Genomic DNA, 395,824 nt, shown 5'->3' with positions numbered 1-395,824 from the left:
GAGCGTGAACTCGTCGGTGTGGCAGATGCCGGTCGCCTTGACCTCGACCAGCACCTCGCCCTCGCGGGGACCTTCGAGGTCGACCTCCATGATCTCCAGCGGCTTTCCGGCGGCAACGGCTACGGCGGCACGCGTTTTCATGAGGCACTCCTCCCAACGATCTGTAGTTTTAGCTAACGGCAAGCTACCCCTGGTGAATGCCAGCCTGCCATCCCTGCGGTGTTGCGCATAACTTTAGCGGGTTCCGCGCCGGCGGCCAACGTCTCTTGCGACGTTTTTCGGCGCTGTTTCTGTAATTGGCACCGGCCGTGGGAGCCAGCTCGCGAGCCCTTGAGGCGCGCTGGAATTGTCCATAGAACTGGACCGCTTCGCCGGAGGAACGACATCCGAATGTTCAAGAAGATCCTGATCGCCAATCGCGGCGAGATCGCCTGCCGCGTGATCAAGACGGCGCGCAAGATGGGAATTGCCACCGTCGCCGTCTATTCGGATGCCGACCGCGATGCCGTGCATGTCGAAATGGCCGACGAAGCGGTGCATATCGGGCCTTCGCCGGCGGCGCAGAGCTATCTGCTGCCGGAGAAGATCATCGTCGCCTGCAAGGAAACCGGCGCGGAAGCGGTGCATCCGGGCTATGGCTTCCTGTCCGAGCGTGCCTCCTTCTGCGAGACGCTGGAAAAGGAAGGCATCGTCTTCATCGGACCGAAGCCCAAGGCCATCAAGGCGATGGGCGACAAGATCGAATCGAAGAAATTCGCCAGCCAGGCCAAGGTCTCCACCGTGCCCGGATGGCTGGGCGTCATCGAAGATGCCGACCATGCCGAACGGATCGCCGGCGAGATCGGCTATCCGGTCATGATCAAGGCCTCGGCTGGCGGCGGCGGCAAGGGCATGCGCATCGCCTGGAATAAGGCGGAGGTGCGCGATGGTTTCGAGCGGGCGCGTTCGGAAGCGAAAAGCTCCTTCGGCGACGACCGCGTCTTCATCGAGAAGTTCGTCGTCGATCCCCGCCACATCGAAATCCAGGTGCTGGCCGACGCACATGGCACCGCCCTTTATCTTGGCGAGCGGGAATGCTCGATCCAGCGCCGCAACCAGAAGGTGGTCGAGGAGGCGCCGTCGCCATTCCTCGATGCCAAGACCAGAAAGGCGATGGGCGAGCAGGCGGTGGCCTTGGCCAAGGCCGTCGACTACCAGAGCGCCGGCACTGTCGAGTTCATCGTCGACAAGGACAAGAACTTCTATTTCCTTGAAATGAATACGCGATTGCAGGTCGAGCATCCGGTTACCGAGCTGGTGACCGGCATCGACCTGGTCGAGCAGATGATCCGCGTCGCAGCCGGCGAGAAGCTCGCCATGAAGCAGAGCGACGTGAAGCTCAACGGCTGGGCGGTGGAGAGCCGCCTCTATGCCGAGGACCCTTTCCGCAATTTCCTGCCATCGATCGGCCGGCTGACCCGTTACAGACCGCCGGAAGAGGGCAGGTTCGGCGACATCGTGGTCCGCAACGACACCGGCGTCACTGAGGGCTCGGAAATCTCGATGTTCTATGACCCGATGGTGGCGAAGCTGTGCACCTGGGCGCCGACCAGGCTCGAGGCAATCGATGCTATGTCGGAGGCGCTGGACAGGTTCGTCGTCGACGGCATCGAGCACAACATCCCGTTTCTTTCGGCGCTGATGCAGCATCCACGCTGGCGCGAGGGGCGGCTGTCGACGGGCTTCATCGCCGAGGAATATCCGGACGGTTTTTCGCCGGTCGCGCCGGATGGCGAGGAGAGGGCGGTGTTCGCCGCCGTCGCAACGGCGATCGAACTTTTGCGCCGCGACCGGCTCGACCGCCTGAGCGGCAGGCTGGCGCCGCATTCCGGCCATCTCAAGCGCGACTGGGTGGTGAAGATCGGGGCCGGCTACCTTCCGGTCGAGATCGTTGACGGCATGGTTTCCATCCCGATGGAGGTCGATCTGGCGATCGACGGCGGCAAGCCGCTGACGGTGGCCTCCGACTGGCGGCCGGGCGACGCGATCTGGCAGGGAACGGTCGGCGGCAACAGCATCGCAGCCCAGATCCGCCCCGCGCTGAACGGGCTGCGGATTGCCTGGAAAGGCATGTCGGTGACCGCGCGCGCCATGCTGCCGCGCACGGCTGAGCTTGAAAGGCTGATGCCGGAGAAACTGCCGCCGGACACCTCGAAGATGCTGCTCTGCCCGATGCCCGGTCTCGTCGTCTCTATCGCGGTCGCCGAGGGCCAAGAAGTGAAGGCCGGCGAGACGCTGGCCGTGGTCGAGGCGATGAAGATGGAGAACGTGCTGCGCGCCGAACGCGACCTCACCGTGGCAAAGCTCAATGCCAAACCGGGGGACAGCCTCGCTGTCGACGCGGTGATCATGGAGTTCGCCTGAGAAGAGGCGCTACCGGGTCGCAAGCCTGTGCCCTGCGGGTCTTTTGTGCTGGACTGGCATGGCCCCGTCCGGGACAATACATCTGCATGGATTTTGAGTCTTTGGGATAGCGCGAAAAAACATGGCGGATGAACGACTTCCACGCGACCCGTTGCAGCGCGAAGCAGCCGTGAAGGCCGCGCGGCCGGATGCGCCGGCGCGGACATTCATCCATCTGCGCGTGCATTCGGCCTATTCGCTGCTCGAAGGCGCGCTTCAGCTCAGCGCGATCGTCGGCCATGCGGTCAAGGACGAGGCGCCGGCGATAGCCGTCACCGACACCAACAATCTGTTCGGCGCGCTCGAATTCGCCCAAAAGGCGGTCAAGGACGGCATTCAGCCGATCATCGGCTGCCAGATCGATCTCGTCTTTTCCGGCGAGGCGAGCGACGGCCAGCGCGATCGCCGCCGGCACGGGCCGGAAATGTCGCCGGTCGTGCTGATCGCCGCCAGCGAGGCGGGTTATGCCAATCTCGTGCGGCTGATCAGCAAGGTCTATCTGGAAACGCCGCCTGGCGAGCCGGTGCATCTGACCAGCGCCACGCTAGAGGGCCGATGCGACGGGCTGATCTGCCTGACCGGCGGCCCGCGCGGTCCGATCGGCAGCGCGCTCAAAGCGGACCGGCGCGACCTCGCCGAACAGCGGCTGCTGTTCCTCAAGGGCCTGTTCGGTGACAGGCTCTATGTCGAATTGGAGCGGGTCCAGGGCTATGACCGTATGGTCGAAAAATCGACGGTCGACCTGGCCTACACGCATGACCTGCCGCTGGTCGCCACCAACGAGGCGTTCTTCTCCAAGCGCGAGGATTATGAGGCGCATGATGCGCTGATTGCGATTGCCGAAGGCTCGGTGGTTGCCGCGGACAATCGCCGGCGGCTTTCACCGGACAATTTCCTGCGCAGCCAGGCCGAGATGGCGCGGCTCTTCTCCGACCTGCCTGAAGCGATCGACAACACGGTCGAGATCGCCATCCGCTGTTCCTATTATCCAAAGAACCGCAGCCCGATCCTGCCGCGTTTCACCGGCGCCGACGCCGCCGACAAGGACGCGGCCGAGAAGGCGGAAGCCGCGGAGCTTGCCCGCCAGGCGCGGGAGGGTCTGGAGAAGCGCCTTGCAGCGCACGGGCCGACGCCGGGCTACACGGTCGAGCAATATCGCGAACGGCTCGAATTCGAGCTCGGCATCATCGAGCGAATGAAGTTCCCCGGCTACTTCCTGATCGTTGCCGACTTCATCAAATGGGCCAAGTCGCAAGGCATTCCCGTCGGGCCGGGGCGCGGTTCGGGCGCCGGCTCGCTGGTCGCCTATTCGACCACCATCACCGATATCGACCCACTGCGTTTCTCGCTGCTGTTCGAGCGCTTCCTCAACCCGGATCGCGTCTCGATGCCCGACTTCGACATCGACTTCTGTCAGGACCGGCGCGAGGAGGTCATCCGCTACGTCCAGCAGAAATACGGGCGCGACCAGGTCGGCCAGATCATCACCTTCGGAACGCTGCAGGCGCGCGCCGTGCTGCGCGACGTCGGCCGCGTGCTGCAGATGCCCTACGGCCAGGTCGACAAGCTTTCCAAGATGGTGCCGCAGAACCCTGCCAATCCGGTCAAGCTGGCCGACGCCATTGCCAACGAGCCTCGCTTCGCCGAGGAGGCGGAGAAGGAGCCGATCGTCCAGACGCTGCTCGACACGGCGCAGAAGCTCGAAGGCCTGTATCGCCACGCCTCGACGCACGCCGCCGGTATCGTAATCGGCGACCGGCCGCTGTCGGAACTGGTGCCGATGTATCGCGATCCGCGCTCCGACATGCCGGTCACACAGTTCAACATGAAATATGTCGAGCAGGCTGGATTGGTGAAGTTCGACTTCCTCGGCCTGAAGACGCTGACCGTGCTGGAGACGGCGGTGAAGCTCATCCGCCGGCGCGGCGTCGACATCGATCTCGCGAGGATACCGCTCGACGACAAGGACACCTACGCCATGCTGTCGCGCGGCGAGGTGGTCGGCGTGTTCCAGGTTGAAAGTGCCGGCATGCGCAAGGCGCTGATCGGCATGCGGCCGGACTGCATCGAGGACATCATCGCGCTGGTGGCGCTCTACCGCCCCGGACCGATGGAGAACATCCCGACCTACAACGCCAGAAAGCATGGCGAGGAGGAGTTGGCTTCGATTCATCCCAAGATCGACCATCTGGTGAAGGAGACGCAAGGCGTCATCGTCTACCAGGAACAGGTGATGCAGATCGCGCAGGAGCTTGCCGGCTATTCGCTCGGCGAAGCCGATCTCCTGCGCCGCGCCATGGGCAAGAAGATCCGCGCCGAGATGGACAAGCAGCGCGAGCGCTTCGTCTCCGGCGCGGTCGAGCGCGGCGTCTCCAAGCCGCAGGCCGACTTCATCTTCGATCTGTTGGCCAAGTTCGCCGACTACGGCTTCAACAAGTCGCACGCCGCCGCTTATGCGGTCGTTTCCTATCAGACCGCCTATCTCAAGGCGCATTACCCGGTCGAGTTCCTGGCGGCCTCGATGACGCTCGACATGAGCAACACCGACAAGCTGGCGGATTTCCGCCAGGACGCCATGCGCCTCGGCATCGAGGTGGTGGCGCCGTCGGTGATGACCAGTTTCCGGCCGTTCGAAGTGGGCGAAAACAAGATCTTCTATTCGCTGGCGGCGCTGAAGGGCGTGGGCGACGCGGCGGTCGAGCACATCGTCGAGAAGCGAGCCGAAGGGCCGTTCAAGAGCCTCGCCGATTTCTGCGAGCGGGTCGATCCGAAGATCGTCGGAAAGCGGGTCTTCGAAAGCCTGATCATGGCCGGCGCGCTGGATTGCTTCGGGCACGACCGCGCCCAGATGATGGCCGGCGTGGAGCGCATGATGGGCCTGGCCTCGCTGGCGCAGCAGAACGCCATTTCCGGCCAGGCCGACATTTTCGGCGCCTCGCTTGGCAGCCAATCGCAGGCGCTCAACCTGCCGGCGACCGATCCGTGGCTTGCCGCGGACCGGCTGCACCGCGAGTTCCAGGTGGTGGGCTTCTATCTCTCGGCACATCCGCTGGATGAGTACAGGGCCGCACTGCAGAAGATGCGGGTGCAGAACTGGGCGGAGTTTTCCGCGGCGGTGAAACGCGGCGCCGCCGCCGGGCGGCTCGCCGGCACCGTCACCACCAAGCAGGAGCGCAAGACCCGCACCGGCAACAAGATGGGCGTGGTGCAGTTTTCCGACACGACCGGCCAATACGAGGCGGTGCTGTTCTCCGAAGGCCTGGCGCAGTATCGCGACATGCTGGAACCCGGCCGCTCGGTGGTGATCACCGTTTCGGCGGAAGACCGGCCGGAAGGCATCAACCTGCGCATCCAGACCGTGCAGTCGCTGGAGGATGAGGCGAGCCGCATTCAGAAGGCGCTGCGCATCTTCGTGCGCGACGCAGCACCGCTCGGCACGCTCGCCAACCAGCTTTCGGTCAAGGGCGAGGGGCAGGTGAGCTTCGTACTGATTAAGGACGCCGGACAGGGCGAGGTCGAGATCGAATTGCCCAACCGCTACCGTATCTCGCCGCAGGTCGCATCGGCCATGCGCGCGGTGCCTGGTGTGGTCGAGGTCGAGCTGGTTTAGCCCAGAGCAATTCCAGGAAAAGTGTGAGCGGTTTTCCGTCCGGAATTGCGTTAAAACAAAGAGATAGAGCGGTTCGCCGTTTCCGTGAAACGGTGAGACGCTCTAAGGGGTTGCCGCTTCCGCTTCGGCTACCCGCGGCGTCTTCTTCTGCAAATTGAGCAAATTGCCGGCCAGAATCAGCGCTGCGCCGCCGGCGGTGAAGACATCGATCTGCTCGTGATAAAGCAGCCAGCCGACCAGCGCCGTCAGCGGCACGCGCAGGAAATCCATCGGCGAGATGATCGTGGCGTCGGCATGGACCAGCGCGCGGGCCAGGCAGAAATGCGACGACATGCCGGTGAAGGCGATGACGAAGATCCATGGCCAGAGCCCGGGCGAAGGGGTGCGCCAGTGGTAGAGGGCCGGGATCAGGCCAACCACCGACTGGATGATCAGCATCCAGAAGATGATGCGCACCACGCTTTCAGTCCTGGTCATCGACTTCACCAGCACCATCGAGATGCCGAAACAGACCGCGGCGCCGAGCACGACGATGTGTCCGGGATCCATCGAGCCGGCGCTGGGGCGCACGATGATCACCACGCCGATCAGGCCAAGCAAGATCGCCGTCAGTTTGGACCGGGACAGTCTTTCCCCCAGAAAGCTGACCGCGAGAATCGCCGTCCAGATCGGCGTCGTGAACTCAATCGAGATCAGCACCGCGAGCGGAATGAGCGTCAGCGCATAGAGCCATGCCGCCTGGCCGGTGTAGTGGATGACATTGCGGGCGATATGGGCGAAAGGGCGCCTGGTGCGCATTGCGGAAAAACCGCCATTCATCATCACCAGCGGCAAAAGGATGAAGAAGCCGATCACCGAGCGCAGTTCCAGCACCTGGAAGACGTTGAGCTCGGCCGTCGTCTCGCGCCCGGCAACCGACATCGCCAGCATCGAGGCGATTGACAGAGCCATCCAAAATGCGGCTTTTGGGATCGAGGGAGCGGGCGCCATTTGGGCGCCTATGTCGCAAGCCTGGACCTGGGCCGCAACCGTTAGTGGCGTCATTCCACTGGGCCAGCCAAAAGGGATGCCAAAACCGTCGTGGCGAGGGCGGAAGCTTGCGTCCGCAGCACCCGTTAAGTCCGCGCTTCCGCCTTCCTTTGGAAGGTGCCCGCCAAAACCGTGTCATTTTTTCCTGAAATTGTTCAGCGATCGCGAGAGGGGAACGCCTTTGATGAAATCGACTGCTGCCTTGCTGGCCGCCGCCTGCCTTTTCTGCTCGACAGGCGCGCATGCCGACGAGGCGGCTTTTCTGCGCTCGCTGCAGGGAAAGTTCTCCGGCAAGGGAACGGTCAGGATCAGGACGAATACCCCGGTGATGAACATCAACTGCACCTTCACCTCGGACGCGACGGCGAACTCCCTGTCTCTTGACGGCACCTGCCGCGCCTTGCTGATCATGTCGCGCGAAATACGCGCCGACCTGAAGGTCAGCGGTGGGAGCTATACCGGCACCTATATCGGATCGCGCAGCGGACCCGCCGGGCTCAGCGGAAGCCGCAAGGGCGACGCGATCAACCTCGACATCCACTGGGCGAAAATCGTCAATGGCGACCGCGACGCGGAGCTGACGGTCGAGAAGGTCGGGCCCGACAATATGCGTATGACGGTGACCGACATTGATCCGGAGACCGGCACGATGGTGGTGACGAGCCGGATCGACCTGAAGCGCAGCTGACGCTTTACTCTTCAAGCGGCTCTGGCGGATTGGCGGCGCGGCCCTTGCCGAATGTGTAGCCGGTCTCGACGGCTTTCCTGCCGAACTTGTCCCGCAGCGTGTCCATAGCGCCTTCGGCCAGCGCGCGCTTGCGCGATTGCAGGTCGACCAGATCCGGCGGATCGGCTTTTTCGTCATCGGAGAGGTCGCTGACACCGATGCCGAGCAGGCGGAATTTGGTGCCGTCGGCTTCGCGGCGCAAAAGGTCGAGCCCGGTCTGGAAGATGCGGTCGGCCAGCCGGGTCGGATCGCCGAGCTGACGGTTGCGGGTGCGGATCTTGAAATCCTGCGTCTTGAGCTTGAGCACCACGGTGCGCCCGGCGATGCCGGATTTCTTCAGCCGCGCCGAGACCTTTTCCGACAGGCCGCGCAGCACCGGCACCAGCTCCGCCAAAGCGGCGATGTCGGTGTCGAAGGTGGTCTCGGCCGACACGCTCTTGGCATCGCCGTCGGGATCGACCGGGCGGTCGTCCTCGCCGCGCGACAGGCGGTAGAGCCGGTCGCCCATCACGCCATAGCGGCGCATCAGGTCGCCCCGCTCCATGCGCTGCAATTGCGCGATCATGCGGATGCCGTCACGTTCCAGCGTTGCGGCCAGCGCCTTGCCCACGCCCCAGATCATCGTCACCGGCTGCGCGGCGAGGAAGCTTGGCGCCTCGGCTTCTCCGATCACCGAAAAGCCGCGCGGCTTGCGGAAATCCGAGGCGATCTTGGCCAGGAACTTGCAGTAGGAGAGGCCGGCCGAAACGGTGATGCCGAGTTCCCTTTCCACCGTCTGCGCGAAGCGCGCCAGCACCAGCGCAGGCGGCATGCCGTGCAGCCGCTCGGTGCCGGCGAGGTCGAGAAACGCCTCGTCGATCGACAGCGGTTCGACCTGCGGCGTCAGCGCCTGCATCAAGGCGCGGACCTGGCGCCCGACGCCGACATATTTTTCCATGTCGGGCGGGATCACCACCGCCTCCGGGCAGAGTTCCAGCGCCTTGAACATCGGCATGGCCGAGCGAACGCCCTGGATGCGGGCGATATAGCAGGCGGTGGAGACGACGCCGCGCCGGCCGCCGCCGACAATGACCGGCCTGTCCTTCAGCGCCGGGTTGTCGCGCTTTTCGATTGCCGCGTAGAAGGCGTCGCAATCGATATGGGCGATCTTGAGCCGGTAGAGTTCGGCGTGGCGGACAAGGCGCGGGCTGCCGCAGCGGTCGCAGCGGCGCGTCTCCGAGCGCTGGAGCGCCAGGCAGTCACGGCAAAAACCGTGTTCGGGATTGTTGACAGGAGCCGCCATCGCTGCGAACATAAAGAGAACAAACGCAATGGTACGACAGCGCAGGGCCGGCAACAAGCTTGGCCTGGGGAGAACGCATGAGCACGTCCATAGTACCGCTGACCCCTGAGCGCTGGCCCGATTTCGAGGACCTGTTCGGCAAGCAGGGCGCCTGCTACGGCTGCTGGTGCACGCATTTCCGGCTGACGCCGGCGGAGCGCCGCGCCAGCGACAAGGAGCGCAACAAGGATCTCATCAAGGCGCGAATCGAGGCTGGTCCGCCGCCGGGACTTCTCGCCTTTGAGGACGGCAAGGCTGTCGGCTGGATGCAGGTCGGCCCGCGCGCCGACGTGCCCGAGTGGAACAATCAGGGCAGGGGCTCGGCCCCGGTCGATCCTGCCGATGCCGACGACCCAAATGTCTGGGCGATCTCCTGCTTCTTCATCCGCGTCAAGGCGAGGGGACGCGGCATCACGCATCGCCTGGTCGAGGGCGGCATCGCCTTCGCCCGCGAGAACGGCGCGAGGCTGCTCGAAGCCTGCCCGATCGACCTGTCGCGCGATTCGCGTTCGATCGGGCTTTTCGTCGGCTCGTCGCGGGTGTTCGAAAAGGCCGGCTTCGAGAGGCTGGTGGAGCGCAAGCCCGGCCGACCGCTGATGCGGCTGGTGCTTTAGCCGGATGCGCTTTTGGCCTACAGTCTTGCGGCTGTAACGCTTCTTGCCTACCAGAAGCGCAAATCATTCTTCCGGGACCACGGAGAACCAACGTGAAGCGTATTTTGCCACTTGCCTTTGCCCTGGTGCTCTGCGCGCCCGCCTTTGCCCAGACCGTCGACAATCAAGGCGCCAAGGAGCTGTCCGACAATCTGGCGCGCTATTTCGGCAAGCAGGCCTTCGACAAGGGTGTGCTCAAGGTTTCGGTCGAGGGCGACGCCTACAAGATCGCACTCGACATCAAGGCGCTCGTCAATGCGCTGCCGGAGCAGAAGCTCCTGAAATTCGACATGGCGCCATACGCACTGATGGTGAAGCCGCGCAGCGACGGTTCATGGGATGTCTCGTCGAATTTCTCGCAGGGCGCATCCTTCGAATTCGATGGGCCGGAAGGCCGTCAGAGCATGGAGCTCACGATCAAGGACGGCAAATTGACCAGCGTCTACGATCCGGCCCTTGCGGCCTTCACCAACGCGACGAGCTCGCTGGCCGGGATGACCATGACGTCGCGGGAAGCCAAGCAGCAGGCCGATGTCTCGACCGGCGCCGGCACCGCCACCGTTACCGCGACCAAATCCGCCAATGGCGGTGTCGACTTCTCGGCCAAGCAAAAAGTCTCGAATTTCGTCGAGATGATCAAGGTAAACGATCCCGACAACGGGATGAATTTTCCGCTCACTTTGAAAACGCCGGAGCTTTCCGTCGACGCGAACGGCAAAGGCGTACGCACCAAACCGCTGCTGGACCTGCTCGCCTTTGCCGTGGCGAATGAAGACGAAGCCAAGCTCAAGGCGAACCAGGCCGAGCTCAAATCGCTGATGCTGGCTGCGCTGCCCATCTGGGAAAGGCTCGACGGCAATTACGGCTTCAAGGATTTCGAGGTGGACAGCCCAGTCGGCAAGTTCGGGGCCGCGCAATTTAGCACCGCATTCGGCATGGACGGCGTCTCCCAGAACGGCAAGGTGGATTACACGATCAAGGCTACCGGTCTGACGATCCCACGGCAGACCCTGCCCGACTGGACCGTTCCGCTGCTGCCCACCGACATCGACCTGAACTTTGGCGGCGCCAATATCGACCTCGATACGATGGCGAAAAAAGCGATCGAAGCCTTTGATCTCAATAAGAATCCACCGCTCTCGGATGAATTCGGCAAGGCTCTGGTCGCCGATTTCAAGGCCAAGAATCCGAAGGTCGTGATCGGGCACAGCACGGTGAAGAACGGCAATATCGAGCTCGCGATGGAAGGCGAGATGACGTTTCCCGGCGAGAAACCGGATGCGACCTTGACTGTCGATGTCGCAGGCTATGACAAGATCGTCGATGCCCTGAAGGAAGGAGCCAAGAGCGATCAGCAAATGGCGCAGGCTTTCCCGTTTGCGTTGGCGGTCAAAGGATTTGGCAAAACACTGGCGGACGGCCGGCTGGAATGGGTGATCAACACCAAGGCCGATGGGTCCGTCACGGTCAACGGCGCCATGCTGAAGGGGCCGGATGAAGTCCAGGACGACAATTCAGGCCAGGATGGCAATTCGGGTGATGACGGCGCGAATGGAACCGACAATTCGACCGGAGGCGACGGTTCGGACGGCGGCGACAATGGCGGGGCAGGGGCGAAGCTGCAACCCTGAGCGTTTGAGCTACAGCCCGAGCGCGGCCGCGATCTTGGGCGCCGCCTCGCGCCAGTCCTCGACCGAGATGATGTCGTCGGGCGTGGGCGGCAGGAAGGCGCGCAGCGAGTTGTCGGCCATCAAATGGAAAAGGTGTGCGTCCGCCACGGAGTTGCGCGCCGAGACCAGGTTGGAAGGCTGGTCGTCGACGAAGGCGACCGGCCGAGCTTTCAGGCCGCGCAGTTTGGCAATAGCCGGCCCCTTGGCCATCTCCGTCGTCAGCAGCGGGTAGTTGAGCCCCAGCGCATCGAGATGCGCGCGGCGCACGGCACGATGCTTGTGCGGCATGGCGGTCAGCATGACGATCTCGGCGCCTTGTCCAAGCATTGCCAGCGCGTCCGCAGCGCCCTCGGTGATGCTTTGCCAATCCGCTTGGGTATCGAAGAAATCGCCGAGCAGCGCCGTCACTTCCGGCTGTTCGATCAGCCGTCCGGTCGCGGTTTCGGCGATGTTGCCGGTAAGGCGGAAGGAAGCCAGCGTCAGGCCGAAGCCGCGCGTTTTCAGGAAATGCGGGAAGGGCCGGACAAATTCGAGCACGACGTCATCGACGTCCAGCACCAGCAGCGGCCGGTCGTCGGCGGCAAGCTCTTCGATCTGCCGCGCCGTCTCGGGATCGTCGCTCATGTCGAACGCTCGTGATCGTCGTTGCCGAGCGGGAGCGCGTGCAGCGCCTTGCCGATGGCGGCCGGCGGTGTGCCGGTCTCCTCGGCGAAGCGCAGCAGCGTCGGCTCGTGGGCAAGCACGAATTGCAGGACGCCGGCAAGGAAGCCGGGCTCCGCGGCGGCCCTGCGGATCGAGTTCGCCTCGATGCCGGTGATCGCCAGGAAGCGGGGCAGAAGTTCCGGGTCGGCGGCGATGAAGCCCAGCGCCTTGACGGCAATGGTTTCCGCTTCTTCGCGCATTGACGCTGCGTTCGCCATCATTACCTTTGGACTGGTGGAATTTTTTTGAGTCTCCTTCCGCAGTAACGGCAAGCGTCGCTTGCGGCAAGCCTCCGCTCTCCCACGTACAACGTCCGAAGGTGGAATCCGTGCAGCTTTCCAACCTCCGGTTTCCGTTTCGTCAATCATATTGGGCTAGAGTGGAAAGGGTTGGGTGCGGTCCGAAGGGGACGCATTGCGACCGCCTTCGGCTTCGGGGGCGGTCGGGACGGGAAACTGATGGCTAAGAAGGTGATGATCGTCGAGGACAACGAGCTCAACATGAAGCTCTTTCGGGACCTCATCGAAGCCAGCGGTTACGACACGGTTCGCACACGCAATGGGCTGGAGGCGCTCGATCTCGCGCGCCAGCACCGGCCGGACCTCATCCTGATGGACATCCAACTGCCCGAAGTCTCCGGCCTGGAGGTGACGAAATGGCTGAAGGAAGACGACGAGTTGCATTCGATACCCGTCATCGCCGTCACCGCCTTCGCCATGAAGGGCGATGAGGAGCGCATCCGCCAGGGCGGCTGCGAGGCCTATATCTCCAAGCCGATCTCGGTACCGCGCTTCATCGAGACGATCAAATCCTATCTGGGCGACGCCTGATGCCCGCGACCAGCAGAACCGGAGTTTTTCAATGACCGCGCGGATCCTCGTCGTCGACGATATCCCCGCCAATGTGCGGCTGCTGGAGGTTCGGCTGCTTGCCGAGTATTTCGAGGTTCTGACGGCCAATAACGGTCCGGATGCGATCGAGACCTGCGAGAACGGCAAGGTAGACGTCGTGCTGCTCGACGTGATGATGCCCGACATGGACGGGTTTGAGGTCTGCAGACGCCTGAAGAGCGACCCGGCGACTTCGCATATCCCCGTCGTCATGATCACCGCGCTCGATCAGGTTTCGGACCGGGTGCGCGGCCTCGAGGCGGGCGCGGACGATTTCCTCACCAAGCCGGTCAATGACCTGCAACTGATGACACGCGTGAAGAGCCTCGTCAGGCTGAAATCGTTGACGGACGAGCTCAGGCTGCGTGCATCGACCACGCGCAATATTGGTATCGAAGAACTCCTGAGCCGCGATTTCGCGACCGAAGACGCCAAGCCTCGAGTGCTCCTCATCGACGAGCGCAAATCTTCCGTCGAACGCATCCAGAAGATGCTGCGCAACAGCGCCGAACTCGATGTCGCGACCGATCCGAATGCAGGCTTCTTCCAGGCGGCCGAGACGCCGTATGAATGCGTGCTGATCTCGACCGCCTTCTCCGGTTTCGATGCGCTGAGGCTCTGCTCGCAGCTGCGTTCGCTCGACCGTACCCGCTTCCTGCCGATCATGCTGCTCGCCGACGAGGGCGAAGAAGGCCGCATCCTGCGCGGCCTGGAGCTCGGCATCAACGATTACCTGATCCGGCCGATCGACCAGCACGAGCTGACAGCGCGCCTGCGCACGCAAGTGCGGCGCAAACGCTATAACGACCAGTTGCGCGCCAGTGTCGCCCAGACCATCGAGATGGCTGTCATCGACGGGCTGACCGGGCTGCATAACCGGCGTTACCTCGACAGCCATCTGCAGACGCTGTTCGATCGCGCCATGGCGCGGCGGCGGCCGCTGTCGGTGATGATCACCGATCTCGATCGCTTCAAGTCGATCAACGACACCTATGGCCATGACGGCGGCGACGATGTCCTGCGCGAATTTGCCAGGCGGTTGCGCAAGAATGTGCGCGGCATCGATCTCGCCTGCCGGTTCGGCGGCGAGGAGTTCGTCGTGGTGATGCCGGATACCGATGGCGCGGTCGCCGAGAAGGTAGCCGAGCGCATCCGCGCCGAGATCGCGCAGGCGCCGTTTGCGGTCGGCAATGCCGGCAAGACGATCGAGGTCACGGTCAGCGTAGGCGTATCCTCCCTGCTGAAAGGGACCGACAGCGTCGCGGCGCTGATGAAACGCGCCGATCTTGCGCTCTATGAAGCCAAAAGCGGTGGCCGCAACCGGGTCGTTGCCAAGGCTGCCTGAAGCGCGCCGCGATCCTTTCAGGGTTTGCTCATACGCTTTGGATTTCAACCTTGCGCATGTCTTTGTCCCGAAACCGGTCGCAACTTCGGGAGAGATGCTTGGGAAAGGCGCCGATTCCCGACGCTGTGAACAAGGTTACAAATTTACCTTAACCCAAGCGATTCGCGAACGGTGGTTAAGAAATGGTTGATTTTTATAAGGTCTTGCGCAAATCTGCGACGCATAGACAGAACACGAGGCCGGCACGAGGGTAGACTAGCCGGCCCGATCCAAAAATACCCCATGATGCTCAGGTCCGCCGCATCTCCTGGGTCCGTGGGGTCGGCCGGCCGGCGCTGGCACATAGTGGCCTCCTCGTACCGCTGCCAAACGCCGACCGGCCCCCTTTTCTACAAAAACTGCCATCGGAACCTTGCGCAGGCAGCCGCTCGGCTTCTCTGCCGCCCGGTCTTTCCCATAGCTTTGCCTGACGCAATTCCTGCCGGAAACCGGGCCGGACTTTTCCTGGAATTTGCCTCAAAAACAAAAACGCCGCCCAAAGGGCGGCGCTTCGATTTCCCAGGATAACCAGATTACTTGATCTTGGTTTCCTTGAACTCGACGTGCTTCTTGGCGATCGGGTCGTACTTGCGGAACGAGAGCTTGTCCGTCTTGGTACGGCTGTTCTTGCTGGTCACATAGAAGAACCCGGTGTCGGCGGTCGACAGAAGCTTGATCTTGATGTTTGCGGCTTTGGCCATGATGTTCGTCCGTTAATGTTCGTGGAGTTTTGGCCGCTGGAGCACGGGGAAAACACCCGGACGCGGGAAACTTGGCGCGACACATAAAGAACGCGCCCGGAAAGTCAAGCCCGGGCGCCGTCCTTGCCTCATTTCGGCATGGCGGATTTCACCGCTTCAAGCGTTATGTTCGATCAACTGCCCTTTCTTTTTCCAGTCGCCCGTCGTGTTCCACCAGCGGTTCGGATTGGCGCGGTCGTCCAGGCCCTTGGAGCGGCCGGCGAGCAGCGGCTGGATGCGGATGACGGGTTCCTGATAGGAATGGACCTGGAAAATCGCCTCGACGACACGGGCGGCGAGCGCCTGGTCGTCGGCGATTTCGAACGACACTTCGACGGTGCCGGGCCGCCGGCGCAGTTCCGTCTCGGCGCCTGCGGCGGCGCCTTCGAGCGGCTGGTAGCGCTCGATGCCCTGCGCCGACTGAAAGGCGTTGGCGTCATATTTGCCCATGCGCAGCGGCGTGATCGCCACCACCGCCTCCATGATGCGCTCGACATCGGCGGCCGGCGCCTGGAATGTGACGAGCAAAAGCAGTTCCATCCTGAGGGATTTGGTCTCAAAGCCGCTGTCGATCATCGCAATTCTCCTGCCTCGCGTTGGAGGCAGGGTATAGCAGGGGTGCTGCTGACACGGTGATGTCAGGATTGCTCGATGTTCAGGACATGTGCCTAGAGAATCTTGCGCACCAATCTGACCAGGACCAGAAGCATGTAGGCGGCGAAGAAAAGGGCGAGCGACCAACCGAATCCCGAGGGGCCGAAGGCGTCCATGCCGATGCCGATCGCCTGCGGACCGATCACCATCCCCACACCATAGCAAAGCACGAAGGCGGCATTTGCCGATGCCAGCTCATGGCCGGAAAGTTGCGAGCCGAGATGGGCGAGCCCGATCGTGTACATGGCGGCGACGACGCCGCCCCAGACGAACAGAAGAGCCGCCATCAGGTGCCAGTTCTGCGCGAAGAACGGCATGAAGACTGTGCCGACGAGGCCGACGGTGGCGCAGGCCAGAAGCAGGTAACGGCGGTCCGAGACACGGTCGCTGATCATGCCGATCGGGATCTGCAGAAGCACGTTGCCGAGCCCGATCATCGTCAGCAGGAGCGCGGCGTCCGCCTCCGAATAGCCGATCCGGCTGCCATAGACGGGGAACAGCGAGAAACCGCCGGTCTCGACCGCGCCGAAGACAAGCACCGCGAAGGTCGCGGTCGGCACCAGCCAGATGTAGCGCAGGAAATGGCTGGTCTCGCTCTCGGCGACGATGGTCGGGCTCTCGTTGCGCGCCGCAAGCACCGGAACGGCGGCGAGCGTCACCAGCGCTATGGTGACGCCGAACGGCAGGAAGCCCGAACTGCCGAGATGGGCAAACAGCCATGGGCCGGCGGCAAAGCCGAGTGACAAAACGGTGGCATAAATGCCAAGCACAAGGCCGCGGCGGCTGGGGGGGGCGGAGGTGCTGATCCAGAATTCCGACAAGATGAACAGCACCGTCAGCGAGATGTGCAGGGCGACGCGGAGCGGGAACCACATCCAGAAATCCGGCGCGAAATGGAAGCCGACAAAGGCGAGCGCGCCGATGGCAATCATCAAAAGCATGGTCCAGGCGACACCGAGCCGCATGGCAAGCGGCGTGGCCAAAGGCGCGCCGGCGATCGAGGCGAGGCCGGCGACGGCGGTGTTGAGGCCGATCATCGAAGCGGAATGGCCGCGGCTTTCCAGAATGACGCTGAGCAGCGGCATGCCGAGGCCGATGGCGATGCCGACGACGCTGATCGAGGAGATCGCCGCGACCATCGGCAGCCAGTGCACGCGTTCGTCGCCCTTTTGTTGGGTATCGACCGTCATGGGATCAAAATGCTCTGCTTCTAAAGGACTTCGCGGACAAAGCGGTTGCGGACGAGCCGGAAGAACGGCACCGCGCCCCCCGGCCGCAGCAAGGGATCGTCGGCAAGCCGGCCTTCCAGTTCTTCCAGGATCATGCCGGTAATGTCAGGGATGTCGGCCTTGCGGGCATCGGCAAGCGGTAGCCAGACGAGTTCCTCCAGCTCGTTGGTCGGGCCGCCGCCGGGCAGTTCCACGGCAACGTCGTGGCGCCAGGCGCTGAAGAAACGCGTGTCGAAACGGCGCACGCGATTGGGCGGGGTGATGGCGCGGGCGACGAAGCGGAGAACGTCCAGCGAGGGTACCACGCCATGGTCGGCGAAACCCTGCCAGTCGCGCTTCGCGGTCGAGAAGGCGCCTTTGCGGCCGATCAGCAGGCCGGCTTCCTCATAGGTCTCGCGAAGCGCCGACAGGGCGATCGCCCGGGCCCGCGCCGCGCTGGCGCGGCCGGGGCCGGCGACCAGCTTTTTCTCTTCTTCGCCGCATAGAGGCGCGGCGACCGGAATACGGCTGTCCGCGGGATCGGTGCGGCCGCCGGGAAAGACGAACTTTCCGGGCATGAAGGCGTGCCCGGCATGGCGCCTGCCCATCAGCACCAGGACGTCCTTGTCCCGGCGATCGAGCAGAATGAGGGTCGCGGCATCACGCGGACGCAACGCCCGGCCGCTGCGCACGGCCAGGCCTTTATCGAGCTTGTCGACGTCCGCCTTGGTCATTCCTTCCATGCGCTCGACCTAGCGGAAACTTCCTTGACGCGAAAGTGGCTTGCGTGTCGCGGCTTTTGAACCAGGGCCGACAGCGGTGCACCCTGGCTTATGAATGGCTTTCGAAGTCGTCCTTCTCACCGCCGAAGCCGTGCATATAGAGCGCCCATTGCAGGCCGATGACGGCGCCCTTGACCGGCTGCAGCAGCGCGACGGCCAGAACAATGGTCAGCGGCACCCAGATCAGCGCGTGCTGCCAGGTCGACAGCGTCGACGTGGCCTCGGCGGCCATGAAGCCGCCAAGCACGATATGGCCGACAATAACGATGACCAGATAAGCGGGCAGGTCGTCCGCACGATGGTGGTGCAGCTCCTCGCCGCAGATCTCGCACTTGTCCACGGGCTTCACGAAGGCGCGGAACAGCTTTCCCTTGCCGCAATGCGGGCAGCGACCAAGCAAGCCGCGCTTCATCGCCGTCCACAGCGGACGAGCGACCCGGCCCGAATGATGCTCGCCGCCGAAAACCTGTTCTTCCACCTGGAAATTGCCTGGCATTACCGTCTCCTGCCGCGCGGACCGACGCGCGGTTGCGACGCGCGGGCGCGGCCTTTGGCCTTGTGGAACGACCGCCTCGAGCCGGGCAGGGGCTTCGGGTCGGTCAGCATCTCGAAACGCATCGCGCCGGCCATCGGCGCGACCTCGACCAGCCGGACTTCGACGCGGTCGGCAAGCTGATAGCCTCTGCCGGTGCGTTCGCCGTAAAGCGATCGGGCGGTTTCGTCATAGATATAGTAATCGCCGCCCAAACTTGACACCGGGATAAAACCGTCGGCGCCGTACTGCGGCAATTGGACAAAAAGTCCCGCCTTGGTGACGCCGGAAATGCGCGCGTCGAACGTATCGTTGACGCGCTCGGCGAGATAGGCGGCGATCAGCCGGTCGACAGTGTCGCGCTCGGCGGCCATGGCACGGCGCTCCGTGGCCGAGATCAGCGCGGCGACCTCTTCCAGCCGGTCCGCCTCCTGTTGCGTCAGGCCGCCGGAGCCCAGACCAAGTGCCGCAATCAGCCCCCGGTGCACGACCAGATCGGCATAACGGCGGATCGGCGAGGTGAAATGCGCGTAGCGCCTGAGGTTGAGGCCGAAATGGCCGATGTTCTTCGGCGAATATTCGGCCTGGCTCTGCGAACGCAGCACCACTTCGTTGACCAGCGCCTCGTTGTCGGCGCCGCGCACCCGCTCCAGAATGCCGTTGAACTGGCTGGGCCGCATCTGCGCGCCGCGCGCTAGGGACAGGCTAAGCGTTGCCAGGAAGTCGCGCAGCGATTCCTGCTTGGCGAGCGATGGCGCGTCATGAATGCGGTAGACGAGCGGCTCTTTCTTGCCCTCCAAGGTCTCTGCGGCCGCGACATTGGCCTGGATCATGAACTCCTCGATGAGCTTATGCGCGTCGAGGCGCTCCGGCACGACCACGCGGTCGACGGTGCCGTCCGGCTTCAACAGGATCTTGCGCTCCGGCAGGTCGAGCTCCAGCGGCTGGCGGGCGTCGCGGCCGCGTTTCAGCACGGCATAGGCGTCCCAGAGCGGCTTCAGGACGCTGTCGAGGATCGGCCGCGTCTTGTCGTCGGGCATGCCGTCGATCGCGGCCTGCGCCTGCGGATAGGCGAGCTTGGCCGCCGACTTCATCATGACGCGATGGAAGGAGTGCCTGAGCTTGCGGCCTTCCGAGGAGAAGGTCATGCGCACGGCGATGGCCGGCCGGTCCTCGCCCTCGCGCAGCGAGCAGAGGTCGTTCGAGATGCGTTCGGGCAGCATCGGCACGACCCGGTCCGGGAAATAGACCGAATTGCCGCGCTTCAGGGCCTCGCGATCGAGCGGCTTTCCGTAGCGCACATAGGCCGCGACATCGGCGATCGCCACGGTCACAACGACGCCGCCGGGATTCTTCTCGTCCGGATCGGGCGTGGCGAAGACGGCGTCGTCATGGTCCTTGGCGTCGGCCGGATCGATGGTCACCAGCGGCAGGTCGCGCCAATCCTCGCGGTGATCGAGCGTCGCCGGTTTCACCGCTTCGGCCTCGGCGATCACGTCCGCCGGAAAGACATGGGGAATGTCGTGGGCGTGGATGGCGATCATCGAGACCGCCTTTTCGCTGGTCAAGGATCCCAGCACCGCCAGCACTTTTGCCCTGGGCAGCCCGTAACGGGATGCCCGCGCCGGCTCGACCTCGACGAGGTCGCCGTTCATTGCGCCGTTCTGGAATTCCTTGTCGACGATCAGCTCCGGCTGGCGCCGTTCGACCGGCTCGATGCGGAAAGTGCCGTCCTTCAGCACGCGGAAAACGCCGAGCACCGCGTCGCTGCGCTTCTCGAAGATCTTCATCACCCGCCCGGTATAGGCAGGGCCTGACGGATCGTCGGTCGGGAAGGTTTTTGCCAGCACGCGGTCGCCGATGCCAGGCACAGGGCCGCTGGCCCCGCGCGAAATGCGGATGGCAATGACAGGTGGAGAACCGGCGCCGGTATATTCGCTCGGATTGGCCAGGAGCACGCCGTCGTCGTCGCGGCCGAAAATATCGAGCACGGCGACGTGAGGCACGGCGCCAGCGCGGCTGAGGCGCTTGCGCTCCTTGGTCAGCAGACCCTCATCCTGCAGATCGCGCAGCATGTCTTTCAGCCAGACGCGATCCTGACCGCGCAGCGCAAAGGCCTTGGCGATTTCGCGCTTGCCGGAGCGATCCGGATTCTCGGCGATGTAGCGCAGGATCTCGTCGCGCGAGGGCCGGTAATCGTCCTTGACCACCTTGGCCCTCGTGTCGGCGTGGCGCGGATCGCCGTGGCTTCTTCCGGAGATCCTGCGCGGCACGTCCTGCTACCCCTTCTTCGCCGCCCTGCGGAAGGGCTTCTTGCCGCCTCCGCCCTTGGCTTCCTTTTCGGCGATCAGGGCGAGCGCCTCTTCCATCGTCACCGATTGCGGGTCCTTGCCCTTGGGCAGCGTCGCATTGACCTTGCCGTAATTGACATAGGGCCCATAGCGGCCGTCGCGCACGACGATCTTGCCACCGCCGTCGGGATGGTCGCCAAGCTCCTTCAGCGCCGCCGGCGTGGCGCCGTTGCGGCCAGCCTTGCCCTTCTGCTGCTTCTCGGCGATCACCGAGACGGCGCGATTCAGGCCGATCGAGAACACGTCCTCGATGCTCTCCAGATTGGCATAGGTGCCGTCATGCAGCACGAACGGGCCGTAGCGCCCGAGGCCGGCCGAGATCATCTTGCCGGTTTCGGGATGTTTTCCGACATCGCGCGGCAGGGCCAGCAGCGCCAGCGCCTTCTCATGGTCGATCGACTCGGGCGTCCAGCCCTTGGGCAGGCTGGAGCGCTTGGCATCCTTGCCTTCGCCGCGCTGGATATAGGGGCCGAAACGGCCGCTCCTCAGGGTGATTTCCTCGGCCGTGTAAGGGTCCTTGCCGAGCAGCTTGACGCCGTCCTCGCCATTGCCGTTCTCGCCATTGGGGTTGGCGGCGTCGCCGAGCTGGCGGGTGTAGGAGCATTCCGGATAGTTCGAGCAGCCGACGAAGGCACCGAACTTGCCGAGCTTCAGCGAGAGATTGCCGGTGCCGCATTTCGGGCAGATGCGCGGATTGGAACCATCCTCGCGCTCGGGGAAGACAAGCGGCGCGAGTTCTTCATTGAGCGCATCGAGCACGTCGGCGACGCGCAGTTCCTTGATGTCGTCGACGGCGCCGGAGAAATCCTTCCAGAAGTCGCGCAGGACGTCCTTCCAGGCGAGCTTGCCGTCGGAAATCTCGTCGAGCTTCTCCTCGAGCGAGGCGGTGAAATCATATTCGACATAGCGCTCGAAGAAACTTTCCAGAAAGGCCGAGAGCAGCCGGCCCTTGGCCTGCGGCACCAGCTTGCGCCGGTCGATGGTGACATAGTCGCGATCCTCGAGCGTCTTCAGGATCGCGGTGTAGGTCGACGGCCGGCCGATGCCCAGCTCTTCCAGCTTCTTGATCAGCGAGGCCTCGGAATAGCGCGGCGGCGGCTCGGTGGTGTGCTGGGTGGCGTTGATCGCCTGACGGGCGAGCTGCTCGCCGGAGCGGATCTCGGGCAGGCGGCGGCTTTCCTCGTCCTCCGCGTCCTCGTCCTTCTGGTCCGTGTAGGCGGCGATGAAGCCATCGAAACGGACTACCGAGCCGATCGCGCGCAGCTCCGCGGTGCGGGCGCCGTTGGCGGCCTCGATCTCGACCGTGGTGCGCTCGATTTCGGCAGGCTGCATCTGGCTGGCGATGGCGCGCTTCCAGATCAGCTCGTAGAGGCGGGCCTGATCGGCGTCGAGATATTGCCGAACGGAAGCCGGCGTGCGCTTGAAATCGGTCGGGCGGATCGCCTCGTGGGCTTCCTGGGCGTTCTTGGCCTTGACCGAATAGTAGCGCGGCTTCTCCGGCAGGTATTTTGCGCCGAACTCGCTGACGATGGCGTTGCGGGCGGCCTCGATCGCCTCCGGCGCCATCTGCACGCCGTCGGTACGCATATAGGTGATGAGGCCAGCGGTCTCGCCGCCGACATCCATGCCCTCATAGAGCTTTTGCGCGACCTGCATGGTGCGGTTGGCCGAGAAGCCGAGCCGCGAAGAGGCGGCCTGTTGCAGTGTCGAGGTGGTGAAGGGCGGCGCCGGATTGCGCTTGGTGGGCTTGGCTTCGACCGACAACGCCTTGAAGGTCGCGCCCTCGAGCATCGCCTTGATGTCATCGGCCTGCGCCTTGTTGGCGATGTCGAGCTTCTGCAGCTTCTTGCCGGCATAGGCGGTCAGCCGCGCCTCGAAACTGTCGTTGCGCGGCGTGTCGAGGATGGCTGCGATCTGCCAGTATTCCTCGCGGATGAAGCGCTCGATCTCGGATTCGCGATCGCAGACGAGGCGCAGGGCCACCGACTGCACGCGGCCGGCGGAACGGGCGCCCGGCAGCTTGCGCCACAGCACCGGCGACAGCGTGAAGCCGACGAGATAGTCGAGCGCGCGGCGGGCGAGATAGGCATCGACCAGCGGCGCGTCGATCTGGCGCGGATTGGCCATCGCATCGAGCACCGAGGCCTTGGTGATGGCGTTGAAGACGACGCGGCTGACCGGCTTGTCCTTCAGCGCGCGCTTCTGCTTCAGGACTTCCAGCACGTGCCAGGAAATGGCCTCGCCCTCGCGATCCGGGTCGGTTGCGAGGATCAGGCCGTCGGCATCCTTGACCGCCTTGGCGATGTCGGCGAGACGCTTGCCGGACGCGGTGTCTACCGACCAGGACATGGCGAAATCCTCGTCGGGCCGCACCGAGCCGTCCTTGGCCGGCAGATCGCGGACATGCCCGAACGAGGCCAGAACCTTATAGTTCTTGCCCAGATATTTGTTGATTGTCTTCGCCTTGGCCGGCGATTCGACGACGACGACGTCCATGAGGTCTCTTAATCAGCTGTGAGGTGGCGGAAGAGCTCCGCGACGCACGACGAAATCCCACTCTTTTCGTCGCTCACATGGCCGTGCTTTTGCAATCGGTCAAGGGGAAGCGGCCAATTTGGGAAGCGGCCGCGGACGATACACTCTTAGAGTGTATGGCAAAGATCACATTTTTTGGGGATGACGGGGTTCGCGCCTCGAACCGGGCGGACAACCGGTAAAGACGACCGGCTGCCGGATCAAGGGAGCCGGCAGCCGGAGCGTCAACAGCGTGAGTTCAGTCGGCCTTGACCACGTGCCAGGCGCCGGCGACGCCTTCCCCCGTCATGTCGCCGGCCTTCTTGTCCTTGACGAAGGTATAGACCGGCTTGCCATCATAGGCCCACATCTTGGTGCCGTCGGTACGGTCGACGACCGTCCATTCGTCGTCGGCCTTGGCGCCTGCCTCGGCCTTCAGCGGCGGCCAGTTGGCGGCGCATTTGTCGTAGCAATTGGACTTGCCCTTCTCGTCCTCGTCGAAGGTGTAGAGCGTCATGCCCTTGGCGTCGGTGTAGATCTTGGTGCCACCGACTTCGGCTTCCTTCCACGCTTCGGCGGCCTGGGATGCGGCGGTGCCGAGCAGAAGGACGGCAAGCCCGAGTGCAATCGATTTCATGATAAATCTCCCTGAAACAAGCGCGGCAGTCGCGCGCTCATTCGGTCAACGCGTTAGGAAGCCTGTTTCTTCCGGCTGCGAAGCGGCGACGTGCCACACAATGGTGATTGGCAGGCGCGCGCTCGCATCGCTATATCAACGCCTGCACAATCGGAACTCATTGGATGGCATTGGACATCGGCTATGTCAGCGCGGTCGGGGCAGGGGCGATCTCGTTCCTGTCGCCTTGCGTGCTGCCGCTGGTGCCGCCCTATCTCTGCTACATGGCCGGCGTTTCGGTCGAGGATTTCCGGGGCAATCAGAGCGTCACAGCGAAGGAAGGCGCTCGCGGCGCGCTGCTTTATGCCTCCTTAGCCTTCGTGCTCGGCTTCTCCACCGTCTTCGTCGCGCTCGGCGCCGGCGCCTCGACCATCGGGCGGCTGCTGCGTGTCTGGCAGGAACCGCTGGCGATGGCGGCGGGCGCGCTGATCATCATCATGGGCCTGAACTTCCTCGGCATCCTGCGCATTCCGCTTTTGTCGCGCGAGGCGCGCTTCCAGTCGCAGGGCAAGCCGGCCAACATGGTTGCAGCCTATGTCATGGGGCTTGCCTTCGCCTTCGGCTGGACGCCTTGCATCGGCCCGGTGCTGGGGCCGATCCTGACTTTGGCCGGCGGGCGCGAGACGGTGGGCGAGGGCGCGCTGCTGCTTGCCGCCTATTCGCTCGGCCTCGGCATCCCGTTCCTGATCGCGGCGCTGTTTTCCGGCGCCTTCATGCGCTTCCTCGGCAAGTTCCGCGTCCATCTCGGCCGCGTCGAGAAGGCGATCGGCGCGCTGCTGGTCGTCGCCGGGGTGTTTTTCCTCACCGGCGGCGTACAGAGCGTTTCGTACTGGCTGCTGGAGAATTTCTGGGTGCTGGGAAGGCTGGGATAGTCTTCATGCGCGCGGATCGAACTGTGGACCTGCTGATTAAAAGTCAGCTGCTCCGTCACCTCACCGGAATTTAACCGCATTGGTGCAGCATCACGCGGCTGCTAGTATGCGTTGATTTAAGCTTTCACATGGTTGTCCTTAAATGAGCCAGAGATCCTGCCTGTCCGTCATCCTCGCCGCGGGCGAAGGCACGCGCATGAAAAGCGCGATGCCCAAGGTGCTGCACGCCATTGCCGGCTTGCCGATGGTCGCGCATGTCGTGAAGGCGGCCGAGGCGGCTGGGGCTACCGGCCTGGCGCTGGTGATCGGCCACGGCGCCGACGAGATGCGCAAGGCGGCGCAGAAATTCGCACCGAAGGCGGACACTTTCGTGCAGGAGAAGCGGCTCGGCACTGCGCATGCCGTTCTCGCCGCTCGCGAAGCAATATCAAAGGGTTACGACGACATCCTTGTCATGTTCGGCGATACGCCTCTGATCGATGCGCAGGCGCTGGCCGCCGCGCGGCAGAAGCTCGCGGAAGGTGCCGCCGTCGCCGTCATCGGCTTCCGCCCGCCAAACCCGGCCGGCTACGGCCGTTTGATCGAAAAGGGCGGCCGGCTCGTCGCCATCCGCGAGGAAAAAGACTGCTCCGACGAGGAAAAGAAGATCGGCTTCTGCAATGCCGGCATGATGGCGGTGGCGGGCAAGCATGCGCTTCGGCTGCTCGATAAGGTCGGCAACAAGAATGCCAAGGGCGAATTCTACCTGACCGACATCGTCGAGATCGCCAGCGCCGAAGGGCTCGACGTTGTAGCCACCGAGGCAAGCTTCGAAAATGCGCTGGGCATCAACAACCGGGCCGAGCTTGCCGAGGCGGAAGCGATCTGGCAGGCGCGCCGGCGGCGCGAGGCGATGCTGTCCGGAGTTACGCTGATCGCGCCCGAAACCGTCTATTTCTCGCATGATACCGAGATCGGCGCCGACACGATCGTCGAGCCTAATGTCTGGTTCGGGCCGGGCGTCAGAATCGCATCGGGCGCCAAGATCCACGCCTTCAGCCATATCGAGGGCGCAACGATCGCGTCCAATTGCGACGTAGGGCCGTTCGCGCGGCTGCGGCCGGGCGCCGATCTTCGACACAAGGCAAAGGTCGGCAATTTCTGCGAGGTCAAGCAGGCGACGATCGAGGAGGGCGCCAAGGTCAACCACCTGACCTATATCGGCGATGCGCGCGTGGGGGCGGCGGCAAATATCGGCGCCGGCACCATCACCTGCAATTATGACGGCTATTCGAAATTCTTCACCGATATCGGCGAGGGCGCCTTTGTCGGCTCGAATTCCGCGCTGGTGGCGCCGGTCTCGATCGGCAAGGGCGGGTACATCGGTTCCGGCAGCGTGATCACCGAAAGCGTGCCCGACGACGCGCTGGCCTTCGGCCGCGCTCGTCAGAAGACGATCCCGGGCAAAGGCAAGGAGTTGCGCGAGCGCTTCGCCTCGGCCGCCGCGGCAAGGAAGAAGGCAGCGGCGGAATAGCGTTTCAGGCGGTGCTTTCGGTGGTTTTGCCGAAGGCCGCCGTCACCTCGATCTTGCCGACGATCGCCTTGTTGAATTGAGGCAGGTCCTCGGCGGGTATCCAGTATTCGAGATGCGCTTTGCTGCCGGCGTGCTCGATTCGGTAGCCATCCAGAAAGCTTCTCAGAACCTCGAACCGGGTAACGAAGCCGGAGCCGCTCGTCGGAACGTTCCAGTCGCGGGCGATCTGGACCGCATAGGCTTCGGTGAGCACGGGATAGAAAATCGGCTGATCGGGCAGGCGCGGTGGAAATTCGCGCATGCCCGAAGCCTTGATCAGTTCCAGTTCCTTCGGTCCGACCGGACGCCAGAGCGTTACGGTATCCTTCGTTTGGCTCATAGATCGAATAAGCGCCTAAAGTCGGGCCAAAGACAAGCCGCCAGGGAGCGGGCACATCCGCCAACAGGTGGGGCTCTATATGTCAACGGCTGTGTGGTGCTCATCGTTCGAAGGATGACATGCTCGAGCCACAACTAGTTAAATGGTGGTGAGAGCTGGCAAGCTGTGGATGCGACAAGACGAGCAGTTGCGGTAACCGGATTGCAAGGACGATTTGAGAATGTCCATCTGTTCAAGAGCGTTCCCGGTGACACGGAACGAAACGCAAAGTGACTTTCGCGGCAGGCCGGCAACCCCTAGATAACGCCGGGTTTTCCGCTGGGATTCGGGGGCAAGCGCCATGTGCGGTATCGTTGGAATCGTCGGCCGAAGCCAAGTCGCGCCGCTCATCGTCGACGCGCTGAAGCGGCTTGAATATCGCGGCTACGACTCGGCCGGTGTCGCCACCATCGAGAAGGGCGAGCTCGGAAGGCGCCGCGCCGAAGGCAAGCTCATCAACCTCGAACGCCGGCTGAAGGACGAGCCGCTCGACGGCACGATCGGCATCGGCCACACGCGTTGGGCGACGCATGGCGTTCCCAACGAGACCAATGCGCATCCGCATTTTTCCAAAGGCGTCGCCATCGTCCACAACGGCATCATCGAGAATTTCGCCGAACTGCGCGACGAGCTCACCCGGGACGGCTACTCTTTCGCTTCGCAGACCGATACCGAAGTCGTCGCGCATCTGGTGGCGCGCGAACTCGCCAGGGGGCTGAAGCCGGTCGAAGCCGCGCACCACGCGCTGAGGCGGCTGCACGGCGCATTCGCTCTGGCGATCATGTTCACGGGGGACGAGGACCTGATCGTCGGCGCCCGCAATGGTCCGCCTTTGGCCGTCGGCCATGGCGAAGGCGAGATGTTTTTGGGCTCGGACGCGATCGCGCTGGCGCCGTTCACCAATGCGGTCACCTATCTGGAAGACGGCGACTGGGCGGTCGTGCGTCGCAATGGCGTTAGCATCTACGACATCGACGGCAACAAGGTCGATCGCAAGCGCCAGCAGTCACTGTCGACCAGCTTCATGGTCGACAAGGGCAACCGCCGGCATTTCATGGAAAAGGAAATCCATGAGCAGCCGGAGGTGATCTCGCACACATTGGCGCACTATGTGGATTTCGTTTCCGGCAAGTCGAAGCCGCTCGCGCTGCCCTTCGACTTCGCCAGCATCGGCCGGCTGGCGCTTTCGGCCTGCGGCACCGCCTATCTCGCCGGGCTGATCTCGAAATATTGGTTCGAGCGCTATGCGCGATTGCCGGTCGATATCGATGTCGCCTCCGAGTTCCGCTACCGCGAGATGCCGCTTTCGGCCAATGACGCGGCCTTCTTCATCTCGCAGTCGGGCGAGACCGCCGATACGCTGGCTTCGCTGCGCTATTGCCGCAAGGCCGGCATGAAGATCGGCGCTGTGGTCAATGTGCGCGAATCGACCATGGCGCGCGAATCCGATGTCGTGCTGCCCACACTTGCCGGCCCGGAGATCGGCGTCGCCTCGACCAAGGCTTTTACCTGCCAGCTTTCGGTCTTGGCTGCGCTTGCCGTCCGCGCGGGCGTGGCGCGCGGCACGATCTCGCCCGATCAGGAAAAGCAGCTGGTGCGCGAGCTTTCCGAAGCGCCGCGCTACGCCACCCAGGTACTGAAGCTCGACGAGCAGATCGAGCGCATCTCGCGCGAGCTGTCGCGCTACAAAGACGTGCTCTATCTCGGCCGCGACACGAACTTCCCGTTGGCCATGGAAGGCGCGCTGAAGCTCAAGGAAATTTCCTACATCCACGCCGAAGGCTATGCCGGCGGCGAATTGAAGCACGGGCCGATCGCGCTGATCGACGAGAACATGCCGGTGATCGTGATCGCGCCGCACGACCGCATCTTCGAAAAGACGGTGTCGAACATGCAGGAAGTGGCGGCCCGCGGCGGCAAGATCATCCTGATCACCGACAAAAAGGGCGCGGCGCAGGCCGGCATCAAGACGATGGAGACGATCATCCTGCCCGAGGTGCCGGAGATCATCGCGCCGATCATCTACGCGCTACCGATCCAGATGTTGGCCTATTTCACCGCGGTGTTCATGGGCACCGACGTCGACCAGCCGCGCAATCTGGCGAAGTCCGTGACGGTAGAATAGCGGAGTATGCAGCCTTCTTAGGAAGGGCACTCTTTAAAAACTTCGCAGTTCCAAACCGGCTCGCGGTTCACTAATCTCAGCGTTGCAACCTGCGCCGCGGTGAACCCATGTCCGACGCCCTGAAGACCTCTGGCATGACCCGGCTGAGGAATTATTTCCTGACGGGGTTCATCGTCTGCGCGCCGCTGGCGATCACGGCTTATATCGCCTGGTCGCTGATCGGCTGGGTCGATTCCTGGGTGAAGCCTTACATCCCGGTCCGCTACAATCCGGACACCTACCTGCCGTTCCCGGTTCCGGGCTTCGGCCTGATCGTGGCACTGGTGCTGATCACGCTGATCGGCTTCCTGGCGGCGAATATCGTCGGCCGCGCGATCGTCAATTTCGGCGAGCGGCTGCTGGGCCGCATGCCGCTGGTGCGCGGCATCTATGGCTCGCTGAAGCAGATTTTCGAGACCGTGCTGTCGAACAAGGGCGACATGTTCCGCCAGGTCGGGCTGGTCGAATATCCGCGCAAAGGCGTCTGGTCGCTGGTTTTCGTCGCCAGCGAGAAGGAAACCGAGATCAACCAGAAACTCGACCGGGAAGGCGATCCGCTGATCGCGGTGTTCATGCCTTGCACACCCAACCCGACCACCGGCTTCCTGATGTATGTGCACAAATCCGAGATCGTGCCGCTCGACATGTCGATCGAGGACGGGGCCAAGCTGATCGTCTCGGCTGGCATGGTGGCGCCGGAGGTCAAGGCCAAGCTGGTGACTCTCAATGGCGAGCCCGTCGAAGGCGGCCTTGCCAATCCGGCGATCGGCGCCGCTCAGCCGGCGCGCAGCAGCCGCACCGCGTCGTCGCGCCCGAACAGATAAAGCAGCAAGCGCAGTGCCTCGCCGCGCTGGGACTGCAGTTCCGGGTCGCGCGACAGGATCAGCCGCGCATCGTCGCGCGCGGCTTCGAGCAGATCGGCATGGAATTCGAGGCGCGCCACCTGGAAGCCGGGCGTGCCCGATTGCCTTGTGCCCAGCAATTCGCCTTCGCCGCGCAGCTTCAGGTCCTCCTCGGCGATCTTGAAGCCGTCCTCGGTCTCGCGCATCACCGAAAGCCGGCGCTTCGCCGTCTCGCCGAGCGGGTCCTTGTAGAGCAGGACGCAGGATGACGGCTTGTCGCCGCGCCCGACGCGGCCGCGCAGTTGGTGCAACTGGGCAAGGCCGAAGCGTTCGGCATGCTCGATGACCATGATCGTCGCATCCGGCACGTCGACGCCGACCTCGATGACGGTGGTCGCTATCAGGATGCGCGTTTCGCCCTCCTTGAAGGCGCGCATCGCCTCGTCCTTTTCCGCACCCTTCATGCGGCCGTGCACCAGGCCGATCCGGTCGCCGAACAGCGGTTTCAGCGACGCAAAACGGTCCTCCGCCGACATCAGTTTTACTTCCTCGGATTCCTCGACCAGTGGACAGATCCAGTAGATCTTTTGCCCCTCCGCAACTGCGTCACGCATGCGCCCGACCAGTTCGTCCAGCCGCTCCATCGGCAAGGTCACGGTGCGGATCGGCTGCCGGCCGACCGGCTTCTCGGTGAGCTTCGAGACGTCCATGTCGCCAAAGGCGGTCAGTACCAGCGTGCGCGGGATGGGGGTCGCCGTCATCACCAGCATATCCGGCGCGTCGCCCTTGGCGGTGATGGCAAGGCGCTGGTGGACGCCGAAGCGATGCTGTTCGTCGACCACGGCAAGCACCAGGTCGTGGAACGTCACCGTTTCCTGAAACAGCGCATGCGTGCCGACGACAATGTCGATCGCGCCGCTGGCGAGACCTGCAAGCGTCTCTGTGCGTTCGCGGCCCTTCTCGCGCCCGGTAAGGATAGCGGTGCGCAGGCCAGCTTTTTCCGCCAGCGGCGCGATGGTCGCCAGATGCTGGCGCGCCAGGATTTCGGTCGGCGCCATCAGGGCCGCCTGGCCGCCCGCCTCGACAGCGCGCGCCATGGCAAGCAGCGCCACCACCGTCTTGCCGGAGCCAACATCGCCTTGCAGCAGGCGCAGCATGCGTTCGGGATCGGCGAGATCGGCGTTGATTTCGCCAAGCGCGAATTCCTGGCTGGGCGTGAGTTTGTAGGGCAGGGCGGCGCGCAATTTCTCGACGATGCTGCCGTCGCCGATAAGCGGCCGGCCCGACAAGCGGCGGATTCTGGCCCGAACCAGTGCCAGCGAAACCTGACCGGCCAGCAATTCGTCATAGGCAAGGCGCCGCCAGGCCGATCCCTCGACGGCAACGTCGATCGGGTCCTTCGGATAATGGATGCGGGCAAGCGCGTCGCCGAAGGACCGGAAAGTATGGCGGCGCATGAAGGCGTCGTCCTGCCACTCAGGCAACTCCGGCAGACGCCCCAGCGCCTGTCCGATGGCGCGGCGCAGCACCTTTGACGACAGGCCGGCGGTGAGCGGATAGACCGGCTCGACCAGCGGCAGGCCCTCGGCCTCATCGAGCGGCGCGATATGGTCGGGATGGACCATGGTCGGGCGGCCGTTGAACCACTCCATGCGGCCGGAGATCACGACACGTTCGCCCTCGGGAAGCATCTTCTGAAGATAGGCGGCATGGGCATGGAAGAAGGTCAGCGCGACCTCGCCGGTGTCGTCATGAGCGTAAACCCGGTAGGGCACCGACCGGTTGCCGCGCGGCGGCGGTTGATGGCGGTCGACCCGCACTTCGAGCGTGACAATCTGGCCTTCGGCCGACAGCGCGATGCCGGGCCGGTTGCGGCGGTCGATCACCGTGTTGGGCAGCACGAACAAGAGGTCGGCGGCGCGCGCGGCGCGATCGCCGAGATCGGCCGGCACCACGCGTTCGATCAGCAGGCCAACCTTCGGCCCTACGCCGGCAAGCGAGGTGATCGGAACGAATAGGGGATCGAGGATGGTGGGACGCATCCTGTCAGCTTATGTCGCGACGACGGCAGCGCAAAGGCTGACACCGCTCTCTATCCACGCTATATGCGCCGCTTTGGACAGGGATGCGGCGCCATGACCGGAACACAGCGATCGAGCGAGGGGCTGGATGCCCGCCGCCGCAAGCTCCTGTTCCGCTCCTGGCATCGCGGCATGCGCGAGATGGATCTGATCCTTGGCTCCTTCGCCGATGCCGAGATCGGCGCCTTGACCGGCAATGAAATCGACCAATATGAGAGACTTCTCGAAATCCCCGACACCGAATTTCTGCCGATGATCACCGGCGAGCGCCCGGTTCCGCCCGATATCGATTGCGCGGTGCTGCAAAAGATCCTGGCATCGCGCCGGACCATGACATTTTGAAAACCGCCTATTCATGAGCCTCATCCCCACAATCGGCCTGCCCAAGGGCCGCGCCGGCCAGTTCATCGTCGACGGCGTCGCCGACGGCTACGAAGCCTTCGCGCTGGTACAGACCGCGCAGGAGATCGCGCCCGACAAGCCGGTACTGTTCGTCGCGCGCGACGGCCAGCGGCTGCCGGCGATCATCGAGGCGCTCGCCTTTGCGGCGCCCGGCCTGCCGGTGCTGGAACTGCCCGCGTGGGACTGCCTGCCTTACGATCGCGTGTCGCCCGGCGCGGACGCCGCGGCGCGGCGGCTCGACGCGCTTTCCGCCATGATCGCGCTGGCGAAGAAACCGCATCGCGCCGTCATCCTGACCACCGCCAATGCGCTCTTGCAGCGCGTCCCGCCGGCCGATCTGATCGAAGCGCAGACTTTCCACGCCAGGCCCGGCAACCAGATCGACATGAACGCGCTGATCGCGCGTCTGGAGACGTCCGGCTTCGAACGCGTACCGACCGTGCGCGGACTGGGCGAATTCGCGGTGCGCGGCGGCATTCTCGACCTTTTCGCGCCTGGCTGGAGCGAGGCGCTGCGGCTCGATTTCTTCGGCGATACGCTGGAATCGATCCGCGTCTTCGATGTCGCGACCCAGCGCACGACCGGCCAGCGCAAGTCGATGTCGCTGCAGGCGATGAGCGAGGTAGCGCTGACGCCGGAGACGATCAGCCGCTTCCGCCGCTCCTATATCGAAGCCTTTGGCGCGCCATCGCGCGACGACGCACTCTATGCGGCGGTCAGCGAAGGGCGCCGTTTTGCCGGCATGGAGCACTGGCTGCCCTTCTTCTACGAGCGGCTGGAAACGGTGTTCGACTACCTGCCGGACGCGCCTGTGGTCTTCGACCATCTGGCGCACGAGGCGCTGTCGGAGCGGCACAAGCTGATTCTCGACCATTACGAGGCGCGCCGGAAGCAGGCCGACAGCGCGCTGAAGGACGCCGTGCCCTATAAGCCGGTGGCGCCTGATCTGCTTTACCTGTCGCCGGAGAATCTCAAAGCCTCGCTCGGGCCGCGTGAGGATATCGACTTCACCGTGTTCGATGCCCCGGATGTCGGCGGCAAGAAGGTTTTCCATGGCGGCTCCCGGCAGGGCCGCAGTTTCGCCGAGGAGCGCGCCGATCCGAACATCAACGTCTTCGACGTCGTCGTAAAGCACATTGCCGACGAGCGCGCGGCACGCCGCCGCGTCATCGTCGCCGGCTGGACCGAAGGCTCGCTCGACCGGCTCGGGCAAATCCTGGCCGAGCATCATCTCGGCAATCTGAAGACCGTCGCCACGCTTGCCGAAGTCGAAAAGCTCGAGCCCGGGCAAGCGGGACTTGCGGTGCTGCCGCTCGAATCCGGCTTCGAGACGGACGACATGGTCGTCGTCGCCGAGCAGGACATTTTGGGCGACAGGCTGATCCGCCGCTCGAAGCGCAAGAAGAAGGCTTCCGATTTCATCGCCGAGGCCTCGTCGCTGTCCGCCGGCGATATCGTCGTGCATGCCGATCACGGCATCGGCCGCTTCATTGGTCTGCGCACCATCGAGGCGGTGGGAGCGCCGCATGACTGCCTTGAAATCCACTATGCCGGCGACGACAGGCTGTTCCTGCCGGTCGAGAACATTGAGCTTCTGTCGCGCTATGGCTCGGATTCGGCCGAAGCGACGCTCGACAAGCTGGGCGGCGGCGCCTGGCAGGCGCGCAAGGCGCGGCTGAAGAAGCGCCTGCTCGACATGGCCGGGCAATTGATCCGGATCGCCGCCGAGCGGCAAATGCGTTCTGCGCCCGCCATGGTCCCGGCCGAGGGGCTCTATGGCGAGTTCGCCGCGCGTTTTCCGTACGAGGAGACCGACGACCAGCAGACCGCGATCGATGCCGTCATGGACGATCTCGGCGCCGGCAAGCCGATGGACCGGCTGGTCTGCGGCGATGTGGGTTTCGGCAAGACGGAAGTGGCGCTGCGCGCCGCTTTCATCGCGGCCATGGAAGGGTTCCAGGTCGCGGTCGTGGTGCCGACGACCTTGCTGTCGCGCCAGCATTTCAAGACCTTCTCGCAGCGCTTCTCTGGCCTGCCGATCCGCATCGCCCAGGCCTCGCGCCTGGTCGGCTCCAAGGAGCTGGCCGAAACGAAGAAAGGCGTTGCCGAGGGGACGGTCGACATCGTCGTCGGCACGCATGCGCTGCTCGGCAGCTCGATCTCGTTCAAGAATTTCGGCTTGTTGATCATCGACGAGGAGCAGCATTTCGGCGTCAAGCACAAGGAGCGGCTGAAGGAGCTCAAGAACGACGTGCATGTGCTCACGCTTTCGGCGACGCCGATCCCGCGCACGCTGCAGCTGGCGCTGACCGGCGTGCGGGAACTGTCGCTGATCGCCACGCCGCCGGTCGACCGCATGGCGGTGCGCACCTTCATCTCGCCCTTCGATCCGCTGGTGATCCGCGAGACGCTCCTGCGCGAGCGCTATCGCGGTGGCCATTCCTTCTATGTCGTGCCGCGCATCAGCGACCTGGCCGAAATCCATGATTTCCTGAAGGAATCCGTGCCGGAATTGAAGGTCGCGGTCGCCCACGGCCAGATGCCGCCGGGCGAGCTCGACGACATCATGAACGCCTTCTATGACGGCCAGTACGATGTGCTTTTGTCGACCACCATCGTCGAATCCGGTCTCGACATCCCGACCGCCAACACGCTGATCATCCACCGCGCCGACATGTTCGGCCTGGCGCAGCTCTACCAGCTGCGCGGCCGCGTCGGCCGCTCGAAGGTGCGCGCCTACGCGCTGTTCACGCTGCCGGCCAACCGCAAGCTGACCGACACGGCCGAGCGGCGGCTGAAGGTGCTGCAGTCGCTCGATACGCTCGGCGCCGGTTTCCAGCTCGCCAGCCACGATCTTGACATACGCGGGGCCGGCAATCTGCTCGGCGAAGAGCAGTCCGGGCATATCAAGGAGGTCGGTTTCGAGCTTTACCAGCAGATGCTGGAAGAGGCGGTGGCCGAGGTGAAGGACACCGGCGAAGTTCAGGACGGCGGATGGTCGCCGCAGATTGCGGTCGGCACAGCCGTGATGATCCCGGAAAGCTACGTGCCCGACCTGCAGCTCCGCATGGCGCTCTACCGGCGCCTCGGCGACCTCGAAACCACCGAGGAGATCGATGGGTTCGGCGCAGAGCTGATCGACCGCTTCGGGCCGCTGCCGGAAGAGGTGACGCATCTGTTGAAGATCGTCTTCATCAAGGCGCTCTGCCGCAAGGCCAATGTCGAGAAGCTCGATGCCGGCCCCAAGGGCGTGGTCATCCATTTCCGCAAGCGCGAATTCCCCAATCCGGTCGGGCTGGTCAAATTCATCGGCGAGCAGGGGTCGCAGGCCAAGATCAGGGCTGATCACAGCGTCGTCTTCATCCGCGACTGGCCGAATGCGGAGAAGCGGCTCGCCGGCTCGGCCGTGGTGATGACGCAGCTGGCGCGGCTCGTCGAGAAGGCTGCATAACGGCTTTCGCATTGGGCTGCCCGAACAGTTCGAGGCATTCGCCACTGCTGAAATTCCCGGCTAGAATAGGCAGTCGGCTTCGTGTAAGGAGCCGCGACCTCTTATCGGGGCGGGAATGGCGGGCGAGGGCGCTCGCTTGTTTGTTTGACGCGATTTCGGGCACAGAGCCGTTCAGGCTCTTCCGGAATTGCTCTTGAAAGAGTCTGGGTGCAGCGATGACGAAATGGTCGCCGAATTCGTGGAGAGCAAAGCCGATCAAGCAGGTCCCGGCCTATCCGGACCCTGGGGCTTTGCAGGCCACGGAAGCGCGGCTCGCCACCTACCCGCCGCTGGTCTTTGCCGGTGAGGCGCGCAAGCTGAAGAAGCAATTGGCGGCGGTTGCTGCCGGCGAAGCCTTCCTGCTCCAGGGCGGCGACTGCGCCGAGAGCTTCGCCGAGCACGGCGCCGACAACATCCGCGACTTCTTCCGCGTTTTCCTGCAGATGTCGGTGGTGCTCACCTTCGCCGGCGCGCAGCCGGTGGTGAAGGTCGGCCGCGTCGCCGGCCAGTTCGCCAAGCCGCGCTCGTCCGACAGCGAAACCAAGGCCGGCGTGACGCTGCCGAGCTATCGCGGCGACATCATCAACGGCATCGAATTCGACGCCTCCTCGCGCATTCCGGATCCGGCGCGCCAGGAAATGGCGTATCGCCAGTCGGCCGCGACGCTCAACCTCCTGCGCGCCTTCGCACAGGGCGGCTATGCCAGCCTGGAGAACGTGCACCGCTGGATGCTCGGCTTCGTCGCCGACAGCCCGCAGGGAGAAAAATACGAATCGCTCGCCAACCGCATCACCGAGACGATGGATTTCATGCGTGCGGTGGGCATCACGTCCGAAACCAACTTCGCGCTGCGCGAGACCGATTTCTACACCAGCCACGAGGCGCTGCTGCTCGGCTATGAAGAGGCGCTGACGCGCGTCGATTCCACTTCCGGCGACTGGTACGCGACTTCGGGCCATATGATCTGGATCGGCGACCGCACCCGCCAGCCGGACCATGCGCATGTCGAATATTGCCGCGGCATCAAGAATCCGCTCGGCCTGAAATGCGGTCCGTCGCTGACGCCGGATGGTTTGCTGGAACTCATCGACCTGCTCAATCCCGAGAACGAGCCGGGCCGGCTGACGCTGATCGCGCGCTTCGGTTCCGACAAAGTCGCCGAGCACCTGCCGAAGCTGGTGCGGGCGGTGAAGAAGGAAGGCCGCAACGTCGTGTGGTCGTCCGATCCGATGCACGGCAACACGATCGAGGCGGCCGGCTACAAGACGCGTCCGTTCGACCGCATCCTGAAGGAAGTGCAGACCTTCTTCGAGGTGCACCGTGCCGAAGGCACGCATCCGGGCGGCATCCATGTGGAGATGACCGGCAAGAACGTCACCGAATGCACGGGCGGTGCCCGCGCCATCACGGCGGAAGACCTGCAGGACCGCTATCACACCCATTGCGACCCGCGCCTCAATGCCGACCAGGCGATCGAGCTCGCCTTCCTGGTCTCGGACCTGCTCAAGAAGAGCCATTCGGTGCAGCACAAGCAGGCCGCCAACGCCTGAACGAAGCCCGGACGCGCATCATTGGAGGCGCTGGCGGCGACGCCGGCGCCTTTTGACTTCGGTCCGATAAAACTTCAATTCGGATCGCGGGTCATTCTGGATCCGGCGGTCCGGGCGGGTTGCCTGGGAAACTGGCTCTGCCGGGCGGAATGACGGCAAAGCTGATCTCCAGGGGCGGTGCTTTGAGCGACCAGGCGAATGGCACCGTCTTGACCGGCAGGCCGGCGATCCAGGCCTGCTGCAGCGGCGTGAGTTTCCAGCCTGTTGGCCATACGAGCAGCATGCCCTGATCGCGCAGGCGCTGGTCCGTGATCCAGGGGGCAAGGCGCCTGTCGAGAGCCGTGAAGATGGAGGGCTGGTCCGCAGCTTCCAACCCGGCAAGCTGGGCCACGCCGTCCTCGCCGCCGACAATGCCAAGCGGCCCGGGCACCGTCTCATGCCAAATCGCCTCAGCCGTCTGCGAGATCGACCGCGCCGGCCAACACATCGGCTGCAGGCGACCGAGGACGTTGCAGCCGGTCCAGCGGGTCGCCGCATAGGCGCTCGATACGCCGACCACGCAAAGCAGCGCCAGCACCGTCAATCGACGCAATTCCGCGGGTCCCAGTCGCTGGCCCAGGAGCGCGATCGCCAGGGCTCCGACGAGATTGTACATCGTCGCGCCCCAGGACTCCCCGGTGCCGGTAAAGAGCGAGGCGACCATCACCAGGAGCGCCGGCCCCAGGCCCATCCATGCCAGGTAGATTACCGCGCGCCGCTCGGGGGCGGGGTGTGCCGGCGAGAGGTCTTGCACCGGGCTGGGCTGCCGTTGCAAAAGGCCGGAAAGAGCGAGCACGACCGGAACAGCAGCGAGCCCGGCAAGCTGAACGCCGATGTAGTAAAGCCGGGCGCGGTTGGCGAGCACCCAGGCGTTGCGGTGCGCGGCATAGGTCAACGGCAGGAAGTCGAGGCGGACAAGCTCCACCGCCAGCGGCGCCGCGACGCCAAGAAAAACCGCGAGGCCGAGCCACGGCCATGGGGTGGCAAGCCGGCTTCGGGCGCGGGCGTCGTACAAGATCCAGATGCCGCCGAAGGCGAGCAGCAAAGCCGTCGAGAACTTGGCGTAGAGTCCCAGGCCGGAAACGAGGCCGAGGGCGAGCCACCAGCCCGGCCGTCCGTCGCGCACTGAGCGCCATAGCAGCCATGATATGCCGGCCCAGAAAGGCATCTGCGCGTAGTCATGATTGAATTGCGGGGTCGGCCAGCCGAAGAAATAGATCGAGGGCATCAACAGCACGGCGGCGAGCGCGCGGGTCGAGCCCATGATGTCGCGCGCAAGCAGATAGACCAGGACGAAGGTCGTCGAGACCATTAATTGCGACAGCATGTATTGCGGCCAGCGGAACGAGCCGGTCAGGAGATGGCTGATCTCGAGCAGCCAGCACGGGAGCTGCGGGTGCTTGTAGGTCAACAGCGCCCATTCGCGGCCCCACATGAACCCCTCGACGACGTCGCGGGGCGGCCCAACATTGACGATCGCCGGCATGACGGTCCAGCAAGCGATCTGGGCCAGGCATAAAAGCGCCAGCAATCGCCATGGGTGCCGGACCAGGCTGTTCCAGATCGAAGGCAGATTGCCTTCCGCGGCGATTGCCGACGGCCAAAGATGAACGGATTCGCTGGTTCTCGACATGCGGGCCTAAAATCACACGGGTGGACTGCTGAACAGTCCGATAGCAAAAGCTTACGAAAATGTATCCTTCCGCAACATTGTAAAACCAAGATTGCGGCGGAACCCATCGCCGGCGCTTCGGGCAGGACCCGCCGGCTGATCATTGCCTGAGCCGGCCCGCTGTCCGGAGCGCTGCGGTTCCAGGGGCAGGGCATGATGCCGTCCGAAAACCGCTCCACACTTTTCGGCATCATGCTCCAGTCATTCAGGTGCCCCCATGCGTCACCAACACGCCGTCATCCATCACCGTGGGCTCGACTTCTGGTCGGCGCGCGCGGCGGTTCTCGTCATCATCTGCCTGCAGCTTATGGTCATCAACAACCTGTCCTTCGGTCCGCGCTGGCTGGCCCCGACGGTCGAGGCGGCGCTGCTGGCGCCTTTGTCGATCGCAACGGCCTGGACGCAGATGCAGACGCAGAAGGCGGTCGATCATGAGCATTGGTACGCGATCGGTCGGCTGCGCCTCTACATCCGCCGCACGGCATTGATGATGACCGGCGTCATCAGCATCATGAATTGCGGATCGCTGGTCTTCCTGGTGCGGGCGCTGCTGGAAGGGCATGCCGGTGCCGGCACGACGCTGCTCGTCGACGCGCTCAACATCTGGGTCACCAATGTGATTGTCTTTGCTCTGTGGTTCTGGAGCACCGACCGGGGCGGTCCGCCGACCTGCGGCCTGGTCAAGCGCGCGCATGCCGACTTCCTGTTCCCGCAGATGACGTTGCCCGATCGCGAAATACAGGACTGGCTGCCGGGCTTCGTCGACTATGTCTTCCTGGCCTTCACCAACGCCACGGCGTTCTCACCGACCGACACTTTACCGCTCACGCAGCGCGCGAAGCTCTTGATGATGGCCGAAGCGATGATCTCACTGTTGACGATCGCGCTGGTGGCAGCGCGGGCGGTCAACATCCTGGCCTAAACTGTATCGATACTCGGGTGAGGCCGGCCTGCGAATGGCGGCTTCCTGCGCTTCCGGTGCTCACGTACTTTAGGTACGCTCCGCTCCGGTTCTCGGTAGCCACCATTCTTGGCTCGGCCTGACCCGAATCTCGATACAGTTTTCCGGACTCAATGGCTGCGCTCCCAGCGCATGCCGGCGAGCCTCGGATCGGCAAAAGCGGCGCGCGAGAATTCCAGCCTTTTGTCCGGGAATTCGCAGATCGCCTGCAGGCCGAAAGAGCCGATCCGGATGCGCCAGGTCTGCGGCTCCAGCGGCCTAGCCTTAGCAAAGCCCTTGCAGGTCAGCACCGCGATGTTGGCGCCCATGGGATCGCGCACCGAGCGATAGCGGATCGCCTGCATCTCGGCTTCGCGCGCGACATCGGCGATCGCCTGACAGGCGGTGTAATCAGTGGGCTGCGTCCAGGCCTTCTCGTCGCGATCGAGCGGCGGGCGTGTCAGGTCGATCGCGCGGTCGCATTTTACCGCGGCGGCGAAGGCGGTGTATTCCGCAGCGTCGTTCGGCCATGGCGTCGTCGGCGACTCCGCAAAGAACAGCAAGCGGTAGAAGGCCATTTCCGCCACCGCCGTCAGCACCGTCTCGGCGGCATAATAGACGCCCTTGGTCTTGCCGGCGCGGCGGAAGCGCGAACCGTACGGATAGACGGAGCCATAGCGAAAAGGCGTCGCCAAAAGATAGTGGAGGTGGCGGCACTCCAGCGGGATATGCGGTTTGGTGTCCTCGATGAGGTCCTCCAGCAGCGACTGCTCGTCGAGCGTATCGACGAGCTTGAGGGTCGAGACGCGATGCTGCGCCTCGACCATGCGCCAGTGCTTGCCTTCGAGCCTGACGGCCTCAGACGAGAGCGCGCCGGGAGTCCAGGTAGGCAATGACATCGACCAGTCCGGCAATCGTCGGGATTTTCTCAAGCGGCGTGCCGTCGAGCGTGGTGTTGGGGCTCTTCAGCCAGGCGCGGGCAACGGTCTCGTCGCCGCCAACGATGGCGTCGAGCGAGCGGAACAGGCGAACGAAGAGCACCGCCAGCTCGAACGGCTTGGTGCCCCGTTCAAGCAGGAATTCCTGCCGGCGCATGCGCGAGACGGTTGCTTCCGACACGCCGATGATCAAAGCAAGTGTCCTGGCGGTGATGTCGAGCAGATCGGCCGCGCGCAGCGTGGCCTTGGTGATAACGGCGTTTTCGGCCGCCGCCGCGGCCGCGACTGGACGTTGCATGAGCGCACCCTTTCATTTCTGTGGAAAATATAGTCCACAAAAATTCTTCTGGAAAGGGCGGTATCAGTCTTTCTTGTAAAGCAGCCAGCCTTTACCGGCCCGGCCGGCCATGGCCGAGTGCTTCGTCACCCGGTTGCGGCCACCGACCTTGGAGCGATAAAGCGCCCGGTCCGCCTTGGCATAGAGATCGTCGGGGTTTTCCGCCTCCGAGGCCATGCAGATGCCCAGCGACACGGTAACGGCGCCGTAGTTCATGCCGGTCTGGCTGCTGGTGAACGGGGTATGCTCGATCAGCACGCGGATGCGCTCGGCAATCTCATATGTGGCGTCCTCGCTGGCGCCCTCGACGATAAACGCGAACTCCTCGCCGCCGGTGCGCGCGACGAACATGTCGGAACGGACGCTGGACTGGAAGATCTCGGCGATGATCTGCAGGATCCTGTCGCCGACCGGGTGGCCGTATCGGTCGTTGATGTCCTTGAAATGATCGATATCGGCAAGGATCAAGGCATTGAACAGGATGCCGCGATTGCTGTTGTAGATCCGGGTGATCTCCTTGTCGAAGGCGCGACGGTTCCACAGGTGCGTGAGCGGGTCGGTGTCGGCAAGCCGCTTGTATTCTTCGAGCTTCGACTTGACGCTTTCGAGCTCGGCCGTCTTTTCGCTGAGCGTGCTTGCGATCTGGCGGCCATGGTCGATCGTCGAGCTGGTGGCGGCAGACATGGCGCCGGCGATCTTCTGGAGGATTTCCTGCGAAAGCAGGCTGCGGTTGCTCAGGCCAACCGAGGTCTCATCGAGAATACGGCCATATTTTTCGATATGCGAACGCTCGCTGCGCAACAGCGCGGCGATTTCCTCGAGCTCGTTGGCGACCATCTCGCGGGCGTGCTCGACGATGGCCGGACCGTGATGCTGGGGGAAGAAGGTGCGCCCAATGCCGTCGAGGTCCTCCTGGGTCGGGCGGTTGCTCAACGAGACGACGGCGAGGCTGAGCTCGTGATTGCTGCCGCTGAGCGCCTCGTAGAAGATTTCGTAATTGCGCGGCAGTCCGAGCACGCCGAGCTGACGCATCGTCGCCACGACGGTGCTGGCGATGTCGGTATTCCTGTCGGTCGGAACGGCTGCCGGCTGCATGTTCTGTTCATTATCCCTTCAGTGCGACCGGAGACCTGCCACCGCCGGGTGTCGCGCATGCGGGGATTTGAATCGGAACCCAAATGCGACGGCGCGTCCCCAACACGACCTTCGCTTGCAGGAATCATAGATGCAGTTGCGCTAAAGTTTCCTTAATAGCCTGCATTTCCTCGATGTCTCTGCTACCGCAGGATGTAGAGAGCCGTCTAGCTCGGCTTTTGAAACACGTCGCTTCGGTGTCGCATTTGCCTGCGCCCGGCCATTTCAAACCTGAAATTCTACCCGGCAATGGATCGGGCAGATGGTCGGAGGAGGCCGGAATGGACGACAACCATAGCGGATCGTGCCTGTGCGGGGCAGTGCGTTTCAGGACGAGCGGGCCATTGCGCGGCGTCGTCTATTGCCACTGCTCGCAGTGCCGCAAGCAGAGTGGGCATTTCTACGCCGCGACCAATGTTCCAGATGCCAATATCGCGATTACCGGGGCGGAAAACCTTACTTGGTACGAAGCTTCCCCTTTTGCCAGGCGCGGGTTTTGCAGGACGTGTGGATCGGCGCTGTTCTGGAAGCCGAGGGACAACGCATATGTATCGGTTCTGGCCGGGTCTTTCGACGAACCGACGAGCCTGCAGGGCGAGTGCCATATCTTCGTCGGCGACAAGGGCGATTATTATTCGATCGACGATGGACTGCCCCAGTTCGAGAAGTCGACACCTTCGATAAAGGTCGCGGACGAATGATTTTTGCCACGGCTGCCTTATTCCCTTGATCCGGTCGTTGCGATATCCCCTGACGGTGATTCGAAACGGGGCTGGGCATGCAGCGGCTGATCGACGCTTTCATCAATTCAGTGCGGGCCTTCCGCAAGCTCGCCGCACACGAGAAGGCATTCCAGCAGGAGCTGATGCTGCTTGCGCTCGCCCTGCCGGCCGGCTGGTTCATCTCGGTCTCCTGGCGCGGCTACGCCCTGCTGATCGGCGCCGTGCTGCTGCTGATCATGGTCGAAGTGCTCAACACCGGCATCGAGGCGGCCTGTGACGCGATCTCGCGCGAATTCCACATCGACATCCAGCTCGCCAAGGATTGCGGTTCGCTGGCCGTGCTGATTTCGATCGTGATCGCCGGCGGTGTCTGGGCCATTGCCTTGATCGAGCGCCTTACCGGCGCGCCGATCTGATCGCGCGATCGATCACGATCCTGCCCGGTCTTCCCTGGCGCGCTCACGCTTTGCGAAGCGATGGCCTACCAACCAGGCGGCAACGGCGATGACGATGCCGATGCCGAGGGCAATGAGCAGGCGCTCATGGCGTGCGAACGCCTGGCCCACCATTTCCTCCGCGCCCAGGCCGAAGACATAGCCGATGCCGCTGAACAGAGCTGCCCAGACCGCGGACGAGATGGCATTCAGGATGACGAAACGCGGCACGGACACGGTCGACAGGCCGGCGGCGATGCCGCCGACCAGGCGCATGCCGTAGATATAGCGGTTGGTCAGCACGAAGATGTTGGGATGGGTGTTGAGCAGGCGGTAGGCGCGGCTGAAGCCTGGACGCCTGCGCAACCTTCTCACATAACGATGTTCGGCGAAGCTGCGCCCCAGGGTGAAGAAGAAGGTGTCGCCGGCGAAGGCGCCGAGAAAGGCCGCGAGGAAAGTCTGCCACAGCACGAAGACATGCTGATGGGCGAAGAAGCCGCCAAGGATCGCAGCGCTTTCGCCTTCGGCGACGCAACCCAGGAAGACCGCGATCAGCCCGTATTGCTCGATGAGATGGTGGATAGTCTCGCTCATTCCGTTGCGGACCGCGCCGACAGCTTCTCGTCGATACGCCTGATCTGCTCGGCCATGCGCAGGATCTCTTCCCTCATGCCGATGATCTCGCTGTGGCGCAGCTCGTCGAGTTTCTCATGCAGGGCCATGATCTCGATCTCGGCCTTCAGATTGACCTCGTAGTCATGTGCTGCGTCGATGCGGTCGCGCTCGGTCTGGCGGTTCTGTGACATCATGATCACCGGCGCCTGGATCGCCGCCAGCATCGAAAGCACCAGGTTGAGGAAGATGAAAGGGTAGGGGTCGAAAGCGTCGCGCGTGAGCAGCCAGGCATTGCCGACGGTCCAGATGGCGAGAAAGGCCAGGAAGCCGAGGATGAAGGACCAGGAGCCGCCGATCCTGGCGATGGTGTCGGCAATCCTGTCGCCATAGGTCTCGTGGAAGGCGACGGCCTTGTTGGTATCGCGCGTGATGGTGGTGCGCTCGAGCGTCGACTGCAGCACGCGGCTCTCGAGCGGACCGAAACCTTCCGGCTTTCGCTTGAGCAGGCGGTTCGCCATGTCCTCGACGATCTTGCTCATCTGTCTTCTCCTTCGCGGGGCGTCGATAGACGTAGAGGCTGCCGGGCCGGACGTGAAGTGCTAGATTGCGGCGAACAGGCGAGGACAATGATGCTCGATTTCCAGAAAATCCACGCTCGGGCAGCAAAGCGCAAGGGCGGCGAGGCGGTGCTTGCTCCGCTGCTTGGTCCGGCGCCGGACAATGCGGCGGTGGCGAAAATCCCCGACGACCGCATTCTCTCCACCATGGCCGAGCGCATTTTCGCCGCAGGATTCGTGTGGCGCGTCATCGAACAGAAATGGCCGGGTTTCGAGGAAGCGTTCCTCGGCTTCGAGCCGAAGCGGCTTTTGTTCCAGCCGGACGATTTCTGGCACGAGCTGGCCTCCGACAGCCGCATCGTGCGCAACCCGCAGAAGATCAAGTCGGTGCGCGACAACGCCGCTTTCGTCGATCGCGTCTCGAAGGAACATGGCAGCTTCGGCAAATTCATCGCCGGCTGGCCGGCGGACGATCAGGTCGGCCTGACCGCCTATCTCGCCAAGCATGGCAGCCGGCTCGGTGGCAACACCGGCCAGTATTTCCTGCGCTGGCTGGAATGGGACACGTTCGTCGTCTCGACCGACATGGCGGCGGCCTTGCGCGATGCCGGCCTCGATATCGCCGAGAACCCGACCTCGAAGCGGGACCTCGACAGGATCCAGGCGCAGATCAACCGATGGTCGGCCGAGACCGGCCTACCGCGCCGCCACATCTCGCGCATCCTGGCGATGTCGATCGGCGAGAACCGCTCGGCGGAGGCGTTGCGCGAGTATATGGGCGACTAGGTGATCAGGACTGATCGGCTCTGCGGATCAGCCCTGATACGATCTTCGATCGATCCTATTTGGTACAACCAAACGCCATTGCGGGGCGATTTGAGCCACGCTAAATCCGTTCCATGACCCAGACCGCTCCCGATATTCTGCGCATCGCCGTCGCCCAGCTCAACCCGACTGTCGGCGACGTCGCCGGCAATCTGGCAAAAGCGCGCGAGGCGAGGGCGGACGCGGCGCGCCAGGGCGCCGATCTGGTGCTCTATACCGAGCTCTTCCTTGCCGGCTATCCGCCGGAAGACCTGGTGCTGAAGCCTTCCTTCCTGAAGGCTTGCGAGAAGGCGGCGCAGGATTTCGCGAAAGATACGGCCGATGGCGGGCCCGGCGTCATCATTGGCACGCCGCTGAAGCGCAAGACCGGCACGCATAACTCCATCGTCTTCGCCGACGGCGGCAAGATCATCGCCGAGCGCTACAAGCTCGATCTGCCCAATTATGGCGAGTTCGACGAGAAGCGTGTCTTCCAGGCTGGGCCTGAACTGCAGGGTCCAGTGAATTTTCGCGGCGTGCGCATCGGCATTCCGATCTGCGAGGACATCTGGGGCGATATTGCCGTCTGCGAGACCCTGGCTGAAAGCGGCGCCGAGATCCTGCTAGTGCCGAACGGCTCGCCCTATTACCGCGCCAAGATCGATGTCCGTCACCAGATCGTTATCCGGCAGGTCATAGAAACCGGCCTGCCGATGATTTACGCCAACCAGCTCGGCGGCCAGGACGAGCTGATCTTCGACGGCGCCTCGTTTGCGATCGGCGCCGACAAGACGCTCGCCTTCCAGATGAGCCAGTTCGAGGAGGCGATCGACGTCACCACCTGGAAAAGGAAGGGAGACAGCTGGGTCTGCTCGGAAGGCCCGATGTCGAAGATCCCGGAGCGGGAAGAGGCGGACTACCGGGCCTGCATGCTCGGCCTGCGCGACTACGTCAACAAGAACGGTTTCAAGAATGTGGTGCTCGGTCTGTCCGGCGGCATCGACTCGGCGATCTGCGCGGCTTTGGCCGTCGACGCGCTCGGCGAAGAGCGGCTGCGCACCGTGATGATGCCCTACCGCTACACGTCGAAGGATTCGCTGAAGGACGCCGAGGACTGCGCGCGCGCGCTCGGCTGTCGCTACGACATCGTGCCGATCTCCGAGCCGGTCGAAGGCTTCAAGCACGCGCTGACCCAACTTTTCGAGGGAACCCAGGAAGGCATCACCGAGGAAAACCTGCAGAGCCGCGCGCGCGGCACGATTCTGATGGCGATCTCGAACAAATTCGGCTCGATGGTGGTCACCACGGGCAACAAAAGCGAGATGTCGGTCGGCTACGCCACCCTTTACGGCGACATGAATGGCGGCTTCAATCCGATCAAGGATCTCTACAAGATGCAGGTTTATGCGCTCGCGCGCTGGCGCAATGCGCATGTGCCGCCGGGCGCGCTCGGCCCGTCCGGCGAGGTGATCCCGAAAAACATCATCGACAAGGCGCCGTCGGCGGAACTGCGGGAAAACCAGACCGACCAGGATTCGCTGCCGCCCTATCCGGTGCTGGACGATATCCTGGAATGCCTGGTCGAAAACGAGATGAGCGTCGACGACATCGTCGCGCGTGGCCACGACCGGGCGACGGTGACGCGCGTCGAGCACCTGCTCTACATCGCCGAATACAAGCGCCGCCAGGCGGCGCCCGGCGTGAAGATCACGAAGAAGAATTTCGGCCGCGACCGCCGATACCCGATCACCAACCGGTTCCGGGACCGCGGTTAGCCTCCGCATGCCGGACATTGAAATCAGTTTCGACCTGTCTCGGATCGATTTCCGGGCGACCTCCGATCTGCTCATGCAAAGCTATTGGGGAGCGTCGCGCACCGACGAGGCCAATCGTCGCGCCTTCGACAACTCGCTTTGCGCCGGCGCCTATCTCGACGGCGAGCAGGTCGGTTTTGCCCGCGCGATCACCGACTATACGGTCTTTGCCTATCTCGCCGACGTGATCGTCTGGCCGGAGCATCGCGGGCATGGCATCGGCAAACGGCTTGTGCAGGCACTCCTCGATCATCCCGATATGAAAACCGTTTCTCATTGGAGCCTCACGACCAGCGACGCTCACAGCCTCTACCAGAAGTTCGGATTCCGGACGGAAGGGCGCTACATGCGACTGGATCGCTCACCGGCTGCCTGAGGCTCGGCCACAACCCGCCGTTGTTGCAAATTCGTCTCAGTGCTTGGGCCAGATGTCGTTTTGGCGACCGGCCGGCTTGGCGATCGGCTGATGCCTCCCTATAACGGCCTCTCCGCGATTCCCTTCCGGGAGGACCGTATGGCAGGATTTGACATCGTTATGCGAGGCCGCGAAGCCTAGGTCTGCTCGGGCTTTCCGAAGGTTCTTCGGAGAGCTGGACGCAGGACAGGCATCGGCCGCTGCCGGTCGCCGCCTCAGGGCAGGCGGCCCACCATACTGAACCTCCCGCTCTTTTGGGTCGCCGCAAGGCGCGGAATGCGGGTTTTCCAATTCGATTTTACCGGGACCGGGCTCGTTTGCGCCCGGATGACATCATGGCTCGTTTCAAAACGATCTGCGCGCGAGCGCCTTTCGCAGCGTGCTTGGCTTCACGTTCAGCCACTGGCGGCGCCAGCCGTGGCGGCTTGCGCTCATCATGGGCGCATTCCTGCTCTCGACGCTGGCCGACGTGCTGACACCCTTCTATTCCGGCCGCCTGGTCGATGCGGTCGCCAGCGGCGCCGGAACCGACGAGGTCGCCTGGAATGTGGCGATGCTGGCGTTCTCGATCCTGATGGCGCTGGCGCTGGCAGGCGTCGTGCTGCGTAACGCCGCCTTCTTATGGATCGATCGAGCATGCGGCCAAGCTCGCCAGCGCGCATGATTTCATCAGCAACCTGCCCAAGGGCTATGGAACGCTGGTGGGCGAGCGTGGCGTGAAACTGTCCGGCGGCGAGCGCCAGCGCGTGGCGATCGCCCGCGCCTTCCTGGCCGACGCCCGCATCCTGATCCTGGACGAGGCGACATCGAGCCTCGATTCGGAATCGGAAGTGCTGATCCAGAAGGCGATGGAGCGGCTGATGGTCGGGCGCACGACCCTGGTGATCGCGCACCGGCTCTCGACGGTACGGGCGCTCGACCGGCTGCTGGTCTTCGATCGCGGACGTATCGCCGAGGAAGGCTCGCATGACGACCTGATCCGGCTGAACGGCGGCATCTACCGGCGGCTGTTCGAGCGTCAGGCACTCGAATTGACCAAGGGCCTCGTTGCCTGAGGAAAGGACGGCGCCCGGCCTCGGCCGGGCGCCGTCAGCCGCAGCGCGGCCCGGGATTGATCTCCCTAGGGCGCTTCACCGTTTCAGGAAAACGGCCGCGGGGCGTTATGTCCGACCCCGTGCTGCCCGCATGGGATCGTCCGGGCAATCGGCCTGCGAGTCCTGCATTTGCAACCGCTCTCCCGTTATGCGGTTAGAGCGCCTCAATATACCGTCAAAATTACTTTATATTTAAATAATATTTAGGAGTTTCTATTTTAGATTTTATCTATGTTCATGGCGTGAAGAAAGTGTCTTGAGGGATTTACAGAAAAGAAAATCGAGAGTGGCAAAATAGGGCCTTGAAGACTTTTTTACAGGAATCCGACCGGATGGAGATTTTCTTGGGAAGAACGGCTGCCCTTAGCGTTTTCGCATAGGCATTCACCATGAATCCTGTTTCCGCAAAAGCGGGGCCGGGCAAGGTGGCCGGGTCGTCGGCGCTGGAATCCCATGGCTCGGTTCGGCCTTTAGCCGCCGAGGATCTCGAGCGCGTCGCCGCGCTCTTCCTGATGAAGTTTCGCCATCCTCGCCGCCAGCGCGATCGCGCGATCGCGCGGACAGCGGACTATATGAGGGAGCTTTACCTTGACGGGGATGAGAGCAAGGCTCTTGTCCAGATCGATCCGCAGGGCCGATTGGGCGGCTTCATGGGCGTTCTGAAAGCCCGCTATGAGCTCAACGGAAGGGCATTGAACGCCGCAATCATCGGTCCATTCATGACCGACTCCAGCATCGATCACGGTTGGGCCGGGCCGCAATTGCTGCGTTCCCTGCATCAAGGCGAATTCGACCTGTACCTGACCGATTCCGCCAACCGGACATCCTTGGCCTTCGCGCGTCCGATGAAGTATCAGCTCCTGCCGGTGCATTGTCTGGAATGGACCTGTATTTTCCGGCCGGGCGCCATGGCCGCCGCCATGCTGCGCCGCAAATGGCCGGGACTGCCTCGCCTGGCGCTCGATCCCTGCGCGCGAGCATTCGACGCCCTTTCAAAAAAAAGGTTCGGGCCTCCGGTCCAACCTTCCTCATCGCAGCGGATCCATCGCGAACCGATTGATGCCGCTCAGTTTGCAAAATGGCTGCCTACCCTGGCGTCCGATTATGCCCTTCGGCCGAGCTGGAAGGACGGCGAGTTGCCGCGGTTGCTCGCGCTGGCGGCTGAGAAGCAGGCCGATGGGCCGCTTCGTTTCGGCGGGATTTACGACCAAACGGGCAGGATGCTGGGGTGCTATGCCTTCTATGGCCAGACCGGCGGCATCGCGAACCTGCTGCAGATCCAGTCGTCCGGATCCCACTGGGGCGCAGCGCTGGATGCCCTCATCGCGACGGCGCGGGATTTGGGCTGCGTGGGCATTACCGGCCAGACCCAAAGCAGGTTCATGTCTCAACTGTTCGGTTACAAGAACGTCTTCTTCCACTATGCCGGGGGCACGATGGTGCGTTCAGGCGTCGCCGAGGTCACGGAAGCGGTCCGCTCCGGCGACATCTTCATCGGCGGGGTGATGGGCGACCGCTGGACCCGTCTCAGTTCGGACGACTTTGGCCGCGCCTGACGATCTTGCGATGTGACGCGATTCCGGAGGGGAGGCCACGGCGAGGCCGCCGAACCTGGCCGTTCGCGCTTTCCTGGAATGGCTCTAGTAGCACTGCGCAGGGATTTTGACCGGTCGCTCCGTTTGCATTGGCAGGCGGTACGCGTTGGAGATTGGCCGAAACGCCCATCGCGATCGTCATTCCAGGGCGGAGCAGGAGCGAAGCTCCGTCGCGAAGCCCTGGAATCCATGCCATTGCCTTCGCCAAGGCGTGCAGCGGAGCAGAACTCTGCACCGTAGCAACGCTTCCAAGTCACGGCATGGATTCTATGGTCTGCGCCGCGTCGCTTCGCTCCTTGCTTCGCCATAGAATGACGAGGTTGGGGCGGCTTCGACCAATCCCCTGCGTTTACGCTGATTTCAAGGAAAGGAACGGAAAATCCTGCTTTGAATCAGGCGAACCTGTGCGGCTCGGCGCAGAAGTCGGCAATAAGCTGGCAAAGGTCGGGTTCGTTGACCATGCGAACGGCTTCGTTCGGGCCGACCCATTTGCGCGTGCGCGCGCGTTTCTCTTTCCAGCGATCCGCGACGCGGTCGACATGCAGCGGAAAGACCAGCACCTCGCAAGGCACTTCCTCGCCTGAAGCGAGGACCTTGGCATAAAAATAGCGGCCGGCCTCGAGATGCGAGACGGTGCCGCGCAGGCCTGCTTCCTCGCCCGCTTCGCGGGCGGCGGCCTCGCAAAGCGGCTCCCTGGCCTCCGGCCAACCCTTGGGCAGCACCCAGCGCCCGGTGTCGCGGCTGGTGATCAGCATGATCTCCACGCCGTTCTCGCCCTCGCGCCAGGGCAAGGCGGCGACCTGCAGGCGACAAGGCGCGACGCCGAAGAGCCGCCGGACTCTTTCGGCCATCTGGTTGTGCGTCGTCGCCCTCGTCAACATGGTAGAAGCTGCCCCAAAGCCTCCAGAATCGTTTGCCACCTCACGAATCTTAGGGCGAATTATGGACTTTAAAAGTAAAAAACTTCACTCCGTCGGAAAATCCAACCAGAAAAAGTCAATCTCCCAAAGTAGTCGGGCCTACCGGCGCGGCTACACGGTGCAGGTTTGAGTGAGATTCTTTGGACGATATGATGGCCGTTCAGCCGGCGTGATCATCCGCGATCGGCTTCTGGTAAGTGAAGCCCATATCCCAGGGAAAGTAGATCCAGGTGTCCTGGCTGACCTCGGTGACGAATGTATCGACCAGCGGGCGCCCCTTCGGCTTGGCGTAGACGGTCGCGAAATGCGCCTTCGGCATCATGGCGCGCACAATGCCCGCCGTCTTGCCGGTATCGGTCAGATCATCGATGATGAGCACGCCGGCTCCGTCATCGGCAAGCAGCGAAGGCGAAATCTCCTTCAGGACCTGCAGCTGACCCTGGCTGGTGTAGTCATGATAGGAGGCGACGCACACCGTCTCGATGACGCGGATGCCGAGTTCGCGCGCGATGATGGCGGCGGGCACCAGGCCGCCGCGCGTGATGCAGACGATCGCTTTCCATTGTCCCTTGCTGGTGCCGGAAAGCCGCCAGGAAAGCGCCCGGGCATCGCGGTGGAACTGGTCCCACGAGACGGGAAAAGCTTTTTCGGGAAGGGACATGGTTCGCGCACTCCGCAAGGCGCGCCGTCGGCGCGCAGAAACACTGGAATGCAGGCGGAATTAGCCGGAAAGCGCCGGGCTTGGCAAGGGGAGGGCCGGCGAGGGCTGTGGAGCCCAAGCGCGTCGCGCTGAGACGAATTGAAGCGACACGCTTCAGCTTGACGCAGGTCGTGACGTCGAAACCGCTTGCGGTTGCGAAACCCGCGCTCACCGCGACAGGAAGGCCGCCACATTCGTCGTGCGCAGCACCGTGCGGGTGACGCCGCCGAACAGAAGCTGGCGCAACCAGGAGTGGCTGTAGGCGCCGAGGACCAGAAGATCGGCGCCGGACTCGGTTATCCGCGACTGGATGATATCGTCGACCGAGGCGCCGCCCGATTTCTGCACGGAGACGCTGACATTGGCGCCGTGGCGCGACAGCGCCGCCGCGATCTCGGCGCCGGCGGCTTCCGGAGATTCATCGAGCGACTCCGGCGGGTCGATGACCAGAATGTCCGTCTTGTCGGCCTCGGCAATGAAAGGCAGAGCATCGAACGCGGCGCGAGCCGCTTCCTTGCTGCCGTTCCAGGCAAGCAGCACACGTCTGAAAGTCGTGACCAGCGGCCCGGCATGCGGCACGACCAGCACCGGCCGGCCGGCGTCGTAAACCAGCGTGTCGACATCGGCGCTCGGGTCGCCGCCGGCGTCGCGCTGCGCGGCGATGATCAGATCGGCGGCGCGCACGCTCGATATACCGGTCAGCGCGCTGTCGCCGGAGAAGCTTTCAAGGCTCCGCCACTCGAAGGACAGGCCGGATTCCTCGATCCGCTTCAGGAAATAGGCCTGCAACTTGTCGGCGCGTTCCTTGTTCATCTCGGCCGAGACCTGGAGGAATTCAGTATCGGGGAAGCCGGTGGCCGATGTATAGGGCACGGGAAGCGCCTCGGCATGGATGCCGACGAGGTGGCTCTCGAACCTCTCGGCGAGCGGTAGGGCGCAATCGAGAACACGCTCGGCGTCCTGTTCATTTTGCAAAATGGCGACGATTGTCCTGAAGCGCATGACCGGTCCCTCAATTGTTTGCGCTACGCGTGCGCGCAGCGAAGGAACGCCTCAGCGCGTTTACTGGTTCCAGCCGAACGCCGGTCAGCCTGCCTTGGCTAAGCCCGCCACCATCACCTCGACGTCCTTGCGCGCGGCCTCGAGCGCTTCCTCGCTGCGGGCTCGCACGACGAGTTCGGTCCAGAACTTGCCGTCGCCATATTTGGGGTAGGAGCCGATGATCGTGTCGGGATGCGCCTTCTGGATCTCGGCCAGCGGCCCGCCGATCAAGCCCTCGCCGACGGGACAATGCACCGTGGCCGACAGCATCTTCGTGCCGGCCTTGAGCGTCGGCACGACATTGTCGAGCATGGCCTGAAAGATCGACGGCACGCCGGCCATGACGTGGACATTGCCGATGCGGAAGCCCGGCGCGACGGAGACGGGATTGTCGATATGGTCGGCGCCGCGCGGCATGCGCGCCATACGCTTGCGCGCTTCGGTGAATTCGATGCCTCGCCCGGCATAGCTCGCTTCGAGCAGGGCGTAGGCTTTTGCATCGTATTCGCAAGGCACACCGAAGGCCTTGGCGATCGAGTCGGCGGTGATATCGTCATGCGTGGGGCCGATGCCGCCTGTAGTGAAGACGTAGGTATAACGGGCGCGCACGGCATTCACCGCCGCAACGATCTCGTCCTCCTCGTCGGGGACGATGCGCACTTCCTTCAGATCGATGCCGATCGCCGTCATGATGTCGGCGAGGTGGCCGATGTTCTTGTCCTTGGTGCGGCCGGAGAGGATCTCGTCGCCGATGACGAGCATGGCGGCGGTGACGATTTCAGGCATGGCGGGCTCCGGCACAAAGGTCGCCTGAGATAACGCGGCCGGCGGCCGGCCGCAATGCGAAACCCCGATGTGTCGGATGTGCGCTTGTGGCGGCGGCCATTGCGGATATGGTGCGGTCGGTCCGGCCGGGGTGAAAACATGCCGATATCGATTGTCTTGTGGCTGCTTGCCGGCTTCTTTGCCGCCGTGGTCCTTGCCGTGCTCGCCTTGATGCTTGCGACCTGGCGGATCGCGGCAAAGGCCGAAGGACTGGTGCCGCCTTGCGGGAAATTCATCGAGATCGACGGCAACCGCATCCATTATGTGGAAGAGGGCGAGGGCAGGCCGATCATCTTCGTCCATGGACTCGGCGCTCAGCTCCACCATTTCCGCCACACGCTGTTTGGGCGCTTCGGCCCTGGTTACCGGCTGATCGCGCTCGACCGGCCGGGCTCCGGCTATTCGGTTCGGGCAAGGGGCGCGACCGGCCGATTGCCCGAACAGGCCGACATCGTGCGACGCTTCATCGGGGAACTGCGCCTGGAGCGGCCGCTGATCGTCGGCCATTCGCTCGGCGGGGCCGTTGCGCTTGCTCTGGCAACCGCGCATCCGACAGCGATTTGCGGCATTGCGCTGCTCTCGCCGCTGACGCATCTCGAAGCGAGGACACGTCAGCGGTTTGACCTGCTCTATGTTCCGTCGCCGCTGCTGCGCCGCGTCCTGGCCCATACGGTGGCGATACCATTCAGCCTTCGTTACGCTCAGCCGACGCTGAGGTTCATTTTCGCGCCGCAAGCGGTTCCCGCGGACTACATGGTCGCCGGCGGGGGATGGCTCGGGTTGCGTCCGTCCCACTATTTCGCCACGTCCACCGATGTCGTGGCGATGGAGCGGGATCTTGCCGAAATCGAACGCCGTTACCGCGACATAGCGATGCCGGCAGGCATCCTGTTCGGCACCGCTGATCAGGTGATCGGCGAGGTCGTTCATGGCGAGCCGATGCTGGATAAGATCAAGGGCATCGACTTCGAACGGGCCGAAGGTCTCGGCCACATGCCGCAATTCGTGGCACCCGAGCGGGTCGTCGCTTTCATAAAACGGGTCGCCGCGCGCGCTTTCGCCGATGCGAGATGATTTCTGCTGGCGCCCCGCGCGCGTTCCACGGCCGTTCACGAAGCGTCACACAAAAGTGTCGGACATTCCGTCCCACCCGCAATTTCTGGTGGAACTTTAGCCCCTGCCGCAAGGTTTCGTTCGTATCGCTGTGGGGCTTCCGTCCCACATATTTTTTGCGATCGAGAGAATGGAGAAATCCGATGCTTACAAGACTTATCGCAGCTTCGGCGCTGGTGCTGGCCATGGGTGGCGCGGCCATGGCGCAGTCGTCCGATGACTGGTGGTGGTGGCACCGCGACCATCGTCCCGCGGCGAGCGTCCAGGTAGACCCCTATACCACAGGCAGCATCAATGGAGGCTCCGGACTGACCACCTACGGCAATACCGGTGCTATCGGGCCGTGTGCGGACACCACGCCTGGTCCGGATGCCAACTCACAGCAGAACGTCAACGACAATTACTGCGGCAAATAGCGCCGCACAATCGCCGGCGGCCGGTATGAAGCCTTGGGCTTGCCGGTCGCGAAGGCGCCCCAGTTTTTAGTGCAGGGCGTTTCACCGTTTCATGGAAACGGCGAAACGCCCAATCTTTGTCCTCACGCAGTTCCGGACGGAAGGCTGCGGCGAAGGGGCCGAGCCTGACCACTCATGTTCCTGGACCACTCATGTTCCTGGAATGCCTTAGTCCGATACTTCGGTCTGCGGGCGGTCGCGGCCGTCGGCCAGTTCGTCGTGCCAGTTTCCTTCGGCATCCTCATACTGGATGCCGTCGGTCGTGCCGGCGACCTGTTGCTCGGCTGAGGCAATTTCGGCGGCGCGCAGCGCTTCCTGGTGCGTGCGGAAAGTTTCAGAGAATGTCGATCCGACCTTATAGGCCCAGCCGCCATCATGCTCGACGATCTTGTAAGTCAGCTTCGCCATGGAATCCTCCAGTTAAGAAGTCTGCTCAATGCAGCTTTCCGTCGGACAGCCTGTCTTCGGGGACCAGCACTTCCGATTCCCTGGCCGCCTCGACGAGGGCGCGACGCGCGTCCGCTGTCGAACGATAACCTTCCAGCGCTTTGAGGCAAATGTCGAGAGCATCACGATGGCGCTCGCCGCGATTGAGCGGCCAAACGGTCATCAGGCACTCGGCGGCCTCGCGGGTGCTTCGGATCTGGCGATACTTGCCGACATGGCCGAGCTCGACCACCACCGGCTTTTCAAAGGGTTTGTTGTCTATCATGGCCGCCAACGTAAAGCGGCCAAATTGGTTGCAGTTGTGACGAGGATCCTGCGCCCAAACGTCTCAGGACCCGTTGAGTTTTCGGTTTGTTTTGACGCAATTCCGGACGGAAGGCTACGGCGAAGTCGCCGAGCCTGACCCGTTCACCCTTTTCCGGGAATTGCTCTAGCTGGCGGCCTTCATCCAATGCCGCATCGTCGTCACCGAACGTGCCAGCTGCGGCGCGGGATGGATTTCCTCGCCGAAGGCAGCCGCCGCGCGCCAGCCCCAGCGCGGGTCGGCGAGGAATGCACGCGCCAGCGCCACCATGTCGGCACGGCCGTCGGCGACGATCGCCTCGGCCTGGCTCGGGTCGTCGATCAGCCCCACGGCGCGCGTCGGAATGCCGGCGCCGTTGCGCACGGCTTCCGCCAGATGCACCTGGTAGCCGGGGCCGGGCGGCACCTGCTGCAGGGGCGAATTGCCGCCGCTGGAACAGCAGATATAGGCGATGCCCTCGGCCTTCAGCGCCTTGGCCACCTCGATCGCGTCCTCGACGTCGAAACCGCCGTCGACCCATTCCTTCACCGAAAGGCGCGCACCCAGCATCATGGACGGAGTGGCCTTTCTCACTGCCCTGGCAATTTCAACCGCGAAGCGCATGCGGTTTTCGAGTGACCCGCCCCAGCGGTCTGTCCGCCGGTTGGAGAGCGGCGAGAGGAACTGGAAGATCAGGTAGCCGTGCGCGGCGTGCAATTCGGCAAAGTCGAAGCCGGCGCGTTCGGCGCGCACGGCCGACTGCGCAAAGCGCGCGATGAGCTCCAGGATCTCGTCTTCTTCCAACGCGTGCGGCACATTCCAGCCCGTGTCGTAGGCGATGGCCGAGGCAGAAACCGTCTGCCATGGATCCTCGCCGGGCCGGAGCGGACCGCCGCCTTCCCAAGGTCTGCGGTTGGAGGCCTTGCGGCCGGCATGGGCAAGCTGGACGCCGAACTTCGTGCCAGGCGCGGCGACGCGCCTGGCGGCGTCGAGCGTGCGCTTGGCGGCCGCCTCGTTGTCGTCGGAATAGAGGCCGAGACAGCCATGCGAGATGCGGCCGCGCCGCTCGACATCCGTCATCTCGACGGTCACCATGCCCGCGCCCGACATCGCCAGGTTCATCCAGTGATGGAGATGCCAGTCGCTGGCCGAGCCATCCTCGGCGGAATATTGGCACATGGGGGCAACCGCGATGCGATTGGGGAAGGTGAGGCCGCCGAGGGTGATCGGCTGGAACAGCGATGACGTCATGAAACGGGCTCCTGGCGAGATACCGCTATCTAGGCAGTCATGGCGCTTGGCGCCAGACACGAGCCGGTGAAACTGTCGCTGGACCAGTCGGTTTCCAGGCCAGTTGGTTCCCAGGATTGCGCGCGCCAGCTTTCATCGTTACCCCTTTGCCGCCAGTATGGAGGTCGTCATGGAAGATCGCGTTCGCGTCCGTTCGGAGGAGGTCCTTTCGGACGACTGGGCGGTGCTGAAGAAGACGGTGCTCGACTATCGCCGCCGCGACGGGCGATGGGAGACGCAGATTCGCCAGACCTACGATCGCGGCGACGGCGCGGTGATCCTGCCCTTCGATCCGCAGCGCTCGACCGTGCTCCTGGTGCGGCAGTTCCGTTTCCCGGCTTACGCCGTGGGCCATCGCGAGCCGCTGATCGAGGCCTGCGCAGGCTTGCTCGACGAAAACGATCCCGAAACAGCCATCCGCAAGGAAGCGGAAGAGGAACTGGGCTACCACCTGAAAAATGTCGAGCGCCTGTTCGCGCCGTTCATGAGCCCGGGCAGCGTGACGGAGCGGCTCTGGTTCTTCACCGCGCGCTATTCGCCGTCCGACCGCATTTCCGACGGCGGCGGCTCGCCGGAGGAAGGCGAGGACATCGAGGTTCTGGAAATGCCGTTGGACGAGGCGCTGGCCGGCATCGCCGACGGCCGCATCGTCGACGCCAAGACCATCATCCTGATCCAGCACCTGAAGCTCAATCCGATGAAGGCTTGAGCCTGTCTTTGGTCACGCCGATACCTCTTCGCCAAGGCTTGAGAGGACGTTCCTTCGTTTTAAGCTTCCGATGACCGCCATCCGAAGCTCGAAGGGCGAAGGGTGGTGCGGACGACGGGAATCGAACCCGTACGATCAGAGATCGAGGGATTTTAAGTCCCTTGCGTCTACCAATTCCGCCACGTCCGCAGGCGTGCCCTTTTCAGATGCCTGATATCAGCCGTCAAGCGATGTTTCCGATCGTCCGCAATTTGCGCGCGCGACCATCACGCAGATTTAATATTAGTGATATTTAAAATGCCAGGCTCTCCAAATCGATCTCATTAGCGTTTGTCTGCGAGCATCGGGCCGGCTTTGACGGTGGAACCATGCGTGGGGCAGGCTGGATCAGAGGGCTGCGGGAAGCTGAGGCGCGGCAGTTGCGCAGCGAGATCGATGGGCTCGAGCGGGGTCTGATCGAAGCCGCCAACTCGAAGGCCAAATGGAACCTGCATGAGGTCGCGCATACGCTGCGCTGGCAAAAGGCCCGGCTGCGAAGGCTGGAGGAGTGCCTCGACGCGATGCCCGAAGGAAAGAGGGCATCGGACCGATCCTGACCGGCCGGTCGCAAGCGTTCAGTCAAGCCTGTCCGCCAAATCCGCCACAGCGAGGGGAAGGCGGTTGGAAAGTGGCGCGATCACGGAATTACGATCCGCTAACGGAACGCTAGGTTCGCGACGCGGCGGATCGACCCGCCGAGGCCGGCGTCCATCAGGCCCCTACCCATTCCCCCGCCCCCTGCGGGCGCCGGCCACCTGAATTTCCGGGAGGTGATGCGCGAGAGATTCTTCCGGATCATCCGGCGCTGCAAGCCTCAGAATTTATAGCTGAAATTCACGCCTAGCGTCTGTAGCTTCACGTCCTGGTCACGCTCGGTGAAGGTGTCCGAAGCGTCGAAATGCTCCTTGCCGAAATCGTAATAGCGGTATTGCGCGCCAACGACGACATTGTTGGTCAAGGCATAGTCGACGCCGGCGCCGAGCGTCCAGCCGGTGCTGGTACGGGTTTGGGCAAAGCTCGTCCCTGCCGCTTGCGAGGTCTCGATGCCGGCGAAAGCGACTCCGCCGATGCCATAAATCAGCACACGGTCCATGGCGTAGCCGGCCTTGGCATTGATCGATCCGAACCACTTGACGTCGGTGCCGAACGCGTTTGCCGGGCCGGCGGTGCCGTCGATCGCGGCGTAGTTGAGATCGGCCTCGGCGCCGACCACGGCCTGGTCGAACTGCCAGAGCCCCGCAACATGGCCGCCGACGAAACCGCCGTCGATGTCGGGCTTCACCGAGCCGCCATCGACAGTGATGTCGGACCGGCCCCAGCCATAACCGGCCTGCACGCCGGCATAATAGCCGGTCCAGTCGAAACCGGGCGCGGTCATCGGCAGATCGACGCCCATGTCCGCTGCCCAGGCAGAGCCGGACAGCAGGGCAAGAAGACCGGCACTGGCGAGCGTCAGTCGACGCATCGGGCGCTCCGAAATGGCGGTTTCGAAAGACTCCTGTGCGCAAACTAGCGCCATTCATCGCCAAACGGAATTGTATCTCTGCAACAGTGGTTTACGACCTGACACTCTGGCTCCGGGCGCCGACATTTGCCAAACTGGCCCATGCAGAGGATTCAGCCAATGACGAACACCAAGCCGACCAGCGCCGCAAAACCGAAGCCGTGGACCGAAGTGGCGACACATCTGGTCGATGTCGCGATGGGCCGAAAGCCCGCGGATCTGGTCATCCGCAACGGCCGCTGGGTGAATGTCCATTCGGGCGAGATCATCCCCGGCACCGATATCGCTGTTGCTGCCGGCCGCTTCGCCTATTGTGGGCCGAATGCCGACCATGCTGTCGGGCAGGGGACCGAGGTCGTCGATGCCGGCGGGCGCTATCTGGTGCCCGGCCTTTGCGACGCGCACATGCATGTCGAGAGCGGCATGGTGACGGTGACGGAGTTCTGCCGCGCGGTCATCCCGCATGGCACGACCTCGATGTTCATCGATCCGCACGAGATCGCCAATGTGCTTGGATTGCCGGGCGTACGCCTGATGCATGACGAGGCGGTCGCGATGCCGATCAACGTGCATGTGCAGATGCCGTCCTGCGTGCCCTCGGCGCCGGGGCTCGAACACGCCGGCGCCGAACTGACGGTTGCCGACGTGGCCGACGCGATGAGCTGGGAAAACATCATCGGGCTGGGCGAAGTGATGAATTTCCCGGGTGTCGCCGCCAACGATCCGGTCATGTCGGGCGAGATCGCCGAAACGGTCAGGGCCGGCAAAACGGTCGGCGGGCATTATGCGTCGCCCGATCTCGGCCTGCCGTTCCATGGTTATGCCGCCGGCGGGGCGGAGGACGACCATGAGGGCACGCGCCCGGAGGATGCGATCGCGCGGGTGCGTCAGGGCATGAAGGCGATGCTGAGGCTGGGATCGGCCTGGTACGACGTCGCGGCGCAGATCAAGGCGGTGACCGAAAGCGGCATCGACCCGCGCAACTTCATCCTGTGCACCGATGACAGCCATTCCGGCACGCTGGTGCATGAAGGCCATATGGATCGCGTGGTGCGGCACGCCATCAGCCAGGGGCTGAAGCCAATAACGGCGATCCAGATGGCGACGCTCAACACCGCGCAGCATTTCAGGCTGGAGCGCGAGATCGGCTCGATCGCGCCCGGACGGTTGGCCGATCTCCTGATCGTTTCGGACCTTGCCCAGATGACCATAGACGAAGTCTATGGCCGCGGCGTCCGGCTGGCCAAGGCCGGCAAGCTCGAGATCGACATCGCGGCCTATGATTATCCGCAATCCGCAAAGAACACCGTCAAGCTGGGCAAGAGGATTGCCGCGAAGGACTTCGACATTCTTGCGCCTCAGGGCGCCAACGAGGTGCGGGCACGGGTGATCGGCGTGATCGAGAACCAGGCGCCGACGCGGGCTCTCGAGGCCGATCTCGCCGTCGAGGACGGGTTGGTCGCCATGGATCGGCGCAACGACATCTGCCAGATCGCCCTAATCGAGCGCCATCGCGGCACGGGCGGGGTCACCAACGCCTTCGTTTCCGGTTTCGGATATGTGGAGGATTGCGCGATGGCGTCCAGCGTCGCGCATGACGCGCACCACATCATCGTCGTCGGCACCAACAAGGAAGACATGGCCTTGGCCGTCAACCGGTTGAGCGAGGTGGGCGGAGGCGTCGTTCTTTATTCCAAGGGCAAGGAGTTGGCGCTGGTCGAGATGCCGATCGCCGGGCTGATGTCCGACGAACGCGCCGAGATCGTCGCGGCGAAGGCCGAGCAACTGACCGAAGCCATGCGCAAGGTCGGCTGCTCACTCAACAACGCCTATATGCAGCACTCGCTGCTGGCGCTGGTGGTCATTCCGGAGCTCAGAATATCGGATGTCGGCCTTGTCGACGTGACGACGTTCCAGAAGGTCGATCTGTTTATTTGAAGCGATGGCTCAGCCACCAGTCGCGATGGTCAACACCTTGAACGGCGTGGTGATGACGACCTCGGCGACCGAGCCGACCGCCTTGCCGAGCCCCTGGCCGATATCGTTGAGCTGTGTCGGGTCGGGCTCGTCCGAGGCAAGTCCGGCCGGCGTGCGCAGCCGGTTGCCCAGCAGTTGCACCAGAATCGGGTTATCGGCGAATTTGGCATGGTTCAGGCCGTCGCCGCCCTTGGTCTGGGTCAGGTCGACGACCGTCACACCGTAATTGGCGAGATCTGCGGCGTTGCCGTAATCGCCGACGCGCGGCTTGTCGCCGGAAATGAAGCTCGACAGCTTGAGCGCCCGATCGTCGCCCGAAAGCAAGATGGCGAAGGGCTTGTCGGGCTTGCCGTAGCGGATCATCTGCTTCTTGAAGACATCGACGTCGATGTCGGGCGAGGCGAGGATGACGTAGCCGAGCTTGCCGCCGAGATCGCGGTCGCCGGTGATGGCGAGCTGGCGCAAAGCTTCCATCGTCAGCCAGGTGCCCATCGAATGGGCGATGATGTCGATGCTCTTGACGTGCGTCTTGGCGAGCATCCGCAGCGTCGCCTCGAGGTCGTCGCGCGCGGCGGTTGAGCTGTCCTTGTCGTAGATATAGCCGGTCGCCTTGGCGCTCGATGCCCATGAGAACAGCACCGGCGTTCCGGGATATTTGGTGTCATGCGCTATCTGCGTGATGCGGTAGATGCCGTCATCGAAACCGTTGTTGAAGCCGTGAACGAATACCAAAGCGCGGTCGCCGCGCATGGAAATGTCGGCGCCGACTGCTTTGGCGAATTGCTGCGCGTCGCCATAGTGCACGACATCGGTGGCGGTGAACTGCTTGGCCGGGTTGGAGTCGGCCGACCCCTTGGCGCGCTCGATCGCGCCGACCTGATGGATCTTCGGCACGGTGACGTCGACACGGGCGTAGCTGGTGGTCAGCGAACGGTCGCCGTCGAACACCTGGCGGGGATCCTTGGTTGCCGGCTGGCGGGTCGTGGCGACGAATATCTCGTGCCTGGCGGCAATGTCGGAGGCAGGCGCCGTGACCGCCTTGCGGTTGAGCAGATCGTGCGTGGGACCGGCGCAGCCGGCGAGGGCGAGCGCGAAGGCAAGGCCGACGACGATCTTCACATGCACGGTCACCCGGGGTCCCCCAAGGGTGGCAAACCTCTCCTGTCCTTCCGATAAAGCCAGAGGGCTGCCGGGTCCAGTTCAAATTCAAGGCGACGCGCAAACCGCGCGGATAGGGTTACTGCGCGGCCAACTGGCGGATGCGGTCGGTTACGTCGCGGTCGCTGGCGAAGCCGTCATCCTCGCGAAGCCGCTGTCCGATCATCTGCACCATCATCGGATTGTCGGCGAATTTGGTGTGGTTGAAGCTGTCATTGCCCTTGATCTTGGAAAGGTCGACGACCGTGACGCCGTAGGAGGCGAGGTCGGCAGCGTCGCGATAGTCGCCGACGCGCGGCCGCGAGCCGGCGATTAGGCCGGAGAGCCGCAACGCCCGGTCGTCGTCCGACAAGAGCAGGATGAAGGGCTTGTCCGGCTTGCCGTAGCGGCGCATCTGGCTCTTGAAGACGTCGACATCAATGTCTGGCGAGGCGAGCACCACATCGCCGAGCTTGCCGCCGAGATCGCGGTCGCCGGTGATGGCGAGCTGGCGCAGCGTTTCCATCGTCACCCAGGTTCCCATCGAATGGGCGACGATGTCGATGCGTCGGGCGCCGGTCTGCGCGAGCATCCTGAGCGTCACTTCCAGCTGATCGCGGGCGGCGGCGGCACTCTCCTTGTCATAGACATAGTCGGTAGTCTTGGCGCCGGAAGCCCAGGAGAACAGCACCGGCGTGCCCGGATAGCCGGAATCATGGACGATCTGGGTCAGCCGGTAGACGGCATCGTCGAAGCCGGTGTTGTAGCCATGGACGAAGACCATCACACGTCCGCCGCGCGCGTCGATGTCGGCGTTGAGGGCGCTGGCGAATTTCGGCTGCGTGTCGTAGCCGACGACTTCCGAGGCCATGAAATACTTGGTCGGGTCGTTCGACTTGCCGCGCGAACGACGCTCGATCTGGCCGGTCTGATGAATGGGGGGAACAGTGACGTTGACGCGGGCGTAGTTGAGCGTCGCCGAGCGTTCGCCGTCGAAGACCTTGTTCGGGTCATCGGACCGCTTGCGCGTGGTGGCGATGAAGATCGAATGGTTGCCGGCGATCTCGGTCGCCTGCGTCGGCACGACGACGCTGCCCAGGATTTCTTGCGTCTGGTGGCCCGCGCAACCCGCCATCAGCAGGCCAAGGGCAATAATCAGAATTGTCTGCAACCGCACGTCGACACTTCCACTGCAATTCCACCGCGGCCACAATTGGCCGTCCACCTCCGCGAAAATCTCCCCCACAGGCGAAGTGCGGCTAAAGTAAGTCGTGTCCAGCGAAAATCCGTTCGACGATGGGCGACAGCCATCATGGTGTTGCGCGAAAGCCAAAAGGGCGGCAGGAAGGTTTGCCGGCACGGGCGATGGCTGTCCTGGCGTTTGCCGCCGAGATCCGATGAGGGACTTCTGTGAACAGCTTCTCTTCTCGCGTTGCCGCGGCCGCCGAGGCGATCCGCGGCATCTTTCCGGAAACGCCGCTGCAGGAGAACGACTATCTGTCGAAGAAGACCGGCGCCCGCGTGCTTTTGAAGCGCGAGGATCTGACGCCGGTGCGTTCCTACAAGATCAGGGGCGCCTTCAACTTCTTCCGCAAGGCGCTCGCCGCAGGCAACAATGCCGAGCTGTTCGTCTGCGCCTCCGCTGGCAACCACGCGCAGGGTTTCGCCTTCGTCTGCCGCCATTTCGGCAAGAAGGGCGTCGTGTTCATGCCGGTGACGACGCCGCAGCAGAAGATCGACAAGACGCGGCTGTTCGGCGGCGATTTCGTCGAGATCAGGCTGGTCGGCGACTTCTTCGACGATTGCTACCGCGCCGCCTTCGAATTCACCGAGAGCACCGGAGCGCATATGGTGCCGCCCTTCGATCACAAGGACATCATCGAGGGCCAGGCGACGGTCGCCTACGAGATCGCGGCGCAGATGCCGGGAGGGCGCGTGCCCGACATCGTCATGCTGCCGGTGGGCGGCGGCGGCCTTGCCGCCGGCGTCACGCACTATTTCGACGAACAGCACCGCGATCCGCGTTTCGTGTTCTGCGAGCCGGCTGGCGCGCCGAGCCTCGCTGAGAGCCTTGCCAGCGGCAAGCGGGTCAAGCTCGCCAAGGTCGATAATTTCGTCGACGGCGCCGCTGTGGCCGAGATCGGCCGCGAGCCGCTGCGCCATCTCAAGGACTTCACCGCCGACACCGTGCGGCTGGTTCCGGAGAACCGCCTCTGCGCCACCATGATCGAAATGCTCAATGTCGAGGGCGTCGTGCTGGAGCCGGCCGGCGCGCTGGCGATCGACGCGCTCAAGGATTTTTCGCGCAAGGAGATCAGGGGCAAGACCATCGTCGCCGTGGTCTCGGGCGGCAATTTCGACTTCGAGCGGCTGCCGGACGTGAAGGAGCGGGCGCTGCGCTTCGAGGGGCTGAAGAAATACTTCATCATCCGCTTTCCGCAGCGGCCCGGCGCGTTGCGCGATTTCCTTCAAATGCTCGGCCCCGACGACGACATCGCCCGCTTCGAATATCTGAAGAAGTCGGCGCGCAATTTCGGCTCGGTGCTGATCGGCATCGAGACCAAAGACCGGCGCAATTTCGACCTGCTGAAGGCCAATTTCGACGCCGAGGGCGTGCAATATCAGGACATCACCGACAACGAGACGCTGGCGGGATTCATCATATGAGCGCGAAACAAAGCACGGTTTTCGTGGCGCTGTTTTCCGGCATCAATGTCGGCGGCAACCGCATCGTCAAAATGGCGGAGCTCAAGGCCTTCTTCGAAGGCCTCGGCTTCAGCGATGTCGCGACCTATGTGCAAAGCGGCAATGTCGTGTTCCGGGCGAAGACGGAGGACGCGGCGGCGTTGACTAAGGAACTCGAGACAGCCTTCGAGAAGAAATGGGGCTTCAACTCGCGCATCATGGTACGCGATGCCGGCTGGTTCGAGCGGCTGGTGACGGACAATCCCTATCCTGAGATCGCCGGCGAGCCGACCAAGCTGCACGCCTATGCGCTGGAGCGGGAGCCGACCGCCGAGGAGACGAAGCGGCTGGCCGACAAATGCACCGGGCCTGAGCGTTTCGAGATCAAGGGCGACGTGCTTTATCTTCATGCGCCGGATGGGCTCGGCAAATCGGTGTTCGCCAATCTCATCCCGCGCACCTTGAAGGTGCCGGGCACGGCGCGCAACTGGCGCAGCGTGTTGGCGCTGCTCGAGATGGCCGGCAAGGCCGGCCGCGCCTGAGGCAGTGGGGACTTAAGCGGCCTTCTGCCACTCGAAGCTCAATTCCTCGCGGAAGGCGAAGCGCTTGATGTGGTCGGCGACCACGCTCTCCAGCCGCTCCAGCGAAGCCTCATCATCGGCGGCCAAAGCGATATGCAGGGCATGATCGTCGGCATCCATCACGGTGCGGCCGATCGAGAGCTGGATGGCGCCGTGTTGCGGGTCGAACTCAACCGGGAATTTGTGCGACCAGTGCTTGCAGAGCTGCTGCAGATAGCGGCTTGCATGTTCGGTGGCGACATCGGCGCGGCTGGTCGGCATGAAATTCTCCTGGCGAAAACGCCAGCCTGGATAAGGCTGGCGCCAATGGAAGATAGATAGGCAATGCCAGGCGAAACGCCAGCGGCCGCCGATCAAATCGGCGTTGGAGCGCCGGCTTTACCAGACGCCCGTGTTCGGCATCGAGGCCCAGGGTTCGGCCTTCGCCTTCGCGGGGCCTTTCTGCAGCAGCTCGATCGAGATGCCGTCCGGCGAGCGGATGAAGGCCATGTTGCCGTCGCGCGGCGGACGATTGATGGTCACGCCATTGTCCATCAGCTTCTGGCAGGTGGCGTAGATGTCGTCGACCTCATAGGCGAGGTGGCCGAAATTGCGGCCGCCCTTATAGTCCTCCGGGTCCCAATTGTAGGTCAGCTCGATCAGCGGCGCCTTCTCATTGATGCCGCTCTGCTCGTCTTCGGGCGCGGCGAGGAAGATCAGCGTGTAGCGGCCCTGCTCGTTTTCGTAACGCCGCACCTCCTTCAGGCCGAGCTTGTTGCAGTAGAAGTCGAGCGACTGGTCGATGTCGGCGACGCGGACCATTGTGTGCAGATAGCGCATGGCGGCTTCCTCGGGTGTTGGGGTTGCCTGGCAACATAGGGGCCGCCCGGCGAAAGGGCAATCGTCCGACAATTGCGGCGGCAGGGCTGATTTAGGGCTTCGCCGCTCGTCTTTGGGAAGCGCCGGCAAACAACATTTCAACCTTTCCGGTACTGAACGGTGAAAAAAGGCACGTCAGCCCTTGCACACCCCGGAAGCCGCAGTGTTAATCTCTTGGCAAGAATCAGTTGCGGTTTAGTTTGAAAAAGGGGGCATTCTTATGGGGGAAAAAGCCTCTTTTACGAGGCGGGACGGAAGCCTTGACGACGCCTTGAAGCGGGACAATGGCGGCGACCCCGCCGAGCTTGTCGAAATCGCCGGCGCTATCAAATGGTTCGACGTGGCCAAGGGCTACGGTTTCATTCTTCCGGACGACGGCGTCTCGGGTGATATCCTCCTCCATGTGACTTGTCTTCGAAGGGATGGCTTCCAGACGGCGCTTGAGGGCGCGCGGGTCGTCTGCCTCGTGAAACAGGGCGAGCGCGGGCTGCAGGCTTTCCGCGTCCTGTCCATGGATGCTTCGACGGCTGTCCACCCGGCCGAGCAGGAACAGCGTACCCATGTTACCGTGAGCCCCGAGAGCGGCCTCGAGCGGGCCTTGGTCAAGTGGTTCAACCGCACCAAGGGTTTCGGCTTCCTGACGCGGGGCGAGGGGACGGAAGACATTTTCGTCCATATGGAGACGCTGCGGCGCTACGGTATAACCGAGCTCCGGCCCGGGCAGGTCGTGCTCGTCCGCTTCGGACGCGGGGACAAAGGCCTCATGGCCGCCGAAATCCACCCCGATATGGGTACCTTGTCGGTCTCGCATTAAGGGCCTCTCGACGCCATCGAACAGCCCCGGCGCCGCGGACTGACCATCTTTGTCCGAAACCCGGTTCCACTTCGCCGGATCATGGGTTAGGACGAGGCTCTGGACGAGGTATCCCATGGCCCACCGCAATTGGTTGACTGCGAGCGCGCTCTGCGCCGCGATCGTTTTCGCCGCCTGTTTCATCGCCGCCAAGCCGAGTTCGGCGGATGCGATGCTGCTGCCCATCGACCGGACGCCGCTTGTGGTGTCGACCGGTTCGGGCGAACGTTCCTTCTCCATCGAGATTGCCGACACCTCTGCGGAGCGGGAGGCAGGCCTGATGTTTCGCCGGACGATGGCCGACGATCACGGCATGTTGTTTGTCTTCGAAAGAACCGCCGAGGTGGATTTCTGGATGAAGAACACGCCGATGGCGCTCGACCTGATCTTCATCGGGCAGGACGGCAGGATCAAAGCCATCAGACGCGGCGAGCCCGAATCCGAAGCGATCATCTCGCCCGGACAGCCCGTGCGCTTCGTGCTTGAACTGAAAGCAGGCATGGCCGCCAAGGACGGCATCAAGGAAGGCGATCTCTTGCGCCATCCGGCCATCAGCGCCGGTTCGAACTGAAAGCAGTTCCGCCGATGGATTTCTTTTCGCATGACGGTTTCGAGCTTGCCTATCTCGATCGCCAGCCGGCCTCCGGGCAGGGCGACCCCGTGCTGATGATCCACGGCTTTGCCTCCAGCCACTATGTCAACTGGGTCTCGCCGGGCTGGTTCAAGACGCTGAACGATGCCGGCTATCGGGCGATCGCCTTCGACCATCGCGGTCATGGCTCGTCATCGAAGAGCTACGACGAAGCCGATTACACACCGGAAAAGATGGCGTCAGACGCGGCCGCGCTGCTCGATCATCTCGGCATCAAGCGCGCGCATGTGATGGGCTATTCCATGGGCGCGCGCGTTTCGGCTTTCCTGGCGCTCTCCGATCCGCAGAAGGTCGCCACGCTGGTTTTCGGCGGCCTCGGCATCGGCATGGTCGACGGCGTCGGCGACTGGGATCCGATCGCGGCAGCGCTGCTGGCGGAGGATCCCTCCCAGACCACACATCCGCGCGGCCGCTCCTTCCGCGCCTTCGCCGACCAGACGCGCAGCGACCGTCGCGCGCTCGCGGCCTGCATCGCAAAGTCGCGCGAGCTGCTCAGCGAGGACGACATGGCCCGCATCGCGCAGCCGACGCTGATCGCCGTCGGCACGAAGGACGATATCGGCGGCTCGCCGGACGAGCTCGCCGCCCTGATGCCCAATGCCAGGGCCTTCCACATCGAGGGACGCGACCATATGCTCGCCGTCGGCGACAAGAGCTTCAAGCAGCGCGTGCTCGAGTTCTACGCCGAAAACCCGCTCTGAGCGCGCGGCGCGCTCGCGCTAGCCGTGCGCTCGCCTGTCGGCGAGGGATCTCGCCATGACGCATAGCAGCTCGAACATCATCGTCGCGCCGGCCAGCGCCGTCATGCCGCCGACGTCAAAGGGAGGCGCGACCTCGACGACATCGGCGCCCGCAAAATTCAATCCGCCCAGCAATCGGACCATCTCCTGCGCCTCGCGCGTGGTGAAGCCGCCGAGCTCCGGCGTGCCGGTGCCGGGGGCCATGGACGGATCGATGCAGTCGATGTCGAACGTCACATAAGTCGGACTGTCGCCGACGAGATCGCGCGCTTCCTGCATGACGGAAGCGGCGCCGCGCCGGACGAACTCTTCCATATAGATGATGCGTATGCCCTGGGACGTTGCCCAGTCGTGCTCGCCCGGTTCGTAGATCGAGCCTCTGATCCCGATCTGGACCACACGCTTGGGGTCGAGCAGCCCTTCCTCGATCGCGCGACGGAAAGGCGTTCCGTGGGTGTAGGGATTGTCGCCGAAGTAGCGATCGTTGGTGTCGGAATGCGCGTCGAAGTGGATCATGCCAACAGGTGCCTTGCCGGCCACCGCGCGCAGCACCGGCAGCGTCGTCAGGTGGTCGCCGCCGGCGACCAGCGGGACGGCGCCTTCGGCGACGATCGCGGCAATGCTCTCCTCGATGCGCTTCAACCCGTCGAGCAGGTTGATGGGGTTGACCGAGACGTCGCCGACATCGGCGACATTGGCGATGCTGAACGGTTCGGTCCCCGAAACGTGGTGGACGCGGCGCATCAGGCTCGACTGGTTCCTGATCTCGCGCGGACCGTGGCGGGCGCCGGCCCGGTTGGTCGTGCCGCCGTCCCAGGGAATGCCGACAAGGGCGATGTCCAGCCCTTTCGCGCTCGGCACGGCCGGCAGCCGCATGAAGGTGGAAAGCCCGGCAAATCGCGGCACCTGCGCGGCGTCGACGGGTTGGTGAAAGCTGTTTTCCATGCTGACGGCCATCCCAGAGCGGTTCACATTCGATAGTGATCGCAGGGTCCCGGATTTGGGCATAGAGGCAAAGCCCGGCGGGAGTATGGGCCTATCAGGGCAGGTCTTGCAGGGCTTGCAGTGAACGGCTGAGATTTTCCCTCGCCTGCGCCTCGAACCGATCGCGGAACTCGGTCGTCCGGAAAATATGCGGCCGGGCGAGAAAATTCTGCAGGACGGCCGAGCGGCCGGCGCGCCACATCGGCTCCTCCGCCCACCCATATTCGAGCCGGATCGCCTTCTCGTAAGCATCGAACACCGCCGGTTCGGCGCCGAGGATCGCCAGATCCATGTCGAGCAAAAAAGCCGCATCCTTGAGCGCGTCCTCGTCGCGGAAAGCCGGCAGCTGGTGCGTAGCGGTGGCGTTGATCATCGCCGCTATGCGGGCGAGGCGATGAGGAGCGACGCGTCCGGCGAGCCTTTTTTCGGCCAATTCGGCGCTTTTTGCCTCATTATCCTTGGCGCGGCTGTCATAGATGGCGTCGTGGAACCAGATCGCCGCCTCGACGGCCTCGGGGTCATGAAGAAGGCGCCGGTATTCGGTTGCGAGCGCCAGCATCGCTTCGATGTGGGCCAGGGCGTGATAGTGGCGATCCGCAGCCCGATAGAGCGCCGCAAGCTCGCTTTTCAGCGCTTCGTCGATCAAGGGTTCGTTTTCCATCGTCGCTTGAATTTGCGTGAACCAGGTCCATTTGACAAAGCACTAAGGAAAATTGAGTTCAACCGTGCTATGATCTGGCCTATATGTGCCGCCGGAGAATGAGCAAGGCCGGAGAGCGTCGATGAACAGCGTTACGATTGCCCGCCCCAGCATGGTGCAGCCGGTCGACCCGATCTGGCGGTCGATCCGCGACGAGGCGATGGAGGCGGTGAACCGCGATCCGCTGCTTGCGGCCTTCCTCTATTCGACCATCCTCAACCAGGAGAGCCTGGAAGAAGCGGTGGTCCACCGGCTTGCCGAGCGCCTGGCGCATCAGGATATCGGTTCCGATCTCATCCGCCAGACCTTCAAGGCGATGCTTAACGACGATCCGGAGTGGAGTTCGACTGTTCGCGTCGACATCCAGGCCTATTACGATCGCGACCCTGCCTGCGACCGCTTCATCATGCCGGTCCTCTATTTCAAGGGTTTTCACGCCATTCAGACGCACCGGCTGGCGCATTGGCTGTGGAACCAGGGCCGCCGGGACTTCGCGCTCTACCTGCAGAGCCGCTCGTCCTCGGTGTTCCAGACCGACATCAATCCGGCCGCCCGCATCGGCAAGGGCATCTTCCTCGACCATGCCACGGGCCTGGTCGTCGGCCAGACGGCCGTCATCGAGGATGATGTCTCGATCCTGCACGGGGTGACGCTGGGCGGCACCGGCAAGGCCAGTGGCGACCGGCACCCGAAGATCCGCCGCGGCGTGCTGATCGGCGCCGGCGCCAAGATCCTCGGCAATATCGAGATCGGCCATTGCTCCAAGATCGCGGCCGGCTCGGTCGTGCTGTCGCCTGTGCCGCACAACAAGACGGTCGCCGGCGTGCCCGCGCGCGTCGTCGGGGAGACCGGCTGCGACCAGCCCTCGCGGCAAATGGACCAGCTGCTGCCGTCGCAGAGCATGGACCACGTGGTCAGCTTCGACATCTGACAGCCGCCGTGGTCGGAAGCGCCGAAATCCGGCCGCCAGGCCCGGCCGCTTTTGTCCTATGCAATTGTGCCGGCTTGCCTTTACATGGCCATCGTTGGCGTGTCAGAAGCGCGTTCCATCGAACGAGGCCGACATTTCGGAGAAGACTTTTGAAGCCTGACGAGATCAGAAAGCTGGACGCCTATTTCAAGCGCGTCTTCCAAAATCCCAAGCTGCAGGTGAAGGCGCGCCCGCGCAAGGAAGACTCGGCCGAGGTCTATGTCGGCGACGAGTTCCTCGGCATCGTCTTCAAGGACGAGGACGACGGCGACTATAATTTCTCGATGGCGATCCTCGACGTCGATCTGGCCTGATCGGGCCCGTTCCGGCCGGAGCGTGCGCATACCGCCGCCCGGCCGTGCAGGCGAATATCGCCTAAAGCGCGTCGCGATCTTTCAGATTCGCTCCATGCGCTTTAGGTTTTTGATTTTAGGCATGTCTTTATCCCGAAACCGGGTCCCACTTTCGGGAGACATGCTTTAATCCTGGCAATGCTGCGGGACATGCACCCGCCGCCAGTTTGTCGAACCTTCCCGCACCACAACTCTGCGCGCCACCGTTCCGTATGAAGGCGGGATGTCCCGGATGCGGACCTGTTGCGGACGCACCAGCACTTCGTGGGCAACCGCTTCATATTCCGCCGGCTGAACGACGCGCCGGACGCGCTCCGGCTGGATCACGACCGTCTCGGCGACACGCGCATAGCGGGCCTTGCGCCATACCTTGCACAGCACCTTGCGGCCATGGATGATGCGCCATTCCCAGGCATAGCCGCCGTCGTCGACCTTGACGGTGTGGTAGACCGTGCGCGTCACCGCCGGCACGGTCTCATAGGTGACGCGCGGCGGCGCGATCTGGTCCACGCTTTGATAGGTGCCGTAGATCGGCGCATCGTAATCGACCACCTGCCCGCCCGGGCTCAGCATCACATCCTCGTAGACGGTGTCGTAAAGTGGCGGCCTATGGATCGGCTCATAGCATTCGAGCGCGCGACCGCCGGCGGCGGTTTCACAGACGCTGGCAAGCATCGCGGCGGCCGCCAGCAATGCGGAGCTTTTGCGGATCATGACATTCCCCCGTTGAAAAAGGGCGCCTTCACAACGCAGGACTGTAGCGGAAGGTCCGGGGCCGGACAGCGATTTCGAAGCTTTTCGTTAAGCGGCGCGGTTAAGGAATTGCTACCTAGCCATGGCTTCGGTTCGGCAACCGGACCGAGCCTGTCTCTTAGGCCTATTCGCCTGGGCTTCGCCGGTCGTTGCAACGCTTGATTCGACTTAACCAGATGGCTAGGAGAGGCGGCCTTGCGCTAGGGTGAGCCGGCATCCTATTTAGGTCGTAACCGATCCAGAACGATTCCGCGCGATTGCTGATAACACCAAGGTGCCGGAATCCATCTCCAACAAGGGTAGTCCATGAAGAACCCCGTTGAAACCTACATGAACCTCGTTCCGATGGTGGTCGAGCAGACCAATCGCGGCGAGCGCGCCTATGACATTTTCTCGCGCCTCCTGAAGGAACGCATCATCTTCATCACCGGCCCGGTCGAGGACGGGATGGCGACGCTGGTTTGTGCACAGCTTTTGTTCCTCGAGGCGGAGAACCCGAAGAAAGAAATCAACCTCTATATCAATTCGCCGGGCGGCGTCGTCACCTCGGGCATGGCGATCTACGACACCATGCAGTTCATCAAGCCGGCGGTGTCGACGCTCTGCATCGGCCAGGCTGCCTCGATGGGTTCGCTGCTCCTCACCGCCGGCCACAAGGACATGCGTTTCGCCACGCCGAACGCCCGGATCATGGTCCACCAGCCGTCCGGCGGCTTCCAGGGCCAGGCTTCGGACATCGAACGTCATGCCCAGGACATCATTAAGCTGAAGCGCCGCCTGAACGAGGTCTATGTCAAGCACACCGGCAAGAGCTATGACGAGATCGAAAGGACGCTGGATCGCGACCACTTCATGACCGCGGACGAGGCCAGGGACTTTGGTCTGATCGACAAGGTCATCTCAAGCCGCGAGGCGGCCGAGGCAGCCACGGTTTCAGCCTGATATCAACAGCAAATGGCAGCATAACGCGGTTTTGGCGCGTCTTGCGGCATTTCGGCCACAATTGGCTGTTCCCTCAGGCTTTGGGATTGCCTACGTTAAGGCTATGTTGATTTTCGACGGCTTAGCTTTGCATGGGGTTGCTGCGAATCATTGCCGCGTTTTCTGAATTGTGTTTCGTACGGAATGCGCTGTGTGAGCCGGGATACTGGCGGTGGCGGATTCCCGCGATAGATTGGTGAGACGTCACTCCAAGCCAGGCGATCGGCGGGCGTCGGTGAAAGGACAGAAAAATGAGCAAGGTCAGCAACGGCGGCGGTGATTCAAAGAACACGCTTTACTGCTCGTTTTGCGGCAAGAGCCAGCACGAAGTCCGCAAGCTGATCGCCGGACCGACGGTCTTTATCTGCGACGAATGCGTCGAACTGTGCATGGACATCATCCGCGAGGAGAACAAGACCTCGATGGTGAAGTCGCGCGAGGGCGTGCCGACCCCGCAGGAGATCCTCAAGGTCCTCGACGACTATGTCATAGGCCAGCCCTACGCCAAGCGGGTGCTGTCGGTGGCGGTCCACAACCACTACAAGCGCCTGGCGCATGCCGGCAAGAACAACGACGTCGAGCTGGCGAAGTCGAACATCCTTTTGATCGGCCCGACCGGCTGCGGCAAGACGCTGCTCGCCCAGACGCTCGCCCGCATCATCGACGTGCCCTTCACCATGGCCGACGCCACGACGCTGACCGAGGCCGGCTATGTCGGCGAGGATGTCGAGAACATCATCCTGAAGCTATTGCAGTCGGCCGACTACAATGTCGAGCGCGCCCAGCGCGGCATCGTCTATATCGACGAGATCGACAAGATCTCGCGCAAGTCGGACAATCCCTCGATCACCCGCGACGTGTCGGGCGAGGGCGTCCAGCAGGCGCTGCTCAAGATCATGGAAGGCACGGTCGCCTCGGTGCCGCCGCAGGGCGGCCGCAAGCATCCGCAGCAGGAATTCCTGCAGGTTGACACCGCCAACATCCTGTTCATCTGTGGCGGCGCCTTTGCGGGTCTGGACAAGATCATCTCGGACCGCGGCCGCAAGACCTCGATCGGCTTCGGCGCGACCGTGGCCTCGCCCGAGGATCGGCGCACCGGCGACCTGTTCCGCCAGGTCGAGCCCGAGGACCTGTTGAAATTCGGCCTGATCCCCGAATTCGTCGGCCGTCTGCCGGTTCTGGCGACGCTGGAAGACCTCGACGAGCCGGCACTGATCCAGATCCTGACCGAGCCGAAGAACGCGCTGGTCAAGCAGTATCAGCGGCTGTTCGAGATGGAGAATGTCGACCTGACATTCCACGAGAACGCGCTGTCGGCGATCGCCAAGCGCGCTATCGAGCGCAAGACCGGCGCGCGCGGCCTGCGTTCCATCATGGAAGCAATTCTGCTCGACACGATGTTCGAACTGCCGGCGCTGGAAGGCGTGCGCGAGGTGGTGATTTCGGAAGAGGTGGTGTCCGGCAACGCCCGGCCGCTCTACATCTATTCCGAGCAGAAGGAAAAGAAGGGCAATGTCAGTGCCTGAAATGGCACTGGACCCCGTCAATTTTCGTGGAACGGCGCCCGCGTGGCGCCGTTTTGCTGTCAAAGGCGGGAGGTGGACAGTGGAACGGCTCGAGCGACCATGTTAACCCTTGATCTTTGCCCCGACTGCATCCACCTAACAGCGGAAGGCCGAGGCGCCGAATTCTGTGCTGTAAAACTCCCGTCACAAACGGTGGTAGGCGGAACGACACTCGGTCGTTAATATGAGATTCGCGGTTGGCTAAATAAGCGGCCGCGACATGAAAGGTTGGACAATGGCCAAAATATCCAAGGCTTCCGGCGACGGCGTTTTCGCAGTCCTCCCACTGCGCGATATCGTCGTGTTCCCGCATATGATCGTTCCGCTCTTCGTGGGCCGTGAAAAGTCGATCAAGGCGCTGGAAGAGGTGATGGGTCAGGAAAAGCAGATCCTGCTCGCCACCCAGATGAATGCAGCCGACGACGATCCTGAACCCGATGCGATTTTCGACATCGGCACGCTCGCCAATGTGCTGCAGCTTTTGAAGCTGCCCGACGGCACCGTGAAGGTTCTCGTCGAGGGCGCCTCCCGCGCCAAGATCGTGTCGTTCACCGATCGTCCCGACTTCCATGAGGCCCGCGCCGCGGCGCTCGCCGAGCCGGAAGAGGAAGAGGTCGAGATCGAGGCGCTTGCCCGCTCGGTCGTCACCGACTTCGAGAATTACGTCAAGCTGAACAAGAAGATTTCGCCCGAAGTGGTTGGTGCCGCCAGCCAGATCGACGACTATTCCAAGCTCGCCGATACGGTTGCCTCGCATCTCGCCATAAAGATCCCCGAGAAGCAGGAGATGCTCGCCACGCTTTCCGTCAAGGAGCGTCTGGAGAAGGCGATGGGCTTCATGGAAGCCGAAATCTCCGTGCTCCAGGTGGAAAAGCGCATCCGCTCGCGCGTCAAGCGCCAGATGGAGAAGACACAGCGCGAGTACTACCTCAACGAGCAGATGAAGGCGATCCAGAAGGAGCTCGGCGAGGGCGAGGACGGCCGCGACGAGGCCGCCGAGATCGAGGCGCGCATCAAGAAGACCAAGCTCTCCAAGGAGGCCCGCGAGAAGGCGGAAGCCGAATTGAAGAAGCTGCGTTCGATGTCGCCGATGTCGGCTGAATCGACGGTCGTGCGCAACTATCTCGACTGGCTGCTGTCGATTCCCTGGGGCAAGAACTCCAAGGTCAAGCAGGACCTGAACTATGCGCAGGACGTGCTCGACGCCGATCATTTCGGCCTCGACAAGGTCAAGGAGCGCATCGTCGAGTATCTCGCCGTGCAGAGCCGCCAGAAGAAGATCAAGGGACCGATCCTGTGCCTCGTCGGACCGCCCGGCGTCGGCAAGACCTCGCTCGGCAAGTCGATCGCCAAGGCGACCGGCCGCGAGTTCATCCGCATGGCGCTCGGCGGCGTGCGTGACGAGGCCGAGATCCGCGGCCACAGGCGGACCTATATCGGCTCGATGCCCGGCAAGGTCATCCAGTCGATGAAGAAGGCCAAGAAGTCCAACCCGCTCTTCCTGCTCGACGAGATCGATAAGATGGGCCAGGACTTCCGCGGCGACCCTTCTTCGGCCCTGCTCGAGGTGCTCGATCCGGAGCAGAACTCGACGTTCATGGACCATTACCTCGAGGTCGAATACGACCTGTCGAGCGTGATGTTCGTGACGACGGCGAACACGCTGAACATCCCTGCGCCCCTGATGGACCGCATGGAGATCATCCGCATCGCCGGTTACACCGAGGATGAGAAGATCGAGATCGCCAAGCGTCACCTGATGCCCAAGGTGATCCGCGACCACGCCCTGCAGCCGAACGAATTCTCGGTCGGCGAGGACGCGATCCGCGGCATTATCCAGACCTACACGCGGGAAGCCGGCGTGCGCAGCCTGGAGCGCGAGCTGATGAAGCTCGGGCGCAAGGCGGTGACCGAGATCCTGCGGACGAAGAAGAAGACGGTGAAGATCACGGCGGATAACCTCGCCGATTATCTTGGCGTGCCGCGCTTCCGCTTCGGCCAGGTCGAGGCCGACGATCAGGTCGGCGTGGTCACGGGTCTTGCCTGGACGGAAGTCGGCGGCGAGCTGTTGACGATCGAAGGCGTCATGATGCCCGGCAAGGGCCGCATGACGGTGACCGGCAATCTGCGCGACGTGATGAAGGAATCGATCTCGGCGGCGGCCTCCTATGTCCGCTCCCGGGCGCTCGATTTCGGCATCGAACCGCCACTGTTCGACAAGCGCGACATCCACGTCCACTTGCCGGAAGGCGCGACCCCGAAGGACGGCCCGTCCGCCGGCGCGGCGATGGCCACGGCCATCGTGTCGGTGCTGACGGGTATCCCGGTCCGGGCCGATGTGGCGATGACCGGCGAGATCACGCTGCGCGGCCGCATCCTGCCGATCGGCGGCCTGAAGGAGAAGCTGCTCGCGGCTCTGCGCGGCGGCATCAAGAAGGTCCTGATCCCGGAAGAGAACGTCAAGGATCTGGCGGACATTCCGGACAACGTGAAGAACGGCATGGAGATCGTCCCGGTCTCGCGGGTCGGCGAGGTGCTCGCCCACGCGCTGACCCGGATGCCGGAGCCGATCGAGTGGGTCGAGCCGGTCAATGCGCCGGCTCCGGTCGATACCGGCGACGATGCCGGAAAATCGCTTGCTCATTAGGATGTTCTAACGTTGCAGCGCAACAAGCAGAGAGCCGGGCCCTGAGCCCGGCTTTTTTCATGTGAAAAAGCCACGAAAAGTGCAAAAAAGCCCGGAATTCCGCGGTTTTCGGCTTGGGTTCCTGAACGCTTCTTTCTAAAGTCCGTTTCCTGCCGGATGAGTCGTAAGTTCCGGTTTTCTCATGGAAGGGAATTTTGATGAACAAGAACGAACTGGTGTCCGCTGTCGCCGATGCCGCAAGCATTTCGAAGGCTGATGCGCAGTCCGCCGTCGATGCGGTGTTCTCCGTGATCACAGGCGAACTGAAGAAGGGCGGCGATGTCCGGCTTGTCGGCTTCGGAAATTTCACCGTGTCAAAACGCGCTGCTTCGACCGGCCGCAATCCGCAGACCGGCGCGGAAGTGAAGATTCCGGCGCGCACCGTGCCGAAGTTCTCGGCCGGCAAGGGCCTCAAGGACGCGGTCAACTAAGACCTTTTTCTTTAAGTGCAGAAAAGCCGGGCTTGCCCGGCTTTTCTTTTTTGGCGGTCGGACCCGCACTTTTTCCGGAGCGCTCAGGCCGTTGGCGCGTCGGCGCGCATCAGGCCTTCCTGTTTCAAATCCGCCCAGAGCGCCGCCGGTATCTTGGTGTCAAGCAGCGCGCGGTTGCTTTCGACTTCGGCCGGCCGCTGGCCGCCAGGGATCACCGACATCACCGAGGGGTGCTGCAGCGGGAATTGCAGCGCCGCCTCGATCAGGCGCACATTGTGGCGCTTGCAGACTGCCTCGATACGCGCCACGCGATCGAGGATCTCCTTCGGCGCCTCGCTGTAATTGTAGAAGGCGCCGGGCTTCGGCCCGGTCGCCAGCACACCGGAATTGTAGGGGCCGCCCAGCACGATGCCGATGCCGCGCTTCTGGCAAAGCGGCAGGAAGGACTGCAGCGCTTCCTGTTCGAGCAGTGTATAGCGGCCGGCGAGCAGGAACAGGTCGAAATCGCCGCGCTCGGCGAGCGTCTGGGCGACCTGCCACTCGTTGATGCCGCCGCCGAAGGCCTTGATCACGCCTTGGTCGCGCAGCGCCAGCAGCCCGTAATAGCCGGACGACATGAATTCCTCGATGCGCGCGTCGGATGCCTCCTTGCTGCCATGGGTGAAGATGTCGACGTCGTGGACGAAGAGGATGTCGATGCGGTCGACGCCAAGACGCTCCAACGAGGCTTCGAAGGAGCGCATGACACCGTCATAGGAGTAGTCGTAGACTTCCCGGCGCGACGGCGTCTCGAAGAACTTGCCTATGCCGGTGCGCTGGTCCGGCGGGGCGGCGCGCATGAGGCGGCCGACCTTGCTCGACAGCACATAGTCGTCACGCTTTCTGCCGCGCAGGAACGGGTTGAGGCGCGTTTCCGACAGACCGAGGCCGTAAAGCGGCGCCGTGTCATAGTAGCGGCATCCGGTCGCCCATGCCGCTTCCAGGGTGGCGTTGGCGTCCTCGTCGGAAATGGCGCGATAGAGATTGCCGAGCGGCGCGGTGCCGAAGCCGAGCTCGGTGAAGGTGATGCCGCCATTGCCGATGCGGTCGAAATGCCGTGTCTTCATGTCTGACGATGTCCCGGAGTGATTTGTCTGACATGACACTATCACGCCCGTGGCTCAGCAAAAGTGCCGAGGCTCATTGGACAGCGATTTTCCCAATGGTAGCATGAACAGAAACAAGCCTTTCGCGGCAGCGCGCGGCAAATCCAAAGGACAAGCGATACCTCGGCAGGCAGGGTGAGCGTCATGACCAAAGCCGCATCCGGAATGTTCGCGACCGCGCTGGGCGAGCTTGGCGCGGTGCTAGCGCGCACGGACGAAGCGCGGATCGACGCCGCCTGCGCCATGCTGGCCGGCGCCGGCAAGGTCGCCGTCTATGGCTGCGGCCGCGAGGCGCTGCAGGTGAAGGGCTTCGCCATGCGGCTCTACCATCTCGGCCTGCCGGTCTCGGTCGTCGGCGACATGACCACGCCGCCGCTGGGGCAGGGGGACGTATTCCTGGCGAGTTCGGGGCCGGGCGAGACCACTACGGTGCTGACCTTGATGCGGGTTGCCCGCCATGCCGGCGCGAAGGTGCTGCTCCTGACAGCAGAACCGGCAGGCAGCGCCGCAAAGCTTGCCGATTTCACCCTGCTCATTCCGGCTCAGACGATGGCCAGCGACCAGGGCGCGGCAAGAAGCTCGGTGCTGCCGATGGGCTCGCTGTTCGAAGGCGCGCTGTTCCTTCTGTTCGAAATCATGGTGCTGAAGCTCAAGACGCTGACTGGCGCGACGCCGGAAGCGATGCGCGCCAGGCACACCAATATGGAGTAGGCGATGCGTTACGAGCTGATGCTGCCGCACCAGATCCGCAAGGCGATCGAGGAGAACTGGCCGGTCGTGCTGCCGCTCGGTGTGCTCGAATACCATGGCGAGCACATGGCGGTCGGCATGGACACGCTGGCCGTCATCAAGACGGTGGAGTTGATCGAGAAGGAGAGAGACATCGTCATCCTGCCGCCCTTCTACTACGGCGCGGCAAGCTATGCGGTGGCGGCGCCGGAAGGCAGCGGCTCGGTGCAGGTCGGCGGTCCGGTGCTTTCGCCCTTCGCGGAGGAATTGTTCTATGGCCTGTTGCGCATCGGCTTCCGCAACATCCACGCCATCATCCACCACCAGACCGAGAATTTCGTGGCCGGTATGCCGACCGATCTCGCCTTCAAGACCGCCGGCCGCCAGGCGATCTTCCGCTTCCTGGAGAAGGAGCGCGGGGAGGGCTGGTGGGGCTCCAACAGCATGGCCGACTATTATGCCGGCCATGCGCAGGGCGAGAATGTCTTCAACTGGGTGCAGGTGCACCCGCTGATGCCCGCCGCGATGAATGGCAAATATCCGTTCGACCATGCCGGCATCGGCGAGACGTCGCTGATGCTGGCGCTGTGTCCGGAGGCGGTGGATGCCGGGCATTTCTCGGACAATACCAGCTGGTACACGAAGAGCGCGCCGGAAGCTTCGGCCGAGCTGGGGCAAAAGGGCGTCGCCATGATCCTGGAGCATTTGCGGACGACGCTTTCTGCCTAGTCGGGTTCTTGAAGGAGGCCGTCAAGAAGTCCTCCAGCCTATATATTAGCAAATCAAAATAAGCTATATTGTAAAACTAATTGTACCCGGAACCCGAGGGAACCTCAGTGATACGCGTAGCAACGTTTGCAGGCGTAGTCGTCACGGCTGCAGAACTTCAGGATGTTTCCGCGTTTGCGCACGGGGCCGGCAGTGGCTGGACTTATCCGCCGGCCTGCTGTCACGGCGATTCAATGACAGGCGAATGCAGCAGTATCCCCAGCACCGCTGTCACGCCGAGCGCGGATGGCTATGTGATCATCCTGCGGCCGGGAGATCATCGAAAAGTCACTCACCAGAACCGCTATCTCGTTCCTTATGACAGTGTCATTCCGTCTGGCGACGACAACTTTCACATCTGCTTGCATCCGACCGAGGAGCACGAAAACTGCTTCTTTGCGCCAGCCGAAGCTATATAGCGGCGGACTGACCGGCCCGCTTCGGGCGACATGCGCGAGGCGTCGGTCGAGTCCTCGCTACTTCACCGAGCCCGCCGTCATGCCCATGATCAGATAACGTTCGAGCGCGATGCCGATGATGGCCAGCGGCGCGATCGCCGCGGTCGCAAGGGCTGCCATCGACCACCAGTTGATGCCTTGCGAGCCGGTCTGGCTCGCCACCATGACAGGGATGGTCTTGGCATCGGTCGACGTCAGAAGGGCGGCGAAGAAATATTCATTCCAGCACAGCACCATCGCCAGGATGAAAGCGGCGACCATGCCCGGCAGCGCGATCGGCATGACGATGCGGAAAAAGGCGCCCCAGATCGACAGGCCGTCGACTAAGGCCGCCTCCTCCAATTCGACGGGAATGGAGTTGAACTGGTCGCGCATGATCCAGATCACGATCGGCAGCACCATCAGCGTGTAGAGGAGCACGAGCCCGATGCGTGTGTCGAGGAGGGCGACTTCCCGATAGAGCACCAGGAACGGGAGCGCCAGCACGACCGGCGGCAGGATGAGCTGCGACAAGAAGAAGAAGGAGATGTCCTCGTTCTTGAACCAGGCGAATTTGTAGCGGTAGCGGACAAGGCCGTAGGCGGCGAGGCTGCCGATGACGATGGCGAGGCTTGATGCGCCGACCGAGGTGATGACCGAGTTCATGAAGCGTTTGAGGAACTCGTCGCGCACGGTAGATGTCTGGAGGATCGAATCCGGCGACAGGCCGAGCGAGCGCCAGCCCTTCCAATCCGGCTGGAAGTCGACGAAGGGGATGAGATGGCCTTGCGTGACGTCGACCGCCGATTTGAACGAGGTGGTGATCGTCCAATAGATCGGGAACAGGCAGACGAAAGCCCAGAAGATAAGCGCGCCATAGATGAAGACACGGCTGGTGATAAAGGCGGCCGGCGAGCGGATCTCGGAAACGGTGTATTCGGTGGTCTGGACGCTCATGATGCCGCTCAGTTGACGTTGCGCACGAAGCGACTGGCGACTTTCAACAGCCAGGTCACGAAGACGATGATGATGATCAGATAGGCCATGGCCAGCATGGTGCCGTAGCCGACATTCGAGCGGTCGCGGTATTCGCGGTAGATGAAGCTCGAAACGGAATCGGTGGCGCCGCCGGGGCCGCCGGAGGTCAGGGTGATGATGATGTCAGCAAGCTTTAGCTTGAAAATGATGCGCAGGATCACGGCCGTCACCGACACTGGCAGCATCAGCGGGAAGGTGACCTGCCAGAAGGTCTGCCATGCGGTCGCGCCATCCACGCGGGCAGCTTCCAGCACCTCGCGCGACATCGCCTGCAGGCCGGCAAGCAGCATGATCATCATGAACGGGATGAAGGTCCAGGCGTCGAGCATCATGATCGCGATGCGGGCGGTGATCGGATCGGAGAAGAAGGCGGGATTGTCCCAGCCGAGATGGCGCGCCAGCGTCGCCGCCGGCCCGAACCGGTACTCCATCAGCGATTTGCCGACCATCCAGGACACGGCGACCGGCGACAGCATCAGCGGCAGCAGGAACACGACGCGGAAGAATTTGCGGGCCCGGATCTGCGCGTTGAGCAGGAGCGCAAGGCCGAAGGCGACGACATATTCGACCAGCACCGCAAGCACATAGAGCACCATGTTGAACAGCGCGTTGCGGTAATAGGGGTCGGCCAGCATCTGCCAGAAATTGTCGAGGCCGTTGAACCTTCGTCCGGTATACGAGCTGAGGTTCCAGTCGGTCAGCGCGATGTAGAAGCCGAACAGCGTCGGGAAGATCACCATGGCGATGGTGAAGAGCAGCGCCGGCAAAAGGAACAGCGCGCGCTGCCCATCCTCGCCGCGCGTAAGCACCTGCCAGGCGCCAAGCGCTGCGCCCCAGAAGATGTAGGCGTAGACCACAGGGCGCCAGGTGTAGAATCCGACCGTGGACATCTCGGTCTTGTAGAGGATCTGCACGATGATGATCGCCAGCAGGCCAAGCGTTGCAATGGCCAGCAGGCCCCAGCCGAGGCGCTTGCGTCCTTGCGGGATCAGGTCGGCCGGATTTGCCGGCCACGCATTCGCGGTCGAAGTCTGCTCAGCCACGCCTCTGCCTCTTTGCCATCGAACCGGTCGAGCCGGTAAAGGTGCGGCCCGATGACGATGTGCCATCGGGCCGCGACGTCTCATAAGTCAGCCTACATGCCGAGCGAGGCTTTGTAGAGCTTGATCTGGTTTTCGCGGCCGATCTGGTCGGTCAGCTTTTCCCAGGCCGCCGCGATGGCGTCGGCGCCTTCCTGCGCCTTCATCTTGCCGGCGAAGGTGTTGGCCAGAATGTCCTCCGCGGCGGAGTAGTACTGGAAGATGCCGGGGATGCGCGGCTCGATCGCCGCGTTCGGATGGTTATAGGAATCGCCTTCCGACTTGAGGTAGGAGGTGATGAAGGCCTCGTCATAGCCGGCCGCCACCCATTCGGGAATGTTGAAGTGGGAGTTGCGGTAGGGCTGGAAGCCCGACGGATACATCGCCGTCCAGATCGACAGGTCCTTGCCGCCGAGATGCGCGGCGGCCGACCATGCCGCCTTCTTCTTCTTCTCGTCGGAATCGACGCGGGCCATGACATAGACGCCCCAGCCGAGATAGGCGCAGTTCGGCGCATAGTTCGGACCGCTGGCGAGCTTTTCCCACTTGCCGGTCTTTGAGTTGTAGACGTCGTCGGAGCCCGGCAGGATCGAGAAGCCGGTGACGTCGCCGATGACCGAAGAGTCATTGGTCTTCACGTTCGAGCCGACATCGCCCCACCAGGGGATCATCGAGCCGGTGCCGGCCAGGAACTGCTGGAAGGCGGTCGTGTTCGGATCCGCGTTGATCTGGTCGGCCGGCTCGGACGGCAGGGCGTCGATCACGTCCTGGATGGCGCGCACCCAGGCTGGGTTGTTGATGCGCGGCTTCATCGTGTCGGCATCGAAGAGCCAGGCCTTGTCATCGGGATGCTTGGCATAGGCTGTGGCGCGGCTGCCGAGGAAATAGAAGCCGAAACCGCCCCAGGGCTTGGGCGCGTCGAGGTAGCCGTAGACGTCCTGGCCCTTGAATTTCTTGCCCTTCAGGAACTTGGTCACGGCCTGCACCTGCTGCCAGGTCTTGGGCACGCCCCACTCGGTCAGGCCGGCCTTGTCGCCGCTGTCGGCTTTCCAGGCCGCCGCCAGCTCGGAGTCGGAGAACACGTCGGTGCGGTAGTTGAAATTGTGCGTGTCGCCGTCGATGGTCACGCGATACTGCTTGCCCTCCCAGGTGCCGACCGGCGGCTTCAGGTAGTTGACCAGGTCGTCGAAATCGATCTGCTTCTTGACCCAGTCGGGCATTTCGGAGGTGAGGCCCTTGCCGCAGACATCGCCTTCAAAGGGCGCGCCCATCTCGATGATATCGAAGTCGACGGTCTTGGTCGCGATGGACTGCTGCAGGCGGGCGTTATAGTCGGCCTGGGCGAGGTCGATCCAGCTGATCTTGGCGCCCGTATAGGCCTCCCACGGCTTCAGGAAGCCACGGAACAGCACGTTATGCAGGTTCTGGTTGTTGAGGCCCATGAAGGTGAGCTCGACGCCGGCGAACTCGCCTTCCTTGACATTGGCCTTGGTCGCTCCGAGGCAGAGCTCGCCGACCTTCTGGAAGTCCGCATCGGTCGGCTGGCCCTTGCCGACGCCCGGGATCTGCAGGATTTTCGCACGCAAGCTGTCGTCGGCGGCGGCCGGCCTCGTCAGCGCGCCGAGCCCGGCGCCGGAGGCGGCGGCGACGGCCGCCATGCTGGCCGCACCCTTCAGCACATCGCGGCGGCTCGCGCCGGCGCGCATCAGTTTTTCATACAGATCGACTCTCATCTAAGGTTCCTCCCAGAACAACAGCGCTTGAATTGAAGTGCCAATCTCTCTCGGACGTCGAAACGTCTCACGGTTCTCCTCGATCATACGGGACGTGGGACCCCACCCTGCGTCGCCTGGAGCCCCGATTTCCCGGTAAAATACCGGTTGTCGGATCGGCACTCGCCACTATTCGCGTAATCGATTACCTTGTCAACAAGATTGGCTTTTTATCTATAAGATACCGACTTGCCGTTGCCGCCGGCAATGGCTAGCTTCACCGCAAAAGATAAAAGGGGAGACGATGGCTCAAGTCGCGATCAGCAGTGTGGCCAAGGCGTTCGGAACCGTCAAGGTCCTGCATGAGGTCAGCGTCGATATTGCCGACGGGCAGTTCGTCGTGCTGGTCGGCCCGTCAGGATGCGGCAAGTCCACGCTGCTCAGGATGGTGGCCGGGCTGGAGACGGTTTCCGGCGGCACGATCTCAATCGGCGACCGCGTCGTTAACAACCTGCCGCCGGCCAAGCGCGACATCGCCATGGTGTTCCAGAATTATGCGCTCTATCCGCATAAGACGGTGGAGCAGAACATGGCCTTCGCGCTGAAGCTGCGGGGCACCGATCCGGCCGTCGTCGCCGAACGGGTCAAGCGCGCCGCCGACATCCTCGACCTCGCGCCTTACCTCAAACGCTACCCGCGCCAGCTTTCGGGCGGCCAGCGCCAGCGCGTCGCCATGGGCCGCGCCATCGTGCGCAATCCGCAGGTGTTCCTGTTCGACGAGCCGCTTTCCAATCTCGACGCCAAGTTGCGCGTGCAGATGCGCACCGAGATCAAGGAACTGCACCAGCGGCTGAAGACGACCACCATCTACGTCACCCACGACCAGATCGAGGCCATGACCATGGCCGACAAGATCGTGGTGATGCGCGACGGCCGCATCGAGCAGGTCGGCGCGCCGCTGGAGCTGTTCGACCGGCCGGCGAACCTTTTTGTCGCCGGCTTCATCGGCTCGCCTTCGATGAACCTGCTCAAAGGCACTGTGAAGAAGGCCGGGAAGCCGGTCATCGAGATCGCCGGCACGGCGTTCCCGATGCCCTCGGGCGCCGTTGCCGAGGATGGCCAGGCCGTCGTCTACGGCGTGCGGCCCGAACATCTGGAAATCCAACCGGACGGCGTCGAGGCCAAGGTCTCCGTGGTCGAGCCGACGGGCTCCGAGACCCTGGCCTTCGTACGCTTCGGCGAGGGCGAGATGGTGGCGCTGTTTCGCGAGCGCCACGACTTCAAGCCGGGCGACACGCTCAAGCTCAAGCCGCGTCTCGACCAGGTCCACCTCTTCGACGCCGGCACCGGCAAGCGTCTTTAGAGCTTTACGCAATTCGGGACGGAAAACCGCTCACACTTTTCCTGGAATTGCTCCAGACCGCACACAGACTTCCAAGAGGAAACCATGCTCAAAGGGATCAATCCGCTGCTCAATGCCGATGTGCTCCAGGCGCTGCGGGCGATGGGGCACGGCGACGACCTGATCATCGCCGACACCAATTTCCCGTCCGATTCGGTCGCGCGGCAAACCGTGCTCGGTAAGCTGCTGCGCATCGATGCGACGGCGGCCGAGGTGGTGAAGGCGGTGCTGTCGGTCTTGCCGCTGGATACTTTCGTCAACGATGCGGCGGCGCGCATGGAGATCGTCGGCAAGCCAAACGAGATCCCGCCGGTGCAGAAAGAGGTGCAGAAGGAGATCGACGCGGCGGAGGGCAAGCCCTGGCCGATGATCTCGATCGAGCGCTACGCCTTTTACGAGCGCTCCAAGAAAGCCTATTGCGTGATCCAGACCGGCGAGCGCCGCTTCTATGGCTGCTTTGCCTTCCGCAAGGGCGTCATCCCGCCGGATGCGGAGTAGGGACATGGCCACCGGCAAGCCTGTCATGAAGCCTATTGTGATTTTGGGCGTCTTCGTCGCCGACACCGCCTATCGCGCCGATCGCCAGCCGCGCCTGGGCGAGACGATCCTCGGCAATTCCTTCAAGCTCGGCCCGGGCGGCAAGGGCTCGAACCAGGCGGTCGCGGCAGGCAAACTTGGCGCCGATATCACCTTCCTGACCAGGCTCGGCGTCGATGCGTTCGCCGACATGGCCAAACAGACGTGGAAGGACGCAGGCGTGAAAAGCGCCGTCATCGACACGCCGGACAGCTATACTGGCGCGGCCTACATATTTATCGAGGAAGGCACCGGCAACAATGCCATCATCGTCAGCCCGGGCGCGGCGATGCTGATCTCGCCCGCCGATATCGAGGCCCATGCCGGCCTGATCCGATCGGCCGGCGTCTTCGTCACCCAACTCGAGCAGCCGATCGATGCGGCCCTGAAGGCGCTTGAGATCGCGCGCGGGGCAAAGGTGACGACCATTCTCAATCCGGCGCCTGCCGCCAGCCTGCCGGACCGCATCTACGCGCTGTGCGACTATGTCACGCCCAACGAGACCGAGGCCGAAGGTCTGACCGGCATTCATGTCTCCTCGATCGACGATGCTCGCAGCGCCGCCGACGCTCTGCTGGCCAAGGGCGTTGGCGCCGTCATCGTGACGCTGGGAGAAAAGGGTGCGCTGCTGCACACCAAGGACCGCTCCGAACATGTCGGCGCGGTCAGTGCCGGCCCGGTGGTCGAAACGACGGGCGCGGGCGATGCTTTCAACGGCGGCCTCGCCGCCGCTTTGGCAAAGGGCGTCGAGCCGCTGGAGGCGGTCCGCTTTGCCTGCGCAGTCGCCGGCATTTCGGTGACGCGCCCCGGCACCGCGCCGTCGATGCCGACCCTTAAGGAAGTCGAGACGCTGCTTGCAAAGGCGTGAAATCGCAGTTCGCGCGGTTTATTAGCGGCCCCTTGTCCCGGAACGCTCCCGAAGCAAGCGCGTTCATCGTCCTGGTCGGCAACGCCGGAACGGCAGGATGAAAAAACCATACGAAAAACCCACGCTCGTGAAGCGCCAGAAGCTCACCGCGCGGACGGCTCAGATTATCGCTTCCGGCGTCATATTGGGCGAATGATCTTGGAACAGCTGATCCTTGGAAGAGTAAAGGGCGGGCAGGTCCCGCCATGGCGGCAAGTAACACGATATCCGGGTGGGCCCCCATATAACGCACCCACCACCATCGCGGGGCCTTCATCGAGAAGATCGCCCCCGGCGCCTTCTCCAAATCTCTCAGCGATGTAGGCCTACTCTGGAGCCATGACCACGATCGGCCGCTTGCTCGCACGACCAGCCGCTCGCTCACCTTGCGGGATCAGGGGCGGATGGGCTTGTGGTTTTCGGCGGATCTGGACCCCTCGAACCCTGATGCCGCGCTGGCTCTTTCGTCTATTGGGCGCCGCGAGACGGTCGGTAGGAGTTTTGGATTCCGACCCACCAAGGAAAATTGGCTAGAGCCCGAAGATTACAATGCTTTGCCAGAACGCACGATTTTGGAGGCGGAGTTGTTTGAGATTTCCGCGGTCATCCGGCCAGCCTATCCCCAATCATATGTCGATGTCATGCGCTCCGACAACGCAGCCAACGCGCGGCGCCGCCTCATTGAGAAGATGGAGCGCGAGCACAAGCTGCGGGGGATCAGGTGAGCGCTATTCCGTCTTCGGTGGCGCTTCTTTCTTGATCTGTTGCGCATCCGACGCCTTTGTCACGTCGGACTTTTGAACGCTGGCGGTCTTCTGTGTGTCGACCTGGGTCGCCGATGCCATCGATTGATGATAGGCGCAGTCGGCAGACGCCCCAGAGACGGACAGGCCAAGCACGGCGATCGTTGTAAGGAAGGCTTTCATCGTCATCCTCCTTATTCGTGATGACGCAGCGTAACCCGGCCGGCGCGGAGCGCAAAATCACTTTTGGGGGGCCGGGCGTCAGCCGAGGCCGCGATAAGGTTGCGGGGGATCCACGAAAGGGGGGTGGCATGATCACCGTTGGCAACCTCACGCTATCGGTCGCTACCGCCGGGCGGACTTATCGCTGGCCCGGTTTGGTCGATAGCGGCGCGCTGAGCATCGCAGGAAAGGCCGCAAGCTCCTGAGCTTGGAACAGAACGAGTTCAAAAAGTTGAAACTCGGCCGCGAAAAAAGTTGAAACCGCCAATGGCAAGAGAGGCATAAGCCTTTGAAAACAAATGGCGCGAGTGACGGGGCTCGAACCCGCGACCTCCGGCGTGACAGGCCGGCACTCTAACCGACTGAGCTACACCCGCGCACTGACGAGCACGTGTCAGGCGTGTTCGTCGTTGGGGCGCTGGATAAGGGGTTCGCCTGCGGGTGTCAAGCGCGGCATTCAAGCATTGCTGCAATCAGGAGAAGGTTTTTTGACAACGGCGCCGAGGCTGGGGAAATCCGCACCGCGACGGGGGCACCGTCTGTTCATTTGGCCTTGCGAATACGGCCCTAACTGCTTAATGGTCCGCGCTCAGGCGGGCGATTAGCTCAGTTGGTAGAGCGCTTCGTTTACACCGAAGATGTCGGCGGTTCGAGCCCGTCATCGCCCACCAATCCGCCAGACAAGCTGAAGCAAAATGCGGCAGCGGCCCTCGCCAGGGCCGCCACTCTGAAGCACCTGATTCAGGCCGCTACTGTCTCACATAGCAGCGTTTGTGAGCGCCCGGAGCGGGATCATCGCCGAAAGCGTTGTTGCTGCAGCGAACGCCGTTCCTGAAAACATCCTGCGTGTATTGGCCGCGTGCGCCGTATCTGACCATCGCGCGGCCGCGGAAATCGCAGAACTCGCCCTCCCGGGCGCAGGCGACCCATTCGCCGCGGCCCGGACGTGGGCCGTAGTCATCGTCGCCGTAATCGTCGTCATCACCATAGCCGCCACGAGCCACGAAGTAACAGGCCTTCTCGCGGCCGGGGGCGGGGTCGCCAAAGAGGCGATTCGAGCAGGGCACGGACCGACGGTCAAAAAACCGCGAGGTTGTTCGGCCCCGCGCGCCGTAAACCACCTCCGTCGGATAGGGCAAGCGGCATATGCCGCCTTCATTGGCACATCGCCGCAGCTGCTGCGCCGAGGCGCTAGCGGGGAAAAGGGCGGTGGCGGTCGCAGCCAAGCCGATGAGGCAAATGACTGCAAACGCCATTCGGATCAAGAAAATTGGGGTTTTTGACACGGTTTGTCCTCCATGCGATGCAAGCTCGCCATCCTACAGCAGCCCGGTTCAACAGGCGATGAATGAGCCGGTCATTGCAAGGGCCGTCGCCGCCGGCCCATCTTGCCAAGGATGGGCTGTGCCCAAGCCGCGGCGACTCACGGCGGTGTCAGGCGAAAATCCTGGCCTTCCGGCAGGAGCTGGCCGCCATCGACGACAATTGTCGTGCCGGTGATATAGCTGGCGTCGTCCGAGGCCAGGAATAGGAAGGCATTGGCGACGTCGCGCGGCGTGCCGAGGCGCCCGAGCGGCACAGCGTCCTCCATGCTCTTGATAAAGGCGGCGGCGCGGTGCAGCCGCATGCCTTCCGTCAGGATGTTGCCGGGCTCGACGCCGTTGACGGTGATGCCGTAGCCGGAAAACTCCAGCGCCGCGGCACGGATGAAGCCGTTGATGCCGGCCTTGCTTGCGGAATAGTGACCGTGGCCGGGGCTGCTCACCTGAGGCCCGGTGATGGAGGACGTGAAGAGCATGCGGCCGCTCCGCTGCGCCTTCATCGGTATCAGAGCGGCGCGGGCGGTGTTGAAGGTGCCGCGCAAATTGACCGCCATGACGCGGTCCCAGTCCTCCGGGCTGGTGTTTTCGATGAGCTGCCAGGGATAAATGCCGGCGTTCTGGACGACGATGTCGAGGCGGCCATGGCGCTTCAGTGCCAAAGCCACGACAGCTTCGGCGTCGGCCATCTTCGAGATGTCGGTATGGATAAAGGCGGCACCTAGCTCGTCGGCGCTCGCCTGGCCGGCCTCCGCTTCGCTGTCGGCAAGCACCAGCCTTGCGCCTTCCTCGGCAAAGCGCTGGGCTATGCCCTTGCCGATGCCGCGCGCGGCGCCGATGATCACCGCCACCTTGCCTTCGATACGTCCGGTCATGCGAGCCGTCCTGTCATGCGAGTTTTTGACGAATCGTTTGCTTGAAAGCGTCGAGCAGCACGGCCGCCAGTACCAGCAGGCCGTGGATGACCTGGGTGAAATTGGCCGGCAGGCCCATGAGGTTGATTGCCGTGTTGATGGCCGACAGAAGCAGCACGCCGGCGTAAACACCGGGCAGCGTGCCGACACCGCCCTTCAGGCTGACGCCGCCGATGACGACGGCGGCGAAGGCGTTGAACAGGAGGCCGACGCCCAGATTGGCGGTGGCGCCGGAGGTGCGGATGGCGAGCAGCCAGCCGGCAAGGCCGGCAATCGCACCGGCAAGCACGAAAGCGATAATCAGGTTGCGGTTGACGCGGATGCCGGCGCGGAAAGTCGCGGTCTCATTGCCGCCGATCATCACCAGATGGCGGCCGAAAGGAGTCTTGGCCAGGATTAGCGAAAAAATGACGAAACAGGCGACCGCGATCCAGGCGGTGAGCGGCAGGCCCGCGAGGCGCTGGATGCCGAACCAGCGGATCGCAGGCGCCAGGTCCTGCGCCGAGCGTCCACCGGAGATGACCAGCACAAGGCCGCGCACCCAGATGTAGGAGGCCAGCGTGATGATGAAGGCGCTCATTTGCAGCCTGACGACGAGAACGCCGTTGATGACACCGATGATGGCGCCCACCGCCAGCGCGATGGCGAGCGAGACCGGCACCATCAGCCAGTCCGGATACAGCTGCAGGCCGAGGCCGATGCCGGACGAGCAGAACATGACGCCGACCGCCATGGCGCTGAGCGCCGCGACCGATTCGACCGAAAGGTCCATGTGGCCGGCAATGATGACCAGCGCCAGGCCGATCGACATGACGCCGAGCACGCTGGACGCCTCGACGATGTTGGCGAAGATACCGAGCTGGAAGAAGTTCGGAATGAAGATCGAGAACACCGCCAGCACGAAGACCAGCATGAACCAGACGAGATTGTCGAGCACGAGCTCGAGACTATGGCGGGTGCGTGGGCTCATCGGCCGATCCGGTTAGCGTCGGGTTTGAATGCGCGGCCGCCGCGGGGCGGACTGCGAGGCCCCCGGGCCGCGTGCGGCCCGGGGCTCTGCTGGGAAGCCTATTCGACGGACTTGACGGTTTCCGTCGGCGGCTTCTGATTGCCCCAGAAGGCGGGGTTGTCGACATTCGCCTTGGTGATCGCAGCACCCGGGATCTTGATGTTGGGGCCCCAGGCTTCCTTGGTCACCACCGACTTCAGGCCGAGCACGTCATAGTCGCCGGGCTTGATCTCCTGCTTGTTGGCGACCTTGTCCATGAACATGGCGACAGCGGCGGCCTGTGCGTAAAGCGGCTGCTCGACCTCGACGTTCAGCCAACCCTTGCGGATCAGGTCGAGGCCGACAGGCGCGCCGTTCGAGCTCATCAGCATGACATCGCCCGGCTTCTTGCCGGCGGCTTCAAGCGAAGCAACCGCGGCGACCGACAGGTGGGCGGCATGGCTGAAGATCAGGTCGATGTCGGGATTGGCCAGCATCTGGTCGGCGACGATCGTGCCGGCGTTGCTCGCTTCCCACTGCATGGCCGGTAGCGAGATGATCTTGACGTCCGGAAACGCCTTCATCTTTTCCTCAAAACCCTTCTGGATATCGAGGGTATAAGGGTCGCCGGGATCGCCGAGCACCTGCAGGATCTTGCCTTTGACCGCGCCGTTCTTGGCCTTCAGCAGCGCTTCGGCCTGGTCGGCCGCGATGTGGCCGATCTCGACCGTGCCGGCGACGGAGGTGAAGTCGGACGGTGTCGCGGTGATCTGGCGGTCGAACTCGACCACCGGGATTCCGGCGGCCCGCGCGGCCTCCACCGACGGCTTCAGTGCGTTGAAGTCGACAGCGGCGAGGATGATCGCCTTCGGCTTCAGGGCAATCACGTCATTCATCTGCGATTGCTGAGCGTCGGTCTTGTTGTCGGCGTTCAGCGTCTTCATCTCGTAGCCGACCTGCTTCAGGAATAGTTCCAGCGCGCTTACCGAGCCGGTCTGGAATTCGTCGAGCAGTGTCGGCACCAGGTAATAGACGGTACCCTTGGACTGGGCGAATGCCGGCGTGAGCGTGGCAACGGCCAGTGCCAGGATACCGAAGACAGAAAGTAGCATTCGCTTCATGTCATTCGCTCCTCTTCTCGCCGGACCCCTCATTGTTTCTCAGCGCGCCGGTCCGGCACCGGCGAGCGTCTCCCCGGTGATCATGTTGATCACCGCATCGGGACTTGTCTTGTTGCGGGCAACGTCGCCGGCCACGACGCCGTGGCGGATCACAACGATCCGGTCGGCGACCTGGAAGGCCTGCTGCATGATGTGGGTGATGATGACGACGCCGATGCCCTGGCTCGCCACCTGGCGGATCATGTCGAGGCCGCGGCGGGTCTGTTCGACGCCGAGCGCGGCGAAGGGTTCGTCGAGCAGCACCAACTTGCCGCCCCAATGGACGAAGCGGTTGAGCTCGATCGCCTGCCGCTGGCCGCCCGAAAGATGCTCGACCTTGGTACGCAGCGAGGGAATACGTGTGCCGGCATTGGCCAGCGCCTTGCCGACCACTGCTTCCATGGCGCGTTCGTCGAGCACCGGAACGCCCAGCACCTTGCGCGTGATCTCGCGTCCCATGAAGAAATTGGCCACCACATCGACATTGGTGCAGAGCGAAAGGTCCTGGTAGACCGTCTCGATGCCGGCGGCCTTGGCCTCGGCCGGAGACCTGGCGAGGAATTCCTTGCCTTCAAACAGCATGCGGCCCGAGGTCGGTTCGAGCCCGCCGGCGATGATCTTGACCAGCGTCGACTTGCCGGCACCGTTGTCGCCAAGCAGCGCCACGACCTCGCCGCGTCCGATCGAAAAGCTGATGCCGCGCAGCGCCTGGATGGCGCCGTAGTTCTTGGTGACATTGTCGAGGACCAGCAGGGGTTCGCTCATGGCGCGACGTCTCCGCCTCTCAGAAGGTCGCCATCGCGCAGCCGCTTGGCGGTGAAGATCTGGCCGAAGCGCGGGGAAAGCACGCCCGAAACGGCAAGCGCCGCCGCTCCTCGCAGCACCGCATGCTGGCCGCCTTCTGCCACCAGGATGCGCGGCGTGGTGCGATCCTTGCGCGCCGAGACCGAATTCAACAGCGGATGCCCCGATGTTGCCAGCCGTTTGAGCAGGGCAGGCGAGGCCAATCCGCCAAGGACGATCGTTTCAGGATCGAAGAGGTTCTCGATGATAGCGATCGCGTTGCGGAAGACGGGCGCGACCTCGGCCACCCAGCCAGCGTCATCGCCGCTCCAGCGGCTTCGTGCGTCCAGCGAAATGTAGCGTTCGAGGCAGCCGCGATTGCCGCAGGGGCATGGTTCACCATCCGGAACGACCGGGATGTGGCCGATCTCGCCGGCATTGCCCCAGGCGCCGCGCAACGCGCTGCCGTCATGCAGCATGGCGCCGCCGAGCCCGACGCCGAAATAGAGATAGTAATATTCGGAATGTTTTGCGCCAAGACCGTAGAGGCGTTCGCCTATGGCGGCGGCAGCCATATCGTTTTCGAAGAAGGCCGGCAGGCCAGTGGCTGCTGTCAGCCGCTCGCGCAGCGGAACATCCTGCCAGCCGGCCATGGTGGTCGGGCCGACGAAGCTCATGGGTTCAACACCGAACGGGCCCGGAAGCGCCATGCCGATACCGATGACGCGGCCGCCCGGGCGGCGCCCGGTCATCTCGGCGACCATGGCGCCGATTGCTTCGAACGCGTCGTCGGGAGCGGCGTTTGGCGCCTCTCCGTGCGCGCTCTCGACGACGTCGCCGCTGAGATTGATCAGCGCCGCGTCGATGCCGAGCGGGGTGAGATGGATGCCGACGGCATAACCGCCTTCCGGATTGATACGCAGCGTCGCCGGCGGCAGGCCACGGCCCTTCGGCTCCTCGCGAACCGACAGGATGTAACCTTGCGCCTCCAGCTCGCGAACGATGGTCGAAACGGTCTGGACGGTCAGTCCGACATGGCGGGCGATATCGCCGCGAGCAATGGGGCCGAAGCGGCGGATGGATTCGAGCACGATGCGCCGGTTGTACGGCCGCCCGAATTCCTGATTGGTCCCCCGCAACGCCATGCCTTGCGCTCCCACTTGTGGGCAAGACTTGCAGAGAAGATTTATTCAGTCAAATGGAATTCAAAAATATCTCTGGTTGCAGCGCAACAGGAGCCCGCTGCGATCGCCTTTTCGCAGCGGGAAGCTCAAACTCGAAGCCAAAGGGGGCAGTTGGAGCGGCTCGGCGTTTCGCAACATCGCGGAGTCGCTATAAAGCTTTGTTTTCGTACAGTTTTGGAAGGTCGCCACGCACTTCCCTGGCGTTGCCCTAATAGCGGATAGCCCGCCGCTCGATCAGCACGACGATACAGAACAGCGCGATCGACAGCGACGATGATAGTACGATCGCCGCATAAAGCCGGTCGGACTGGTAGTTGAAGGTCGCCTGGATGATCAGGGCGCCGAGCCCCTTGTCCGAGCCGATCCACTCGCCGACGATGGCGCCGATCACGGCGGTGGCCGACGCGATCCTGAGCGAGGAGAACAGCATCGGAAGGGCGCGCGGCAGGCGAAGGCTCCAAAAAATCTCCGAGCGTGTCGCCGACAGCACCCGGAACAGCTCGTGCTCGTTGTCGCTGGCCGAATCGAGGCCGCGGATCATGTTCACCAGCGTCGGGAAAAAACAGATCACCGCGGCAATGACGATTTTCGGCGTCATGCCGAGGCCGAAGATCAGGATGATGATCGGCGACAGCGCCAGGATGGGGATGGTGTTGAAGAACAGCACGATCGGGAAATAGGCCGCTTGCAGGACGCGGCTGTGCACGAAGAGGACGGCAAGCAGCACGGCAGCCAGATTGCCGATGACGAAGCCGGCGAGTGCCTCGATCAGCGTTGGCCGCAGATTGTCGATGAGGAGCGAAAAGTTCTTCTGGAAGACGCCGAGGATCGCTGTCGGGGTCGGCACGATATAGGCCGGCACCCCGAGCAGCGGCAGGAGGTATTGCCAGGCAAGCAGGATCGATGCCGCACCCAGGACGGGAAGCGCGATCGTCATCTGCGGGGAAAGCGGCGCCTGTCTCATGATGCGCGCTCCAGTGCGGCGCGCAGATCGGCCATGGCGGCGACGATCGCCGGATCCTCGCGCTTGCAGCGGTTGCCTTCCTGCTTGAAGGAGCGCATGTCGAGATCCTTCACGACGCGCCCCGGATTGGCGGCGAGCACGATGACGCGCTCGCCGAGATAGGCCGCTTCGGCGATCGAGTGGGTGACGAAAAGGATGGTCGTGCCGCTGCGCCGCCATAGCGCCAATAGCTCGTCGTTCAACCGGTCGCGCGTGATCTCGTCCAGCGCGCCAAACGGTTCGTCCATCAGAAGCAGTTTCGGTTCGCCGAGCAGGGCGCGCGCGATCGCGACGCGCTGGCGCTGGCCGCCGGAGAGCTGATGCGGCAGGCGCTCACCGAGGCCGCCAAGGCCCATGAGCTCCAGCAGTTCCGCGCTGCGGTCCTCGATCTTGCGGGTCAGGCTGCCCTGGCCGACGCCGAGCGGCAGGCGCACATTGTCGCGCACCGTGCGCCAGGGCAGCAGGGTAGAATCCTGGAAGACGAAGCCGACATCGCGGCGCGAACGCACCGCATGCGGCGTGTCGCCAAGCACGCTGATCGTGCCGCCGAGCGGATCGAGCAGGTCGGCCACCACCCTGAGCAAGGTCGACTTGCCGCAACCGGACGGCCCCAGGATTGACAGGAAAGAACCGGCCGCGACCGTCAAGTCGAGGCCGGCGAGCACTTTGACGGCCGTCTGCCGGCCGCCATAGCCGACATCCAGCTGTCGCGCTTCGATCGCGTTCTGCATTAGATCAGCACAACGTTTGACGGAGCATGATCTTTTCCAAAAACCGGTTCCCACTTTTTGGGATCATGCTTTAGGCCGCGGGCGCGTCGAGCTTTGGCCGGTCCGCGGCAGAAAGCTCCAGGATCTTGGTGGTGTAGACATCCTTGGCGGCCGGGCGTCCGTTCGGATATTGGCCGACCTTGTCGAGCAGCGCCAATTGCTCCTCGATCGAGGCCGGATCGAACGTGCCCCAGCCATCCTTGGCGGTGGCGCCGTCGAAGGAGAGCTTCAACACCAGGTTGACGGTCTTTTCCTCCCAGCCGAGGTCCATTTCCGGATAGGCGGCGACCATCTTCTTGACCGCTTCCTGCGGGTTGGCGTGCACCCAGCCCCAGCCCTTGCCCACGGCGCCGATGAACTTCGCCAGAGTCTCAGGGGCCTTTTCGATCGCTGCGTCGGTAGCGAAATAGACGTCGGCATAGGAGCTCAGCCCGAGGTCGCGCACCAGAAGATCGATCCGGTCGTCGCCGACGACGCTGAGCGCTTGGGTGTTGGTGATCCAGCCGCCGATCGCGTCGACATCGCCGCGCACCAGGGGCGCCTTGTCGAAGCCGACATTGACGATGGTCACCTCCGACGGATCGATGCCGTTCTTGGCCAGGATCTCGTCGATGACGAACCGCGCCGTCGGCTGGATGCCGATCTTCTTGCCCTTGAGGTCGGCCGCGCCGCGGATCGGCTTGGCCGGTTTCGAGGTCAGCGCGTAGGGGCCGGTGCGGAAGCCGCAGGCGATGATCTTGATCGGCACGCCGCTGGCGCGGGCTGAATAAAGCTGCGGGGTTTCCGAGAACTGGCCAAGCTGCGCGGCCCCCGAAATGACCGGCGGCACGGTCGAAGCATTCGGGCCGCCGGGGCTGAACTCGACCTCCAGTCCGGCATCCTTGAAATAGCCGTTGGCGACGGCCGCGATGTCGCCGATCTGGCCGTTGGACATCAGCCAGTCATATTGGATGACGACCTTGCCCGCGGCCTTAGCGCCCGGCGTTAGCACCAGCTGCATGCCGGCAGACGCGGCCGCAACGGCCGCAATGCCGCCTTTGACGAAAGCGCGGCGGTTCAATTCGTAGTCTCTGTTCCCACTCATTTTTCGCTCCTGTTGCAGACTTTCTCGTCTCTTCTTTTCAAGCGCCGCTCCCTTCGGCGAGGCGTCGTCTACGGCTGTTCGTCGTGGTAGTCGCCGGGGCCGCCGTCGAGCCAGGCGTAAAGTTCCCAAAGCGTGTCGTCCGGGTCGGTGAAATAGGCGCAGCGCGCGTTCCAGACGTAGTTGTCGGGCGGGCCATAGAAGGGCACGCCCTTGGCGATGAGATCGGCATGCATGCGGTCGATGTCGGCGGGCGTGTCGAGTTGCACGGCGACGCAGACCTTGTGCGCGTGGCGCGGCGATCTCAGCTTGGACACACCGGTATGCCGATTGATGTGGTCGAGCTCCCAGGCGGCGAGCGTGACGCCTTCGCCATGGAAATCGGCAAACCCTTCGGCGCGGCGGCGCAGGCGGAAGCCGAGTTTTTCAACGTAGAACTCGACCGTCCTTTCGATGTTTTCGACCAATAGGCAGACATCGGAGATGTGGGTGATGCTTGCCGGCATGGCTATTTCGCTCCGTTGGCTTTCGAGAGCGGCAGCTTGACGCCGACGCGGTTGGCGGCGCCGATGATGTGCGCGCGCATCGCCGCTTCCGCCGCAGCCGGGTCGCCCGCCACCAGCGCCTCATAAATGCGCACATGCTCGCCGACATTGATCTCGACGAGGTCGTGCAGCGGGTTGGTCATGCGGGCGTAATGGATCGAGTGGCGGATCTGCTCGCAGACGAAGGAAATGAAGGTGTGGATGTAGCTGTTGCCGGTGGCGCGTGCGATCTCGCGATGGAAGAGCAGGTCGGCGTCGATGCTGCCTTCCTCCCAGCGCTCCTCGCCGCCCATGCGGTCGAGCGCCGCCTTGATCGAATCGAGATGTTCCTGGTTGCGGCGCGCCGCGGCGAGGGCCGCCGATTCGGCCTCGAGGATGCAGCGCAGCTCGAACAGCCGCTCCATATTGTGCGTGTCCTTGAGCGCCTCGCGGTCGATGCGGATCGCGGCCCGCTGCTCGGGCGCCAGCACGAAGGCACCGATGCCTTGCCGCGCCTCGATCATGCCGTCGGCACGAAGCTGGGCGATCGCCTCGCGCACGACATTGCGGCTGACGCCGAATTTTTCCGACAGCTCCTGCTCGGTCGGCAGGCGTGCCCCGGGGTTCAGCTCGCCGGATTCGATCTCGCGGCTGAGGAAAGCGGCGACACGGTGCGGCAGCGTCTCGACAGTGCCGATGGCGGCCAGTCTCTGCTTCATGGAAAGATCTCCGTTGCGGGCAGCAGGCAGCCGGGATTCATCAGGCCCTTGGGGTCGAGGGCGTTCTTCAGCGCTGCGGCCATGCGGCGATGCGTCGGCGAAAGCCCGGCCCAGAATTCCTTGCGCCGGCTGCGGCCGATGCCGTGCTCCGCGCTGATCGAGCCGCCGAGACCGACGGCGATTTCATAGAGCCCGGCGATAACCTCAGCGCCACGCGCACGAGCCTCGTGCTCGGCAAGTGCGGGCGGCGGCAGCACGTTGAAATGGATGTTGCCGTCGCCGGCATGGCCGTAGGCGAGGGGAATCCAGCCGGGATGATCGTTCGCGACGAAGCGGCGGGCCTGGTGGATCAGGATAGGGATATCGGAAATCCTCATCGACAGGTCGGTGCGCACATGGTAGCCGCGCTTGGCCTGGCCTTCGACCAGGCCCTCGCGGATCGCCCAAAAACTCCTGGCCTGCGTGGTGCTCACGGCAAGGACCGCGTCGGTCACCAGGCCATGTTCCATGGCATCGCCGAGGAAGCCGGCAAGCAATCCGTTGAGATCGATGGCGGGGCCGGAGGACAGTTCGATGAGGACCTGGACGGGCGCCGAGACCGGCGCTCTCATTCCAGGGTCGATCAGCCGGGCAAGCTCTATGCATTCCGAGCCGATGATCTCGAAAGCGGAGATCAGGTCCGAACAGTCGCGGCGCGCCCGGTTGAAGAGCGCGACAGCCGTCTCGAACGAAGCCAGGCCGAGATAGGCGGTCTCCGTCTTGGCCAGTTTCGGAAACAGCTTGACCTCGACACCCGTGATGATGCCCAGCGTGCCTTCCGAGCCGATGAAAAGCTGCTTCAGGTCATAGCCGCTGTTGTTCTTGCGCAGGCCGGAGAAGCCGTTCCAGAGGTCGCCGTCCGCCAGCACCACTTCGAGGCCAAGGATCAGGTCGCGAGCCATGCCGTAGCGCAGCACGTTGACGCCGCCGGCGTTGGTGGCGGCATTGCCGCCGATCTGGCAGCTGCCTTGCGCGCCGAGCGCCAGCGGGAACAAGCAATCCCGCGCTTCGCACGCATCCTTGATCGTTTGCAGTACGCAGCCGGCATCGGCCCGCAGCGTGAAGTTGTCCGTATCGATCTGCCGGATGGCGTTCATCCGCTCCAGACTGACGACAACCAGGTCGCTGCCTTTGCTGTCGATCGCGCCTGATACCAGCCCGGTGTTGCCGCCTTGCGGGATAACGCCGAGCCCAAGCTCGCTGCAAAGACGCATCACGGCCTGAACCTCGGCTACCGAAGCTGGCCGCAGCACGGCGAGAGCCCCGCCGCGATAATCGCCTGCCCAGTCGCCCAGGTATTTCGCCATGCCGGCCGGATCGAGGGCGATGCCGTTTTGTCCGACAGCGCTTTCCATGGCGCCGAGGATTTCCGGTGAAAAGCGTTGAAGCGTCATGAGCGTTCGCGACTGGGATATCGGATGATGCATATCATCCTACAACTCAGCTCAAGTCAATCGTCCTCCTGTTCGGCGAACACGTCACGGGCTCGTTCAAGATAGGGGAGTTGACCATGCCGGTGGGAAAGCTGTGTCGGTCGGGCTAGGCCCTGCCTATGCGTCGCCCTGGCCGATTGCCGGCCGCCAAAACCACCGCGATGGTGCATAGCGGGGGGAAGCCGTTGGCTCGTCCCCGACCAGATCGGTCCGGTGAGGAGAAAAGATGATTGAACTGCCTTTTGCCCGTGAAGAATACCAGCAGCGGCTCGGAAAAATCCGCGCCGAGATGGCCAAACGCGGCATTGAACTCCTGATCGTCAACGACGTCGCCAACCAGCATTACATCACCGGTTATGACGGCTGGTCGTTCTACACGCCACAGGTGGTCCTTGTTCCGATCGAGGACGCCGAGCCTGTCTGGATCGGCCGCGCCATGGATGCGGCCGGCGGCTTGCTGACGGCCTGGATGAAACCGCAAAACGTGGTCGGCTTTCCCGAGGACCATGTTCAGCGCGCCGACCGTCATCCCATGGACTGGATCGCGGCCTGGATCGTCGCCAAGGGCTGGGGCAATCGCCATATCGGAATCGAGCTGGAAGCCTACTACTTCTCGCCGAAGGCCCATGCGCGGCTCGTCGCCGGGCTGCCCAACGCGAAATGGCACGATGCCGACCTGCTCGTGAACTGGATCCGCGCAGTAAAATCGGCGCCTGAAATCGCCTATCTGCGCAAGGCATCGCAACTGGCCGAAGCGGCGGTGGCGCGGGCCTACGAAGTCATCGCGCCGGGTGTGCGCGAATGCGACGCGATTGCTTCGATCCAGGAGGCGCAGATCGCCGGCAGCCAGGATTTCGCCGGCGACATCACGGCGCTGCCACCGACGATCCTCGGCGGCGAAAATGCCTCGGCGCCGCACATCATGTGGAGCGACAGGCGGTTCGGGAAGGAGGAAACGATCGCGCTCGAGCTGGCCGGCGTTTGCCGCCGCTACGCCGCCGGGCTCGCCAGGACGATGCAACTCGGCAAGACGCCGACCCGCGTCGCGGACACGGCAAAGGCGGTGATCGAAGGCATGGATGCTGTGCTCGACACCCTGCGGCCGGGCACGACCGCGGAGGCAGTCGAAGCCGCCTGGCGCAAGGTCATAGAGCGTCACGGGCTGAAAAAGGAATCGCGCATCGGCTATTCCATCGGCGTTGCCTATCCGCCGGATTGGGGCGAGCACACGATCAGCCTGCGGCCTGGCGACAAGACGGTGCTCCAACCCGGCAATGTCGTTCATTCCATCCTGGGCATGTGGATGGACGGTTGGGGTATCGAGGTCAGCGAGACCATCTTGGTGACCGAGACCGGCAATGAGACGCTGACGAAGTTCCCGCGGGACATCCATGTCAAAGCCTGACCGGCCGTCTTCGGCAAGCGATACCGCTCCCGATATCGGTCCCGGGATTCTCGATCGGATGATCGAGATCCGTCGCCATCTGCACCGCCATCCTGAGCTTTCGAACCAGGAATCAGGCACGCAGCGTTATTTGCGCGAGATGCTGGCAAAGGAAGGGATCGCCGACATTCGTGACGTTGCTGGCTACGGGCTTGCGGTCGATATCGTCGGCACCGGCCGGCCTTCAAACCGCAAGCTGGTCATCCGCGCAGACATCGACGCCTTACCGATCGAGGAGGAGTCCGGTGTCGAGTTTGCCTCGGAAATCCGGGTGTGATGCATGCCTGCGGCCACGATACCCATGCCGCGATGGGCTTTGCGGTGGCCGCGCATCTGCACCGCGCGCGCGACAGTTTCGGCGGAACCGTCCGCCTCATCTTCCAGCCGGCCGAAGAGGACGAGCCGTCGGGCGGCCTGCGTGTGGTGGAGGAGGGGCTTCTCGACGATATCGATGCCGCGATTTGCGTCCATGTCGATCCCTATACGCCATCCGGCAAGGTCGCGGTCGGCTCCGGTCCCTACACTTTGCGTGCGATACGTTCGATGTGATCGTCACCGGTTCGGCCGCGCATGCGGCAAAACCCTATGAGGGTATCGATGCGCTGACTGTCGCCTGCTCCATGGTGAGCGAGCTGCAGAAGATCGTCTCGCGCGAGACCGACCCTTACGATCCGCTGGTCATCTCGGTGACCGCCATCAACGGGGGCAATGCCTACAACGTGACCGCCGGCAAGGTCGCTTTCAAAGGCACCATACGCAGCGGCAGCGACAGCACCCGTGAGCGCGCCTGGCGCCGGCTTCGCGAAGTGCTTGAAGGAATAGCGGCAAGCCACGGCGCAAGCGTAAAGACCGACATCCACCGGGGCGAACCTGGCGTCGTCAACGATGCCGGGATGGCGGCCCTGATCATGGCCTCCGCCAGGGCCAGCATCGGCGCGGCCAATGCGCTCAACATGCCTGGGTGGAGCATTGCCGACGACTTCGGCTATTACAGCGAGAAACGCCCGTCGGTCTATTTCCGGCTCGGCATCCGCAATGAGGAGGTCGGGTCTGTCTACCCGCTTCACCACGCCAGATTCCGCGTCGACGAGGCCGCGTTGAAGAACGGCGTCCTTACTTTGGTATCGGCGGCAACGATGTACCTGGCCGGGCAGGAGAATCCCGGCGCTTAAAGCGCGTCGCGATTTTTCAGATTCGCTCCATGCGCTTTAGGTTTTTTGATTTTACGCATGTCTTTATCCCGAAACCGGTTCCCACTTTCGGGAGACATGCTTTAGCGAATTCGCAGGCGCCGGTTCAGCCGGTCAAAGATATTGCGCGACCTTCTTGCCGACGGTCAGGAAGCGCAGCGGGTCGATTGCCTCGCCGTTGTGGCGCACCTCGTAGTGCAGGTGCGGGCCCGTCGAGCGGCCGCTGCTGCCGGTCTTGCCGATGACGTCGCCGGCGGCGAGCTTCTGGCCGACGGTGACGTCAATCTCGCTCAGATGTCCGTAGCGTGTGGCAAAGCCGTTGCCATGGTCGACTTCGACCATGCGGCCGTAGCCGCCGGCCCAGCCGGCCCTTGTGACGATGCCGGCGGCCGTGACCTTGGCCGGCATGCCAATCGGCGCCCTGAAATCCATTCCCGTGTGCAGGGCGGCGCTGCCAAGGATGGGGTCGGTGCGCACGCCGAACGGGCTGGTTACCGTATGGCCAGGGGCGGGGTTGGCGAGCGGCAACTTGCGCGCCTCCTTCTTGACCTGGTCGAGCGCATCAAGCGCTTCGTCCAACTCCTTGACCTTGCTGTCGAAAGCCATCGAGGGATCAAGCGGAACCAGCGGACCGCCGACATCGCTCTTGTCGAGCTCGCTGTCGACCGGCAGGCCGGCCGCTTCCAGCGCCTGGGCGATGGCATCGGCATTCTTGTAGGCGTTGTCGGCAAGCGTGGTGATGCGCGAAAGCTGCTGGTTCTCGATGGCCTTCAGCGACGCGTTGATCGAGACGAACAGCTTGTCTGCACGATCGGCGGCGGTTTCGCCCTCAAGCGGATCGGATCGTGTCGACCAGAGCGAGAACGGCTTGGTGTCGCCGGCGCTCAAGGACGCGACGGAGTAGGTCGGCGCCTGCGAGAGGCTGCCGGTGACTTCGGCGTGCTCGTCGGGCTTGCGCGCCACAGGGCCTGCCGCGTCGCCAACCTCGTTCTCGGCACGCTCGAGGATCGGGCCGAGCCGCCCGTGGCGCTCGCTGAGCTGGGTTTGCCTGGCCAGCAGCTCGCTGACCTTGGTTTCCATCAGCTGCTGGTCGAGAAGCTGGCGGCTGGTGATGCGGTCGACTTGAGCGCGAAGGGCTGAGATGCGGTCCTCATAGGCTTGCTGCATCCGGGCCTGCCTGGCCGTCGTGGCGCCGATCAGGTCGTCGCGCAGCACCAGATAGGACGTCGCGAGCAGATAGCCGATGGCGATCGCCGCCAAGGCCGAACCGATGAAGGCGGCGAGCCAGGGACGGATGGTGAAATGCCTTATCTCATTGCCCCGGGCGATGATGACCGTATGCGGTTCCTTGCGCCTGCCGAAGACCGCTGACTGACCGGTTTCTTTCACGGGACGGAGCTTTCGTTAGGGGGATCAACGACAAGCTCGATTACACATTATTAGGGTTAACAAAGTTTTGCCGTGTCGACTGCGCCGCGCCGGATGCACGCAGCGCGGGCAAGAGGTCGCGCGAAAATCTCCAGGATGCGGACGCCATGCCGCGAAATCGTTGGCGATGAACACCAATGTTCTGCCAGGAGCAGCCTGTAGCTCGCAGAGCAAGGCTCGGGTTTCTTAACTGTCTTCGATTGCGTTTAATTGACGCTTTTCGAGTAAAGGCGTGTTGGTATTTGGGATTCACAGCGGCGGTAGGAATGCTGGACGACCTGGTTGGCAAGATCCTCGACAAGATTTCGGGCACCAGTCTGCTGGCGACCGGGCTTTTGCTGCTGACTGCCTTTGTCAGCGCGCTTGTGGCCTATTGGCGCACGGTCGAGGAGAAGAGCTGGAAGGAGTTTTTCGAGTTCGTCATCCCGCGTGAGGTCATCACCCATCCCTCCGCGAAGGCCGACCTGCTGTTCTGGATCACGAAGAAGGCCCTGATGCCTTTCCTGATGCTGCCCGCCGGAATCGTCTTCGTCACGACGGTGGGGTATGGGACCAACTGGCTGTTTTCGACACTGTTCCACTTTCAGCCGCCTCTGATCGACGGGCCGGCAGGGCCGGTGACGGTTCTGATCTTCACCGTCAGCATGCTCCTCGCCTATGACATTTCCTATTATCTCTATCACGTCGCCCAGCATCGCTATCCGCTGCTTTGGGAACTGCACAAGGTGCATCACTCGGCCGAGGTGATGGTCGGGATCACCAAGGACCGGGTCCATCCGCTCGACGAGTTGATGAACCGAGCTTGGGACGGCATCATCGCGGGGCTCTGCTTTGGCATCTGGTCGCTGATTTCGCTGAACCTTGTCGAACTGACCGTTTTTGGCGTCAACGTCTATGTCATGCGTAACATCCTGATGATGGATTTCGTCAGGCACACGCACTTCAAGATCTCGTTCGGCCCGCTCAACAATTTGATCCTGTGTCCTCACTGGCATCAGTTGCATCACAGCGTCGATCCACGGCACTACGACAAGAACTTCGGGCTGCTCTTCTCGTTCTGGGACCGGTTCTTCGGAACATTGTGTGTGCCGAGGCCCGACGAGGACTTCAAGTTCGGGCTGGTCGACCGGGATGTGCGCGACTATCAGTCGCTCGCAGGCCTTTACGTCATGCCGCTGAAGCGGATGTGGGGGCATATCGCCAGGCGCATCCGGCCCGGAAAGCCACGCTCACGTAGCTCGCGATCCTCGGAGGGGATACGGCCATGAACGCTCCCGTTGTGCTCGCAATCCCGCGGACACGCACCTTTGAAGTCGTGACATCCGCGGTGCGCCTGGCCGAGATCACACCGGCCTGGAGCGCGCTCTGGCAGCGGGCCGGCGGGCTTGTCTTCCAGCACCCGGACTGGATCGCGGCCTGGTGGCGCACCACCCCACAGCAGGAGCGGCGCGCGCTCAGGATTGGGCTTGCCTGGAACGGTGACCGGCTCGATGGCGTGATAGCGCTCGCAACCTTCAGGCGTTCCGGCATCCGCGTACTCGAATGGGCGGCAAAGGATCACAGTGACTACGGCGACGCGCTGGTTGCACCCGATAGCGACCCGCGGGCGATCTCCCGCCTCTGGCAATATGTTTTTGACCAGGGTGGCTTCGACCTGATCTATCTCAACCGTCTGCTACCGGATGCCGGTGTTCATGCCCTGCTGGAACCGGCTCATGGCAAGGCCCTTCGGTCCAACCACCGCACTGAAATCAGCTATCGTGTCGCTGGCTCCTGGCAGTGTGGGGCGGAATGGTTCGAGACGTTGTCCAAGAAGGGCCGGCAGAACTATCGTCGTGGCCGCAAGTTCATGGAAGAAAGCGGTGCATTGCGTTTCCGGCTGCTGGATGCGGAGGAGCCGCGCGAGCCGGTACTCGAGCGCGTCGCGACGTTGAAGCGCCTCTGGCTCGCTCGCCATGGCCGTGCCTCGGATCTGTTCGATAAGGGTTCGCCAGTTCTCGCCGCGCTCATCTCGGTGCTGGCCGACCTCGGGCTGTTGCACATCTTCGTGCTGGAGCTTGACGACACGATCGTCGCCGTCTCGATCAATTTCGAGCAGCACGGCACGATGATGGCTTTCGTCACCACCTATGATCCCGAATACGAGCGCGCCTCGCCGGGTATGGTACTGATGATGGACTATATCCAATGGTCGTTCGACCGTGGCCTTGCCGCGATTGATTTTCTCTGCGGCGGCGAGGATTTCAAGCGGCGCTTCGCCACGCAGTCAGTCACGCTGTCGTCCATGATGGGCGCGCGCGGCTTGCGTGGCCATCTTGCCGCGCTGGCCGATCAGGTGAGCCATAGTTCGAAATCCTGGAGGACGCGGCGGCAGCCGAAGGCTGAGGCACCTGACGAGTAACTACCAGAATTGTCGATTGCTTTAGTGGGCTTTGGCGACGCTCAGAGCGCGCGCACGGCCTCGAGCACCGCTTCGGCATGGCCCTTGACGCGAACCTGCCGCCAGATGCGGGCGATGCGGCCATCCTTGCCGATCAGAAATGTGGCGCGCTCGACGCCCATATATTTGCGGCCGTACATCGTCTTCTCGACCCACAAATGATAAGCCTCGATCACCTTGCGCTCCTCGTCGGCGACGAGATCGACGGTGAGATCGTGCTTCGCCTTGAATTTGTCGTGTTTCTTGACGCTATCGGGCGAGAGCCCGATGACCACGGCGCCGGCCTTCTCGAATTCCGGCTTCAACTGTGAGAAGTTGATAGCCTCGGTGGTGCAACCTGTGGTGTCGTCCTGCGGATAGAAGTAGAGCACGATGGGCTTGCCTAAGAAGGCAGCGAGGCTGAGGGAGCCGCCGCCGTCACGCGGAAGATCGAATTGGGGTGCTGCGTCGCCCACCTGGAGATCAGCCATGTCGATGCCCTTGTTTGCGCTTACGCGCGGGAAATCATCGATATAACGTGAAGCCGGGATTCGTCCACGACGAGTTCGTTACAACGGAATATTGCTTGGATCAGGAAGAACCGCAGCACGAGAAGATCAGGTTCAGGCGGGACGAGATCACCGACCTGGCGAGGCTTCCGTCCGCGTGCAGCGTGCCGCCGCTCGGCCGCGCGGTGGTGCGGCGGCGCTTTCGCATTCTCGGTCGTGTCTTTGCCGGGCTTTGCGCGCTCGTGCTCCTGGCGGCGGCAGGCGTCTACATCCTCGGGGCCTCGGGCATAGGCACGGAGCGCCTCCGGGCCGAGGCGGAGACCGCCATCGAAAAGCTGGCGGGCGTCGATGTCCACGTCGCCGTCGGCGCGGCGCGGCTGACGCTCGACGGGTCGAGCTTCGTCGCCCTCCAGGTGAACGATGTCAGCCTGAAGACGGCCGACGGCAAGCCTATGGCCGATATCGGGCGCGTGCGTTTCGGCATGCGCCTCTTGCCGCTGCTTTCCGGCGATGTCCGGCTGACCAGCGCCAGATTTTCCGACGCCCACATTGTGATGGCCGCCATGCCCTCCGGCAAAGGCGACTGGACGGCGGCGCTGCGCAACGAGGGTGGCCTTGTCGACCCGGAGAAAGTGTCGGCGGCGGTGTTTTCAGGCGTCAATGACGCGCTAGATGCCGTGCGCGAGGACTCCATGCGCCAGATCGATCTGCGCAATGTCGAGTTCGAGCTGCCGGACACCGGGCTGGTCAAGCGCGTGACCGTGACCTCGGCGACCGCGGCGCAGACCGGCACGGGAAGCATGCAGTTCTCCTACGATGCCGAGATCGATGGCCGGCACGCGACTTTGATCGCCTCGGCGACGCGGGACGCGACGGCAAGGCGCATTTCGTCGCTGGATGCCAAACTCGAGATAGCCGGCCCTCCGGGCGAGGACAGTTCGACAGGAACCGACCCGGCGACCGATGGCGCCAAACTGGGTTCGATCGCGTTGAAGCTCTCGGGCTCGGAGGCGTCGGGCGACACCCCGTCGCGCCTGGCTGCGTCGCTCTCGCTCAACGGCTCGGTGCTCGACCTGGACGAACGTGGGCTGCTACCGACCGATGTCGATGCCGATGCCACGCTGGTGGCCGGTTCGAACAAGGTCTCGGTCGACCGGCTGCTGATCAAGAGCGGCCGCTCCAGCTTCGACTTTGCCGGATCAATCGGGCCGAAGCCGGCAGTCGCCGGGGAGGAGCCCGCTTATCGCTATGACCTCACCAGCGACGGCTCGACGCTTGCGCCTTCGGAATCGCCGGAACCTGCGCTTCAGTTCCTGGCCCGTATCGCCGGGATTTACCAGCCGAAGAGCCGCAAGCTCGTCGCAGAGCAGATCGGCGTGCGCTCCGGTGGACCGGGCGAGGTTCTGGGCGCCGCCACGGTGTCCTTCGTCGACAACGGTCCGCCGGGAGTATCGCTGTCGCTCAACGTTCACGACATGCCGGTCTCGCACGTCAAGCAATTGTGGCCGTGGTTCTCGGCCCGCAACGCGCGGCTTTGGGTGCTGGGCAATTTGTTCGGCGGCACGGTAACCGACGCCAATCTGCAGTTCCAGGTCGTGCCGGGGCGCCTGGGCAACGGCGTGCCGCTGACCGGCGACGAAGTGTTCGGCCGTTTCCAGATCGAAGGATCGCGCTTCGATACCGCCGGGCGCATCCCGCCGGTGCGTGACGCTGTCGGCGTCGTTGCCTTCCACGGCAACGATGTCGATATCGCGCTCTCCTCCGGCAGCGTCTATATGCCGAGCGGCCGCACCGTTGCGGCAAGCGGCGGCACGTTGACGATCAAGAACGCGAACCTGCCGATTGTCGTCGGCGGGCTCGACATCGACGTCGCGGGTGAGGCCCCGGCGATCGCCGAGCTTGCCTCCTACGAGCCGATCAACGCCATGCGCCATGTCGGACTGGCGCCCGAGGACCTGTCCGGCGCCGTCACCGGCCATGTCAGGGCGGACATCCCGCTGACGAAAGGCATGGATACCTCGAAGCTCGATTGGCTGGTTTCGCTCGACTATCAGGACCTGTCGCTGACCAAGCCTTTCGAGGACCAGACGGTCACCGAGGCGAATGGTTCGATCATCGTCGGGCCGAAGCAGGCGGTGATTTCCGCCGAGGCCAAGCTCAACGGCATTCCGGCCGAGCTCGATCTGGTCGAGCCGCTCGCCGATGACGGACCGGCGCGCAGCCGCAAGGTTGTGCTGGTCCTAGACGACAAGACGCGCAATGCCAGCATGCCCGGCCTGTCGGACCTGCTTTCGGGGACCATCAAGGTGGCGATCGACAAGAGCGGCGAGGGCGCCCAGCAGGTTTCGGCGGACCTGACCAATGCCAGGCTCGACATTCCCTGGGCGGGCTGGAGCAAGGGCGCCGGCATTCCCGCGAAGGTCGCGTTCAACATGGCGAAATCCGGCGGCACCACCACGCTGTCGGATTTCGATCTCGACGGCAAGAGCTTTTCCATTGACGGCAATGTGACCTTGGTCAACGGCGCGTTATCCACGGCCCGCTTCAGCAAGGTTTCGTTGAACCGCGGCGACGACGTCGCCGTTTCGGTGAAGCGCTCGGGCAAGAGTTATGCCGTCGACGTCAGCGGCGCGTCGCTCGACGCCCGCTCGCTGATCAAGCAGTTCACCTCGGATGTCGACACTGCGACGAAGGGCGCGGGCAGCGACGCCGTCTCGGTGAGCGCCGACGTGGCATCGCTGACCGGCTTCCATGACGAGGTGCTCTCCAATCTCAAGCTCAAATACAGCGCTGCCGGATCGCGCGTGAACGGGCTCAACGTCACCGCCGCTGCAAGCTCCGGCGCGGCGATCACGATCAACAACACCGCCAGCGAAGGCGGCCGCGTGCTCAGGGTGAAGTCCGCCGATGCCGGCGCGATCCTGCGGTTCCTCAACGTCTACGAGCATATGGAAGGCGGCGCGATCACGCTGTCGCTCTCGGGCTCCGCCGACGGACCGATGAAGGGGCAGGTGGATGCCCGCAATTTCTATATCGTCAACGAGCCAAAGCTCGCCTCGATCGTGTCGACCACTCCGGCCGGCGATACGCGCAGCCTGAACGAGGCCGTCAAAGGCAACATCGATACGTCCAGGGTGCAGTTCGAGCGCGGCTTCGCCGAGATCGACAAGGGCTCCGGCTATCTGAAACTGGCGAACGGCCTGCTGCGCGGCCCACGCATCGGCACGACCTTCCAGGGCACGCTCTACGATCCGAACAACAACATGGACATGACCGGGACCTTCATGCCGGTCTATGGTCTCAATCGCATCTTCGGCGAACTGCCGCTGTTCGGGCCGCTGCTCGGCAATGGGCGCGACCGCGGCCTGATCGGCGTCACCTACCGGCTGCGCGGCAACGCCAACAAGCCGACGCTCAACATCAATCCGCTATCGGTGGTGGCGCCAGGCATATTCCGCTCGATCTTCGAGTACAGGCAACAGCCATCCCAAAATGCGCAATAAGATGCGGCCGATCAGCTCGGCCGCACCAGTACATGCTTCTTCTTGCCGAGCGAAAGCTTCACGACGCCTTCCGGGCCGAGGTCCTCAACCGTGACGACGCGCCGGTCGTCGGTCAGCGGCTGGTCGTTCACGCGCACCGCGCCGCCCTGGATATGCCGGCGCGCTTCACCGTTCGAGCCGGCCAGACCGGCGCTCACGAACAGCGCCAGGATGCCGATCCCGGCTTCGAGGTCCGATTTGGCCACCTCGATGCTGGGCAGCGTGTCGGCGAGCGCGCCTTCCTCGAAGGTCTTGCGCGCCGTCTCGCTTGCAGTCTCGGCCGCGTCGCGTCCGTGCAGCATGGCGGTAATCTCGGTGGCGAGGATCTTCTTCGCCTCGTTGATCTCCGAGCCGCCGAGCTTTTCGAGGCGCGCCACCTCGCCGAGCGGCAGCGTCGTGTAGAGTTTCAGGAAGCGCCCGACATCGGCGTCCTCGGTGTTGCGCCAGTACTGCCAGAACTCGTAGGGGCTCAGCATGTCGCCATCGAGCCAGACCGCGCCCGAGGCCGACTTGCCCATCTTGGCGCCGGACGAGGTGGTGAGCAGCGGCGTGGTCATGGCGAAGAGCTGCACGCCCTCCATACGATGGCCGAGATCGATGCCGTTGACGATGTTGCCCCACTGGTCCGAACCGCCCATCTGCAGCCGGCAGCCCACGCGCTTGTAGAGCTCGACGAAGTCGTAGGCCTGCAGGATCATGTAATTGAATTCGAGGAAGGACAGCGACTGCTCGCGGTCGAGCCTGAGCTTGACGCTATCGAAGGCGAGCATCCGGTTGACCGAGAAGTGCCGGCCGACATCGCGCAGGAAGTTGACATAGTTGATCTGCATTAGCCAGTCGGCGTTGTTGATCATGATCGCGTCGCCGGCGCCACTGCCGAATTTGAGGTACGGCGCGAAATTGCGGCGGATGCCGGCAAGATTGCTCTCGATGTCCTCCGGCGTCAGCAGCTTGCGCGCTTCGTCCTTGAAGGAGGGATCACCGATCATCGAGGTGCCACCGCCCATCAGCGCGATCGGCCGGTGGCCCGTCTGCTGCAGCCAGTGCAGCATCATGATCTGGATCAGCGATCCGGCATGCAGGCTCTTGGCCGTGGCGTCGAAGCCGATATAGGCGCTGACCGTTTCCTTGGCGAAAAGCCGGTCCAGAGCGGATTCATCCGAAATCTGGTGGATGAAGCCGCGCTCGCTCATGATGCGCAGGAAATCGGATTTGAAGGCGGACATTTTCTCTTCCTGGAGATCGCCAGGCATTCAGCCAAGCTTGGTATGAAAGGCGCGCGTTTAGCATCCACGCGCCGTTAGCAAAAGTGGTTTCCGGTTTTTGCGATGGATTGGATGCGGCGCCCGGGCATCCTTGCTTCACCCTTTTTGCTAGCGTAATGAAGCGCCGCGCAAAGACAGGCGCCCACGCGCCGCGACGGGGCCATCCCGCAGTTTCAGATCGGACGAGCTCCCGCGATGAACAGGAACTACCTCTTCCTCTTTCTGTTCAGCATCATCATGACGGTCGGCGGGCTGGCCAGCCTGCCGCCTGTCGACCGCGACGAATCCCGCTTCGTCCAGGCGACCAAGCAGATGGTCGAGACGGGCGACTACGTCGACATCCGCCTGCAGGATGTTTCACGCTACAAGAAGCCGATCGGCATCTACTGGCTGCAGTCCGCGGCGGTCGCGTTGAGCGGCGAGGGGGCGGCGGCGCCGATCTGGGTTTATCGCCTCGTCTCGATGCTGGGCATAGCGCTGGCGGTGGTCGGCATCGGCTGGACCGGGACAAAGCTCTTCGGCGCTAATGCCGGGCTGGCCGCCGGCCTGATGATGGCGGCGATCTTCGCCACTGCCTTCGAGGGGCGCGACGCCAAGACCGACGCTATGCTTCTCGCCTGCTGCGTGATAGCGCAAGGCGCGCTGGCGCAGGTCTATCTAGCGGCAAAGCGCAACGAGCCGGTACCCGGGCATTTGCCGTGGATCTTCTGGATTGCGCAAGGCTTGGGCATCCTCATCAAGGGGCCAGTCTCGCCACTCTTGTCACTGCTGACGGCCGCTGCGCTCTTTGCCTTCGACCGCGACTGGCGCTGGCTCACAAAGATGAAGCTGGTGCGCGGCATCGGCATCGTGCTGGCCATCGTCTTGCCCTGGCTGATCCTCATTACCTGGAAGAGCGGCGGCGCCTTCTTCCAGGAGGCGGTCGGCAAGGACATGCTGAACAAGGTGGCGCAGGGCGAGGAATCGCACGGCCTGCCGCCCGGCTTCTATATGCTCACCTATTCGCTGTTCATGTGGCCGTTCGGGCTGATCGCGGTCGGCGCCGGACTGCAGGCGATCAACCGGTTCTGGGACGATCCGCGGCTGCGTTTCTGTCTGGCCTGGTACATCCCGTTCTGGCTGGTGTTCGAGGCGATCCCGACCAAGCTGCCGCATTATGTGATGCCGGCCTATCCGGGCATGGCGCTCCTGATCGGCTGGCTGCTCACCTTGCCGGCCGACAAGGCCAACGCGCCGCTCAAGCGCTGGCAGACATGGTTGTGGTGGGCGACAGCCTTCGGCCTTGCCGTGGTGGCGATCGGCCTTGCCGTGGTCTGCGTCGGCGCGCCGCTTTATCTGGCAAAGGCCTTCTCCTGGTGGAGCATACCGGCGGCGATCGCCGCTCTGGTCACCGGCTATCTTGCCTTCCCGCGGCAATTGCAGGTGCCGCTTCCGCGCATCGCCGCGATCGCGGTCGGTGCCGGCATCACCTTCAGCCTGCTGTTCGGCGTCATCGCGCCGTCGCTGAAGCCGATTTGGCTGAGTCCCGCCGTCAAGGCCGCTGTCGACGCCAATCGGCTTTGCGACACCACCGTGCTTGCCTCGGCGAAATTCCAGGAGCCGAGCCTGGTCTTCCTGGTCGGCACCAAGACCGTCCTTACCGATGTCGAGGGCGTGGCGCGGCATCTGCTTGACGATCCCTCCTGCGCGCTTGGACTGGCGCCCATCAAGGACGAGCAGAAGCTTGCCGATGTCCTGACCACGCAGGGCAAATCGGCGAAGCGGCTGACGGAGATCGACGGCATCAACTATTCGTCAGGAGACAAGCTGTCGCTCGGGCTTTACCGGGTGGCGCCGTGATGAATAGCAACGGACGTCGAACGCCCCTATAAGCACTAAAGCCATGTCGATCGCGCCCCTTGTCCTTTACCGCCGCTCGCTCGGCAATTTTCGCGACACGATTGCGATCGTGAGCCGACGCTTTGCCGTGCGGCCCGCGCGCTATCCGAGAATTCTATGGAGCGTCTGGCTCATAGCTTGGGCGCTGCTCATCGTTGCGACCTTCCTGCGCTTCGACGCCGGCGCGGGCGAGATGCGCGGCGAATGGTCACCCGGCTTCGCGCGCTTCACCGATTTCTTCACGCAATTCGGGCTGGGCGGCTGGTATCTCATTCCGGCGGCGCTCTGCCTCGTCGCGGCCAATCTGACGGATTGGCGCGGCCTGTCCCGGCAAAGCCGGATGATCGTCTACAACTGGACCTGCTTCGCCTTCCTGGTGCTCTGCGCCGTCGGCCTCTCCGGTCTGGCGGTCAACGTGCTGAAATACGGCATCGGCCGGGCGCGGCCGCTTTATTTCGACAGTTTCGGGGTCCTGTCGCTGCATCCTTTCGCCATGGACGCGCGCTTTGCCGGCTTTCCGTCCGGTCATGCCACGACAATGGGCGCGGTCTTCGGCATCCTGCTGCTGTTATTCCCGCGGCGCTGGTATGTCGCGCTGGCGGTCACCGCCTGCATCGCTTCGACACGCGTCTTCGTCGGCGCGCATTATCCGAGTGACACGGTCGCGGGCTTCGGCCTTGGGCTGGCTTTCGCGGTGGTTTCGGGTCTGGTGTTTGCCCGGCTGGGTTTCATCTTCGGCCAGACAAGCTCGAAACTGCCGGTGCGCAAACGGACATTCCGGCTGGGACCGTTCCGCGCGCCGAAAGGCAGGATTTCGACGGCCGGCCCGGTCGAGGCCGCCGGGATCGGCGTCGACCGAGTTCCTTAGGGCGCCTGGACCGGCAGCCTGCCGTGCTTAGCGCAGGCGCTTCGGCCTCGGATCTGCGAGCTCGCCGGCCAGGCGCCGGTCGAGATAATCGGCGCATTCCTGGATCAGCTGCTCGGTGTCGTTGGCGAAGAAATGATTGGCGCCCGGCAGCGTCTTCTGGGTGATGGTGATGCCCTTTTGCGTGTGCAGCTTATCGACCAGGCCCTGCACGTCCTTGGGCGGCGCCACCTTGTCGGCATCGCCATGGATGATCAGGCCGGACGACGGGCAAGGCGCCAGGAAGGAGAAATCATAGGTGTTGGGCTGCGGCGCGACCGAGATGAAGCCCTCGATCTCCGGCCGGCGCATCAGAAGCTGCATGCCGATCCACGAGCCGAAGGAGTAGCCGGCGACCCAGCAGCTCTTGGAATCCGGATGCAGCGACTGCACCCAGTCGAGCGCCGCGGCCGCGTCCGACAATTCGCCGGTGCCGTGGTCGAACTCGCCCTGGCTGCGGCCGATGCCGCGGAAATTGAAGCGCAGCACCGTGAAATCGCGCTTCTGGAACATGTAGAAGAGGTCGTAGACAATCTTGTTGTTCATCGTGCCGCCGAATTGCGGGTGCGGGTGCAGCACGATGGCGATCGGGGCGCTCTTTTCCTTCGAGGGCTGATAACGTCCCTCCAAGCGACCAGCCGGACCGGCGAAAATGACCTCAGGCATAAAATACTCCACGTGGCATATGAATGCGCTAGCCCGGAACTCTTTCGGCCCTAACTGTCCTGCGGCCCCAAACCTTCTGTGGCCTTGACGCCGGGCGAGCGTCTTCCTAGAAGCTAGTTTAGAATTGTTCAAAACTGGGAGGCCGAAACCCGATGGTCCGGCCGCCCGCGCCGCAAGCCGGGTAGATAGGACGGCTTGCCTTGCAATTTCAAGGAAATAACGCGCTATCCTCGCGGGATAGTTGGCGGAAGGACGAACTGAGCGAAAATGGCCGCACCCCGCGCCTATCTCGACTACAACGCCAGCGCGCCGCTCATTGCGGAAGCGCGCGCGGCGATGGTCGCAGCGCTCGACGCCGCCAACCCGTCATCGGTCCACACCGAAGGGCGCGCCTCGCGCCGCCTGATAGAGGATGCGCGCCGCGACGTGGCGCGGCTGGTCAATGCCAGGCCCGAGCATGTCGTCTTCACCTCCGGCGCCACCGAGGCCGCCTCGATGCTGCTTACGCCCGACTGGCAGATGGGACGCGGCACCATCCGCATGAGCCATCTCTACGTCTCCGCCGCCGACCACCCATGCGTCCTGAATGGCGGACGCTTCGCGGCGGCGCAGGTGACGAGAATCGGCGTCGATCGCAACGGCATTGCCGATCTCGACGCGCTTGCCGCCGCGCTCGCTGCGCATGACACGGCCTCGGGCCTGCCGCTGGTGGCGATCCACGCCGCCAACAACGAGACCGGCGTCATCCAGCCGGTCGGTCGCATCGGTGAAATCGTCAAGGCCGCCGGCGGGGTGCTGGTCGTCGACGCCGTGCAGGCCGCCGGGCGGATTCCGATCGATATGTCAGGCCCTTATGCCGATTATCTGATCCTGTCCTCGCACAAGATGGGCGGACCTAAGGGCGTCGGCGCGATCGTCGCCGCGTCCGACCTGATGATGCCGCGGCCGCTGGTCAATGGCGGCGGCCAGGAGAAGGGCCATCGCGCGGGCACGGAAAACGTCGCCGGGATTGCCGGTTTCGGCGCCGCCGCGCGGGTCGCACTGGCGGGTCTCGCCGAGATGGGGGCCATCGCGCGCCGGCGCGACGAGATCGAGGCCATCGTGGCCGAATTGGCGCCCGACGCGGAAATCTTCGGAAATAGCGCTCAAAGGCTTGCCAACACGACATTCTTCGCTATTCCCGGCGTCAAGGCCGAGACGGCGCAGATTGCTTTCGATCTTGCCGGCGTCGCTCTGTCGGCGGGCTCGGCCTGCTCGTCGGGAAAGGTCGGGCAAAGCCATGTGCTGAAGGCCATGGGCCATGGCGACAGCCTCGGCGCCTTGCGCGTCTCGATCGGCCGCGCGACCGGCCCCGAGGATATCGCGGCCTTCCGGGCGGCGCTGGCCGGCATCGTCGCGCGCCGCGCGGGCAAGGAAGAAGCCGCCTGACAGCGGCAAGGCAACGGAGCGAGAAACGCCTTGCGGTTCTCGGATTTCCGCTGCTCGAAGACGAATTCAGGCCTTATGGCCTGGTAGAGCCGTGCGTTTTGTCCTGGCCGGGTGAATTTCCGGCGGACACGCACTATATGGAGCTTACTCCGCTGCGCACCCCCCCCCGCCGGGACGCGATACAGCGGTGCCATAGTTTGAAAACTGCCGGGCCTTGACCCCGGCGTGGATGGAGAACGCTTATGCCTGCTGTGCAGGAGACGATCGATCGAGTCCGAAAGATCGACGTCGACCAGTATAAATACGGATTCCAGACAGAGATCGAGATGGACAAGGCCCCCAAGGGCCTTAGCGAGGACATCATTCGCTTGATCTCGGAGAAGAAGGGCGAGCCGGACTGGATGCTGGAATGGCGTCTGGGGGCCTATCGCCGCTGGCTGACGCTGGAAGAGCCGACCTGGGCGCGTGTCCACTATCCGAAGATCGACTTCCAGGACATTCACTATTACGCCGCGCCGAAGAGCACGCCGGGGCCGAAGTCGCTGAGCGAGGTCGATCCTGAACTGCTCAAGGTCTACGAAAAGCTCGGCATTCCGCTCAAGGAGCAGGAAATCCTGGCCGGGGTGCAGAAGCCCGCGGTAACGGACGAGGACGAGATCGGCGACAACGTCTACAAGTCCGGCCGCGTCGCGGTCGACGCCGTGTTCGATTCCGTCTCGGTGGTCACCACCTTCAAGGAAGAGCTCGCCAAGGCGGGCGTGATATTCTGCTCGATCTCGGAAGCGATCCGCGAGCATCCGGAGCTGGTGCAGAAATATCTCGGCTCGGTCGTGCCGACCTCGGACAATTTCTACGCGACGCTGAATTCGGCGGTGTTCACCGACGGCTCGTTCGTCTTCGTGCCCAAGGGCGTGCGCTGCCCGATGGAGCTGTCGACCTATTTCCGCATCAACGAGAAGAACACCGGCCAGTTCGAGCGCACGCTGATCATCGCCGAGGAGGGGGCTTACGTCTCCTATCTCGAAGGCTGCACGGCGCCGCAGCGCGACGAGAACCAGCTGCATGCCGCGGTGGTCGAGCTGATCGCGCTCGACGATGCCGAGATCAAATATTCGACGGTGCAGAACTGGTATCCCGGCGACGCCGAGGGCAAGGGTGGCATCTACAATTTCGTCACCAAGCGCGGCGACTGCCGCGGCGACCGCTCGAAGATCTCGTGGACGCAGGTCGAGACCGGCTCGGCCATCACCTGGAAATATCCGAGCTGCATCCTGCGCGGCGACGACTCCTCGGGCGAGTTCTATTCGATCGCGGTCTCGAACGGCTATCAGCAGGTCGATAGCGGCACCAAGATGATCCACCTCGGCAAGAACACGTCGAGCCGGATCATCTCCAAGGGCATCGCCGCCGGCTTTTCGCAGAACACCTATCGCGGCCAGGTCTCGGCGCATCGCAAGGCGACCAACGCGCGCAACTTCACCAATTGCGACTCGCTTCTGATCGGCGACCAGTGCGGCGCGCACACCGTGCCTTACATGGAAGCCAAGAACGCGACGGCGAAGTTCGAGCACGAAGCGACGACGTCGAAGATCTCCGAGGATCAGAAGTTCTACGTCATGCAGCGCGGCATCCCCGAGGAGGAGGCGATCGCGCTGATCGTCAACGGCTTCGTCAAGGATGTCATCCAGCAGCTGCCGATGGAATTCGCGGTCGAGGCGCAGAAGCTGATCGGTATCAGCCTCGAGGGCTCGGTCGGCTGACCGGACAAGATATTCAGGAAAGAAAAGAATGCTTGAGATCAAGAACCTCCATGCCCGCATCGTCGATGACGGCACCGAGATCATCCGCGGCCTGGACCTGACGGTGAAAGCCGGCGAAGTCGCCGCCATTATGGGGCCGAACGGCTCGGGCAAGTCGACGCTGTCCTATATCCTTGCCGGCCGCGAGGACTATGAGGTGACCGAGGGTGACATCCTCTATAATGGCCAGTCGATCCTGGAGATGGATCCGGCCGAGCGCGCCACCGCCGGCATCTTCCTCGCCTTCCAGTATCCGATGGAGATACCGGGCGTGGCGACCATGGAATTCCTGAAAGTGGCGATGAACGAGCAGCGCAAGGCGCGCGGCGAGGAGCCACTGAAGGTGCCGGAGTTCCTCAAGCGCGTGAAGGAAGCCGCCGCCTCCCTCAACATGGACATGAACATGCTGAAGCGGCCGCTCAATGTCGGCTTCTCGGGCGGCGAGAAGAAGCGCGCCGAGATCCTGCAGATGAAGCTCTTAGAACCAAGGCTCTGCGTGCTCGACGAGACCGATTCCGGCCTCGACATCGACGCGCTGAAGATCGTCTCGGACGGCGTCAACGCGCTGCGTTCGCCGGACCGCGCCATCGTCGTCATCACCCACTATCAGCGTCTGCTCGAGCACATCGTGCCGGACTCGGTGCACGTGCTCTACAAGGGGCAGGTTATCAAGTCGGGCGACAAGTCGCTGGCGCTCGACCTCGAGGCCAATGGTTATGCCGGCGTGATCGGTGAAGCCGCGTGAGATGGCAGCAGTCGAGGCGAAAGTCATGAACATGCACGCACAGCCCCAGCGGACCTTGGCCGAGACGGCGCTGATCGATGCCTTCGGCGAGCGGCTGTCTCTGCTGCCTGGCGACGGCGCGGTGATGGTCAAGCGCGACGACGCGATCGAGGCGATCAAGCACGGCCTGCCGACGCGGCGCGTCGAATCCTGGCACTACACGGATCTGCGCCGGCTGCTGACCAAGGTGCCGGCGTTCGAGGCCGGCGCCGTCACAAAGGCGCTTGCGCCGGTTCTTGAAGGCTCTGCGGTGCTTCCGGTGCTGAACGGCGTCTCGCAGACGAAACTGCCGGAGATCGAAGGCGTCACGGTGCAGCGCGTGTCGGAAAAGCTCACCGACGGCAGTGTCGCGCCGGGGCTCGATCCCTATGGCAGCGACGACGCGATCGGCGCGCTCAACACCGCCTTCGTCGCCGACGGCTATTTTGTCGACATCGCCGAGGGTGCCAAATTGGAAAAGCCGGTCGAATTGCAGAACCTGCAGGCCGGCGGCCAATCGCATGTGCGGCTCCTTGCGCGTGTCGGGGCTGGGGCCAAGGCGATTATCCTTGAACGCCAGACCGGTGAGGGCGAAGAGGCGCTCGTCAGCTCGGTCAGCCAGCTTGTGGTCGGCGACGGCGCGGAAGTGACCTGGCTGATCGTGCAGGAGCAGCCGGACACGGCCACGCATCTCGCGCAGTTCAAGGCGCATATCGGCAAGGACGCAAAGCTGACGCTGTTCGTGATGAATGCCGGCGGCAGGCTGGTGCGCCAGGAGGTCGTTGTCAGGACGACGGGCGAGGGCGCCGATTTCAAATTGCGCGGCATCAATCTTCTCGCCGGCGACACGCATACCGACACCACCATGGTGCTCGATCACGCCGTGCCACATACTACCTCGACGGAAGTGATGCGAAACGTCGTGACAGGCAAGGCGCGCGGCGTCTTCCAGGGCCGCATCAACGTGCACCAATACGCGCAGAAGACCAACGCCAAGATGGCCTGCAATACGCTGCTCCTGTCGGATGACGGCGAGTTCTCGACCAAGCCGGAGCTGGAGATCTTCGCCGATGACGTCGTCTGCGGCCACGGCGCCACCGTCACCGAGATCGACCACAACCATCTGTTCTACCTGATGGCGCGCGGCATCGACGAAAAGTCGGCACGGGGCCTTCTGGTGAAGGCATTCGTGGCCGAAGTGATCGAGGAATTGGACGACGAGGCGTTGGTCGAGGCGCTCGAAGAGCGGCTCGACGGCTGGTTTTCGACGCACGGATAGCGCCAGACCTTCTCCCCTTGTGGGAGAAGGTGGATCGGCGCGCAGCGCCGAGACGGATGAGGGGTGCTGGACGGAGTGAGGCGTTGCCTCGGAAGAGCTTGTGATGGACCAGAAGATCGAAACCACCCCCTATGACGTCGAGGCGATCCGCCGCGATTTCCCGATCCTGTCGCGCCAGGTCTATGGCAAGCCGCTGGTCTATCTCGACAATGGCGCTTCAGCGCAGAAGCCGCAGGTGGTGCTCGACACCATCCAGCACGCCTATTCCCAAGAATATGCCAACGTCCATCGCGGCCTTCATTTCCTGTCGAACGCCGCGACCGACGCCTATGAGAATGCGCGCAAGTCGGTGCAGCGGTTTCTGAATGCGCCGAGCATGGACAACATCGTCTTCACCTCCAACACCACCTCGGCGATCAACACGGTCGCCTATGGCTGGGGCATGCCGCGAATCGGCGAAGGCGACGAGATCGTGCTGTCGATCATGGAGCACCACTCCAACATCGTGCCCTGGCATTTCATCCGCGAGCGGCAGGGCGCCAAGCTCGTCTGGGTGCCGGTCGACGATCTCGGCGCCTTCCATATCGAGGAATTCGAAAAGCGGCTGACCTCGCGCACGAAACTCGTCGCCATCACCCAGATGTCCAATGCGCTCGGCACGGTGACGCCGATCAAGGAGATCGTGCGCATCGCGCATTCGCGTGGAATTCCCGTCCTCGTCGACGGCAGCCAGAGCGCGGTCCACATGCCGATCGACGTGCAGGCCCTCGACTGCGATTTCTTCGTCTTCACCGGACACAAGGTCTACGGCCCGTCGGGAATCGGCGTGCTCTACGGCAAGAAGGACAGGCTAGAAGAGATGCGGCCCTTCATGGGCGGCGGCGAGATGATCGAGGAGGTGACGGAGGACATCGTCACCTATAACGAGCCGCCGCACCGCTTCGAGGCCGGCACGCCGCCGATCGTGCAGGCGATCGGCCTGGGCGCGGCGCTGGACTATATGGAAAAGGTCGGCCGCGAGCGCATTGCGGCACACGAGGCGGATCTCAAGGCCTACGCGCATGAGCGGCTGCGGGCGATCAACTCGCTGCGCATCTTCGGCGACGCACCGGGCAAGGGTGCCATCATCTCGTTCGAACTGCAGGGTATCCATGCCCATGATGTGTCGATGGTGATCGACCGGCAGGGCGTCGCGGTCCGCGCGGGCACCCATTGCGCCCAGCCGCTGTTGAAACGCTTCGGTGTCACCTCCACATGCAGGGCATCGTTCGGCATGTATAATACCAGGGCCGAAGTCGACGCTTTGGCCGAGGCGCTGGAAAAGGCGCGAAAGTTCTTCGGGTGATGATCATGGACGATGTGAGCGCGACCGCAGAGACTGTTCCGGAAACCGCCGGCAACGGCATCGTCTCGGCCTCGGCTATCCCCGCCGACGAGCTGGCGCGGCTGACCGACGACATCGTTTCGGCACTGAAGACGGTCTACGACCCGGAAATCCCGGCCGATATCTATGAGCTCGGCCTGGTCTACAAGATCGACATAGAAGACGACCGTTCGGTCAAGATCGACATGACGCTAACCGCGCCGGGTTGCCCGGTGGCAGGCGAAATGCCCGGATGGGTCGAGAATGCCGTCGGCGCCGTCGAAGGCGTGTCCGGCGTCGAGGTCTCAATGGTGTTCGACCCGCCATGGACGCCGGACCGCATGTCGGAAGAGGCGCAGGTGGCGGTGGGCTGGTATTGAGGCCGGTGCCCTTGCGTCAGTTGTAAAACTTCACCATTTTAGGTGAGAATCATTCGGCAGGCCTTGAACCTGCATGGAATGGAGAAGGAAAAGCATGGGACGCTTCGCCGTCATCACGATGACCGACAAGGCCGCCGACCGCGTGCGCGAGATCGTCGCCACGCGCGAGAACGCGCATGGCATCCGCCTCGGCATCAAGAAGGGCGGCTGCGCCGGCATGGAATACACGATCGATCTGGTGACCGAGCCCAATCCCAAGGATGATCATATCGAGCGTGACGGCGCGCATGTCTATGTTGCGCCGGAAGCCGCGCTCTTCCTGTTCGGCACCGAGATGGATTTCGAGCAGACGACGCTGCGCACCGGCTTCACCTTCAAGAATCCGAACCAGAGCTCGGCCTGCGGTTGCGGCGAATCCGTCGAATTGAAGCCCGCCGACCTCAAGGCGCTTGCCGAGGCGCGCGCCTCGGCCTGACCAGCTCGCGGCGCTTCGGCTCAGTCCGGCAACGCCGCGATGACGACAAGCTCGACAACAAGATCAGGCTGCGCCAGGGCGGCGACCCCGATCACCTCCGATGGCGGCGGATTGTTGTAACTGCAGTGCTTCGGGCAATGTTCGGCGAAGAATTCATCCAACACGTCCAGACGAAAATTGGGTGAGCTGAGAACGCCGCCGGAAGGAAAAGGCCCTTTGACGTAGAACGTCACCTTGACCAGGTGATCGAGCGAGCTGCCAAGTTCCTCCAGGTCCGACTTGATGTTCGCAAGGATTTCGCGCCACTGCGTTGCCGCGTCGCCGACAGCGCCGCCCTGGTGCTTCGACGGATCGTAGTCGTCGACTGTGGCGGTGTTGCCGGACAGAAAAACATATCCCTTCGCGTCCGAGACGACCGTGCCCTTGCCCCAGGGCATCAAACGATCGCCTTTGAATTTCTTGTGCGTCGTGAGGTTCATTTGGGCCTCCTGCCAAGCTTTTGTTTGACGCAATTCCGGACGGAAAACCGCTGCGCACTTTTCCTGGAATTGCTCTAATCCACCCACATCCCCGTCCGCTTGTGCCAGTCGGCGATCGATTCCTCCGGATAGACGTCGAACACCTTGTCTTGTCTGCCGACCACCGGCTCGACCCAGTTCGCCTTGTATTTCAGCATCAGATGCACCTTTTCCGTTGGCGTCGGCAGGTCGGTGTCGATCGCCGAGGCGAAGGGATGCACAAGCTCCGGCCAGGTCGGGTCGTAGAGCCAGAGGGCCGCGCCGCATTTGCGGCAGAAGTTGCGCTCGCCTGTCGAGACCTCGCAATGCGGGTGCTCGTCGTCCTCGATCTCGGCGCGATAGACGCCGAGGCTGCGCTTGCCCCTGATGGTCATCGTCCGGTAATCGGCGCCGAGGTTGATGGCAAAACCGCCGCCGCCCTGCTGCTTGCGGCAGATCGAGCAGTAGCAGAGCATAAACGGCACCGGCGTGTGGCTCTCCACCTCGAAGCGAACGGCGCCGCAGCGGCAGGAGCCTTTGAGCAGGACGGGCATGGCGGGAACTCCGTTTCCAGGTCTCAACCTGTCAGCATGGTTTTGGTTGCGGCGATGACAAGGCCGATCCCGGATGAGATGATCGCGGCATGGACAATGCCCGCCTTGAAGAATTGTTCGAAAGCCTTGGCCCGATCGGCATCCGCAAGCTGTTCGGTGGCAAGGGCATTTATTGCGACGGCGTCATCGTCGCGGTCATCGTGCGCGACGAACTGATGGTGAAGGCGGATGAGGAGAGCATTCCCGACTTCGAAGCCGCTGGGTGCAAGCAATGGACTTATACCGGCTCACGCCACGGCAAGGAGGTGGCGATGCCCTATTGGACCGTTCCCGACGAGGCGTTCGACGATCCCGATGAGATGGCCGTCTGGGCGCGGCGGGCCTATGAGGCGGGAAGACGGGCGGGGAAGTGATTGGTCCGCTGTCGAAACACTTGTGAAGGGCACGTCGAGGCCGTCCCCTCATCCGGCCGCTTCGCGGCCACCTTCTCCCCGGTGGGGAGAAGAGGTAGGCGCCGGCGCCGGCAAGCTCCTCTCCCCTTGGGGAGAGGTCGGATTGCCCCGAATTGCCCTTGCAATTCGGTCTTGGCAATCCGGGTGAGGGGCCTTCGCCTCGTGCCCTACAGCGCCTTCGCGATCTCCGCCGCCAGCCTCGCATTGTTCTCGACCAGCGCGATGTTGGTCTTGAGACTCCGGCCGCCGGTCAGTTCGAGGATCTTCGACAACAGGAACGGCGTCACCGCCTTCCCGGTGACATTCTGCGCCTCGGCGGCTTTCTGGGCGGCTTCGATATAGCCGGCCATTTCATCAGCCGGAATTTCGTCGTTCTGCGGCACGGGATTGGCGATGAGGATGCCGCCGCCCAAGCCAAGCGCCTGGCGGGTGCGGTAGAAATGCGCGATGTCCTCAGGCGCCTGCAGCGTCAGCGGCGCGCGGAAGGGCGACTCCCTCGACCAGAAGGCGGGCATGGTCTCGCAGCCATGGCCGATGACCGGCACGCCGCGCGTTTCCAGCACTTCCAGTGTCTTTTCGATATCGAGGATCGCCTTGGCACCGGCCGAGACGACGATGACGGGCGTGCGCGCCAGCTCGTCGAGATCGGCCGAGATATCGAAACTTTTTTCGGCGCCCTTGTGGACGCCGCCGATGCCGCCGGTGGCGAAGACTTTTATGCCGGCCATATGCGCGGCGATCATGGTGGCCGCCACCGTGGTGCCGCCGGTGCGCTTTTGAGCGACCGCAAAGCCGAGATCGGCGCGCGACAGCTTCATGGCGTCACCGATCATCGCGAGCGATTCGCGTTCGCCGTCGGACAGGCCGATCTTGATGCGGCCGTCGACCACGGCGATCGTCGCCGGCACCGCGCCGCCATCGATGATGATCTGCTCGACCCTGGCCGCCATCGCGCCATTGTCGGGGTAGGGCATGCCATGGGTGATGATGGTCGATTCCAGCGCCACCACGGGCCGGCCGGTGGCAAGCGCCTCCGCCACGGGCGGATGGATGTCAATAAAGGGGCGAGCGGTTTCCGGCGTCATATCTGTCTCCGACAAGGAGGAAGTGGATGGTGGGTGGCCCTATGCCACCTCCCGCGCCTCCGGCACAAGGGCAAGCGCCTGCGTGAAGTTGGCGATCGTGAAGGATGGCACGGCCTCCGGACTCTCTATGGCGAGCATTGCCGCCGCCACGCCCTCCCGCAGCGCTGCGCGCAAAGGAAGGCCGCGCAGCAGGGCGGCGACCGTCGCGCCGGTCAAGGCGTCGCCGGCGCCGGTCACGTCGGCGACCCGGCGCGGCGCAGGCGGGTCGATTTCGAAGATGCCGGCGTCGTCGAAGCCCAGCACCGGGGCACTGCCGGCGGTGACAACGCCGGCGTTCAGGCCAACCTGTCTGAGCGCGTCGACAAGGGTTTTGCCCGACATTTCGGCGCCGACCAGGGCGGCGGCTTCGCGGCGGTTCATGAAAAGCAGCGACAGTTCATCGAGCAGCGGCGTCAGCCGGACGACCTTGGCCGGCGAGACGGCAATGGCGAAGACCGGACGGCCGCCGGCCAGCGCCACCAGGCGCTCCAGCGCAGCCGTCGGCAGGTTGGCGTCGCACAGGATCGCGTCGGCCGCGGCGATCGCCTCGCGCACCTTGGCGCGGCGGATCTGTTTCGGGAAGGCGAGGTCATAGAGCGCCATATCGGCCAGCCCGACGATCAATTCGCCGTCGGCGTCGATCAGCGCCGTGTAGCTCGGCGTCGTGCGGTCGAGGAACACGACCGAGAGGTCCGTTATTCCGGCGCTGTCGATCGCCGAGGCGACCGTTTCGGCCGCCGCGTCGCCGCCGCGCACCGAGATCAGCGAGGCCGAGACGCCACGCTTCACCACGCTGCGCAACGCGTTGAAAACGACGCCGCCGACATCCTCGCGCATCATGCCGGGGTTGGAAGCGGCGGGCACATAAGTGCCAGAGACCTGGCCGCGCCGGTCGATATGGGCGCCGCCCAGGGCCAGGATAGTTGGGGATGTCGGCATTTCGGGTCGGTGACTTTCGTTGATCGTGCGGCTGCGCACACTAGGTTTCCCCGGGTCACCCTGCAATCGGGGGCGCGATTCGGGATGGCCGGATATCGAAATCTCTTCTGGACCAGCGGTTGTGCTCCGCACCAGCCCTGGTGAGACAAAAATAGAACAAATCGAGATATTGATTATTTTTCAGATGTTTGTTGCCTCTTGCCAGACGAGAACAAAAAAGGTACAAACCGGCAAGGATCACGGATTGTCCGGCCTTCATTGACGACCACGGGGTGATGTATCATGGCTCAGAATACTTTGCGGCTTGTAGAGGATAAGGCAGTGGACAAATCAAAGGCTCTGGATGCGGCGCTGTCGCAAATCGAGCGCGCGTTCGGCAAGGGCTCGATCATGCGGCTCGGCGCCAATGAGCAGGCGGTCGAGATCGAAACCGTGCCGACCGGCTCGCTCGGCCTCGATATCGCGCTCGGCGTCGGCGGCCTGCCGCGCGGCCGTATCGTCGAGATCTACGGGCCGGAAAGCTCGGGCAAGACGACGCTGGCGCTGCACACGGTGGCGGAAGCGCAGAAGAAGGGCGGCATCTGCGCCTTCGTCGATGCCGAGCACGCGCTCGATCCGGTCTATGCCCGCAAGCTCGGCGTCGACCTGGAAAACCTCCTGATCTCGCAGCCCGACACCGGCGAGCAGGCGCTGGAAATCTGCGACACGCTGGTGCGTTCGGGCGCCATCGACGTGCTGGTCGTCGATTCGGTCGCGGCGCTGACCCCGCGCGCTGAAATCGAAGGCGAGATGGGCGATGCGCTGCCCGGTCTCCAGGCTCGTCTGATGAGCCAGGCGCTGCGCAAGCTGACCGCCTCGATCTCGCGCTCCAACACCATGGTCATCTTCATCAACCAGATCCGCATGAAGATCGGCGTCATGTTCGGTTCGCCCGAGACGACCACGGGCGGCAACGCGCTGAAATTCTACGCCTCGGTGCGCCTCGACATCCGCCGCATCGGCTCGGTCAAGGACCGCGACGAGGTCGTCGGCAACCAGACCCGCGTCAAAGTGGTCAAGAACAAGCTGGCCCCACCCTTCAAGGTGGTCGAGTTCGACATCATGTATGGCGAGGGCGTGTCCAAGACCGGCGAGCTCGTCGATCTCGGGGTCAAGGCGGGCGTGGTCGAGAAGTCGGGCGCCTGGTTCTCCTATAATTCGCAGCGTCTCGGCCAGGGTCGCGAGAATGCAAAGCTGTTCCTGCGCGACAACCCCGACACGGCGCGCGAGATCGAGATGGCGCTTCGGCAGAATGCCGGGCTGATCGCCGAGAAATTCCTCGAGAATGGCGGCTCCGAAGGTGGGGACGACGGTTTCGAGGACGAAGCCGGCGCCATGTAGGGCCGGTTCCAGGCGCAGCGGTTTCCTGTCGCGGACTGAGCGGAAGCAATTCGTCGGCTTAGCCGGAGTTCGGCCACAATCCTGGTTTATTGGGTTGTGCTTATGTAATCGAGTTCTTGAGTACTGCGTACCCGAACCGCCGGCCTTCGCGCCGGCGGTTTGCTTTTTGGGACGATGCTGAGCCCGCCACTCGCTTGCCGATTGGCCCAAGGCGCATCGCGCTGCGTAAATTCAGGCGATGCGGCTTTGGTCTTTGTTTATGCATGTCGTTTTGCCAAAACCGCTCGCGCACTTTTGGGCGACATGGCTGTTTCCGTGTTTCTGGACAGGCTCAAGAGCTATCGCTAAAAGGCCCATCTATCTTCTGAAATACCAAAGCCCATTTGCCGCCGGCCGGGCCGGCGGTTCTTGCGAAAAGGCAGTATGCAATGAGTGGCGTGAACGACATCCGGTCGACATTCCTCGACTACTTCCGCAAGGAGGGCCACGAGATCGTCGCCTCGAGCCCGCTGGTGCCGCGCAACGATCCGACGCTGATGTTCACCAACGCCGGCATGGTGCAGTTCAAGAACGTCTTCACCGGCCTGGAGAAGCGCCCCTATTCGCGCGCCGCGACGGCGCAGAAGAGCGTGCGCGCCGGCGGCAAGCACAACGACCTCGACAATGTCGGCTACACCGCGCGCCATCTCACCTTCTTCGAGATGCTCGGCAATTTCTCGTTCGGCGACTATTTCAAGGAGCGCGCGATCGAGCTTGCCTGGAACCTGATCACCAAGGAATTCGGCCTGCCGAAGGACAAGCTTCTGGTCACCGTCTATCACACCGACGACGAGGCGGCCGGCTACTGGAAGAAGATCGCCGGCTTCTCGGACGATCGTATCATCCGCATTGCCACCTCCGACAATTTCTGGGCGATGGGCGACACCGGGCCCTGTGGCCCGTGTTCGGAGATATTCATCGACCGCGGCGAGCATATCTGGGGCGGCCCGCCCGGCAGCCCGGAAGAGGATGGCGACCGGTTCCTGGAATTCTGGAATCTGGTGTTCATGCAATATGAGCAGGTGACGAAGGAAGAGCGCATCGACTTGCCGCGTCCCTCGATCGACACGGGCATGGGCCTGGAACGCATGGCCTCGATCTTGCAGGGCGTCGAAAGCGTTTTCGAGACCGACCTTTTCAAGCATCTGATCGATGCGACGTGCTCGGCGCTCGGGCACGGTCACAACCAGGAGAATGCAGCATCCTTCCGCGTCATCGCCGATCACCTGCGCTCATCCTCTTTCCTCGTGGCCGACGGCGTGCTGCCCTCCAATGAGGGGCGCGGCTATGTGCTGCGCCGCATCATGCGCCGCGCCATGCGCCACGCGCAGCTGCTCGGCGCCAAGGAGCCTTTGATGTGGCAGCTGGTGCCGGCGCTGGTGCGCGAGATGGGCCAGGCCTATCCCGAGCTGGTGCGCGGCGAGGCGCTGATCACAGAGACGCTGAAGCTCGAGGAGACACGTTTCCGCAAGACGCTGGTGCGCGGCCTCGGCCTGCTTTCGGATGCGACCGAGACGCTCAAGGCCGGCGACATGCTGGATGGCGAGACGGCCTTCAAGCTCTACGACACCTATGGCTTTCCGCTCGATCTGACGCAGGACGCGCTGCGCCAGCGCAGCATATCGGTCGATATCGCCGGCTTTACCGACGCGATGGAGCGGCAGAAGGCGGAGGCGCGCGCGCATTGGGCGGGCTCGGGCGAAGCCGCGACCGAAACCGTCTGGTTCTCCGTGCGCGAAAAGACGGGCGCGACCGAGTTCCTCGGCTACGAGACTGAAGCTGCGGAAGGCATCGTCCAGGCGCTGGTCAAGGACGGCAAGACGATCGACAGCGCCGGCCAGGGCGACGCGGTCGCCGTGGTCGTCAACCAGACGCCCTTCTATGGCGAATCCGGCGGCCAGATGGGCGACACCGGCGTGATCTCCGGCGAGGGCTTCTCGATCGAGATTTCCGACACGCAGAAGAAGGCCGACGGTCTGTTCGTGCATCTCGGCAAGGTGGCCAAAGGCACGGTCAAGACGGGTGCGGCGGTCGAGCTCAAGGTCGATCATGCCCGCCGCTCGAAGCTGCGCGCCAACCATTCCGCGACGCATCTCATCCACGAGGCGCTGCGCGAGGTGCTGGGCACCCACGTGGCGCAGAAGGGCTCGCTGGTCGCACCTGACCGGCTGCGTTTCGACATTTCGCACAATAAGCCGATCTCAGCGGACGAGCTCGAAGAGGTCGAGCGCATGGCGAACGAGATCGTCGTGCAGAACAGCCCGGTGACGACGCGCCTGATGTCGGTCGACGATGCCATCGCCGAAGGCGCCATGGCGCTGTTCGGCGAGAAATACGGCGACGAGGTCCGCGTGGTGTCGATGGGTACGGGCTTGCATGGCGCCAAGGCCAATCGGCCCTATTCGGTCGAGCTCTGCGGCGGCACGCATGTGAAGTCGACCGGCGATATCGGCTTGGTGCGCATCCTGTCGGACAGCGCGGTGGCGGCCGGCGTGCGCCGCATCGAGGCGCTGACCGGCGAGGCGGCGCGCAAGCATCTGGACGAGCAGGACAGGCGGCTGAAGGCCGCGGCGGCGACCTTGAAGATATCGCCGGCAGACGTGCCGGCACGCGTCGAGGCGCTGCTCGATGAGCGCAAGAAGCTCGAAAAGGAGCTTACGGAAGCGCGCAAGAAGCTGGCGCTTGGCGCCGGCCCGGCCGTATCCGACGCTCCGCCCACCAGCGAGACCGTCGCGGGCGTCGGTTTCCTTGGCAAGGCGGTTAGCGGCGTGGCGCCGAAGGACCTGAAGCCCCTGGCCGATGCCGGCAAGAAAACGCTCGGCTCCGGCGTGGTGGTCTTTGTCGGCGCCGGCGAGGACAACAAGGCAAGCGTGGTCGTCGCCGTCACCGACGACCTGACCGGCCGCTTCAGCGCCATCGATCTGGTGCGCGTCGCGTCCGCTGCGCTTGGCGGGCAGGGCGGCGGCGGCCGGCCCGACATGGCGCAGGCCGGCGGCCCCGACGCCTCCAAGGCCGATGATGCCATCGCGGCGGTGAGGGCGGCTCTGGAGGCGGCGTAGGTCGCGGGCTAATTTATCGAAACGTCGGCGGGACAGAGAGGGCGCTGTCCCGCGGTCTTTTCAATACTGTCAGCTCACCTTCTCGGTAAGCGCAAAGCTCGGGCGAGCGGCGATGCGCGCATACCAATCTTTGATCTCCACGAACCGCGCCAGCAGATCGCGTCCTTCCGCGACCTTGAGGAAATAGGCGATGATCGGCGCCGCGTGCAGGTCGGCCAGCGTCAGTTGCTCGCCAAGCAGCCACGGGCCTTGTGCTTTCAGCGATCTCAGCACCTTGAGCACCGTTTCCGCTTGACCGAGCCCGCGGCGATCAGCGCCTCATCGGGCGGCGCCCCCTCCAACCGCTCCACGGCCACGTCCCAGACCATGGCGCGATAACCATAGGCGTCGAGCATGCCGATGATCTGGCCCATCCTGGCGCGGCCGCGGGCGTCGGCCGGCTGCAGCGCCGGACCCTCGAAAGCCTCGTCGACATAGCGCGCAATGGCACCGGTCTCGAACAGACGAAAACCGTCATGCTCGAAGGCCGGGATGCGGCCGAACGGATGATGTTCGAGATACCAGGCCGGAATGCCTTCGGCGGCAAAGATGTCGAGAGGGACGAGGTCGTAGCCGACGCTCTTTTCCTCCAGCACCATCCGCGCGATGCGGACATAGACGCTGTAGTCGGCGCCGTAGAGGGTTGGCTTGGCCATCGCTTCGCTCTTTCGGTTACCCTAGAAAAAACGAAGGCTCCGTACGGAGCCTTCGTTATTACCGGGATTTCGTTTTACCCCATGGCCTTCTGTAGGTTCTCGTCAATCTTGTCGAGGAAGCCGGTGGTCGAGAGCCATGGCTGGTCGGGACCGATCAGCAGCGACAGGTCCTTGGTCATGAAGCCGGCCTCGACCGTCTGGATGCAGACCTTCTCCAGCGTCTCGGCGAAGCGCTTCAGTTCGGCATTATCGTCGAGCTTGGCGCGGTGGGCGAGGCCGCGCGTCCAGGCGAAGATCGAGGCGATCGAATTGGTCGAGGTTTCCTCGCCCTTCTGGTGCTGGCGGTAGTGGCGGGTGACGGTGCCGTGCGCGGCTTCGGCCTCCACCGTCTTGCCATCCGGCGTCATCAGCACCGAGGTCATCAGGCCGAGCGAACCAAAACCTTGCGCCACGGTATCGGACTGCACGTCGCCGTCATAATTCTTGCAGGCCCAGACATAGCCGCCTGACCATTTCAGGCTGGAAGCAACCATGTCGTCGATCAGGCGGTGCTCGTACCAGAGTTTCCGTGCCTTGAATTCGGCCTCGAATTCCTTCTCGTAGACTTCCTGGAAGATGTCCTTGAAGCGGCCGTCATAGGCCTTGAGGATGGTGTTCTTGGTCGACAGATAGACCGGGAAGTTGCGCAGCAGGCCGTAGTTCAGCGAGGCGCGGGCGAACTCGCGGATCGACTCGTCGAGATTGTACATGGCCATGGCCACGCCTGCGCCCGGAGCGTCATAGACGTCGTGCTCGATCACCTGGCCGTCCTCGCCGACGAACTTGATCGTCAGCTTGCCCTTGCCGGGGAAGCGGAAGTCGGTGGCGCGGTACTGGTCGCCGAAGGCATGACGGCCGACGACGATCGGCTTGGTCCAGCCCGGCACCAGGCGCGGCACGTTTTTCATGATGATCGGCTCGCGGAAGATGGTGCCGCCGAGGATGTTGCGGATGGTGCCGTTGGGCGACTTCCACATCTTCTTCAGCTTGAATTCCTCGACGCGCGCCTCGTCGGGGGTGATCGTCGCGCATTTCACGCCGACGCCGTGTTTCTTGATCGCGTTGGCCGAGTCGATCGTCACCTGGTCGTTGGTGTCGTCGCGGTTCTCGATGCCGAGATCGTAATATTCAAGCTTCAGGTCGAGATAAGGATGGATCAGCTTGTCCTTGATGAACTGCCAGATGATGCGGGTCATCTCGTCGCCGTCGAGCTCGACGACCGGGTTCGCCACCTTGATCTTCGCCATGGAAAGAATGCCTCGTTGCTGGGGATCTGAACGGCCTTGCCCGCATGGTTTCGGCCGGGGATGCGGGAGCGTATATCAAAGGCTTTTTCAGCGCGCAAACCGCGATCCTCGCCGGGCCGAACAGGTGCCGCTGTCGTGAATGCTTCATTTTCCGGCCCGGATGTGGCAGGGGACGCCGAAACGCCGCAAACCCCGGTTAGTCATAGCCATGCCAGCCATCGAAGACACAACCAAAACCGCTTCCGCCGGACCGGCGATCATCCTGGTCGAGCCGCAACTCGGCGAGAATATCGGCATGGTCGCGCGGGCCATGGCGAATTTCGGCTTGTCCGAGCTCAGGCTGGTCAACCCGCGCGACGGTTGGCCGAGCGAGAAGGCACGCGCGGCCGCCAGCCGCGCCGACCACGTCATCGACGCCACCAGGGTCTTCGACAATCTGACCTCGGCGGTTGCCGACCTGAACTTCGTCTTCGCCACGACGGCGCGCGAGCGCGACGGCTTCAAGCCGGTGCGCGGGCCGGTGGAGGCGGGCAGGGCGCTGAGAGCGCGCAACGAGGCGGGCCAGCGCACCGGCATCCTGTTCGGGCGCGAGCGCTTCGGTCTCTATAATGACGAGGTCGGGCTCGCCGACGAGATCGTCACCTTCCCGGTCGATCCCGGCTTCTCCTCGCTCAACATCGCGCAAGCGGTGCTGTTGATGTCCTATGAATGGATGAAGTCCGGCCTCGCCGACGAGACGCAGACCAATTTCTCCGGGCCGGAGCTGGTGCCGGCGACCAAGGAGCAACTGCACAGCCTGTTCGCCTATCTGGAAAACGCGCTTGAAGCGCGCGGCTATTTCCGCCCTGAGGAAAAGAAGCCGAAGATGGTCGACAATCTGCGCGCCGTGCTGACGCGCGCGGGCTTCGCCGAACCCGAGCTCAAAGTCCTGCGCGGCATCATCTCCTCGCTCGACCGGTTCTCGCCGGCCATGCCGCGCGGCGACGGCTCGCCCGGAGACGATCCGAGACGATTGCCGGCCGGCGCGCGCGGTCGCGCCAAAGACGAAGAAAGTTAAAATCGATAAGCTATGAGCATTTGAAGTAACTGAATTTTATTCGGTGGTGCGTCATCCTTGCTGTAATAGTGGGGTGGCACATGTTCACGTCCAATATTGGTCGGCTGCGCTTTTTCCTTTACTCTCTCGGTCTTGCCGTCGCCGAAACCGTGGTGATCGTCATCTGCATTGTCAGCACGATCGGCTTCGAAGGGCTGATCAATTCGGGGCCTGGTCCGGCGCGGCAAGGCATGGCGGGCGCCGTCCTCGTCGCCTCGCTCATCTTTGTCGCGCTGCGCGGCAACATCGCCTCGCGCCGCACCCGCGACGCCAACGGGCGTCGCTGGATCCTGTGGGCCTACATCGCCCTCTCGGCGGTGTACGCTCTTTTGCAGGCAGGCGTGCTTCTGGTCGTCAAATTCGACGATCCCGAGAGCATTCCGGGTGGACTGAACCTGCTCGCGCTTTCGATATTCGGCCTCTGGTGCACGATCCTCTGGGCGAAACCCATCGCCGGCAGCAATATCGACGAATTGACGGATGTTTTCGACTTTGACGGCCCCCTGCCGGCACCGGCGCGCGCCGGACGCACCGCTGCGCCGGCCGCTCCACGCGCCGCGGTCTCATCCGCACGCATTCCGCCCGCGCCGCAGCCTTTCGGCAGGCCGCGCCCCGCCGGCTTCGGCAAGCGCGGGATATGAGCGAGCCTCAGAGCCCGATGATTTCAGTCGAATCGACCTGAACTCTGGGTCCGGGTCCAATCCAAGAGATGGAGCATGGTGTCGTCCGAGAACCGCTCCACACCTTTCGCGATATTGCTCTGGCGACTGCGCAAAAGCTGCTCGCATTCGCCTCTTCAAGACCACGATCATTCGCGATAGAAGCGCGGTCGATCCAATTCTGGATCGGATGCTTCTCTTTGTTTTGACGCAGTTCCGGACGGAAAACCGTTTCACACTTTTCCTGGAATTGCTCTGTGGCCGGATGACGATGAGCGATCGATCAAGCCAACGCCCGATCCTGATGTTCGATTCCGGCGTCGGCGGGCTGACCGTGCTGCGCGAGGCGCGCGTGCTGATGCCCGACCGCCGCTTCGTCTATGTTGCCGACGACGCGGCTTTTCCTTACGGCGCCTGGGAAGAGCCGGCGCTCAAGGATCACATCCTCGCGCTGTTCGGCAAATTGCTCGACCGCCTGCAGCCGGCGATCTCGGTCATCGCCTGCAACACAGCCTCGACGCTGGTGATCGACGCGTTGCGCGAGACATTTCCCGGCCACCTTTTTGTCGGTACCGTGCCAGCGATCAAGCCCGCCGCCGAACGCACCCGGTCAGGCCTGGTATCGGTGTTGGCGACGCCCGGCACCGTGAAGCGCCAGTACACGCGTGACCTGATCAGCAAATGGGCGCAGAAATGCCATGTGCGCCTGGTCGGCAGCGATAGGCTGGCCGGGCTGGCCGAGATCTATATGCGCCAGGGTTTCGTCGACGAGGAAGCGGTGCGCGCCGAAATCGCGCCCTGCTTCATCGAGCGCGACGGCAACCGCACCGATATCGTCGTGCTCGCCTGCACGCATTACCCGTTTCTGGTCAACCGCATGCGCAAGACCGCGCCCTGGCCGGTCGACTGGATCGATCCCGCCGAGGCGATCGCGCGGCGCGCCATGTCGCTCATCGATCCTGTCGGCGAAACCTTGGGCGAGAGCGAGCCCGATCTGGCCGTCTTCACTTCGGGTAAGGTGGATTTTGCCGTGAGGCGGCTGATCCAAGGCTTTGGCCTTACCGCGCGCTAGCGCTCAAACCGGCGGAGCGGGCTCGAAGACGATGCTGCGCTGATCCGGATCGGCGGAGACCAGCTTTAGTGGGAGACTATCGCCCTGCCTGAGCCCGGCGGCCTTCACATTGGCGACGACAGGCATGTCGGCAAGCTGCACCCGCACGCCATGATCGACGATATCGGTGACGACGGCCTTGAACGTTTCCCCCTCATGTCCCTTGAGCATGACCGCCTCGGCCAGATCGATGGCCGCGTGGCTGATCTGCGACGCACGGGCATCGGCACGCCCCATCACCTTCGGCAATCTGGCGAAGGCGTCGGTGACCGCCTGCGGCACAGGCTGGCCGTTGGCGATTGCCAGCGCGCAGCGAACGACGTAGCGGTCGGCCAGCCGCCGGAGCGGCGCGGTGGCATGCGCATAGGTCGCGGCCATCGCCTCATGCCAAGGAATGATGCCTTCCCGATAGGGCTGGTAGGACGCGCCATTGCCCGCGCGGCGGATTTCCAGCATCAGCGCCGCCTGTCGCGGATCGGCCGGATCGAGCGTGCGCTGGTAGTCGCGCAGGCTGGTGGATGCCGGCCAGGACAGGCCGAGCGCCTGTGCCGCGTTGCGCAGCCTCTGCACCTTGGAGACATCCGGCCCCGACATCACCCGGAACAGCCCGGTCTTGTGCACCAGCATGGCATCGGCGATCGCCATATTGGCGGCCAGCGAAAGCGCGGCGTTGTCCTGCTCGGATTGCAACAACGGTCTGAACGAAAGCCGGAACGTGCCGTCGGCGAGCCTTTCCACCTCCTGCTCGGGCGGGTCGACGCGCGAAGCGCCGCGCCGCTCTTCGTTCATCGCCATGCGCCGCGCCAGTTCCGCGAAACCGGCGGGAACATCCGAAGCCTTGACGCTGTCATAGGCGAGCTTGGCGCGGCTTTGAATGATGGCGCGCTCCGCGCTATCCAATTTCACCGCGCCGTCTCCGGCAATCCGGATCGTGAAGATGACCGCAGGACGCGGCCCATCGGGCAACAGGCTCGCCGCAGCCTCGGCAAGCAGGGGTGGGTAGAGACCGGCCTTGCCGTCGGGCAAGTAAAACGTCTCGCCCCGGTTCCAGGCTTCGAGGTCAATCGCGTCGCCGTCCTCGACGAACCAGGCCACGTCGGCAATGGCGTAATGCAAGAGAAGATCGCCGCCGCTGGCGTCGATCGAGAAGGCCTGGTCGAGATCCGTGGAACTCGCCGGATCGAGCGTGACGAAAGGCATCGCCGTGCGATCGACATGCTGGCCGGGCATACGCCTGGCAGCCGCCTGCGCCGCGGCCGCCACCTCCGGCGGAAATCCATCCGGCACGTGGAATTCGGTTCGGATTTTCGCGAGGCCGGTGGAGAGTGCCTGTGCGGGATCGGTCAGCGATTTCATGCTGCCGTCCTACACTGGCGCTCCGGACGCGGGAAGGCTGCCAAGGAAAATCGCCCGGGTCGGCGACTTACCGATGCCGAGGGGCCGAGTCGCTGACGTTGGAACCGCCGCAGAGGCCCCGCGTTTTTCCCGCAGCAAAGGAGACGGCCATGCCCGCTACATCGCAAGCCCAGCAAAAGGCCGCCGGCGCGGCACTTTCCGCCAAGCGTGGCGAGATCAAGAAAAGCGAGCTCAAGGGGGCGTCGCGCGAGATGTACGATTCCATGAGCGAGAAGCAGCTCGAGGAATTCGCCGAGACCAAACGCAAGGGCCTGCCCAGCAAGAAGTCATAAATCGCGAGATCGGATGAAAAAAGCCCGCGATGCCGTCCGCGGGCTTCGTCTGGATAAGGCCAGGCAGTCAGCTAGCGGCGCCATCAGCAGTGCCGCGTCTTGTAGCGGACGACATGGCGGTGCCCGTGGCGCCACACGACTCTTTTCTTCACCACGACGCGGCACACCTGCTTGTGGCCATGCCAATGCCTGGCCATGGCCGGCTCAGGCGTCATGACCGCCATCGACCCGGCCAATACGGCGGCTCCGGTCAGGGTAAGGAAGAATTTCTTCATGGGAATTCGGACTCCTCTGCTCCAGTCCCTTCGTCAATGCAGGGCGTTGTGTCCTAAGACGCCGCATCCGCCCCGATGCCGGTGTGCAACTTTGCGCCACACCCAGCGCCGCATGCAACGCAGGGATGATATCGGGTTGGCGTCGGCGCCGCCAGCCACAAGCTTGACAGCGGTTAAATCTGTGTTTAACAGGCCCACCAACACCGGGTGGCGACGCCCGGTGGTTTCTTTTGACGTGTCCCGTGGGTTTTCCGTCGCTTTGCGTGGGAAACCCTGTCAGGTCTCGAAAACGGAGGCCAGAGGAGGGCGCGTTTCCTTCGCCCGGAGCCATGGGGTTCCGGGTATATTGTTTTGAAAGGGAATGCGATGAGCAAGCGCGAATCCGCGAAATACAAGATCGACCGCCGTCTTGGCGAAAACATCTGGGGTCGCCCGAAGTCCCCGGTCAACAAGCGTGAATATGGCCCCGGCCAGCACGGCCAGCGCCGCAAGGGCAAGCTTTCCGACTTCGGCCTGCAGCTGCGCGCCAAGCAGAAGCTGAAGGGTCACTATGGCGATGTTTCGGAAAAGCAGTTCCGCAAGGTCTATGAAGAGGCCAACCGCCGCAAGGGCGACACCTCCGAGAACCTGATCGGCCTGCTGGAGTCGCGCCTCGACGCGATCGTCTATCGCGCCAAGTTCGTGCCGACCATCTTCGCCGCCCGTCAGTTCGTCAACCACGGCCATGTCAACGTAAACGGCAAGCGCACCAACATCGGTTCGTATCGCTGCAAGCCGGGCGACGTCATCGAGGTGCGCGAGAAGTCGAAGCAGCTCGTCATGGTGCTGGAATCGGTCGCTCTCGCCGAGCGCGACGTGCCGGACTATATCGAAGCCGACCACAACAAGATGACCGCGACCTTCGCTCGCGTTCCAGGCCTGTCGGACGTTCCGTTCGCCGTGCAGATGGAACCGAACCTGGTCGTCGAATTCTACTCGCGCTGATCGGCAGCAACCAGCCGCAGCATCCAAGGCCGCCTCTCGGGGCGGCCTTTTCTTTGGCGGTCAGGTCCGCTAATCCGAGCGCCAATAGAACCATGAGGCCGGCGCAATGAACATGCTGCCAGACGTGAAATCCCTCGAGCCGATCGGCGACGAGATTGACGGCGGTTTCCACCCGCTGTTCCGCGACGTGCCGTCCTCGGTCGAATTCAACAAGCTGCGCAAGCGGCTCTTAAGGCTCACCCGCCAGGCGATCGAGGATTTCGCCATGGTGAAGCCGGGCGAACGCTGGCTGATGGCGCTCTCCGGCGGCAAGGATTCCTACGGCCTGCTCGCCATCCTGCTCGACCTCAAATGGCGCGGGCTGCTCCCCGTGGAACTGCTCGCCTGCAATCTCGACCAGGGCCAGCCGAATTTTCCAAAGCACATCCTGCCCGATTATCTCAACGCCAACGGGATCGCGCACCGCATCGAATACCAGGACACCTACTCGGTGGTGACCGACAAGCTTCCGGAGGGCAGCACCTATTGCTCGCTCTGCTCGCGGCTGCGGCGCGGCCATCTCTACCGGATCGCGCGCGAGGAGGGGTGTTCGGCGCTGGTGCTTGGCCATCACCGCGAGGACATCCTCGAAACCTTCTTCATGAACCTGTTCCATGGCGGACGTCTCGCCGCCATGCCGCCCAAGCTCCTCAATGACGAAGGCGACGTCATGGTGCTGCGGCCACTTGCCTATAGTGCCGAGGCCGACCTCGAGAAGTTCGCCAATGCGATGAAATTCCCGATCATCCCATGCGACCTCTGCGGCAGCCAGGAAGGGCTGCAGCGCAATGCCATGAAGGCGATGCTCGACGACATCGAGAAGCGCATGCCGGGCCGCAAGGACACGATGATCCGCGCCATGACCAATGTAAGGCCTTCGCACCTGTTGGACAGGAAGCTGTTCGACTTCGCGGGGCTCGCCACGAACACGGGGCAAGACATTTCCGATGACATTTGACGACCGCGCGATCGACTGGCTGGCCGACCTTCTTGCCGATGCAGCCAGGGTTGAAATCATGCCGCGCTTCCGCCGGCTGGGCGAGGGCGACGTCCGCCAGAAGACGTCCGCCGCCGACCTCGTCACCGAGGCGGATGTCAATGCCGAACGGCTGATCACTGCCCGGCTGCTCGAGCGCTATCCCGACGCCATGGTGGTCGGCGAGGAAGCCTGTTCCGACAATCCGGCGCTGCTGTCGGGCCTTGGTGATGCCGCGCTTGCCTTCGTCATCGATCCGGTCGACGGCACTTTCAACTTCGCGTCCGGCGTGCCGCTGTTCGGCGTCATGGCGGGCGTCGTCGTCAACGGCGAGACCATCGCCGGTATCATTTATGACCCGATCGGCAAGGACTGGCTGATCGGCGCCAAGGGCGCCGGCAGCCATATCCGCCATGCACATGGCGCGCTGGAGAAGGTACAAGTCGCGGCGCCGGTGCCGATGTCGCAGATGACCGGCGCCGTTTCCTGGCAGTTTCTCCAGGAGCCTGAACGCTCGCGGCTTGCCCGCAACCAGACCAAGACGCTGTCGCAATTCGCCTATCGCTGCGCGGCCCATGAATACCGGCTTCTAGCCAGCGGCCACGCCCATTTCGTGCTCTACAACAAGCTGATGCCCTGGGATCATCTGGCGGGCGCGCTGATCCATCAGGAAGCCGGCGGCTATGTCGCGCGCGTCGACGGCAGCGCCTACCTGCCCTCGCATGTCGACGGCGGCCTTCTGGTCGCGCCCGACAAGCAGAGCTGGGACGAGTTGCGCCGCGAGCTCTGGGCCGAGTAGAATCTGCGCCCGGCCGGCGATCTGCCGGCCAGAGAGCAATTAGAGCAATTCCAGGAAAAGTGTGAGCGGTTTTCCGTCCGGAATTGCGTAAAAAACGAGGAGATAGGAGCATTTCACCGTTTCCGTGAAACGGTGAAATGGTCTAATGCAGATCGGTGACGTGCCCCGAAACGGGGGGATTGTGGGGCTGGAACATCCTGCCCCGCTCGGCGATCAGGATCATCAGCAAAGCCGCGACCGAAACGCTGCAGAAGCCCGCGGCCAGAGGCGTCACCGTACCGTTATAGGCCTGGCCGATCGCCGCGCCGATGAGGGCGCCGAGAAAAGTCTGCATGAAACCAAGAATGGATGCCGCCGTGCCGGCGAGTTCGCCGAGCGGCTCCATGGCCAAGGCGTTGAAATTTGCGCCCAGTCCGCCGAATGGCAGCATCGCGCCGGCGAAGAAGGTGATGAAGAGCCAGAGCGGCATCTGCATCTCCAGCGAGACCACCAGCCAGGCAAGGCTGATGCACAGGAAGATAAGCAGCGCGCCTTGCGACAGGCGGCGCATGCCGATCTGTCCGACCAACCGCGAGTTGAGATAGTTGGAGAAGGCAAGCACGCCGGCGACGCCGGCAAAGATCAGCGGGAACAATTCACCGACGTGAAAGATGTCGATGTAGATCTGCTGCGCCGAACTGATGAAGCCGAACATGGCGGCGAAGATGAAGGTGCTGGCAAAGGCGTAGCAAAGCGTGAGCCGATTGGTGAGCACGATGCGGAAGCCGCCGAGCACGGATCCTGCCGTGAGCTGGCGGCGATATTCGGGATGCAGCGTCTCAGGCAGGCGCAGCAAAGCCCAGGTCGAAACGATCAGCGCGCCGATAGCCATGGTCACGAAAATCCAGTGCCAGCTGGCGAACAGCATGACGAACTGGCCGATGCCGGGCGCGATGACCGGGATGGCCATGAACACCATGAAGATCAGCGACATCACCTCGGCCATACGCCGGCCTTCGAACGTGTCGCGCACGATCGAGACCGCGATGACGCGGGTTGCGGCCGCGCCGATGCCCTGGACGAGGCGCCAGGTCAGTAACAGGGCGAAACTGGGCGCTATGGCGGCGGCGGCCGCGGCTACGACATAGACGACCAGGCCAAAGACCAGGGGCGCGCGGCGCCCGAAGCGATCCGAAATAGGCCCGAACAAAAGCTGTCCGCCGCCGAAGCCGAGCATATAGGCGGTGATGACATATTGGCGGTGGTTCTCGCTCTCGACTCCGAGCGAGGCGCCGATCTGCTGCAGTGCCGGCAGCATGATGTCGATGGCCAAGGAGTTGAGCGCCATGAGCGCCGCGCAGAGCGCGATGAATTCCCAGCGCGGAATGGGCAAGCTGCTTGCCCGTTGCGACGCTTCTACCTGCTTGTCCACGGCAAAGTCCGATCTTTCAAACGAACAAGCGCCGGCTGGCCGGCGCACTGGTTCGTCTCATCCCCGATGTTCGGGGTTCATGAATTGCCGAGGTGGGGGCAGCCCCGGGCGATGCTTGCCGGCCGGAAGGGTCAGCCTCCGCGCCGGCGAGCAAGAATTGGATCAGGCGGCGCCTTTGACGCTGACGCCCTTTTCGATCAGGAAATCCTGCAACTCGCCGGCCTGGAACATCTCGCGCACGATGTCGCAACCGCCGACGAATTCGCCCTTCACATAGAGCTGCGGGATGGTCGGCCAGTTCGAATAGTCCTTGATGCCCTGCCGCAGTTCGGCCGAGTCGAGCACGTTGACGCCTTTGTAGTCGGCCCCGATGTAGTCGAGGATCTGCACCACCTGGCCGGAGAACCCGCATTGCGGGAAGCCGGGCGTGCCCTTCATGAAGAGCACGACGTCGTTGCTCTTCACTTCATTGTCGATGTAGTCGCTGATGCCGGTCATGGACAATCCTTTCACGCCTGTGGGAGTCAGGCTCGAAGCATGTCCTTCAAATAAACCCACAGGGTGGCTGAAACAAGACGTTAGCCGCGACGCTACTTGAATGGCGCAAAGCTTTGGTCCGCCATTGGGCCAATTCGGGCCGGTAGGCCGGACAAATCCCTCCCAGTGACCCCCCCGGTTTCCGGATGCGCATTCGCCAAAATATAGCTATAGCTAAATCTTGAAGCATGCGCTATTCTTCCTGGCGCGTGGAGGAAGCGGACATGCGCGAAGCGAAATCCTTGCTGGAACACAAGCTCGATCGAAGGCTGCTTCTGGCCGGCGGCTTGGCGGCAGGCGGCACTGCGGTGGTGGCGAGCGCGGCGCGCGGGCAGGGTGGCCACGAGGGTCACGGAACATCGGCGGCGGCCGAACCGCAGCCGGCGCACCTGTCCGCGCATGGGGCGATGATCACGGTCGGCGAGGTCGACGACAGCCGCAACGGTTTCGATCCCGCGAAGCTGCTCGGCGATTGGGAGACCGGAACGGTGTCGATGCTGCCGGATGGGCGAACGCTCCGCACCTTCGAGGTCACGGCCGAGGACAAGGAGATCGAGATCGCGCCCGGCATCCTGTTCCCGGCGTGGACCTATAATGGCCGCGTGCCGGGGCCGTCGCTGCGGGCGACCGAAGACGATCGCTTGAAAATCGTCTTCCGCAACAACGGCTCGCATCCGCATTCCATGCATTTCCACGGCATTCATGCAGCACGGATGGACGGCGTTCCCGGCGCCGGCCTGATCGGGCCAGGCGAGGAGTTCGTCTACGAGTTCGACGCCAGGCCGTTCGGCTGCCATCTCTATCATTGCCACGCACTGCCGCTGAAGCGGCACATCCAGAAGGGTATGTACGGCGCCTTCGTGGTCGATCCCGACCCCGCCCGGCATCCGGAGCACGAGGCGGTCGCCCGCTCGCGCCTGCTCGGCACGCCCGAGAATGCCGGCTGGCAGGAATTCGTGATGGTGATGAACGCCTTCGACACCAATTTCGACAACGAGAACGAAGTCTATGCCGTCAACACCGTCGCCCATGCCTACGCGAAGAAGCCGATACGGGTGCTGAGGCACAAGCCTGTCCGGATCTATCTCGTCAACCTGGTCGAGTTCGACCCAATCAACTCCTTCCATCTGCATGCCAATTTCTTCGACTACTACAATCAGGGCACTACCCTTACCCCGACACTGAAGACCGTCGACCTGATCACGCAATGCCAGGCCGAGCGCGGTATCCTGGAATTCCATTTCAAGGAGCACGAACCCGGGCTCTACATGTTCCATCCGCACCAGTCCGAATTCACCGAACTCGGGTGGTCGGGCATGTTCGACGTCGTGGAGACCGTGTCTTGACCGATGTCGGCCAGACCTCGCGGGATACACAGGCCGGCCGGCCGCGCTGGGCCTCTCTGCTCTGGATCGGACTGCCGCTCGCCGTGCTGGGGCTCGCGGTCGCATGGATGGTTTCTTCCGACCCGCTGTCGGGCTTTCGCAACGGCGCGCCGCCGGTCGAGAACCTCACCTTCGAGCGGACGATACTTGGCAATGACGGCATTCGAATCCTCGTGCGGGCCGGCGGGTCGGAACCGATGACGATCGCGCAGGTCCAGGTCGACGACGCCTACTGGCAATTCACGCAAGATCCGCCGGGGCCGATCGCGCGCGGCGCTACGGCGTGGATCGCGCTGCCATACCCTTGGGTGCTGGGGGAGGCGCATGCGGTCAACGTCGTGACCAGCACCGGGACGACGTTCGGCCATGAGATCGCCGTCGCAGTGCCGACGCCGACGCGCGATTCGCCGAGCTTCGCCGGGCAGGCGGTGCTCGGCGCCTTCGTCGGCATCCTGCCCGTGGCGATCGGCCTGATGTTCTATCCGGCGCTTCGCGGAATCGGGCGCGGCGGCATGGATTTCCTCCTGTCGATGACCGTCGGTCTCCTCGCCTTCCTTTTCGTCGACACGCTCGAGGACGCGTTCGAACTGGCCGGCAAAGCAGCCGCCCTGTTCCAGGGGCCGACCCTGATCATGCTCGCAGCAACCGCCAGCTTCCTCCTGCTCCTGGCGGCGGGCCGGCGCGGCGGAACCCCGACCGGTCTGGCGCTCTCCACCTTTATTGCACTCGGCATCGGCCTGCACAATCTCGGGGAGGGGCTCGCGATCGGCGCAGCCTTCGCCTCGGGTGCGGCCGGCCTCGGCACTTTCCTGGTTCTCGGCTTTACCTTGCACAACATCACCGAAGGCATCGGCATCGCCGCCCCGATCCTGAAGCAGCGACCGCCGCTCAGCGCTTTCGTCGCACTGACGCTGCTTGCGGGCGGGCCCGCCGTCGTCGGTCTATGGATCGGCAGCCTCGCCTATGCGCCGCAATGGTCGGCGCTGGCGCTGGCGGTAGGCGCCGGGGCGATCCTGCAAGTGATCGTCGAAATGGTTTCGCTGCAGCTTCGCCAGCGCACCGATGGCTCGCGCGCCTTGCTTGCACCGCCCGCAATGGCCGGGCTGGCAGCCGGCGTCGGCTTCATGTACCTGACGGCGATGCTGGTCAAGATTTGACCGCGGCCGCGTCAAGGCTCAGTCCGGGACGCTGGTCTGCAGTGCCAGCGCGTGCAGAACGCCGCCCATCTTGCCCTTCAGCGCGTCATAGACCATCTGGTGCTGCTGGACACGGCTTTTGCCGCGAAAACTCTCGGCCACCACTTCCGCCGCATAATGGTCGCCATCGCCCGCCAGGTCGCGGATCGTCACCTTGGCGTCCGGAATGCCTTCCTTGATCAGTTTTTCAATGTCGTGAGCATCCATTGCCATGGCAAAATCCTGTTCCAAGCGCGCAGGCTGTGTATGTGACTCGGCGTGAGCCTAAAGCCTTTCCGGCCCGGATTGAAGCCGTTCCGTCGGGTGATGAAGCCTAGGGGTTCTCCTGGCTGGGATGAACCACGCCGTCTTCGGTGATGTCATCGCGCGTCGAATAGGCGCGGCCGAGGCTGAAAACCAGCACGTAAAGAGGGATGTTGATCACCAGGCTGACGACGGGAAGATAGCTCGTCATCCGCCATGCGTTTGAGAAAAAGGCCTGACCGTAGCCGTCGCAGATCAAGGACGAGCCATAATCCGAAACCGCCCCGGCCACCCACCGCGGCGGCGAAGAGCTTGATGCAGGTCGCAATGAGTGGTGCCCGCGCCGGCTCCGGAGAAAGCCTGTTCCAGAGCACCAGGCAAACGATCGGAACCGCGTAGATCAATGTCTGCACGACGAGCATCGGCAGCGTGCCGTTGGCCGCCGCAAGGAACTCGGCGCGGGTTTCCAGACGCGGACAGACCTCGCTCGAGGTCGTCGACAGCAGCAGAAAGACGAACGGGCCGAGGAACCAGAAAAAGAACAGCGATGGCCAGAAGACGGCTGCAAGCAGCGCCCTGGCGGTTAAATCATGTCGCATAAGAAAGGATTTAGCGACATGATTTAAGTCTTTTGTCGTAAGCATATCTTTTTCCCGAAACCGCTGCACACTTTCGGGAGACATGCTTCTGGTCAACTGGCCTGGTCCATGAAGCGCGGGAACCAGCCCTCATGGGCGGCGGTCAATTCGCTGACCGGGATCGGCCGTGCGTCACCCAGCTTCAATTCATGCCCGCCGGTGGTGCCGATCCAGGGTGCGAAGATGCCGAGCTTGCCCTGTTCCTCGCGGATCCTGTCCCATTCGCCGCTCTGCGGGTCGATCGACAGCGTGAGCAGATAGCGGCCCTGGTCCTCGCCGAACCAGACCGGGATCGGGTCGGTGCCGGTGAGCCCTGGAATGGTGGCGCCGATGCCGGAGGCCATCGCCATTTCAGCCAGCGCCACGGCAAGGCCGCCGTCGGAAACGTCATGAGCGGCGGTCACGATGCCGGAAGCAATCAGCGCGCGCACATGGTCGCCGACGCGCTTCTCATGCGCGAGATCGACCGGCGGCGGCGGACCGTCGGTGCGGCCGTGGATGTCGCGCATGTAGATCGACTGGCCGAGATGGCTGCCCCAGCTCGGCGGCGCGCCGACCAGCACGATCATCTGGCCCTCGGCGGCAAAGCCGACGCGCGCCATTTTCGACCAGTCGGCGATCAGCCCGACGCCGCCGATGGTCGGCGTCGGCAGGATGCCGCGGCCGTTGGTCTCGTTGTAGAGCGAGACATTGCCGGAAACGATCGGGAAGCCGAGCGCGCGGCAGGCATCGCCGATGCCTTTGATGGCGCCGACGAACTGGCCCATGATCTCGGGCCGCTCCGGATTGCCGAAATTGAGGTTGTCGGTGGCGGCGAGCGGCAAGGCGCCGGTGGCGGTGAGATTGCGCCAGCATTCGGCCACGGCCTGCTTGCCGCCTTCGTAAGGATCGGCCTCGCAATAGCGCGGCGTGACGTCGGAGGAGAAGGCGAGCGCCTTGGTCGGGTGGCCTTCGACGCGCACGACGCCGGCATCGCCGCCCGGAATCTGCAGCGAATTGCCCTGGATCAGCGTGTCATACTGCTCCCACACCCAGCGGCGCGAGGAGAGGTCCGGCCCGCCGAGCATTTTCAGCAGCGCGTCGGCGACATCGGCCTTTGGCGCATTATTTGCCGCCAGCGGCGCCGGCTTTTTCGCTTCGACCCAGGGGCGGTCATATTCCGGCGCCTGGTCCCCAAGTTCCTTGATCGGCAAATTGGCGACCTCGTCGCCCTGGTGGATGACGCGGAAGCGCAGATCGTCGGTGGTCTTGCCGACGATGGCGAAGTCGAGGCCCCATTTGCGGAAGATCGCCTCGGCTTCCTGTTCCTTCTCGGGGCGCAGCACCATCAGCATGCGCTCCTGGCTTTCCGACAGCATCATCTCATAGGCGCTCATGCGCTCCTCGCGCACCGGCACCTTGTCAAGGTCAAGCTCGATGCCGAGGTCGCCCTTGGCGCCCATCTCGACGGCCGAGCAGGTGAGGCCGGCCGCACCCATGTCCTGGATGGCGATGACGGCGCCCGACGCCATCAGCTCGAGGCAGGCTTCCAGCAGGCATTTTTCGGTGAAGGGATCGCCGACCTGCACCGTCGGGCGCTTCTCTTCGATCTTGTCGTCGAATTCGGCCGAAGCCATGGTGGCGCCGCCGACGCCGTCGCGTCCGGTCTTGGCGCCGAGATAGACGACCGGCAGGCCGACGCCCTTGGCCTGCGACAGGAAGATGGCGTCGGTCTTGGCAAGGCCCGCCGCGAAGGCGTTGACCAGGATGTTGCCGTTGTAGCGGGCATCGAAATTGACCTCGCCGCCGACGGTCGGCACGCCGAAGGAATTGCCGTAGCCGCCGACGCCGGAAACCACGCCCGCGACCAAATGCCGGGTCTTGGGATGATCCGGCGCGCCGAAGCGCAACGCGTTCATGGCCGCCACCGGCCGCGCGCCCATGGTGAAGACGTCGCGCAGGATGCCGCCGACGCCGGTCGCGGCACCCTGATAAGGTTCGATGTAGGAGGGGTGGTTGTGGCTCTCCATCTTGAAGACGACGCAGTCGCCGTCGCCGATGTCGACCACGCCGGCATTCTCGCCCGGACCCTGGATGACCTGCGGGCCGCTGGTCGGCAGCGTGCGCAGCCATTTCTTGGAGGATTTGTAGGAGCAGTGCTCGTTCCACATCGCCGAGAAGATGCCGAGCTCGGTGAAGCTTGGCTCGCGGCCGACCAGATCGAGGATGCGCTGGTATTCGTCGGGCTTGAGCCCATGCGCGGCGACGAGCTCGGGGGTGATCGGCACGGAATTGGAAATGGTCATGAGCGGCGATTTTTGTCCGTGGGAGAGGGGCGTTTCTTTGAGTCTCCTCTTATCGCAAGCTTTCGCGCGATACACCCCCACCAGATAGGGAAAATGCCGGAAAACCGCCACTGCCGGCGATGCTCCGAGGCTTGCCGGCTTGATCAGGAAAAACTGTCGTAGCCGGCGCGGCCTTCGTCGAGCAGACGACGGATGACCGCCACGCCGCCGGCGACATCCTTGCTTTGCCGCGGTTGCGACACGCCAAAGCGCACGCCGTGAAAGACCTGCTCGGAGCGGCCGGCCTTGAACTCGTCCTCGTCGTCGATGAGCACGCCTTGCGCGAGGCAGGCGTTCTTGAAGGTGCCGGACAGCCATGGGTCCGGCAAGGTAAGCCAAACGAAGGGCACGTTGTCCCGCGCCTTGAAGTCGAACCCCGCCAGCATGTCACGCACGATGGCAAGGCGCGCCTGGATTTCGGCAATGCAGCGCTTGCGGATTTCGTCCGCCTGGCCCGATATCACCAGCCGCGTGCCGACCTCGGCCAGAAGGAAGGGCAGGCCGCCGGTCATCATCTTGTGGGCGACACGGATGCGGTGGCGATAGGCCGGCGGGCAGGAAAGCCAGCCGCCGCGCACGCCGGCCGCGACCGACTTCGACAGACCGCCGGCGACGATCGTGCGCTCGGGCGCATATTCGGCCAGCAGCGGTGTCGGGTCGTCGGTGAGCTCGCCGTAAAGGTCATCTTCGATGAGGGCGACATTGTACTCGCGCGCAATCTTTGCGATCGCCTGCCGCCGCTCCGCCGACAACGTCACCAAGGTCGGGTTCTTCGCGGTCGGCATCAGGAACATCACCTTTGGATGTTTCTGCGCGCAGACGCGCTCGAAATCGTCCGGATCGATGCCACCCTCGTCAGCCGAAACCAGCGCCGTGCGGCGCCCGATCAGCCCGGCGCTGCGCGCGATCTGCGAATAGGTGAGATGCTCGAAGACCACGTAGTCGCCGGGCATGGTCAGTGCCGCGATCGCCGCCATGACCGCGGCATGGGTGCCAAGCGTCGGCACGATCGAATCGGGCGAGGGGCGGAAGGCATTGCGCGCCAGCCAGCGGCTCCCCGCCTCGTACCAGCGCTCGGGAAAATCCCGCGTATAGCTCGAAATGTCGTGCGGATGCTCCTGCGCCGTGCGCGCCAGCATGTCGGCAATCACCGCGCCCTGGCCGACATCGGGCGCTGCGGTGCTGTCGAAGCGCAGCTTGCCGCTCGGCGCGTCGATGGGGCGCGTGCCTTGCAAGGCTGGCTCGACATCCGATTTCGGGACCTCCGTGCGCTGTCCAAGCACGTAGGTGCCGCGACCGACCTCGCCGCTCACCAGGCCGCGCTCGCGCAGCAACTGATAGGCCCGGCCGATCGTGCCGACGGTCGTGCCGATGTCATAGGCGAGGTCGCGCTGCGGCGGCAGTTTTGCACCGGCGTCGATAACGCCCTTGTCGATATCTGACTCAATGCTGTCAGCAAGACGCTGATAGAGCGGGCCGGAGCCGGAGGAAAGATCGGGGAGCCAATTTGTCATGGTGACAATTTTCTATATTGCACCGCGCGATGAGTCAATTCATATCGATCTCGCGATGGCGAGGTACAATCGGGACAAGGCAGGACAACAATGGATACAATCGAGACAATTCGCTATGCTCGCCCGGCTTTTGGCGCGCAGGCCGAGCCCTTGGCCCATCGCGGCTTCGCCGGCCGCCTGGTGGTTGTGCTCCGTTCCATCGCCAGGCAGATCGACCGCATGCTCGAGCGCCGGCGCGGCCGCCTGGCACTCATGGAGATGACGGACGATCAGTTGAAGGACATCGGCATCTCGCGCTGCGACGCCCATCGCGAAGGCATCAAGGCGTTTTGGGAGTGAGGCTTATCCCATCCGGGTTGCGGGCTTGCCCCGCAACCCGCCTGCGCCGTGATCGATCAGTACGGCAAGCACGCTCAATCCGATGAACAATGCCGTGACGCCCAGGGCCGAAACGGCGACGCTGGCCATGCCGTTCCTGGCGACGTCGAGGAACGGGTAGGGCACTTCGCCGGCGAAGGGCGCGCGTATCAGCGCGTAAGCGAGATAGGCGAGCGGATAGATCATCCACCAGGAGATATCGCGCCAGCGCGTCTTGCCATCGGCACCGGCAATGAGCCACCACAGTACGAAGATCAACGGCGTGATGTAGTGGAGCAGGATGTCGCAAAGCAGGAACAGGCCTTGCGGTTGCCAAAGGCCCGCAAGCACCGTCCTGTAGACGATGAAGACCAGCGTGATGGCCACCGCCACGCCGGACCGCAGGCGTTGCCCGGCGAAGGCCGGGAACCAGGCATAGCCGGCTGGCGAGACCAGTGCCGCATGAACCATCACCGCCGCGATGTTGGTGAGGACGGTGAAGAAGCTGAAATAGAAGACGATCGAGCCGAACAGGCTGCGTCCCGCCGCCATCGATGCCGGTATGGTGATGGCGAATTGCAGGACAAGCGCAATCAGCCCGATAACCAGTCCCGCGATCTGCAGGAACCGGCCCATCGCAGGGTCACGCGGCAGCCGCGCAGGACGGATTGCCGGCCTGCCAGCGGGCGATGTCGGCACCGATGCGCGCGCCGAGAGGCTCATTCATCAGCGGCCCGAACACGTCGACGCGGCTGGAATTGCCTTGCGCCTGCACGACCAGCAGCGGCTTGCCGCCATAGTGCTTGGCGGGCACGAGCAGGAAGCGCGGCGTGCCGCTGTAGGAATTGAGTTCGTTGGCCATCTGATAGGCCTTGAAAGCCGGATCCTTGCTGGCGATCCAGCATTTATGGGCCGCGATGGCGACCTGTTCCATGGCAAGCAGCGAGGCGCTTTTGCCTGAGTGAACGGGCGAGGTTTTGGGGCCGGACTGGCAGGAAGCCAAGGCGAGCCCGGTGGCGGCCAGGAGAGCAAGGCGAGCAATCGTCAGTCTCATGGTCAGTCCGCCCCCGCGTTCCGATAGGATATTAAAGAATCAAGCCGCGATGCCGAGGGCGCTTTCGAACAGCGCCCGTCCGTCATTGCCGCCATGCGCGGCTTCGATAAGGTTCTCGGGATGCGGCATCAGGCCGAGCACGTTGCCCTTGTCGTTGACGATGCCGGCAATGTCGTTGATCGAGCCGTTGGGATTGGTGCCCTCGGCGTAGCGGAACACCACCTGGCCTTCGCCTTCGAGCCGCGCCAGCGTCTCGGCATCGGCGAAATAATTGCCGTCGTGATGCGCCACGGGCGAGCGGATGACCTGTCCGGGCTGGTAGCGGCGGGTGAACATGGTGTTGGCGTTGGCGATCTCAAGCTTCACCTGCCGGCAGACGAATTTCAGCGAGGCGTTGCGCATCAAGGCGCCGGGCAGCAGTCCCGCCTCGACCAGGATCTGAAAACCGTTGCAGACGCCGATGACGGTCACGCCCTTGGCGGCCTTTTCGGCGACCGCCCGCATCACCGGCATGCGCGCCGCAATCGCACCGCAGCGCAGATAATCGCCGAAGGAGAAGCCGCCGGGGATGGCGATCAGGTCGACATCGGGAATTTCGGTATCGGTCTGCCAGACGGTCGCCGGCGCCTGACCGGAAATCTTGGTCAGCGCCGCGATCATGTCGCGGTCGCGGTTGAGGCCAGGCAGGAGGACGACGGCTGATTTCATTGTCAGGCGATCTCCACCGCGTAGTTCTCAATCACCGTGTTCGCCAGAAGCTTGTCGCACATGGCCTTCAGGTCGGCTTCGGCCTTGGCCTTGTCGGTTCCGGTGAGCTCGATGTCGAACACCTTGCCCTGGCGCACCTGGCCGACGCCGTCGAAACCCAGCCCGGAGAGCGCGTGCTCGATCGCCTTGCCCTGCGGGTCAAGAACGCCGTTCTTGAGGGTGACGGTGATACGGGCTTTCATCGATACTCCTGGGCAAACGGTCATTTAGGAAAAGGCCTGCCGTTATCCGGCGGCCTGGTAGTCAGTGCTTCAGGCCCTTGGGCGCCTCGGAGGAGGCCACGAGTACGGGACCCGTCGGGCGCGGCGGCTCGTTCTCGTTGATGATGCCGAGGCGGCGGGCGACTTCCTGATAGGCTTCGACCAAGCCGCCCATATCGCGGCGGAAACGGTCCTTGTCGAGCTTGTCCTGGGTCGCGACATCCCACAGCCGGCAGGAATCCGGCGAGATCTCGTCGGCGACGACGATGCGCATCATGTCGCCCTCGAACAGGCGGCCGCATTCGATCTTGAAGTCGACAAGCTGGATGCCGACGCCGAGGAACAGGCCGGAGAGGAAATCGTTGACGCGGATGGCGAGCGCCATGATGTCGTCGATTTCCTGCGGGCTGGCCCAGCCGAAGGCGGTGATGTGCTCTTCGGACACCATCGGGTCGTCGAGCGCGTCGGCCTTGTAATAGAATTCGATGATCGAGCGCGGCAGCACCGTGCCTTCCTCGATGCCGAGGCGCTTGGACAGCGAGCCGGCGGCGACGTTGCGTACGACGACCTCGAGCGGAATGATCTCGACTTCCTTGATCAATTGCTCGCGCATGTTCAGCCGGCGGATGAAGTGGGTCGGGATGCCCATGCGGTTCAAGTGGTTGAAGATGTGCTCGGAAATGCGGTTGTTGAGCACGCCCTTGCCGTCGACCACTTCATGCTTCTTCTTGTTGAATGCGGTGGCATCGTCCTTGAAAAACTGGATCAGCGTCCCCGGCTCAGGTCCCTCATAGAGGATCTTGGCCTTGCCTTCGTAAATGCGGCGGCGATTTTTCATCTGATTTTTTCTCTGGATCTGCGGGCAGGGGGCAAGCGACCGGTTCCTGTCCGTCTGCCTAAATTAGTATGGCGAAGGCGGCGTTCAATGCCGGTGTTATCGCAATCGTCTTGTTTGCTCAATCGGCAAATCCCGCGAATCAACCGCTTTCGGAACCGAAATGCCGCAGCGCAGCATGCGAGGAAGCATATTGACCGACCCGCGGCCTTTTGGTTTGTGCTTGCCCATCACACATATTCATCGCCAAGCGAATCGGATTGATCGGAGAGACGTCATGAGCAGCATGAAAGACCGCGAAGAGGGTTTTGAGCGCAAGTTCGTCTTCGACGAGGAACTTCGCTTTAAGGCCTCGGCGCGCCGCAACAAGGCGCTTGGCCTCTGGGCCGCCGAGAAGCTCGGCAAATCCGGCGCCGATGCCGAAGCCTATGCCAAGGAAGTGGTCGTCTCCGATATCGAGGAAGCGGGCGACCACGATGTCTTCCGCAAGATCCGCAAGGATTTCGATGCCGCCGGCGTCAACCAGTCCGACCACCAGATCCGCCGCACCATGGACGAATTGATGGCGCAGGCGATCGAGCACATCAAGAACAGCTGAGGCTGTGCGGGCATGGTGTCGCCGGAAAACCGCTCCACGCTTTTCGGCATCGTGCTCTATCCCTTTGTTTTTACGCAATTCCAGACGGAAGGTTACGGCGAAGTCGCCGAACCTAAACGTCACACGCTTTTCCTGGAATTGCCCTGACTGGACCAATGGACCGCCCAGCAAAACCGGGCGGTTTTTCTTTGCCTTCACACTGTTTCCGGCCGAAACTGCGGATTATTAACAAGGAAATTCCGATGTCGCTCAAATCCCGCCTGGCCGCCGACGAAACGCTTTTCACCGCGTGGTCGGGCGTGCCGGACGCGCTGACGGTCGAGATCATCGCCAAGCAGGGTTTCGATGCTGTCACCCTGGACATGCAGCATGGCGGCCATCACGAGGACAGCGTGCTGCGCGGACTGGTGCCGGTGCTGGCCGCCAACAAGCCGGCGCTGGTGCGTATTCCGGTCGGGCGCTTCGACATGGCGAGCCGCGCGCTCGATTTCGGCGCCGAGGCGGTGATCGCGCCGATGGTGAATTCCGTAGCCGATGCAAGGCAGTTCGCCGCCGCGATGAAATATCCGCCGCTGGGCGAGCGCTCCTGGGGCCCGACCTACGCTTTTCCGCGTCACGGCAAGGGCGATCATGCCGAATGGCTGCGCGATACGAACCAGCGCACCATGGCTTTCGCGATGGTCGAAACGCGGGCGGCCCTCGAGGCGCTGGACGGTATTCTGGATACGCCCGGCATCGACGGCATCTTTGTCGGCCCGTCCGATTTCTCGATCGCCTGGTCGAACGGCGCCACCGTCAGTTCGACGCTGGAAAGCATGATGGACACGGTCGCGTCGATCGCCGAGCGGACGCGCAAGGCAGGCAAACATGCCGCGATCTATGTCATCGAACCGGCGATTGCCGGGCGCGTCGTGTCGATGGGCTTCCGGCTGCTCGCCATGGGCTCGGACCACACGCTGATTTCGCTCGGCGCAAAGACGCTGCTGAAGAGCATGCGGGATTCGATCGGTTCCTGAGGCGTATTGATATTCAGGTGAGACCGGCCTGCAAATGCCGGCTTCCTGCGCTTCCGGTGCTCACGTACTGAAGTACGCTCCGCTGCGGTTCTCAGAAGCCACCATTTTGGTCGCTTCGCGCCCGTCCTCGACTCCGGCTCGGCCTGACCTGAATCTCAACACACCTTAGGTCGTCTCAGGGTTCTTTCAACTCCGTCAGGAATTTGGCGAAAGTCATCGAACCCTCGGGCCAGGGACCGAAGCCGGCGTCGTGGTTGAGGTGACCGGCCTCGCCGGCATCGATGAACAGCGATCCCCAGGCGGCGGCGATATCCTCGGCGACCTCGAAGGCGCAGAACGGATCGTTGCGGCTGGCGATCACGATTGACGGAAAGGGCAGAGGATCGCGCGAATAAGGGCCGAAAGTCATCAGATGCCTCGGCCTGATTTCCGGATTGGAGACGTCCGGCGGCGCGACGAAGAAGGCGCCCGCGACCGGCTTTCTGAATTGCGGGATGGCCTGCACCGCCGCCGCGACGCCAAGCGAATGCGCAACGAGAACCACCGGCCGCTCGGCCTCGTTGACGGCGTTCGCCACACTCGCCGTCCAGTCCTCGCGCACGGGCTTCGTCCACTCCGCCTGCTCGACCCGGCGCGCCGTCGACAGTTTCGACTGCCAGCGGGTCTGCCAGTGCTCGGGGCCGGAATTGGTGTAGCCCGGCACGATCAGGATATCTGCGTCTTTGACTTTCATGGCGCCGATGTAGCGAGCGGCCTTCTCGCCTGCAACCCTGTCGCCAATATCGGTGTGATCACAATTGTGAACAACCTGTTCGATTCTTGCTGCCTTGTGTGAACGATCGCAATCGACGATTTGAAGAGGGAACAAGGAACAAGAGCTGGCGGCCCTGGAATCCCATTTCGGGAATGGATGCCGCCGGAACGGAGAGTTTGATGAGCGAACTGCCTTTTGCCGCGACCACCCCGGTCAGCGTGTCGCGCGTCGGGTTGAAGGCGCGCGACGCCGAGAGCCTGGCCTCTTATTACCGCGCCGTCGTCGGCCTGCAGGAGTTGAGCCGCGCCGACGGCGCGATCACGCTTGGTGCTGCCAATCGCCCGCTGCTGGTGCTTGAGCAGGATGCTTCGGCCAAGCCGGACGATCCGCGTAGCGCCGGACTTTTCCACACCGCTTTCCTCCTGCCGTCGCGCGCCGATCTTGGCCGCTGGATCAGCCACGCCGCCGCCAACCGCATCGGCATCGAGGGCGCGTCCGACCATCTGGTCAGCGAGGCGCTCTATCTGACCGACCCGGAGGGCAACGGCATCGAGATCTATGCCGACCGTCGTCCGCAGGACTGGAAATGGAATGGTGACAAGATCGCCATGGCGACCGAGAGGCTGAACCTGCCGGCGGTGGTGGGCAGCGTGCCGGCGGGCGATGCCGGCTGGCAGGGCGCGCCGGAAAACACCATTATCGGCCATGTGCATCTGCGCGTCGGCCGGCCGGAAGATGCCGAAGCGTGGTGGCATGAGGCGTTCGGCTTCGACACCGTCGCCAAATATGGCAGCCAGGCGGTGTTCCTGTCGTCCGGCCATTACCACCATCATATAGGGGCCAATGCCTGGCAGAGCGCTGGCGCCGGCCGCCGCGATTCGTCCCGCTCCGGCCTTGCCTGGGTCGAGATGCGCTCGGACAATGCGAAGGCCGAGACAAACCGCGAGGATCCCTGGGGCACGGTGATCAGGACTGTGCCTGGGAAGGCTTGAGCAGTCGCGCCAAGCGATCAGCGCCGAAGTCGGCGCTGCCGCTCATCCGCCCTTCGGGCAACTTCTCCCCGTAAACGGGCGTGAACGGGGAGAAAGACTGATCAAGCTTCCCCAAACACCCGCTTGAAGATCGTGTCGACATGCTTGGTGTGGTAGCCGAGGTCGAATTTCTCGCGGATATCGGCTTCGGAAAGGGCTGCGGTGACGTCCTTGTCGGCCAGCAGTTCCTCGAGGAAATCGGCGCCGTGCTCCCAGACTTTCATGGCGTCGCGCTGCACCAGCCGATAGGCATCCTCGCGTGACAGGCCGGCCTGCGTCAGCGCCAGGAGCACACGTTGCGAATGCACCAGCCCGCGGAACTTGTTGAGGTTCTTCTCCATGTTCTCGGGATAGACGAGCAGCTTGTCGACGACGCCGGTCAGGCGCGCCAGCGCGAAATCCAGCGTCACCGTCGCGTCCGGCCCGATCATACGCTCGACCGAGGAATGCGAAATGTCGCGTTCATGCCAGAGCGCCACGTCTTCCATGGCCGGCAGCGCCATCGATCGCACCAGCCGGGCAAGGCCGGTGAGGTTTTCGGTCAGCACCGGGTTGCGCTTGTGCGGCATCGCCGACGAGCCTTTCTGGCCCGGCGAGAAATATTCTTCCGCTTCCAGCACTTCGGTGCGCTGCAGATGGCGGATCTCGACGGCGAGGCGTTCGACAGACGAGGCGATGACACCAAGCGTGGCGAAGAACATGGCATGCCGGTCGCGCGGAATCACCTGGGTCGACACCGGCTCCGGCTTCAACCCGAGCTTTGCCGCAACATGCTCTTCGACGTAAGGCTCGATGTTGGCGAAGGTGCCGACCGCGCCGGAGATGGCGCAGGTCGCTACATCCTCCCGCGCGTGCACCAGACGCTCGCGACAGCGCGAGAACTCGGCATAAGCCTGCGCCAGCTTGACGCCGAAGGTGGTCGGCTCGGCATGGATGCCGTGGCTGCGGCCGATGGTGACGGTGTCCTTGTGCTCGAAGGCGCGGCGCTTTAGCGCGGCAAGCAGGGCGTCGATGTCGGCAAGCAGGATGTCACTGGCGCGCGTCAGCTGCACAGCAAGACAGGTGTCGAGCACGTCCGACGAGGTCATGCCTTGGTGGATGAAGCGGGCATCCGGTCCGACGAACTCCGCGAGATGGGTGAGGAAAGCGATGACGTCATGCTTGGTGACGCGTTCGATCTCGTCGATCTTGGCGACATCGAATTTGGCGGCGCCGCCTTTTTCCCAGATGGTCCTTGCCGCTTCCTTCGGGATGACTCCCAACTCCGCCAGCGCATCGCAGGCATGCGCCTCGATCTCGAACCAGATGCGGAAGCGGGTTTCGGGCGACCAGATGGCGACCATTTCCGGCCGGGAATAGCGAGGGATCATCCGTTTTCTAAGTCCTGCCTGGGAGAAGCGTCGGGCGCGTCCTAACAGAGGCTGGCCCGATGCTCAACGCCGCTGCCGCGCAAACCAGATGCTGACCGCGACAAGTGCCGCAAAACCCGCCGGAAAATAGAGCCGCACGCCAAGCGCGAGAAACTGGTAGACCGCGGTCAGCAGCGTGAAGGCGAACTCGAACGCCCAGGTCAGCGTCAATGCAGGCGCATGCCACTCGGCGTAATAGGAGCGGTATTGCAGCGCGAAGAGGCCGCCGGTGAAGGCGAGTGTCGTCGCCAGGAGGGACACGAATGCCGCGGCCAACGCTGTTTCCCAATCCCGGCCGCGAGAAACAAGCCTGGCCAGCGTCAGCCCGACCGGGAAGGCGAGCATGCCGCCAAGGCCATATAGCAGCGCGACAAAGCGGATCCTGTCGGGCGTCTCCCAGGCTGCCAGCAGAAGATTTGCCAGCGCGCTGCCACCCATGGCCATGCCCCAGAGCAAGGTTCCGACAGCGGTCTCGCTTGCCGAAGGATTGCGGCACGCAGCCGGTCCGTGAGACCGTGGCGCAACGGAACTTGCTGCAACGGCGTCATAGGCGGCAAGTCCCGTCGCGCGTCGCATGGCCGGACAGGCTGGGCGTCATCAGTTTCATCGGCGTCATATCTATCACGCCATGGTGAACGAGACGTGCCGAGCGATGCATCCAATCCGGCGTTCATTTGTTATTGTCGGCCGTCTCGCATCCGAAAGGGCAGATCGCCATCCAGCGGAGGACCAGCATGAGCACCGACATCAGCAAGGTACGCGGCCATATGGAAGTGATCGGCGCCGATGGCGTTCATATCGGCACCGTCGACAAGGTCGAAGGCGACCGGATCAAGCTGACCAAGGCCGACAGCGGCATGGGCTCGCATAAAGGCCATCACCACTACATTTCGCTCGCCCTGGTCGCGGAAATCGACGGGCAAAAGGTATGGCTCTCCGCGAATTCCGATGTCGCCGTCACCTTCGAGGAAGAAAAATCCGATCCGACCTGATCGGCGCCGAGCCAATCAGCGCGACGACCAGACCGGGAACAGATCGCTGTCGGCGGGCGTCGCGGCATGGACCCCGCGGCTGATGGCGCGCGCCATGGTTGCACCGGCCGCCGCGAACAGGTCGATCGCGGCATCGGCGCCGAGCTCGATGCCGCTTCTGCCGGTCGCCAAGGCAAACACCAGGTCGCCGTCGGCCGGCGTGTGCGTCGGCCAGATGGCGCGGGCGAAGCCATCATGCGCCGAAATCGCCAGCCGTTTGGCAGCGGCTTTGGTCAGGACGGCATCCGTGGCGATGACGGCGATGGTGGTGCTGCCGGCTTCCCCATGTCCGCCGACGCGCCTGTCGCGGTATTTCAGCAGGATGTTCCTTGCGTCTTCCGGCATGGGCTCGGGATAGCCCAGGCCGCCGAACTCGTCGCCGATCTCGAAGGGGGCCGCCCAGAAGTGGCGCCCGCGGCCGACCGTCACCGAGCCGGTCGGATTGACGGCGGCGAGCGCGCCGATGGTGACGCCGCTGTCGAGCACGGTCGAGGCGGAGCCAAGGCCACCCTTCAGCCCGGAGGTCAGGGCACCGGTGCCGGCACCCGCCGTGCCGATGGCGAAATCCACCGCTGCCGCCTGTACCGCCTCATAGCCGAGCTCGCGATAGGGCGGATAGCGGCCCCAATCCTTGTCCCCGCCATTGCGCAGGTCGAACAGGATCGCGGCCGGCACGATCGGCACGCGGAAGCCGCCGACTTCGACACCGATGTCTTTCTCGCGCAGCGCCGCCTGCACGCCGGAGGCGGCGTCGAGGCCGAAGGCGGAGCCGCCGGACAGAACGACGGCATGGATCGTCGCGATCGAGTTCTGCGGCTCGAGCAGATCGGTCTCGCGCGTACCCGGCGCGCCGCCCAGCACCTGAATGCCGGCAACCGCAGGCTCGTCGCACAGCACCACCGTGACGCCGGATTTCAGCCGGGCGTCGGCGGCATTGCCGACGCGAAGGCCGTCAACGTCGGTGATGAGATTGCGCGGACCGGTGCGGAACATCAGTTGTCCTCCAGCAGCACGAAATGCGCGCCGTCGAAGCGGAAGAGGCGGAACGGGTTCTGGCTGAGATCGCCCTTGCCGTCGAAGCGGATGGTGCCGATCGCGGTCGCGAAATCGTGGCCGGTGAGCGCTTCGCCGAGCGGCTGGCCGGAGCTTTCCGCGCCGGCCAGCGCGGCGTTAGCGACCTCGACCGCGGCATAGGCCGGCAGCGTGTAGCCATCCGGCACGATCTTCTTCGCCCCGAAAGCCTGCACCACCTTGGGATCGGCGACCTCCGCCCATTCGGGCATGGCGATCATCAGAGTGCCGACGGCGTAAGGCACATCGCCCGGCGGCGTGCGCAGGTTCTCGCCGCCGGCGAAGGTTATGCCGGCATTGAGCTGGGCGGCGTCGCGACTCATGATGGCGATATCGTCGCCGTCTCCGCCGGCGAACACCTTGGTGGCGCCGGCCTTCTTCAACCGGCCGACCAGTCCGATCTGGTTGTCGAGCTGCGGCCGGAACGTGTCGACGAAGACCGGCTTCAAGGCAGCCTGCTCGGCCGCGGCGCGGAAGGTCTCGGCCATCTCGCGGCCATAGATGGTGCCGTCATCGACGATGGCGAACAGGTCGTCGCGCCAGAGCTGGGTAAGCTTGACGGCAACCGCGTTGCGCTCATCGTCGCCACGCGGGCCGAGCCGGTAGACCGGCCAGCCGGTCTTGGCGCGCCGGTCCGTCAGGCTTTCGGTGCGCACGCCAACCGTGATGACCGGGATGTTGGCATCCTTCAGGATCGGCAGCGCGGCCTCGATCGCTTCCGTGCAGAGAAAGCCCACCACGACATTGACCTTGGCGTCGACGAAGGCCTTTGCCGCCGCGGCGCCGCCATCGGCGGTGCAGGCGTCGTCCACGACCTTCATGGCGATGCCGTTTGCCTCCGCCGCCATGCCGGCGCCGGCCTCGACCTGCTTGCCGAGGATCGCCGACGGACCGGAAAGCGGCGCGGCAACGCCGACCAGCGTCTCGGCGTCGGCGCTCGCGGCCAGCGACAGCCAGAGCAGCACGGCTGATGTCGTCGTAAGAAGACGCATTCGGGCTAAGAGATCCTCCATGCCGGGAATAAAGTCCCGACACTATTCCAGGAAATGCCTAAAGGCTGGCTAAGCGCCGCGCAACACGCGAATTTGCGGATTGCAGTCAAGCACTTCGCCCCCACAGGGCAACTTGTGGTGTGCAATATGCCGCCATATATAACGAACTGGTTTCGACAGGTGGATTATCGAGTGCTCAAGATCAATGACATCGGGCCGCAGCACTATCGCGACGCGATGGCGCATTTCGCCGGCCATGTGCATGTGGTGACGACGGACGGGCCTGGCGGCAAAAGGGGCGCGACGGTGATCGCCGCCTGTTCGGTCTCGGACACGCCGCCGACGGTGCTGGTCTGCCTCAACCGCGAGAACGCCAAGAACGAAGCCTTCGTCAAGAACGGTAGGTTCGCGTTGAACACGCTCGCCTCGGACCAGGAAGCCGTCTCGGTCGGCTTTTCCGGCATCACCGGTCTGCCGGTGCAGGAGCGCTTTGCGCTGGCCGAGTGGGATGTGATCTCGACCGGCGCGCCGACGCTGAAAGGCGCGCTTGCCGTGTTCGACTGCGAGATCATCGATGCCAAGGATTTGGCCACCCACCGTGTGCTTTTTGGCAAGGTGACAGGCCTGCGCATCGGCGATAATTTGCGGCCGCTGATCTACCATAACCGCGGCTATCACGTTCTTTGAAACGGGCGGGCGGGATCCACGGAGACAAGATGACCGCGCCGCGCCCCGCGCCGAAGTCGATCGACGAAACGCTCGACCTTTTGACCGGCGCGGACTACGTCGCGGACCGTTCGCTGGCGACCGTGCTGTTTTTATCGCTGCGCATGAAGCGGCCCTTGTTCCTCGAAGGCGAGGCGGGCGTCGGCAAGACCGAGATCGCCAAGGTGCTGGCCGACGCGCTCGGCCGCCGGCTGATCCGGCTGCAATGCTATGAGGGCCTCGACGTTTCCTCGGCCGTCTATGAGTGGAATTACGCTGCCCAGATGATCGAAATCCGCATGGAGGAGGCGGCGGGCAAGGTCGTGCGCTCCGACATGGAACGCAACGTCTTTTCAGAAAAATACCTGATCCGCCGCCCGGTGCTCGACGCGCTGACCGGCAAGAAAGGCGCGGCACCGGTGTTCCTGATCGACGAGCTCGATCGTACCGACGAGGCGTTCGAAGCATTCCTGCTCGAAATCCTGTCCGACTTTCAGGTGACTGTCCCCGAGCTTGGCACGATCAAGGCCGAAGAGCCGCCGATCGTCATCATCACCACCAACCGCACGCGCGAAGTCCACGACGCGCTGAAGCGGCGCTGCCTGTATCATTGGGTCGATTATCCGAATGCCGAGCGCGAACTGGAGATCGTGCGGCGCAAGGTGCCGCAGGCGAACCGCCGGCTGTCGGCGGAGGTCGTGTCCTTCATCCAGAAGCTGCGCCAGGTTGAGTTGTTCAAGGCTCCCGGCGTCGCCGAAACCATCGATTGGGCCGGCGCGTTGACCGAGCTCGACAAGGTGGCGCTCGATCCGGAGACCGTATCGGACACGATCGGCGTGCTTTTGAAATACCAGGACGACATCGCCCGTATCGGTGAAGGCGAGGGCCGGCGCATCCTCAATGAGGTGAAGGCCGAGCTGTCGGCGGCGGAGTAGGCGCGATGCCGTCGCCGCGTCCGGAACCCAAGGAGGCGCTGGCCGATGGGCGTATCGCGGACAACATCGTCTATTTCGCGCGCGCCTTGCGCAAGGCTGGCATGCGCGTCGGTCCGGCCTCTGTGAAAGACGCCATCGAGGCGGTGCTTGCCGCCGGCATCGGCTCGCGCGACGACTTTTACTGGACGCTGCATGCGGTGCTGGTCTCGCGGCGCGAGGATCATCCGGTCTTCGACGAGGCGTTCCGCCTGTTCTGGAAATCGCGCGAGCTGATCGAGAAGCTGCTGGCGATGTTCTCGCCGGTCGCGCCGGACAACGCTGAAAAGCAGAAGCCGCGGGCGGCGGAGAACCGCGTCAGCCAGGCGATGTTCGAGGGTCATCGGAAGCACCAGCCGGTGCGGGAAGTGCCGGAGATCGAAGTCGATGCGCGCCTCACCTTTTCCGGCAACGAGGTACTGCGCGGCAAGGACTTCGCCCAGATGGACGCCGGCGAAATGGCCGAGGCCAAAAGGGCGATCATGGCCCTGCGTCTTCCCTTCGATCTAGTCCGCACACGGCGCTTCAAGGCCGACGCGCAGGGGCGCCGCATCGATCCGCGCGCCATGATGCGCTCGGCCGCGCGGACCGGCGGCGCGCTTATCCTGCCGAAGTTCCGGTCGCAGCGCGAAGTGCATCCGCCGCTGGTGGTGCTGACCGACATCTCTGGCTCGATGAGCCAGTACACGCGCATCTTCCTGCATTTCCTGCACGCGTTGACGGAAAAGCGCCGGCGCGTGCATGTCTTCGTCTTCGGCACAAGGCTGACCAACCTGACCCGCCAGATGCGCCACCGCGATCCGGACGAGGCGCTTGCCGAATGCTCGGCGGCGGTGAAGGACTGGTCGGGCGGCACCCGCATCGGCGATACGCTGGCCGAGTTCAACCGGCTGTGGTCACGCCGCGTGCTCGGGCAGGGCGCCGTGGTGCTTCTCATCACCGATGGGCTGGAGCGGGACGACGTCATCGGCCTTTCGCAGGAGATGGAGCGGCTGCATAAATCCTGCCGGCGCCTGATCTGGCTCAACCCGCTGTTGCGCTTCGACGGTTTCGAAGCGCGCGCCCGCGGCGTGAAAGCGATGCTGCCCTATGTCGACGAGTTCCGGGCGGTGCACAATCTCCACGCGCTGGCCGATCTTTGCGCCTCGCTCGACCAGCGGCCGGCGGCTGCGGTCGATCCGCGCCGCTGGCTGCAAACTGGCGGGAGGCGTGCCGCATAGCCATCTGTTTTGGAAGCCTTATATTCTGGGGGATGTTCGCCCAACCAAGTTTCCGTTGGGAAGACTAAAGTTACCCTTGAAAAGCAGACTTTGCGAGAAGCGACGATGGATGAGAGCATTTATCTCGATGAAGCCCGCGATCCCCTGATCATCGCGGAAAGCTGGATGAAGGATGGCAAGGATGTCGCCATCGCGACCGTGGTCGAGACCTGGGGTTCCGCACCGCGTCCGGTCGGCAGCCATCTTGTCATCGACGCCGAAGGGAATTTCCATGGTTCGGTTTCCGGCGGCTGCGTGGAGGGCGCGGTGGTGACGGAAGCGATGGACGTCATCGGCTCGGGCAAGGCCAGGATGCTGGAGTTCGGTGTTGCCGACGAAACCGCCTGGCAGGTGGGCCTTTCCTGCGGCGGCCGCATCAAGGTCTATGTCGAAAGGCTGGGCTGACCGCTGTGGATCCGTATGTCCTGAAGACGCTCAACGAAGAACGCCGCGCCCGCCGCGCCGCGGTGCTTGTCACCGACCTTGGCGACGGCCGCGACCGCATCGTGCGCGAGGGTGATCATGTTGCCGGCGATCTCGGAGCGGCAATCGCCAATGCGTTCCGCACCGGCCATTCGCGGTCGGTGGAAGCGGAAGGGCGGACCTTCTTTCTCAACGCGCATCTGCCGCGCCCGCGCCTCGTCGTGATCGGCGCCGTGCATATCAGCCAGGCATTGGCGCCGATGGCCAGGATCGCCGGCTATCCGGTCGAGATCATCGATCCGCGCACCGCCTTTGCCACACCGGAGCGCTTTCCCGACGTCGCGCTGCATGCCGAATGGCCGGAGGATGTGCTGAAGCGCCAGCCGCTCGACAGCTATACCGCGCTTGCCGCCGTCACCCATGATCCGAAGATCGATGATTTTGCGCTGAAGGCGGCGCTCGACGCGCGGTGCTTCTATATCGGGGCGCTCGGCAGCCGCAAGACTCACGCCAAGCGTGTCGAACGCCTGCTGGCGCTCGGCGCCGGCGCCGACCAGATCGCCCGCATCCATGCGCCGATCGGCCTCGACATCGGCGCGGCAAGTCCGGCCGAGATCGCCGTCGCCGTCCTGGCCCAGACCATCCACGCCTTCCGCTCACGCGGTCTGGAAGCAAAAGGCGCCGTGGCGTGAAATTCGGGCCGGTTCCGATCGATGAGGCGGAAGGGGCGGTGCTGGCGCATGCGACCACCGCCGGTGAAAAACGGTTCCGCAAGGCGCAACGGCTGAGCCGCGAGGACATCGCGGCGCTCAAGGCGGCGGGCGTCGGTGAAGTCGTCGCCGCGGTGCTCGCCGAGGACGATCTCGGCGAAGATGCCGCCGCCGCGAAGATCGCCGCCGCCATGAGCCACCGCAACATCGAGGTCAAGCCGGCCGCGACCGGGCGGGTGAATTTGCATGCGGAAGCCTCGGGCGTCTTTACCGTCGATGCCGGGATGATCGACGCCATCAATGCCGTCGATCCGGCCATCACCATCGCGACGCTGGCGCAGCACGCATCGGTCGAGAAGGGCCAGATGGTGGCGACGGTGAAGATCATCCCATTTGCCGTCGCGGCAAGCCTTGTGGACACCGTGGTGAGAATTTGCGCCGGCCGCGAGATCTTTGCCGTCAACGCCTATCGCCCCATCACTGTCGGCGTCATCCAGACGGTGCTTCCGGGCGTCAAGCCGAGCGTGCTCGACAAGACGCTGCGCGTCACCGAGGCGCGGCTGGCGCGTTCCGGCGGCCGGCTGACGGCCGAACGGCGCACGCCGCACGAGATTGCGCCGGTCGCCGCAGCCGCGACCCAGCTTGCGCGCGACAACGACATGGTGGTGATCTTCGGTGCCTCGGCCATGAGCGACTTCGCCGATGTCGTGCCTGCGGCGATCGAACGTGCCGGTGGTACCGTGGTCCGCGCCGGCATGCCGGTCGATCCCGGCAATCTGCTGGTACTCGGGACGCTCGACGGCAAGCGTGTCGTCGGCGCCCCGGGATGCGCGCGCAGCCCGAAAGAGAATGGCTTCGACTGGGTGCTCGATCGCCTGATTGCCGGGCTCGAGGTGTCGGCCCGCGATATTGCCGGCATGGGCGTCGGCGGGCTTCTGATGGAAATCCCGACAAGGCCGCAGCCGCGCGAGCCGGCGCCGCAGCCGGCACGGTCGGCGTTGAAGGTCGATATCGTGCTGCTGGCCGCAGGCCGTTCGAGCCGCATGGGCGGGCCGAACAAGCTTCTGGCGCTGTTCGACGGCGAGCCGCTGGTGCGCCGTACCGCCTCGCGCGCGCTGGGCTCGAAGGCCGCCAGCACTATCGTCGTCACCGGCCATCAGCGCGAGCGTGTGCGTTCCGCGCTTTCCGGTCTCGCTGTGAGGCTCGCCGACAATCCGGACTTCGCCGATGGCCTCGCTTCGTCATTGAAGGCGGGCATCGCAAGGGTGGCGCCCGACGCGGCAGGCGCCATGATCGTGCTTGGCGACATGCCCGGCGTTTCGTCCAAGGACCTCGACAGCCTGATCGACGCGTTCCGCCGCTCCGGCGGCCGCGCCGTAGTGCGCGCCTCGCATCAGGGCAAGCGCGGCAATCCGGTGCTTTTGCCGCGATCGCTTTTCGCGGCCATCGCGCAGCTCGAAGGTGACACCGGCGCGCGCCATCTGGTCGAGGCCGAGGGGCTCGACGTCATCGACGTCGAGATCGGGCAGGGCGCCTCGATCGATGTCGACACGCGCGAGGCGCTGGAGGAGGCGGGCGGCGTTCTGCAGGATTGACAAGGCAGAGCCGAATTTCGCATGCCTCTCGGCATGGCTTTGCGTTATCGACTTTTCTTCGCCCTGATCACCGCGACCGCACTTTCCCTCTCGGCCGCCGAGGGGCAGACGCTTTCGCTGAAATCGTTCAAGGACGATCTCTTCGCCTATCCTGCGACACTGTCGACGAGCGATAACGGCGCCTACACCGTCCTCGACTATCGCGAGATGCGCGACATCAACCAGCGCGACGAGGTGCCGGAAAAGCGCGTGCACGCGCAATATACCGATCCCGGCGTGCGCAAGGTGCAGCAGGATTTGATGCTGAAAACCGATGCCGGCGATATCAGGCATGTCGCGGTCGGCAGGACACAAGGCGCTTCGATTATTGTGCTCTACCTGCACGGGCAGGGCGGCAGCCGCAAGCAAGGCGTCGACGACTTCACCTTCGGCGGCAATTTCAACCGCATCAAAAACCTTATGGCCGCCAACAATGGCCTCTATCTTTCGCCGGACTTCCCCGATTTCGGCGACAAGGGCGCCGCGCAGGTCGCGGCGCTCATCGGTCACTATGCTGAGGCATCGCCGGGCGCGAAAATCTTCGTCGCCTGCGGTTCGATGGGCGGGATGATCTGCTGGAAGCTCGCCGCGCGCAGGGATACGGGCGGCCGCATCAACGGGCTGCTGCTGCTCGGATCGCTGTGGGACGACAGCTTTTTGACCAGCCCTGCCTTCAAGCGCCGCGTGCCGGTGTTCTTCGGCCAGGGCAGCCATGACGTGGTCTTCCCGGTGGAGAAGCAGGAAGCCTTCTTCCGCTCGATCCTCGCCAAAAAATCCTATCCGACCCGCTTCGTGCGTTTCGAGACCGGCACGCATGGCACGCCGATCCGCATGGTCGACTGGCGCGGCACGCTGAACTGGATGCTGACGAAGGCGCCGTGACTGCGCTGCAGCTGCTCAAGGCGCTGTGTTGTAGTCAATGACGGTCTGCGGGTTTTGCTCGCCGTCATAGGATGCATCGACGTCATACTGGACGAGCGAGAAATCTCCGTTGCGGAAGAGATAGGTTCCTGAGGACGAGGCATCTCCCGCACCGCGCCATTTGTTGGACGTGGTGATGGTCTTGGTGTTGTCGTCATAGTCCGAGTTGGTTGCCCTGCCGCTGGTCTTGAAGCCGATGATGTGGATCGACTCGACCCTGCCTTCGCTGTTGTTGTTCTCGTAGCGGATGTCGAGATCCGGCTCGGTGAACTGCAACTGGGTGACGCCGTTGACATCGTCGGCGATGTAGTAGACCGCCGTCTCGTTGTAGGCGGCCATCGAACAAAAGAATCGGAACAGCCGCGTCTCGCGTTCCGGGTCGTTGGGCTGGGCATCCTTGTCCTTGTAACGGATGGAATGAGCCTCGGGCTCGCCGATCGGCTTGCCTTCCGGATCCTCCTTGTCGCACTGGTCGCCATAGCTGGCGAGGAAAGCTTTCTTGGCTTGTTCCAGCGCCTCGTCCTTCTTCGGCGGTGGCGGACCGTCGCCGCAGCTTGCCGGCACGGCGCTGTCGAAATCCTCGGTCGACGGCTTCAATGCGCCCTTGTCGATGAAGATCGGCTGGAAGGGCGGCTCCTGGATCTGCGCGTTGACCTGGCGGACCGTGTAGCAGCCGGCGAAAACCTTGGCCTCGCCCTTCTTGTCGGTCGCCTGGATGGCGACCGGGACGCTGTAATAGATGCTGCCGGCCGCCCCTTCCTCCGACACGGCGCCAGTCTTGACTTCAACGCTATCGGTGCCGTCGTAACCCTTGACGAAGGCGTTGAAGTCCTTTGCCGGCTTCGTATCGCCGAAATAGCCCCAGGCGCGGGCGAATTCGTGGCGGTTGATGGCGCTGTAGAGCGAGCGAACGACCGCATCGGCGCTGGACCTATCATCGATATAGGGCGCGTCCGCCGCAGGCGCGGGCTGCGTGAGGCCGGCCAGTGAGAGAAAGACGGTCGCTGCGAAAGTGGCTCTTTTCATCGAATCCTCCGCTCGGTAACGAAAATACTACCACGGCGATTGCGGCGGCGTGGTGACGCCGCGGGCCGGGCCGCTTGAAGAATCGTGTTGGGAGGCGCTAGTTCAGGCGCCGCGGCGCTGGGGCCGCATGGGAGATTACCCGTGACCATTTCCATGTACGACATATCGGTCGGCGTGTTTTCCGCCAGGCTGAAGGCGCTGGCCAGCGTCCTGACCGCGGCGGAGCAGAATGCCGGCGAACGCAAGATCGATCCGCAGGTGTTCCTCACCGCGCGGCTGGCACCGGACATGTTCGCGCTGACCAGGCAAGTCCAGATCGCCACCGACCACGCCAAGGGCGCGCCGTCGCGGCTGGCCGGCCGCGAGGTGCCGAAATACGAGGACAATGAGGCCAGCTTTGCCGAGCTGCAGGCCCGCATCGCCAAGACGCTCGATCATCTGGCGACATTCACGGCGGCCGATCTGGAAGGATCGCAGGACAGGACGGTCGAAGTGCGGCTCGGAGGCCGCGAAACCACGTTGCCCGGGCTGCAATATCTTCTGCATCTGGCGATGCCGAATTTCTATTTCCACGTCACAACGGCCTACGACATCCTGCGCCACAATGGCGTGCCGCTCGGCAAGCAGACGTTTCTGGGAAATCGTTGACTTTTGAAGAGGTTGGAGGTTTCCCGGCATCCCGGGAAACCTCTTTGGTTCAGCGCAGCCTCAGCGGATAGACATTTCGCGCGCGATGCGCGGAAAATCCGCCGGCTTGATGCCGATATCGGCGCGGTCGGCATTGCTCATCGCATTCAGAAGCGCGAGCGCCGCGCGGTAACGCTGCTGTTCCTGCGGCCTCGGCCGAGCGAACATTTCAGTGAAGAACCCCATGACTCAGTTGCCCCTGTTGGTCCTCCCGACACCACGATATAGGTGATTTGTTAAAATTGTGCAGTGCAGCAATTGCATGGCTGCCATGCCGGATGAAATTTTTTCCGCCCCAATCGATTTTCCGTGAAACTTTCCGGTGGGCTCGACCGTAGGGACCGGTGCCGGCTCATGGCTGGCTTTTCCTCGCCGTTCCTGGCGACCCTGCCGGGCTGCACGAAAATGCAGCCCGGCCTTTTCCCGTGATCGTTTTCCCGGGCACAAAAGCCGCCAATTGTTAATGTCGCCAGCATTCATTTTTAACGAGCGCGCCCTATGGTCGGCGGCATCAATACATGCCGTCACCACAGGGGAGGCTGAGATCGGCACCGGGAACAAGCTCGATTTCGCTTCGTTGCTCGACGACCTGATCGTCGCCTCGGAGAAAGGCGAGGAAGAGGGCGCCCGGCCGTCTATCCCGTTCGACTATCTGTCCGTGGCCGATGAGCTGCATTCCGGCCGCATCAAGGTCGCCGGCGAGAGCGTCGCTGCCGAATATCGCGAGTCAGGCGCCGACCTCGCGGCCGAGTTCGCGGCACTTCTCGACCAGGCGAAACTGGCGCTTGTCGGCGAAGATCCCCGGCCCGAGGAGAAGCTGCCGCCGATCGATCCCGAGGCGATCGCCGGCGAGCTCGGTCTCGACCGCCCGGCAAAGAATACCGATTTCGGCCGCATTCGCCGCAATTTCGCTTTCGCAAACCACCCGGACCGGGTGGCGCCGCATCTGCGCCAGCGCGCCATGATCCGCATGCAGGTGGCCAACATGCTCATCGACGAGGCCAAGCGGCGGGCTTTGGCGGCCACACGCCGGTAGCCGGAATTCCCTTAAAGGTCTGAGGCTACAGGGCTTGGAGAAACTCCAGCCTGTGCTTTATGCTTGAATTTCCTCCCCGCGCTGTCCGCGCAACCTCCCGCCGGAGAAAATCCATGCATAAACGCCGCCTCGGTCGGACCGATCTCCTTGTTTCGCAAATCTGCCTCGGTTCGATGACCTGGGGTCAGCAGAACACCGAAGCCGAAGGCCACGCGCAGATGGATCTGGCGTTCTCCCGCGGCGTGAATTTCATCGACACAGCCGAGCTTTACCCGATTCCGCCCAAGGCGGAGACGCAAGGGCGAACCGAGAAGACCATCGGCAGCTGGATGAAGGCCAATCGCAACCGCGACAAGGTCATCCTCGCCTCGAAGGTCGTCGGCCGCACGGCCAATACATGGTTCCGCGGCGATCGTCCGTCGAAGCTGGTGCGTGCCGACATTTTCGATGCGGTCGAGAAGTCGCTGGCCAAGCTCGGCACCGATTACATAGACCTCTACCAGATCCACTGGCCGGACCGGGACATTCCGTGGGGCTCGAATCCGACGCGTGTCGGAGCGGTGGCGCGGCGTGCGGATGCGGCAGGCGCTCCGGGAGACGAGACGCCGATTGCCGAAACGCTCGCCGTCTTCGATGAGCTCGTAAAGGCCGGAAAGATCCGCCATCTCGGGCTTTCGAACGAAAGCTCCTGGGGTGTCATGCGCTTCGTCTTCGAATCCGAGAAGGGCACGGGTCCGCGCGTCGCCTCGCTGCAGAACGCCTACAATCTCGTCAACCGCACTTTCGAGGTGAACCTTGCCGAGGTCTGCGAGCGCGAGGAGATCGCGTTCCTTCCTTACTCGCCGCTTGCGCAGGGCTATCTCACCGGCAAATACGATCATGGCGCGCGGCCGCAAGGTTCGCGCTCGCAGCTCTTCAACCGCGGCCAGCGCTACGAGACGCCGAATGCGGCGGAGGTGCTGCTCGAATACAATGAACTGGCACGCTCCTTCGGCATGGAGCCGGCGCTTTTCGCGAACGCGTATGTATCGAGCCGGCCTTTTGTAACTGCCAACATCATCGGCGCAACCAGCGTCGCGCAGCTCGACACGGCGCTGTCCTCGGTCGAGGTCAGGTGGACGGAAGAAATGCAGAAGGCAGTCGACGCCATCCATCAGCGCGTCGGCAATCCGTGTCCGTGATCAGGAATCGTTGAGAAAGAACAAGGGGATGGAGGATGGCGGTAAATTTTCCGATCGAGGCCGTGCGCGGCAAGTTTCCGGCGCTTTCGCTGGCCGATGACGGGCGCCGGCGCATCTATCTCGACAATCCCGCCGGCACGCAGGTGCCGCTGACGGTGGCGGACGCGGTGTCCCGCTGCCTGCTCTCGACCAACGCCAATCTGGGCGGGTTCTTTGAGACCACGGTCGCGGCGCAGAAGGTTGTCGACGACGCGCATGCGGCGATGGCCGATTTTCTGAACGCATCGAGCGTCGAGGAGATCGTCGGCGGCGCCAACATGACGACGCTGACCTATCACATGTCGCGCACGCTCGGCCGCACGATGAAGCCTGGCGACGAAATCATCGTCACGCGCATGGACCATGAGGGCAATGTCTCGCCCTGGCTGCAGCTTGCCGAGGATCTCGGCCTCGTCGTGCGCTTCCTGCCGTTCGATCAGCGGAGCTGGCAGGTCGAGGAATCGGCGCTTAAATCACTGCTTTCGCAAAAGACGCGGCTTGTCGCGCTGAACTATGCCTCGAACCTCACCGGCTCGATCAACCGGGTGAAGGCGCTGACGGCGATCGCCAAGCAGGCCGGCGCGCTTGTCTATGTCGATGCCGTACAGTTCGCGCCGCACGGGCTGATCGACGTGCAGGAACTTGGCTGTGATTTCCTGATCTGCTCGGCCTATAAATTCTTTGGGCCGCATATGGGCATATTGTGGGGCCGCCGCGACGTCATCGACGCGCTCCAGCCTTACAAATGCCGCTGCTCTTCGAACGCCCTGCCAGAGCGGTTCGAGCTTGGCACGCCGCAGATCGAGCTGATGGCCGGGCTGACGGCAGCCATCGACTATTTCGCCGATTTCGGCGCCGGAGCCGGCGAGGGCGGATCGCGGCGGCAGCGGATCGCCAAGGCGTTCGAGGTCTCGATCGCTTACGAGAACGCGCTTGCCCGGCAACTGATCGAAGGCCTGTCCGACATCGAAGGCCTGGTCATCCACGGCATCACCGATCCGGAACGCCTCGCCGAGCGGGTGCCGACCATTTCCTTCACCGTCGAAGGCATCGCGCCGGAAACGATCGTGCGGCAGATGAACGCTGAGAATATCTTCGTCTGGTCCGGCCACAATTATGCGTGGGAGGTCGTCCACCAACTCGGCATACCCGCCGAGCAAGGTGTCGTGCGCATCGGCATCGCGCATTACAACACGGCGAAAGAGATCGAGGAGACGCTGGAAAGCGTGCATCGCGTGATCGCGATGCTGCGGCAGCAGCGTTAATCTTTCTTGCCGCCGAAGCCGGTCAGGAAGGCTGTGAGGTTGTCGCCGAGCGCATCGCAGAGATAGCCGCCTTCCTGGACGATGACCGTCGGCAGGCCGAGTCCGGCGATCGCCTCGCCGATGCGCGAGAAGCCGGGCGTCGTCACCGACAGGCCGCCGAACGGATCGCCCTCGAATGCGTCGAGGCCGAGCGCCACAACCAGCGCCTCCGGCGCGAAGGCGCGGATGCGCTGGAATGCTGCCGACAGCGCTTCGAGAAAGGCCGCGTCGCCTGATTTGCGCGGCAGCGGCAGGTTGAGATTGTAGCCGAGGCCGGGGCCTTCGCCGCGCTCGTCGGCATGCCCCCAGAAGAACGGATAGAAGCGCACCGGATCGGCGTGCAGCGAGACGGTGAGCACGTCGGGACGAGCGTAGAAGATGCCTTGCGTGCCGTTGCCGTGGTGCAGGTCGACATCGAGAACGGCGACGCGGGCGCAATTCCTCCGCAGAACCTGCGCCGCGACGGCCGAGTTGTTGATGAAGCAGAAGCCGCCGGCGACATCGGCGAAAGCGTGATGGCCGGGCGGGCGGCAGAGCGCATAGGCCGACGGCGCCCCGGCCATCACCGCTTCAGCGGCCTCGACCGAACTCCAGGCGCTCCATAGCGCGCTGTTCCAGGTCTCGGCCGAGATCGGACAGGCGGTGTCGGCCATGTGGTAGCCGGCCTGGCCGACAGCAGAGGCCGGATAGGAGCCGTTGCGGGCGATCGGGTGGATGTTCGGGATGACTTCCGCCGAAGCGCCGTCGATGCGCTGCCAGCGCGCGAAAATGTGCTCGAGGAAATCGAGATATTCAGGCGTATGGACCGCCGCGATCGGGCCAAGCCCATGATTTCCTGGACGTTCGACCGTCAAACCGGCAGATACTGCGCCGGCTAACAATCTTTCGATCCGCTCCGGCTTTTCAGGGTTCGGCTGCGGTGCGCCGCTGGAGAGGAAAGCCTTCGGGTCATGGCGCTTCTGTTCCTCGGCGTAGAAGGCTTTCATCGTCATTCCTCCGGCGTGTCGGCAAAGGCGAAAAAGGCATCGCCGACGATCTTCTGCACCTGCTCGTAACTCGACCAGCCGATGCCCAGTCTCTCATAGAAGGCCTTGGCGGTCTCGTTGTCGGTATCGACGGAGAGCCTCAGATAGGCGCCGCCCGCCGCGCGGCATTCTTTCGCGACGCGCCGCAGCAGCCTTTCGCCGACGCGGCGGCCGCGAAAACGATCCTCAACATAAAGGTCCTGCACATAGACGCCTGGACGGCCCATCCAGCTCGAGAAGATCGGGAAATGCAGGCAAAGTCCGGCGAATTCGCCGCCGATTTCGGCGATCAAGGTGGAGAAGGCGGGCTTTTCGCCGAAGCCGTAGCGGCGAAGGTCTTCGGGTGTCGAGGTGATTTCCTGATGCGCGCCTATATGGGCGCCGAGCCGCAGCAGCGCGGCATGAATCGTTTCGACGTCCTCGATGGTGCCGGGACGGAGGGTGACCGGTGCCGGCATCAAAACACCTTCCTCATCCCTCCACCGGTAGGTCAAGTTCCCGCGCCAGCGCCTCCAGCGAGTCGCCGATGATGGAGATCATCTCGCCGATCTGTTCTCGGGTGATGATCATCGGCGGCGCCACCATGAAATTGTCGCCGTCGACGCCGCCCTTGACCTTGCGGCCATAGATGATCAGGCCGCGCGCATAGGCGTGGTCGAGCAGGCGCTGCGTCGCCTTGCTGGCCGGGTCGATGGGCTTCAGCGTTTCCGGATCGGCGACCATCTCGGCGCCGGTGAGCAGGCCCTTGCCGCGTACGTCGGCGATGAAGGGGAAGCGCTTTTGCAGGCCCTTCAATTCTGCCACCAGCACGTCGCCCATGGCGGCGGCATTGGCGATCAGATCGAGCCGGTCCATCTCACCGAGCACGGCAAGGCCGGCGGCGCAGGCAAGCGGATTGCCGGCATAGGTATGGCCGTGCTGGAAGCCGCCGGAGGCCAGCAGCGGCTCGACCAGGCGCATCGGCGCGGCGAGGGCGCCGAGCGGCGCATAGCCCGAGCCCAGTCCCTTCGAGAGGGCCACGATGTCCGGCCTGCAGTTCCAGTGGTCGCCGCCGAGGAATTTGCCGGTCCTGCCGGCGCCGCTCATCACCTCGTCATGAATGAGCAGGATGCCGTAGCGGTCGCAGATCTCGCGGATGCGCGGGTAGTAGCTGTCGGGCGCAACCAGGGCTGCGGTCGCGGCACCGCCGACCGGCTCCATGATGAAGGCCAAAACGCTTTCCGGCCCTTCGGCTTGAATCTTCTCCTCCAGCATGTCGGCGTAGCGGAGGCCGCGCTGTTCCATCGAAAGGTTGTCGCGGTCGCGCCAGGCGGTCGGGGCCGGCACGGTCGGCATCACGCGCATCATCGGCGTGAAGGTTTCGGCGAGCGCATCGTCGCCGGTGACGGAAAGCGAGCCCAGCGTGCCGCCATGATAGGAGGGGAAGCGGGTGATCACCTTCCACCGCTTCGGTTGGCCGGTGGCGACCGCCCATTGGCGGGCGAGCTTGATGCAGGATTCGGTCGCTTCCGAGCCGCCTGAGACGAAGAAGATGCGGTCCATGCCCTCGGGAAGTTTCCGCGCCAATTCCCGCGCCAGCTCTTCGGCCGGCTCGTTCTCGAAATGCAGCCGGTAGGCGAAAGTGGTCTTGTCCATCTGCCGCTTCATGGCATCGAGCACGTTGCGATTGGAATGGCCGATATTGGCGACCATCGGCCCGCTCGAGCCGTCGATGAAGCGGCGGCCGTCCTTCGTCCAGAAATAGATGCCCTCGGCGCGGTCGACGAGCGGCCGGCGCAGGCTGGAGAGATAGAACAGATGCGACGGCGGCCGCGCTTCGGCTTCGGGAACGGGCTGGACTTCCAGTTTCGACATGTCAGGACTTTCCAAGATAGCGGTCGAGAACATTCCTGGTCACGCGTTCGACCATCGCATCCTGCCTTAGCAGGCCGGCGACCCATTCGCAGCTTCCGGCATGGAAGACCTCGCCTTTGCCGCGCGGGAAATTGGCGATCATGCCGTTGCCGCGCTTGACCTTGTCGAGATTGGCGTCGCTCGCCTCGCCGAATAAGGTCTCGGCGGTGAAGCGCCCGTCCTCATCGGTGAGGAACTGGTCCTCGATCGGAATGTCGGCGCTTTCCTCGACCTGGCTCGCCATGCCGACGGCCAGCACTTGCAAGCCGTCCGGCGCGCCGCTCTCTGCAGTCGGATAGGGCAGACCGCCGCGGATCTCGAAATCGAGCCCGTCGACCTCATAGCCGTAGATATGGCTGTCGGCGCCGAGCAGGTCGCCATAATAGATGCCGGTGCCGGCGAAAGCCCAGTGCTCGGGTCGATAGACCGGAAAGCCGCGCACGCCGCGCGGCGCGCAGCCGCCCCAGCCGGCATAGACGCCTCTTGTCGCGTTGAGCCCGAAAGTGGCGCTGCCCGGACGGCGGATCTCGGGCGCCTCCCAGGAATTGGTAGCGCGGGAGACATCGCTGCCGCGATAGGCTGGGTCTTCGGCGCGCGCCCGGTATTTGTAGCAGACCTGGCGGCGGCCTTCGTCCTCCAATCTCGTCTGCCACATGAAATTGCCGGCGAAGCGCGCCGCATGTCCGCCGCGCTCGACATAATTGTCGACGGCGTCACGCATCTCCCAGGTCCAGTACTCGTCGTGGCCGACGAAGACGACGCAGTCATAGCCGTCAAGGATCTCGGGTGAGAAATGGAGCTCGTGCTGGCTGGCGAGATCGACCTGATAGCCGGCGCGCTCGGCGAAATGGAAGAAATGGCTGTCATAGCTCGCCCAGCCAGACGAGGCGTATTTCTTCGAATGACCGGTGGCGAAGGCCCATTCCATATGCGGGTAGCGCGGCACGGTCTTCGGCGGCACTGCGACTTCGAGCGGAACGCGTGGCGCATCCTTGGGCAGCACGACGAAGCCGCGGCACCAGGGGCGCTGGGTCGACACCATCGTTGCATACTGATCGCGGTTCGGGCCGGTGATGCCCTGATAGTGGTTCGAGCCGCCCCACGTGTTGTAGGCAAGCCATGTGCCGGTCGCGGCGACCTGCAGCAGACGACCCGGCTTGCGGCTGGGCAGGGGGGCGACAATAAAGAGATGATGAGTGCGGATCGGGTTACCGTCGCGGCTTTCGGCTGAGAGCGTCACGCGATAGGCGCCTGACGGCCAGTCGTCGCCAACACGGAATTCGAAGGAAGCCTCCCAGCCGCAGCCTTCGACAGAGCATTGGTCGGGCGTATCCTGCCAGCGCGCCGACAGGCCCGCTCCCTCGAACACCTTTGTTTCGCTCCCGCCGCCGTCGCGGACGACAGCAAGGCTGAATTGCGGCGCCGTCGAGCTGACGAAAAGCGTCACCGTCTCGCCCGGACGATAGGAAAACCGGTCGCTGTAGGCCCAAATTTCACCGCGTTCACCATCCATTCCCGGCCATTCGTAATAATGGCCGCGCACCGCTTCGCGGCGCTGATCGGGCGTCAGCCCGAAATCGGGGAATTCGGTGGGCAGTTGCGTCAAGGAACACCTGAGATCACGAGGCCGCCATTGAGACCATTGGCCGGCTGAGCGTCAAATGGAAAGCATCGGGCCAGCGCGCGCTTGGCCATATCCGGCAAACAGACTATTTCATACGCGATGTTCAGTGGCAGGGAACCGACATGCTGCGGGTACAAAAGGTCAAGGTCGACGACATCTACGTGCCGACGGCGCGACGCAAGACGCTGCATCCCGAGACCGTGCGCCACCTTGCCGAGGACATCCTCGAGAATGGCATGAAGACGCCGATCCAGGTGCGGCACGACGGCAAGCGCCACATACTGGTCGAGGGGCTGCACCGGCTCGAAGCCGCCAAGTGGCTCGGCGAGACCACGATCGACGCCTATCTCGTACAGGCCAAGCGCCACTGATCCTGAGCGCCCGGCCGCATCACCATTACCGATCGCATCCCATCAATGCTTTTTGATTGACGCTGCCATGGCGGCCACTACCGTGCCGCTCCTCCAGGAACAGGAAGCTTACCATGGCAAAATATGACGGCGGATGTCTGTGCGGCGCGGTGCGCTACAAGGCCGAAGTCGAACCGGTCAACGAACGGGTCTGCCATTGCCGGATCTGCCAGAGGGCGATCGGCGCCGCTTTCAATGCCCGCCTGTTGTTCCGCATCGACGACGTGACCATCGAAGGGCCGGTGGCGACGATCAATTCCACGCCGGATCTGAAGCGCGGCTTCTGCCCGGCCTGCGGCACGACGCTGTTCTCACGGCGCGACTCCAGGGGCATCCTCGGCGTCACCTCCGGCTCCCTCGACGACCCGTCCCTCTTCAAGCCCGACATGCATTTCTGGACCGCTTCGAAGCAGCCCTGGGTGATGCTCGACGATGGCCTTCCGCAATATGAAGGCGCGCCGCCGGCCTGAGTCATTGCGACGCAGGCCTGCACAAAAATTTCATCTTCGATTCACGACATAGCCGGCAAAGCGTCATTGGCGGGCCATCATTGGCTGCCTATCTAAGCGCCATGCGGGCAGGCATCGAGGAGGCGACGGATGAGCGAGAGCATCAACACCCTGGACGAGCTTTTGAACGACCCGATGATCCAGCTCGTGATGGAACGCGACCGGGTGCGCCCGGCCGAGCTTCGCCTGCTTTTGGAAAAAGCTCGCGACAGGGCTGGCGATGATTCCCGCATCGATCAGGCTTCAGTGCCGCCGGCGCATGTGGTGGCAAGAAGCTGCCTGAAGCAGTGGCTCTACCGCTGAGGCGATCAGCTCGAATGCGCGGGCAGGTAGCTGTAGTGATTGCGCAAATAGGCGAGCTTGAAGCCGAGCCGGTCGTAATTGCGATAGGCCGGCCCGTCGCGGTCGGGGCGCGGCGCCTCGATATCGGCGACGAACAGCTTCGCGCCGGCGGCGATGCCGTCGCGAACCAGCCTTTCGCCGAGCATGGCGTCAAGATCGAAGCTCGGCGCCATGATGCCCGGCACCGGGGCCTCGATGCCGCTCCAAGCGGCGCCGTCTGAGATGAAGAGCGAGCGCACGGCGACGACCGCGCCCCTGCGTTTCAGCATGTAGTGACGCCAGCCTTTGCGGCCGACAAGCGCCATGAGCCATTGCGAGGTGCGGAGCTTGTATTTGGCATCGATGAAGGAAGCCCATTCCGAAGCCGTCCTGCGCGTGACCTCCTCGACTACCAGATCGTCGACCGGAATCAGGGGGTCGCCCGGGAAAAGCGGTTCGTCCGGCAGCGGCGTCGCGTCGCGATGGATGCGCTCCCAGCCGCCCTGGTGCTGCAGGCCGCGCGCTTCCAGCCAGCAGCGCAGCCGCGTCGGCTCGGCATGTGGATTGGTATAGAACCACGGCCGCATGATGCCGGCCGCGCGGTAATGCGCGAGCAGCGCATCGACCTGGTCTTCCGTTGCCGGAGTGTCGACGCCGATATTCTTCACGCAGTTGAAATGGATGAACGGGATCGTCGTGCAGGTGGTCCAGACCAGATCGCCGTCGCTCGCAATCGACAGCCCTTGCCGTGCCGCGAAATCGGCGGGCGCCGCTTCGTAGAGGTCGAGCCAGGCAGCGACTTCGGCGCGCTCGATGGCTCGGCTGAAATCGCGCGACACCTCCTCGATCGCGATTTCAGGGACATGCGTTTCCGGCGGCGTGAGCGGCTGCAATTCCGCGAGGGCGGCGGTCGACATAAATATCCTCCTCCGATGTACCTTACAGTGTAAGATTAGTGGATGATAATATGGCGCCGAAGGTTGTCAAGCAGGATTAGCGGCACCTTACAAATCCGTGAGTTGGAATCACGCTATCGTGAGGCTAAGCCTGTCCTCCAGGGCTTTCGAATGACGATTCACTTTTGCCTTGGGCCGGGGCGCTGGGAAAAGGATTGAGATGACCGACGTCTGCACTCAAGGGTTGGATACCGGCTTTGTCGGCCTGGGTTATGCCAAGGTGGCGTTTCTCGGCATCGTGCAAGGCATCACCGAACTGCTGCCGATCTCGTCGACCGCGCATATGCGCATCGTGCCGGCCGTGCTTGGCTGGCAGGACCCCGGCTCGGCCTTCTCCGCTGCCATGCAGCTCGCGGCGCTGGCGGCCGTGGTCAGCTATTTCTGGAGCGATGTCAGGGACGTGCTGTTCGGATCGCTGTTCGCGATCTTGCGCCGCGATTTCGGCGACCGCTATTTCCGCCTCGCGATCAGCATCGTGCTTGCCACCGTCCCGATCGTGATTGCCGGCCTTGCGCTTTCCGGCGTGCTCAACGCCTGCAACTCGCCGCTGCGCGGGCTGGCCGTCATCGGCTGGGCCTGCATTGTCATGGCGATCCTCCTGGCGCTCGCCGAGATCTTCGCCAGGCACAAGCTCGTGCTGCGCCAGGCATCGATCCTCGACGCGCTCTTGGTGGGCGTCGCCCAGGTCGGCGCGCTTATTCCGGGCGTCTCCCGTTCTGGCTCGACGCTGACGGCGGCGATGGGGCTGGGCTTCGCCCGGCCCGAAGCGGCGCGTCTGTCCTTCCTGCTCGGCTTGCCGGCCATTGCGCTCGCGGGCCTCAAGGAGCTTTGGGAACTGCACAAAGTGCATCTCGACGCGCATGGCTGGTCGATCCTGGCCGTCGGCCTCATCGTTGCCTCGATCTCGGCCTTCTTCGCCATTTGGGGGCTGATGCGGGTGCTCGAACGCTTCTCCGCATGGCCGTTCGTCATCTATCGCGGTGTGCTCGGCGTGGTGCTGCTGATCGGCGTCGCGACCGGCTGGCTGACCTGAATCTCGGCCCTATCCGCTCTGTCGACAGCTGACCGCCGGGTGCGCCGATGGACATTGGGACGCTGCTGCAATCGCTATCTTTGCTGGCCGCGCTGGTGAAATCGGCGGTGCCCGCCGCCGTCGGTGCCGGCATGGGCCTCGGCCAATGGCTGGCCGCGCTGCCGCCCTGCCGCAACCAGACTTTCGAGAGCGCGACCTATCTCGTCTGCGAGGCCGACCCGAAGCATTTTTCCATCGAGCTGTTCTGGAAGAACAAAGACGGCGAGCTCTACCGGTCGCTGCACAATCTGCGCAGCGCGCAGCAGGCGGCGGGGCGCACCATGCTCTTCGGCATCAATGCCGGCATGTATCATCCGGACCTCGCGCCTGTCGGGCTCTATGTCGAACGCGGCGAGCAGGTCACGCCGGCGAAGACGGGAGCGGGAACCGGCAATTTCTCCATGCAGCCCAACGGCATCTTCTATCTCGCCGCCGGCAAGGCCGGCGTTCGCGCAACCAGGGATTACCTGAAGCGCCCGCCGCGCGTCGATTACGCCACGCAGTCCGGACCGATGCTGGTCATCGACGGCAAGCTGCATCCGAAATTCCAGGCCGACAGCACCTCGCGCAAGATCCGTGATGGCGTGGGCGTGCGCGCCGACGGCGTCGCGGTTTTCGCGATCTCGGACGACGTCGTGACCTTCCACGAATTCGCACGGCTGTTCCGCGACCAGCTCGGCTGCCCGAACGCGCTCTTCCTCGACGGCTCGATCTCGAGCCTCTACGCGCCCGGCATCGGCCGCAACGACGATTTCTGGAATCTCGGGCCGATGATCGGCGTGTTCCGGCGCTAGCGGGGAAGCGCCTTTCGGCGCTGCCCCGAATCATGCGGCCGCGCCAAAGGTAAATTTTGATTCAAACTTTGTTGGTAATTTCTCATTAGGAATGGGGTTTCCGGCGGCGCTGTTCCAGCCTTCGGTCTGTTTTGTTTTGCGTACAGGTCAAGATGCGGATTTTTGGCGTCGTCAGTTTCGTGCTCGCTTCGCTTTGCCTTGCCGGCTGCTCGTCCACGTCGGGCGTCGATGCCTTGCAGATGCCGTCCAACGAGACGACGAGTTCGGTCGTGCGGCCGAGCGCGCCCGTGTCGAAGGGAGTGAGGACCGCCGTAAGGGAAAAAACCGTCGAGACCGCGTCGATGTCGGGCATGGCACGCATCAAGCCGCCGGCGCCTTTGCTTGACGAGAGTAACGCAAGCCCTGACGTCGCAAATTCGCGCCTTGGCGACGAAAATTCGCGCCTTGGCGACGAAAATTCGCGCCCGTTTGGGCTCGCCGAAGAGGAGACCGTGAACTTCCCGGCGACTGATCTGCCGGACAGCGTCGAGCCGCCGGTGCAGGAGGCTGCGCTCGTCTCGCCGCCGAAGCGGCTGTCGCGCGCCGCGCCCGCCATGCTCGCCAGCCCGGTCACGCGCTATGCGTTCCGCGACGCCAAGCCGATCAATTTCGGCCGCTCTTCGCCGCGCCATCTGGCTGTCCACGGCGTAGACGTCTCGCGTTGGCAGGGCAACATCAACTGGCAGAAGCTGCGCGCCCAGGGTGCCAATTTCGCCTATATCAAGGCGACTGACGGCGGCGATCATCTCGACCCGATGTTCATGAAGAACTGGCGCAATGCCGATGCCGCCGGGCTCAAGCGCGGCGCCTATCATTTCTTCTACTGGTGCCGCACCGCCGGCGAGCAGGCCGACTGGTTCATCCGCAACGTGCCCAAGGTCGACGGCGCGCTGCCGCCGGTGATCGACGTCGAGTGGAACGGCGAGTCCTCCTGCAAGCGCAGGCCTTCGCGCGAAAAGGTGCTGGAGAAGATGCAGGTCTTCATGGACAAGCTGGAGCGCCATTACGGTCAGCGGCCCATCATCTACACCAGCCCCGATTTCTACCGCGACAATCTACGCGGCGCCTTCCAGGATTACCCGTTCTGGCTGCGCGCGGTGGCCGCGCATCCCTCAAAGGTCTATCCGGGCCGCAAATGGCTGTTCTGGCAGTATTCGGGCTCCGGCCTGTCGCATGGCGTGAGCGGCCGCATCGACCTCAACGTCTTCCATGGCGACGAACGGCAATGGCGCGCCTGGCTGGGCGGCGGCGGGCAGATGATAGCCGACGCGGATTAGTCGCTTCCGGATTGCCTCGACTATTTCGGTGGCAGAGGCCGTGATGTCCGACCACAAACACACCTGCATGCGCGCCGCAATTCGCTGGCACCGGGGAACGATCCGTCTGGGCATTCGTTGGAAGCGACCAAGGATGTCGTGCGGCTAAGGCACCTTGCGGCATCAGAAGCGGAAGGGACCAACATGCCACTCACACTGATCAGTCCGGCGTTCGCCGACGGCGATCCCATCCCCGAGCGTTTCACCCGCGATGGTGAAAACGTTTCTCCGCCTCTGAAATGGTCGGGGGTTCCTGACGGGACCAGGAGCCTGGTTCTCATCGTGGACGACCCCGATGCGCCGCGCGGGACGTTCGGCCACTGGGCGGTGTTCAACATTTCGCCCGACGTCGAGCAACTTGCCGAGGGCGAGGACGGGAAGCCGGGAACCGAAGCGCTCCAGCAGGGGAAGAACGACTTCGGCAATGCCTCCTACGACGGCCCGGACCCGCCGGTCGGGCACGGAGTTCATCACTACCATTTCCGGCTGGCGGCTCTCGATGTGCCGAGCCTCGGCGTTCCCGGCCAGGCCGGCGTCAAGGAAATCTGGAAGGAGGCCCGGCGCCACGCGATCGAGGCGGCGGAGCTCGTGGGCACATACGAACATGCCGCCTGAGTGGCGAAGGCTTTTCCCGTCAGCCAGCGCCGGCCGTATCACTCGGGAGCCTGCAATGAACAATCCAGACCCGAACAACCCCGAACCGACGCCGGGCGATCCCAGTCCCGAGCCGGCCCGGCCTCCAGCTCCGCCGGAAAACCCGCCTGGAGAACCACCTGGCGTTCCTCCGCCTTCGCCCGATCCCATCCCGGGACCGGGGAGGGGACCTCCGGATATTCCGCCGAACACTCCACCCGAGATCCCTCCGGAGGAGCCGACATTTCCCGGGCCGACCGCAGAAGGCTCCGCCGATGTGGCGGTGGCGTTGAAGCACGTCGCGACCAAGCGGATTCGAGGCGACGCGCCTTAAGTCGTTGTTTTGATGCCGCTTCCTTCGATCATGCCGATGACTTGCTCGATGTCCAGTGGCTCGACGCCGAGTTCCTGCAGCCCCGGCATGCCGCCTGTCGTCACGTTGTCCTGACGCATGATATCAATCTGGTTGCGTGTGAAAGGCGGCGTCGGGAGGAATTCAGCCACTCCCGCCAGGGCGCTCCAGGCAGCGAACGGCATGGGTACCAGGATCGGATGAGCGCCGAACCTTCGGGCGATTTCGCGAACCAGCTCCCTGTAACGCAAAATGCGGGGACCGCCGACTTCGAACGTAGACACGTCCTGGATAGGATCGGCGAGCAGCCGACTCACCGCTTCAGCGACGTCGCCGACATAGACGGGCTGAAGCCGCGTAGCTCCCTGGCCGAATAGCGGATAGACGGGCAGCAGCCGGATCAGTCGAACAAGAGTTGTGAGAAAAGCGTCGTCCGGCCCGACCATGACGGCCGAGCGCAGGATAATTGAGTCTGGAAACGAGTTCCTGACCGCGTCTTCTCCGCGCCCGCGTGCCTTGATATACCTCGATGCGGATCGCGGATCCGCGCCTATCCCCGAGATATGGACAAGCCGTGCGACCCGGGCTTGCCGAGCGGCGCTCGCCAAATCGGCCGCGGCCGTCACGTGCATCCTTTCGAACGTCAAGCCGCCATGCTCGACATAAAGTCTGACCGCGTTCACCACCGCATCTGATCCGGCAATTGCCGGGCCGATCGCGGATCTGTCCAGAATATCCGCATTGACCTGATCGGGCGCCTTCGCTCCCGAGCCGACCGCTGCCCGCCGTGCTCGGCGGGACACCGCCCGCACTTCAAAGCCCTTGTCCAGCAGCCGCTCGACGATCCTGCGGCCGAGAAACCCGGTCCCGCCGAACACAGCAACTTTCATCGGTGCTCCTCGCGCGTTACCTCTAAAGCGCGTCGCGACCTTTCAGACTCCATGCGCTTTGGGTTTCTGGTTTGACGCATGTCTTTGTCCCGAAACCGGTTCGCGGGCTCTAAGGCGCGCCCGCCACGGCGCCGACGATCGCCGTGGCAAGCGCCAAGAGGTCGATATCGCCATTTGCAATCAGGCGATCTTCGTCCAATTCGATGCGCAGTCTCGAAGGATCGGATTCCGATTGACGCTCAAGCTCCGAGACGATTGCCTCGCGAACCTTCTCTTCCATCATTGTTTTTGCTCCGCCGGCGTGTCCGAAATCAGAGCGCTGGAACCCATTTCCAGAACACGCCTTCCATCCTCTCGGGGTAGTACTTGAATTCACATTCGAACTGTCGTCCGTAGCGGGCGGCGGCAGCAAGCGCTTCATCGCTGACAGGGCGCATGCCCGTTCCCGGCGCGAACCAATCCTCCAGCAGATCGTCGGGCACATAGGCGCCGATCCTCAGCGGCAGTTGCTGCAGGACGACGTCCATTTCCTTCGGCGGCACCGCGTTCATTTGCTTCCGGCTCCTCGCGGGTGCGGTGAAGTTCCTGCGATTCCACGCACTAGTGAACTGCGTTTTCGGTTTGGAGTTCCCATGAGAACCGGCAGGATCGCTTCTTCCCTTCTCCGCTTGTGGGAGAAGGCGGCCGCGAAGCGGCCGGATGAGGCATGCTGGACGGAAGCGCCGCCCCTGGGCTTGGCGCCCCGCAGCGCGCGCCATCTTCATCCTCGGGCTTGACCCGAGGATCCATGCCGTGACCATTGTCGTAGCATGAACGGTGCAGAATTCTGAAACGCTGCAACGCCTTGAAGTAACGGCATGGATCCTAGGGTCTACGCGCGTCGCTTCGCTCCTTGCTTCGCCCTAGGATGACGAAGCGGAGGGCTCGTTGATCATCGCCTCGATGTTATATCCATCGGGATCGAGCACGAAGCAGGCGTAGTAGTTCTCGGCATAATCCGGGCGCGGCCCAGGCGCGCCGTGGTCCGCAGCACCCGCCTCAAGTGCCGCCCGATAGAATGCATCGACCTGTGCCTTGCTCTTCACCCTGAAGGCGACGTGCAGATGGGTGAGCGGCGGCGTCTCGCCGGTGCTCTGGATCTCGAACAGGCAGCCATTGCCGACATCGAAGGCCCAGAACACGCCTTCCTTGCCGAAGGAGAGGCGATGGCCCAAAGGCGCAAAGGCCTTTTCGTAGAAGAGCTTGCTCTTCGCGAGGTCGCTGACCTCGATGGTGATGTGGTCGATCATGACGATTTTGACTGCCTGACCTTTCAAGCTGCGAAACGGTGGCCGACTTTGTTATCTTCGCGCTTCAGTGTGTGGTGGCGATACGCTGGATTGCTTCAGGCAAATCTCGCAGGCTGCCGACGATCTTAGTGGAATCAATTGTTTGGCAACCTCTCATCAGGTTGGCCATTCTACGATCACATCGTATCAAGTCGACGTCCTTCAGATAAACGAGGTGAATTAAATCTATGAAATCGGACGGCAACGGTTTGATTCTGTCATCTCGTAAGGCATTGAAATAATGATTGAAATGTCCACTTCTTCCAGGCCCGATCTTATCGTCTAGCGTCAAATTCGCATCGGGCAGCTTTGGTCTGCTGGGGCGCTCAGGTAATGTAATTGACGATAAAACATCCTTTGGTAAATCTGCGCTGTGTAAGCGCTTATGCAAGTCAGAGTGAGCTTTTTTTGCCGTCCTGTACATCTCATCGACGCTCTTCATCTGCGTTTTGAGAGTTTCAAACGCAGTCGAAAGTTTCTGGAATGAATCCATAACCACCTTTTCAAGGGGGTTATCCCTCCCGGAATACTCATACCAAAGCTGAATAAACGCCTCTGGATCGCCTAACCATCGGGTGAGTTCCTTCGATAAACTGACCGCATGGACAGACCCACGAATAAAACCCTGTAAGGAGCCGCTAGCCAGAATCTCATCCGAGATCGGCATATCGGGAAAATCTGACTTATTGAATTCCCGATAGGGAAGATTGCGAACCAAATCCAGGTATCCGGATTTGGATTTGATCTGCCGCCTTATTTTCCTTGGGATGCGTTCGTCTTTTGCAATGCGGTTTCGAATATTATCCCACAAATAGTCATTTAACGCTTTCGGAGAAAAGGATTCAAGCGCCTCCAAAGGCATCCAAATTCCGTTGTTTGGAAATTGGGCTCCTGCGCGTAAATCTGAAATATATGGAAACGCGTTAGATCGGCAAACTGTCTTGAGAAACCGAGCGATACGCAGCCTCTCCGGTTTGTGTTTCGTGTCGTATTTGCGAAAAAGCTCGAATATTATTGGGTATGAATATCCTGTAGATATTTTGCCGGTTTCGACTCCGTTCAAAATAAATTCTTTTACATCCGAATAGTCGGTGTTCTCCTTTGCTAGCTCGTTATAGTCAGATGTATCAAGGTATATTCTTATAGGCTTTGTGATAATGCTCATTCATTTTGTTCTTATTTTGTTCCAGGCGAAATATGTACAAGTTGCCTTGCACATATTTCTGTTGAAAGGGAGGGGCGCTTTATTTTTTGCTCTCCTCAACTGCACCCGCTCGTGCTGCCGCACGTGTCGCACTTCTCGCAGGTGCCGTTCCGCACCATGGTGAAGTTGTGGCACTCGGAGCATTCGTTGCCGGTGTAGCCCTGGAGCAGCGATTGCTGGCGCCTGGTCGCTGCGAGCTTCTTCGCCTCGGCGGCCTCGTTGGCGGCGGCGTCGGTGAACAAAGCATCCGTGCCGCCGGCGGCTTCGGCTTCTTCTTCCACCATATCCTCGGCCAGTTCCCGGGCGCGCTCCTCATAGTCGCGCTTGTAGGCGATTGCCTCGTCGCTTGCCGGCTTCAGCGTCAAGACGTTTGAGCCTGAGAAGGCGGTGGGCGCGGCGCGGGCAGGAGTGGTGGTCCCGGAGGAACCCGAACCTCCGCCGAAGCCCTTGGGCTCGCTGCCGATGCCCGACACCAGCTTCACCGGCGAGGCGCCGCGATAGAGGCCCTTGGAGAAGGGCGTCGCCTTGCCTTCGGTGATGCCGCGGCCGAGCGCGGTCTTGTCGAAGTCCGACTGGTCGACATGGGCGAGGTCGTGGCGGCCGAGATAGGAGACGGCTAGCTCGCGGAACACGTAGTCGAGGATCGACGTGGCGTTCTTGATCGCGTCGTTGCCCTGCACCATGCCGGCCGGCTCGAACTTGGTGAAGGTGAAGGCCTCGACATATTCGTCGAGCGGCACGCCATATTGCAGGCCGAGCGAGATGGCGATGGCGAAGTTGTTCATCATCGCGCGGAAGGCGGCGCCCTCCTTGTGCATGTCGATGAAGATCTCGCCGAGGCGGCCATCGTCGAACTCACCGGTGCGCAGATACACCTTGTGGCCGCCGACGACGGCCTTCTGCGTGTAACCCTTGCGGCGGTTCGGCAGCTTCTCGCGGTCGCGGTAGAGACGTTCGACCACGCGCTCGACGATCTTTTCCGTCACCTGCACCGCGCGCTGGGCGGCGGGGGCCGCGATCAGCTGCTCGACCGCCTCGTCCTCATCCTCGTCGTCATCGGCGAGCAGCGAGGCGTTGAGCGGCTGTGACAGCTTCGAGCCATCGCGGTAGAGGGCATTAGCCTTGAGCGCCAGCTTCCAGGACAGCATATAGGCGTTCTTGGCGTCCTCGACCGTCGCCTCGTTCGGCATGTTGATGGTCTTGGAGATGGCGCCCGAGATGAAGGGCTGGGCCGCCGCCATCATCAGGATATGGCTCTGGATCGACAGCGAGCGCTTGCCGATCTTGCCGCAGGGGCTGGCGCAGTCGAACACCGGCAGGTGCTCGGCTTTCAGGAACGGCGCGCCTTCGAGCGTCATGGCACCGCAGACATGGATGTTGGCGGCGTCGATGTCCTTCCTGGAGAAGCCAAGCGCCGGCAGCATCTCGAAGGAGAAGTCGCCGAGCTGCTCGTCGGTGAAGCCGAGCGTCTCCTTCACCCAGTCGGCGCCAAGCGTCCACTGGTTGAACACGAACTTGATGTCGAAGGCCGACTTCAGCGCCGCATTGAGCGCGGCGATCTTCTCGTCCGTGAAGCCCTTGGCCTTCAGCGTCGAGGGGTTGATGCCGGGCGCCTGGTTGAGGTTGCCATGGCCGACGGCATAGGCCTCGATCTCGGCGATCTGGCTCTCGGAATAGCCGAGCGTCCTAAGCGCTTCCGGCACGGCGCGGTTGATGATTTTGAAATAGCCGCCGCCGGCGAGCTTCTTGAACTTCACCAGCGCGAAGTCGGGCTCGATGCCGGTGGTGTCGCAGTCCATGACGAGGCCGATCGTGCCAGTCGGCGCGATCACGGTCGCCTGCGCGTTGCGGTAGCCGTGCTCCTCGCCGAGCTCGATGGCTCGGTCCCAGGCGGCGCGGGCGTGCTCAGCCAGTTCCTGCTGCTTCAGGTCGGACGCGACCAGCGGCACCGGATTGACGGAGAGCTTCTCGTAGCCGTCCTTATCTCCGTAAGCGGCGCGGCGGTGATTGCGCATGACGCGCAGCATGTTCTGGGCATTGCGGTCATAGTCCGGGAAGGCGCCGAGCTCGGCAGCCATCTCGGCCGAGGTCGAATAGGCGACGCCGGTCATGATCGCGGTGAGCGCGGCGCAGATGGCGCGGCCCTCGTCGGAGTCGTAAGGAATGCCCGAAGTCATCAGCAGGCCGCCGATATTGGCGTAACCGAGGCCGAGCGTGCGATAGTCGTAGGAGAGCTTGGCGATCTCCTTGGACGGGAACTGCGCCATCATCACCGAGATTTCGAGCACGATGGTCCACAGCCGAACGGTGTGCTCGTAAGCGGCGATGTCGATCGTGCCGTCTTCCTTGCGGTAGGGCAGGAGGTTGATCGAGGCCAGGTTGCAGGCCGTGTCGTCGAGGAACATGTATTCCGAGCACGGGTTGGAGGCCCGGATCGCACCGGCCGAAGCGCAGGTGTGCCAGTCGTTCATCGTCGTGTTGAAGTGCAGGCCCGGATCGGCCGACGCCCAGGCGGCGTAGCCGATCTTTTCCCACAGGTCGCGCGCCTTCAGCGTCTTCAGCACCTTGCCGTCCTTGCGGGCGGTGAGTTGCCAGTCGCCATCGGCCTCCACGGCGCGCAGGAAATTGTCCTTCAGCGACACCGAGTTGTTGGAGTTCTGGCCGGAGACGGTGAGATAGGCATCCGAATCCCAGTCGGTGTCGTAGGTCTTGAACGACATCGAGGTGTAGCCCTGGCGGGCGAACTGGATGACGCGGTAGATGTAGTTCTCCGGCACGGCGTCCTTCTTGGCCGCCTTGATCTCGCGCTTCAGCGCGGTGTTCAGCGCCGGGTCGAAGCAGTCGTCGCCATCGCCTTCGCAATTGACGCAGGCCTTCATGATGGCTTCGAGATGCTTCTTGACGATCTTGGAGCCGGTCACCAGCGAGGCGACCTTCTGCTCCTCATTGACCTTCCAGTCGATGAAGTCCTCGATGTCGGGATGATCGGCGTCGACGATGACCATCTTGGCCGCGCGGCGCGTCGTGCCGCCCGATTTGATGGCGCCCGCCGCGCGGTCGCCGATCTTGAGGAAGCTCATCAGGCCGGAAGAGCGGCCGCCGCCGGAAAGCTTCTCGCCTTCGCCGCGCAGCATGGAGAAGTTCGAGCCGGTGCCCGAGCCGTATTTGAACAGGCGCGCCTCACGCACCCACAAATCCATGATGCCGCCCTCGTTGACGAGGTCGTCCTGTACGCTCTGGATGAAGCAGGCATGTGGCTGCGGGTGCTCGTAAGCCGACTTCGACTTGGTCAGCTTGCCGGTAAAGGGGTCGACATAGAAGTGGCCTTGGCTCGGGCCGTCGATGCCGTAGGCCCAGTGAAGGCCGGTGTTGAACCATTGCGGCGAGTTCGGCGCGACGCGCTGGGTGGCCAGCATATAGGCAAGCTCGTCGCGGAAGGCGCGCGCGTCTTCCTCGGATTTGAAATAGCCGCCCTTCCAGCCCCAATAGGTCCAGGTGCCGGACAGCCGGTCGAAGACCTGGCGGGCATCGGTCTCCGAACCATAGCGCTCAGCCTCGGGCAGCTTGGCGAGCTCGGCCTCGTCGGCAACCGAGCGCCACAGGAAGGAGGGGACGTCGTTCTCCTCCACTTTCTTCAGGCGGGCCGGCACGCCGGCCTTGCGGAAATATTTCTGCGCCAGGATATCGGCCGCGACCTGGCTGAACTGCGCCGGCACATCGATGTTGTCGAGGCGGAACACCACCGAGCCGTCGGGATTCTTGATCTCCGACAAAGCCTTGCGGAATTCGATCTCCGCGTAGGCCGACTGCTCTGGCTTGGTGAAGCGACGCTCGATGCGCATTGGTCCGGTCCCTTTGTGTCTACATATAGCGCCTTTCCCCGGGGATTTCTGCCCCGCATGGCGAAAAGCGCAGTCCGCCGTTTGCCGGCACCGCAGGCGACGCCGGCACTCTCCTCGTCGCGGGCGCCGCCATGCGGACAGCAAAACACCTTGCCGGGCATTTGCCCGAGCTGCAGGCCGACCCCCGCGGGTCCTTCAAATGAAACTTTGGTCGATTCCCTCGTAAGAGGGAGGTTCACACTATCTAGGGTCCAGCCTGCCTGCAAACACTAAATATAGTGTTAACAGATCATTTTTTCCAGGCCGACAATTCTCCCTTTCGCCCACCCAAGCCCTAACGATCCCAACGCTTCCGCCGGCCTCGTGAACGGGCGGAAATGTGGGCAAAACGCACAAAATCCGGGAAAAAAGACCGGTCTCTAAACTCTCCGGCCGCGCCCGCAACAGGAGCGCATGGCCCATAAAAAGCGACTCGTTCCGACCCGTCAAGGATTCGTTTTTGTAGCTTTTGTGACCCCAACATCTTGTGTGTCACACATGTGGATAACGGGGACATGAGAAGCCCGGGTTTGCAAGCGCTTGACGCCGTTCGTCAGGCCGCCGCGACGCGTGTCGGACGGCGGCTTTTCATTTTAGCTGGCTTGCACTATCTGTTGCGTTCGCGCGGGGGCGCGCCTTGTCAACACCAAAAGCATCCGCTACGCCCCGCTCATGACAGTTACCGTACGTTTTGCCCCATCGCCGACAGGCCGCATACATATCGGCAATGCGCGCACCGCGCTGTTCAACTGGCTTTTCGCCATGAACAACAAGGGCCGCTTCATCCAGCGTTTCGACGACACCGATATTGGCCGCTCGAAGCAGGAATATGCCGATTCCATTCTTTACGACCTGCATTGGCTGGGCATCTTCCCGGACGTCACCGAGTATCAGTCGCGCCGCTTCGAGATCTATGACGCCGCGGTCGAGCGGCTGAAGGCGGCGCGCGTGCTCTATGCCTGCTACGAGACGCCGGAGGAGCTCGATCTGCGCCGCAAGGTGCGCCGCACGCGCGGCCTGCCGCCGGTCTATGGCCGCGAGGCGCTGACGCTGACGCCGGAGCAGGTGGCCGAATACCAGTCGGACGGACGCAAGCCGCACTGGCGCTTCCTGCTGCCCAATTTCACCAGCGACCCGCTGCAGCCGGAGCGCACCGAAGTGCATTGGAACGATCTGGTGCGCGGCGAGGAGACGGTCGATCTCGCCTCGCTGTCGGACCCCGTTCTGGTGCGCGAGGACGGCACCTATCTGTATACGCTGCCGTCCGTGGTGGACGACATCGAGATGGGCGTCAGCCACGTCATTCGCGGCGACGACCATGTCACCAACACCGGCGTGCAGATCGCCATCTTCAAGGCGCTCGGCGCCGAGCCGCCGGTTTTCGGCCACCACAATCTGCTCACCACCGTGTCGGGCGAGGGGCTGTCGAAGCGCAGCGGCGCGCTGTCGATCGAAAGCCTGCGCGAGGACGGCATCGAGCCGATGGCGGTCGCGTCCTTGGCCGTGCTCGTCGGCACGTCGGAGAATGTCACCGCCGCGCATGACCTCAATGAGCTTGCCGGCCATTTCGATCCGGCCGCGACGTCCAAGTCCGCCTCCAAATTCGACCCGGACGAGCTCTTCGTGCTCAACCGCACGCTGATGCATCATATGCCGTTCGAGGAAGCGCGCGACCGGCTGATGGTGCTTGGCATTTCCGGCGACAAGGCCGAGCCGTTCTGGATGGCGGTGCGCGGCAATCTCGACCGCTTGTCGGACGCCGTCATCTGGTGGCGCATCCTGAACGAGGGTCCGCAGGAGCCGGCCGACTTCTCCGGCGAGGACCGCGACTTTCTCGGTCAGGCGTTCGAACTGCTGCCGGAGGAGCCGTGGAACGGCACGGTCTGGAAGGACTGGACCGGCAAGATCAGGGAAGCGACCGGGCGCAAGGGCAAGTCGCTGTTCATGCCGCTGCGGTTGGCGCTTACGGGGCGGACTTGGGGGCCGGAGCTTTCAGATCTATTGCCGCTGATGGGTCGGGAAGGAACGCTGGCCCGACGACCCTGACCTTGCGCTGATCCGGCGGGAGCATCGAGACCGGCGACACCGGCGCCTTGGTGGTTAGCCGCCTGATCACTTCCTGGTCGAGTCCACCTTGGGCATTGGCGAGCGTTTCAGGATCGGCGCCGGGATCGGGCTTGGCCGCCGGCACGGGAATGAAGGGCGCCGTCCCATTCTGCGGCTGGGACTGTTCGGGATTGGGCGGGTTGCCGCCGATGATCGTGAAATTGCCGGCCTGCGCGTTGCAGCCGCAACTCGGCGGGCGCGAGTAATTGGCCTGCTTGTAGAGATAGGCGGTCGGCAGTTCGCTATAGGGTTGCCCGGTGACCGAGGAGGTCATCGATCCCGAATCGTCGTCCATGCCGCGCGAATAGAAGACCTGCATCTCGGTGCCGGGGCAGCTCGATTCACAGTTCTTCTGGTCGCGCTCGAAATCGCCGACGGATGCGGCGTTGGACATCGGGAAGAAATAGCCGTCGCAGGTGCGCACGCACATTGTGTGGAACTCGCCGCCAAGGCGCGGCAGGTCCATGCCGTCCGGCTGGTTGATGACGCGGCGGATGTTGCGCACGCTGGGGTCATCGAACGGAACGCCCGCCGCGTTCGGCATGTCAGGCGCCTCCGGCGTTTCGAGTTGCTGATCCTGGCGGCCGAAAAGCTGCTCGAACAGATTGCCGCCGCCATTGTCGCGGGAAGCCTCCTCAAGCGGAGCGCGGCGGGGCGGGGTCTCGCCGCCGCGGCAGCCATTGGCGTCGAGCGCCGCGAGGATGCGGCTGCGGTCGCGCCGCGTGCCACCGCCGGCCAGCCGCTCGCGCTTGGCTTGCAACGTGTCGAGATTGGCGTTCATGCGCTCTATCGAGGCGTTGATCGCGGCGCATTGGCTGACATTGCGCGAAAACAGCGTGAAGCCGCAATTGGCGTCGCTTGCCCGGCCGCGGGCCTTGGCAAGCTGCTCGCGCTGCCTGGCGATCGCGTCGTCATATTTGCGGACGAGGCCCGGCCCTCCGCCGCCACCGCGCACCGCGGCGAGTTCGGCTTCGAGTTGCCTGCATATGCGAGAAGCCGCCTGGGACTGCGTGACGGCGACAGCTGAACCTGCAAGCGCTGCAAGCAGCGCCGCAAGATGCAACAGCCTCAACCCCTTCATCCGCCTGGATCCCGATTGCCCGTGGCCGGAAACTAACGCGTTCGTGGTTAAACCTTCGCTAGTCTGCAACTGCGCTTTGGCGCCGCTTCAATTCAGGTCGACAAGCGCTTGCGCCTTATGCGCGGCCTCGACAACGGCAAGCGCGGTCATGTTGACGACGCCGCGCGAGGTCACCGACGGCGTCAATATGTGCGCGGGCTTGTCGGTGCCGAGCAGGATCGGTCCGACATGCAGCGCGTCCATCATGGCGCGCAGCGCCGTCAACGTGATGTTGGCCGAGTCGAGGTTCGGGAAAACCAGCAGATTGGCTTCGCCTTTCAGCCGCGAATGCGGGTAGACGCGTTGGCGCAGATGCTCCGACAGAGCGGTATCGGCATGCATCTCGCCATCGCACTGCAGGTCCGGGGCGATCCGAGCCAGGATCGCCGCGGCCTGGCGCATCTTCAGCGCGCCGGGTGAATCGCGTGAGCCGAAATCCGAATGCGACAGAAGCGCTGCCTTCGGCTCGATGCCGAAACGCTGGATTTCCTCGGCCGCGAGCACCGTCATCTCGGCGATTTCTTCCGCGGTGGGATCGACCGAGACATGCGTGTCGGTGAGGAAGATGATGCCGCGCTGCGAGATCAGCATCGACAATGTCGACAGGTCCCGGTCGTTGATGCCGGCGCGAGGCCCGATGATCAGGTTGACATTGCGCAGATGCCGCTCGAAGCGGCCTTCGAGGCCGCAAATCATCGCATCCGCGTCGCCCCGCTTCAGCGCAAGGGCGGCGATAACCGTATTGTTGGTGCGCACCATGGTGCGGGCGGCTTCCGTCGTGATGCCGCGGCGGCCGGCAAGCTCGATCAGGAGGTCGACATAATGGCGGTAACGCGGATCGTCTTCCGGATTGATCAAAGCGAAATCGACGCCCGGCCGGATGCGCAGGCCGTAACGCTTCAGACGGACCTCCACCACATGCGGACGGCCGATCAGGGTCGGTTCGGCGATGCCTTCCTCCAGCACAACCTGCGCGGCGCGCAGCACGCGCTCGTCCTCGCCATCGGCATAGATGACGCGCTTGGCGCTTGATGTCTTGGCCGAGGAGAACACCGGCTTCATCACCAGGCCGGAGCGGAAGACGAAGCGGTTGAGCTTGTCGATATAGGCGGCGAAGTCGGCGATCGGCCGCGTCGCGACGCCGGTGTCGCAGGCTGCCTTCGCCACTGCCGGCGCGATGCGCAGGATCAGGCGCGGATCGAAGGGCGAGGGGATCAGGAAATCGGGACCGAATATCGGCGTCTCGCCGGAATAGGCGCGCGCCGCGACATCGGAAGGCTCTTCGCGGGCAAGGGCGGCGATCGCCCGCACGGCCGCCATCTTCATCTCCTCGTTGATGGCGCTGGCACCGCAATCGAGCGCACCGCGGAAGATGTAAGGAAAGCAGAGCACGTTGTTGACCTGGTTGGGAAAATCCGAGCGGCCGGTGCAGATCATGGCGTCCGCCCGGGCGGCGCGCGCGACTTCCGGCATGATCTCGGGATTGGGGTTGGCCAAAGCCAGGATCAGCGGTTTCGGCGCCATATGCTGCAGGAGCTCCGGCTTCAGCACGCCGGCGGCGGAGAGGCCGAGAAACACGTCTGCTCCGGGAATGACATCGGCCAGCGTGCGTGCCTCGGTGTCCTTCACATAAGGGTCTTTCCAGCGATCCATCTCCTCGACGCGGCCCTTGTACGCAACGCCGAAACGGTCGGTGACCCAGATGTTTTCGACTTTGGCGCCGAGGGAGACCAAAAGGTTGAGACAGGCAAGTGCGGCCGCACCCGCGCCGGATGTGACGATCTTGATGTCGGAAATCGCCTTGCCGGCCAGTTCCAGCCCGTTGAGCACCGCGGCGGCGACGATGATCGCGGTACCATGCTGGTCGTCGTGGAAGACCGGAATGCCCATGCGGGCCTTCAGCCGCTCCTCGACCTCGAAACATTCCGGCGCTTTGATGTCCTCGAGATTGATGCCGCCGAAGGTCGGCTCGAGCGCGGCGACGGTTTCCACCATGCGGTCGATCTCGGGCGCGTCGATCTCGATGTCGAAGACGTCGATGCCGGCGAATTTCTTGAACAGCACCGCCTTGCCTTCCATCACCGGCTTGGAGGCGAGCGGGCCGATATTGCCCAATCCAAGCACGGCGGAGCCGTTGGAGACGACGCCGACGAGATTGGCACGCGCAGTGTAGTCGGCGGCGGTCGCCGGATCATCGCGGATCTCGAGGCAGGGCGCGGCCACGCCCGGCGAATAGGCCAGCGCCAGGTCGCGCTGGTTGCCGAGCGGCTTCGTCGCCTGGATCTCGAGCTTTCCCGGGGTCGGGTGCTTGTGGAAGAAGAGAGCGGCCTCGTCGAGGTCCGACCGGGCCGTTTTCTTGTTCTCGCCGTTCATCCCGGCCCTCCCTCTGTTCCTGATTTGGAGCCTTTTAGCATGCGGCGAAGAGTTTTCGCGACGGCAAATAGCGGGCTCCGGCCTTCACAATGCCCGAGCGAGAATAATCAATCGATTCCAGAGGTTTGGGCTGTGAGCCTCAAGCCTTTTGGGTTTGGCGGCGGTCAGAAGGCGCTGACGTAGAGGCCGCCGTCGACCGGGATGTTCTGGCCCGTGAGGTAGCCGGCATGGACCGAACAGAGGAAGGCGCATATCTGGCCGAATTCCTCCGGTGTGCCGAGACGTTTTGCCGGCACGTCGGCGCTGATGCGGGCCTTGCGCGCGGCGGCCGCGGCCGGGTCTTCCGGAGTGCCGGCCTCATGCGGGCCGCGCAGACGGTCTGTATCGAGCTTGCCGGGCAAAAGGCTGTTGATTGTGACGTTGCGGTCGATCACCGTGCGCGCCACCCCGGCGAGGAAAGAGGTCAGGCCGGCGCGGGCGCCCGACGACAGGTCGAGGCCGGGGATCGGCACGTAAACCGACAGCGAAGTGATGTTGACGATGCGGCCGAAGCCGCGCTTGGCCATGCCGTCGATCACCGCCTGGATCAGTTCGATCGGCGTCACCATGTTCTGGGTCACACCCTCGAGGATCTTGGCGCGGTCGAGCTCACGGAAGTCGCGCAGCGGCGGGCCGCCATTGTTGTTGACCAGGATGTCCGGGTCCGGGCAGGCGGCGAGCAGCGCCTTCTGCACCTCGGGCTTCGACACGTCGCCGGCGACCTCAATCACCTCGACGCCGAACTTTTCGCGAATTTCAGCGGCGGTCTTGGCCAGAAGCTCAGCGTTGCGGCCGTTGACGACGAGGTCGACACCGGCCTCGGCCAGCGCCATGGCGCAGCCCTTTCCGAGTCCCTTGCTCGAAGCGCAGACGATGGCCTTCTTGCCGCGAATGCCGAGATCCATGGTGATTTTCTCCTGATGCGTTGGCCGCGCAGGCTAGCGCCTGGGCTGGACCAACCGCAACCGTCATACGGTTGTTGCATGAATCGGGGCATAGGCACGCGAAAGCAAAGGGTAAATCGTGATGTCAAACCCAGAGCCCCGCACTTTCCGCGCCCTGTTTATTTCCGACGTGCATCTCGGCTCGAAAGCGGCCAAGGCCGATTTCCTGATCGATTTCCTGCGGCATCACGATGCCGAGATCATCTATCTGGTCGGCGATATCGTCGACGGCTGGCGGCTGCGGCGCAGCTGGCATTGGCCGCAGAGCCACAACGACGTGGTGCAGAAGCTGCTGCGCAAGGCGCGCAAGGGCGCTTCGATCACCTATATCGCCGGCAATCACGACGAATTCGCCCGCCAGTTCCAGGGCGTGCATTTCGGCGGCATCGTCGTCGCCGACCGCGCCATCCACGAGACCGCGGACGGCCGGCGCCTGCTGGTCATCCATGGCGATCAGTTCGACACGGTGGTGCACAACCAGCGCTGGCTCGCCTATCTCGGCGACTATGCCTATGACACGGCGATGCTAATCAACCGCGTCGTGACCAAGCTGCGCCACCTCCTCGGCCTGCCTTACTGGTCGTTCTCGTCCTGGGCCAAGGTCAAGGTGAAGAAGGCGGTGAACTTCATCGGTTCGTTCCAGACGGTGCTTTCGGAGGAAGCGCGGCGCTCGCATGTCGATGGCGTGATCTGCGGCCACATCCATCATGCCGCCATAGAAAGCTATGGCGACGTGCAGTACATCAACACCGGGGACTGGGTGGAAAGCTGCACGGCGGTTGTAGAGCACTTCGACGGCCGCATGGAGATCCTGACCTGGGCGCATGTGCTGCCCGAAGCTTCGGCCGGCAAGGATGTGCTGGTGCCGGTCGACATCATCGACCTTAAGGGCAGGGCGGCTCAGGCGGCCTGAACGCAGCCGTCCGTCCCCGGTTCAGCCTGCCGCCTTCGTCGTGCCGACGTGCGCCGCGCTCCCGGCCCGGTCCGTCAACAGCTTTGCCGCCGATCGATTGATCCAGCCAGTTCCGCCGCGTCTTGCTGCATGTTAGGGATCGAGACGCGTTGCAGGCCGTCGACTGCAGCGTAATTGGATCGATTCATGTCGCTGCCGCCCCTGTCGCCCGAGCAACTCGTCAAGCCCAGCCATTTCGAACTGCGCATGAGCCTGATCTTTGCGACCTTGTTCGTGTCGCAGGGCACGCATCTGCCTTATTTTCCGCTCTGGCTGCAGGCAAAAGGGTTTCATGCCGAGCAGATCGCCGTCATCCTGGCGGCGCCGATGTTCCTGCGCGTGGTGACGACGCCGATGCTGACGGCGCTTGCCGACCGGGCGAAGGACCGCGCCAATGTCTACATCGCGCTGGTCGCGGCCTCGATGGTCGTCTCGGCCGGCTATTTCCTGCCGGCCACCTATGCGATCGTGCTTGCCGTGTCACTTTTGCTGACGGTCGTCTGGACGCCGCATTCGCCGATGGCCGATTCGTTGGCGCTGTCGGGCGTGCGCCGCTTCGGCTCGAACTACACGGCGATGCGCAAATGGGGTTCGATCTCCTATCTCGGCGCCAATGTCGTGGGCGGCTTCATCCTGACGGCCACGGGTCCGCAGGCGGTTCCGGTCATCATCTTCATCGCGCTCGGCGCGGCACTCGCCGCGGCAATGGCAGCGCCGCGCATGGGGCGGCCTCGCAAGGCCTCGCCGCTGTCCGCCACCGAGATCCAGCATAAGGCGCCGAGCCTGTTCAACGGCTATTTCCTCTATTTCACGCTCGGCGTCGGCATCATCACCGCCAGCCACGCATTTCTCTACGGCTTTGTCTCGATCTATTGGAAGTCGATCGGCATCGGCGATTCCGTCGTCGGCCTGCTCTGGGCCTGGGGCGTGGTCTGCGAAGTCTGCATGTTCCTGTTCTTCAACCGTATTTTTGCTTCGGTCTCGGTGGTCAGAGTGATGGTAATCGCCGGCATCGGCTCGATTGTGCGCTGGGTCGCCTTTCCGCTGGTCTGGCCGCTTGGGCTTGGCGTCACCGGCTTCTTCCTTGTCCAGTCGCTGCATTCGGTGTCGGTGGCGATGGTGCTGATCTGCCTGCAGAAGATGATCGGCGAGACGGTTTCGGAGGAGCGCACCGGTGCGGCGCAAGGCATCGCCTACTTCTTCAACGGCTTCTTCATGGCGGCGGTGACACTCGCGTCCGGCCCGCTCTATGACCGTCTGGGCGTCGACGGTTTCTGGGCGATGATCCCGATCGCGATCATCGGCGTGGCGCTGATCGGGCTGGCCGCGCGTTCAGCCCCAGAGCGCCCGCTCAGGCGGTGAGACGAGCGACCCCTGGTAGACGAGGCCGGGCTCGCGATCACGCGCAAGCAGCAGCGGACCGTCGAGATCGACGAAGTCCGCGTCCTGCGCCAGGAGCACCGCCGGCGCCATGGCGAGCGAGGTCCCGACCATGCAGCCCACCATGATGCCGAAGCCCAGGTCGCGCGCACGGTCGCGCAATGTCAACGCCTCGGTCAGGCCGCCGGACTTGTCGAGCTTGATGTTGACGGCGTCGTAGAGGCCGACCAGCGCATCGAGATCCTTCGCCGCATGCACGCTTTCGTCGGCGCAGACCGGCACCGGATGCGCGATCCGGCGCAGGATGTCGTCCTTGCCCGCCGGCAGCGGCTGCTCGACAAGCGCGATGCCGTGCTGCGCGGCAAAGGCCAGGTTCGCCTCGACATTTTCATGCGTCCAGCCCTCATTGGCATCGAGGATGATGCGGCTTTGAGGGGCGGCTGCGGTGACCGCGCGGATTCTCGCCATGTCATTGTCGCCGCCGATCTTCACCTTGAGCAAAGGCCGCATGGCGTTGGCGCGTGCCTGCGCCGCCATGGCCTCCGGCTCGGCGAGCGACAGTGTATAGGCGGTTTCCAGCGGCCTCGCCGGAAGAACGCCGATCGCCGCCGCCACCGGCGTGCCGGTCAGCTTGGCTTCCAGGTCCCAAAGCGCGCAATCGATGGCGTTTCGCGCGGCGCCCGCGGGCATGACCGCCAGCAAAGCGGTCCGGTCGATGCCGGCAACGATCGGATCGCGCATGGCCTCGATGGCCGCGCGCACACCCTCTACTGTCTCGCCGTAGCGCTTGTAAGGCACGCACTCGCCGCGCCCGGAACGTCCCTCTTCAGAGATCGTTACGGTGATGACTTCGGCCTCGGTTTTGGATCCGCGGGAGATGGTGAAGGTGCCGGCGATCGGGAATCGCTCCATTTCGACCGAAATGACACGCGTCATAATTTTCTTCTCCGGCTGCGCGACACCGGCCTGCCGGCAAATCGACACGCCAGTCCCGTCACGCTAAACAGGACGCCATGTTGACTATCCGCAGACGCGACGCAAGCGGCGAGGCCGCCAGGGAGGCCGAGCACCGGCCGCGCGTTGCCGTGGGCGAGGAAGGCGGCGTGCTGGGCTGCGCCTTTTCAGGCGTGTGGACGACGCGCACCGTCGCGGCGGTCGATGCCGACATGCGCAAGATCGAGCAGAGAAGCGGCGCGAAACAGCTGGTGCTCGACCTTTCCCACATCGAAAAGATGGACACGGCCGGCGCCTGGCTGATCGATCGGCTGGCCAGCGCCTTCGAGAAGAAGGGCGTCGAGGTCCATGTGCAGGGTCAGAGCGAGATCGCCTCTATCCTGCTCGGCGCGGTCGGCGACGCGGTTCGCCGCGAGCGCGAATCGGGACCGGCCGGCCCGCCCAACATCATCCTGCGCGCGCTGGAATTGGTCGGCCGCCGCGTTTACGAGATGCGCGACGACTTCCTGGCCTCGATGAACATTCTCGGCGCCACCATCCGCGGCGCGCAGATGAAGCTCGGGCGCGGTCACGCGGTCAATCCCGCCGCGATCTTCAACCAGATTGATCGCATGGGCGTCGGCGCGATACCGGTGGTGGTGCTGATGTCGGCCATCGTCGGCGCCATCGTCGCCCAGCAGGGCGCCTATCAGCTCAGCTATTTCGGCGCCAACATCTTCGTCGTCGACCTCGTCGGCGTGCTGATCCTGCGCGAGCTCGGCGTGCTTATGACGGCGATCATGCTCGCAGGCCGTTCGGGCAGCGCCATCACCGCCGAGATCGGCTCCATGAAGATGCGCGAGGAGGTCGACGCGCTGAAGGTGATCGGCCTCAATCCGATCGGCGTGCTGGTCTTTCCGCGGCTCGTCGCGCTGGTGATCGGGCTGCCATGCCTCACCATCATCGCCAATTTTGCAGCCCTTGCGGGCGGCATCGTCGCCGCCTGGCTCTATTCCGACATTGCGCCGGCAGCGTTCATCGACAGGCTGCGCGTCGCCATCGATCTCAGCACCATCTTCGCCGGCCTGATCAAAGCGCCGTTCATGGCCCTGATCATCGGCATCATCGCATCGGTCGAAGGCATGAAGGTCGGCGGCAGCGCCGAATCGCTCGGCCTGCACGTGACCGCGTCGGTGGTGAAGTCGATCTTCGTCGTCATCATCCTCGACGGGCTTTTCGCCATGTTCTACGCAGCGATCGGGTTTTGAGATGGCGGACGGCAACGGCGCCACGGCAGCGCAGGACGCGAACGACGGCGAGATCGTGCTTTCGGTGCGCGACGTCACCGTCGCCATCGACGACAAGCTCATCCTCGACAAGCTTTCGCTCGACATCAAACGCGGGGAAATCCTTGGCTTCGTCGGCGCCTCGGGCGCCGGCAAATCGGTGCTGCTGCGCACGATATTGGGACTGATGCCGAAGCAATCGGGGACGATCAGCCTGTTCGGCGTCGACGTCGACAAGGCAAGTGACGCCGACCGCCTGCGCATCGACATGCGGCTCGGCGTTCTTTTCCAGCACGGCGCGCTGTTTTCGGCGCTGACGGTGCTGGAAAACGTGCAGGTGCCGATGCGTGAATATCTCGATCTGCCGAAGGCGCTGATGGACGAACTCGCCATGCTCAAGATCGAGCTGGTCGGATTGCCGGCCGACGCCGCACAGAAATTTCCCTCCGAGCTGTCCGGCGGCATGATCAAGCGCGCGGCGCTCGCTCGCGCGCTTGCGCTCGATCCCGACATCGTCTTTCTCGATGAGCCGACCTCCGGCCTCGATCCGATCAGCGCGGCCGAGTTCGACGAGCTTGTCGTCAAGCTGCGCGACACGATGGATCTGACGGTCTACATGGTCACGCACGATCTCGACACGCTGTTCACTGCTTGCGACCACGTCGCCGTGCTCGGCAAGAAGCGGGTGCTGGTCGAAGGCACGATCGACGACATGCTGAAGAGCGAGGAGCCGTGGGTGAAATCCTATTTCCGCGGAAAACGCGCCCGGCAACTTGATCTTGCAGCGCGCGCATAGCCATAAGTGGGGCAATGGAAACAAGAGCCAACTACGTTATTGTCGGCATCTTCACGCTGGGTGCGATCCTGGCGGCCTTCGCCTTCGTCTATTGGACCGCGGCGATCGGCGACAGAGGCGAGACGGCAATGCTGCGCGTGCGCATTCCAGGCTCGGCCTCAGGCCTCGGCCGTGGCAGCTTCGTGCTGTTCAACGGCGTCAAGGTCGGTGACGTCAAACGGGTTTACATCGACGTCGACAATCCGACGGTGGCCATCGCCGATACCGAGATCGACCGCATGACGCCGATCACCAAGTCGACACAGGCCGATATCGGCCTGGCCGGCTTGACCGGCCAAGCCAATATCGAACTCCGCGGCGCCGACCCCAAGGAAGTGAAGCTGCTCGACGAGGCGGAGAAGGAGGGCAGGATCCCCGAGATAACCGCCAATCCGTCGGCGGTCACCAACCTTCTGCAGACGGCGCAGAACATCTTCACCCGCGCCGACAAGGTGCTGAGCGAGCTCGAAGGCTTCACCAAGGACGTTCGCGGCCCGCTGACGCAGACGGTCAAGAATGTCGAGACCTTCTCGGACGCGCTGGCCAAGAATTCCGACGGCATCGACAAGTTCTTGTCGGCGGTGAGCTCGCTTTCCGATCAGCTCAAGAACGTTTCGGGCCGGCTCGACAGCACGCTGAAGGCCGCCGAAGGCCTGCTCAATTCCGTCGATAAGGATCAGATCAAGAGCATTGTGGCCAATGTCGACACGGTGACGGCGAACCTGAAGGAAACCTCGAAGCAGTTCGATACCGTCATCGGTAACGTCAACACGGCGGTCGGCTCGATCAACGATTTCGCCAAGCAGACGCAAGGGACGTTGGCCAAGGTCAACGGCGTGCTGGACGGCATCGACCCGAATGACGTCCGCGCCGCGCTCGCCAATATCCAGAAGGCGAGCGACAGCGCCAACAAGGCGGCCGCCGACATAGCCAAGGTCACCGACAAGATCGCCAGCCGCTCCGACGACATCAACGATACGATCAGGAATGCCCGCCAGCTTGCGCAGCGTCTCAACGACGCTTCGGTGCGCGTCGACGGCATCCTCGAAAAGGTCGACAATCTCCTCGGCTCCGGTGAGGCCAACGGTGTGATGGCCGACGCCAGGGCGACATTGAAATCCTTCAAGCAGGTGGCCGACACGCTGAATTCCCGCCTCGGCACCATCGTCGACAACCTGTCGCGCTTCTCCGGCCAGGGCCTGCAGAACGTCGAGGCGCTGGTGCAGGACAGCCGCCGCTCGATCAACCGCATCGAGGAAGCGGTGACCGACCTCAGCCGAAATCCGCAACGGATACTGACGGGCGGCGAGGGAGAGGTTCGTCAATTTGACGGCAGGGCGCGGCGTTGACTTCGTCCGCCGCGACCGCCAAGAACATAGATTGCAGCCATAAGTTGATCGTCAGATCCGGGGACAACGGGGATCGCGCGTGAAATCAGTGAGAGGGTTGAAGTCGGTTGCCGCCGCGGCGCTCGTGTTGACGCTCACCGGCTGCGCGGTACTGGGCGGCAGGCCGACGCCGCTCGACACATTTGAGCTATCCGCGCCGTCGGTCGACGTGCGTGCCCACAGCCGCCGCCAGATCCTGATCGCCCAGCCCTCGGCGCTCAAGGCGCTGGATAGCCAGAACATCGTCATCAGGCCTTCCGACCGATCGATCCAGTTCCTGAAAGGCGCGCAATGGGCGGACCGGCTGCCGCTTATCGTCCAGGCAAGGCTGGCCGAGACCTTTCAGCGCTCCGGCAGCTTTGCCGGCGTCGGTAAGCCGGGCGAGGGGCTGGCGATCGACTACCAGATCATCGTCGAGCTGCGCTCCTTCGACGTGCGCGTCGATGGCGGCGAGCATGCCGATGTCGACCTGTTCGTGCGCATCCTGAACGACCGCAACGGCGAGGTGCGCGCCTCGAAGAACTTCACCGCGAGCGCGCCGGTCTCCGGCAGTGGCAATGCGGCTTACGTCGGCGCGCTGGACAACGCCTTCGGCCAGGCGGCGAAGGATATCGTGCGCTGGACGGATTCGACGATCTGAGCGCCAGCCAAGCCGGCAATCGACATCATGGACATGAAAAAGGCGGGTCGAGACCCGCCTTTCTAGCTCCGATTCTGCTTGGCGGCGTCAGTGCAACCGGCCGCTGGCGTGGGCCAGCATGGTGTAGACCTTGCCCGTGTCGGACGTGAGGTAGGTCTGCGCCATGATGTTGTCGCGGTCGTTGCGCGACACATCCTTGAGCAGCTTCTCGAAATCCTCGCAGTAGCGGTCGACCGCGGCGCGGAATTCCGCCTCGGCCTGATACTTGCGGCGGATCTCGTCGAAAGTCTGCTGACCCTTGAGCGTGTAGAGGCGGCGCGTGAACACGTCGCGCTCGCCGCGCCGGTAGCGGTTCCAGAGCTCGATCGAGGCGTCATGGTCGATGGCCCGCGCAATGTCGACGGAGAGCGAGTTGAGCGACTCCATGACATGCAGCGGCGAGCGCTGGGCGGGCGTCGCGCGCGGCGCTTCCGCCGGCGCTGCCGGCCTCAGTTCTTCCTCGCGCGAGGCATTGGTCAAGAGATCGCGCACCCAGCCGCCCTGCGCAGGCTTGCCGTTCTCGCGGCGCGGGGCGTCGGCGGGACGTTCGAGGTCGAGCGTGCCGCGCAGCGTGGTCTCGGCAAGCGGCGCCTGCGGAGCGCGAGCCGTGGGTTGCGGCTGCGGGGGCGGACGGCGCAGCGGCGGCTCGGCGGCGCGGGCTGGTGCCTGCGGTGCAGGGCGCAGACCGCGCGGCTCGCCCTGTTCGCTGCTGCCGCTGCGGCCGGATTTCGCAACGATATCCGACAGTTCCTTGAGCGCGTTGATCTGCTCGGCGACGGCGCGGCGAATGGCCGAGGTCGATTCCTTGGCCTCTTCCGGCATCTCGATGACGCCCTTCTTCAGTTCGGCGCGGGTCAGGTCGAGCTCGCTCTTGATGGAGCCTGCGGTGCGGCGCATCTCCTCGGTCGCGTCGGCAAAGCGGCGCGTCGCCGAATCGATGACCTCGGCGATGGTCGTGCGGATCTTCTCCGCCGATTCCATCGTGCGGCCCTCCGCGGTCTGCATCGTCTGGCCGACAAGGCTCTCGAAGGAACGCATCACCTTCTCGAGGTCTTCCGACTTCTTGACCAGACCGACGGCGAGGTCTTCCAGCGAGGACTGACGCTCCAGCGTGTGCTCGAGATTGCTCTGCGCGGAGCTGAGCAGGTTGGAGGCGCTGGAGAGCAGCCGGCTGTGCTCGTCGAACTTGGTCGCGATCGAGGCCACCTCGCGCAGCGTCGCCGAGGACAGGTCGGTGAGCCGCGTCGTGTTGGAATCGACGAGGCGTGCCGAGCTGGCGAAGGTCTGGGCGGCCTTCTCCGTCGTCGCGGCGAAGCTCTGCGTGCTGCCCGAGAGCCGCTCCTCGACCTGGCCGAGGTTGACGGCAGCCTGCTCGATGAGCTGGCCGAGCTGCGCGCTGGAGGTCGTCATGCGGCCGATGAGATCGGCCACGCTGTCGGCAAGCGACGAGCGCGCGCCTTCGACGGCCGACAGGGTTTCGGCCGTGCGGCTGGCGAGCGCATTGACGAGGTTCGTGTTCTCGCTGCGCAGCTTCTCGGCCGCCCGTTCGGCGACCTCTTCCATGCTGCGCTGCAGTTCGGAGCCGCCCTGGGCGAAGCGCTCGACCAGCGGCTTGGCCGTCTCGTCGAGGATTTTCGCCATCTCGGCCGAACGCGCCGCGAGCATCGTGTTGAGCTCGCGGGTGTTGGCGCCGATCGTGCGCGCGGCCTCATTGGTGCTCTGGCCGATGTGCTGGCCGACCGCCGTGAAGGTCTCGGCGATCACATTGGCGCGCGAGATGAGCTGGGCCTCGGCAGCGGAAACCTGCTCGTCGAGCTTCTGGCCCATCGTCTCGGCCGTATAGGCGAGGCGGTTTTCCACGCTCGCGACCTGGTCTTCGACGCGGGAAGCGGCGGCCGCGGCGCTTGCGGCAAGCCGCTCGTCGGCGCCGGCCAGCGCCTGCTCGATCTCGCGGGCATGCACGGCGAGCTCCTGGCCGGTCTGGCGGGCGCGGTCGGCGACACGCTGCTCAGTGGCGGCGAAGGCGCCGACGATCGTGTCGGCATGCTCGCCGATGGTCGAGCTGGTCGAGGCAATGCGCGAGACCAAGCGGTTGTCGGCGTCGTCGAAGATGCGGCCGATTTCGCTGGCGCGGGCGGAAAGCGCTTCCGAACCCTCGGCAATGCGCGCCATCAGCTGCTGGTCGGCGCTGTCGAAGATACGGCCGAGATCGGTGGCGCGGGCGGCCAGCGCTTCGGCCGATTCGGTGATGCGCATCGAGAGCCGCTCGTCGGCGCCCTCGAAGTTGCGCAGGATGTCGCCGGCGCGGGCGGCCAGCGACTGCGCCGTCTCGACGGCGCGGGCAACCAGCTTCTGGTCGGCCGCGTCGAAGGTGTTGGCGATCTCGCCGGCGCGCGTCGCCAGTCTGTCGGCGGTTTCCTCTGCGCGGGCCATGAGCGCGTTGGACGCATCGTCCGCGCGCGCCATAAGCATGTTGGACGTGTCCTGGGCCCGTTCCTGCAGGCGGCGGTCGGCTGCCTCGAAGGCCTGGGCGATGTCCTCGGCCCTGGCAAGCAGCGCGGCGGAGGTCTGCTCGGCGCGCTCGGCGATCTTGCGATCGGCGTCGCTGAAAGCGGCGCCGGCCTGCTCATGCAGGGTGCTGGTGACTTCCATAACCTTGTCGCGCAGCGCACCCGCCACGAAGACCGCGGTCTTTTCCAGCACGCCACGGACATTGTCGACGCCGGTCGACAGCGCACGCTCCATGGTGCCGGCGCGCTCCTCGATGATACCGGTCTGCCGGCTGAAGGCCTGCTCGATCTTCTCGACGTCGGCGGCAATCGCCGCCGAGATGTCGCTGCTCCTGGCGGCGATCTGGTCGATATGCCCGGATACCGAACGGTCGACGTCCTTGCGCGCATCGGAGAGCTTGGCGAGATCGTCCTCCAGGGCGCGGGCCAGCATGTCGCGGCCTTCGGACAGCTTGCCGACATGACCGGCGATGACGTCGTCGATCTCTGACCGGCTTTCGGTCAGCTTCAGAAGATCGGCTTCAAGGGCGCGCTTGAGGATATCACGGCCTTCGGCGAGCTTTTCGACTTGGCCGGCGACCAGCCCGTCGATGCCGGCGCGGCTTTCGGCGAGCTTGGCGAGATCGGCCTCAAGGGCGCGCGTGAGAATGTCGCGGCCCTCGGCGAGCTTTTCCACCTGGCCGGCGACGAGGCCATCGATCGAGGCGCGGCTCTCCGCCAGCTTGGCAAGATCGGCTTCCAGCGCACGCTTGAGGATGTCGCGGCCTTCGGCGAGCTTCTCGACCTGGCCGGCGACCAGTCCGTCGATGCTGGCGCGGCTCTCGGCAAGCTTGGCGAGATCGTCCTCGAGCGCCTTGGACAGCGTCGCACGGTTCTGCGACAGCTGGTCGGCATGGGTCTGCATGAGGCCGCTGGCACTGGCCATGTCGGCCTCCAGCGCACGCGAAAGCTCAGCGCGGTGGTCGGTGATCTTCTGCGAATGATCGACGATCGCGCCCTGGATCGTGTTGAGGTCGGCTTCCAGCGCGCGCTTGAGGATGTCGCGGCCCTCGGCGAGCTTCTCGACCTGGCCGGCGACCAGCCCGTCGATGCTGGAGCGGCTCTCCGCCAGCTTGGCGAGATCGTCCTCCAGCGACCTCGACAGCACGGAACGGTCCTGAACGAGGCGGTTCTGATGGTCGGCGATGGCGCCCCTTACAGTCTGGAGGTCATCCTGCAAGGCCTTCGACAAGGTCGAGCGATCCTGCTCGAGCCTGTTCTGGTGATCGGCGATGGCGCCGCTGACGGCCTGCAGGTCGGCTTCGAGCGCTTTCGACAGCCGGGCGCGATCCTCCAGCACCTTGTCGGAGTGTCCCGCAATGGCACCCTTGATGGTGTTGAGGTCGGCTTCCAGCGCGCGCTTGAGGATGTCGCGGCCTTCGGCAAGCTTCTCGACCTGGCCGGCCACCAGGCCGTCGATCGAGGCACGGCTTTCGGCGAGCTTGGCGAGGTCGGCTTCCAGCGTCTGCGACAGCAGGCTGCGGTCCTCGGCGAGCTTGCCGGCATGGCTGTCGATCAGGCCGCGGATGCCGCCCAGATCGCTTTCGAGCGCGCGGCTGAGTTCGCCGCGGTCCTCGGCGAGCTTGGTCGAGTGGGTCTCGATCAACTGCCTGATGCCGATGATGTCGGTCTCGAGCGCCTTGGCGAGCGCGGCGCGGCCCTCGGCGATCTTCTCGACCTGCCCGACTACGAGGCCGTCGATCGAGGCGCGGCTGTCCTGCAACTTGCCGAGATCGGCTTCCAGGGCGCGCGCCAGGATGTTGCGGCCCTCGGCCAGCTTCCCGACATGGCCGGCGACCATTTCGTCAATCATCGCACGGGCTTGGACAAGTCTGCCGGAGTCTTCGTTCAACGCCTGGGTGAGCCGGTTGCGGCCTTCCTCGAGCTGCTCTAGATGGCTGCCCAGCGAGGCGTCGATGGCGGCGCGCGATTCATTGACTTTGCGCAAGTCTTCTTCCAGCGCGCGCGAGATCAGGCCGCGGCCTTCGGCCAGCTTCTGCACCTGGTCGGTCACGGCCGCATCGATCGCGGCGCGGCCCTCGGCGAATTTCGCCAGGTCCTCCTGCATGGCGGCGGCCATGCGTTCGCGGCTCTCGGAAAGGGCGCGGCTGTGGTTCTCGACGGCTTCCTCGATGCCGACACGGGCATCGGCCAGCCGCTGGATGTCGGCGTCGAAGGAGCGCGACACCACATGCCGGGCCGCTTCCATGCGGCCGGCGAAGTCGGTGGCGCGGGCTTCGAGCATCGAGGACGTCGATGAGATGATGTCGGCCATATCGGCGCCGATCTGGGTCTTGCCCTGATCGATCATCGCCGACAGCGTGTCCTTGCTCTCGGCGAAAGCGTGGGCGATTTCCTTCGCGCGCTCCACCATCGTCTCGTTGATCTGGCGGGCGCGCGCCTCGAGGGCGGCGTTGAGTTTCTGCGTGCCCGTGTCGAGCGCCTCGGCGCGGGTCTGGAACTCGCTGATCAGCGCCTGGCCGCGTTCGGCCAGCGTGCGTTCGATGCCGCTGAGGCTCGCTTCGAATTCCGAACTCAGCGTGCGCGCCGCGCCGCCGAGCAGCGAGACCATGCCATGGGTGCGGTCGTCGAGCAGGTCGGCCAGCGAGCGGGTCAGGCCGTCCGTGGTGTCGGTCAGCTTTGCGATACGGGTGTCGAGCAGGCTGGCGAAAGCCTCGCCGGAGGTCGAAAGACGGTCGGTGATGCTGTCCAGGCGCGATTCGACCGAATCGAAAATCGACGTCGAGCTTTCATTGATGCGATCGATCAGCGTGTCGCCGGAATTGTTGATCGTCATCGACAGCTTGGTCGAGGCGTTGAGGATCGAGTCGCGGATGATGTCGCTGGCCGCGCCGATCTCGTCGCGCAGCGTCTCGTGCGCGCTGGCAATGGAGGCACGCACGCGCTCGGCGTGGGTGACCACCGCCTCGCGCTCGCTGCCGAGACCATCGACCAGCGAACGGATGCGGGCTTCGTTCTCGGAATAGGAGCGTTCGAGCTGGCTGACTTCGCCGTGGACAAGCGTTTCGAGCTCGACGGCGCGGGCCAGGGTGCGCTCGATGCCTTCGCCCATGGCCGCCACCTCGCGGCGAACGGCCTGGCCGATCATCATGACGCGGTCCTGGGCGAGGTTTTCCGGCTCCGCCAGGCGGAAGGCGACTTCGGTCATGGATTGCGCGGCGATGCGCATTTCCTGCGCGCGCCGAATCATGGCCGCGAACGCCCAGAACAGGATGACCGGAACGATCGCGGCGACCGCCAGGCCGATCAGTTCGGGGCGGGCGAAGAACTGGTCGAAGGTGCGGATATTCCAGATGCCGGGGCCGAACAAGAGATTGGCCAGGCCGCCGGCGCCGGCGATCCAGGCCAGTGAGATGAAGGCGATCACCCAGTAGACGGTGCTCGAGGCACGCCGGTTGAGACTGTGCAGAAGCGTCTTGTAGTCCTTCTGGCGGTCGTCATTGGCGGGCGTGAAGCCCGCGGGAGGCGTAAAGCCGGACGACTGTCCGTTGCGCGGCTCGACGGGGCGCAATTCAGCCGGCTTCGCCGCGGGTGCCCTAGGAGGCTGGGGGGCGGGCTGAGGGTTGTTTGCCGGCTCGGCTCTCTGGCTGCGGCCCTCGCGCGCCAGCTCGTCGGCTGCCGCCGAGATCTGCGCCTCGAGGTCCTCCATCGACGCCGCCATATCGAGGCCGCCTTCGTCGCCGGCAAGGTCAAGGTCAAGCGCCTTTTCCAATTCCGCGGCTACGTCATTCTCGAGAGACTTGGTCGTGGTTGGTTTCTTAGCCATGCCTTCGCTACCCTGTACTAGCTGCCGCGGGACTTATGATTGTGGCCTGATTCTGGCCCGATTCTGGCTTGTCTATCCCGAGCAGGAGGCTGAAAAATGGACCTTCGTATCGTAATGACACACGGGGGTAAAGAAAACATGCATTCCGGGCGATACGTAAAACTTTAAATATAAGGTTAACGGAAGCGTGATCCGGTACGCCTCCGTGACAACATGTTTCCCCTGCAGTCGTTAACCCGTTGGCGACCGGAGTCGCCTATTTTCGTGGGCCCGTCTGCCCGCTTGATGGAGTTGTAGTGCGTATGCGTGGCGAAACTGGTATCGCGTTTTCCATGCCGGGGGGAGATGCCTCCGGAACGGTCGGAGCCCGACCTGTGGATCTCGGTCATCTGGCACGTCAGACAATGGGCGACCGCGACCTCGAACGGGAGGTGCTGGCGCTGTTCGTACATCAGTCGCTTACCGTCCGCGACCAGATCGCCGACGCCGACGCCCGGCAGCGGGTGCTTCTGGCGCATGGCTTGAAGGGCTCGGCGCGCGGCATCGGCGCCTTTGCGGTCGCCGAATGCGCGGCGATCATCGAAAAGCAGCCTGAAGACCTGCGGGCGCTCAAGAGGCTCGGCACGCTGATCGAGGAAGTGCGCGATTTCATCGCCGGCATCAGCCGCTAGCATTATCTTTTTGAAAAACGTCATTTCGTGGCGCTTTCGCGCCGCAGTTGACTTGTCCGGCGGAGTGATTATCTCGGCTGCGACTCCTCAGGTGACTTAATGACCAAGCTGACGTACATCGCCCATGACGGGACCCAATTTGACGTGGACGCCGAAAACGGCTCGACCGTGATGGAAAACGCGATCCGCAACGCCGTGCCCGGCATCGAAGCCGAATGCGGCGGCGCCTGCGCCTGCGCGACCTGCCATGTCTATGTCGACGAGGCCTGGACGGCCGAGGTCGGCGAGCCGGAGGCGATGGAAGAGGATATGCTGGACTTCGCCTATGACGTCCGGCCGAATTCGCGCCTCTCCTGCCAGATCAAGGTGCGCGACGCGCTCGACGGGTTGGTCGTGCGCGTGCCCGAGCGCCAAGGCTGAGGTGCGCCGATATTCAGGTGATGCCGGCCTGCAAATGGCGGTTTCCTGCGCTTCCGGTGCTCACGTACTTTAAGTACGCTCCGCTCCGGTTCTCGGAACCCGCATTTTCGACTCGGCCTGACCTGAATCTCGACACACCTTAGGTCGCTTCTCAACATTCTTTCATGCTGGCTGCTTGGCAGCAGGCGATAGCTCATGCAGTCTCGCTCATTCCCAAAAGAGGGCGCAGCGCATGACCGAGACCTTTAAGACGGACGTTCTCATTGTCGGGGCAGGGCCGGTCGGGCTGTTCGCCGTGTTCGAGCTCGGCCTGCTCGACATGAAATGCCACCTCATTGACATTCTCGACCGTCCCGGCGGGCAATGCGCCGAACTCTATCCGGAAAAGCCGATCTACGACATTCCGGGCTGGCCCACGATCTCGGCCCAGGGTCTCGTCGACAAGTTGATGGAGCAGATCCACCCGTTCAAGCCTGAGTTCACCTTCAACCGCATGGTCTCGAGCCTTGAAAAGCTGGAGGACGGCAGTTTCCGCGTCGCCACCGACGAAGGCGAGCTGTTCGAAGCCAAGGTGGTGGTGATCGCCGCCGGCGGCGGCTCGTTCCAGCCCAAGCGCCCGCCCATCCCGGGCATCGAGGAGTACGAAGGCAGGAGCGTCTTCTATTCCGTCCGGCGCATGGAGGATTTTCGCGGGCACGACCTCGTCATCGTCGGCGGCGGCGATTCGGCGCTCGACTGGACGCTCAACCTGCAGCCGATCGCCAAAAGCGTGACGCTGGTCCATCGCCGCCCGGAATTCCGGGCCGCGCCCGACAGCGTCAACAAGATGTATGCCATGCAGGAGATGAAGCAGCTCGAATTCCTGGTCGGCCAGGTCAGCGCCCTTGCCGGCGCCGACGGCAAGCTTGCGTCGGCGACCATCAAGGGCGGCCCGGATGGCGACGTCGAGGTGCCGTGCACCCGTATGCTGCCATTCTTCGGCCTCACCATGAAACTCGGGCCGATCGCCGAATGGGGCCTCAACCTTCACGAGAACCTGATCCCGGTGGATACGGAGAAGTTCCAGACGTCGATCCCTGGCATCTTTGCCGTCGGCGACATCAACTGGTATCCGGGCAAGCTGAAGCTGATCCTGTCAGGCTTCCATGAGGTGGCGCTGATGGCGCAGGCCGCCAAGCGCATCGTCAGCCCGGGCGAGCGGATCGTCTTCCAGTACACGACCTCGTCGACCAGCCTGCAGAAGAAGCTCGGCGTCCACGACTGAAAAAGTCATTCCGCGAGCACGGGCGCCGCGTTCTCGTCGTGGCCGCGCAGTTCCTTTTCGGGCATCAGGGCCAGCGTGATCAGGGCCAGCACAAGCATGATGCCGGCGGTGAGGAAGATCATCACGAACGGCATTGCCGATGTCAGCTGGATATGCGTCTGAGAGCCTTCGGCGGCCAGGGGCAGGCCGAAGCCGAGCGCAACGGCGCCGAGCATGGCGACGCCCAGCGCCCCGCCCAGCGTGCGCAGGAAGGTCAGCACGCCCGTCGCGACGCCGAGATGCGCGCGGTCGACCGCGTTCTGGACGGAGACGGTGCTGACCGGAAAGGTCGTGCCGCTGCCCAGGCCGATCAACGTGGTCAGGATTTCGACTTCGAGCAGCGAGGCGTGTCCCGCAATGGCACTGAGCAGGCCTATGCACAGGATTGCCAGGCTGATGCCGATCAGGGCGATGCGCTTGTAGTGGACGAAGCGTGGGATCATGCGGCCGCTGAAGGCCGCGCCGGCAACCGTGCCGAGCAGGAGGCCGAGCATCGCCGTGCCGGATTCGCTCACCGAAAGCCCGACGACCGACTGCAGGTAGACCGGCAGGTAGACTGAAGCACCGATATTCGCGGCCTGCAGCAGGAACATCGACAATGTGCCGGCGAGCACGATCGGGTTGCCCAACACTTCGAGTGAGACCAACGGCTCCGCCGCTCTCAGCAGCCTCAGCGCGAAGAAGAACCAGAACACGGCAGAGCAAGCCACCAGTCCGAGGATCTCCGACGAGAACCAGGGATAGGTGCTGCCGCCCCAACTGAGCGCCAGAAGCAGCAGCGCGGTGGCGATGACCAGGAGCACCGCCCCCAACCCGTCGATGCGGTGATGCTTGGCCGCGATCGGCAGCTTCTTCAGCGGGTTGTTGACGATAGCCATGGCCAGGAAGCCGATCGGTAGGTTGATCCAGAAGATCAATGACCAGTGCAGGTGTTCGGCAAAGACGCCGCCGAGCAGCGGACCGGCGACGCTGGCCACCGCCCAGGTGCCGGAGATCCAGGCCGCGTAGCGGGCGCGCTCGCGCGGCGGCACGAGATCGCCGATGACCGTCTGGGCCAGCGCGAAGAGACCGCCGCCGCCGGCGCCCTGGATGGCGCGGCCGATGACCAGCACCAGCATGTTGGGAGCGAGCGCGCTGACCAGCGAGCCGAGCAGAAAAATAAGGATGCCCGCATGGATGACCGGCCTGCGTCCATAGACATCGGAAACCTTCCCGTAGAGCGGCGCCACCGCCGTCGCCGTCAAAAGATAGCCGGTGACGATCCATGGCAGATATTCGGCATGGCCGAGCGCGCGCGCGATCGTCGGCAGGGCGGGAGCAACGATGGTCTGGTCAAGCGCCGCCAGAAGCATCGACAACAGTACGCCGCCGATGATGGTATTCTTCTCGCTCTCGCTCATCAGCGGCGAGGCTTTCGGCGCCATCGCCTGGTTTTCGACGGTCTGATCCATGCGTCATTCTTTCAAAGGCTGATGCTTGGCGCGCCAAGACGGCTCTGGCCGGTCGCGCCTGTCATTTCTCATCGTGGATGGCGGCTCAAGTGTTTCGAGCCCGCTATATGTCGTTCGATATAGGCCGATTTCGACCGCCCTTCGAAAGTTTTTCCCGGTCTGGCACCATGCTTGGGCGAAATTGGCCCCGGATCCGGCTTGCCTCAGGTCAAGGCGGCGGCAGTTGTCCGGCTTCGACGCGCTCCATCCGGTAGCGCATCAGTCGGAGGATGCGGCTTTCGAAATTGGCGCCCTCGACGCGGTCGAAGCGCACCTGGTCCTGATCGTGCCTGGCGAGCTCGGCTGCCTGAACAGCGGCGGCCCTGACCTTTGCCGCCTCGCAGGTCTTCTGCGGGGGAACGGCTTTCAGCGCATCCTCGAGCAGGCGCGCATGGTTCTTGGCGATCTCGACATGGCGCTCCTCGTGCCGCTTGATGTCGGCCGAGAGCGCGTCCCAGAACAGCCTGACGGTGGGATCGGATTTGCGCGGGCGCCGCCATTCGGGGAGGATCACCTTGACCTTCACGGTGACGGCCGCGTCGGCGATGCGGCAGGATCCTGCGCTCTGCGCGTAGCTGATGCGGGTGGTGAAGGCCATCTGCGTGGCACCCGGGTGCCGCGAGCCGGTGCTCTTCACCTCGGGGCCGTTTTTCGAGAGCTGGTTCTGGATATCGTCGAGCGTGCGGCCGCCGATGCTGAAATAGCTATAGGTCTTCACCAGATTGGCCGCGCCCGCCGGCAGGGCGGTGAGCGAGAGCATCAGGGCGCAGAGCAGGGAACGGTTCATCATATTGCCTCTTCACGCACCTTGCTTTAGGGCCGTCGCCAGCGCAACGAAATTGATTTCGCGCGGATCACGCATGGTTGATGGACAATGACGACAAGGCGATGGCAGCTGGCGCATGGGCGCTATCTCGACCTCGGCCCGAAGGCGGTCGTCGTCGGCATCCTGAACGTGACGCCCGACAGTTTCTCGGATGGCGGCCTGTTCATCGCGCCCGAGAAGGCGCTGGAGCAGGCGCGCCGCATGGTGAAAGAGGGCGCCGCCGTCATCGATGTCGGCGGGGAATCGACCCGGCCGGGTTTTGCCCCAATCACCGTCGAAGAGGAGCAGGGCCGCGTGCTGCCGGTCATCGCGGCGCTCGCCGCTTCCGGCGAGGCGCTGATCTCGGTCGACACCTATCGCGAGGACACGGCGCGGCGGGCTGTCGCCGCCGGCGCGCATATCGTCAATGACGTCTGGGGGCTGCAGCGCGAGCCCGGCATCGCGCGCGTCGCCGCCGAGACCGGCGCAGGGCTTGTCGTCATGCATACCGGGCGCGAACGGCAGAAGCTGCCCGACGTGATCGAGGACCAGTTCCTGTTCCTGCGCAAATCGCTGGAGATCGCGCGCGCCGGCAATGTCGCCGACAGCCAGATCGTGCTCGATGCCGGTTTCGGCTTCGCCAAGGAGACGGCGGAGGAAAACCTCGACCTGATGGCCCGGTTTTCCGAGCTTCAGGCACTCGGCTATCCGCTGATGGCGGGGACCTCGCGCAAGCGCTTCATCGGCAATGCCACCGGGCGGGAACCTGGCGACCGGGCGGCCGGCACGGCGGCCACCAGCGTCATCCTGCGCTTGAAAGGAGCCGACCTGTTTCGCGTCCACGATGTCGCAATCAACGTGGATGCGCTGGCGCTGACCGATGCTATGCTTCGACGCGAAACCGAGCTTCCTCCCGGACACTGATCATGTACGTCATCCGCATGAAGAACTGCGCCTTCTTCGCCCGCCACGGCGTGCTGGATGAGGAGGAGACGCTCGGGCAGCGTTTCTATGTCGATGCCGAGCTGACGGTCGAGCCCAGCCGGCCGCTGACGGAGGATTCCATCGAGGACACCGTCAATTACGGCGTCGCCTTCTCGGTCATCGAGAAGATCGTGACCGGGCATCGCCGCTTCCTGATCGAGGCGCTGGCGCTGGAGGTTGCGAAAGCGCTGACGGCGCGGTTCTCACAGATCAGGAAAGCCGCGATCACCGTGCGCAAACCGAACGCCCCGGTGCCGGGCGTACTCGATCATGTCGAGGTGACCGTTGTCTGGCCAGAATAGCGCCGTCTATCTCAGCCTCGGCGGCAATCTCGGCGACCCGGCGAAGTCCATGGGCGCGGCGCTGCGCATGCTGGACAGCGACGATGCGACGCGGGTGACCGCCGTCTCCTCGCTCTACCGCACGCCGCCTTGGGGCAAGCTTGACCAGCCCGATTTTCTCAATGCCGCCGCCGCGATCGAAACGGCGCTTTCGCCACGCGCGCTGCTCGACCTTTGCCTCGATGTCGAAAGGCGGTTGAAACGCGTACGCGAAGAGCGCTGGGGACCGCGCCTGATCGATATAGACATCCTGATCTTCGGCGATCGGGTGATCCACGAGACCGGGCTCGAAGTGCCGCATCCGCGCATGCTGGAGCGCGCCTTCGTGCTGGCGCCCCTGGCCGAGATCGCGCCAGGGCTTTCGGTCGGCGGCAGGAGCGTGTCGGAACGGCTCGGCGCCGTCGATGCGTCCGGCATCGAGCGGCTGCCGTCCGGCCGGGAATGGTGGCTGACCTAGATCAACCGGCGGCTGGATCGGCTGGTGGAAGACGGACCCGGGCCGTGGCAATCATCCATTCAACCAACTCCACGGGCACTTCAGGCTGAGATAGCGTAACTGTGATCTTGCCATCGATATCCGAGAAGAATATCTCGCCCACTATCTGCTTACGGTCGTCGACAAGCTCCAGATACATGCCATCACGTTGGACATCGCTGCCGATCGTGGCCCTGTAGTTGCGTCCGGCTAACTCGATCATGTCGCGAATGTCCGCGGTAGCTACCAATCAACCGGAGAAGCCACCGCCGTCGAGAAATGTCTTTTCCTCGGGCGTCGTCTCGCGGCCGAGCATCTTGTTTCGATGCGGAAAGCGGCCGAAGCGTCGGATGATCTCCAGATGCTCCTCGGCGTATTTCAGATAGTCGGGCGCTCTGGCGGCCGTAAGCTCTACCGACCGTTCCTGGTCCGCCAGCAATTCGGAATGCTCGAAGGGCAGGTAGAGGAAGACGCGAACCGGCTCATCCAACTGCAGATCCTGACCGGCGGCGATCGCCCTGTCGGCGAAATACCGGGCGAGCGGATCGGTCGCGTACATGTGGCCGGTGCCGCGGAAGCAGTTGCGCGGGAACTGGTCGAGCAGGATCATCAGCGCCAGCGATCCCTCGGCATGCTTGCTCCAATCGTCGCATTCGCGCCGCGCGGCGGCGTAATGCAGCTCCAGAAAACAATTGCGGAAATCCGTGTCGAAGGCGTCGCTCTTCTCGAACCAGGCGTCTTCGCCGGCATCGCGCCAAAATTTGGTGACCGAAAGCGCTTGCGGATCGAACTCTGCCATGATTGCCCCTCAGTTTTTCGTCTCTGCCTGGTTCAGCACGACCGCGGTCTCCTGGTTCAGCGCCCTGCCGGCGCGGCGCGGTTGCGTCAGCGGCGTCGGAATCGGCGTGCCGATATTGCCCTTCAGGAAACGCTGGCCGGCGCGCACGCCTTCGGCCAGCTGCGTTTCAAAGCGCGCTTCGTCGCGGCGGCGCACATCCTCGATGACCTCGGCGACCTCCTCCGGATCGACGCCCAGCGCCTCCAGCGCCGAGCCGCCGAAGACCAGCGCCGATTCGAAGGTCTCACGCAGCTGATAGTCGACGCCGGCGCGCACGAGCTGCAGCGCGGTGCCGCGGTCGAAGGCGCGCGCCAGGATGGTGACCAAAGGGAACTCGGCCTTGATCAGTTGCGCGATGCGCACGGCGGCATCCGGCTTGTCGACGCAGATCAGCACCGCGCGCGCCCGCCCGGCGCCGGCCGCATGCAGGATGTCGAGCCTCGTGCCGTCGCCGTAATAGACTTTGAAGCCGAAATCGGCCGCCGCCTGGATCATCTCCACCTCGTTGTCGATGATCGAGACATCCAGCCCGCGCAGCAGAAGCGGCTGGCTGGCGATTTGGCCGAAGCGGCCGAAGCCGATGATCAGCACGCTGCCCGTGAGGCCGTCGGCGATGTCGACGCCGTCGAGCGACTGCTCGTCGCGCGGGGTGAGGTAACGCAGCGCCACGATGGCCAAGGGCGTCAGCACCATGGAGATGATGACGATGGCGGTCAGCGTGGCATTGGCCTGGCCGTTGATGATGCCGACCGCGGCGGCGGAGGAATAGAGCACGAAGGCGAACTCGCCGCCCTGCGCCATGAAGACAGCGCGTTCGAGCGCCTCTCGGTGGCCGCTCTTCAGGATGCGTGCGACGGCGTAGATACCGACCGCTTTCATGACCATGTAGGCGACGACATAGATGGCGACGAGCCGCCAGTTCTGGGCGACGACACCAAGGTCGAGCGACATGCCGACGGCGAGGAAGAACAGGCCGAGCAGGATGCCGCGGAACGGCTCGATATCGGCCTCGAGCTGGTGGCGGAAGGTCGATTCCGACAGGAGCACACCGGCCAGGAAGGCGCCCATCGCCATCGACAGGCCGGAGAGCTGCATGGCCAAGGCCGATCCTAGCACCACCAGCAGCGCCGCTGCGGTCATGACTTCGCGAGCGCGGGCGTCGGCCAGGATGCGGAAGAGCGGATTGAGCAGGTAACGGCCGGCCAGGACCAGACCGACGATGGCGGCGATGCCGATGCCGATTTCGGTCAGCCGCTCCGAAAAACTGGTCTCGGCGCCGCCGGGCGCGAGGAAGGCCACCAGCGCGAGCAGCGGCACGATCATCAGATCTTCGAGCAGCAGGATGGAGACGATGCGCTGGCCTTTCGGCGTGGCGATCTCGCCGCGCTCCTCCAGCAACTGCATGACGATCGCCGTCGAGGTCAGCACGAAGCCGGCGCCGGCGACGAAGGACTGCGCGATCGGAAAGCCTCCCGCCAATCCGACGAGGGTCAGCAGGACCGCGCAGACGCCGACCTGCAAGGCGCCCAGCCCAAAGATCTCGCGGCGCAGTCCCCAGAGCCGCGACGGCTGCATCTCCAGGCCGATGATGAACAGGAACATGACGACGCCGAGCTCGGCGACGTGGAGGATCGCTTCCGATTCGGAAAAGATGCGCAGGCCGAACGGGCCGATGACGACGCCAGCGGCGAGGTAGCCGAGGATCGAGCCAAGCCCCATGCGCTTGAAGATCGGCACGGCGACGACGCCCGCGGCGAGCAGCGCCACCACCTGCACCAGATCGCTGCTCGACGCTTCAGCTGCCATGCCTGTCATCCTGTTGCTCAAAGCACTCCTTGCATGCACCGGGACTGAGAGGCAAGGGCGGGAAAAGACTGGAAGGGGAGGGTCCGGTTGAGGCGGCCTTCGCTTGCGTGACGGACGTTCGGCATCTATATTGGCCAAATGACTGACAATTCGTCCGGCTCGCCTTCACCTATACCCATGGATGCGCTCAGCGAAGTCCTACAGGATTTTCGCTTGAGCGGGGTCAACTATGGCCGCTGCGAGTTGCGACATCCATGGAGTATCGCCTTTCCGCAACAAAAGCTGCTTCGCTTTCACTTTGTCGGCCAGGGTCCGTGCTGGATTTATACCGAAGCGGAAGGCTGGCAGGAACTGCGCGATGGCGATCTGGCGCTGCTGCCGCAAGGCATAGCCCATCGGCTGGCCAGTGCGCCGGACGTTGTCGGCGACTCGCTGGAGGGTTGCCAGGTGACGAAGGTGGGAAGCAATGTCTGCGAGGTGGTGCGGGAAGGGACGGGCGCGACAAGCACCCTTTTCTGCGGCTCAATGGCCTTGGGCGTCTGTGCGCTCAATCCACTGATCACGTTGATGCCGCCGATTATCAAAGGGTGCGACGTGGCCGGCAACGATCCGGTCGTCGGTCCTTTGCTGGCGGCCATGACGGCTGAGGCCGCGCAACCGCAGATGGGCAGCGCCACGATTCTGTCGCGCATGGCGGATTTGCTGACAGCCCGGCTCATCCGCTGCTGGGTAAATTGCGCGGGAGCCTCGACCACCGGTTGGCTCGCCGCCATCCGCGATCCCCATATCGGCCGCGCGCTGGCAGCCATGCACCGAGATCCTGGCCATAATTGGACCTTGGAAAGCCTTGCCCGCCTGGCAGGCCAATCGCGCTCGATTTTCGCCGAGCGCTTCAGCGCCGTGTTAGGGGAGGGCGCCGCCCACTATCTCGCCCGTCTGCGTATGCAGCTTGCCCGCGAGTTGCTGGGGCAAAACGGATTGTCGGTTGCCGAGGTGGCGACCCGTTTGGGCTATGATAGCGAAGCATCCTTCGCCCGCGCTTTCAAACGCATCACCAATGTCTCGCCAGGCGTTGTGCGTCGCACAATTCCCGGACGAACGGACATGAATTTCGGATTTTAAGATACATATCATCCGAAAAGACTCGCCTATTTAAGACCTCCAGACCTTGGAGATCTTTCAGTGACAGACACAACATTACAGCTTGCAGACGAAGACGCGGCGTTAGAGCTCGATGCCGCCGCGCCAACTAGGTGGAACGCAGCCACCTGGTTCTCGGTCATTTCATTAGCAGCCACCAGCTTTGCCCTGGTGTCAGCCGAATTCCTGCCAGCAGGTCTGCTGACGCCAATGGCGCGTGATCTTGGCATCAGCGAAGGAACGGCCGGGCAGGTCGTCACCGCCACCGCCTCGATCGGTGCCGTGACGGCCATGTTGAGCAATGTTCTGATCGGCCGATTGAATCGCAAGACGGTGCTGGTTGGCCTCAGCGCCTTGGCCGTTGGTTCCAACCTTCTCGCAGCGCTGGCGCCCAATTTCTGGCTGTTGCTGTTGGGCCGCGCCGGGCTCGGAATCGCTCTCAGCGCCTTCTGGGCACTCTCGGTTGCCGTCGTGGCCAGACTGGTTGGCGCCAATGCGACAGGTCGGGGCATGGGTATCGTCACCCTCGGCGTCTCGCTTGCTACCATTGCCGCACCATCGGCGGGTGCCTTGATCAGCGATTGGCTGGGATGGCGCACCGCTATGGCCTTGACGGCGGGGCTGGCCGTGATTGCGCTGCTACTACAGCTGCTTAGCCTGCCGACCCTGCCCGCCACAGCCAGCAATAGCCTTGGGGATGTATTTCGGCTGACTCGGCGGCGTGGCATTCAGCTCGGCATGCTGGCTATCCTTTTGCTGATGACAGGGCATTTTGCCGGCTCCGTCTATGTACGCCCTTTCCTCGAACATGTGACGCTCCTGGCAACCGGGCCAATTGCCATGGCCCTGCTTGGATTTGGCATCGCCGCTGTGATCGGCAATGTCGTCGGCGGCCGCATGGCCGACGCCGATATCCACTTGGCTCTCGTGGGCACCGCGGCGTTGATGGCATTTGCGGCTTTGGCATTGGTGCTTTGGGGCGTGCACATCGCCGTTGCCTTCGGATTCGTCACGCTGTGGGGCTTGGCATTCGGCATGGCGCCGGTGGTGCTGCCGACCAATCTGTCTCGCGCGGCGCCTGATGCGTTGGAAGCAGCGGGTAGCCTGATGGTCGTCTCATTCCAGGTTGCCATCACCATCGGCGCCGTTGTCGGCGGATATGTCGTGGACACCTATGGCGCCTCGGGACCTTTGACCCTTACCGTCCTCCTTGCCGCATCGACGGTGATGCTGGCGCTGCTGCAGCCTCGCAGGTGAACTTGTTCCAGTTGACCTAGAGCGTCTCACCGTTCACGAAAACGGCGAGACGCTCTATCTCTTTGTTTTTAGAAATTCCGGCCGGAAAACCGGTTCACATTTTCCAGGAATTGCTGGGAAGCGCGTCAAGCTTAAATGGCCTCATGCGACCCGCGTCTGATTGATGTTTTACATGTATTGGGCGGCTTGAATTCGGATCGCCGCGATATTGCAACCTCGTTCACAAGTTTATGCAGCCCAATCGTTGCGCGCCGCCACAATCAGAGGTTATGGCACGCTCGGCTTCGGCCAGTGGAGGCAGCGGAGATGGGCGGCTGCCTTTTTTTTGAGGAGATGATTGACATGAAGAAGTTTTTGCTCGTTGCCGTGGGCGTTGCGGCGTTGGCCGGTTCGGCTTGCTCCAAGGGGCCGGAATGCACGCAGGAAATCGCTGCCAAGAAGGCGCAGGACATGGCTGCCGCCCTCCAGGAAGCGATCACCAAGGATCCGAGCAAGGCGGCCGATCTGACCGCCAAGGTGCAGGCCGTGACGACCAAATATCAGGGCGCGACGACGCTCGATGAAGCCTGCAAGGCCTATGACGAGCTGACCGCCACTATCAAGGGTTGAGCGCAGCCGTCGACAACGCGAAGGCGGTGGCCGGTCGGCCGCCGCCTTTTGTTTGCGCAGCCTTCGGTCGGCACATCTTTCCGGAATGCGCTACGGGATACCCATGGTGCGTTTATGGTCGGCGATCTCGGCGAGCAGCCAATCCTGGAACAGACCGGTGCCCGGCTTGTTCCCGATGCTGCGGCGCTGATGCAGGTAGATGCCGGCAGGATAGGTGTGGCGGGCGCTGAAGGGGGCGACAAGCTTGCCTTGCTGCAGAAGGTCCTGCGCCATTATGGTGTCGGCCAGAGCGATCCCCGCGCCGTTTATCACCTCGCGCATGATCAAGGTGCAGTCATCGAGCGTCGTGCTGGATTTGGGCGTCGTGTCCAGGACGCCCTCCTGCTCCAGCCAGCGCCGCCAGCGCATGGTCTCGCATTCGTGGATCAGGTGATGGTTGACCAGATCGGCGGGCGTTCTGAGCGGCACCGGCCCTTCGAGCAAAGAGGGCGCGCATACCGGCGTCAGCAGGAGCGGGATCAGCAGCGTCAAGGCAGGACCGGCCTTGTAGACGAACTCGTCGACAATGGCCAAATCGAAGTTGGCGCGCTTGCCCGACGTCGAGATCTCCAGATCCACGGACGGATGCAGCCGCCGGAAATTCGGCAGCCGGTCCGCCAGCCAAAGATTCAGGACGGTCGGCACGCACAAGACCCTGACACGCTGGGTCCTGCCGTGCCCCGGCGCATCGGCGAAGCTGACGTCGTCGGTGGCGCGCCAGATGGCCTCGAATGCCTCCGAGAGAGAGCGCGCGTAATATGAGCCCCTGATGGTCGGGGTGATCTGGCGAAAGCCGCGCTCGAACAGGTCCTGGCCGAGGTTTCTTTCAAGCGCGCGGATGTGGCGGCTGACGGCCGAGGGCGTCAAATGCAGCTCTTCCGCTGCATCCTTGATGCTGCCGAGGCGCGCGGCGGCCTCGAAAGCGCGCATGCCATTGAGTGAGGGCAGGGCCATTCGCGGATCATGAAATGTCAGTTGAGTTTTTGTCAATCGACTTGGGCAAAATTGGCGTTTGATCGCCCGGCCGGTTCGGCGATACCCAAAAGGCAAGAGCGACTAAGTCGCCATCCAAAAACGATTGTTTGGGCACTCCGATGCCGTTCCACCAGCGGCGGAGACCGGGATCACCGGTTCCACCGGTGGCCGGCGAAGCTTGCGTATGGCGCAGGCCAGCCAGCCTCGGCAGGCGCCCTAGAATGGGAGACGAGCTTTTATGCCTCAGTCGCCGGCGCCGGTCTTCGAAGCGGCGGACGAGATTTCCGCGGAAGCCTCGGTCATCGTGATCCTGCAAGCCGCTCAAGCAGGTTTTGGCTCAAGGGCAGCGGCGCTCGATGCCGAGATGAACGGGATCTTGTCCCGCGCTTGCGCCGAGCCGGCCGCCCTTGAGGAATCCGGCGCCTGCGTCGACGTCATCGCTCCCAAGGCGGTATCGGCCCGGCGCGTGGTGGTGCTGGCCTTGGGCAGGGCCGAGGCCGTAACCACGCTTTCCCTGGCGCGAGCCGGCGGTTTGCTTGCGGCGCATCTGGAAGGCAAGGGCGAATGCGCCGCTACCCTGGTGCTGGACTCGCTCTCGGGTGTCGAGCTTCCGGCAGCGGAAGTCCTGGCGCGGGTTGCGCTCGGCATGCGGCTGCGGCGCTATCGTTTCGACATGCGCAACCGGCGGCAAGGTGCCGGGGCTGACCGGACCTTGCGGGTGCAATTGATCGGCGCGGCCGGTCCGGAGCTGAAGGCGGCGCTGGCACGGGTCAATGCCATCGCCGACGGCGTCGAATATGCGCGCACGCTGGTCAACCTGCCGCCGAACCATCTTCACCCGGACAATTTCCATGATCACCTGGAGCCGCTGCGCGAGGCCGGCATCGATGTCGAGATACTCGACGCGGCGCGGCTGAAGGAGCTCGGCATGAATGCGATCCTGGCGGTCGGCTCCGGCTCGACGCGACCGCCGCGCGTCGCCGTCCTGCGCTATCGCGGCAAGGGCGCTCCCGCACAGCCGCTGGCCTTTGTCGGCAAGGGCGTCTGTTTCGATTCCGGCGGCTTGTGCATCAAGCGCGGCGAGCAGATGTTCGACATGAAGGCCGACATGGGCGGCGCGGCCGCCGTGGTCGGCCTGTTGATCGCGCTCGCGCGGCAAGGCAGCCCCGTGCACGCCGTCGGCGTGCTCGGCATCGCCGAGAACATGCCATCCGGCACGGCGCTCAAGCCGCGCGACATCATCACGACAGCATCGGGACAAACGGTCGAGGTCTTCGATACGGATGCGGAAGGCAGGCTGATCCTGGCCGACTGCCTCTACTATGCCGCTTCGCGCTTCAATCCGTCGGTGATCGTCGATCTGGCCACGCTGACCTATTCGGTGATGCGCGGCCTCGGCTCGGTCTTCGCCGGTCTGTTCAGCACCGACGACACGATTGCCTCCCGCATGATCGCGGCCGGGGAAAAGGTCGGCGAGCGGTTCTGGCAGCTGCCGCTCGACCGGGCCTATGACGAGGGGCTGCAATCGCCCTTTGCCGACATCCGCCATCACGCCAAGGACATGGAGGACGGCGACGCGCCCTATGCCGCGGCCTTCCTGCGCAATTTCACTGAGGACCGTCCCTGGGTGCATCTCGACATTGCCGGCAAGGAACTGGCCGACAAGGACCGGCCGCTGGGCCGCGAAGGCGCCACGGCATTCGGCGTGCAGATGCTGGAAGAGTGGGTGCAGTCCGGCCAGGCGGCGAACTAGGCGGCAATGACAATGTCTTCAATCAAGCAGGGAGCCGCAATGTCGTCCGAGATCGTCAGCAAGGAAGGGCGCGCCGGCTTCGGCGCCTACGAAACCTGGTACCGGATCAGCGGCAATCTTGATGCCGGCAAGGCTCCGGTGGTGATCCTGCATGGCGGGCCGGGTGCTGCCCATAATTACGTCGATGCCTACAAGCTTCTTGCCCGAGGCGGCCGCGCCGTCATCCATTACGACCAGTTGGGCTGCGGCAATTCCACCTTGCTGCCTGAGAAGGGCGCCGATTTCTGGACGCCCCAGCTCTTCATCGATGAGCTGGAAAACCTCGTCGACCATCTCGGCATTCGCGGCGGCTTCCATGTGCTGGGTCAAAGCTGGGGCGGCATGCTGGGCGCCGAATATGGCGTGACCCGGCCGAAAGGCCTGAAGTCGCTGACCATCGCCAACTCGCCGGCTTCGATGAAGCTTTGGGTCGAGGAGGCCAACCGGCTGCGTGCCGATTTGCCCAGGGACGTGCAGGAGACGCTGACGAAGCACGAACAGGCCGGGACGACGGACGACCCAGCGTATCAGGAAGCGACGATGCGGTTCTACGAACGGCATGTCTGCCGGGTCGTGCCGTTCCCGCCCGAGGTGACGGAGACTTTCGCCCAGATCGTGCGCAATCCGACCGTCTACAATGTGATGAACGGCCCCAACGAATTCCACGTCATCGGCACGCTGAAGAGCTGGAGCGTCATTGACCGCCTGCCGGCCATCGATGTTCCGACACTGCTCATCTCCGGCCGTTACGACGAAGCCACGCCCGCGACCGTCCAGCCCTTCAAGGACGGCATCAAGGGATCGCGCTGGCAGGTGTTCGAGCATTCCAGCCACATGCCGCATGTCGAGGAGCAGGACCTCTGCATGCGGGTGGTGGGAGACTTCCTGGACGACAACGACAATTGAAAGGGGAATGACGACATGAAAAAACTGTTTTTGGCCGCGTCAGCCGCGGCATTGCTGGCCGGCTCGTGGCTCACTCCGGCGCAGGCCGAATATCTCAAGGAGCACCGCGGCGGCACCATTCGCCTTCTCGCCCGGTCAGCGGCCGGAACGCTCGATCCGCACATCAACTACACCGATCAGGGCTGGCAGATGTACCAGCCGATCTATGACGGCCTGGTCGCCTTCCGCAAAGCCGAGGGCGTCGATGGCTTCAGCATCGTTCCCGATCTGGCCGAGGCGATGCCGCAGGTGAGCAATGACGGCAAGACCTTCACCTTCAAGCTGCGCAAGGGCATCAAGTTCTCGAACGGACGGGATCTCGGCGTGAAGGACGTCGTCGCCTCGTTCCAGCGCATCTTCAAGGTCTCCGGGCCAACCTCGGGCACGTTCTATGCAGGCATTGTCGGCGCCGACAAATGCCTGGCCGACGCCAAGAGCTGCACGCTGGAAGGCGGTGTCGTCGCCGACGAGGCGGCCGGCACGATCACCCTCAATCTCACCAAGCCGGACGCCGAGATCCTCTACAAGCTCGCCTTGCCGCATGCCGTGATCCTGCCGGCGGACACGCCGACGGAGGATATGGGCTCCAAGCCGATCCCCAGCACCGGCCCCTACATGATCTCGGCCTTCGATCCCAACAAGGGCATGACGGTTTCCCGCAACCCCAATTTCAAGCAATGGAGCGAGGAAGCCCAGCCCGACGGCTATCCGGATGTCGTGCAGTATGATTTCGGCCTGTCGGAAGAGGCGGCCGTGACGGCCATCCAGAACGGCGAAGCGGACTGGATGTTCGACGCGCTGCCCAGCGACCGCCTCGGCGAGCTCGGCAGCAAGTCGATGGACCAACTGCACATCTCGCCGCTTTCGGCCTGGTGGTACGCGCCGCTGAACACCCGCATGGCTCCATTCGACAATGAAAAAGCCCGCCAGGCCGTGGCTTACGCCGTCGACCGCAACACACTGGTCAAGCTGTTCGGCGGCAAGGTGTTGGCCTCGCCGGTCTGCCAGGTTCTGCCGCCGGACTTCCCCGGCCATGAGGACTATTGCCCCTTCACCAAGAACCCTGGCGCCAAATGGTCGGCTCCGGATGTCGACAAGGCAAAGCAGCTCGTCGAGGAATCGGGCACCAAGGGCCAGAAGGTGACCATCATCGTCGAGGATACCGCGATTTCGCGGTCGATCGGCGTGTATCTGCAGAGCGTGCTGACCAGCATCGGCTACGTCGCCGACGTCAAGCCGATCTCGTCCAACCTGCAGTTCACCTATATCCAGAACACCAACAACAAAGTGCAGATGTCCGTCACCCAGTGGTACAAGGACTATCCCGCAGCTTCGGACTTCCTGAACATCCTGTTCAGCTGCGCCTCTTTCCGCGAGGGCTCGGACGCTTCGATCAACATTTCCGGCTTCTGCGACAAGGATATCGACGCCCAGATGCAGAAGGCGCTGGACCTTGGCGTGACCGATCAGAAGGCGGCCGATAAGCTTTGGGCGGCGATCGACAAGCAGGTCACCGACAAGGCGCCGGCGGTCGGCCTCTTCACACCGAAGCGGCTTGATTTTGTCAGCAAGCGCGTCGGCAATTTCAAGTTCAACCCGCAGTTCAACTGGATTATCACCCAATCCTGGGTGCAATAAGGGGCCTGGGTGCAGTAAGGGGCCCGGGTGCAGTAACGAAACGCGGAAGGCACATCGTGTCCAGCCAAGTCGCCGCCATGCCGCGCAGGACGCGAGGGCCCTGGGCCGTCGCGTTTGCGAAGCTGGCAACGGACAGGGCCGCCATGGCGTCCCTGGCCGTGTTCCTCATCATCGTTCTCGCCTGTTTCAGCGCGCCGCTCTACGCGAAATGGGCGGGCACGGATCCGTTCGCCTCGACGCTCGACGCCGTCATCCAGATCGACGGCGCGGACGTTCCGGTGATGGAACAGTCGACCGAGGGGCTGGGCCTTGGCTATACGCCGATCGGCCCGACCTGGCGGCTCGGCAATTATTTCCTCGGCGCCGACAGCCAGGGGCGGGACGTGATGGCGAGGTTGCTCTATGGCGGGCTCAACTCGCTGCTCATCTCCGGCGCCGCCACCATCTTCACGCTGATCTTCGGCACGCTGGCAGGATTGATCGCGGGCTATTTCGGCGGCATCACCGACACGGTGCTGTCGCGCTTGCTCGATGTGCTCTGGGCATTCCCGATCTATCTGCTGGCGATCTCGCTTTCCATTGTCACCATCGCGCAAGGCATCGCGATCGGGCCGATCGAGATCCAATCGGGAAGCCTATGGCTACCGATCATCATCATAGGCATCGTCTACATACCCTATGTCGCGCGGCCGATTCGCGGACAGGTCCTGGCGCTGCGGCACAGCGAGTTCGTGCTCGCCGCGATCAATCTCGGCGTGCCGGGCCGGCGCATCCTGTGGCGAGACATCCTGCCGAACATCACCACCACGCTTATCGTTTTCGTGCCGCTGATGATGGCGCTGAACATGCTGACGGAATCGGCGCTTTCCTTCCTGTCGATCGGCGTGCAGCCTCCCGCCGCAAGCTGGGGCACCATCATCCAGGATGGGCAGGCGCTGCTCTACACGCGGCCGCTGGTGGCGCTGGTGCCCGGCCTGGCGATCGCCGTTTCGGTCATGGCTCTCAACGTCTTCGGTGACGGCCTGCGCGATGCGCTCGACCCGCGCTCCAAGGTGCGGCTGGGGCGCGACTGATGCTTTACGCCATCCTGCGCCGTTTCGGTCAGATGCTGTTCGTGATGTTCGGCATCTCGGTCATCGTCTTCCTGATCTTCTTCGCCACGCCCGGCGCCGACCCCGCTGCGCGCATCGCCGGCCGCAACGCTTCTCCGGAAGTGCTGGCGGCGGTTCGCCACAGCTTCGGCTTCGACCAGCCGCTCTATGTGCAATACACGCGCATGATGGAGAAGATCTTCGTCACCGGCGACCTGACCTCCTTCGTCAATCGCGGCTGGAAGGTGGTGCCGGCCGTCATGGATTCGATTCCCGTCACGCTTTCGCTGGTGTTCGGGGCCGCGGTCCTGTGGGTGGTCGTCTCCATCGTCATCGGCATCGTCGCCGCGGCCACCCGCGACAGCTGGCTGGACAAGCTCCTGATGGCGCTTGGCCTGCTCGGCATTTCCATGCCGGTCTACTGGCTGGGCGAGGTGATGAACCTGATCACCCAGAGCCGCTATCACGACAGCTGGGCCTTCTCCTGGGTGCCGCCGCTCGGCTACAAGAACTTTTCCGACGATCCGAAAGGCTGGTTCCTGACGCTGGTCATCCCGTGGATCACGCTGGCCGTCCTCTATATCGGCATCTACGGGCGCGTGCTGCGCGCGGCCATCATCGAATCCATGCAGGAAGATTATATCCGCACCGCCCGCGCCAAGGGCCTGTCGGAGACCCGCATCCTGTTTCGCCATGCGCTGCGCACCTCGCTGATCGCCTTCGTCACGCTGTTCGGCCTCGACTTCGGTGCGCTGGTGGGCGGCTCCGCTCTGCTCACCGAGGTCGTCTTCGGCCTGCACGGCATCGGCAAGCTCACTTATGATGCGCTGCAAAATCTCGATTTGCCGATGATCATGGCGACGGTCATGTACGCTTCCATGTTCGTGGTCATCGCCAATGCGGTCGTCGATTTCGTCTACATCCTTCTCGATCCGCGCCTGAGGGCATCATGATATTGTCGGTGCGCGATCTCAGAGTGTCCTTCCGCACGCATGACGGACCGGTGCGCGCCATCGACGGCGTTTCCTTCGATCTCGAGGAAAGCGAGATTCTTGGCGTCGTCGGCGAATCCGGTTCTGGCAAGACGGTGTCGCTGCTGGCCGTCATGGGGCTCATCACCGATCCGAACGCCACCATCGAAGGCTCGATCCGCTACAAGGGCCGCGAGCTGGTGGGGCTGCCACCGCGCGAGCTTCGGCGCCTGCGCGGCAACGAGATCGCGATGGTCTTCCAGGACCCGATGACGGCGCTGACGCCGGTCTACACGATCGGCTGGCAGATCGCCGAGCAGATCCGAGCGCATCGCGGCGTCAGCAAGGCGAAGGCGATGGAGCGCGTCGAGCAACTGCTGGCGGAGGTGAATTTCCCCAATCCGCACGAAGCGATGTCGCGCTATCCGCACCAGCTTTCCGGCGGCATGCGACAGCGGGCGGTGATCGCGATGGCCTTGTCCTGCGATCCGGCGCTGCTGGTGGCCGACGAGCCGACCACCGCGCTCGACGTCACGGTGCAGGCCGGCATTCTAGACCTCGTGCGCAAATTGCGAGCGAAGCATAAGTCGGCAGTGGTCTTCATCACGCATGACATGGGCGTCGTCTCCGAGCTCGCCGACCGCGTCATGGTCATGTATGCCGGCCGTGTGGTGGAACGCGGCACCCGCACGGAGCTGTTTTCCGATCCGCGACACCCGTACACGCGGGCGCTGCTTGGCTCGATCCCGCCGCTGACCGGCCAGAAACCGCGCCGCCTGCCGGCCATTCCAGGCTCCCCGCCATCCTTGTTGCGGCTGCCGCAAGGCTGCGCCTTCGGCCCGCGCTGTCCGGTTCGCTATGAGCCTTGCGAGGCCGGCAAGCCGGGTCTCGGCAGCGACGCGCATGCCGCCGCGTGTTTTCGGGTGGCACAGGCATGAGCGAAGCAATGATTGACGCAGACCGACCGATCCTCGAGACGCGCTCGCTGGGCAAGCGCTTTTCCATCGGCACCCGCTTTTCCGCCGAGGGCAGGCGGACGGTCCATGCGGTCGACAATGTTTCGCTGGCCGTGCGGCGCGGCGAGACGGTCGGCCTTGTCGGCGAATCCGGATGCGGCAAGTCCACGCTGGCGCGCTGCCTGGTTCGGCTCTACGACATCACAGACGGCAAGCTTCTGTTCGAGGGCGACGACATCACCTCGAAGTCGCTGTCCGAGCTCCGGCCGCTGCGGCGGCGCCTGCAAATGGTCTTCCAGGACCCCTCGGCCTCGCTCAATCCGCGCCGGCGCGTCGGCGATCTCGTCGCCGAGCCGCTGCGCATCCACGGCAAGCTTTCGTCCAAGGAGATCACCGCGCGGGTGGCGGAGCTTTTCGAACTGGTCGGACTGTTGCCGGACCATGTGATGCGCTATCCGCACGAATTCTCGGGCGGCCAGCGCCAGCGCGTCGGGATCGCGCGGGCGATCGCGTTGAACCCCGACCTTGTCGTGCTGGACGAACCCGTCTCCGCACTCGACGTGTCCGTGCAGGCTCAGATCGTCAACCTGCTCGCCGACCTGCAGGAGAAGCTGAAGCTCACCTATATCTTCATCGCCCACGACCTTTCCGTGGTGCGGCAAGTCTCGACCCGCATCGCGGTCATGTATCTCGGCTCGATCGTCGAGGAGGGGCCGGCGGAAGAGGTCTTTGCGACGCCGGCCCATCCCTACAGCCAGGCGCTGATCTCGGCGGTTCCCGTCGTCGAGACGACGCCCACGGGCGCGCGCAAGCGCATCATCCTCACCGGCGACGTGCCGAGCCCGCTGAAGCCGCCGTCCGGATGCCGCTTCCATCCGCGATGCCCGATCGCAGCGGATCGCTGCCGGTCCGAGCGGCCGGAACTGAGGGAATATCGCCCCGGCCGCAAGGTGGCCTGCCACTTCCCGACTTTGACTTGAGCTCTGAATTTCGCGAGCGCGGGCGCGGTTGCCGAAACCGCGCCGGTCAGTTCTTGGCGATGGCGCCGACTTCGACCGAGTCGACCCGCTTCAGGCTCATGCCGATCACCGGCACCAGCTGATCGTTGACGCGCACGGCCACCGTCACGGTCATCGAATTGCCGTCGGGCACACGCGCCTGCATGACGCCATTCAACTGCTTGCGGTTGATGGTGAAGACCACCTTCTGGGCATCGACGACATTGCCGCCGATGATGTCCATTCCGCTTTCGGTCGAGCCGCCCATGAAGGTGCCCCTGTAACCGTTGCGGCCCTTGCGCTCCACGCTGGCCGACATCTTTTGCGTGAACACGCCGACCCTGCAGCCGCCGTCAAGCGTCATGCCGAGCTTGCTGGCAGGCGTCGAGCCGTTGAAATCGCAGGTGAATTTCGTGCCCTTGTACTTGCCCGCGATGATCTCGCCGGGGCCGACCCATCTGCCTTCGATGGAATGGAAAAACTGCTTGTCCGGCTCTGCGCCAAAAGCCTTTTCGACCAATCCGAGCGGCGCGGCAATCGCAACCGTCGCAGGCAGCACGCAGGACAGGATTACGCTTCTCATGGACGACACCCGGCACGACAGAGTCTGTTCTTGGAACCTGATCGACCATGGCGAAGATTGGTTAATGCTTCGTCACTGGCGGCGGTTTTCGCGTTTACCCTATTCTTGCGCCGGCCCGTCCTTTCGCGCCGCGAAGGACGTCAGCGCCGAGAGGAAATCGCCGAGGCCCGGGCGCTTTACGGCAATGAACGGCAATGGTCGGGCGGTTTCCATCGCCGCGATGCCGATGCGCGCCGTCATCATGCCGTTGACGACGCCTTCGCCGAGTTTTGCCGAGAGTTTCGCGGCAAGGCCGTGGCCGACGATCTGCTGCACGAAACTGTCGCCGACCGCGATCGAGCCTGTCACCGCCAGATGCGCAAGCACGCCGCGCGCCAGCCGAAAGAAGCCGAGCGTGCCCGGGCGGCCGCCGTAGAGTTCGGAGAGCCGGCGGATCAGGCGCCCAGCCTCGAACACGACATAGGCGATGTCGACCAGCGCGCGGGGGCTGACCGCCGTTATCAGGGCGACGCGCTTCGCCGCTTCCAGGATCATGACCTTGGCGCGGGCATCGAGAGGCGACAGGATCTCTGTTTCGGCAAGCCGCACCAGATTGGCGCCGTCGATGATCTCGCCGCGCAGTTCGGTGAGCGAGCGGCGCCCTGCGGCGGTCTCGGGTTTTGCCGCGACGAAGGCCGAAAGCTCGTCGACCAAGGCGCGCGCTGCCTTGGGATCGTCGCCCGCCACGGCGTCGAGGGCCTGCTTCTGCATCTTTTCGACTTCGGCAAGACGGGCGATGGCGAGGAATTCGCGGATGAGGATGACGAGCAGCGAGAGCAGCGCGATCGCCGCCATGCCCGCCGCCAGCCAGCCGAGCCACTCGGCACGCGCGAACAGGTCGCGGATCAGCTGGTCGGCCCACAGGCCGACCGCCAGCGAGATGAGGGCGCCGACCGCGCCGAAGAACAGCCGGGCGAGCAGCGAGCGCTTTCCTGGCGCCGTCGCCGGCGGCGGGACCGCGGCCTCGATGTCTGGCTCGTCGAAGACGTCGACCTCCGAGGGGATCACGACCGCCACATCCGCCCTTGCGGCACGGGGCCTGCGCGCCGGCTGCTCCTCGGCGACGCGCTTTCGCGGTGGTTGCGGCGGCGCTTCTGTCTCAGGCTCGATGCGGAAGGCCGCCGGTTTGCGGGGCGCGGTCATGCCAGATGATCTCCGATCAGGAACTGCAGCGCGCGGTCGAGCCGGATATGCGGCAGGGACAGCGTGACGCCTTCGGCTGTGCGTTCGAGCTTAGGCGGGCGGAAACGCACGAAGCGGATCGCCGGTTCGGTGCTGTCAGGCGGCGATCCGGAAGTGTCGAACACCGCATCCACCTTTTCTGGCAAATCGCCCGGGAATATGGCGGTTTCGGTCTTTCCGTCGAATGTCTCGCCGTTGATCTTCTCGCCCTTGAGCGGGGTGCCGATGATCACCGGCAGCGTCTCGCGGCCTTGCTTCACCGTGCCCTCGCGGGTCGAGCGGATCGCGGCCATGGCAACGACATCGACGGCGGCGCCGCTGAAATTCGCCCGCGCCACGGCCCGGTCGGTCAGCCGGCGCACGATCGCCTGCAGCCGGTCATGGCTTTCGTGATGCAGATGGTCCGCCTTGGTCGCGGCGACCAGGATGCGGTCGATGCGCCGCGAGAAGAAGTCGGTCAGGAAATTACCGCGTCCGGGCCGGAAGCAGGACAGGATCTCGGTGACGGCGCGCTCCAGATCGGCCATGGCGGCCGGGCCGGCATTGAGCGCCTGCATGGCGTCGATCAGCACGATCTGCCGGTCGAGACGGGTGATGTGTTCGCGAAAGAACGGTTTGACGACATGCGTCTTATAGGCCTCGTAGCGGCGTTCCATCATCGCCTGCAGCGATCCGGAGCGCGGCCGGCCCTTCGACAGCGTCATCAGCGGCGCGAAGGTAAGCGCCGGAGAACCTTCGAGGTCGCCCGGCATCAGGAAACGGCCGGGCGGCAGCGTCGACAGCGCGCGGTCGTCGAGCTTGCAAGCCTTGAGAAAGGCGGCGAAGCTCTCGGCCAATCGTCGCGCCGTCATCTCGTCTGCGTCGGCATCGGGATCGATGGCGGAGGCCGTCTCGCGCCAAGCCTGCGACAGGTCGGAACGGACGGGCAGGGCGGCCAGCTCGACCGCCTCGCGTGAAAAATCGGCGAAGGATTTGCCGAGCAGCGGCAGGTCGAGCAGCCATTCGCCGGGATAATCGACGATGTCGATGGACAGTTTTCCGGCTGAAAACAAGCGGTTCCAGCCGGAAGCCGATTCATATTCGATGGTGAGCCGGAGCTCGGAGATGGCGCGGGTCGAGTCCGGCCAGACGCGGTCGTTCACCAAGGCCGCGACATGGTCTTCATACTGGAAACGCGGAACGGCGTCGTCCGGCTGCTCCTCCAGGAAGGCGCGAGCGATGCGGCCGGATTTCTGCGCCTGGAAGAGCGGCAGGCGTCCGCCATGGATGAGGTTGTGGACGAGGGCGGAGATGAACACCGTCTTGCCGGCGCGGGAGAGGCCGGTGACGCCAAGACGCAATGACGGAGAGAAGAGCCCGGCGGCGCGGCCCGACAGCGTGTCGAGCGCAATCCTTGCCTCGTCGGTGAAATTGGTGATCGATGATGCCAAATCGGGCCTCAGGTTGCGCGTCCGCGCCCGATATAGGCCCTGGACTGTGGGTTTGAAATGACCTCAAAGGTCGGCGGGCGTGAGAAAGGCCTCGAGATAGCCGCTGCCCTGAGCCGCTTCCGCGAGATTGCCGGGAAAGCGCACCACCGCGAGGCCGGAGGTCGGAAAACCATGGTTCATCATGCCGCGCGCCGCCTCGTCGCCGTCGCCCGACACCGCTATGGCCAGATCCTCGGTCATGGGATTGTGGCCGATCACCAGAAGCTGATCGGCGCCGCCATTTTTGCGGATGATGTCGAGATAGCCGGCCGCATCCTCGCTGTAGAGCGTATCGAAAAACAGGACCCGGCCGGTGTCGGTGCGCCCCGCCAGGCCTTCCAGCGTCTGCCTTGCCCGCTTGGCGTTGGAGCAAAGCGTGACGTCCGGCACATAGTTGCGGACCCGCATGGCCTCTCCGATTGCTTCGGCATCGGCCATGCCCGATTCGTCGAGCGGACGGTCGAAATCGCGCACCCCGGGCAGTGCCCAGCCGGCTTTGGCATGTCGCAACAGAAAAAGCCTGCTCAAACCGACCCCCATGGCGCTTCCTTCGAAACAAAGCGCGATTAGTCACCAGAACGATGTCCTGCACAATGGCCGACACCGGCGACTGCAACGAATCATGCGCGAATTCGTTTTCTGCCGTTGAAACAACGTCGTCGCCGGAGCTGCCGATGTGAGACTAACAATTGCGTGAAACTGTCGCCGATAGCGCTTGTGCAGGCTCTTGTCCCCGAATATATAGGCGCCAAATTTGGGGTTGTTGGGTGAGTCGAATGAACGACATCGTTACCGCCGATTACGTACCCTCCGAAGACGAGCCGTTCATGAACGAACGGCAAAAATCGTACTTCCGCCAAAAGCTTATCACTTGGAAGAACGACATTCTGCGCGAAGCGCGCGAAACCCTCGAAATCCTGCAGCAGGAAAACGCCAACCATCCCGACTTAGCCGATCGCGCCTCCTCCGAAACCGACCGCGCCATCGAATTGCGCGCCCGCGATCGTCAACGCAAGCTCATCTCGAAAATCGACTCCGCGCTCCAGCGCATCGACGAAGGCACCTACGGCTATTGCGAGGAGACCGGGGAGCCGATCGCGCTGAAGCGGCTCGACGCGCGTCCGATCGCGACACTGTCGATCGAGGCGCAGGAGCGCCACGAGCGCCGCGAGAAGGTCTATCGCGACGACTGACGCGAAGCGAACAGGCAAGAAGACGTAGAAAATGGCCGGATTTCCGGCCATTTTTGTTCCCAGCACCAGAGTGTTTCACGGAAACCGTGAAACACTCTATCTCTTTGCTTTGACGAATCCGGATGGAAGGCTACGGCGAAGTAGCCAAGCTTGGCCGCTGCGCACTTTTCCAGGAATTGCATCAAGGGCACGGAGAGGTTCGCCAGGACCGGCAACCTGCCGCAAGATCAGCGCTTGTGGCTGCCCAGCTCGCCAAGCAGCTTGGTCATCTCGTCGTCGAGGGAAGGCTTGGGCGCGGGTTTGCTTGCGGCCGGCTGGGCGTGCGTCTCGTCGAGAGAGGTCTCGAGCTCCTGCATCAACGTGTCGTCGATGGACTCATTTGAGGGCGGCGGCGTGTATCTGGCGCTGCCGTTGGTCGTCCCGTAGCCCGGCAGCGGCATGACTCTTGCCGTCGGCTGGCTGGGCGCCGCCGGCGCGGGAGCGGGCGCCGGCGCGCGCGGGCGTGCGGCAGCAGCTGGCTGGGAGGCAGGCGGCGGCGGTTGTCTGGCGGGGGCGGGTGCGGGCGGAGGTGCCGGCTGCGGCGTGCGCGGGCGCGCGGCGGCGGTCGGCTGCTGCTGGCCGCTGTCGCCGGTCAGCGCCGGCCGGCGAGGTGCCGCGAGCCGGATATCGCGCTCGACCACGACATCGGTCGGCCCGCCGATCAGGATCAGGTGCTCGATGTCGTCGCGGCGTACCAGCACCAGGCGGCGATGGCTGTCGACGGCGGTGGCGTCCATGACCGCAAGGCGCGTCTTGCGGTTCCTGCCGCCGGCCACGAACGTGCCGAAGGTCAGGTTCCGCACGACCTTGATGACGAGCAGGACGACGACAAGCAGAATGAGCGCTGCGAACGTCCACAGGATTGCAGCGACATAACCCGGACCCGCCACGTTATCCAGCCACTGCAGCATCGGTGCACCCAATCGCCTTTTCGAGTGAGGCGACACTAGACCGCCGCGGCGGCTTGCCGCAAGTTCACTTCACTGATCGTGAACAGTTTGAAGCATGAATCATTGATTTTATCGGACATTTGCCGCCGGGGCCTTTTCCGTTACAGGAGAATGTGATTCAACCGACCGTCCGCGCCCATCGGACACCGGAATCACGAGCAGGGGGAACATGGCCAAGGAAGCGCGCGGCGATTTCTATCCGGTACCGATCGTCGACCAGAACACGCGTCCGGGCGCCGTCACCAGGCTCATCGTCTTCATCGTCGTCTTGACGGGCGCCGCGATCGTCTTCGGGCTTTTCCGCGAGCGGCTCGGCGATCCTTTCCTGCTCGGCATGCTCGGCGTGCTCGCCATGATCGGCGTCGGGTTCCTGTTCGCGACCGCGATCGGCTTCGTGCAGATCGCGCCGCGGTCGACGGGCGACGAATTGTCGAAAGCCTTCGTCGACTCGATGTCGCAGGGCCTGCTGGTCACCGACACCAAGGGCCGCGTCGTCTATGCCAACCGCGCCTATGCCGACATGACGGGTGCCGCCTCGGCCGCCGATCTCAAGACCGTCGAAGGACTGTTGTCGGATGTTCCCGAGGCCTCGATGACGATCTACCGGCTGGCGTCCGGCCTGCGTGACGGCCAGGCGGGCGACGGCGAGTTCCGGCTGGCGCAGTCGATCAAGCCGGGCGCCGAGCCCGGCGCGCGCTGGTATCGTACCCGCGCCCGCGCCTTCAGCATGCCCGGACAAAGGCTGCCGATGCTGGCCTGGCAGCTCGCCGACATCTCGCAGGAACGGGCGGAGCAGGAGCGTTTCTTCCTCGACCTGCAGAAAGCCATCGACCATCTCGACCATGCACCCGCCGGATTCTTCTCGGCCGATCAGGAGGGCCGCGTCACCTATATCAACGCCACGCTCGCCGAGTGGCTTGGCATCGACCTCGCCTCCTTCACGCCGGGCGCCATCACACTGCCGGAGATCATCGCCGGCGACGGCATGGCGCTGGTGCGTTCCGTCAAGGCCGATCCCGGCACCACGCGCAACGCCGTCATCGACCTCGATCTCACCACCATGAGCGGCCAAGCGCTGCCGGTGCGCTTCATGCATCGAGTTTCGGCAAGTCGCGAAGGCGTGAACGGCCCGACCCGCACGATCGTGCTCAATCGCACACAGGGCGAGGACGCTTCGGCCGAACTCAGAGCGTCGGAGGTTCGCTTCACGCGCTTCTTCAACTCGACGCCGATGGCGATTGCCGGCGTCGATGCGAACGGACGCATCCTGCGCACCAACGCGCCGTTCCTGCAGCTGTTTTCGTCCGTGGTCGACCGCGATGCCGTCGACCGGCGGGTGCGCTTCGAGACCATCGTTCACGAGCGCGATCGGCCGGCCTTCGCGGCCGCCTTCGAGAAGGCCAGGCAGCGGCAGGCCAATATCGAGCCGATCGACTCCGTGCTGCCCGGCAATGAGGAGCGCCACATCCGCTTCTACGTCAATGCCGTCGCCGACAGCGCGGGCGGCGAGGGCGCCGAGGAATCCGCGATCGTCTATGCGGTCGAGACCACGGAGCAGAAGGCCCTCGAGGGCCAGATGGCGCAGAGCCAGAAGATGCAGGCGGTCGGCCAGCTCGCCGGGGGCATCGCGCATGACTTCAACAACGTGCTGACCGCCATCATCATGGCGTCCGACCTTCTGTTGACCAACCACCGGCCGTCGGACCCGTCCTTCCCCGACATCATGAACATCAAGCAGAACGCCAACCGGGCGGCCTCGCTCGTGCGGCAATTGCTCGCCTTCTCGCGCAAGCAGACGCTGCGGCCGGAAGTGCTCAACCTGACCGATGTTCTCGCCGATCTCAGGATGCTGCTCGCCCGGCTGGTCGGCAACGACATCAAGCTCAAGATCGACCACGGCCGCGACCTTTGGCCGGTCAAGGTCGATATCGGCCAGTTCGAGCAGGTGGTGGTCAATCTCGCCGTCAATGCGCGCGACGCCATGCCGGGCGGGGGCGACCTCACCGTGCGCACCCGCAACGTGACGGCGGAAGAGTCCAAATCCTTTGCCTATCGCGAGCTGACGCCGGCCGACTATGTGCTCGTCGATGTCGAGGACACCGGCAGCGGCATCGCGCCCGATGTGCTGAAGAAGATCTTCGAGCCGTTCTTCACGACCAAGGAAGTGGGCAAGGGCACCGGCCTCGGCCTGTCGATGGTCTACGGCATCATCAAGCAGACAGGCGGTTTCATCTTCTGCGATTCCGAAGTCGGCAAGGGCACGGTGTTCCGTATCTTCCTGCCGCGCCACATCGCTGAGGTGAAAAAGCAGGCCGAGCCCGGTGAGGTGCCGGCGGCCGCGGCGACGGTCCCGGCCAAGCCGGCCGACACCGCAAAAGACCTTTCCGGCTCGGCCACCGTGCTTCTGGTCGAGGACGAGGACGCGGTGCGCATGGGTGGCGTCAGGGCGCTGACCTCGCGCGGCTATACCGTGCATGAGGCGTCGTCCGGCGTCGAGGCGCTGGAAGTGTTCGAGGCGCTCGGCGGCAAGGTCGATATCGTGGTATCCGACGTGGTGATGCCTGAGATGGACGGGCCGACATTGCTCGGCGAACTGCGCAAGCGCCAGCCGGATATCAAGTTCGTGTTCGTTTCGGGCTATGCCGAAGACGCCTTTGCGAAGAACCTGCCGGCCGACGCGCATTTCGGCTTCCTGCCGAAACCGTTCTCGCTCAAGCAACTGGCGACGATCGTCAAGGACGTTCTGGGATCCTAAATAAGCCAGCGCTTGCAGATTGCGGCCACCCTGTCATGATGACGACCGGATGGGTCTATCATGGGGTGGTAGCGCGTGACGCCGCATATCGAGGCGGGCCGGGGGGAGTATGCCGAAACCGTGCTGTTGCCGGGCGATCCCGAGCGCGCGCAATGGATGGCGGAAACTTTCCTGGACAAACCGCGCTCAGTGAACCGCCGAAGGGGCGCGCTGGGCTTCACCGGTTTGTTCCGCGGCAAGCCGATCAGCATCCAGGCGACCGGGATCGGCGTGTCGTCTTTCCTGATTTATGCCTTTGAGCTTCTGGACTATTACGGCGTCAAAACGTTGATACGCACCGGCACATGCGGCGGCCTGTCGGAAGAGGTGCCCTTGCGTGGTGTCGTCATCTCCAGTCATGTGCGGGCCGAGGGCGCAAACAGCGGGCAGGTTTTCGGGCTGTACCAGCCGGCGGGACCGGACCCGGCGCTGCATGCGCTGGCGCTGCGACGCGCAACCGACCTCGGCGTCGCCTGCAGCGCCGGACTGACGATTTGCAGCGACGTATTCCACCACCCCGAGGGCCGAGCCCGGTTCGACGAGCCGATGGCGCTGGGGGCGCTGGCGGTCGATATGGAGACCAGCGCGCTCTATCGGATTGCGGCGCAGTTCGGCGCGCGGGCGCTGTCGCTGCTCACCGTGGTCGATCATATCGCCACCGGCGAGCTGACCGATTATTCGGAGCGCCAGGCCCTCTTTACCGACATGACCCGGCTGGCGCTCGAAGTCGCGGCTGAAGGCTAGGGCGTTTCACCGTTTAACGGAAAACGGCTTAGGCGGCCTCCCGCTTCAATGCGGCCTGGTCCTCGGCGCTGGGCCGGTGGCCGCGCAGATAAAGCGCGCAGGTCGTGCGCAGCATGGAAGCGAAGTTCGGGATCTGGCCGTTGATCTCGATCGCCTCGTCATAGAGCTTCGAGATGAATTTTGGGGTCGTCAGTCCCTGGCTGTCGGCGATCTCGTCAAGCAGACCCCAGAACGTCGCCTCGAGCTGGATGCTGGTCGAGTGACCGTCGATGCGGATCGATCTGTTGATCTGCCGGTAGCCTTCCGGGTCCTGCCCGGCGAAGACTCTGCACATCGGTACCTCCCGTTGTTGTTTGTCTTGGGCGCCGATTGGTTGGCTGGCGCCTTTTTGAACACTGCCTGCGTCGGTCATTTTCGATCCGATAGCCGTCGACGGCAATCAGACTTTCGTCCTTACGCGCGGCGAGACTACCCATTTTCAAGCCGTATGCGTGGTAATCGGCTGCCACCACCATTTTTCGCCGGCGCGCATAATCGGCTTCGAAAGCATGAAGCTCACGGAGTCCGATTTGGCGAAGACGATCCATTCCATGATCAGGGTTCTCGACGAGGCGCGGTCCGTCGATTTCTACAACAAGGCCTTCGGGCTCGAGGTCGCGCAGCGGCTCGATTTCGAGACCTTCACGCTGATCTATCTCAGCAATGAGAGTTCGCCTTTCGAGGTGGAACTGACCGTGAACAAGGGGCGCGCCGAGCCCTATGCGCTTGGTGATGGATACGGCCATCTCGCCGTCTCGGTCGCCGATCTCGACAGCGAGCACGACCGGATCGGCGCGCTCGGTCTCAATCCTAAGAAGATCGTCGAGTTCAACCACGACGGGGCGCTGATCGCCCGCTTCTTCTTCATCGAGGATCCCGACGGTTACAAGATCGAGGTCCTGCAGCGGGGAGGACGCTTCCAATAGGGGATATTCGCCGCGGAGAGGCGCGGCGCCAGCAACGGCACTCTCTCAGGGGTGCGAACAGCAAGCAGGGAGGAAATCATGGTTACAGTCTACGAGAAGAAACCGGGCCACGAGACGAAAGCCGGGCTTTCGCGGCGCGAGCTTCTGAAGCGCGGCGGCGCGGGCGCGCTGCTCATCATCTCCGGCAGCGCCGTCATCAGCCCCGAGCACGCCTGGGGTCTCGAGACCTCGGCGCTGAAGCCCGAGACAATGGCAACGCTGATCCAGGTGGCGCGCGACATCTACCCGCACGACCAGGTGCCGGACAAATATTACGCCATTGCCGTCAAGGGTCATGACGAGACCGCGGCCAAGGACCCAGCGCATAAGGAGCTGATCGAGAAGGGCACCTCCGAGCTCGACAAGAAGGCCGGCAAGGGCGGCTATCGCGGGCTCGGCTGGGAAGAAGAGCGCGTCGCGCTGCTCACCGGCATCGAGAAGACGCCCTTCTTCCAGGCGGTGCGCGGCGGGCTTGTCGTCAGTCTCTACAACCAGAAGGAGGTGTGGCCGATCTTCGGTTACGAGGGCGAGTCCTACTCCAAGGGCGGCTACATCGCGCGCGGCTTCAACGACATCGAGTGGCTCTGAGCGGCTCTGTCACGAACCGCCTTTCGATAGATTTCATGGGAGGAAACCATGGCAGCACAATTTGATCTCAACAACGACGGCGTGGTCGTCATCATCGGCTCCGGCGCGGGCGGTGGCACGCTCGGCAACGAGCTCGCGCAGAAAGGCATCGACGTCGTCATCCTCGAGGCGGGCGCCCGCCATGAATATGAGGACTTTATAAACGACGAGTGGGAGTCCTTCGCCCAACTCGCCTGGAAGGACAAGCGCACCACTTCCGGCGACTGGCGCGTCGCCAGGGATTTTCCGAACCTTCCGGCCTGGATCGTCAAATCGGTCGGCGGCTCGACCACACACTGGGCGGGCGCTTCGCTCCGTTTCCAGGAGCACGAGTTCAAGGCGGCCACGACCTACGGCAAGGTCAAGGGCGCGAACCTTCTGGATTGGCCGGTGACGCTGGCCGAGATGGAGCCCTATTACGCCAAGGCCGAAGCCAAGATGGGTGTCACCGGCACCAACAACTGGCCGCGGCTGCCCGGCAACAACAATTTCAAAGTGCTCAAGGCCGGCGCCGACAAACTCGGCTACAAGGAATGCCACACCGGCAACATGGCCATCAATTCGGTGGAGCGCGACGACCGCAATTCCTGCCAGCAGACCGGCTTCTGCTTCCAGGGCTGCAAATGGGGCGCCAAGTGGTCGACGCTCTACACCGAGATCCCGAAGGGCGAGGCGACCGGCCATCTGGAGGTCCGCCCGAACTCGATGGCGATCAAGATCAACCATGACGCTTCCGGCAAGGTGACCGGCGTCATCTATGCCGACAAGGACGGCAAGCTGCAGGAGCAGAAGGCCCGTGTCGTCGCCGTCGCCGGCAATTCGATCGAGAGCCCGCGCCTGTTGCTCAACTCGGAATCGTCCAAATTCCCGCACGGGCTTGCCAACTCGTCCGGCCAGGTGGGCAAGAACTACATGCGCCACACCACCGGCTCGGTCTACGCCATCTTTGACAAGCCGGTGCATATGTATCGCGGCACCACAATGGCGGGCATCATCCGCGACGAGGCGCGTCATGATCCCTCGCGCGGCTTCGTCGGCGGCTATGAGATGGAGACGCTGTCGCTCGGCCTGCCGTTCATGGCGGCTTTCCTCAATCCCGGCGGCTGGGGCCGCTCCTTCACCACCGCGCTTGACCATTACGACCATATGGCGGGCCTGTGGATCGTCGGCGAGGACATGCCGCGCGAGGAAAACCGCATCACTCTGCACAAGGACGAGAAGGACGAGCACGGCATGCCGACCGCCGATGTCCATTTCGACGACCATCCCAACGACGAGGCGATGCGTAACCATGCCTACAAGCAGGGTCAGGCGCTCTATGCCGCTGTCGGCGCGACCAGGACCTTCCCGACGCCGCCTTATCCGTCCACCCATAATCTCGGCACCAACCGGATGAGCGAGAAGCCGGAGGACGGCGTCGTCAACAAGCATGGCCAGTCGCACGACATCAAGAACCTGTTCGTTTCCGACGGCAGCCAGTTCACCACCGGCGCGGCGGAGAACCCGACGCTGACCATCGTGACGCTGGCGATCCGCCAGGCCGACTACATCGCCGCCCAGATGTCGGCGAAAACGATCTGAAGCGGTTCGGCGTAACCGCCGACCCGCTCCAGCTATTTTTGTTTGACGCAAGTCCGGACGGAAAACCGCTAAGCAGTTTTCCTGGAATTGCGTTGGTCCTCCCGACTGCCTGCTGGCGCGGGACCCGCGAGGGTTCCGCGCCTTTTTTATATGAACCCGCGACTATCTTCTGGTGCAGGTCGAGGCCGTGAAGGCGCCGTCCTGCTGCTTCATGATGATGTCGAAGGAGGGACCGCTCGGGTCGTCCAGCGTCGCCTGGGTCATCGAGATCGAATTGCCGCCGCTGGTGTAGCCGCCGAGCGGACCGAGCCAGGTGATCTCGCCATTGGGGTTCATCTGGTAATTGTAAGGCGGCGGCGGGGCACCGAAGGTCACCGGGCCGCTGTAGAGGCTGCCCTTAATGGTAATCTCGCCGAGATTGAGGAACAGGCCGAGCAGGTAGACCTCGCAGTGATAGACGCCATCGGGGAGCTTGCCGTCGGCAAAATCGGCCCGGGCGCCGCCGGAAGCGGATACAAGAAGCAGGAAAGTCAGGATAGTTCGCAGGGCCATGACGTCGCTCGTTTGCACGGCGACCTTGCCCCATTTCGCCATGAGCCTGCAACAGGGCCAGTTGGATTGGTTTTGGCTTTATGATGAAAGTTTGAGCATTCTTAAAATTTGGACAAAATCTAGGCAGCATTGCGTAAACTTTTCTCAGTCCGCCGCGCTGCTGCGGATGCAAAAAGTTTTTCGGCTACCTGATAACTGACTGTAATTTCATTGTTATCCGGAAATCCCGGTGGGCGCATTCTCGTCTGGCACATCGCTTGCACAGTCCATGTTGCAAACAACTATGCTTGGGAGTGTGTCTATGAGGGGTAATTTCACGAAAATAACAAAGATGCTGTCGGCGGGCGTCGTCGCGGCCGGTCTGCTGGCGTCGGCTTCCGCCAGGGCGGCTGAAGACACGATCAAGGTCGGCATCCTCCATTCGCTGTCGGGGACCATGGCGATCTCGGAGACGACGCTGAAAGACGTCATGCTGATGCTGATCGATGAGCAGAACGCCAAGGGCGGCCTGCTCGGCAAGAAACTGGAAGCCGTGGTCGTCGATCCGGCGTCCAACTGGCCGCTCTTCGCCGAGAAGGCGCGCGAGCTGATCTCCAAGGACAAGGTCGCGGCCGTGTTCGGCTGCTGGACCTCGGTGTCGCGCAAGTCGGTGCTGCCGGTGTTCTCGGAGCTCGACAACATCCTCTTCTACCCCGTCCAGTATGAGGGCGAGGAGAGCGAGCGCAACGTCTTCTACACCGGTGCCGCCCCGAACCAGCAGGCTATTCCGGCGGTCGATTACCTGATGAGCGCCGATGGCGGCTCGGTGAAGCGCTGGGTGCTGGAAGGCACCGACTATGTCTATCCGCGCACCACCAACAAGATCCTCGAAGCCTATCTCAAGTCGAAGGGCGTGCCGGCGGAGGACATCATGGTCAACTACACGCCGTTCGGATTCTCCGACTGGCAGACCGAGGTTTCGGCGATCAAGAAATTCGGCTCGGCCGGCAAGAAGACGGCCGTCGTCTCGACCGTCAACGGCGACGCCAACGTGCCGTTCTACAAAGAGCTCGGCAATCAGGGCATCAAGGCCGAGGACATCCCGGTGATGGCCTTCTCGGTCGGCGAGGAGGAACTCGCCGGTCTCGACACCGGACCGCTGGTCGGCCATCTCGCCGCCTGGAACTACTTTGAAAGCGTCGACACGCCGGAGAACAAGAAGTTCATCAACGACTGGCACAAGTTCATCAAGAACGACAAGCGCACCACCAACGACCCGATGGAGGCCCATTACATTGGCTTCAACATGTGGGTGAAGGCGGTCGAGAAAGCCGGCACCACCGATCCGGACAAGGTCATCGACGCAATGGTCGGCGTTTCGGTGCCGAACCTGACCGGCGGCTATTCAACGATGATGCCCAACCACCACATCACCAAGCCGGTGCTGATCGGCGAGATCCAGGCCGACGGCCAGTTCGAGACCGTCTCGCAAACGCCCGGCCTCGTCATGGGCGACGAGTGGTCGGACTACCTGCCGGACTCCAAGGATCTGATCTCCGATTGGCGCGCGCCGCTGAGCTGCGGCAATTTCAACGTCAAGACCGGCAAATGCGGCGGCAAGGGCACCAACTGATGCCGCTCCGGACCTAGGTCCGTGACCCCGGTCCGGACCTTTGGTCCGTGACCCAGGTCTGGCGGATCGTGGAGTGGCCCCGCGATCGAGACCGCTGTCCGGGCGGGTTCTTCAACCCGCCCGGACAAGATCACCGAAACCCAGTTTGCAATTCCGGACGGAAAACCGCTTCACACTTTTCCTGGAATTGCTTGAGAAAGCCGCTTGAAGACGACAATGCTTTTGCTGCGCGCAATTGGTCTGATGTTGCTGCTGACGATAGGAGGACTGACGCCGTCGAAGGCGGCCGAGGCCGATCTCCGTGCGACGATCGCCAAATTCGCCGCCGCAACCGGTTTCTCGGCCACCGAGGCCATTGTGCGCGAGCTGGCCGCCAGCGGCGATCCGGCCGTCGAGCGCCCGCTTTCGGCGCTGGCCGACGGCAGTCTCTATATTCGCAAGAGCGACTCCCAGGTCTTTGTCGGCAGGGAGGCGGGAGACGGCATCGAATTGCTCGATCCGCTAAGCGGGGAAAAGGCGGCCGACGCCACCAAGACCGACCTCTCCAAGGTCAAAGTGAACAACGGGCTCCGCCGCACGATCCGAGACGCTCTGGGCACGCTGACGCTGCGCGCCAAGGACGCAAGCGTGCGTCTTGCCGCCGCCGCGACAATGTTCAAAACGCCGGACGCGGCGAATATCGAGTCGCTCGACGCCGCTATAGCGGCCGAAACCGACCCGGCAGTCAAAGCCCTTTTCGAACAGGCGCGCGCGGCGTCGGTTTCGGTTTCCGACAAGCCCGAAGCCGACAAGCTCGCCGCCATCTCGGTCATCGCCGCGCGCGGCGATCGCGATGCGCTTTCATTGCTGACTTCGGTCGATGCCAATGCCCAGGGCGCGGTCAAGGACGCGGCGAGCGCCGCGATCAGACATATCAACTCCAAGCTGGCCCTGTGGGATGCCGGCCAGAATATCTGGTACGGCATTTCGCTGGGATCAGTGCTGCTGCTCGCGGCTATCGGGCTCGCCATCACCTTCGGCGTGATGGGCGTCATCAACATGGCGCATGGCGAGATGGTGATGCTCGGCGCCTACACCACTTTCGTCGTCCAGCAGGCGATCCGCACCTCGTTCCCAGGCCTGTTCGACTGGTCGCTGGTCATCGCGCTGCCGCTCGCCTTTCTGGTCGCAGCACTCGTCGGGCTCGCCATCGAACGCGGCATCATCCGCTTCCTCTACGGCCGCCCACTGGAGACGCTTTTGGCCACCTGGGGCGTCTCGCTGATCCTGCAGCAGGCGGTGCGCACGATCTTCGGGCCGACCAACCAGGAGGTCGGCAATCCATCCTGGATGTCGGGCTCCTTCGATATCGGTCAGTTGGCGATCACCTGGAACCGGCTGTGGATCCTGGTCTTTGCGCTCGCCGTGTTCGCGGTGCTGCTCTACGTCATGAAGCGCACGCCCTGGGGACTGCAGATGCGCGCCGTCACCGCCAACCGCCGCATGGCTGCTTCGATGGGCATCAGGACGCCTTGGGTCGACGCGCTGACCTTCGCGCTCGGCTCCGGCATCGCCGGCATTGCCGGCCTCGCGCTCAGCCAGATCGACAATGTCTCGCCCAATCTCGGCCGGGGCTACATCATCGACAGCTTCATGGTCGTGGTCTTCGGCGGCGTCGGCAATCTGTGGGGTACGCTGGTCGGCGCCTTCTCGCTCGGCATCGTCAACAAGTTCCTCGAGCCCTATGCCGGCGCCGTGCTCGGCAAGATCGTCGTCCTCGTGCTGATCATCCTGTTCATCCAGAAACGCCCGCGCGGCTTGTTCGCGCTGAAGGGCAGGGCGGTGGAAGCATGATCGCGAAACGCTTCTTCGGCGCCGACCGCCGCATCGCCGTCACGATCTTCGCGCTGCTCGCAGCCGCCATCGTCGTGCCGCTGCTCAACCTTGCGGTCCCGCCACAGAGCGCCTTCTATATCCCGACCTATATCGTGGCGTTGGTCGGCAAATATCTCTGCTACGCGCTGCTCGCGCTCGCGCTTGATCTTGTGTGGGGCTATTGCGGCATCCTCTCGCTCGGCCACGGCGCCTTCTTCGCGCTCGGCGGCTATGCGATGGGCATGCATCTGATGCGCCAGATCGGCTCGCGCGGCGTCTACGGCAATCCGACCCTGCCGGACTTCATGGTGTTCCTGAATTACAAGGAACTGCCCTGGTTCTGGTACGGCTTCGACCATTTCTGGTTCGCGGCGCTTATGGTGCTGGCCGTGCCCGGCCTGCTCGCCTTCGTCTTCGGCTGGTTCGCCTTCCGCAGCCGTGTCACCGGCGTCTATCTGTCGATCATCACCCAGGCGATGACCTATGCGCTGCTGCTCGCCTTCTTCCGCAACGACATGGGATTTGGCGGCAACAACGGCCTGACCGACTTCAAGGACATTCTCGGCTTCAGCGTGCAGGCGGACGCAACGCGCTCGGCGCTGTTTGCGGCGAGCGCGGTCACGTTGGCGCTCGCCGTCCTCGTGACCGCTGCGATCGTCCGCTCCAAATACGGCAAGCTGCTGATCGCGGTGCGCGACGCCGAGAGCCGCACCCGCTTCCTCGGTTGGCGGGCCGAGAACGTCAAGCTGTTCGCCTTCACCGTTTCCGCCATCATGGCCGGCATCGCCGGTGCGCTCTACGTGCCGCAGGTCGGCATCATCAATCCCGGCGAATTCGATCCGGCGAATTCGATCGAGGTGGTGATCTGGACCGCCGTCGGCGGGCGCGGCACCATCGTCGGTCCGATCATCGGCGCGCTGCTCGTCAATGCCGGCAAATCCTGGTTCACCGGCGTGCTGCCGGAATTCTGGCTCTTCGCGCTGGGCGGGCTGTTTGTCGCAGTCACGCTGCTTTTGCCCAAGGGCATCGTCGGCATGTGGGATGCCTGGCGGGGCAAGGCCAAGGCGCTGCGCGCGGCCTCGCTTGCCGCGGAAGCCGGCGCCGATCGCGAGGCACCAGAGCCGAAGATCGTGCGCTCGGCGGCAAGGACGCCGGGGGCATGGTCCGCCTCCGGCGTTGAGCCGCAGCCGGCGGAGTGAGCGATCATGAGCAAGTCGAACACCATCCTGTATCTCGACGGCGTCTCGGTCTCCTTCGACGGCTTTCGCGCCATCAACAATCTGTCGCTGGTGCTCGACAAGGGCGAGATGCGGGCGATCATCGGACCCAACGGCGCCGGCAAGACGACGATGATGGACATCGTCACCGGCAAGACGCGGCCGGACGAGGGCGAGGTCTTCTTCGATGGCCAGGTGGACCTCACGCGCCATGACGAGGCTGAGATCGCCATGATGGGCATCGGCCGCAAATTCCAGAAACCGACCGTTTTCGAGAGCCACAGCGTCGAGGACAATCTGATGCTGGCGCTGAAGGGGCCGCGTTCGATCTTGCCGGCGCTGTTCCATCGCCGCTCGGCGACCGAGACGCGGCGCATCGACGATATCCTCGGCATCATCCGTCTCGGCGACAAGCGGGGCGAGCTCGCCGCCAATCTCAGCCACGGCCAGAAGCAATGGCTGGAGATCGGCATGCTGCTCGCGCAGGACCCGAAGCTCTTGCTGGTCGACGAGCCGGTCGCCGGCATGACCGACGCCGAGACCGAGGAGACCGCGCGGCTGCTCAAGGACATCGCCCGCGACCATTCGGTCGTCGTCGTCGAACACGACATGCATTTTGTGCGCGAGCTCGGCGTCAAGGTCACCTGCCTGCACGAGGGCTCGGTGCTGTCGGAAGGCACGCTCGATTTCGTCTCGGCCGACGAGCGCGTCGTTGAAGTCTATCTGGGGCGCTAAGCATGGTCTGGCGGGTTCCGTTCCACCGTTTCGATTTCGCTTTCCTGCGGCGCTGGAGAAAGGGCTGACCCATGCTCGAAGTTTCCAACGCCACGCTGCATTACGGCGCCGCCCAGGCCTTGCGCGGCGTTTCGCTGAAGGCCGGCGCCGGCAAGATCACCTGCGTGCTCGGCCGCAACGGCGTCGGCAAGACCAGTTTGATGAGATCGATCGTCGGCCATCACCGGCTGACGAGCGGAAGCGTTGCCTTCGAGGGGAAGGCGCTCGACCGGAGCGCGGCGTATGATCGCGCCCGGTCGGGCATCGCATTCGTGCCGCAGGGCAGGGAAGTCTTTCCCCTGCTCACGGTGCGCGAGAACCTGGAAGCCGGCTTTGCGCCGCTCAGGCGAGCCGACCGCAATATTCCGGGCCATGTCTTCGAGCTGTTCCCGGTGCTGAAGCAGATGCTCGGCCGCCGCGGCGGAGACCTTTCCGGCGGCCAGCAGCAGCAGCTTGCCATCGGGCGCGCGCTGGTGATGCGGCCCAAGCTTCTGGTGCTCGACGAGCCCACCGAAGGCATCCAGCCCTCGATCATCAAGGATATCGGACGCGCCATCCGGTATCTCCGCGATCAGGCGGGCATCGCCGTGCTGTTGGTCGAGCAGTATCTCGATTTCTGCCGCGAACTTGCCGACGAGGTCAATATCATGGATCGCGGCCAGATCGTGCATACCGGCCCCGCCGAAGACCTCGACCGGGCGGATGTGCGCAAGTTCCTGACGGTGTGATCGAGGTGAGGCCTGGCGGCCCCCTGGTTGGCAATGGCAAAATTTCGGAGCTTAGCCGAAGCGTCGCTCGCGTCGTTTGGGTCTGCGCGCGTCACTACGCCCAAGGATGATGGAGTTGTTGAGCGCTCTGGTGCGTCGAATACCGCATGCTAGTCTTTCCTTGGCCTTGGTGAGTCGGCCCGCTTTCCGTATCAGTCGCGAAATTTAGGGGAAGGCGTGCGCACACCGCCCGCAAGTTCCACGCAAGCAAGCCTGCCTAGCTTTCCCTGGAGTGATTGTCGGTCAACGCGTCCAAAAAGATTCGTGCCAGGGGACGGCGATGGAACGTTTTGTCGAGGACTATCAGAAGCGGCGGCTCACCGATCGCGCCGATATCATGACGGCGATCAACATCCTGATGTCGCAAGGTTTCGAAGAGGATGATCTGCTGGGCGAAATGACCAAGGTCTTCTACGTCGATCTCGACGCATTCAACGAGGTGATCGCCCACCACTGAGGGCGATGCCCTGGGCTTCAACCGGCTCGGCGGAAGTCGAGCACGCGGTTGCGGCCGCCGCGCTTGGCGGCATAGAGCGCCTTGTCGGCGGCGCTGAGCACTTTGTCGAAGCTCATGCCATCGCTGCTGCCGAAGGCGAAACCGGCGCTCACCGTGCAGCGCAATGGCCCGGTCTCCGTCTCCACCGTGCGCGCGGCGAACGCGGCCCTGACACGTTCGGCCGTCGCCTCGGCCGTCTCGGGCAAGGTGCGCCTCAGCACCATGGCGAATTCCTCGCCGCCCATGCGGGCGACGGAGTCGTTCGGACGCAGTTCGGCGGAGAGCACCTGGGCAAAAACCTTCAGCACCTCGTCGCCGGCCGCGTGGCCGTACTGGTCGTTGATGGCCTTGAAGCCGTCGAGGTCGAACACCACCACCGCCGTGAAAGCGCTGACCGGTGTCTTGCCGTGCAGGTCGAACAAAGCGCGGCGGTTGAGTAGGCCGGTCAGCGGGTCGGTCTCAGCCTCACGCTTGTGGTGGCGCGCGAGCCGCCCCTGGTTGAGCGCCAGCGACAGCGCGCCGATTCCGGTCATCGAGGCGATGACGATGACCAGGCTCAGATCCTCCGCCCAGTTGCTCGGCGCGTGGCCGAGGACGAGCTTCCCGTCCCAAGCCAGCACGGCCGCGCACAGCACGAAGGAAACAGCGGTCAACGAATAGAGCAGCGCCACGCCCACCAGTTGCGCCGGTGCCTCCTCGCGACCCTTCCAATATTCATACGCGGTGCCGAATAGGAGCAGCGCGGCGAGGAAATTCTCAAGCATGAAGCCCAGGCCGTCATAGCCAAGCGCCATCGGCGGCAACGCCAGCGCAAAGGAGATGGCAGTGCCAAGCGCGATATGGGACAGCGGCGAGCGGCCGGTCCGGAACTGGTGCGCTGCGCCCAGCATCACCGAGAAGCCGAACAGCAGCAGCGCCAGCGTCAGAATGCCGAGGGCTGTTCCGGGCGCATCAATATAGGCGTTATAAACAAAGACCTCCGCGACCACCACCAGCACGCTGGTCGCCCATGTCAGCAGGAATCTGTCGGAACGGGCGGTCAGCCAGGTTCCGAACAGCGTGAGGCTGAGGCAAGCAGCGGAGAAGCCGACGGCCAGAAGCAATGAGTTGTAATCGAGCAGCATGCACCGTCCTCGCCGGCGCCGGGCTCCTGAACCGGGCGTGGGCTATTAGTGCAGCAAGGAAGTATCGATTACGTTACGATAGCCGTGAAGATGCCGGAATTCCGCAGCGTCAGAGGACCGCCACCGACAGCAGCAGTATGATGCCGATCCCCATCATCACCAGACCCGGCCAATTCTGCGACAGGCCGAGGAAACCGAGTCCGCGCCGCCGCGGCTCCAGTGTCGGGCCTGGTGTTGCCAGGTTCGCCGGACGATCCGGCACCGTGGATGCTGGATCGCTCAGGCGTCCACGCCTCAGCGTGGCGACTGCCATGTACACGACGCCTGCGATGGTAAGCAACGCACCGAGGATAACGGTCACTTTCCTCGCTCCTTTCCGACGCTGCGGGATTTGGCAGCGTTTCGCGAGGTGGCTGCCGCGACTTTGCGTCCCTGCAGTTGACGGCTGAGGCAGAACGGTCAAGATGCCGGCAGGTTCCGACAATCCAACCGCCGATTTGCGTCGCGTGGCGCGCCGGGCAGAGCTCTGGCGTTTGAACGAAAGGCTGCGGAAACATGCGCAGCTTTAGGATGTCACCCTCTTCATCAGCGCCATGGCGCCGAACGGCGCGCGCACCTTGCCTTCGGTGATGAAGTAGACGAACACGTCGCGCGGCTTGACCGGCGCATCGGTCCTGGGATCGGCGCGCGGCAGGTCGGCCGGTTGCTTGCCCTCGGCCCAGGTCTTCACCCGCCCTGCCCATTCGTCGAGGCCTTTCGGCGTGTAGCAGTCGGGATTGTCGTCGCTGCCGGTCTGCAGCCGCGCATAGACGAAGTCGCCGGTGACGTCGGCGATCGCCGGATATTTGGCATGGTCGGCATAGACGATCGCAGCGTTGTATTTGCGCGCAAGAGCCGGAAACTCCGGCACGATGAAGCTGTCGTGGCGCACCTCCAGCGCGTGGCGCAGGGGCACGCCGTCCTGCTTCTCGGGCAGAAGTTTGAGAAAAGCTTCGAAATCGTCGGCGTCGAATTTCTTGGCCGGCGCGAATTGCCACAGGATCGGGCCGAGCTTCTCGCCGAGCGCGGCCACGCCGGAGCCGAGAAAGCGCATCATCGATTCACCTGCTTCGCCGAGCACGCGGCGGTTGGTCACGAAGCGGTTGCCCTTGAGCGAGAAGACGAAGCCCTCCGGCGCGTCATTGGCCCACTTGGCGAAAGTCGGTTCCTTGAAGCTGGAATAATATGTGCCGTTGACCTCGATCGTCGGCACCTGGCGGCTGGCATAGTGGAGCTGCTTGGCCTTGGCGAGCTTCTCCGGATAGAAGGAGGTGTCCCAGGGCTCGAAGGTCCAGCCGCCCATGCCGGAGCGGATTTTTCCTTGGGCAGTCATCGTCTTCCTCCTCCGTTCGAACTGCGATCAGGCTGCTCGGTCGACAGGCTTCGCCATGTCGACCAATGTCCATCCTGGCCGGTACGGGTTGGCGCGGCGACCCGTTTCGCGATAGCCGTAAGCGGAATAGAGCGCGATGTTCCGCTCCATGCGCGAATTGGTATAGAGCCGCACCTCCGGCAAGCCCCAGGAGCGCGTCTGCTCGTCGGCGAAGTCGAGCAATCTGATCCCGAGTTTCCTGCCCTGGAAAGCCGGCGCGACGGCGACGCTGAAGATGATGGCGTGATCGGGATGACGCTCTAGTACGATCAATCCGGCGAGCTTTGAGCCTTCTTCCAGCAGCCAGACTTCGCCACGCTCGATGCGCGGCGCATAGTTCTCGGTGACCGGGATCGGTGGGGCGCCGAACAGGGCGGTGTAGGGAGCATAGGCGGCCGTGGTCAGCGCGACAACGGCCGGGAGATCACCGGAAAGCGCTCTTCTAATTGTCATTCAAACACCCCCAGACATCGACGAAATGCGCGCTCACTCGGCCGCTTCGCGTTTGCCTCCGGGGCGCCGCTCCAGGAGCTCCTTCAGGAACTGGCCGGTGTAGCTGCGCTTCTCGCGCACGATGGCTTCCGGCGTGCCGGAAGCGACCAGCTCGCCGCCGCCGTCGCCGCCTTCGGGGCCGAGGTCCAGCACCCAGTCGGCGGTCTTGATGACTTCGAGATTGTGCTCGATCACCACCACCGTGTTGCCCTGGTCGACCAGTTCGTGCAGCACTTCGAGCAGCTTGGCGACGTCGTGGAAATGCAGACCCGTGGTCGGCTCGTCGAGGATGTAGAGCGTCTTGCCGGTCGCCTTGCGCGACAGTTCCTTGGCGAGCTTGATGCGCTGCGCCTCGCCGCCCGACAAAGTCGTCGCCTGCTGGCCGATATGGATATAGCCGAGGCCGACCTGCTTCAGCGTCTCCAGCTTGTCGCGCACGCCCGGCACCGCCGAGAAGAACTCGACGCCTTCCTCAACCGTCATGTCGAGCACGTCGGCGATCGACTTGCCCTTGAACAGCACGTCCAGCGTCTCGCGGTTGTAGCGCTTGCCGTGGCAGACGTCGCAGGTGACGTAGACGTCGGGCAGGAAGTGCATCTCGATCTTGATGACGCCGTCGCCCTGGCAGGCCTCGCAGCGGCCGCCCTTGACGTTGAAGGAGAAGCGACCCGGCTGGTAGCCGCGCGCCTTGGCTTCGGGCAGGCCCGCGAACCAGTCGCGGATCGGCGTGAAGGCGCCGGTATAGGTCGCCGGGTTGGAGCGCGGGGTGCGGCCGATCGGCGACTGGTCGATGTCGATGACCTTGTCCAGGAACTCCAGCCCTTCGATGCGGTCATGCTCGGCCGGATGCTCGCGCGAGCCCATGATGCGGCGCGAGGCCGCCTTGAACAACGTCTCGATCAGGAAGGTCGACTTGCCGCCGCCGGAGACCCCGGTGACGCAGGTGAATGTGCCGAGCGGAATCTCCGCCGTGACGTTCTTCAGATTGTTGCCGCGCGCCCCGACGACCTTTATTCGCCGGTTCTTCTTCGCCTCGCGGCGCACGGCCGGCGTTGCCACTTCGAGTTCGCCCGACAGATATTTGCCGGTGATCGAAGCGGGTGTGGCCATGATCTGCTGCGGCGTGCCTTGCGCGATGATCTGGCCGCCATGGATGCCGGCGGCCGGGCCGATGTCGACGACATAGTCGGCATGCAGGATGGCGTCCTCGTCATGCTCGACGACGATCACCGTGTTGCCGATGTCGCGCAGGTGCTTGAGCGTATCGAGCAGGCGCGCATTGTCGCGCTGGTGCAGGCCGATCGACGGCTCGTCCAGCACATAGAGCACGCCGGTGAGGCCTGAGCCGATCTGCGATGCGAGCCGGATGCGCTGGCTTTCGCCGCCCGACAGAGTGCCGGAGTTGCGCGACAGCGTCAGATAGTCGAGGCCGACATCGTTGAGGAAGCGCAGCCGCTCGCGGATTTCCTTGAGCACGCGCACCGCGATCTCGTTCTGCTTCTCGTTGAGCTGTGAAGGCAGATCGGTGAACCACTGGTCGGCCTTGCGGATCGACAATTCCGTGACCTCGCCGATATGCTTGCCGGCGATCTTCACGGCCAGCGCTTCCGGCTTCAGGCGGTAGCCGTTGCAGGCGGGGCAGGGGGTGGCCGACATGAAGCGCTCGATCTCCTCGCGCATCCAGGCCGATTCCGTTTCCTTCCAGCGCCGGTCGAGATTAGGGATGACGCCCTCGAAGGTCTTGGTCGTCTTGTAGGAACGCAAGCCGTCGTCATATTGGAAGGTGATCTCGCGCTCGCCGGTGCCATGCAGCACGGCTTCTTTCGCCTCCGCGCTCAGATCCTTGAACTTGTCGCCGAGCTTGAAGCCATAGGCCTTGCCGAGCGCCTCGAGCGTCTGCGCGTAATAGGGCGAGGTCGACTTCGCCCATGGGCTGATGGCGCCGTCGCGCAGCGAGACGTTCTCGTCCGGCACCACGAGGTTGGGATCGATGGCGCGCTGGCTGCCGAGGCCGTCGCAGGTCGGGCAGGCGCCGAACGGGTTGTTGAAGGAGAACAGCCGGGGCTCGATCTCGGGAATGGTGAAGCCGGACACCGGGCAGGCGAATTTCTCCGAGAACAGGATGCGCTCATGCGTCTCGTTCTTCGACTTGTTGACCGAGTCTTCGCCGGTCAGGCTGGCGTCGAGCGGCCGGTCGGCGAACTCGGCCACGGCTAGGCCGTCGGCGAGCTTCAGCGCGGTCTCCATCGAGTCCGCGAGCCGGGTCGCCAGATCGCCGCGCACGACGATGCGGTCGACGACGACGTCGATGTCGTGCTTGTACTTCTTGTCCAGCGCCGGGACGTCGGCGATCTCGTAGAAGACGCCGTCGACCTTGACGCGCTGGAACCCCTTCTTCTGCAGCTCCAGGAGTTCCTTGCGGTACTCACCCTTGCGGCCGCGCACGATCGGCGCGAGCAAGTAGAGACGTGTGCCTTCCTCCAGCGCCAGCACGCGGTCGACCATCTGGCTAACGGTCTGGCTCTCGATCGGCAGGCCTGTCGCCGGCGAATAGGGGATGCCGACACGCGCGAAGAGCAGGCGCATATAGTCGTAGATCTCGGTGACGGTTCCGACCGTCGAGCGCGGGTTTCGCGAGGTGGTCTTCTGCTCGATGGAAATGGCGGGCGATAGGCCGTCGATCTGGTCGACGTCGGGCTTCTGCATCATCTCCAGGAACTGCCGGGCATAGGCCGACAGGCTTTCGACATAGCGGCGCTGGCCCTCGGCATAGATGGTGTCGAAGGCAAGCGACGACTTGCCGGAGCCCGACAGCCCGGTCATCACGATCAGGCTGTCGCGCGGCAGGTCGAGATCGACGTTCTTGAGATTGTGCTCGCGCGCCCCGCGAATGGAAAGGTATTTTTGGTCGGCCATCGCCGGTCGCCGCCTCAGATCTGGAATTTGCTGGATTGGGCGGGTTCTTCCCGGCCATCCCATATGTAGGTTGTTTTGCCGCCGCGTCGAGAGACGCCACAATCTCGACGGAAGAAGCCGATCATGGGTTTAACCGTCTTTCGCGCGAGCGGGCAAGCGGAAAGAACAAAGGCCGAACACGCTCCTGACAAAGCGCCTGTGGAAACAATCGCGCTAATGGTTGTGAAACAGTCGCTAAGAGCGTCGTGGAAGTCAGTACCGCCAATGCCCGCCCCGTTGATCCACACCATCCAGCTTACCTTCACGTAACCTCCTGGCGATCACATTTTTCGGTAACCGGCCGTCGACGGTTGACGTCGCGGACCTGGGGGAGCAGTCTCCAAACCGTCAGCGAAGCCGGCCGTCTTTCGATGGCCTCGCCGCCCAACCGGCGGCCTGCGAGACGCCGCAGGTGATAGCGATTAGCGCTTCGAACGACATTGTCGCAACGGACCCAGGAGCGGAGCATGACGCCACCGGACAGTCCCTTGAGGCTCCATACGGAGATGGAGCCGCGGCAGGCATAAGTGCCAGGGCAGACTTGAAACGCCAGCCCGACAAACCGTGACTTGCCGATTCCTACAATCAGAGACGATAGTCGGATCGTCGGCTGAATGCCGCGTTGCATCCGAAACAGAACGCCGGCAGTCTATTCCCGGCTAAAGTTGGATTCTTGGATCCATGAAGCCCCATCCGTCTGCACAGCAGGGGTGGGGCTTACATTTTGTAGGGCGCTCGCCTTTCGAGTAAGTGACGCAAGGGTTTTCAGTGGTTCGGCAGCTTCATGCCGCCCGTCGCCATGTCGATCGTTATGCTGCCACCGATCCGGACATCGGTGTTGCCGATCTTGAACGAACCGTCGCCGCCGGCGGGCTGCGCGTCGTCCGGTTCCGGCTGCGGCGCCGGCTTGGCGATGCGGTAGTCGTCGCTGACGCCTGGCAATTTCCGCGCCGAGCTGTCGTCGGCAAGCGCGGTGCCGGACACCAGCGCGGCGGCAAGCGCGGCGAGAATAGCGCATAATTGTCTGCGTTGGAGCGGATTGGTCATGCGCGGACTATAGGGACGCGGCTGGAGCGATGCCAGACGCGCGGCGATCAAATTGCCGCGCGTCTGCCTCGCGAAGTCAGGCCGCTTTCTTGCGCGTATCGTAGACGTGGTCGACGAGGCCCCAGTTCTTGGCTTCCGCGGCGCTCATGAAGTAATCGCGGTCGAGCGTGCGCTCGACTTCCTCGTAGGTCCGGCCGCAATGCTTGGCGTAAAGCTCGGTCATATGCTGCTTGGTGCGCACAATATCCTCGGCATGGCGCTGGATGTCGGAGGCCTGGCCCTGGAAGCCGCCAAGCGGCTGATGCAGCACGATCCTGGTGTTGGGCAGGGCGATGCGTCGCCCTGGCGTGCCGGCCATCAGCAGGAAGGAGCCCATCGAGGCGGCGAAGCCCATGCAGACCGTCGACACCGGGCAGGAGATGTATTGCATGGTGTCGTAGATGGCGAAGCCGCTGGTCACCATGCCGCCGGGCGAGTTGATGTAGAGCGAGATCTCCTTGTCGGGATTGTCCGATTCCAACGACAGAAGCTGCGCGCAGACCAGCGCCGACACGTTGTCGTTGATCTCGCCGTTGATGAAGACGATGCGCTCGCGCAGCAACCGCGAAAAAATATCGAAGGAGCGCTCGCCGCGGCTCGATTGCTCGATGACCATCGGCACCAGATTGGCAATGCTCATGACGGATTCCTTTCGATCAGGCCGCGCGCAGCATCATGCAAGGCGCATTGGCGGCCGTTGGGGTCTTGCGCGCGTCCAGCGAAAGTCCGCATCCCGCGCCCGAGACGGCGACGAGCGGCTGCGCCACCGGCACGAAGCCGTCATGCACGATGCGAAGATGCGTGCCGCCCGAGGCGGTGCCGGCAAGGGTGAACGTGACGATGCTGTCAAAGGCGGGAAGCCGGTCCGCGTCCTTGGCGCCGGGCCGCTCGCGCCAGGAGTAGCGCAACAGCCTGCCGGGCTCGGCCTCGATCACCTCGCATTCGATCGGCGCATCCGGTCCGGCAAAGGCGAAGCGGCGGCCTGCTTCCGCCTTGATGTCGTTCGGCATCATCCAGGCGGCGAGCAGTTCCGGCTCGGTCAGCGCTCGCCAGACTTTTTCCGGCGGATCGGGAAGGTCGCATTCGAAGCTGAGCGGCGCTTCGTTGACCATCGGGTTTTCGGTTGCCGTCATTGGTCCATTCCCTTCAGAACCGTCTTCAATTTCTCGATGCGTTCCGGCCAGAAGGCGCGGTAGCGTTCGATCCAGCCGAGCAACGGATCGAGCCCTTGCGGATCGGCGCGGTAGTAGGCGTTGCGGCCGGCGCGCCGCTCGACCACCAGGCCGGCGCCGCGCAGAACGGCGAGATGCTGGGAGACCGCCGGCTGCGACACGCTCATGCCGGCACGCAGCTCGCTCACGCTCATTTCGCTGGCGGTCAGCCGCTCGTAGACGGCGCGACGGGTGGGGTCGGCGAGTGCCCGGAAAATCTCTGCTTCGATCACGGATGAAGCATAAGTCGATACTTATCGATTTGGCAAGCTTCTATTTGATCGCCATATCGGGATGCATGTTCAAACCCGCCTTTGCTGACATTCCTTGACAGAAAGGGCTGCGGTGACTAGAACGAAAAGGGAACAAAAACCTTGTGGGAAAAACCAGCCTTTGCGGGCATGCGCGACCCCGAGGCTGTAAGGTGAGCGGCTTAAAAATTGTTTCGGATGAGCGCGGAGAAGTAAGATGGCGGGTAGCGTCAACAAGGTCATTCTGGTCGGCAATCTCGGGGCGGACCCTGAAATCCGCCGCCTGAATTCCGGCGATCCGGTCGTCAACATCCGCATCGCCACGTCGGAAAGCTGGCGCGACAAGAACACCGGCGAGCGCAAGGACAAGACCGAGTGGCACAATGTCGTCATCTTCAACGACCAGCTTGCCAAGGTGGCCGAGCAGTATTTGAAGAAGGGCATGAAGGTCTATGTCGAGGGCCAGTTGCAGACCCGCAAATGGCAGGACCAGACCGGCAATGACCGCTACACGACCGAAATCGTGCTGCAGAAATTCCGTGGCGAATTGCAGATGCTCGACGCGCGCGGCGAGGGTGGCGGCGGCCAGGTCGGCAATTATTCCGGCGGCGGCAGCCGCGGTTCGGATTTCGGCCAGTCCGGCCCGAATGAAGGTTTCAGTCGCGGCGGCGGCGGTGGTTCGAGAGGCGGCGGCGGTGGCGGCCCGTCGCGCGAGCTGGATGACGAGATCCCGTTCTAAGCGCCTCGAAACGGCATTTGAGGGAAGGCGCGATGTCGCTCGGACCGCTTCTGTCGGCGCCGCCTCCCATTCCATGGCATGCCTTCGCGGCCTTTGCCGCTTTAGCCATCGGCGGCGCCCAGCTGGTGCTGCCGAAGGGTACTGCGCGTCACCGCGTGCTGGGCTATGCCTGGGTGGCGCTGATGCTGGTCATCGCCATTTCGAGTTTCTGGATCCAGCAGATACGGCTCGTCGGTCCGTTCAGCCCGATCCATCTGTTGTCGATCCTGGTGCTGGTCACGGTGCCGCTGGCGGCATCGTATGCGCACACCCATAAGGTGGCGGCGCATCGCGGCGCCATGATCAAGCTCTATCTGTTCGCGCTGGTCGGCGCCGGCATCTTCACGCTGCTCCCCGGCCGGGTCATGCATGCCGTCGTGTTCGGCCAGTAGGGCGTGTTGATATTCAGGTGAGGCCGGCCTGCAAATGCCGGTTTCCTGCGCTTCCGGTGCTCACGTACTTCAAGTACGCTCCGCTCCGGTTCTCGGAAGCCACCATTTTCGGCACGGCCTGACCTGAATCTCACCACGCCTTGGCGCGGACGGGAATTTCGCAAGGAAGATCAAACGTGAAAGCACGCGTCAAATGGGTCGAGGAACGCACCTTTGTCGGCGAGTCCGGCACCGGCCATAAGGTCGTGCTGGGCACGGCGCATGGGCCGGACGGCAAGACGCCTGGACCGAGCCCGATGGAACTGGTGCTGATCGGTACCGGCGGCTGCTCTGCCTATGATGTCGTCCACATCCTCGAGAAAGGCCGCGAGGCGGTCGAGGATTGTGTGGTCGAGCTCGACGCCGACCGGGCCGAGACCGACCCGAAAGTGTTCACGCGCATCCACATGCATTTCATCGTCAAGGGCCGCGCGCTCTCGCGCGACAAGGTGAAACGGGCGATCGACCTCTCGATCGAGAAATACTGCTCGGCCAGCGCGATGATGGCGAAGACGGCGACGATCACGCATGATTTCGAGGTGGTCGAAACGGTGGTGAAGTAGGCAGTAGGCAGTAGGTGTGAGCCACTCGCAGCTGCGGATTATGCCCCCATCAGCGCCCTTACGCCGTCGGCCACGAACTGCACGGCGAGCGCGGCCAGGATCACGCCGAGCAGGCGCGTCAGGATCGAGCGGCCGGTCTGGCCGAGGATGCGGTCGATGCGTTCCGACAGCACGAACACCAGATAGGTGATGACGAGGCAGAGGAAAATGATGCCGACCAGCGCTGCCTGTGCGGCAAAGCCCTCAAAATGCCCCGATAAGAGCACCGTCGCCGAAATCGCGCCGGGGCCGGCGATCAGCGGAATCGCCAGCGGGAAGGCGGCGATGTTGTGGATCATGTCCTTGGTTATGGCGACGTCGCCGATCTTCTCCTTGCGGTCCTGACGGCGCTCGAACACCATTTCGAAGGCGATGAAGAACAAGAGGAAGCCGCCGGCAACGCGGAAGGCCGGCAGCGTGATGCCGAACACCGACAGGATCGAGGCGCCGGCAATTGCGAACAGCGCCATCACCAGGAAGCCGATCACCGAAGCACGCACCGAGACCTGCTGACGCTCTTCGCGGTTCATGCCGCGCGTCACCGCAAGGAAGAGCGGCGCCAGCCCCGGCGGATCGATGGTCACCAGGATGGTGACGAAGGCGTTGAACAGGGTATCGAAGCTCGGCATCGCTGGTCCCCCCTCCCGCCGGGGCGACGCCCGAGCTCCGCAATTGGTAGAGCAAAGGCCGGGTGCTGGAAACAGGCGGGAGGGTAAATCAGCCGGCTATTCGGCATTGCTGCAATAGGCTTCCAGCCGGTAACCATCCGGATCGATGACGAAGGCGGCATAATAGTTGTCGCCACAGGCCGCGCGCAGTCCAGGTTGGCCGTTGTCCTTGCCGCCCTCACGCAATGCGGCCGCATGGAAGGCGTCGACGCTGGCGCGTGTCGGCGCCGAGAAGCAGAAGTGCAGGCCGGAGTCCATGTCAGCCGGTACCGGCCGCCCGGCATCGTTTACCCAAAGCTGGACTGTCTCGGCACCGTAACCGAGGGAACCGGGCGACTGGCTGAGACAGGAATAGCCGAGCGGCTTCAGCGCTGCGTCATAGAAGCGTTTCGAAGCGCTGGCGTCACGGACGCCGATCGAGACATGGTCGAGCATTGTTTCCTCCATGATTGCAATTGGTTGGTCGCTTAAGCTGGAGTCGAGCGCCGCGCCAAAAACTCGACCTCCATGCGCCAGGTCGCGCCGCCGTCATGCGAGCGCTCGCCGAGCCAGCGGAACGAGTTTTCGGTTATGCGTGAAAAGCTCCAGCGCACCGACGCGCCGGTGCCGTCGGCGCCGACCTGGATGATCGTGTCGCCCTCGGCGCGGCCGAGCTGCCGGCTGTAATACTGGTTGCGCGGGTCGCTCCAGAAAATGTGCCAGGCGTCGGCGCTGGGATCGTAGACACGCAATGTCGTGCCGTAGAAGGTCCACGGCCCGAGCGAGGGGGAGGGACCTGCGTCGCGGGCGGGCAGGATCCAGACGTCCTGCACGGCCCTGCCTTCCAGAACCCAGCCGAAATGCACCTCGCCGCGCCCTGTAAGCCTGGTGCAGTCCTCGAGGATGCGGGTGGCGTCGAATGCCCAGGCGCCGATGAAGCGGCCGTAGAGCTTCAGCTTTTCGGCGAGGTCTGGTTTGGGCCCGTCACTGTGCAGGGCCTCAGCAAAGGGATCGGTCATTGTTGCTGCCTCGTTTGTCAGGAGAGGGCAAGCAATAGGGGCATGGCAGGTTCGTCGCTTGGGAAAAATTGCTATCTTTCGGGCATGACGACAGCGCAGAAAACCCTGGCTTCAGGACATGGCTGGTCCGTGTCCGACGTGGTGTGCACCGCCGCTGCCGGCGACAAGCCGTTCGAGGAGGAGCATCGCGGCTTCTGCATCGCCGCGGTGACCAGGGGAACGTTCCGCTATCGCACGCGCCAGGGCACGGCAATGTTGGCGCCGGGCGCCATCCTGCTCGGCAATCCCGGCGCCTGCTACGAATGCGGGCATGAGCACGGTGCCGGCGACCGCTGCCTCTCGTTCCATTTCTCGCCGGCCTATATGGAACGCGTCATGGCCGACTTGCCGGGCGTAAAACGGCTCGGCTTTGCCGATCCGCGCCTGCCGCCTTTGCCGGCGCTGGCGCCTTTGCTGGCCGGGGCGGAGGCAGCGCGGGAATCCGGCGACGACGAGGCATTCGAGGAACTCGGCCTGCGCATTGCAGGCGCGGTCATCGCGGCTGCCGCCGGTCTTTCCAGAGCGGCACGGACTCCCAGCCGCCGCGACCAGAAACGGGTTGCCGAGGCCGTGCGCCTGATCGAGCTCAACGCCGAGCGACCGCTCTCGCTGACCGAGCTCGCTGACGGCACTGCGACCAGCCCGTATCATTTCCTGCGCACGTTCCGGCAGGTTGCCGGCATGACGCCCTATCAGTTCCTGCTGCGGACCAGACTGCACCGCGCCGCGGTGCGCCTGCGCAGCTCGGACGCGGCGATCTCGACGATCGCCTTCGACGCAGGCTTCAACGACCTGTCGACCTTCAACCGCCGGTTCCGGCGCGAGATGGGGGAAGCGCCTGGCGCATACCGAGCCAGGCGAGCCCACATGCGATAGCGCCGGACGGGCTTTGATTTGGACCGGCAATTTCGCCAACAACCGGGTGTCTCGAGTGCCCCTTTGTCATTGCTTGAAAACGTAAATCGCGCCTCCGCTGTCGTCGGATATAAGGACGGAGCCATCCGGCGCTTCCTTGACATCTACGGGGCGACCAACGCCTCTGGCGAATGTCGCTACCGAGACCGGCCGTCCGCCTCGGAACCGTACGCGCACGACCTGGCGGCCGACGGGTACCGACCTGTTCCAACTTCCGTGCTCGGCGACCAGAGCGTCGCCGCCGAGGCTGCGGAAGAAATGGATTCCGAGCGTTGCGACATGCGCCTGGAACTCGAAGGCGGGCGAAATCTGCTGCGCGGGCGGTCGCGAGCCCTCGAATCCCTTGAGCCGGATTTGGCCGCCGAAATATGGAAAGCCGTAGAAGCCGCCGGGCCGGAGCTCGTTCAACTCGTCGGGCGGGATGTCGTCGCCCATACGGTCTGCGCCGTTGTCGGTGAAGAACATCGTGCCGCCGTGCCAGTCGAAGCCAACCGAATTACGCACGCCCCAGGCGACGCGCCGAAGATCGGACCCGTCCTGCTTCATGCTGACGATCGTGCCTTGCAGTCCGCGCGGCTGGCAAATGTTGCAAGGCGATCCCAACGAGACATAGAGCCTGGAATCGGGGCCGACGCCGATATAGCGATAACTATGAACCCCTGAATTCGCCAATCCCCGGCGAATGTCGCGCCTGCCGCTGAGGGCGCCTCCTGGTCCGATATCGAAGGCGGTCACGCTGTTCCTCGAGGCTACGAACAGACGACTGCCGGAGCATGCGACACCGCTCGCAGCCGAGAACCCGGAGGCGACCCGTCGGGCGCGTCCCCCGGAGACAGGCAAGGCATAGACCGAGGAGCCTTTGGTGCCGACGAACAGCATGTCGCCGCAGACCGCCATTTCGCGCGCGGCTGGAACGCGGGCAAGAAGCGCAGCCCGCGCCGCGCCGATATCCAAACCGGAGGCGACCGTCGCAACCGAAGCGAAAGCGAGAAATCGAATTCCAGCGGAAAGCAATCCGGTCTTGAGGGAAAGGACGTCCATTGCCGCCTCCACACGCAAGCAGGTCTGCCGGAGGGAATTGGAGCGGCTTATCCCTGTTTCAAGTCGGAGCCACCGATACAGCGGTGACAGGCAGGGCACGGAGCTTGCCAGGCCCGGCTGCCGTCAATCCGACGGCATCGATAAGGATGCAGTTGCGAAGAATTTCAACAAAGCGATGAAGGAAGCGTTGGCGCTCGCCAGGAGCAAGGACGCGGACTATCTGCCTTGCTGGTGCGGGCCGACGCGCCGGCCGCCAGATCGCCGTTGAGGTCCTTGACGCTCCAGCCGCTCAGCGCCCGCAGGGGCAGCCATGAGGCCAGGTTCACAGCACTTGCGGTTTTTGCCCGATCCATCGCCGACCTTGCCGCATGACGGCGAAAACGACGGTGGCCATATCGTCGCAATCAGCGGTATCCATTTGAAATTACCACCGAAATTGTCTCTGGAAAAGTCCGGCCGACATTGGAGTTTCGGCGAGGCTTCCTATATAAGCATGCAGTGATTCCCGACTGGATTGTGACCTGATTTGACCGACCAGAAGACACCGCGCGGGCCGGACGGCGGCCCCACCGGCATCGAGCCGATTTCAATCATCGAGGAGATGCAGCGCTCCTATCTCGATTACGCTATGAGCGTGATCGTCAGCCGCGCGCTGCCAGACGTGCGCGACGGCTTGAAGCCCGTGCACCGGCGCATCCTCTACGCCATGCAGGAAGGCGGTTACCACTGGAACCGCAAGCATGTGAAATCGTCGCGCATCGTCGGCGACGTGATGGGTAAATACCATCCGCACGGTGACGCCTCGATCTATGACGCCTTGGTTCGCATGGCGCAGGACTGGTCGCTGCGCGTGCCGCTGATCGACGGTCAAGGCAATTTCGGCTCGATCGACGCCGACCCGCCTGCGGCCATGCGCTACACCGAGTCGCGGCTCACCAAGGTCGCGCACGAACTCCTGGAGGATATCGACAAGGAAACGGTCGATTTTCAGGACAACTATGACGGCGCTGAACAAGAGCCGAAGGTGCTGCCTGCGCGTTTCCCGAACCTGCTGGTCAACGGTTCAGGTGGCATCGCCGTCGGCATGGCCACCAACATCCCGCCGCACAATCTGGCCGAAGTGTGCAATGGAGCGATGGCGATCATCGACAATCCGGCCATCGACCTGCCGGCGCTGATGGAGATCGTGCCCGGCCCGGATTTCCCGACCGGCGGCATCGTCCTTGGCCGGTCCGGTATATACAGCGCCTATTCCACTGGCCGCGGCTCTATCGTCATGCGCGGTCGCGTCGAGATCGAAAGGCGCGGAAACGATCGTGAATCCATCGTTGTCACCGAAATCCCCTATCAGGTGAACAAGGCGGCGATGATCGAGAAGATGGCCGAACTGGTGCGCGAAAAGCGTATCGACGGCATTTCCGACATCCGCGACGAGAGCGACCGTCAGGGCTATCGCGTCGTCATCGAACTGAAGCGCGAGGCTGTCGCCGACGTCATCCTCAACCAGCTTTACCGCTTCACGCCCCTGCAGACCTCGTTCGGCGCCAACATGGTGGCGCTCAACGGCGGCAAGCCGGAAGTGATGACGCTGATCGACATGCTCAAGGCCTTTGTCGGTTTCCGCGAGGAGGTGATCAGCCGCCGCACGAAATACCTGCTGCGCAAGTCGCGCGAGCGGGCCCATGTCCTTGTCGGCTTGGCGATTGCGGTCGCCAACATCGACGAGGTGATCAAGCTCATCCGCACCGCGCCCGATCCGCAGACGGCGCGCGAGCAGTTGATGGAGCGGCGCTGGCCGGCGCATGACGTCGCGCCGCTGATCAAGCTGATCGACGATCCGCGCCACCGCATCAACGAGGACGGCACCTACAATCTCTCCGAGGAACAGGCGCGCGCCATCCTCGACCTGCGCCTGCAGCGCCTGACCGCGCTCGGCCGCGACGAGATCGGCGACGAGTTGAACAAGATCGGCGCCGAGATCGTTGATTTCCTTGATATTTTGTCGTCGCGCGCGCGCATCCAGCAGATCGTCAAGGACGAGCTGATCGCGGTCCGTGACGAGTTCGGCACGCCGCGCCGCACCGAGCTCTCCGACGGCGGGGCGGATATGGAAGACGAGGACCTGATCCAGCGGGAGGACATGGTCGTCACCGTCAGCCATTCCGGCTACATCAAGCGCGTGCCGCTCTCGCTCTACCGGGCACAGCGCCGCGGCGGCAAGGGCCGCTCCGGCATGTCGACCAAGGACGAGGATTTCGTCACTCGGCTGTTCGTCGCCAACACGCACACGCCCGTGCTGTTCTTCTCCTCGCGCGGCATCGTCTACAAGGAAAAGGTCTGGCGTCTGCCGGTTGGCAACCCGCAATCGCGCGGCAAAGCGCTGATCAACATGCTGCCGCTCGAGCAGGGCGAGCGCATCACGACGATCATGCCGCTGCCGGAGGACGAGACCAGCTGGGGCGAGCTCGACGTGATGTTCGCCACCACGCGCGGCACCGTGCGCCGCAACAAGCTGTCCGACTTCGTCCAGGTCAACCGCAACGGCAAGATCGCCATGAAGCTGGAGGAAGAGGGCGACGAGATTCTCGGCGTCGAGACCTGCACAGACAATGACGACGTGCTTTTGACGGCGAATTCGGGCCAGTGCATCCGTTTCCCGGTCTCGGACGTGCGCGTCTTCCAGAGCCGCAATTCCGTCGGCGTGCGCGGCATAAGCATGGCCGAGACCGACCGCATCATCTCGATGTCGATCATCGAGAATGTCGATGCGTCACCCGCCGAGCGTGCAGCCTATCTGAAGCGCGCGGCGGCCGAGCGCCGGCTTGCCGCCGGCGGAGCCGGCGAGGAAGAGGAGATTGCGCTCACCAACGAGGAGGTCGGCGAGGAAGCCGAGCTCTCCGACGAGCGCTACGAGTTCCTCAAGGCGCATGAAAGGTTTGTGCTGACGGTGACTGAGTATGGTTACGGCAAGCGTTCGTCGTCCTACGACTTCCGCCTGACGGGTCGCGGCGGCAAGGGTATCCGCGCCACCGACGTGTCGAAGACGGCCGAGATCGGCCGCCTGGTCGCTACCTTCCCGGTCGGCAATGACGACCAGATCATGCTGGTTTCGGACGGCGGCACGGTCATCCGGGTGCCGGTCAACGGCATACGCTTCGCCAGCCGGGCCACCAAGGGCGTGACGATCTTCAACACGGCTGAGGGCGAGAAGGTTGTGTCGGTGGAGCGGATTTCGGAGCCGCAGTCGGATGAAGAGGCCGAAGAAGTGGCTTCGAGCGAGACTGGCGCCGACAATGGGGGCGAGAGCGAATAGGTCCGTCAAAGCTTCACCGGCCCTCTGGGCCGGTGCGGTGATAGTGGTGATTAGTGGCGACGGTAGACGTTGCGGTGAGCAAAACCATCGAGCCGCTTTGTGTTGGCCTTGACGCGCACCCGCGCAGCTTCCTGATGCAACCCGAATGCAGTCGCGATCAGCATCACGATGGTCATTGCAGTGGCAAGCATGTAGATCAGCATTTGCGTGTTCTCCTGGGCGTACAACGATGACATGGGAATTTGGTTTCATCGCTTGAAGCGGCAGCCTAGTGAACGCTGCGTGAAACGTTCGTGATTGCCGCATTCATCTGTCGTTCATCGGCGCGAAAAGGTTCACGGCCGGCCAATCGGTGGGATTTGCCATCGTTTGAGAAGCTCGCTAATGCGTTTCGTGGGAAACGGCGGACGGCTCTATCTTTTTGTTTTGCGCAGTTCCGGACGGAAAACCGCTCACACTTTTCCTGGAATTGCTCTAGAAGCCTGCCATGACCGAACGCATCGCTCTTTACGCCGGCTCCTTCGACCCGCTGACCAACGGCCATCTCGACGTGCTGAAAGCCTCGCTCGCGGTAGCCGACACCGTTTATGCGGCGATCGGCATCCATCCGGGTAAGAAGCCTTTGTTTTCCTTCGAGGAACGCGTGGAGCTGATCGAGGCCGCGACCAAAGCCGAGTTCGGCCGAGACGGCGACCGCATCAAGGTCGTTTCCTTCGACGGGCTGGTCATCGACGCGGCCCGCAAACACGGCGCCTCGATCATGATCCGCGGCCTGCGCGACGGCACCGACCTCGACTACGAAATGCAGATGGCCGGCATGAACGAGACGATGGCGCCAGAATTGCAGACGGTTTTTCTCCCCGCCAGCCCCTCGGTGCGCACCATTACCGCCACACTCGTGCGCCAGATTGCCTCGATGGGTGGCGATATCCGCCCATTTGTGCCAGTGGCCGTCGCCGGCGCGCTCAACGCCAAGTTCACCAGATAGGCTTTCCCGGAGATTCCCATGCAGCTGAAGAAGCTCGCTTCGTTCCTTGTCGTGCTTGCCGGCCTTTTCGCGGCATCCCTTTTCTCGGCATCCGGGCCGGCCGTCGCCGCCGACAAGGAAAACACCATGATCATCACGCTCAAGGACGGCGACGTGACCATCGCGTTGCGCCCCGACCTGGCGCCTAAGCATGTCGCGCAGATCAAGAAGCTGGTGCGCGACGGTGCCTATGACAATGTCGCCTTCCACCGCGTCATCGACGGCTTCATGGCGCAGACCGGCGACGTCAAGTTCGGCAACATGAAGAAGGGCTTCAATCCGCAAGCCGTCGGCACCGGCGGTTCCGATCTTCCCGACCTGCCGGCCGAGTTCTCGCAGACCGAGCAGTTCACGCGCGGCGTGGTCGGCATGGCCCGCTCGCAAGACCCGAATTCGGCCAACTCGCAATTCTTCATCATGTTCGCGCCGGCGCCGAACCTCGACGGCCAGTACACCATCGTCGGCAAGGTGGTCGGCGGCATGGACCTCGTCGACAAGATCAAGAAGGGCGACGAAGCCGACAACGGCACGGTCACCGATCCCGACCGCATGATCAAGGTTCGCATCGCCGCCGACGGCAAATAACTCCCTCGATTTTCAAAAAGGATTTCTGACATGGCTGAGATCAAGGACCGCGAGAACGCGCTCATCATGGAAACGACCAAGGGTCCGGTCGTCATCGAGATGTACCCCGAGCTGGCACCCGGGCACGTCGCCCGCATCAAGGAACTGGCGCGTGAGGGTGCCTATGACGGCGTGGTGTTCCACCGCGTCATAGACGGCTTCATGGCGCAGACCGGCGACGTCAAGTTCGGCAATTCCTCCAAGGCTACCTATGCGCCGTCGCGCGCCGGCATGGGCGGCTCCGACAAGCCGGACCTCAAGGCCGAGTTCTCCAACGCCAATCACGGCCGCGGCACCTGCTCGATGGCTCGGGCCCAGAACCCGAACTCGGCCAATTCGCAATTCTTCATCTGCTTCGACGACGCCGCCTTCCTCAACCGCCAGTACACCGTATGGGGCCAGGTCATCGAAGGCATGGAAAATGTCGACAAGATCAAGCGCGGCGAACCGGTGCAGGATCCCGACAAGATCGTGTCGCTGAAGGTCGCGGCCGACGTCAAGTAAGGCGCAAGAACGACGATGGGCGCAGTCTGGTCCCTGCTTGGCATCCTGTCCGGCGCCTTCATCGCCGTCCAGGCGCCGATCAATTCCCAATTGGCGCGCGGCCTCGGTCTTCCGGTGGCCGCCGCCGCGTTCTCCTTCCTGTCCGGCGCCATCGTGCTGGGCATCATCTCGGTCTCGGTGGTGAAGCTGCAGGGCATCTCGCTGGACTGGAAAGCGCCGGCGCCCTGGCTGTTCATCGCCGGCGGCATGCTCGGCGGCTTTTATGTGACGCTGTCGACGATCCTCACGCCGCGCATCGGCGCTGCCGCGCTGATGGCATTCCTGGTCGCCGGCCAACTGATCGCCGGCATGCTGATCGACCGCGCCGGTTTCCTCGGCGTGGCGGTGCGCGAAATCTCGCTTGGCCGCGTCGCCGGCGCCGTGCTCTTGCTTGCCGGGGCGCTGCTCATCCGGCTCTTCTGATGCGCGTCGACCTGTTCGACTTCGACCTGCCGGAGGAGCGCATCGCGCTTCGCCCGGCGGAGCCGCGCGATAGCGCCAGGCTGCTGGTCGTCAAACCGGGAGAAGCATTGCAGGACCGCACCGTCTGCGATCTGCCGTCGCTGCTTCGCGAAGGCGACGTGCTGGTCTTCAACGACACCAAGGTCATTCCGGCGCAGCTCAAAGGCATGCGTAAGCGCGGCGACGCGGTGGCGCAGGTCGAGGCGACGCTGCATATGCGGGTAGCGCCGGACCGCTGGCAGGCCTTCATGCGGCCGGGCAAGCGCATCGCCGCCGGCGATCGCATCCATTTCGGCCATGACCAGAATTCCTGCTTCCTCGGTCAGCTCGACGCGACGGTGCTCGAAAAGGGAGAGGCGGGCGAGGCGCTGCTCGGCTTCGACCTTTCCGGGCCGTTCCTCGACGAGGCGCTGCAGGCCGTCGGCCATATTCCGCTGCCGCCTTACATCGCTTCGAAGCGCGACGACGACGAGCGCGACCGCGCCGATTACCAGACGATCTATGCCAGGGAAGAGGGCGCAGTCGCTGCCCCCACCGCCGGGCTGCATTTCACGCCGGAGCTGTTTGCCGCGCTCGACGCCAGGGGCATCGAGCGCCGCTTCGTCACGCTGCATGTCGGCGCCGGCACCTTCCTGCCGGTCAAGGCCGACGACACGGCCGATCACAAGATGCATGCCGAGACCGGCTCGGTGAGCCCGGAGACGGCGGCGGCGCTCAAGGCGGCCAAGGCGCGGGGAGGGCGGATCATCTGTGTCGGCACGACGTCGCTGCGGCTGCTGGAGAGCGCGGCGCGTGCGGACGGCAGGATCGAGCCCTGGTCCGGACCGACCGACATCTTCATCACGCCCGGCTATCGGTTCCGCACAGCCGATATGCTGATGACCAATTTCCATCTGCCGCGCTCGACGCTGTTCATGCTGGTCTCGGCCTTCAGCGGACTGGAGACGATGCGCTCGGCCTATGCGCATGCCGTCGAGAACCGCTACAGGTTCTATTCCTATGGCGATGCCAGCCTGCTTTACCGGGCGGAGACGAGCGATGGACGATGATCTCGAGAAAATGGACCGCGACATGCTGATGGCGGAGGTGAAAAAGCTGCGCGCCGGCATCCGCGCGCATCGCGACGCGACCGGGCATGATCTGTGCTGGCATCATCCCGACCTCTGGGACCTTTTGCCGGAAAAGACCGAGCCGTCGATCGCCGTGCCACCCTGGCCGAAATTCATGCGGGGCTGCATCCGCTACCGGCAGTCGCTCGACGAGCAGGCGCCGGGCGCTCCGGTGCATGACAAGGAATTCAATGGCTGAGACTTTTTCCTTCAACGTGCTTGCCACTGACGGCAAGGCCAGGCGCGGCGTTGTCTCGATGCCGCGCGGCGAGATCCGCACGCCTGCCTTCATGCCGGTCGGCACCGGCGGCACCGTCAAGGCCATGTATATGGACCAGGTGCGCGGCGTCGGCGCCGACATCATCCTCGGCAACACCTATCATCTGATGCTGCGGCCGGGCGCCGAGCGCGTGGCGAGGCTCGGCGGCCTGCATGAGTTCGCGCGCTGGCCGCATCCGATCCTGACCGACAGCGGCGGCTTCCAGGTCATGTCGCTTTCGAAGCTCAGGAAGCTGACCGAACAGGGCGTCACCTTTCGCTCGCATATCGACGGCGCGCCTTACGAGATGTCGCCGGAGCGGTCGATCGAGATCCAGGGACTGCTCGATTCCGATATCCAGATGCAGCTCGACGAATGCACGGCACTTCCGGCAAAGCCAAAGGAGATCGAGCGCGCCATGGAATTGTCGCTGCGCTGGGCCGAGCGCTGCAAGACGGCATTCGGCGACCAGCCGGGCAAGGCGATGTTCGGGATCGTCCAGGGCGGCGACAGCGCGCCGATGCGCCTGCGTTCGGCGCAGGCGCTCAAGGCGATGGACCTCAAAGGGTACGCCGTCGGCGGGCTTGCGGTCGGCGAGCCCCAGGCGGTGATGCTGGAGATGCTCGACATTACCTGCCCGGAACTGCCGGCCGACAGACCGCGCTATCTGATGGGCGTCGGCACGCCGGACGATATATTGAAATCGGTGGCGCGCGGCATCGACATGTTCGACTGCGTGATGCCGACGCGCGCCGGCCGTCACGGTCTGGCTTACACACGCCGCGGCAAGGTCAATCTCAGGAACGCCCGTCATGCCGACGATCCGCGGCCGCTCGACGAGGAAAGCGACTGCCCGGCGGCGCGCGACTATTCGCGCGCCTATCTGCATCACCTGGTGCGCTCGCAGGAAGCGCTCGGCGCCATGCTGCTGACCTGGAACAACCTGTCCTATTATCAGAGATTGATGCAGGACATCCGGGCAGCCATCGAGGCGCAGGCTTTTGAAACGCGCGCCGCCGAGATCACCGAAGGCTGGGCGAGGGGCGATGTTCCGGCCCTTTGACCAGTGAAGCGGTCGGAGAACTTTTCATAAATCAAATGAAGAGTAAGTATCTCTTGCCGTATCGGGGTAAAGGGCGGCACGACCTTGGCAAAGATAGAGGCGTCGATCGCCGACGTTAATGTAGTAAAAGCTAATATATGCGTCGACCAGTCGGGATCGGTAGCGATCCGGCGATGGAGCTACAGTCTATTATTTGTAATTTCGGCGGTCGTTCTCGTCGGCTTGTCCTTGCGTCTGCTCGGCGCGCGCGGGGATCTCTGGCACGACGAGATCTGGAGCATCACGCTGCTCAGTCCCCTGACGTCGATAGACCAGATATTCTGGCGCATAAACCACGACAACAATCACTTCCTCAACTCGATGTATCAGTATGTCGTCGGCCCCGATGCCGCGCCGCTGGTCCAGCGCGGCCTGTCGATAACGCTCGGTGCCTGTACCATCGTTGCAGCCGCGGTGATATCGCGCGGGCGCTGGGCCCTGATCGCGTCGGCGCTGTTGTTCGCAGTGAGCTATCCAATGGTTCACTACGGCTCGGAGGCGCGTGGCTATGCCGGCCTGGTGCTGTTCACACTCGTTGCCGTGGCCCTTCTGGAGCGCTGGTTCGACAAAAGGGGTGCGTACAGCGTCGCTCTTGCCGTCGCAGTCCTGCTCGGCTTCCTTTCCCACCTGACGATGACCGAAACGGTCGTAGTGCTCACGGTCTGGACGGCGTGGCTGAGCTGGCGACGCAGCCGCAGCCTGATTGTCGTCAACAGGGAGGTCGTCCAGGCCTTCTTGCCTGCTTTCCTTGCCGTCCTTCCGCTTGCTGCGGCAATCGTCGTGGGCGCTCGCCTCTTCAGCTTCCAGATCGGCGGGTTTTCGTCTTTCTCGCTTGAGCAGTTCGCCGTCGGCTATGGCGGACTGATCCGCTATCTTTTCGGTCTGCCGGACTGGATCGGCGGCTGGACCTGCATCGCGGTCGTCTGCGTCCTGGTTTCGGCCTACGCAGGCGTCTCACGCGATCGCCGCGCCAGTCTCTATGCCATCGGCATCGTCGGACTGCCCGCCTTGATGGCGGTGGCGCATGTGCCGAATGTCGAATTCCCGCGCTATTTCCTCGTCAGCGGAACCTTATTGCTGCTCTGGGCCGGAGAGATGATCGGACGCGGCTTCGACACCGGCGGCACGAGGAGGCTTTGCGCCGTCGGGATTCTCATGCTTGTGGTGGGTGGCAACGTAGCGTTGTTGGCCCGTTTCTATGAGCATGGCCGCGGGTCCTATTCCGACATGGTGGACGAGATGACCAACAGCGGCGCCGCCACATACGCCACCAACGCCGATTTCCGCACCGGCATGGTGGTCGATTATTTCGCTGCCCGCAAGGACCGTCAGGCATCGCTTGTCCCCCAGGACAAGATTTGCGCCGGACGCGCGGAGTGGCTCATTCTCGAAGGGGATCCCCAGAAGCAGCCTGAGCACGTGGAATTCGATTGCGCACTTGCCTACCAACGAGCCGGAGCCTCGACCTTCTGGGGCCTCTCCGGTTTGGGCTGGACGCTATACAGCCGCCGCGATTGAGCAGTGACGCCGGCTGGACTCAAGTGCTGACCGAAGTCGCGGCGCGCAGGCTGCAGCCGGTGATCTTGAAACTGCCGTCCGCCTGCTGCTGCAGGGTGTAGACCGCCTCGTAGTCTTTGCCGTCGGGTCCTACGATCAACACCTGCTGGACGATCGAACCGGGCGCGGTCTCCTGGCCCTTGCCGAAGGAATAGGATTGAGGTTTACGCACCGGCGCGTAGCCGTTCGTCACCATGTTCATGAAGGTGTCGACGGTCGGAAAGATCTGCTTCACGTTCGGTGCGGCGAAACTGTAGGCGGTGGCCCCGTCATCGGCGATGAAGGCCTTCAACTGGCTGTCGATTACCGTCTGCGCGGCCTTGGTCTCGGCATCGCCAGCCAAGGCAAGCGAGGTCATCAACATCGGAACGAGAGCTAGTGCGAACAATGCGCGGCGCATGGCCTGCCTCCCCGGAATTCACTTGGCGAACGAATCTAACATACGCGTCGCGGGATGGCGTGGTTTCACCGAGCTACGAAGATTTCGCCGTTTCAGCGTCGGGAGGCGAGATCAGATGCTCTTTGAGGTGCGCGTCGCGTGAAGCTTGAAAGCCGAGCGGCAGTCTGCCACAAGGGCCGCTTATTCGTTGGAACGGATCGGCTCTTGGAATCGCCGACCCGTTCCAACCATTTGTTTTGACGCAATTCCAGACGAAAGCCGCCAGGTACTTTCCTGGAATTGCTCCGAGGCTGGCAGGACCGGGCAATGAAGGCATTTTTCGTGCAGATCAAGTGCGACCTGGGCAAGTCCTATGAGGTCGCCAGCGCGCTCGCCGATGCCGAGATCGCCTCCGAAATCTACTCGACCGCTGGCAATTACGACCTGCTTGCCAAATTCTATATCGACGACGAGGAAGACGTCGGCCACTTCGTCAACGAGCGGGTGCAGATTCTGCCTGGAATCAAGGACACCTTCACTATCGTGACCTTCCGGGCGTTCTGATCGGGTCTCGCTGTGCCCCGCCGGGAAGCAGGAACTGACCCGGCCTTGCCATCCGTGCCTTGATTTTAGGCAATTTGCATGGAGTGACCGTCACGGCTTCCTAAATCACCGATTGCGCTTGATTTTCTCCGGCGGGGCCAGTGAAATGGCCTCAGAGGGGAGTACGCGATTGGCAGCGTTCGACGAAATGCTTCCGGAAGTCTCCGGATTGAGAAGACCTTATGAGGCTTACGATCGCTGGCTGAAGGAGCAGGACCCGGCCAGGCTTACCCAGAAGATGCAGGACGCCGAGCGCGTCTTCCGCAAGACCGGCATTACCTTTGCGGTCTACGGCGAGCAGGAAGCTTCCGAGCGGCTGATCCCTTTCGACATCGTGCCGCGCATCCTCTCCGGCCAGGAATGGCGCCGGCTGACGCAAGGCATCGAACAGCGCGTGCAGGCGCTGAACGCCTTCCTCGACGACATCTACCACCGCCAGGAGATCCTGCGCGCCGGGCGGGTGCCCAAGGATCTGATCGCCAGGAACGAGGCCTTCCTGCCCGAGATGATCGGGGTCAGGCCGCCGGCCGGCGTTTATACCCACATTATCGGCGTCGATATCGTGCGCATCTCGGAGAACGAGTTCTACGTGCTGGAGGACAATGCCCGCACGCCGTCCGGCGTCTCCTACATGCTCGAGAACCGCGAGACGATGATGCAGCTCTTTCCGGAGCTGTTCCAGAAGATCAAGGTGCGGCCTGTCGAGAACTATCCGCAGCTGCTGCGCCAGTCGCTGGCGGCCGTGCGGCCGCAAAGCGCCAAAGGCACGCCGACCATCGCGGTGCTGACGCCGGGTTCCTACAACTCGGCCTATTTCGAACATGCCTTCCTCGCCGACCAGATGGGCGTGCAACTCGTCGAAGGGCAGGATCTGCGCGTCGTCGACGGCCACGTCGCGATGCGCACCACCGAAGGCTACAAGCAGATCGACGTGCTCTACCGGCGCGTCGACGACGCCTTCCTCGATCCGCTGACCTTCCGGCCGGACTCCGCGCTCGGCGTGCCGGGCATCATGGATGTCTATCGCGCCGGCAACATCACCATCGCCAATGCGCCTGGCACGGGCATCGCCGACGACAAGGCGATCTATTCCTATATGCCCGAGATCGTCGAGTTCTACACCGGCCGCAAGGCGATCCTCGGCAACATCCCGACCTGGCGCTGCTCGGAGCCCGACAGCCTCAAATATGTGCTCGAGCACATCGGCGAGTTGGTGATCAAGGAAGTGCATGGCTCCGGCGGCTACGGCATGCTGGTCGGCCCGGCCGCGACCAAGAAGGAATGTGAGGCGTTCGCCAACAAACTCCAGGCGAAGCCTTCCAACTACATCGCCCAGCCGACGCTGGCGCTCTCGACCTGTCCGATCCTGACCGAGAAGGGCCTGTCGCCCCGCCATGTCGATCTTCGGCCTTATGTGCTGGTCTCCGACCGCATCCAGATCGTGCCGGGCGGCCTGACGCGTGTGGCCCTGAAAGAGGGCTCCCTGGTGGTGAATTCCTCACAAGGGGGCGGGACGAAGGATACGTGGGTGTTGGATGATTGATATGAGTGAGTAGGGAATAGGCAGTAGGCAGTTGGCAGTTGAACATAGAGGGACGGGAAATGGCACATTCTATTGAGATTCAAATGCTTACTACTGCCTACTGCCTATTCCCTACTCACTAGCCCGAAGGGCGTTCTCATGCTTCTCGGCCGCACCGCCAACGGTCTCTACTGGATGAACCGCTATATCGAGCGGGCCGAAAACATGGCGCGCCTGGTCGACGCCGGCCTGCGCATGGCGCTGACGCGAACCCAGGACGCATCCGAAGAGTGGAACTCGGTGCTGCTCAGCGCCGGCTCGGACTTCGCCTTCAGTCAGAAATACCAGGACTATACGGCCGCAAACGTCTCCGATTTCCTGTTGCGCGATACCTCGAACCCGTCGAGCACGATGTCGTCGATCGAGACGGCGCGCAACAATGCCCGCATGGTGCGCACGGCGCTGACGCGCGAGACCTGGGAAAGCATCAATGAAGCCTGGATGTCGCTCAAGCGCATGCTGGCGAGGCCCGTCGACGAGCGTGACCTGCCGACGGTTCTCGATGCCATCAAGCGCGAGACGGCGCTGATCCGCGGTTCGTTCTACGGTACGATGCTGCGCAACGAGATTTTCGATTTCTCGCAACTCGGCACCTATGTCGAGCGCGCCGACAACACGGCGCGCATCCTCGACGTGAAATATTATGTGCTGTTGCCTTCACTGTCCTGGGTCGGCTCGACGCTGGACAACTACCAGTGGGAGTCGATCCTGCGCTCCGTGTCGGCGCACCGCTCCTACCGCTGGGTTTATGAAGCCGATTACAAGCCGACGAATATCGCCGACTATCTGATCCTCAACGTGCGCATGCCGCGCTCGCTGACCTTCTGCTACCGCTTTCTCGGCGAGCATTTGAAATTCCTCGCCGACGATTATGGTGAGCGCCATGCATGCCACGCCACGGCCGAGAAGATCCAGGCCATGCTGAGGAAGGGTTCGATCAAGGACATATTCGACCACGGCCTGCACGAATTCCTGCACGAGTTCATTCGCGATAACACCAGGCTGGGCGACGAAATCGCCCAGGACTACCGGTTCTATTGAGCACAGCCGAGGGCGAGCGCTATGCGGCTCAAGATCACCCATCGCACCGAGTACCACTATGACCAGCCGGTGCAGTATCTGCTGCAGCGGCTGCGCCTGCTCCCTTCCAGTGGGCGCACGCAGACCATCGGCTCCTGGGCGATCAAGGTGGAAGGCGCGCGCGAGGAGGTGCGCTTCACCGACCATTTCGGCAATGACACGCGGCTGGTGAGCGCCGAGAGCGGCCAGAACTCGATCACCCTGGAGGCCGCAGGCGACGTGACGACGCATGACACGGCAGGCGTGACGGGTCCGCATCAGGGCTTTGCGCCGCTCTGGCTGTTCGCGCAACAGACGCCGCTCACCACCGTCGGCGAAGGGATACGCGAACTGGCTGGCCTGGTCGGGCAGGGCACCGAGATCGAGCGATTACACCGGCTGATGGGCGTGATCCGCGAACGCGTCGCCTACAAACCAGGCACGACCAGCGTCGTGACGCCGGCGGAGGAGGCGCTCGCGCTGAAGTCGGGCGTCTGCCAGGACCACAGCCACATCTTCATCGCCGCGGCCGGCGCGCTTGGTTTTCCCGCCCGCTATGTCAGCGGTTATTTGATGATGGATGCGGCCGTGGAGCAGGCCGCGAGCCATGCCTGGGCGGAGGCCTATGTCGTCGGGCTCGGATGGGTTGCCTTCGACCCGGCGAACGGTATCTCTCCCGACGAACGCTATGTGCGGGTGGCGACGGGGCGCGACTATCGCGATGCGTCGCCGGTGTCGGGGATACTCTTGGGGCAGGCGCAAGAGAAGCTTGCCGTCAGCGTCACGGTGGAGCAGTAATCCGCCTCGAAATCGCCGGAGCGGTTCAGCGTTTGATGGGATCGCCGAACCGCTCTATCTCGTTGTTTTCACGCAATTCCGGGCGGAAAAACCGCTACACGTTTCCTGGAATTGCTTTAGCAGAAGAGCGACCATGACCTATTGCGTCGGCCTCAAGATCGATCGCGGGCTCGTGTTCATGTCGGACACGCGCACCAATGCCGGTATGGATTCGATCTCGACCTTCAAAAAGATGCATGTGTGGGAAGAACCCGGCGAGCGCGTCATCGTGCTGATGTCGGCAGGCAATCTTGCCACGACGCAGGCGGTGGTCAGCCTTCTCGACGAACGCAACAAGGCCGTTGGCGACCGTCATCCGAAGCTGCTCGAAACCCCGTCCATGTACCAGACGGTGCGGCTGGTCGGCGATACGGTCAAGGAAGTCATCGAACATGCCGCGCCGAACGGCGACAAGGCCGATTCCTACTTCAATGCCTCCTTCATCCTTGGAGGCCAGATCAAGGGCAGCCCGCCAACGCTGTTCATGATCTACCCGGAAGGCAATTTCATCGAGTCGACCGATGACACCCCTTTCTTTCAGATCGGCGAGACGAAATACGGCAAGCCGATCATCATCCGTGCCTACGACCGGACAATGAGCCTTGCCGAAACGGTGAAGCTGCTTCTCGTGTCCTTCGATTCTACGCTGAAATCCAACCTTTCGGTCGGGCTGCCGCTCGATCTGCTGTTCCTGGAGCAGGATGCGCTCAGGGTGGGGCTGAACCGACGGATCGACCAGAATGACCCTTACTATCGCACCGTTTCCGACGGCTGGTCCAATGCGCTGAAAATCGCTTTTTCAAATCTGCCGGATTTTCCGGGGTAGGATTTCGGTCGCGCCGTTGCCTGGGAGCGGTTCAGCCGGCCGGTGTCTTCGACGGCTGCTGGGAGGAAAATATGGATAATGAGGAATTCCGCGACTGGTCGAGGCGGGCGGCCGAGTGGGGCGTCGATTACCGTGCCGGCCTGCGTGACCGCCCGGTGCGGCCGGCGATCGCGCCGGGCGAGATCTTCAGGAGCATCGAGGCCTCGCCACCCGAATTGCCGGAGCCGATGGACAAGATTTTCGCCGATTTCGAAGAGAAGATCGTGCCGGGCATGACGCATTGGCAGCATCCGCGCTTCTTCGCCTATTTCCCGGCCAATGCGGCTCCGGTTTCGGTCGTGGCGGAATATCTGGTCTCGGCGATGGCCGCGCAGTGCATGCTGTGGCAGACCTCGCCGGCGGCGACGGAGCTCGAGACGCGCATCGTCGACTGGATGCGCCAGGCGCTTGGCCTGCCCGAAGGCTTTTCCGGCGTCATCCAGGATTCGGCCTCGTCGGCGACGCTTGCCGCGGTGCTCACCATGCGCGAGCGGACGCTCGACTGGCTGGGCAACAAAAAGGGGCTGGCCGGGCAGGGCAAGCTGCGCGTCTATTCCTCTGACCAGGTCCATACCTCGATCGACCGCGCCATCTGGGTCTCGGGCATTGGCGAGGATAACCTTGTCCGCATCCCGGTCTCCGGACATTTTCGCGCAATGGACACCGCGGCGCTTGAGACCGCGATCCTTGCCGATCGTGAAGCCGGTCTGCTGCCGGCGGGCATCATCGCCTGTGTCGGCGGCACCAGCACCGGCGGCACCGATGACATAGCGGCGGTGGCCGCTGTGGCGAAGCGGCACGGACTTTACCTGCATGTCGACGCCGCCTGGGCAGGGTCGGCGATGATCTGCCCGGAATACCGGCATTTCTGGGCCGGCGTCGAAGGCGCCGATTCCATTGTCTTTAATCCGCATAAGTGGCTCGGCGCGCAGTTCGATTGCTCGATCCAGTTCGTCCGCCAGCCGGAAGATCTCGTGCGCACGCTGGCCATCAAGCCGGAGTTTTTGAAGACGCTGGGTCATGACGGCATCATCAACTATTCGGAATGGTCGGTGCCGCTCGGGCGCCGCTTCCGCGCGCTGAAACTTTGGTTCCTGCTGCGCGCCCATGGTCTCGAGGGCCTGCGCGCGATGATCCGCAACCACGTTGCCTGGAGCACAGGGCTTGCCGCGCGCCTCGCCGGGGAAGCGGATTTCGAGCTCGTCAGCGAGCCGATGCTTTCGCTATTCTCGTTCCGGCATCGCACGGCCGCAGGCATCGACCCTGACGAGCACAACCTTCGCCTCGTCGACGCCATCAACACCGACGGCCGCATTTACCTGACGCAAACGCGGGTCGATGGGCGCGTGGCGATCCGCTTTCAGGCGGGGCAGTTCGAGTCGACGGCAGCCGATGTCGACGCCGCCTTCGACGTCATAACCGAGATCGCGCGGCGCTTATCCTGAGGCAGCGGAGGTGTTCCGCTCTGTTTACCTTTTTTGCAGCCAAGTGATTTTCGTTAGCCGGCTCATGCCTTTTCTTCACTTTCGTTTTCCGATATAGACGGAAAAAACGAAAATCGAGGAGGCCGGATGTTTCTTTCGCCACGCCACGCCGAAATCATCCAGATGGCGAAAGATCACGGCCGCGTTCTGGTCGACGATCTGGCGACGCATTTCAATGTGACGCCGCAAACCATCCGCAAGGATCTCAACGATCTTTGCGACCAGCGCTTGCTGACACGCGTCCATGGTGGGGCGTTGTTCCCGTCGGGCATCGAAAACATGGAATATGAGGCTCGCCGTAAAATCGCGGCCGACGAGAAGGAAGCGATCGGCCGCGCCGCGGCCAGACTCATTCCGGACAACGCCTCGCTGTTCATCAATATCGGAACCACCACCGAGGCCGTCAGCAAGGCGCTGCTCGACCGTAACGGGCTTATGGTCATCACCAATAACATCAATGTCGCCAATAGGATGCGCATCTATCCCACGATAGAGGTGGTGATCGCCGGCGGCGTGGTGCGCGGTTCCGACGGCGGCGTTGTCGGCGAAGCGGCCGTGGATTTCATACGCCAGTTCAAGGTCGACTACGCCGTCATCGGCGCCTCGGCGATCGACCATGACGGCGCGCTGCTCGACTTCGATTTCCGCGAAGTGAAGGTGGCGCAGGCCATCATCGCCAATGCGCGCCACGTCATCCTGGTCTCCGACCGGACCAAATTCGAGCGCACGGCGCCAGTTCGAATCGGTCACCTTTCGCAGGTGAACACCTTCATCACCGATCGCTGTGACATCCCATCGATCCGCCGGATCTGCGAGGAGTCCGAGGTCCGGCTGATCGAAACGGCACTCGAATAGGCGCGCATCACGGCCGTTTCACGCAGCGGTGATATTTCGTTTGACATTCGGTTTGAGTTCGAAATAATCCCATTGCGGTTTCGTAAAACACAAAAATGGTGCAATGCGAAATCGTTGGAGGACCCTTTGGACGCATCCCCGATCCATGACATTTTCGTCATCGGCGGCGGCATCAATGGCTGCGGCATCGCCCGCGACGCCGTTGGCCGCGGATTTTCAGTTTACCTCGCCGAGATGAACGATCTGGCGAGCGGGACCTCCTCCGGCTCGACCAAGCTCATCCATGGCGGCCTTCGCTATCTCGAATTTTACGAGTTCCGGCTGGTGCGCGAAGCGCTGATGGAACGCGAGGTCCTGTGGAAGAACGCGCCGCACATCATCTGGCCGATGCGCTTCGTTCTGCCTTACGCCAAGGGCCTGAGGCCCGCCTGGCTGATCCGGCTCGGGCTGTTCCTTTATGATCATATCGGCGGGCGCAAGCTCTTGCCGGCGACGAAGACGCTGGATATGGCGAGCGATCCGGCCGGCAAGCCGCTCAAACCGTTGTTCCGCAAGGCGTTCGAGTATTCGGACGGCTGGGTCAATGACGCGCGCCTGGTGGCGCTGAACGCTCGTGACGCCGCCGACCGAGGCGCCATTATCCGCACCCGCACCAAGGTCGTCAGCGCGCGGCGGGACGGTTCGACCTGGACCATCAAGGTGCAGAACGTGCTTACCGGCGAAACCGAGGAGGTTCGCGCGCGGCTTCTCGTCAACGCCGCCGGCCCCTGGGTCGATCACGTGCTCTCGGCCGCCGTCGGCCAGAACGAGGTCCACAATGTTCGCCTCGTGCAGGGCAGCCACATCGTCGTCGGCAAGAAGTTCAATGATCCGCGCGCCTATTTCTTCCAGAACAAGGATGGCCGCATCATCTTCGCCATTCCTTACGAGGAAGAATTCACGCTGATCGGCACCACCGACCGCGACTATCCGGGCGATCCGCACGACGTGAAGATCTCCGACGCCGAGATCGACTATCTGTGCGCCGCGGCGAGCGAGTATTTCGCGGTAGCGGTGAAGCGCTCCGACATCGTCTGGACCTATTCGGCGGTGCGCCCGCTCTATGACGACGGCGCCTCGAAGGCGCAGGAGGCGACGCGCGACTACGTTTTGAAAGCCGACGGCGGGGAGGGCATGGCCCCCTTGATCAACGCCTTCGGCGGCAAGATCACGACGTTCCGCCGGCTAGCAGAATCGATGCTGGAGAAGATCGAAGGGTTTCTCGGCAAGCGCGGCAAGCCGTGGACGCATGATGCGCCGCTGCCCGGCGGCGATTTCCCTGCGACCGGTTTCGATGCCCAGGTCGCCAGGCTGAAGAGCACCTATCCGTTCCTCGACCAGCGGCTGGCGCGCCGCTTCACCCGGCTTTACGGCACGCGCGCCGAGAAGCTGCTCGGGCTCGCCAAGTCGAATGCCGATCTCGGCCGCAATTTCGGCGCCGACCTTTTCGAGGCGGAAGTCCGCTACCTGGTCGAGAACGAATGGGCGGTCACCGCCGAGGACGTGCTGTGGCGCCGCACCAAGCGCGGCCTGCATTTCAACCGCGAGCAGGCGGCGGCATTGGAGGAATTCATGCGCGGACTGAGCAACCGTCACGTCGCGGCGGCGGAATGAGGATCGGCCGCTGATGCGCAAGGCCCGGGAGGAGGCGTGATGCTGGAACTGAGGAACGTGACGAAGACGGTCGGCGCGCAGGAGCATATCCGCGACGTGTCGCTGACGCTTCAGCACGGCTCGCTGAACGTGCTCCTCGGGCCGACGCTCTCCGGCAAGACCAGCCTGATGCGGCTGATGGCGGGCCTCGACGCGCCGACTTCCGGCTCGGTCTGGTTCGACGGCAAGGACGTCACCGGACAGAAGGTGCAGAAGCGCAACGTCGCCATGGTCTACCAGCAGTTCATCAACTACCCGGCCATGACCGTCTACGAGAACATCGCCTCGCCGCTTAGGGTCGCCGGCGTCGAGCAAGCCAAGATCGACAAGGAAGTGCGCAACGCGGCGGCGCTGTTGAAGCTCACGCCCTATCTCGACCGCACGCCGCTCAACCTGTCCGGTGGGCAGCAGCAGCGCACCGCGCTTGCCCGCGCCATCGTCAAGAATGCCAGCCTGGTGCTGCTCGACGAGCCTTTGGCCAATCTCGACTACAAGCTGCGCGAGGAATTGCGCGCCGAATTGCCGAAGATCTTTGCCGCCGCCGGTACGATCTTCGTCTATGCCACGACCGAACCGCACGAAGCGCTGTTGCTCGGCGGCAATACGGCGACGCTCTCGGAAGGCCGCGTCACGCAATTCGGCCCGACCGTCGAGGTGTTCCGCAAACCGGTCGACCTGGTGACGGCACGGACCTTCGCCGACCCGCCGCTCAACACCATCGTGCTCTCGAAGAAAGGCGCGGACTTCCTGCTCGAAGGCGGCGTCAAGCTGCCCGTGCCGCCGGAGCTCGCCGGCATTGCGGACGCCAGCTACACGATCGGCTTCCAGCCGCATCATTTGTCGCTGGAGCGGCCGAACGCCAGCGCCGTGCCGGTGCGGGCCAAGGTCACCATCACCGAGATCACCGGCTCGGAAAGCTTCGTCCATCTCGACTTCGCCGATGCACGCTGGGTGATGCTTGCGCATGGCATTTTCGATTTCGAGACGGACGACGAGGTCGAGGTGTTCATCGATCCGCGTCACATCATGGTGTTCGACCAGAACGGCCGCGCCGTGACGGCGTCGAAGCTGGCGGCTTGAGGAGCAAGCGATGGCGCGCATAGAGGTCAACCACATCCGCCACTCCTACCTGCCCAATCCGCAGAAGGATTCGGATTTCGCGCTGAAGGAAGTGCATCACACCTTCGAGGATGGCGGCGCCTACGCGCTGCTCGGGCCCTCGGGCTGCGGCAAGACCACCTTGCTCAACATCATTTCGGGCTTGCTGCATCCCTCGCATGGCCGGTTGCTGTTCAACGGCCGGGACGTGACCAACCTGTCGACGCAGGAGCGCAATATCGCGCAGGTGTTCCAGTTCCCGGTCATCTACGACACCATGACCGTCTACGACAATCTGGCCTTCCCGCTGCGCAACCGTCGCGTGCCCGAAGCCGATGTCGACCGCAAAGTGCGCGAGACGCTCGACATGATCGATCTCGCTTCGCTTGCGAAGAAAAAGGCGCGCGGGCTCACCGCCGACCAGAAGCAGAAGATCTCTCTCGGGCGCGGTCTGGTGCGCTCCGACGTCAACGCCATCCTGTTCGACGAGCCGCTGACGGTGATCGACCCGCATATGAAATGGGTTCTGCGCTCGCAGTTGAAGCAACTGCATCGGCGCTTCGGCTACACGATGGTCTATGTCACGCATGACCAGACCGAAGCGCTGACTTTCGCCGATCGCGTGGTGGTCATGTATGATGGCGAGATCGTCCAGATCGGCACGCCGGCCGAGCTCTTCGAGCGCCCCCGCCACACTTTCGTCGGCTATTTCATCGGCTCGCCGGGCATGAACGTGCTGCCGGTGTCGCTCGACGGCAGGACGGCAACGCTCGGTACGCAACGCATCGAACTGCCCGGGGTGCCGAAAGCCGAAGGCCGCACCGTCGAGCTCGGCATCCGTCCCGAATATGTGCGGCTCGGCCGCGAAGGCATGGCGGTGCAGGTCAGCAAGGTCGAGGACGTCGGCCGCCACAAGGTCGTGCGCGCCAATCTGGAAGGCAGGGAAATTGCCGCGGTGATCGGCGAGGACGACGAAGTTCCGGCCGATCCGAAGGTCCGCTTCGATCCGGCCGGCATCAACATCTATGCCGGTTCGTGGCGCGTCGAGATGGGGGCATAGATGGACAAGACCTGGAACAATAAGGCCTGGTTTCTGGTGCTGCCGGTGCTGGTGCTGGTGGCGTTCTCGGCCGTCATACCGCTGATGACCGTCGTCAATTATTCGGTGCAGGACACGTTCGGCAACAACGTCTTCTTCTGGGCCGGCACCGAGTGGTTCGAGGAATTGCTTGCCTCCGATCGCTTCTGGGAAGCGATGGTGCGCAACCTGATCTTCTCCTTCATCATCCTGGCGATCGAGGTGCCGCTCGGCATCTTCATCGCGCTCAACATGCCGAAGAAGGGCTGGGGAGTGCCGGTTTGCCTGGTGCTCATGGCGCTGCCATTGCTCATTCCGTGGAACGTCGTCGGCACGATCTGGCAGGTGTTCGGCCGCAACGACATCGGGCTGCTCGGCTATTACGTCAACGCGCTCGGCATCGACTACAACTATGTTCAGGATCCGTTCGATGCCTGGGTCACCGTCATCGTCATGGATGTCTGGCACTGGACCAGCCTGGTCGTTCTGCTCTGCTATGCCGGCCTGGTCTCCATTCCCGACGCCTTCTATCAGGCGGCCAAGATCGACGGCGCCTCGCGCTGGGCGGTATTCCGCTACATCCAATTGCCGAAGATGCAGCGCGTGCTTCTGATTGCGGTGCTGCTGCGCTTCATGGATAGCTTCATGATCTATACCGAGCCCTTCGTGGTCACCGGCGGCGGCCCAGGCAATTCGACGACCTTCCTGTCGATCGACCTCGTCAAGACGGCGCTCGGCCAGTTCGACCTCGGTCCGGCGGCGGCCATGTCGCTGGTCTACTTCCTGATCATCCTGTTGTTGTCGTGGGTGTTCTACACCGTGATGACCAACTACGACGCGGAGCGCTGACAGATGGCGAGCGCCAACGAGACGACACGCGTGAGCGAAGCGGCGGTCACCGAGGTGGGGAGCACGCTGTCGCAGGATGAAGTGGCCAAGCTGATGCGGCGCCGCGGCGAGGAATCGCGCTGGTGGTGGATCGTGCCGACGATCTACATCATCGTGCTTCTGCTGCCGATCTACTGGCTCATCAATATGAGCTTCAAGACCAACCAGGAGATCATCTCCTCCCTGACGCTCTTTCCGCATGAGCCGACGCTGCGCAATTACAAGATCATCTTCACCGACGCGTCCTGGTATTCGGGCTATATCAATTCGATTACCTATGTGGTGATGAACATGGTGATCTCGGTGGCGGTCGCGCTGCCGGCCGCCTACGCCTTTTCGCGCTACCGCTTCCTCGGCGACAAGCACCTGTTCTTCTGGCTGCTCACCAACCGCATGGCGCCGCCGGCGGTGTTTGCGCTGCCGTTCTTCCAGCTCTATTCGGCTTTCGGCCTCATCGACACGCATATCGCGGTGGCGCTGGCGCACTGCCTGTTCAATGTGCCGCTGGCGGTGTGGATCCTTGAAGGCTTCATGTCCGGCGTGCCTAAGGAGATAGACGAGACCGCCTATATCGACGGCTATTCCTTCCCGCGCTTCTTCGTGAAGATATTCATGCCGCTGATCGCCAGCGGCATCGGGGTCGCTTGCTTCTTCTGCTTCATGTTCTCATGGGTGGAACTCCTGATCGCGCGCACGCTGACCACGACCGATGCCAAGCCGATCGCCGCCACGATGACCCGCACCGTCTCGGCCGCCGGGATGGACTGGGGGCTGCTGGCTGCTGCCGGCGTGCTGACGCTGATCCCGGGCGCGCTCGTGATCTGGTTCGTCCGCAACTATATCGCCAAGGGCTTCGCTCTGGGGAGAGTGTGATCCATGAATTTCGATTTCTCCTGGATGGCCTGGACGTGGCCGACGGCCGCTTTCTTCATCGTGATTGCACTGATGCTCTGCGGCATGGGCGTTTGGGAATATGTCTCGCCCGGCGGCAATCCGCGCATCGGCGTGCTGCGCTTCGAGACGACGCGCGGCGACCGCCTTTTCATTTCGCTGCTCGGCAGCGCCTTCATCCATCTCGCTTGGCTGGGCCTGGTAGGGCCCAACCTGTGGTGGGCTCTCGCTCTCTCGGTGGTCTACGCGATTGGCGTATTCCGATACGTATAGAGGGGGAATAGCCGAAGCGGCCGCGTGCTGGCGGCCCGCTCCGGATCGAAACTGAAACCTAAGACTGGAGGAGACACATGCGACGGCAATTTCTAACATCGACGACCGCCCTTGTCCTATTGCTCGGCGCCGGCCACGCCTATGCCGGAATGGACGAAGCAAAGGCCTTTCTCGACAAGGAGATAGGCGACCTGTCGACGCTTTCGCGCGCCGATCAGGAAAAGGAAATGCAATGGTTCATCGACGCCGCCAAGCCGTTTGCCGGCATGGAAATCAAGGTCGTGTCGGAAACCATCGCCACCCACTCGTATGAATCGCAGGTGCTGGCGCCTGCCTTCTCGGCGATCACCGGCATCAAGGTCACGCACGATACGATCCAGGAAGGCGACGTCGTCGAGAAGATCCAGACCCAGATGCAGACCGGCCAGAACCTCTATGACGGCTGGGTCAACGATTCCGATCTGATCGGCACGCACTGGCGCTACCAGCAGGTGCGCAACCTGACCGACTGGATGGAAGGCGAGGGCAAGGACGTCACCAACCCGAATCTCGACCTGAAGGACTTCATCGGCACCTCGTTCACGACGGCACCGGACAAGAAGCTTTACCAACTGCCCGACCAGCAGTTCGCCAACCTCTACTGGTTCCGCTACGACTGGTTCAACGACGAGAAGAACAAGGCCGATTTCAAGGCCAAGTACGGCTACGATCTCGGCGTTCCCGTCAACTGGTCGGCCTATGAGGACATCGCCGAGTTCTTCACCGGTCGCGACGTCGACGGCAAGAAGGTCTATGGCCACATGGACTACGGCAAGAAGGACCCGTCGCTCGGCTGGCGGTTCACCGATGCCTGGCTGTCCATGGCCGGCAATGGCGACAAGGGCATCCCGAATGGCCTGCCGGTCGACGAATGGGGCATCAAGGTCGATGAGAAGTCGCGTCCCGTGGGCTCCTGCGTCGCACGTGGCGGCGACACGAACGGCCCAGCCGCGGTCTATTCGATCCAGAAATATCTCGACTGGCTGAAGGCCTACGCCCCGGCCGAGGCGCAGGGCATGACCTTCTCCGAATCGGGTCCGGTCCCGGCGCAGGGCAACATCGCCCAGCAGATCTTCTGGTACACGGCCTTCACCGCCGACATGGTCAAGCCCGGCCTGCCGGTTGTGAACGAAGATGGTACGCCGAAATGGCGCATGGCTCCGTCGCCGCACGGCGTCTACTGGAAGGACGGCATGAAGCTCGGCTACCAGGACGTGGGCTCGTGGACGCTGATGAAGTCGACGCCTACCGACCGCGCCAAGGCCGCCTGGCTCTATGCGCAGTTCGTCACCTCGAAGACGGTCGACGTGAAGAAGAGCCATGTCGGTCTCACCTTCATCCGTGACTCCACCATCCACGACAAGAGCTTCACCGAGCGCGCTCCGAAGCTCGGCGGCCTGATCGAGTTCTATCGCTCGCCAGCCCGCGTGCAGTGGTCGCCGACCGGCACCAACGTGCCTGACTACCCGAAGCTTGCTCAGCTGTGGTGGCAGGCGATCGGCGATGCGTCCTCGGGCGCAAAGAGCGCGCAGGAAGCGATGGACTCGCTCTGCGCCGAGCAAGAGAAGGTCATGGGCCGTATCGAGAAGTCCGGCGTCCAGGGCGACATCGGACCCAAGCTCGCCGAAGAGCATGATCTCGACTATTGGAACAAGGACGCTGTCTCGAAGGGCAACCTTGCGCCGCAGCTCAAGATCGAGAACGAAAAGGAAAAGCCGATCACCATCAATTATGACGAGCTGGTGAAGAGCTGGCAGAAGTAAAATTCTGCAACTACAGTCTGCCGGGGCATCTTGCCTCGGCAGATGCCTCGGAGCACCCGGTGATCTACTCGCTTTTTCGGCGTACTGAACGCTGGGCTCCGGCTATAATGGGTGAGAATGGCAAGCCGCTTTTCACTGCGGAACTCGCCCTCGAACTGGCGAAGCTACACCTCTCACGCCTCGAGGATGAAAGTGGAGCCACACGCGAACCCACCTCGGGTCGACTGAAGCAGATCCTGCAGAGTCCGGAGTTGCGGTTAGCATATCAACTCGTTCCAGAGATCATTGCCGAATATGCACTGCGAAAGCTCTCCGCTCCCAAGGCATTTGACTATGTGCTGAGCGATCGGCATGGCCGGGCCTATACCTTCAACGTCGCCCGGCACCCGATTGTCCGGCCGGTCCACGACGCTCTAGCGCGCCAATTGCTGCCTGCGTTCACGGTGGAAACTGTCGGAAAGGCCTCCAGCTACGCAGCCGCCGTTTCCAATGCGTTGAACGCGGGTGAGAAACTGGAAAATCTGTCCGTTTGCGTTGCTCCAACTGGGTTGGGCCTTCACCAAGACAAACTTGAAATCAAACAGGATTGCCGAATTTGACTAAATATATCCTCGCCATCGACCAAGGTACCACATCGACCAGGGCGATCCTGTTCGACGGTGAGATGAAGGTCGCCGGCACCGGCCAGCAGGAATTCGCGCAGCATTATCCCGCCTCCGGCTGGGTCGAGCACGATCCGGAAGACATCTGGACGAGCGTTCTCGCCACAGTGAAGGCGGCGCTGAAGTCCGCCGGCCGCACAGCGTCTGACATGGCCGCGATCGGCATCACCAACCAGCGCGAGACGGTCGTCATCTGGGACAAGGCGACCGGCAAGCCGATCCACAATGCGATCGTCTGGCAGGATCGCCGCACCGCACCGCTCTGCCAGAAGCTCAAGAAGCAGGGGCTGGAGAAGAAATTCACGAAGAAGACCGGCCTGCTGCTCGATCCCTATTTCTCGGGCACCAAGATCGCCTGGATGCTGGACAAGGTGAAGGGCGCCAGGAAGCGCGCCGAGAAGGGCGAACTGCTCGCCGGGACCATCGACAGTTTCCTGATCTGGCGGCTGACCGGCGGCCAAGTGCACGCCACCGACGCGACAAACGCTTCGCGCACGTTGGTCTACAACATCGAGAAGAATGTCTGGGACGAAGAGTTGCTCTCGATCCTGAACATACCGGCAGCGATCCTGCCTGAGGTGAAGGATTGCGCCGACGATTTCGGCGTCACCGAGAAGGGCCTTTTCGGGGCTGAGATGCGGATTCTCGGCGTCGCCGGTGACCAGCATGCGGCGACCATCGGCCAGGCCTGTTTCGAACCCGGCATGATGAAATCCACCTATGGCACCGGCTGCTTCGCGCTGCTCAACACCGGCGCGGATCTCGTGCGCTCGAGGAACCGGCTTCTGACAACGATCGCCTACAGGCTCAACGGCAAGACTACCTATGCGTTGGAAGGTTCGATCTTCATCGCGGGCGCCGCCGTGCAATGGCTGCGCGACGGGATCAAGGTGATCGGCAAGGCCGAGCAAAGCGGTGCGCTCGCGGCGACCGCCGATCCGGCGCAACAAGTCTATCTGGTGCCGGCCTTTGTCGGGCTCGGTGCGCCGCACTGGGACGCGGATGCGCGCGGCGCGATCTTCGGCCTGACGCGCAATTCGGGCCCGGCCGAGTTCGCGCGCGCCGCGCTCGAATCGGTCGCCTTCCAGACGCGCGACCTGCTCGACGCCATGCGCAAGGACTGGAAGGGCGCCTCGGCCAAGACGGTGCTTAGGGTCGACGGCGGCATGGTGGCGTCGGACTGGACCATGCAGCGGCTCGCCGATATTCTCGACGCGCCGGTCGACCGTCCAACGATCCTGGAGACGACGGCGCTGGGCGCGGCCTGGCTTGCCGGGTCGAAAGCGGGTGTCTGGCCGAAAGCGAAGGAATTCGCCAAGAGCTGGGCGCTGGAGCGGCGCTTCAAGCCGGAGATGGATGCGGCCACACGCGGGGCGAAGCTGGCCGGATGGCGCGATGCGGTGCGGCGGACTCTAAATGGGCAGTGACGATTACCGGAGCGGGCGGAGGGGAAATGCAACCGCATTGGTATCCTGCTTGGCGCGACGAGGCCTTTAAACAGCTTACCGCCAAGAATGCGCGCCTGGCGAAGGATTTCCGCCTCGGCAGCTGGTCGCGCTACAACTACGATTTGAAGGCCGGAAAGCTGCTGTTTTCCGACCAGAGCGGCGTCAAGGTCGTTTCGGAAATCCAGATAGCGGGCTCCACCAGCGCCAAGGCCGGCAATTGGCTCTGGGCTTGGGCCAATTCGAATTGGCCTTCCGAGTTCATAACGGACGCCCAGTCAGCCCGATCTTTCGGCAAGGAGCACGGCATCAGCGAGCTAACTCGAGACTATGTGACGGACGAAGATCTTAACGCACTCGGCTGGGAATTGACCTCAGCAGTGACTCGGATTTGCAACGCCTGCGGAGCCTATCGCTGTCCTCCTGATGACGGCGTAGGACTTTATCTCATCCTCAAAACCATTAGCTGGGCAAGCTGACCCGTGGGGCGCACTCAGTTCTTAAGTCCAGTCGAATGACAACGAGAGAGCCCGCGCGTTGCGGCGCGGGCTCAGTCAACGACCCGGATATCGACTGGAGGCCATCAATAGGGCGACACGCACTGCCGACGCGGTCCGCTGTTAGGCTGGAAGGTGTTGTCCGATGCGCGGTAGGAGCGGTAGCGGTCGTAGCACCACTGCACATGCGCGTTGCCGCGATAGACGCGGTTGTTCTCGCTGTTGACGATGGCGCCGGTGATCAGCGCCCCGGTCGCGAAGGCAGCCAGCGGGAACCAATAGTCGCCATGCCGGCGATAGCCGCGGCGATATTCACGATAGCCACGATGGCCGTTCCAATAGACGGCGTCACCACGACGCGAGAAATCGCGGTTGAAGCCGCGGTGCCTTCTCCAATCCCGATATTGCACGGTCTGGACATCCGACAGGCTCTGGGGTTGCGGCACATAGTTTGGCTGAGCGTTGACCGGCACCATCTCCGCCGCGATGAACGACGTCGAGAGAGCGGCTGCCAGCAGTCCCGATGCGATCTTGTTCATTAATCTTCTCCTCGATGGTTGATCGACGTCCCTGTTTTGCGAAACGGGTCCGGGTCGCACATTGTTCCAGGCTCAATATCAACCCGTTGTTGTGGAGCTTTCTGAAGCAATGCTGACCCGGGCCATTGCCGCAGGCATCGCAAACACCCTCGGCGACTCCTCGAATCGGTTCAAAAAATCGGCCTTGGAAGCCCATCTTTTTCCGGTTGACCGGCCGCGGCACTCTCCCTATGTTCCGCGCAATTTCGAGGGCGGTGTTTTGAGCCCGCGGGAGCGCGTAGCTCAGCCGGTAGAGCAACTGACTTTTAATCAGTAGGTCATGGGTTCGAATCCCATCGCGCTCACCAACAACGACCGCCTGAACAGCCCGGTCACAACTGCCGAATTGCCGCAGTCCAACCTCCACCACGACATTGTGTTGGCGCTCCGCTGGCGCTTTACATTTTTGTAAATTGCCTTGGGTGCGCGGTTCGCGATAGGGCAGGCCGGTGGCCCGGTTCGGGCATCCGGCTGTTGGGCAACAGAATTGGCTCGGATGAACGACCCGGGCCCTCCGGGTCATGCCGTCGGTCATCATCAGAGGGACATAGTCCCCGGCGTCGCACCGAATAGAAAACTATGAGGGAGCGGTGTCATCACCTCGAGGCGGGCGTACGCCTTCCGCTGTCCGCCGCAGGCTGAACCAGGGGTTCATACGGTCAAGTGGGCCGCCCTTCGTTGGCTGTATCGTCGCGATATCGCTGATGTCGGACTCAAGCTTGGCGCCGAGCCCTTCGCTCCGATCCTCGATCATTATCCGGAGATCCCACTCAAGGTTGTCCGCCCCTATCTGACCGTGGCGTTGAGGCGCGGCAATCGCGCCGTGGCCTTGGTCGGTCATTATGCGGCAGCGGCCCGCCTCCTGTGCGACGCCGCATTGGTCGAGAGCCACACCGGCTGTCTGGAACTGGTTGCCGTCGCGACCTCGGCGGGGAAGGTCGCGGTCGAACTGACCGGCCAGGGCGGCCTCTACAGGGAAGCGGGGTGGCGCCTTGTCCTTTGTCTGGATCACCGGCCGATCACTGAAATGGGATTGGCGATCGTGGACCGGTCGCTGCTGCGCATCAAGGAAGCGGGGGAGGTCTTTTTGACAGGCGCCCTCAAGAGTGTTTCGGCCGGCGCGCAAGGCCTGGAAGACGCCCGTGGCTTGACGAACGCCATGGAGGGCATGCGGCCGAAAACCGTGCTCCTTTTCGTGGCGCAGGTTCTTAGCCGGTCCTTAGGACTATCCGGCCTCTTTGCCGTATCGAATGCGGGGCATGTCTTTGCAACCGATTACAGTTTGCGCCGCCGCATCTCCGCCGACTATGACGGTTTCTGGACGGAGTCCGGAGGGCTTCGGACAGACCCCTTGATGTTCGCCATGCCCACTGCCAAGGCGGCGCGAGCTTACCGAGTGCAAGCCCAACAAACGGGCACGGGTTCGCAGGCGATGGCGTCTGGAGGATCAACTTACCGACCAGATGAAGGCGTCAATTCAGCCTTTGCTCCGGAAATAACCGCGCTTTGCGCCATTGCCGGCTCGATGCCGTAGGCAATAGGAACAAAAAACTATTCGCGCCCGTTCAATTTCAGAAGGGACCGCAATTTGGGACGCGGATACAGTGGACGTACTGAACTTGGAACTGGCCAGGGCCAGGCAGAGCGTAAAGCGCGCAGAGACTTCTCTCAATCACGCAAAGGAAATGCTGGAGGAGGACTGTGGCGTCGGGATCAACATCGCGCTGTGCAGCCGCATAAGGTCGGAACAGAAGCGTGTGGCAGAAGCCAGAAAGCGGCTGATGAAAATCGCTCAGGCTGCCTACCCTGAGGGGTGACTTTCCCCAAGACCAATGAGAGCGGGCCGCCGGCAAACTTGTCCCTGGACAGGGGGCATGGTTAAACTCGGGGCCCCGAGGGAGGCTCCAGGATGGCACTTGACCTTTCGGTAGAGACCACGGCCCGCAAGGCGGCGGCGCCCGGCAAATATCTCTTCGGCCCGGTCGCCGATTTCCTCATGCTCGGCGGCAGCGCGTTCCTGATCCTGCCGGTGCTGTTCTTCGTGCCGCGCGATTATGAAGGGCCGTTGGCCGCGACGATGGTCGTCGTGGCCTATCTGGTGAACTATCCGCATTTCGCCCATTCCTACCAGATATTCTATCGCAATTTCGGCCGGAAGGCGCGTGGCGACGGCTACGACAGAAGACTGCAGCTTCGCTACATTTTCGCCGGCGTCATCGTCCCGGCGATCATGGCCCTGTTCTTTGCCTATGGTGCGGCGACGTCGAACACGCGGCTGCTCGGCCTTGCGGCCAACGCGATGTTCTTCTTCGTCGGCTGGCACTACGTCAAGCAGGGCTACGGCATGCTGATGGTCGACGCCGTCTTGAAACGCAAATTCTTTGATGACCGGGACAAGAAGGTGCTACTCTTCAACAGCTACGCGGTGTGGATCCTGGCCTGGCTGCAGACCAACACGGCGGTGACCGCGGGACAGTATTACGGGCTCCAGTATTACACCTTCGCCGCGCCTTCATGGATCACCGACATTGCCTTGGCGGCGGCCGTCGCATCGACAGCGGCCACGCTCCTGATGCTGGTTAGTCGTCGGCGAAAGAATGGGGGCCTGCCGTATAACGGCATCGTTGCCTATGTCGCGTCGCTCTATCTCTGGATCCTGATTGCCAGGATAAACCCGCTCTGGCTGCTGGTGGTGCCGGCGCTGCACTCACTGCAATATCTGGCCGTGGTGTGGCGCTATCAGACCAATGTCGAGCGTGACGTCTTGGATGCGGCGCGGGATCCGGAGCCGAAAATACTATCCATCCTCGGCCCTCGCTACAGGCTGCGGGTGCTGGGATTCATCATCGGAGGCGCCGCGCTTGGCTATCTCGGCTTCTGGCTGATCCCGTTCGTGCTGACCGCCCTGGTTCCCTACGACAGGCAGGTGCTCGGTTCGTCGCTGTTCTTCTTCATCGTGCTGATCTTCATCAACGTGCACCACTACTTCCTCGACAATGTGATGTGGCGCCGCGGCAATCCGGAAGTGTCGAAATATTTGTTCCGGTAGGAGAAGCCGAACCCGGAACTGAAGACCGCAGGTCACGCGATTAGCGACACGTTCCCGCCGGCGTGACGCTCCAGCCGTCCCGCGAGGTCGAGTTCAAGCAGCACCATCGATATCTGTGCCGCGCTCATACCCGTGTGGCGGATGATGTCGTCCACCGCGATCGGCGTGGGTCCCAGCGCTTCCAGCACATCGGCGCGGTCGTTTTCGCCGGGCGGCGGCATGGCCGACATGTCGGGCGCCTCGGCAAGCGGGACGGCTCTTGGAAGCCGGACGCCGGCAAGCGGCGCCAGCGCGCCGAGCACATCGGCGGCTTCGGTGACGAGAGTGACGCCGTCCTTGAGCAGCGCGTTGCAGCCGGCGGCACGCGGATCGAGCGGCGAGCCCGGCACAGCAAAGACCAATCGGCCCATTTCATTGGCGAGGCGGGCGCTGATCAGCGAACCGGAGCGCTGTGCCGCCTCGACCACAACCAGCCCAAGCGCCATGCCGGCGACAAGGCGGTTGCGACGCGGAAAATCCTGGGCGCGCGGCTGCCAGGCGAAGGGCATTTCCGAAACGATGGCGCCGCCGCGATCGGCGATCTCGTCGCACAGGCCGGCATTCTCGGGCGGGTAGGGGACATCGAGCCCGCCGGCTAGCACGCCGATCGTTCCGGTCGAAACGCTGCCTTTGTGCGCGGCCGTGTCGATGCCGCGCGCCAGGCCGGAAACGACCGCGTAGCCTTCGCGGCCGAGGTCTGCCGCCAGCATGCGCGCCATCTTGATGCCGGCCAGCGAGGCGTTGCGGGCGCCGACGATGGCCACCGCGGGCAAACGGAAGACCGCGCCTTCGCCTTTCACCGCAAGCAGCGGCGGCGGGTTGTCCAGCGTCTTCAGCAAGGGCGGATAGTCGGCCTCGCCGATGCCGACGAAGCGGGCGCCGGCGCGGCGGGCGGCGTCCAACTCGGCTTCGGCCTCGGCGACGGAAGGAATGCGGGCGATGCGATTGGCGCCGCCGGAAATCATCAGCTCGGGCAACATTTCGAGCGCGGCTTCGGCCGAGCCGAAGCGGTTGATCAACTCGCGAAACGAGGCCGGACCGACATTGGGCGTGCGGATCAGGCGAAGCCAGGCAAGCCGCTGCCGGTCGCTGAGATGCGGGCCGGCAGCCGGGGCGCTCATCCCTTCGCTCCGATCTTGCCTTCGGTGCCGGCCAGCAGGCGCGAGATATTGGCGCGGTGCTTGATGAAGACGATCAGGCTCATCAGCGCGAACAGGCCGGCGATCTGCGGCGTGCTTATGAAATAGAGCGCGATCGGCACGACCACCGCGGCTGCCAATGCCGCCAGCGAGGAATAGCGGAACAGGAACGCCATCGCGAGCCAAACGACGGCGAAGACCAGCATGCCTTGCCAGGCAAGGCCGAGCAGCACGCCCAGATAGGTCGCGACGCCCTTGCCGCCCTTGAAGCCGAGCCAGACCGGGAACAGATGGCCGAGGAACGCTGCAAAGCCGGCCAACAGTGCGAAGTCCGACGAAAAATGGCCGGCGATCAGCGCGGCGGCCGTGCCTTTCAGCGCATCGAGCAGCAGCGTGGCGGCGGCAAGGCCTTTGTTGCCTGTCCTCAGCACATTGGTCGCGCCGATATTGCCGGAGCCGATCTGGCGGACATCGCCGAGCCCGGCTGCACGGGTGATCAGGAGCCCAAACGGGATCGAGCCGAGCAGATAGCCGAACACGAGCGCGATCGCGTAACCCATTGTTTCCCCCATACTCCTGTCGCTCCAGATGCTCGCCCCAGGATTGATATAATCTGCTTTATGCAACCATAGTTTGCAAGAGCTGGCGCTGCTTGGGCAACAGCTGGTCATAATGGTAGAGTCGGGAGGGTTCGCCAAGCAACTCTGTGCGGGCAGAGTCCGGCAGAGTTCAAAGCAATGAATGGGCTATACTGAAAACACTGTGCGGCCCGCGACCATCGTCTGCAAGACTTTGCCCTGCAGGCGCGCGCCTTCGAAGCAGGTGTTCTTCGAACGCGAGCGCAGTCCGCTTTCGCTGACGATCCACGGTTCGTCGACATCGACGATTGCGAGATCGGCCGGCGCGCCCGGCTGCAGCGTGCCACCCGGCAGGCCGAACAGTCGCGCCGGCGCAGTGGACAGCGTCTCGATCAGCCTGAGCAGCGGCACATCCCCATTGTGGTAGAGCCGAAGTGCCGCGCCAAGCAGCGTTTCCAGACCGATCGCGCCGGCGGCGGCATCGGCGAAGGGCAGGCGCTTGGTGTCGACGTCCTGCGGGTCGTGCGAGGAGACGATGATGTCGATCGTGCCGTCCTTGATCGCCTCGATCATCGCCAGCCTGTCGTCCTCGGCGCGCAAGGGCGGGGTCAGCCGGAAGAAGGTGCGGTATTCGCCGACATCGTTCTCGTTGAGCGACAGATTGTGGATGGCGACCCCGGCCGTGACGTTGGCGCCTTCGGTCTTGGCCCGGTTCACCGCGCCGGCCGCCATCGCGGACGAGATTTTTGCCGCGTGATAGGCCCCGCCGGTCAGCCGGGCCAGCGCCAGATCCCGCTCCAAGGGGATGAGCTCGGCTTCGCGCGGAATGCCGGAAAGGCCGAGCCAGCTTGCATAGAGGCCTTCGTTCATCACGCCGGAAGAGGCGAGGTCGGCATCCTGGGTCTCATGCGCGATCACGCCGCCGAAATCACGCGCGTAGGTCAGCGCGCGGCGCATCACCAGCGCGTTGGCGATCGTGTGTCTGCCGTCGGTATAGGCGACGGCGCCCGCCTCGCGCAGCAGGCCGAATTCGGTCATCTCGCGGCCTTCGAGGCCCTTGGTGATCGCGGCGGCCGGAAAGATGTTGACGCTTGCGGTGTCGCGCGCCGTGCGCAGCACGAATTCGACCAGCGCCACATTGTCGATCACCGGGTCGGTGTCGGGCATCATGACGATGGAGGTGACGCCGCCGGCCGCCGCCGCCACGCTTGCCGAGGCGATGGTCTCGCGATGCTCGCCGCCGGGTTCGCCGATGAAGACGCGCGCGTCGACAAGACCTGGAATGATCGTTTTGCCGGCGCAGTCGACGACGGCAGCGCCTTCCGGCGCGCCCTGGTTCAATGCCGCTTTTCCGGCAGCGACGATCTTGCGGCCGTCGACGATGAGGCTGCCGATCTCGTCGACGCCACGCGACGGGTCGACAATGTGCGCCTTGCTGAAGACGGTCACGCTCATGCGCCGCGCCCCTCATGGTTGCGGCGCGGATCAAGCAGCGCTTCCATCACCGCCATGCGCACGGCCACTCCCATCTCGACCTGTTCCTGGATGACACTTTGCGGTCCGTCGGCGATCTCGGAGGCGATCTCGACCCCGCGGTTCATCGGGCCGGGATGCATGACCAGCGCATCGTCCTTGGCGGCTTTCAGCTTTTCGGCATCGAGGCCGAAATAACGGAAATATTCGCGGATCGACGGCACGAAGGCGCCTTCCATGCGCTCGCGCTGCAGGCGCAGCATCATGACCACGTCGGCATTCTTCAGCCCCTCGGCCATCGAGCGCGCGACGATCACGCCCATCCTGTCGATGCCGGAGGGCAGCAGCGTCGAGGGAGCGACAACGCGCACCTGCGCGCCGAGTGCATTCAACAGCATGATGTTGGAGCGGGCGACGCGCGAATGCAGGATGTCGCCGCAGATCGCCACGATCAGCTTCGAGAGCGGCCCCTTGGCCCGGCGGATGGTCAGCGCGTCGAGCAACGCCTGCGTCGGGTGCTCATGCGCGCCGTCGCCAGCATTGACCACCGAGCAGCCGACCTTCTGGGCGAGCAGGGCAGCCGCGCCCGCCGACTGGTGACGGATGATCAGGATGTCGGGCCGCATGGCGTTGAGGGTCATGGCCGTATCGATCAGCGTCTCGCCCTTCTTCACCGAGGAGCTTGCCACCGACATGTTCATGACGTCGGCGCCGAGGCGCTTGCCGGCGAGCTCGAAGGACGACTGCGTGCGGGTCGATGCCTCGTAGAACAGGTTGATCTGGGTGCGGCCGCGCAGCGTCGTGGTCTTCTTTTCAGATTGCCGCGAGATCGCCACGGCCTGGTCGGCGCGATCGAGCAACAGCTCGATATCGGCCGGGGAAAGATCGCGGATGCCCAGAAGATGGCGGTGGGGAAAGAGTGGCAGGGACGAAGCGTCGATCATCTCAAGGCGCTGCTATAGGGTGCGGTCCGGTCTGCCGCAAGCGCCAGCTTTGGATTGCGGGCGTTCTCCCCGGTATTTTCGTCGCGCGCCTTCCGTAGCTTGGGCTATAAGGCCCAGGGGTTTCGGATTCGCGACCGCGACCTTGGAAATGCTAAGAACCTCTCGGCCAATTGAAGGATTGGGCAACTGAAGGATTGGGCGTGACCGACGAGGTGATCAACCAGCCGCCGCCGCTGACGGGCGGCAATGCATGGCGGGGCGATCCATTGCTCATCCAGCTTGCCGAGCGTTTTTCCGATCCCGTGCGCAAGGATCTCGACGGGCTTGGCCGGTTCGTGATGACGCAGGAGGCGCAGGAGCTCGCCCGCCTCGCCAATACCGACACGCCGAAATTGCGGACGCATGACCGCCAGGGCCGGCGCCTCGACGTGGTCGAATACCATCCGGCCTATCACGCCCTGATGCGCCGCTCGATTGCCGGCGGCCTGCATTCTTCGGTGTGGGAAAACGGCGACGCCGAGATCGGCCGCCGCCATCAAGTCAGAGCGGCGCGCTTCTATCTGACCGCGGAACTCGAAACTGGGCATTTGTGCCCGATCACCATGACCAGCGCCTCGCTGGCAGCGCTGATGGCGAGTCCGAAGCTTTTCCGCGAATGGGCGCCGCGCGTGACGACGCGCAAATACGACCAGACCCAAAAGCCTCCCGTGCAGAAGACCGGGCTGACGCTCGGCATGGGGATGACCGAGAAGCAGGGCGGCACCGATGTGCGCGCCAACACCACCAGGGCGGAGCGCACGGGAAGCGGCTTCTACCGCTTGACCGGGCACAAATGGTTCATGTCGGCGCCGATGTCCGATGCCTTCCTGGTGCTCGCCCAGGCATCTGAGGGACTGTCCTGCTTCCTCGTTCCGCGCATCCTGGGTGACGGTTCCGGCAATGGCTTCCGCTTCCAGCGGCTGAAGGACAAACTCGGCAACCGCTCGAACGCCTCGTCGGAGGTGGAATTCGTCAATGCGATCGGCGAGATGGTCGGCGACCCGGGCGCCGGCGTGAAGACGATTATGGACATGGTGACGCTGACCCGGCTCGACTGCGCTGTCGCTTCGTCGGCGCTGATGCGGGCGGGCCTCGCCGAGGCCGTGCACCACGCGCGCCATCGCCAGGTGTTCGGTTCCAATTTGATCGACCAGCCGCTGATGCAGCGGGTTCTGGCCGATATGGCGCTCGATGTCGCCGCGGCCACCGCGCTGTCGTTCCGACTGGCGCGCTCCTTCGACGAGGCTGCAAGCGACCGCGGCGAGGCGGCCTTTGCCCGCGCCATGACCCCTGTCGTCAAATACTGGGTCTGCAAGATCGCGCCGGCGCTGCTTTACGAGGCGATGGAATGCCTTGGCGGCAACGGCTATGTCGAGGAGGCGCCGCTTGCCCGCTACTATCGCGAGGCGCCGGTCAACGCGATCTGGGAAGGCTCGGGCAATGTCATGGCGCTCGATGTGCTGCGCGTGCTTGGCCGCGCGCCGGGCCTGTTCGAGGAAGTGCTCGCCGGCATCGACCGCGATCTCGGCACCGGCGGGCGCGGCACCATCGGCGTGCTGAAGGCTGCCATGCAGGTGGCGGCGACCGACCAGGGCTCGGCGCGGCTGCTTACCGAACAACTCGCGCTGTCGGCCGCCGCGGCGGAACTGCGCCGGCTGGGAGCAGGGCGCATCGCAGACGCCTTCGTCGAAACGCGGCTGGGCGGTCAGTGGCGCACCACTTACGGCATGCTCGATTCGCGCCATGACGCGCGCATGATCATCGACACGCTCTATCCGCCGGTGACCTGATCCCGTCCAAAATCAAAGAGCATGATCCGAAACCGTTTCACGCGCTTCGCCGAGCTGTGGATAGCCGTTAACCTTAACGAATGGTTTCCGTTGCGGCGAACCGTGGCAAAGCCCAATCTCCGCTTGCTGGAGTAGGGAAAGGTTAACCATGACCTCCCCGACCTCCGCCAGCGGGAAGCGTATGCGGCACGTGTTGAGCTCAGTTCTGGCCTTGCATTGGGCGGTGGTTTTCGCCCTGCTTGCCTATATCTGCATGGATGGCAGCCGCGGCGTAGCGGCGGCGCTCGGCGTGCTTGGCTTGTCGGTCCAGGCCAGCCGGCTTCCCGAGCTTGAAAATCTTGCCGTGCGGGCGCCGCTTTCGATCGCGCTCCTGACCGTCGCGGTGTTGTTCTGCTGGGCCTTCGTCGAAACGCTGCTGAACACGGCGACGAGCGCGGACGCGGGCGAGAGCGTGGCGCGGATCGCCTTCATCTCGGCATCTTTCCTGCTTTCGCTGATCCTCATCGGCGGCGTGGCGCAAGGCATAGACGGCCTGTTCATGATCGTCGCCATCCAGATGACGGCGCTGCTTGCTTCTTATGTCGCGGTGCTGGCGGAGCGCCGCTCCAGCTTCGCCGCGCTGCATTTGCCCGAGGGCGATGTTCGCGCGGCCTCGCTCATGGCGATGGGCGCCGCGCACAGTTCGCTTCTTTCCCGCATATCCGGCCGCCCGGAAAACAAGCCTGGAGGCAGGCGCTGATGCGCACGATATTCACGCTCTGGGCTGCTCCGATGGCCATCTTCTGGGGATGGTTCTTCCTGTCGGCCAACGACATGAATTTCGGCTACGCGATGCTGAGCCGACAGGTGCACGATTTCGCTTTCCAGCTCTACGGCCAGATGCTCGGCGTCGATCCGGCTATCATCCCGGGCATGGTGGCGCGAACCTGCGTTTTCGACTTTTTCCTGCTCATGGGACTGTGGGCCTTCCGCCGCCGGCGCAACATCGCCGCATGGATCAGGCAGCGCCGGCAGGGCGTTATCAGCCCCGAGCGGCTCGGCCGAGCGACTGAAGCCGGTCCAAGGCTCCCTGCAGAATAAAGGCGGCGGCCGCCGAATCGATCTTGCCGGCGCGCTTCTTGCGCGAGAAATCCATCTCTATCAGCGTCCGCTCGGCCGCGACCGTCGACAGCCGCTCGTCCCACAGCACGAAGGGCAGGTCGGAAAGCGGCGCCATGTTGCGGACGAAGGCGCGCGATTTTTGCGCACGAGGCCCTTCCGAGCCGTCCATATTGACCGGGAGGCCGAGCACGACGGCGCCGACATTGTCCTTATCGAGCAGAGCGAGCAGTTGGGCGGCATCGAGCGAGAATTTCCTGCGCAGGATCACCGGGCGCGGATGGGCGAAGGACAGGCCGCGATCGGAGACCGCCACGCCGATCGTCTTGTCGCCGAGATCGAGCCCGGCGAGAGTCTTGCCGTCGGCAAGCCGCGCCGGCAGTTCCTCGATTGAAATAATGCCCAACGGCTTTTCCTGAAATCCAGGCGTCACACATCCTTTTGACGGTGGAGAGCGCCGCGCTACTTTCAATTTGCCGCCAGCGTTCTATCCTTCGGCAACGGAAAAATCGAGGAAGCATTCATGAAACTGACCTGGTACGGACATTCGGCATTCCGCGTCGAGACCAAGGACGCCACCATTCTCATCGACCCCTATCTGGTCGGCAATCCGTCCTGGACGGGCGGCTGGGAAGGGCCGGCGGACGGCGTCACGCATGTTCTCCTGACTCACGGTCATAACGACCATGTCAGCGGCGCGGTTGAGGTGCTAAAGAAAAGCGGCGCCATGCTGGTCGCCAATTTCGAGATCTGCATGTATCTCGTCGGCCAGGGCGTCAGCGGCGACAAGATCAATCCGGGCAATATCGGCGGCACCGTCGATTGCGGACCGTTCACCACGACCTTCGTCCAGGCGTTGCACTCGTCCTCTTTCGGCGGCGAAGGCGGCACGAACACCTATCTCGGCAATCCGGGCGGGCTCGTCCTGCATTTTCCCGAGGATAAGACGCTCTACCATATGGGGGACACCGACATCTTCTCCGACATGGGGCTGATCAACGAATTGCACGAACCGAAGATCGGCATCGTGCCGATCGGCGACCGCTTCACCATGGGTGGCGCGGTGGCGGCCCTTGCCTGCCGCCGCTTCTTCGGCTTCGATACGGTCGTTCCCTGCCATTTCGGCACCTTCTCGATGATCGACCAGACCGCCGACAAGTTCGTCGCCGGCATGGAAGGCTCGGGCGTCAAGGTGGCGCTGCCGGAGATCGGCAAGGCGATCACCATCTAGGCTGCTGTTCGGGAATCCGGAACAAAGTCATAGCCTTGGGGTGGAATCTTTGCGTTTCGGCGCAAGCCGCGGCGACGCCCGCGCCGGCGTGCGCGCAAGCTGGCACAGCGGCAGCTAGCATCAGTGGGGGGACGTAACGTTATCGCGATGGCGACAAGGCACTGCACGCGATTGACCGGCATCATCCATGTTGCGCGCCGGGCGCGCCGCCGCTATAGCCCGCACTGGTTTTCCCGAGGCGATAGAACATGTCCGTTGATCTTCAGACCGTGAAGCGCGTCGCGCACCTTGCCCGTATCGCGGTGAGCGAGGAGGACGCCGAGCGCATGACCGGCGAATTGAACGCCATCCTCGGCTTCGTCGAGCAATTGAACGAGGTCGATGTCACGGGCGTCGAGCCGATGACCTCGGTCACGCCGATGGAGATGAAGAAGCGCCAGGATGTCGTCATCGACGGCAACAAGCCCTCCGACATCGTCGCCAACGCGCCGGCAACGGATGAGAACTTCTTCCTCGTCCCGAAGGTGGTGGAGTAGGCCGTGGCTGTCGAGATCGCCGTCGAGACGCCTTTGCAGGACGACGTGCGCGCGCTCGTCGCCGAACTCAATGCCGCGCTGCTCGAACTGACGCCGCCCGAGCACTGCTATCATCTCACCGTCGAGCAGATGGCAGGCTCGGATACGACTGTGTTCATTGCCCGCGATGGCGGGCTTGCCGTCGGCTGTGGTGCTCTCAAGCGCCATGAGGGCGGCGTCGGCGAGGTCAAGCGCATGTATACGCGACCTTCGCACCGCGGCCGCAAGATCGGCGCCGAGATCGTCGGACGGGTCGAGGCGCTCGCCCGGCAGGAAGGGCTGACGCGCCTGGTGCTTGAAACCGGCGATCGGCACCCTGCGGCGTGGACAGTCTATGAGCGCGCCGGATTCTCGCGTTGCGGACCGGTGCTGGATTATCCCGACTCGGAGTGGTCGGTCTTTTATGAAAAGAGCCTTGCCTGATGAGCGATCTCACACATCTCACCATTTCCGAGGCCCGCGCCAAGCTGCGCGGCAAGGAGATCACCGCGGCCGAGATCACCGAGGCATATCTCGCTGCGATCGATCGCGCCAATCCGGTGCTCAACGCCTATGTGGCTGTCACCGCCGACAAAGCGCGCGACATGGCGAAGAGCTCCGATGCCAGGCTCGCCAAGGGCGAGGGCGGCGCGCTGGAGGGCATTCCGCTCGGCATCAAGGACCTGTTCGCCACCGAAGGCATCCACACCCAGGCCTGCAGCCATGTTCTGGACGGCTTCAAGCCGCGCTACGAGTCGACCGTGACCAGCAATCTTTGGGCCGACGGTGCCGTCATGCTCGGCAAGCTCAACATGGACGAGTTCGCCATGGGCTCGTCGAACGAGACCTCCTATTACGGCCCGGTGATCAATCCGTGGCGGCGCTCGCGGGTCGATACGGTCGTCATGCCGACGACGCATCAGGGCGATGGCGGCTTTGTTTCCGCCGGCGGCGCGAAGACGGCGCGGACCTATGACAACATGCAACTGGTGCCGGGCGGCTCGTCGGGCGGTTCGGCATCGTCTGTGGCCGCCTTCCTCTGCGCCGGCGCTACGGCGACCGATACCGGCGGCTCGATCCGCCAGCCCGCCGCGCTGACCGGTACGGTCGGCATCAAGCCGACTTACGGCCGCTGCTCGCGCTGGGGCATCGTCGCCTTCGCTTCCTCGCTCGACCAGGCCGGGCCGATCGCGCGCGACGTGCGCGATGCCGCCATCCTGCTGAAGTCGATGGCTTCCGTCGATCCGAAGGACACGACCTCGGTCGACCGCCCGATACCGGACTACGAAGCGGCGATCGGCAAGCCGATCAAGGGCATGAAGGTCGGCATTCCGAAGGAGTATCGTGTCGACGGCATGCCGGAAGACATCGAGGCGCTCTGGCAGCAGGGCATCGCCTGGCTGAAGGACGCCGGCGCCGAGATCGTCGACATCTCGCTGCCGCATACCAAATATGCCTTGCCAGCCTATTATATCGTGGCGCCCGCCGAGGCTTCGTCGAACCTCGCCCGCTATGACGGCGTGCGCTACGGCCTGCGTGTGCCCGGCAAGGACATCGTCGACATGTATGAGAAGACCCGCGCCGCCGGTTTCGGCCGCGAGGTCAAGCGGCGCATCATGATCGGCACCTATGTGCTGTCGGCGGGCTATTACGACGCCTACTATCTGCAGGCGCAGAAGGTGCGCACGCTGATTAAGCGCGACTTCGAGAAGGTCTTTGCCGCCGGTGTCGACGTCATCCTGACGCCCGCGACCCCGTCGGCCGCCTTCGGCATCGCCGACGAGGACATGGCCTCCGATCCGGTCAAGATGTATCTCAACGACATCTTCACGGTGACGGTGAACATGGCGGGCCTTCCCGGCATTTCCGTGCCGGCCGGCCTCGACGGCAAGGGCCTGCCGCTCGGCCTGCAACTGATCGGCCGTCCGTTCGACGAGGAAACGCTGTTCCAGACCGCTTATGTCATCGAACAGGCGGCGGGTAGGTTCCAGCCGGAAAAATGGTGGTAGGGTCAATCCCGTCAGGGTCAGTGCCCACCCAGCGTTGTGAGTGATGTTCTTCTTCCTGTCGAAGCTCTTTTGGTTCGTCGCCAGGCCACTCAACTTGGCGATCTTCCTGCTGCTGGCAGGCTTGGTTGCCGGCATGTTCGGTCGCCAGCGATTGGCAACCACCGGCAGCGTTGTCGCCTTTCTCATCCTTGTGCTTTCGACATGGTCGTCGATTGGCGTCATGATGCTCAACCCGCTGGAAGAGCGCTTTCCGAGGCCGCCGCTGCCGGCAAAGGTGGACGGCATCGTCGTGCTGGGCGGCGCCATGGACGGCGCGGTCAATATCGTACGCGGCGGCTATGAATTGAACGCCAGCGGCGACCGCATCGTCGAGGCGGCGGTGCTGGCCCGGCGGTTCCCGACGGCAAAGGTCGTCGTCACCGGCGGTCCGCTCGAAATGATCGGCGAAGGCGAGGGCGATGCCGACGCCGCGCCGCGCCTGCTTACAGCGCTCGGGGTAAGCACCGATCGCCTGGTCCTCGAGAATAAATCCCGCACCACCTACGAGAATGCCATATTCACCAAGAGGCTGGTGATGCCTAAGCCGGGCGAGACCTGGCTGCTCGTCACGTCGGCTTTCCATATGCCGCGCGCGAAGGCACTGTTCGACAGGGCCGGCTTTCCTACTGTTCCCTGGCCGGTCGACTACTGGACCACGGGAAAGGAACGCCTGTATCGCACAAGCCCTGGTGACAATCTGGAAATCACCACCAAGGCGCTTCGTGAATGGGCTGGGCTCATCGCTTATTGGATCGCCGGACGCATCGATCAGCCTTTTCCCGGACCGGGCGGCTGACCGAGCACCGCCTGCCGCGCCGCCGAGAAGAACTGGCGGCGTACCAGCACCGCCAGAAGCACCAGGGTCGATATGACGAAGACCACCGGGTCGACGAACCAGCCGAGATAGCCGATCGAGAAGAAGACGGCGCGCAGCCCGGAGTTGAAGTGCTTGCCGGCAAGCACATTCATGCGCGTCGCCCGCCATACCGCCGTCTCGCTGACCGGATTGCGCGAAGCCGGGCCGTGCGGGGTCGGCACCGCGCCGATCAGGATCGAGCAATAGTTGAACAGCCGGTAGGCCCAGCCGAATTTGAAGAAGGCGAAGGCGAGAATCAGCACCAGGCCGAACACCTTGGTCTGGAAGGCTTCGCGCGACGAAGCCGCGCCGAAGGGCAGGTCGGCCAGCACCTGAAGCACGCGGTCGGAGGCGCCGAGCAGGGCAAAGCAGCCGCCGAGCGCAATCAGGGAAGACGAGGCAAAGAAGGCGGTACCTTGCTGCAGGCCGCCCATGATGGCGGTGTCGACGATGCGGATCTCGCGCTCGGCCATGTTGCGCATCCAGGCCTCGCGCTGCGTGTTCATGGCGGTCGTCAGCGAGACGCGGCTGATCAGCCTGCCGTCGGAGGCCAGCGTGTGCAGCACCCAGACGGCCAGGAAGAAGGTCAAAGCCGCCAGATCTGCCGTTGAGAGGTGGAGTGAGTCGCCCATGACTTCTTGTAACACGGGCCGGGCCGGTGCTTCGACGGGCGCTCGAGGCGCCGGCATTGCGATGTCGCTGGCGGAGCAAACAAGGTCGGCAGCCGCCGCGCCGTGCCATGCAAAACATCGGAAACATCGCGGGAATTCCTATATGTAAGTCTTGATTGGCCTCCAGGAGACAACGGCCCCGTGTTCCTTTCGGTTTTCGACCTGTTCAAGATCGGCATCGGCCCGTCGAGTTCGCACACGATGGGACCGATGACGGCCGCGCGCCGTTTCCTCGACGAGATCCTGGCCGGCGACTGGCCGCGGCCGGCGGGCGTGAAAGTCGATCGCATAGGCGCCAGCCTGCATGGCTCGCTCGCCTATACCGGCATCGGCCACGGCTCGGACCGTGCCGTCATCCTCGGCCTGGCAGGCCAGATGCCGCAGACGGTCGACCCGGACGAGGCCGACGGCATCGTCGTCCGCATCGGCGCGGAGAAGCGGATTTCACCGCCTGGGCATCCGACTTATCGTTTCGATCCCGCCAAGGATCTCGTGCTCGACCGCAAGACGCCGCTGACCGGCCATGCCAACGGCATGGCCTTCTATGCCTATGACGCATCCGACCGGCTGCTGCTCAAGCGCATCTATTATTCGATCGGCGGCGGCTTCGTCGTTTCCGAGGAAGAGCTGCAGCGCATGAAGGCCAAGGGCTCGGTGACGACAGAAGGCAAGAAGGTGCCGTACCCGTTCAAGAATGCCGTCGAGATGCTGGCGATGGCGGCAAAAAGCGGGCTTTCGATCGCCGAGATGAAGCGCGCCAACGAGGAAAAGCACATGTCGCGCGAGGAGCTCGATGCCGGCCTCGACGCGATCTGGGGCGCCATGAAAGGCTGCATCGATCGCGGCCTGTCGCAGGACGGCGTCATGCCGGGCGGGCTGAAGGTGCGCCGCCGCGCGCGGCAACTGCACGACAAGCTGCAGGAACAGTGGCAGCAGAACCGGCCCAATCCTCTGCTCGCCAATGACTGGCTGTCGATCTACGCCATGGCGGTCAACGAGGAGAACGCCGCCGGCGGCCGCGTGGTGACGGCGCCGACCAATGGAGCTGCCGGCACGCTGCCGGCGGTGCTGCGCTACTGGCTGCATTTCCATCCCGAGGCCGACCAGCCGAGCATCCGCGACTTCCTGCTGACGGCCGCCGCCGTCGGCGGCATCATCAAATCGAACGCCTCGATTTCGGGCGCCGAAGTCGGCTGCCAGGGCGAGGTGGGTTCGGCTTCGGCAATGGCGGCGGCAGGTCTCTGCGCCGTGATGGGCGGCACGCCCGAGCAAGTGGAGAACGCGGCCGAGATCGCGCTCGAACATCATCTTGGCATGACCTGCGATCCGGTCGGCGGCCTCGTGCAGGTGCCCTGCATCGAGCGCAATGCTCTGGGCGCGGTGAAGGCAGTGACGGCCGCCTCCCTGGCCATCAAGGGCGACGGCACGCATTTCGTGCCGCTCGACGCCGCGATCGAGACCATGCGCCAGACTGGCCTGGACATGAATGAGAAGTACAAGGAAACCAGCCTCGGCGGGCTGGCGGTCAACGTCGTCGAGTGCTGAGGTCTTACCCGAGATCCGAGGTTGGCCCTGTGGAGAAGTCGCTCAAGGCGTTGACGCGTCAACCCTTGCGGCTAAATCTTGGGGTATGTCACTCAATCTCATCAAACTGTGCGTCGGCTGCGACAGCGTCGAGGACCTCGAAGAGTGGATCGCCTTCCGTCTCGACGAGCGGCGTCGTGCCGGCGAGCCGGCCGAGCACTGGCACACCACCCGCATGGTGCCGACGCGGGGCGCGGAGATCACCGATGGCGGCTCGCTTTACTGGGTGATCAAGGGCAGCGTGCAGTGCCGGCAGCTGATCACCGAGATCAGGCCCTTCACCGACGATGAAGGCATCGGCCGCTGTCATCTGGTGCTCGATCCCGAGGTGGTGCGCACCGACTGGCAGCCGCGGCGCGCCTTCCAGGGCTGGCGTTACCTGAAGCCTGCCGACGCGCCGGCCGATCTCGGCAAGGGCAGGGCGGCACTCGCCGAGATGCCGCCGAAGCTCAGGTTGGAACTCGCCGAACTCGGCCTGCTCTAGCGTCGCTTGGCGCTTCTCGCGCGGCGCTGGCCCTTCGGCTCGCCCAATGTGGGACTTGCAAGCGCCCATCCTCGGTCCCATCCTATTTCTATGCTCGGTCATTTCTATGGCGGTGCTAATCGATGGGCGTGATCCTCGCTTTGGCAGCGGTGCTCGTGGTGCTTTTCGGCGCCGCGTTGCTCTTTGTGCGCGCGGATGCGGCAAGGATGGCCGACAGTCTGAGATCGCTTGGCCCCGCCTTCCTTGGGCTGATTGGCGCGCCTATGCTGATCTTCGGCCGCAGCCTGATCGGCGGACTGCTTGTGCTCGCAGCGCTGGCCTGGGTCGGCTGGATACGCACGAGGCGGCCGGCGGCAAGAGCGGCGGCATCCAAGCACTCGACGGTGCGCACCGCGGCGCTCGAAATGGACCTCGACCATGACAGCGGCAGGCTCGAGGGGCTCGTTCTGGCCGGGCGTTATGAAGGCAAGATGCTTGGGGCCATGGGGCTGACCGACCTGCGCCAGCTTCATGGCGAGCTCAGCCCCGATCTGGAGAGCCGGCAGCTTTTAGAGACGTATCTTGACGGCCGTTTTCCCGTCTGGCGCAAGGACGCGCAGCCGCACGGTGGCGAAGGGCTGGGTGTTGCGCCAGGTGCGGGCGCCATGACTAAGGAGGAGGCCTACAAGATCCTTGGTCTTGAAGCGGGGGCTGCCGCGGCGGATATCCGCAAGGCGCACCGCCGCCTGATGCAGCGCCTGAACGCCGACGTCGGTGGCACGTCTGTCCTCGCGGCGCGGATCAATGAAGCCAAGGACGTCTTGCTCTCCAATCACGATTAGTCTCCTTCGACGCCGGTACCTTCCGGGAGATTTCAACAACCGCCTACTGCTCGACGGCGTAGCACGAGATTTTCTTACGCTTCAGCGCATCGCAGGCCTTCCAGGCGGCGTCCTTCGAGCCGAAGCCGCCGAAGCGGGCGCGGTAGTAGGTGGTGCCGTTCTTGTCGAAGGCGACGGTGAAGCCGGAAGCGTCGGCCAGGATCTTCGGCGCCTGCTTGGCGGTCTGATCGAGCAGACTCTGAGCCCCCGACTTCGTGGGCGAGGAAGCGACCTGGACCACCCAGCCCGACGGCAGCGACGACGTCTTGACCGGATCGATCGCGGGCGCGGCAGGCGCCGGTTCGGCATAGGCGGCGACGCTGGTGTCCTCGGATTTGGGGGCCGGCGCCATGGCTGCAATCGCGACCGTCTTGACCTTCCGGGCCTTGAGCACCGGCTTGGTCTCCTCCGTGACCTGTTGGGTATCGTCCTGGACATCATCGGCTGAGGCAACGACGGTGTCGTCCGTTGCCGGCTTGGCGTCCGGCGTCGGCGCGTCATGCTTGGGCAAGAAGACCTTGGCTAACGTCTTGATCTGATTGTCGTTGCCCTTGGCGATGAGATCGCCGCCGCCGCGTGTCGAGGCACGCGGCAGATAAGTGTTGATCAGCGTGGCCATCTGGTTGTCGCGGCTGCGGCCGGAAGTGCCGCCCATCACCACCGCGACGAGGCGGCGGTCGCCATCGGCGACGGAGGAGACGAGATTATAGCCCGAAGCGCGGGTATAGCCGGTCTTGATGCCGTCGACGCCCTTGATGCGGCCAAGCAGGCGGTTGTGGCCGTTGATGCGCTGGCGGCCATACAGGAACGAGCGCTGCGAGAAATAGCCGTAATATTGCGGGAAGTGCTCGCGCAGCGCGATGCCCAGCATCGCCATGTCGTGCGCCGTGGTGAACTGGCCCGGGTCGGGCAGGCCGTTGGCGTTGCGAAAGACGGTGCCGTTCATGCCGAGCTGGCGCGCCTTGGCCGTCATCATGCGGGCGAAATTATCCTCGCTGCCGCCGAGCAGCTCGCCCAGCGCGGTCGCCGAGTCGTTGGCCGACTTCGTCACCATCGACAGGATCGCAGTCTCGACCGGGACCGAGCCGCCGGCGCGCACGCCGAGCTTGGTCGGCGGCTCGGACGCGGCATGCGCCGAAAACGGCACCGGCGTGTTCTTGCTGATCCTGCCTTTCGCCAGCGCCTCGAAGGTGAGGTAAAGCGTCATCATCTTGGTAAGCGAGGCCGGATAGCGCCGGCCGTTGGCGTCGGCCGAGTAAAGCACCTTGCCGGTCTTGGCATCGACGACGATGGCCGCGGACTTTGCGGCAAGAGCCGACGCGACATCGGCGGCGACAATCGTCAACGCGAGCGCGGCAACCATGAGTGCCTTGAAGGAGAATGAGGATTTGGAGACGAAGCCCGACAACGCCTGACGCACCGTTACTTACCCTGAAATTTTCGTTGCCCCGGAGGCGGCCAAGGGAGTGCCTGCCTCGCTTCCGGCCAAGCTATCGCGCTCAGCGTTACCAATCCGTTTATGGTAACCGCCGCGTTCACCATTTTTCGGCAAATCGAGTTTCTCTTTAATCGAATTTTACTGGACGCCGGCGCTGGAGGCCCTGCGCGCCAAGGGATTCTTGACTTTTGTGCATCGCACAATATATTGAGGTGCATTGCACAAGGGCGCCCCGGGGCAAAAAGGGCGTTTCAACCAAGGGAAATATGAAATGACCCAGACCTATGAGGACTTCACCAAATACGGCAAGGAGTTCGCCGACACCGGGCTGAAGAGCTTTGCCTCGCTCACCAAGGGCGCGCAGGCGATCGCCACCGAAGCCGGCGAATACACCAAGAAGAGCTTCGAGGCCGGCAGCGCCGCCTTCGAGAAGCTGTTCTCGGCCAAGTCGATCGAGAAGGCTATCGAGATCCAGACCGATTACGCCAAGCAGAGCTATGAGAGCTTCGTGGCCGAGGCGAGCAAGATCGGCAACCTCTATGCCGAGCTCGCCAAGGAAGCCTACAAGCCGTTCGAATCGGTGGTCGCCAAGGCGAAGTAATTCGCCGGACCACTGCTGATACGGCCAGCCAGCCTGCAAAAAGGACCCGGTCGCGGAAACGCGGCCGGTTTTTTTATGCGCGATCGCAACCCGATGGACCTTGCCGCATTCACGATTGAGAAAATTCGCTGAGGTTTGCTCACCTAGCCATATTGTCAGCTAAACAGAAGGGCTTAAAATCGTCCATCGAGAACCTACATGTTGAACTCGCATGAGGATTCGAAAAGGCTGGACTACGTGACGATCGGTTTGACTGCCACGGCGGACGTGGTGCGAATGCAAGGTGACGGAGACCGCAACGATCTCGGTCGCGGCACCGCTGTCATCACGCGCACCAAAACCAAGACCAAGAAGCCCAGCCTCTACCGGGTCCTCATCCTGAACGACGACTACACTCCGATGGAGTTCGTCGTTCATGTCCTGGAACGCTTTTTCCAAAAGGACCGCGAAGCCGCCACACGCATCATGCTTCATGTTCACAATCATGGAGTGGGCGAGTGCGGCGTCTACACATTCGAGGTGGCCGAGACCAAAGTGTCCCAGGTCATGGATTTCGCCCGACAGAATCAGCATCCGCTGCAATGCGTGATGGAGAAGAAGTGAGGTAACATGCCGGCTTTCTCCCAAGGCCTGGAAAAGGCGCTACATCAGGCGCTGACATTCGCCAATGAGCGGCATCATGAGTATGCGACGCTCGAACATTTGCTGCTCGCCCTGATCGACGACACCGAGGCGGCCGCCGTCATGCGCGCCTGCAACGTCGATCTCGACGAGCTCAAGCATACCGTTCTCACCTATATCGACACCGAGCTCGACAACCTCGTCACCGGTTACGACGAGGATTCGAAGCCGACGGCAGGCTTCCAGCGGGTCATCCAGCGCGCCGTGATCCATGTGCAGTCGTCGGGCCGCGAGGAAGTGTCCGGTGCCAATGTGCTCGTCGCCATCTTCGCCGAGCGCGAGAGCCACGCCGCCTATTTCCTGCAGGAACAGCAGATGACCCGCTACGACGCGGTCAACTACATCTCGCATGGCATCGCCAAGCGCCCGGGCGCTTCGGAATCGCGCACGCCGCGCGGCGCCGAGGACGAGCAGGGCGGCCCGAACGGCGCCGAGCCGCAGGAAGAGGGCGGCAAGAAGAAGCAGCAGGACGCGCTGACGGCCTACTGCATCAACCTCAACAACAAGGCGCGCGCTGGCAAGATCGACCCGCTGATCGGCCGCGACAGCGAGATCAACCGCACCATCCAGGTGCTGTGCCGCCGTTCCAAGAACAACCCGCTCTATGTCGGCGACCCGGGCGTCGGCAAGACGGCGATCGCCGAAGGGCTGGCCAAGCGCATCGTCGAGGGTGACGTACCGGAAGTGCTGCAGGACGCCACCATCTTCGCGCTCGATATGGGCACGCTCTTGGCCGGCACCCGCTATCGCGGCGACTTCGAGGAGCGGCTGAAGCAGGTCGTCAAGGAGCTCGAGGACTATCCGGGCGCGGTGCTGTTCATCGACGAGATCCACACTGTGATCGGCGCAGGCGCCACTTCCGGCGGCGCCATGGATGCATCGAACCTTCTGAAGCCGGCGCTGTCGTCCGGCGCCATCCGCTGCATCGGCTCGACCACTTACAAGGAGTTCCGCCAGTTCTTCGAGAAGGACCGCGCGCTGGTGCGGCGCTTCCAGAAGATCGACGTCAACGAGCCGACCATCGAGGACGCCATCGAGATCATGAAGGGCCTGAAGCCCTATTTCGAGGAGTTCCATAAGGTCCGCTACACCAGCGAGGCGATCAAGGCCTCGGTGGAGCTGTCGGCCCGTTACATCAGCGATCGCAAGCTGCCGGACAAGGCGATCGACGTGATCGACGAGACCGGCGCCTCGCAGATGCTGGTGCCTGAGGCCAAGCGCAAGAAGACGATCGGCATCAAGGAGATCGAGGCGACGATCGCGACCATGGCGCGCATCCCGCCGAAGACGGTTTCGGCCGACGACGAGAAGGTGCTGCAAGGCCTCGATGTCGAGCTGAAGCGCGTCGTCTACGGCCAGGACACCGCGATCACCGCGCTGACTTCGGCGATCAAGCTGGCGCGCGCCGGCCTGCGCGAACCGGAGAAGCCGATCGGCTCCTACCTGTTCTCGGGCCCGACCGGCGTCGGCAAGACGGAAGTGGCCAAGCAGCTTGCCGCCTCGCTCGGCGTCGAGCTCATCCGCTTCGACATGTCGGAATACATGGAACGCCACACCGTCTCGCGGCTGATCGGCGCGCCTCCCGGCTATGTCGGCTTCGACCAGGGCGGTCTTCTGACCGACGGCGTCGACCAGCATCCGCATTGCGTGCTGCTGCTGGACGAAGTCGAGAAGGCGCACCCGGACCTGTTCAACATCCTGTTGCAGGTGATGGACCACGGCAAGCTGACCGACCACAACGGCAAGCAGATCGACTTCCGCAACGTGATCCTGATCATGACCACCAATGCGGGCGCCTCGGATGCGCAGCGCGCGGCGATCGGTTTCGGCTCGACCAAGCGCGAAGGCGACGACGTCGAGGCGATCAACCGGCTGTTCACGCCAGAGTTCCGCAACCGTCTGGACGCGATCATCCCGTTCGGCTCGCTGCCGGTGCCGGTGATCCATCAGGTGGTGCAGAAGTTCGTCATGCAGCTCGAGGCCCAGCTCTCCGAGCGCGGCGTCACCTTCGACCTGTCGCCGGACGCGATCGCCTGGCTGGCTGACAAGGGTTATGACGAGCGCATGGGTGCGCGTCCGCTCGGCCGCGTCATCCAGGAGCACATCAAGAAGCCGCTGGCCGACGAGGTGCTGTTCGGCAAGCTCAAGAAGGGCGGCACGGTGCGCGTCACCGTCGAGAAGAAGGAAACCGGCGAGTCCGGCCTGAAGCTCGAATCGCTCGCCGACGAGTCGCCCGTGCGGCCGAAGAAGGAAGAGCCGGAAGACGCGCCGAAGCCGAAAAAGGCGCTGGCCAGGAAGCCGGCGCCCAAGAAGGCCGTGGCGCAGAAGCCGGAGCCGAAGGGCAAGGATGGCAACAAGCGCAGCCTTGTGCCGCAACTGCCGCGCAAGGGCTGACAAGCGCTCGCTTGAAATACAAAAGGCCCCGGGAACGGGGCCTTTTTCGTTTGAAGGAAGCACCGCTTGGAAGCCGAACAGATCATCAACGGCGCGCCGCGCTCGGGAAGTCGAGCATCGCCGCGGCGATCCAGGAGACATTCGAGGGCGTCTGGATCAATCTCGGCGTCGACGCCTTCCGGACATTGGCGTATGCGTGACTGGTTGAGCGCAACTGCGTGCGGCTGCCAGTCGGCTCGCTTGGCTCGCTTTCACCGCCGATTAACGCAAGTTTGGCATCGTACGCAGGATGATTTTTCTGCCCGCCGAACGAATTATCCTAACCGTCAGCCTCGCACTGACGGTCGTCTGCGCGTTCCTGGCTTGGGACAAGGGCGTTGCCGTCTCGCTGGATGATTATCGATTTGCCATCCTGTTTGCCCCGGCAATGGTGGCGGTCGGCCAATTCTATCGTCATGTGCGCAAGGATGAGCGGATCGCGATCACCGCGCATATGTTGCCGCTGTTCATCCTCTATTCCGTGCCAGCGTCGATTTTCAACATCTTGCTCCTGCCGCGGCCTGCGGCGCCCATCGACGCGATGCTGGTGCGGATGGACGCCTGGTTCGGTTACTCCTGGCCGGCCGCCTGCGCCTGGATTTCCCAATATCCGCTGCTTTCGGACGTTCTGAGGCAAATCTATACCCTGACGCTGATCCAGATATTGCTGAGCCTTTTGTTACTCGGCTTGGCGAATGACCGGCGGCGGTTGCATGCCGGGGCGCTCGCATTGGTGTTTGCGTCGCTGATCACCTTCTTCTGCTGGGCGCTGTTTCCGTCGAGCGGCGCCTCGGCTTATTGGACTCTGGCTCCCGAGGTCGACCGTATCGTGCGGCCGGTGGTCAACTCCGCTTATGGGGCCGAACTGAACCGCCTTCTTGTCGAGGGCGTCAAGGATGTCTCGTCGCTGAAGACGACGGGGCTCATCGGCTTTCCTTCGTTCCATACGGTCATGGCGCTGATGTCGCTCATCGTGCTGTGGCCCTACAGGCCGTTGCGCTACCCGATTATCGCCGTCAACACCGCGCTTTTGCCGGCAATCCTCATCCATGGCGGGCATAATTTGATGGACGTGTTCGGCGGCACGCTGATCACCTTCATATCCTGGCGCCTGGGCCTTTTGGTGTTCGACGCCGAGGAGCGTCGCCCCACACGTGAAAAGGCGGCACGCCAAACTTCGACCCCGGACATCGAGGCCGGAGCCGCCACCGCCGGCTGAGGTCAGGCATCAAGCGCGACGCGGATTTTGTCGGCATTCTCGGCCAGCACCTCCGGCTTCTCCATCTGGCCGGAATGCGGCTTCAACGGCACGCCCTCGAAGCGCGGGACGACGTGGACATGCAGATGGTAGACGGTTTGGCCGGATGCCGGCTCGTTGAACTGCATGATGGTGACGCCGTCGGCGTTGAAGGCTTTTTTCACCGCGACCGCAATCTTCTGCACGACGCCGAACAATGGTCCGAACGTTGCCGGATCGGCGTCGAGCATGTTGCGCGACGGCGCCTTGGGCACCACCAGCGTGTGGCCTGTGCCTTGCGGCATCACATCCATGAAGGCGACGACCGTGTCGTCCTCATAGACGCGATGCGAGGGAATCTCGCCGCGGAGGATTTTGGCGAAGATGTTGCCAGGATCATAGGCTTCGGCCATGGGTAACACTCCCAATTGCATTCGCTGTCCGGTGTAGCGAAGCCGCCGATGAGCGGCAAGGCGAGATCGACCATGCCGCAACGCGCGCACTGTTATTGCATGAGCGCCGGATTTGCGGGAAAGCGCACTGACCGCGAGACCCGACGGTCCGTTTATTCCGCGAGGTCCTTGCGGAAGGGCGTGTGCTCTTTGAGATATTCGCCCATGCGCTCGACCTCGCGCCGCTCGCGCCTGAGATAGTCGGCGACGGCATTGCGCAAACCGGGATGCGAGATGTAGTGCGCCGAATGCATGGTCACGGGCCGGTAGCCGCGGGCCAGCTTGTGCTCGCCCTGCGCGCCTGCCTCCACCACCTTGAGCTTGCGCTCGATGGCGAAATCGATCGCCTGATGGTAGCAGACCTCGAAATGAAGAAAGGGGTGATCCTCGATGCAGCCCCAGTTGCGACCGTAGAGCGCGTCGGAGCCGATGAAGTTGATGGCGCCTGCGATGTAGCGGCCGTTTCGCTTTGCCATTACCAGAAGAATGTCGTCGGCCATGCGCTCGCCGATCAGCGAGAAGAACTGCCGGTTGAGATAGGGCCGGCCCCATTTGCGGCCGCCGGTATCCATATAGAAGGCGAAGAAATCGTCCCAGGCGCTTTCGGTGATGTCCTTGCCGGTCAGCCAGTCGATTGAGATGCCGTCGACAAGCGCCTCGCGGCGCTCCTTCTTCATCGCCTTGCGCTTGCGCGAGGCAAGCGTGGCGAGGAAGTCGTCATAGGTTGAAAAGCCGTCGTTGAAGAAGTGGAACTGCTGGTCGGTGCGGTGCAGGAAGCCGGCCGCTTCCAGCGTCGCGACATCGGGCTCGGTGGCGAAGGTGACATGCGCGGAAGAGACGCCGAGCTTGTCGGTCACAAGCTTCAGGCCTTCCGCCAGTCCGGCCTTCACGGCACCTTCATTCCCACCTTTGCTGACCAGCAGGCGAGGGCCGGTGACCGGCGTGAACGGCACCGAGCATTGCAGCTTGGGGTAGTAGCGCCCGCCGGCGCGCTCGAAGGCGTCCGACCAGCCATGGTCGAAGACATATTCCCCCTGGCTGTGCGACTTGAGATAACAAGGGACGGCGCCGAGAAGCCTGCCTTGCGCCGTTTCCAGCCGCAGGTGATGGCCCTGCCAGCCGGTGCGCCGGACAGCGCAGCCGGAGTCCTCCAAGGCGCTTAGAAAAGCGAAGGAAACCAGCGGGTTGTAGCCGTTTTCTTGATCGCCGCGCGTGGTGCCGGCAAAGCCGTTCCATTCCTCGCAGGTAAAGGCTCCGATGCCCGCCGCTATGCGGATCGCATAATCCGCGTTCGCTGCCCGTCCATCGTCGTCGTCGCCTTGATCCATGGGGCTTATTTAAGCGTCCTCAAGGCTGCTACAAGTCACGTTTCAGGCACCGTCTCAGGCGACTTTCACCAGATCGGGTTCGAAGCCCTCGAAGGTCATCTGGTCGGCATATTTGAAGGTGAGGTCGACCGCCGGCTGGTCATGCACGGTCCACGTGATGACGGGCATCTTCAGCTTCTCGCGTACGAAGCTGACGAAGGGGTTCGGCAGGTCACCGGCGGCGTAGGAGGTGAAAGCGAGGTCGTGCGCGAGCATGGCGAAATGCGCCTCGATCAATTGGTTGTCTTTGCCATAGGCGGTCAGCCCGCCGGGGATGCCCGGCGCATCCTTGGCAAAATCGCGGATCAGCCAATGATCGAACGACATGATCGCCACCTTGCCCCTGTAGCGCTTGAGTAGCCGGCCGACGCTTGCCACCAGCCCCGCATCATGCCCGGGAACGCCTTTCAGCTCGACCACCAGCGGCACGCGGCCGTCGATCAGGTCGAGCGCTTCCTTGAGCGTCGGCACGCGGTCCTTCGTGCCGCCGATCCTGAGCGTCCCCAGCTCGGCCGCGGTGCGCTGCCAGACGAATCCGTCCTGGCCGGTCAGCCGTTTCAGCTCGCCGTCGTGGATGATGACCGGGACGCCGTCCGACGAGATATGCACGTCGCATTCGATGGCGTAGCCGCGCTCGGCCGCCGCGGCGAAGGCCGACAACGTGTTCTCCCAGCGGGTCTTGTTCATGTCGTGGAAGCCGCGATGCGCGACAGGTCGCGCGATCAGCCAGGACAGATCGGTCATCTTAAGCCTCACTCGACTTCGAAGATCGCTTCGATCTCGACCGCGGCGTTGAGCGGCAGCGAGGCGGTGCCGACGGCGGAGCGGGCGTGCTTGCCGCGCTCGCCCAGTGCCGCGACCAGAAAGTCGGAGGCGCCGTTGGCGACCAGATGCTGCTCGACGAAATCAGGCGCCGAGGCCACGAAGACGGTGATCTTGACCAGGCGGCGGATCTTTTCGAGGTCGCCCAGCGCTGCCTTGGCCTGCGCCAGGATGTTGATGGCACAGAATTTCGCGCCTTCCTTGCCGGCGGCGGTGTCGATGTCGCGGCCGAGCAGCCCGCTTGCCTGCAGCTTGCCGTCCTTCAGCGGCAACTGACCGGCGGTAAAAAGCGTGTTGCCGGTGCGACAATAGGGCACATAATTCGCGGCGGGCGCGGCGGCGGCCGGGATGGTGACGCCAAGATCGCTTAGCCGCTTTTCGATTGTTTCGCTCATTGGTTTTCCCTATTGCTGGAAGACGCCGCGTTGGCCGGGCCGAAATTGCTATTTTTGCCTCGCTTCCGCCACGACTTTTTTTAAGCTGGACCATGTTTCCCTGCGGCCTGCCCTCAGCCGCGACGATCGGAGCAACGCATGCGCGCAACGCGCCTTTTTCTCGCCGCCGCCTGTCTTTCGGTCGTGTTCCCAATGGCGCCGGCCTTTGCGGTGCCCGCGCTGCAGGCGCATCGCGCCGTCTACGATCTGACACTCAACAAGGCCTCCGACCGTTCAGGCATCACCGGCATCACCGGCCGCATGGTCTACGAGTTCAACGGCTCCGCCTGCGAAGGCTATACAGTCAAGTTCCGCTTCGTCACCCAGATCGTCACCAACGACAACACCAGGCTGACCGACCAGCAGACGACGACTTTCGAGGATGCCGAGGGCAAGACCTTTTCCTTCGTTACGAAATCCTTTGTCGACCAGAACCTCGACAAGGAGGTCAAAGGCACGGCCACCAGGGAGGCGAAGGGGCTCAAGGTCGATATCGACAAGCCGGAGAAGAGCAGCCTCGAGCTCGCCGCCACGCAGTTTCCGACCCAGCATCTGGTCGAGCTGATCGGCAAGGCCGAGAAGGGCGAAAATTTCTACCAGACCAATCTGTTCGACGGTTCGGAGGACGCCAACAAGGTGATGACCACCACCGTCATCGTCGGCAAGAAGACCGATGCCGACAAGGCAGATCCGGAAGCGCCGGCACTAGCCAAGCTCGCCTCCGACAAATACTGGCCGGTCGACATCGCCTATTTCGACGATACCGACAAAAGCGGCGAGGAGGTGCCGGAATACCGGATCAGCTTCAAGCTGCACGAGAACGGCATCACGCGCGACCTCGTCATGGACTATGGCGACTTCTCGATGACCGGCAAGCTGGTGAACCTGTCGCTGTTCGACCAGACCAAGCCTTGCCCCGCTTCGAAATAGCAGCGTCCCGACGGCAGGCGATCAGGCTTGCAAGCCTGGTTTCAACTCGCCATGTGTCGGGATGACGAAGTGCGGCGGGCCTGATGGCTGTCTATGTCGATGCGGCGATCTGGAAATGGGCCGGCCACCGCTGGTGCCATCTCCTTGCCGACGACACGGATGAGTTACACCGCTTCGCCACCGAGCTCGGCCTCAAGCTTTCCTCCTATCAGGGACCGCCCAAGACCTCGGCGCCGCATTACGACATCACCGGCTTCGAGCGCGACCGCGCGGTCCGGCTTGGCGCCATCGAATGCAGCCGCGAGGAGATCGTCGCGATCTTTCGCCGCGTCAGGGTGCCGAACGGCAAGGTAAAACGCTGAGATTTGGGCGGATCGCCGCAGGCGTGGGCGTTTTCCGGCGCCCGGCTTGCGTTTGTTCGACTTCCCCTCTATATCCGCGCTCATTCCACACACGGACTTTGGTGTCTGCCCGGGAGAAATCCGGCTGAAACCTCCGGTGGCATCAGGACATCCCGTCCGAAATGCCTGTGTCCGTGGAGGCCAACCGGAAAGGAACTAAAGAATGGCTCTGCCAGATTTCAGCATGCGCCAGCTTTTGGAAGCTGGTGTTCACTTCGGCCACCAGACCCATCGCTGGAACCCGAAGATGGCGCCCTACATCTATGGCGCCCGCAACAACATCCACATCATCGACCTGTCGCAGACGGTGCCGCTGCTGCACCAGGCTCTGAAGCAGGTGTCCGACACCGTCGCCAAGGGCGGCCGCGTGCTGTTCGTCGGCACCAAGCGCCAGGCGTCCGACATCGTCGCCGACGCCGCGCAGCGCTCGGCCCAGTACTATGTCAACTCGCGGTGGCTGGGCGGTATGCTCACCAACTGGAAGACGATCTCGAACTCGATCCAGCGCCTGCGCAAGCTCGACGAGACGCTGGCCGGCGAGGCCCAGGGCCTCACCAAGAAGGAGCGCCTGAACCTCGACCGCGAGCGCGAGAAGCTCAACAAGGCTCTCGGCGGCATCAAGGACATGGGCTCGACGCCGGACCTGATGTTCGTCATCGATACCAACAAGGAAGCGATCGCCATCCTCGAGGCCAAGCGCCTCGGCATCCCGGTCGTGGCCATCATCGATTCGAACTGCGACCCGGACAAGATCGACTTTCCGATCCCCGGCAATGACGACGCGGCCCGCGCCATCCAGCTCTATTGCGACCTGATCGCCAAGGCCGCCATCGACGGCATCGCCCGCCAGCAGGGTGCGCTCGGTGTCGACATCGGCGCTTCGGCCGAGGCTCCGGTCGAGCCGGCGCTCGACACTCCGGCTGCGGAAGCTCCGGAAGCTTGATAAGGAAGGCCGGAGCTCGGCCTTCATCTTTCCAATAAGTTGGAGCGCTAAAGCGCTTTTGCCGAGCGCATCACCCGAGTCCCGGTTGGTGCGTCGGCGCATTTGAAACAAAGAGGCGACAATGACGATTTCGGCTGCACAGGTCAAAGAACTCCGCGACTTGACCGGCGCGGGCATGATGGACTGCAAGGCGGCGTTGAACGAGACCAACGGCGACATGGAAGCGGCCGTCGACTGGCTGCGCAAGAAGGGTATCTCGAAGGCCGACAAGAAGGCCGGCCGCACCGCCGCCGAGGGCCTGATCGGCGTCGACGCCGGCGTGCGTGAAGCCGCCATTGTCGAGGTCAATTCCGAGACCGACTTCGTCGCCCGCAATGCGGCCTTCCAGGAAATCGTCGCCAACGTCGCCAAGGTCGCGCTCGCCTACGGCACGACGGAGGCCGTGGCCGCCGCCAAGTATCCGGGCTCCGACAAGTCGGTCACCGAGACCATCAAGGACGCGGTCGGCACGATCGGCGAGAACATGGGCTTCCGCCGTTCGGCCAAGCTCACCGTGCCGCATGGCGTGGTGGCGACCTATGTCCACAATGCGGTTGCGGACGGCCTCGGCAAGCTCGGCGTGCTGGTGGCGATCGAGACCACGGGCAACGAGCACGCGGCCAACGCCTTTGCCCGCCAGGTGGCGATGCATGTCGCCGCCAGCAACCCGGTCGCGCTGACCGCCGAGGAAGTCGACCCGGCGCTGGTTGAGCGCGAGAAGGCGATCTTCTCCGATCAGGCGCGCCAGTCGGGCAAGCCGGAAGCCATCATCGAGAAGATGGTCGAGGGCCGCCTGCGCAAGTTCTACGAAGAGGTCGTGCTTTTGAAGCAGGCCTTCGTGCTCAATCCCGACATCACCGTCGAGAAGGCGCTGAAGGATGCCGAGAAGGAGATCGGCGCTCCGGCGAAGATCACCGCCTATCTGCGTTACGCGCTGGGCGAGGGCATCGAAAAGGAAACGACCGATTTCGCGGCGGAAGTCGCTGCCGCGGTCAAGAAATAGCTCCGATCCAGGGGAGCGCTTAGCGTTTCCCTTGAGGTGAAGAGCTCACGAGCTCAGGCAACTCGGCCGGGTGTCCGCATGGATGCCCGGCCGATTTCTTGTGCGGTGTCGATAAAGGCCCTGAGCTTCGGCGCCATCGATGCGCGGCGCGGGAAATAGAGGAAGAGGCCGGGCTCCTCGATCGCCGTCTGCGGCAGGATTTGGATGAGGCGGCCTGCGGCAAGGTCGGCGCGCACCAGCGGTTCGAAGACGTAGGCAAGCCCGACGCCGGTCAGCGCCAGATCGATGGCGCCAAGCGAATCCGTGACGATGGCGGTGCCGCGCGTTTCGACGACGATGTCCTTGCCGTTGTCGTTCAGGTCCCAGCGGTAAAGCGCGCCGGACCGAACCAGGCGGTAGCCGATGCAGTTGTGATTGGCGAGATCGGCCACGTCGCGCGGACGGCCGTGCTTTCCGACATAGGCGGGAGAGGCGACGATCACGGCTTTGAACGGCGGCGTCATCCTGACGGTGACCATGTCCTGCGCGATCATTTCACCCAGCCGGATGCCGGCGTCGAAACCTTCGCCGACAATATCGATCAGTCCCTGGTCGGCAACGATCTCGACCGTCACATCGGGATAGCGTTCGGCCATGGCCGCGACCACCGGCGTCACAGCCAGGGGGATCGCTATATTGGAGGCGTTGATCCTGAGCAGGCCGGCCGGCCTTCCCTTCACGCCACGGATGCGGTCCATCCGCTCGGCGATGTCCTGGAGCGCTGGGGCCGCGGTCTCGACCAGCGCCTTGCCGGCTTCCGTCAGCGAGACGCTGCGCGTCGTGCGGGCAAAAAGCGGCTGACCGATGCGCTCTTCCACCAGCCGCACGGCATGGCTGACAGCGGATGGGCTCATGCCCAGTTCAGCCGCAGCAAGCGCGAAGCCGCCGCGCCGCGCCACGGCGACGATGACCGGCAGGTGTGTGAGAAGATCGCGATCCATTCCTGAATAATATCGCACAGTCTTTGCGAACAATGCAATCTTATCGATGCCGACAGGCTGGCCCATATTGTCGTCAACACATCGGCGGGCTGATGGCCAAGGAGAAACGACATGAACGCGTTGAGATATGTAACTTTCGCAGCAGGCATGGCACTGGCACCCGTCGATGCGGGCGGCGCAGAACCAACCGGCTGGCAGGCCCTTGCCGACGAGCGCGCCGTTATCCGCATCGCCGATGCCATCGACCGGGCGGTGGATGCGCAGGATTGGAAGCTGGCGCGCAGCTATTTCGCCGAGCGCGTCACCGCCGATTTCAGCAGCCTATCCGGACAGCCTGCGGCCAACATCGCGTCCGATGACCTGATCGGCGCCTGGGCGAGCAACCTCAAGGGCAGCAAGACCAGCCTGCATCTGCGCACCAACCATCAGGTTGCGCTCGAAGCCGATGCCGCGACCGTCCGCTCCAACGGCTATGCCTGGAATCGGATGGAAGGCAATGGCGACCCGCTCTGGGAAGTCTGGGGCACCTACGAGCACCACCTGACGCGCTCAGCTGACGGCTGGAAAGTCGACGGCTTCACCTTCCGCATGACGCATGAACGCGGAAATCCCTGGGTCAAGGCGACCCCCGGCCAGTGACCGGCCGCAAATCAGTTCAGAATCGGAAGACCACCATGACCATGACCTATTATACGCTTGGCAACAGCGGCCTGCGCGTCAGCCGGCTGGCGCTCGGCACCATGACCTTCGGCACCGAGTGGGGCTGGGGCGCGGACAGGGACACCGCGCGCGCGATGTTCGACGCCTATGTCGAAGCGGGCGGCAACTTCTTCGACACGGCTGACCTCTACACAGGCGGCACCGCCGAGACCTGGCTCGGCGAGTTCGTCGCCGAGCGTGGCCTGCGCGACAAGGCGGTGATCGCCACCAAATTCACCATGAATTCCGAGGCCGGCAATCCGAATGCCGGCGGCAACGGCCGCAAGAACATCATGCGGGCCGTGGACGCCTCGCTGAAACGGCTCGGCACCGACTATATCGACCTTTACCTTCTCCATGTCTGGGACAGGATCACCCCGGCCGAGGAGGTGCTGCGCACGCTGGACGACCTCGTTCGCGGCGGCAAGGTGCGCCATATCGGCCTCTCCGACGTGCCGGCCTGGTATGCCGGCCGCGCCCAGGCGATCGCCGAACTGCGCGGCTATGAGCCGGTCTCGGCACTTCAGCTCGAATATTCGCTCGCCGAGCGCGCGATCGAACATGAATACGTCCCTTTCGGCACCCGTCATGGCGCGGGCATCATGGTGTGGAGCCCGCTGGCCAGCGGATTGCTCAGCGGCAAATACAAGCCGACCCAAGCCGGAAATGCCGGGCGTCTCGACGGTTTCCGCAACACCACGCATCCCGGTTTCCAGAAGTTCAGCGACCACAACTGGGCGATCGTGGCGGAACTCGAAAAAGTGGCGGTCGAGCTTGGCCGCAGCATGGCCCAGGTCGCGCTCAACTGGGTGGCAACGCAGCCAGGCGTCGCCTCCGTCATCCTCGGAGCGACGAAGCTCAGCCAGCTCGAGGACAATCTTGGCGCGCTCGATTTTTCAATTCCAGCAGAGCTTCGCGCGCGGCTGGAAAAGGTCAGCGCCACGCCGGCGCCGTTCCCGCACTCCTATTTCGGTTCCGAGATCCAGGTGCGCGTGACGGGCGGGGCCGTCACCGGCGACAAGCCGGCCGGCTATTCGCCTCCCGTCATGATCGAAGGTGAGGCAGTCAGCATCTCAAGTAACTGATCAAAAGGCGGCAACTGAGCAAAAGACGGCAACTGACCGAAAAAGCCTGGAATTTTGCACGAGGGCGCGGCGTGACATCGCCGCGCCCTTCGTGTATCGGGTCAACCCGTCATGACAGCATCGCCGGATCAAGCGGAGGCGGTTTTGCCTCCAAATTTGCCGCGCCGAGATTTCGAGGAATGAGATGACGGTGAAGCCCCTCTATCGACGTGTCGTGCTGAAAGCGTCCGGCGAAGCGTTGATGGGCGAGCAGCATTTCGGCATCGATGTCTCCGTGGTCGACCGCATCGCCGCCGACATCGCCGAGGCGCGCGCGCTGGGCGTGGAAGTCGGTGTCGTCATCGGCGGCGGCAACATTTTTCGCGGCGTGGCCGTCGCCTCCAAGGGCGGCGACCGCGTCACCGGCGACCACATGGGCATGCTTGCCACCGTGATCAATTCGCTGGCGTTGCGCACCTCGCTCAACAAGATCGGCGTCGACGCCGTCGTGCTTTCGGCGATCGCCATGCCGGAACTTTGCGAGAGTTTTTCGCAGCGCCAGGCGACAGCCTACATGAACCAGGGCAAGGTGGTCATCTTCGCCGGCGGCACCGGCAATCCATTCTTCACCACCGATTCGGCCGCCGCGCTTCGCGCCGCGGAGATCGGCGCCGATGCGCTCTTCAAGGGCACGCAGGTCGACGGAGTCTATTCGGCCGACCCCAAGAAGGATCCGAACGCGGTCCGCTTCGACCGCATCAGTCACGCCGAAGTCATCAAACGCGGGCTTGCAATCATGGACACCGCCGCGATTGCACTTGCGCGCGAAAACAACATTCCGATAATCGTCTATTCGATCCACGAAAAAGGTGGTTTCGGCGATATTCTGAGGGGCGGCGGCCATTGCACGGTCGTCACGGACAAGTAACCGGCGCCCGGATCCGTCAAGCGATTACGGAACCGCGAACCGAACAACGTTAGAAACAGTGAACCCGGCGAACGGGTCGAGGAGATGATCATGAGTGGCGAGTACGAAGACCTGAAGCGACGCATGGACGGGGCGATCGCCGCCTTCAAGCACGACCTGGCTTCGCTGCGCACCGGCCGGGCCTCCAGCAACCTGCTCGACGCCGTCCAGGTGCAGGCCTACGGCACGGCGATGCCGATCAACCAGGTCGCCAATGTCTCGGTGCCGGAGCCGCGCATGATTTCGGTGTCGGTCTGGGACAAGTCGATGGTCAGCGCGGTCGACCGCGCCATCCGCGAAGCCAATCTGGGCTTCAACCCAATCGTCGACGGCACCACGCTGCGGATTCCGCTGCCCGAGCTCAACGAGCAGCGCCGCAAGGAACTGGTCAAGATCTCGCACGGCTATGCCGAGAACGCGCGCGTCGCGGTGCGCCATGTCCGCCGCGACGGGATGGATTTCCTCAAGAAGGCTGAGAAGGACGGCACCATCAGCGAAGACGATCAGCGCAAGCGGTCCGACCAGGTCCAGAAGCTGACCGACGAGATGATCAGCACCATCGATCACCTGCTTTCCGATAAGGAAGCTGAAATCATGCAGGTTTAGGGTCGGGATTTCCGGCTCGAAAGCGAAACTATGGCAACGCCCGCGCATGTCGCGATCATCATGGATGGAAACGGACGCTGGGCCAAGGCGCGCGGTTTGCCGCGCCTTGCCGGGCACCGCGCCGGCGTCGAGGCCCTGCGCAAGGCTGTCCGCGCCGCGCCCGAGCTCGGCATCTCCTATCTGACCGTCTACGCCTTTTCCTCGGAGAACTGGTCGCGGCCGAAATCCGAGGTCAGCGACCTTATGGGTCTTTTGAAGCTGTTCATCCGCCGCGATCTCGCCGAACTGCATCAGAACGGGGTGCGGGTGAGGGTGATCGGCGCCAAGGAAGGTCTGCAGTCCGACATCCGGGGCCTGCTGCAGGAGGCCGAATCGCTGACCGCCGACAACGAGGCGCTGACGTTGGTGATCGCCTTCAACTATGGCGGCCGCGACGAGATCGTACGAACCGCGCGCAAGCTGGCGGAAGCCGTCGCACGCGGCGAGATGACGAGCGACGCGATCACAGCCGAAAGCTTCGCAGCGTCGCTCGACACAAAGGGCGTTCCCGATCCCGAACTGGTGATCCGGACCAGCGGCGAGCTCAGGCTGTCGAACTTCCTTCTCTGGCAGGCCGCCTATAGCGAACTTGTTTTCCTGCCTTGTTATTGGCCGGACTTCAGCCGCGAGCATCTGGCAGACGCCTTGCGCGACTTTGCCGGCCGTGAACGACGCTTCGGCGGGCTCGCCGCCCGCGACGTCGCGCTTTAGGCGCCGCCGCGCATGAGCAATCTCCAGCAGCGCGTCATCTCGGCAATCGTGATGGCGGCTCTGACGCTCGCGCTCACCTGGCTTGGCGGATTGCCGTTCCGGCTGTTCTGCGGGGGAATCGCGGCGCTGATCTTCTACGAATGGACGCGCATGGCGCGCCCCGGCAACGGCGCGGCGCTCGCCTTCCTGCCCGAAGCGCTGATTCTGATCTTCATTGTCGCGCTGATCGCCGGCCTGCCGGCCTTGTGGCTGCTCCTCCTCGTCGCGGTCCTGGTCGCGGTCGTGGCCATTGCCACCCGGAGCAGGGGGACTGCGCCGTGGGAAGCCTCCGGGGTGGCCTACGCGGCTCTTTCCGGCTTTTCGCTCGCCTATCTCCGTGACGACAATCATTCCGGGCTGATTGCGATTCTCTTCCTGTTCGCCGTGGTCTGGGCGACCGACATAGCGGCCTATTTCGTCGGTCGCGCCGTCGGCGGCCCAAAGCTCGCGCCGTCGATCTCGCCCGGCAAGACGCAGAGCGGCGCGCTGGGCGGCGCGGCCGGTGGCGTTATCGCCGGAGTTTTGCTCGCAATCGCGGCCGGCGCCGGCAATCTCGTCCAGCTTGGCTTGGTCGCGCTGGCGCTCTCGATCGTTTCGCAGATCGGCGATCTCTTTGAATCATGGGTCAAGCGCCGGCACGGCGCCAAGGATTCCAGCAATCTCATTCCCGGCCATGGCGGCGTCATGGATAGGGTGGACGGGCTTGTCGCGGCCGCGTTCGCGCTGTACGTCATGGGCTGGATCGCGGCGGGCGCCGAGCATCCGGCATCGGGGCTGTTTCCAAACTGAACGACGCAGCAGCAGGGCGAAAAATGGCGCGCGCCACGGATTCGCCCGGATTGATGCCACAGTCGCGGTGGAATGTCGCGTGCGGGCGAATTTGAGGGCATGACTTGAACGACATCTTTCACGCGGTCTTCAGCACACAAGGCTTCGTCCTTGGCACGCTCGTGCCGTTTCTGTTCGTGCTGACCGTCGTCGTGTTCGTCCACGAGATGGGCCACTATCTGATCGGCCGCTGGTGCGGCATCGGCGTGAAGGCTTTTTCCATCGGCTTCGGCCCTGAGCTCGTCGGTTTTCACGACCGCCGCGGCACGCGCTGGAAGCTTTGCGCCATTCCGCTTGGCGGCTACGTCAAATTCGTCGGCGACATGAATGCGACGTCGAGTCAGCCGAACACGGAAGAGCTCGAATCGCTGACGGAAGCCGAGCGCGAGGTCGCCTTTCATACGCAACCCATCTGGAAGCGCGCCGCCACCGTCGTCGCGGGTCCGATGTTCAATTTCCTGCTGACGATTGCCGTGTTTGCGGTGCTGTTTTCCCTCTATGGCCGCCCGGTCCTGGAGCCGACGGTGGCCGAAGTCACCGCCGGCAGCCCGGCGCAGAAAGCTGGAATCCAGCCGGGCGACCGATTCGTCAAAGTCGACGGCAGCAAGGTTGAGACCTTCGCCGATGTGCAGCGGCTGGTTTCAGGCCGGGCAGGCGACCCCATCACCTTCACCATGCTGCGCGACGGCAAGGAAATCCACGTTACGGCGACCCCGGAGCCCATGGAGCAGCAGGATGCGCTGGGCAACAAGGTCAAGGTCGCAGTGATCGGCGTCGTCAACAACGCCGAGCTCGGCCAGCCGCGCCTGATCTCCTATACGCCGGCCGGCGCCGTGGTGGCGGCGGTCGAGGAAACCGGACACGTGATCGAGCGCACGGGACAGTTCCTGCAGCGCTTTGCGCTTGGACGCGAGGACAAGTGCCAGCTGGGCGGTCCGATCAAGATCGCGAAGATGTCGGGCCAGGCGGCCAAGCTCGGCTTCGAGTGGCTCGTGCAGCTTGTTGCATTTCTGTCAGTCGGAATAGGATTTCTCAATCTCCTCCCGATTCCCCCTCTCGACGGCGGCCACCTGTTGTTCTACGGCGTGGAGGCCGTCATAAGGCGACCCGTTTCGGAGCGAATGATGGAGATGGCCTACCGGACAGGGCTGTTCCTGGTTCTCGGCTTCATGGGCTTCGTCTTTTGGAACGATCTGTTTGGGTGCTGAAATCATGAAGAAATTTGGCTTCAGCTCCGATCATATTGAGATGCCGTTTACCATGCGTGGGGATATGCGTGACGCGAAAGCCACGCGATACGGTTAAGTAAATACAAATTAACCGGGAGCCTTGCGTGTAGGGAAAATCCGGTTAATACGGTAAGGGAAAATACCGCACGTCCGGTTTTCTCGCCGTGGGGACTACGAGAAAAAGGTACAAAAGCCCGATGAAGGCAGCATCCAAGTTTTTGAGCGCCGCTTCCGCGGCGGCTTTGTCCGCCGCTCTGGTCGTGCCAGGCGCGCTCGCAGTGCAGTTGGCCGCCACATCCGTGGCCGAAGCCGCGGTCATTTCGCGGGTCGAGGTCAGCGGCAACCAGCGCGTCGATGCCGAGACGATCCGCAATTACATCTCGATCAAGCCGGGTAAGCCTTTCTCCAGCTCCGATATCGATGACGCCGTCAAGGCGCTGTTCGGCACCGGGCTGTTCTCGGACGTTCAGATCAACCAGGTCGGCTCGACCCTGGTGGTCAAGGTTTCCGAGTACAAGGTCGTCAATCAGGTCCTGTTCCAGGGTAACAAGAAGATCAAGGACAACGCGCTTCAGATGGGTATCCAGCTGAAGCCGCGCGCGACCTTCTCGCAGCAGACGCTGGACGCCGATGTCGAGGCGATCAAGACGGCCTATAAGCGCATTGGCCGCGACGACGCCGCGGTGACCACGCAGATCATGGATCTCGGCGACAATCGCGTGAACGTGGTCTTCAACATCAACGAAGGTGGCCGCACCCAGATCGCGGCTATCAATTTCGTCGGCAACCACGCTTTTTCCAGCCGGCGTCTGTCAGACGTCATCAACACCAAGCGCTCGTCTTGGCTGTCCTTCGTGCTGCGCGACGACGTCTATGACGAGGATAAGCTGCGCGCTGACCAGGAGTTGCTGCGCCGTTTCTATTACAATCACGGCTATGCCGACTTCCAGGTCGTCTCCGCCGTCGGCGAGCTCGACGACACCACAAACAAATACACGGTCACTATCACCGTGCAGGAAGGCGATCGCTACACGTTCGGCGACGTCAGCGTGGAAAGCACCATCCCCGAGGTCGATTCGAAGTCGCTGGAATCGGTTGTCGAAACCCATAAGGGGGACGTCTACAACGCCAAGGACGTCGAGGATACGATCGTCGCCTTGACCGAGAAGGTCGCGGGTTCGGGCTATGCCTTCGCCCAGGTGACGCCGCGCGGCGACCGCAATTTCGAGAATCACACCATCTCGGTCGTCTACACCATCGACCAGGGCACCAAGGCCTATATCGAGCGCATCGAAATCCGTGGCAACGACCGCACGCGCGACTATGTCATCCGTCGCGAATTCGATGTCAGCGAGGGCGACGCCTTCAACCAGGTTCTCATCCAGCGCGCGAAGAAGCGGCTGGAAAACCTTGATTACTTCCAGTCCGTCGACATTTCGACCGTCCCCGGATCGGCGCCCGACCAGGTCGTGCTGGTGGTCACCGTGGTCGAGAAGTCGACTGGCGAATTCTCGGTCGGCGCCGGCTATTCGACCGGCGGCGACACGCCCGGCCCGTCGATCGAGGGCTCGATCACGGAGCGCAACTTCCTCGGCCGTGGCCAGTACATCAAGCTCTCGGCCGGCGGCGGCAAGCATTCGCGCGACTTCGCCATTTCCTTCACCGAGCCTTATTTCCTCGGCCGGCGCATCGCCGCGGGCTTCGACATCTACAAGTCGACCCGCGAATACAGCCACTACGACACCGACGTCACCGGCGCGACCATTCGCTTCGGCCTGCCGATCACCGACAGCATTTCAACGCAACTGGCGTACAATATCTCGCAAGAGAAGTATTCGATCGCCGATGGCTGCTTGACCAGCGGAGTCTACGACCCGTCCAAGTGCACGATCTCTCAGGCTATCAGGGACGGCGTCGCTGAAAGCCCGTGGTTGAAGTCATCGGTCAGCCTGGGCCTTGTCTATAACACTATCGACGACATGAAGAACCCGCATGAGGGTCTCTACATCACCGGTACCACCGAATTTGCCGGCCTCGGCGGCGATGCCAAGTGGGTGAAGGTGACTGGGCGTGCGAGCGTCTATGAGACCTTGTCGGAGCAGCTTGACCTTGTCGGCCTCGTCTCGGGCGGCGCCGGGTACATTGCCGGCTACGGCAATGGTGATCTGCGCATCTTTGACCACTTCCAGAGCAATGACCGCATGATCCGCGGTTTCGAATATGGGGGTATCGGTCCAGTCGATAGCAACGGGGCGGGCGATCATCTCGGCGGTACAACTTATTTCAATGCTTCGGCGGAGGCTCAGTTCCCGCTCCCAGTCATTCCGGAGAGCTTCGGTTTGCGCGGTGCGGTATTTGCCGATGCGGCAACCCTTTACGGCAACAAGCTTGATCCGAGCTTGGTCGATCAGTCGTCTGTGGGCATGAAGCTTCGCGCCTCGGTCGGCGTCGGCCTGATGTGGGCTTCGCCGTTCGGCCCGATCCGCATCGACTATGCGATCCCGGTCAAGAAAGAGCCGACCGACGACGTGCAGGAATTTAACTTCGGTATCGCGACCCGCTTCTAATTCGTGGTTGCGATCGTTCCGGGCCGGCTGACGGCCCGGAGTGGACTGATCCGACCCAGCTGGATATTGCTTCTGGAATGACCGATCCGGTGTTCTTCGCGCCTTCACGCCGGTATACGGCTGGCGAGGTCGCGAATCTGACCGGCGCCAGCCTGCTCGATTCCGCTCAGGCCGAAATTGCCATCGAGGCGTTGGCTCCAGCAAATGAAGGTGGCAATGGCGCGCTCGTCTTTGTCGACGGCAAGCGCAATTTCGCGCTTATGCCGTTGCTCAGGGCGGCTGCGGTCCTGTGCCCTGCCGATTTTGCCAGCAAGGCGCCGCCCGGCATGGCCGTGCTCATGCATCCGCGCCCGCAACAGGCTTTCGCGATGGTCGGCCGCCTGTTGTTTCCGCAAGCCGCGACTCCGGGGCCAATGACCGGAGAAACCGGCATATCGGCGCATGCGTTCATCGATCCGTCCGCGCATATTGAGGACGGAGCGATCGTCGAGGCCGGGGCAGTGATCGGCCCCGGCGTGTCCATCGGCAGCGGCACGGTCGTTGCGCCCCACGCCGTTGTCGGCCGGTCCTGCCAGATCGGCCGCGACGGCTTCATCGGTCCCGGCGCCAGCGTCCAATATGCGCTTGTCGGCAATCGCGTCATAATCCACGGTGGCGCCCGGATCGGCCAGGACGGGTTCGGCTTCGTCGGCGGCGCCAAAGGACCTGAACGCGTGCCGCAGATCGGCCGCGTCATCATTCAGGACGATGTGGAGATCGGCTCCAATTCGACCGTCGACCGCGGTGCGATGTCCGACACCATCATCGGCCAAGGCACCAAGATCGACAATCTGGTGCAGATCGCCCACAATGTTCGCATTGGCCGCAATTGCATTATAGCCGGGCTTTCGGGTATCTCCGGTTCCGTCGTCGTCGGCGACAACGTCACCATGGGTGGCGGTGTCGGCCTCGCCGATCATCTGACCATCGGGCCTGGGGCCAAGCTTGCTGCGAGAAGTGGATTCATGAACAACGTGCCGGCAGGCGAGGTCTGGGGAGGTTACCCGGCGCAGCCCATGGCGGAAGCCATGCGCGAGATTGCGATGCTGCGCAAGATGGCCAGGACGCGCAAGCAAGGCGACGGAAATGGCTGACATGGTGGCAACGACACTCGAGGCGGTCGACATCATGGGGCTTATGAAGCTCCTGCCGCACCGCTATCCGTTCCTGCTGATCGATCGCATCGTCGAGATCGATGGCGACGACTCCGCCGTCGGCATCAAGAACGTGACCATCAACGAGCCGCATTTCCAGGGCCATTTTCCCCAGCAGCCGGTCATGCCCGGCGTGCTCATCATCGAGGCCATGGCCCAGACCGCGGGCGCCATCTGCATTCGCAGCCTCAACACGGAAAAGCCCTCGCTGGTTTATTTCATGACCATCGACAACGCGAAATTCCGCAAACCGGTGGTTCCGGGCGATCAGCTCAGGATCCATGTCAAAAAGATCAAGAAGCGCGGCAATCTGCTGAAATTCGCCTGCGAGGCGATGGTAGATGGCGCGAAGGCCGCCGAAGCCGAGGTGTCGGCCATGATGGTTACCGGCTGACGATTTTGAAATGCTCATGAAAGTCGAGACATCCATTCATCCTTCCTCGGTCGTCGAAGAAGGAGCCCGGCTCGGCAAAGGCGTCCACATTGGACCCTTCTGCCATGTCAGCGCCGATGCAATTCTCTCCGACCGTGTCGAACTGGTCAGCCATGTGTCGATAATGGGCGCCACGACCGTCGGAGCAGGGACGAAGGTCTATCCGATGGCGACGCTCGGCGCGCCGCCGCAGAACACCAAGCATAAGGGCGGGCGCACCACGCTCGTCATCGGCGAGAACTGCACCATACGCGAAGGCGTCACGATGCATGTCGGCACCGATTCCAGCCGTGGGGAGACGAGTGTCGGCGACAACGGCAATTTCCTCGCCTACGCCCACATCGCCCATGATTGCGTCGTCGGCAAGAACGCCACCTTCGCCAATGGCGCGACGCTCGGCGGCCACTGCGAGATCGGCGACAACGTCTATATCGGCGGCCTGACCGCCATTCACCAGTTCGTGCGCGTCGGCGACAATGCCTTTATCGGCGGTTGCTCGGCGGTCGTCGGCGATATCATTCCCTATGCGATCGCCGCCGGCAATCGCGCCAATTTGCGCGGCCTCAACATCATCGGGCTCAAGCGTTCCGGCCTGCCTCGCTCGGAAATCTACCTGTTGCGCAAGGTTTATCGGTCGATTTTCGACCGCTCCCGCAGCGTCGCCGAAAATATCAAGCTTGCCAGGGCAGAATTCGCCTCCTCGTCTCCCGCCGCCATGAAGATGATCGACTTCATCGCCAGCCCCGGCAAGCGGCACTATACCATGCCGCCGCTGAGGGGCGGTGGCGGCGACGACAATGATGGCGATGACGAGGGCTGAGCCCGCCGAAACACGGCTTGTACTCGCGCCCGGCTCCAAGGTCGGCATCATTGCCGGCGGCGGCAGCCTGCCGGTCGAAGTGGCAGAAGGCCTGAAGCGGCAGGGATATTCGCCTTTCATCATCATGGCCGAAGGCGAGGTCGATCGCGAGGCGGACTTTGCGGGGTATGAACAGGCGACCCTCGCGCTGGAAGATGTCGGTTCGCTGGTTCCGTTGCTGAAACGCCGGAGTATCAGCCATCTGATCCTTGCCGGCGAGATCCGACGCAGGCCGCGGCTAGCCAGGATCCGTCCGACCCTCGGCCTGTTAGCAATAATCCCTTCCGTGATCATGGCGCTGGCGCGCGGCGACGATGGGCTTTTGAAGGTGGTCACGCGCGGATTGGAGAAGCGCGGCATCACGGTCGTTGGCGCGCATGAGGTCGTGCCGGAACTCGCCGCCGGCAAAGGCACGCTGACGGTCACGGCGCCAAAGCAATCGGATTGGCGTGACATCGAGGCCGGCCGCGCGGCGGCCAAGGCCATCGGCGCGCTGGACATTGGGCAAGCGGCGATCGCGATCGGCGGGCGGGCGATAGCGCTCGAGGGGGTGGAGGGCACCGCCGCGCTGCTCGAGCGGACAAGGCAATTGCGCGGCCATGGCAGGCTTGCCGGCAAGACGCGCGGCGTCCTTGTCAAATGCGCCAAACCCGGCCAGGAACTGCGCGCGGACCTGCCCTCGATCGGCCCCCTGACGGTCGAGGCCGCGCATGCCGCCGGACTGGCCGGCATTGCCCTGGAAGCTGGCCGCTCGCTCATTCTGGAAGGACCTGAAACGCTGGAACGCGCCAACGCGCTTGGGCTATTCATCGTCGGCTTGCCTGCAACGGAGCTGACCAATGGGGAGCCGGCAAATGGTCGCTGACAAGCCGCTCAAGATCGCGATCGTCGCCGGCGAGGAATCCGGCGATCTGCTCGGCGCCGACATCGTGCGCGCGCTCCAGCGCACGACCGGTCGCGAGGTGCAACTTGTGGGCATTGGCGGACGGCATCTGCAGCAGCTGGGGCTGACGCCGCTTTTCGAGGGCAGCGAGATCGCGCTGATGGGCTTCAGCGCGGTGCTGCGCGACCTGCCGCGGCTGATGCGCCGGATCAACCAGACGGCGGCGACGATCGCGGCCGAGCGGCCTGATTGCCTCGTCACCATCGACAGTCCGGACTTTTCGCTGCGCGTCGCGAAAAAGGTCCGCGCGGCAGCGCCGGCCATCCCGATCGTCCATTATGTCTGCCCGAGCGTATGGGCGTGGCGGCCGGGCAGGGCGGTGGCGATGAAGCCGTATGTCGACCATATCCTGTGCATCCTGCCGTTCGAGGTGAAGGCGCTTGCCCGTCTCGGCGGACCGCCTGGCACTTATGTCGGTCACCGGCTGACGCAGGATCCGGGCGTGCTAGGCGCCGCCAAGGCGCAGAGCCAGCCGCGCGATCTCTCCGACGACCGCATCAAGGCGGTGCTGGTGCTGCCCGGCTCGCGCCGCGGCGAAGTCCGCCGGCTGATAGAACCCTTCGGCAAGGCAATGTCGGCGCTGCGTCAACGCGGCCATAGTCTGCGCCTGCTCTTACCGACGGTGCCGCATGTCGCCGAGCTGGTGAAGGCCTCTGTTGCCAGTTGGGACGACAAGCCCGAAATCATCACCGGGCCGGAGCGCAAATGGCAGGCCTTCGGCAAGGCCGATGCGGCGTTGATCGCGTCCGGAACGGTTTCGCTCGAGCTGGCGCTTGCCGGCGTTCCGATGGTGTCCTGCTACAAGCTCGACCCGATCGCGCGCCAGCTCCTGCAGCATATGGTGACGACGTGGTCGGCGCTGCTGCCCAACCTCATTTCCGACCGCGCGCTGGTTCCAGAGTTTTATGACCAGTATGTCCGCCCGGAAAATCTCGCCAGGCAGTTGGAAGCCCTGTTCGCCGACACCGGCATGCGGACATGGCAAAAGGCGGGCTTTGCCGAGATCGCCCGGCGCATGGCGACCGAGCGGCCATCGGGCGAGATCGCGGCGGAGGTGGTGATGGGGTGTATCAGGAAAGCGAATAGGGAGTAGCGAATAGCGAGTAGGGTTGTGTCGCTTTGCCTGGTTTCCCTATTCGCTACTCGCTATCTCGCTATTCGCTCAATTACCGCTTAGCAATCGGCACGTAATCGCGTTCGGTCGCGCCGGTGTAGAGCTGGCGCGGGCGGCCGATCTTCTGGTGCGGGTCCTCGATCATCTCCTTCCACTGGGCGATCCAGCCGACGGTGCGCGCGACCGCGAACAGCACGGTGAACATGGTGGTGGGGAAGCCGAGCGCCTTCAGCGTGATGCCGGAATAGAAATCGACATTTGGATAGAGCTTCTTGGCGATGAAATATTCGTCGGTCAGCGCGATCTTCTCAAGCTCCATCGCGATGTCGAGCAGCGGATCGTCCTTGATGCCGAGCTCGCCCAGCACCTCATGCGCGGTCTTCTGCATGATCTTGGCGCGCGGATCGTAGTTCTTGTAGACGCGATGGCCGAAGCCCATCAGCCGGAACGGGTCGTTCTTGTCCTTGGCGCGGGCAATGAACTCCGGGATGTGGTCGACATGGCCGATCTCGCCCAGCATGTTCAGCGCGGCTTCGTTGGCGCCGCCATGCGCCGGGCCCCAAAGACAGGCGATGCCGGCGGCGATGCAGGCGAACGGATTGGCTCCGGAAGAGCCGGCGAGACGAACTGTCGAGGTCGAGGCGTTCTGCTCATGGTCGGCGTGGAGGATGAAGATGCGCTCCATCGCGCGCGCCAGCACCGGATTGATCTTGTACTCCTCGCACGGCACGGCAAAGCACATGTGCAGGAAATTGGCCGCGAAGCCGAGATCGTTCTTCGGATAAATGAAGGGCTGGCCGATATGGTATTTGTAGGCCATCGCCGCGATGGTCGGCATCTTGGCGATCAGGCGCATCGAGGCGACCATGCGCTGATACGGATCCGAGATATCGGTCGAGTCGTGATAGAAGGCCGACAGCGCGCCGACCACGCCGCACATCACGGCCATCGGATGGGCGTCGCGACGGAAGCCGGTGAAGAAGCGCGACATCTGCTCGTGCACCATGGTGTGGCGCGTCACGCGATAATCGAAATCCTCCTTCTGCGCCTTGGTCGGCAATTCACCGTAGAGCAGCAGATAGCAGACCTCGAGGAAGTCGCCATGTTCGGCAAGCTGGTCGATCGGATAGCCGCGATGCAGCAGGATGCCGGCATCGCCGTCGATGAAGGTGATTGCCGACTCGCAGCTCGCCGTCGACGTAAAGCCCGGATCGTAGGTGAAGGCGCCGGTGGTGCTGTAGAGCGCGCCGATATCGATGACGTCAGGCCCGGTCGACCCGCTTCGCACCTTGAACTCATGCGTCTTGCCGGCGAGTTCGAGCCTGGCGGTCGACTCGTGCGCCTTGCCGCCAGGTTCCAATTTTGTCGCAGCTTCGCTCATTCCCAAACTCCTTTATGTTCCTCATGCCGGCAAGGCAATTCCTGCAAACGACACGTCGAAATCACCGGAATGCGCGAACTTGCCACCGCATTTTAGGAGGCGCGTGCCAGATTGGGCCAAGGCCTAATGTTGCACTGCGAAACACACCTTTCAATGCCAATCTTCTTGGGCCAGTTCGCTCCTAATCGATTTGATCTCCAATCCTTGCCAGGCTTTCCTGGCGGCCCAGCACGGCCAGCACGTCGAACACGCCGGGCGAGGTGCTGCGGCCGGTCAGCGCGGCTCTGAGCGGCTGGGCCACCGCGCCGAGCTTGTGCCCGCCGGCCTGCGCAAATTCGCGGATCGAAGCCTCCGCCGAAGCGGCGCTCCAGTCGCCTTGGATGGAAGACAATGCGACATGCGCGCCGCGCAGAATCGCGCGCGCATCGGCGCTCAGCAAGCCCGCCGCCTTCTCGTCCAGCGGCAAGGGCCGCTCGGCGAACAGGAAAGCCGCGCCGTCGACCAGCTCGACCAGGGTCTTGGCCCGCTCCTTGAGGCCGGGCATGGCGGCAAGCAGTTGCGCCTTGCGCTTGTCGTCGAGCTTTGCGGCAAGCGCCGGACCGCCCTCGAGATAGGGCAGAGTGGCGACGAAGATATCGAACAGCGCGCGATCGTCCATCTTGCGCATATGCACGCCGTTCAGCGCCTCGAGCTTGGCGAAGTCGAAGCGGGCAGCGCCCTTGTTGACGTCGCCGATATCGAACCAGGCGATCATATCCTTGATCGACATCACCTCGTCGTCGCCATGGCTCCAGCCGAGCCGCGCCAGATAGTTGAGCAGGGCTTCCGGCAGATAGCCCATGGCGCGATAGGCCTCGACGCCGAGCGCGCCGTGCCGCTTCGACAGCTTGGCGCCGTCGGCGCCGTGGATCAGCGGGATGTGCGACATCGATGGCACCGCCCAGCCCATGGCGTTGTAGATCACCGTCTGGCGCGCGGCGTTGGTCAGGTGGTCATCGCCGCGGATGATATGGGTCACGCCCATGTCATGATCGTCCACGACGACGGCATGCATATAGGTCGGGTTGCCGTCCGAACGCAGGATGATGAAGTCGTCGAGATCCTTGTTGGGAAACCGCACCTCGCCCTGCACGCGGTCCTGCACGACCGTTTCGCCTTCGGTCGGCGCCTTGATGCGGATGGCGCCCTTGACGCCGGCCGGAGCCTCGGACGGATCGCGGTCGCGCCACTGGCCGTTGTAACGCGGCGGCAAGCCCTTGGCTCTAGCTGCCTCGCGCATCGCCTCCAGTTCCGCAGGCGTCTCGTAGCTGTAATAGGCCTTGCCCATGCGCACGAGCTCCTCGGCCACCTCGCGATGGCGCGGCGCGCGTTCGAACTGCGAGACGGCCTCACCATCCCAGGAAAGGCCAAGCCAGGTCAGACCGTCGAGAATGGCGGCCGTGGCGGCTTCGGTGGAGCGCTCGCGATCGGTGTCCTCGATACGCAAAAGCATCGTACCGCCGGTGTGCTTGGCATAAAGCCAGTTGAACAGCGCTGTGCGCGCCCCGCCAATATGCAGGTAGCCTGTGGGCGAGGGGGCAAAACGTGTGACGACCTTGTCGGACATGGAACTCTCGGAGAAGCACTGAAACGGCATATTTCGCGCGGGCTTCCACGCGACCGGCGTTCATGTAGCATAGGCGGTCTGGGGCGCAAGGGGCAGACCCGATGGCTGGACGTGGCCGGGGCGCGGAGGAGGGTGGCGAAACGACAGCAGGCGTCAGCGAGCGCCTGATGTTTGCTCATGCCGCGTCCACTGAAGAAGCGCCGCTTTCGCTTCCGGAACTCCATCCACCCGCCGAGTTACCGCCGCCCGGTGGCGGTGCGCTACAGCCGGCCTCGCCAACAGCCGTCGTCAGCAGGATCCGCAAACAGCTTGGCCGCGTTTCGCTTGCTGCGCTGCGCCGAAGCGTTGCGGTCGCTGCCACCACCGAGCTCGATCGTGGCGTCGGCTTTCTGCTGGTGCCGGTGTTTCTGGCCGCCGGTGTCATCTACTACTTTTCGCTGAGCACCGAGCCGGATCTCTACAGGCCGCTTGCGGCGGTGGCGCTGATGGCCGTCTGCGCGGCGGTCTCGCGCTCCTGGCAGAGAACGCATCTTCTGTTCATGGCAACGCTTTTCTGCGCCTTGGGCTTTCTCGCGGCCAAGGTGGAGACCTGGCGAATGGCGACCCCGATGCTGGGGTCGGAAATCCAGACAAGGCTGACGGGCCGGCTCGTCACCGCGGAGGCGATGGCCAATGGCCGTGTCCGGCTGACCATCGACCTTATTTCGACGGAGCATCCGAAGCTGCGTTACGCGCCGGACCGCGTCAGGCTGTCGGCGCGCAGGATCCCGCCCGGTATGACGGCCGGATCGATGCTGACCGGCTATGCCAAGCTCCTGCCGCCGACGGGCCCAGTTCGGCCGGACAGCTACGACTTTTCCTTCGACAGCTATTTTGCCGGCATCGGCGGCAGCGGCTTTTTCCTGGGCGACCCGAAGCTGGTTGCGCCGGTGGAGGCGCCTTTCGGCGCGCGCGTCGCCTCGGCAGTCGAAAACGCGCGCGAAGGGATCGCCGATCACATCAGGAGCAGCATAGGCGGGTCCGAGGGCGAGATCGCGGCGGCGCTGATCGTCGGCGTGCGCGCCGGCATTCCGGAAGCGATCAACGAGTCGATGCGGCGCACCGGCATCTACCACATCATCTCGATCTCCGGTCTGCACATGGCGCTAGTCGCCGGCACGATCATGGTCCTTTTGCGCGGCGCCTTCGCGCTGCTTCCGGATTTCTCTTCGCGCCGGCCGGTGAAGAAATATGCCGCCGGAATCGCGCTCATCTCGATCGCCGCTTACCTCGTCATCTCGGGCATCGTGGTGGCGGCCGAGCGAAGCTTCATCATGCTCGCCGTGATGCTTGCCGCCGTGCTCTTCGACCGTGCGGCGCTCACCATGCGCAACCTGGCGATCTCGGCTATCGCCGTGATCCTTGTCTCGCCGCACGAAGTGGTCGGCCCGAGCTTCCAGATGTCCTTCGCCGCCACCGCCGCCCTGGTCGGCGCTTATGCCGGCTTTGCCGACTATCGCGCCGGCAAAACGATCGCGCCGCCGGCAAAGCGTTCGTTCCTCGGGTTCCTGTCGCGAAAACTGGCGGTTGGCGTAGGCGGCGCCGCCGTGACGTCGCTCATCGCGGGCAGCGCGACATTGCTGTTTGCGATCTGGCATTTCCAGCGCGTGTCGCCGCTCAGTCTGCTCGCCAATCTGGCGGTCATGCCGATCGTGTCACTGATCGTCATGCCGTTTGCCGTGTTGAGCGCGCTGGCCATGCCCTTCGGTTTCGACGGCCCGTTCCTCTTTGTGATGGGCAAGGGACTGACGGCGATGATCGCCATTTCGGCATGGATCTCCGAACGCTCACCGGTCGACGCCGTCGGGCTGATCTCGATCCAGTCGGTGCTGCTGGCGACGATCGCGCTGGTCATTGCGACAATGGCCACCACCTGGCTGAGGCTTGCCGCCGTTCCCTTCGCGCTTGCCGCGCTGCTGGCCATTCCGCATGTCCGCACGCCGGACGTGCTCATTTCGGAGGACGCGCATCTGGTGGCGATGCCGATCGGCGGTGGCGAGCTTGCCGTCAATCGTGCACGCGCCAACGAGTTCACCACCGACAATTGGAAACGGGCGCTGAAAGCCGAGGAAATCGTGCCGCCGGAGACGTTCGCCAAAGATGCGCTGAACATCGTCGATCCCGTCGATCTGCCGCCCGGCTCGCCCTTCTACTGCACGGGTGATCTTTGCATCGGCCGGCATCCGTCCGGCGCCATCGTCGCACTCGCCGAAACCCGCGACAGCGCCCGGCCGGCCTGCGGCTTTGCCGACCTCGTCGTCATCAACGACGCCACCGCCTACAACCCCTGCCGCGATCCGCGCGTGCTCGTCGTCACCAAGCGGCAGTTGGCGCGCGACGGCAGCGCCGCCGTCTTCTTCGATCCCCAATCGGCAACCGCGCGACCGGCCATCCAATATGCTGTCGAGCAGCCGTACCGGCCTTGGCACGAACAGCGCAAGTATACCCGCGAGGCGAGAGGACTGCCGCCTTATCAAAAGCCTGAGCGGACGGATGCGAAACCTTCGCAACCGGATCAGTAGCGGCGGATCAACCCGACGAGCTTGCCCTGCACCTTCACCCGATCCGGTCCGAAGATGCGGGTCTCGTAGGCCGGGTTGGCAGCTTCCAGCGCGATCGAGGCACCCTTGCGGCGGAAGCGCTTGAGCGTCGCTTCCTCATCATCGACCAGCGCCACCACGATCTCGCCCGGGCTTGCCGTGTTGGCGTTGCGGATGATCACGGTGTCGCCGTCGAAGATGCCGGCCTCGATCATCGAGTCGCCTTTGACCTCCAGCGCATAATGCTCGCCGCCGGCGATCATGTCCGGCGGCACCGTGATCGAATGCGTCTGGTGCTGGATGGCGTCGATCGGCACACCGGCGGCGATGCGACCCATCACCGGAATGGATACGGCCGAGCCGGCATCGTCGTCGTTGCTTGGCGTCGGGGCGCGCGATGGCGCAGCCGGCTTGACCTGACGGCTGAGATTGTTCTGACCCAAGCTGCCCTGGATGACGCTTGGCGAAAACTTCTTCGCCGCATTGAGGCCGGGTGCGATCGAGTCGGGCAGGCGCAGCACTTCCAGCGCGCGCGCCCGGTTCGGCAGCCGGCGAATGAAACCGCGTTCCTCCAACGCCGTGATCAGCCGGTGGATGCCGGACTTGGAGGCGAGGTCGAGCGCTTCCTTCATCTCGTCGAAAGACGGCGGAATCCCGCTTTCCTTCAGCCTTTCGTGGATGAACATCAGAAGTTCATGTTGTTTGCGCGTCAGCATGGCGGCCCCCACGGGTTCTGAAACCAGAATCAGAAAAACAAACCCAGAACAAACACTATCTGTTCCAGTTGTGTTCCGCAACCGTTTAAAGTTTAGTGAATTCGTTGACGATTTGTTCAGCGTAACATCAGAACGCTGCATTCGGCGCCGGTCTCGGCTGCCGGCGCGAAGGGCTCGCGCACGATCAGGCCGTTGGCGTCGGCGAGCGTTCTGAGCATCGAGGAGTCCTGGATGCCGAACGGGGTCGCGACGAGCGTGCCGGCGTCCTCGCGTATGACGGCGCGCACATAGTCCTGCCTGAGGTCGTTGGCCTGCATCGCTGCGCCCAGCCGGGCCGTTCGCAGGTTCTGCCTGTGGTCGCGGCCACCGAGCCTGGCAAGCAGCGGCTTCAGGAAGAGCTGCGAGCAGACGATGCTGGCCACCGGGTTGCCGGGCAGGCCGATGCAGCGGACATTGCCAAGGCGGCCGAACATCAGCGGCTTGCCGGGGCGCATGGCGATCTTCCAGAAGTCGAGCCGCATGCCTTCACTGGTCAGCACGTCATGGATCAGGTCGTGGTCGCCGACCGAGGCGCCGCCGAGCGTGACGATGACATCGGCGTTCGCCTCGACTGCTTTCCGGACCAGCGCCGCGATCGCTTCCTTGCGATCGGCGGCGATGCCGAGATCGAGCGCACGCGCGCCGACCGACTGGGCGGCGGCGGCGACGCCATAGGCGTTGGACGAAATGATCTGATCAGGGCCGAGCGCGCTGCCCGGCGGCAACAGTTCATCGCCGGTGGCGATGATCGCGACCAGCGGCCGGCGCACGACATTCAAGGCGGGATGGTTGGCCGAGGCTGCAAGCGAAAGGGCCGCCGCGTCGAGCACGCGGCCCTTTTCGAGCACCACGTCGCCCTGGACGAAGTCGAGCCCGCGGCGGCGCACATTGCGTGCTTCGGCCGTCGGCTCCGTCACCTCGATCTGGCGGTTGCCGAGATCGCGGACGTTTTCCTGGATAACGATGGTGTCGGCACCCTCGGGCAGCGGCGCGCCGGTGAAGATGCGCACCGCCTGGCCTTCGCCGACAGTCCCGGAAAAGCCGCGCCCGGCGGGCGCCATGCCTATGACCTCCAGTTGCGCCGGCACCGAAGCAACGTCGGCGGAGCGTACGGCGTAGCCGTCCATCGCCGAGGCGTTGAAGGGCGGCTGGGTGCGCAGCGCCACAACCGGTTCGGCGAGAACCCGCCCGGCCGCGTCCGCCAGCGGAACGCTCTCGCCCGGCAAAGGTGCTGCGCCGTCGAGCAGGCGTTCGAGCGCTTCGGCGACTGGAACAAGGGCCATCAGGCATCTACCTTGTAGGCGCCCGACTTGCCGCCGGTCTTCTCGACCAGCCGGATACCGGAAATCACCATGCCACGGTCCGCCGCCTTGGCCATGTCGTAGATGGTGAGGCAGGCGACCGAAGCGGCGGTCAGCGCCTCCATCTCCACGCCGGTCTTGCCGGTGACGCGGGCCAGCGCGGTGACCCTGAGGCCGGGCAGCGCGCGGTCCGGCTCGATCTCGACGGCCACTTTGGTGAGAAGCAGCGGATGGCAAAGCGGGATCAACTCATGCGTCCTCTTCGCCGCCATGATGCCGGCGATGCGCGCTGTGCCCAGCACATCGCCCTTCTTGGCGTCGCTGGCGAGAATCATCTCCAGCGTTTCCGGCTGCATCGAGACAAAGCCTTCGGCGATCGCGGTGCGTGTTGTCTCGGCCTTGTCGCCGACATCGACCATGTTGGCTTCGCCCTTGGCGCCGAGGTGGGTGAGGGCCATCTCAGATGGCCTCAGCCGCCGCCTTGCCTGTCAGCAGAAGCTCGGTCGCCGCGGCCACATCCGCCTGCCGCATCAGGCTCTCACCGACCAGGAAGGCGCCGATGCCGGTCTTCTGCATCCTGAGGCAGTCGTCGTGGGTGAAGATGCCGCTTTCGCTGACCAGCAGGTAGTCGCCCGGCACCATCGGCGCCACCCGCTCGGACGTCTCAAGCCTGGTCTCGAAGGTCCGCAAATTGCGGTTGTTGATTCCGATCAGCCGCGACGACAATTTTAGCGCGCGCTCCGTTTCGGCCTCGTCATGCACCTCGATCAGCGCGTCCATCCCGAGTTCGAACGCGGTCGCTTCCAATTCGCTCGCCAGGGCATCGTCAACGCTTGCCATGATGATCAGGATGGCGTCCGCGCCCCAGGCGCGGGCCTCGTAGACCTGATAAGGGTCGAACAGAAAATCCTTACGCAACGCGGGCAGAGACACCGCCTCGCGCGCATTGGTCAGAAATTCCGGAGCGCCCTGGAAAGACGGCGCATCGGTCAGCACCGAAAGACAGGCTGCGCCACCTTTCTGATAGGCCCTAGCGAGCGCCGGTGGATCGAAATCGGCGCGGATCAGCCCCTTGGAAGGGCTGGCCTTCTTTATCTCGGCGATCAGCGCGAAACCGCCGGCCCGGCGCTTGGCTTCCAGTGCCGCGAGGAAGCCGCGCGGCGGCTCGGCGTCCCTGGCTTTCGCCTTGATCTCGGCGAACGGCAGGGCGAGCTTCGCCGCGGCGATCTCTTCGCGCTTGTAGGCTTCGATCTTGCGCAGGATGTCCGACAAGGCCTTATCCGTTCGAAATCTCGACCAGCTTGTCCAGCACGCCGAGCGCGCGGCCGCTGTCGATCGCTTGCGCCGCCGCCGCGATGCCGTCGGCCAAAGTCGTCACCTTGCCGGCCACGACCAGCCCGGCGCCGGCATTCATCAGCACCGTGTCGCGGTAGGCGCCGGCCGCTCCGCCCAGCATATCGCGCAATTCCTTGGCGTTGTAGGCCGCGTCGCCGCCGCGCAGCTCTTCCTTGCTGTGCCGCTTCAACCCGACGGCTTCCGGCGTCAGGGTGAAGCTGCGGATCTCGCCGCCGGCAAGCTCCGCCACCTGGGTTTCGCCCGTCGTGGTGATCTCGTCATAGCCGTCGCCATGGACGACCCAGGCGTGATCGGCGCCCAGCGCCTTCAGCGTCTCGGCCACCGGCATGATCCACTCCGGCAGGAAGACGCCCACCATCTGGCGGCTGACGCCGGCCGGGTTCGACAACGGCCCGAGCAGATTGAAGATGGTGCGGGTGCCGAGCTCGACGCGGGTCGGCCCGACATGCTTCATCGCCGGGTGATGCGCCGGCGCGAACATAAAGCCGACGCCGGCTTCGTGGATGCAGCGGCCGATCATCTCCGGCGAGATATCAATCTTGACGCCCAGCGCCGTCAGCACATCGGCGGAGCCGGTCAGCGAGGACAGGCCGCGATTGCCATGCTTGGCGACCGGCACCCCGGCGGCGGCGATGACGAAGGCCGAAGCCGTCGAGATGTTGACCGAGTGCGAATTGTCGCCGCCGGTGCCGACGATGTCGATGGCGCCGTGCGGCGCCTCGACACGCAGCATCTTGGCGCGCATCGTCGCCACCGCGCCGGATATCTCGCTCACGGTCTCACCGCGCACGCGCAGCGCCATCAGGAAGCCACCGATCTGGCCGGGCGTCGCGTCGCCCGACATGATGATGTCGAACGCCTCGCGCGCTTCCTCGAAGGAAAGCGCGGTGCCGGTGGCAACCTTGGCTATGTGTGTCTTCAGCGCGCTCATCGTGTCTGTGCTTGCGAAACGGCGTTCGGGTCGATGCGAACGTCATATTGCGATTGCAGCTGCGCCACCAGCTGGTCGAGCAGGTCGTCGGACATGCCGGCGCCGAAGGATTTCTGCGCGTCTTCCGGCACCGCGCTGCCGTCGGCGCCTGCCGGCTCGAAGACCTCGGCGACCTTGAACAGGATCTGGCCGTCGCCGGTGGGCGAGGGGATCAAACCGGTACCGCCTTCTCCGACGCCGAACATCGCCGCAGCACCCTCCTTGCCAAAATCGGCATCGTCGGCTTCGCGCTTGAGGCCACGCTTGGTTTGTTTCTCCAGCTTGAACTCGCCGGCGATGACGTCGAGCGTGGTGCCGGCCTTGAGGCGCTTCTCCAGCTCCTTAGCTTTCGCGTCGAGCCGCTTGTCGGTCTCGGCCTCCGTCCAGTCGGCCACGACCTTCTTGCGGACTTCGTCCAGCGTGCGGTCGCGCGCCGGCGTGATCGACTGTACCTCGTAGAAGACAAAGCCATTGTCCGCGGTGGTCAGGCCCTCATTCTCGGTGTTGGGCTCGGCCGCGAACACCGACTTGATCAGCGTGGCCGATTCCGGCAGGTCGTTGACAATCGTGCCGTCCGGCCGCTGGCCCGTACGGTCGATGGCGTCGATGGTGACAGCCTTGAGCTTCAGCTTCTCGGCGGCCTGGGCAAGCGAGGCGCCCGAGGCGCGGGTGTCCTCATAGCTGTCATGGACGTCGAGCAGGATTCGGCTTGCTTCGCCGAGCGCCAGGTCCTTGCGGATCTGGGCGGACACTTCCGAAAGCGGCTTCACCACCTGCGGCTTGATCTCGGTGACGCGCAAGAGCACGGGACCGAAGGCGCCCTGGACGACTGGGCTGACCTCATTGGCATTGAGCGAGAAAGCGGCATCGGCGATCGCCTTGTCGGCGATCTTGTCCTTCGACAGCGTGCCCAGCAGCGTGTCGGCAGGCGTCTTGCCTTCGGCGGTGACGAGCTTGTCGAAAGTGGCGCCTGCCTTCAGCGAATCGTAGGCCGCCTTGGCCGCATCCGGCGTCTTGAACACCAGCTGCTCGATGGTGCGCATCTCGGGCGTCGTGTAGCGCGCGATGTTCTTGTTGTAGTCCTCGCTGACTTGGCTGTCGGTCACCGCGGACGGATCCGCGATATCCTGCGGCTCCAGCCGGATATAGGAGAACTTGCGGTATTCCGGCGCGGCATAGTTCTTCTTGTTGGCGTCGAAATAGGCGTTGATGGCGCTGTCGGACGGCGCCTCGATCGGCTGCACCAGCCTCTTTGGCAGCACGAGATAGTCGATCGTGCGATCCTCGCCGCGATAGAGCGAGACCGCCTTCAGGAAGGTCTGCGGCACCTTCAGGCCGTCGGAGATCGCCTCGACGATCTGCTGGCGCACGGCTACCTGCGCACGGTTCTTGAGATAGTCCTCAGGCCGCATGCCGAGCTGGCGCAGGAGATATTCGAAGGTCCGGCGATCGAACTGGCCGCTGGGGCCCTTGAACGCGGGATCCTCGCGCGTCAGCTCGGCCAGCCGGTCCTTGGAAAGGCCGAGCCCTAGCTTGCGCGCCTGCTCGTCGAGCACGGCGCCCGAAACGAGCTGCGCCAGCACCTGGTTGTCGACGCCGAGCAGCTTGGCCTGCTCCTGGGTGACGCGCTGGCCATATTGCTGCGACAGAAGGCTGAGCTGGCGGTCATAGGCGAGGCGGTACTCGTTGATCGAGACCTCGGTGCCGCCGGCCGTGATCACCGCGTGATGACCGCCCAGCACGCCACCCACCATGCGCGTGGTCGCGCCCCAGGCGAGGAAGCTCACCACCAGCAAGGACAGCAACGCCTTCGCGACCCAAGTGCCCGCCGCGCTTCTCAATATACCAAGCATGCATACTTCCGATTTTTGCGCATTTTCGCACGCGCCGAGTCTGAAACAAGCGCAATAGCGCCCTTCCGGTCCACTGTCGATTGCTTTGTGACCTGATTTTGGTAGTGAGGGCGCTGCTTAATGTCGCTCGGAGAACGCGCCCCATGACCCCTGGAATCCGCCCGCTTGTCGCCGGCAACTGGAAAATGAACGGCACCAGCGCCTCGCTCAACGAGCTGCGGTCGATCGGCAACGGGTTCATGAGCGGACTCGACGCGGAGACCGAAGCCCTGGTGTGCGTGCCGGCGACCTTGCTCCAGCGCGCCGCCGAGATCCTGTCGCGCACGCCGGTGCGGGCCGGGGGAGAGGATTGCCATCCGAAGGAGAGCGGCGCCTTCACCGGCGAGATTTCGGCCGAGATGCTCAAGGATGCCGGCGCAAGCCACGTGATCGTCGGCCATTCTGAGCGTCGCGAGCTGTTCGGCGATAATGATGCGATCGTGCATGCCAAGGCATCGGCCGCTTGGCGGGCGGGGCTTGTGGCCATCATCTGCATCGGCGAAACGCGGGCCGAGCGCGAGGCGGGCGCCACGCTCGATGTCCTGTCGCGTCAGCTCGAAGGGTCGGTTCCGACCAGCGCGACCGCGGCGAACACCATCATCGCCTATGAACCGGTCTGGGCGATCGGCACCGGCCTGACCCCGACCGCGGCCGACGTAGCCGAGGCGCATGCGCATATCCGCGGCAAGCTGACGGGGTCGCTGGGCGATGCCGCGGCGAAGATGCGCATTCTTTACGGTGGCTCGGTCAAGCCCTCCAATGCGGTGGAACTCCTTGGCGTCGAGAATGTCGATGGCGCGCTCGTCGGCGGCGCCAGCCTCAAGGCAGCCGACTTTCTGGCGATTGCGGAAGCCTATATGAACATCGCTTAGCGACCGTCGTCCAGGCTCGCGCGGCCTAAATCGTTGTAATGGCCGCATTGCTTCCCATATTCCCGGCCACGGGCTTGGAAATGCCGCCAAAGCATTGTAAGGAGCCGCCTCCAAAACACCGGTCGTATGCGCGGCAGCGCTCGGCCTCGCCAGGATAAATTATGGAAACCGTACTGATCGTCATCCACCTCATGGTCGTGCTCGCCCTTGTCGGCGTGGTGCTGCTGCAGCGCTCCGAAGGCGGCGGCCTTGGCATCGGCGGCGGTTCCGGCTTCATGACCGCGCGCGGCGCCGCCAACGCGCTGACCCGCGCCACCGCAATCCTGGCTGCGGCCTTCTTCGTAACATCGCTGGCGCTGTCGATCCTTGCCCGCTACGGCGAGAAGCCGATCGACATTCTCGACCGTCCGGCGACGTCCGGCCAGGGCAACGGCGTGCTCAACCAGCTGCCGGGTTCCAACGGGCCGGTGGGCACCTCCAAGCCCGTGGCTCCGGCCGGCAGCACGGCTCCGTCAGGCGGCACGGCGACGACCACGCCGCTCGCCAATGGCGCGACCCCGCCGGCCCCGGCAACGACGCCCGCTCCGGCTGCGCCGGCGCCCGCGAATCCGGCCACGCCGCCGGCAAACAATGGCGTCACCCTGCCGGTCACCCCGCAGGTCCCGAACCAGTAGCCGGACAAGCATCGGGCCGCGATCTGTTGTTCTTTGAACACAGTCGCGGCAAATGCGCGCCCATCACGAAGATTCAACTGGGCGTAGCGCCTGCCTCAGCTTGAGGCGACGACAGCCCATCGACTATAGATTGCGCGCGGCACTTTTCGGCGTCCTTGGGGGGCGCCGGGCGACGCCGTGGGCAACTTGCACTGAACAATCGGATCTTCGCCATGCAGCTTCGCAGCTTCATCCTTCTGGGATTCTGTGCCGTCCTCGGCATGGGTTCCTCGGCCTTTGCCGGACCGGCAAATCTGGCCACTTCCCCGTCGGTTGAGAGGACCGACGCAATTCCTGTCGCCGCCAAGAGCGACGCATCGCAGCTGAGGCTCCTCAAGAAGAAGAAAAACCCGACTCCGGACGATCTCGCGCAGATCAGCAAGCTCGAGGCCAAGATCGCGGCGGACAAGGAAGCCGCCAAGCAGAAGGCGCTCGAGGCTCGCAAGATGGCGATGCGTGAGGCAGCGAAGGCCAAGGCGGACGCCGCGCGCCAGGAATGGCTCGCCAAGAAGAACGGCGGCGCTGCTCCGGCCCAAGTCGCCGATGCCAAGCCTGCCAATAAGAAGACCATCAAGATCATCGAGCCGCTGATGCCGGTTGAGCCGATGCAGACCGCCGAGCCGATCCCGGCCGAGGCGATGAACATCACGGCCACGGGCAACAATGGCGAGTTGCGCAGCGAGAACCCCGGCCAGAAGCAGACGAGCAGCGGCGGGCTGTTCGCCGGCCTGTTCGGCGGTTCCTCGGTCACCTCGATCAACTATCTGCCCGAAACCCGGGCGCTCGATTCCGCCCTTGCCAAGAAGGAGGCCAAGCGCCCATTCAAGGTGAAGCCGGAATTCGTGCCGCAGGATGTTTCCTTCTCGGGCTACGAGCCGGGCACCATCGTCATCGACACCAACGCGCGTCGCCTCTATCTGGTCGAGAGCTATTCGACAGCGCGTCGTTATGCCATCGCCGTCGGCCGTGAGGGCCTGCAGTTCAAAGGCACCGTGGCGGTCGGCGACAAGCAGGAATGGCCGCGCTGGATTCCGACGCTCGACATGCAGAAGCGCGAGCCGAAGCATTACGGCCAGTACAAGGACGGCATGCCCGGCGGTGGCGAGAACCCGCTCGGCGCGCGCGCTATCTACCTCTATGACGGCAAGAAGGACACGCATCTGCGCATCCACGGCACCATCGCGCCGCAAACGATCGGAACCAGCGCCTCCAATGGCTGCTTCCGCATGATCAACGAGCACGTCATGGACCTCTATAGCCGTGTCAAGATCGGCACCAAGGTCGTGATCATTTAACGACTTCCATCAAACTGCCGAAAGGGCCGGCATCGCCGGCCCTTTTGTTTTGACCGAATCCAAGGGCTGTTCCTTGTTGGAGCATGATCTTTCCCGAAAACCGGTTTCCACTTTTCGGGATCATGCTCTGGAGGCACCGGCGCCACTTTGGGAAAAAACCTTCGCGGCGGTTTTTTCTCTGGCGGAATCAATCAGGCCGCGTTAAGCGATGACTCCCATGGCGCGATATGTATTCATCACAGGCGGCGTGGTTTCCTCACTCGGAAAAGGCATCGCCGCAGCAGCTCTTGGGGCTCTTCTGCAGGCGCGAGGCTATCGCGCACGGATCAAGAAGCTCGATCCTTACCTGAATGTCGACCCCGGAACGATGTCGCCTTACCAGCATGGCGAAGTGTTCGTGACCGATGACGGCGCCGAGACCGATCTCGATCTCGGCCATTACGAGCGCTTCACCGGGCGCTCGGCCAACCAGCAGGACAACATTACCACCGGCCGCATCTACAAGAACATCATCGAGCGCGAGCGGCGCGGCGATTATCTCGGCGCGACCGTGCAGGTGATCCCGCACGTCACCGACGAGATCAAGCATTTCGTGCTCGACGGCAATGACGACTACGATTTCGTGCTGTGCGAGATCGGCGGCACGGTCGGCGACATCGAGGCGATGCCCTTCCTGGAAGCGATCCGCCAGCTCGGCAACGACCTGCCGCGCAACAACGCGGTCTATGTGCATCTCACCCTGATGCCCTACATCCCGACCGCCGGCGAGTTGAAGACCAAGCCGACGCAGCATTCGGTCAAGGAATTGCGCGGCATCGGTATCGCGCCCGACATCCTTCTGGTGCGTGCCGACCGGCCGATCCCCAAGGAAGAGCGCAGAAAACTTTCGCTGTTCTGCAACGTGCGCGAAAGCGCCGTCATCCAAGCGTTGGACGTGTCGCATATCTACGACGTGCCAATGGCCTACCATAAGGAAGGGCTCGATTCGGAAGTGCTCGCCGCCTTCGGCATCGATCCGGCGCCGAAGCCGCGCATGGAGCCGTGGCAGGCGCTGTCGAATCGCATCCACAATCCGGAAGGCGAGGTGACGATCGCCATCGTCGGCAAGTACACCGGCCTCAAGGACGCCTACAAATCGCTGATCGAGGCGCTTTCGCATGGCGGCCTCGCCAACCGCGTCAAGGTCAAGCTCGACTGGATCGAAAGCGAGATCTTCGAAAAGGAGGATCCGACGCCCTGGCTGGAGAAGGTGCACGGCATCCTCGTTCCCGGCGGCTTCGGCGAGCGCGGCTCCGAGGGTAAGATTCTGGCGGCGAAGTTCGCCCGCGAGCGCAAGGTGCCTTACTTCGGCATTTGCTTCGGCATGCAGATGGCCTGTATCGAGGCGGCCCGGTCGCTGGCTGGCGTCGAGCATGCCTCTTCGACCGAATTTGGCCCGACCGACGAGCCGGTCGTCGGCCTGATGACCGAGTGGCTCAAGGGCAATATGCTGGAAAAGCGCCGGGCCACCGGCGACCTCGGCGGCACGATGCGGCTCGGCGCCTATCAGGCCGACCTCGCCAAGGGCTCCAAGATTGCCGAAATCTATGGCGACACCCAGATTTCCGAACGCCACCGGCATCGCTACGAGGTCAACATCGACTACAAGCAGCGGCTCGAGGATTGCGGCCTGGTGTTTGCCGGCATGTCGCCCGACGGCGTGCTGCCGGAGACGGTCGAATATCCCGACCATCCCTGGTTCATCGGCGTGCAGTACCATCCCGAACTGAAGAGCCGGCCGCTCGACCCGCACCCGCTGTTCGCGAGTTTCATTTCGGCCGCCGTGGATCAGTCGCGGCTGGTTTGAGCAACCGGCCGGCACATTGGCCATACAAACTTATGTCGCGCTGCTCTACAGCATCGTCCTGGGCGAGGGGCGGCGGGTGGTCATGGCCGACCTCAAGGCCATGGCGGAGAAGCTGGGGTTGAAAAACGTCCGCACGCTGGTCGCGACCGGCAATCTGGTGTTCGAGGCGCGAGCCGGCGACATTTCAAAGCTCGAGCAGCGGCTGGAAAAGGCCTTCGAGCAAACCTTCGGCCGCCATGTCGACATCATCGTGCGCGGCGCCGAGGACTGGCTCAAGCTTGCTGCAGCCAATCCGTTTCCGGGCGAATCCGCCGCTTCGGCCGATCAGGTCGCGGTGCGCGTGATGCGCGAGCCGGTGTCGGCGGATGCCGTCGAAGCGCTCCAGGCCCATGCCGCTGACGATGAGAGAGTGCTTTGGGTCGACGGCGATATCTGGCTTGTCTTCTCCCGCGAGCGGCCGAGCTCACGACTGCTCGCCGCGGCCAATCACAAGCGCTTCGGCGTCGGCACGTCGCGCAATTGGAACACAGTGCGTCGCCTCGCCGAGATGGTCGGCAGTAGGCAGTAGGCAGCATTTTCTATTGCCTAATCCCTACTGCCTACTGCCTTGTTTCAGGCCTTCGCCGTTCTGGCGCCTGCGCCGAGCGCCATTGTGCGCAGCACATAGTAGACGGCGCCTGCGATCGCCACGCCGAAGAACCAGCCATAGACGCCCCACCAGGACGGCAGCCAGTTGGTGAAGTTGGGCAGGATCGAGGAGAAGATGGCGCCGATACCGGCGGCGATGAAGGCGTTGGCATGCCAGCCGCTCTGGAAACGGAACTCGCCGTCCTCGCGATAGAGCGCCGCGACGTCGACCTCGCTTTTGCGGATCAGATAATAATCGACCATCATCACGCCGAAGATCGGTCCCATCGTCGCGCCGATGATGTTGACGAAGGAAGCGGCGCTGCCTTCCCATGGCGCGAAGGGATAGAGCACCAAGGCGATCAGCGCCGCGATGTAGCCGCCCTTCTTGAAGTCGATCTGGCGCGGGAAGACGTTGGAGAAGTCGAAGGCCGGCGAGACGAAATTCGCCACGACATTGATACCCAGCGTCGCCACCGCGAAGGTCAGCGCGGCAAGCGCCGCCAGGAACCAGCTGTCGAACTTGGCCGAGATCTGGTCGGGATGCAGCAGCACCTCGTGATAGACATCATAGGCGGCGATCGTGGTGACGCCGGCGACCAGGGAGAACAGGATGAGGTTGACCGGCAGGCCCCAGATGTTGCCCTTGCGCAGCGCTGCATTGTCCGGCGCGTAGCGGGCGAAATCGCAGAAGTTGAGATAGAGCGCCGAGAAATAGGTCACCCAGATCGCGGCCACCGCGAACAGGGCGGTCCAGGAACCAGGCTCGCCCGGAACGCCGGCATCCTTGGTCTTGTCCAGCAGCACATCCATCGGGATGTCGCTGGTGAAGGCGAAGGTGCCCGACTTCACGCAAAGATAGATGGCCAGGATCAGCATCATGACCCAAACGGCCGGGCCGGCCCAATCCTGGAAGCGGCGCACGGTTTCCATGCCCTTCTGGATGATCAGCAATTGCAGCGCCCAGATGATGACGAAGCAGATCACCTCGAGGGTGGAATGGCCAAGCATATGCGAGCTCTTGTTGAACTCGTCGAACCAATGCAGGCGCGTCAGCAGCGCGACGATCGCGCCCGAAGCCGCGGCCGTCTGGGCGCCGTACCAGAAGCAGGCGACGATGGCACGCACCAGAGCCGGGACGTTGGCGCCCCAGATGCCGAAGGAGGCGCGGGCAAGCACGGGGTAGGGCACGCCGGTCTTCACACCGGCATAGCCGACCAGGTTCATCAGGCCGTAGATGATCAGCGAGCCGATGCCGATGGCGATGATGAAGTTGACGAAGCCGCCGCAGAACAGAAACAGGCTGGCCGCCAGATAGTACCCCCACAGGCTGTGGACGTCCGAGGTCCAGACGTTGAAGATCGAAAACGGTCCCCAGTTCCTGACCGTTGCGGGAGCCAGATCCTCATTGTAGAGGTCAGGCGATGCGCCTTGAATAGTCATTGCAAGTGTTCCCCTTTGCAAAAGAACGCGCCCTCACGCGTTTGACCGCGGAGGTTAAGCCTGACGCTGGGGAACCGGCAAGCAATCCATTTGCCGGCTTTCGCCTTAAAGATATTCAACGAGAATCGCTCTTATCCGATGGCTCCAGCCTGAGGCGAGCCGAGTCGTCAGATGTCTTCTCGCATCTCAGGCGCGGGCCGGCGGTTCCAAATTTTTTCCGTCGGCAACCAAATTTGTTTGGAACGAATTCTCGAGACGTGCGTTTGATGGAGTTCGACTGCACTGCGGTCGACCGGGAGGAAAATTATGGATCGCTTGCATTTCTTTACCCCAGTGCGAATTGCGCGTGGGCAGGGATATCCTGTGGAGGAGGTCGATAGCGTCTCCGAAGCGATGGTGTTCCTGCGGAAGTGGCCGACGGGACGGCGCGGACCGGTTTACCAATGCGCGCTGAATTGCTGCGCGGCGGCAATGGCGGGCAAAATGTCGGCCGAGGAGGCGCGGAAAGCCTTTGTCGGCTTTGCTCGCATCACCCGGCTGCTTGACGACGACATGGCGCTGCCGCTGGGTGGCGCGTCGATGGACAATGTCTACGCCTTGAGACGTTAGCATCTGCACGCCCGCGACGCCGCGTATCGACGAAGCGTCGGCCTTCGGCCGACGCTCGCGGACCTTTGCTTGCGTTTGAGCCATCCCGTTAAAGCACTTCATCGGGATAGACGCCCCACAAGTCGGTTTGTTTGACGAACCCGGACGCCTCCCTCAGCGCGACAGCGCACCACTTCCCGTCACATCGTGTCAGTTTGACTCGGACGCGAGGCTCGAGCCACGCGGTGATGCGACCGTCGATTGCCGGCTTGTTGCGCAACGCAACCTTGTTCTTCGCCCAAGGAGCGACAATCCCCGTTCTTCGCCCGGACAGGAGCGGTCCGAAGATCCATCCGGTGGTTCCCTCCCAGTCCCTCACGCGGCGCCAATTGCCATATTGCTGATAGATCTCCAGCGGGATGCCCGGGCGTGTCATGACCCATTGGATGTCGTAGCCGATGCCCGGTCCGACGCGCAGGTTGGCGGATGAGGCTTTCAGCGAGACGAAGCGCGGTAGAGGAAGAGTTCCGCCTTCCGCCCGCAGCCCGGCCACCGGTGCGGGTATCGAGATCAGCGCAGTTGTAAGGATGAAAAGGACGAGGACGGATTGCAGCCGACGTCGGACCAGCCAGCGGACTTTCGGGAAGCCGAGCGACGCTTCGGAATTCATGGTCGTTCACCTGCGCATGCGGAAGGGATCGATCGCCATCGGACCGTCAGCGGCCTCATGTTGACTTTGCTTCACGTTGATTTCCGCAATCCGGCCGACAATGGCCGGAAATCGTCCTGTCGATCGACTTGCGCTGCGGAGGCGACCCAGCTTGGGAGATGGGGCAGCGGGATACCGGGTCCTACCGGCAGAATTTTCGGTCGCGAGCGGGTCTGCGAAGATATTCTTGCGCTCACGCTCGTCTCGCGCACGCCAGCGCCTGAGACGCTATGCTTGAGCACACGGAAATTCTCCGAAATGGCGAGCGCGGACAAACTTCACCTCGATGCCGCATATACCGAGCCCGACCGGAAACTATTCCATGTCGGTAGCAATCATGTGAGGACAGAGTAGATATCGGGACGGCTCTAAGGCTCGCTGGAAGGGCTGCAGAATTCTCTGCCAGGCGGTCCCGTGTCGGTTCTCTAGAGCTGTCGCGGACCGGGCTTAGACTTCGGCCAATGAGAGTCCACGGGCGCGCTCGCGTAATAGGTCGAGCAATTGGTTGCGTCGCGGCTCCGGCGTGTCGATGGGGAGCACAAAGCAAAGCGTCCTGTTGATGGCGCCGTGGCCGTCGCGGATCGGGGCAGCCATGCACCAGGTGAAGCGGTCGGCGAGTGCCGAGGTCTCGCTGAAGCCCTGCCGGCGCGCCAGGTCGACATCGGCGAAGAAATGCTCACGCTCGACGATGCGACCGTCAGGCAGTTTGTAGTCCTCGGCAGGAATGAAGTTCTTCAACTCCGCTTCGTTCATGTGAGCGACCAGCAACCGTCCCGATGCTGTCCATGGGATCGGCACTTCAACACCGACATCGCTTGAGATGCGGAACGGACCGGGGGAGTCGCGACAGTCGAGGACCACATATTTGTTGCCGCGCAGCCCGCAGAGCTGGACCGTCTCGCCGGTTTCCGCGGCCATCTTGTCCAGGGTTTCGAGAATGCGGCGGTAGTGCGCGTTGTGATGTGAGTAGGCCCAGCCGAACAGATGCATCGCACGGCCGAAATAGACATTGCCTTCGGAGCCGACATTCTCGAGCATCTCGGCCTCGAGCAGGCTGTTGACGATCTCGTAGGTCGTTGAGCGCGGCGCGCCGATCATCTTGGCGAGGTCGCCCACGCGCACCGGCGCGCGATGTTTCAGCAGAGCTTCCAGCAGCATGATGACGCGGTCGATGCCGCGACGCCGCTCGCCGCCCTGCGGCTGTGCGCCCGCTTCGATCAGATCAGTCGCCCCATCACTCATGCCAAGTCACTCATGTCGCCAGGATCATTTTTTCGGTCCTCGTCTCAAGACGCTTGAAAGATGTCAAGGCTCAGACTAGCATCCGTTTTGTCCGATATACAGACATGTTGTCTGAAATATCGGACAAACTAACGAGCCGGACAGAGAAAGTTCTGACGGGAAAGCAGCGGTTCCGCGATGCGGCGACTGATGGCTTTCGTCGTCCCGATTTCGCGCGTCCGGACAATAGCCACCAAGGGGAACCGTCATGAAGAAATCGTCGTTTTTCGCATCCGCCAGCGCCCTTTGCCTCGGTCTTATTCTGGCCGTGAGCGCCGGCACCGCGGCCAACGCAGCCGCCAACTGCATCAAGGGCGATCGCAAGCCGCCCTACACGATCGGCTGGGCCGACATCTATTCCGTGCCAACCTGGATGAAGCAGACGCAGGGCACGATCGAAGCCGAGGTCGAGACGCTGAAGAAGCAGGGTCTTGTCGACAAGCTGGTCGTGACCGACGCCCAGGGCGACGCCAACGTGCAGATCCAGCAGATCCAGTCGATGATCGATTCCAATGTCGATGCCATCATCCTGATTGCCGGTTCCTCGACCGCGCCGGCGCGCGTGCTGGCCGACGCCTGCGCCAAGGGCATCGCCATCATCAATTTCGACAGCCTCGTCGACACCGACAAGGTGACCGCCAAGATCAACACCGATTCTTCGCAATGGGGCGACCAGGCCGCCAAGTTCCTGATCAACGCCATCGGCGGCAAGGGCAAGATCCTCATCCTCAATGGCCCAGCCGGCATTTCGGTTAGCGACGATCGCCGCAAGGGCGCGGATGCGGAGCTGAAGGCTCATCCCGATGTGAAGATCCTGGCCGAGACCAACACGCCCTATAACGTCGCGCCTGCCCAGGAAGCCGTCACTAGTCTGCTCTTCGCCAACCCCGAGATCGACGGCATCCTGTCGCTCGGCGGCGCGCTGTCCGCCGGAGCGGTGCTGGCGCTCGACAAGCAGGGCCGCGACCAGGTGCCGATCACCGGCGAGAATGCGCGCCAGTTCCTTGAACTGTGGAAGGAAAAGGGCCTGAAGAGCTGGGCCACCATGCAGCCGAACTGGCTCGGCGCCCTTGCCGCCTACACCGCGGTCCAGGCGCTGCAAGGCAAGGATGTGCCGGCCTTCGTCAAGATCCCGCTGCCGGTCATCGACAATTCCAATATCGACGAATATCTCGCCCGCGCCAAGGATTTCCCGGCTGACGGCTATATCTATTCGCCCTACGATGAGGAACTGTTCAAGAAGCTGCTGGCGCAGAAATAAGCCGGAAGGGTTGTAGCATTGACAACCGTGGCTCCGCTCCTGGCCGCGCGGGGTGTGTCGAAGGCATTCTTCGGCAACCCCGTCCTGCGCGGCGTTTCCATCGCTCTGCAGCCGGGCCGCGTGCACGCATTGCTCGGCGAGAACGGCGCCGGCAAGTCGACCTTGATCAATCTGCTGTCCGGGGCGCTGCGGCCGGACAGCGGGGAGATCGAAGTCGACGGACGCGCCGTGCCACGCATGACGCCGGCGCTGGCGCGGCAGGCCGGCATCGCCGTCGTGCAGCAGGAACTCAGCCTGACCGCCAGCCTTTCGATCGCCGAAAACATCGGGCTCGGTGCCTATCCAAAACGGTTCGGCCTGATCGATTACAATGAGCTCGCCGGGCGGGCGAAAGCCGCCTGCGCGCTGGTCGGGCTCAACGAACCGCTGTCGACGCCCGTCGGCCGTCTTGCGCTCGGGCGCCGGCAGATGGTCGAGATCGCCAAAGCGCTCTATCGCAAGCCGCGGGTTCTCATCCTGGACGAACCGACATCCTCGCTGTCCGCCACCGAAACGAAAATACTCACGGACCTGTTGGAGCGGTTGCGTGCGGAAGGCATCGCCATTCTCTATATCTCCCACCGGCTGAACGAAGTGATGGCGCTCTGCCAGCATGTCACCGTGCTCAAGGACGGCACCTGCACGGCCGATCGCCCGCTCGCCGGAACCGACGCTGCCGGGCTTGTGCGGCTGATGGTCGGGCGCGACCCGGGCGATCTTTTTCCCAAATGGCGGCCGTCCGCGTCGTCTGCCAATGCGATATCGGTCCGCGGGTTCTCCGCTGGCCTGATGCGCGATGTCGACCTCGACATCAGGGCCGGAGAAGTGCTGGGCATCGGCGGGCTGGTCGGGCAGGGGCAGGAGGATCTGCTCCTCGGCCTCTATGGCGCGATTCCAGCCAGGACGGCATCGGCGACGGTCAACGGAACATCGGGCCTGCCGGGCGGCGTGCCGAAGGCCAATGCGCTGGGGCTCGCCTATGTGCCGGCCGACCGAAAGCGGGAAGGGCTGCACCTGATCCATCCGATCCTCACCAACATGATGCTGCCTGCCTTCGCCAGGCTGCCGGCCCTGAGGCTGCGCAGCCGCAGGGCCGAACGCGAGACGGGCAAGAGCCTCGCCGCGCAGCTTGCCATCAAGGGCGATCTTGGCCGGTCGGCGCAGGCGCTCTCCGGCGGCAACCAGCAGAAGGTCGCGCTGGCGAAGTGGATGCCGTATGACCCGCTGGTGCTTCTGCTCAACGATCCGACGCGCGGCGTCGATGTCGAGACCAAGCGCGAAATCTATCTGATGCTTCGCGCCTTCGCCGACGCCGGGAAAGCCGTCGTGCTGCTCAGTTCCGACACGCCGGAGCTGGTCTATCTATGCGATCGCGTCGCCGTGGTGCGCGAAGGTCGCATTATGGCCACGCTGGACCGGGCGGCGTTGAGCGAGGAGGCAATCGTGTCGGCGGCCATGGGCGCCGAGAAGCAGAAGGTCGCGGCATGAGCATCGTTCCTTCCGCGAAATCCGCCGGCGCGCTCTATTGGCCGGTGCAGGCGCACCGCAACGTCGGCGTGCGTACGCTGTTCCTCGTCGTGCTGGCATTTCTCGCCGCCTATGGCGTGTTGTTCCCTGGTCTGTTCACGGCCTCCGGTTTTGGCAAATTCACCCAGAGCTGGTTCCCGCTGGCGCTGGTGGCGATGGCGCAGGCGATCCTCATGCTGACCGGCGGCATCAGCCTGGCGATCGGCGCCACCGTCAGCCTTGGCGCCGTCATTGCCGCAACCACCATGGCCGGTCCGCTTGGCGTCGCCGGCGGCGCGGCCGCCGTGGCGCTGGCTGGGCTCGGCATCGGGGCCGCGACCGGCTTCATCGTCGTCAAGCTGCGCCTGCCGGCGATCGTGGTGACGCTTGCCGGCTCCTTCATCATCGGCGGCGCTGCGCTGCTGATCCTGCCTCGGCCGGGCGGCGCCATTCCGGCATGGTTGTCGGACCTGCTCGCCGGCGATACGCCGGCGGCCTTCCTGATTCTGGTGGTCATCGTGCTGTTGTGGAAGCTCTATCTCGCCACGCCGCTCGGCCTCAGCCTCTATGCCGCCGGCGAGAATCCGGTCGGCGCCTATCGCTCCGGCGTGCCGGTCGACGCGGCGCGCGTCGCCGCCTATGCGATCAGCGGATTGCTGTCGACGGGCGCCGGCCTGTTCGTCGCCGCACAGACGGGTTCGGGCGACCCGGTGATCGGTACGGCTTTCACGTTGAATTCGATCGCCGCCGCAGTGCTTGGCGGCATCGGCTTCCTCGGTGGGCAAGGAACCATGCGCGGCGCGCTTGCCGGCAGCCTGCTGCTCAGCCTGATGATCAGCGTGATGTTCTTTCTCGGCTTCACGCCGGTGGCGCAATATGTCGCGCAAGGCCTGATCATCATCGGCGCCGTCGCCATTCCGCAATTCCGCAAGGTGCAGCAATGACAGCCTGGAACGACAGCGCCGGCGGCAAACGCGCGAGCGCAATCCTGAAAAGCCGGCCGTTTCTCACGCTTGCCATCGTCGCGGCCGTCTGGATCGTGGCGAGCTTCGTTTCTCGCGGCTTCGGCGCCTATGGCCACCTGCGCTACCTGGTCGAACTCGGCGCCGTCATCGGCCTCGTCGCGGCGGGCCAGACTTTCGTCGTCATCGCCGGCGGCATCGACCTGTCGGTCGCGGCGATCGTCACCGTCAGCGCCATCAGCCTGCCACTGCTGTCGTGGCAGGCCGATCCGACCGGCCTTGTGTCCGTGATCGCTGTGCTCGCATTGACCACCGCAATCGGGGTGGTCAACGGCCTGGGCGTGGCACTGCTGCGTGTGCATCCAATGATCATGACGCTGGCCATGGCGACCTTCCTGCAAGGGCTCTTGATCATCATCGCCGGCGGCAGCGCCGTCACCGCCGAAAACCCGCTGGTCCATTGGCTTGGCAATGCCCGCCCGGCCGGCATCCCGGCGGGTATCATCCTGTGGATTGCCGTCTCGGCCGTCGTGCTGACGGTCATGCACGCAACGCCTTTCGGTGCGCGCATTTTTGCTATGGGCGCGAACCCGCTGGCGGCTTCCCTGTCGGGCGTTCCCATGACGTCGACGACACTTGCCGTCTACGGCATCAGCGGCTTCACGGCAGGGCTGGCCGGCGTGCTGGTGCTCGGCATGAACGGACAGGGCTATGTCGGGATCGGCGATCCCTACCTGCTTGCCTCGATCGCGGCCGTCGTGCTTGGCGGCACCTCCATCCTCGGCGGACTCGGCACCTATGCAGGCACCATCCCCGGGGCGATCCTTCTGGTGACGATCACGGCGCTGATCACCGTGGTCAATGCGTCGCCCGGCTGGCGCAGCATCCTGTTCGGCTCGCTGATCCTCGGACTGCTGCTTCTCTCAGGCAGGGAGCAGGCTCGTCGATGAGATGTCGTCCAGCCTATAAATCCGTTTGGCATTGCCGCAGAACAGCGCCGCTTGCTCATCGGCGGAAAGGTCGGCCGTGATAGCCTTGAAGCTGTCATACACCTCGTCGAACGAGGCATGCAGGCCGGCGACCGGGAAGTCGGAGCCGAACATGGCGCGCCCGGCGCCAAAACAGTCGATGCAGTGCAGCACCACCGGCCGCAAGCTGTCGAGCGTCCAATTATGATCGTAGGCGACGAGGTCCGAGATCTTGATGGCGACGTTGTCGCGTTCGGCGAGGCGCTGCAGGCCGTCGCGCCATCTGTGCATGCCCTCGGCGTCGCGGTCGATCGGGCTGCCGCAATGGTTGAGGACGAATTGCTGATCCGGGAACGATGCCGCCAAGCGCGCGGCGTCGGCGAGCTGGCGCGGGAACACCATCAGGTCGAACGAGAGCCCGTGACGGCCGAGCAGGCCAAGGCCGCTGCGCCAGGCCGGATCGTCCATGATGCCGTCGCGGGCGGCGAAGCGGCGGGCGGGATCGGGATCCCAGCTCAAAATGTCGCGTACGCCAGCGACGCGGTCGAAAGCGGTCTGCGCTTCGATGAGCGCCGGCGTCTGCGGACTGGCGAGCGGCACATGGACGACGTAGCGGGCAGCGACGCCTCGCGCCTTGTCCAGCGTCTCCAGCCAGCGCGTCTCGCCGACGCTATCTCCTGCGGCCCAGTTGGCTTCGACATGGATGGTGGCCACGATGTTGTGCCTCGCGGCATCGCGAAGATAGTCGTTGGGAAGATAGTTGCGACGCAGCGGTCCAAGATCGCCCAGACCGCCGCGCTCGCCAGCGGTGGCAGTGAGCCAGGGATGCCGTCCAAGGCCGAGATCCCACAGATGATGATGCGCGTCGACGATCGGTCCGGAATAGGGATTGGGCACGCGATCCTCGCAGACTGTGGGGAGCGCCGGCAATCGGTCCGGCCCTCGTTTGATGATAGCGGAAGAGGTAGCATCTGATGAACGAGAACACATCGGCTCCGCCGCTTGACGTGCATGAAAATTTTACGCTCGACGACCGCATGCGCGGCGTGCCTCCGGGCACGTCCGGATTGGATTCCAACCTGGTCGGACAGCAAGGCTGGCATCCGGCCGATGGTTGCATGTCGCTGCCGCTGCTCACACTCGACGAGGCGGCTTTCGCTTCGAACCGCGATCTGTTCCTGCGTTACGCGCGCGAGCACGGCGCCGCAATAGCGCCGCATGCCAAGACGCCGATGGCGCCGGACCTTGCCCGTTCGTTGGTCGAGGCCGGTGGCTGGGGCACGACGGTCGCCGATATCAGGCAGGCGACGGTGATGCTGAAAGCGGGTCTCTCCCGGCTGATCATCGCCAATGAGGTCGGCGGCGCCGGTGGTGCGAGCCGATTGGCCAAACTGATTGGCGCCTGGCCGGGTGCCGAGCTCTACGTCTTTGCCGACTCGGTTGCGATCGTGCGGGCTCTCGCCGACGCATGGCGCGGCAATGCAGACCTTGCGCCGTTGCGCGTCCTAGTCGAGCTCGGCGCGGCGAGGGCGGGCGCGCGCAGCACGACAGAGGCCGAGGCGATCGCCGATGCCGTCGCTGCCACCGGCGGACGGCTGCGGATCGCCGGCGTCGCCACCTACGAAGGCGCTGCCGCCCAACCCGATCCGGTTCGCAGCGACGAGGCGGTTTCCGCGCTGCTGGCCACTGTCGGCGACATGTTCCTCAGGCTGCGCGCCCGCATCGGCGGCGATGCGCCGCTGATCGTGACGGCCGGCGGTTCGGTCTTCTTCGACAAGGTGGTGACGGCGCTGTCGCCGCTGGTCGAACGGGACGACAAGGCGACGCTGGTGCTGCGCAGCGGCGCCATCTTCTTCCACGACCACGGCATTTACGACCGATCGCTGGGCGCCGTTGACGCCCGTAACGGCTTTGCCGTAGGCGGTGCCGGCGCTTCGGCGCGGCGCTCCTTCCGTCCGGCGCTGCGCGTCTGGGCTGAATTGCTGTCGCGGCCGGAACCGAGCCTCGCCATCTGCGGCATGGGAATGCGGGACGTCTCATTCGACCAGGGTTTCCCGAAACCGCTCGCTGTTTATCGCGCCGGTCAAAAACTGCCTGCGCCACCGATGCAGCCGCAGGTGATCAAGCTCAACGACCAGCACGCATTTCTGTCGCTGCAGCCGGGCGATGACATCGCCGTCGGCGACGTCATCGAATTCGGCATTTCGCACCCCTGCACCTGTCTCGACCGCTACCGGGTGATCTTCGGCGTGGACGAGAGCGGACACGTCGCCCACGCATTCCCAACCTTTTTCGGCTGATCCGGCCCCAAGAAAAAACCTCGAAAGGATCCAATATGATCAAATACTTCCAGTCCGGCTCCCGCATGTCGCAGGCAGTGGTCTATGGCGGCATGGTGCACATAGCCGGCCAGGTCGCCAGTGATCGCAAGGCCGGCATCGAGTCGCAGACGAGCGACGTACTGGCCAAGGTCGAGGCGCTTCTCAACGAGGCCGGCAGCAGCAAGTCGAAGCTGGTGGCGGTCAACGTCTTCCTGCCGCAGATCGGTGACTTCGAAGCGATGAACAAGATCTACGATGCCTGGGTCGATCCCGCGCGGCTACCGGCCCGGGCCTGCGTCGAAGCTCGTCTGGCCGATCCGGATCTGCGCATCGAAGTCACCGCGGTCGCGGCTGTTTAAAGGGGACGCTATGCATACCGGCCTCGTCCACACGCTCGATTTCGACCGTGACGGCAAGACGCTCGCTCATCTGAGCATCCCGTTCTCGATCGACCGGTCGCCCTATTTCCAAGTCAAGGTGCCGATCTGCACCATCCGCAATGGCGAAGGTCCGTCGCTGCTGCTGATGGCCGGCAATCACGGCGACGAATATGAGGGCGAGCTGTCGCTGGCGAAGCTGGTGCGCCGCCTCGATCCGGCTGCAATCCGCGGCCGCGTCACCATCCTGCCGATGACGAATGCCCCGGCGGTGATGGCGGCCAAGCGCTGCTCGCCGCTCGACGGCGGCAACCTCAACCGGGCGTTTCCGGGCGATCCGTCGGGCACGCCGACCAGCCGGCTTGCGCATTTCCTGGAGACGGAGCTGTTTGCGCGTCACGACGTCGTCTTCGACATCCATTCCGGCGGCACCTCGATGGAGCATCTGCCGACCGCACTCGTCGAGCGCAACGCCGATCCCGAGCGGCATCGGCGCGGTGTCGAACTGATGCGCACGCTCGGCATGCCCTTCGGCTTCATCGCTGACAATGGCCCAGCATCACCGACCTCGATGGGCGCGGCGCGTCGCGCCGGCGCGATCGGCGTCAGCGGCGAGTTCGGCGGCGGCGGCACGGCGACGGTCGAATCGATGGCCCTGACCGCCCGCGCACTCGACAGCCTCATGGTTGCGCTGGGCGTGGTGGAGACGCCGTTGCTGGCGCCCGGCGCCGGGCCGGTGGCACCGACGCGGCTGCTTTCGCTGTCGCGCCACAGTCAGGGTCTCTACGCGACGCGGCGCGGCTGGTTCGAACCGGCGGTCAAGCTCGGCGACAGCGTAAGCGCCGGACAGGTGGCAGGCTGGTACCACGATTTCGAGCGGCTGGACGCCGCCGAGGAGGCCCTGCATTTTGCCGAAAGCGGCATCGTTTTGTCGCGCCGGCTGCACACGATGTGCGAGGCCGGCGACTGCCTGATGCAGGTGGCGGAACCCGTCGAAGGCTGACAACGAACCAGCGCCGGGCGGCGCCAGCAAACCGAGGACCAGCATGCAGCTTTCGATGTGGACCTATCCGTGGGATATCCAGGATCTCGGCCTGGAGACGGTCGAGCGCGACCTCACGCAACGCGCTGGGCTCAACATGGTGAGCCTCGCGACCTCCTATCATGCCGGGCGCTTCCTGCAGCCGCGCAGCCCGAAGCGCAAAGCCTATTTCCCGGAGGACGGCACGATCTACTTCAAGCCGTCGGCGGCACGGTGGGCCGACCTCGTCATTCAGCCGAAGGTGGCGGATGTGATCGGCGAGGGCGGCGACGTGCTTGGCCAGCTTATCCGCCGCCGCGACGCAGGCGGGCCAAGGGTTTCATGCTGGACCGTGTGCCTGCACAACACGCGCCTCGGCATGCGCTACCCGCAAGCCGTTACCCGCAACGCCTTCGGCGATCCCAACTATTACAATCTTTGTCCCTCGAACCCGGACGCGCGCGCCTATGTCCGCGCGCTGGTCGCCGATATCTCGTATGGCTACAGGCCGGACAGGATCGAGCTTGAAAGCCCGTCCTTCATGGGTTTTGCGCATGAATATCATCACGAAAAGGACGGCGTGGGGCTCACGCCGGAAGACGATTTTCTCCTTTCATTGTGTTTTTGCCCGTCCTGTCTGGATCGCGCGACCAAAGCCGGCGTCGATGGCGACGCGGCGCGAAAACTCGTCGCGCAATGGATCGTCGAGACCTGCGAGCGGGCGGTGCCTGCGCGGCGCTTTCCCGATTTTCCGGCGGGCGGGCTCGATGTCTTCCGGCCCTGGCCCGAACTCCACGCCTATCTTGCCTGGCGCTTCGAGCCGGTCACCAGCCTCGTCGCTGAACTGCGCGAGGTCGCGCATCCGGCGACGACCATCCTCATCATTGACCTGAAGGACGGCTGGCTCGGAGGCTGCGATCTCGCGGCGCTGGGCCAGGTCTGCGATGGGGCGATCCTGTGCGCCTACGACATGCGGGCGGACGATGTCGCAAGCCTGATAAAGGCCGGTCGCGCCGCGCTCGGCGCCGGAAAGTTCCTCGGTACCGGCTACCGGCTCTTTTATCCTGAAATGGCCGGGCCGAATGTGCTCGTCGCAAAAGTGAAGCCGGCGCGGCGCCCGGAGGTCGACGGCCTCAATTTCTACAACTACGGCCTCGTCCCTGCCGCACGGCTGGATTGGGTGAAAGCAGCTCTCTCACCTTGATCTCTGATGTAAATTCGGTTGTGGCCTGCGGTGCATTCAGCAGTGCGAGGGCATCCATTGTCTTCAAGAAATCTACTGTCATCTGCTCGATGCTAGACTAACGCATTGCCAAGCCCTTTTCGTCGTCGACAGCCAGTGCTGAGGGATTTCCCAGGCGCGCTGAATAAGATTACGGCGCTGCCACAGCAGGCTTGCTATTGCCCGTAACGCTGCTCCAGCGCTTCGGCGATATGTTCGCAAAGCATCTCGCCCGTGACCATGGTGATATGGAGGCGAAGACGTGCGCCTTGCGGATCGACCATTGTGACCACCACGCCCCGGTCGGAGTATTGGACCGTATCCAGCACGTTGTGAATGACGAAGTCGGCTGCGTTGCGCGCCGAGCCGGTGTGATCTCCCACGGCCTTCCTCCCATCCCGAATTCAGCCGGTCGATGCGTTGGTCAGCAGTCGTGCACCGAACGATCTGCGCCGACAGCCGCCCACTCGTTAAATATGTAGCGGCTTGTATTAGCGTCCAGAAGGATATTTCCGCCCCGCAGCATGCATGTTTGATAGCGACCATGTGCTTGCTCGTGGGCGGGAGGCCCTCGGGCGGAAGTCAAACGGCGGCAAGCATAACTTTGCTGACTGCTTTCTGGATAGCAGAGGGACAATCTCTGGCTATGATTCGCCCGCTGCACTGCGGCCGCCGAATAAGTCGTTTCAACTTCGATCTTAAGTCAGCTTTAATACATTAAGCGCGAGATCAGTGAGGCGCTTCCACTTCTCGCGCTATCGGCGCGCGCGGTCGGGACAAGTCTCATCAGATCGGCGTTTGGATGAAACGGTTTAGAGATGTTAGTGTCGGCAGCAAGCTCTCACTGGGCTTCGGACTGGCCTTGCTCTGCATCGTCGCAGTAGGTGTATTTGGTGTTTCGCAACTACGAGCACTCAACAAGGTCACGAGCGAGATTACGGGCATTTGGTTGCCGCAAGTCCAAATCGTCGAGCAGATGAAGCGCAACCTGGCGCAACACCAGCTTTATGCAACGCTGCGCATGAGCACCACCGACGCTCAGCAAATATCTGACATCGACAAACAGATGGCGGGAGAGAGCGAAGAAATGCTCCAAGGCCGCCGCGCCTACCGCAGGAGTGCTGGATCGGCGTCTGAGCAGCGGCTGTTCGACCAGTTTGTCAATCTGTGGACGGCATATCAGGACTCCCTGTCGTCAATTATCCCGCTCCTCGATGCGGGACAGCGAACGAAGGCCGCCAATGAGTTCGAGGCTATTTCAGTTCCGACGGTTGCCGCGGCGGCTGATCGGTTGAACGGCCTCTTGGCGCTCACCAATCAGCGGAGCACGGCTGCCGCCTCCATGGCGGACCGCACCTACACCATCGCACAGCGGCTGGCCTGGGCCGCGATTACCTTTGCGGCCTTTTGCCTTGGCTTGCTTATTGTCTGGATACGCCACAATGTCAGCAAGCCGATCCTGGCGGTCAGCGAGGCGATGCACCGGTTGACGCGGGGAGAACACCGCTCGAACCTAGTTGCATTGAAAACGGATAGGCAGGACGAGGTCGGAGTGCTCTTCTCCGCCTTTGCCGGTTACCGTGCCAGTCTGGAGCGCAGCAACGCCTTGGCCCGCGAGGCCGAGCTGGAACGGCAGCACCTCGCTGCCGCTGCCGCGAACATGCCGGTGGGACTGTGCATGTTCGATGCCGGGCGACGGCTGGTTTTCTGTAACCAGGCCTATGCCGACTTCTACCACCTGCCAGAGGGCTTGACCCGTCCAGGCACGCAGTGGGCCGACTTGATGCGATATCGTATCGCCGCCGGTCTCTATGTCGGCCATGACCCGGACAAGTATCTCGAAGAGCTCTCGGCGACCATCGATCGCGCCGAGCGCGTGGTAAGCCTTGTGGAACTCAGGGACGGGCGCACCATCGACCTTATCCACCAGCCGTTGCCGGGCGGCGGCTGGCTTGCCACCCACCACGATGTGACCGACTTGCGACGCAGCGAAGCCCGCATCTCGCACATGGCGCGCCATGACGGGCTCACGGATCTGCCAAACCGCATTTTGTTCCGCGAACGCGCCGAGGAAGCTTTGATCGAGATGGAACGCAAGGATAGCAAGGCTGCCTTCCTTTGCCTCGATCTAGACCATTTCAAAACGGTCAACGATACGCTGGGGCACCCGGTAGGCGACGCATTGTTGAAAGAGGTCGCCGCGAGGCTGAGGCAGGTCGTGCGCGAAGAAGACACGGTGGCGAGGCTCGGTGGCGACGAGTTCGTGATCATCCAAAGGGGGGCCGAACAGCCGGTCGAGGCCACCGCCCTCGCGCAACAGGTCATCGATGCGCTGAGCGCGCCTTATGTCGTCGATGGGCATGGGATTGTGATCAGTGCCAGCGTTGGCATTTCCATTGCGCCGAACGATGGCGGGAACGCCGACCAGTTGCTCAAGAATGGCGACATGGCGCTCTACCGGGCGAAGGCGGAAGGACGTAGGACGTATAGGTTCTTCGAGCCGGAAATGGACGCTCGCATGCAGGCGCGGCGGCTTCTCGAACTCGATCTGCGCGAAGCGCTGGCACGGGGTCAATTCGAGATCTACTATCAACCGCTGCTCAATCTCGATCGCGGCGAAGTCAGCTGCTTCGAGGCACTGCTGCGCTGGCACCACCCGGCGCGTGGTACTGTCTCTCCGGCGGAGTTCATCCCCCTGGCCGAGGAGATCGGTCTGATCGTGCCGATCGGCGAATGGGTGCTCAAGCAGGCCTGTCTCGACGCGGCAAGCTGGCCCAAAAGCATCAGGCTTGCCGTCAATCTGTCGCCAACGCAATTTCGCAACTCCCGTTTGCTCTCGACGATCGTCGAGGCACTCGACGCGTCTGGATTGCGGCCAAGCCAGCTTGAGCTTGAGGTCACCGAGACAGTCCTGCTGGCCAACACCCAGGCGACTCTGGCGATGCTGGAACAGATCCACATGCTGGGTGTGCATATCGCGATGGACGACTTCGGAACCGGATATTCGAGCCTGAGCTATCTGCGCTCGTTCCCGTTCGACAAGATCAAGATCGACCAGTCCTTTGTGAAGGATGGCGCCGATGTCAACAGCTCAGTCGCCATCATCCGCGCCGTGACGAGCCTTGGCAGCAGCCTTGGCATGCAGACCACCGCCGAAGGGATCGAAACAGCCGAGCAACTCGAGCGGGTGCGAAAGGAAGGCTGCACCGAGGCTCAGGGCTTTCTGCTCAGTCGGCCGTTGCCTGCTCGGGAGATCCCCGCAATGCTGGAGCGCACTCGAGCTGTCGTGACTGGAGAAATCATCGAGGCCGCACCCGAAACGATGAGCGAGCGGGACAAAGAGCAGCTCTCCGATGAGCGAAGTCGCAGACGTGCGGCTGCTTCCACCTAGAATGTTTCCGGTTCTCTTGCGAGCAAACGTCGTAGCGGTCGATGGGCTCTCCAAGAGGCCGGACTTTAGTTTAGTGAGCGCCTCCAGGAACGGTGTGTCTGCTTCGGCCTCTGGCCGCAGCGCGAGCCCGAGCGCGGTCGCTCGGCCGTAAAGCTTACCGGCTGTCATGCGAGCGCTGGCAATCTCAGACCGGCGGCGTCGATCGCGCACCACTGCAATCTGCTTGAGGTTGCTGCCGGCAAGCGTCGTCCAGCCGACCTCCCATTCGGAGCTGTCGATGGCCATCTGATTGAGCGTCCAGAGCCCGTTCGTGCCGTTGTTCAGGAGCAACAGGCTGAACAGGGCAAGGCGGCCGTCGGGCATTATAGTCCAGCGAAAGCCGCGCCGGGCCCGCTTTGCGCCTCATATCGGCCGTAGCGATGAACTCTGGTGTTTCCTACAAGGGTCATCGCCATGTCTTGGGAAAGCCAATGGCTATCAAATCGCTTCGTTAGGCTCCGCGGCCGAAGCGATCCACCCTGAAATCGTCGAGCGGTGTTTCGCAGCGGCCGGTCACCATAAGCTCGGCCATGGCATCGCCCACGCCCGGGCCGAGTTGGAAGCCATGTCCGCAGAAGCCGAAGGCGTGGAACAGGCCCGGCGTCGTCGCCGAGCGACCCATGACTGGCAGCATGTCGCGCACATAGCCTTCGCAACCGGACCAGGTGCGGATGACAGCGACCTTCGCGATCGCCGGCAGCAACCGCGCAACGGCGCGTAATTGCACCGGAAGGCGCATGGGATCGGCGGCCGCATGGCCCGGATCGAGGTCCACGGCCACCCTTTCGGCCGCGCCGCCGAAGACGATGTTGCCGCGCTCGACCTGGCGCAGATAGGCGCTGTAGTCCTTGTCGCGCGTCCAGATACCGACCACCGGCAGGATCCGATGCGGCAGCGGTTCGGTCACACCCATCTGTGGGCCGCGGGCATCGAGCGGGACATCTTCGCCGAACAGCGCGGCAATGCGCGCGCCCCAAGCGCCTGCGGTGTTGAGCAGGCATTCGGCCGCGAATGAACCCTTTGAGGTGGCGACGAGGAAACCGGAAGCGGTTCCCTCGATCTTTTCGACCTGGACTTCTTCGATCATTTGCGCGCCCAGCTTGAGGGCGGCCTCGGCAAAGGCCGGCGCGATCAGGCGGGGATTGCCGCTGCCGTCATGCGGAGAGAACGAGGCCGCGATCGCCTCGGGACCGAGGCCCGGAAAACGGGAACGGATTTCGCGCGGCCCGAGCTCCTCCAACTCAAGCCCCCAGGGCTGCGCGGCTTGGGCAAAGGCTCGCATGTCGGCCAGACCGCCTTCATCGAAGATCAGTCGGATATGGCCGGTGGCGCGGAATTCCACGTCTCGGCCGAGCATGTTCCCGGCCTCACCCCAGAGCTTGAGCGAGCGGTGAGCCAGCGGAAGCTGGGTGAGATGACGCCCCGTGCGGCGGATGTTGCCGAACGAGGCGACGGTCGCTCCAGTACCGATCCGGTTGCGCTCGATCAGTGTCACGCGAGCGCCGCGTCTGGCAAGGAAGTAGGCCGAAGCCGTCCCCATCAGTCCGCCGCCCAGCACGATTACATCCATAGTCGTTCCTTGATCCTTGGATGCCGCCATCTTGTCGGCGCCGCGGCATTGCGTCAAAGATCGGTTTGGGCAAGGCCCATAAGCTTTACCTATGGAGTGACAATGCGGGCCCGGCAATTGGAAGTGTTCATCGCCGTCATGCGCGCGGGCACCGTGACCGCCGCGGCACGGATGTTGAACATCTCCCAGCCTGCGCTCAGCCAAATCCTGCTTCACACCGAGGACGAACTCGGCTTCACGCTGTTCGAGCGGGTCAAGGGCCGGCTGCGGCCGACCCCGGATGCGCTCGAGATATTCCCCGATGCCGAGAGGCTGTCGGCGGGGCTGGACGGGCTGCGCCGCAAGACCACGGATCTGCGGCTGGGGCGCGCCGGGCTGGTGCGGGTTGCGGCGTCTCCGCCGCCGGCCATGGCTATACTGCCGCGCGCGTTCACCGGGTTCCGGGCGCAGCATCCCAACATATTGCTGCGTTCCCATAGCGCCCCGATCGCCGCGATCGTCGACATGCTGCGCGCCGGGGATGCCAGCCTCGGCGTGGCCATGGACGATCGCCTGCCTCCCGACATCGAGGCCGAGGTGATCGGCAGCATCGGCTTCGCTTGCCTGTTGCCCGCCGGGCATGCGTTGGCCATGAAAACCGAGCTGACGCTTGCCGACCTCGCCGGAGAGGAGTTGATCTCCTATCGCGGAAACACCCGCCCTGCCGACGAGCTGGCTCACGCAGCCCGCGCGCAGGGTGTGGCGCTTTCGCCGTTGCTCGAGATCGATGCATCCATATCCGCGGTCGGCTTCGTCCAGGCCGGCTTGGGCATCGGTCTGGTCGATGCGCTGCTGCCATGGCATCAGTTCGCCGGGCTCGCCGTCAGGCCGCTCGCGGCGGGGCCGGAATTTCCGATCGCGCTGCTGACCTCGCGCGCACGGGCCCTTTCGCGGGCCGACGAGATGATGCGCGATGAAATCCGCGCGGCTTGTTCCGCCGTTCTCGGCGACCATCGCGCCAAGGCATAAGCAAGACTTATATCCGTGCCCCTTATACGTCTTGGACGCGCACCGTCCAGCCGTGCCAGCTTTCGATTGGCAAACAGGGAGAACGGCTCATGGACGGTGCCATCGCAAGCGCGACGGATGATGCGCGGAACGGGGCCGACTGGAAGGTCGGCGTCGATATCGGCGGGACCTTCATCGATTTCTGCGCGCTCGAGGCAAAGTCCGGACGCGTCGCCTCGCTGAAGGTGCTGACGACGCCGGAAGATCCGGGCGCCGAGTTGATGACGGGCCTCGCCCTCCTGGCGGAACGCGAAGGTTTCGATCCCACCCGCACGACGCGCTTCGTGCACGGCACGACCATCGGCATCAACACCATCATCCAGCGCAAGGGCGCGCCGCTCGCGCTGTTCACCAATGCCGGCTTCGAGGACGTGATCGAGCTCGCGCGGCTTCGCATGCCGGACATGTATTCACTGTTCTGCGCGCGGCCGGACCCGCTGATCGCGCGCGATATGGTCTTCGGCATTCCAGCTCGCATGCGTGCCGATGGCAGCGAATCGCGAGCGCCGGATATGGCGGCGGTGGAAAGCGCGGTCGCGGCAGCGAAAGCGAACGGGGCGCAAGGGATCATCGTCGCCTTCCTTCATTCCTGGCGCAACGCCGCGCAGGAAGCTGCGGTCAAAGCGGCAATCGCGCGTCTTGCGCCGGACTTCTTCGTCTTCACTTCGGCCGAGGTCTGGCCGGTCATCCGCGAATACGAGCGCAGTTCGACCGCCATCCTGAACGGCTATGTCCATCCGCGCGTCGCCCGCTATCTGACGGCGTTGGAAGCGCGGCTGAAGGATCGCGGTGTGCCGGCCCGCCCGATGCTGACGAAGTCGAACGGCGGGCTGATGAACGCCGCCGAAGGGAAGCGCGCCTGTGTCAACATGCTGTTGTCAGGAACGGCCTCCGGGGTCATCGGCGCCTCGTGGCTGGCCCGCCAGGCAGGCGAGGACAAGGTTCTTACCCTCGACATCGGCGGGACCTCGGCCGACTTCGCGCTCATCATAGGCGGCGAGGCGCAGTTCGGCACCGGCGAGCTGATCGGCGAGTTTCCGCTCCATATCCCGTCGGTGTCGGTGAGCTCGATCGGCATCGGCGGCGGCTCGATCGCCAGCGTCGACGCGCAAGGGGTGCTGCGTGTCGGGCCGGAGTCGGCCGGTTCGACGCCGGGACCGGCATGCTATGGTCGTGGCGGCGAGCAGGCGACGGTGACCGACGCTATGGTCGTGTGCGGATGGCTCGGTCACAGCGAGATGGCCTATGGCCAGCTCAGGATCGATACGGGCCTGGCGCATCGCTCGGTCGGCGAGCTTGCCGCGCGGCTCGGCCGCCCGGTCGAGCAGACGGCTCAGGCGATCCTGGATATTGCGGTGTCGGAGATGTTCGTCGAGGTCGAGAAGCTCGCCTCGCGCGCCGGCGTCGACTTGCGCGATTTCACGCTGATGCCCTTCGGCGGCGGCGGCCCCATGCTCGGCGCCTTCCTTGCCCGCGAACTCGGCATGAAACGCGTCCTGGCGCCGCGCCGCCCGGGCGTGGTGTCGGCGCTGGGCGGGCTGGTGGCCGATCTGCGCGGCGACTTCATCCGCACCATCTTCAGTCCGTTGACGGGCGCATCGCTCTCCATGATCCGCGAGGCGTTCGAGGCACTTGCGCAAGAGGGCCGCGACTGGCTTGCGGCGCAGGGGCACGACGCGGCCGCGCAACTCTGCCTCTCCTGCGACATGCGCTATGTCGGGCAGAGCTATGAGATCGAGGTCGTCCTTTCGCCGAAATGGCTGGCCGAAGGTGACATGACCGCGATCGAGCAGGCCTTCCACCGCACCCACGAGCGGCTTTACGATTTCCACGACCCGGACGGCGCGATCGAGCTTGTGAATGTCCGGCTGTCGGCGATAGGCGCAGGTCCGACACTGTCTTTCCCGGAGACCGACGAGATCGATGCTCCGGCCGCGCCAGTGCGCCGGCTGCCCGTCTACACGGGCCTCAGCGTCCAGCCCGTCGACCTTCACGACCGGCAGAACCTGGTGCCCGGCAGCACGTTCAGCGGGCCGGCCGTGGTGGTGCAGGAAGACACCACCTTCGCCATACCTGCGGGAACGCAGGCACGCGTCGACCGTCATCTCAACCTTCTGCTGACCTTCCCGGAGTGACTGTCTTGTTTGACCGGACAAACCTTCAGGTTCTCGCAAACCACGCCCGCGCGGCCGCCGAGAACATGGCGCACACGCTGCACCGCACCGCGCACTCCGCCTTCGTCAAGGAGACACAGGACTTCACGGTCATGCTGATGGACCGCTCCGGCGCGACCTTCGCCGTGCCGATGGAACTCGGCGCCACCTGGTATCCGGGGCTTTCCTACCACCGCGCCATCGCCATGGTCGATGACTACCGGCCGGGGGATGTCGCCTTCACCAACGATCCCTATTCAGGCCACGTCGCCACGCATGCGCCCGACACCCATCTGTGGAAGCCGGTTTTCGTCGACGGCGAGATCGTCGCCTGGACCGGCGGGCACATCCACAACACCGACATGGGTGGCGCGGTGCCGGCCTCGCTCAGCCGCGCGCTGACCGAGATCCATCAGGAAGGCATCCGCTTTCCGCCGATGAAGCTGGTGAGGGAAGGCGTCTTCGACGAGACGATCCTCAGGATCATGAGCACCAATGTGCGCAAGCCCGACCTCAACATCGGCGACATCAAGGCGCTGGTTGGCGCGCTCAACACCGGCGAGCGCAAGATCCAGGCTATGGTGAAGAAGTTCGGCAGGGCCGGCTTCATCGAAGGCGTTTCCGCTCTCCTCGACCATGCGGAGGCGCAGGCGCGCGACGTGCTGCGTTCCATGCCTGACGGCGCCTGGGAATTCGCCGATTACGCCGACGAGGATTCGGTCGAGGCCAATCCCTGCCGGCTGAAGCTGACACTGACGATCAGGGGCGACGAGGCGGTGCTCGACTTCACCGGTTCCGACCCGCAGCTCGGCTCCTCGCTCAACGTGCCTTCGGGCGGCGACCCGCGCCACACCATGTTGCTCGTCGGCGTCTACTACGTGCTCTACACGCTCAACCCGAAGATCCTGCTCAACACAGGCCTTACCCGGCCGTTCACCTGCATCACGCCGCAAGGCTCGGTGCTTAACCCGGTCCACCCTGCTGCCGTCGGCATGCGCTCGCTCACCTGCGCCCGGCTGCGCTCGGGCATATTCGGCGCTTTTTCACAGGCGGTGCCTGAGCGGCTGCCCGCGGCTCCGGCCGGCAACAACTGCATCGTCAACGTCATGACCACCGACGAGCGCACCAGCAGGACCGTCATCGCAGCGGTGAACCCGGTGGTCGGCGGCGGCGGCGCCATGCCGCATCGTGATGGCACCAACGGGTCGGGCGCCGATGCCGCCTATCTCAAGAACACGCCGATCGAGATCACCGAGACCGAGACTCCGGTTGAGTTCGTGAAATACGGGCTCGCCCAGGACAGCGGCGGTGCGGGCCGTTGGCGGGGCGGGCTGGCGACCGAGATGGCCTTTCGCGTCTTTTCCCCCGACTCCCGTATTACCGCGCGCAACCGCGACCGCAGCTTCTTCCGTCCCTGGGGTGTGCTGGGCGGCAAGGCGGCCGGCCTGTCGGACATGGTTGTGAATCCGGGAACCGAGCACGAGCGGCGGCTGGGCAACATCGACACCGCGGTGCTGCAGCCCGGCGACGTGCTTGAGATCCGCTCCGCCGGCGGCGGCGGGCGCGGCGACCCGCATCGGCGCGAGCCCTGGCGGGTCGCGCAGGATGTGCGGCGCGGCTATATCTCGCAGGCCTCGGCCGAGCGCGACTACGGCGTCGTCATCCGCGGCGGCGAGGTGGACGAGCAGGCGACGGAGCAATTGCGCGCGCGGCACAAGTCGTCCACCGGCCATTTCCATTTCGGTCCGGAGCGTGAAGGCTACGAAGCGCGGTGGACACGAGCTGCCTATGACCGGCTCCACGCTCTGCTGGATGCCTTGCCGATCCACTGGCGGTTCTTTGCCAAGACGGAGATCTTCCGCCGCATGAAAGGTCGCTCGGGGCCGGAAGGTGTACAGGCCGCCTTCGATGCGGTCTGCGAACGGTTTCCCGAGCTGCCTCGTCCTCGTGCGGTGCGGGAGGCTGCGGAATGATCGCGGCCGGCCGCATCGTCCGGCTGGCCGAGCGCGACCGGGCAGAGGTGCAGTTCCTTCTTGACGGTGAGATCCGCGGCGCGCTGGCGGGCGACACCGTGTTGACCGCCATGCTGGCATCGGGCCACGCGCTGCGAAAGTCAGAGTTCGGAGCCGATCCGCGCGCCGGCTTTTGCCTGATGGGTGCCTGCCAGGATTGCTGGGTGTGGCAGGAGGAAGGATCGCGCCTGCGCGCCTGTACAACGCCTGTCGCTGAAGGCATGCGACTGCGCACGACGCCGCCGGAGAACTGGCCGTGAGCGAGCCACAAGCGCCGCGGATCGTGATCGTGGGCGCGGGTCCCGCCGGCATAAGGGCCGCGGCGACGCTTGCAGAGGCCGGGCTTCACCCGGTGGTGATCGACGAGGCCAATCGGGCGGGCGGGCAGATCTATCGCCGCCCGCCGGCAGGGTTTCTCCGCACGCCGGAGCAGCTCTACGGGTCCGAGGCGGCGAAGGCGCGCGCACTGCATATGCTCTTCGACAGGCTGGCCGAAGAAGGGCGGCTCACTCATTTCGCCGGCAGATCGGTCATCGCCGTGCATGAAGGTAGGCTGCATGTGCTGGGGGAGGGCGGCGTGCAGGTGATCGGCTATGACCGCCTGATCCTTGCCACCGGAGCGTCCGACCGGATCGCTCCGGTTCCGGGCTGGCAGAACGCCGGCGTCTACAGCCTCGGCGCGGCGCAGATCGCGCTCAAGGCGCAGGGCGTGGCGCTCGGGCGGCGGATTGTCCTGATGGGATCGGGGCCTTTGCTGACGCTGGTCGGTGCGCAACTCCTCAAGGCTGGAGCGGATGTGGCGGCGGTACTCGACACCTCCCCCTGGCACCGGCAGATGCAGGGGTTCTGGGGACTTTCCGCCCGCCCAATCATCGCGCTGCGCGGGCTGGCGCTGCGGGCGATGCTCGGCGGCCGCTATCACGCGGGCGTTCGGCTGGAGCGGATCGAGGCCGGCGCATCGGGGGTGACGGCGCTGTGCTGGCGCGACGCCGGCGACCGCGAGCGAATCACCGCATGCGACATGATCGGCATGGGTTGGCACCTGCGGGCGGAGACGCATCTGGCCGACCTTGCTGGATGCGTCTTCGCCTATGATGAGCAGTGGCGGCAATGGCTGCCGAAGGCCGACGAGATGGGTCGGGCAGGCAACGGCGTCTATCTTGCCGGCGACGGGGTGCGTCTTCTCGGAGCGGACGGCGCGGAAGTGGCCGGGCGCCTTGCCGCGACTGCGTGTCTTGCCGATCTCGGGCGTTCGGCGCCTTCCGTCAGCGCCGAGCTGCGCAAGCTCGCGCGGCTCGAGCGCTTTGCCCGCGGGTTGGCCTGTGCCTTTCCTTGGCCAGTCGCCATGGTGCGAACACTTCCCGACGACGCGATCGTTTGCCGCTGCGAGAACGTTACGGCAGGAGCCGTGCGCGAGGGCGCGGATTTGGGCGGCGGCGACGCCAACAGGGTGAAGTCGCTTTCACGCGCCGGCATGGGGCGCTGCCAGGGACGCTATTGCCAATTGGCCGCCGTCGAGCTCGTCGCGGCGCAGGCCGGCTGTAGGCCGGACGCGGTGGGAAGGTTCCGCGGACAGGCCCCTGTCCGGCCGGCGCCTATCGGCGCCTTTCTCCAGGAGAGCTGATGCGACTGTGCAAGCTACGTTTGGTCCTAGAAGTCGGCGACCTTGCCCCAGGCCGAAGCATCGAACCGCCGCGGATCGTAGGACGTCGGATCGACGGTCGGTTGCGATCCGGTCACAAGATCGGCGACGAGGTGACCGGCGCCGGGCCCGATGCCGAAGCCGTGCCCCGAAAACCCGGCGGCCAGGAAGAAACCTGGAACGGTATCTATCCCGCCGATGGCCGGCACGCCGTCCGGCGTGCTGTCGATATAGCCGGCCCAGGCCGCGCTGATCCTGGTCTGCCTGAGCGCCGGCAACAGCTCGAGCGCCCGGGCGTGCGTCAGGCGGATGGTCGCCCGATCCGGAACCGGATCGAGGATGCGCATGCGCTCCATCGGCGTCGGCTGGTCGAGTCGCCAGCGTCTGAGCGTTTCGTGCCCCGAGCGCAACCCCTCGAGGCCGCCGGCCGCGAGGCTGCGCCAGCGCTTCAGGAACATTGGGATGAACTGCGGGGAAAAGCGCAGCTGCTGCGGGGTCACGTCCACGCGCCCGCGTCCGCTTATGGCGAGCGTGTGGCCGCCGTCGCCGCGTCGCGTGACCGAGATCTTCGCCGTATGCAGCGCATCCGGCAGGCCCTTCGCCCCGGGCGAGACCGACAGGATGGAGGAGCGGATCGATGCCTGCGGGAAACGGAAGCCCAACTGTCGGCAAAAGGAGGACGCCCAAGCGCCGCCCGCCAGCACTGCCATCTTGGTGCGGATCGTTCCGCTTTCCGTGACCACGCCGCTCAGGCGTCCGCCTTCGGTCTCGATGCCGCGCGCGGCGCAACTCTGGTGCACGCTGCCGCCGTGCTGGATGATGGCGCGGGCGACCGCGGGCGCGGCCCGCGACGGATCGGCGGTGCCATCGGTCGGCGAGAAGACGCCGCCCTTCCAGGTGCGGCCGGTGGCGCGGCCCCGCTCGCTGGCCGCAGCGCTGTCAAGCATATGCGTGGTGACGCCGGCCGTCTTGGCGAAGTCGCGCCAGCGCGCCCAGCCGGCCAGTTCCGCCTCGTCATTGCTCAGATAGAGCAGACCGCAGCGGCGGAAGCCGGTGTCCTCGCCGGTTTCGGCTGCAAAACGCTCCCACAGATCGAGGCTGCGAGTCGCCATCGGCAGCTCGCGGGCGTCGCGGTTCTGCTGGCGGCACCATCCCCAATTCCTGCAGGACTGCTCGGCGCCGATGCGTCCCTTCTCGACAAGCGCGACCTTCATGCCGCGCCGCGCCAGGTAATAGGCCGCGAAGACGCCGACGATGCCGCCTCCGATCACCACCGCATCCGCGGATTGTGGCAGTTCGCCGGACGTTTCGATTTGCTGCAGCGGCGCGCGCATGATCTCTCCACCTTGATGCGCCAATTTAGCGCGTTGCGCAGGCAGCCGCTGCTGCAGTTGGGGTCGAGGCAGAATTTTATTCCGACAGCCCGGTTAAAATCGGGAGCCGCTGCGTTTCAAAGAGACATTCGCTGTGATGGACAGACCGGCGGGCTGTGGTAGTGTCATTGGCAATTATTGCGGCAGCATTTTATGCTGTGGCGCTTTCTTCGGAGACGGCTGTGAAACTGGATCGGATCGACATCAAGATTCTGCACGAATTGCAGAAGAACGGCCGCATCACGAATGTCGAACTGGCCGAACTGGTGCATCTGTCGCCGAGCCCTTGCCTGATGCGGGTCAAGAAGCTCCAATCGGAAGGTTACATCGAAGGCTATTCGGCGCAGGTCAACATAGGCAAGCTCGGCCAGACACTGACCGTGTTCACCGAAATCACCCTGAAGAATCATCGCCAGGTGGATTTCGCCCGCTTTCTTGCTGTCGTGGAGAAGATCGACCAGGTTATCGAATGCCATCTCGTGTCGGGTGGTTACGATTACCTGATGAAATTCGTGACCGCCGGCATCGGCGAATACCAGACTATCATGGAGCGGCTGACCGATATGGACATCGGCATCGACAAATATTTCAGCTTCGTGGTGCTGAAATCTCCCATCGTCAAGTCGCACATGCCGCTGCCCAGCCTCTTCCCGATGTGAGGCGGCGGCCGTTTTCCTCAAACAAGGTCCCCTTCACCGATCCCATGCGCTATCCGCGTAGCAATGCCACTTTGCAACGAGGTGCTCAGGCTGTCGCTCAGCGGTGGCCGTACTGGCTGACGAGCTCGGGGTCGCGGACGAGGCGGTCGAGCCAGGTCGGATCGAGCTTCGGAACAGAAGAGAACAGAAGCTTGGAATAGGGATGGGCGGGTGCCTTCACCCTGTCGGGCGTGATCTGTTCCACCCGCTCCCCCTTGTACATGACCATGATCTGGTCGCAGATGGCTTCGACGACCGAGAGGTCGTGACTGATGAAGATGTAGGACAGTTCCAGCTCGCGCTGCAGCTCCTTGAGCAGCTCGATCACGGCCGAGGCCACAACCGTGTCGAGGGCCGAGGTGATTTCGTCGCAGATGATGAGCTTGGGCGATGCCGCGAGAGCGCGCGCGAAATTCACACGCTGCTTCTGCCCGCCTGAAAGCTCGGAAGGATGACGGTAGCGAAGCGCCCTCGGCAGGCGCACCATGTCGAGCAGTTCGTCGACGCGCTTCGAGCGCGCTTGCCTGTCGAGCCCGTGATAGAAGGTCAGCGGTCGCGAGATGATGTCCTCGATGGGCTTGGCGGGATTGAGCGCGGTATCGGCGTATTGGAAGACGATCTGCATCTCGCGCAGCTGGTCGCGAGTGCGTTTCCCGGCGGCGCGCTCCAGCGCCTTGCCATCGAAGACGATATCGCCGGTCGCCGCCGGATGAATGCCTGCGATCGCGCGCGCCAGCGTCGATTTTCCGCAGCCGGACTCGCCGATGACGCCGAGATTGCGGCCCTTCTCCACGACTAGGCTGACGGAATCGACCGCGCGGATAACCGGCTGCCCGTTACGTTTCACCGGGCCATATCCGGCTATCAGATTGTCGATGCGAAGCAGCGGTTTTGGTCTGGAATCTTCATCCGCCCGTATTTGCCTCGACTTCGGCTCGAAAGCGGCTAGCAATTCCCGTGTATAGGGATGCTGGGCAGCCGAAAGGATTTCGGCCGTCGTGCCTGTCTCCTGCACTTCGCCGCCCTTAAGCACCACGATGCGGTCGGCGATCTGGGCAACGACCGCGAGGTCGTGGGAAACATAGACACCCGCTATCCCGCCGGCCTTCATGACCGACTTGAACGCCTTCAGCACGTCGATCTGCGTCGTCACGTCGAGGGCCGTCGTCGGCTCGTCGAAGATGACCAGCTTGGGATCGCCGATCAGCGCCATGGCTGCCGCCAGGCGCTGCAATTGCCCGCCCGAAACCTGATGCGGATAGCGGGCGCCGATCCCTTCCGGGTCCGGCAGCGACAGAGCACGGAACAGCTCGACCGCTCGCTTTCGCGCCTGTTCGGGCGGCATCAGCTTGTGGATGCGCGTCACCTCGATCACCTGCTCCATGATCGTGGACGATGGGTTGAAGGCGGCGGCGGCACTTTGCGGAACATAGGCAATGTCGGTGCCGCGGCACTTGGCGCGTTCCTTTTCGGGAAGCGCGGCCATGTTCTTGCCGTTCACGTTGATCTCACCGCCGGTGATGCGGCAGCCCGGCCGCGCGTGGCCCATGAGCGAGAGCGCCACCGTTGTCTTGCCGGAGCCGCTCTCGCCGATAAGGGCGACGATCTCGCCGTCGGCGATGTCGAGGCTGACGCCCTTGATGATCTCAACCAGGCGTCCGGCGTCGGTCGTCGCCTCGATCCTCAGATTCTTGATCTCGACGAGATAGGTCATGCGTCTCGGTCCCTGATCTTCTGCGGCAGGTTGTCGATCAGCAGGTTGACGCTGATGGTGAGGCTGGCGATCGCCAGCGAGGGCACGATGACGGCCGGAGCTGCGAAGGGCAGACCGCCGATGTTCTCGCGTACCAGCGCGCCCCAGTCGGCCAAGGGAGGCTGCAGGCCTAGCCCGAGGAAGGAAAGGCCGGAGAGCAGAAGCACGATGAAGACGAAGCGCAGGCCGAAATCGGCGAGCACTGGGCGGATGATGTTGGGCAGGATCTCGGACCCGATCAGATAGGCCGTGCTTTCGCCGCGGACGCGGGCGACGGTCATGAAATCCATCGTGTTGATGTTGACCGCGAGCGCCCGCGCGAACCGGTACGCGCCGGGGATATAGATCACTGCGAGCGTCAGGATCAGCACCGGGATCGATGAGCCGACCGCCGCGACGACCACCAGACCGAACAGCTTGCTGGGGATGGAGTTCATCGCGTCGAGGAAGCGGCTAAGGCAAGTGTCGAGCCAGCCGCCGGTGACGGCAGCGATCATGCCCAGCACGACGCCCGAGAAGCAGGCAATGGTGACGGCGGCGAGCGAGATGCCGACAGTGTAGCGTGCGCCCATGAGAACCCTGGAGAGCATGTCGCGGCCCAGATAGTCGGAACCGAGCCATAGCCCCTGACGCATCGGCCCGAAATAGTCGTCGTCGACGATGTCGCCGATCGGATGAGGAATGATGTAGGGCGCGAAGATCGCGACGAGCGTCCACGCAAGGATGACCAGCGAGGCCGCGACGCTGACGAGATTATAGCTGTGGCCCAGGAAGGACCGTCGGGAGGATGCCACGCGCGCCACTTTCATCTGAGCCTCGGGTTGGACATGATGGCGACGATGTCGGCGGCCGTGATGAGCAGGAGATAGCCGAGGCAGAAGATCATCGCGCAGCTCTGGATCAGCGGCAGGTCGCGGGTCGCGACCGCATCGACCATCAGCTTGGCGATGCCGGGATAGTTGAAGATCGTCTCCACGATGATGACGCCGCCGACCAGATAGGACAGCGAGAGCGCGACCGCGTTGACGATCGGGCCGAGCGTGTTGGGAAGCGCGTGCCTGAGCACCATGCGGCTGCGCGAGGCGCCTTTGAGAAGCGCCATCTCGACATAGGGCGTGGAGAGCGTTTCGATCACGGCGGCGCGGGTCATGCGGATCATCTGGGCGGAGATGACGAAGGTGAGCGTGATCACGGGCATCGCATAGATGCGCACGAGGTCGACAAGCGAATGCGCCTCGTTGACCGAGGACAGCGCCGGCAGCCACCTGAGATAGACGGCGAAGAGCAGGACCGCCAGCGTCGCGACCATGAACTCCGGCACCGAGATGACGCCGATCGAAAGCACGGTGACGGTACGGTCATAGAGCGAGCCGCGCAGCATCGCGGCGGTGATACCGAGCGTCAGTGCCAGTGGGACCGAGATCAGCGTGGTGATGCCGGCGAGCTTCATGGTGTTGACGAAGCGCCCGCCGATGAGCGCCGCGACCGGCATGTCGTTGGCATAAGAGGTGCCGAGATCGCCATGGAGCAGGCCGAGAAGCCAGCGCAGGAAGCGCAGGATCGCCGGGTCGTTGAGGTGCATGGCTTCGCGCAAGCCGGCAACTGCTTCCGGAGTCGCCGCCTGGCCGAGCAGGATCGACGCCGTGTCGCCAGGCAGCATGCTGGTGGCGAAAAACACGGCGAACAGGACGATCAGAAGGGTGACGACCGCGACCGCAAGCCGCTTCACCACGAGCTTGAGAACCCCAGCCTTCATGGAAGCGCTCCCTGCGGTTGCGTTCGGCCAGACAATCTTGCGCAATGCAGTGCAGGGGCCGGTCAGCCGGCCCTCTGCAGGCGCCTCTTAGGCTTCGAGCCAGAGGTATTCCGCCATTGCGTAGCCCATCATGCCACCGAGCGGGTTCGCTTCCAAACCCTTCACCTTGCTGGAAAGGGCATCGACGTTGGAAATATAGGCCGGGATGATGGTGCCGGCTTCCTCGGCGATCATGGTCTGCATCACGCCGTAGATTTCCTTGCGCTTGGCCTGGTCGAGCAGGCCGCGCGCCTCGACGAGCAGCTTGTCGAACTTCTCGGACTTGTATTGGCTTTCGTTCCAAGGCGCGTTGGAGGCGTAAAGCAGCGAGAACAGGATATCCGGCGTCGGGCGCGGATTGATGTTGCCGAAATGGACCGGCGCCTTGAGCCAGTAATTGTCCCAGTAGCCATCGGAGGGCACGCGCTGGACGTCGAGCTTCATGCCGATATCGGCGCCGGCGGCCTGGATGATCACCGCCATGTCGATCGACGAGGTCGCTGCATCGGAAGCGATTACGGGGATGGATTGGCCGAGCAGCCCCGCCTTCTGGAAGTGGAACTTCGCCTTGTCCGGGTCGAAGGCCTTCGGCTTGAGGTCGGCGTTGTGGAAGATGTTCGCCGGCGAGACGGGCTGGTCGTTGCCGATTTCGCCGAGGCCCCGCAAGGCCGATTTGACGATCTGCTCGCGGTTGACGAGATATTTCATGCCGGCAACGAAATCGGCCTTGCTGCCCGGAGCCATGTCGAGCCGGATGTTGAGGTCCGTGTAGTTGCCCGAGGTCGTCTTCGACAGCTCGAAGCCCTGCTGGCTCTCCAGCAGCTTCATCGAGCGCGGATTGATCGAGGCGGCGAAATTGATGTCGCCGGAGATCAGGGCGTTGACGCGGGCGCTGTCGTCAGTGATGGCGATGAACTCGAAGGAGTCGAGATAGGGCTTGCCTGACTTCCAGTAGTTCTTGTTCTTGGTGACCACCGAGCGCACGCCCGGTTCGAACGTCTGCAGCACGAAGGCGCCGGTGCCGTTGCCCTTGGAGAAGTCGGTGGTGCCGTCGGCCACGATCATGAAGTGGTGCAGCGCCAGGATGGTCGGCAGGTCGGCATTCGGGTCGGCGAGGGTGATCTCGACTGTCGACTTGTCGACCGCCTTGAAGCCGGTCATCTGCGCGGCGATCTTGGCGACTTTGGAGCCGACCGCTTTGTCGAGATGACGCTTCAGCGAGAAGACGACGTCGTCGGCGGTGAGCTCCTTGCCATCATGGAAGGTGACGCCCTTGCGCAGCTTCACGGTCCAGGTCTTGGCGTCCTTGCTGTCGAAGCTTTCGGCCAGCTCCATCTGCGTCTTGCCGTCCTTGTCGAGGAAAGTCAGGCGGTTGTAGAGCGAGCAGCAGCGGACATAGTCGGTGGAGAGCGACGCCTTCGCCGGATCGAGCGTGTCGGCTGTGGAGGACGACCAGCCCGCCGCCTTGAGATGTCCGCCGGAGACGGGCGTGGCGGCGACGGCTTGCGTGGCGCGGCCAAGCACCACGCCGCCTGCGGCAACCGCGGCGCCGCCGGCCAGCAGCATCTTGAGGAGTTCGCGGCGGCTGGCGCCCCGTCGAATGGCGTTTTCGACCATCGCATCGTCTGCTCCGGTCCAGTTCGTGATCTTGTCGGTCATGTCGTTCCCCTTTCTGTTGGTTGGTCAGGAAGCGCGTCTTGCTGCGGCTTTTCCGGCTTGGGTTCAGGTTCGTTCTTTCAGGCTCTCCCGCACGGCCGCCGCAAACGCCGCCATCGAGGTGAAGTGGTAGTCCGGCACGGTGAAGCGCTCGGGCTCTATCGTGCCGCCATAGCCCTTCTGGGCATGGCGGCGCTCGATCCAGCAATTGGCCATGCCGAGCGCCCGGGATATGCCGATGTCGTGATACTGGCTTTGCGCGACGTGAAGGATGTCGTCCTTGCTGTCGCCGCGGGAGGCCACGAAATCGAAGACTGCCTGGAAAAAGGCCGGATCCGGTTTCTCCGTGCCGGTGTCGTCGGCGGTGAAAGCGGCGAAGAAGGGCGATCCGAGCTGCTTCTCGAAATGATCGAGCGCCCAGCGCCGGGCATTGGTCATGGCAATGAGCTTGTGAGATTTCGCAAGGTCGGCCAACGCCGCCGCGCTGTCGGGGAAGCCTTGCCAGGTGCTGACGGAATCCCGCAGGCGGACGCCGTACTTCTCCTCGGCCGGCAGAGCGAGCCGCGGTGCGATGACCATGTAGACGCGTGCAAGGTCGTCGGGGAATAGGCCCGCATCCGGCATGTAGCGAGCCTGCCGGTAAAGGGCCAACGCCTCCTCGCCGTCGATGGAAACACCTGACTCAGCGGCGATCCCGGCCAGGCAACTCGTGATGCCGCCCTCGAAGTCGATCAGCGTGCCGACCACGTCGAAGGTCATGTATTTGAACTCGCTAAAGCCCCTGGCCAAGACTGGCTCTCCTCTACGCGCGACCGAATTGCTCATGCTGAACAGAACAAAATTCCGTGCTGTCCGGGGCGTCGGCCTGTTCAAAAGCCTGGAAATTCGGGCTTTCTGGCCTTGTCTTAAAAAGCAGTCTGGCACTTCCCCCGCGCTGGATTCGCCGAAAAGGCGCGAGGTAGCGGCACAAAATTGCGAAATCGTCTGCCGCGGCGATATTTCGAAACGCGAAATATTGGCCGCCCTTCATGCCAGCGCCTGGCGGACATCCGCGTCGTCCAGCGTCTGGTCCAGCGTCCGGCGCGTGCGCTCGATGATCGCATCGATGTCGCTGTCCGTGCAGCAGAGCGGGGGTGCATAGCCGAGGACCCCATGCGCAAAGGCACGGATGATCAGGCCGTTGTCCCACGCCCTGTCGAAGATACGCCGTGCCGGCATGGACGAGGCGGGAAGCGGCGTCTTCCTCTTTTTGTCGACCACCAGTTCGACCGCCGCAAGCATGCCGCGACCGCGCACGTCACCGACGAGCGGGTGGCTTCTCAGCTCCTCCAAGCCCGCCATCAGGCGGGCGCCAGCCCTGGCGCCGTTCTCCAGAAGGCCGTCCTCATAGAGCTTCAACACCTCGAGCGCGACGGCGGCGCTGACCGGATGAGCGGAATAGGTATAGCCGTGACCGACCGCCGCGCTGCCCGCGCCATCGGCGATGACGTTGTAGACATGATCGGCCATGAACACGGCGCCCATAGGAACATAGCCCGAGGTCAGTCCCTTCGCCGTCGTCATGAAATCGGGAACGATGTCCTCATCCGTGCAGGCGAAGAGAGGCCCGGTGCGGCCGAAGCCGGTGATCACCTCATCGGCGATGAACAGGATGCCGTATTTGCGGCAGAGTTCCCGCATTGCTTTGATCCAGCCTTTCGGCGGGACGATGACGCCGCCTGAGCCCTGGATCGGCTCGGCGTAGAAGGCAGCGACCCGTTCCGGACCGATCGCTTCGATCTTGGCCTTCAGTGCGGCAAGCGATGCGGCGATGATCGCTTCGCCGTCCTCGCCTACCGGATTGCGATAGGGATAGGGCGAGGGGATCTTGTGCTGCCATTCGAAGGGGATGCCGAAGCCGGCATGGAAGGCGGGCAGGGCCGTCAGGCCGGCGCCGACCACCGACGACCCGTGATAGCCCTGCTCGATCGAAATGAACTGGTCGCGCTGCGGCTCGCCCCTGGCGTTCCAGTAATAGCGTACGAAACGGATCGTGCTGTCGACGGCGTCCGACCCGCCGAGCGTGAAATAGACGTGGTTGAGATCGCCCGGCGCGCGCTCGGCGAGCTCCGAGGCGAGCCGAATGGCCGGCTCCGAGCCGAGGTCGAAATAGGCGGTGGCGTAGGGAAGCTCGCGCATCTGCCGGGCGGCCGCCTCGACGATGCTGTCATGTCCGTAGCCAGCATTGACACACCACAGACCCGCGAAACCATCGACAAGCTGCCGGCCGGACGCATCGGTCACGGTCGCGCCCTTCGCCGATTTCAGCACGCGCACGCCGAGCGCCTCATGCCCGCGATAGGAGGCGACCGGATGGATGAGATGGGCCCGGTCGAGTTCAATCAGGGAATTGGCGAGCATTATTGTCCTCCGGTTAGAGCATGACGCCGAAAGGTGTGAAGCGGTTTTCGGACGACATCTGCCTGTCTCTTTGATTTAGCGACGGATTCGGATTCGGATCGACTCGATCCGAAATCATCCGGCTCTACCCGAGCGCCTGGTTGGCGAGCGCGTAAACTTTTGGCCTGGCCTGTGCGGGGCCGTTTTTGGCAGGACGGTCCATGGCCACGCCGCCGCCGACATGGACGAGGCCGATTTCAGCGAGCCAGCCGCCGATGCCGGTCCTGCTGTCGGTATCCACGCGCAGGAAGGCGCCGGGACGCTCCGCGGCGAAGAAGCCGATCAAGGCCTTGGCGTCGTCGGTATTTTCCGCGATGACCGGGCCGATCACCTCGCCGCGCCCGAACGGGCGAATTGCGGCATAGGCTTCGATCAAGCCATTGCGGCGGATGACGGCGAATTCGCCGCGCTCGGCCAGCGCATCGATCAAGGCTCCACGGTCGGCGCCATAGGCGTCGCGATCCATCGCCTTGATTTCCGGCAGATCATCGGCGCTTGCTGCTTCCACGTTGTCGGGCGCACCAAGCGCAACGACGTTGCCCTGATGCTGCAGGATCGTGCCCGAGGGAACAAAGCCCAGCTTCTGATAGAGAGGCATGCCGTCCGCCGTCGCGACGAGCCGAAGCGGACGGTCGCCGGCAAGGGCAAAGGCCTGTTCCATGAGGCGGCGACCGAGCCCCTTGCCCCGCGCGCTCCGGTCGACGATCACCATGTTGATCATGGCGCAATCCCAGCCGTAGGGCGTGACCAGGATGGTTCCGGCGACCCGGCGCTGCTCATCGAGCGCGACCGCGCCGCTCGAGAGCTGCAGCGCCATCTGCCAGTCCTGCGGGCGATGCGGCCAATTCTCCTGCCGAGACAACGCGACTGCGCCCTCGATATGGTCCGGTCCGAAATCCTGGAGCTCGATCTCGCCTTGCTGCATGAGGCATCCTTTTATCTGCCCCGCAAGTCTCGGCCATCGGCGCGCCGCAGATCGTCTGAAGGTTTTGGCTTCGGCAGTATCATTCGCCGTTGCGCGGGGGGTGCGCCGCATCTTGTGCTGGCGTCCATTGAACTAGATGCGCTTCACTCCGCCGACGGCGGCAGCCATCGACGCTCAAGATGCTACAGCGTGCCAAACCGCATGGCGGATACGGAACTTTCTGCTTTCGGGAGGCGCTTTTCGGTCAGGTGGGTCGTCGTCTGCCGGCCTATGATGAAAGACATCCAACGCGGATGTGCTTCCACCGGAGATCGACGGATATGGCATTTTTCAGGCCCAAATACATCACCTTCGACTGCTACGGCACGTTGACCAATTTCCAGATGGCGGAAGCGGCGCGCGACCTCTACGGCAGCCGGCTCGACGAACCGCGCATGCAGGAATTCATCAAGAACTTCGCGGCGTACCGGCTCGACGAGATATTGGGCGACTGGAAGCCCTATGCCGACGTCATCCACAACGCACTCGAGCGCGCCTGCAAGCGCAACGGCGTCGCCTTCAGTCCCGACGACGCCAGGATGGTGTATGAACGCGTCCCGACCTGGGGGCCTCACGCGGACGTTCCGGCGGGGCTTTCGAAGGTTGCGAAGGAAATTCCGCTGGTCATCCTCTCCAACGCGATGAACGCGCAGATCATGTCCAATGTCGAGAAGCTCGGCGCACCGTTCCATGCCGTCTACACGGCCGAGCAGGCACAGGCCTATAAGCCGCGCTTCAAGGCCTTCGAATACATGTTCGATCGGCTGGGCTGTCGTCCAGAGGATGTTCTTCACTGCTCGTCCTCCTTCCGCTACGACCTGATGTCGGC

Annotated in this window: 381 protein-coding genes, 4 tRNA genes and 6 pseudogenes (1 of these 391 cut by a window edge); 225 read left to right on the top strand and 166 right to left on the bottom strand. The window is 63.6% G+C overall.

Annotated features, from left to right (window positions below; all coding sequences use genetic code 11):
- Nucleotides 1-141 (bottom strand): annotated as a pseudogene (locus P9273_RS11635) (S-(hydroxymethyl)glutathione dehydrogenase); the annotation flags it as partial.
- Between the two features lie 249 nt (nt 142-390).
- Here P9273_RS11635 and P9273_RS11630 point away from each other — a divergent pair.
- Together P9273_RS11630 and dnaE are read left to right on the top strand one after the other, a co-directional pair.
- Entirely contained in the window at nt 391-2,403 is a 2,013-nt protein-coding gene (locus tag P9273_RS11630) for an acetyl-CoA carboxylase biotin carboxylase subunit (RefSeq protein WP_278049006.1), read from the top strand.
- Between the two features lie 121 nt (nt 2,404-2,524).
- Nucleotides 2,525-6,052, top strand: a complete 3,528-nt coding sequence (gene dnaE, locus P9273_RS11625) for a DNA polymerase III subunit alpha (RefSeq protein WP_278049005.1) — start codon at nt 2,525-2,527, stop codon at nt 6,050-6,052.
- Nucleotides 6,053-6,154: 102 nt separating this feature from the next.
- Here the strand turns inward: dnaE and P9273_RS11620 are convergent, their stop codons facing one another.
- The gene (locus tag P9273_RS11620; RefSeq protein ID WP_278049004.1) at nt 6,155-7,042 is read right to left on the bottom strand and encodes a DMT family transporter; all 888 of its coding nucleotides are present in this window, start codon (nt 7,040-7,042) and stop codon (nt 6,155-6,157) included.
- A 223-nt stretch (nt 7,043-7,265) separates the two neighbouring features.
- Between P9273_RS11620 and P9273_RS11615 the strand changes: the two genes are divergently transcribed.
- Nucleotides 7,266-7,769 (top strand): hypothetical protein, encoded by a 504-nt coding sequence (locus P9273_RS11615; RefSeq protein WP_278049003.1) that lies wholly within the window; start codon nt 7,266-7,268, stop codon nt 7,767-7,769.
- A 4-nt stretch (nt 7,770-7,773) separates the two neighbouring features.
- Here P9273_RS11615 and P9273_RS11610 read toward each other — a convergent pair whose 3' ends face one another.
- The gene (locus tag P9273_RS11610; RefSeq protein ID WP_278049002.1) at nt 7,774-9,102 is read right to left on the bottom strand and encodes a DNA polymerase IV; all 1,329 of its coding nucleotides are present in this window, start codon (nt 9,100-9,102) and stop codon (nt 7,774-7,776) included.
- A 65-nt stretch (nt 9,103-9,167) separates the two neighbouring features.
- Between P9273_RS11610 and P9273_RS11605 the strand changes: the two genes are divergently transcribed.
- Nucleotides 9,168-9,743 (top strand): GNAT family N-acetyltransferase, encoded by a 576-nt coding sequence (locus tag P9273_RS11605; RefSeq protein WP_278049001.1) that lies wholly within the window; start codon nt 9,168-9,170, stop codon nt 9,741-9,743.
- A 92-nt stretch (nt 9,744-9,835) separates the two neighbouring features.
- The gene (locus P9273_RS11600) at nt 9,836-11,413 is read left to right on the top strand and encodes a hypothetical protein (RefSeq protein ID WP_278049000.1); all 1,578 of its coding nucleotides are present in this window, start codon (nt 9,836-9,838) and stop codon (nt 11,411-11,413) included.
- A 9-nt stretch (nt 11,414-11,422) separates the two neighbouring features.
- Here the strand turns inward: P9273_RS11600 and P9273_RS11595 are convergent, their stop codons facing one another.
- On the bottom strand, nt 11,423-12,076 hold the full coding sequence (locus P9273_RS11595; protein ID WP_278048999.1) for a hypothetical protein: 654 nt from the start codon (nt 12,074-12,076) through the stop codon (nt 11,423-11,425).
- The gene (locus P9273_RS11590; protein WP_278048997.1) at nt 12,073-12,372 is read right to left on the bottom strand and encodes a DUF3572 domain-containing protein; all 300 of its coding nucleotides are present in this window, start codon (nt 12,370-12,372) and stop codon (nt 12,073-12,075) included. The genes P9273_RS11595 and P9273_RS11590 overlap by 4 nt, the downstream gene beginning before the upstream one ends.
- A 240-nt stretch (nt 12,373-12,612) precedes the next feature.
- On the opposite strand from P9273_RS11590, the gene P9273_RS11585 reads away from it, so the two are divergent.
- A complete protein-coding gene (locus P9273_RS11585; RefSeq protein WP_040995610.1) occupies nt 12,613-12,984 on the top strand; it encodes a response regulator in 372 nt (123 codons plus the stop codon).
- Between the two features lie 31 nt (nt 12,985-13,015).
- Entirely contained in the window at nt 13,016-14,389 is a 1,374-nt protein-coding gene (locus P9273_RS11580) for a PleD family two-component system response regulator (protein WP_278048995.1), read from the top strand.
- 572 nt (nt 14,390-14,961) lie between these two features.
- Here P9273_RS11580 and rpmG read toward each other — a convergent pair.
- From rpmG to P9273_RS11540, 8 genes are all read right to left on the bottom strand, one after another.
- On the bottom strand, nt 14,962-15,129 hold the full coding sequence (gene rpmG / locus P9273_RS11575; RefSeq protein WP_040995604.1) for a 50S ribosomal protein L33: 168 nt from the start codon (nt 15,127-15,129) through the stop codon (nt 14,962-14,964).
- A gap of 156 nt (nt 15,130-15,285) precedes the next feature.
- Nucleotides 15,286-15,744 carry a hypothetical protein gene (locus tag P9273_RS11570; RefSeq protein ID WP_278048994.1) on the bottom strand — a complete coding sequence of 153 codons (459 nt, stop codon included), beginning with the start codon at nt 15,742-15,744 and terminating at the stop codon, nt 15,286-15,288.
- 92 nt (nt 15,745-15,836) lie between these two features.
- Nucleotides 15,837-17,012 carry an MFS transporter gene (locus P9273_RS11565; RefSeq protein ID WP_278048993.1) on the bottom strand — a complete coding sequence of 392 codons (1,176 nt, stop codon included), beginning with the start codon at nt 17,010-17,012 and terminating at the stop codon, nt 15,837-15,839.
- A 20-nt stretch (nt 17,013-17,032) separates the two neighbouring features.
- Nucleotides 17,033-17,773, bottom strand: a complete 741-nt coding sequence (locus P9273_RS11560) for an NUDIX hydrolase (protein WP_278048992.1) — start codon at nt 17,771-17,773, stop codon at nt 17,033-17,035.
- A gap of 88 nt (nt 17,774-17,861) precedes the next feature.
- Nucleotides 17,862-18,308, bottom strand: coding sequence for a DUF983 domain-containing protein (locus P9273_RS11555; RefSeq protein ID WP_278048991.1), 447 nt, complete (start codon nt 18,306-18,308; stop codon nt 17,862-17,864).
- Complete coding sequence (gene rnr / locus P9273_RS11550; protein ID WP_278048990.1) at nt 18,308-20,617, bottom strand: ribonuclease R; 2,310 nt, start codon at nt 20,615-20,617, stop codon at nt 18,308-18,310. The genes P9273_RS11555 and rnr overlap by 1 nt, the downstream gene beginning before the upstream one ends.
- Nucleotides 20,618-20,623: 6 nt before the next feature.
- Complete coding sequence (gene topA / locus P9273_RS11545; protein WP_278048989.1) at nt 20,624-23,191, bottom strand: type I DNA topoisomerase; 2,568 nt, start codon at nt 23,189-23,191, stop codon at nt 20,624-20,626.
- A 277-nt stretch (nt 23,192-23,468) separates the two neighbouring features.
- Nucleotides 23,469-23,846 carry a COG4315 family predicted lipoprotein gene (locus P9273_RS11540; RefSeq protein ID WP_278048988.1) on the bottom strand — a complete coding sequence of 126 codons (378 nt, stop codon included), beginning with the start codon at nt 23,844-23,846 and terminating at the stop codon, nt 23,469-23,471.
- A gap of 164 nt (nt 23,847-24,010) precedes the next feature.
- Between P9273_RS11540 and P9273_RS11535 the strand changes: the two genes are divergently transcribed.
- Nucleotides 24,011-24,757 (top strand): cytochrome c biogenesis CcdA family protein, encoded by a 747-nt coding sequence (locus P9273_RS11535; protein WP_278048987.1) that lies wholly within the window; start codon nt 24,011-24,013, stop codon nt 24,755-24,757.
- Nucleotides 24,758-24,899: 142 nt separating this feature from the next.
- A complete protein-coding gene (gene glmU / locus P9273_RS11530; RefSeq protein WP_278048986.1) occupies nt 24,900-26,270 on the top strand; it encodes a bifunctional UDP-N-acetylglucosamine diphosphorylase/glucosamine-1-phosphate N-acetyltransferase GlmU in 1,371 nt (456 codons plus the stop codon).
- 4 nt (nt 26,271-26,274) lie between these two features.
- Here the strand turns inward: glmU and P9273_RS11525 are convergent, their stop codons facing one another.
- Complete coding sequence (locus P9273_RS11525) at nt 26,275-26,649, bottom strand: ADP-ribosylation/crystallin J1 (protein WP_278048985.1); 375 nt, start codon at nt 26,647-26,649, stop codon at nt 26,275-26,277.
- Between the two features lie 340 nt (nt 26,650-26,989).
- Here P9273_RS11525 and glmS point away from each other — a divergent pair, with 340 nt between their 5' ends.
- On the top strand, nt 26,990-28,813 hold the full coding sequence (gene glmS / locus P9273_RS11520; RefSeq protein ID WP_278048984.1) for a glutamine--fructose-6-phosphate transaminase (isomerizing): 1,824 nt from the start codon (nt 26,990-26,992) through the stop codon (nt 28,811-28,813).
- Between the two features lie 107 nt (nt 28,814-28,920).
- Complete coding sequence (locus tag P9273_RS11515; RefSeq protein WP_040995587.1) at nt 28,921-29,676, top strand: DUF502 domain-containing protein; 756 nt, start codon at nt 28,921-28,923, stop codon at nt 29,674-29,676.
- Here the strand turns inward: P9273_RS11515 and recG are convergent.
- The gene (recG, locus tag P9273_RS11510) at nt 29,628-31,736 is read right to left on the bottom strand and encodes an ATP-dependent DNA helicase RecG (RefSeq protein ID WP_278048983.1); all 2,109 of its coding nucleotides are present in this window, start codon (nt 31,734-31,736) and stop codon (nt 29,628-29,630) included. The two genes, P9273_RS11515 and recG, sit on opposite strands and share 49 nt — an antisense overlap.
- Nucleotides 31,737-31,829: 93 nt before the next feature.
- Between recG and P9273_RS11505 the strand changes: the two genes are divergently transcribed.
- The 3 genes from P9273_RS11505 (at nt 31,830) to P9273_RS11495 (ending at nt 37,217) form a co-directional block, all read left to right on the top strand.
- Complete coding sequence (locus P9273_RS11505; protein ID WP_040995585.1) at nt 31,830-32,117, top strand: FAD assembly factor SdhE; 288 nt, start codon at nt 31,830-31,832, stop codon at nt 32,115-32,117.
- Between the two features lie 13 nt (nt 32,118-32,130).
- Nucleotides 32,131-35,628: a transcription-repair coupling factor gene (gene mfd / locus P9273_RS11500; protein ID WP_278048982.1), complete on the top strand. Its 3,498-nt coding sequence runs from the start codon at nt 32,131-32,133 to the stop codon at nt 35,626-35,628.
- 215 nt (nt 35,629-35,843) lie between these two features.
- Nucleotides 35,844-37,217 (top strand): class II 3-deoxy-7-phosphoheptulonate synthase, encoded by a 1,374-nt coding sequence (locus P9273_RS11495; RefSeq protein ID WP_278048981.1) that lies wholly within the window; start codon nt 35,844-35,846, stop codon nt 37,215-37,217.
- Between the two features lie 91 nt (nt 37,218-37,308).
- On the opposite strand, the gene P9273_RS11490 is transcribed toward P9273_RS11495, so the two are convergent.
- Nucleotides 37,309-38,889, bottom strand: a complete 1,581-nt coding sequence (locus tag P9273_RS11490; protein ID WP_278048980.1) for an ArnT family glycosyltransferase — start codon at nt 38,887-38,889, stop codon at nt 37,309-37,311.
- Nucleotides 38,890-39,145: 256 nt separating this feature from the next.
- Between P9273_RS11490 and P9273_RS11485 the strand changes: the two genes are divergently transcribed.
- The gene (locus tag P9273_RS11485; RefSeq protein WP_040981447.1) at nt 39,146-39,850 is read left to right on the top strand and encodes a hypothetical protein; all 705 of its coding nucleotides are present in this window, start codon (nt 39,146-39,148) and stop codon (nt 39,848-39,850) included.
- 149 nt (nt 39,851-39,999) lie between these two features.
- On the opposite strand, the gene P9273_RS11480 is transcribed toward P9273_RS11485, so the two are convergent.
- From P9273_RS11480 to P9273_RS11470, 3 genes are all read right to left on the bottom strand, one after another.
- Nucleotides 40,000-40,767, bottom strand: coding sequence for an RES family NAD+ phosphorylase (locus P9273_RS11480; RefSeq protein WP_278048979.1), 768 nt, complete (start codon nt 40,765-40,767; stop codon nt 40,000-40,002).
- Entirely contained in the window at nt 40,727-41,104 is a 378-nt protein-coding gene (locus P9273_RS11475) for an MbcA/ParS/Xre antitoxin family protein (RefSeq protein ID WP_278048978.1), read from the bottom strand. The genes P9273_RS11480 and P9273_RS11475 overlap by 41 nt, the downstream gene beginning before the upstream one ends.
- A gap of 63 nt (nt 41,105-41,167) precedes the next feature.
- Entirely contained in the window at nt 41,168-42,238 is a 1,071-nt protein-coding gene (locus P9273_RS11470; RefSeq protein WP_040995577.1) for a GGDEF domain-containing protein, read from the bottom strand.
- Nucleotides 42,239-42,558: 320 nt separating this feature from the next.
- On the opposite strand from P9273_RS11470, the gene P9273_RS11465 reads away from it, so the two are divergent.
- Together P9273_RS11465 and P9273_RS11460 are read left to right on the top strand one after the other, a co-directional pair.
- The gene (locus tag P9273_RS11465; RefSeq protein WP_278048977.1) at nt 42,559-42,978 is read left to right on the top strand and encodes a GFA family protein; all 420 of its coding nucleotides are present in this window, start codon (nt 42,559-42,561) and stop codon (nt 42,976-42,978) included.
- A 77-nt stretch (nt 42,979-43,055) separates the two neighbouring features.
- On the top strand, nt 43,056-43,415 hold the full coding sequence (locus P9273_RS11460) for a diacylglycerol kinase (RefSeq protein ID WP_040995573.1): 360 nt from the start codon (nt 43,056-43,058) through the stop codon (nt 43,413-43,415).
- Between the two features lie 12 nt (nt 43,416-43,427).
- Here P9273_RS11460 and P9273_RS11455 read toward each other — a convergent pair whose 3' ends face one another.
- On the bottom strand, nt 43,428-44,027 hold the full coding sequence (locus P9273_RS11455; RefSeq protein WP_278048976.1) for a DedA family protein: 600 nt from the start codon (nt 44,025-44,027) through the stop codon (nt 43,428-43,430).
- A complete protein-coding gene (locus tag P9273_RS11450) occupies nt 44,024-44,587 on the bottom strand; it encodes a DUF1003 domain-containing protein (protein ID WP_278048975.1) in 564 nt (187 codons plus the stop codon). The genes P9273_RS11455 and P9273_RS11450 overlap by 4 nt, the downstream gene beginning before the upstream one ends.
- Nucleotides 44,588-44,677: 90 nt before the next feature.
- Between P9273_RS11450 and P9273_RS11445 the strand changes: the two genes are divergently transcribed.
- The 6 genes and pseudogenes from P9273_RS11445 (at nt 44,678) to P9273_RS11420 (ending at nt 50,288) form a co-directional block, all read left to right on the top strand.
- Entirely contained in the window at nt 44,678-45,391 is a 714-nt protein-coding gene (locus P9273_RS11445; RefSeq protein WP_278049043.1) for a DNA-3-methyladenine glycosylase I, read from the top strand.
- Between the two features lie 113 nt (nt 45,392-45,504).
- On the top strand, nt 45,505-47,184 hold the full coding sequence (locus P9273_RS11440) for an NAD+ synthase (protein ID WP_278048974.1): 1,680 nt from the start codon (nt 45,505-45,507) through the stop codon (nt 47,182-47,184).
- Between the two features lie 7 nt (nt 47,185-47,191).
- Nucleotides 47,192-47,599: a GNAT family N-acetyltransferase gene (locus tag P9273_RS11435; protein ID WP_278048973.1), complete on the top strand. Its 408-nt coding sequence runs from the start codon at nt 47,192-47,194 to the stop codon at nt 47,597-47,599.
- 418 nt (nt 47,600-48,017) lie between these two features.
- A complete protein-coding gene (locus tag P9273_RS11430; RefSeq protein WP_278048972.1) occupies nt 48,018-48,302 on the top strand; it encodes a hypothetical protein in 285 nt (94 codons plus the stop codon).
- Nucleotides 48,268-48,693 (top strand): annotated as a pseudogene (locus P9273_RS11425) (ATP-binding cassette domain-containing protein); the annotation flags it as partial. The gene P9273_RS11430 and the pseudogene P9273_RS11425, both read left to right, overlap by 35 nt.
- A 428-nt stretch (nt 48,694-49,121) precedes the next feature.
- Nucleotides 49,122-50,288, top strand: a complete 1,167-nt coding sequence (locus tag P9273_RS11420) for a hypothetical protein (RefSeq protein ID WP_278048971.1) — start codon at nt 49,122-49,124, stop codon at nt 50,286-50,288.
- 431 nt (nt 50,289-50,719) lie between these two features.
- On the opposite strand, the gene P9273_RS11415 is transcribed toward P9273_RS11420, so the two are convergent.
- The 4 genes from P9273_RS11415 to P9273_RS11400 all read right to left on the bottom strand — a co-directional run bounded on the left by P9273_RS11415 (nt 50,720) and on the right by P9273_RS11400 (nt 53,774).
- The gene (locus P9273_RS11415; protein ID WP_040995560.1) at nt 50,720-51,208 is read right to left on the bottom strand and encodes an NUDIX hydrolase; all 489 of its coding nucleotides are present in this window, start codon (nt 51,206-51,208) and stop codon (nt 50,720-50,722) included.
- 199 nt (nt 51,209-51,407) lie between these two features.
- Nucleotides 51,408-51,908 (bottom strand): xanthine phosphoribosyltransferase, encoded by a 501-nt coding sequence (gene gpt / locus P9273_RS11410; RefSeq protein ID WP_040995559.1) that lies wholly within the window; start codon nt 51,906-51,908, stop codon nt 51,408-51,410.
- Nucleotides 51,909-52,115: 207 nt separating this feature from the next.
- Complete coding sequence (locus P9273_RS11405) at nt 52,116-52,949, bottom strand: universal stress protein (RefSeq protein ID WP_040995557.1); 834 nt, start codon at nt 52,947-52,949, stop codon at nt 52,116-52,118.
- Nucleotides 52,950-53,033: 84 nt separating this feature from the next.
- Complete coding sequence (locus P9273_RS11400; RefSeq protein WP_040995555.1) at nt 53,034-53,774, bottom strand: competence/damage-inducible protein A; 741 nt, start codon at nt 53,772-53,774, stop codon at nt 53,034-53,036.
- 138 nt (nt 53,775-53,912) lie between these two features.
- Here P9273_RS11400 and P9273_RS11395 point away from each other — a divergent pair, with 138 nt between their 5' ends.
- The gene (locus P9273_RS11395; protein WP_278048970.1) at nt 53,913-54,887 is read left to right on the top strand and encodes an alpha/beta fold hydrolase; all 975 of its coding nucleotides are present in this window, start codon (nt 53,913-53,915) and stop codon (nt 54,885-54,887) included.
- A 182-nt stretch (nt 54,888-55,069) separates the two neighbouring features.
- Nucleotides 55,070-55,342 carry a hypothetical protein gene (locus P9273_RS11390; RefSeq protein WP_040995553.1) on the top strand — a complete coding sequence of 91 codons (273 nt, stop codon included), beginning with the start codon at nt 55,070-55,072 and terminating at the stop codon, nt 55,340-55,342.
- Nucleotides 55,343-55,549: 207 nt separating this feature from the next.
- Here P9273_RS11390 and P9273_RS11385 read toward each other — a convergent pair whose 3' ends face one another.
- The 3 genes from P9273_RS11385 to P9273_RS11375 all read right to left on the bottom strand — a co-directional run bounded on the left by P9273_RS11385 (nt 55,550) and on the right by P9273_RS11375 (nt 57,362).
- Nucleotides 55,550-55,789, bottom strand: a complete 240-nt coding sequence (locus P9273_RS11385) for a DUF2188 domain-containing protein (protein ID WP_040995552.1) — start codon at nt 55,787-55,789, stop codon at nt 55,550-55,552.
- A gap of 25 nt (nt 55,790-55,814) precedes the next feature.
- Complete coding sequence (locus P9273_RS11380) at nt 55,815-56,093, bottom strand: DUF982 domain-containing protein (protein WP_278048969.1); 279 nt, start codon at nt 56,091-56,093, stop codon at nt 55,815-55,817.
- Nucleotides 56,094-56,258: 165 nt separating this feature from the next.
- On the bottom strand, nt 56,259-57,362 hold the full coding sequence (locus P9273_RS11375) for an NADH:flavin oxidoreductase/NADH oxidase (protein ID WP_278048967.1): 1,104 nt from the start codon (nt 57,360-57,362) through the stop codon (nt 56,259-56,261).
- 169 nt (nt 57,363-57,531) lie between these two features.
- Here P9273_RS11375 and P9273_RS11370 point away from each other — a divergent pair, with 169 nt between their 5' ends.
- Nucleotides 57,532-58,110 (top strand): NUDIX domain-containing protein, encoded by a 579-nt coding sequence (locus P9273_RS11370; RefSeq protein WP_278048965.1) that lies wholly within the window; start codon nt 57,532-57,534, stop codon nt 58,108-58,110.
- A gap of 103 nt (nt 58,111-58,213) precedes the next feature.
- Here P9273_RS11370 and P9273_RS11365 read toward each other — a convergent pair.
- Nucleotides 58,214-58,299, bottom strand: a tRNA-Leu gene (locus P9273_RS11365).
- 179 nt (nt 58,300-58,478) lie between these two features.
- On the opposite strand from P9273_RS11365, the gene P9273_RS11360 reads away from it, so the two are divergent.
- The gene (locus tag P9273_RS11360; RefSeq protein WP_278048964.1) at nt 58,479-58,706 is read left to right on the top strand and encodes a hypothetical protein; all 228 of its coding nucleotides are present in this window, start codon (nt 58,479-58,481) and stop codon (nt 58,704-58,706) included.
- A gap of 257 nt (nt 58,707-58,963) precedes the next feature.
- Here the strand turns inward: P9273_RS11360 and P9273_RS11355 are convergent, their stop codons facing one another.
- Nucleotides 58,964-59,614, bottom strand: coding sequence for an outer membrane protein (locus P9273_RS11355; RefSeq protein ID WP_278048963.1), 651 nt, complete (start codon nt 59,612-59,614; stop codon nt 58,964-58,966).
- Nucleotides 59,615-59,773: 159 nt separating this feature from the next.
- Between P9273_RS11355 and ade the strand changes: the two genes are divergently transcribed.
- Nucleotides 59,774-61,591: an adenine deaminase gene (gene ade / locus P9273_RS11350; protein ID WP_278048962.1), complete on the top strand. Its 1,818-nt coding sequence runs from the start codon at nt 59,774-59,776 to the stop codon at nt 61,589-61,591.
- A 9-nt stretch (nt 61,592-61,600) separates the two neighbouring features.
- Here the strand turns inward: ade and P9273_RS11345 are convergent, their stop codons facing one another.
- Together P9273_RS11345 and P9273_RS11340 are read right to left on the bottom strand one after the other, a co-directional pair.
- Nucleotides 61,601-62,761, bottom strand: coding sequence for an alpha/beta hydrolase (locus P9273_RS11345; protein ID WP_278048961.1), 1,161 nt, complete (start codon nt 62,759-62,761; stop codon nt 61,601-61,603).
- 106 nt (nt 62,762-62,867) lie between these two features.
- Nucleotides 62,868-63,902, bottom strand: coding sequence for an alpha/beta hydrolase (locus P9273_RS11340; protein ID WP_278049042.1), 1,035 nt, complete (start codon nt 63,900-63,902; stop codon nt 62,868-62,870).
- Nucleotides 63,903-64,177: 275 nt separating this feature from the next.
- On the opposite strand from P9273_RS11340, the gene ilvA reads away from it, so the two are divergent.
- Entirely contained in the window at nt 64,178-65,434 is a 1,257-nt protein-coding gene (gene ilvA, locus P9273_RS11335; RefSeq protein WP_278048960.1) for a threonine ammonia-lyase IlvA, read from the top strand.
- Complete coding sequence (locus P9273_RS11330) at nt 65,431-65,994, top strand: DUF1697 domain-containing protein (RefSeq protein ID WP_278048959.1); 564 nt, start codon at nt 65,431-65,433, stop codon at nt 65,992-65,994. The genes ilvA and P9273_RS11330 overlap by 4 nt, the downstream gene beginning before the upstream one ends.
- 12 nt (nt 65,995-66,006) lie before the next feature.
- Here P9273_RS11330 and P9273_RS11325 read toward each other — a convergent pair whose 3' ends face one another.
- Together P9273_RS11325 and gloA are read right to left on the bottom strand one after the other, a co-directional pair.
- Nucleotides 66,007-66,294: a DUF2218 domain-containing protein gene (locus P9273_RS11325; protein ID WP_278048958.1), complete on the bottom strand. Its 288-nt coding sequence runs from the start codon at nt 66,292-66,294 to the stop codon at nt 66,007-66,009.
- A 117-nt stretch (nt 66,295-66,411) separates the two neighbouring features.
- Nucleotides 66,412-66,852, bottom strand: coding sequence for a lactoylglutathione lyase (gene gloA / locus P9273_RS11320; RefSeq protein ID WP_040995499.1), 441 nt, complete (start codon nt 66,850-66,852; stop codon nt 66,412-66,414).
- 259 nt (nt 66,853-67,111) lie between these two features.
- On the opposite strand from gloA, the gene P9273_RS11315 reads away from it, so the two are divergent.
- The 3 genes from P9273_RS11315 to P9273_RS11305 all read left to right on the top strand — a co-directional run bounded on the left by P9273_RS11315 (nt 67,112) and on the right by P9273_RS11305 (nt 69,097).
- A complete protein-coding gene (locus P9273_RS11315; RefSeq protein ID WP_040995498.1) occupies nt 67,112-67,705 on the top strand; it encodes a cold-shock protein in 594 nt (197 codons plus the stop codon).
- Between the two features lie 115 nt (nt 67,706-67,820).
- A complete protein-coding gene (locus P9273_RS11310) occupies nt 67,821-68,315 on the top strand; it encodes a DUF192 domain-containing protein (RefSeq protein ID WP_278048957.1) in 495 nt (164 codons plus the stop codon).
- 14 nt (nt 68,316-68,329) lie between these two features.
- The gene (locus P9273_RS11305) at nt 68,330-69,097 is read left to right on the top strand and encodes an alpha/beta fold hydrolase (RefSeq protein WP_278048956.1); all 768 of its coding nucleotides are present in this window, start codon (nt 68,330-68,332) and stop codon (nt 69,095-69,097) included.
- An 18-nt stretch (nt 69,098-69,115) separates the two neighbouring features.
- Here P9273_RS11305 and speB read toward each other — a convergent pair whose 3' ends face one another.
- Complete coding sequence (speB, locus tag P9273_RS11300; RefSeq protein ID WP_278048955.1) at nt 69,116-70,081, bottom strand: agmatinase; 966 nt, start codon at nt 70,079-70,081, stop codon at nt 69,116-69,118.
- A 94-nt stretch (nt 70,082-70,175) separates the two neighbouring features.
- Complete coding sequence (locus P9273_RS11295) at nt 70,176-70,781, bottom strand: HD domain-containing protein (protein ID WP_278048954.1); 606 nt, start codon at nt 70,779-70,781, stop codon at nt 70,176-70,178.
- A gap of 121 nt (nt 70,782-70,902) precedes the next feature.
- On the opposite strand from P9273_RS11295, the gene cysE reads away from it, so the two are divergent.
- Both cysE and P9273_RS11285 read left to right on the top strand, forming a co-directional pair.
- A complete protein-coding gene (gene cysE / locus P9273_RS11290; protein ID WP_278048953.1) occupies nt 70,903-71,751 on the top strand; it encodes a serine O-acetyltransferase in 849 nt (282 codons plus the stop codon).
- 149 nt (nt 71,752-71,900) lie between these two features.
- Nucleotides 71,901-72,104 carry a DUF3126 family protein gene (locus P9273_RS11285; RefSeq protein WP_040969488.1) on the top strand — a complete coding sequence of 68 codons (204 nt, stop codon included), beginning with the start codon at nt 71,901-71,903 and terminating at the stop codon, nt 72,102-72,104.
- Between the two features lie 165 nt (nt 72,105-72,269).
- Here the strand turns inward: P9273_RS11285 and P9273_RS11280 are convergent, their stop codons facing one another.
- Complete coding sequence (locus P9273_RS11280; RefSeq protein WP_278048951.1) at nt 72,270-72,857, bottom strand: hypothetical protein; 588 nt, start codon at nt 72,855-72,857, stop codon at nt 72,270-72,272.
- A gap of 345 nt (nt 72,858-73,202) precedes the next feature.
- On the opposite strand from P9273_RS11280, the gene P9273_RS11275 reads away from it, so the two are divergent.
- The 4 genes from P9273_RS11275 to hupB all read left to right on the top strand — a co-directional run bounded on the left by P9273_RS11275 (nt 73,203) and on the right by hupB (nt 78,559).
- Complete coding sequence (locus P9273_RS11275; RefSeq protein WP_040995492.1) at nt 73,203-73,838, top strand: ATP-dependent Clp protease proteolytic subunit; 636 nt, start codon at nt 73,203-73,205, stop codon at nt 73,836-73,838.
- Between the two features lie 290 nt (nt 73,839-74,128).
- Complete coding sequence (gene clpX, locus P9273_RS11270) at nt 74,129-75,403, top strand: ATP-dependent Clp protease ATP-binding subunit ClpX (RefSeq protein ID WP_040981372.1); 1,275 nt, start codon at nt 74,129-74,131, stop codon at nt 75,401-75,403.
- 274 nt (nt 75,404-75,677) lie between these two features.
- Nucleotides 75,678-78,089, top strand: a complete 2,412-nt coding sequence (gene lon, locus P9273_RS11265; RefSeq protein ID WP_040995491.1) for an endopeptidase La — start codon at nt 75,678-75,680, stop codon at nt 78,087-78,089.
- A gap of 197 nt (nt 78,090-78,286) precedes the next feature.
- Nucleotides 78,287-78,559, top strand: a complete 273-nt coding sequence (hupB, locus tag P9273_RS11260; RefSeq protein ID WP_040969493.1) for a DNA-binding protein HupB — start codon at nt 78,287-78,289, stop codon at nt 78,557-78,559.
- 83 nt (nt 78,560-78,642) lie between these two features.
- Here hupB and P9273_RS11255 read toward each other — a convergent pair whose 3' ends face one another.
- Nucleotides 78,643-79,665, bottom strand: coding sequence for an aldo/keto reductase (locus tag P9273_RS11255; RefSeq protein WP_278048950.1), 1,023 nt, complete (start codon nt 79,663-79,665; stop codon nt 78,643-78,645).
- A 183-nt stretch (nt 79,666-79,848) separates the two neighbouring features.
- Between P9273_RS11255 and P9273_RS11250 the strand changes: the two genes are divergently transcribed.
- The 3 genes from P9273_RS11250 to P9273_RS11240 all read left to right on the top strand — a co-directional run bounded on the left by P9273_RS11250 (nt 79,849) and on the right by P9273_RS11240 (nt 81,620).
- Nucleotides 79,849-80,415 carry an SIS domain-containing protein gene (locus tag P9273_RS11250; RefSeq protein WP_278048949.1) on the top strand — a complete coding sequence of 189 codons (567 nt, stop codon included), beginning with the start codon at nt 79,849-79,851 and terminating at the stop codon, nt 80,413-80,415.
- A 3-nt stretch (nt 80,416-80,418) separates the two neighbouring features.
- Nucleotides 80,419-81,162: a creatininase family protein gene (locus tag P9273_RS11245; protein WP_278048948.1), complete on the top strand. Its 744-nt coding sequence runs from the start codon at nt 80,419-80,421 to the stop codon at nt 81,160-81,162.
- Between the two features lie 107 nt (nt 81,163-81,269).
- Nucleotides 81,270-81,620, top strand: a complete 351-nt coding sequence (locus tag P9273_RS11240) for a hypothetical protein (protein WP_082045063.1) — start codon at nt 81,270-81,272, stop codon at nt 81,618-81,620.
- Between the two features lie 57 nt (nt 81,621-81,677).
- Here the strand turns inward: P9273_RS11240 and P9273_RS11235 are convergent, their stop codons facing one another.
- The 3 genes from P9273_RS11235 to P9273_RS11225 all read right to left on the bottom strand — a co-directional run bounded on the left by P9273_RS11235 (nt 81,678) and on the right by P9273_RS11225 (nt 85,488).
- Complete coding sequence (locus P9273_RS11235; protein ID WP_040995488.1) at nt 81,678-82,595, bottom strand: carbohydrate ABC transporter permease; 918 nt, start codon at nt 82,593-82,595, stop codon at nt 81,678-81,680.
- 8 nt (nt 82,596-82,603) lie between these two features.
- A complete protein-coding gene (locus tag P9273_RS11230) occupies nt 82,604-83,719 on the bottom strand; it encodes a carbohydrate ABC transporter permease (RefSeq protein ID WP_278048947.1) in 1,116 nt (371 codons plus the stop codon).
- 92 nt (nt 83,720-83,811) lie between these two features.
- Nucleotides 83,812-85,488 carry an ABC transporter substrate-binding protein gene (locus P9273_RS11225; RefSeq protein WP_278048946.1) on the bottom strand — a complete coding sequence of 559 codons (1,677 nt, stop codon included), beginning with the start codon at nt 85,486-85,488 and terminating at the stop codon, nt 83,812-83,814.
- A gap of 283 nt (nt 85,489-85,771) precedes the next feature.
- On the opposite strand from P9273_RS11225, the gene P9273_RS11220 reads away from it, so the two are divergent.
- The 4 genes from P9273_RS11220 (at nt 85,772) to P9273_RS11205 (ending at nt 89,077) form a co-directional block, all read left to right on the top strand.
- Entirely contained in the window at nt 85,772-86,830 is a 1,059-nt protein-coding gene (locus P9273_RS11220; RefSeq protein ID WP_278048945.1) for an ABC transporter ATP-binding protein, read from the top strand.
- 84 nt (nt 86,831-86,914) lie between these two features.
- Nucleotides 86,915-87,367, top strand: a complete 453-nt coding sequence (locus P9273_RS11215; protein WP_278048944.1) for an RbsD/FucU family protein — start codon at nt 86,915-86,917, stop codon at nt 87,365-87,367.
- Nucleotides 87,368-87,371: 4 nt separating this feature from the next.
- Nucleotides 87,372-88,313, top strand: a complete 942-nt coding sequence (rbsK, locus tag P9273_RS11210) for a ribokinase (protein ID WP_278048943.1) — start codon at nt 87,372-87,374, stop codon at nt 88,311-88,313.
- 314 nt (nt 88,314-88,627) lie between these two features.
- Entirely contained in the window at nt 88,628-89,077 is a 450-nt protein-coding gene (locus P9273_RS11205; protein WP_278049041.1) for an HK97 family phage prohead protease, read from the top strand.
- Between the two features lie 3 nt (nt 89,078-89,080).
- On the opposite strand, the gene P9273_RS11200 is transcribed toward P9273_RS11205, so the two are convergent.
- Nucleotides 89,081-89,278, bottom strand: a complete 198-nt coding sequence (locus P9273_RS11200; protein ID WP_040995643.1) for a hypothetical protein — start codon at nt 89,276-89,278, stop codon at nt 89,081-89,083.
- A 339-nt stretch (nt 89,279-89,617) separates the two neighbouring features.
- A tRNA-Asp gene (locus P9273_RS11195) sits at nt 89,618-89,694 on the bottom strand.
- Between the two features lie 218 nt (nt 89,695-89,912).
- On the opposite strand from P9273_RS11195, the gene P9273_RS11190 reads away from it, so the two are divergent.
- Nucleotides 89,913-89,988, top strand: a tRNA-Val gene (locus tag P9273_RS11190).
- 78 nt (nt 89,989-90,066) lie between these two features.
- Here P9273_RS11190 and P9273_RS11185 read toward each other — a convergent pair.
- The 12 genes from P9273_RS11185 to P9273_RS11130 all read right to left on the bottom strand — a co-directional run bounded on the left by P9273_RS11185 (nt 90,067) and on the right by P9273_RS11130 (nt 101,195).
- Nucleotides 90,067-90,603, bottom strand: a complete 537-nt coding sequence (locus P9273_RS11185; protein ID WP_336619381.1) for a hypothetical protein — start codon at nt 90,601-90,603, stop codon at nt 90,067-90,069.
- A gap of 137 nt (nt 90,604-90,740) precedes the next feature.
- Nucleotides 90,741-91,511 (bottom strand): SDR family NAD(P)-dependent oxidoreductase, encoded by a 771-nt coding sequence (locus P9273_RS11180; protein WP_278048942.1) that lies wholly within the window; start codon nt 91,509-91,511, stop codon nt 90,741-90,743.
- A gap of 13 nt (nt 91,512-91,524) precedes the next feature.
- Nucleotides 91,525-92,520, bottom strand: coding sequence for an ABC transporter permease (locus tag P9273_RS11175; protein ID WP_278048941.1), 996 nt, complete (start codon nt 92,518-92,520; stop codon nt 91,525-91,527).
- Nucleotides 92,521-92,618: 98 nt separating this feature from the next.
- Nucleotides 92,619-93,659: a sugar ABC transporter substrate-binding protein gene (locus P9273_RS11170; protein ID WP_278048940.1), complete on the bottom strand. Its 1,041-nt coding sequence runs from the start codon at nt 93,657-93,659 to the stop codon at nt 92,619-92,621.
- Nucleotides 93,660-93,698: 39 nt separating this feature from the next.
- Nucleotides 93,699-94,463 (bottom strand): ATP-binding cassette domain-containing protein, encoded by a 765-nt coding sequence (locus P9273_RS11165; protein ID WP_278048939.1) that lies wholly within the window; start codon nt 94,461-94,463, stop codon nt 93,699-93,701.
- The gene (locus tag P9273_RS11160) at nt 94,460-95,626 is read right to left on the bottom strand and encodes an ROK family transcriptional regulator (RefSeq protein ID WP_278048938.1); all 1,167 of its coding nucleotides are present in this window, start codon (nt 95,624-95,626) and stop codon (nt 94,460-94,462) included. Before P9273_RS11160 ends, P9273_RS11165 begins: the two co-directional genes overlap by 4 nt.
- A gap of 247 nt (nt 95,627-95,873) precedes the next feature.
- A complete protein-coding gene (locus P9273_RS11155) occupies nt 95,874-96,629 on the bottom strand; it encodes an ABC transporter permease (RefSeq protein WP_278048937.1) in 756 nt (251 codons plus the stop codon).
- Nucleotides 96,626-97,399: an ABC transporter ATP-binding protein gene (locus P9273_RS11150; RefSeq protein WP_278048936.1), complete on the bottom strand. Its 774-nt coding sequence runs from the start codon at nt 97,397-97,399 to the stop codon at nt 96,626-96,628. Before P9273_RS11150 ends, P9273_RS11155 begins: the two co-directional genes overlap by 4 nt.
- Nucleotides 97,400-97,469: 70 nt before the next feature.
- Entirely contained in the window at nt 97,470-98,522 is a 1,053-nt protein-coding gene (locus P9273_RS11145) for an ABC transporter substrate-binding protein (RefSeq protein ID WP_278048935.1), read from the bottom strand.
- A 68-nt stretch (nt 98,523-98,590) separates the two neighbouring features.
- Entirely contained in the window at nt 98,591-99,025 is a 435-nt protein-coding gene (locus tag P9273_RS11140) for a VOC family protein (RefSeq protein WP_278048934.1), read from the bottom strand.
- A gap of 2 nt (nt 99,026-99,027) precedes the next feature.
- On the bottom strand, nt 99,028-99,762 hold the full coding sequence (locus tag P9273_RS11135; protein ID WP_278048933.1) for a FadR/GntR family transcriptional regulator: 735 nt from the start codon (nt 99,760-99,762) through the stop codon (nt 99,028-99,030).
- Complete coding sequence (locus tag P9273_RS11130) at nt 99,759-101,195, bottom strand: FAD-binding oxidoreductase (protein ID WP_278048932.1); 1,437 nt, start codon at nt 101,193-101,195, stop codon at nt 99,759-99,761. Before P9273_RS11130 ends, P9273_RS11135 begins: the two co-directional genes overlap by 4 nt.
- A gap of 265 nt (nt 101,196-101,460) precedes the next feature.
- On the opposite strand from P9273_RS11130, the gene P9273_RS11125 reads away from it, so the two are divergent.
- Genes P9273_RS11125 through P9273_RS11110 form a run of 4 tightly spaced genes read left to right on the top strand, consistent with a single transcriptional unit; the run spans nt 101,461 to nt 103,850 of the window.
- Nucleotides 101,461-102,639 carry a M24 family metallopeptidase gene (locus P9273_RS11125; RefSeq protein WP_278048931.1) on the top strand — a complete coding sequence of 393 codons (1,179 nt, stop codon included), beginning with the start codon at nt 101,461-101,463 and terminating at the stop codon, nt 102,637-102,639.
- Nucleotides 102,626-102,955 (top strand): hypothetical protein, encoded by a 330-nt coding sequence (locus tag P9273_RS11120; RefSeq protein WP_278048930.1) that lies wholly within the window; start codon nt 102,626-102,628, stop codon nt 102,953-102,955. Before P9273_RS11125 ends, P9273_RS11120 begins: the two co-directional genes overlap by 14 nt.
- Nucleotides 102,955-103,227, top strand: coding sequence for a M20/M25/M40 family metallo-hydrolase (locus P9273_RS11115; RefSeq protein ID WP_278049039.1), 273 nt, complete (start codon nt 102,955-102,957; stop codon nt 103,225-103,227). Before P9273_RS11120 ends, P9273_RS11115 begins: the two co-directional genes overlap by 1 nt.
- A complete protein-coding gene (locus P9273_RS11110) occupies nt 103,224-103,850 on the top strand; it encodes a M20 metallopeptidase family protein (RefSeq protein WP_278048929.1) in 627 nt (208 codons plus the stop codon). The genes P9273_RS11115 and P9273_RS11110 overlap by 4 nt, the downstream gene beginning before the upstream one ends.
- A gap of 132 nt (nt 103,851-103,982) precedes the next feature.
- On the opposite strand, the gene P9273_RS11105 is transcribed toward P9273_RS11110, so the two are convergent.
- Complete coding sequence (locus tag P9273_RS11105) at nt 103,983-105,257, bottom strand: M23 family metallopeptidase (RefSeq protein WP_278048928.1); 1,275 nt, start codon at nt 105,255-105,257, stop codon at nt 103,983-103,985.
- Between the two features lie 305 nt (nt 105,258-105,562).
- Here P9273_RS11105 and P9273_RS11100 point away from each other — a divergent pair, with 305 nt between their 5' ends.
- Nucleotides 105,563-106,564 (top strand): sterol desaturase family protein, encoded by a 1,002-nt coding sequence (locus P9273_RS11100; RefSeq protein ID WP_278048927.1) that lies wholly within the window; start codon nt 105,563-105,565, stop codon nt 106,562-106,564.
- Complete coding sequence (locus P9273_RS11095) at nt 106,561-107,697, top strand: GNAT family N-acetyltransferase (RefSeq protein WP_278048926.1); 1,137 nt, start codon at nt 106,561-106,563, stop codon at nt 107,695-107,697. The genes P9273_RS11100 and P9273_RS11095 overlap by 4 nt, the downstream gene beginning before the upstream one ends.
- A 41-nt stretch (nt 107,698-107,738) precedes the next feature.
- Here P9273_RS11095 and P9273_RS11090 read toward each other — a convergent pair whose 3' ends face one another.
- A complete protein-coding gene (locus P9273_RS11090) occupies nt 107,739-108,206 on the bottom strand; it encodes a peroxiredoxin (RefSeq protein WP_278048925.1) in 468 nt (155 codons plus the stop codon).
- A gap of 95 nt (nt 108,207-108,301) precedes the next feature.
- On the opposite strand from P9273_RS11090, the gene P9273_RS11085 reads away from it, so the two are divergent.
- Entirely contained in the window at nt 108,302-111,727 is a 3,426-nt protein-coding gene (locus P9273_RS11085; protein WP_278048924.1) for a YhdP family protein, read from the top strand.
- Between the two features lie 11 nt (nt 111,728-111,738).
- Here the strand turns inward: P9273_RS11085 and tyrS are convergent, their stop codons facing one another.
- Nucleotides 111,739-112,992 carry a tyrosine--tRNA ligase gene (gene tyrS / locus P9273_RS11080; protein WP_278048923.1) on the bottom strand — a complete coding sequence of 418 codons (1,254 nt, stop codon included), beginning with the start codon at nt 112,990-112,992 and terminating at the stop codon, nt 111,739-111,741.
- 234 nt (nt 112,993-113,226) lie between these two features.
- Here tyrS and P9273_RS11075 point away from each other — a divergent pair, with 234 nt between their 5' ends.
- Nucleotides 113,227-114,870 (top strand): ArnT family glycosyltransferase, encoded by a 1,644-nt coding sequence (locus tag P9273_RS11075; RefSeq protein WP_278048922.1) that lies wholly within the window; start codon nt 113,227-113,229, stop codon nt 114,868-114,870.
- A 43-nt stretch (nt 114,871-114,913) separates the two neighbouring features.
- The gene (locus P9273_RS11070) at nt 114,914-115,777 is read left to right on the top strand and encodes a phosphatase PAP2 family protein (protein ID WP_278048921.1); all 864 of its coding nucleotides are present in this window, start codon (nt 114,914-114,916) and stop codon (nt 115,775-115,777) included.
- A 27-nt stretch (nt 115,778-115,804) separates the two neighbouring features.
- Here P9273_RS11070 and P9273_RS11065 read toward each other — a convergent pair whose 3' ends face one another.
- Complete coding sequence (locus tag P9273_RS11065; protein WP_040981311.1) at nt 115,805-116,479, bottom strand: alpha/beta hydrolase; 675 nt, start codon at nt 116,477-116,479, stop codon at nt 115,805-115,807.
- A gap of 267 nt (nt 116,480-116,746) precedes the next feature.
- On the opposite strand from P9273_RS11065, the gene P9273_RS11060 reads away from it, so the two are divergent.
- The 7 genes from P9273_RS11060 to sufA all read left to right on the top strand — a co-directional run bounded on the left by P9273_RS11060 (nt 116,747) and on the right by sufA (nt 123,966).
- A complete protein-coding gene (locus tag P9273_RS11060; protein ID WP_278048920.1) occupies nt 116,747-117,907 on the top strand; it encodes a cysteine desulfurase family protein in 1,161 nt (386 codons plus the stop codon).
- Between the two features lie 242 nt (nt 117,908-118,149).
- Nucleotides 118,150-119,667 carry a Fe-S cluster assembly protein SufB gene (gene sufB / locus P9273_RS11055; RefSeq protein ID WP_278048919.1) on the top strand — a complete coding sequence of 506 codons (1,518 nt, stop codon included), beginning with the start codon at nt 118,150-118,152 and terminating at the stop codon, nt 119,665-119,667.
- A gap of 28 nt (nt 119,668-119,695) precedes the next feature.
- Nucleotides 119,696-120,451, top strand: coding sequence for a Fe-S cluster assembly ATPase SufC (sufC, locus tag P9273_RS11050; protein ID WP_278048918.1), 756 nt, complete (start codon nt 119,696-119,698; stop codon nt 120,449-120,451).
- Between the two features lie 25 nt (nt 120,452-120,476).
- Complete coding sequence (gene sufD, locus P9273_RS11045; RefSeq protein WP_278048917.1) at nt 120,477-121,748, top strand: Fe-S cluster assembly protein SufD; 1,272 nt, start codon at nt 120,477-120,479, stop codon at nt 121,746-121,748.
- A 103-nt stretch (nt 121,749-121,851) separates the two neighbouring features.
- Entirely contained in the window at nt 121,852-123,093 is a 1,242-nt protein-coding gene (locus P9273_RS11040) for a cysteine desulfurase (protein ID WP_278048916.1), read from the top strand.
- A gap of 5 nt (nt 123,094-123,098) precedes the next feature.
- Nucleotides 123,099-123,491, top strand: a complete 393-nt coding sequence (locus tag P9273_RS11035) for an SUF system Fe-S cluster assembly protein (RefSeq protein WP_040995632.1) — start codon at nt 123,099-123,101, stop codon at nt 123,489-123,491.
- 94 nt (nt 123,492-123,585) lie between these two features.
- The gene (gene sufA, locus P9273_RS11030; RefSeq protein ID WP_278048915.1) at nt 123,586-123,966 is read left to right on the top strand and encodes a Fe-S cluster assembly scaffold SufA; all 381 of its coding nucleotides are present in this window, start codon (nt 123,586-123,588) and stop codon (nt 123,964-123,966) included.
- Between the two features lie 20 nt (nt 123,967-123,986).
- Here sufA and P9273_RS11025 read toward each other — a convergent pair whose 3' ends face one another.
- Nucleotides 123,987-124,445 (bottom strand): RidA family protein, encoded by a 459-nt coding sequence (locus tag P9273_RS11025; RefSeq protein ID WP_095765180.1) that lies wholly within the window; start codon nt 124,443-124,445, stop codon nt 123,987-123,989.
- A 74-nt stretch (nt 124,446-124,519) separates the two neighbouring features.
- Nucleotides 124,520-125,017, bottom strand: coding sequence for a GFA family protein (locus tag P9273_RS11020; RefSeq protein ID WP_278048914.1), 498 nt, complete (start codon nt 125,015-125,017; stop codon nt 124,520-124,522).
- 89 nt (nt 125,018-125,106) lie between these two features.
- Between P9273_RS11020 and P9273_RS11015 the strand changes: the two genes are divergently transcribed.
- On the top strand, nt 125,107-125,430 hold the full coding sequence (locus tag P9273_RS11015) for a TfoX/Sxy family protein (protein ID WP_278048913.1): 324 nt from the start codon (nt 125,107-125,109) through the stop codon (nt 125,428-125,430).
- Between the two features lie 206 nt (nt 125,431-125,636).
- Here P9273_RS11015 and P9273_RS11010 read toward each other — a convergent pair whose 3' ends face one another.
- Both P9273_RS11010 and P9273_RS11005 read right to left on the bottom strand, forming a co-directional pair.
- The gene (locus P9273_RS11010; protein WP_278048912.1) at nt 125,637-126,554 is read right to left on the bottom strand and encodes a pseudouridine-5'-phosphate glycosidase; all 918 of its coding nucleotides are present in this window, start codon (nt 126,552-126,554) and stop codon (nt 125,637-125,639) included.
- Nucleotides 126,555-126,593: 39 nt separating this feature from the next.
- Nucleotides 126,594-127,532, bottom strand: a complete 939-nt coding sequence (locus P9273_RS11005) for a carbohydrate kinase family protein (protein WP_278048911.1) — start codon at nt 127,530-127,532, stop codon at nt 126,594-126,596.
- 282 nt (nt 127,533-127,814) lie between these two features.
- Here P9273_RS11005 and recA point away from each other — a divergent pair, with 282 nt between their 5' ends.
- Nucleotides 127,815-128,912 (top strand): recombinase RecA, encoded by a 1,098-nt coding sequence (gene recA, locus P9273_RS11000; protein WP_040981289.1) that lies wholly within the window; start codon nt 127,815-127,817, stop codon nt 128,910-128,912.
- A gap of 428 nt (nt 128,913-129,340) precedes the next feature.
- Nucleotides 129,341-132,010: an alanine--tRNA ligase gene (gene alaS, locus P9273_RS10995; protein WP_278048910.1), complete on the top strand. Its 2,670-nt coding sequence runs from the start codon at nt 129,341-129,343 to the stop codon at nt 132,008-132,010.
- Nucleotides 132,011-132,079: 69 nt separating this feature from the next.
- Here alaS and P9273_RS10990 read toward each other — a convergent pair.
- Both P9273_RS10990 and P9273_RS10985 read right to left on the bottom strand, forming a co-directional pair.
- Nucleotides 132,080-132,705: pseudogene (locus tag P9273_RS10990) on the bottom strand (glutathione S-transferase family protein).
- 74 nt (nt 132,706-132,779) lie between these two features.
- The gene (locus tag P9273_RS10985) at nt 132,780-133,991 is read right to left on the bottom strand and encodes an NADP-dependent isocitrate dehydrogenase (RefSeq protein WP_278048909.1); all 1,212 of its coding nucleotides are present in this window, start codon (nt 133,989-133,991) and stop codon (nt 132,780-132,782) included.
- A gap of 208 nt (nt 133,992-134,199) precedes the next feature.
- On the opposite strand from P9273_RS10985, the gene P9273_RS10980 reads away from it, so the two are divergent.
- From P9273_RS10980 to murI, 3 genes are all read left to right on the top strand, one after another.
- Complete coding sequence (locus tag P9273_RS10980) at nt 134,200-135,048, top strand: RNA methyltransferase (protein WP_278048908.1); 849 nt, start codon at nt 134,200-134,202, stop codon at nt 135,046-135,048.
- A gap of 80 nt (nt 135,049-135,128) precedes the next feature.
- Nucleotides 135,129-135,728, top strand: a complete 600-nt coding sequence (locus tag P9273_RS10975; protein ID WP_278048907.1) for a hypothetical protein — start codon at nt 135,129-135,131, stop codon at nt 135,726-135,728.
- Nucleotides 135,729-136,017: 289 nt separating this feature from the next.
- Complete coding sequence (gene murI / locus P9273_RS10970; protein ID WP_040995630.1) at nt 136,018-136,818, top strand: glutamate racemase; 801 nt, start codon at nt 136,018-136,020, stop codon at nt 136,816-136,818.
- A 3-nt stretch (nt 136,819-136,821) separates the two neighbouring features.
- On the opposite strand, the gene P9273_RS10965 is transcribed toward murI, so the two are convergent.
- Complete coding sequence (locus tag P9273_RS10965) at nt 136,822-138,213, bottom strand: RNB domain-containing ribonuclease (RefSeq protein ID WP_278048906.1); 1,392 nt, start codon at nt 138,211-138,213, stop codon at nt 136,822-136,824.
- Nucleotides 138,214-138,362: 149 nt separating this feature from the next.
- Between P9273_RS10965 and P9273_RS10960 the strand changes: the two genes are divergently transcribed.
- Nucleotides 138,363-138,545 carry a DUF3008 family protein gene (locus tag P9273_RS10960; RefSeq protein WP_040981273.1) on the top strand — a complete coding sequence of 61 codons (183 nt, stop codon included), beginning with the start codon at nt 138,363-138,365 and terminating at the stop codon, nt 138,543-138,545.
- An 83-nt stretch (nt 138,546-138,628) separates the two neighbouring features.
- On the opposite strand, the gene P9273_RS10955 is transcribed toward P9273_RS10960, so the two are convergent.
- The gene (locus P9273_RS10955; RefSeq protein WP_278048905.1) at nt 138,629-138,820 is read right to left on the bottom strand and encodes a hypothetical protein; all 192 of its coding nucleotides are present in this window, start codon (nt 138,818-138,820) and stop codon (nt 138,629-138,631) included.
- Nucleotides 138,821-139,186: 366 nt separating this feature from the next.
- Between P9273_RS10955 and rpsD the strand changes: the two genes are divergently transcribed.
- From rpsD to P9273_RS10940, 3 genes are all read left to right on the top strand, one after another.
- Complete coding sequence (gene rpsD, locus P9273_RS10950) at nt 139,187-139,804, top strand: 30S ribosomal protein S4 (protein WP_040995412.1); 618 nt, start codon at nt 139,187-139,189, stop codon at nt 139,802-139,804.
- Between the two features lie 112 nt (nt 139,805-139,916).
- A complete protein-coding gene (gene ttcA, locus P9273_RS10945) occupies nt 139,917-140,801 on the top strand; it encodes a tRNA 2-thiocytidine(32) synthetase TtcA (RefSeq protein WP_278049038.1) in 885 nt (294 codons plus the stop codon).
- Nucleotides 140,791-141,618 carry an inositol monophosphatase family protein gene (locus P9273_RS10940; RefSeq protein WP_278048904.1) on the top strand — a complete coding sequence of 276 codons (828 nt, stop codon included), beginning with the start codon at nt 140,791-140,793 and terminating at the stop codon, nt 141,616-141,618. The genes ttcA and P9273_RS10940 overlap by 11 nt, the downstream gene beginning before the upstream one ends.
- A 142-nt stretch (nt 141,619-141,760) precedes the next feature.
- On the opposite strand, the gene P9273_RS10935 is transcribed toward P9273_RS10940, so the two are convergent.
- Nucleotides 141,761-142,984: a multidrug effflux MFS transporter gene (locus tag P9273_RS10935; RefSeq protein WP_442920210.1), complete on the bottom strand. Its 1,224-nt coding sequence runs from the start codon at nt 142,982-142,984 to the stop codon at nt 141,761-141,763.
- A 207-nt stretch (nt 142,985-143,191) separates the two neighbouring features.
- Nucleotides 143,192-143,527 (bottom strand): Grx4 family monothiol glutaredoxin, encoded by a 336-nt coding sequence (gene grxD / locus P9273_RS10930; protein WP_278048902.1) that lies wholly within the window; start codon nt 143,525-143,527, stop codon nt 143,192-143,194.
- 263 nt (nt 143,528-143,790) lie between these two features.
- On the opposite strand from grxD, the gene P9273_RS10925 reads away from it, so the two are divergent.
- Together P9273_RS10925 and P9273_RS10920 are read left to right on the top strand one after the other, a co-directional pair.
- Complete coding sequence (locus tag P9273_RS10925) at nt 143,791-144,912, top strand: multicopper oxidase domain-containing protein (protein ID WP_278048901.1); 1,122 nt, start codon at nt 143,791-143,793, stop codon at nt 144,910-144,912.
- The gene (locus tag P9273_RS10920) at nt 144,909-146,108 is read left to right on the top strand and encodes a ZIP family metal transporter (protein WP_278048900.1); all 1,200 of its coding nucleotides are present in this window, start codon (nt 144,909-144,911) and stop codon (nt 146,106-146,108) included. The genes P9273_RS10925 and P9273_RS10920 overlap by 4 nt, the downstream gene beginning before the upstream one ends.
- Nucleotides 146,109-146,126: 18 nt before the next feature.
- Here P9273_RS10920 and P9273_RS10915 read toward each other — a convergent pair whose 3' ends face one another.
- From P9273_RS10915 to P9273_RS10900, 4 genes are all read right to left on the bottom strand, one after another.
- Entirely contained in the window at nt 146,127-146,360 is a 234-nt protein-coding gene (locus P9273_RS10915; RefSeq protein WP_040995401.1) for a BolA/IbaG family iron-sulfur metabolism protein, read from the bottom strand.
- Nucleotides 146,361-146,506: 146 nt separating this feature from the next.
- Nucleotides 146,507-147,034 (bottom strand): hypothetical protein, encoded by a 528-nt coding sequence (locus P9273_RS10910; protein WP_336619380.1) that lies wholly within the window; start codon nt 147,032-147,034, stop codon nt 146,507-146,509.
- Nucleotides 147,035-147,081: 47 nt separating this feature from the next.
- Nucleotides 147,082-149,313, bottom strand: a complete 2,232-nt coding sequence (gene purL / locus P9273_RS10905; protein ID WP_278048899.1) for a phosphoribosylformylglycinamidine synthase subunit PurL — start codon at nt 149,311-149,313, stop codon at nt 147,082-147,084.
- Nucleotides 149,314-149,456: 143 nt separating this feature from the next.
- Complete coding sequence (locus tag P9273_RS10900; protein ID WP_278048898.1) at nt 149,457-150,866, bottom strand: aminotransferase-like domain-containing protein; 1,410 nt, start codon at nt 150,864-150,866, stop codon at nt 149,457-149,459.
- A 90-nt stretch (nt 150,867-150,956) separates the two neighbouring features.
- Here P9273_RS10900 and P9273_RS10895 point away from each other — a divergent pair, with 90 nt between their 5' ends.
- Nucleotides 150,957-151,205 carry a DUF1127 domain-containing protein gene (locus P9273_RS10895; RefSeq protein ID WP_278048897.1) on the top strand — a complete coding sequence of 83 codons (249 nt, stop codon included), beginning with the start codon at nt 150,957-150,959 and terminating at the stop codon, nt 151,203-151,205.
- Nucleotides 151,206-151,208: 3 nt separating this feature from the next.
- On the opposite strand, the gene P9273_RS10890 is transcribed toward P9273_RS10895, so the two are convergent.
- The 5 genes from P9273_RS10890 to purC all read right to left on the bottom strand — a co-directional run bounded on the left by P9273_RS10890 (nt 151,209) and on the right by purC (nt 154,083).
- Nucleotides 151,209-151,859, bottom strand: coding sequence for a Pr6Pr family membrane protein (locus P9273_RS10890; protein ID WP_278048896.1), 651 nt, complete (start codon nt 151,857-151,859; stop codon nt 151,209-151,211).
- 7 nt (nt 151,860-151,866) lie between these two features.
- Nucleotides 151,867-152,277, bottom strand: coding sequence for a hypothetical protein (locus tag P9273_RS10885; protein ID WP_278048895.1), 411 nt, complete (start codon nt 152,275-152,277; stop codon nt 151,867-151,869).
- A 39-nt stretch (nt 152,278-152,316) separates the two neighbouring features.
- Nucleotides 152,317-152,985 carry a phosphoribosylformylglycinamidine synthase subunit PurQ gene (gene purQ, locus P9273_RS10880; RefSeq protein WP_278048894.1) on the bottom strand — a complete coding sequence of 223 codons (669 nt, stop codon included), beginning with the start codon at nt 152,983-152,985 and terminating at the stop codon, nt 152,317-152,319.
- 2 nt (nt 152,986-152,987) lie between these two features.
- The gene (purS, locus tag P9273_RS10875; RefSeq protein WP_040995386.1) at nt 152,988-153,227 is read right to left on the bottom strand and encodes a phosphoribosylformylglycinamidine synthase subunit PurS; all 240 of its coding nucleotides are present in this window, start codon (nt 153,225-153,227) and stop codon (nt 152,988-152,990) included.
- A gap of 61 nt (nt 153,228-153,288) precedes the next feature.
- The gene (gene purC / locus P9273_RS10870; RefSeq protein WP_040995384.1) at nt 153,289-154,083 is read right to left on the bottom strand and encodes a phosphoribosylaminoimidazolesuccinocarboxamide synthase; all 795 of its coding nucleotides are present in this window, start codon (nt 154,081-154,083) and stop codon (nt 153,289-153,291) included.
- Between the two features lie 274 nt (nt 154,084-154,357).
- Here purC and P9273_RS10865 point away from each other — a divergent pair, with 274 nt between their 5' ends.
- The 3 genes from P9273_RS10865 to P9273_RS10855 all read left to right on the top strand — a co-directional run bounded on the left by P9273_RS10865 (nt 154,358) and on the right by P9273_RS10855 (nt 155,694).
- Complete coding sequence (locus P9273_RS10865) at nt 154,358-154,678, top strand: DUF1476 domain-containing protein (RefSeq protein ID WP_278048893.1); 321 nt, start codon at nt 154,358-154,360, stop codon at nt 154,676-154,678.
- 12 nt (nt 154,679-154,690) lie between these two features.
- On the top strand, nt 154,691-154,825 hold the full coding sequence (locus tag P9273_RS10860) for a hypothetical protein (RefSeq protein WP_278048892.1): 135 nt from the start codon (nt 154,691-154,693) through the stop codon (nt 154,823-154,825).
- A 95-nt stretch (nt 154,826-154,920) separates the two neighbouring features.
- Nucleotides 154,921-155,694 carry an HpcH/HpaI aldolase family protein gene (locus P9273_RS10855; protein ID WP_040995380.1) on the top strand — a complete coding sequence of 258 codons (774 nt, stop codon included), beginning with the start codon at nt 154,921-154,923 and terminating at the stop codon, nt 155,692-155,694.
- 175 nt (nt 155,695-155,869) lie between these two features.
- Here P9273_RS10855 and P9273_RS10850 read toward each other — a convergent pair whose 3' ends face one another.
- Nucleotides 155,870-156,427 carry an RBBP9/YdeN family alpha/beta hydrolase gene (locus tag P9273_RS10850; protein WP_040995268.1) on the bottom strand — a complete coding sequence of 186 codons (558 nt, stop codon included), beginning with the start codon at nt 156,425-156,427 and terminating at the stop codon, nt 155,870-155,872.
- A 200-nt stretch (nt 156,428-156,627) separates the two neighbouring features.
- Between P9273_RS10850 and P9273_RS10845 the strand changes: the two genes are divergently transcribed.
- Nucleotides 156,628-157,440 (top strand): VOC family protein, encoded by an 813-nt coding sequence (locus tag P9273_RS10845; protein ID WP_278048891.1) that lies wholly within the window; start codon nt 156,628-156,630, stop codon nt 157,438-157,440.
- Nucleotides 157,441-157,541: 101 nt separating this feature from the next.
- Here P9273_RS10845 and purB read toward each other — a convergent pair whose 3' ends face one another.
- Together purB and P9273_RS10835 are read right to left on the bottom strand one after the other, a co-directional pair.
- On the bottom strand, nt 157,542-158,849 hold the full coding sequence (purB, locus tag P9273_RS10840) for an adenylosuccinate lyase (RefSeq protein WP_278048890.1): 1,308 nt from the start codon (nt 158,847-158,849) through the stop codon (nt 157,542-157,544).
- A gap of 63 nt (nt 158,850-158,912) precedes the next feature.
- The gene (locus tag P9273_RS10835) at nt 158,913-159,326 is read right to left on the bottom strand and encodes a hypothetical protein (protein ID WP_336619379.1); all 414 of its coding nucleotides are present in this window, start codon (nt 159,324-159,326) and stop codon (nt 158,913-158,915) included.
- A 296-nt stretch (nt 159,327-159,622) separates the two neighbouring features.
- Between P9273_RS10835 and P9273_RS10830 the strand changes: the two genes are divergently transcribed.
- Nucleotides 159,623-159,880, top strand: a complete 258-nt coding sequence (locus tag P9273_RS10830) for a DUF2171 domain-containing protein (RefSeq protein WP_127226121.1) — start codon at nt 159,623-159,625, stop codon at nt 159,878-159,880.
- Between the two features lie 15 nt (nt 159,881-159,895).
- On the opposite strand, the gene P9273_RS10825 is transcribed toward P9273_RS10830, so the two are convergent.
- Nucleotides 159,896-160,912, bottom strand: coding sequence for a P1 family peptidase (locus P9273_RS10825; RefSeq protein WP_278048888.1), 1,017 nt, complete (start codon nt 160,910-160,912; stop codon nt 159,896-159,898).
- The gene (locus P9273_RS10820; RefSeq protein ID WP_278048887.1) at nt 160,912-161,982 is read right to left on the bottom strand and encodes a branched-chain amino acid ABC transporter substrate-binding protein; all 1,071 of its coding nucleotides are present in this window, start codon (nt 161,980-161,982) and stop codon (nt 160,912-160,914) included. Before P9273_RS10820 ends, P9273_RS10825 begins: the two co-directional genes overlap by 1 nt.
- Before the next feature lie 192 nt (nt 161,983-162,174).
- Here P9273_RS10820 and P9273_RS10815 point away from each other — a divergent pair, with 192 nt between their 5' ends.
- The 7 genes from P9273_RS10815 to P9273_RS10785 all read left to right on the top strand — a co-directional run bounded on the left by P9273_RS10815 (nt 162,175) and on the right by P9273_RS10785 (nt 168,566).
- Nucleotides 162,175-162,669, top strand: coding sequence for a flavin reductase (locus tag P9273_RS10815; RefSeq protein WP_278048886.1), 495 nt, complete (start codon nt 162,175-162,177; stop codon nt 162,667-162,669).
- A gap of 29 nt (nt 162,670-162,698) precedes the next feature.
- Nucleotides 162,699-163,622, top strand: coding sequence for an AAA family ATPase (locus P9273_RS10810; protein ID WP_278048885.1), 924 nt, complete (start codon nt 162,699-162,701; stop codon nt 163,620-163,622).
- Nucleotides 163,623-163,627: 5 nt separating this feature from the next.
- Nucleotides 163,628-164,878 (top strand): vWA domain-containing protein, encoded by a 1,251-nt coding sequence (locus P9273_RS10805; RefSeq protein WP_278048884.1) that lies wholly within the window; start codon nt 163,628-163,630, stop codon nt 164,876-164,878.
- Nucleotides 164,879-164,983: 105 nt separating this feature from the next.
- Nucleotides 164,984-165,322, top strand: coding sequence for an XdhC family protein (locus tag P9273_RS10800; protein WP_278048883.1), 339 nt, complete (start codon nt 164,984-164,986; stop codon nt 165,320-165,322).
- Nucleotides 165,323-165,327: 5 nt separating this feature from the next.
- Nucleotides 165,328-166,032, top strand: a complete 705-nt coding sequence (locus tag P9273_RS10795) for an XdhC family protein (RefSeq protein WP_040995249.1) — start codon at nt 165,328-165,330, stop codon at nt 166,030-166,032.
- A complete protein-coding gene (locus P9273_RS10790; protein ID WP_278048882.1) occupies nt 166,029-167,645 on the top strand; it encodes a molybdopterin-binding/glycosyltransferase family 2 protein in 1,617 nt (538 codons plus the stop codon). The genes P9273_RS10795 and P9273_RS10790 overlap by 4 nt, the downstream gene beginning before the upstream one ends.
- Nucleotides 167,646-167,678: 33 nt before the next feature.
- On the top strand, nt 167,679-168,566 hold the full coding sequence (locus tag P9273_RS10785; protein ID WP_278048881.1) for an alpha/beta hydrolase: 888 nt from the start codon (nt 167,679-167,681) through the stop codon (nt 168,564-168,566).
- Nucleotides 168,567-168,581: 15 nt separating this feature from the next.
- On the opposite strand, the gene P9273_RS10780 is transcribed toward P9273_RS10785, so the two are convergent.
- Nucleotides 168,582-169,631: a DUF1176 domain-containing protein gene (locus P9273_RS10780; RefSeq protein WP_278048880.1), complete on the bottom strand. Its 1,050-nt coding sequence runs from the start codon at nt 169,629-169,631 to the stop codon at nt 168,582-168,584.
- Nucleotides 169,632-169,772: 141 nt separating this feature from the next.
- Here P9273_RS10780 and P9273_RS10775 point away from each other — a divergent pair, with 141 nt between their 5' ends.
- A complete protein-coding gene (locus P9273_RS10775; RefSeq protein WP_278048879.1) occupies nt 169,773-170,279 on the top strand; it encodes a DUF1993 domain-containing protein in 507 nt (168 codons plus the stop codon).
- Between the two features lie 60 nt (nt 170,280-170,339).
- Here P9273_RS10775 and P9273_RS10770 read toward each other — a convergent pair whose 3' ends face one another.
- Entirely contained in the window at nt 170,340-170,504 is a 165-nt protein-coding gene (locus P9273_RS10770; protein WP_096874857.1) for a DUF1127 domain-containing protein, read from the bottom strand.
- A 391-nt stretch (nt 170,505-170,895) separates the two neighbouring features.
- Between P9273_RS10770 and P9273_RS10765 the strand changes: the two genes are divergently transcribed.
- The 3 genes from P9273_RS10765 (at nt 170,896) to P9273_RS10755 (ending at nt 173,839) form a co-directional block, all read left to right on the top strand.
- The gene (locus P9273_RS10765; protein WP_278049037.1) at nt 170,896-171,354 is read left to right on the top strand and encodes a hypothetical protein; all 459 of its coding nucleotides are present in this window, start codon (nt 170,896-170,898) and stop codon (nt 171,352-171,354) included.
- 113 nt (nt 171,355-171,467) lie between these two features.
- A complete protein-coding gene (locus tag P9273_RS10760) occupies nt 171,468-172,535 on the top strand; it encodes an aldo/keto reductase (protein WP_040995240.1) in 1,068 nt (355 codons plus the stop codon).
- 35 nt (nt 172,536-172,570) lie between these two features.
- A complete protein-coding gene (locus tag P9273_RS10755) occupies nt 172,571-173,839 on the top strand; it encodes a cysteine desulfurase-like protein (protein WP_278048878.1) in 1,269 nt (422 codons plus the stop codon).
- On the opposite strand, the gene P9273_RS10750 is transcribed toward P9273_RS10755, so the two are convergent.
- The 4 genes from P9273_RS10750 to P9273_RS10735 are packed head-to-tail and all read right to left on the bottom strand — an operon-like array spanning nt 173,836 to nt 178,402.
- On the bottom strand, nt 173,836-174,864 hold the full coding sequence (locus P9273_RS10750) for a histone deacetylase family protein (RefSeq protein WP_278048877.1): 1,029 nt from the start codon (nt 174,862-174,864) through the stop codon (nt 173,836-173,838). The two genes, P9273_RS10755 and P9273_RS10750, sit on opposite strands and share 4 nt — an antisense overlap.
- Before the next feature lie 2 nt (nt 174,865-174,866).
- Nucleotides 174,867-175,361, bottom strand: a complete 495-nt coding sequence (locus P9273_RS10745) for a GNAT family N-acetyltransferase (RefSeq protein ID WP_278048876.1) — start codon at nt 175,359-175,361, stop codon at nt 174,867-174,869.
- Between the two features lie 13 nt (nt 175,362-175,374).
- Entirely contained in the window at nt 175,375-176,757 is a 1,383-nt protein-coding gene (locus P9273_RS10740) for an aminotransferase family protein (RefSeq protein WP_278048875.1), read from the bottom strand.
- Nucleotide 176,758: 1 nt separating this feature from the next.
- Nucleotides 176,759-178,402, bottom strand: a complete 1,644-nt coding sequence (locus P9273_RS10735; protein WP_278048874.1) for a N,N-dimethylformamidase beta subunit family domain-containing protein — start codon at nt 178,400-178,402, stop codon at nt 176,759-176,761.
- A gap of 140 nt (nt 178,403-178,542) precedes the next feature.
- On the opposite strand from P9273_RS10735, the gene P9273_RS10730 reads away from it, so the two are divergent.
- From P9273_RS10730 to P9273_RS10720, 3 genes are all read left to right on the top strand, one after another.
- Nucleotides 178,543-178,791, top strand: coding sequence for a ParB N-terminal domain-containing protein (locus P9273_RS10730; RefSeq protein ID WP_040981203.1), 249 nt, complete (start codon nt 178,543-178,545; stop codon nt 178,789-178,791).
- A gap of 113 nt (nt 178,792-178,904) precedes the next feature.
- Nucleotides 178,905-179,300, top strand: a complete 396-nt coding sequence (locus tag P9273_RS10725) for a GFA family protein (RefSeq protein WP_278048873.1) — start codon at nt 178,905-178,907, stop codon at nt 179,298-179,300.
- 129 nt (nt 179,301-179,429) lie between these two features.
- Entirely contained in the window at nt 179,430-179,642 is a 213-nt protein-coding gene (locus tag P9273_RS10720; protein WP_278048872.1) for a hypothetical protein, read from the top strand.
- A gap of 5 nt (nt 179,643-179,647) precedes the next feature.
- On the opposite strand, the gene P9273_RS10715 is transcribed toward P9273_RS10720, so the two are convergent.
- Nucleotides 179,648-180,577, bottom strand: a complete 930-nt coding sequence (locus P9273_RS10715) for a hypothetical protein (RefSeq protein WP_278048871.1) — start codon at nt 180,575-180,577, stop codon at nt 179,648-179,650.
- 199 nt (nt 180,578-180,776) lie between these two features.
- Here P9273_RS10715 and P9273_RS10710 point away from each other — a divergent pair, with 199 nt between their 5' ends.
- From P9273_RS10710 to P9273_RS10690, 5 genes and pseudogenes are all read left to right on the top strand, one after another.
- Nucleotides 180,777-181,649, top strand: coding sequence for an undecaprenyl-diphosphate phosphatase (locus P9273_RS10710; RefSeq protein WP_278048870.1), 873 nt, complete (start codon nt 180,777-180,779; stop codon nt 181,647-181,649).
- Nucleotides 181,650-181,696: 47 nt separating this feature from the next.
- On the top strand, nt 181,697-182,482 hold the full coding sequence (locus P9273_RS10705; RefSeq protein ID WP_278048869.1) for a phosphodiester glycosidase family protein: 786 nt from the start codon (nt 181,697-181,699) through the stop codon (nt 182,480-182,482).
- A gap of 152 nt (nt 182,483-182,634) precedes the next feature.
- A pseudogene (locus tag P9273_RS32340) lies at nt 182,635-182,773 on the top strand (GH25 family lysozyme); the annotation flags it as partial.
- Nucleotides 182,774-182,934: 161 nt separating this feature from the next.
- A pseudogene (locus tag P9273_RS10695) lies at nt 182,935-183,798 on the top strand (glycoside hydrolase family 25 protein); the annotation flags it as partial.
- Nucleotides 183,799-183,981: 183 nt separating this feature from the next.
- Nucleotides 183,982-184,452 carry a YbhB/YbcL family Raf kinase inhibitor-like protein gene (locus P9273_RS10690; RefSeq protein WP_278049035.1) on the top strand — a complete coding sequence of 157 codons (471 nt, stop codon included), beginning with the start codon at nt 183,982-183,984 and terminating at the stop codon, nt 184,450-184,452.
- A 348-nt stretch (nt 184,453-184,800) separates the two neighbouring features.
- Here the strand turns inward: P9273_RS10690 and P9273_RS10685 are convergent, their stop codons facing one another.
- The 6 genes from P9273_RS10685 to P9273_RS10660 form a co-directional block, all read right to left on the bottom strand.
- Nucleotides 184,801-185,712, bottom strand: coding sequence for a complex I NDUFA9 subunit family protein (locus P9273_RS10685; RefSeq protein ID WP_278048868.1), 912 nt, complete (start codon nt 185,710-185,712; stop codon nt 184,801-184,803).
- A gap of 109 nt (nt 185,713-185,821) precedes the next feature.
- Nucleotides 185,822-185,995 (bottom strand): hypothetical protein, encoded by a 174-nt coding sequence (locus P9273_RS10680; protein ID WP_278048867.1) that lies wholly within the window; start codon nt 185,993-185,995, stop codon nt 185,822-185,824.
- A 28-nt stretch (nt 185,996-186,023) separates the two neighbouring features.
- Nucleotides 186,024-186,263 carry a hypothetical protein gene (locus P9273_RS10675; RefSeq protein ID WP_442920205.1) on the bottom strand — a complete coding sequence of 80 codons (240 nt, stop codon included), beginning with the start codon at nt 186,261-186,263 and terminating at the stop codon, nt 186,024-186,026.
- Nucleotides 186,264-186,614: 351 nt separating this feature from the next.
- Nucleotides 186,615-187,001 carry a VOC family protein gene (locus tag P9273_RS10670; RefSeq protein WP_278048866.1) on the bottom strand — a complete coding sequence of 129 codons (387 nt, stop codon included), beginning with the start codon at nt 186,999-187,001 and terminating at the stop codon, nt 186,615-186,617.
- A gap of 64 nt (nt 187,002-187,065) precedes the next feature.
- Nucleotides 187,066-188,205: a hypothetical protein gene (locus P9273_RS10665; RefSeq protein ID WP_278048865.1), complete on the bottom strand. Its 1,140-nt coding sequence runs from the start codon at nt 188,203-188,205 to the stop codon at nt 187,066-187,068.
- Nucleotides 188,206-188,300: 95 nt separating this feature from the next.
- Nucleotides 188,301-192,086, bottom strand: a complete 3,786-nt coding sequence (locus P9273_RS10660; RefSeq protein WP_278048864.1) for a vitamin B12-dependent ribonucleotide reductase — start codon at nt 192,084-192,086, stop codon at nt 188,301-188,303.
- Between the two features lie 711 nt (nt 192,087-192,797).
- On the opposite strand from P9273_RS10660, the gene gltX (P9273_RS10655) reads away from it, so the two are divergent.
- On the top strand, nt 192,798-194,171 hold the full coding sequence (gltX, locus tag P9273_RS10655) for a glutamate--tRNA ligase (RefSeq protein WP_278048863.1): 1,374 nt from the start codon (nt 192,798-192,800) through the stop codon (nt 194,169-194,171).
- Here gltX (P9273_RS10655) and P9273_RS10650 read toward each other — a convergent pair.
- The 3 genes from P9273_RS10650 to P9273_RS10640 all read right to left on the bottom strand — a co-directional run bounded on the left by P9273_RS10650 (nt 194,089) and on the right by P9273_RS10640 (nt 198,668).
- Nucleotides 194,089-195,312, bottom strand: a complete 1,224-nt coding sequence (locus P9273_RS10650; protein WP_278048862.1) for a DUF2865 domain-containing protein — start codon at nt 195,310-195,312, stop codon at nt 194,089-194,091. The genes gltX (P9273_RS10655) and P9273_RS10650 overlap by 83 nt on opposite strands.
- Nucleotides 195,313-195,399: 87 nt before the next feature.
- On the bottom strand, nt 195,400-197,724 hold the full coding sequence (locus P9273_RS10645) for an NADP-dependent malic enzyme (RefSeq protein WP_278048861.1): 2,325 nt from the start codon (nt 197,722-197,724) through the stop codon (nt 195,400-195,402).
- Nucleotides 197,725-197,888: 164 nt separating this feature from the next.
- Nucleotides 197,889-198,668, bottom strand: coding sequence for an SDR family oxidoreductase (locus P9273_RS10640; protein ID WP_278048860.1), 780 nt, complete (start codon nt 198,666-198,668; stop codon nt 197,889-197,891).
- A gap of 121 nt (nt 198,669-198,789) precedes the next feature.
- Here P9273_RS10640 and P9273_RS10635 point away from each other — a divergent pair, with 121 nt between their 5' ends.
- Both P9273_RS10635 and P9273_RS10630 read left to right on the top strand, forming a co-directional pair.
- A complete protein-coding gene (locus P9273_RS10635; protein ID WP_278048859.1) occupies nt 198,790-199,620 on the top strand; it encodes a UDP-2,3-diacylglucosamine diphosphatase in 831 nt (276 codons plus the stop codon).
- Nucleotides 199,621-199,806: 186 nt separating this feature from the next.
- The gene (locus P9273_RS10630) at nt 199,807-201,021 is read left to right on the top strand and encodes an MFS transporter (RefSeq protein WP_278048858.1); all 1,215 of its coding nucleotides are present in this window, start codon (nt 199,807-199,809) and stop codon (nt 201,019-201,021) included.
- Here P9273_RS10630 and dgcA read toward each other — a convergent pair.
- Nucleotides 200,992-201,975 (bottom strand): N-acetyl-D-Glu racemase DgcA, encoded by a 984-nt coding sequence (gene dgcA / locus P9273_RS10625; protein WP_278048857.1) that lies wholly within the window; start codon nt 201,973-201,975, stop codon nt 200,992-200,994. The genes P9273_RS10630 and dgcA overlap by 30 nt on opposite strands.
- A 77-nt stretch (nt 201,976-202,052) precedes the next feature.
- Between dgcA and P9273_RS10620 the strand changes: the two genes are divergently transcribed.
- From P9273_RS10620 to P9273_RS10605, 4 genes are all read left to right on the top strand, one after another.
- Nucleotides 202,053-203,240 carry an ABC transporter permease gene (locus tag P9273_RS10620; RefSeq protein ID WP_278048856.1) on the top strand — a complete coding sequence of 396 codons (1,188 nt, stop codon included), beginning with the start codon at nt 202,053-202,055 and terminating at the stop codon, nt 203,238-203,240.
- 1 nt (nt 203,241) lies between these two features.
- Nucleotides 203,242-204,054 carry an ABC transporter ATP-binding protein gene (locus P9273_RS10615; RefSeq protein ID WP_278048855.1) on the top strand — a complete coding sequence of 271 codons (813 nt, stop codon included), beginning with the start codon at nt 203,242-203,244 and terminating at the stop codon, nt 204,052-204,054.
- A gap of 14 nt (nt 204,055-204,068) precedes the next feature.
- Nucleotides 204,069-205,442 (top strand): MlaD family protein, encoded by a 1,374-nt coding sequence (locus P9273_RS10610; protein ID WP_278048854.1) that lies wholly within the window; start codon nt 204,069-204,071, stop codon nt 205,440-205,442.
- An 88-nt stretch (nt 205,443-205,530) separates the two neighbouring features.
- On the top strand, nt 205,531-206,121 hold the full coding sequence (locus P9273_RS10605) for an ABC-type transport auxiliary lipoprotein family protein (protein WP_278049034.1): 591 nt from the start codon (nt 205,531-205,533) through the stop codon (nt 206,119-206,121).
- Nucleotides 206,122-206,208: 87 nt separating this feature from the next.
- On the opposite strand, the gene P9273_RS10600 is transcribed toward P9273_RS10605, so the two are convergent.
- Entirely contained in the window at nt 206,209-212,496 is a 6,288-nt protein-coding gene (locus P9273_RS10600; protein ID WP_278048853.1) for a kinesin, read from the bottom strand.
- Nucleotides 212,497-212,798: 302 nt separating this feature from the next.
- On the opposite strand from P9273_RS10600, the gene P9273_RS10595 reads away from it, so the two are divergent.
- The 3 genes from P9273_RS10595 (at nt 212,799) to P9273_RS10585 (ending at nt 214,851) form a co-directional block, all read left to right on the top strand.
- Nucleotides 212,799-213,167, top strand: a complete 369-nt coding sequence (locus tag P9273_RS10595) for an Hpt domain-containing protein (RefSeq protein ID WP_040995189.1) — start codon at nt 212,799-212,801, stop codon at nt 213,165-213,167.
- Nucleotides 213,168-213,266: 99 nt separating this feature from the next.
- A complete protein-coding gene (locus tag P9273_RS10590; RefSeq protein ID WP_040995186.1) occupies nt 213,267-213,587 on the top strand; it encodes a 2Fe-2S iron-sulfur cluster-binding protein in 321 nt (106 codons plus the stop codon).
- 232 nt (nt 213,588-213,819) lie between these two features.
- Nucleotides 213,820-214,851: an NAD(P)/FAD-dependent oxidoreductase gene (locus tag P9273_RS10585; RefSeq protein WP_278048852.1), complete on the top strand. Its 1,032-nt coding sequence runs from the start codon at nt 213,820-213,822 to the stop codon at nt 214,849-214,851.
- 5 nt (nt 214,852-214,856) lie between these two features.
- Here P9273_RS10585 and P9273_RS10580 read toward each other — a convergent pair whose 3' ends face one another.
- Nucleotides 214,857-216,341 (bottom strand): MDR family MFS transporter, encoded by a 1,485-nt coding sequence (locus P9273_RS10580; protein WP_278048851.1) that lies wholly within the window; start codon nt 216,339-216,341, stop codon nt 214,857-214,859.
- A gap of 208 nt (nt 216,342-216,549) precedes the next feature.
- The gene (locus P9273_RS10575) at nt 216,550-217,170 is read right to left on the bottom strand and encodes a DUF922 domain-containing Zn-dependent protease (RefSeq protein WP_082045052.1); all 621 of its coding nucleotides are present in this window, start codon (nt 217,168-217,170) and stop codon (nt 216,550-216,552) included.
- 84 nt (nt 217,171-217,254) lie between these two features.
- Here P9273_RS10575 and folP point away from each other — a divergent pair, with 84 nt between their 5' ends.
- Genes folP through folK form a run of 3 tightly spaced genes read left to right on the top strand, consistent with a single transcriptional unit; the run spans nt 217,255 to nt 218,967 of the window.
- The gene (gene folP, locus P9273_RS10570) at nt 217,255-218,109 is read left to right on the top strand and encodes a dihydropteroate synthase (protein ID WP_278048850.1); all 855 of its coding nucleotides are present in this window, start codon (nt 217,255-217,257) and stop codon (nt 218,107-218,109) included.
- A 2-nt stretch (nt 218,110-218,111) separates the two neighbouring features.
- A complete protein-coding gene (folB, locus tag P9273_RS10565; RefSeq protein ID WP_040995177.1) occupies nt 218,112-218,471 on the top strand; it encodes a dihydroneopterin aldolase in 360 nt (119 codons plus the stop codon).
- Nucleotides 218,455-218,967: a 2-amino-4-hydroxy-6-hydroxymethyldihydropteridine diphosphokinase gene (gene folK, locus P9273_RS10560; RefSeq protein ID WP_278048849.1), complete on the top strand. Its 513-nt coding sequence runs from the start codon at nt 218,455-218,457 to the stop codon at nt 218,965-218,967. The genes folB and folK overlap by 17 nt, the downstream gene beginning before the upstream one ends.
- Nucleotide 218,968: 1 nt before the next feature.
- On the opposite strand, the gene P9273_RS10555 is transcribed toward folK, so the two are convergent.
- Genes P9273_RS10555 through P9273_RS10545 form a run of 3 tightly spaced genes read right to left on the bottom strand, consistent with a single transcriptional unit; the run spans nt 218,969 to nt 221,629 of the window.
- Entirely contained in the window at nt 218,969-219,208 is a 240-nt protein-coding gene (locus P9273_RS10555) for a hypothetical protein (RefSeq protein ID WP_278048848.1), read from the bottom strand.
- A gap of 27 nt (nt 219,209-219,235) precedes the next feature.
- Nucleotides 219,236-219,784 carry a DUF924 family protein gene (locus P9273_RS10550; RefSeq protein WP_278048847.1) on the bottom strand — a complete coding sequence of 183 codons (549 nt, stop codon included), beginning with the start codon at nt 219,782-219,784 and terminating at the stop codon, nt 219,236-219,238.
- 9 nt (nt 219,785-219,793) lie between these two features.
- Complete coding sequence (locus P9273_RS10545) at nt 219,794-221,629, bottom strand: monovalent cation:proton antiporter-2 (CPA2) family protein (RefSeq protein ID WP_278048846.1); 1,836 nt, start codon at nt 221,627-221,629, stop codon at nt 219,794-219,796.
- Between the two features lie 138 nt (nt 221,630-221,767).
- Between P9273_RS10545 and P9273_RS10540 the strand changes: the two genes are divergently transcribed.
- The 3 genes from P9273_RS10540 (at nt 221,768) to P9273_RS10530 (ending at nt 224,635) form a co-directional block, all read left to right on the top strand.
- Nucleotides 221,768-222,751: an AraC family transcriptional regulator gene (locus P9273_RS10540; RefSeq protein WP_278048845.1), complete on the top strand. Its 984-nt coding sequence runs from the start codon at nt 221,768-221,770 to the stop codon at nt 222,749-222,751.
- 60 nt (nt 222,752-222,811) lie between these two features.
- Nucleotides 222,812-224,026, top strand: a complete 1,215-nt coding sequence (locus P9273_RS10535) for an MFS transporter (RefSeq protein ID WP_278048844.1) — start codon at nt 222,812-222,814, stop codon at nt 224,024-224,026.
- A gap of 306 nt (nt 224,027-224,332) precedes the next feature.
- Nucleotides 224,333-224,635, top strand: coding sequence for a hypothetical protein (locus P9273_RS10530; RefSeq protein ID WP_278048843.1), 303 nt, complete (start codon nt 224,333-224,335; stop codon nt 224,633-224,635).
- Between the two features lie 90 nt (nt 224,636-224,725).
- On the opposite strand, the gene P9273_RS10525 is transcribed toward P9273_RS10530, so the two are convergent.
- Nucleotides 224,726-225,628: a LysR substrate-binding domain-containing protein gene (locus P9273_RS10525; protein WP_278048842.1), complete on the bottom strand. Its 903-nt coding sequence runs from the start codon at nt 225,626-225,628 to the stop codon at nt 224,726-224,728.
- 259 nt (nt 225,629-225,887) lie between these two features.
- On the opposite strand from P9273_RS10525, the gene P9273_RS10520 reads away from it, so the two are divergent.
- From P9273_RS10520 to P9273_RS10490, 7 genes are all read left to right on the top strand, one after another.
- Entirely contained in the window at nt 225,888-227,402 is a 1,515-nt protein-coding gene (locus P9273_RS10520) for a leucyl aminopeptidase (RefSeq protein ID WP_278048841.1), read from the top strand.
- 39 nt (nt 227,403-227,441) lie between these two features.
- Complete coding sequence (locus P9273_RS10515; protein ID WP_278049033.1) at nt 227,442-228,347, top strand: proline iminopeptidase-family hydrolase; 906 nt, start codon at nt 227,442-227,444, stop codon at nt 228,345-228,347.
- A 15-nt stretch (nt 228,348-228,362) separates the two neighbouring features.
- On the top strand, nt 228,363-230,024 hold the full coding sequence (locus P9273_RS10510) for an ABC transporter substrate-binding protein (protein WP_278048840.1): 1,662 nt from the start codon (nt 228,363-228,365) through the stop codon (nt 230,022-230,024).
- Between the two features lie 77 nt (nt 230,025-230,101).
- Complete coding sequence (locus P9273_RS10505; protein WP_278049032.1) at nt 230,102-231,097, top strand: ABC transporter permease; 996 nt, start codon at nt 230,102-230,104, stop codon at nt 231,095-231,097.
- Nucleotides 231,097-232,068: an ABC transporter permease gene (locus P9273_RS10500; protein WP_040995154.1), complete on the top strand. Its 972-nt coding sequence runs from the start codon at nt 231,097-231,099 to the stop codon at nt 232,066-232,068. Before P9273_RS10505 ends, P9273_RS10500 begins: the two co-directional genes overlap by 1 nt.
- Nucleotides 232,065-233,024, top strand: coding sequence for an ABC transporter ATP-binding protein (locus P9273_RS10495; RefSeq protein ID WP_278048839.1), 960 nt, complete (start codon nt 232,065-232,067; stop codon nt 233,022-233,024). Before P9273_RS10500 ends, P9273_RS10495 begins: the two co-directional genes overlap by 4 nt.
- 8 nt (nt 233,025-233,032) lie before the next feature.
- On the top strand, nt 233,033-234,022 hold the full coding sequence (locus P9273_RS10490; protein WP_278048838.1) for an ABC transporter ATP-binding protein: 990 nt from the start codon (nt 233,033-233,035) through the stop codon (nt 234,020-234,022).
- Nucleotides 234,023-234,068: 46 nt separating this feature from the next.
- On the opposite strand, the gene P9273_RS10485 is transcribed toward P9273_RS10490, so the two are convergent.
- The 4 genes from P9273_RS10485 to P9273_RS10470 all read right to left on the bottom strand — a co-directional run bounded on the left by P9273_RS10485 (nt 234,069) and on the right by P9273_RS10470 (nt 237,841).
- Nucleotides 234,069-234,623, bottom strand: coding sequence for a hypothetical protein (locus P9273_RS10485; protein ID WP_278048837.1), 555 nt, complete (start codon nt 234,621-234,623; stop codon nt 234,069-234,071).
- Between the two features lie 99 nt (nt 234,624-234,722).
- Entirely contained in the window at nt 234,723-235,805 is a 1,083-nt protein-coding gene (locus P9273_RS10480) for a YcjF family protein (protein ID WP_278048836.1), read from the bottom strand.
- The gene (locus P9273_RS10475; protein WP_278048835.1) at nt 235,802-237,274 is read right to left on the bottom strand and encodes a YcjX family protein; all 1,473 of its coding nucleotides are present in this window, start codon (nt 237,272-237,274) and stop codon (nt 235,802-235,804) included. Before P9273_RS10475 ends, P9273_RS10480 begins: the two co-directional genes overlap by 4 nt.
- A 63-nt stretch (nt 237,275-237,337) precedes the next feature.
- On the bottom strand, nt 237,338-237,841 hold the full coding sequence (locus tag P9273_RS10470; protein ID WP_278048834.1) for a SixA phosphatase family protein: 504 nt from the start codon (nt 237,839-237,841) through the stop codon (nt 237,338-237,340).
- Between the two features lie 248 nt (nt 237,842-238,089).
- On the opposite strand from P9273_RS10470, the gene dksA reads away from it, so the two are divergent.
- The gene (dksA, locus tag P9273_RS10465) at nt 238,090-238,506 is read left to right on the top strand and encodes an RNA polymerase-binding protein DksA (protein ID WP_040972254.1); all 417 of its coding nucleotides are present in this window, start codon (nt 238,090-238,092) and stop codon (nt 238,504-238,506) included.
- A 227-nt stretch (nt 238,507-238,733) separates the two neighbouring features.
- Here the strand turns inward: dksA and P9273_RS10460 are convergent, their stop codons facing one another.
- Nucleotides 238,734-239,456 (bottom strand): flagellar biosynthetic protein FliO, encoded by a 723-nt coding sequence (locus tag P9273_RS10460; protein ID WP_040995146.1) that lies wholly within the window; start codon nt 239,454-239,456, stop codon nt 238,734-238,736.
- Between the two features lie 208 nt (nt 239,457-239,664).
- Between P9273_RS10460 and cckA the strand changes: the two genes are divergently transcribed.
- On the top strand, nt 239,665-242,250 hold the full coding sequence (gene cckA / locus P9273_RS10455) for a cell cycle histidine kinase CckA (protein ID WP_278048832.1): 2,586 nt from the start codon (nt 239,665-239,667) through the stop codon (nt 242,248-242,250).
- Nucleotides 242,251-242,325: 75 nt separating this feature from the next.
- Nucleotides 242,326-243,033, top strand: a complete 708-nt coding sequence (locus P9273_RS10450) for a phosphorylase family protein (protein WP_278048831.1) — start codon at nt 242,326-242,328, stop codon at nt 243,031-243,033.
- Between the two features lie 28 nt (nt 243,034-243,061).
- Here the strand turns inward: P9273_RS10450 and P9273_RS10445 are convergent, their stop codons facing one another.
- Entirely contained in the window at nt 243,062-243,367 is a 306-nt protein-coding gene (locus P9273_RS10445; protein ID WP_040995139.1) for a ribbon-helix-helix domain-containing protein, read from the bottom strand.
- A 235-nt stretch (nt 243,368-243,602) separates the two neighbouring features.
- Here P9273_RS10445 and P9273_RS10440 point away from each other — a divergent pair, with 235 nt between their 5' ends.
- From P9273_RS10440 to P9273_RS10430, 3 genes are all read left to right on the top strand, one after another.
- Complete coding sequence (locus tag P9273_RS10440; protein WP_224512001.1) at nt 243,603-243,998, top strand: VOC family protein; 396 nt, start codon at nt 243,603-243,605, stop codon at nt 243,996-243,998.
- 78 nt (nt 243,999-244,076) lie between these two features.
- On the top strand, nt 244,077-244,625 hold the full coding sequence (locus P9273_RS10435) for a gluconate 2-dehydrogenase subunit 3 family protein (protein WP_278048830.1): 549 nt from the start codon (nt 244,077-244,079) through the stop codon (nt 244,623-244,625).
- Between the two features lie 48 nt (nt 244,626-244,673).
- The gene (locus P9273_RS10430; protein WP_278048829.1) at nt 244,674-246,245 is read left to right on the top strand and encodes a GMC family oxidoreductase; all 1,572 of its coding nucleotides are present in this window, start codon (nt 244,674-244,676) and stop codon (nt 246,243-246,245) included.
- A gap of 162 nt (nt 246,246-246,407) precedes the next feature.
- Here P9273_RS10430 and P9273_RS10425 read toward each other — a convergent pair whose 3' ends face one another.
- Nucleotides 246,408-246,797 carry a hypothetical protein gene (locus P9273_RS10425; protein ID WP_278048828.1) on the bottom strand — a complete coding sequence of 130 codons (390 nt, stop codon included), beginning with the start codon at nt 246,795-246,797 and terminating at the stop codon, nt 246,408-246,410.
- On the opposite strand from P9273_RS10425, the gene P9273_RS10420 reads away from it, so the two are divergent.
- From P9273_RS10420 to P9273_RS10390, 7 genes are all read left to right on the top strand, one after another.
- On the top strand, nt 246,796-246,996 hold the full coding sequence (locus P9273_RS10420; RefSeq protein WP_278048827.1) for a hypothetical protein: 201 nt from the start codon (nt 246,796-246,798) through the stop codon (nt 246,994-246,996). The two genes, P9273_RS10425 and P9273_RS10420, sit on opposite strands and share 2 nt — an antisense overlap.
- 102 nt (nt 246,997-247,098) lie before the next feature.
- Nucleotides 247,099-248,409, top strand: coding sequence for an urea ABC transporter substrate-binding protein (gene urtA, locus P9273_RS10415; protein ID WP_278048826.1), 1,311 nt, complete (start codon nt 247,099-247,101; stop codon nt 248,407-248,409).
- A 216-nt stretch (nt 248,410-248,625) separates the two neighbouring features.
- The gene (gene urtB / locus P9273_RS10410; RefSeq protein ID WP_278048825.1) at nt 248,626-250,242 is read left to right on the top strand and encodes an urea ABC transporter permease subunit UrtB; all 1,617 of its coding nucleotides are present in this window, start codon (nt 248,626-248,628) and stop codon (nt 250,240-250,242) included.
- A complete protein-coding gene (gene urtC, locus P9273_RS10405; RefSeq protein ID WP_278048824.1) occupies nt 250,239-251,462 on the top strand; it encodes an urea ABC transporter permease subunit UrtC in 1,224 nt (407 codons plus the stop codon). The genes urtB and urtC overlap by 4 nt, the downstream gene beginning before the upstream one ends.
- A 6-nt stretch (nt 251,463-251,468) precedes the next feature.
- Complete coding sequence (urtD, locus tag P9273_RS10400) at nt 251,469-252,215, top strand: urea ABC transporter ATP-binding protein UrtD (RefSeq protein ID WP_278048823.1); 747 nt, start codon at nt 251,469-251,471, stop codon at nt 252,213-252,215.
- 71 nt (nt 252,216-252,286) lie between these two features.
- Nucleotides 252,287-252,982, top strand: a complete 696-nt coding sequence (urtE, locus tag P9273_RS10395) for an urea ABC transporter ATP-binding subunit UrtE (protein ID WP_278048822.1) — start codon at nt 252,287-252,289, stop codon at nt 252,980-252,982.
- Between the two features lie 319 nt (nt 252,983-253,301).
- A complete protein-coding gene (locus P9273_RS10390; protein WP_278048821.1) occupies nt 253,302-253,478 on the top strand; it encodes a hypothetical protein in 177 nt (58 codons plus the stop codon).
- Between the two features lie 17 nt (nt 253,479-253,495).
- On the opposite strand, the gene P9273_RS10385 is transcribed toward P9273_RS10390, so the two are convergent.
- The 10 genes from P9273_RS10385 to P9273_RS10340 form a co-directional block, all read right to left on the bottom strand.
- A complete protein-coding gene (locus P9273_RS10385) occupies nt 253,496-254,641 on the bottom strand; it encodes a GGDEF domain-containing protein (protein ID WP_278048820.1) in 1,146 nt (381 codons plus the stop codon).
- A gap of 109 nt (nt 254,642-254,750) precedes the next feature.
- Entirely contained in the window at nt 254,751-255,002 is a 252-nt protein-coding gene (locus P9273_RS10380) for a hypothetical protein (RefSeq protein WP_278048818.1), read from the bottom strand.
- 204 nt (nt 255,003-255,206) lie between these two features.
- Nucleotides 255,207-256,013 (bottom strand): DUF72 domain-containing protein, encoded by an 807-nt coding sequence (locus tag P9273_RS10375; protein ID WP_278048817.1) that lies wholly within the window; start codon nt 256,011-256,013, stop codon nt 255,207-255,209.
- Between the two features lie 27 nt (nt 256,014-256,040).
- Nucleotides 256,041-256,505, bottom strand: a complete 465-nt coding sequence (locus P9273_RS10370) for a GNAT family N-acetyltransferase (RefSeq protein WP_278048815.1) — start codon at nt 256,503-256,505, stop codon at nt 256,041-256,043.
- Nucleotides 256,506-256,538: 33 nt separating this feature from the next.
- Nucleotides 256,539-259,460: an excinuclease ABC subunit UvrA gene (gene uvrA, locus P9273_RS10365; RefSeq protein WP_278048814.1), complete on the bottom strand. Its 2,922-nt coding sequence runs from the start codon at nt 259,458-259,460 to the stop codon at nt 256,539-256,541.
- Between the two features lie 14 nt (nt 259,461-259,474).
- Complete coding sequence (locus P9273_RS10360) at nt 259,475-259,765, bottom strand: hypothetical protein (protein WP_278048813.1); 291 nt, start codon at nt 259,763-259,765, stop codon at nt 259,475-259,477.
- A 499-nt stretch (nt 259,766-260,264) separates the two neighbouring features.
- Complete coding sequence (locus tag P9273_RS10355; RefSeq protein WP_278048812.1) at nt 260,265-260,546, bottom strand: hypothetical protein; 282 nt, start codon at nt 260,544-260,546, stop codon at nt 260,265-260,267.
- Between the two features lie 76 nt (nt 260,547-260,622).
- Complete coding sequence (locus tag P9273_RS10350; protein ID WP_278048811.1) at nt 260,623-261,225, bottom strand: ATP-dependent Clp protease proteolytic subunit; 603 nt, start codon at nt 261,223-261,225, stop codon at nt 260,623-260,625.
- Nucleotides 261,226-261,241: 16 nt separating this feature from the next.
- Entirely contained in the window at nt 261,242-261,718 is a 477-nt protein-coding gene (locus P9273_RS10345; protein ID WP_278048810.1) for an SRPBCC family protein, read from the bottom strand.
- Nucleotides 261,715-262,029: an ArsR/SmtB family transcription factor gene (locus P9273_RS10340; RefSeq protein ID WP_042642786.1), complete on the bottom strand. Its 315-nt coding sequence runs from the start codon at nt 262,027-262,029 to the stop codon at nt 261,715-261,717. Before P9273_RS10340 ends, P9273_RS10345 begins: the two co-directional genes overlap by 4 nt.
- 235 nt (nt 262,030-262,264) lie before the next feature.
- Here P9273_RS10340 and P9273_RS10335 point away from each other — a divergent pair, with 235 nt between their 5' ends.
- The 3 genes from P9273_RS10335 (at nt 262,265) to P9273_RS10325 (ending at nt 263,819) form a co-directional block, all read left to right on the top strand.
- Nucleotides 262,265-262,786: a single-stranded DNA-binding protein gene (locus P9273_RS10335; RefSeq protein ID WP_040995100.1), complete on the top strand. Its 522-nt coding sequence runs from the start codon at nt 262,265-262,267 to the stop codon at nt 262,784-262,786.
- A 32-nt stretch (nt 262,787-262,818) separates the two neighbouring features.
- Complete coding sequence (locus P9273_RS10330; RefSeq protein ID WP_278048809.1) at nt 262,819-263,217, top strand: DUF2306 domain-containing protein; 399 nt, start codon at nt 262,819-262,821, stop codon at nt 263,215-263,217.
- 176 nt (nt 263,218-263,393) lie between these two features.
- Complete coding sequence (locus P9273_RS10325) at nt 263,394-263,819, top strand: OsmC family protein (RefSeq protein ID WP_278048808.1); 426 nt, start codon at nt 263,394-263,396, stop codon at nt 263,817-263,819.
- A 38-nt stretch (nt 263,820-263,857) separates the two neighbouring features.
- On the opposite strand, the gene P9273_RS10320 is transcribed toward P9273_RS10325, so the two are convergent.
- From P9273_RS10320 to P9273_RS10310, 3 genes are all read right to left on the bottom strand, one after another.
- Nucleotides 263,858-264,487 (bottom strand): MarC family protein, encoded by a 630-nt coding sequence (locus P9273_RS10320; protein ID WP_040995093.1) that lies wholly within the window; start codon nt 264,485-264,487, stop codon nt 263,858-263,860.
- Between the two features lie 96 nt (nt 264,488-264,583).
- The gene (locus P9273_RS10315) at nt 264,584-264,961 is read right to left on the bottom strand and encodes a VOC family protein (protein WP_278048807.1); all 378 of its coding nucleotides are present in this window, start codon (nt 264,959-264,961) and stop codon (nt 264,584-264,586) included.
- Between the two features lie 32 nt (nt 264,962-264,993).
- Nucleotides 264,994-265,524 carry a hypothetical protein gene (locus tag P9273_RS10310; protein ID WP_278048806.1) on the bottom strand — a complete coding sequence of 177 codons (531 nt, stop codon included), beginning with the start codon at nt 265,522-265,524 and terminating at the stop codon, nt 264,994-264,996.
- An 84-nt stretch (nt 265,525-265,608) separates the two neighbouring features.
- Between P9273_RS10310 and P9273_RS10305 the strand changes: the two genes are divergently transcribed.
- The gene (locus P9273_RS10305; protein ID WP_040995089.1) at nt 265,609-266,439 is read left to right on the top strand and encodes a helix-turn-helix transcriptional regulator; all 831 of its coding nucleotides are present in this window, start codon (nt 265,609-265,611) and stop codon (nt 266,437-266,439) included.
- A 66-nt stretch (nt 266,440-266,505) separates the two neighbouring features.
- On the opposite strand, the gene P9273_RS10300 is transcribed toward P9273_RS10305, so the two are convergent.
- Nucleotides 266,506-267,519: a PQQ-dependent sugar dehydrogenase gene (locus tag P9273_RS10300; protein ID WP_052458596.1), complete on the bottom strand. Its 1,014-nt coding sequence runs from the start codon at nt 267,517-267,519 to the stop codon at nt 266,506-266,508.
- Nucleotides 267,520-268,045: 526 nt separating this feature from the next.
- On the opposite strand from P9273_RS10300, the gene gyrA reads away from it, so the two are divergent.
- Nucleotides 268,046-270,832: a DNA gyrase subunit A gene (gyrA, locus tag P9273_RS10295; RefSeq protein ID WP_278048805.1), complete on the top strand. Its 2,787-nt coding sequence runs from the start codon at nt 268,046-268,048 to the stop codon at nt 270,830-270,832.
- Nucleotides 270,833-270,882: 50 nt separating this feature from the next.
- Here gyrA and P9273_RS10290 read toward each other — a convergent pair whose 3' ends face one another.
- Nucleotides 270,883-271,035: a hypothetical protein gene (locus P9273_RS10290; RefSeq protein ID WP_095765297.1), complete on the bottom strand. Its 153-nt coding sequence runs from the start codon at nt 271,033-271,035 to the stop codon at nt 270,883-270,885.
- Nucleotides 271,036-271,319: 284 nt separating this feature from the next.
- Between P9273_RS10290 and coaD the strand changes: the two genes are divergently transcribed.
- The 8 genes from coaD (at nt 271,320) to P9273_RS10250 (ending at nt 277,476) form a co-directional block, all read left to right on the top strand.
- On the top strand, nt 271,320-271,820 hold the full coding sequence (gene coaD / locus P9273_RS10285; protein WP_278048802.1) for a pantetheine-phosphate adenylyltransferase: 501 nt from the start codon (nt 271,320-271,322) through the stop codon (nt 271,818-271,820).
- 18 nt (nt 271,821-271,838) lie between these two features.
- Nucleotides 271,839-272,444: a peptidylprolyl isomerase gene (locus tag P9273_RS10280; protein WP_442920204.1), complete on the top strand. Its 606-nt coding sequence runs from the start codon at nt 271,839-271,841 to the stop codon at nt 272,442-272,444.
- Nucleotides 272,445-272,474: 30 nt separating this feature from the next.
- A complete protein-coding gene (locus P9273_RS10275; RefSeq protein WP_278048801.1) occupies nt 272,475-272,987 on the top strand; it encodes a peptidylprolyl isomerase in 513 nt (170 codons plus the stop codon).
- Nucleotides 272,988-273,002: 15 nt separating this feature from the next.
- Entirely contained in the window at nt 273,003-273,449 is a 447-nt protein-coding gene (locus P9273_RS10270; protein WP_278048800.1) for a DMT family transporter, read from the top strand.
- Nucleotides 273,449-274,537 carry a tRNA preQ1(34) S-adenosylmethionine ribosyltransferase-isomerase QueA gene (queA, locus tag P9273_RS10265; RefSeq protein ID WP_278048798.1) on the top strand — a complete coding sequence of 363 codons (1,089 nt, stop codon included), beginning with the start codon at nt 273,449-273,451 and terminating at the stop codon, nt 274,535-274,537. The genes P9273_RS10270 and queA overlap by 1 nt, the downstream gene beginning before the upstream one ends.
- Nucleotides 274,527-274,796, top strand: coding sequence for a hypothetical protein (locus tag P9273_RS10260; RefSeq protein WP_278048796.1), 270 nt, complete (start codon nt 274,527-274,529; stop codon nt 274,794-274,796). Before queA ends, P9273_RS10260 begins: the two co-directional genes overlap by 11 nt.
- The gene (tgt, locus tag P9273_RS10255; protein ID WP_278048795.1) at nt 274,789-275,919 is read left to right on the top strand and encodes a tRNA guanosine(34) transglycosylase Tgt; all 1,131 of its coding nucleotides are present in this window, start codon (nt 274,789-274,791) and stop codon (nt 275,917-275,919) included. The genes P9273_RS10260 and tgt overlap by 8 nt, the downstream gene beginning before the upstream one ends.
- Nucleotides 275,920-276,003: 84 nt before the next feature.
- A complete protein-coding gene (locus tag P9273_RS10250) occupies nt 276,004-277,476 on the top strand; it encodes a hypothetical protein (protein ID WP_278048794.1) in 1,473 nt (490 codons plus the stop codon).
- A gap of 19 nt (nt 277,477-277,495) precedes the next feature.
- Here the strand turns inward: P9273_RS10250 and P9273_RS10245 are convergent, their stop codons facing one another.
- Entirely contained in the window at nt 277,496-277,915 is a 420-nt protein-coding gene (locus P9273_RS10245) for a DUF4864 domain-containing protein (RefSeq protein WP_278048793.1), read from the bottom strand.
- A 306-nt stretch (nt 277,916-278,221) separates the two neighbouring features.
- On the opposite strand from P9273_RS10245, the gene P9273_RS10240 reads away from it, so the two are divergent.
- The 17 genes from P9273_RS10240 (at nt 278,222) to P9273_RS10160 (ending at nt 295,487) form a co-directional block, all read left to right on the top strand.
- Nucleotides 278,222-278,458 (top strand): Lrp/AsnC ligand binding domain-containing protein, encoded by a 237-nt coding sequence (locus tag P9273_RS10240; protein ID WP_040995065.1) that lies wholly within the window; start codon nt 278,222-278,224, stop codon nt 278,456-278,458.
- Between the two features lie 169 nt (nt 278,459-278,627).
- Nucleotides 278,628-280,040, top strand: coding sequence for a circularly permuted type 2 ATP-grasp protein (locus P9273_RS10235; RefSeq protein WP_278048791.1), 1,413 nt, complete (start codon nt 278,628-278,630; stop codon nt 280,038-280,040).
- A gap of 138 nt (nt 280,041-280,178) precedes the next feature.
- The gene (locus tag P9273_RS10230) at nt 280,179-281,120 is read left to right on the top strand and encodes an alpha-E domain-containing protein (protein ID WP_040995061.1); all 942 of its coding nucleotides are present in this window, start codon (nt 280,179-280,181) and stop codon (nt 281,118-281,120) included.
- A gap of 21 nt (nt 281,121-281,141) precedes the next feature.
- Entirely contained in the window at nt 281,142-281,936 is a 795-nt protein-coding gene (locus P9273_RS10225) for a transglutaminase family protein (protein WP_278048789.1), read from the top strand.
- Between the two features lie 133 nt (nt 281,937-282,069).
- Nucleotides 282,070-282,801, top strand: a complete 732-nt coding sequence (locus P9273_RS10220; protein ID WP_040995056.1) for a peptidase — start codon at nt 282,070-282,072, stop codon at nt 282,799-282,801.
- A gap of 71 nt (nt 282,802-282,872) precedes the next feature.
- A complete protein-coding gene (locus P9273_RS10215) occupies nt 282,873-284,285 on the top strand; it encodes a pyridoxal phosphate-dependent decarboxylase family protein (RefSeq protein ID WP_278048788.1) in 1,413 nt (470 codons plus the stop codon).
- A gap of 126 nt (nt 284,286-284,411) precedes the next feature.
- A complete protein-coding gene (locus tag P9273_RS10210) occupies nt 284,412-285,179 on the top strand; it encodes a DeoR/GlpR family DNA-binding transcription regulator (protein WP_278048787.1) in 768 nt (255 codons plus the stop codon).
- Between the two features lie 126 nt (nt 285,180-285,305).
- A complete protein-coding gene (glpD, locus tag P9273_RS10205; RefSeq protein ID WP_278048785.1) occupies nt 285,306-286,832 on the top strand; it encodes a glycerol-3-phosphate dehydrogenase in 1,527 nt (508 codons plus the stop codon).
- 39 nt (nt 286,833-286,871) lie between these two features.
- Nucleotides 286,872-287,951 carry an ABC transporter ATP-binding protein gene (locus P9273_RS10200; protein WP_040995048.1) on the top strand — a complete coding sequence of 360 codons (1,080 nt, stop codon included), beginning with the start codon at nt 286,872-286,874 and terminating at the stop codon, nt 287,949-287,951.
- 10 nt (nt 287,952-287,961) lie between these two features.
- Nucleotides 287,962-289,029, top strand: coding sequence for an ABC transporter ATP-binding protein (locus tag P9273_RS10195; protein ID WP_278048784.1), 1,068 nt, complete (start codon nt 287,962-287,964; stop codon nt 289,027-289,029).
- On the top strand, nt 289,030-289,896 hold the full coding sequence (locus tag P9273_RS10190; protein ID WP_278048783.1) for a carbohydrate ABC transporter permease: 867 nt from the start codon (nt 289,030-289,032) through the stop codon (nt 289,894-289,896). It abuts the gene before it with no gap.
- A gap of 3 nt (nt 289,897-289,899) precedes the next feature.
- Nucleotides 289,900-290,808: a carbohydrate ABC transporter permease gene (locus tag P9273_RS10185; RefSeq protein ID WP_278048782.1), complete on the top strand. Its 909-nt coding sequence runs from the start codon at nt 289,900-289,902 to the stop codon at nt 290,806-290,808.
- A gap of 3 nt (nt 290,809-290,811) precedes the next feature.
- Nucleotides 290,812-291,099: a DUF2160 domain-containing protein gene (locus tag P9273_RS10180; RefSeq protein WP_040995039.1), complete on the top strand. Its 288-nt coding sequence runs from the start codon at nt 290,812-290,814 to the stop codon at nt 291,097-291,099.
- A 77-nt stretch (nt 291,100-291,176) separates the two neighbouring features.
- The gene (locus P9273_RS10175) at nt 291,177-292,901 is read left to right on the top strand and encodes an ABC transporter substrate-binding protein (RefSeq protein ID WP_278048781.1); all 1,725 of its coding nucleotides are present in this window, start codon (nt 291,177-291,179) and stop codon (nt 292,899-292,901) included.
- A 59-nt stretch (nt 292,902-292,960) separates the two neighbouring features.
- On the top strand, nt 292,961-293,500 hold the full coding sequence (locus P9273_RS10170; RefSeq protein ID WP_278048780.1) for a hypothetical protein: 540 nt from the start codon (nt 292,961-292,963) through the stop codon (nt 293,498-293,500).
- Nucleotides 293,497-294,990 carry a glycerol kinase GlpK gene (gene glpK / locus P9273_RS10165; RefSeq protein ID WP_278048779.1) on the top strand — a complete coding sequence of 498 codons (1,494 nt, stop codon included), beginning with the start codon at nt 293,497-293,499 and terminating at the stop codon, nt 294,988-294,990. Before P9273_RS10170 ends, glpK begins: the two co-directional genes overlap by 4 nt.
- 26 nt (nt 294,991-295,016) lie before the next feature.
- A complete protein-coding gene (locus P9273_RS10160) occupies nt 295,017-295,487 on the top strand; it encodes a DUF6882 domain-containing protein (RefSeq protein WP_278048778.1) in 471 nt (156 codons plus the stop codon).
- A 104-nt stretch (nt 295,488-295,591) separates the two neighbouring features.
- On the opposite strand, the gene P9273_RS10155 is transcribed toward P9273_RS10160, so the two are convergent.
- Nucleotides 295,592-296,044: a BA14K family protein gene (locus P9273_RS10155; RefSeq protein WP_278048776.1), complete on the bottom strand. Its 453-nt coding sequence runs from the start codon at nt 296,042-296,044 to the stop codon at nt 295,592-295,594.
- 271 nt (nt 296,045-296,315) lie between these two features.
- Between P9273_RS10155 and P9273_RS10150 the strand changes: the two genes are divergently transcribed.
- The 3 genes from P9273_RS10150 to P9273_RS10140 all read left to right on the top strand — a co-directional run bounded on the left by P9273_RS10150 (nt 296,316) and on the right by P9273_RS10140 (nt 299,132).
- Nucleotides 296,316-296,391: transfer RNA gene (locus P9273_RS10150), tRNA-Lys, on the top strand.
- A 287-nt stretch (nt 296,392-296,678) separates the two neighbouring features.
- Nucleotides 296,679-297,617, top strand: coding sequence for a DUF535 family protein (locus tag P9273_RS10145; protein ID WP_336619383.1), 939 nt, complete (start codon nt 296,679-296,681; stop codon nt 297,615-297,617).
- Between the two features lie 375 nt (nt 297,618-297,992).
- Nucleotides 297,993-299,132 (top strand): hypothetical protein, encoded by a 1,140-nt coding sequence (locus tag P9273_RS10140; RefSeq protein WP_278048774.1) that lies wholly within the window; start codon nt 297,993-297,995, stop codon nt 299,130-299,132.
- 32 nt (nt 299,133-299,164) lie between these two features.
- Here P9273_RS10140 and dprA read toward each other — a convergent pair whose 3' ends face one another.
- The 4 genes from dprA to P9273_RS10120 form a co-directional block, all read right to left on the bottom strand.
- On the bottom strand, nt 299,165-300,292 hold the full coding sequence (gene dprA, locus P9273_RS10135) for a DNA-processing protein DprA (protein WP_278048773.1): 1,128 nt from the start codon (nt 300,290-300,292) through the stop codon (nt 299,165-299,167).
- Nucleotides 300,289-300,870, bottom strand: a complete 582-nt coding sequence (gene plsY / locus P9273_RS10130; RefSeq protein WP_278048772.1) for a glycerol-3-phosphate 1-O-acyltransferase PlsY — start codon at nt 300,868-300,870, stop codon at nt 300,289-300,291. Before plsY ends, dprA begins: the two co-directional genes overlap by 4 nt.
- A 186-nt stretch (nt 300,871-301,056) precedes the next feature.
- On the bottom strand, nt 301,057-302,343 hold the full coding sequence (locus P9273_RS10125) for a dihydroorotase (RefSeq protein WP_040995020.1): 1,287 nt from the start codon (nt 302,341-302,343) through the stop codon (nt 301,057-301,059).
- Entirely contained in the window at nt 302,340-303,305 is a 966-nt protein-coding gene (locus tag P9273_RS10120; protein ID WP_278048771.1) for an aspartate carbamoyltransferase catalytic subunit, read from the bottom strand. The genes P9273_RS10125 and P9273_RS10120 overlap by 4 nt, the downstream gene beginning before the upstream one ends.
- 200 nt (nt 303,306-303,505) lie before the next feature.
- On the opposite strand from P9273_RS10120, the gene P9273_RS10115 reads away from it, so the two are divergent.
- From P9273_RS10115 to P9273_RS10105, 3 genes are all read left to right on the top strand, one after another.
- Nucleotides 303,506-305,134, top strand: a complete 1,629-nt coding sequence (locus P9273_RS10115; protein ID WP_040995324.1) for a DNA alkylation response protein — start codon at nt 303,506-303,508, stop codon at nt 305,132-305,134.
- Nucleotides 305,135-305,315: 181 nt separating this feature from the next.
- Complete coding sequence (locus P9273_RS10110) at nt 305,316-305,873, top strand: hypothetical protein (RefSeq protein WP_278049028.1); 558 nt, start codon at nt 305,316-305,318, stop codon at nt 305,871-305,873.
- Nucleotides 305,873-306,214 carry a DUF6105 family protein gene (locus P9273_RS10105; RefSeq protein ID WP_040995015.1) on the top strand — a complete coding sequence of 114 codons (342 nt, stop codon included), beginning with the start codon at nt 305,873-305,875 and terminating at the stop codon, nt 306,212-306,214. Before P9273_RS10110 ends, P9273_RS10105 begins: the two co-directional genes overlap by 1 nt.
- Here the strand turns inward: P9273_RS10105 and ruvX are convergent.
- Nucleotides 306,156-306,638, bottom strand: a complete 483-nt coding sequence (ruvX, locus tag P9273_RS10100) for a Holliday junction resolvase RuvX (protein WP_278048770.1) — start codon at nt 306,636-306,638, stop codon at nt 306,156-306,158. The two genes, P9273_RS10105 and ruvX, sit on opposite strands and share 59 nt — an antisense overlap.
- Nucleotides 306,639-306,755: 117 nt before the next feature.
- Here ruvX and P9273_RS10095 point away from each other — a divergent pair, with 117 nt between their 5' ends.
- The 5 genes from P9273_RS10095 to P9273_RS10075 all read left to right on the top strand — a co-directional run bounded on the left by P9273_RS10095 (nt 306,756) and on the right by P9273_RS10075 (nt 310,861).
- Nucleotides 306,756-307,463 carry a metal-dependent hydrolase gene (locus tag P9273_RS10095; RefSeq protein WP_278048769.1) on the top strand — a complete coding sequence of 236 codons (708 nt, stop codon included), beginning with the start codon at nt 306,756-306,758 and terminating at the stop codon, nt 307,461-307,463.
- 248 nt (nt 307,464-307,711) lie between these two features.
- On the top strand, nt 307,712-307,999 hold the full coding sequence (gene gatC, locus P9273_RS10090; RefSeq protein ID WP_040995008.1) for an Asp-tRNA(Asn)/Glu-tRNA(Gln) amidotransferase subunit GatC: 288 nt from the start codon (nt 307,712-307,714) through the stop codon (nt 307,997-307,999).
- Nucleotides 308,000-308,002: 3 nt separating this feature from the next.
- Nucleotides 308,003-308,461, top strand: a complete 459-nt coding sequence (locus tag P9273_RS10085) for a GNAT family N-acetyltransferase (RefSeq protein WP_278048768.1) — start codon at nt 308,003-308,005, stop codon at nt 308,459-308,461.
- Nucleotides 308,461-310,026: an amidase gene (locus tag P9273_RS10080; protein WP_278048767.1), complete on the top strand. Its 1,566-nt coding sequence runs from the start codon at nt 308,461-308,463 to the stop codon at nt 310,024-310,026. Before P9273_RS10085 ends, P9273_RS10080 begins: the two co-directional genes overlap by 1 nt.
- A gap of 43 nt (nt 310,027-310,069) precedes the next feature.
- Nucleotides 310,070-310,861 (top strand): YdcF family protein, encoded by a 792-nt coding sequence (locus P9273_RS10075; RefSeq protein ID WP_278049027.1) that lies wholly within the window; start codon nt 310,070-310,072, stop codon nt 310,859-310,861.
- Here P9273_RS10075 and P9273_RS10070 read toward each other — a convergent pair.
- A complete protein-coding gene (locus tag P9273_RS10070; protein ID WP_278048766.1) occupies nt 310,834-311,553 on the bottom strand; it encodes a DUF599 domain-containing protein in 720 nt (239 codons plus the stop codon). The two genes, P9273_RS10075 and P9273_RS10070, sit on opposite strands and share 28 nt — an antisense overlap.
- Nucleotides 311,554-311,733: 180 nt before the next feature.
- On the opposite strand from P9273_RS10070, the gene P9273_RS10065 reads away from it, so the two are divergent.
- From P9273_RS10065 to P9273_RS10055, 3 genes are all read left to right on the top strand, one after another.
- The gene (locus tag P9273_RS10065) at nt 311,734-313,137 is read left to right on the top strand and encodes an L-serine ammonia-lyase (protein ID WP_278048765.1); all 1,404 of its coding nucleotides are present in this window, start codon (nt 311,734-311,736) and stop codon (nt 313,135-313,137) included.
- A gap of 85 nt (nt 313,138-313,222) precedes the next feature.
- Nucleotides 313,223-313,660, top strand: coding sequence for a DUF1489 family protein (locus P9273_RS10060; RefSeq protein WP_040987235.1), 438 nt, complete (start codon nt 313,223-313,225; stop codon nt 313,658-313,660).
- Nucleotides 313,661-313,782: 122 nt separating this feature from the next.
- Nucleotides 313,783-314,481 (top strand): molecular chaperone DnaJ, encoded by a 699-nt coding sequence (locus tag P9273_RS10055; protein ID WP_278048764.1) that lies wholly within the window; start codon nt 313,783-313,785, stop codon nt 314,479-314,481.
- A gap of 43 nt (nt 314,482-314,524) precedes the next feature.
- Here P9273_RS10055 and P9273_RS10050 read toward each other — a convergent pair whose 3' ends face one another.
- Nucleotides 314,525-315,940: a D-alanyl-D-alanine carboxypeptidase gene (locus tag P9273_RS10050; protein WP_278048763.1), complete on the bottom strand. Its 1,416-nt coding sequence runs from the start codon at nt 315,938-315,940 to the stop codon at nt 314,525-314,527.
- Between the two features lie 289 nt (nt 315,941-316,229).
- Here P9273_RS10050 and P9273_RS10045 point away from each other — a divergent pair, with 289 nt between their 5' ends.
- The 5 genes and pseudogenes from P9273_RS10045 to P9273_RS10025 all read left to right on the top strand — a co-directional run bounded on the left by P9273_RS10045 (nt 316,230) and on the right by P9273_RS10025 (nt 320,892).
- Nucleotides 316,230-316,559 (top strand): phasin family protein, encoded by a 330-nt coding sequence (locus P9273_RS10045; RefSeq protein ID WP_040972326.1) that lies wholly within the window; start codon nt 316,230-316,232, stop codon nt 316,557-316,559.
- A gap of 276 nt (nt 316,560-316,835) precedes the next feature.
- Nucleotides 316,836-317,162 carry an ATP-dependent Clp protease adapter ClpS gene (clpS, locus tag P9273_RS10040; RefSeq protein ID WP_040995322.1) on the top strand — a complete coding sequence of 109 codons (327 nt, stop codon included), beginning with the start codon at nt 316,836-316,838 and terminating at the stop codon, nt 317,160-317,162.
- Nucleotides 317,163-317,168: 6 nt separating this feature from the next.
- The gene (clpA, locus tag P9273_RS10035) at nt 317,169-319,634 is read left to right on the top strand and encodes an ATP-dependent Clp protease ATP-binding subunit ClpA (RefSeq protein ID WP_278048762.1); all 2,466 of its coding nucleotides are present in this window, start codon (nt 317,169-317,171) and stop codon (nt 319,632-319,634) included.
- A 66-nt stretch (nt 319,635-319,700) separates the two neighbouring features.
- Nucleotides 319,701-319,822: pseudogene (locus tag P9273_RS10030) on the top strand (phosphotransferase-like protein); the annotation flags it as partial.
- Between the two features lie 101 nt (nt 319,823-319,923).
- Nucleotides 319,924-320,892, top strand: a complete 969-nt coding sequence (locus tag P9273_RS10025) for a phosphatase PAP2 family protein (RefSeq protein WP_278048761.1) — start codon at nt 319,924-319,926, stop codon at nt 320,890-320,892.
- A gap of 2 nt (nt 320,893-320,894) precedes the next feature.
- Here the strand turns inward: P9273_RS10025 and P9273_RS10020 are convergent, their stop codons facing one another.
- From P9273_RS10020 to P9273_RS10005, 4 genes are all read right to left on the bottom strand, one after another.
- The gene (locus P9273_RS10020) at nt 320,895-321,323 is read right to left on the bottom strand and encodes an HIT family protein (protein WP_278048760.1); all 429 of its coding nucleotides are present in this window, start codon (nt 321,321-321,323) and stop codon (nt 320,895-320,897) included.
- A gap of 152 nt (nt 321,324-321,475) precedes the next feature.
- Nucleotides 321,476-322,690 carry a GNAT family N-acetyltransferase gene (locus P9273_RS10015; RefSeq protein WP_278048759.1) on the bottom strand — a complete coding sequence of 405 codons (1,215 nt, stop codon included), beginning with the start codon at nt 322,688-322,690 and terminating at the stop codon, nt 321,476-321,478.
- Nucleotides 322,691-322,744: 54 nt separating this feature from the next.
- Complete coding sequence (locus tag P9273_RS10010) at nt 322,745-323,473, bottom strand: glycerophosphodiester phosphodiesterase (protein WP_040994992.1); 729 nt, start codon at nt 323,471-323,473, stop codon at nt 322,745-322,747.
- Between the two features lie 8 nt (nt 323,474-323,481).
- Nucleotides 323,482-323,946: a RidA family protein gene (locus P9273_RS10005; protein ID WP_040994991.1), complete on the bottom strand. Its 465-nt coding sequence runs from the start codon at nt 323,944-323,946 to the stop codon at nt 323,482-323,484.
- A 138-nt stretch (nt 323,947-324,084) separates the two neighbouring features.
- On the opposite strand from P9273_RS10005, the gene P9273_RS10000 reads away from it, so the two are divergent.
- The 4 genes from P9273_RS10000 (at nt 324,085) to tsf (ending at nt 327,301) form a co-directional block, all read left to right on the top strand.
- A complete protein-coding gene (locus P9273_RS10000) occupies nt 324,085-324,915 on the top strand; it encodes a cell envelope integrity EipB family protein (protein ID WP_278048758.1) in 831 nt (276 codons plus the stop codon).
- An 83-nt stretch (nt 324,916-324,998) separates the two neighbouring features.
- Complete coding sequence (locus tag P9273_RS09995; RefSeq protein ID WP_040987257.1) at nt 324,999-325,277, top strand: DUF4031 domain-containing protein; 279 nt, start codon at nt 324,999-325,001, stop codon at nt 325,275-325,277.
- 202 nt (nt 325,278-325,479) lie between these two features.
- On the top strand, nt 325,480-326,259 hold the full coding sequence (gene rpsB, locus P9273_RS09990; RefSeq protein WP_040994986.1) for a 30S ribosomal protein S2: 780 nt from the start codon (nt 325,480-325,482) through the stop codon (nt 326,257-326,259).
- Nucleotides 326,260-326,380: 121 nt separating this feature from the next.
- A complete protein-coding gene (gene tsf, locus P9273_RS09985) occupies nt 326,381-327,301 on the top strand; it encodes a translation elongation factor Ts (RefSeq protein ID WP_040994984.1) in 921 nt (306 codons plus the stop codon).
- 53 nt (nt 327,302-327,354) lie between these two features.
- Here the strand turns inward: tsf and P9273_RS09980 are convergent, their stop codons facing one another.
- On the bottom strand, nt 327,355-328,281 hold the full coding sequence (locus P9273_RS09980) for a LysR family transcriptional regulator (protein WP_278048757.1): 927 nt from the start codon (nt 328,279-328,281) through the stop codon (nt 327,355-327,357).
- Between the two features lie 111 nt (nt 328,282-328,392).
- On the opposite strand from P9273_RS09980, the gene P9273_RS09975 reads away from it, so the two are divergent.
- From P9273_RS09975 to lpxB, 13 genes are all read left to right on the top strand, one after another.
- Nucleotides 328,393-328,920 carry a nuclear transport factor 2 family protein gene (locus tag P9273_RS09975; RefSeq protein ID WP_278048756.1) on the top strand — a complete coding sequence of 176 codons (528 nt, stop codon included), beginning with the start codon at nt 328,393-328,395 and terminating at the stop codon, nt 328,918-328,920.
- A gap of 35 nt (nt 328,921-328,955) precedes the next feature.
- On the top strand, nt 328,956-330,065 hold the full coding sequence (locus P9273_RS09970; protein ID WP_278048755.1) for an aldo/keto reductase: 1,110 nt from the start codon (nt 328,956-328,958) through the stop codon (nt 330,063-330,065).
- Nucleotides 330,066-330,249: 184 nt separating this feature from the next.
- Nucleotides 330,250-330,972 carry a UMP kinase gene (gene pyrH, locus P9273_RS09965; RefSeq protein ID WP_040987265.1) on the top strand — a complete coding sequence of 241 codons (723 nt, stop codon included), beginning with the start codon at nt 330,250-330,252 and terminating at the stop codon, nt 330,970-330,972.
- A gap of 90 nt (nt 330,973-331,062) precedes the next feature.
- Nucleotides 331,063-331,617 (top strand): ribosome recycling factor, encoded by a 555-nt coding sequence (gene frr / locus P9273_RS09960; protein WP_082037291.1) that lies wholly within the window; start codon nt 331,063-331,065, stop codon nt 331,615-331,617.
- A gap of 30 nt (nt 331,618-331,647) precedes the next feature.
- On the top strand, nt 331,648-332,367 hold the full coding sequence (locus tag P9273_RS09955; RefSeq protein WP_278048754.1) for an isoprenyl transferase: 720 nt from the start codon (nt 331,648-331,650) through the stop codon (nt 332,365-332,367).
- 12 nt (nt 332,368-332,379) lie between these two features.
- Nucleotides 332,380-333,195 carry a phosphatidate cytidylyltransferase gene (locus P9273_RS09950; RefSeq protein ID WP_278048753.1) on the top strand — a complete coding sequence of 272 codons (816 nt, stop codon included), beginning with the start codon at nt 332,380-332,382 and terminating at the stop codon, nt 333,193-333,195.
- A 104-nt stretch (nt 333,196-333,299) separates the two neighbouring features.
- Entirely contained in the window at nt 333,300-334,442 is a 1,143-nt protein-coding gene (gene rseP, locus P9273_RS09945; RefSeq protein WP_278048752.1) for an RIP metalloprotease RseP, read from the top strand.
- 218 nt (nt 334,443-334,660) lie between these two features.
- The gene (gene bamA / locus P9273_RS09940; protein ID WP_278048751.1) at nt 334,661-337,030 is read left to right on the top strand and encodes an outer membrane protein assembly factor BamA; all 2,370 of its coding nucleotides are present in this window, start codon (nt 334,661-334,663) and stop codon (nt 337,028-337,030) included.
- A gap of 77 nt (nt 337,031-337,107) precedes the next feature.
- Nucleotides 337,108-338,163 carry a UDP-3-O-(3-hydroxymyristoyl)glucosamine N-acyltransferase gene (lpxD, locus tag P9273_RS09935; RefSeq protein WP_040994970.1) on the top strand — a complete coding sequence of 352 codons (1,056 nt, stop codon included), beginning with the start codon at nt 337,108-337,110 and terminating at the stop codon, nt 338,161-338,163.
- A complete protein-coding gene (gene fabZ, locus P9273_RS09930; protein WP_040994967.1) occupies nt 338,156-338,617 on the top strand; it encodes a 3-hydroxyacyl-ACP dehydratase FabZ in 462 nt (153 codons plus the stop codon). Before lpxD ends, fabZ begins: the two co-directional genes overlap by 8 nt.
- A 16-nt stretch (nt 338,618-338,633) precedes the next feature.
- On the top strand, nt 338,634-339,476 hold the full coding sequence (gene lpxA, locus P9273_RS09925; protein ID WP_278048750.1) for an acyl-ACP--UDP-N-acetylglucosamine O-acyltransferase: 843 nt from the start codon (nt 338,634-338,636) through the stop codon (nt 339,474-339,476).
- Nucleotides 339,463-340,380 carry an LpxI family protein gene (locus P9273_RS09920; protein WP_278049026.1) on the top strand — a complete coding sequence of 306 codons (918 nt, stop codon included), beginning with the start codon at nt 339,463-339,465 and terminating at the stop codon, nt 340,378-340,380. Before lpxA ends, P9273_RS09920 begins: the two co-directional genes overlap by 14 nt.
- Entirely contained in the window at nt 340,370-341,551 is a 1,182-nt protein-coding gene (gene lpxB, locus P9273_RS09915; RefSeq protein WP_278048749.1) for a lipid-A-disaccharide synthase, read from the top strand. The genes P9273_RS09920 and lpxB overlap by 11 nt, the downstream gene beginning before the upstream one ends.
- Nucleotides 341,552-341,624: 73 nt before the next feature.
- Here the strand turns inward: lpxB and gltA are convergent, their stop codons facing one another.
- Together gltA and gltX (P9273_RS09905) are read right to left on the bottom strand one after the other, a co-directional pair.
- Nucleotides 341,625-342,953, bottom strand: a complete 1,329-nt coding sequence (gltA, locus tag P9273_RS09910; RefSeq protein WP_040994963.1) for a citrate synthase — start codon at nt 342,951-342,953, stop codon at nt 341,625-341,627.
- 181 nt (nt 342,954-343,134) lie between these two features.
- The gene (gltX, locus tag P9273_RS09905; RefSeq protein WP_278048748.1) at nt 343,135-344,559 is read right to left on the bottom strand and encodes a glutamate--tRNA ligase; all 1,425 of its coding nucleotides are present in this window, start codon (nt 344,557-344,559) and stop codon (nt 343,135-343,137) included.
- Between the two features lie 101 nt (nt 344,560-344,660).
- Between gltX (P9273_RS09905) and P9273_RS09900 the strand changes: the two genes are divergently transcribed.
- Nucleotides 344,661-347,120 (top strand): ComEC/Rec2 family competence protein, encoded by a 2,460-nt coding sequence (locus tag P9273_RS09900; RefSeq protein WP_278048747.1) that lies wholly within the window; start codon nt 344,661-344,663, stop codon nt 347,118-347,120.
- On the opposite strand, the gene lexA is transcribed toward P9273_RS09900, so the two are convergent.
- From lexA to P9273_RS09870, 6 genes are all read right to left on the bottom strand, one after another.
- Complete coding sequence (lexA, locus tag P9273_RS09895) at nt 347,114-347,854, bottom strand: transcriptional repressor LexA (protein ID WP_040994957.1); 741 nt, start codon at nt 347,852-347,854, stop codon at nt 347,114-347,116. The two genes, P9273_RS09900 and lexA, sit on opposite strands and share 7 nt — an antisense overlap.
- Before the next feature lie 116 nt (nt 347,855-347,970).
- Nucleotides 347,971-349,176 (bottom strand): molybdopterin molybdotransferase MoeA, encoded by a 1,206-nt coding sequence (locus tag P9273_RS09890; RefSeq protein WP_278048746.1) that lies wholly within the window; start codon nt 349,174-349,176, stop codon nt 347,971-347,973.
- The gene (gene moaC, locus P9273_RS09885) at nt 349,176-349,652 is read right to left on the bottom strand and encodes a cyclic pyranopterin monophosphate synthase MoaC (RefSeq protein ID WP_278048745.1); all 477 of its coding nucleotides are present in this window, start codon (nt 349,650-349,652) and stop codon (nt 349,176-349,178) included. Before moaC ends, P9273_RS09890 begins: the two co-directional genes overlap by 1 nt.
- A 1-nt stretch (nt 349,653) precedes the next feature.
- A complete protein-coding gene (gene trpC, locus P9273_RS09880; RefSeq protein ID WP_278048744.1) occupies nt 349,654-350,466 on the bottom strand; it encodes an indole-3-glycerol phosphate synthase TrpC in 813 nt (270 codons plus the stop codon).
- Between the two features lie 4 nt (nt 350,467-350,470).
- Nucleotides 350,471-351,481, bottom strand: a complete 1,011-nt coding sequence (gene trpD, locus P9273_RS09875; protein WP_040994949.1) for an anthranilate phosphoribosyltransferase — start codon at nt 351,479-351,481, stop codon at nt 350,471-350,473.
- Entirely contained in the window at nt 351,478-353,373 is a 1,896-nt protein-coding gene (locus P9273_RS09870; RefSeq protein ID WP_278048743.1) for a peptidylprolyl isomerase, read from the bottom strand. Before P9273_RS09870 ends, trpD begins: the two co-directional genes overlap by 4 nt.
- A gap of 143 nt (nt 353,374-353,516) precedes the next feature.
- Here P9273_RS09870 and tpiA point away from each other — a divergent pair, with 143 nt between their 5' ends.
- The 5 genes from tpiA to P9273_RS09845 all read left to right on the top strand — a co-directional run bounded on the left by tpiA (nt 353,517) and on the right by P9273_RS09845 (nt 358,706).
- Nucleotides 353,517-354,284, top strand: a complete 768-nt coding sequence (tpiA, locus tag P9273_RS09865) for a triose-phosphate isomerase (protein WP_040994945.1) — start codon at nt 353,517-353,519, stop codon at nt 354,282-354,284.
- 161 nt (nt 354,285-354,445) lie between these two features.
- Nucleotides 354,446-354,958, top strand: a complete 513-nt coding sequence (secG, locus tag P9273_RS09860; protein ID WP_040994943.1) for a preprotein translocase subunit SecG — start codon at nt 354,446-354,448, stop codon at nt 354,956-354,958.
- Between the two features lie 212 nt (nt 354,959-355,170).
- Nucleotides 355,171-356,292, top strand: coding sequence for a L,D-transpeptidase (locus P9273_RS09855; RefSeq protein WP_278048742.1), 1,122 nt, complete (start codon nt 355,171-355,173; stop codon nt 356,290-356,292).
- A 208-nt stretch (nt 356,293-356,500) separates the two neighbouring features.
- Entirely contained in the window at nt 356,501-358,138 is a 1,638-nt protein-coding gene (locus P9273_RS09850) for a CTP synthase (protein WP_278048741.1), read from the top strand.
- Nucleotides 358,139-358,160: 22 nt separating this feature from the next.
- Nucleotides 358,161-358,706 carry a DUF1697 domain-containing protein gene (locus P9273_RS09845; RefSeq protein WP_278049025.1) on the top strand — a complete coding sequence of 182 codons (546 nt, stop codon included), beginning with the start codon at nt 358,161-358,163 and terminating at the stop codon, nt 358,704-358,706.
- Nucleotides 358,707-358,750: 44 nt separating this feature from the next.
- Here the strand turns inward: P9273_RS09845 and P9273_RS09840 are convergent, their stop codons facing one another.
- Nucleotides 358,751-360,208: an NCS1 family nucleobase:cation symporter-1 gene (locus P9273_RS09840; RefSeq protein ID WP_278048740.1), complete on the bottom strand. Its 1,458-nt coding sequence runs from the start codon at nt 360,206-360,208 to the stop codon at nt 358,751-358,753.
- Nucleotides 360,209-360,514: 306 nt separating this feature from the next.
- Here P9273_RS09840 and P9273_RS09835 point away from each other — a divergent pair, with 306 nt between their 5' ends.
- A complete protein-coding gene (locus P9273_RS09835; RefSeq protein WP_040994931.1) occupies nt 360,515-360,817 on the top strand; it encodes a DUF982 domain-containing protein in 303 nt (100 codons plus the stop codon).
- Between the two features lie 88 nt (nt 360,818-360,905).
- Here the strand turns inward: P9273_RS09835 and P9273_RS09830 are convergent, their stop codons facing one another.
- Nucleotides 360,906-361,466, bottom strand: coding sequence for an SH3 domain-containing protein (locus P9273_RS09830; RefSeq protein ID WP_278048739.1), 561 nt, complete (start codon nt 361,464-361,466; stop codon nt 360,906-360,908).
- A gap of 486 nt (nt 361,467-361,952) precedes the next feature.
- Nucleotides 361,953-362,747, bottom strand: coding sequence for an IclR family transcriptional regulator (locus P9273_RS09825; protein ID WP_278048738.1), 795 nt, complete (start codon nt 362,745-362,747; stop codon nt 361,953-361,955).
- A gap of 247 nt (nt 362,748-362,994) precedes the next feature.
- Here P9273_RS09825 and P9273_RS09820 point away from each other — a divergent pair, with 247 nt between their 5' ends.
- The 4 genes from P9273_RS09820 to P9273_RS09805 are packed head-to-tail and all read left to right on the top strand — an operon-like array spanning nt 362,995 to nt 367,504.
- On the top strand, nt 362,995-364,047 hold the full coding sequence (locus P9273_RS09820; protein ID WP_278048737.1) for an ABC transporter substrate-binding protein: 1,053 nt from the start codon (nt 362,995-362,997) through the stop codon (nt 364,045-364,047).
- An 18-nt stretch (nt 364,048-364,065) separates the two neighbouring features.
- The gene (locus P9273_RS09815; protein WP_278048736.1) at nt 364,066-365,574 is read left to right on the top strand and encodes a sugar ABC transporter ATP-binding protein; all 1,509 of its coding nucleotides are present in this window, start codon (nt 364,066-364,068) and stop codon (nt 365,572-365,574) included.
- Nucleotides 365,571-366,536 (top strand): ABC transporter permease, encoded by a 966-nt coding sequence (locus P9273_RS09810; RefSeq protein ID WP_278048735.1) that lies wholly within the window; start codon nt 365,571-365,573, stop codon nt 366,534-366,536. Before P9273_RS09815 ends, P9273_RS09810 begins: the two co-directional genes overlap by 4 nt.
- Nucleotides 366,533-367,504, top strand: a complete 972-nt coding sequence (locus P9273_RS09805) for an ABC transporter permease (RefSeq protein WP_278048734.1) — start codon at nt 366,533-366,535, stop codon at nt 367,502-367,504. The genes P9273_RS09810 and P9273_RS09805 overlap by 4 nt, the downstream gene beginning before the upstream one ends.
- Here P9273_RS09805 and P9273_RS09800 read toward each other — a convergent pair.
- Entirely contained in the window at nt 367,478-368,419 is a 942-nt protein-coding gene (locus P9273_RS09800) for an amidohydrolase family protein (protein WP_442920209.1), read from the bottom strand. The two genes, P9273_RS09805 and P9273_RS09800, sit on opposite strands and share 27 nt — an antisense overlap.
- Nucleotides 368,420-368,496: 77 nt before the next feature.
- On the opposite strand from P9273_RS09800, the gene P9273_RS09795 reads away from it, so the two are divergent.
- The 4 genes from P9273_RS09795 to P9273_RS09780 are packed head-to-tail and all read left to right on the top strand — an operon-like array spanning nt 368,497 to nt 372,445.
- On the top strand, nt 368,497-369,822 hold the full coding sequence (locus tag P9273_RS09795) for an alanine racemase (protein WP_278048732.1): 1,326 nt from the start codon (nt 368,497-368,499) through the stop codon (nt 369,820-369,822).
- Between the two features lie 35 nt (nt 369,823-369,857).
- Nucleotides 369,858-370,202 carry a RidA family protein gene (locus tag P9273_RS09790; protein ID WP_278048731.1) on the top strand — a complete coding sequence of 115 codons (345 nt, stop codon included), beginning with the start codon at nt 369,858-369,860 and terminating at the stop codon, nt 370,200-370,202.
- 10 nt (nt 370,203-370,212) lie between these two features.
- Entirely contained in the window at nt 370,213-371,223 is a 1,011-nt protein-coding gene (locus tag P9273_RS09785; protein WP_278048730.1) for a succinylglutamate desuccinylase/aspartoacylase family protein, read from the top strand.
- Between the two features lie 43 nt (nt 371,224-371,266).
- Complete coding sequence (locus tag P9273_RS09780) at nt 371,267-372,445, top strand: hypothetical protein (protein ID WP_278048729.1); 1,179 nt, start codon at nt 371,267-371,269, stop codon at nt 372,443-372,445.
- Between the two features lie 194 nt (nt 372,446-372,639).
- Here P9273_RS09780 and P9273_RS09775 read toward each other — a convergent pair whose 3' ends face one another.
- Nucleotides 372,640-372,846, bottom strand: coding sequence for a hypothetical protein (locus P9273_RS09775; protein WP_278048728.1), 207 nt, complete (start codon nt 372,844-372,846; stop codon nt 372,640-372,642).
- Between the two features lie 419 nt (nt 372,847-373,265).
- Between P9273_RS09775 and P9273_RS09770 the strand changes: the two genes are divergently transcribed.
- Nucleotides 373,266-375,854: an EAL domain-containing protein gene (locus P9273_RS09770; RefSeq protein ID WP_278048727.1), complete on the top strand. Its 2,589-nt coding sequence runs from the start codon at nt 373,266-373,268 to the stop codon at nt 375,852-375,854.
- 490 nt (nt 375,855-376,344) lie between these two features.
- On the opposite strand, the gene P9273_RS09765 is transcribed toward P9273_RS09770, so the two are convergent.
- The gene (locus tag P9273_RS09765; protein ID WP_278048726.1) at nt 376,345-377,463 is read right to left on the bottom strand and encodes an NAD(P)/FAD-dependent oxidoreductase; all 1,119 of its coding nucleotides are present in this window, start codon (nt 377,461-377,463) and stop codon (nt 376,345-376,347) included.
- A 102-nt stretch (nt 377,464-377,565) separates the two neighbouring features.
- On the opposite strand from P9273_RS09765, the gene P9273_RS09760 reads away from it, so the two are divergent.
- The 5 genes from P9273_RS09760 to P9273_RS09740 all read left to right on the top strand — a co-directional run bounded on the left by P9273_RS09760 (nt 377,566) and on the right by P9273_RS09740 (nt 384,299).
- Nucleotides 377,566-378,471 carry a LysR family transcriptional regulator gene (locus P9273_RS09760; RefSeq protein WP_040994927.1) on the top strand — a complete coding sequence of 302 codons (906 nt, stop codon included), beginning with the start codon at nt 377,566-377,568 and terminating at the stop codon, nt 378,469-378,471.
- Nucleotides 378,472-378,560: 89 nt separating this feature from the next.
- Nucleotides 378,561-380,645: a hydantoinase/oxoprolinase family protein gene (locus P9273_RS09755; RefSeq protein WP_278048725.1), complete on the top strand. Its 2,085-nt coding sequence runs from the start codon at nt 378,561-378,563 to the stop codon at nt 380,643-380,645.
- A gap of 5 nt (nt 380,646-380,650) precedes the next feature.
- On the top strand, nt 380,651-382,636 hold the full coding sequence (locus P9273_RS09750) for a hydantoinase B/oxoprolinase family protein (RefSeq protein WP_336619377.1): 1,986 nt from the start codon (nt 380,651-380,653) through the stop codon (nt 382,634-382,636).
- Nucleotides 382,633-382,935: a (2Fe-2S)-binding protein gene (locus P9273_RS09745; RefSeq protein WP_278048723.1), complete on the top strand. Its 303-nt coding sequence runs from the start codon at nt 382,633-382,635 to the stop codon at nt 382,933-382,935. Before P9273_RS09750 ends, P9273_RS09745 begins: the two co-directional genes overlap by 4 nt.
- Nucleotides 382,932-384,299, top strand: a complete 1,368-nt coding sequence (locus tag P9273_RS09740; RefSeq protein ID WP_278048721.1) for an FAD/NAD(P)-dependent oxidoreductase — start codon at nt 382,932-382,934, stop codon at nt 384,297-384,299. The genes P9273_RS09745 and P9273_RS09740 overlap by 4 nt, the downstream gene beginning before the upstream one ends.
- Before the next feature lie 26 nt (nt 384,300-384,325).
- Here the strand turns inward: P9273_RS09740 and P9273_RS09735 are convergent, their stop codons facing one another.
- Nucleotides 384,326-385,651: an NAD(P)/FAD-dependent oxidoreductase gene (locus P9273_RS09735; RefSeq protein ID WP_278048720.1), complete on the bottom strand. Its 1,326-nt coding sequence runs from the start codon at nt 385,649-385,651 to the stop codon at nt 384,326-384,328.
- Nucleotides 385,652-385,872: 221 nt separating this feature from the next.
- Between P9273_RS09735 and P9273_RS09730 the strand changes: the two genes are divergently transcribed.
- A complete protein-coding gene (locus P9273_RS09730; protein WP_066989429.1) occupies nt 385,873-386,349 on the top strand; it encodes an Lrp/AsnC family transcriptional regulator in 477 nt (158 codons plus the stop codon).
- A gap of 97 nt (nt 386,350-386,446) precedes the next feature.
- Here P9273_RS09730 and P9273_RS09725 read toward each other — a convergent pair whose 3' ends face one another.
- From P9273_RS09725 to P9273_RS09690, 8 genes are all read right to left on the bottom strand, one after another.
- Nucleotides 386,447-388,102, bottom strand: coding sequence for an ABC transporter ATP-binding protein (locus P9273_RS09725; RefSeq protein WP_278048718.1), 1,656 nt, complete (start codon nt 388,100-388,102; stop codon nt 386,447-386,449).
- Nucleotides 388,099-388,950: an ABC transporter permease gene (locus P9273_RS09720; protein WP_278048717.1), complete on the bottom strand. Its 852-nt coding sequence runs from the start codon at nt 388,948-388,950 to the stop codon at nt 388,099-388,101. Before P9273_RS09720 ends, P9273_RS09725 begins: the two co-directional genes overlap by 4 nt.
- Nucleotides 388,947-389,897, bottom strand: a complete 951-nt coding sequence (locus tag P9273_RS09715; RefSeq protein WP_278048716.1) for an ABC transporter permease — start codon at nt 389,895-389,897, stop codon at nt 388,947-388,949. Before P9273_RS09715 ends, P9273_RS09720 begins: the two co-directional genes overlap by 4 nt.
- An 87-nt stretch (nt 389,898-389,984) precedes the next feature.
- The gene (locus P9273_RS09710) at nt 389,985-391,595 is read right to left on the bottom strand and encodes an ABC transporter substrate-binding protein (RefSeq protein WP_278048715.1); all 1,611 of its coding nucleotides are present in this window, start codon (nt 391,593-391,595) and stop codon (nt 389,985-389,987) included.
- 63 nt (nt 391,596-391,658) lie between these two features.
- A complete protein-coding gene (locus tag P9273_RS09705; protein WP_442920203.1) occupies nt 391,659-392,417 on the bottom strand; it encodes an HAD-IA family hydrolase in 759 nt (252 codons plus the stop codon).
- The gene (locus P9273_RS09700) at nt 392,395-392,622 is read right to left on the bottom strand and encodes a hypothetical protein (protein ID WP_278048713.1); all 228 of its coding nucleotides are present in this window, start codon (nt 392,620-392,622) and stop codon (nt 392,395-392,397) included. The genes P9273_RS09705 and P9273_RS09700 overlap by 23 nt, the downstream gene beginning before the upstream one ends.
- Nucleotides 392,619-393,992, bottom strand: coding sequence for an aspartate aminotransferase family protein (locus P9273_RS09695; protein ID WP_278048712.1), 1,374 nt, complete (start codon nt 393,990-393,992; stop codon nt 392,619-392,621). The genes P9273_RS09700 and P9273_RS09695 overlap by 4 nt, the downstream gene beginning before the upstream one ends.
- Before the next feature lie 124 nt (nt 393,993-394,116).
- Complete coding sequence (locus P9273_RS09690) at nt 394,117-394,956, bottom strand: GNAT family N-acetyltransferase (protein ID WP_278048711.1); 840 nt, start codon at nt 394,954-394,956, stop codon at nt 394,117-394,119.
- Nucleotides 394,957-395,276: 320 nt separating this feature from the next.
- On the opposite strand from P9273_RS09690, the gene P9273_RS09685 reads away from it, so the two are divergent.
- A protein-coding gene (locus P9273_RS09685) for a haloacid dehalogenase type II (protein ID WP_278048710.1) crosses the window boundary here: on the top strand, nt 395,277-395,824 show its 5' portion. 121 nt of this gene lie beyond the right edge of the window; only the first 548 of its 669 coding nucleotides appear in the window; it begins with the start codon at nt 395,277-395,279; its stop codon lies beyond the right edge, outside the window.

The organism is Mesorhizobium sp. WSM4935, from assembly GCF_029625735.1.
In the GTDB taxonomy this organism is placed as follows: Bacteria; Pseudomonadota; Alphaproteobacteria; order Rhizobiales; family Rhizobiaceae; genus Mesorhizobium.
The sequence above is the reverse complement of the archived record's forward strand: the minus strand, read 5'-3'. Positions and strand labels throughout refer to the sequence as shown.

Excerpts from the sequence above, each read along its gene's own strand:
- P9273_RS11630 (WP_278049006.1), top strand. The coding sequence starts at position 391 with ATGTTCAAGAAGATCCTGATCGCCAATCGCGGCGAGATCGCCTGCCGC.
- dnaE (WP_278049005.1), top strand. The coding sequence starts at position 2,525 with ATGGCGGATGAACGACTTCCACGCGACCCGTTGCAGCGCGAAGCAGCC.
- P9273_RS11620 (WP_278049004.1), bottom strand. The coding sequence starts at position 7,042 with ATGGCGCCCGCTCCCTCGATCCCAAAAGCCGCATTTTGGATGGCTCTG.
- P9273_RS11615 (WP_278049003.1), top strand. The coding sequence starts at position 7,266 with ATGAAATCGACTGCTGCCTTGCTGGCCGCCGCCTGCCTTTTCTGCTCG.
- P9273_RS11610 (WP_278049002.1), bottom strand. The coding sequence starts at position 9,102 with ATGTTCGCAGCGATGGCGGCTCCTGTCAACAATCCCGAACACGGTTTT.
- P9273_RS11605 (WP_278049001.1), top strand. The coding sequence starts at position 9,168 with ATGAGCACGTCCATAGTACCGCTGACCCCTGAGCGCTGGCCCGATTTC.
- P9273_RS11595 (WP_278048999.1), bottom strand. The coding sequence starts at position 12,076 with ATGAGCGACGATCCCGAGACGGCGCGGCAGATCGAAGAGCTTGCCGCC.
- P9273_RS11590 (WP_278048997.1), bottom strand. The coding sequence starts at position 12,372 with ATGGCGAACGCAGCGTCAATGCGCGAAGAAGCGGAAACCATTGCCGTC.
- P9273_RS11585 (WP_040995610.1), top strand. The coding sequence starts at position 12,613 with ATGGCTAAGAAGGTGATGATCGTCGAGGACAACGAGCTCAACATGAAG.
- P9273_RS11580 (WP_278048995.1), top strand. The coding sequence starts at position 13,016 with ATGACCGCGCGGATCCTCGTCGTCGACGATATCCCCGCCAATGTGCGG.
- rpmG (WP_040995604.1), bottom strand. The coding sequence starts at position 15,129 with ATGGCCAAAGCCGCAAACATCAAGATCAAGCTTCTGTCGACCGCCGAC.
- P9273_RS11570 (WP_278048994.1), bottom strand. The coding sequence starts at position 15,744 with ATGATCGACAGCGGCTTTGAGACCAAATCCCTCAGGATGGAACTGCTT.
- P9273_RS11565 (WP_278048993.1), bottom strand. The coding sequence starts at position 17,012 with ATGACGGTCGATACCCAACAAAAGGGCGACGAACGCGTGCACTGGCTG.
- P9273_RS11560 (WP_278048992.1), bottom strand. The coding sequence starts at position 17,773 with ATGGAAGGAATGACCAAGGCGGACGTCGACAAGCTCGATAAAGGCCTG.
- P9273_RS11555 (WP_278048991.1), bottom strand. The coding sequence starts at position 18,308 with ATGCCAGGCAATTTCCAGGTGGAAGAACAGGTTTTCGGCGGCGAGCAT.
- topA (WP_278048989.1), bottom strand. The coding sequence starts at position 23,191 with ATGGACGTCGTCGTCGTCGAATCGCCGGCCAAGGCGAAGACAATCAAC.
- P9273_RS11540 (WP_278048988.1), bottom strand. The coding sequence starts at position 23,846 with ATGAAATCGATTGCACTCGGGCTTGCCGTCCTTCTGCTCGGCACCGCC.
- P9273_RS11535 (WP_278048987.1), top strand. The coding sequence starts at position 24,011 with ATGGCATTGGACATCGGCTATGTCAGCGCGGTCGGGGCAGGGGCGATC.
- glmU (WP_278048986.1), top strand. The coding sequence starts at position 24,900 with ATGAGCCAGAGATCCTGCCTGTCCGTCATCCTCGCCGCGGGCGAAGGC.
- P9273_RS11525 (WP_278048985.1), bottom strand. The coding sequence starts at position 26,649 with ATGAGCCAAACGAAGGATACCGTAACGCTCTGGCGTCCGGTCGGACCG.
- glmS (WP_278048984.1), top strand. The coding sequence starts at position 26,990 with ATGTGCGGTATCGTTGGAATCGTCGGCCGAAGCCAAGTCGCGCCGCTC.
- P9273_RS11515 (WP_040995587.1), top strand. The coding sequence starts at position 28,921 with ATGTCCGACGCCCTGAAGACCTCTGGCATGACCCGGCTGAGGAATTAT.
- recG (WP_278048983.1), bottom strand. The coding sequence starts at position 31,736 with ATGCGTCCCACCATCCTCGATCCCCTATTCGTTCCGATCACCTCGCTT.
- P9273_RS11505 (WP_040995585.1), top strand. The coding sequence starts at position 31,830 with ATGACCGGAACACAGCGATCGAGCGAGGGGCTGGATGCCCGCCGCCGC.
- mfd (WP_278048982.1), top strand. The coding sequence starts at position 32,131 with ATGAGCCTCATCCCCACAATCGGCCTGCCCAAGGGCCGCGCCGGCCAG.
- P9273_RS11495 (WP_278048981.1), top strand. The coding sequence starts at position 35,844 with ATGACGAAATGGTCGCCGAATTCGTGGAGAGCAAAGCCGATCAAGCAG.
- P9273_RS11490 (WP_278048980.1), bottom strand. The coding sequence starts at position 38,889 with ATGTCGAGAACCAGCGAATCCGTTCATCTTTGGCCGTCGGCAATCGCC.
- P9273_RS11485 (WP_040981447.1), top strand. The coding sequence starts at position 39,146 with ATGCGTCACCAACACGCCGTCATCCATCACCGTGGGCTCGACTTCTGG.
- P9273_RS11480 (WP_278048979.1), bottom strand. The coding sequence starts at position 40,767 with ATGTCATTGCCTACCTGGACTCCCGGCGCGCTCTCGTCTGAGGCCGTC.
- P9273_RS11475 (WP_278048978.1), bottom strand. The coding sequence starts at position 41,104 with ATGCAACGTCCAGTCGCGGCCGCGGCGGCGGCCGAAAACGCCGTTATC.
- P9273_RS11470 (WP_040995577.1), bottom strand. The coding sequence starts at position 42,238 with ATGCAGCCGGCAGCCGTTCCGACCGACAGGAATACCGACATCGCCAGC.
- P9273_RS11465 (WP_278048977.1), top strand. The coding sequence starts at position 42,559 with ATGGACGACAACCATAGCGGATCGTGCCTGTGCGGGGCAGTGCGTTTC.
- P9273_RS11460 (WP_040995573.1), top strand. The coding sequence starts at position 43,056 with ATGCAGCGGCTGATCGACGCTTTCATCAATTCAGTGCGGGCCTTCCGC.
- P9273_RS11455 (WP_278048976.1), bottom strand. The coding sequence starts at position 44,027 with ATGAGCGAGACTATCCACCATCTCATCGAGCAATACGGGCTGATCGCG.
- P9273_RS11450 (WP_278048975.1), bottom strand. The coding sequence starts at position 44,587 with ATGAGCAAGATCGTCGAGGACATGGCGAACCGCCTGCTCAAGCGAAAG.
- P9273_RS11445 (WP_278049043.1), top strand. The coding sequence starts at position 44,678 with ATGCTCGATTTCCAGAAAATCCACGCTCGGGCAGCAAAGCGCAAGGGC.
- P9273_RS11440 (WP_278048974.1), top strand. The coding sequence starts at position 45,505 with ATGACCCAGACCGCTCCCGATATTCTGCGCATCGCCGTCGCCCAGCTC.
- P9273_RS11435 (WP_278048973.1), top strand. The coding sequence starts at position 47,192 with ATGCCGGACATTGAAATCAGTTTCGACCTGTCTCGGATCGATTTCCGG.
- P9273_RS11420 (WP_278048971.1), top strand. The coding sequence starts at position 49,122 with ATGAATCCTGTTTCCGCAAAAGCGGGGCCGGGCAAGGTGGCCGGGTCG.
- P9273_RS11415 (WP_040995560.1), bottom strand. The coding sequence starts at position 51,208 with ATGTTGACGAGGGCGACGACGCACAACCAGATGGCCGAAAGAGTCCGG.
- gpt (WP_040995559.1), bottom strand. The coding sequence starts at position 51,908 with ATGTCCCTTCCCGAAAAAGCTTTTCCCGTCTCGTGGGACCAGTTCCAC.
- P9273_RS11405 (WP_040995557.1), bottom strand. The coding sequence starts at position 52,949 with ATGCGCTTCAGGACAATCGTCGCCATTTTGCAAAATGAACAGGACGCC.
- P9273_RS11400 (WP_040995555.1), bottom strand. The coding sequence starts at position 53,774 with ATGCCTGAAATCGTCACCGCCGCCATGCTCGTCATCGGCGACGAGATC.
- P9273_RS11395 (WP_278048970.1), top strand. The coding sequence starts at position 53,913 with ATGCCGATATCGATTGTCTTGTGGCTGCTTGCCGGCTTCTTTGCCGCC.
- P9273_RS11390 (WP_040995553.1), top strand. The coding sequence starts at position 55,070 with ATGCTTACAAGACTTATCGCAGCTTCGGCGCTGGTGCTGGCCATGGGT.
- P9273_RS11385 (WP_040995552.1), bottom strand. The coding sequence starts at position 55,789 with ATGGCGAAGCTGACTTACAAGATCGTCGAGCATGATGGCGGCTGGGCC.
- P9273_RS11380 (WP_278048969.1), bottom strand. The coding sequence starts at position 56,093 with ATGATAGACAACAAACCCTTTGAAAAGCCGGTGGTGGTCGAGCTCGGC.
- P9273_RS11375 (WP_278048967.1), bottom strand. The coding sequence starts at position 57,362 with ATGACGTCATCGCTGTTCCAGCCGATCACCCTCGGCGGCCTCACCTTC.
- P9273_RS11370 (WP_278048965.1), top strand. The coding sequence starts at position 57,532 with ATGGAAGATCGCGTTCGCGTCCGTTCGGAGGAGGTCCTTTCGGACGAC.
- P9273_RS11360 (WP_278048964.1), top strand. The coding sequence starts at position 58,479 with ATGCGTGGGGCAGGCTGGATCAGAGGGCTGCGGGAAGCTGAGGCGCGG.
- P9273_RS11355 (WP_278048963.1), bottom strand. The coding sequence starts at position 59,614 with ATGCGTCGACTGACGCTCGCCAGTGCCGGTCTTCTTGCCCTGCTGTCC.
- ade (WP_278048962.1), top strand. The coding sequence starts at position 59,774 with ATGACGAACACCAAGCCGACCAGCGCCGCAAAACCGAAGCCGTGGACC.
- P9273_RS11340 (WP_278049042.1), bottom strand. The coding sequence starts at position 63,902 with ATGGCGGGTTGCGCGGGCCACCAGACGCAAGAAATCCTGGGCAGCGTC.
- P9273_RS11330 (WP_278048959.1), top strand. The coding sequence starts at position 65,431 with ATGAGCGCGAAACAAAGCACGGTTTTCGTGGCGCTGTTTTCCGGCATC.
- P9273_RS11325 (WP_278048958.1), bottom strand. The coding sequence starts at position 66,294 with ATGCCGACCAGCCGCGCCGATGTCGCCACCGAACATGCAAGCCGCTAT.
- gloA (WP_040995499.1), bottom strand. The coding sequence starts at position 66,852 with ATGCGCTATCTGCACACAATGGTCCGCGTCGCCGACATCGACCAGTCG.
- P9273_RS11315 (WP_040995498.1), top strand. The coding sequence starts at position 67,112 with ATGGGGGAAAAAGCCTCTTTTACGAGGCGGGACGGAAGCCTTGACGAC.
- P9273_RS11310 (WP_278048957.1), top strand. The coding sequence starts at position 67,821 with ATGGCCCACCGCAATTGGTTGACTGCGAGCGCGCTCTGCGCCGCGATC.
- P9273_RS11305 (WP_278048956.1), top strand. The coding sequence starts at position 68,330 with ATGGATTTCTTTTCGCATGACGGTTTCGAGCTTGCCTATCTCGATCGC.
- speB (WP_278048955.1), bottom strand. The coding sequence starts at position 70,081 with ATGGAAAACAGCTTTCACCAACCCGTCGACGCCGCGCAGGTGCCGCGA.
- P9273_RS11295 (WP_278048954.1), bottom strand. The coding sequence starts at position 70,781 with ATGGAAAACGAACCCTTGATCGACGAAGCGCTGAAAAGCGAGCTTGCG.
- cysE (WP_278048953.1), top strand. The coding sequence starts at position 70,903 with ATGAACAGCGTTACGATTGCCCGCCCCAGCATGGTGCAGCCGGTCGAC.
- P9273_RS11280 (WP_278048951.1), bottom strand. The coding sequence starts at position 72,857 with ATGATCCGCAAAAGCTCCGCATTGCTGGCGGCCGCCGCGATGCTTGCC.
- P9273_RS11275 (WP_040995492.1), top strand. The coding sequence starts at position 73,203 with ATGAAGAACCCCGTTGAAACCTACATGAACCTCGTTCCGATGGTGGTC.
- clpX (WP_040981372.1), top strand. The coding sequence starts at position 74,129 with ATGAGCAAGGTCAGCAACGGCGGCGGTGATTCAAAGAACACGCTTTAC.
- lon (WP_040995491.1), top strand. The coding sequence starts at position 75,678 with ATGGCCAAAATATCCAAGGCTTCCGGCGACGGCGTTTTCGCAGTCCTC.
- hupB (WP_040969493.1), top strand. The coding sequence starts at position 78,287 with ATGAACAAGAACGAACTGGTGTCCGCTGTCGCCGATGCCGCAAGCATT.
- P9273_RS11255 (WP_278048950.1), bottom strand. The coding sequence starts at position 79,665 with ATGAAGACACGGCATTTCGACCGCATCGGCAATGGCGGCATCACCTTC.
- P9273_RS11250 (WP_278048949.1), top strand. The coding sequence starts at position 79,849 with ATGACCAAAGCCGCATCCGGAATGTTCGCGACCGCGCTGGGCGAGCTT.
- P9273_RS11245 (WP_278048948.1), top strand. The coding sequence starts at position 80,419 with ATGCGTTACGAGCTGATGCTGCCGCACCAGATCCGCAAGGCGATCGAG.
- P9273_RS11235 (WP_040995488.1), bottom strand. The coding sequence starts at position 82,595 with ATGAGCGTCCAGACCACCGAATACACCGTTTCCGAGATCCGCTCGCCG.
- P9273_RS11225 (WP_278048946.1), bottom strand. The coding sequence starts at position 85,488 with ATGAGAGTCGATCTGTATGAAAAACTGATGCGCGCCGGCGCGAGCCGC.
- P9273_RS11220 (WP_278048945.1), top strand. The coding sequence starts at position 85,772 with ATGGCTCAAGTCGCGATCAGCAGTGTGGCCAAGGCGTTCGGAACCGTC.
- P9273_RS11215 (WP_278048944.1), top strand. The coding sequence starts at position 86,915 with ATGCTCAAAGGGATCAATCCGCTGCTCAATGCCGATGTGCTCCAGGCG.
- rbsK (WP_278048943.1), top strand. The coding sequence starts at position 87,372 with ATGGCCACCGGCAAGCCTGTCATGAAGCCTATTGTGATTTTGGGCGTC.
- P9273_RS11200 (WP_040995643.1), bottom strand. The coding sequence starts at position 89,278 with ATGAAAGCCTTCCTTACAACGATCGCCGTGCTTGGCCTGTCCGTCTCT.
- P9273_RS11180 (WP_278048942.1), bottom strand. The coding sequence starts at position 91,511 with ATGACCGGACGTATCGAAGGCAAGGTGGCGGTGATCATCGGCGCCGCG.
- P9273_RS11175 (WP_278048941.1), bottom strand. The coding sequence starts at position 92,520 with ATGAGCCCACGCACCCGCCATAGTCTCGAGCTCGTGCTCGACAATCTC.
- P9273_RS11170 (WP_278048940.1), bottom strand. The coding sequence starts at position 93,659 with ATGAAGCGAATGCTACTTTCTGTCTTCGGTATCCTGGCACTGGCCGTT.
- P9273_RS11165 (WP_278048939.1), bottom strand. The coding sequence starts at position 94,463 with ATGAGCGAACCCCTGCTGGTCCTCGACAATGTCACCAAGAACTACGGC.
- P9273_RS11160 (WP_278048938.1), bottom strand. The coding sequence starts at position 95,626 with ATGGCGTTGCGGGGGACCAATCAGGAATTCGGGCGGCCGTACAACCGG.
- P9273_RS11155 (WP_278048937.1), bottom strand. The coding sequence starts at position 96,629 with ATGAGACAGGCGCCGCTTTCCCCGCAGATGACGATCGCGCTTCCCGTC.
- P9273_RS11150 (WP_278048936.1), bottom strand. The coding sequence starts at position 97,399 with ATGCAGAACGCGATCGAAGCGCGACAGCTGGATGTCGGCTATGGCGGC.
- P9273_RS11145 (WP_278048935.1), bottom strand. The coding sequence starts at position 98,522 with ATGAGTGGGAACAGAGACTACGAATTGAACCGCCGCGCTTTCGTCAAA.
- P9273_RS11140 (WP_278048934.1), bottom strand. The coding sequence starts at position 99,025 with ATGCCGGCAAGCATCACCCACATCTCCGATGTCTGCCTATTGGTCGAA.
- P9273_RS11135 (WP_278048933.1), bottom strand. The coding sequence starts at position 99,762 with ATGAAGCAGAGACTGGCCGCCATCGGCACTGTCGAGACGCTGCCGCAC.
- P9273_RS11130 (WP_278048932.1), bottom strand. The coding sequence starts at position 101,195 with ATGACGCTTCAACGCTTTTCACCGGAAATCCTCGGCGCCATGGAAAGC.
- P9273_RS11125 (WP_278048931.1), top strand. The coding sequence starts at position 101,461 with ATGATTGAACTGCCTTTTGCCCGTGAAGAATACCAGCAGCGGCTCGGA.
- P9273_RS11120 (WP_278048930.1), top strand. The coding sequence starts at position 102,626 with ATGTCAAAGCCTGACCGGCCGTCTTCGGCAAGCGATACCGCTCCCGAT.
- P9273_RS11115 (WP_278049039.1), top strand. The coding sequence starts at position 102,955 with ATGCATGCCTGCGGCCACGATACCCATGCCGCGATGGGCTTTGCGGTG.
- P9273_RS11100 (WP_278048927.1), top strand. The coding sequence starts at position 105,563 with ATGCTGGACGACCTGGTTGGCAAGATCCTCGACAAGATTTCGGGCACC.
- P9273_RS11095 (WP_278048926.1), top strand. The coding sequence starts at position 106,561 with ATGAACGCTCCCGTTGTGCTCGCAATCCCGCGGACACGCACCTTTGAA.
- P9273_RS11090 (WP_278048925.1), bottom strand. The coding sequence starts at position 108,206 with ATGGCTGATCTCCAGGTGGGCGACGCAGCACCCCAATTCGATCTTCCG.
- tyrS (WP_278048923.1), bottom strand. The coding sequence starts at position 112,992 with ATGTCCGCCTTCAAATCCGATTTCCTGCGCATCATGAGCGAGCGCGGC.
- P9273_RS11075 (WP_278048922.1), top strand. The coding sequence starts at position 113,227 with ATGAACAGGAACTACCTCTTCCTCTTTCTGTTCAGCATCATCATGACG.
- P9273_RS11070 (WP_278048921.1), top strand. The coding sequence starts at position 114,914 with ATGTCGATCGCGCCCCTTGTCCTTTACCGCCGCTCGCTCGGCAATTTT.
- P9273_RS11065 (WP_040981311.1), bottom strand. The coding sequence starts at position 116,479 with ATGCCTGAGGTCATTTTCGCCGGTCCGGCTGGTCGCTTGGAGGGACGT.
- P9273_RS11060 (WP_278048920.1), top strand. The coding sequence starts at position 116,747 with ATGGCCGCACCCCGCGCCTATCTCGACTACAACGCCAGCGCGCCGCTC.
- sufB (WP_278048919.1), top strand. The coding sequence starts at position 118,150 with ATGCCTGCTGTGCAGGAGACGATCGATCGAGTCCGAAAGATCGACGTC.
- sufC (WP_278048918.1), top strand. The coding sequence starts at position 119,696 with ATGCTTGAGATCAAGAACCTCCATGCCCGCATCGTCGATGACGGCACC.
- sufD (WP_278048917.1), top strand. The coding sequence starts at position 120,477 with ATGAACATGCACGCACAGCCCCAGCGGACCTTGGCCGAGACGGCGCTG.
- P9273_RS11040 (WP_278048916.1), top strand. The coding sequence starts at position 121,852 with ATGGACCAGAAGATCGAAACCACCCCCTATGACGTCGAGGCGATCCGC.
- P9273_RS11035 (WP_040995632.1), top strand. The coding sequence starts at position 123,099 with ATGGACGATGTGAGCGCGACCGCAGAGACTGTTCCGGAAACCGCCGGC.
- sufA (WP_278048915.1), top strand. The coding sequence starts at position 123,586 with ATGGGACGCTTCGCCGTCATCACGATGACCGACAAGGCCGCCGACCGC.
- P9273_RS11025 (WP_095765180.1), bottom strand. The coding sequence starts at position 124,445 with ATGAACCTCACGACGCACAAGAAATTCAAAGGCGATCGTTTGATGCCC.
- P9273_RS11020 (WP_278048914.1), bottom strand. The coding sequence starts at position 125,017 with ATGCCCGTCCTGCTCAAAGGCTCCTGCCGCTGCGGCGCCGTTCGCTTC.
- P9273_RS11015 (WP_278048913.1), top strand. The coding sequence starts at position 125,107 with ATGGACAATGCCCGCCTTGAAGAATTGTTCGAAAGCCTTGGCCCGATC.
- P9273_RS11010 (WP_278048912.1), bottom strand. The coding sequence starts at position 126,554 with ATGACGCCGGAAACCGCTCGCCCCTTTATTGACATCCATCCGCCCGTG.
- P9273_RS11005 (WP_278048911.1), bottom strand. The coding sequence starts at position 127,532 with ATGCCGACATCCCCAACTATCCTGGCCCTGGGCGGCGCCCATATCGAC.
- recA (WP_040981289.1), top strand. The coding sequence starts at position 127,815 with ATGGCTCAGAATACTTTGCGGCTTGTAGAGGATAAGGCAGTGGACAAA.
- alaS (WP_278048910.1), top strand. The coding sequence starts at position 129,341 with ATGAGTGGCGTGAACGACATCCGGTCGACATTCCTCGACTACTTCCGC.
- P9273_RS10985 (WP_278048909.1), bottom strand. The coding sequence starts at position 133,991 with ATGGCGAAGATCAAGGTGGCGAACCCGGTCGTCGAGCTCGACGGCGAC.
- P9273_RS10980 (WP_278048908.1), top strand. The coding sequence starts at position 134,200 with ATGCCAGCCATCGAAGACACAACCAAAACCGCTTCCGCCGGACCGGCG.
- P9273_RS10975 (WP_278048907.1), top strand. The coding sequence starts at position 135,129 with ATGTTCACGTCCAATATTGGTCGGCTGCGCTTTTTCCTTTACTCTCTC.
- murI (WP_040995630.1), top strand. The coding sequence starts at position 136,018 with ATGAGCGATCGATCAAGCCAACGCCCGATCCTGATGTTCGATTCCGGC.
- P9273_RS10965 (WP_278048906.1), bottom strand. The coding sequence starts at position 138,213 with ATGAAATCGCTGACCGATCCCGCACAGGCACTCTCCACCGGCCTCGCG.
- P9273_RS10960 (WP_040981273.1), top strand. The coding sequence starts at position 138,363 with ATGCCCGCTACATCGCAAGCCCAGCAAAAGGCCGCCGGCGCGGCACTT.
- P9273_RS10955 (WP_278048905.1), bottom strand. The coding sequence starts at position 138,820 with ATGAAGAAATTCTTCCTTACCCTGACCGGAGCCGCCGTATTGGCCGGG.
- rpsD (WP_040995412.1), top strand. The coding sequence starts at position 139,187 with ATGAGCAAGCGCGAATCCGCGAAATACAAGATCGACCGCCGTCTTGGC.
- ttcA (WP_278049038.1), top strand. The coding sequence starts at position 139,917 with ATGCTGCCAGACGTGAAATCCCTCGAGCCGATCGGCGACGAGATTGAC.
- P9273_RS10940 (WP_278048904.1), top strand. The coding sequence starts at position 140,791 with ATGACATTTGACGACCGCGCGATCGACTGGCTGGCCGACCTTCTTGCC.
- grxD (WP_278048902.1), bottom strand. The coding sequence starts at position 143,527 with ATGACCGGCATCAGCGACTACATCGACAATGAAGTGAAGAGCAACGAC.
- P9273_RS10925 (WP_278048901.1), top strand. The coding sequence starts at position 143,791 with ATGCGCGAAGCGAAATCCTTGCTGGAACACAAGCTCGATCGAAGGCTG.
- P9273_RS10915 (WP_040995401.1), bottom strand. The coding sequence starts at position 146,360 with ATGGCAATGGATGCTCACGACATTGAAAAACTGATCAAGGAAGGCATT.
- P9273_RS10910 (WP_336619380.1), bottom strand. The coding sequence starts at position 147,034 with ATGCTTACGACAAAAGACTTAAATCATGTCGCTAAATCCTTTCTTATG.
- purL (WP_278048899.1), bottom strand. The coding sequence starts at position 149,313 with ATGACCATTTCCAATTCCGTGCCGATCACCCCCGAGCTCGTCGCCGCG.
- P9273_RS10900 (WP_278048898.1), bottom strand. The coding sequence starts at position 150,866 with ATGACAAATTGGCTCCCCGATCTTTCCTCCGGCTCCGGCCCGCTCTAT.
- P9273_RS10895 (WP_278048897.1), top strand. The coding sequence starts at position 150,957 with ATGGATACAATCGAGACAATTCGCTATGCTCGCCCGGCTTTTGGCGCG.
- P9273_RS10890 (WP_278048896.1), bottom strand. The coding sequence starts at position 151,859 with ATGGGCCGGTTCCTGCAGATCGCGGGACTGGTTATCGGGCTGATTGCG.
- P9273_RS10885 (WP_278048895.1), bottom strand. The coding sequence starts at position 152,277 with ATGAGACTGACGATTGCTCGCCTTGCTCTCCTGGCCGCCACCGGGCTC.
- purQ (WP_278048894.1), bottom strand. The coding sequence starts at position 152,985 with ATGAAATCAGCCGTCGTCCTCCTGCCTGGCCTCAACCGCGACCGCGAC.
- purS (WP_040995386.1), bottom strand. The coding sequence starts at position 153,227 with ATGAAAGCCCGTATCACCGTCACCCTCAAGAACGGCGTTCTTGACCCG.
- purC (WP_040995384.1), bottom strand. The coding sequence starts at position 154,083 with ATGAAAAATCGCCGCCGCATTTACGAAGGCAAGGCCAAGATCCTCTAT.
- P9273_RS10865 (WP_278048893.1), top strand. The coding sequence starts at position 154,358 with ATGAGCAGCATGAAAGACCGCGAAGAGGGTTTTGAGCGCAAGTTCGTC.
- P9273_RS10860 (WP_278048892.1), top strand. The coding sequence starts at position 154,691 with ATGGTGTCGCCGGAAAACCGCTCCACGCTTTTCGGCATCGTGCTCTAT.
- P9273_RS10855 (WP_040995380.1), top strand. The coding sequence starts at position 154,921 with ATGTCGCTCAAATCCCGCCTGGCCGCCGACGAAACGCTTTTCACCGCG.
- P9273_RS10850 (WP_040995268.1), bottom strand. The coding sequence starts at position 156,427 with ATGAAAGTCAAAGACGCAGATATCCTGATCGTGCCGGGCTACACCAAT.
- P9273_RS10845 (WP_278048891.1), top strand. The coding sequence starts at position 156,628 with ATGAGCGAACTGCCTTTTGCCGCGACCACCCCGGTCAGCGTGTCGCGC.
- purB (WP_278048890.1), bottom strand. The coding sequence starts at position 158,849 with ATGATCCCTCGCTATTCCCGGCCGGAAATGGTCGCCATCTGGTCGCCC.
- P9273_RS10835 (WP_336619379.1), bottom strand. The coding sequence starts at position 159,326 with ATGGGTGGCAGCGCGCTGGCAAATCTTCTGCTGGCAGCCTGGGAGACG.
- P9273_RS10830 (WP_127226121.1), top strand. The coding sequence starts at position 159,623 with ATGAGCACCGACATCAGCAAGGTACGCGGCCATATGGAAGTGATCGGC.
- P9273_RS10825 (WP_278048888.1), bottom strand. The coding sequence starts at position 160,912 with ATGTTCCGCACCGGTCCGCGCAATCTCATCACCGACGTTGACGGCCTT.
- P9273_RS10820 (WP_278048887.1), bottom strand. The coding sequence starts at position 161,982 with ATGCGTCTTCTTACGACGACATCAGCCGTGCTGCTCTGGCTGTCGCTG.
- P9273_RS10810 (WP_278048885.1), top strand. The coding sequence starts at position 162,699 with ATGACCGCGCCGCGCCCCGCGCCGAAGTCGATCGACGAAACGCTCGAC.
- P9273_RS10805 (WP_278048884.1), top strand. The coding sequence starts at position 163,628 with ATGCCGTCGCCGCGTCCGGAACCCAAGGAGGCGCTGGCCGATGGGCGT.
- P9273_RS10800 (WP_278048883.1), top strand. The coding sequence starts at position 164,984 with ATGGATGAGAGCATTTATCTCGATGAAGCCCGCGATCCCCTGATCATC.
- P9273_RS10785 (WP_278048881.1), top strand. The coding sequence starts at position 167,679 with ATGGCTTTGCGTTATCGACTTTTCTTCGCCCTGATCACCGCGACCGCA.
- P9273_RS10780 (WP_278048880.1), bottom strand. The coding sequence starts at position 169,631 with ATGAAAAGAGCCACTTTCGCAGCGACCGTCTTTCTCTCACTGGCCGGC.
- P9273_RS10770 (WP_096874857.1), bottom strand. The coding sequence starts at position 170,504 with ATGGGGTTCTTCACTGAAATGTTCGCTCGGCCGAGGCCGCAGGAACAG.
- P9273_RS10760 (WP_040995240.1), top strand. The coding sequence starts at position 171,468 with ATGCATAAACGCCGCCTCGGTCGGACCGATCTCCTTGTTTCGCAAATC.
- P9273_RS10755 (WP_278048878.1), top strand. The coding sequence starts at position 172,571 with ATGGCGGTAAATTTTCCGATCGAGGCCGTGCGCGGCAAGTTTCCGGCG.
- P9273_RS10750 (WP_278048877.1), bottom strand. The coding sequence starts at position 174,864 with ATGAAAGCCTTCTACGCCGAGGAACAGAAGCGCCATGACCCGAAGGCT.
- P9273_RS10745 (WP_278048876.1), bottom strand. The coding sequence starts at position 175,361 with ATGCCGGCACCGGTCACCCTCCGTCCCGGCACCATCGAGGACGTCGAA.
- P9273_RS10740 (WP_278048875.1), bottom strand. The coding sequence starts at position 176,757 with ATGTCGAAACTGGAAGTCCAGCCCGTTCCCGAAGCCGAAGCGCGGCCG.
- P9273_RS10730 (WP_040981203.1), top strand. The coding sequence starts at position 178,543 with ATGCTGCGGGTACAAAAGGTCAAGGTCGACGACATCTACGTGCCGACG.
- P9273_RS10725 (WP_278048873.1), top strand. The coding sequence starts at position 178,905 with ATGGCAAAATATGACGGCGGATGTCTGTGCGGCGCGGTGCGCTACAAG.
- P9273_RS10720 (WP_278048872.1), top strand. The coding sequence starts at position 179,430 with ATGAGCGAGAGCATCAACACCCTGGACGAGCTTTTGAACGACCCGATG.
- P9273_RS10715 (WP_278048871.1), bottom strand. The coding sequence starts at position 180,577 with ATGTCGACCGCCGCCCTCGCGGAATTGCAGCCGCTCACGCCGCCGGAA.
- P9273_RS10710 (WP_278048870.1), top strand. The coding sequence starts at position 180,777 with ATGACCGACGTCTGCACTCAAGGGTTGGATACCGGCTTTGTCGGCCTG.
- P9273_RS10705 (WP_278048869.1), top strand. The coding sequence starts at position 181,697 with ATGGACATTGGGACGCTGCTGCAATCGCTATCTTTGCTGGCCGCGCTG.
- P9273_RS10690 (WP_278049035.1), top strand. The coding sequence starts at position 183,982 with ATGCCACTCACACTGATCAGTCCGGCGTTCGCCGACGGCGATCCCATC.
- P9273_RS10685 (WP_278048868.1), bottom strand. The coding sequence starts at position 185,712 with ATGAAAGTTGCTGTGTTCGGCGGGACCGGGTTTCTCGGCCGCAGGATC.
- P9273_RS10680 (WP_278048867.1), bottom strand. The coding sequence starts at position 185,995 with ATGATGGAAGAGAAGGTTCGCGAGGCAATCGTCTCGGAGCTTGAGCGT.
- P9273_RS10675 (WP_442920205.1), bottom strand. The coding sequence starts at position 186,263 with ATGAACGCGGTGCCGCCGAAGGAAATGGACGTCGTCCTGCAGCAACTG.
- P9273_RS10670 (WP_278048866.1), bottom strand. The coding sequence starts at position 187,001 with ATGATCGACCACATCACCATCGAGGTCAGCGACCTCGCGAAGAGCAAG.
- P9273_RS10665 (WP_278048865.1), bottom strand. The coding sequence starts at position 188,205 with ATGAGCATTATCACAAAGCCTATAAGAATATACCTTGATACATCTGAC.
- P9273_RS10660 (WP_278048864.1), bottom strand. The coding sequence starts at position 192,086 with ATGCGCATCGAGCGTCGCTTCACCAAGCCAGAGCAGTCGGCCTACGCG.
- gltX (WP_278048863.1), top strand. The coding sequence starts at position 192,798 with ATGACAGTTACCGTACGTTTTGCCCCATCGCCGACAGGCCGCATACAT.
- P9273_RS10650 (WP_278048862.1), bottom strand. The coding sequence starts at position 195,312 with ATGAAGGGGTTGAGGCTGTTGCATCTTGCGGCGCTGCTTGCAGCGCTT.
- P9273_RS10645 (WP_278048861.1), bottom strand. The coding sequence starts at position 197,724 with ATGAACGGCGAGAACAAGAAAACGGCCCGGTCGGACCTCGACGAGGCC.
- P9273_RS10640 (WP_278048860.1), bottom strand. The coding sequence starts at position 198,668 with ATGGATCTCGGCATTCGCGGCAAGAAGGCCATCGTCTGCGCTTCGAGC.
- P9273_RS10635 (WP_278048859.1), top strand. The coding sequence starts at position 198,790 with ATGTCAAACCCAGAGCCCCGCACTTTCCGCGCCCTGTTTATTTCCGAC.
- P9273_RS10630 (WP_278048858.1), top strand. The coding sequence starts at position 199,807 with ATGTCGCTGCCGCCCCTGTCGCCCGAGCAACTCGTCAAGCCCAGCCAT.
- dgcA (WP_278048857.1), bottom strand. The coding sequence starts at position 201,975 with ATGACGCGTGTCATTTCGGTCGAAATGGAGCGATTCCCGATCGCCGGC.
- P9273_RS10620 (WP_278048856.1), top strand. The coding sequence starts at position 202,053 with ATGTTGACTATCCGCAGACGCGACGCAAGCGGCGAGGCCGCCAGGGAG.
- P9273_RS10615 (WP_278048855.1), top strand. The coding sequence starts at position 203,242 with ATGGCGGACGGCAACGGCGCCACGGCAGCGCAGGACGCGAACGACGGC.
- P9273_RS10610 (WP_278048854.1), top strand. The coding sequence starts at position 204,069 with ATGGAAACAAGAGCCAACTACGTTATTGTCGGCATCTTCACGCTGGGT.
- P9273_RS10600 (WP_278048853.1), bottom strand. The coding sequence starts at position 212,496 with ATGGCTAAGAAACCAACCACGACCAAGTCTCTCGAGAATGACGTAGCC.
- P9273_RS10595 (WP_040995189.1), top strand. The coding sequence starts at position 212,799 with ATGCGTGGCGAAACTGGTATCGCGTTTTCCATGCCGGGGGGAGATGCC.
- P9273_RS10590 (WP_040995186.1), top strand. The coding sequence starts at position 213,267 with ATGACCAAGCTGACGTACATCGCCCATGACGGGACCCAATTTGACGTG.
- P9273_RS10585 (WP_278048852.1), top strand. The coding sequence starts at position 213,820 with ATGACCGAGACCTTTAAGACGGACGTTCTCATTGTCGGGGCAGGGCCG.
- P9273_RS10580 (WP_278048851.1), bottom strand. The coding sequence starts at position 216,341 with ATGGATCAGACCGTCGAAAACCAGGCGATGGCGCCGAAAGCCTCGCCG.
- P9273_RS10575 (WP_082045052.1), bottom strand. The coding sequence starts at position 217,170 with ATGATGAACCGTTCCCTGCTCTGCGCCCTGATGCTCTCGCTCACCGCC.
- folP (WP_278048850.1), top strand. The coding sequence starts at position 217,255 with ATGACGACAAGGCGATGGCAGCTGGCGCATGGGCGCTATCTCGACCTC.
- folB (WP_040995177.1), top strand. The coding sequence starts at position 218,112 with ATGTACGTCATCCGCATGAAGAACTGCGCCTTCTTCGCCCGCCACGGC.
- P9273_RS10555 (WP_278048848.1), bottom strand. The coding sequence starts at position 219,208 with ATGATCGAGTTAGCCGGACGCAACTACAGGGCCACGATCGGCAGCGAT.
- P9273_RS10550 (WP_278048847.1), bottom strand. The coding sequence starts at position 219,784 with ATGGCAGAGTTCGATCCGCAAGCGCTTTCGGTCACCAAATTTTGGCGC.
- P9273_RS10545 (WP_278048846.1), bottom strand. The coding sequence starts at position 221,629 with ATGGCAGCTGAAGCGTCGAGCAGCGATCTGGTGCAGGTGGTGGCGCTG.
- P9273_RS10540 (WP_278048845.1), top strand. The coding sequence starts at position 221,768 with ATGACTGACAATTCGTCCGGCTCGCCTTCACCTATACCCATGGATGCG.
- P9273_RS10530 (WP_278048843.1), top strand. The coding sequence starts at position 224,333 with ATGGGCGGCTGCCTTTTTTTTGAGGAGATGATTGACATGAAGAAGTTT.
- P9273_RS10525 (WP_278048842.1), bottom strand. The coding sequence starts at position 225,628 with ATGGCCCTGCCCTCACTCAATGGCATGCGCGCTTTCGAGGCCGCCGCG.
- P9273_RS10520 (WP_278048841.1), top strand. The coding sequence starts at position 225,888 with ATGCCTCAGTCGCCGGCGCCGGTCTTCGAAGCGGCGGACGAGATTTCC.
- P9273_RS10515 (WP_278049033.1), top strand. The coding sequence starts at position 227,442 with ATGTCGTCCGAGATCGTCAGCAAGGAAGGGCGCGCCGGCTTCGGCGCC.
- P9273_RS10510 (WP_278048840.1), top strand. The coding sequence starts at position 228,363 with ATGAAAAAACTGTTTTTGGCCGCGTCAGCCGCGGCATTGCTGGCCGGC.
- P9273_RS10505 (WP_278049032.1), top strand. The coding sequence starts at position 230,102 with ATGCCGCGCAGGACGCGAGGGCCCTGGGCCGTCGCGTTTGCGAAGCTG.
- P9273_RS10500 (WP_040995154.1), top strand. The coding sequence starts at position 231,097 with ATGCTTTACGCCATCCTGCGCCGTTTCGGTCAGATGCTGTTCGTGATG.
- P9273_RS10495 (WP_278048839.1), top strand. The coding sequence starts at position 232,065 with ATGATATTGTCGGTGCGCGATCTCAGAGTGTCCTTCCGCACGCATGAC.
- P9273_RS10490 (WP_278048838.1), top strand. The coding sequence starts at position 233,033 with ATGATTGACGCAGACCGACCGATCCTCGAGACGCGCTCGCTGGGCAAG.
- P9273_RS10485 (WP_278048837.1), bottom strand. The coding sequence starts at position 234,623 with ATGAGAAGCGTAATCCTGTCCTGCGTGCTGCCTGCGACGGTTGCGATT.
- P9273_RS10480 (WP_278048836.1), bottom strand. The coding sequence starts at position 235,805 with ATGACCGCGCCCCGCAAACCGGCGGCCTTCCGCATCGAGCCTGAGACA.
- dksA (WP_040972254.1), top strand. The coding sequence starts at position 238,090 with ATGAACGACATCGTTACCGCCGATTACGTACCCTCCGAAGACGAGCCG.
- P9273_RS10460 (WP_040995146.1), bottom strand. The coding sequence starts at position 239,456 with ATGCTGCAGTGGCTGGATAACGTGGCGGGTCCGGGTTATGTCGCTGCA.
- cckA (WP_278048832.1), top strand. The coding sequence starts at position 239,665 with ATGGCCAAGGAAGCGCGCGGCGATTTCTATCCGGTACCGATCGTCGAC.
- P9273_RS10445 (WP_040995139.1), bottom strand. The coding sequence starts at position 243,367 with ATGTGCAGAGTCTTCGCCGGGCAGGACCCGGAAGGCTACCGGCAGATC.
- P9273_RS10435 (WP_278048830.1), top strand. The coding sequence starts at position 244,077 with ATGGTTACAGTCTACGAGAAGAAACCGGGCCACGAGACGAAAGCCGGG.
- P9273_RS10430 (WP_278048829.1), top strand. The coding sequence starts at position 244,674 with ATGGCAGCACAATTTGATCTCAACAACGACGGCGTGGTCGTCATCATC.
- P9273_RS10420 (WP_278048827.1), top strand. The coding sequence starts at position 246,796 with ATGACGTCGCTCGTTTGCACGGCGACCTTGCCCCATTTCGCCATGAGC.
- P9273_RS10425 (WP_278048828.1), bottom strand. The coding sequence starts at position 246,797 with ATGGCCCTGCGAACTATCCTGACTTTCCTGCTTCTTGTATCCGCTTCC.
- urtA (WP_278048826.1), top strand. The coding sequence starts at position 247,099 with ATGAGGGGTAATTTCACGAAAATAACAAAGATGCTGTCGGCGGGCGTC.
- urtB (WP_278048825.1), top strand. The coding sequence starts at position 248,626 with ATGCTTTTGCTGCGCGCAATTGGTCTGATGTTGCTGCTGACGATAGGA.
- urtC (WP_278048824.1), top strand. The coding sequence starts at position 250,239 with ATGATCGCGAAACGCTTCTTCGGCGCCGACCGCCGCATCGCCGTCACG.
- urtD (WP_278048823.1), top strand. The coding sequence starts at position 251,469 with ATGAGCAAGTCGAACACCATCCTGTATCTCGACGGCGTCTCGGTCTCC.
- urtE (WP_278048822.1), top strand. The coding sequence starts at position 252,287 with ATGCTCGAAGTTTCCAACGCCACGCTGCATTACGGCGCCGCCCAGGCC.
- P9273_RS10390 (WP_278048821.1), top strand. The coding sequence starts at position 253,302 with ATGGAACGTTTTGTCGAGGACTATCAGAAGCGGCGGCTCACCGATCGC.
- P9273_RS10385 (WP_278048820.1), bottom strand. The coding sequence starts at position 254,641 with ATGCTGCTCGATTACAACTCATTGCTTCTGGCCGTCGGCTTCTCCGCT.
- P9273_RS10375 (WP_278048817.1), bottom strand. The coding sequence starts at position 256,013 with ATGACTGCCCAAGGAAAAATCCGCTCCGGCATGGGCGGCTGGACCTTC.
- P9273_RS10370 (WP_278048815.1), bottom strand. The coding sequence starts at position 256,505 with ATGACAATTAGAAGAGCGCTTTCCGGTGATCTCCCGGCCGTTGTCGCG.
- uvrA (WP_278048814.1), bottom strand. The coding sequence starts at position 259,460 with ATGGCCGACCAAAAATACCTTTCCATTCGCGGGGCGCGCGAGCACAAT.
- P9273_RS10355 (WP_278048812.1), bottom strand. The coding sequence starts at position 260,546 with ATGACCAATCCGCTCCAACGCAGACAATTATGCGCTATTCTCGCCGCG.
- P9273_RS10350 (WP_278048811.1), bottom strand. The coding sequence starts at position 261,225 with ATGAGCATTGCCAATCTGGTGCCGATGGTCATCGAGCAATCGAGCCGC.
- P9273_RS10345 (WP_278048810.1), bottom strand. The coding sequence starts at position 261,718 with ATGACGGCAACCGAAAACCCGATGGTCAACGAAGCGCCGCTCAGCTTC.
- P9273_RS10335 (WP_040995100.1), top strand. The coding sequence starts at position 262,265 with ATGGCGGGTAGCGTCAACAAGGTCATTCTGGTCGGCAATCTCGGGGCG.
- P9273_RS10330 (WP_278048809.1), top strand. The coding sequence starts at position 262,819 with ATGTCGCTCGGACCGCTTCTGTCGGCGCCGCCTCCCATTCCATGGCAT.
- P9273_RS10320 (WP_040995093.1), bottom strand. The coding sequence starts at position 264,487 with ATGCCGAGCTTCGATACCCTGTTCAACGCCTTCGTCACCATCCTGGTG.
- P9273_RS10315 (WP_278048807.1), bottom strand. The coding sequence starts at position 264,961 with ATGCTCGACCATGTCTCGATCGGCGTCCGTGACGCCAGCGCTTCGAAA.
- P9273_RS10310 (WP_278048806.1), bottom strand. The coding sequence starts at position 265,524 with ATGACCGATCCCTTTGCTGAGGCCCTGCACAGTGACGGGCCCAAACCA.
- P9273_RS10305 (WP_040995089.1), top strand. The coding sequence starts at position 265,609 with ATGACGACAGCGCAGAAAACCCTGGCTTCAGGACATGGCTGGTCCGTG.
- P9273_RS10300 (WP_052458596.1), bottom strand. The coding sequence starts at position 267,519 with ATGGACGTCCTTTCCCTCAAGACCGGATTGCTTTCCGCTGGAATTCGA.
- P9273_RS10290 (WP_095765297.1), bottom strand. The coding sequence starts at position 271,035 with ATGCTGATCTACATGCTTGCCACTGCAATGACCATCGTGATGCTGATC.
- coaD (WP_278048802.1), top strand. The coding sequence starts at position 271,320 with ATGACCGAACGCATCGCTCTTTACGCCGGCTCCTTCGACCCGCTGACC.
- P9273_RS10280 (WP_442920204.1), top strand. The coding sequence starts at position 271,839 with ATGCAGCTGAAGAAGCTCGCTTCGTTCCTTGTCGTGCTTGCCGGCCTT.
- P9273_RS10275 (WP_278048801.1), top strand. The coding sequence starts at position 272,475 with ATGGCTGAGATCAAGGACCGCGAGAACGCGCTCATCATGGAAACGACC.
- P9273_RS10270 (WP_278048800.1), top strand. The coding sequence starts at position 273,003 with ATGGGCGCAGTCTGGTCCCTGCTTGGCATCCTGTCCGGCGCCTTCATC.
- queA (WP_278048798.1), top strand. The coding sequence starts at position 273,449 with ATGCGCGTCGACCTGTTCGACTTCGACCTGCCGGAGGAGCGCATCGCG.
- P9273_RS10260 (WP_278048796.1), top strand. The coding sequence starts at position 274,527 with ATGGACGATGATCTCGAGAAAATGGACCGCGACATGCTGATGGCGGAG.
- tgt (WP_278048795.1), top strand. The coding sequence starts at position 274,789 with ATGGCTGAGACTTTTTCCTTCAACGTGCTTGCCACTGACGGCAAGGCC.
- P9273_RS10245 (WP_278048793.1), bottom strand. The coding sequence starts at position 277,915 with ATGCGCCGCGCATTGTTCGCACTAGCTCTCGTTCCGATGTTGATGACC.
- P9273_RS10240 (WP_040995065.1), top strand. The coding sequence starts at position 278,222 with ATGAAGGCATTTTTCGTGCAGATCAAGTGCGACCTGGGCAAGTCCTAT.
- P9273_RS10230 (WP_040995061.1), top strand. The coding sequence starts at position 280,179 with ATGCTTCTCGGCCGCACCGCCAACGGTCTCTACTGGATGAACCGCTAT.
- P9273_RS10225 (WP_278048789.1), top strand. The coding sequence starts at position 281,142 with ATGCGGCTCAAGATCACCCATCGCACCGAGTACCACTATGACCAGCCG.
- P9273_RS10220 (WP_040995056.1), top strand. The coding sequence starts at position 282,070 with ATGACCTATTGCGTCGGCCTCAAGATCGATCGCGGGCTCGTGTTCATG.
- P9273_RS10215 (WP_278048788.1), top strand. The coding sequence starts at position 282,873 with ATGGATAATGAGGAATTCCGCGACTGGTCGAGGCGGGCGGCCGAGTGG.
- P9273_RS10210 (WP_278048787.1), top strand. The coding sequence starts at position 284,412 with ATGTTTCTTTCGCCACGCCACGCCGAAATCATCCAGATGGCGAAAGAT.
- P9273_RS10200 (WP_040995048.1), top strand. The coding sequence starts at position 286,872 with ATGCTGGAACTGAGGAACGTGACGAAGACGGTCGGCGCGCAGGAGCAT.
- P9273_RS10195 (WP_278048784.1), top strand. The coding sequence starts at position 287,962 with ATGGCGCGCATAGAGGTCAACCACATCCGCCACTCCTACCTGCCCAAT.
- P9273_RS10190 (WP_278048783.1), top strand. The coding sequence starts at position 289,030 with ATGGACAAGACCTGGAACAATAAGGCCTGGTTTCTGGTGCTGCCGGTG.
- P9273_RS10185 (WP_278048782.1), top strand. The coding sequence starts at position 289,900 with ATGGCGAGCGCCAACGAGACGACACGCGTGAGCGAAGCGGCGGTCACC.
- P9273_RS10180 (WP_040995039.1), top strand. The coding sequence starts at position 290,812 with ATGAATTTCGATTTCTCCTGGATGGCCTGGACGTGGCCGACGGCCGCT.
- P9273_RS10175 (WP_278048781.1), top strand. The coding sequence starts at position 291,177 with ATGCGACGGCAATTTCTAACATCGACGACCGCCCTTGTCCTATTGCTC.
- P9273_RS10160 (WP_278048778.1), top strand. The coding sequence starts at position 295,017 with ATGCAACCGCATTGGTATCCTGCTTGGCGCGACGAGGCCTTTAAACAG.
- P9273_RS10155 (WP_278048776.1), bottom strand. The coding sequence starts at position 296,044 with ATGAACAAGATCGCATCGGGACTGCTGGCAGCCGCTCTCTCGACGTCG.
- P9273_RS10140 (WP_278048774.1), top strand. The coding sequence starts at position 297,993 with ATGGCACTTGACCTTTCGGTAGAGACCACGGCCCGCAAGGCGGCGGCG.
- dprA (WP_278048773.1), bottom strand. The coding sequence starts at position 300,292 with ATGAGCGCCCCGGCTGCCGGCCCGCATCTCAGCGACCGGCAGCGGCTT.
- plsY (WP_278048772.1), bottom strand. The coding sequence starts at position 300,870 with ATGGGTTACGCGATCGCGCTCGTGTTCGGCTATCTGCTCGGCTCGATC.
- P9273_RS10125 (WP_040995020.1), bottom strand. The coding sequence starts at position 302,343 with ATGAGCGTGACCGTCTTCAGCAAGGCGCACATTGTCGACCCGTCGCGT.
- P9273_RS10120 (WP_278048771.1), bottom strand. The coding sequence starts at position 303,305 with ATGATCGACGCTTCGTCCCTGCCACTCTTTCCCCACCGCCATCTTCTG.
- P9273_RS10110 (WP_278049028.1), top strand. The coding sequence starts at position 305,316 with ATGCGGCACGTGTTGAGCTCAGTTCTGGCCTTGCATTGGGCGGTGGTT.
- P9273_RS10105 (WP_040995015.1), top strand. The coding sequence starts at position 305,873 with ATGCGCACGATATTCACGCTCTGGGCTGCTCCGATGGCCATCTTCTGG.
- P9273_RS10095 (WP_278048769.1), top strand. The coding sequence starts at position 306,756 with ATGAAACTGACCTGGTACGGACATTCGGCATTCCGCGTCGAGACCAAG.
- gatC (WP_040995008.1), top strand. The coding sequence starts at position 307,712 with ATGTCCGTTGATCTTCAGACCGTGAAGCGCGTCGCGCACCTTGCCCGT.
- P9273_RS10080 (WP_278048767.1), top strand. The coding sequence starts at position 308,461 with ATGAGCGATCTCACACATCTCACCATTTCCGAGGCCCGCGCCAAGCTG.
- P9273_RS10075 (WP_278049027.1), top strand. The coding sequence starts at position 310,070 with ATGTTCTTCTTCCTGTCGAAGCTCTTTTGGTTCGTCGCCAGGCCACTC.
- P9273_RS10070 (WP_278048766.1), bottom strand. The coding sequence starts at position 311,553 with ATGGGCGACTCACTCCACCTCTCAACGGCAGATCTGGCGGCTTTGACC.
- P9273_RS10060 (WP_040987235.1), top strand. The coding sequence starts at position 313,223 with ATGTCACTCAATCTCATCAAACTGTGCGTCGGCTGCGACAGCGTCGAG.
- P9273_RS10055 (WP_278048764.1), top strand. The coding sequence starts at position 313,783 with ATGGGCGTGATCCTCGCTTTGGCAGCGGTGCTCGTGGTGCTTTTCGGC.
- P9273_RS10045 (WP_040972326.1), top strand. The coding sequence starts at position 316,230 with ATGACCCAGACCTATGAGGACTTCACCAAATACGGCAAGGAGTTCGCC.
- clpS (WP_040995322.1), top strand. The coding sequence starts at position 316,836 with ATGCAAGGTGACGGAGACCGCAACGATCTCGGTCGCGGCACCGCTGTC.
- clpA (WP_278048762.1), top strand. The coding sequence starts at position 317,169 with ATGCCGGCTTTCTCCCAAGGCCTGGAAAAGGCGCTACATCAGGCGCTG.
- P9273_RS10025 (WP_278048761.1), top strand. The coding sequence starts at position 319,924 with ATGATTTTTCTGCCCGCCGAACGAATTATCCTAACCGTCAGCCTCGCA.
- P9273_RS10020 (WP_278048760.1), bottom strand. The coding sequence starts at position 321,323 with ATGGCCGAAGCCTATGATCCTGGCAACATCTTCGCCAAAATCCTCCGC.
- P9273_RS10015 (WP_278048759.1), bottom strand. The coding sequence starts at position 322,690 with ATGGATCAAGGCGACGACGACGATGGACGGGCAGCGAACGCGGATTAT.
- P9273_RS10010 (WP_040994992.1), bottom strand. The coding sequence starts at position 323,473 with ATGACCGATCTGTCCTGGCTGATCGCGCGACCTGTCGCGCATCGCGGC.
- P9273_RS10005 (WP_040994991.1), bottom strand. The coding sequence starts at position 323,946 with ATGAGCGAAACAATCGAAAAGCGGCTAAGCGATCTTGGCGTCACCATC.
- P9273_RS10000 (WP_278048758.1), top strand. The coding sequence starts at position 324,085 with ATGCGCGCAACGCGCCTTTTTCTCGCCGCCGCCTGTCTTTCGGTCGTG.
- P9273_RS09995 (WP_040987257.1), top strand. The coding sequence starts at position 324,999 with ATGGCTGTCTATGTCGATGCGGCGATCTGGAAATGGGCCGGCCACCGC.
- rpsB (WP_040994986.1), top strand. The coding sequence starts at position 325,480 with ATGGCTCTGCCAGATTTCAGCATGCGCCAGCTTTTGGAAGCTGGTGTT.
- tsf (WP_040994984.1), top strand. The coding sequence starts at position 326,381 with ATGACGATTTCGGCTGCACAGGTCAAAGAACTCCGCGACTTGACCGGC.
- P9273_RS09980 (WP_278048757.1), bottom strand. The coding sequence starts at position 328,281 with ATGGATCGCGATCTTCTCACACACCTGCCGGTCATCGTCGCCGTGGCG.
- P9273_RS09975 (WP_278048756.1), top strand. The coding sequence starts at position 328,393 with ATGAACGCGTTGAGATATGTAACTTTCGCAGCAGGCATGGCACTGGCA.
- P9273_RS09970 (WP_278048755.1), top strand. The coding sequence starts at position 328,956 with ATGACCATGACCTATTATACGCTTGGCAACAGCGGCCTGCGCGTCAGC.
- pyrH (WP_040987265.1), top strand. The coding sequence starts at position 330,250 with ATGACGGTGAAGCCCCTCTATCGACGTGTCGTGCTGAAAGCGTCCGGC.
- frr (WP_082037291.1), top strand. The coding sequence starts at position 331,063 with ATGAGTGGCGAGTACGAAGACCTGAAGCGACGCATGGACGGGGCGATC.
- P9273_RS09955 (WP_278048754.1), top strand. The coding sequence starts at position 331,648 with ATGGCAACGCCCGCGCATGTCGCGATCATCATGGATGGAAACGGACGC.
- P9273_RS09950 (WP_278048753.1), top strand. The coding sequence starts at position 332,380 with ATGAGCAATCTCCAGCAGCGCGTCATCTCGGCAATCGTGATGGCGGCT.
- bamA (WP_278048751.1), top strand. The coding sequence starts at position 334,661 with ATGAAGGCAGCATCCAAGTTTTTGAGCGCCGCTTCCGCGGCGGCTTTG.
- lpxD (WP_040994970.1), top strand. The coding sequence starts at position 337,108 with ATGACCGATCCGGTGTTCTTCGCGCCTTCACGCCGGTATACGGCTGGC.
- fabZ (WP_040994967.1), top strand. The coding sequence starts at position 338,156 with ATGGCTGACATGGTGGCAACGACACTCGAGGCGGTCGACATCATGGGG.
- lpxA (WP_278048750.1), top strand. The coding sequence starts at position 338,634 with ATGAAAGTCGAGACATCCATTCATCCTTCCTCGGTCGTCGAAGAAGGA.
- P9273_RS09920 (WP_278049026.1), top strand. The coding sequence starts at position 339,463 with ATGACGAGGGCTGAGCCCGCCGAAACACGGCTTGTACTCGCGCCCGGC.
- lpxB (WP_278048749.1), top strand. The coding sequence starts at position 340,370 with ATGGTCGCTGACAAGCCGCTCAAGATCGCGATCGTCGCCGGCGAGGAA.
- gltA (WP_040994963.1), bottom strand. The coding sequence starts at position 342,953 with ATGAGCGAAGCTGCGACAAAATTGGAACCTGGCGGCAAGGCGCACGAG.
- gltX (WP_278048748.1), bottom strand. The coding sequence starts at position 344,559 with ATGTCCGACAAGGTCGTCACACGTTTTGCCCCCTCGCCCACAGGCTAC.
- P9273_RS09900 (WP_278048747.1), top strand. The coding sequence starts at position 344,661 with ATGGCTGGACGTGGCCGGGGCGCGGAGGAGGGTGGCGAAACGACAGCA.
- lexA (WP_040994957.1), bottom strand. The coding sequence starts at position 347,854 with ATGCTGACGCGCAAACAACATGAACTTCTGATGTTCATCCACGAAAGG.
- P9273_RS09890 (WP_278048746.1), bottom strand. The coding sequence starts at position 349,176 with ATGGCCCTTGTTCCAGTCGCCGAAGCGCTCGAACGCCTGCTCGACGGC.
- moaC (WP_278048745.1), bottom strand. The coding sequence starts at position 349,652 with ATGGCCCTCACCCACCTCGGCGCCAAGGGCGAAGCCAACATGGTCGAT.
- trpD (WP_040994949.1), bottom strand. The coding sequence starts at position 351,481 with ATGAGCGCGCTGAAGACACACATAGCCAAGGTTGCCACCGGCACCGCG.
- P9273_RS09870 (WP_278048743.1), bottom strand. The coding sequence starts at position 353,373 with ATGCTTGGTATATTGAGAAGCGCGGCGGGCACTTGGGTCGCGAAGGCG.
- tpiA (WP_040994945.1), top strand. The coding sequence starts at position 353,517 with ATGACCCCTGGAATCCGCCCGCTTGTCGCCGGCAACTGGAAAATGAAC.
- secG (WP_040994943.1), top strand. The coding sequence starts at position 354,446 with ATGGAAACCGTACTGATCGTCATCCACCTCATGGTCGTGCTCGCCCTT.
- P9273_RS09855 (WP_278048742.1), top strand. The coding sequence starts at position 355,171 with ATGCAGCTTCGCAGCTTCATCCTTCTGGGATTCTGTGCCGTCCTCGGC.
- P9273_RS09850 (WP_278048741.1), top strand. The coding sequence starts at position 356,501 with ATGACTCCCATGGCGCGATATGTATTCATCACAGGCGGCGTGGTTTCC.
- P9273_RS09840 (WP_278048740.1), bottom strand. The coding sequence starts at position 360,208 with ATGACTATTCAAGGCGCATCGCCTGACCTCTACAATGAGGATCTGGCT.
- P9273_RS09835 (WP_040994931.1), top strand. The coding sequence starts at position 360,515 with ATGGATCGCTTGCATTTCTTTACCCCAGTGCGAATTGCGCGTGGGCAG.
- P9273_RS09830 (WP_278048739.1), bottom strand. The coding sequence starts at position 361,466 with ATGAATTCCGAAGCGTCGCTCGGCTTCCCGAAAGTCCGCTGGCTGGTC.
- P9273_RS09825 (WP_278048738.1), bottom strand. The coding sequence starts at position 362,747 with ATGAGTGATGGGGCGACTGATCTGATCGAAGCGGGCGCACAGCCGCAG.
- P9273_RS09820 (WP_278048737.1), top strand. The coding sequence starts at position 362,995 with ATGAAGAAATCGTCGTTTTTCGCATCCGCCAGCGCCCTTTGCCTCGGT.
- P9273_RS09810 (WP_278048735.1), top strand. The coding sequence starts at position 365,571 with ATGAGCATCGTTCCTTCCGCGAAATCCGCCGGCGCGCTCTATTGGCCG.
- P9273_RS09805 (WP_278048734.1), top strand. The coding sequence starts at position 366,533 with ATGACAGCCTGGAACGACAGCGCCGGCGGCAAACGCGCGAGCGCAATC.
- P9273_RS09795 (WP_278048732.1), top strand. The coding sequence starts at position 368,497 with ATGAACGAGAACACATCGGCTCCGCCGCTTGACGTGCATGAAAATTTT.
- P9273_RS09790 (WP_278048731.1), top strand. The coding sequence starts at position 369,858 with ATGATCAAATACTTCCAGTCCGGCTCCCGCATGTCGCAGGCAGTGGTC.
- P9273_RS09785 (WP_278048730.1), top strand. The coding sequence starts at position 370,213 with ATGCATACCGGCCTCGTCCACACGCTCGATTTCGACCGTGACGGCAAG.
- P9273_RS09780 (WP_278048729.1), top strand. The coding sequence starts at position 371,267 with ATGCAGCTTTCGATGTGGACCTATCCGTGGGATATCCAGGATCTCGGC.
- P9273_RS09770 (WP_278048727.1), top strand. The coding sequence starts at position 373,266 with ATGAAACGGTTTAGAGATGTTAGTGTCGGCAGCAAGCTCTCACTGGGC.
- P9273_RS09765 (WP_278048726.1), bottom strand. The coding sequence starts at position 377,463 with ATGGATGTAATCGTGCTGGGCGGCGGACTGATGGGGACGGCTTCGGCC.
- P9273_RS09760 (WP_040994927.1), top strand. The coding sequence starts at position 377,566 with ATGCGGGCCCGGCAATTGGAAGTGTTCATCGCCGTCATGCGCGCGGGC.
- P9273_RS09755 (WP_278048725.1), top strand. The coding sequence starts at position 378,561 with ATGGACGGTGCCATCGCAAGCGCGACGGATGATGCGCGGAACGGGGCC.
- P9273_RS09745 (WP_278048723.1), top strand. The coding sequence starts at position 382,633 with ATGATCGCGGCCGGCCGCATCGTCCGGCTGGCCGAGCGCGACCGGGCA.
- P9273_RS09735 (WP_278048720.1), bottom strand. The coding sequence starts at position 385,651 with ATGCGCGCGCCGCTGCAGCAAATCGAAACGTCCGGCGAACTGCCACAA.
- P9273_RS09725 (WP_278048718.1), bottom strand. The coding sequence starts at position 388,102 with ATGACCTATCTCGTCGAGATCAAGAATCTGAGGATCGAGGCGACGACC.
- P9273_RS09720 (WP_278048717.1), bottom strand. The coding sequence starts at position 388,950 with ATGAAAGTGGCGCGCGTGGCATCCTCCCGACGGTCCTTCCTGGGCCAC.
- P9273_RS09715 (WP_278048716.1), bottom strand. The coding sequence starts at position 389,897 with ATGAAGGCTGGGGTTCTCAAGCTCGTGGTGAAGCGGCTTGCGGTCGCG.
- P9273_RS09710 (WP_278048715.1), bottom strand. The coding sequence starts at position 391,595 with ATGACCGACAAGATCACGAACTGGACCGGAGCAGACGATGCGATGGTC.
- P9273_RS09705 (WP_442920203.1), bottom strand. The coding sequence starts at position 392,417 with ATGAGCAATTCGGTCGCGCGTAGAGGAGAGCCAGTCTTGGCCAGGGGC.
- P9273_RS09700 (WP_278048713.1), bottom strand. The coding sequence starts at position 392,622 with ATGAAGGGCGGCCAATATTTCGCGTTTCGAAATATCGCCGCGGCAGAC.
- P9273_RS09695 (WP_278048712.1), bottom strand. The coding sequence starts at position 393,992 with ATGCTCGCCAATTCCCTGATTGAACTCGACCGGGCCCATCTCATCCAT.
- P9273_RS09690 (WP_278048711.1), bottom strand. The coding sequence starts at position 394,956 with ATGCAGCAAGGCGAGATCGAGCTCCAGGATTTCGGACCGGACCATATC.